Annotated in this window: 337 protein-coding genes, 6 tRNA genes and 3 pseudogenes (1 of these 346 running past the window's edge); 185 read left to right on the forward strand and 161 right to left on the reverse strand. The window is 64.5% G+C overall.

From position 1 onward, the window contains the following. The 3 genes in view from Q0L48_RS05035 to Q0L48_RS05045 are tightly spaced (at most 29 nt apart) and all read right to left on the reverse strand, a layout consistent with a single transcriptional unit that may run on beyond the window. Nucleotides 1–92, reverse strand: the beginning of a protein-coding gene (locus Q0L48_RS05035; RefSeq protein ID WP_296718013.1) for an endo-1,4-beta-xylanase. It extends 1,123 nt beyond the left edge of the window; the window shows 92 of its 1,215 coding nt (coding positions 1–92); the start codon lies at nucleotides 90–92; its stop codon lies beyond the left edge, outside the window. Nucleotide 93: 1 nt separating this feature from the next. Continuing rightward, nucleotides 94–2,448 carry a glycoside hydrolase family 3 N-terminal domain-containing protein gene (locus Q0L48_RS05040; RefSeq protein ID WP_296718762.1) on the reverse strand — a complete coding sequence of 785 codons (2,355 nt, stop codon included), beginning with the start codon at nucleotides 2,446–2,448 and terminating at the stop codon, nucleotides 94–96. A gap of 29 nt (nucleotides 2,449–2,477) precedes the next feature. Further along, complete coding sequence (locus Q0L48_RS05045) at nucleotides 2,478–4,772, reverse strand: glycoside hydrolase family 3 N-terminal domain-containing protein (RefSeq protein WP_296718765.1); 2,295 nt, start codon at nucleotides 4,770–4,772, stop codon at nucleotides 2,478–2,480. Between the two features lie 204 nt (nucleotides 4,773–4,976). On the opposite strand from Q0L48_RS05045, the gene Q0L48_RS05050 reads away from it, so the two are divergent. From Q0L48_RS05050 to Q0L48_RS05065, 4 genes are all read left to right on the forward strand, one after another. Then, nucleotides 4,977–7,049, forward strand: coding sequence for an alpha-glucuronidase (locus Q0L48_RS05050; RefSeq protein WP_296718766.1), 2,073 nt, complete (start codon nucleotides 4,977–4,979; stop codon nucleotides 7,047–7,049). 67 nt (nucleotides 7,050–7,116) lie between these two features. After that, entirely contained in the window at nucleotides 7,117–8,229 is a 1,113-nt protein-coding gene (locus Q0L48_RS05055; protein WP_296718015.1) for a LacI family DNA-binding transcriptional regulator, read from the forward strand. Further along, a complete protein-coding gene (locus Q0L48_RS05060) occupies nucleotides 8,226–10,010 on the forward strand; it encodes an IlvD/Edd family dehydratase (protein ID WP_296718017.1) in 1,785 nt (594 codons plus the stop codon). The genes Q0L48_RS05055 and Q0L48_RS05060 overlap by 4 nt, the downstream gene beginning before the upstream one ends. Then, nucleotides 10,010–10,990 (forward strand): glycoside hydrolase family 43 protein, encoded by a 981-nt coding sequence (locus tag Q0L48_RS05065; RefSeq protein WP_296718020.1) that lies wholly within the window; start codon nucleotides 10,010–10,012, stop codon nucleotides 10,988–10,990. Before Q0L48_RS05060 ends, Q0L48_RS05065 begins: the two co-directional genes overlap by 1 nt. Here Q0L48_RS05065 and Q0L48_RS05070 read toward each other — a convergent pair. The 5 genes from Q0L48_RS05070 to Q0L48_RS05090 form a co-directional block, all read right to left on the reverse strand. Next, nucleotides 10,987–11,844, reverse strand: coding sequence for an aldose 1-epimerase (locus Q0L48_RS05070; protein WP_296718022.1), 858 nt, complete (start codon nucleotides 11,842–11,844; stop codon nucleotides 10,987–10,989). The two genes, Q0L48_RS05065 and Q0L48_RS05070, sit on opposite strands and share 4 nt — an antisense overlap. Before the next feature lie 41 nt (nucleotides 11,845–11,885). Beyond that, a complete protein-coding gene (locus tag Q0L48_RS05075; protein WP_296718025.1) occupies nucleotides 11,886–13,700 on the reverse strand; it encodes a sialate O-acetylesterase in 1,815 nt (604 codons plus the stop codon). 98 nt (nucleotides 13,701–13,798) lie between these two features. After that, a complete protein-coding gene (locus Q0L48_RS05080; protein WP_296718027.1) occupies nucleotides 13,799–14,683 on the reverse strand; it encodes an SMP-30/gluconolactonase/LRE family protein in 885 nt (294 codons plus the stop codon). After that, nucleotides 14,674–15,432: an SDR family NAD(P)-dependent oxidoreductase gene (locus Q0L48_RS05085; RefSeq protein ID WP_296718029.1), complete on the reverse strand. Its 759-nt coding sequence runs from the start codon at nucleotides 15,430–15,432 to the stop codon at nucleotides 14,674–14,676. The genes Q0L48_RS05080 and Q0L48_RS05085 overlap by 10 nt, the downstream gene beginning before the upstream one ends. Before the next feature lie 100 nt (nucleotides 15,433–15,532). After that, nucleotides 15,533–16,657 (reverse strand): fumarylacetoacetate hydrolase family protein, encoded by a 1,125-nt coding sequence (locus tag Q0L48_RS05090; RefSeq protein WP_296718031.1) that lies wholly within the window; start codon nucleotides 16,655–16,657, stop codon nucleotides 15,533–15,535. Between the two features lie 93 nt (nucleotides 16,658–16,750). On the opposite strand from Q0L48_RS05090, the gene Q0L48_RS05095 reads away from it, so the two are divergent. Beyond that, nucleotides 16,751–18,394 carry a glycoside hydrolase family 43 protein gene (locus Q0L48_RS05095; protein ID WP_296718034.1) on the forward strand — a complete coding sequence of 548 codons (1,644 nt, stop codon included), beginning with the start codon at nucleotides 16,751–16,753 and terminating at the stop codon, nucleotides 18,392–18,394. Here Q0L48_RS05095 and Q0L48_RS05100 read toward each other — a convergent pair. The 5 genes from Q0L48_RS05100 to Q0L48_RS05120 all read right to left on the reverse strand — a co-directional run bounded on the left by Q0L48_RS05100 (nucleotide 18,391) and on the right by Q0L48_RS05120 (nucleotide 24,730). After that, nucleotides 18,391–19,518, reverse strand: coding sequence for a hypothetical protein (locus tag Q0L48_RS05100; protein WP_296718036.1), 1,128 nt, complete (start codon nucleotides 19,516–19,518; stop codon nucleotides 18,391–18,393). The two genes, Q0L48_RS05095 and Q0L48_RS05100, sit on opposite strands and share 4 nt — an antisense overlap. Before the next feature lie 28 nt (nucleotides 19,519–19,546). Then, the gene (locus Q0L48_RS05105) at nucleotides 19,547–20,572 is read right to left on the reverse strand and encodes a glycoside hydrolase family 5 protein (protein ID WP_296718037.1); all 1,026 of its coding nucleotides are present in this window, start codon (nucleotides 20,570–20,572) and stop codon (nucleotides 19,547–19,549) included. Nucleotides 20,573–20,662: 90 nt separating this feature from the next. Next, on the reverse strand, nucleotides 20,663–21,667 hold the full coding sequence (locus Q0L48_RS05110) for a cupin-like domain-containing protein (protein ID WP_296718039.1): 1,005 nt from the start codon (nucleotides 21,665–21,667) through the stop codon (nucleotides 20,663–20,665). A gap of 9 nt (nucleotides 21,668–21,676) precedes the next feature. Continuing rightward, nucleotides 21,677–24,004: a glycoside hydrolase family 3 protein gene (locus tag Q0L48_RS05115; protein WP_296718041.1), complete on the reverse strand. Its 2,328-nt coding sequence runs from the start codon at nucleotides 24,002–24,004 to the stop codon at nucleotides 21,677–21,679. A 650-nt stretch (nucleotides 24,005–24,654) separates the two neighbouring features. Beyond that, nucleotides 24,655–24,730, reverse strand: a tRNA-Val gene (locus tag Q0L48_RS05120). A gap of 133 nt (nucleotides 24,731–24,863) precedes the next feature. On the opposite strand from Q0L48_RS05120, the gene Q0L48_RS05125 reads away from it, so the two are divergent. The 9 genes from Q0L48_RS05125 (at nucleotide 24,864) to Q0L48_RS05165 (ending at nucleotide 33,590) form a co-directional block, all read left to right on the forward strand. After that, entirely contained in the window at nucleotides 24,864–25,451 is a 588-nt protein-coding gene (locus Q0L48_RS05125) for a GNAT family N-acetyltransferase (protein WP_296718046.1), read from the forward strand. 33 nt (nucleotides 25,452–25,484) lie between these two features. Then, nucleotides 25,485–26,471: an asparaginase gene (locus Q0L48_RS05130; protein ID WP_296718048.1), complete on the forward strand. Its 987-nt coding sequence runs from the start codon at nucleotides 25,485–25,487 to the stop codon at nucleotides 26,469–26,471. Between the two features lie 58 nt (nucleotides 26,472–26,529). After that, complete coding sequence (locus Q0L48_RS05135) at nucleotides 26,530–26,943, forward strand: MbcA/ParS/Xre antitoxin family protein (protein ID WP_296718050.1); 414 nt, start codon at nucleotides 26,530–26,532, stop codon at nucleotides 26,941–26,943. Further along, nucleotides 26,940–27,668, forward strand: coding sequence for an RES family NAD+ phosphorylase (locus tag Q0L48_RS05140; RefSeq protein ID WP_296718053.1), 729 nt, complete (start codon nucleotides 26,940–26,942; stop codon nucleotides 27,666–27,668). Before Q0L48_RS05135 ends, Q0L48_RS05140 begins: the two co-directional genes overlap by 4 nt. A 194-nt stretch (nucleotides 27,669–27,862) precedes the next feature. Further along, nucleotides 27,863–29,317 carry an efflux transporter outer membrane subunit gene (locus Q0L48_RS05145; protein ID WP_296718054.1) on the forward strand — a complete coding sequence of 485 codons (1,455 nt, stop codon included), beginning with the start codon at nucleotides 27,863–27,865 and terminating at the stop codon, nucleotides 29,315–29,317. Further along, complete coding sequence (locus Q0L48_RS05150) at nucleotides 29,314–30,645, forward strand: efflux RND transporter periplasmic adaptor subunit (protein ID WP_296718056.1); 1,332 nt, start codon at nucleotides 29,314–29,316, stop codon at nucleotides 30,643–30,645. The genes Q0L48_RS05145 and Q0L48_RS05150 overlap by 4 nt, the downstream gene beginning before the upstream one ends. Beyond that, the gene (locus Q0L48_RS05155; RefSeq protein WP_296718058.1) at nucleotides 30,642–31,364 is read left to right on the forward strand and encodes an ABC transporter ATP-binding protein; all 723 of its coding nucleotides are present in this window, start codon (nucleotides 30,642–30,644) and stop codon (nucleotides 31,362–31,364) included. The genes Q0L48_RS05150 and Q0L48_RS05155 overlap by 4 nt, the downstream gene beginning before the upstream one ends. After that, nucleotides 31,364–32,560 carry an ABC transporter permease gene (locus tag Q0L48_RS05160; RefSeq protein WP_296718060.1) on the forward strand — a complete coding sequence of 399 codons (1,197 nt, stop codon included), beginning with the start codon at nucleotides 31,364–31,366 and terminating at the stop codon, nucleotides 32,558–32,560. The genes Q0L48_RS05155 and Q0L48_RS05160 overlap by 1 nt, the downstream gene beginning before the upstream one ends. Before the next feature lie 391 nt (nucleotides 32,561–32,951). Beyond that, nucleotides 32,952–33,590 carry a PEPxxWA-CTERM sorting domain-containing protein gene (locus Q0L48_RS05165; protein WP_296718063.1) on the forward strand — a complete coding sequence of 213 codons (639 nt, stop codon included), beginning with the start codon at nucleotides 32,952–32,954 and terminating at the stop codon, nucleotides 33,588–33,590. A gap of 207 nt (nucleotides 33,591–33,797) precedes the next feature. Here Q0L48_RS05165 and Q0L48_RS05170 read toward each other — a convergent pair whose 3' ends face one another. From Q0L48_RS05170 to fmt, 3 genes are all read right to left on the reverse strand, one after another. Next, the gene (locus Q0L48_RS05170) at nucleotides 33,798–34,910 is read right to left on the reverse strand and encodes a zinc-binding dehydrogenase (protein ID WP_296718065.1); all 1,113 of its coding nucleotides are present in this window, start codon (nucleotides 34,908–34,910) and stop codon (nucleotides 33,798–33,800) included. Between the two features lie 112 nt (nucleotides 34,911–35,022). Then, nucleotides 35,023–35,775, reverse strand: a complete 753-nt coding sequence (gene truA / locus Q0L48_RS05175) for a tRNA pseudouridine(38-40) synthase TruA (protein WP_296718066.1) — start codon at nucleotides 35,773–35,775, stop codon at nucleotides 35,023–35,025. Then, on the reverse strand, nucleotides 35,772–36,677 hold the full coding sequence (fmt, locus tag Q0L48_RS05180) for a methionyl-tRNA formyltransferase (protein ID WP_296718068.1): 906 nt from the start codon (nucleotides 36,675–36,677) through the stop codon (nucleotides 35,772–35,774). The genes truA and fmt overlap by 4 nt, the downstream gene beginning before the upstream one ends. A gap of 53 nt (nucleotides 36,678–36,730) precedes the next feature. Here fmt and recR point away from each other — a divergent pair, with 53 nt between their 5' ends. The 4 genes from recR to Q0L48_RS05200 all read left to right on the forward strand — a co-directional run bounded on the left by recR (nucleotide 36,731) and on the right by Q0L48_RS05200 (nucleotide 40,055). After that, nucleotides 36,731–37,327 carry a recombination mediator RecR gene (gene recR, locus Q0L48_RS05185; RefSeq protein WP_296718070.1) on the forward strand — a complete coding sequence of 199 codons (597 nt, stop codon included), beginning with the start codon at nucleotides 36,731–36,733 and terminating at the stop codon, nucleotides 37,325–37,327. Between the two features lie 41 nt (nucleotides 37,328–37,368). Further along, nucleotides 37,369–37,941 (forward strand): peptide deformylase, encoded by a 573-nt coding sequence (gene def / locus Q0L48_RS05190; RefSeq protein WP_296718072.1) that lies wholly within the window; start codon nucleotides 37,369–37,371, stop codon nucleotides 37,939–37,941. A 171-nt stretch (nucleotides 37,942–38,112) separates the two neighbouring features. Next, on the forward strand, nucleotides 38,113–38,511 hold the full coding sequence (locus Q0L48_RS05195) for a DUF1622 domain-containing protein (RefSeq protein ID WP_296718073.1): 399 nt from the start codon (nucleotides 38,113–38,115) through the stop codon (nucleotides 38,509–38,511). 71 nt (nucleotides 38,512–38,582) lie between these two features. Next, nucleotides 38,583–40,055, forward strand: a complete 1,473-nt coding sequence (locus tag Q0L48_RS05200; RefSeq protein WP_296718075.1) for a DNA recombination protein RmuC — start codon at nucleotides 38,583–38,585, stop codon at nucleotides 40,053–40,055. A 3-nt stretch (nucleotides 40,056–40,058) separates the two neighbouring features. Here Q0L48_RS05200 and Q0L48_RS05205 read toward each other — a convergent pair whose 3' ends face one another. From Q0L48_RS05205 to Q0L48_RS05235, 7 genes are all read right to left on the reverse strand, one after another. Next, on the reverse strand, nucleotides 40,059–40,859 hold the full coding sequence (locus tag Q0L48_RS05205; protein ID WP_296718076.1) for an RNA methyltransferase: 801 nt from the start codon (nucleotides 40,857–40,859) through the stop codon (nucleotides 40,059–40,061). 57 nt (nucleotides 40,860–40,916) lie between these two features. Continuing rightward, nucleotides 40,917–41,195, reverse strand: coding sequence for an HPr family phosphocarrier protein (locus tag Q0L48_RS05210; protein WP_296718079.1), 279 nt, complete (start codon nucleotides 41,193–41,195; stop codon nucleotides 40,917–40,919). Nucleotides 41,196–41,206: 11 nt separating this feature from the next. After that, nucleotides 41,207–41,632: a PTS sugar transporter subunit IIA gene (locus tag Q0L48_RS05215; protein ID WP_296718081.1), complete on the reverse strand. Its 426-nt coding sequence runs from the start codon at nucleotides 41,630–41,632 to the stop codon at nucleotides 41,207–41,209. 92 nt (nucleotides 41,633–41,724) lie between these two features. Then, nucleotides 41,725–42,642 (reverse strand): RNase adapter RapZ, encoded by a 918-nt coding sequence (gene rapZ / locus Q0L48_RS05220; RefSeq protein WP_296718083.1) that lies wholly within the window; start codon nucleotides 42,640–42,642, stop codon nucleotides 41,725–41,727. 5 nt (nucleotides 42,643–42,647) lie between these two features. After that, complete coding sequence (locus tag Q0L48_RS05225) at nucleotides 42,648–43,166, reverse strand: HPr kinase/phosphorylase (RefSeq protein ID WP_296718086.1); 519 nt, start codon at nucleotides 43,164–43,166, stop codon at nucleotides 42,648–42,650. Continuing rightward, complete coding sequence (locus Q0L48_RS05230; protein WP_296718087.1) at nucleotides 43,133–44,692, reverse strand: stimulus-sensing domain-containing protein; 1,560 nt, start codon at nucleotides 44,690–44,692, stop codon at nucleotides 43,133–43,135. The genes Q0L48_RS05225 and Q0L48_RS05230 overlap by 34 nt, the downstream gene beginning before the upstream one ends. Then, on the reverse strand, nucleotides 44,685–45,392 hold the full coding sequence (locus Q0L48_RS05235) for a response regulator transcription factor (protein WP_296718769.1): 708 nt from the start codon (nucleotides 45,390–45,392) through the stop codon (nucleotides 44,685–44,687). Before Q0L48_RS05235 ends, Q0L48_RS05230 begins: the two co-directional genes overlap by 8 nt. Before the next feature lie 323 nt (nucleotides 45,393–45,715). Between Q0L48_RS05235 and Q0L48_RS05240 the strand changes: the two genes are divergently transcribed. Beyond that, entirely contained in the window at nucleotides 45,716–47,347 is a 1,632-nt protein-coding gene (locus Q0L48_RS05240) for a phosphoenolpyruvate carboxykinase (RefSeq protein ID WP_296718089.1), read from the forward strand. 102 nt (nucleotides 47,348–47,449) lie between these two features. After that, on the forward strand, nucleotides 47,450–47,779 hold the full coding sequence (locus Q0L48_RS05245) for a hypothetical protein (protein ID WP_296718092.1): 330 nt from the start codon (nucleotides 47,450–47,452) through the stop codon (nucleotides 47,777–47,779). Between the two features lie 18 nt (nucleotides 47,780–47,797). Here Q0L48_RS05245 and Q0L48_RS05250 read toward each other — a convergent pair whose 3' ends face one another. The 3 genes from Q0L48_RS05250 to Q0L48_RS05260 all read right to left on the reverse strand — a co-directional run bounded on the left by Q0L48_RS05250 (nucleotide 47,798) and on the right by Q0L48_RS05260 (nucleotide 53,063). Next, nucleotides 47,798–49,360, reverse strand: a complete 1,563-nt coding sequence (locus tag Q0L48_RS05250) for a DUF1570 domain-containing protein (protein ID WP_296718094.1) — start codon at nucleotides 49,358–49,360, stop codon at nucleotides 47,798–47,800. Between the two features lie 105 nt (nucleotides 49,361–49,465). Next, entirely contained in the window at nucleotides 49,466–51,103 is a 1,638-nt protein-coding gene (locus Q0L48_RS05255; RefSeq protein WP_296718097.1) for a cyclic nucleotide-binding domain-containing thioredoxin-disulfide reductase, read from the reverse strand. Between the two features lie 115 nt (nucleotides 51,104–51,218). After that, a complete protein-coding gene (locus Q0L48_RS05260; RefSeq protein ID WP_296718099.1) occupies nucleotides 51,219–53,063 on the reverse strand; it encodes a DUF885 family protein in 1,845 nt (614 codons plus the stop codon). 72 nt (nucleotides 53,064–53,135) lie between these two features. Here Q0L48_RS05260 and Q0L48_RS05265 point away from each other — a divergent pair, with 72 nt between their 5' ends. Continuing rightward, on the forward strand, nucleotides 53,136–53,348 hold the full coding sequence (locus Q0L48_RS05265) for a hypothetical protein (RefSeq protein ID WP_296718102.1): 213 nt from the start codon (nucleotides 53,136–53,138) through the stop codon (nucleotides 53,346–53,348). A gap of 22 nt (nucleotides 53,349–53,370) precedes the next feature. Here Q0L48_RS05265 and Q0L48_RS05270 read toward each other — a convergent pair whose 3' ends face one another. Both Q0L48_RS05270 and Q0L48_RS05275 read right to left on the reverse strand, forming a co-directional pair. Further along, nucleotides 53,371–54,051, reverse strand: a complete 681-nt coding sequence (locus tag Q0L48_RS05270) for an energy transducer TonB (protein ID WP_296718105.1) — start codon at nucleotides 54,049–54,051, stop codon at nucleotides 53,371–53,373. A gap of 312 nt (nucleotides 54,052–54,363) precedes the next feature. Beyond that, nucleotides 54,364–55,020 carry an alpha/beta hydrolase gene (locus Q0L48_RS05275; protein ID WP_296718110.1) on the reverse strand — a complete coding sequence of 219 codons (657 nt, stop codon included), beginning with the start codon at nucleotides 55,018–55,020 and terminating at the stop codon, nucleotides 54,364–54,366. A gap of 122 nt (nucleotides 55,021–55,142) precedes the next feature. On the opposite strand from Q0L48_RS05275, the gene Q0L48_RS05280 reads away from it, so the two are divergent. From Q0L48_RS05280 to Q0L48_RS05290, 3 genes are all read left to right on the forward strand, one after another. After that, the gene (locus Q0L48_RS05280; RefSeq protein WP_296718112.1) at nucleotides 55,143–56,132 is read left to right on the forward strand and encodes an aminotransferase class V-fold PLP-dependent enzyme; all 990 of its coding nucleotides are present in this window, start codon (nucleotides 55,143–55,145) and stop codon (nucleotides 56,130–56,132) included. A gap of 97 nt (nucleotides 56,133–56,229) precedes the next feature. Continuing rightward, nucleotides 56,230–57,330 carry a cysteine desulfurase family protein gene (locus tag Q0L48_RS05285; protein WP_296718120.1) on the forward strand — a complete coding sequence of 367 codons (1,101 nt, stop codon included), beginning with the start codon at nucleotides 56,230–56,232 and terminating at the stop codon, nucleotides 57,328–57,330. Further along, nucleotides 57,327–57,662: a 2Fe-2S iron-sulfur cluster-binding protein gene (locus Q0L48_RS05290; RefSeq protein WP_296718123.1), complete on the forward strand. Its 336-nt coding sequence runs from the start codon at nucleotides 57,327–57,329 to the stop codon at nucleotides 57,660–57,662. The genes Q0L48_RS05285 and Q0L48_RS05290 overlap by 4 nt, the downstream gene beginning before the upstream one ends. 105 nt (nucleotides 57,663–57,767) lie before the next feature. Here Q0L48_RS05290 and Q0L48_RS05295 read toward each other — a convergent pair whose 3' ends face one another. Beyond that, nucleotides 57,768–58,331 (reverse strand): type 1 glutamine amidotransferase domain-containing protein, encoded by a 564-nt coding sequence (locus Q0L48_RS05295; RefSeq protein ID WP_296718126.1) that lies wholly within the window; start codon nucleotides 58,329–58,331, stop codon nucleotides 57,768–57,770. Nucleotides 58,332–58,490: 159 nt separating this feature from the next. Between Q0L48_RS05295 and parC the strand changes: the two genes are divergently transcribed. Beyond that, a complete protein-coding gene (gene parC / locus Q0L48_RS05300; protein WP_296718128.1) occupies nucleotides 58,491–60,782 on the forward strand; it encodes a DNA topoisomerase IV subunit A in 2,292 nt (763 codons plus the stop codon). A 95-nt stretch (nucleotides 60,783–60,877) separates the two neighbouring features. On the opposite strand, the gene Q0L48_RS05305 is transcribed toward parC, so the two are convergent. The 6 genes from Q0L48_RS05305 to Q0L48_RS05330 form a co-directional block, all read right to left on the reverse strand. After that, nucleotides 60,878–61,474: a hypothetical protein gene (locus Q0L48_RS05305; protein ID WP_296718130.1), complete on the reverse strand. Its 597-nt coding sequence runs from the start codon at nucleotides 61,472–61,474 to the stop codon at nucleotides 60,878–60,880. A 244-nt stretch (nucleotides 61,475–61,718) separates the two neighbouring features. Then, a complete protein-coding gene (locus Q0L48_RS05310) occupies nucleotides 61,719–62,909 on the reverse strand; it encodes a CCA tRNA nucleotidyltransferase (RefSeq protein WP_296718132.1) in 1,191 nt (396 codons plus the stop codon). After that, nucleotides 62,899–63,519 (reverse strand): CoA pyrophosphatase, encoded by a 621-nt coding sequence (locus tag Q0L48_RS05315; RefSeq protein ID WP_296718135.1) that lies wholly within the window; start codon nucleotides 63,517–63,519, stop codon nucleotides 62,899–62,901. Before Q0L48_RS05315 ends, Q0L48_RS05310 begins: the two co-directional genes overlap by 11 nt. A gap of 2 nt (nucleotides 63,520–63,521) precedes the next feature. After that, a complete protein-coding gene (locus Q0L48_RS05320) occupies nucleotides 63,522–64,076 on the reverse strand; it encodes a DUF1285 domain-containing protein (RefSeq protein WP_296718138.1) in 555 nt (184 codons plus the stop codon). A 53-nt stretch (nucleotides 64,077–64,129) separates the two neighbouring features. Continuing rightward, complete coding sequence (locus tag Q0L48_RS05325) at nucleotides 64,130–64,675, reverse strand: GNAT family N-acetyltransferase (protein ID WP_296718141.1); 546 nt, start codon at nucleotides 64,673–64,675, stop codon at nucleotides 64,130–64,132. After that, on the reverse strand, nucleotides 64,672–65,832 hold the full coding sequence (locus Q0L48_RS05330; protein WP_296718149.1) for a PQQ-dependent sugar dehydrogenase: 1,161 nt from the start codon (nucleotides 65,830–65,832) through the stop codon (nucleotides 64,672–64,674). The genes Q0L48_RS05325 and Q0L48_RS05330 overlap by 4 nt, the downstream gene beginning before the upstream one ends. Here Q0L48_RS05330 and Q0L48_RS05335 point away from each other — a divergent pair. From Q0L48_RS05335 to folP, 3 genes are all read left to right on the forward strand, one after another. Then, nucleotides 65,831–66,454 (forward strand): ribonuclease HII, encoded by a 624-nt coding sequence (locus tag Q0L48_RS05335; protein ID WP_296718152.1) that lies wholly within the window; start codon nucleotides 65,831–65,833, stop codon nucleotides 66,452–66,454. The genes Q0L48_RS05330 and Q0L48_RS05335 overlap by 2 nt on opposite strands. Before the next feature lie 242 nt (nucleotides 66,455–66,696). Next, nucleotides 66,697–67,851, forward strand: a complete 1,155-nt coding sequence (locus tag Q0L48_RS05340) for a site-specific DNA-methyltransferase (protein WP_296718153.1) — start codon at nucleotides 66,697–66,699, stop codon at nucleotides 67,849–67,851. Nucleotides 67,852–67,868: 17 nt separating this feature from the next. Beyond that, entirely contained in the window at nucleotides 67,869–68,981 is a 1,113-nt protein-coding gene (gene folP, locus Q0L48_RS05345) for a dihydropteroate synthase (RefSeq protein WP_296718156.1), read from the forward strand. A 116-nt stretch (nucleotides 68,982–69,097) separates the two neighbouring features. On the opposite strand, the gene Q0L48_RS05350 is transcribed toward folP, so the two are convergent. Continuing rightward, nucleotides 69,098–69,868, reverse strand: a complete 771-nt coding sequence (locus Q0L48_RS05350) for an SDR family oxidoreductase (RefSeq protein ID WP_296718159.1) — start codon at nucleotides 69,866–69,868, stop codon at nucleotides 69,098–69,100. Between the two features lie 31 nt (nucleotides 69,869–69,899). Continuing rightward, complete coding sequence (locus Q0L48_RS05355) at nucleotides 69,900–71,345, reverse strand: sigma-54 dependent transcriptional regulator (RefSeq protein WP_296718162.1); 1,446 nt, start codon at nucleotides 71,343–71,345, stop codon at nucleotides 69,900–69,902. Nucleotides 71,346–71,615: 270 nt separating this feature from the next. Here Q0L48_RS05355 and Q0L48_RS05360 point away from each other — a divergent pair, with 270 nt between their 5' ends. From Q0L48_RS05360 to Q0L48_RS05425, 14 genes are all read left to right on the forward strand, one after another. Beyond that, on the forward strand, nucleotides 71,616–71,738 hold the full coding sequence (locus Q0L48_RS05360; RefSeq protein WP_296718165.1) for an aa3-type cytochrome c oxidase subunit IV: 123 nt from the start codon (nucleotides 71,616–71,618) through the stop codon (nucleotides 71,736–71,738). 12 nt (nucleotides 71,739–71,750) lie between these two features. Further along, a complete protein-coding gene (locus Q0L48_RS05365) occupies nucleotides 71,751–72,875 on the forward strand; it encodes an NAD(P) transhydrogenase subunit alpha (protein WP_296718166.1) in 1,125 nt (374 codons plus the stop codon). Nucleotides 72,876–72,878: 3 nt separating this feature from the next. Further along, nucleotides 72,879–73,160, forward strand: coding sequence for an NAD(P) transhydrogenase subunit alpha (locus Q0L48_RS05370; protein WP_296718168.1), 282 nt, complete (start codon nucleotides 72,879–72,881; stop codon nucleotides 73,158–73,160). Between the two features lie 63 nt (nucleotides 73,161–73,223). After that, nucleotides 73,224–74,621, forward strand: coding sequence for an NAD(P)(+) transhydrogenase (Re/Si-specific) subunit beta (locus tag Q0L48_RS05375; RefSeq protein ID WP_296718772.1), 1,398 nt, complete (start codon nucleotides 73,224–73,226; stop codon nucleotides 74,619–74,621). 28 nt (nucleotides 74,622–74,649) lie between these two features. Continuing rightward, nucleotides 74,650–74,991, forward strand: a complete 342-nt coding sequence (locus tag Q0L48_RS05380) for a hypothetical protein (RefSeq protein WP_296718171.1) — start codon at nucleotides 74,650–74,652, stop codon at nucleotides 74,989–74,991. Between the two features lie 76 nt (nucleotides 74,992–75,067). Next, entirely contained in the window at nucleotides 75,068–76,267 is a 1,200-nt protein-coding gene (locus Q0L48_RS05385; RefSeq protein WP_296718172.1) for a parallel beta-helix domain-containing protein, read from the forward strand. Further along, complete coding sequence (locus tag Q0L48_RS05390) at nucleotides 76,264–77,280, forward strand: SO2930 family diheme c-type cytochrome (protein WP_296718174.1); 1,017 nt, start codon at nucleotides 76,264–76,266, stop codon at nucleotides 77,278–77,280. Before Q0L48_RS05385 ends, Q0L48_RS05390 begins: the two co-directional genes overlap by 4 nt. Continuing rightward, entirely contained in the window at nucleotides 77,277–78,263 is a 987-nt protein-coding gene (locus Q0L48_RS05395; protein WP_296718176.1) for an alpha/beta hydrolase, read from the forward strand. The genes Q0L48_RS05390 and Q0L48_RS05395 overlap by 4 nt, the downstream gene beginning before the upstream one ends. A gap of 102 nt (nucleotides 78,264–78,365) precedes the next feature. Further along, nucleotides 78,366–79,070, forward strand: a complete 705-nt coding sequence (locus Q0L48_RS05400) for an aspartate/glutamate racemase family protein (protein ID WP_296718178.1) — start codon at nucleotides 78,366–78,368, stop codon at nucleotides 79,068–79,070. A gap of 302 nt (nucleotides 79,071–79,372) precedes the next feature. Beyond that, the gene (locus Q0L48_RS05405) at nucleotides 79,373–80,539 is read left to right on the forward strand and encodes a deoxyguanosinetriphosphate triphosphohydrolase (protein ID WP_296718180.1); all 1,167 of its coding nucleotides are present in this window, start codon (nucleotides 79,373–79,375) and stop codon (nucleotides 80,537–80,539) included. Then, a complete protein-coding gene (locus Q0L48_RS05410; RefSeq protein WP_296718182.1) occupies nucleotides 80,532–81,248 on the forward strand; it encodes an NAD(P)H-binding protein in 717 nt (238 codons plus the stop codon). Before Q0L48_RS05405 ends, Q0L48_RS05410 begins: the two co-directional genes overlap by 8 nt. Next, nucleotides 81,245–81,697: an ABA4-like family protein gene (locus Q0L48_RS05415; protein ID WP_367274007.1), complete on the forward strand. Its 453-nt coding sequence runs from the start codon at nucleotides 81,245–81,247 to the stop codon at nucleotides 81,695–81,697. The genes Q0L48_RS05410 and Q0L48_RS05415 overlap by 4 nt, the downstream gene beginning before the upstream one ends. A 71-nt stretch (nucleotides 81,698–81,768) precedes the next feature. Continuing rightward, nucleotides 81,769–83,334 carry a long-chain-fatty-acid--CoA ligase gene (locus Q0L48_RS05420; RefSeq protein WP_296718185.1) on the forward strand — a complete coding sequence of 522 codons (1,566 nt, stop codon included), beginning with the start codon at nucleotides 81,769–81,771 and terminating at the stop codon, nucleotides 83,332–83,334. After that, the gene (locus Q0L48_RS05425) at nucleotides 83,331–83,930 is read left to right on the forward strand and encodes a DUF938 domain-containing protein (protein WP_296718186.1); all 600 of its coding nucleotides are present in this window, start codon (nucleotides 83,331–83,333) and stop codon (nucleotides 83,928–83,930) included. Before Q0L48_RS05420 ends, Q0L48_RS05425 begins: the two co-directional genes overlap by 4 nt. A 2-nt stretch (nucleotides 83,931–83,932) precedes the next feature. Here the strand turns inward: Q0L48_RS05425 and Q0L48_RS05430 are convergent, their stop codons facing one another. The 3 genes from Q0L48_RS05430 to Q0L48_RS05440 form a co-directional block, all read right to left on the reverse strand. After that, nucleotides 83,933–84,064: an Entericidin EcnA/B family protein gene (locus Q0L48_RS05430; RefSeq protein ID WP_296718189.1), complete on the reverse strand. Its 132-nt coding sequence runs from the start codon at nucleotides 84,062–84,064 to the stop codon at nucleotides 83,933–83,935. Nucleotides 84,065–84,158: 94 nt separating this feature from the next. Further along, on the reverse strand, nucleotides 84,159–84,287 hold the full coding sequence (locus tag Q0L48_RS05435) for a hypothetical protein (RefSeq protein ID WP_296718191.1): 129 nt from the start codon (nucleotides 84,285–84,287) through the stop codon (nucleotides 84,159–84,161). A 60-nt stretch (nucleotides 84,288–84,347) separates the two neighbouring features. Next, complete coding sequence (locus Q0L48_RS05440) at nucleotides 84,348–85,295, reverse strand: DMT family transporter (RefSeq protein ID WP_296718192.1); 948 nt, start codon at nucleotides 85,293–85,295, stop codon at nucleotides 84,348–84,350. A 28-nt stretch (nucleotides 85,296–85,323) separates the two neighbouring features. Here Q0L48_RS05440 and Q0L48_RS05445 point away from each other — a divergent pair, with 28 nt between their 5' ends. Then, nucleotides 85,324–85,566, forward strand: a complete 243-nt coding sequence (locus Q0L48_RS05445) for a hypothetical protein (RefSeq protein WP_296718195.1) — start codon at nucleotides 85,324–85,326, stop codon at nucleotides 85,564–85,566. A 115-nt stretch (nucleotides 85,567–85,681) separates the two neighbouring features. On the opposite strand, the gene Q0L48_RS05450 is transcribed toward Q0L48_RS05445, so the two are convergent. Next, nucleotides 85,682–87,217, reverse strand: a complete 1,536-nt coding sequence (locus tag Q0L48_RS05450) for a CpaF family protein (protein WP_296718196.1) — start codon at nucleotides 87,215–87,217, stop codon at nucleotides 85,682–85,684. Between the two features lie 177 nt (nucleotides 87,218–87,394). On the opposite strand from Q0L48_RS05450, the gene Q0L48_RS05455 reads away from it, so the two are divergent. The 3 genes from Q0L48_RS05455 (at nucleotide 87,395) to Q0L48_RS05465 (ending at nucleotide 92,647) form a co-directional block, all read left to right on the forward strand. Further along, nucleotides 87,395–88,318 (forward strand): DMT family transporter, encoded by a 924-nt coding sequence (locus tag Q0L48_RS05455; RefSeq protein WP_296718199.1) that lies wholly within the window; start codon nucleotides 87,395–87,397, stop codon nucleotides 88,316–88,318. A gap of 52 nt (nucleotides 88,319–88,370) precedes the next feature. Continuing rightward, entirely contained in the window at nucleotides 88,371–90,206 is a 1,836-nt protein-coding gene (gene glmS, locus Q0L48_RS05460) for a glutamine--fructose-6-phosphate transaminase (isomerizing) (protein WP_296718201.1), read from the forward strand. Between the two features lie 86 nt (nucleotides 90,207–90,292). Next, nucleotides 90,293–92,647 carry an EAL domain-containing protein gene (locus Q0L48_RS05465; RefSeq protein ID WP_296718203.1) on the forward strand — a complete coding sequence of 785 codons (2,355 nt, stop codon included), beginning with the start codon at nucleotides 90,293–90,295 and terminating at the stop codon, nucleotides 92,645–92,647. Nucleotides 92,648–92,668: 21 nt separating this feature from the next. Here the strand turns inward: Q0L48_RS05465 and purQ are convergent, their stop codons facing one another. Further along, nucleotides 92,669–93,358 (reverse strand): phosphoribosylformylglycinamidine synthase subunit PurQ, encoded by a 690-nt coding sequence (gene purQ, locus Q0L48_RS05470; RefSeq protein WP_296718205.1) that lies wholly within the window; start codon nucleotides 93,356–93,358, stop codon nucleotides 92,669–92,671. Then, the gene (purS, locus tag Q0L48_RS05475) at nucleotides 93,358–93,597 is read right to left on the reverse strand and encodes a phosphoribosylformylglycinamidine synthase subunit PurS (RefSeq protein WP_296718208.1); all 240 of its coding nucleotides are present in this window, start codon (nucleotides 93,595–93,597) and stop codon (nucleotides 93,358–93,360) included. Before purS ends, purQ begins: the two co-directional genes overlap by 1 nt. 316 nt (nucleotides 93,598–93,913) lie before the next feature. Between purS and Q0L48_RS05480 the strand changes: the two genes are divergently transcribed. Then, nucleotides 93,914–96,157 (forward strand): TonB-dependent receptor, encoded by a 2,244-nt coding sequence (locus Q0L48_RS05480; RefSeq protein ID WP_296718210.1) that lies wholly within the window; start codon nucleotides 93,914–93,916, stop codon nucleotides 96,155–96,157. Nucleotides 96,158–96,239: 82 nt separating this feature from the next. On the opposite strand, the gene Q0L48_RS05485 is transcribed toward Q0L48_RS05480, so the two are convergent. From Q0L48_RS05485 to infA, 7 genes are all read right to left on the reverse strand, one after another. Beyond that, nucleotides 96,240–99,116 (reverse strand): pitrilysin family protein, encoded by a 2,877-nt coding sequence (locus Q0L48_RS05485; protein WP_296718213.1) that lies wholly within the window; start codon nucleotides 99,114–99,116, stop codon nucleotides 96,240–96,242. Nucleotides 99,117–99,214: 98 nt separating this feature from the next. Then, nucleotides 99,215–100,018 (reverse strand): phosphoribosylaminoimidazolesuccinocarboxamide synthase, encoded by an 804-nt coding sequence (gene purC / locus Q0L48_RS05490; protein WP_296718216.1) that lies wholly within the window; start codon nucleotides 100,016–100,018, stop codon nucleotides 99,215–99,217. 39 nt (nucleotides 100,019–100,057) lie between these two features. Further along, a tRNA-Phe gene (locus tag Q0L48_RS05495) sits at nucleotides 100,058–100,132 on the reverse strand. A gap of 132 nt (nucleotides 100,133–100,264) precedes the next feature. Continuing rightward, a complete protein-coding gene (locus Q0L48_RS05500) occupies nucleotides 100,265–100,453 on the reverse strand; it encodes a DNA gyrase inhibitor YacG (protein WP_296718217.1) in 189 nt (62 codons plus the stop codon). Next, nucleotides 100,450–101,412, reverse strand: a complete 963-nt coding sequence (locus Q0L48_RS05505; protein WP_296718219.1) for a ribonuclease — start codon at nucleotides 101,410–101,412, stop codon at nucleotides 100,450–100,452. The genes Q0L48_RS05500 and Q0L48_RS05505 overlap by 4 nt, the downstream gene beginning before the upstream one ends. Then, on the reverse strand, nucleotides 101,405–101,977 hold the full coding sequence (locus tag Q0L48_RS05510) for a nucleoside triphosphate pyrophosphatase (RefSeq protein WP_296718220.1): 573 nt from the start codon (nucleotides 101,975–101,977) through the stop codon (nucleotides 101,405–101,407). Before Q0L48_RS05510 ends, Q0L48_RS05505 begins: the two co-directional genes overlap by 8 nt. A 15-nt stretch (nucleotides 101,978–101,992) precedes the next feature. Beyond that, nucleotides 101,993–102,238, reverse strand: a complete 246-nt coding sequence (gene infA, locus Q0L48_RS05515; protein ID WP_007163491.1) for a translation initiation factor IF-1 — start codon at nucleotides 102,236–102,238, stop codon at nucleotides 101,993–101,995. A gap of 222 nt (nucleotides 102,239–102,460) precedes the next feature. Between infA and Q0L48_RS05520 the strand changes: the two genes are divergently transcribed. Further along, on the forward strand, nucleotides 102,461–105,640 hold the full coding sequence (locus Q0L48_RS05520) for a hypothetical protein (RefSeq protein WP_296718222.1): 3,180 nt from the start codon (nucleotides 102,461–102,463) through the stop codon (nucleotides 105,638–105,640). Here the strand turns inward: Q0L48_RS05520 and Q0L48_RS05525 are convergent. The 3 genes from Q0L48_RS05525 to Q0L48_RS05535 all read right to left on the reverse strand — a co-directional run bounded on the left by Q0L48_RS05525 (nucleotide 105,637) and on the right by Q0L48_RS05535 (nucleotide 109,648). Next, complete coding sequence (locus Q0L48_RS05525) at nucleotides 105,637–106,857, reverse strand: aminoacetone oxidase family FAD-binding enzyme (RefSeq protein ID WP_296718224.1); 1,221 nt, start codon at nucleotides 106,855–106,857, stop codon at nucleotides 105,637–105,639. The genes Q0L48_RS05520 and Q0L48_RS05525 overlap by 4 nt on opposite strands. A 20-nt stretch (nucleotides 106,858–106,877) precedes the next feature. Then, nucleotides 106,878–108,158, reverse strand: coding sequence for an APC family permease (locus Q0L48_RS05530; protein WP_296718226.1), 1,281 nt, complete (start codon nucleotides 108,156–108,158; stop codon nucleotides 106,878–106,880). 164 nt (nucleotides 108,159–108,322) lie between these two features. After that, a complete protein-coding gene (locus tag Q0L48_RS05535) occupies nucleotides 108,323–109,648 on the reverse strand; it encodes a heme peroxidase family protein (protein ID WP_296718229.1) in 1,326 nt (441 codons plus the stop codon). 318 nt (nucleotides 109,649–109,966) lie between these two features. Here Q0L48_RS05535 and uvrC point away from each other — a divergent pair, with 318 nt between their 5' ends. Then, complete coding sequence (uvrC, locus tag Q0L48_RS05540; protein ID WP_296718231.1) at nucleotides 109,967–111,928, forward strand: excinuclease ABC subunit UvrC; 1,962 nt, start codon at nucleotides 109,967–109,969, stop codon at nucleotides 111,926–111,928. Nucleotides 111,929–111,976: 48 nt separating this feature from the next. Here uvrC and Q0L48_RS05545 read toward each other — a convergent pair whose 3' ends face one another. The 3 genes from Q0L48_RS05545 to Q0L48_RS05555 all read right to left on the reverse strand — a co-directional run bounded on the left by Q0L48_RS05545 (nucleotide 111,977) and on the right by Q0L48_RS05555 (nucleotide 116,749). Continuing rightward, complete coding sequence (locus tag Q0L48_RS05545; protein WP_296718233.1) at nucleotides 111,977–112,882, reverse strand: OmpA family protein; 906 nt, start codon at nucleotides 112,880–112,882, stop codon at nucleotides 111,977–111,979. Between the two features lie 380 nt (nucleotides 112,883–113,262). After that, the gene (locus Q0L48_RS05550; protein WP_296718236.1) at nucleotides 113,263–115,095 is read right to left on the reverse strand and encodes a DUF885 family protein; all 1,833 of its coding nucleotides are present in this window, start codon (nucleotides 115,093–115,095) and stop codon (nucleotides 113,263–113,265) included. A 103-nt stretch (nucleotides 115,096–115,198) separates the two neighbouring features. After that, nucleotides 115,199–116,749: a carotenoid oxygenase family protein gene (locus Q0L48_RS05555; protein WP_296718238.1), complete on the reverse strand. Its 1,551-nt coding sequence runs from the start codon at nucleotides 116,747–116,749 to the stop codon at nucleotides 115,199–115,201. A gap of 149 nt (nucleotides 116,750–116,898) precedes the next feature. Here Q0L48_RS05555 and Q0L48_RS05560 point away from each other — a divergent pair, with 149 nt between their 5' ends. After that, on the forward strand, nucleotides 116,899–117,714 hold the full coding sequence (locus Q0L48_RS05560; protein ID WP_296718240.1) for a universal stress protein: 816 nt from the start codon (nucleotides 116,899–116,901) through the stop codon (nucleotides 117,712–117,714). A gap of 221 nt (nucleotides 117,715–117,935) precedes the next feature. On the opposite strand, the gene Q0L48_RS05565 is transcribed toward Q0L48_RS05560, so the two are convergent. The 6 genes from Q0L48_RS05565 to hisG all read right to left on the reverse strand — a co-directional run bounded on the left by Q0L48_RS05565 (nucleotide 117,936) and on the right by hisG (nucleotide 124,704). After that, the gene (locus Q0L48_RS05565; protein WP_296718243.1) at nucleotides 117,936–118,865 is read right to left on the reverse strand and encodes an acyl-CoA thioesterase II; all 930 of its coding nucleotides are present in this window, start codon (nucleotides 118,863–118,865) and stop codon (nucleotides 117,936–117,938) included. Nucleotides 118,866–119,036: 171 nt separating this feature from the next. Further along, the gene (locus Q0L48_RS05570) at nucleotides 119,037–121,193 is read right to left on the reverse strand and encodes a sodium-translocating pyrophosphatase (RefSeq protein WP_296718245.1); all 2,157 of its coding nucleotides are present in this window, start codon (nucleotides 121,191–121,193) and stop codon (nucleotides 119,037–119,039) included. A 191-nt stretch (nucleotides 121,194–121,384) separates the two neighbouring features. Beyond that, nucleotides 121,385–122,242 carry a thiamine-phosphate kinase gene (gene thiL / locus Q0L48_RS05575; protein WP_296718247.1) on the reverse strand — a complete coding sequence of 286 codons (858 nt, stop codon included), beginning with the start codon at nucleotides 122,240–122,242 and terminating at the stop codon, nucleotides 121,385–121,387. 13 nt (nucleotides 122,243–122,255) lie between these two features. Continuing rightward, a complete protein-coding gene (nusB, locus tag Q0L48_RS05580; RefSeq protein ID WP_296718251.1) occupies nucleotides 122,256–122,726 on the reverse strand; it encodes a transcription antitermination factor NusB in 471 nt (156 codons plus the stop codon). Beyond that, entirely contained in the window at nucleotides 122,723–124,018 is a 1,296-nt protein-coding gene (gene hisD, locus Q0L48_RS05585) for a histidinol dehydrogenase (protein ID WP_296718253.1), read from the reverse strand. Before hisD ends, nusB begins: the two co-directional genes overlap by 4 nt. Continuing rightward, a complete protein-coding gene (gene hisG / locus Q0L48_RS05590; RefSeq protein WP_296718257.1) occupies nucleotides 124,015–124,704 on the reverse strand; it encodes an ATP phosphoribosyltransferase in 690 nt (229 codons plus the stop codon). Before hisG ends, hisD begins: the two co-directional genes overlap by 4 nt. A 45-nt stretch (nucleotides 124,705–124,749) precedes the next feature. On the opposite strand from hisG, the gene Q0L48_RS05595 reads away from it, so the two are divergent. Then, a complete protein-coding gene (locus Q0L48_RS05595) occupies nucleotides 124,750–125,841 on the forward strand; it encodes a DUF2332 domain-containing protein (RefSeq protein WP_296718259.1) in 1,092 nt (363 codons plus the stop codon). Here Q0L48_RS05595 and Q0L48_RS05600 read toward each other — a convergent pair. Genes Q0L48_RS05600 through Q0L48_RS05620 form a run of 5 tightly spaced genes read right to left on the reverse strand, consistent with a single transcriptional unit; the run spans nucleotide 125,838 to nucleotide 128,803 of the window. After that, the gene (locus Q0L48_RS05600) at nucleotides 125,838–126,302 is read right to left on the reverse strand and encodes a hypothetical protein (RefSeq protein ID WP_296718261.1); all 465 of its coding nucleotides are present in this window, start codon (nucleotides 126,300–126,302) and stop codon (nucleotides 125,838–125,840) included. The genes Q0L48_RS05595 and Q0L48_RS05600 overlap by 4 nt on opposite strands. Next, nucleotides 126,302–127,195, reverse strand: coding sequence for an alpha/beta hydrolase (locus tag Q0L48_RS05605; RefSeq protein ID WP_296718263.1), 894 nt, complete (start codon nucleotides 127,193–127,195; stop codon nucleotides 126,302–126,304). The genes Q0L48_RS05600 and Q0L48_RS05605 overlap by 1 nt, the downstream gene beginning before the upstream one ends. Continuing rightward, nucleotides 127,195–128,004, reverse strand: coding sequence for an SDR family NAD(P)-dependent oxidoreductase (locus Q0L48_RS05610; protein ID WP_296718264.1), 810 nt, complete (start codon nucleotides 128,002–128,004; stop codon nucleotides 127,195–127,197). The genes Q0L48_RS05605 and Q0L48_RS05610 overlap by 1 nt, the downstream gene beginning before the upstream one ends. A gap of 50 nt (nucleotides 128,005–128,054) precedes the next feature. Next, on the reverse strand, nucleotides 128,055–128,534 hold the full coding sequence (locus tag Q0L48_RS05615) for an NUDIX domain-containing protein (protein WP_296718266.1): 480 nt from the start codon (nucleotides 128,532–128,534) through the stop codon (nucleotides 128,055–128,057). Continuing rightward, complete coding sequence (locus Q0L48_RS05620; RefSeq protein ID WP_296718268.1) at nucleotides 128,531–128,803, reverse strand: BolA family transcriptional regulator; 273 nt, start codon at nucleotides 128,801–128,803, stop codon at nucleotides 128,531–128,533. Before Q0L48_RS05620 ends, Q0L48_RS05615 begins: the two co-directional genes overlap by 4 nt. 79 nt (nucleotides 128,804–128,882) lie before the next feature. Here Q0L48_RS05620 and Q0L48_RS05625 point away from each other — a divergent pair, with 79 nt between their 5' ends. Continuing rightward, on the forward strand, nucleotides 128,883–129,476 hold the full coding sequence (locus Q0L48_RS05625) for a J domain-containing protein (protein WP_296718270.1): 594 nt from the start codon (nucleotides 128,883–128,885) through the stop codon (nucleotides 129,474–129,476). Here Q0L48_RS05625 and Q0L48_RS05630 read toward each other — a convergent pair. From Q0L48_RS05630 to Q0L48_RS05640, 3 genes and pseudogenes are all read right to left on the reverse strand, one after another. After that, nucleotides 129,473–130,099, reverse strand: a complete 627-nt coding sequence (locus Q0L48_RS05630; RefSeq protein WP_296718273.1) for a glutathione S-transferase family protein — start codon at nucleotides 130,097–130,099, stop codon at nucleotides 129,473–129,475. The genes Q0L48_RS05625 and Q0L48_RS05630 overlap by 4 nt on opposite strands. A gap of 13 nt (nucleotides 130,100–130,112) precedes the next feature. Further along, nucleotides 130,113–130,458, reverse strand: a pseudogene (locus tag Q0L48_RS05635) (DUF1428 domain-containing protein). A 36-nt stretch (nucleotides 130,459–130,494) separates the two neighbouring features. Continuing rightward, on the reverse strand, nucleotides 130,495–131,334 hold the full coding sequence (locus Q0L48_RS05640; protein ID WP_296718275.1) for an oxygenase MpaB family protein: 840 nt from the start codon (nucleotides 131,332–131,334) through the stop codon (nucleotides 130,495–130,497). A 117-nt stretch (nucleotides 131,335–131,451) separates the two neighbouring features. On the opposite strand from Q0L48_RS05640, the gene cobS reads away from it, so the two are divergent. Together cobS and Q0L48_RS05650 are read left to right on the forward strand one after the other, a co-directional pair. After that, nucleotides 131,452–132,441, forward strand: a complete 990-nt coding sequence (gene cobS, locus Q0L48_RS05645; RefSeq protein WP_296718276.1) for a cobaltochelatase subunit CobS — start codon at nucleotides 131,452–131,454, stop codon at nucleotides 132,439–132,441. Between the two features lie 51 nt (nucleotides 132,442–132,492). Continuing rightward, the gene (locus Q0L48_RS05650) at nucleotides 132,493–134,679 is read left to right on the forward strand and encodes a transglycosylase domain-containing protein (RefSeq protein ID WP_296718279.1); all 2,187 of its coding nucleotides are present in this window, start codon (nucleotides 132,493–132,495) and stop codon (nucleotides 134,677–134,679) included. Nucleotides 134,680–134,685: 6 nt separating this feature from the next. Here Q0L48_RS05650 and Q0L48_RS05655 read toward each other — a convergent pair whose 3' ends face one another. Then, nucleotides 134,686–135,087 carry a PaaI family thioesterase gene (locus Q0L48_RS05655; protein WP_296718282.1) on the reverse strand — a complete coding sequence of 134 codons (402 nt, stop codon included), beginning with the start codon at nucleotides 135,085–135,087 and terminating at the stop codon, nucleotides 134,686–134,688. Beyond that, the gene (locus Q0L48_RS05660) at nucleotides 135,080–135,559 is read right to left on the reverse strand and encodes a PaaI family thioesterase (protein ID WP_296718285.1); all 480 of its coding nucleotides are present in this window, start codon (nucleotides 135,557–135,559) and stop codon (nucleotides 135,080–135,082) included. Before Q0L48_RS05660 ends, Q0L48_RS05655 begins: the two co-directional genes overlap by 8 nt. A gap of 127 nt (nucleotides 135,560–135,686) precedes the next feature. Between Q0L48_RS05660 and Q0L48_RS05665 the strand changes: the two genes are divergently transcribed. Genes Q0L48_RS05665 through Q0L48_RS05675 form a run of 3 tightly spaced genes read left to right on the forward strand, consistent with a single transcriptional unit; the run spans nucleotide 135,687 to nucleotide 137,704 of the window. Then, the gene (locus Q0L48_RS05665) at nucleotides 135,687–135,845 is read left to right on the forward strand and encodes a hypothetical protein (protein WP_296718289.1); all 159 of its coding nucleotides are present in this window, start codon (nucleotides 135,687–135,689) and stop codon (nucleotides 135,843–135,845) included. A 21-nt stretch (nucleotides 135,846–135,866) separates the two neighbouring features. Beyond that, nucleotides 135,867–136,802 (forward strand): hypothetical protein, encoded by a 936-nt coding sequence (locus Q0L48_RS05670; protein WP_296718294.1) that lies wholly within the window; start codon nucleotides 135,867–135,869, stop codon nucleotides 136,800–136,802. Next, on the forward strand, nucleotides 136,802–137,704 hold the full coding sequence (locus tag Q0L48_RS05675) for a transposase (RefSeq protein ID WP_296718297.1): 903 nt from the start codon (nucleotides 136,802–136,804) through the stop codon (nucleotides 137,702–137,704). Before Q0L48_RS05670 ends, Q0L48_RS05675 begins: the two co-directional genes overlap by 1 nt. Here Q0L48_RS05675 and ruvX read toward each other — a convergent pair. The 7 genes from ruvX to pyrE form a co-directional block, all read right to left on the reverse strand. After that, nucleotides 137,701–138,192 (reverse strand): Holliday junction resolvase RuvX, encoded by a 492-nt coding sequence (ruvX, locus tag Q0L48_RS05680; RefSeq protein ID WP_296718300.1) that lies wholly within the window; start codon nucleotides 138,190–138,192, stop codon nucleotides 137,701–137,703. The genes Q0L48_RS05675 and ruvX overlap by 4 nt on opposite strands. Further along, entirely contained in the window at nucleotides 138,171–139,322 is a 1,152-nt protein-coding gene (locus tag Q0L48_RS05685; RefSeq protein ID WP_296718302.1) for a DUF3089 domain-containing protein, read from the reverse strand. Before Q0L48_RS05685 ends, ruvX begins: the two co-directional genes overlap by 22 nt. A 15-nt stretch (nucleotides 139,323–139,337) precedes the next feature. After that, a complete protein-coding gene (gene lepB, locus Q0L48_RS05690; protein WP_296718304.1) occupies nucleotides 139,338–140,237 on the reverse strand; it encodes a signal peptidase I in 900 nt (299 codons plus the stop codon). Between the two features lie 16 nt (nucleotides 140,238–140,253). Continuing rightward, nucleotides 140,254–140,655, reverse strand: a complete 402-nt coding sequence (acpS, locus tag Q0L48_RS05695; RefSeq protein ID WP_296718305.1) for a holo-ACP synthase — start codon at nucleotides 140,653–140,655, stop codon at nucleotides 140,254–140,256. A 124-nt stretch (nucleotides 140,656–140,779) separates the two neighbouring features. Beyond that, nucleotides 140,780–141,064, reverse strand: a complete 285-nt coding sequence (locus Q0L48_RS05700) for a pyridoxal phosphate biosynthetic protein (protein WP_296718307.1) — start codon at nucleotides 141,062–141,064, stop codon at nucleotides 140,780–140,782. Beyond that, a complete protein-coding gene (locus tag Q0L48_RS05705; RefSeq protein ID WP_296718309.1) occupies nucleotides 141,064–141,819 on the reverse strand; it encodes a pyridoxine 5'-phosphate synthase in 756 nt (251 codons plus the stop codon). Before Q0L48_RS05705 ends, Q0L48_RS05700 begins: the two co-directional genes overlap by 1 nt. Next, on the reverse strand, nucleotides 141,816–142,397 hold the full coding sequence (pyrE, locus tag Q0L48_RS05710; RefSeq protein WP_296718313.1) for an orotate phosphoribosyltransferase: 582 nt from the start codon (nucleotides 142,395–142,397) through the stop codon (nucleotides 141,816–141,818). The genes Q0L48_RS05705 and pyrE overlap by 4 nt, the downstream gene beginning before the upstream one ends. A gap of 250 nt (nucleotides 142,398–142,647) precedes the next feature. Between pyrE and coxB the strand changes: the two genes are divergently transcribed. The 16 genes from coxB to Q0L48_RS05790 all read left to right on the forward strand — a co-directional run bounded on the left by coxB (nucleotide 142,648) and on the right by Q0L48_RS05790 (nucleotide 154,533). Further along, the gene (gene coxB / locus Q0L48_RS05715) at nucleotides 142,648–143,712 is read left to right on the forward strand and encodes a cytochrome c oxidase subunit II (RefSeq protein WP_296718315.1); all 1,065 of its coding nucleotides are present in this window, start codon (nucleotides 142,648–142,650) and stop codon (nucleotides 143,710–143,712) included. Nucleotides 143,713–143,747: 35 nt separating this feature from the next. Next, complete coding sequence (gene ctaD, locus Q0L48_RS05720; RefSeq protein WP_296718318.1) at nucleotides 143,748–145,460, forward strand: cytochrome c oxidase subunit I; 1,713 nt, start codon at nucleotides 143,748–143,750, stop codon at nucleotides 145,458–145,460. 122 nt (nucleotides 145,461–145,582) lie between these two features. Beyond that, nucleotides 145,583–146,518, forward strand: coding sequence for a heme o synthase (locus tag Q0L48_RS05725; RefSeq protein ID WP_296718320.1), 936 nt, complete (start codon nucleotides 145,583–145,585; stop codon nucleotides 146,516–146,518). Continuing rightward, nucleotides 146,515–146,643 (forward strand): hypothetical protein, encoded by a 129-nt coding sequence (locus Q0L48_RS05730; RefSeq protein WP_296718322.1) that lies wholly within the window; start codon nucleotides 146,515–146,517, stop codon nucleotides 146,641–146,643. Before Q0L48_RS05725 ends, Q0L48_RS05730 begins: the two co-directional genes overlap by 4 nt. Then, on the forward strand, nucleotides 146,643–147,248 hold the full coding sequence (locus Q0L48_RS05735) for a cytochrome c oxidase assembly protein (RefSeq protein ID WP_296718324.1): 606 nt from the start codon (nucleotides 146,643–146,645) through the stop codon (nucleotides 147,246–147,248). Before Q0L48_RS05730 ends, Q0L48_RS05735 begins: the two co-directional genes overlap by 1 nt. Before the next feature lie 33 nt (nucleotides 147,249–147,281). Next, nucleotides 147,282–148,151, forward strand: coding sequence for a cytochrome c oxidase subunit 3 (locus Q0L48_RS05740; protein WP_296718325.1), 870 nt, complete (start codon nucleotides 147,282–147,284; stop codon nucleotides 148,149–148,151). Further along, entirely contained in the window at nucleotides 148,151–148,540 is a 390-nt protein-coding gene (locus tag Q0L48_RS05745; RefSeq protein ID WP_296718327.1) for a DUF983 domain-containing protein, read from the forward strand. Before Q0L48_RS05740 ends, Q0L48_RS05745 begins: the two co-directional genes overlap by 1 nt. Beyond that, on the forward strand, nucleotides 148,537–149,097 hold the full coding sequence (locus Q0L48_RS05750) for an SURF1 family protein (RefSeq protein ID WP_296718329.1): 561 nt from the start codon (nucleotides 148,537–148,539) through the stop codon (nucleotides 149,095–149,097). The genes Q0L48_RS05745 and Q0L48_RS05750 overlap by 4 nt, the downstream gene beginning before the upstream one ends. 11 nt (nucleotides 149,098–149,108) lie before the next feature. Next, nucleotides 149,109–150,527: a threonine synthase gene (thrC, locus tag Q0L48_RS05755; protein ID WP_296718331.1), complete on the forward strand. Its 1,419-nt coding sequence runs from the start codon at nucleotides 149,109–149,111 to the stop codon at nucleotides 150,525–150,527. Then, the gene (locus tag Q0L48_RS05760; protein WP_296718332.1) at nucleotides 150,527–151,417 is read left to right on the forward strand and encodes a class I SAM-dependent methyltransferase; all 891 of its coding nucleotides are present in this window, start codon (nucleotides 150,527–150,529) and stop codon (nucleotides 151,415–151,417) included. The genes thrC and Q0L48_RS05760 overlap by 1 nt, the downstream gene beginning before the upstream one ends. A gap of 11 nt (nucleotides 151,418–151,428) precedes the next feature. Beyond that, entirely contained in the window at nucleotides 151,429–151,824 is a 396-nt protein-coding gene (locus tag Q0L48_RS05765) for a dihydroneopterin aldolase (protein WP_296718334.1), read from the forward strand. A 7-nt stretch (nucleotides 151,825–151,831) separates the two neighbouring features. Continuing rightward, nucleotides 151,832–152,146: a Rossmann fold domain-containing protein gene (locus Q0L48_RS05770; protein ID WP_367274020.1), complete on the forward strand. Its 315-nt coding sequence runs from the start codon at nucleotides 151,832–151,834 to the stop codon at nucleotides 152,144–152,146. Nucleotides 152,147–152,209: 63 nt separating this feature from the next. Beyond that, nucleotides 152,210–153,217, forward strand: coding sequence for a GTP 3',8-cyclase MoaA (gene moaA, locus Q0L48_RS05775; RefSeq protein ID WP_296718777.1), 1,008 nt, complete (start codon nucleotides 152,210–152,212; stop codon nucleotides 153,215–153,217). 100 nt (nucleotides 153,218–153,317) lie between these two features. Then, nucleotides 153,318–153,578 (forward strand): MoaD/ThiS family protein, encoded by a 261-nt coding sequence (locus tag Q0L48_RS05780; protein WP_296718338.1) that lies wholly within the window; start codon nucleotides 153,318–153,320, stop codon nucleotides 153,576–153,578. Between the two features lie 4 nt (nucleotides 153,579–153,582). Then, nucleotides 153,583–154,029, forward strand: a complete 447-nt coding sequence (locus Q0L48_RS05785) for a molybdenum cofactor biosynthesis protein MoaE (RefSeq protein WP_296718339.1) — start codon at nucleotides 153,583–153,585, stop codon at nucleotides 154,027–154,029. Between the two features lie 66 nt (nucleotides 154,030–154,095). After that, complete coding sequence (locus tag Q0L48_RS05790; RefSeq protein WP_296718341.1) at nucleotides 154,096–154,533, forward strand: hypothetical protein; 438 nt, start codon at nucleotides 154,096–154,098, stop codon at nucleotides 154,531–154,533. 65 nt (nucleotides 154,534–154,598) lie between these two features. On the opposite strand, the gene Q0L48_RS05795 is transcribed toward Q0L48_RS05790, so the two are convergent. Next, complete coding sequence (locus Q0L48_RS05795) at nucleotides 154,599–155,288, reverse strand: Crp/Fnr family transcriptional regulator (protein ID WP_296718342.1); 690 nt, start codon at nucleotides 155,286–155,288, stop codon at nucleotides 154,599–154,601. Next, nucleotides 155,285–155,779 carry a hypothetical protein gene (locus Q0L48_RS05800; protein WP_296718344.1) on the reverse strand — a complete coding sequence of 165 codons (495 nt, stop codon included), beginning with the start codon at nucleotides 155,777–155,779 and terminating at the stop codon, nucleotides 155,285–155,287. The genes Q0L48_RS05795 and Q0L48_RS05800 overlap by 4 nt, the downstream gene beginning before the upstream one ends. 230 nt (nucleotides 155,780–156,009) lie before the next feature. On the opposite strand from Q0L48_RS05800, the gene rplU reads away from it, so the two are divergent. The 4 genes from rplU to Q0L48_RS05820 all read left to right on the forward strand — a co-directional run bounded on the left by rplU (nucleotide 156,010) and on the right by Q0L48_RS05820 (nucleotide 158,096). Next, nucleotides 156,010–156,387, forward strand: coding sequence for a 50S ribosomal protein L21 (rplU, locus tag Q0L48_RS05805; protein ID WP_296718345.1), 378 nt, complete (start codon nucleotides 156,010–156,012; stop codon nucleotides 156,385–156,387). A 14-nt stretch (nucleotides 156,388–156,401) separates the two neighbouring features. After that, entirely contained in the window at nucleotides 156,402–156,671 is a 270-nt protein-coding gene (gene rpmA / locus Q0L48_RS05810) for a 50S ribosomal protein L27 (protein WP_296718347.1), read from the forward strand. A 239-nt stretch (nucleotides 156,672–156,910) separates the two neighbouring features. Then, on the forward strand, nucleotides 156,911–157,435 hold the full coding sequence (locus Q0L48_RS05815) for a GNAT family N-acetyltransferase (RefSeq protein ID WP_296718349.1): 525 nt from the start codon (nucleotides 156,911–156,913) through the stop codon (nucleotides 157,433–157,435). A 64-nt stretch (nucleotides 157,436–157,499) separates the two neighbouring features. Continuing rightward, nucleotides 157,500–158,096, forward strand: coding sequence for a TetR family transcriptional regulator (locus Q0L48_RS05820; protein ID WP_296718350.1), 597 nt, complete (start codon nucleotides 157,500–157,502; stop codon nucleotides 158,094–158,096). Here the strand turns inward: Q0L48_RS05820 and Q0L48_RS05825 are convergent. Further along, complete coding sequence (locus tag Q0L48_RS05825; RefSeq protein ID WP_296718352.1) at nucleotides 158,093–158,830, reverse strand: folate-binding protein; 738 nt, start codon at nucleotides 158,828–158,830, stop codon at nucleotides 158,093–158,095. The genes Q0L48_RS05820 and Q0L48_RS05825 overlap by 4 nt on opposite strands. A 38-nt stretch (nucleotides 158,831–158,868) precedes the next feature. On the opposite strand from Q0L48_RS05825, the gene pyrC reads away from it, so the two are divergent. After that, nucleotides 158,869–159,906 carry a dihydroorotase gene (pyrC, locus tag Q0L48_RS05830; RefSeq protein WP_296718354.1) on the forward strand — a complete coding sequence of 346 codons (1,038 nt, stop codon included), beginning with the start codon at nucleotides 158,869–158,871 and terminating at the stop codon, nucleotides 159,904–159,906. On the opposite strand, the gene rarD is transcribed toward pyrC, so the two are convergent. Beyond that, nucleotides 159,903–160,829 (reverse strand): EamA family transporter RarD, encoded by a 927-nt coding sequence (gene rarD / locus Q0L48_RS05835; RefSeq protein WP_296718355.1) that lies wholly within the window; start codon nucleotides 160,827–160,829, stop codon nucleotides 159,903–159,905. The genes pyrC and rarD overlap by 4 nt on opposite strands. Before the next feature lie 310 nt (nucleotides 160,830–161,139). Between rarD and Q0L48_RS05840 the strand changes: the two genes are divergently transcribed. Next, on the forward strand, nucleotides 161,140–161,850 hold the full coding sequence (locus tag Q0L48_RS05840; protein ID WP_296718356.1) for a hypothetical protein: 711 nt from the start codon (nucleotides 161,140–161,142) through the stop codon (nucleotides 161,848–161,850). A 9-nt stretch (nucleotides 161,851–161,859) separates the two neighbouring features. On the opposite strand, the gene astD is transcribed toward Q0L48_RS05840, so the two are convergent. Then, a complete protein-coding gene (gene astD, locus Q0L48_RS05845) occupies nucleotides 161,860–163,272 on the reverse strand; it encodes a succinylglutamate-semialdehyde dehydrogenase (RefSeq protein WP_296718359.1) in 1,413 nt (470 codons plus the stop codon). Between the two features lie 105 nt (nucleotides 163,273–163,377). Then, nucleotides 163,378–164,799 carry a protein adenylyltransferase SelO gene (locus Q0L48_RS05850; RefSeq protein ID WP_296718363.1) on the reverse strand — a complete coding sequence of 474 codons (1,422 nt, stop codon included), beginning with the start codon at nucleotides 164,797–164,799 and terminating at the stop codon, nucleotides 163,378–163,380. A gap of 92 nt (nucleotides 164,800–164,891) precedes the next feature. Between Q0L48_RS05850 and Q0L48_RS05855 the strand changes: the two genes are divergently transcribed. The 5 genes from Q0L48_RS05855 (at nucleotide 164,892) to Q0L48_RS05875 (ending at nucleotide 170,714) form a co-directional block, all read left to right on the forward strand. Continuing rightward, nucleotides 164,892–165,758 carry an alpha/beta hydrolase gene (locus Q0L48_RS05855; protein WP_296718366.1) on the forward strand — a complete coding sequence of 289 codons (867 nt, stop codon included), beginning with the start codon at nucleotides 164,892–164,894 and terminating at the stop codon, nucleotides 165,756–165,758. Beyond that, nucleotides 165,755–166,897 carry a glycosyltransferase family 4 protein gene (locus Q0L48_RS05860; protein WP_296718368.1) on the forward strand — a complete coding sequence of 381 codons (1,143 nt, stop codon included), beginning with the start codon at nucleotides 165,755–165,757 and terminating at the stop codon, nucleotides 166,895–166,897. The genes Q0L48_RS05855 and Q0L48_RS05860 overlap by 4 nt, the downstream gene beginning before the upstream one ends. Nucleotides 166,898–167,091: 194 nt before the next feature. Next, on the forward strand, nucleotides 167,092–167,871 hold the full coding sequence (locus tag Q0L48_RS05865) for a tetratricopeptide repeat protein (protein WP_296718371.1): 780 nt from the start codon (nucleotides 167,092–167,094) through the stop codon (nucleotides 167,869–167,871). Between the two features lie 22 nt (nucleotides 167,872–167,893). Then, the gene (locus tag Q0L48_RS05870; RefSeq protein WP_296718373.1) at nucleotides 167,894–169,240 is read left to right on the forward strand and encodes a PQQ-binding-like beta-propeller repeat protein; all 1,347 of its coding nucleotides are present in this window, start codon (nucleotides 167,894–167,896) and stop codon (nucleotides 169,238–169,240) included. 61 nt (nucleotides 169,241–169,301) lie between these two features. After that, a complete protein-coding gene (locus Q0L48_RS05875) occupies nucleotides 169,302–170,714 on the forward strand; it encodes a DUF1295 domain-containing protein (RefSeq protein WP_296718375.1) in 1,413 nt (470 codons plus the stop codon). Nucleotides 170,715–170,724: 10 nt separating this feature from the next. Here the strand turns inward: Q0L48_RS05875 and Q0L48_RS05880 are convergent, their stop codons facing one another. Together Q0L48_RS05880 and Q0L48_RS05885 are read right to left on the reverse strand one after the other, a co-directional pair. Continuing rightward, on the reverse strand, nucleotides 170,725–172,095 hold the full coding sequence (locus tag Q0L48_RS05880) for a glutamate--cysteine ligase (RefSeq protein ID WP_296718377.1): 1,371 nt from the start codon (nucleotides 172,093–172,095) through the stop codon (nucleotides 170,725–170,727). A gap of 84 nt (nucleotides 172,096–172,179) precedes the next feature. Beyond that, nucleotides 172,180–172,938 carry a 16S rRNA (uracil(1498)-N(3))-methyltransferase gene (locus Q0L48_RS05885; protein WP_296718378.1) on the reverse strand — a complete coding sequence of 253 codons (759 nt, stop codon included), beginning with the start codon at nucleotides 172,936–172,938 and terminating at the stop codon, nucleotides 172,180–172,182. Nucleotides 172,939–172,977: 39 nt separating this feature from the next. Here Q0L48_RS05885 and Q0L48_RS05890 point away from each other — a divergent pair, with 39 nt between their 5' ends. The 4 genes from Q0L48_RS05890 to Q0L48_RS05905 all read left to right on the forward strand — a co-directional run bounded on the left by Q0L48_RS05890 (nucleotide 172,978) and on the right by Q0L48_RS05905 (nucleotide 177,246). Continuing rightward, nucleotides 172,978–173,361 carry a hypothetical protein gene (locus tag Q0L48_RS05890; protein ID WP_296718381.1) on the forward strand — a complete coding sequence of 128 codons (384 nt, stop codon included), beginning with the start codon at nucleotides 172,978–172,980 and terminating at the stop codon, nucleotides 173,359–173,361. Beyond that, complete coding sequence (gene ubiA, locus Q0L48_RS05895; RefSeq protein WP_296718383.1) at nucleotides 173,358–174,266, forward strand: 4-hydroxybenzoate octaprenyltransferase; 909 nt, start codon at nucleotides 173,358–173,360, stop codon at nucleotides 174,264–174,266. The genes Q0L48_RS05890 and ubiA overlap by 4 nt, the downstream gene beginning before the upstream one ends. Nucleotides 174,267–174,270: 4 nt before the next feature. Next, a complete protein-coding gene (locus Q0L48_RS05900; RefSeq protein ID WP_296718385.1) occupies nucleotides 174,271–174,873 on the forward strand; it encodes an SOS response-associated peptidase in 603 nt (200 codons plus the stop codon). 114 nt (nucleotides 174,874–174,987) lie between these two features. Next, a complete protein-coding gene (locus tag Q0L48_RS05905) occupies nucleotides 174,988–177,246 on the forward strand; it encodes a M3 family metallopeptidase (RefSeq protein ID WP_296718386.1) in 2,259 nt (752 codons plus the stop codon). 24 nt (nucleotides 177,247–177,270) lie between these two features. On the opposite strand, the gene Q0L48_RS05910 is transcribed toward Q0L48_RS05905, so the two are convergent. Together Q0L48_RS05910 and Q0L48_RS05915 are read right to left on the reverse strand one after the other, a co-directional pair. After that, nucleotides 177,271–177,810, reverse strand: coding sequence for a histidine phosphatase family protein (locus Q0L48_RS05910; protein ID WP_296718388.1), 540 nt, complete (start codon nucleotides 177,808–177,810; stop codon nucleotides 177,271–177,273). Next, nucleotides 177,807–180,446 carry an ATP-dependent DNA helicase gene (locus Q0L48_RS05915; protein WP_296718780.1) on the reverse strand — a complete coding sequence of 880 codons (2,640 nt, stop codon included), beginning with the start codon at nucleotides 180,444–180,446 and terminating at the stop codon, nucleotides 177,807–177,809. Before Q0L48_RS05915 ends, Q0L48_RS05910 begins: the two co-directional genes overlap by 4 nt. A 204-nt stretch (nucleotides 180,447–180,650) precedes the next feature. Here Q0L48_RS05915 and Q0L48_RS05920 point away from each other — a divergent pair, with 204 nt between their 5' ends. Then, nucleotides 180,651–182,270 carry a lysine--tRNA ligase gene (locus Q0L48_RS05920; RefSeq protein ID WP_296718390.1) on the forward strand — a complete coding sequence of 540 codons (1,620 nt, stop codon included), beginning with the start codon at nucleotides 180,651–180,653 and terminating at the stop codon, nucleotides 182,268–182,270. A gap of 3 nt (nucleotides 182,271–182,273) precedes the next feature. On the opposite strand, the gene Q0L48_RS05925 is transcribed toward Q0L48_RS05920, so the two are convergent. Next, nucleotides 182,274–182,942 carry a 2OG-Fe(II) oxygenase gene (locus Q0L48_RS05925; protein ID WP_296718392.1) on the reverse strand — a complete coding sequence of 223 codons (669 nt, stop codon included), beginning with the start codon at nucleotides 182,940–182,942 and terminating at the stop codon, nucleotides 182,274–182,276. Between the two features lie 72 nt (nucleotides 182,943–183,014). Then, nucleotides 183,015–184,103, reverse strand: coding sequence for an RcnB family protein (locus Q0L48_RS05930; protein WP_296718393.1), 1,089 nt, complete (start codon nucleotides 184,101–184,103; stop codon nucleotides 183,015–183,017). A 191-nt stretch (nucleotides 184,104–184,294) separates the two neighbouring features. On the opposite strand from Q0L48_RS05930, the gene Q0L48_RS05935 reads away from it, so the two are divergent. Further along, nucleotides 184,295–184,876: a pyridoxamine 5'-phosphate oxidase family protein gene (locus Q0L48_RS05935; protein ID WP_296718394.1), complete on the forward strand. Its 582-nt coding sequence runs from the start codon at nucleotides 184,295–184,297 to the stop codon at nucleotides 184,874–184,876. 121 nt (nucleotides 184,877–184,997) lie between these two features. Here the strand turns inward: Q0L48_RS05935 and Q0L48_RS05940 are convergent, their stop codons facing one another. Further along, complete coding sequence (locus tag Q0L48_RS05940; RefSeq protein ID WP_296718397.1) at nucleotides 184,998–185,540, reverse strand: GGDEF domain-containing protein; 543 nt, start codon at nucleotides 185,538–185,540, stop codon at nucleotides 184,998–185,000. Nucleotides 185,541–185,658: 118 nt separating this feature from the next. Then, a complete protein-coding gene (ettA, locus tag Q0L48_RS05945; RefSeq protein ID WP_296718400.1) occupies nucleotides 185,659–187,332 on the reverse strand; it encodes an energy-dependent translational throttle protein EttA in 1,674 nt (557 codons plus the stop codon). Between the two features lie 120 nt (nucleotides 187,333–187,452). Here ettA and Q0L48_RS05950 point away from each other — a divergent pair, with 120 nt between their 5' ends. Beyond that, nucleotides 187,453–188,865: a M28 family peptidase gene (locus Q0L48_RS05950; RefSeq protein ID WP_296718403.1), complete on the forward strand. Its 1,413-nt coding sequence runs from the start codon at nucleotides 187,453–187,455 to the stop codon at nucleotides 188,863–188,865. Nucleotides 188,866–189,098: 233 nt separating this feature from the next. Here Q0L48_RS05950 and Q0L48_RS05955 read toward each other — a convergent pair whose 3' ends face one another. After that, a complete protein-coding gene (locus Q0L48_RS05955) occupies nucleotides 189,099–189,635 on the reverse strand; it encodes a hypothetical protein (RefSeq protein WP_296718404.1) in 537 nt (178 codons plus the stop codon). Between the two features lie 316 nt (nucleotides 189,636–189,951). Here Q0L48_RS05955 and Q0L48_RS05960 point away from each other — a divergent pair, with 316 nt between their 5' ends. From Q0L48_RS05960 to Q0L48_RS05985, 6 genes are read left to right on the forward strand one after another with little or no spacing between them, the layout of a single operon-like run. Beyond that, the gene (locus Q0L48_RS05960) at nucleotides 189,952–190,209 is read left to right on the forward strand and encodes a hypothetical protein (RefSeq protein ID WP_296718407.1); all 258 of its coding nucleotides are present in this window, start codon (nucleotides 189,952–189,954) and stop codon (nucleotides 190,207–190,209) included. Beyond that, nucleotides 190,206–190,643, forward strand: a complete 438-nt coding sequence (locus Q0L48_RS05965; RefSeq protein WP_296718409.1) for a periplasmic heavy metal sensor — start codon at nucleotides 190,206–190,208, stop codon at nucleotides 190,641–190,643. The genes Q0L48_RS05960 and Q0L48_RS05965 overlap by 4 nt, the downstream gene beginning before the upstream one ends. After that, nucleotides 190,640–191,212 carry a sigma-70 family RNA polymerase sigma factor gene (locus Q0L48_RS05970; protein WP_296718411.1) on the forward strand — a complete coding sequence of 191 codons (573 nt, stop codon included), beginning with the start codon at nucleotides 190,640–190,642 and terminating at the stop codon, nucleotides 191,210–191,212. The genes Q0L48_RS05965 and Q0L48_RS05970 overlap by 4 nt, the downstream gene beginning before the upstream one ends. A 5-nt stretch (nucleotides 191,213–191,217) precedes the next feature. Further along, nucleotides 191,218–192,942: a copper resistance system multicopper oxidase gene (locus Q0L48_RS05975; RefSeq protein ID WP_296718414.1), complete on the forward strand. Its 1,725-nt coding sequence runs from the start codon at nucleotides 191,218–191,220 to the stop codon at nucleotides 192,940–192,942. Then, nucleotides 192,939–193,838 carry a copper resistance protein B gene (locus Q0L48_RS05980; RefSeq protein WP_296718417.1) on the forward strand — a complete coding sequence of 300 codons (900 nt, stop codon included), beginning with the start codon at nucleotides 192,939–192,941 and terminating at the stop codon, nucleotides 193,836–193,838. The genes Q0L48_RS05975 and Q0L48_RS05980 overlap by 4 nt, the downstream gene beginning before the upstream one ends. A 22-nt stretch (nucleotides 193,839–193,860) precedes the next feature. Beyond that, nucleotides 193,861–194,241, forward strand: coding sequence for a copper resistance protein CopC (locus tag Q0L48_RS05985; RefSeq protein WP_296718420.1), 381 nt, complete (start codon nucleotides 193,861–193,863; stop codon nucleotides 194,239–194,241). Between the two features lie 65 nt (nucleotides 194,242–194,306). On the opposite strand, the gene Q0L48_RS05990 is transcribed toward Q0L48_RS05985, so the two are convergent. The 4 genes from Q0L48_RS05990 to Q0L48_RS06005 all read right to left on the reverse strand — a co-directional run bounded on the left by Q0L48_RS05990 (nucleotide 194,307) and on the right by Q0L48_RS06005 (nucleotide 197,410). Then, nucleotides 194,307–194,383 (reverse strand) — tRNA-Pro (locus Q0L48_RS05990). Nucleotides 194,384–194,410: 27 nt separating this feature from the next. Then, nucleotides 194,411–194,483 (reverse strand) — tRNA-Ile (locus Q0L48_RS05995). A gap of 85 nt (nucleotides 194,484–194,568) precedes the next feature. Beyond that, nucleotides 194,569–195,570: a polysaccharide deacetylase family protein gene (locus tag Q0L48_RS06000; RefSeq protein ID WP_296718424.1), complete on the reverse strand. Its 1,002-nt coding sequence runs from the start codon at nucleotides 195,568–195,570 to the stop codon at nucleotides 194,569–194,571. 25 nt (nucleotides 195,571–195,595) lie between these two features. Further along, nucleotides 195,596–197,410, reverse strand: coding sequence for a histidine kinase dimerization/phospho-acceptor domain-containing protein (locus Q0L48_RS06005; RefSeq protein ID WP_296718427.1), 1,815 nt, complete (start codon nucleotides 197,408–197,410; stop codon nucleotides 195,596–195,598). A 291-nt stretch (nucleotides 197,411–197,701) separates the two neighbouring features. On the opposite strand from Q0L48_RS06005, the gene Q0L48_RS06010 reads away from it, so the two are divergent. Genes Q0L48_RS06010 through Q0L48_RS06020 form a run of 3 tightly spaced genes read left to right on the forward strand, consistent with a single transcriptional unit; the run spans nucleotide 197,702 to nucleotide 199,015 of the window. Beyond that, nucleotides 197,702–198,163 (forward strand): Lrp/AsnC family transcriptional regulator, encoded by a 462-nt coding sequence (locus Q0L48_RS06010; protein WP_264391347.1) that lies wholly within the window; start codon nucleotides 197,702–197,704, stop codon nucleotides 198,161–198,163. A 14-nt stretch (nucleotides 198,164–198,177) separates the two neighbouring features. Then, nucleotides 198,178–198,624: a GFA family protein gene (locus tag Q0L48_RS06015; RefSeq protein WP_296718438.1), complete on the forward strand. Its 447-nt coding sequence runs from the start codon at nucleotides 198,178–198,180 to the stop codon at nucleotides 198,622–198,624. Between the two features lie 13 nt (nucleotides 198,625–198,637). Then, on the forward strand, nucleotides 198,638–199,015 hold the full coding sequence (locus Q0L48_RS06020) for a hypothetical protein (protein WP_296718440.1): 378 nt from the start codon (nucleotides 198,638–198,640) through the stop codon (nucleotides 199,013–199,015). Here the strand turns inward: Q0L48_RS06020 and Q0L48_RS06025 are convergent. The 19 genes from Q0L48_RS06025 to Q0L48_RS06115 form a co-directional block, all read right to left on the reverse strand. After that, nucleotides 199,012–200,322, reverse strand: coding sequence for an NAD(P)/FAD-dependent oxidoreductase (locus Q0L48_RS06025; RefSeq protein WP_296718442.1), 1,311 nt, complete (start codon nucleotides 200,320–200,322; stop codon nucleotides 199,012–199,014). The two genes, Q0L48_RS06020 and Q0L48_RS06025, sit on opposite strands and share 4 nt — an antisense overlap. Nucleotides 200,323–200,498: 176 nt before the next feature. Beyond that, entirely contained in the window at nucleotides 200,499–201,848 is a 1,350-nt protein-coding gene (accC, locus tag Q0L48_RS06030) for an acetyl-CoA carboxylase biotin carboxylase subunit (protein WP_296718444.1), read from the reverse strand. Nucleotides 201,849–201,852: 4 nt separating this feature from the next. Further along, nucleotides 201,853–202,371: an acetyl-CoA carboxylase biotin carboxyl carrier protein gene (gene accB, locus Q0L48_RS06035; RefSeq protein WP_296718445.1), complete on the reverse strand. Its 519-nt coding sequence runs from the start codon at nucleotides 202,369–202,371 to the stop codon at nucleotides 201,853–201,855. Between the two features lie 107 nt (nucleotides 202,372–202,478). After that, a complete protein-coding gene (locus tag Q0L48_RS06040; RefSeq protein ID WP_296718446.1) occupies nucleotides 202,479–202,919 on the reverse strand; it encodes a type II 3-dehydroquinate dehydratase in 441 nt (146 codons plus the stop codon). Nucleotides 202,920–202,984: 65 nt separating this feature from the next. After that, a complete protein-coding gene (locus Q0L48_RS06045; protein WP_296718449.1) occupies nucleotides 202,985–203,527 on the reverse strand; it encodes a hypothetical protein in 543 nt (180 codons plus the stop codon). A 62-nt stretch (nucleotides 203,528–203,589) separates the two neighbouring features. Continuing rightward, on the reverse strand, nucleotides 203,590–204,003 hold the full coding sequence (locus tag Q0L48_RS06050) for a holin family protein (RefSeq protein ID WP_296718451.1): 414 nt from the start codon (nucleotides 204,001–204,003) through the stop codon (nucleotides 203,590–203,592). Nucleotides 204,004–204,072: 69 nt separating this feature from the next. Then, nucleotides 204,073–204,969 (reverse strand): CoA ester lyase, encoded by an 897-nt coding sequence (locus tag Q0L48_RS06055; RefSeq protein ID WP_296718453.1) that lies wholly within the window; start codon nucleotides 204,967–204,969, stop codon nucleotides 204,073–204,075. A gap of 54 nt (nucleotides 204,970–205,023) precedes the next feature. Further along, nucleotides 205,024–207,075, reverse strand: coding sequence for a TonB-dependent receptor plug domain-containing protein (locus tag Q0L48_RS06060; RefSeq protein WP_296718455.1), 2,052 nt, complete (start codon nucleotides 207,073–207,075; stop codon nucleotides 205,024–205,026). 179 nt (nucleotides 207,076–207,254) lie between these two features. Beyond that, nucleotides 207,255–207,665, reverse strand: coding sequence for a SufE family protein (locus tag Q0L48_RS06065; RefSeq protein ID WP_296718456.1), 411 nt, complete (start codon nucleotides 207,663–207,665; stop codon nucleotides 207,255–207,257). 131 nt (nucleotides 207,666–207,796) lie between these two features. Next, nucleotides 207,797–207,973, reverse strand: a complete 177-nt coding sequence (locus tag Q0L48_RS06070; RefSeq protein WP_296718459.1) for a hypothetical protein — start codon at nucleotides 207,971–207,973, stop codon at nucleotides 207,797–207,799. Next, nucleotides 207,970–208,221, reverse strand: coding sequence for a hypothetical protein (locus tag Q0L48_RS06075; RefSeq protein ID WP_296718461.1), 252 nt, complete (start codon nucleotides 208,219–208,221; stop codon nucleotides 207,970–207,972). The genes Q0L48_RS06070 and Q0L48_RS06075 overlap by 4 nt, the downstream gene beginning before the upstream one ends. Continuing rightward, nucleotides 208,218–208,529 (reverse strand): hypothetical protein, encoded by a 312-nt coding sequence (locus Q0L48_RS06080; RefSeq protein WP_296718462.1) that lies wholly within the window; start codon nucleotides 208,527–208,529, stop codon nucleotides 208,218–208,220. Before Q0L48_RS06080 ends, Q0L48_RS06075 begins: the two co-directional genes overlap by 4 nt. Next, on the reverse strand, nucleotides 208,526–208,834 hold the full coding sequence (locus Q0L48_RS06085) for a hypothetical protein (protein ID WP_296718465.1): 309 nt from the start codon (nucleotides 208,832–208,834) through the stop codon (nucleotides 208,526–208,528). The genes Q0L48_RS06080 and Q0L48_RS06085 overlap by 4 nt, the downstream gene beginning before the upstream one ends. After that, on the reverse strand, nucleotides 208,834–209,190 hold the full coding sequence (locus Q0L48_RS06090; RefSeq protein ID WP_296718468.1) for a hypothetical protein: 357 nt from the start codon (nucleotides 209,188–209,190) through the stop codon (nucleotides 208,834–208,836). The genes Q0L48_RS06085 and Q0L48_RS06090 overlap by 1 nt, the downstream gene beginning before the upstream one ends. Further along, complete coding sequence (locus tag Q0L48_RS06095) at nucleotides 209,190–209,498, reverse strand: hypothetical protein (RefSeq protein WP_296718471.1); 309 nt, start codon at nucleotides 209,496–209,498, stop codon at nucleotides 209,190–209,192. The genes Q0L48_RS06090 and Q0L48_RS06095 overlap by 1 nt, the downstream gene beginning before the upstream one ends. Nucleotides 209,499–209,530: 32 nt before the next feature. Further along, nucleotides 209,531–209,908: an envelope stress response membrane protein PspC gene (gene pspC / locus Q0L48_RS06100; RefSeq protein WP_296718474.1), complete on the reverse strand. Its 378-nt coding sequence runs from the start codon at nucleotides 209,906–209,908 to the stop codon at nucleotides 209,531–209,533. Next, the gene (gene pspB / locus Q0L48_RS06105) at nucleotides 209,905–210,216 is read right to left on the reverse strand and encodes an envelope stress response membrane protein PspB (protein ID WP_296718476.1); all 312 of its coding nucleotides are present in this window, start codon (nucleotides 210,214–210,216) and stop codon (nucleotides 209,905–209,907) included. The genes pspC and pspB overlap by 4 nt, the downstream gene beginning before the upstream one ends. A 3-nt stretch (nucleotides 210,217–210,219) precedes the next feature. Beyond that, complete coding sequence (gene pspA, locus Q0L48_RS06110; RefSeq protein ID WP_296718784.1) at nucleotides 210,220–211,047, reverse strand: phage shock protein PspA; 828 nt, start codon at nucleotides 211,045–211,047, stop codon at nucleotides 210,220–210,222. A 157-nt stretch (nucleotides 211,048–211,204) separates the two neighbouring features. Beyond that, nucleotides 211,205–211,390: a hypothetical protein gene (locus tag Q0L48_RS06115; protein WP_296718479.1), complete on the reverse strand. Its 186-nt coding sequence runs from the start codon at nucleotides 211,388–211,390 to the stop codon at nucleotides 211,205–211,207. A 159-nt stretch (nucleotides 211,391–211,549) separates the two neighbouring features. Between Q0L48_RS06115 and pspF the strand changes: the two genes are divergently transcribed. From pspF to rbfA, 9 genes are all read left to right on the forward strand, one after another. Next, nucleotides 211,550–212,605 carry a phage shock protein operon transcriptional activator gene (gene pspF / locus Q0L48_RS06120; protein WP_296718481.1) on the forward strand — a complete coding sequence of 352 codons (1,056 nt, stop codon included), beginning with the start codon at nucleotides 211,550–211,552 and terminating at the stop codon, nucleotides 212,603–212,605. A 65-nt stretch (nucleotides 212,606–212,670) separates the two neighbouring features. Next, on the forward strand, nucleotides 212,671–212,982 hold the full coding sequence (locus Q0L48_RS06125; RefSeq protein WP_296718482.1) for a hypothetical protein: 312 nt from the start codon (nucleotides 212,671–212,673) through the stop codon (nucleotides 212,980–212,982). Nucleotides 212,983–213,073: 91 nt separating this feature from the next. Then, nucleotides 213,074–213,499 (forward strand): PilZ domain-containing protein, encoded by a 426-nt coding sequence (locus Q0L48_RS06130; RefSeq protein WP_296718484.1) that lies wholly within the window; start codon nucleotides 213,074–213,076, stop codon nucleotides 213,497–213,499. A 159-nt stretch (nucleotides 213,500–213,658) separates the two neighbouring features. Continuing rightward, entirely contained in the window at nucleotides 213,659–214,222 is a 564-nt protein-coding gene (gene rimP / locus Q0L48_RS06135; protein WP_296718486.1) for a ribosome maturation protein RimP, read from the forward strand. Then, entirely contained in the window at nucleotides 214,219–215,880 is a 1,662-nt protein-coding gene (gene nusA / locus Q0L48_RS06140) for a transcription termination factor NusA (protein WP_296718786.1), read from the forward strand. Before rimP ends, nusA begins: the two co-directional genes overlap by 4 nt. Next, nucleotides 215,861–216,655 carry a DUF448 domain-containing protein gene (locus Q0L48_RS06145; RefSeq protein WP_296718489.1) on the forward strand — a complete coding sequence of 265 codons (795 nt, stop codon included), beginning with the start codon at nucleotides 215,861–215,863 and terminating at the stop codon, nucleotides 216,653–216,655. The genes nusA and Q0L48_RS06145 overlap by 20 nt, the downstream gene beginning before the upstream one ends. Nucleotides 216,656–216,664: 9 nt before the next feature. Next, nucleotides 216,665–219,229 carry a translation initiation factor IF-2 gene (gene infB / locus Q0L48_RS06150; protein WP_296718492.1) on the forward strand — a complete coding sequence of 855 codons (2,565 nt, stop codon included), beginning with the start codon at nucleotides 216,665–216,667 and terminating at the stop codon, nucleotides 219,227–219,229. After that, nucleotides 219,226–219,669 carry a PaaI family thioesterase gene (locus tag Q0L48_RS06155; RefSeq protein ID WP_296718493.1) on the forward strand — a complete coding sequence of 148 codons (444 nt, stop codon included), beginning with the start codon at nucleotides 219,226–219,228 and terminating at the stop codon, nucleotides 219,667–219,669. Before infB ends, Q0L48_RS06155 begins: the two co-directional genes overlap by 4 nt. Before the next feature lie 2 nt (nucleotides 219,670–219,671). Next, on the forward strand, nucleotides 219,672–220,076 hold the full coding sequence (gene rbfA, locus Q0L48_RS06160; protein ID WP_296718496.1) for a 30S ribosome-binding factor RbfA: 405 nt from the start codon (nucleotides 219,672–219,674) through the stop codon (nucleotides 220,074–220,076). A 6-nt stretch (nucleotides 220,077–220,082) separates the two neighbouring features. Here rbfA and Q0L48_RS06165 read toward each other — a convergent pair whose 3' ends face one another. Then, complete coding sequence (locus Q0L48_RS06165; protein ID WP_296718500.1) at nucleotides 220,083–220,679, reverse strand: YceI family protein; 597 nt, start codon at nucleotides 220,677–220,679, stop codon at nucleotides 220,083–220,085. Between the two features lie 82 nt (nucleotides 220,680–220,761). On the opposite strand from Q0L48_RS06165, the gene Q0L48_RS06170 reads away from it, so the two are divergent. Next, complete coding sequence (locus Q0L48_RS06170) at nucleotides 220,762–221,337, forward strand: thymidine kinase (RefSeq protein WP_296718503.1); 576 nt, start codon at nucleotides 220,762–220,764, stop codon at nucleotides 221,335–221,337. Nucleotides 221,338–221,389: 52 nt separating this feature from the next. Then, nucleotides 221,390–222,115: a site-2 protease family protein gene (locus tag Q0L48_RS06175; RefSeq protein WP_296718506.1), complete on the forward strand. Its 726-nt coding sequence runs from the start codon at nucleotides 221,390–221,392 to the stop codon at nucleotides 222,113–222,115. Here Q0L48_RS06175 and glpD read toward each other — a convergent pair. Continuing rightward, nucleotides 222,073–223,617 carry a glycerol-3-phosphate dehydrogenase gene (glpD, locus tag Q0L48_RS06180; protein ID WP_296718509.1) on the reverse strand — a complete coding sequence of 515 codons (1,545 nt, stop codon included), beginning with the start codon at nucleotides 223,615–223,617 and terminating at the stop codon, nucleotides 222,073–222,075. The genes Q0L48_RS06175 and glpD overlap by 43 nt on opposite strands. Before the next feature lie 78 nt (nucleotides 223,618–223,695). Between glpD and truB the strand changes: the two genes are divergently transcribed. The 4 genes from truB to Q0L48_RS06200 all read left to right on the forward strand — a co-directional run bounded on the left by truB (nucleotide 223,696) and on the right by Q0L48_RS06200 (nucleotide 228,337). Next, on the forward strand, nucleotides 223,696–224,604 hold the full coding sequence (truB, locus tag Q0L48_RS06185) for a tRNA pseudouridine(55) synthase TruB (RefSeq protein WP_296718788.1): 909 nt from the start codon (nucleotides 223,696–223,698) through the stop codon (nucleotides 224,602–224,604). A gap of 12 nt (nucleotides 224,605–224,616) precedes the next feature. After that, nucleotides 224,617–224,886 carry a 30S ribosomal protein S15 gene (rpsO, locus tag Q0L48_RS06190; RefSeq protein WP_296718511.1) on the forward strand — a complete coding sequence of 90 codons (270 nt, stop codon included), beginning with the start codon at nucleotides 224,617–224,619 and terminating at the stop codon, nucleotides 224,884–224,886. A gap of 393 nt (nucleotides 224,887–225,279) precedes the next feature. Further along, entirely contained in the window at nucleotides 225,280–227,577 is a 2,298-nt protein-coding gene (gene pnp, locus Q0L48_RS06195; protein WP_296718513.1) for a polyribonucleotide nucleotidyltransferase, read from the forward strand. Nucleotides 227,578–227,656: 79 nt separating this feature from the next. Then, nucleotides 227,657–228,337 (forward strand): spermidine synthase, encoded by a 681-nt coding sequence (locus Q0L48_RS06200; protein WP_296718516.1) that lies wholly within the window; start codon nucleotides 227,657–227,659, stop codon nucleotides 228,335–228,337. Nucleotides 228,338–228,354: 17 nt separating this feature from the next. Here Q0L48_RS06200 and Q0L48_RS06205 read toward each other — a convergent pair whose 3' ends face one another. From Q0L48_RS06205 to Q0L48_RS06215, 3 genes are all read right to left on the reverse strand, one after another. Beyond that, entirely contained in the window at nucleotides 228,355–229,551 is a 1,197-nt protein-coding gene (locus tag Q0L48_RS06205; protein WP_296718517.1) for a diguanylate cyclase, read from the reverse strand. 169 nt (nucleotides 229,552–229,720) lie between these two features. Beyond that, nucleotides 229,721–230,680, reverse strand: coding sequence for a YdiY family protein (locus tag Q0L48_RS06210; RefSeq protein ID WP_296718521.1), 960 nt, complete (start codon nucleotides 230,678–230,680; stop codon nucleotides 229,721–229,723). 350 nt (nucleotides 230,681–231,030) lie between these two features. After that, nucleotides 231,031–231,744, reverse strand: a complete 714-nt coding sequence (locus Q0L48_RS06215; protein WP_296718523.1) for a GcrA family cell cycle regulator — start codon at nucleotides 231,742–231,744, stop codon at nucleotides 231,031–231,033. A 153-nt stretch (nucleotides 231,745–231,897) separates the two neighbouring features. Between Q0L48_RS06215 and Q0L48_RS06220 the strand changes: the two genes are divergently transcribed. Beyond that, nucleotides 231,898–232,743: an ABC transporter permease gene (locus Q0L48_RS06220; protein WP_296718791.1), complete on the forward strand. Its 846-nt coding sequence runs from the start codon at nucleotides 231,898–231,900 to the stop codon at nucleotides 232,741–232,743. Between the two features lie 123 nt (nucleotides 232,744–232,866). Here the strand turns inward: Q0L48_RS06220 and hspQ are convergent, their stop codons facing one another. Then, nucleotides 232,867–233,247, reverse strand: a complete 381-nt coding sequence (gene hspQ / locus Q0L48_RS06225) for a heat shock protein HspQ (RefSeq protein WP_296718525.1) — start codon at nucleotides 233,245–233,247, stop codon at nucleotides 232,867–232,869. A 181-nt stretch (nucleotides 233,248–233,428) separates the two neighbouring features. On the opposite strand from hspQ, the gene Q0L48_RS06230 reads away from it, so the two are divergent. Together Q0L48_RS06230 and Q0L48_RS06235 are read left to right on the forward strand one after the other, a co-directional pair. Beyond that, nucleotides 233,429–233,518: transfer RNA gene (locus Q0L48_RS06230), tRNA-Ser, on the forward strand. A gap of 206 nt (nucleotides 233,519–233,724) precedes the next feature. After that, a complete protein-coding gene (locus tag Q0L48_RS06235) occupies nucleotides 233,725–234,996 on the forward strand; it encodes an HPP family protein (RefSeq protein ID WP_296718528.1) in 1,272 nt (423 codons plus the stop codon). Here Q0L48_RS06235 and Q0L48_RS06240 read toward each other — a convergent pair. Both Q0L48_RS06240 and Q0L48_RS06245 read right to left on the reverse strand, forming a co-directional pair. Continuing rightward, the gene (locus Q0L48_RS06240; RefSeq protein ID WP_296718531.1) at nucleotides 234,993–235,334 is read right to left on the reverse strand and encodes a cupin; all 342 of its coding nucleotides are present in this window, start codon (nucleotides 235,332–235,334) and stop codon (nucleotides 234,993–234,995) included. The two genes, Q0L48_RS06235 and Q0L48_RS06240, sit on opposite strands and share 4 nt — an antisense overlap. Nucleotides 235,335–235,377: 43 nt before the next feature. After that, nucleotides 235,378–235,842 (reverse strand): Rrf2 family transcriptional regulator, encoded by a 465-nt coding sequence (locus tag Q0L48_RS06245; RefSeq protein WP_296718534.1) that lies wholly within the window; start codon nucleotides 235,840–235,842, stop codon nucleotides 235,378–235,380. 79 nt (nucleotides 235,843–235,921) lie between these two features. Here Q0L48_RS06245 and Q0L48_RS06250 point away from each other — a divergent pair, with 79 nt between their 5' ends. The 3 genes from Q0L48_RS06250 to Q0L48_RS06260 all read left to right on the forward strand — a co-directional run bounded on the left by Q0L48_RS06250 (nucleotide 235,922) and on the right by Q0L48_RS06260 (nucleotide 238,002). Next, nucleotides 235,922–236,422, forward strand: coding sequence for a group III truncated hemoglobin (locus Q0L48_RS06250; protein WP_296718537.1), 501 nt, complete (start codon nucleotides 235,922–235,924; stop codon nucleotides 236,420–236,422). Next, nucleotides 236,415–236,900, forward strand: a complete 486-nt coding sequence (locus tag Q0L48_RS06255; protein ID WP_296718539.1) for a hypothetical protein — start codon at nucleotides 236,415–236,417, stop codon at nucleotides 236,898–236,900. The genes Q0L48_RS06250 and Q0L48_RS06255 overlap by 8 nt, the downstream gene beginning before the upstream one ends. A 496-nt stretch (nucleotides 236,901–237,396) precedes the next feature. Beyond that, nucleotides 237,397–238,002 (forward strand): hypothetical protein, encoded by a 606-nt coding sequence (locus tag Q0L48_RS06260; protein WP_296718542.1) that lies wholly within the window; start codon nucleotides 237,397–237,399, stop codon nucleotides 238,000–238,002. A gap of 165 nt (nucleotides 238,003–238,167) precedes the next feature. Here the strand turns inward: Q0L48_RS06260 and Q0L48_RS06265 are convergent, their stop codons facing one another. The 4 genes and pseudogenes from Q0L48_RS06265 to Q0L48_RS06280 form a co-directional block, all read right to left on the reverse strand. After that, nucleotides 238,168–239,406: a PepSY domain-containing protein gene (locus Q0L48_RS06265; RefSeq protein ID WP_296718544.1), complete on the reverse strand. Its 1,239-nt coding sequence runs from the start codon at nucleotides 239,404–239,406 to the stop codon at nucleotides 238,168–238,170. Continuing rightward, the gene (locus Q0L48_RS06270; protein WP_296718547.1) at nucleotides 239,406–241,586 is read right to left on the reverse strand and encodes a TonB-dependent siderophore receptor; all 2,181 of its coding nucleotides are present in this window, start codon (nucleotides 241,584–241,586) and stop codon (nucleotides 239,406–239,408) included. Before Q0L48_RS06270 ends, Q0L48_RS06265 begins: the two co-directional genes overlap by 1 nt. 114 nt (nucleotides 241,587–241,700) lie before the next feature. Continuing rightward, nucleotides 241,701–242,288, reverse strand: coding sequence for an OmpA family protein (locus Q0L48_RS06275; protein WP_367274021.1), 588 nt, complete (start codon nucleotides 242,286–242,288; stop codon nucleotides 241,701–241,703). Between the two features lie 42 nt (nucleotides 242,289–242,330). Further along, nucleotides 242,331–244,112: pseudogene (locus tag Q0L48_RS06280) on the reverse strand (cation:proton antiporter); the annotation flags it as partial. Nucleotides 244,113–244,501: 389 nt separating this feature from the next. Here Q0L48_RS06280 and Q0L48_RS06285 point away from each other — a divergent pair. Genes Q0L48_RS06285 through Q0L48_RS06295 form a run of 3 tightly spaced genes read left to right on the forward strand, consistent with a single transcriptional unit; the run spans nucleotide 244,502 to nucleotide 248,355 of the window. Further along, nucleotides 244,502–246,064 (forward strand): DUF4153 domain-containing protein, encoded by a 1,563-nt coding sequence (locus Q0L48_RS06285; RefSeq protein ID WP_296718548.1) that lies wholly within the window; start codon nucleotides 244,502–244,504, stop codon nucleotides 246,062–246,064. Then, complete coding sequence (locus tag Q0L48_RS06290) at nucleotides 246,061–246,783, forward strand: response regulator transcription factor (protein ID WP_296718551.1); 723 nt, start codon at nucleotides 246,061–246,063, stop codon at nucleotides 246,781–246,783. Before Q0L48_RS06285 ends, Q0L48_RS06290 begins: the two co-directional genes overlap by 4 nt. Nucleotides 246,784–246,792: 9 nt before the next feature. Continuing rightward, nucleotides 246,793–248,355, forward strand: coding sequence for a HAMP domain-containing sensor histidine kinase (locus Q0L48_RS06295; protein ID WP_296718554.1), 1,563 nt, complete (start codon nucleotides 246,793–246,795; stop codon nucleotides 248,353–248,355). A gap of 117 nt (nucleotides 248,356–248,472) precedes the next feature. On the opposite strand, the gene Q0L48_RS06300 is transcribed toward Q0L48_RS06295, so the two are convergent. From Q0L48_RS06300 to Q0L48_RS06310, 3 genes are all read right to left on the reverse strand, one after another. Continuing rightward, complete coding sequence (locus Q0L48_RS06300; protein ID WP_296718557.1) at nucleotides 248,473–249,348, reverse strand: ROK family protein; 876 nt, start codon at nucleotides 249,346–249,348, stop codon at nucleotides 248,473–248,475. After that, entirely contained in the window at nucleotides 249,345–250,430 is a 1,086-nt protein-coding gene (locus Q0L48_RS06305) for a glycoside hydrolase family 68 protein (RefSeq protein WP_296718559.1), read from the reverse strand. Before Q0L48_RS06305 ends, Q0L48_RS06300 begins: the two co-directional genes overlap by 4 nt. A gap of 95 nt (nucleotides 250,431–250,525) precedes the next feature. Beyond that, nucleotides 250,526–252,988, reverse strand: coding sequence for a TonB-dependent receptor (locus Q0L48_RS06310; RefSeq protein WP_296718562.1), 2,463 nt, complete (start codon nucleotides 252,986–252,988; stop codon nucleotides 250,526–250,528). A 176-nt stretch (nucleotides 252,989–253,164) separates the two neighbouring features. Between Q0L48_RS06310 and Q0L48_RS06315 the strand changes: the two genes are divergently transcribed. The 5 genes from Q0L48_RS06315 to Q0L48_RS06335 all read left to right on the forward strand — a co-directional run bounded on the left by Q0L48_RS06315 (nucleotide 253,165) and on the right by Q0L48_RS06335 (nucleotide 258,925). Then, nucleotides 253,165–254,499: an MFS transporter gene (locus tag Q0L48_RS06315; protein WP_296718564.1), complete on the forward strand. Its 1,335-nt coding sequence runs from the start codon at nucleotides 253,165–253,167 to the stop codon at nucleotides 254,497–254,499. Then, the gene (locus Q0L48_RS06320; protein ID WP_296718565.1) at nucleotides 254,496–255,518 is read left to right on the forward strand and encodes a LacI family DNA-binding transcriptional regulator; all 1,023 of its coding nucleotides are present in this window, start codon (nucleotides 254,496–254,498) and stop codon (nucleotides 255,516–255,518) included. Before Q0L48_RS06315 ends, Q0L48_RS06320 begins: the two co-directional genes overlap by 4 nt. Nucleotides 255,519–255,642: 124 nt before the next feature. Further along, nucleotides 255,643–256,848 carry an acyl-CoA dehydrogenase family protein gene (locus tag Q0L48_RS06325; RefSeq protein WP_296718568.1) on the forward strand — a complete coding sequence of 402 codons (1,206 nt, stop codon included), beginning with the start codon at nucleotides 255,643–255,645 and terminating at the stop codon, nucleotides 256,846–256,848. 24 nt (nucleotides 256,849–256,872) lie between these two features. Further along, on the forward strand, nucleotides 256,873–258,003 hold the full coding sequence (locus Q0L48_RS06330) for an acyl-CoA dehydrogenase family protein (RefSeq protein WP_296718570.1): 1,131 nt from the start codon (nucleotides 256,873–256,875) through the stop codon (nucleotides 258,001–258,003). 28 nt (nucleotides 258,004–258,031) lie between these two features. After that, nucleotides 258,032–258,925 carry a DUF1295 domain-containing protein gene (locus tag Q0L48_RS06335; RefSeq protein WP_296718573.1) on the forward strand — a complete coding sequence of 298 codons (894 nt, stop codon included), beginning with the start codon at nucleotides 258,032–258,034 and terminating at the stop codon, nucleotides 258,923–258,925. Between the two features lie 71 nt (nucleotides 258,926–258,996). On the opposite strand, the gene Q0L48_RS06340 is transcribed toward Q0L48_RS06335, so the two are convergent. Both Q0L48_RS06340 and Q0L48_RS06345 read right to left on the reverse strand, forming a co-directional pair. Next, nucleotides 258,997–262,359: a TonB-dependent receptor gene (locus tag Q0L48_RS06340; protein ID WP_296718578.1), complete on the reverse strand. Its 3,363-nt coding sequence runs from the start codon at nucleotides 262,357–262,359 to the stop codon at nucleotides 258,997–258,999. 359 nt (nucleotides 262,360–262,718) lie between these two features. After that, nucleotides 262,719–263,183, reverse strand: a complete 465-nt coding sequence (locus Q0L48_RS06345; RefSeq protein ID WP_296718579.1) for a PleD family two-component system response regulator — start codon at nucleotides 263,181–263,183, stop codon at nucleotides 262,719–262,721. A 151-nt stretch (nucleotides 263,184–263,334) separates the two neighbouring features. On the opposite strand from Q0L48_RS06345, the gene Q0L48_RS06350 reads away from it, so the two are divergent. Continuing rightward, entirely contained in the window at nucleotides 263,335–264,150 is an 816-nt protein-coding gene (locus Q0L48_RS06350; RefSeq protein WP_296718582.1) for a tyrosine-protein phosphatase, read from the forward strand. A 61-nt stretch (nucleotides 264,151–264,211) separates the two neighbouring features. After that, nucleotides 264,212–265,189, forward strand: a complete 978-nt coding sequence (trxB, locus tag Q0L48_RS06355; RefSeq protein ID WP_296718583.1) for a thioredoxin-disulfide reductase — start codon at nucleotides 264,212–264,214, stop codon at nucleotides 265,187–265,189. A 19-nt stretch (nucleotides 265,190–265,208) separates the two neighbouring features. On the opposite strand, the gene Q0L48_RS06360 is transcribed toward trxB, so the two are convergent. From Q0L48_RS06360 to Q0L48_RS06370, 3 genes are all read right to left on the reverse strand, one after another. Then, nucleotides 265,209–265,637 (reverse strand): MAPEG family protein, encoded by a 429-nt coding sequence (locus tag Q0L48_RS06360; RefSeq protein ID WP_296718585.1) that lies wholly within the window; start codon nucleotides 265,635–265,637, stop codon nucleotides 265,209–265,211. Between the two features lie 10 nt (nucleotides 265,638–265,647). Beyond that, on the reverse strand, nucleotides 265,648–266,103 hold the full coding sequence (locus Q0L48_RS06365) for an MAPEG family protein (RefSeq protein WP_296718588.1): 456 nt from the start codon (nucleotides 266,101–266,103) through the stop codon (nucleotides 265,648–265,650). A gap of 68 nt (nucleotides 266,104–266,171) precedes the next feature. Next, on the reverse strand, nucleotides 266,172–266,564 hold the full coding sequence (locus Q0L48_RS06370; RefSeq protein WP_296718591.1) for a MerR family transcriptional regulator: 393 nt from the start codon (nucleotides 266,562–266,564) through the stop codon (nucleotides 266,172–266,174). A 74-nt stretch (nucleotides 266,565–266,638) separates the two neighbouring features. Here Q0L48_RS06370 and Q0L48_RS06375 point away from each other — a divergent pair, with 74 nt between their 5' ends. Beyond that, nucleotides 266,639–267,385 carry a MauE/DoxX family redox-associated membrane protein gene (locus Q0L48_RS06375; RefSeq protein WP_296718594.1) on the forward strand — a complete coding sequence of 249 codons (747 nt, stop codon included), beginning with the start codon at nucleotides 266,639–266,641 and terminating at the stop codon, nucleotides 267,383–267,385. On the opposite strand, the gene Q0L48_RS06380 is transcribed toward Q0L48_RS06375, so the two are convergent. The 3 genes from Q0L48_RS06380 to Q0L48_RS06390 all read right to left on the reverse strand — a co-directional run bounded on the left by Q0L48_RS06380 (nucleotide 267,382) and on the right by Q0L48_RS06390 (nucleotide 270,266). Further along, complete coding sequence (locus tag Q0L48_RS06380) at nucleotides 267,382–268,020, reverse strand: class I SAM-dependent methyltransferase (protein WP_296718595.1); 639 nt, start codon at nucleotides 268,018–268,020, stop codon at nucleotides 267,382–267,384. The genes Q0L48_RS06375 and Q0L48_RS06380 overlap by 4 nt on opposite strands. Then, complete coding sequence (locus Q0L48_RS06385) at nucleotides 268,020–269,234, reverse strand: DUF3419 family protein (RefSeq protein WP_296718597.1); 1,215 nt, start codon at nucleotides 269,232–269,234, stop codon at nucleotides 268,020–268,022. The genes Q0L48_RS06380 and Q0L48_RS06385 overlap by 1 nt, the downstream gene beginning before the upstream one ends. Before the next feature lie 78 nt (nucleotides 269,235–269,312). Then, on the reverse strand, nucleotides 269,313–270,266 hold the full coding sequence (locus tag Q0L48_RS06390) for a threonine/serine dehydratase (RefSeq protein ID WP_296718599.1): 954 nt from the start codon (nucleotides 270,264–270,266) through the stop codon (nucleotides 269,313–269,315). Nucleotides 270,267–270,495: 229 nt separating this feature from the next. Here Q0L48_RS06390 and Q0L48_RS06395 point away from each other — a divergent pair, with 229 nt between their 5' ends. Genes Q0L48_RS06395 through Q0L48_RS06410 form a run of 4 tightly spaced genes read left to right on the forward strand, consistent with a single transcriptional unit; the run spans nucleotide 270,496 to nucleotide 274,045 of the window. After that, on the forward strand, nucleotides 270,496–271,734 hold the full coding sequence (locus Q0L48_RS06395) for a saccharopine dehydrogenase family protein (protein ID WP_296718601.1): 1,239 nt from the start codon (nucleotides 270,496–270,498) through the stop codon (nucleotides 271,732–271,734). Between the two features lie 12 nt (nucleotides 271,735–271,746). Continuing rightward, nucleotides 271,747–272,265, forward strand: coding sequence for an O-acetyl-ADP-ribose deacetylase (locus Q0L48_RS06400; RefSeq protein WP_296718795.1), 519 nt, complete (start codon nucleotides 271,747–271,749; stop codon nucleotides 272,263–272,265). Next, on the forward strand, nucleotides 272,266–273,459 hold the full coding sequence (locus Q0L48_RS06405) for a carboxynorspermidine decarboxylase (RefSeq protein WP_296718603.1): 1,194 nt from the start codon (nucleotides 272,266–272,268) through the stop codon (nucleotides 273,457–273,459). 37 nt (nucleotides 273,460–273,496) lie between these two features. Continuing rightward, entirely contained in the window at nucleotides 273,497–274,045 is a 549-nt protein-coding gene (locus tag Q0L48_RS06410; RefSeq protein WP_296718606.1) for a YbjN domain-containing protein, read from the forward strand. Here Q0L48_RS06410 and Q0L48_RS06415 read toward each other — a convergent pair. After that, nucleotides 274,042–275,103 carry a DUF3137 domain-containing protein gene (locus Q0L48_RS06415; RefSeq protein ID WP_296718608.1) on the reverse strand — a complete coding sequence of 354 codons (1,062 nt, stop codon included), beginning with the start codon at nucleotides 275,101–275,103 and terminating at the stop codon, nucleotides 274,042–274,044. The genes Q0L48_RS06410 and Q0L48_RS06415 overlap by 4 nt on opposite strands. A gap of 84 nt (nucleotides 275,104–275,187) precedes the next feature. On the opposite strand from Q0L48_RS06415, the gene Q0L48_RS06420 reads away from it, so the two are divergent. Together Q0L48_RS06420 and Q0L48_RS06425 are read left to right on the forward strand one after the other, a co-directional pair. After that, nucleotides 275,188–275,760 (forward strand): LemA family protein, encoded by a 573-nt coding sequence (locus Q0L48_RS06420; RefSeq protein ID WP_296718611.1) that lies wholly within the window; start codon nucleotides 275,188–275,190, stop codon nucleotides 275,758–275,760. 224 nt (nucleotides 275,761–275,984) lie between these two features. Continuing rightward, a complete protein-coding gene (locus Q0L48_RS06425; RefSeq protein ID WP_296718616.1) occupies nucleotides 275,985–277,190 on the forward strand; it encodes a type III PLP-dependent enzyme in 1,206 nt (401 codons plus the stop codon). Nucleotides 277,191–277,244: 54 nt separating this feature from the next. Here the strand turns inward: Q0L48_RS06425 and Q0L48_RS06430 are convergent, their stop codons facing one another. From Q0L48_RS06430 to murI, 4 genes are all read right to left on the reverse strand, one after another. Beyond that, nucleotides 277,245–278,339 (reverse strand): hypothetical protein, encoded by a 1,095-nt coding sequence (locus Q0L48_RS06430; RefSeq protein ID WP_296718619.1) that lies wholly within the window; start codon nucleotides 278,337–278,339, stop codon nucleotides 277,245–277,247. A 217-nt stretch (nucleotides 278,340–278,556) separates the two neighbouring features. Beyond that, nucleotides 278,557–279,249, reverse strand: a complete 693-nt coding sequence (locus tag Q0L48_RS06435) for a nitroreductase (protein WP_296718621.1) — start codon at nucleotides 279,247–279,249, stop codon at nucleotides 278,557–278,559. 84 nt (nucleotides 279,250–279,333) lie between these two features. Beyond that, nucleotides 279,334–280,554 carry a 5-aminolevulinate synthase gene (gene hemA, locus Q0L48_RS06440; RefSeq protein ID WP_296718624.1) on the reverse strand — a complete coding sequence of 407 codons (1,221 nt, stop codon included), beginning with the start codon at nucleotides 280,552–280,554 and terminating at the stop codon, nucleotides 279,334–279,336. Nucleotides 280,555–280,721: 167 nt separating this feature from the next. Then, nucleotides 280,722–281,522, reverse strand: coding sequence for a glutamate racemase (gene murI, locus Q0L48_RS06445; RefSeq protein ID WP_296718627.1), 801 nt, complete (start codon nucleotides 281,520–281,522; stop codon nucleotides 280,722–280,724). 111 nt (nucleotides 281,523–281,633) lie between these two features. Here murI and plsY point away from each other — a divergent pair, with 111 nt between their 5' ends. Both plsY and dprA read left to right on the forward strand, forming a co-directional pair. Beyond that, entirely contained in the window at nucleotides 281,634–282,218 is a 585-nt protein-coding gene (gene plsY / locus Q0L48_RS06450; RefSeq protein ID WP_296718628.1) for a glycerol-3-phosphate 1-O-acyltransferase PlsY, read from the forward strand. Further along, nucleotides 282,215–283,321: pseudogene (gene dprA / locus Q0L48_RS06455) on the forward strand (DNA-processing protein DprA). Before plsY ends, dprA begins: the two are co-directional and overlap by 4 nt. A 23-nt stretch (nucleotides 283,322–283,344) precedes the next feature. Here dprA and Q0L48_RS06460 read toward each other — a convergent pair. Beyond that, entirely contained in the window at nucleotides 283,345–283,902 is a 558-nt protein-coding gene (locus Q0L48_RS06460; protein WP_296718630.1) for a superoxide dismutase family protein, read from the reverse strand. Between the two features lie 252 nt (nucleotides 283,903–284,154). Here Q0L48_RS06460 and topA point away from each other — a divergent pair, with 252 nt between their 5' ends. Beyond that, nucleotides 284,155–286,755: a type I DNA topoisomerase gene (topA, locus tag Q0L48_RS06465; RefSeq protein ID WP_296718632.1), complete on the forward strand. Its 2,601-nt coding sequence runs from the start codon at nucleotides 284,155–284,157 to the stop codon at nucleotides 286,753–286,755. 57 nt (nucleotides 286,756–286,812) lie between these two features. Here topA and Q0L48_RS16665 read toward each other — a convergent pair whose 3' ends face one another. After that, complete coding sequence (locus Q0L48_RS16665) at nucleotides 286,813–286,917, reverse strand: hypothetical protein (RefSeq protein ID WP_367274015.1); 105 nt, start codon at nucleotides 286,915–286,917, stop codon at nucleotides 286,813–286,815. Here Q0L48_RS16665 and Q0L48_RS06470 point away from each other — a divergent pair. Both Q0L48_RS06470 and Q0L48_RS16670 read left to right on the forward strand, forming a co-directional pair. Next, on the forward strand, nucleotides 286,892–287,155 hold the full coding sequence (locus Q0L48_RS06470; protein ID WP_367274022.1) for a hypothetical protein: 264 nt from the start codon (nucleotides 286,892–286,894) through the stop codon (nucleotides 287,153–287,155). The genes Q0L48_RS16665 and Q0L48_RS06470 overlap by 26 nt on opposite strands. Continuing rightward, nucleotides 287,143–287,796, forward strand: a complete 654-nt coding sequence (locus Q0L48_RS16670; RefSeq protein ID WP_367274016.1) for a PleD family two-component system response regulator — start codon at nucleotides 287,143–287,145, stop codon at nucleotides 287,794–287,796. Before Q0L48_RS06470 ends, Q0L48_RS16670 begins: the two co-directional genes overlap by 13 nt. Nucleotides 287,797–287,882: 86 nt before the next feature. Here the strand turns inward: Q0L48_RS16670 and Q0L48_RS06480 are convergent, their stop codons facing one another. Continuing rightward, on the reverse strand, nucleotides 287,883–288,221 hold the full coding sequence (locus Q0L48_RS06480) for a hypothetical protein (RefSeq protein WP_296718636.1): 339 nt from the start codon (nucleotides 288,219–288,221) through the stop codon (nucleotides 287,883–287,885). 225 nt (nucleotides 288,222–288,446) lie between these two features. On the opposite strand from Q0L48_RS06480, the gene Q0L48_RS06485 reads away from it, so the two are divergent. Beyond that, entirely contained in the window at nucleotides 288,447–288,758 is a 312-nt protein-coding gene (locus Q0L48_RS06485; RefSeq protein WP_296718639.1) for a GIY-YIG nuclease family protein, read from the forward strand. Nucleotides 288,759–288,862: 104 nt separating this feature from the next. On the opposite strand, the gene era is transcribed toward Q0L48_RS06485, so the two are convergent. The 3 genes from era to lepB (Q0L48_RS06500) all read right to left on the reverse strand — a co-directional run bounded on the left by era (nucleotide 288,863) and on the right by lepB (Q0L48_RS06500) (nucleotide 291,453). Beyond that, nucleotides 288,863–289,795, reverse strand: a complete 933-nt coding sequence (gene era, locus Q0L48_RS06490) for a GTPase Era (RefSeq protein ID WP_296718641.1) — start codon at nucleotides 289,793–289,795, stop codon at nucleotides 288,863–288,865. Between the two features lie 135 nt (nucleotides 289,796–289,930). After that, a complete protein-coding gene (rnc, locus tag Q0L48_RS06495; RefSeq protein WP_296718642.1) occupies nucleotides 289,931–290,614 on the reverse strand; it encodes a ribonuclease III in 684 nt (227 codons plus the stop codon). Further along, nucleotides 290,611–291,453: a signal peptidase I gene (gene lepB, locus Q0L48_RS06500; RefSeq protein WP_296718644.1), complete on the reverse strand. Its 843-nt coding sequence runs from the start codon at nucleotides 291,451–291,453 to the stop codon at nucleotides 290,611–290,613. Before lepB (Q0L48_RS06500) ends, rnc begins: the two co-directional genes overlap by 4 nt. Before the next feature lie 49 nt (nucleotides 291,454–291,502). Here lepB (Q0L48_RS06500) and pgi point away from each other — a divergent pair, with 49 nt between their 5' ends. From pgi to Q0L48_RS06530, 6 genes are all read left to right on the forward strand, one after another. After that, nucleotides 291,503–293,050: a glucose-6-phosphate isomerase gene (pgi, locus tag Q0L48_RS06505; RefSeq protein WP_296718645.1), complete on the forward strand. Its 1,548-nt coding sequence runs from the start codon at nucleotides 291,503–291,505 to the stop codon at nucleotides 293,048–293,050. Between the two features lie 123 nt (nucleotides 293,051–293,173). Further along, nucleotides 293,174–293,572, forward strand: a complete 399-nt coding sequence (locus tag Q0L48_RS06510; protein ID WP_296718647.1) for a hypothetical protein — start codon at nucleotides 293,174–293,176, stop codon at nucleotides 293,570–293,572. Between the two features lie 63 nt (nucleotides 293,573–293,635). Further along, complete coding sequence (locus Q0L48_RS06515) at nucleotides 293,636–294,079, forward strand: hypothetical protein (RefSeq protein WP_296718649.1); 444 nt, start codon at nucleotides 293,636–293,638, stop codon at nucleotides 294,077–294,079. A gap of 234 nt (nucleotides 294,080–294,313) precedes the next feature. After that, nucleotides 294,314–295,816, forward strand: coding sequence for a DEAD/DEAH box helicase (locus Q0L48_RS06520; protein ID WP_296718651.1), 1,503 nt, complete (start codon nucleotides 294,314–294,316; stop codon nucleotides 295,814–295,816). 114 nt (nucleotides 295,817–295,930) lie between these two features. Beyond that, nucleotides 295,931–297,283, forward strand: a complete 1,353-nt coding sequence (gene gorA / locus Q0L48_RS06525) for a glutathione-disulfide reductase (protein ID WP_296718652.1) — start codon at nucleotides 295,931–295,933, stop codon at nucleotides 297,281–297,283. A gap of 29 nt (nucleotides 297,284–297,312) precedes the next feature. After that, nucleotides 297,313–298,035: an SDR family oxidoreductase gene (locus tag Q0L48_RS06530; protein ID WP_296718653.1), complete on the forward strand. Its 723-nt coding sequence runs from the start codon at nucleotides 297,313–297,315 to the stop codon at nucleotides 298,033–298,035. Here the strand turns inward: Q0L48_RS06530 and Q0L48_RS06535 are convergent. Beyond that, nucleotides 298,032–299,183 (reverse strand): FAD-binding oxidoreductase, encoded by a 1,152-nt coding sequence (locus Q0L48_RS06535; protein ID WP_296718655.1) that lies wholly within the window; start codon nucleotides 299,181–299,183, stop codon nucleotides 298,032–298,034. The genes Q0L48_RS06530 and Q0L48_RS06535 overlap by 4 nt on opposite strands. Before the next feature lie 61 nt (nucleotides 299,184–299,244). On the opposite strand from Q0L48_RS06535, the gene Q0L48_RS06540 reads away from it, so the two are divergent. The 13 genes from Q0L48_RS06540 (at nucleotide 299,245) to Q0L48_RS06600 (ending at nucleotide 311,581) form a co-directional block, all read left to right on the forward strand. Further along, entirely contained in the window at nucleotides 299,245–300,777 is a 1,533-nt protein-coding gene (locus Q0L48_RS06540) for an acyl-CoA carboxylase subunit beta (protein WP_296718656.1), read from the forward strand. Between the two features lie 101 nt (nucleotides 300,778–300,878). Then, entirely contained in the window at nucleotides 300,879–301,172 is a 294-nt protein-coding gene (locus tag Q0L48_RS06545) for a GIY-YIG nuclease family protein (RefSeq protein WP_296718658.1), read from the forward strand. Between the two features lie 82 nt (nucleotides 301,173–301,254). Further along, a complete protein-coding gene (gene mce, locus Q0L48_RS06550) occupies nucleotides 301,255–301,707 on the forward strand; it encodes a methylmalonyl-CoA epimerase (protein ID WP_296718661.1) in 453 nt (150 codons plus the stop codon). Between the two features lie 96 nt (nucleotides 301,708–301,803). Further along, entirely contained in the window at nucleotides 301,804–302,589 is a 786-nt protein-coding gene (locus Q0L48_RS06555) for an enoyl-CoA hydratase-related protein (RefSeq protein ID WP_296718662.1), read from the forward strand. 139 nt (nucleotides 302,590–302,728) lie between these two features. Next, entirely contained in the window at nucleotides 302,729–304,882 is a 2,154-nt protein-coding gene (scpA, locus tag Q0L48_RS06560; protein ID WP_296718664.1) for a methylmalonyl-CoA mutase, read from the forward strand. A gap of 2 nt (nucleotides 304,883–304,884) precedes the next feature. Further along, complete coding sequence (locus Q0L48_RS06565; RefSeq protein ID WP_296718666.1) at nucleotides 304,885–305,397, forward strand: hypothetical protein; 513 nt, start codon at nucleotides 304,885–304,887, stop codon at nucleotides 305,395–305,397. 2 nt (nucleotides 305,398–305,399) lie between these two features. After that, nucleotides 305,400–306,410: a biotin synthase BioB gene (bioB, locus tag Q0L48_RS06570; RefSeq protein ID WP_296718668.1), complete on the forward strand. Its 1,011-nt coding sequence runs from the start codon at nucleotides 305,400–305,402 to the stop codon at nucleotides 306,408–306,410. A gap of 22 nt (nucleotides 306,411–306,432) precedes the next feature. Next, complete coding sequence (locus Q0L48_RS06575; RefSeq protein WP_296718669.1) at nucleotides 306,433–307,260, forward strand: alpha/beta hydrolase-fold protein; 828 nt, start codon at nucleotides 306,433–306,435, stop codon at nucleotides 307,258–307,260. 106 nt (nucleotides 307,261–307,366) lie between these two features. Next, nucleotides 307,367–308,158 carry a DUF3445 domain-containing protein gene (locus Q0L48_RS06580; RefSeq protein WP_296718672.1) on the forward strand — a complete coding sequence of 264 codons (792 nt, stop codon included), beginning with the start codon at nucleotides 307,367–307,369 and terminating at the stop codon, nucleotides 308,156–308,158. After that, a complete protein-coding gene (locus tag Q0L48_RS06585; RefSeq protein ID WP_296718674.1) occupies nucleotides 308,155–308,565 on the forward strand; it encodes a lysozyme inhibitor LprI family protein in 411 nt (136 codons plus the stop codon). The genes Q0L48_RS06580 and Q0L48_RS06585 overlap by 4 nt, the downstream gene beginning before the upstream one ends. 88 nt (nucleotides 308,566–308,653) lie before the next feature. Continuing rightward, nucleotides 308,654–310,708 carry an acetyl/propionyl/methylcrotonyl-CoA carboxylase subunit alpha gene (locus Q0L48_RS06590; protein WP_296718800.1) on the forward strand — a complete coding sequence of 685 codons (2,055 nt, stop codon included), beginning with the start codon at nucleotides 308,654–308,656 and terminating at the stop codon, nucleotides 310,706–310,708. Further along, complete coding sequence (locus Q0L48_RS06595) at nucleotides 310,708–311,079, forward strand: tRNA-binding protein (protein ID WP_296718676.1); 372 nt, start codon at nucleotides 310,708–310,710, stop codon at nucleotides 311,077–311,079. The genes Q0L48_RS06590 and Q0L48_RS06595 overlap by 1 nt, the downstream gene beginning before the upstream one ends. A gap of 226 nt (nucleotides 311,080–311,305) precedes the next feature. Beyond that, on the forward strand, nucleotides 311,306–311,581 hold the full coding sequence (locus tag Q0L48_RS06600) for a hypothetical protein (protein ID WP_296718681.1): 276 nt from the start codon (nucleotides 311,306–311,308) through the stop codon (nucleotides 311,579–311,581). Here Q0L48_RS06600 and aroB read toward each other — a convergent pair whose 3' ends face one another. Both aroB and Q0L48_RS06610 read right to left on the reverse strand, forming a co-directional pair. Next, nucleotides 311,582–312,703, reverse strand: coding sequence for a 3-dehydroquinate synthase (gene aroB / locus Q0L48_RS06605; RefSeq protein WP_296718683.1), 1,122 nt, complete (start codon nucleotides 312,701–312,703; stop codon nucleotides 311,582–311,584). It abuts the gene before it with no gap. Beyond that, the gene (locus Q0L48_RS06610) at nucleotides 312,694–313,269 is read right to left on the reverse strand and encodes a shikimate kinase (protein WP_296718686.1); all 576 of its coding nucleotides are present in this window, start codon (nucleotides 313,267–313,269) and stop codon (nucleotides 312,694–312,696) included. The genes aroB and Q0L48_RS06610 overlap by 10 nt, the downstream gene beginning before the upstream one ends. Before the next feature lie 38 nt (nucleotides 313,270–313,307). On the opposite strand from Q0L48_RS06610, the gene Q0L48_RS06615 reads away from it, so the two are divergent. The 5 genes from Q0L48_RS06615 to Q0L48_RS06635 all read left to right on the forward strand — a co-directional run bounded on the left by Q0L48_RS06615 (nucleotide 313,308) and on the right by Q0L48_RS06635 (nucleotide 318,882). After that, nucleotides 313,308–313,523, forward strand: coding sequence for a hypothetical protein (locus Q0L48_RS06615; RefSeq protein WP_296718687.1), 216 nt, complete (start codon nucleotides 313,308–313,310; stop codon nucleotides 313,521–313,523). Further along, nucleotides 313,520–315,454, forward strand: a complete 1,935-nt coding sequence (locus Q0L48_RS06620; RefSeq protein ID WP_296718689.1) for a hypothetical protein — start codon at nucleotides 313,520–313,522, stop codon at nucleotides 315,452–315,454. The genes Q0L48_RS06615 and Q0L48_RS06620 overlap by 4 nt, the downstream gene beginning before the upstream one ends. 11 nt (nucleotides 315,455–315,465) lie before the next feature. Further along, nucleotides 315,466–316,368, forward strand: a complete 903-nt coding sequence (locus Q0L48_RS06625; protein WP_296718691.1) for a tyrosine recombinase — start codon at nucleotides 315,466–315,468, stop codon at nucleotides 316,366–316,368. Between the two features lie 9 nt (nucleotides 316,369–316,377). Next, a complete protein-coding gene (locus Q0L48_RS06630) occupies nucleotides 316,378–317,322 on the forward strand; it encodes an acetyl-CoA carboxylase carboxyltransferase subunit alpha (protein ID WP_296718693.1) in 945 nt (314 codons plus the stop codon). A gap of 78 nt (nucleotides 317,323–317,400) precedes the next feature. Next, on the forward strand, nucleotides 317,401–318,882 hold the full coding sequence (locus Q0L48_RS06635) for a M48 family metalloprotease (protein ID WP_296718698.1): 1,482 nt from the start codon (nucleotides 317,401–317,403) through the stop codon (nucleotides 318,880–318,882). Nucleotides 318,883–318,983: 101 nt separating this feature from the next. Here Q0L48_RS06635 and Q0L48_RS06640 read toward each other — a convergent pair whose 3' ends face one another. From Q0L48_RS06640 to Q0L48_RS06650, 3 genes are all read right to left on the reverse strand, one after another. Further along, on the reverse strand, nucleotides 318,984–319,160 hold the full coding sequence (locus Q0L48_RS06640) for a Flp family type IVb pilin (RefSeq protein ID WP_296718701.1): 177 nt from the start codon (nucleotides 319,158–319,160) through the stop codon (nucleotides 318,984–318,986). Between the two features lie 118 nt (nucleotides 319,161–319,278). Next, the gene (locus Q0L48_RS06645; RefSeq protein ID WP_296718704.1) at nucleotides 319,279–319,461 is read right to left on the reverse strand and encodes a Flp family type IVb pilin; all 183 of its coding nucleotides are present in this window, start codon (nucleotides 319,459–319,461) and stop codon (nucleotides 319,279–319,281) included. A gap of 15 nt (nucleotides 319,462–319,476) precedes the next feature. After that, nucleotides 319,477–319,692: a hypothetical protein gene (locus tag Q0L48_RS06650; protein ID WP_296718805.1), complete on the reverse strand. Its 216-nt coding sequence runs from the start codon at nucleotides 319,690–319,692 to the stop codon at nucleotides 319,477–319,479. Between Q0L48_RS06650 and Q0L48_RS06655 the strand changes: the two genes are divergently transcribed. Continuing rightward, on the forward strand, nucleotides 319,624–319,971 hold the full coding sequence (locus tag Q0L48_RS06655; protein ID WP_296718801.1) for an NUDIX domain-containing protein: 348 nt from the start codon (nucleotides 319,624–319,626) through the stop codon (nucleotides 319,969–319,971). The two genes, Q0L48_RS06650 and Q0L48_RS06655, sit on opposite strands and share 69 nt — an antisense overlap. 60 nt (nucleotides 319,972–320,031) lie before the next feature. Then, nucleotides 320,032–320,108 (forward strand) — tRNA-Arg (locus Q0L48_RS06660). 103 nt (nucleotides 320,109–320,211) lie between these two features. Here Q0L48_RS06660 and Q0L48_RS06665 read toward each other — a convergent pair. After that, a complete protein-coding gene (locus Q0L48_RS06665) occupies nucleotides 320,212–320,601 on the reverse strand; it encodes a metallopeptidase family protein (protein ID WP_296718706.1) in 390 nt (129 codons plus the stop codon). 229 nt (nucleotides 320,602–320,830) lie between these two features. Between Q0L48_RS06665 and folE the strand changes: the two genes are divergently transcribed. The 4 genes from folE (at nucleotide 320,831) to Q0L48_RS06685 (ending at nucleotide 323,449) form a co-directional block, all read left to right on the forward strand. Beyond that, nucleotides 320,831–321,451, forward strand: a complete 621-nt coding sequence (gene folE, locus Q0L48_RS06670; RefSeq protein ID WP_296718709.1) for a GTP cyclohydrolase I FolE — start codon at nucleotides 320,831–320,833, stop codon at nucleotides 321,449–321,451. A 160-nt stretch (nucleotides 321,452–321,611) separates the two neighbouring features. Further along, nucleotides 321,612–322,061 (forward strand): hypothetical protein, encoded by a 450-nt coding sequence (locus tag Q0L48_RS06675; RefSeq protein WP_296718713.1) that lies wholly within the window; start codon nucleotides 321,612–321,614, stop codon nucleotides 322,059–322,061. A 182-nt stretch (nucleotides 322,062–322,243) separates the two neighbouring features. Beyond that, complete coding sequence (locus tag Q0L48_RS06680; protein ID WP_296718716.1) at nucleotides 322,244–322,753, forward strand: cytochrome c; 510 nt, start codon at nucleotides 322,244–322,246, stop codon at nucleotides 322,751–322,753. Nucleotides 322,754–322,759: 6 nt separating this feature from the next. Continuing rightward, nucleotides 322,760–323,449: a cytochrome b/b6 domain-containing protein gene (locus Q0L48_RS06685; protein WP_296718719.1), complete on the forward strand. Its 690-nt coding sequence runs from the start codon at nucleotides 322,760–322,762 to the stop codon at nucleotides 323,447–323,449. Nucleotides 323,450–323,523: 74 nt separating this feature from the next. On the opposite strand, the gene Q0L48_RS06690 is transcribed toward Q0L48_RS06685, so the two are convergent. Beyond that, on the reverse strand, nucleotides 323,524–324,003 hold the full coding sequence (locus tag Q0L48_RS06690; protein WP_296718722.1) for a peroxiredoxin: 480 nt from the start codon (nucleotides 324,001–324,003) through the stop codon (nucleotides 323,524–323,526). 180 nt (nucleotides 324,004–324,183) lie between these two features. Between Q0L48_RS06690 and ahcY the strand changes: the two genes are divergently transcribed. The 8 genes from ahcY to trxA all read left to right on the forward strand — a co-directional run bounded on the left by ahcY (nucleotide 324,184) and on the right by trxA (nucleotide 337,201). After that, nucleotides 324,184–325,608: an adenosylhomocysteinase gene (gene ahcY / locus Q0L48_RS06695; RefSeq protein ID WP_296718725.1), complete on the forward strand. Its 1,425-nt coding sequence runs from the start codon at nucleotides 324,184–324,186 to the stop codon at nucleotides 325,606–325,608. Nucleotides 325,609–325,718: 110 nt separating this feature from the next. After that, entirely contained in the window at nucleotides 325,719–328,079 is a 2,361-nt protein-coding gene (locus Q0L48_RS06700; RefSeq protein WP_296718728.1) for a PAS domain-containing sensor histidine kinase, read from the forward strand. Then, entirely contained in the window at nucleotides 328,076–328,540 is a 465-nt protein-coding gene (gene tsaE, locus Q0L48_RS06705; RefSeq protein ID WP_296718730.1) for a tRNA (adenosine(37)-N6)-threonylcarbamoyltransferase complex ATPase subunit type 1 TsaE, read from the forward strand. The genes Q0L48_RS06700 and tsaE overlap by 4 nt, the downstream gene beginning before the upstream one ends. Then, nucleotides 328,537–329,526 carry a phosphotransferase gene (locus Q0L48_RS06710; RefSeq protein WP_296718733.1) on the forward strand — a complete coding sequence of 330 codons (990 nt, stop codon included), beginning with the start codon at nucleotides 328,537–328,539 and terminating at the stop codon, nucleotides 329,524–329,526. The genes tsaE and Q0L48_RS06710 overlap by 4 nt, the downstream gene beginning before the upstream one ends. Further along, nucleotides 329,523–330,245: a nucleotidyltransferase family protein gene (locus Q0L48_RS06715; protein WP_296718735.1), complete on the forward strand. Its 723-nt coding sequence runs from the start codon at nucleotides 329,523–329,525 to the stop codon at nucleotides 330,243–330,245. The genes Q0L48_RS06710 and Q0L48_RS06715 overlap by 4 nt, the downstream gene beginning before the upstream one ends. Further along, on the forward strand, nucleotides 330,238–333,267 hold the full coding sequence (gene addB, locus Q0L48_RS06720) for a double-strand break repair protein AddB (protein ID WP_296718736.1): 3,030 nt from the start codon (nucleotides 330,238–330,240) through the stop codon (nucleotides 333,265–333,267). The genes Q0L48_RS06715 and addB overlap by 8 nt, the downstream gene beginning before the upstream one ends. Next, nucleotides 333,264–336,809 carry a double-strand break repair helicase AddA gene (addA, locus tag Q0L48_RS06725; RefSeq protein WP_296718739.1) on the forward strand — a complete coding sequence of 1,182 codons (3,546 nt, stop codon included), beginning with the start codon at nucleotides 333,264–333,266 and terminating at the stop codon, nucleotides 336,807–336,809. Before addB ends, addA begins: the two co-directional genes overlap by 4 nt. A 71-nt stretch (nucleotides 336,810–336,880) precedes the next feature. Beyond that, nucleotides 336,881–337,201: a thioredoxin gene (gene trxA, locus Q0L48_RS06730; RefSeq protein WP_296718743.1), complete on the forward strand. Its 321-nt coding sequence runs from the start codon at nucleotides 336,881–336,883 to the stop codon at nucleotides 337,199–337,201. Nucleotides 337,202–337,393: 192 nt separating this feature from the next. Here trxA and Q0L48_RS06735 read toward each other — a convergent pair whose 3' ends face one another. Then, nucleotides 337,394–338,155, reverse strand: a complete 762-nt coding sequence (locus Q0L48_RS06735; RefSeq protein WP_296718804.1) for an inositol monophosphatase family protein — start codon at nucleotides 338,153–338,155, stop codon at nucleotides 337,394–337,396. Between the two features lie 35 nt (nucleotides 338,156–338,190). Then, nucleotides 338,191–339,417, reverse strand: coding sequence for a bifunctional glutamate N-acetyltransferase/amino-acid acetyltransferase ArgJ (gene argJ, locus Q0L48_RS06740; RefSeq protein WP_296718745.1), 1,227 nt, complete (start codon nucleotides 339,415–339,417; stop codon nucleotides 338,191–338,193). A gap of 64 nt (nucleotides 339,418–339,481) precedes the next feature. On the opposite strand from argJ, the gene Q0L48_RS06745 reads away from it, so the two are divergent. The 3 genes from Q0L48_RS06745 to Q0L48_RS06755 all read left to right on the forward strand — a co-directional run bounded on the left by Q0L48_RS06745 (nucleotide 339,482) and on the right by Q0L48_RS06755 (nucleotide 343,442). Beyond that, nucleotides 339,482–339,781 (forward strand): hypothetical protein, encoded by a 300-nt coding sequence (locus tag Q0L48_RS06745; protein WP_296718748.1) that lies wholly within the window; start codon nucleotides 339,482–339,484, stop codon nucleotides 339,779–339,781. Between the two features lie 116 nt (nucleotides 339,782–339,897). Then, nucleotides 339,898–342,660 (forward strand): preprotein translocase subunit SecA, encoded by a 2,763-nt coding sequence (gene secA / locus Q0L48_RS06750; RefSeq protein ID WP_296718751.1) that lies wholly within the window; start codon nucleotides 339,898–339,900, stop codon nucleotides 342,658–342,660. Nucleotides 342,661–342,686: 26 nt separating this feature from the next. Further along, nucleotides 342,687–343,442, forward strand: a complete 756-nt coding sequence (locus Q0L48_RS06755) for a sulfite exporter TauE/SafE family protein (protein WP_296718753.1) — start codon at nucleotides 342,687–342,689, stop codon at nucleotides 343,440–343,442. The last annotated feature ends 62 nt before the right edge of the window (nucleotides 343,443–343,504 follow it).

The raw sequence follows: 343,504 nt of genomic DNA on the forward strand, positions 1-343,504 counted from the left end.
CTGCCAGTCGATCCGCCGCCACATCCCACCAGCGGGATGGCCGCAAGCCCGGCAAGCGCCGCGCGGCGGGAAATGCTGAAATCCGTACTCATCTCAGATGATCTCCACGAGGGTCGATGAAAGTGTGTCGGAACTGCCGCCAGCATGCAGCGTGACGGGGCCGGGTTCGTTGACCTCCTCCAGCGCATCGTTCCAGATCGCCAGCTGCCGCGCCGGTATGTGGAAGCTGAGCGTGCGGACCTCTCCCGCTTGCAGCGTCACCCGTTCGAAACCCTTGAGTTCGAGCACCGGGCGGCTGACCGAAAGGTTGGTGCGGGTGATGTAAAGCTGCACAACTTCGTCACCCGCCCGCGTGCCGGTGTTGGTGACCGTGACTTCGGCGGTGATGTCCTCATCGCGGCCAAAGCGCTGTTTGGCGGCACGCGGCGGCGATATCGCGAAGGTGGTGTAGGACAGCCCGTGCCCGAAGGCGAAAAGGGGTGCCTTGTCATCGAACAGGTATCCGCGCCGCGCGCTCGGCTTGTGGTTGTAGAAGAACGGCACCTGCCCGGCGTTACGCACCACCGTCACGGGCAGTTTGGCGCCGGGATTGATGTCCCCCAGCAGTGCTTCGGCGACAGCAATGCCGCCTTCCTGCCCCGGATACCAGCATTCCAGCACCGCATCAGCCTTTGCGATCACATTGGGCCAGCTTGGCGGGCGGCCATTGTATGCGGCCACGATCAGCGGCTTGCCCAGCATCGCGAGCGCATCGACCAGATCGTTCTGTTCGCCGAGAATGTCGATGTTGGTGCGGTCGCCGAGGTGGTTCTTGGCGAAACCTTCGCGGCTGGTCTGTTCGGTGTCACCGATGGCGAGAATGATGGTGTCGGCGGTTTTCGCCACCTTCACCGCCTCGGCGATCAGACGCAGGTTTTCGGCACGGTCGGCAAGGGTTATTTCATCCGCCGAACGGTCTTCGCTGGTGGTGATAAATACGCCCTGCGCGGTTACGAAGTCGGCGTCTGGCGCGATGGCGCGCAAGCCTTCAATCAGGCTGGTGGTCTGCTTGGGCACGCTGGAATAGCCGCCGAGGCGCGCAATCGCATGGTTCGGCCCGATCACTGCCACGCGGCCCATGGTTGTGCGGTCGAGCGGCAGTGCGCCATTGCGGTTGGTGAGCAGGCACACGCCCTTGCGCGCCGCCTCCAGCGCGAGTGTGCGGGCTTCGGCGTTGCCGGTGATGCTCTCGGCCAGCGCGGCATCGCCATAGGGGTTCTCGAACAATCCGCAGCGGAACTTGAACGCCAGCATTCGGGCGCAGGCGGTGTCGATCAGCGATTGCGAGACGCGGCCCGCGCGCACAGCTTCAGTGAGTGTGGCGAAAGCCTGCCCCTCGGGCAGTTCGCTATCCACCCCGGCCTTCAGCGCCTGATGCGCGGCATCCTCCAGATCGCGGGCGACATGGTGCAGTGTGGCGAGTTCGTGCACCCCGCCGTAATCGCTGGCGATAATCCCGTCGAAACCCCACTCGCCGCGCAGCACATCGCCCAGCAGCCAGGTGTTGGCGTGGCTCGGTACCCCGTCGATCTCGTTATAACTCGGCATCACCGCGCCGATGGAGGTGCGGCGCACGACTTCGCGGAACGGCGGGAAGAAGTTCTCGCGCAGTTCGCGTTCCGAAAGCTGGGCGGGGGCGACATTGTTACCGCTTTCGGGCTGGCCGTGGCCGGTCATGTGCTTGAGCGTGGCGAAAACCTTGCCGTCTGCCAGCCGTTCGAACTTGCCCGGTCCTTGCAGGCCTTCGACCGCAGCGACACCCATTTCGGCCGCTAGGTAGGGGTCTTCGCCCCAGGTCTCCTCGATCCGGCCCCAGCGCGGATCGCGCACGATATCGACCACGGGGGACAGCACCAGCGGAACGCCGCGTGCGCGAGTTTCGCGGGCGATCACTGACTGGGTGCGCCGCATCAGGTCGAGATCAAACGATCCTGCCAGCGCGATTGCCTGCGGGAACATCGTCGCCTCGGTCGCCATGTAACCGTGGAGCGATTCCTCGTGCAGCAGAACCGGAATGCCGAGCCGCGTGTCCTCCACCGCCCAGCGTTGCAGGGCGTTGATGAAAGCGACCGTTTCGGCAGGGGTGCGCCAGCGTGCCGCCGTGCCGCCGGCCGCGCCGGTTATGCCGGGCACGCCGCGCTTGTCGCTGGGGCGGGTAACGTGGCCGATTCCGTCGGGGAAGGCGGCGCTGGCCTTGGCCGGGTTGAAGGCGAGGTCATCAATCATGTCGCCCTTCGCTGCCCACGCTGTGCGGATCTGCGCGACCTTTTCCTCCAGCGTCATGTGCGCCATCAGATCGGCGACCCGCAGCGGGATCGGCGCGGCAGCGTCCTTGTAAACCGCGCGGCCCTGCGCAAAGGCGGCTGGCCCCGCCGCCAGTGCCAGCGCAGCAAGGCTGCCGCCTGCCATCAGGCCAAGCGCGTGGCGGCGGGAGAGATTCACGGCGTCACCGTCAACGTAACGCTTTGCACCTCCGCCGAGTTCGCGCCGGTCATGATTGTAAACGCGCCCGGCTCGATCACCTGCTCCATCTCGGTGTTCCACAGCATGAAGGCGCGCGGTTCGATGGTGATCGCAGCGTTGCGCGTTTCCCCCGGTTGCAGCGTCACCCGCTGGAAGCCGACCAGTTCCTTGACCGGGCGGGTAACCGAGCTGATCTCGTCGCGCAGATACACCTGCACCACCTCGTCACCGGCGCGTTTGCCGGAGTTGGTGACCGGCACGGTGACTGTCACGCCTTGCCCTGCCGCGATCGTTGAAGACGACAGCTGCGGCGCGCCCAGCGTGAAGGTGGTGTAGGACAGCCCGTAGCCGAACGGGAACAGCGGGGTCACCTCGTCGAACAGGTATCCGCGCCGTGCGCTCGGCTTGTGGTTGTAGAACATCGGCAACTGGCCCGCATTGCGCGCCACCGAAACAGGCAGCTTGCCGCCGGGATTGACCTTTCCCAGCAGCGCATCGGCAATCGCCGTGCCCTGCTGTTCGCCTGCATACCACGTTTCAAGGATCGCATCGGCCTCTGCGGCGATGGTGGGGTAGCTCGGCGGGCGACCATTGACGAGCACCGCGACCACCGGCTTGCCCAGCGCCTTGAGCGCGAGGAACAGTTCGTTCTGCTCTCCCACCAGATCAAGGCTGGTGCGGTCGCCCAAATGCCCTGCGGCCCAGCCTTCGCGGCTGGTCTTTTCAGTGTCGCCGATGAACAGCACGATAGTGTCGGCGGATTTGGCGACTTCGACCGCTGCGGCGATGCGGCGGCGGTTTTCGGCCGGATCGCCCAGTTCCACCGGATCATCCCACCAGTCGCTGTCGCCCTTGACGATTTCGACTCCCATCGCGTGAACGATATTGGCCTTGTCGCCCACGGCGGCGCGGATGCCTTCGAGCGGGGTAACGCTGGCGCGCGGTTCGCCGTAGTAACCGCCCAGCCGCGCGACATCGGCGTTGGGGCCGATCACCGCTATGGTCGGCTTCTTGCCGCCTTCGGGTAACGTCAGCGGCAGGACGCCGTCGTTCTTGAGCAGCACCAGTGACTTTTCCGCCGCCAGCCGCGCCAGTGCGACGCCTTCTGGCCCATTCGACGTCTGCGCCTTCGCCAGATCGGGCCACGGATTGTCGAACAGCCCGGCGTTGAACTTCATGGTCAGGAACCGCTTTGCCGCCGCGTCAACCGCCGCCACCGGCACGCGTCCTTCGCGCACACTGCGGGCGAGATCCTTGAACCCTGCACCTTCAGGCAGATCGACATCGACACCTGCAAGCAACGCGATCTCGCCAGCGCGGGCATTATCGGGCGCGATGTGGTGCAGGCGGGCCATATCCTCGATCGCGTAGTAATCGGAGACGACCGCGCCCCTGAAGCCCCACTCGCCGCGCAGCACGTCTTCCAGCAGCCAGCTATTGGCGTGGCTGGGGATGCCGTCGATCTCGTTATAGCTCGCCATCACCGCGTCGATGGCGGTGCGTTTCACCACCTGTTCGAACGGCGGGAAGAACATCTCGCGCAAGGTACGTTCACTGATCTGGGCCGGGCCGACATTGGTGCCGCTTTCGGGCTGGCCGTGTCCGGTCATGTGCTTGAGCGTGGCCATCACCTTGCCGGGGCGCAGCTTGCGGTCGGTGCCGACGCCGTTCAGCCCTTCGACCGATGCGACGCCCATTTCACCGACAAGATAGGGGTCTTCGCCGAAGGTTTCCTCGATCCGCCCCCAGCGCGGATCGCGCGCGACATCCACCACGGGAGAGAGGACCATGTGGACGCCGCGCGCGCGGGTCTCGTCAGCAATCAGGGCGTTGATCTCGCGGACGAGATCGGGGTCCCAGGTGCTGGCGAGGCCGATGGATTGCGGGAAGGCGGTCGCATCTTTCGCCGCAAAGCCATGGAGTGATTCTTCGTGAAACAGCACCGGGATGCCGAGCCGGGTGTTCTCCATCGCCCAGCGCTGCGCGTCGATCACGTATTGAATAGAATCTTCGATATTGCGGCGCGGCACAACGCGCGGACTGGATGGCCCCTTGCGATCCGAAGGACGGGCGATCTGGCCGATTCCGTCGGGGAATTTGGCCGAGGCCTTGGCGGGATCGAACACATCGCCGGCACTCTGGATTTCGCCCTTGCTGTCCCAGATGGTGATGATCTGCGCGATCTTTTCTTCAAGTGTCATGCGCGCCATCAGATCATCGACGCGCTGTTCGACCGGCAATGCGGCGTTCCAGTACGGCGCGTCCTTCATGGCGCGTTCCACCGCCACTTCCTGCGCCTGCGTTGCCGGCACTGCGACCAGATTGAACGCCGCCAGACACACGCCAGCCGCCAAGGCTGCCCGCTTGATCCCAAACATGGTATTCCCCTCTCCTCTACGCGATTGCTTGACTGTCACCGCGTTTGTGGTAGCGCTACCATGATGAGAGGGAGAGGCCTTGTCAACCGGATTGCAATGCGTCTTGCGGCGCTGAGCGCGGCAATTGTGCCGTTAGCATCTTTGCAGGCCGAAGATGGCTATGACTTGTGGCTGCGCCACGCTCCGCTTGAAGGCGAATCCCTGGCACGGCTGCAAGCTCATGATGGTGAGATTGTTGCCCTCAATCCCGATGAGCCGACCGTAGCACTCGCCATCAGCGAACTGCGCGCCGGTCTTGACGGGTTGCTGGGCAAAGCAGATCGGGCTGCGCAAACTGGCTCATACACAGCGTTTCGCTTCGATTGCGACCATCCTGCAATAGCCCCTGGCGGCGCATTCCGCATCACTCCAGCTGACCGCTTGCTTAGCATCGACGCCGCTGAACCGGTTGGTTGCCTCTATGCCAGTTATGCCATTCTACGCGAGCTGGGGCAGGGCGCCGACCCGTCGACGCTAGCGCTCGATAGCGCTCCGGCGATGCCGCTCAGGATGCTCAACCACTGGGACAATCCCGATGGCCATGTCGAACGCGGCTATGCGGGCCGGTCGATCTTCGATTGGTGGCACCTGCCCGAGCGCCTCGACCAGCGGATGATCGACTATGCCCGCGCGAATGCCTCGGTCGGCATCAACGGCGTGGTGGTGAACAACGTCAACGCCCGCGCTTTCATGCTGGAGCCGCGTTACATCGCCAAGTTTGCCCGGTTGGCCGATGCGTGGCGGCCCTATGGCATCCGCGTCTATCTCTCGGCCCGCTTTTCCGCGCCGATGGACATTGGCGGTCTGACAACTTCAGATCCGCTCGATCCGCAAGTGGCGGCGTGGTGGCGTGCCAAGGCGGACGAAATCTACACTGCCATCCCCGATTTCGGCGGCTTTCTGGTCAAGGCGAACAGCGAAGGCCAGCCCGGCCCGCAGGATTATAGCCGCACCCATGCCGACGGCGCGAACATGCTTGCGGAAGGGCTCGGCGACCGGGGGACAGTAATCTGGCGTGCCTTCGTTTATTCGGCGGAGGACGAAACCGACCGCACCAAACAAGCCTATGCCGAGTTCGTACCGCTCGACGGGCAATTTGCCGACAACGTGATCGTGCAGGTCAAGAACGGCCCGCTCGATTTCCAGCCGCGTGAACCGTTCCACCCGCTGTTCGGCGCGATGCCCAAAACCAAGCTGATGTTCGAAGGCCAGATCACCAAGGAATATCTCGGCTTTGCCAGCCACCTCGCGTACCTCGCCCCGCTGTGGAAGGAAGTGCTGGGCGCCGATACGGGCAGGGGCGGCCCCGTTACGAAAAGCGTTGCGCAAGTGATCGCGCCCGCTGGCATGGCCGGCGTGGCCAACACCGGATCGGATCGCGACTGGACGGGATCGGATTTCGATCAGGCGAACTGGTATGCCTTCGGTCGACTGGCGTGGAATCCGGCGCTCTCCAGCGAGAGCATCGCGCGCGAATGGGCGGCGCAGACGTTTACCCGCGATCCGCAGGCGCTCGGCACAATCACCGCGATGATGCAGGGTAGCCGCGAAGCGGTCGTGCGATACATGACCCCGCTCGGCCTCGCGCATGTGATGGACACCGGACACCACTATGGCCCCGGCCCGTGGGTGTGCGATCTGGCACGACCCGACTGGAATCCGTGCTATTATCACCGCGCCGACGGGGAGGGGATCGGGTTCGACCGCACGCCCGCAGGATCTGACGCGCTGGCACAATACGCGCCCGATGTCACCGCACAGTGGGCCGATCCTGCAACGGTCGATCCGCGCTACCTGCTGTGGTTCCACCGCGTTCGCTGGGATCGCGTGATGCCATCTGGTCGAAGCTTGTGGGCCGATCTGGTACACGAATATGATGCCGGGGTGGCTGCAGTCGATGCCTTGGCGCGCGATTGGCAGACCCTCGCCCCGCACATCGATGCGCAGCGGCACCGCGCCGTGGCTGAAAATCTCGCAATCCAGCAGGTCGAGGCGCGCTGGTGGCGCAATGCCTCGCTCGCCTATTGGCAATCGCTCCACGGCCTCCCGCTGCCCGCCGGGGCCGCGCCGATCCCGGAAAGCCTTGCCGACTATCAGCGCCGCGCCTTTCCCGAGGCTCCCGGACAATGAAAGGCCCAATGGTAGCGCCCATCATCGCGCTTGCTGACACTCGGGCAGCGGTTCTATGGCCGTAACCATGAACAGCAAGCCAGAAGTCGCCGCCACGGCCCGCAAACGCAGCGCGCGGCGCAGCAATGCCGCGCCCACCATCACCGATGTCGCGCGCGAGGCGCAATGTTCGCCGATGACCGTCAGCCGCGTCATCAATGGCGAGGAAAACGTGCGTGAGGACACCAAACAAAAGGTGCTCGGCGCAATTGCCAAGCTCAACTATGTGCCCAACCGAGCGGCGCGGTCGCTCGCAGCCGGATCGCAGTTGCGGATCGCGCTGCTGTTCGACAACCCCTCCGCATCATACCTCAGCGAATTTCTGATGGGCGCGCTGGAGGAAGCGAGCCGACGCGACATCTACCTGGTGGTGCAAAGCTGCGAGACGGTGAACGAGGCTTATGGCGTGATCCGCAAAATGCTCGATGGCGGGATCGAAGGCTTCATCCTGCCGCCACCCTTGTGCGACGATCAAAGTGTGCTCGACCTGATCCGCAGTAATGGCGGAATTGCGGTCGCGGTGGGACCGGGGCGCGCGACCGGCAGCCACGGCGCAGTGTTGATCGACGAATTCCAGGCCGCTTATGACATGACCCGCCACATCATCGGGCTGGGGCATGAACGGATCGCCTTCATCATCGGCAACCCCGATCAGGTCGCCAGCGGACGGCGTTTGCTCGGCTATCGTTCGGCGATGAAGGATGCCGGGCTGGCGATTGACGAGAGCCTGATCGCGCAGGGCCAGTTCACCTATCGTTCGGGCATGGTCGCGGCGGAAAAGCTGCTGGGCGTACCGCATCGCCCGACCGCCATTTTCGCTTCCAACGACGATATGGCTGCTGCCACTGTCGCAATGGCGCACCGGCGGCATCTGGATGTGCCGAACGACATTACCGTCTGCGGGTTCGACGATACCGAGCTGGCGAGTTCAATCTGGCCGGAGCTGACAACAATCCGCCAGCCGATCCGCGAGATGACCGCCGAAGCGGTCGCGATGATTGCGCGGGTGTACAAGCAAAAGCCGCGCATCGCCCGCGCCAAGGCCGAGCAGTTAACGCTCGCCTATCAACTGATCCGCCGCAATTCCGATGCCGGGCCCAGCCTTGCCGCCTCGTTCAACCCGCCGCCCGAGAAAACATGACCGAAACACCCACACCCCGCCGCCTGCGTTCGCGCGACTGGTTCGACAATCGTGAGCGGATGGATATGACCGCGCTCTATCTCGAGCGGTTCATGAATTACGGGATTACACCCGAAGAATTGCAAAGCGGCAAGCCGATTATCGGCATCGCGCAAAGCGGCAGCGACCTTTCCCCCTGCAATCGCATCCACATCGATCTGGCCAAGCGCACGCGTGACGGCATCCGCGATGCAGGCGGCATCCCCATCGAATTTCCCGTCCACCCGATCTTCGAAAACTGCCGCCGGCCGACAGCGGCGCTGGATCGCAACCTTCTGTATCTCGGGCTGGTGGAGCTGCTCAACGGCTATCCTATCGATGGCGTGGTGCTGACCACCGGCTGCGACAAAACCACGCCGAGCCAGATCATGGCGGCCAGCACGGTCGATATTCCCGCCATCGTGCTGTCAGGCGGGCCGATGCTGGATGGCTGGCACGAAGGCGAGTTGGTCGGCAGCGGCACAGTGATCTGGCGCAGCCGCCGCAAGCTGGCGGCTGGCGAGATCGACGAGGACGAATTCCTCCGCCGCGCCACCGACAGCGCGCCGAGCGCCGGACACTGCAATTCGATGGGCACGGCGAGCACCATGAACGCGGTGGCCGAAGCGCTGGGCTTGTCGCTCACCGGCTGCGCCGCGATCCCCGCGCCTTATCGCGAGCGCGGGCAGATGGCCTATCGCACCGGCCGCCGGATCGTCGAAATGGTGCTGGAGGATCTGAAACCCTCTGACATCCTGACCCGCAAGGCCTTCGAAAACGCCATCGCCACGGTCAGCGTGATCGGCGGATCGTCCAACGCGCAGCCGCATATTCAGGCGATGGCCGCCCATGCCGGCGTCGAACTGGAAACCGGCATCTGGCAGGCGCATGGCTATGATCTGCCGCTGCTGGTCAATATGCAGCCTGCAGGCGCCTATCTGGGCGAGCGTTTTCACCGTGCGGGCGGGGTTCCCGCAGCGATGTGGGAGCTGTTGGAGGCCGGCAGGCTGAACGGTGACTGCATCACCTGCACCGGGCAAACGCTGGCTGAAAATCTCGCCGGAGCGGAAAGCCATGATCGCGAGATGATCCGGCCCTTCGCTGATCCGCTGATCGACAAGGCCGGTTTCATGGTGCTGTCGGGCAATCTGTTCGACTTTGCGATCATGAAAACCTCTGTGATCTCCGAGGCGTTTCGCGCCCGCTACCTCTCGCGTCCCGGCATGGACGGCGTGTTCGAAGCGCGTGCGATCGTATTCGACGGGTCTGACGATTACCATCACCGCATCAACGATCCCGCGCTGAACATCGACGAGGATTGCATTCTGGTGATCCGCGGATCGGGCGTGATCGGCTGGCCGGGCAGCGCCGAAGTGGTCAACATGCAGCCGCCCGATGCGATGATCCGCGCAGGCAAGCAATGGCTGCCGACGCTGGGTGACGGGCGGCAATCGGGGACCAGCGACAGCCCTTCGATCCTCAACGTCAGTCCCGAAAGCGCGGTTGGCGGAGGGCTTTCGTGGCTGCGCACCGGCGATATCATCTGCGTCGATCTGAACACGCGGCGCTGCGATGCGCTGGTGGACGAGGCCGAGATCGCCCGCCGCCGCGCCGAGGAGACCTGCCCGCCCGTGCCCGAAAGCCAGACCCCGTGGGAAGAGCTGTACCGCGAGAAGACCGGCCAACTAGCCGAGGGCGGGGTGATGGACTTTGCACTCAAATATCGCGGCACAGCGCGCAAATTGCCGAGGCATAATCACTGATGCGGGGGTGGCTCGTCCTGGGCGCGTTGCTGGCCGCCGTCCCGCTTCTGGCGGAGGAGCCTGCACCCGGTTCGAACCCGATTATCCGCGACCGGTTCACCGCCGACCCAGCGCCCTTGGTGATCGGCGATCGGCTGTGGCTCTATACCAGCCACGACGAGGCGGCGGACGGCGAGATGTTCAACATGAAGGAATGGCTCGCTTTTTCGACCACCGACATGCGGGAATGGACCTACCACGGGCCGGTTATGAACATCACTGGCTTCAAATGGGCATCGCATGATGCATGGGCGGTGCAAGTAATCGAAAAGCACGGGCGGTATTGGATGTATGCTCCGGTCGAACATGACGAGACCAAACCCGGCAAGGCGATCGGCGTTGCCGTTTCGGACCGCCCTGAAGGCCCGTTTGTGGACGCCAAGGGAGAAGCGCTGATCAGCAACGACATGACTCCAAAGGGAAACCACAGCTGGGAGGATATCGACCCGACGGTGTTCACCGATGACGACGGCACCAGCTGGATCGCATGGGGCAACCGCCAGTGCTACATCGCCCGCCTTGGTGCGGACATGATCAGTATCGATGGCCCGATCACCGAAATCACCCCGCCGCATTTCGAAGAAGGGCCATGGCTGCACAAGCGCGGTGCGCTCTATCACCTCACCTACGCCTCGCTCGACCGGGCCACGCATACCGATGAGCGCGTGTCCTATGCCACCGCCACTTCGCTGGAAGGCCCGTGGACATACCGGGGCGAGTTGACCGGATCTGGTGAGGGCAGCTTCACCATCCACCCCGGCATCGCCGAGTTCAAAGGGCAGTGGTATCTGTTCCTCCACAACGCCGCGTTGACCATCGGGACACGCAAGGGTGCGCTGGGGCGGCGGGCAGTGACGGTGGAGCATCTGACCTATGATGATCAGGGCCTGATGCTGCCGGTCAAACAGACCAAAGCGGGCGTGACAGCGCCAGCGCCCTAGGTGGCGGCGATCCTCAGGCTCAGGCTGATCGTTTCGCCGGGTGCGCACAGTGGCATCCCGCCTGCATTGATCGCATCGGGCAAGTGGCTGACGGGTTCGAGGCACAGGATATCGGGCGCTTGCGGCGCGTAGAGATGCAGGTGCGGCGCTCCCGCCGCGCGTAGCGTGATTGTGCCAAGGTCATCCTCCACTACCGCCGCGCCGTCCCACCCAGTATAGCAGTGGTCGATCAATGCAGGCGGTAGAACAGCGCCGCCCGCAGCGGCGTAATCGCCGAACTGCGAAGGCGGCAAGTGTTCGCCGGTCGGGATCATGTCCGCACCCACGGCCACCACGCTGCCCGCAGCAAAGCGCACGCGGCTTTCCGGGCGGCGGCGCAGATAGGGGTGGAGGCCGAGGCCTGCGGGCATCGGCTCAGGCGAAAGGTTGGTCAACGACAGCGTGATCGTGCAGCCCGCCGCGTCCAGCACCACTGCCTGCCGGGCTTCATAGGCCCAGAGCCAGCGCGGCGCGGTGCCATCATGGCGGTGAACCAGCGTGCAGCGGCTGGCTTCTGCCTCCGCCACAATCCACACCGATTGCCAGCCATGGCCATGGATCGCGTGCGGTTCAGGCGCGAAATTGGGCGCAAGGGAGATGCGCTCGCCCGCCCACGCATACTTCCCGCCAGCGATGCGGTTGCACCACGGCACCATCGGGAAACAGGCGGCGTCGAGCGGGTTGGCCGAGCCAGCGGGCATGGCGCGCAGCACCGGCACACCGCCGCAATCCAGCGCTGTCAGCAGCCCGCCCGCTTGCGGCAGGATACGCGCGCGCCAATCGCCGTGTCCGAGGATTAGATGGGGCAAATCCATTGTCGCGGCGCTGTGATGGGGCAGGCTTCGGCGCGCAAGCCTTAGCGTGCAATATCAAGGCCGAAACCGGGGACAGGCATGCCGTCGCCATCGACCAGATTGACCACCGGCGCATCGGCCCAGGCATAACGGACGCGGGTGGGCGCCATGCCCTCAGGCACGGCGATAACCATGCTGCTGTCGTCGAGGCCCGCCAGCACAAAGCGGCAGGTGCCCGGCGCAGCCTCGCACAGTTCCACGCCGAGGGGGTAGGGGCCGCCCTGCGCCTGCAACGCGCCAGTAATCCCGCTGAAACTCACGGTGACCTTGCCGCTCGCCAGCACCGCGCGCTGCGGCATGGGCAGGCTGCGGCCATTGAAAGCATCGGCCAATCGTTTGCCCAGAACGTTCTTGTTGGCGGGATGGATATCGGTCGGCTCGCCAAGGTCGATGGCCGTCACCAGCGCGGCGTTGGCATCGGCAGCGACGGCGCGGCGCTGTTCATCGCGCAGCTGCGCCCAGCCGGATTCGCCCGGAGCGCTGCGGCGTTCCCCGAAATCGGCCAGTTGCACCACCAGCATCCGCGCCTGCGGGCCGAACTGGCGGCGCCATCCGGCAAATATCGCTTCCAGCTTCCTGTCGTAGTCAGGCTGCCCCACATCGGATTCGCCCTGATACCAGGCCACGCCCGCCAGCCGCATCGGCCCAAGCGGGGCGATCATCGCATTGTGCATCGCGCCCACGCCCGCATTGGCATCCCACGGCGCGCGCGGGGGCACATCGGTCACAGGCGTGGTCGCATAGTCCCAATCCGCTCCCAGCGGAATGCGCGTTCCATCAGCGGCGGTGAAGTGCAGCCGTTCCGGTCCGGCGAAGAACCCGCCATTGTCCCACGCATTGTTGGCGGCGATCAGGACGGTGTTCTCGCCCGCTTTCAGGTGCTGCGGGGGAACGCGGTAGGTGCGTTCCACCCCCCAGCCGAAGGTGTAACCGACCGGCGCACCATTGACGAAGGTGAGGTCGAGATCGTCGATCGCGCCGATGGCAAGCTGGCCTTCGCCCTTGGCCTGATCCGGCGTGAGCGTGATCGTCTGGCGGAGCCATACATTGGCAATCGGCTTGCTATCCAGCCCTGTTCCGGTCCATTCGTTCCAGAACGAAAAGCGCGGGATCGGCTTCCAATCGAGGCTTTGCGGGTTGCGCCACGGCTCGCGCCCGCCATCGGCCTTGCGCCACCAGTCGAACCACTGCGGCACGAAGCCTAACGTCGCGGCATAGGGATCGCGGGCGTAGAGCGCGAGTTGGTCGAGCGCTTCGGCTCCGTGCAGCGCGCGCACGCCCTCCCGATCAAGCCATGCCCGCGCAGCGCTGCCGCCCCAATTGGAATGAATGAGGCCGATGGGCGTGGCCGTGTCTTTCCCGCGCAATGCCTTGGCCATGTAAAAGCAGGCCGCGGAAAAATTAGCGACGCTGTCGCTGGTCGCCGCCTTCCATACGACCGGCGCGGCGAAACGGGGTTGCGGCAGCGCGGCAGTGGCCTTGGGCACCATCAGCAACCGGATTCCATCATCTGCGGCGAGGCGCAGCTGGGTATCGGCGTCCAGCGCGCGGGTGACGGGCAGTTCCATGTTGGATTGTCCGGCGCACAGGAACACATCGCCGATCAGGATATTGGCGTAGGTTTTCGTGCCGCTCTCGTCGGTCAGCGTCAGGGCTTGCGGGGCGGCGTTTGCAGGTAGCGGGGGCAGGGTGAGGGTGAAGTTGCCCGACCCATCCTTGGCCGCGCTCGCCGTGACCTCGCCCAGCCTTGCCGTCACCTTGCCCCCGGCTTGGCCTTGCCCTGACAGAGTGATCGGTTGCCCCTGTTGCAGCACCATGTTGTCGCCATAAGCGGCGTCAAGCGAGGGTGCGGCAGCCGCGCCAAACGGAGCGGCGATCGCAAGAGAGGCAGCTAGAGCATTGTTAAATAAGCACATCAGCCAAGCTTTGCGCGGGCCTGCGCGAAGCCTCGCACCGGAGCGTCAAAGGCGAACAGGCTGCCCGCATGGGGAAAGGCGATCATATCGTCAGCCGACATGTTCTTGGTTGCCGAAGTGACATAGCCGGTGCTCAAAGCCGCCCCGCCGAATGCCATCTTGGTGATGTCGCGGGCAGGCATGGCGATGGTTGCAACCAGTTCGCCATCGGGCGAAAACCGCGCTACGCGCCCGCCGAGGTAAAGGCCGGTCCAGACATGGTCTTCCGCGTCGACCACCGGCCCATCGGGATAGGCCGAAGGGAACAGCGCGCCAGTATCGGCAAACAAGCGCGCCTCGCCAACGCCAGACGGTGTAAGATCGGCGACCATGATTTTTTGCGCACCGGTATCGGTAAAATAGATGCGGTCGCCCGCGGCGTTGACGGCAGGGCCATTGGTGATCGCGATGCCCGCAGGCCCCGCCGCACGGATTTCTCCGCGATCGAACACATAGAACCGGCCCGATGCCGCGCCTTCGGCATCGTCCATCGATCCGAACCACACCCGGCCCCAGGGATCGGTGCAGGCATCGTTGAGCCGGTTGGTCGCAGGCTCACCCGGAACCGCGCCCAATTTTTCGAAGCGTTGGGCTTCGGGATCGAAGGTATAAAGCCCGTCCTTCAACCCGCACAGCAACAGCCCGCCTTCGGCCGGTATCGCCCATCCGATCTGTTCGGGTGCCTGCGTAAAAGCGTTGCTGCCGGTTGCCGGATCATAGTGCCACAGGCGATGCCGCTTGATATCGACGAACCAGACAATCCCGCGCTCCGCATCCCACAGCACCCCTTCGCCGAGCTTGCTGTCGGCGGCGAGCACCGGGCGAACGGGCAGATTTATCTCCATCCGGCATCAACCCAGTAATTGTGCGCGGTGCAGTATCGCGCATCGTCAGAGGCGAGGAACAGCGCCATCGCGGCGATATCGACCGGCTGAATACGCCCGTCAAGGCATTGCGCAGCAACGATTTCAGCCTCTCCTGCAGGCGAATACCACTGCATCTGACGGGGAGTCTGGACATTGCCGGGGATGATCGTGTTGACCCGGATATTGTCGCGCCCAAGCTCGCGCGCCAAGCTTCGGGTCAGGCCCTCGATCGCAGCTTTGGCAGTCTGATAGATCACCAAGTCCTTTAAGCCCAAGTGCCAGCTGATCGAGCCCATGTTGACAATCGACCCGCCGCCCGCCGCGCGCATCGCATGCACCACCGCCTTGGCTGCAAAGAATTGATGCTTGAGGTTGACCGCCATGCGATCGTCCCAATAACTGGATGTGACGTCATCAAGCGCGTGCCGATCATCGCTGGCGGCGTTGTTGATAAGCACGTCGCAGCCGCCCAGCCTATCGATCAGCTGGCCGATCTTGTCGCTGTAATCGATGCAGTCGGTAACATCGCAGGCGATGAATTGCGGCGGGATTTCCGCATCTGCCAGTCGGCCCATCAGCTCTGCGCTGGGGGCTTCCTGAATGTCGACGAACGCCACCGCAGATCCCTGCCGGACAAAGGCTTCGACCATTGCCTCGCCAATGCCCGATCCGCCACCGCTGACGATCACCTTCCGGCCGGTGAGGCTCGGATAGATCGCGTTATGCACGCTCGCAGTGCTTGAATGCGCCTCCAAAGCTATTCCCCATCCCTTATTGCCGGCGTGTCTGATGTGCCGGTTCAATCGTACGTCTATTCGTATCGATTCGTTACATTTTGTCGATCAGGCCCCGTTCGGCCAGATTGCGCGCGAAGGCGGCGATGCCGACTTCCCATACCGGCGCATCGCGGGAGGTCATGACCGTGTTCGTTAGCGCGCCCAGCCGCTTGGATCGAATGGTTACGACATCGCCGACCTTGTGGGTGAACCCCGCGCCCGGCTGATCGCGATCCTGCGTCGGTGCAAACAATGTGCCGCAGAACAGCACGAACCCATCGGGATAGTGATGTTCCGACATGCATTGCGCTACCAGGTCGAGCGGATCCCGGCTGATCTCGGCCATGACGTTGCGCCCCTCGAGCCTATAGCCTTCGGGCCCGTCGATGGTGAGTTCGACATCCGCATTTCGCACGTCATCAATAGTGAAGTTATTATCGAACAATCGGATGAACGGGCCAATAGCGCAGCTGGCAGTATTGTCCTTGGCCTTTGAAAGCAGCAGCGCGGAGCGCCCTTCGAAATCGCGCAGGTTGACATCATTGCCGAGCGTTGCGCCGAGCACTTCGCCCTTCGCGTCGCACACCAGCACCACTTCGGGTTCCGGATTGTTCCAGATCGAATCCGAGCGCACCCCGACAGGCGCGCCAGTTCCCACTGCGGACAGCACGGGCGCCTTGGAAAAGATTTCCGCATCGGGGCCGATCGCGACTTCGAGGTATTGCGACCACATGCCTTCCTCGATCAGCACAGCCTTGAGTTCAGCGGCGGCTTTGCTGCCGGGAACAACAGTCCGGATCCCCGAACCGATCTTGTCTTCCAGCTGAGCGCGGATCGCAGTGGCCCGGACTGCATCGCCGCGCGCGCGCTCTTCAATCACCCGCTCGATCGCCGACACCGCGAAGGTCACACCGCTCGCCTTGATGCAGTGCAGGTCGATGGGGGTGAGCAGGTGCCAGCCTTCGGGCAGGCCATGCTCGACCGGGCCGATAGCTGTGCCGCCGGTCAGTGTGCGGCGGGCCAACGCGCCTGATACCGTCGAGGCGACGCTTGAAAGGTCGCGAAGCATGCCGTCTGCGATGGTAATTACACAGGGTCCGTCCGGCGATTGCGCGCGGCCGATGAAATGGCCGTGCGGGAAATCCGCCGGCAGGCTGTCCAATATATGTACGGCCATTACTGGCACTTGCCCTCCACATTGATAGCGCTACCATAGGGGCAGAATCATGGGTCGACAAGCCCTAAGGATCGGCATTCGGGAGATAACGGGATGACTGGCAAGATGGCGATGCTGTTCAGTGCGCTGGCACTGGCGGCGCATCCTGCAACGGCGCGAGATGTGGTCGCGACATTCGATTACCTGGCCTACGAATCGCGAGAGATCGAGATGCCAGCGCCAGAAGGTGCATTCCGCAACCCGGTCCTACCTGGCTTTCACCCGGATCCATCGATCGTACGGGTGGGCGATGATTTCTATGCTGTCACATCGACCTTCAGCTGGTTTCCCGGTCTGCCGATCCTGCACAGCACCGATCTGGTCAACTGGCGGCTGATCGGCAATGCGATCGACCGTCCGACCCAGCTCGATTTCAGCGGGCTGGGCACCAATCGCGGGCTGTTTGCGCCCGCTATCGAACATCACGACGGGCGGTTCTGGATCGTCAACACCTGCATCGAATGCGGCGGCAACTTCGTCATCACCGCCAGCGATCCGGCCGGGCCGTGGAGCGATCCGGCGTGGCTGGATTTCAGCGGGATTGATCCATCGCTGTTCTTCGATGCCGATGGCACCGCGTGGATCGTCTACAACGACGCGCCTCCGGGCGAGCCGCGTTACGAAGGGCACCGCGCCCTGTGGTTGCAGCAGTTCGATGCGCACACCGTGCAGGTCATGCCCGGCCGCACACTGCTGGTGGATGGCGGAGTCGATCCGTCCACCAACCCGATCTGGGCGGAAGGCCCGCATATCTACAAGGTGGGGGAGTGGTATTATCTGCTGACAGCAGAAGGCGGGACGGCTGACCAGCATTCGCAGACGATCTATCGTTCGCGCGCGCTGAAGGGGCCTTATACCCCCGGACCGTTCAACCCGATCCTGACCCAGCGCGATTTGCCCGCAGACCGGCCCGACCGGGTCGAAGCAACCGGCCATGCCGATATCGTCAAGCTCGACGATGACACATGGTGGGGCGTGTTTCTCGCCACGCGGCCCTTTGCCGGGCAATCGACGCTGATGGGGCGCGAGACTTTTCTGCTGCCGCTTGAATGGAAAGACGGCTGGCCGCGCTTCCTTGATCGGGGTGAAGCCGTGCCGATGGTGGCGGAAAGGCCAAATCTGCCCGCTGCAACCGGATCGGAATGGCAGAATTGGCGCGACGAGTTCGACGGCGCGCTATCGGATGAATGGATCGGCCTGCGCACACCGGGGCAGGAAGCATTGATTGCGGTCGATGCGGGCGAGCTGCGCGTTGTCGCCGGGCCAGCAGCGGCGGGCAGCCTCGGCAAGCCCGCCTTTATCGGTCGCCGCCTGCGTCATCACAAGGCCGAGTTCACCACCCGCCTCACCTTCGCTCCGCAGCGCGGCGGCGATTTTGCCGGGCTGCTCGCCTTCATGGACGAACATCACTTCCTCGCCGCAGGCAAGGAACGCGGGCGGCTGGTTGTGCGGCTGCGCACGTCGGCGGAGCAAGGAACAAGCGGCGTGGTTGTGACCGATCAACCGCTGACCGCCGAAGGACCAGTCGAACTCAAGCTCGCGCTCGACGGCGGCAGTGCCCGCATATTCTGGCGGAGTGCGGACGCGGACGAATGGCAGCAGGTGGGCGAGACGATCAATGTCGAACCGCTCGCCTCGGTTCATGCCGGGCTGTTCACAGGGCTGGTCGTCGGCCCCTACGCCTACTCGCCGGGCTAGTTGGTCTTGAAGATGTAGACCGGACCGATCTCGACGTTTTGTTTGGCACCGGCAAAGTGCAGCGCCGCCACGGCGTCGCCCGGTCCGAAGCCGCGGGTTGCGGTGAAGGGCAGTTTGACCATCTGCCACCGGTCGCCGACTTTGAACACCTTGTCACCGAACCCTTCGAACGGAGGGAAGGCGCCCTGGATGCGAGCGTAAATCAGGCCCTTTGCATCCTCGGTTTCGGCACTGATTGTTCGCGCCACGATCGCGACCATCATCTGGTCGCCTTCCTTGACGGCGGTAGTGATCGGGATCGCGGTGCTCAGGTCCCAGCGGTTTTCGCCCACTCGTGAAGTGGTGAAGCTGGTCGCCTTCTGAAGCCAGATTTCGGGGACGTCGAGTTCCTGCCAAGTCCCGGCCGTGCCGCCATGACCCCAACCGCGTCGGGTGGGATCGTTGATCAGTTGCCCTGCGCTGCGCAAGCCATCGGGCATTTCGATGGTGGACGGATCCTTGAGAGTGGGTTGCGGGTCTGTAGCTGCCACTTCAGTGGTAGCCACGATCGTCGCGGAGCCCTTGACGACGATCGCCTGGCCAATCTCGACCTGCTGCCTGGCACCGGCCAGTTGCAGCGCCACGATGGCATCGGCGCGGCGTATGCGTTTGTCGGCGAGTGTGCTGACTTCGTACCAGTCCCACTCCGAACCGATCAGGACATTGGTGTCGCCGAACCCGCCATAGGGTGCAGCGTTTTCCTGAATGCGGACGCCGATGACGCCCTTGCCGTCGCTGCGTTCGCTGCTAACGCTCCGGGCGTAGAAGCCTACCGTCACCCGGTCGCCGCTGTCGATTTGCGCAATCAGTGGCACGTTGGCGGCCACGTCATAAATATTGGCGCCCTTGGCTTTGATATCGAACACGCGCGCCGCGCCGCCGCCGGGAATTTCCTCTGCCGCGCGTCCGCTGGTTTCGTAGTTGGTGCCATAGCTTTCCCAGTCGATCCGAGTCGGATCATTGATCAGGTCGCCGGGCACCTGTTCGTCGAATGCGGCCAGTTCGGGCGGCAATTGTGCCGTCACCGGGGTTGCGATGCACAGCAGAGCAGCGCCCGTAGCAAGCGCGATGCGATAGTGGTTCATCATGGTCACCTTTCGCTCGTCTCGTTCTTCAGTTCGATTCCTTGAGCCCCAATGCGCCGAGCATCCCCGGCATCCATTCGCGTTTCTCGCTGTCGTAGAACGGGAAGGTGTTCGTGTAGGCCCATACGCACACGCCAATGCCGGTGGGCGCAAAGGCATCGGTGATTGTGCGGTGATACTTCACTCTATCGTTGAGCGAGATGTGTCGATCGAAAGCGCCGACCTCGCCCATGAACGGGGTCTTGCCCGTGCGGTTTATATAGGATTGCACCGCCAGCACATCATTGGCGAGTTGGGCCGCATCGGCATGGGTGGGGAAACTGCGACCCACTGGCGGAATATCGGGCGCGGTCCACTCCGCTCCCTGATGGGTATAGGCAAACGGGTCGTAATAGTGAAAGGTGGGGTGCACATTGGGGTCATCAGGCAGCGGCAGCGTCTCAAGCGACTTGATGCCGCTCCAGTTTTCACCGCCTATGATGACCGCGCGGGTCGGATGCACCGCGCGCACTTCCTTCATCGCCGGCGCCAGCGTCGCAAGCAGGTTGGTGTGGTTGAAGTTCTTGTGCGGTTCGTTTTCCAGTTCGAACCATAGCGTGTCTTCGGGGTAGCCGGCAAAGCGCGCTGCGATCTGTTTCCATACCCCGCCATGCCATGCGGCAACAGCCAGCGGATCATCATGGATCGGATCGAAATGGTGGCTGTTGAGGATGACGTTGAGGTCTTCCGCCAGCGCCCAGTCGACGATCTGTTGCACCCGGTCCATCCACTTGGGATCGACCGTATAGGGCGGCTTGTCGCTGGACTTGTTGTGCCAGCGCACGGGGATGCGGACCGTATCGAAGCCCGCTGCCTTGATGCGTTCGAAATCCGCCTTGCGCGCCGGAGCGCCGCCCCATGCGCCTTCGGTCTGCGGTTCCAGCGTATTGCCCATGTTGATGCAGGTGCCGACCGGCAGCGCTTTGGCGGTTGGGGCCGGAGCCTGCGCCTGTAAGGGTGCGAGGCCTGACGCTGCTACCGCCAGCGCCGATGCCAAAGCCATGGCTTTCATCATTCTCTCCCCATGTGTGCGGCCTTGCTGGCCTGCTTGTGGTAACGCTACCAAATATTTGCCGCTTGGCAATTCCCAATCGGCCCAAACGGATCAGGGGCTGCCCAGCACCTGCAGGATGAAGCGGCGGATCTGTTCGTCGCGCTGCGGCGATGCTGGCCCGTTCACCCCCTGTGCGTGCGGCGGCAGGTGCGCGGCGGCATCGCCCGCCTGCTCATCGAACACGAAATGATCGAACCATGTGCGCCACGCCGCGCGCTGCGCTGCTGGTTGTTCGCGGATCGCCAGCATAGCGTGCACCAGCGCCAGAAACCCGCCGCCGCGCGAGGCATCATTGTGCCAGTAATTCACCAGCACATTGATGGGCGCGCTGGCTGCGACATGGTGCCACCACAGAGTTGGAATGTAGATCGCATCGCCCGGTTCAAGCTCGGCAAACTGCGCCAGTCCTTCTGCCTTCGCATAGCGCGGATAGCGTGCATGATCGGGCGCAAGCGGATCGACCATGCTCACCGGCTGCCCGGCAAGCGTGATGTTGAGCGGGCCAACATAGAGCTCGGGCGTCGCTGCGGGCGGAAACAGCGTGAACCGGCGGCGTCCGGCGGCGACGACCGCGATATTGTCAGACAGATCGAAATGGGTGGCGACCTGCGTCGCGTTGCCCAGCCATATGCGCGCGGTCGCTTCCATCGCGGCAACCAGCGGCAGCGGGTTCGCTGCGCCAAGAGCGGGCAGGTGGCGGGCGATCTCGGCGGCTCCGGCATAGATGCCGATGGGGTGCGGTGTGTCTGCGATATCGCGGAGATGCCGCGCCAGCGCGGCCAGCGTCATCTGTTCCCGCCGAAAATTGAACCCGCGCATATCGGGCGTGTAAAAAAATCGCCCCGCTTCCGATGGCGGGGCAACCATCACATCGGCTGGCAGCCCGGTATCGGCCTGCAAGACCAGATCCAGCGCGGCGTTCGCATCGGTCTCGCCCGCCGCCACCAGCGGCCAATCCGCAGCCAATCCGCGCATCACGACCGGACGAAACGCGGCCCTGACATCGCGCTCGAAACTCGCGGCATCGGGGATCGCAATTTCGTCGACGGGCGTCATGGCGTCAGATCAGGTGCATGGCACAACGCGCTCGGCATCGCTGCCGAGCCGCACTTCGGCAATGGCGTAATCCGCCGCGCCTTCGGTTTCGAGCACGAAGGGCCGGTTGAGATTGGTCACGTCGGCTCCCTTGTTGCGCAGGCATTTGAGCGGAATGCCATAGCGGACATAGTCGCTTCCGGCGGCGAGATCGAGCGCGGCATAGCCGCTGCCATTGGGCCCGATCGCGCCGATCCGCGCGCGCTGCGGTGCGGCCCAGCTGCGCAGTGTGACCAGCAGCATCACATCGGCATTGGTTTCGCGGTCGATATCGACACCTTCGAAATTGCCGAGCTGCACGCTTGCCGTGCCGCCTGCGATGGTGAAGCGGCGTGCGCCTTCCTGCACCTTGAAGTTTTCCGCCGTCACCCGCACGCGTCCGCCCAGCGCGTCTGCCGGAACAGTGGTGATGCGCGTTCCGGCATCGCTGCCCGTGCCTTCGATCATCAGCGACCAGCGCGCGGCGGGGGCGCCAGCGTTGAACCACAGGCGACTGTCGCCCGCGAGGTTGCCGGTGTCGAGTTCGGGCAGCGCAGTCCAGCCGGTGGCGGGCGCGGTGTAATCCAGCCCGTAACCGAACGGAAACAGCGTCCCTTCGCTCAGCAGCGTGGTGCGCGGCCAGGCGGCCGGCAGCTTTCCGGCAAAATCGAACCGCGGCTTGCCGGCAGCATCGCCCACCAGCACGTCTGCAACGCCGCCGCCTTCGCTGCCCGGCAGCCATGCGACCACAAAGGCATCGGCGGCATTGAGCGCGGGGTTCACATACAGCGGCCGCCCGGTGATCATCACCGCGACCACTGGGATTCCCTGCGCATGCAGCTTGCGCATGGTTTCGTAAGGCGCGGTCAATTCGGGATCGAGCACCAGCGCTTCGCGGTCACCCTGAAACTCGGCATAGGGCGTCTCGCCGAACACCACCACGGCGGCATCGGGACGGTCGGTGAAGCTGCCATCGGGCGAGATCACGGCGCTGCCTCCGCCCGCTTCGACCGCCTGTTTCAACCCGGTTCCGATCGAAGTTGCGCCGGGGAAGTGGCTGTTGTCGATCCCGGTGCCCTGCCAGCTCAGCGTCCATCCGCCCGATTGCCGTGCAATATCGTCCGCGCCGTCACCCGCGATCAGCAGGCGCTGGCCCGGTGCCAGCGGCAGAACGCCTTCGTTCTTGAGTAGCACCAGCGATTTGCGCACTGCCTCACGCGCAACAGTGCGGTGTTCAGGCGCGCCGAGCAGGTCATACCGGCCGGAGTATGGGCGCTCTGACGGTTTGGGTGCAGTGAACAGGCCGAGCCGCGCCTTGACCCGAAGAATCCGCGCCACGGCCTCATCGATCCGCGCCATCGGGATCGTACCCGCCTGCGCACGCGCCAGCAGATCGGCGTAGATCGGCTTCCACGTATCGGGCGCCATATACATGTCGACGCCGGCCATCAGTGCCTGTGGGCAGACTTCATTGGTGCAGCCCGCGACCTGGCCGTGAGCGTTCCAGTCCGACACCACAAATCCGCCGAAATCCATGCGATCTTTAAGCACGCCGGTGACGAGCGAGTGATTGCCAGTCATCTTGACGCCCTGCCAGCTGGAGAAGCTGACCATCACGGTTGAGACGCCCTCGGCAATCGCCGGTCCGTAGGGGAGTCCGTGAATATCGCGCAGGTCTTCTTCCGAGATCGAACTGTCGCCTTGATCGACCCCGTTGTCGGTACCGCCGTCGGCGAGAAAGTGCTTTGTCGAAGCCAGCACCCACGGGCCAGCCAGCAGATTATCGTTGCTTGGTGAGCCTTGCAAACCGCGTACCATCGCGCCGACATAGGATGCGACGAGTTCGGGGTCGGACGAATAGCCTTCGTAGGCGCGACCCCAGCGGAAGTCCTGCGGCACGGCCACAGTCGGCGCGAAGGTCCACTCCTGACCTGTAACCCGGATTTCCTTGGCAGTGATGGCACCAATCCGCTCGATCAGCTCTGCATCGCGCATCGCGCCGAGGCCGATATTGTGAGGAAAGATCGTGGCGCCGATGATGTTCGAATGTCCGTGCACGGCGTCGATCCCCCAGATCATCGGTATGCCGACACCGCCATCCGATCGATCCACTGAGGCAAGGTAGAACTCGTCAGCCGTCTCCAACCATTCAGGGGCAGGGGCCAGATCGTTCCCCTCCGGCCCACTATTTCCACCAACAAGGATCGAGCCGAGTTTGTATTTTCTGAGATCATCCGGAGTGACGCAGCATAGATCGGCTTGTACCAACTGCCCGATCTTTTCCTCGATCGTCATGCGTCCAATCAGGTCCGCAATCATCTGCTCGTGATCCAAACTGATCGGCACAGGATAGTCGTAGGCCGGCCAATGCTCAGGGCGGGCCACACCCCTCTCGGTCGGTGCGATTGTTTCAGCGGAAGCTGGCGTCGTTGGTTCATGGATAGCGCTAGCCGCCATTGGCGACGCGGTCGCGACTGCCAGTATCCCGGCTGCGAAATACGCAGTTTCCCGACCAAAACGAATCATCAGTACCGTCTCCCGCGACAGAATTCCCGTCGTCCGCCCCCGTTCTTTGCGAGCGCTACCATTCTCTTAGGAAAGACTGGAGCTCAAAGTCAAATTCAAGGATTATCTGTCGGTTCGATGAGCGTAAAAGATGTTATAACTATCTATAAATATGAATTAAAAGATTTGGAATGCTTGACCATCAAATCCTCATCCACCCTTTTGGTAGCGATATCAGGCGGTATCCGCACAAGAGGCAGGCCGTTTGCGGCATATATCCGCGCGCGACCGGGAACTCGGTACGGATTACGCTCTTCGGGCTGATTTGGCAGGGGCGGACTGTCGTGCCCACGCTCGCCCCCGAGATTGGTCGGCGATACAGCGACCAAAGTCAAAGCAGGGTCGGTCTTTATCAGTTGCTCGCCAACCGAATTTACCGTGATGAGAACATCCGCATGGTTGCATGGTGGGCGGTGACGGGCTCGAACCGCCGACCCTCTCGGTGTAAACGAGATGCTCTACCAACTGAGCTAACCGCCCTGCGGTGCAGGAGTGCGCCGTTTAGCGGGGATTGCTCGCCGGTCAAGCCGGGTTTGCGCCACCCCGGGGACAGGTGGCGGGGGAAAGCGAAGCTGCTATGATTGCGGCTCCAGCCTTAGCGGGACGATATGCCATGATCATCGAAACGCATCTGAACGACGGCACCCCCGTCTGCATCCGCCGGGTGCGCAAGGACGACGAACAGCGACTGAAAGACGGGATTGCGAGGCTTTCTCCGCAATCGCGCTATCTGCGGTTCTTTTCCGGAATGCGCGAAGTCCCGCCGCAGGTTCTGCAGGCGCTGGTGACGGTCGACGGACATAAACACATTGCCTGGGGCGCGCTGCGATCCGATCTGGCCGATACCCCGGCGCTGGGGGTGGTGCATGCCTTCCGGGACAAGGACGATCCCGAGACGGCGGAATTCTCGGTCGCGGTGATCGACGAGTATCACGGGCAGGGCCTTGCCCGGCTGCTGTGCGCGGTGCTGCTGCTCGATTGTGCGCGCGAGGGGCTGGATCATCTGGAAGTGCACATCCTGCCCGAAAACCGCCCGGCGCTGGCGCTTGCCCGGTCGCTCGGGGCGGAGGGGCGGGGCTATGAAGACGGGGTGTCGCAGTTCGAGATCGACATACCCGAGGCGCTTGCCGCACTGAAGGTCGAGGCGGACGTGCCGGGGCTTGCCGCCGTGTTTGCGCAGTTCGCCGACGCGGTGGACTAGCCGCCCCTGCGGCCCGCGGCTAAGGCAGCGGCCATGGCAAAAGCGCGTATCCTTGTTCTGGGCACCGGCGGCACGATTGCGGGCGCGGCGGGCAGCGCAACGGGCGGCGGTTACCGCGCAGGCGGACTGGCCCTGGCAGCGATGCTGGAGCAACTGGCGGCGCTGGGGCTGGATGCCGATCTGGTGCCGCACGAGGTCGCGCGGATCGGATCGCAGGATATCGGCTGGCCGCAGTGGCAGGCGCTCCATGCTGCGTGCCATGGCGCGATGGACGATCCGGCGATCACCGGGGTCATCATCACCCACGGCACCGATACGGCGGAGGAGACCGCCTTCCTGCTCGATCTCACCTTGCCGACTCACAAGCCGGTGGTGCTGGTTGGCGCGATGCGGCCTGCCGATGCGGTGGGGGCGGACGGGATGCGCAACTTCGCCAACGCAGTGAAAGTGGCGAGCGACAGCCAGGCTGCAGGGCGCGGCGTGATGCTGGTGATGGGCGACAATGTGCTGGCCGCGCGCGATGCCCGCAAGGCGGCGACCGCGCAGATCGATGCCTTCAAAAGCTTCCCGCGCGGAAGCATCGCGCGTGTCACTCCGGCGAACCTCGATTGGTTCGGCCCGCCGCACCGCGTCGGTGAGGCCGCGCGCTATGCTTTCCCCGACAGCCTGCCGCGTGTCGCGATCCTGACAGCGGGCGCGGGGATGGACGAACAGCCGGTGAAGGCGCTGCTCGGCATCGGGTGCAAGGGCATGGTGCTGGCCGGAATGGGGCAGGGCAACGCGCCCGCCTGTGTGCTGGCGGCGCTGGCCGATGCGGCGGCGGCAGGCGTGCCGGTGGTGCGATCGACGCGGGTGGACGAAGGGCTGGTCGACCGCAACGTCGAGGTCGATGACGATGCGTTGGGGCTGGTTGCGGCCCGCGCGCTCGGCCCGGCCAAGGCGCGGATGCTGCTGATGGTGCTGATCGCGTGCGGGATCACGGACGTAGCCCGCATACAGGCGGCGTTCGACGGCGGATAGGCTGCAAAGGTTGCCAAATGGCATGAATGTTTCTATATTATGCCATATGGAGACTGCCATGCTGGCTTTGCAACCTGTTGATACCGAAGTTCCCGCTTTCCGCCCCGACCCGATCACGCAGGACGAGGGCGCTGCCATGTTCAGGGCAGCGGTCAACCTGTTCGGCAAGTGGGAGGTGACCGATGAACAGGCGGCGACCCTGCTCGATATGCCTGTCCGGTCCTATCGGCGCTGGAAGGCGGAAGGGCCGGGACGGATATCGCGCGACGGACGCGCGCGGCTTTCCAACCTGATGGGCATTCACAAGGCGCTGCGGATCATCTTTTCGCAAAGCGCGCGCGGCTATGCGTGGATCAGGGCCGCCAACGAAGCCTTTGCCGGAGCCAGCGCGCTCGACGTGATGCTCGGCGGAGAATTAACCGACATCATGCGGGTGCGCCGCTATCTGGATGCGACGCGCGGTGGCTGGTGACAGGCCCTGCTGACATTCCCGTTTCGCCTGTTGCGTGGACAGGCGCAGTCAGGATCATCCGCAGCGCCTACCCGCCGATCGACCTGTTCGAGGATGTCGCCGACCCCGCCGATTGGGCGCTGCTGATATCGGCGGAACAGAAGACCAATCCCCGCATCATGGCGACGATCGGCAATCTCGATCTGGTTCCGGCTGACAGGCGGGTGGGTGGCAGCGGAGCATCATACCTGATGGCGCCGTTCACCCATGTCAGCGCCGACCGGCCGAGCCGGTTTACCGATGGCCGTTACGGCGTGCTGTATGTCGGCGACCGGTTCGAAACCGCGCTGTTCGAGACGATCCACCACCACGCCCGCTTCATGGCGAGAACCGGGGAAGCGCCGGGCTGGACGTCGCAGTTCCGCGAAATCATTCTGTCGGTGGAGGCCGCGCTGCACGATCTGAGAGCGCCGGATGCAGACACCGCGCCCGCGCTCGATCCGCAAAGCTACGCCGCCGGTCAGGCGCTGGCGGCGATGTTGAGGGGGATGGGGGCTGACGGGATCGTCTATCCCAGCGTTCGCCATGCGGGGGGCGAATGCGCCGCGCTGTTCTATCCCGACTGCGCGTCGAACCCATCGCAGGGGCGCCACCTCGATTATCACTGGGATGGCGAGCGCGTGGATTTTGTCCGCGACGCCGGATCGGGCGCGGTCTTCCGCGTCGTGGACCTGCGCGCCGGATGATCGACGGGGGATGCAGGTAAGCCGACGAACCTGCGTTGCCCAAAGCGGGGCAGGCTGGTAGCACCGGCATGACTTATTGTGGACTTCGCTGCGGGCGTGTTTCCATTGCCGGATCAATGAGGTAACGGACTGCGGAGAGAGAACGTTCAGGGGGCGCGTGGCTTGTTCCGACAACAACAGCAGGACTGTTCGTGATGACGATAGGCGATCGCAGTCGAACCGTGTGGCCGAAAGCTGGGCTTGGCGCGGTCTGCACGGCGCTGGCGCTGGCCGGATGCACAGTTCCGCGCGCCGATCCGCCGTCGCTGGAGATCGCGCAGCCTGTGCCGGAAGACTGGGCGCTCGCGCAGCCCGGCGGGACAGCGATCCCGCTCGATTCCTACTGGTTGATGCTGGACGATCCCTTGGTCGAGCAATTCGTCGCGCGGGCGCAGGATGAAAATCTCGATATCGTGCAGGCCGTAACGCGGCTGCGTGCGGCGCGTGCAGGCCTACGTCAGGCGCGCGCGGCGCGCGTGCCGACGATTACGGCCAGCAGCGGTGCGGGCCGGGATGTCGGCGATTTTGCCCGAGACGAAGTGCTGTACTCGCTCGGCGGCGATGTTTCGTGGGAAGTCGACCTGTTCGGCCGGATTGATGCTTCGGTCGATGCCGCGCGCGGCGATCTGCAGGCGGCAGGCTATTCGCTCGGCGATGTGAAGCGGGTGATCGTCGCACAGGTGGCGAGCCAGGTGGTGACAGCCCGCTCGGTCGCGGCGCAGTTGGCGATTGCGCGCGACACGCTGGCCAATCAGGACGACAACCTGCAAATCGCCCGCTGGCGCAATCAGGCGGGACTTGTCGCGACGCTGGATGTCGAGCAGGCGCGCACCCAGCGGGCGCAGACGGCGGCGGCGATCCCGCAGCTGGAAAGCAATCTGGCGGCGGTAGCGAACGCGATCTCCACCCTGATCGGCGAGCCGCCCGGCCGGGTCTATCGCCTGCTGGCCGATGCGCCGCGCGGCGTGCCGGTGCCACCGGCCGATGTCGAACTCACCGCGCCTGCCGATATGCTGCGCCGCCGGCCCGACGTCAGCGCCGCCGAAGCGCGGCTGGCCGCCGATCTAGACCGGGTGGGTGTTGCACGCGCGCAGCTTTATCCGCTGGTGCGGCTGACCGGCAGCGTCGGCACCAATGCGACCAATATCGAGAACCTGTTCGACATCGTGACCGGCAACGTCTTCGCCGGTCTGAGCCAGCTGATCTTCGACGGCGGGCGCGTTCGCGGACAGATCGAAGGCGCGCAGGCGATTGCTGACGGATCGCTGGCGGCATGGCGTCAGAGCATATTATTCGCGCTCGAGGATGTCGAAACCTCGGCAGTCGATCTCGAAACCAGCGCCGCGCGGGTCGTCGCATTGGCCGAGGCAAGCGACGGCGCGAGCAATGCGGCACTGCTGGCGCGCAGCCAGTATCAGGCGGGGCTGATCGATTTCCAGACATTGCTGGTGGTCGAAAGCCAGCTGCTCAGCACCCGCACCGCGCAGGTCAACGCCGAAGCCTCGCGCGCGCTTGCCTTTATCAGTCTGGCGCGCGCGCTGGGCGGCGGATGGTCGGTGCCGGACGGCGCCGGGCTTGAAGAAATTGCGGCGAAGGGGCCCAACCCATGAGTGATGCAGGCCAGATGAACGAAACGGGCAACCCGGCCGAACAGCCGAACGTGGACGAATTCCTGGGCACCAAGCCGAAGCCGCGCTGGCGGCGCACGATGAAGTATTGGCTGCCGGGCCTGATCATCCTCGCGCTGATCCTCACCATCGTCCAATGTTCCGGCGACCCGCCGCCGCCCGATTACATCACCGAGGAGGTGGCGCAGGAATCGCTCGATCTGTCGGTCACCGCGACCGGCAACCTGCGCCCGACCAATCAGGTCGAGGTCGGCGCGGAAGTCACCGGGCCAGTCGATTCCGTGCTCGTCGATGTCAATGACCGGGTGACCAAGGGGCAGGTGATCGCGGTGATCAACACCGAGATCATCGACCAGCAGATCGCCCAGTCGCGTGCCAATCTCAACGCCGCACGCGCCGCGCTGGCGCAGGCGCAGGCGACCTTCGACATCGACAAGGTGCAGCTCGCCCGGCTGGAAGAAGTGCGCCGCCTGTCCGATGGCCGCGTGCCATCGCTGATCGAAGTCGAACAGGCCGAAGCCGCGGTCGAGCGTGACCGTGCCGCAGTCGCATCCGCGCGCGCCAATATCGAAGCCGCCGATGCTTTGCTCAGAGGCAACCTGACCACCCGCAGCCGCGCCGTGATCCGCGCCCCGGTCAACGGGGTCGTGCTCGCCCGGCGGATCGAGCCCGGACAGACCGTGGTCGCCACCTTCAACACGGTGACCCTGTTCGTGATCGCCGAGGATCTGTCCAACATGGAGCTGCGCGTTTCGATCGACGAGGCCGATGTCGGTCAGGTCAAGGCAGGGCAGAAGGCCACCTTCACCGTCGATGCCTATCCGGGCCGCCGCTTTCCCGCGGTGCTCGAACGGGTCGATCTCGCCTCCAGCAACACCACGCAGGCCGCGGCCAGCGGCGCTGCGGCCAGTGCAGCGGGCGGATCGGTGGTCAGCTACGAAGCATTGCTCGCCGTGCGCAACCCCGACGGCGTGCTGCGTCCCGGCATGACGGCCACGGCGACGATCGCGACGGAGAACACCGGCACGGCGCTGCTGGTGCCGAACGCGGCGCTGCGCTTCCGACCGGAAGAGGAGGAGGCCGAGGGCGGCGGCGTATTCAACCCGCAAATCGGGCTCGAGGATCAGGGACAGCAGGCCAGCATCGGCGTCGGCAGCCGTCAGCAGGTGCAGGTGTTGCAGGCGGACGGCACCTTGCGCGCGGTTTCGGTGGTGACGGGCCGCAGCGACGGTCGGCGCACGGTCGTCCGGTCCTCCGATCTCGAGCCGGGCATGGAGGTCGTCACCGGGATCAAGGCCGCCGGACCGTGACCGAAGAACCGCTGATCGCGATGGAGGGCATCACCAAGACCTTCGGCAACGGGGCTGCCGCCTTTCAGGCATTGAAGGGCATCGACCTGACCATCGCGCGCGGCGAATTCGTGGCGATCATGGGGCCGTCGGGCTCGGGCAAATCGACCACCATGAATATCCTCGGCTGCCTCGATGTGCCGACCGGCGGCGTGTTCCGGTTCCGCGGGGTCGAGGTGCAGAAACTCGACCGCGACCAGCGCAGCCTGCTGCGCCGCCGCTATCTCGGCTTCGTGTTTCAGGGCTTCAACCTGCTCGCGCGCACCACCGCGCTCGAAAATGTCGAACTGCCGCTGCTCTATCGCGGCGAAAGCAAGACGCAGCGGCGCGAGGCGGCGATGCACGCGCTCGACCAGGTCGGGCTGGTGCCGTGGGCAAGCCACACCCCTGCCGAATTGTCGGGCGGCCAGCAGCAACGCGTCGCCATTGCGCGGGCGCTGGTGACACAGCCCGACGTGCTGCTGGCGGACGAGCCGACCGGCAACCTCGACAGCGAACGCTCGGTCGAGATCATGGAACTGCTGCAGCGGCTCAACCGCGAAGGCATCACCGTGCTGATGGTCACGCACGAGGAGGAGATGGCGTCGTATGCCAAAACCATCGTGCGGTTCCGCGACGGGGTGGTCGAACGGGTCGATCGCGGCGCACACAGCCTCGCCGATGACGGAGCGCCCGCCTGATGCTGGGCACCACCATCCTGCTGGCGCTGCGTGAAATCCGCCGCCATATCCTGCGCTCGATCCTGACCACGCTCGGCATCATCATCGGCGTGGCGGCAGTGGTGACGATGGTGACGCTCGGCAACGGGGTCACGGCATCGGTGCAGGAGGAGATTTCCTCGCTCGGCGCGAGCAATTTCATCGTGTTCCCGGTGCGCACCGATCGCGGCACGATCCGCCCGTTCGACGAGGCCGATGTGCGCGCGGTCGAACAGCAGATCGCCGGGGTGACGATTGCAGCGGGCAACGTGGCGGCCAACGCCACCGCGTTCTACAACGGGCAGGATTGGGACACGCGGGTGCAGGGCGTAAGCAATGCGTTCTTCGCCGCGCAATCGATCAAGATCGAGGAAGGCCGGCCGTTCAGCAGTGACGAAGAACAGGCTGGCAAGAATGTCTGCCTGCTCGGCACGAAGGTGCGCGAGGCGATATTTGTGCCGGGCACCAGCCCGGTGGGCGCACGCATGCGGTTGGGCGACGTTTCCTGCATGGTCATCGGCGTGGTCGAGGAGCGCGGGCAGGGCGGGGGCGGCGCGGATGATGACGATGCGGTCTACATGCCGATCAAGAACGTGCAGCGGCGGTTTCGCGGCAATGACAACCTCGATTTCTTCGTGGCCAAGTATGATGCCGCCTATGCGCCATCGGTGATTCAGACCTCGCTGGTGGACCTGCTGCGCGAGCGACGCTTGCTGCAAGGGTCGCAGCCCAATGATTTCAACGTGATCGACACAGCGCAGGTCAATCAGGCACTGGGCGCGGTCACCGGCGCGCTGACCGCAATGGTGGCGGTGATCGCCTCGATCAGTCTGCTGGTGGGCGGGATCGGGATCATGAACATCATGCTGGTTTCGGTGACGGAACGCACCCGCGAGATCGGCATCCGGCTGGCGATCGGCGCGTTGGCGCGCGAAGTGCGGCTCCAGTTCCTGACAGAAGCGGTGGTGCTGTGCGCTCTGGGCGGACTGGTCGGCATCGGCCTCGGCTTCGTCGCCTCGCTCGGGCTTGCGGCGGTGATCGACGTGCCGTTCGCCTTCGATCCGTTCATCAACATCGTCAGCTTCCTGTTCGCCGCCGGGATGGGGATCGTGTTCGGATACTACCCCGCCAGCCGCGCATCGCAGCTCGATCCGATCGACGCGCTGCGGCACGAATAGGCGTTGGCGGTATTCAGAAAACTGCCAGTTTCTAGCAGTGGCTACGTCCGCAAACCACCCATCGTCGCTCATAACCACGACCCGTGCGCGATTCTGAAAACTGTATGGCGGCTTAGGCCATCTTCTGGATAATTCCGGACATTCGGCTATCGACCCCATTTAGGAATTACAGCCTGCAAACTATGAGCAGGTCTTGGGTAATTTCATTAACTAACTGATCTCCTTGAAAATCGGGGGAAACCGCTGAGTCGATGACATGTATCGATTTGATACAGTTAGATTGATTTAGCTATCTCGCGTTGCCGATCTTGCGATTATTGTTGATAGGTTATACAAGAAAATACGTATCCAGCGTGCTGATCTGGCGCGCCGTGCTCTCGAGGAGATAGATGTGAAAACGAGTTTTCGGACTTTTCTGCCATTGATGGCCGCATCTGTGATTGCGACAGCCCCGGCCCATGCAGCAACGACAATTGAAGACACTACTACGAATGGTACCAGTAAGTATCGGCTTGTTGTCTCGGATACTGCAATCAATTGGAATGATGCTAGGGCACAAGCGATAAATATAGGTGGCTACCTTGCCAATATCACATCACTTGTTGAACAGAATTTTTTAAAGGACTGGCTCGCCAATCGCTACAGCAATGTATGGATTGGGGCAAGTGATGTAGGCGAAGAAGGTAAGTGGATTTGGATGGACGGGCCAGAAGCTGGTCTTAATTTTTGGAATGGGGCTGCAAACGGCGCTACAACCCCCGGATCTTTTGCTGCCTGGGGCACCGTGAGGTTCAGCGAACCAAACAATTCAGGAAATGAAGATTACGGATCATTCAACACCTCGTACGGTGGCCCTGATGGCGCTTGGAACGATTTGCAATTGAACGGGAACAACGTAACGCGAGCGTTCTTCGTTGAGTCTGCGGTGCCGGAACCGGGCACATGGATGCTAATGATTCTTGGTTTGGGCGCAGTCGGCTTTGCTATGCGGCGGCGTCAAAAGGTGGGCGTACGTTTTCAGTTCGCTTGATTTACAAGCCAGTCTGTCAAATGCCGAGGGGGTCGACCAAACAGTCGGCCCCTTCGCCTTTTTTGGAGGGTTAAAAGGCTAGAGAAAAAAGCCGAAATTCACGAAACCACCCAATATCGGCGATTCAAACCCAAGCCGCCGTTCGCCGAAAGCAGTCGTTTCCGCAAATGATCGCGGCCCCCGCCTGAGCGGGGGCGCGCGCTTGCATCAGGCCCAGGGCGTGACGAGATATTTCTCGCCGGTCTTCATCTGGCGGTAATCGCAGATGGCGTCCTTCTCCAGCATCCCTTCGAGGCTGACCTTGGCCTTGTAATGGCTGGCAAAGGTGGTGGTGAGGTTCTGCTGCACCCGCGTGCGCATCCGCACCACGGTCTCCATCCCTGCGCGCTGCAGGAAGGGGGTCAGCAGCCAGCCCGAAATGCTCCATTGCAGGCCATACGAAGGCGTCAGGATGGTCGGGCTGAGGTCGAGCCGCCCGTACATGTACATCTTCTTGTCCTGGTTCGATCCATAGCGCGAAAACTCGGCCATCTGGCTGGATGCGACCTGTTCCATCGCCTTCAGCACGCCGTCGCTGGCCTGTCCGCCGCCGATCGGATCGAAGCCGAGGAACGCGCCGGTTTCCTTAATCGCGGCACGCAGATCGGCCATGTAGGTCGGGGCCGACGAGTTGACGACATGCGTCGCGCCCTGCGATTTCAGCAGTTCGACATGCTCGTCCTTGCGCACGATGTTGACCAGTTTCATGCCGTCTTCCACGCAGATGCGGTTGAGCATCTGGCCAAGGTTCGACGCCGCGGCGAGGTGGATGATGGCGTCATGGCCCTCCATCTTCGCGGTCTCGACAAAGCCCAGCGCGGTCATCGGATTGACGAAGCTGGATGCGCCCGCCTCGCACGAATTGTCGCCCAGCGGGATGCACATCATCGCCTCGGCAATGGCATACTGGCTGAAGGCATGGCCCGGAACGCAGGCGACCCGCGCGCCCATCAGCGCCTTGGCCATGTCGCTGTCGCCGGTGGCGATCACCGTGCCTGCGCCTTCGTTACCGGCGGTGAGGCGCTGGCCGTGGCGGCCCTTCTGGCCCGACAGGAAGGGTTCGGGCATTTGCGCGACGACCTTGCCCGGGGTGTATTCGGCGTTTGCGAAATCGGCGGCGCTGGTGAGGATCGCCAAGTCCGAGGGGTTGATCGGCGCGGCCTCCATCTTGACCAGCACCTGATTGCCGGTGGGCGCGGGAAAGGTGCTTTCCGCCACTTCCAGCGTCAGCTTGCCGTCTGCGGTGAGGGTGGTGAAAAGCTGTTTGCCGGTGGTGGTCATTATGGTTCCTCTCGTGTTTCGTCATTGCGAGGAGCCGAAGGCGTCGCGGCAATCCAGCTCCGGGAGTGGACTGTCTCGCTACGCCTGCAATGAAGCGATGGCTAGGGTGACGTTACGGCAAGTCGTCCGGATAGCTCGCTTCGACGAAATACAGCCCCTGCGATGGTGCGTTGAGCCCTAGCGCGCGGCGGTCACGCGCGGCAAGGGCTGCGGCGAGGCGGGCTTCGTCCCACGTTCCGGTGCCAACCAGTTTCAGGCATCCGACCATGCTGCGCACCTGATGATGCAGGAAAGAACGTGCGGCGGCGTGGATGTGCACTTCCTCGCCAATCCGCTCCACATCCAGCAGATCGAGCGTCTTGACCGGATCGGCGGCCTGGCAATGGACCGAACGGAAGGTGGTGAAGTCATGCCGCCCGACCAGTACCTGCGCGGCGCGGTGCATCGCGTCGGCATCGAGTGGGGTCGGCACCTGCCATGCCCGGTCACGCTGCAGGGCGAGCGGGGCGCGGCGGTTGACAATGCGGTATAGATAGCGCCGCCCGGTGCAGGAAAAGCGCGCGTGCCAATCATCCGGCACCACTTCGCAGGCCGTCACCGCAATCGGATCGGGCCGCAGATGCGCGTTGAGCGCCCCCATCAGGCGGAACGGGGCGATGTCCTTTTCCAGATCGACATGGCTGCGCATCCCCAGCGCATGCACGCCCGCATCCGTGCGCCCGGCGCTGTGCAGCGTGGTCCGCTCGCCGGTGATCCGGTGCAGCGCGTCTTCCATGCTTTGCTGCACGCTCGCCCCGTTGGACTGGCGTTGCAGCCCGCTGAAGGGCGTCCCGTCGAATTCGAGGGTGAGCGCAAAACGGGTCAAGCGAGGATAGCCCCCGCCGCCACCGCCCGTCCGCGCAGGAAGTCCGCGCGCGCCATCGCCGGTTTGCCAGCCCGCTGGAGCATAAGGGGCCGGATCGCGCCTTCTCCGCAAGCGATGGTAAAGTCGTCGTCCAGCACCGCGCCGGGTGGATCCGAGCCTTCAACCACTTCGGCCAGAAGCAGTTTCACCCGTTCATCGCCAAGCTCAAACCATGCGCCGGGAAAAGGGGCGAGAGCGCGCACTGTGCGTTCGATGACTGCGGCGGGCTGGGCCCAGTCGATTTTCGCTTCCGCCTTGTCGATCTTGGGGGCGTAGATTGCCGCAGAGTCGTCCTGCACCTCGGGCGGGAAGGCGGCGAGATCGGACAAGACGGCGACCATCGCTTCGGCTCCCAACGCGGCCAGTTCCTCGGTCAGCGCGCCGGTGGTCTTGCGATCGATCGGCACCGTGATTTTGTGCAGCATCGGCCCGGTATCCAGCCCGGCTTCCATCTGCATGATCGTGACGCCGGTCTCCACGTCGCCCGCCATCACCGCGCGGTGGATCGGCGCCGCCCCGCGCCAGCGCGGGAGGAGCGAGGCGTGGATATTGAGGCACCCATGCACGGGCGCATCCAGCACCGCTTGCGGCAGGATCAAGCCATAAGCGGCGACCACCGCGACATCGGCATTCAGCGCGGCGAACTCCGCCTGCTCATCCGCACCTTTCAGCGATTTGGGCGAGCGAACTGTCAGTCCCAAGGCTTCTGCCGCCGCCTGCACCGGCGATGCGCGCAGCTGCTTGCCCCGGCCCGCCGGACGCGGGGGCTGGGTGTAGACGCAGGCGATATCGTGCCCGGCAGCGTGCAAGGCCCGCAGCGCAGGCACCGCGAAATCGGGCGTTCCCATGAAGATGATGCGCATAAGCCTTGCCCGCAGCCTTTGTTAAGCGAAGCGCAGCCCCTATCTCTCCCCCCATGGCATCGCAAGAGATCGAGGCGCTAAGTTCCGCGCTCGCCCGGTTGCCGGGTCTGGGGCCGCGTTCGGCGCGGCGGGCGGTGCTGTGGCTGGTCAAGCACCGCGAACAGGCGCTGCCCGCGCTGTTGGAGGCGCTGGCGGCCGTGTCGGAGACGCTGGTCGAATGCCAGACCTGCGGCAATGTCGACACGCGCGACCCCTGCGGCATCTGCACCGATCCGCGCCGCGACGCGCGCAGTCTGTGCGTGGTGGAGGAAGTCGCCGACGTGTGGGCATTGGACCGCGCACGGCTGTTTCCCGGACGCTATCATGTGCTCGGCGGCCGGCTGTCGGCATTGGACGGGATCGGGCCGGAGGATCTCAACCTCGCCGCATTGCTCGCCCGCGTCGAAGGGGGCGGGGTGGACGAGGTGGTGCTGGCGATGAACGCCACGCTCGAAGGACAGACCACCGCGCATTACATCGCCGAGCGGCTGGAGGCCTTTCCGCTGCGGGTAACCCAGCTTGCCCACGGCCTGCCGGTGGGGGGCGAGCTCGATTACCTCGACGAAGGCACGCTGGCGCAGGCTTTGCGAGCCAGAAGACCCGTCGGTTAAGCTGCGTTGAAATCTACCGACTCCTCGCCTATCTGCGCAACATGGCTATCCGCGAAATCCTTGAAGTGCCGGACCCCCGGCTGAAAACCATCTCGACTCCGGTCGAACCGCATGAGTTCGATGCCGACCTGCGCACGCTGGTCGAAGACATGTTCGAGACGATGTATGATGCCCCCGGCATCGGCCTCGCCGCGATTCAGGTCGGCGTGCCCAAGCGGGTGCTTGTGATCGATCTGCAGCCTGACGATCCGGACGCCGAGCCGGTCGAGTGCAGTCACGATGGCCACAGTCACACGCACCCGGCCACGAAAAAGGAACCGCGGGTGTTCATCAACCCGGTGATCCTCGATCCGGCGGACGAGCTTTCGACCTATCAGGAAGGCTGCCTCTCGGTCCCCGAGATCTACGCCGATGTCGAGCGTCCGGCGACCTGCAAGGTGCGGTATCAGGATCTTGACGGCAAGACGCACGAGGAAGCGCTCGAAGGGTTGATGGCGACCTGCCTGCAGCACGAGATGGACCACCTCGAAGGCATCCTGTTCATCGACCACCTGAGCCGCCTGAAAAAGGCGATGGCGCTCAAGAAGCTCAAGAAGATCCGTCAGGCAGCGTAGCTTGTTTGCGAAGGCGCCTCCGCGCCTTCGTCCTCGGGGCTGTTCTTTCGCTACGCTCCAGGCCCCTGCGGGCCCGCGGTCGCGCTTGCGGTTCGCTATGCGAACCGTCGCTGGCGCCCCGTCTGCTGACGTGAGATGGAACACAGACCGCCCCAGCCTGTTAGCCCTGCCATGATCAGCGATGCGACCATGCTCGCCATTGCCGGGGCGGTGGCGAAGGTGTTCGAACTTGCCGGAATCGGCGTCATCATTCTTGGCGCGGTCTATTCGGCGGGGCGGTTCGGTTATCGGACGGTCACCGGCGGCAGCGGCACCAAGGACGGCGAAGACCGCGTCGCCGCCTTCCGCCGCATGCTCGGCCGCGCGATCCTGACCGGGCTGGAACTGCTGGTCGCCGCCGATATCATCCGTACAGTGGCCATCGATCCCACGCCGGAGAGCGTGGCTGTGCTGGGCCTGATCGTCCTGATCCGCACCTTCCTCAGCTTCAGTCTGGAGGTGGAGATCGACGGGCGCTGGCCGTGGCAAAAGAAGGCGTCGGCGGACAATAGCGACACGGATAGGAGCTAGCCTGACCCTTGAGCGGGGATATCGGCGCGCGGGGACTAGCGTTCTCTATTCGTTCTGTGTAGGAAATCCGGATGGATTCCTCGATTCTCCCGCTTGTCGCCCTCATCCTCGGTGTCGTGCTTGGCGGCGCGGCCTGCTGGTTTCTTGCCTCGCGCCCGCTCGGCGATCTGCGCGCGCGGCTGGCTGAGGCGGAGCGGGACGGGGACGGGCTGGAGGCCGAATTCAAACGTGCCATCGCCGAACTGGGCGAAGCGCGGATCGAGGTTGCCGGGCTGAAAGAGCGCGCCGGGCAGGCCGATGGGTTGTTGACTCGGCTCGATGCGGTGCAGGCCGATCGTGCGGCGCTGGCCGAACGGCTCGCCGCGCTCGAAAGCGCTGCCGCTGAGCGCGAAAAGGCCTTCACCGAACAAAAGGCCGCGCTGCTGGGCGCGCAGGAATCCATGCGCAAGGAGTTCGAGAACGCCGGCAGCAAGGTGCTCGAAGCAGCGCAGAAGACATTTCTGGAGCGGGCCGAGGCGCGCTTTCGCCAGTCCGAGGAGACGGGCGAGGCCAAGCTCAAGGCGCTGCTGTCCCCCGTGGGCGAGAAGCTGGCGAGTTACGAAAAGCAGGTTACCGAACTGGAGGCCAAGCGCACCGATGCGTTCGGACAGCTTTCGGGCCTGATCCAGTCGATGCGCGAAGGGCAGGAAGAGGTGCGGCGCGAGGCACAGCGGCTCGGCAATTCGCTCACCAATCAGCCCAAGGCGCGCGGGCGTTGGGGGGAGCGGGCGCTGCAGAACTTGCTTGAACAATGTGGTCTTGCTCAGCACACCGATTTCATCGTTGAACACTCAATAGACACAGATGATGGGCGTCTGCGTCCCGATGCGATTATAAATGTCCCGGGTCAGAAGAAGCTGGTCGTAGACTCAAAAGTCTCGCTCAATGCATATCAAGAGGCATTTGAAGCCGAGGACGATGCAGAGCGGAAGCGTCATCTCGATCTTCACGCTAAATCGATGCGAAATCACGTCCAGACGCTGAGTGCCAAAAGTTATCAAAGCCAGTTCGAGGAAGCGCCCGACTACGTGATTATGTTCATTCCCGGAGAGCATTTTGTAACTGCTGCGCTTGAGGCCGACCCCAAGCTATGGGACTTTGCCTTCGAGCGTCGCGTATTGCTCGCAACGCCTACCAATCTTGTCGCTATCGCACGCACTGTGGCGCAGGTCTGGCGGCAGGATGGACTAGCCAAGGATGCACAAGAGATCGGCCGAATGGGCGCGGAATTGTATGACCGTCTCAGAAAGTCAGCCGAGCACTTAAAACGTGTTGGTGGCGGCTTGGAATCCGCAGTGAAGAACTACAACAGTTTCGTCGGTAGCTTCGAGCGCAATGTCTTGTCGTCTGGTAGACGTCTCGCCGAGAAGGGAATCGAGATAGGTAAAAGCGAGATCGAGGAAGTTCCGCTGGTGGAATCCGTTCCTCGCTACAATGCAGTTGATGCTGCCGAGGTCGAGGACGAGCCGCTCGCGCTCGATGCGAGCAAGGATGCGGCGGAGTAGCAGCTAACGCTCGACCCCTGCCAGCACCTCGTAGGCCAGCACTGCGCCCGCCACCGCCGCATTCAGCGAATCCGCCCGCCCGCGCATCGGCATGGTTACGCGCAGATCGCAGGCCGCTTCATAATCCTCCGGCAGCCCCTGCGATTCGTTGCCTACCAGGATGAAGCACGGCGCGGCGTAATCCGCCCCGCGATAGGGCACCGCATCGCGCAGGCTTGCCGCAACCAATTGACCCGTTCCGGCGCGCAGCCACGGCAAAAACTCCTCCCACCGCGCCTGCGCCAGCCCCACGGTGAATACCGCGCCCATGCTCGCGCGCACGGCTTCGGCGCTGAAGGGATCGGCGCAATCGTCGATCAGGATCAACCCGCCCGCGCCCACCGCGTCGCAGGTGCGCAGCATCGTGCCGAGATTGCCCGGATCGCGCAAAGCCTGCGCCGCCAGCCAGATCGGCGCGGCGCTCCGGTCGAGCGTTTCCAGCGATGTATCCCATTCGTCAAACACTCCGGCCACGCTTTGCGCGTTCTCCTTTCCGGTGACCTTGGAAAGAATATCGGGCGTGGTGGTGATGACCTCGCCGCCAGCCGCCATGACGTCAGCTTCGAGCCGCGCCAGCAGATCATGCGGCGCGCGAGCCTCCGCCATGACCAGCATTTGCGGCAGCCGGCCGGTGCTGCGGGCATCCTCGAGCAGCCGCAGCCCTTCGACCAGAAACTGGCCGGCGCGCTTGCGATGCTTCTTGTCACGCAAGGACCGCAGGTATTTGACGGTCGGATTGGAAAAGCCGGAAATGTGCCTGCGCATGGGCTAATCCGCTGGGGCTTTGCGCTCGCCGCGTCAATCCCCGTGCGAGCTGCGGCGTCAGTCTTCCCCGAAACCGGATTCGACCAGCGCCGCCAGTTCCGCCAGCACCGCCTCGGCGTTCTCGCCTTCGACCAGCACTTCGATCACATCGCCCTTGGCCGCGCCCAGCATCATCAGCCCGAGGATCGATCCGCCCGCCGCGCTGTTGGGGACCTTGCTGACCGTCACGGTCACGCCGTCCGGCAGAGCGGCAACCGCGCCAACGAACTTTGCGCTCGCCCGCGCATGCAGCCCGCGGCGGTTGACGATGGTAATGGTCTTGCGTGCCTCCCCCACGGCGGCTCCTTTCAGGCTTTCGCCCGCGCCGGACTGGTGTCCTGACCGAGCAGCTCGCTGGCGACGGTAATGTAATTGCGCCCGGCCGTCTGCGCGGCGGCGACGGCGGCGGTGACATCCATCACCTTGCGCGCGCCGGCGAGGCGAATCAGCATCGGCAGGTTGATCCCCGCGATCACCTCGACATGGCCTGCGTCGAGCAGCGATATCGCCAGGTTGGACGGCGTTCCGCCGAACAGATCGGTGAGGATGATGACGCCGGTGCCGCTGTCGACCGTCTCGATCGCCTGCGCAATATCGGCGCGGCGCTGTTCCATGTCGTCGTTGGGGCCGATGCACACCGTGACGATCCCGTCCTGCGGGCCGACAACATGCTCCATCGCCTCGACGAACTGGTCCGCGAGCCGACCGTGAGTAACCAGGATCAAACCGATCATGAGTGAATTAGCGTCCGTTAACTGCCCGCATGCGGCGAGGCTTACGCGTTTCAACTAAGCTGGACAATGCCATGTCTGCCCTGAACCGCGCCTTAGCGTCGATCGCGTTCGATTTCATCCGCCACACGCGACCCCAGATTGCGGTGCCGGACAGTGGGCGAAAATCCGGCCGCACGCAAGCCTTCCGCCATGCGCTCGGCGGTGTAGACCGAACGGTGTCTCCCTCCGGTACAGCCGAAAGCGACATGGACATAGGGCTTGCCCTGCGCCTGATAGCGCGGAAGCAGCATCAGCAGCAGGTCGCGGATGCGCGTGAAGGCTTCGGCAAATGCGGGATCACGCTCGATATGCGCGCCGACGGCGGCGTCCTGTCCGGTGAGGTCGCGCAGTTGCGGATCCCAGTGCGGATTGTCGAGAAAGCGCATGTCGAACACGAGATCGGCGAGCGGCGGCATCCCGCGGGCAAAGCCGAAGCTCGACAGTGTCAGCGTGATCGCGCTGTCGCTGCTGGCGGGGGCGAACAGCTGGCGCACCTGAGTTTGCAAGTCGTTGCTGGTCATGGCCGAGGTATCGATCATGATCTCGGCCCAGCGCCGCAGCGGCTCGAGCAATTCGCGCTCGGCAGCAATGCCTTCCATCACCGGGCGTCCGGCGGCCATCGGGTGCCGGCGGCGGGTTTCGTTATAGCGCCGCTCAAGCTCGCCGCCCGAGCAATCCATGAACACGAAAGTGAGCGCGATGTCCTCGCGTGCGGCCAATTCCTTGACCAGCGCGATGATGTCGGCCGGGACGAAGCCGCGGGTGCGCGAATCGAACCCGATCGCGAGCGGCCCGCGGGCCTCGTCGGGCATGGCGACCAGCCGGTTGAGCAGCCGCACCGGGAAATTGTCGATCGTCTCCCAGCCGAGATCCTCCAGCACGGCGAGCGCGGTCGATTTGCCTGCGCCTGCAAGTCCGGTGACCAGAAGTACGCGGCGCGGAGTGGAGGAAGGATCTGGAGAAGCGTTCATCGCCGTTATTCTCGCTCCGATTGCGCGGCAAGGGAAGGCGAATCTACGGGCAGGTGTACGGGCAGGCCGTGCAGGGCAAGCGCCCATTCGGCGCGCTGTGCCGGTGCGACAGATCCGGGGTCGAAGCGCAGCACCGGCACCGCCACCCCGCCGATCATCCGGCGCGGCAGGGGTGTTTCGGGCAGGCGTTCGCCCGACTCTCTGCCCAGTTCCAGCACCAGCGCCGCCATTGCAGGTTCCGCGACAGGCAGGCGCACAAGCCCGACGCCGCGCAGTTCGATCAGGCCTGCGATATTGGGCGGCGGGCTGGCGATCAGCTGTTCTCCCGACGGTGTCAGCGTCACCGCGTCATCGCCGATCAGCGCCGCCCCTCGGTCGATCAGCGCGAGCGCAAGGCTCGACTTGCCGCAGCCCGGCGGCCCCTCGATCAGCAGCGCGCGTCCGCCGATCGCCACCGCGCTGGCTGCGTGGACGAAGGATGCCTGCGCGCTCATGCTGCCGCCGGCAGTCGCAATTTGAGGCATGCACCGGATTCTCCATCGGCGCGGGCATGGGCGGTTAGCGTGCCGTCCAGCGCCTCGGCAATGGCGCGGGCGATGGCGAGGCCGAGGCCGGAGTGGTTGCCGAAATCCTCTTCGTCCGGGCGCACCGAATGGAACCGCTGGAACACTTTCTCGCGCGATTCTTCGGGGATGCCCGGGCCGTGGTCGCACACGGTCAGCGTCACCCAGGCGCCGTCATTGTCGATTGCGACCTCGATCGGCGCGTCGGGCGGGGAGAAGGATACCGCATTGTCGAGCAGGTTTTCGACCACGCGTTCCAGCCGTGCGCCGACGCCGCGCACGCGGGCGGCGAATCCGCGCGCCGCCAGCGCGATGGCGCGGCCTTCGTTTTCGGCGCGGTGTTCGCGCCCGCCGATGATCGCGCGGACCAGATCGCCCAGATCGATCGTCTCCAGCGTCGCGCGGCTCATTTCCGCATCGATCCGGCTGGCATCGGAGATTTCGGACACCAGCCGATCGATCCGTCGCACGTCGTGGGTGGCGATCTGGATCAGTTCTTCCTTGAGCGCGGGGTCCTGCACGCGGGGCAGCGATTCGATGGCGCTGCGCAAGCTGGCCAGCGGGTTCTTGATTTCGTGCGCCACATCGGCGGCGAAGCTGTCGACCGCGTCGATCCGCTGACGCAGCGCCCCGGTCATGTCCGACACCGCGCGGGCAAGCAGGCCGATTTCGTCGCTGCGCTGCGGCAGGCGCGGCACCTCGACCTCGCGCTCGCGTCCCTGCCGCACCCGCACTGCCGCGCGGGCAAGCTGGCGCAGCGGAGTGACGATCGTGCGCGCCAGAAACAGCGACAGCAGCGCCGATGCGGCCAGCACCATCAGCATCGCAAAGCCCAGCGTCGTGCGCGCGGACCGAACGCTTTCGGTGATGTCGACCGCGTTGCGCACTGTCAGCAGGGTTGCCCCGTTAAGGCCCACCGGCGCGGCGGCGGTGATCACCGGGGTGCCGTCGAGCCAGTCGTACAGACGCACCTGCGACAGGCCGAGTTCGCGCGCGCGGGCGAGTTCGGGCCAGGCATCGGCCTCCTGCGCTTCGGGCTCGACATAGTCCTGCACCGCTTCGGCGGAGACGATGGCGTCGACGGTGCGATCGAGCCAGCGGGCGAATCGCTGTTCCCAGTCGTCGTCGCTAATGTCGTTGAACCGGAACGCGGGGTCGGCCAGAGCGAAGCTGTCGGCGGTCAGCCGCCCATCGGCATCGAACATGCGCAGCCGCATCCGCTGTTCCTTGCCGATCTGCACCAGCAGCGCCTCCTGCCGTTCGCGGGTGGCACCAGCCAGCGCCTCGGCGGTGATCTGCGCTTCGATGCGGGCAAGTTTGAAGCGTTCGTTGATCAGCTGGGTGCGGTAGCTGTCGAGATAGAGCAGCCCGCCGCCCATGATCGCGAGCGGCAGGATGTTGACCACCAGAATGCGCGCGGTGAGGGCAAAACGGCCCGTTGCGGTAAGTTGTTCGCCGCTTGAAGCGGCACGGCGCAAATCAGCCATCGGTGAAGCTGTAGCCCGCGCCGTACAGCGTATCGATCGCACCGAATTCGGGATCGACCATCCGGAACTTGCGCCGCATCCGCTTGATATGGCTATCGACCGTGCGATCATCGACGAACACGTCGTCGGGATAAGCGGCATCCATCAACTGGTTGCGGCTCTTGATTACGCCGGGCCGTACCGCCAGCGCTTCGAGGATCAGGAATTCGGTGACGGTGAGGCACACCGGCAGATCGTCCCACGTCACGTGATGACGCGCGGGGTCCATAAATAATCGCCCGCGGGTCAGGCAGGCTTGCGCGGCCTCGGGCGGGCCGATCTGGCCCTCGCCGCCCGGGACCGGATCGGCGCGGCGCAGGATCGCGCGGATGCGGGCGATCAGCAAGCGCAGGCTGAACGGCTTGGCGATGTAATCATCCGCGCCCAGTTCCAGACCCGCTTCCTCGTCGCTTTCATCATCCTTGCTGGTGAGGAAGATCACCGGCAGCGGCGAATGCTCGCGTAACCGCCGCAGCAGTTCCATCCCGTCCATCTTGGGCATCTTGATGTCGAACACGGCAAGATCGGGCGGGTTGTCGAGCAACGCCTTCAGCGCTGTTTCGCCATCGGAATAAAGTCGCGTCGCGAAGCCTTCCGATTGCAGCGCGATCGAGACGGTGGTGAGGATATTGCGATCATCGTCGACCAGCGCGATCTGCATCGCGCGCGCGGCAGGCTCGCCGGGCTGGGTGCCGGGAAAAGCCAGATCAGGGGTGCTTTCGGACATCATGCCTATCCTTCCTGCCGCCGCCATCGCATGCGCCGAGCGGTAGCGCCATTGCCTTGCCGAGACAATCGCCGGACGTCCGCCTGCTCCCCGATCCGGCGGGTTGCATCGGGAAGGGGGCAAGTTGCGGATGTCATAGCCTGTGATGGTTGCATACGTATGCGCGGCTGCTACTTGGGGCGCTAGGCGGGATGTTGCAGATTCGCTCGCGGCCTGGTGCTCGGACGTTTCGCCTCGACTTTTGCATTGCTGTCACAATGATCGGCTCAGGAGACACGACCTTGACCTCGCTTGCACACCCGCTGTCCGCCCAGAACCTTCAGACCCGGGCGACGATCCACGCCAATCTCGGCACGGCGCCGCTGGTGGAACATGCGCTGGCGAAGGGCGAGGGCAAGCTGACGAAGCACGGCGCGCTGCTGGTGGAAACGGGCAAGTTCACCGGGCGCAGCGTGAAGGACAAGTTCATCGTGCGCGACGCCGCGACCGAGGACACGATCAACTGGGGCGCGATCAACCAGCCGATGAGCGCGGAGCATTTCGCGACGTTGAAGGCGGATTTCCTCGAAGCTCTCGAAGGGCAGGACGAGCTTTACGTCGCCGACCTGTTCGGCGGTTCGCAGCCCGAATACCGCGTCAACGTGCGCGTCATCACGCAGATGGCGTGGCACAGCCTGTTCGTGCGTACGCTGCTGGTGCGACCCTCGGCCGACGAAGTGGCGAATTTCACGCCCGAATACACCATCATCAACCTGCCCAGCTTCAAGGCCGATCCCGAACGCCACGGCTGCCGCAGCGACACCGTGATCGCGGTGAGCTTCACCGAAAAGCTGATCCTGATCGGCAACACCGAATATTCGGGCGAAATGAAGAAGGGCGTGTTCGGCCTGCTCAACTATCTGCTCCCCGCACAGGGCGTGATGCCGATGCATTGCAGCGCCAATATCGGCGCGGACGGCAAGAGCGCGATCTTCTTCGGCCTGTCGGGCACCGGCAAGACCACGCTTTCCGCCGACGCCAGCCGGACGCTGATCGGCGATGACGAGCATGGTTGGTCGGACACTGCGGTCTTCAATTTCGAAGGCGGCTGCTATGCCAAGATGATCAACCTCTCCGAAGAGGGTGAGCCGGAAATCTACGCCACCACCAAGATGTTCGGCACAATCCTCGAAAACGTGGCGATGGAGGAGGACACGCGCGAGCTCGACTTCACCGACGCCAGCAAGACCGAAAACACCCGCGGCGCGTACCCGATCGAGTTCATTCCGAACACGTCTGAAAAGAACCTCGGCCCGGCGCCGTCGAACGTCATCATGCTGACCGCAGACGCGTTCGGCGTGCTGCCTCCGATCGCGCGGCTGACGCCCGATCAGGCGATGTATTACTTCCTCAGCGGCTACACCGCCAAGGTCGCCGGCACCGAAATCGGCGTGACCGAGCCGGAAGCGACCTTCAGCACCTGTTTCGGCGCTGCCTTCATGCCGCGTCACCCCAGCGTCTACGGCAACCTGCTGAAGGAACGCATCGGCAAGGGCGGGGCGCAGTGCTGGCTGGTCAACACCGGCTGGACTGGCGGCAAGTACGGCACCGGCAGCCGCATGCCGATCAAGGCGACCCGCGCGCTGCTTAACGCGGTGCTCGACGGGAACATGGACGAAGTGGAATTCCGCAAGGATCCCAATTTCGGCTTCGACGTGCCGGTGCATGTGCCGGTGCTGGCGGCAGCAGGCATCGATCAGACGCTGCTCGATCCGCGCAGCACCTGGGCCGACGGGGCCGAATATGATGCGACAGCGCGCAAGCTGGTGCAGCTGTTCATCGACAACTTCGCCCAGTTTGCCGAGCACGTTGATGAAGGCGTGCGGCAGGCCGCACCGGCCGCCGCCTGATCGCATTCCCGCCTGATCCTTGGGGCCATCTGGCTTCCCGCGCCTTCATGGCGTAACAATGCTGGCGGAACATGGGGTTTCGCCAGCAAGGGGAAGAACACGATGAGCATTCTTGACGGGATTCTGAAGAATATCGGCGGGGCGCCGGATGATGTCGTCAATCTGGCGTCGAAGCTCGGGATCGATCCCAAGATGGCCGAAATGGCGATCGGCGCGCTGGGCAAGACCCATCAGATGGACGGCGACACCGTGACGCTGGCGGCCGAAAAGACCGGGATGAGCCCCGAAATCCTCAACCAGATCGTCGCCGCGATCGGCGGCGAAGGTTCGCTCGCCAATTTCGCGTCGATCCTCGACCGTGATGGCGACGGTAGCCCGGTCGACGATATCATGGGCATGGCCAAGGGATTTTTCGGCGGCGGCAAGAGCTAAGCGCGCGCGAGGCGCCCGTCACTCTCCTTGGTCGGAGAGGTCGGGCGTTTCGATCCGCTCCGTCAGGGCGCTGAGATCGAGCATCGTGCCGTCGGGCGTCTGTTCGAGCGCCGCCATCAACTGCTTCGCCCGCGCGGCCCGGCCGGTGCCATGCGGATCGGCCGCCAGCGGAGCGAGCATCAGCCGGGCCAGTTCGTTCTTGCGCTCGGAAATCATCATCATGGCGACATTGAGCCGCAGACCCTGATCGAACGGGGCAAGCCGCGAGGCATGTTCGAGCGCGGCGCGGGCATTTTCGTCCGGCACTTTGCGGCGTTGTACGAAGCTGCGGTAATAATGAATCAGCGGCAGCGGGTGATCGTTCTCGATCGCGTTGAGCGCCTCGAACGGCTTCATTGCCGCCGCAAACGCCTCGTCGACCGCGCCTGCATCGGCGTTATCGGCGATCCGGAACAGCGCGAAGCCTTTCTGCACATACGCATTGGTCTGCGACGGATCGAGCGCGATTGCCGCGTCCGCTGCGGCAATCGCCTCGGCATCGTTTCCGGCATCGTACTCCGCCTCCGACAGCGCGGCGAGGACGCCGCCATCATCAGGAAACTTCGCGGCAATGGCGCGGGCGTCGGGCAGCAGGTCGAGCGCCTGTTCGCGGTCCACTCCGCGCCGCGAACGCAGCACGACGTCCATCATTTCATTCATGCCGGGGCTGAGGGAGGTGACTGCAATTTCGCCGATCGGGAGTGATTCTGCGGTCAATCGCCAGCCCGGCATGCGGCGGCTGCGCTGGTAGGCTTTCAATTCCCGCTCAAGCTGGTCGAGATCGCCGAAGGCCTCCTCGGCGGCCTGCAGGCTGGGAACGCCTTTGACATATTTGGACAGGTAAGCGCGATATTGCGACTCCCGCTCCTCGCTGAAATAGAGATAGTGGTACAGCATCCACGCCTGACCATAGAACCCGTCGCGACGGGGGCCGCCGCCTTGCGCGACCCTGTCGTAATCGAGGATTTCGCGGATCGAGAGCTTGTCCGCATAGTTCAGATCGCCGACCCGGTGATTGGCCGGGAGGCCGATATCGACCCCGCCATCGGGCGCAAACTTCGCCGCTGCGAAGAATTCGGCCGAGCCTTCGGTGACCCAGCGCGGCAGGGCAAAAGGCGTCGAGGCGATGGTGAAATGGTGCGCGTATTCGTGCAGCAGCACGATCAAGGTAAAGTCGGTCTGGCTGCCGCGCAGCTTCACATTGGGCACGAACGCCACCGAACCGCCCGCGCGCGGGATATAGAATCCTGCCACGTTGGAACCCGTATCGCCATACAGTTTGCGCAGCGTGCGCTCGCTGCCCACGGCATAGACCGTTACCCGGTTCGAAGGGCTCGGCACGGGGGGATCGAACCCGGTGATCCGGGTCATCGCTACATGATAGCGTTCCAGCCGTTCGGAAAACTCGCGAATGTCGTCAGCATTGCTGTCCGAGTAGATGACGAAGTGGTCGCTTTCCGCCTTGTTCCAATCCGCCCATGCCGGCGCTGCTGCAAACAGCGCGAACGCCGCCACGATCAAACGGAAAACTGCGGATTTCAACACAAACGCCCCCTCGCCTTGCCTGCGACTGCCATGCGATGGGGCCGAGCATAGGCATTTGATGAGGCTTGGCCAGAGGCTTCCGGCGAATATTGGCGTTTTGGTTCAGTCAGCCTGCAAGGCGGGGGAAGGGCGCGTATCCTCCAGATATTGCCAGATCCGGCTGACCACCACCGATCCTTCGCCCACCGCGCTCGCCACCCGTTTGACCGATCCGGCGCGCACGTCGCCGACGGCGAATATGCCGCGGGCGGTGGTGGCGTAATCATCAGCCTGTCCCGCCGCCGCGCCGGTCAGCACGAAGCCCTTGGCGTCGGTTTCGGCCAAGCCCGAAAGCCAGCCGGTATTGGGCGCCGCGCCGATCATGATGAACAGCGCGCGCGTGGCGATCCGGCGTTCGCTGTCTTTGGTCTTGAGCGTGACCGCATCGAGCCATGTATCGCCGTGCAATGCGGTGACTTCGGAGTGGTAATGGATGGTGACGCGCGGATCGGCCTCCAGACGCTGCGACAGGTAGCTCGACATCGAGGCGGCCAGGCTGCTGCCGCGCACCACCAGATGCACATGCGCCGCCGCGCGGCTGAGGAACATCGCCGCCTGCCCCGCCGAATTGCCGCCGCCGATCACCACGGCTTCTGTCTGGGAACAGAACCGCGCTTCCATCTCGGTCGCCGAATAGAAGATGCCTGCGCCTTCGAGTTCCTCCAGCCGGTCGAGCGGCAGGCGGCGGTATTGCACGCCGGTCGCCACCAGCAGCGCGCGGGCGCAGAGCTCATCGCCGTCATCCAGCGTGGCGCAGAACGCCCCGTCCTCGCGGCGCGACAGCGCTGCGACCCGGCGCGGCATGACAAACCGCGTGCCGAACTTCATCGCCTGCACCTGCCCGCGAAAGGTCAGATCGGTGCCGCTGATGCCGGTGGGAAAGCCCATGTAATTCTCGATCCGGCTGGATGTCCCCGCCTGCCCGCCAACGGCGGTATCCTCGATCACCAGCGCGCCGATCCCTTCCGACCCGGCGTAAACCGCCGCCGCCACGCCTGCCGGGCCGCCGCCGACGATCAGCAGATCGTAAGTGCGCTGCGAACAAATATCGAGATCGAGCCCGAGATATTGTGCCACCTTGCGCGGGGTAGGATCGGCCAGCCGCGTCTCCGCGCCCAGAATCACGCCGGGTTCGTGGCCCAGCAGGCTGCACAGCGTCGGGGCTTCGCGGTCGGCGGCGTCCATGTCGTAGCTCTGGAACGGGATGCGGTTGCGCGACAGGAAGCGTTCGACCGCCTGCACCTGTGGATCACGATCTGCACCGATCACCTTGATCGTGTCGTTGCGCGCTTCGAACTGCATCCGCCGCCGCGCGGTGAATACGGTGATGAGGTGATCGGACAATTCCGGCACGCGGCCCATCAGCGCCAGCATCGCTTCGCGCGGAGCCTCGATCACGGTCGTATCGACCGCCGCGCGCATCCGCATGATATTGGTGCTGCGGTTGAGGAAGCCGATCTCGCCCATGAACTGTGTCGGGCCGAGCGATGAGGGCAGCAGCCGCTCACCGGTGTGGGGATTGACCACCTCGATCTCGCCTTCGACCACATAGACGAACCGGTCCATCGGCTCGCCGATGTCCATCACGATGTCGCCGGCCTTGTAGATCTTTTCGCCGCCGATGTCGCAGATCGCCGCGACATGATCGGGCGCGAGCGGCACCCGGCGCATGGTTTCAAGTTCTTGTCCGAGTGTTTCCATTGCGCGCCCCTATGCACGATGCAGGTTGCAAGATGGGGTCAGGGACGAAGCTTTGCAATTCGGCGCCTGCCCACCCCCGAATCGCAGCGGGGTGGGCAGGCGCCGCGCAGAATGGTTACGCCTTCGCGCCTGCAATATACCGGCTGACAGTGTTCGCGACGACCGAGAGCGGCGCGTTGCCGCCCAGCACCACGGCGGTGTTGAACGCCTTGAAATCATACGCGCTGCCCAGCTCCGCCTGCGCGCGGGCGCGTTGCCGCACGATTTCGCTGTGGCCGATCTTGTACCCGCAGGCCTGCCCGGGCCAGCTGCAATAGCGATCGACTTCGGATGCGACTTCCTCGGCCTTGGAACCATTGCGTTCGACGAAGAAGCGGTTCCCCTGTTCGCGCGTCCAGCGTTTCGAATGCAGGCCGGTATCGACCACCAACCGGCAGGCGCGGAAGGCGAGGCTTTGCAGGTAACCCAGCCGCCCGACCTTGAAGTCGTCATACGCGCCCAATTCGTCCGCCAGTTGTTCGGCATAGAGCGCCCAGCCTTCGGAGAAAGCGTTGAAGGCGAGGATCGAGCGGATCAGCGGCAGGCGGTTGGAAAACTCGCCTTCCCAGACGTGGCCGGGGATCGATTCGTGGAAGGTCAGATCGGCCAGATCATACTTGCGGTGCAGATCGGTGGTGCGCAGGTTGATCCAGAACCGGCCCGGAATGCTGCCATCCTTGCTGCCCGCCCCGCCATAAGCGCCCGGCGCGCCGGGTTCCTCGGCCAGTGGTAGGCGGCGGATTTCGAGCGGCGGATCGACCAGCTGGTTGAACGCGCGCGGCATCTGCGATTTGATCCAGGATACCCGGTCGTTGATGAAAGCGAAGATTTCCTCGCGCCCCGGATCGCCCTCGGCGAATTTGTAGCGGGGATCCTGGCTGAGCGCCTGCATCCGGTCGCCCACGCTGCCTTGCGTGTAGCCGATTTCCCGCAGGATCGGGTCCATCTTGCCGTGGATTTCGTCGAGTTCGGCCAAGCCCTGACGGTGAATCTCGTCCGGGGTCATGGCGGTGGTGGTCGATGCGCCGACCGCCCAGCTGTAATATTCCTCGCCCATCGGCTGCGCCCACATGCCTGCGTTGTCGGTGGCGGCGGCGCGCTGCACCTTGAGTTCGGCAAGCTGCGCCTCGAGCGCGGGGACGATCCCGGCGGCGACGATGCGTTCAACCTGCGCTGCCGCGCGGTCGCTTCCGGCGATGTCGGCACCGGCCATGGGCGCGCCATAGGTCTCGCCCGCTCCGGCGATGCTGGCTTCCATCTGCGCAATCGCCTTGTCGAGCAGGAACGCGGGCGGCACCACGCCCATTGCGCGCGCGTCGCGGATCCGGTCGAGCTCTCCGCCGAGAATGGCGGGCACTTCGGCCATGCGGTCCATGTAGGGGCCGATGTCTTCGGGTGTGTTCAACGGCTGGGTCGAACCGAAGAAGCGCGGCAGATCAATATACCCACCGACATTCTGGATCACGACATAGGGCGCGTTGCGCCAGCTGCCGACCGCGACATCGCCGTAGGGCATCGCCATGCCTTCGAGCGCCCTCGCAAACGCGGTCTCGACCACTTCAAAGCCGATCTGCTGATCGCTGGTAAGGCCTTGCTTGGGATAGGCGCGGGCTTCGGCGACGAGTTCTTTCAGCGTGCCGGCATAGGCCGCGCGTCCGGCTTCGCCCGGCGTGCCGAAGGTGGAGCGCCACGCGGCGTAGTCTCCGGTATCGACCCCCAAACCCGTCGCCCGGCCCGGTTCGTGGGCGAGCATCCGGTAAGCGATACTGTCCAGCGCGGCATCGGGCGCGAGGCTGGCGATTGGCGCAGTGGCGGGGACTGTCTGGTTGCGAGCGCAGGCGGGCAGCAGCGCAAGAGCGGATACGCCGCCAAGGCTCTTGATGGTCTGGCGGCGGGTGAAATCTGCGAATATCTCTCTCATGCGGCAGGTTTGGCGGGGCCGTGCGTCCAAGTCAATTGCGCGGCTGGCCGCTGACGGGCTAGAGCCGAAAGCATGACCGATATCGTGCTATCCATCGTGATGCTGGCCGCGCTCGCGCTGCTGGCGGGGGCGTTCGTGCTGTGGCGGCGGACGGGTCAGGTGAAACAGCCTGCGCTGATGGTGCTGCTTGCGGTGATCGCGGTGTTCAACGTGCTGATCTGGACGGTGCCGAGCAGCGGCGGCGAGGCACCGATCGCGCAGATCAAGGCCGCCGGGGAAGGGTAAACCTGCCCCGGCGGCGATATTCTCAGTCCGGTATTTTCCAGGTGATCGCTCCGGTGAAGCTGCCGGCCACCGGCTTGCCTGTACCGTCACGCGCGGCATCGAACCGGGCGCGGTCGGTCACCAGATCGCAGGTCGCCGCGTCCAGCACGCCGTGCCCGGTCGAGCGGGTGATAGTGCATCCGGTCACCTTGCCCGCCGCGTCGATGGACAGGGTGAAGCGGGCACTGCCCGACAGACCTTCTCGCATCCAGCGAGTGCGGTAATCGCTATCGGTGACCCACCGACCGGGGTTGTTGCGGGGTGCCGCGCTGACCGGATCGAAGGGCGAGGCGCTGGGTGCCGGGCCGGGGGTGCCGAAATCGACCGGGCTGACAACGGGACCGACCAAATCTCCCACACCCGGCAGCGTCTGGATCGGATTGTCGTTTCCGAGGTCGACCGGAGCGTCCGGGCGGGTCACTGTGGTGGTGGTGGCCTGCTGCTGGGTGCTGGTGGTCGAGGTTGGCTCAACCGGATCGGCCGGAGTCGGCGGGGGGATCGGCACCGGCTTCAGCGTAAAGCCTTCGAGGCCAGGGTCTTCGGGCACGGTCACGACCTTGACCGCAAGGCCCACCACCAGCAGCGCGGCAAAGGCGGCGGGGATGCCGAGCGCGCCGACAAGTGCAGCGGGGTTGGGACGGCGGGTATGGGAGGCGTAAGTCATCAGGGGGGCTCCTCTCTCCATCATCGTGGGAGCGGCGGCCGGAGTGCTGATGACACCAACGCGAGTGAGCAAAACCCTCCGGCCCCGCTCGGGAGTGAAGGTACACCGGGTTCGGCTGGCGGCGAAGAAGTTTCGCGTTGCTAATGGCAACGCAAATCAGGCATTTAGCCCAGATTTTTCGTTTCCGTTCGCCCTGAGCTTGTCGAAGTGCCGTTCTTTCTCTTCGAACTCGATGTGTAGTCCCTGGAGAAAAGGCAGTCCTTCGACAGGCTCAGGACGAACGGGGAAGGGGCGATGCGCCTCAGACAACCATCACTTGATCGGGCATTCCGGCGAGAGTCGGAAATCCAGATAATTGTCCACCGATGCCATCAATTCATCGAGCTCGTTCTCGAAGAAATGGTTGGCGCGCGGGATTTCCTCGTGGTGGATGGTGATGTGCTTTTGCGTGCGCAGCTTGTCGACCAGCTTCTGCACCGCATTGGGCTGCACCACGGTATCGGCCGCGCCCTGCACGAAGATGCCGCTGGCGGGGCAGGGGGCAAGGAAGCTGAAATCATACATGTTGGCGGGCGGTGCGACCGAAATGAAGCCGCGCACTTCGGGCCGGCGCATCAGCAATTGCATCCCGATCAGCGCGCCAAAGCTGTAGCCCGCGATCCAGGTGCTCTGCGCTTCGGGATGGATCGACTGGATCCAGTCGAGCGCGCTCGCTGCGTCGGAGAGTTCGCCGATGCCGCTGTCGAAACTGCCTTGCGAACGGCCCACGCCGCGGAAGTTGAACCGCAGTGTGGCAAAGCCGCGATCGGCGAAGGTCTTGTACATCCGCTGCACGATCCGGTCGTTCATCGTGCCGCCGCCTTCGGGGTGCGGGTGCAGGATCATCGCCACCGGCGCACGCGGGCGCGGCGGCGGGGAGAAACGGCCTTCGAGACGACCTTCAGGGCCGGGAAAGATGACTGAGGGCATCGGTAAACCTTGTGATCGAGGAGCCGCAAGCTGCCGGGTGGCGCACGCGAAAGCGGGCTCTATATAGGGCGCGATGGTATTTTCGCAATTTTTTGTCGCGGCTGGCGCAAAGCGGGGCGCAATTGGCTGAGCGGGTCTATCTCGATCACGCGGCAACCTCGCCTTTGCGGCCCGAGGCGAAGGCGGCGATGGAGGAGGGGTTCCGGCTGTGGGCCAACCCGTCTTCGCCCCATGCGGAGGGCCGCAAGGCGCGGGCTGCGCTGGAGGATGCGCGCGAGCGGATCAAAGCGGCGTTGGAGTGGGATGGGGAATTGATCTTCACCTCAGGTGCGAGCGAGGCGCTGTGGATTGCGCTGAACCGCGCGAAGGTCAGCCGCCGGATCATCAGCCCGGTCGAGCATGACGCGGTGTTCCGGGCGGCGCCCGATGCCACAATTTTCACCGGCGCCGAGCGTATCGACGCTGATGCGCTGGTCGCGATCCAGCATGTCAATTCCGAGACCGGCACCATCAATCCGGTCAGCGAAATGGCGGTGAAAGTCCGGGATGCCGGCGCTTTGCTTCTTTCCGATTGCTCGCAAAGTGCGGGCAAGATGCCTTTGCCTGATGCTGATATGATCGTGGTCAGCGCGCATAAGTTCGGCGGCCCGATCGGGACAGGCGCGCTGCTGGTGCGCGACTTCGATCTGCTTGAGCCCGTCGGCGGGCACGAGCGTGGCTATCGGCAAGGCACCGAGAACCTTCCCGGCGCGATTGCCATGGCGGCGGCGCTTGAAGCGGGCGAATGGGGCACGACCTCGGCGCAGCGCACGGCATTCGCTGAAATTCTATCGGCGCGGCGCCTGACCGTCGGCGAGCAGGTCGACTATATCATCGCGCTGACGCATCCCACCATGAGCGCGCAGGCTCTGCTAATCCGGCTCGATGCGATGGGTTTCGCCGTCTCCGCAGGTAGCGCCTGTTCTTCGGGCACGCTCAAGAAAAGCCGGGTGCTCGATGCCTTCGGCGTGCCCGATGATGTGGCGGCGCGCACGATCCGGGTGAGTTCGGGGTGGTCGACCACGCCGCAGGATCTGGAGCGGTTCGCGGACGTGTGGGCTTCGCTATGCTGATCCGTCAATGCGAGCGCAGCGAAGCAATCCAGAGCCGCGCGCAATCCGCTCTGGATTGCCGCGCGCCTGCGGCGCTCGCAATGACGAGAATAAACCCATGATCTACCTTGACTACCAAGCCACCACGCCGCTTGCGCCCGAAGCGCGTGAGGCGATGCTGCGTTGGCTGGGCGGGCCGGACAGCGACACCTTCGGCAACCCGCATTCGCCCCACCGCATGGGCCGCATGGCGGCCGCCGCAGTGGAGCCGGCGAGGGAACGGGTCGCGGCGCTGCTGCCCGAAGGCGGCAAGGTGATCTTCACCTCCGGCGCGACCGAAGCGCTGAACATGGTGCTGCAAGGCACGCCGGGCGATGTCATCACCTTCGCCACCGAACACGCCGCCGTTCTGGACTGCAAGCGCGCGGTCGAATCGCAGGGGCGGCGGTTCACGGTCCTGCCGGTGCTGCCCGATGGCCGCGCCGATCCGAACGCGCTGCAAGCCGCGATCACGCCGGAAACCGGGCTTGTCGCGATTATGGCGGTCAATAACGAGATCGGTGTGGTGCACCCGCTCGGCGAGGCGATTGCCATCGCCCATGCGGCGGGCGCGCGGGTGCTGGTCGATGCGGTGCAAGCCTGCGGCAGGCTGGATCTGACCGGCTTCAACGCCGATTATATCGCGATTTCTGCGCACAAGGTGCACGGCCCCAAGGGGATCGGCGCGCTGTGGATCGGCCCCGATGCGCCGCAGCCCGCGCCGCTGATGCTGGGCGGGGGGCAGGAGGCCGGCCTGCGATCCGGCACGCTCTCGCCCGCGTTGTGCGCAGGCTTTGGCGCGGCGGCGCAGGTGGTGGCAGAGGGAATGGAAGCGCAGATGCTCCATGTCGAGCGCTTGTGGAGCCTCGCCCGCGATGCCTTCGCCGATTGGCAGATCAACGGCAGCGCCGAACACCGCTGGCACGGCAATCTCAATGTACGCCGGGACGGGTTAGACGTCGCCCGCTTGATGTCCGATTGCCGCACCATCATGTTCTCCGCCGGCAGCGCATGCGCCAGCGGATCGGGGCGGCCGAGCCATGTGCTGCGCGCCATCGGTTTGACCGACGCCCAAGCAAAACACTCGATCCGACTGGGGTTTGGCCGCTATACCACCCCCGAAGACATCGCTGCCGCCGCTGACGCAATCAACCATGCTGCAAGGGAACAGGGCCTGTGAGCATCACCATCACCTTCCGCGACCCCCATGGCAATCCGGTGGAAACGACCGCCATGCCGGGCGACAATCTGCTGCGCGTCGGGCAAGCGGCGGGCCTGCCGCTGGAAGGCACCTGCGAAGGGCAGATGGCGTGCTCCACCTGCCACGTCATCGTCGCCGCCGAATGGTTCGACCGCCTGCCGCCTGCGAGCGAGGAGGAGGAGGACATGCTCGATTTCGCCGCCGGGGCGCGGCGCACGTCGCGCCTGTCGTGCCAGATCGATCTGACAGGCGAGATGGACGGCCTCAGCGTTAGTGTGCCTGCGGACAGCAACGATGTCAGACGGATGTGACCACACTTGCCAAAAGGCCCTGCCGCGCACAAGGGCGAGGCAGGGCCTAGGATCGACCGGCAACTTAGGGGGGCATAACGCCGCCGGTCTTTAACGGGTAGCCGATCAGGCGGCCTGTTTCTGCGCCTTGGCGTCGCTGTTCGACTGCTGCATCCCCACCGCATCCTTCAGCGCCTTGGTGAAGGCGGGGATATCGTCGGGATTGCGACTGGTGATGAGGTTGCCGTCGACGGCAACCTTCTGGTCAATCACTGCGCCGCCTGCATTGGTCAGATCGGTGCGGATCGAAGGCCAGCCAGTCACGACCTTGCCGCGAATGATTCCGGCTTCCGCCAGCAACCACGGGGCGTGGCAGATCGCGGCGATCGGCTTTCCGGCCTTGTCGAATTCCTGCACCAGTCGGATCACGTCCTTGTTCATCCGCAGGATATCCGGGTTCATCTGTCCGCCGGGCAACATCAGGGCGGCGTAATCGTCGGTCGTGACATCCTTGACCAGCATGTCGACCTTCACGCTCTTGCCCCAGTTGCCGTTATCCCAGCCCTTGATCTCGCCCTCTTCGAGGCTGGCGACGATCGTCTTGGCCCCTGCTTCTTCGAGCAGGCCCTTGGGCTCCATCAGTTCGGACTGTTCGAACCCGTCGGTGGCGATGATGAGGATCGGTTTCATATACTATCTCCTTGTTTTCTCTTACCTCACCAACGGACGCGGGGCGGGAGCGTTCCGGCCGATCGGCTCGGGCGTGGCTGGGGCGGGACGGCTCGCATCCGGGTCAAGCCTGTGGAAAGCCCTCTCCCTGCGCCGCGCGAGGGTTGCTAGACCAAAACAATGTCCGATCCCGTCACGACCGATTCAGACCCGTTCGACGCCATCGTCGATGCGCCCTTCGATGCGGCGCTGTCAGAGCGTTATCTGGTCTATGCGCTGTCCACCATCACCGCGCGCAGCCTGCCCGATCTGCGGGACGGGCTAAAGCCGGTGCACCGCCGCCTGTTGTGGACGATGCGCCAGCTCAAGCTTGATCCCGGCAATTCCTTCAAGAAAAGCGCCCGCGTTGTGGGTGAGGTGATCGGCAAGTATCACCCGCATGGCGACACCGCGGCCTATGATGCGATGGTGCGGCTGGCGCAGGATTTTTCGCTGCGATACCCGCTGGTCGAAGGGCAGGGCAATTTCGGCAATGTCGATGGCGATAATGCCGCTGCCTATCGCTACACCGAAGCCCGCCTGACCAAAACCGCCATGCAATTGATGGAGGGTCTGGACGCAGGCACCGTCGATTTCATTCCCACCTATAATGGCGAGGAAGAAGAGCCCGCATTGATGCCGGGCCTGTTCCCCAACTTGCTGGCCAACGGCTCCAGCGGGATCGCGGTGGGCATGGCGACCAGCATCCCCAGCCACAATGTCGCGGAAATCATCGATGCGACGCTGGAGCTGATCGACAATCCGCATGTCACGCACGAACGGTTGATGGAGCTGTTCCACGGCCCCGATTTCGCCACCGGCGGGCAGGTGGTGGATAGCTTTGCCGCCATTTCCGAAGCCTATCGCACCGGGCGCGGCGCGTTCCGCGTGCGCGGCCGATTCCATGCGCCCGAGGCGAAAGAAGCTGATGATATCGCCGCCGGAATCGAGCGGCTTGGGGCCGGACAATGGCAGCTGGTCATCTCGGAAATCCCCTATCAGGTAGCCAAGGGCAAGCTGATCGAGCAGATCGCGCAGGCCATCGCCGATCGCAAGCTGCCGATCCTCGAGGATGTGCGCGACGAAAGCGACACCGCGATCCGCATTGTGCTGGTGCCGAAAAGCCGCAATGTCGATCCCGATCTGCTGAAGGAAAGCCTGTTCAAGCTGACCGATCTGGAAACGCGGTTCAGCCTCAACCTCAACGTGCTGGACGCCACCCGCACGCCGATGGTGATGGGGCTGAAGGAACTGCTCGATCACTGGACCTCATCGCAGATCGACATCCTGCAACGCCGCGCGCGCCACAGGCTCGGCCAGATCGCCAATCGGCTGGAACTGGTGCGCGGCTACATCATCGCCTTCCTCAACCTCGACCGGGTGATCGAAATCATCCGCACCGAGGACGAGCCCAAGCCGGTGATGATCGCCGAATTCGAGCTGACCGACCGGCAGGCCGAGGCGATCCTCAACATGCGGCTGCGGTCGTTGCGCAAGCTGGAAGAAATGGAGCTGCGCAAGGAGCAGGACGCGCTGCTTACCGAAGAGGCGGAGCTGAATGCGTTGCTGGAAAGCCCGGCCAAACAGCGTACCCGGCTCAAGCGTGATCTGCGCACCCTGCGCAAGGACTATGCCGAGGACACCGCGCTGGGCCGCCGCCGCACCTTGATCGCCGAGGCTGCGCCGACGGTGGAATTCAGCATGGACGCGATGATCGAGAAGGCACCGGTCACGGTGATCCTCAGCCAGAAAGGCTGGATCCGCGCGGCCAGCGGTCACGTGCCGCTGGATCAGGAATTCAAGTACAAGGAAGGGGACGCGCTCGCCTTCATCCTCCACGCGCAGACCACCGACAAGCTGTTGCTGGCCGCGTCCGACGGGCGGTTCTTCACGCTCGGCTGCGACAAGCTGCCCGGCGCACGCGGGTTCGGCGAGCCGGTGCGCACGATGATCGATCTGGAAAGCGACGCTTCGATCGCTGCGATGATGGTGCACCGTCCCGGCGGGCGGCTGCTGCTGGCGTCGAGCCACGGCAAGGGCTTTGTCGCCGCCACCCAGGAATTGCTCGCCGAAACGCGCAAGGGGCGGCAGGTGGTGAACCTGAAGGACGGCGCGGTGCTGCGGGTGATCCGCGAGATCCCGGCGCAGCACGATCACGTCGCCTGCGTCGGCGATAATCGCAAGCTGGTGGTGTTCAATCTGGAGGAATTGCCGGTGATGACCCGCGGGCAAGGAGTGCAGTTGCAACGCTTCCGCGATGGCGGCTTATCGGACGCGACCACCTTCGTGCTCGCCGATGGTCTCAGCTGGCAAATGGGCGGTTCGGGTGAGCGCACCCGCACCGAAACCGAAATCCGGATGTGGAAGGTCGCGCGCGGCGCGGCCGGGCGGATGCCGCCACAGGGCTTCCCCAAAAACAACCGCTTCGACTGACGCAAACGGATTGCTATTCATGCAAACGAAAAACCGCGGCCACCTGTTATCGGTGACCGCGGTTTTGTTTGTCCCGTTGAAGGCGGGGAGCGTGCTTACATGGTGACGCCGCTTGCGGAATCGCCGTCATCCGACGTGGCCATTTCCGCTTCCTTGGCGCGGGCCTGTGCGGCGGTGAGGATTTCCGCGCCTTCGGGCACTGCGACGGTGTTCGCAGCAAGCTGCTCCGCCGAATAGAGCGCCATCAGCGCGCCTTCGGGGCTTACAGCGAAGGATTCGCGGGTCATGGTGACGATGCCGTTTTCGTTCTGGACGATCACGGCGTCTTCGCTGTCGATGGTGTAGACCATGCCTGCGGGCATACCGTCGGCGCTGACCACGGCTGCGCCTTCGACCAGTGCGGCGTCGCGCTTGGCATTGGCTTCGGCGACCTGCTGATCCATCATCGAATTGATCTGCGCCTGAGTGGCATTGATGCTCGGCCCGGTCTCACCGGTGCCGATCAGGTCGGCGGGAATCGGTGCCTTGTGCTTACCGGTGTCGATCGTGACGACGCCGTCCGCCACGGCTTCGACCGTGCCGATGGGATTGCCGTCGTTACCGTAAACGGTTGCGCCGACATCCTGCGCGAAGGCGACAGCCGGGGTGGTTGCAAGGAGGGTGGCAATCAGCGCCAGCTTCACGGATTTCATCAGATTTCTCCATCTGTATATTTCATCAAATCGATCCCGAGAGGAGGGACCGCTGGACGGACACGCAAGACCGCTGATCTCGAAAGGACAGCGGAAAAGGCCAGCACTGTCGGCCATGGGAAAGAGGAGCGCGTATGCAGATAATGCATGAACTCCTCTTAGGGTTCCTAACCTGCACCAAGGCTGTACGGCAACCCGGTTGTTGGCTGCGGCAAAGCAGCCTTTGTCGCGGATTCGGCGCGGCTCACCGCTGGAGGCTGGCCTCCGCCAATGCCTCGGCGAGCATTTCTTCGATCCGTTCGGAGCCGGGAAAGCCTTCAGCCACCCAGCGCTGCTCGACTATCCGCAATATGCGGGCCACCGCTGGCCCCGCGCTTACCCCGCGGGCGACGATCTGCCCGCCTTTGAGCGGAAGTTCCGGCACAGCCCAATCGGCCAGCCCCTGCGCATCGGCACCCAGCAACAGTAGTCGGTCTATCGCCAGCGCCGGGGAGAGGCGGTAGGCCAGCGCCCTTGGGTTCTCGCAATCATTCGCCGTCCGCTCGGCCGCGCTGACGAGCCGGTTTCGCTGGGCCTTGGACAGCCGCAGGCGCGCCGCGACCGCCTCCGCCACATCGGGGGAGGGCGGCAGCAGCGCCGCGAGCCGACGGACGGGATCGGGCGTGAAACCCTGCCCGGCTTCGGCAGCGATCAGCCGGGCGAGGGCGGCCAGCTGCGCGGCGCAGGCTTCGGGCAGGATCACGCCCAGCACCCCGCCAGCGCGCATCCGTGCAAGCGTGGCGTGCGGATCGGGCAGCGCCAGCAGCGCCAGCAATTCGGCGGCGATGCGTTCGCGGCTCAGACCCTTCAGCGTGTGGGCGAGGGCGGTGCAGGCTTCTTCGGCCGCTGCGTCAAGCTCTGCCCCGAAACGCGCCTGAAAGCGGTAATAGCGCAGGATGCGCAGGTGATCCTCGGCAATCCGTTCGCGGGCATCCCCGATGAAGCGCACCCTCCGCGCTGCCAGATCGTCGCGCCCACCGAAATAGTCGTCGATCGCCAGCGTTTGCGGGTGGGCGTAGAGCGCGTTGATGGTGAAATCGCGGCGCGCCGCATCCTCGCGCCAGTCGCCTGCGAAAGCGATGGTTGCGCGGCGGCCATCGGTGGTGACATCGCGGCGCAAGGTGGTGATCTCCACCGGCCCGTCCTTCAGGATCGCGGTGACGGTGCCGTGGTCGATCCCGGTGGGGACGGTGCGGATGCCCGCCTCGCGGCAGCGGTCGATCACCACATCCGGGGTGAGCAGCGTGGCGCAATCAACATCGCGCACCGGCTGTGCCAGCAGACTGTCGCGCACCGCCCCGCCGACCCAGCGGATATTGTCCGCGCCCAGTGCTGCAGTCAGAGCGGCGAGGCCCGCGCGTTTCGGCCAGTCGGCTTGGGCCAGATCACGCAGCATCGCGCAGTCCCTCCAGCGCGATCCGCCGCGCAAGATTGGCGATGATCGCCGCGGTCACGCCCCAGATCCGGAAGCCCTGCCAGTCCAGCTCCAGATAGCGCCGCGTTGCCCCGCGCCAGAACACCTCCTGCGTGGTCCAGCTATCGGGGGCGAGCAACAGCGAGAGCGGCGCCTCGAACCAGTCGGCGACTTCGATGGGATCGGGCCGCAGATCGAGCCCGGGCGGCACCACCCCCACCACCGGCGTGACGATGAAGCCGGTGCCGGTGTGATAGACATCGCTGGTGCCGATCACGCGCACCGCCTCACGCGGCAGGGCCAGTTCCTCCTCCGCCTCGCGCAGGGCGGCGGTGACGGCGTCTTCGCCCGGATCGAGCTTCCCGCCCGGAAAGGCGACCTGCCCCGGATGATCGCGCATCCCGCGTGGACGCTGGGTGAGGATCACCTGCGGATCATGCGGCACATCGGTAATCGCGATCAGCACTGCCGCAGGGGTGGCGCGGCCGCCGCGCGCGAATTGCTCATCGCTGAGCAGATCGGGAATGTCGCGCGCGTGGCCTTCCGCGAACAGGCGCGACAGCGGATCGAACAGGCTGGTCGCGGCGGCCATCGTCACGGCAGCAGCGAGAACCGCGCGCCCTGGCTTGCGATCTGCCAGCCGTTATTCTCGGCCCCTTCGGCGAGCGCGATCTCGGCCAGTTGCGCATAGGTCGAACGGTTGAGCCGCGCCTCGCAGCCGCGCCGGACGTGCAGGTAGAGCGCCGGGGTTTCGGCATCGCCCGCCGCGCGCAACGGATGGTCCGGCCCGGCGATCACGAGATCATCGGTGTTGAGGCGGAACGCCAGCGCATCATCGGCGCGCGCGCAATCGACCGCGATGAAGGCGGCATCCTCGACTTCGATCGAAAGTTTCTCGAACGGAGTGACCAGCCAGTGCTGCCCGGCCTCGTCGCGTGTCAGCAGCCCGGCAAAGGCGCGCACCATCGCCTCGCGCCGGATCGGGTCGCCTTCGTGATACCAGGTGCCGTCGGCTGCGATCCGCATCGCGCTGTCGCCCGATTTCTGCGGCGCCCAGCCTTCGACAGCGGGCAATTTGCGCGCCGCGACAAGATCGGCGATTTCGGCCAGAGTGAGTTCGGCAAGATAGGGGGGTGGTTCGTAGGGCATGATGTGTTCAATGCGATGCCAGAAGCAAGAGTTCCCGCCAAGAGGCTAAGGCGTCAACCTTCCCACGGCCCCAGCATGCCTTCACCCGGCATCGCCGCCAGTGCCGGCCCGCGCGCCAGCAGTCGCTGCGGCTCATACGGGCCGGGACAGCGCCAGCCTCCGGTCATCGCGGCGGAAAAGCCCCAGCGCCCGTAATAATCGGCATCGCCGATCAGCATTTGCGGCAGCGACCGCGCCCCCCCTTCGCTCGCCAGCCGTGCATCTTCGGCGATCATTGCGCTCATCAAACCGACGCCGAAGCCTTCGCCCTGCCGTTCGGGCACGACGGCGACCGGGCCGACCATCACCAGCGGCACCTGACCCTGCCGGGTCTGCAGCGCAATCGGCCAGCACTGGATCGTGCCGACCAGCAGGTCTTCCTCGTCGAGCGCAGCGAAGCTCAGCGCCGGTAGCCACGGCATGCCTTCGCGGATTCGATAGGCGGTGCGGGCGTGGCGATCCGTCCCGAAGGCACGGTCGAGCACCGCCTCGATCATGGCGGGCTCGACCGCTTCGAGCGGGATCAGCGTGGCGCTGGCGGCAGGGGCGGCAGCGGTCATTGTGGGGTGAGTTTCAGCACCTGACCATCCTCGCCATCCTCGGCGATCCAGATCGCGCCGTCGGGGCCTTGTTCGATCGAGCGCAGGCGCTTGTCGAATTCGTAGCGGGCAACCTCGCTTGCATTCTCGCCGTCGATGGCGACGCGCACCAGCGATTGCGAGCCGAGGCCGGGGATCAGCGCCTGACCCTGCCATGCATCGAACATCTCACCCGAATAGATGATCATGTCGCCCGGCGCGATCACTGGGTTCCAGCTGAGCGCAGGCTTGGCAAAGCCATCATCCGCCGAATGATCGGGGATCGGATCGCCGTTGTAATGTTCGCCATTGGAACGCACCGGCCAGCCGTAATTGGCGGCGCGCTGGACGAGGTTGAGTTCGTCGCCGCCCGCCGGGCCGTGCTCGACTTCCCACAGCCGCCCCTGCGAATCCCAGTCCATGCCGAGGATGTTGCGGTGGCCGTAAGACCAGATTTCCGCAGTCACGCCACCCTTTTCCGCCATCGGGTTGCCCGCAGCAGGCGTGCCGTCGAGGTTCAGGCGCACCATCGTGCCGAGCGTGTTGGAGGTGTCCTGCGAAGGCTGCATCTTCTGCCGCTCTCCGCTGGCGATCCACAGATGCTGGCCATCGGGTGAGATACCGAGGCGGTGCGAATAGTGGCCACGCCCGGTGACCTTGGGGGTCTGACGCCAGATCACGTCCAGCCCTTCGATGGTGCAGGATTCGGCCTCGCCGCATACCAGCGTGCCTTTGCCGACCACGGCGCCGCGGGTGTCGCCGTCCCCTGCTTCGGCCCAGCTCAGGTAGATTGTGCGGCGCTCGAGCGTGTCGGAGGATTCCGACGGTAGGAACGCGATGTCGCCAAGCCCGCCCTGGCCGCCGTAATCCACATCCGGCAACCCGCTGACCGTGCCTATGGTGCCGCTGGCCGTCTCGAGAAACTTCATCGTTCCCGATTTCTCGGTCACGAACAGCACCGGGGTGCCGGGCGCGAACTCGATCGCCCAAGGTTCGTTGAATGCACCCATTTCCGCGACCGCGAACGGCGTGCCTTCGGCAGCGACGGGTGCGCTTTCCCCGGTTTCCGCATTCGCGCAGCTTGTCAGCGCGAGGACGGACAGGGAAAACGGGGCAAGGAGTCGGGACGAACGGATCATGCTAGGGATTACTCCGGGTTTCACGGTCACGGACGGGGCACTCGTCATCGGTGTCGACGAGGCCGGCCGTGGGCCGCTGGCCGGGCCGGTGGTGGCCGCGGCGGTTGTTCTTGGCCGATCGATACCTGCGGGGCTCGACGATTCCAAGCGCCTTTCCGCAAAGCGCCGCGCCGTGCTGGATACCGCCATCCGCGCCAGCTGCTGCTGGGCGGTGGCGGTGGTCGAGCCGGAGGAGATCGACCGGATCAACATCTTTCAGGCGACCATGCTTGCGATGACCCGCGCGGTCGCCAATCTCGATGCCGCGCTGGGCGGCGCGCGCTGCGAGGTGCTGATCGATGGCAACATGACCCCGGCGGGCCGGCGCAGCGAATGGTGCTGGCCGGCGCGTGCAATCGTGGGCGGCGACGGGATCGAACCGTGCATCTCCGCCGCGTCGATCATCGCCAAGGAATGGCGCGACCGGCTGATGCTGGAGGCGTCGGGTGCCTTTCCCCACTACGGCTGGGAGCGCAACAAGGGCTATGGCACGCCCGAACACATGGAAGCGCTGCGGCTGCACGGCGCAACCCCGCTGCACCGCCGCAGCTTCGCCCCGGTGGCACAAGGCCAGCTGATCTGATCGGAAAAACCGCATAGCGGAATGGCGGCGGGTGAGTCCTTCGCGCCACACCGCTGCATGTCGAGTCCTGCCAAGGTGCGGGGACTCAACATCTTGTGCCGGTCCTGCTTCGTTCCGCTTTGGAGCCACCGCATTTACGACCTGTAAACCATAACCGGCGCATTATTAGACGCTTGACGCGGACTCCTCAAAGACTCATGCCTGTGGATAAGTTGCAAGCAGAACAGGCGAGGTCAATTCCGGTGAGCGTGATAGAAAAGACGAAGTTGCAGGCGAAAAGCGCTGTAAAGGCGCGAAAAATTGCGCCTGCGCTCGATCTGCCGCGTGATTTGCCCCTGGGCCGTATCCTGCCGGGTGACTGCATCGAAGCGATGCGTTCGCTGCCCACCAACAGTGTCGATCTGGTGTTCGCCGATCCGCCCTACAACCTCCAGCTTGGCGGCGATCTCAACCGCCCGGACGGCAGCCATGTCGATGCCGTGACCGATCACTGGGACCAGTTCGACAGCATGGCGGTGTATGACAAGTTCACCCGCGAATGGCTGACCGAGGCGCGCCGGGTGCTCAAGCCCGATGGCGGGCTGTGGGTGATCGGCAGCTACCACAACATCTTCCGCGTCGGCGCGATCCTGCAGGATCTGGGGTTCTGGATCCTCAACGACATCGTCTGGCGCAAGACCAATCCGATGCCCAACTTCCGTGGCACCCGCTTCACCAACGCGCACGAAACGCTGATCTGGGCGAGCATGGGGGAAAAGGCCCGCTACCAGTTCAATTACCGCGCGATGAAGACGCTGAACGACGAACTCCAGATGCGGTCCGACTGGGTGATGCCGATCTGCGCAGGCGGCGAACGGCTGAAGGAAAACGGCAAGAAAGCCCACCCGACCCAGAAGCCCGAAGCGCTGCTTTACCGCGTGCTGCTGGCGACCACCGAAAAGGGCGACGTGGTGCTCGATCCGTTCTTCGGCACTGGTACCACCGGCGCGGTCGCCAAGCGGTTGGGTCGCGAGTGGATCGGCTGCGAGCGCGAAGATTTCTACCGCGAGGTCGCGGCCAAGCGCATCGCCAAGGAACTCCCGCTCGATGAAAGCGCGCTCACCACAATGCAAACCGCCCGGTCAGCGCCGAAGGTGGCGTTCGGCGCGGTGGTCGAGGGCGGGCTGATCCCGCCGGGAACACAGGTGTTCGATAAAAAGCGCCGCTGGATCGCCACGGTGCGCACCGATGGCAGCCTGGAATGCGGCGGCAAGACCGGGTCGATCCACGGGCTGGGCAAGGAATTGCAGGGCGCGCCAAGCTGCAATGGCTGGGCGTTCTGGCATTACGAAACCGGCGCCGATGTTCAGCCGATCGACGCCGCGCGCCAGCTTTACCTGCTGGCGAGCGAGGACTGATCCGTGCAGCCAAAGCCATGACCGGCAACGTCTATCTCCACCCGATCACGCTCGTTTCCGGCCCGCAGGCGGTTGAGGGCGATGCCGTGCGGCTGGGCGGCAGCATGGTCTATGCCCGCGAATTCGCGCTGGTGCTGCGCGACGAAACCGGCGCGGCGACCCGCATCGTGACCACCGCCGCCGGAATGCCCGAGGCCATTGCCCGCCTGCCCGACACAGCCGCGCGCGAAGCCGAGCGGCAGTGGGCCAACATCAGGAAAACCCACGTGCCGCTGCAACTGGGCACCCGTACCATCCGGCTGGATCAGCCGCAGGTGATGGGAATCCTCAACGTCACGCCCGACAGTTTCTCTGACGGCGGGCAGCATGAGGATCTGCAGGCCGGGCGCGATCATGCTGCGGCGATGCTGGAGGCGGGCGCGTCGATCATCGACATCGGCGGCGAAAGCACGCGGCCCGGCGCTGCGGCGACGTTCGAGGACGAGGAAATCCGCCGCGTGGTTCCGGCCGTGGAATATTGCGCCGCAATGGGCGGCGCGATCAGCGTCGATACCCGCCGCGCAGGCGTGTTGGCCGCCGCATTGGCAGCGGGCGCGCATATGGCAAACGACGTGTCGGCGCTGCGCTATGACCCGCGCAGTATCGAAGTGGTGGCCGAGGCCGCGTGCCCGGTGGTGCTGATGCATGCCCCCGGCGCGGGCGAGGATCTTCACGCAGGTGCCAAATATGCCGACGTGGTGAGCGAGGTGTTCGACTTCCTCAAACTTGCCCGCGACCGCGCGATTGCGGCGGGGGTGGCAGAAGCGCGGATCATCTGCGATCCCGGCGTCGGCTTCGGCAAGTCGCTGGGCGAGAATCTCGCGCTGATCAACGCCCTGCCGCTGTTCCATTCGCTGGGCAGCCCGATCCTGCTGGGCGCCAGCCGCAAGCGGATGATAGGTGCGCTGTCTACCGAGGAAGCCGCCGGGCAGCGGCTCGCCGGTTCGATCGCTCTGGCGGTGAAGGGAATGGAGGCAGGCATCCATCTGCTGCGCGCCCATGACGTCGCCGAAACGGTGCAGGCGCGCAACGTGTGGCGCGGGCTGAAGGACGCAAGCCTGACCGACTTTTCGCAATTGCCGCCGCTGTAAAGCCAAGGCTTACCGCCGGGCGCGTCCGCGGGGATGTCTGCAGAGCAATGTTCTCGAAATGTTTCACGTGAAACATTTTCGGCCATGTTGGATTTGCGTTTAAAAACGCCTTAAGTTCAAAGGGTAAATCCGCCGTCGGACACCATCACGTGCCCGGTAATGTTGGAAGCCGCATCGCTCAGCAGGTAAAGGATGCTGTCGGCCATTTCCTCTGACGTGGCAAAACGGCCGAGCGGCGTGGTCTTGGCCATGGCCTTGATCGTCGCCTCGCGGCCGATTGCTGCGACCGAAGCTGCGAAGTCCTCGCCGCTTTCCCAGATCGCGGTATCCACTCCGCCCGGTGCAATGGCGTTGACGCGGATGCCCTTGCGCGCGCTTTCCATGGCCGCGATCCGCGCCATGTGGGCGACCGCTGCCTTGGATACGCCATAGGGGCCAATGCCCGCGACCGGCTTAATCCCGGTGACGGACGCGACGACCACTGCGCTGCCGCCCTTTCCAGCCATCGCCCGCAGTGACGCGGCCAGCGTCAGGAACGCGCCGTCTAGGTTGACCGCCATGACGCGGCGCCACTCGGCCAAGGAAATCTCCGCAATCGCTCCGCCTGAACCGATCCCGGCATTGACCACCGCATGATCGAGGCCGCTCATCTGCGGTTCGAGCGATTGCCACAACGCCTCGTCCGCGACGCTGCCGGTGATGCGCTGCACCGCGCATCCGGAATGTTCCGATAGGTCGAGCGCATCCAGCCCTGCGCCATCGACATCGACCAGATACAGCCGCGCCGCACCGCGCGCCGCCAGCGCCCGCGCGCAGGCCGCGCCGATCCCCGATGCTGCCCCGGTCACGAGCGCGCTGCGCCCGGCAAAGTCCTGAATAATTGTCATGCCATCGGGCTAGGCCCGCAAGGCTCGCCGATCAAGCCGCGTTGTCGATGCCCAGATCGGAAAGCTTGCGATACAATGTCGAGCGCCCGATGCCGAGCCGCCGCGCGACTTCGGTCATGCGCCCGCGATAATGCCCGATGGCGAGGCGGATCACGTCGGCTTCGATATCTTCCAGCGGGCGCAGGTTGCCGTCTTCGGTGTAGAGCATGATGCCCACGCCTTCATGCGCGCTGGCGATGGTGACGCTGCCCTGCTCGCCCAGCATCTCGGACAATTGCGGGAAGCTGTCGGCTGTCAGCGTGTTGCCTTCGCAATAGACCGCAGCGCGGAACAGGACCGATTGCAACTGGCGGACATTGCCCGGCCAATCATAGGCAGCCAGCAGCGCCAGCGCGCTGTCGGATACCGAAAGATGCAGAAGGCCCGGTTGTTCGCCGATCCGGGCGAGGAAATGGCGGGTCAGCGCAGGGATATCGCCGGTGCGTTCGCGCAAGGGCGGCAGGTGGATGCGGGTCGCCCCCAGCCGCTCGGCAAGGGCGGCGTCGAAATGGCCGCTTTGCACCAGCCGGTCGAGCCCGGCATTACTCGTCACCAGCAGCCGCACGTCGACACGAAAGCCATAGCTCGCGCCCACAGGGCGGATGATGCCGCTGCTCAGTGCTTCGGCCAGCCGCTGTTGCAGCGCCGGGGTCAGCCGGTCGATATCGTCGAGGATCAGGGTGCCGCCGTCGCAATGCTGGAACGCGCCGATCTGGCGGTCGAAGGCACCGGGGAAGCTGCCGGGCTCGTGTCCGAACAGCACCGATTCGATCGAACCAACGGGCACGCTGGCAAGATTGATGATCCGCAGCGCTTCCTTGGTGCGCGGGCTGGCCCCGTGCATTGCGCGCATCAGCATTTCCTTGCCGGTGCCGGTTTCGCCTTCGATCAACACATGGCCCTGACCGCGCGCGGCCTTGGCGGCCTGCGCCAAGGCGGTGCGGAATTGCGGGGCGGTGCCGATCATCGCATCGAAATCGAGGCTGGCCGACATCTTCTCGGTCAGCGGGGCGAGCTCGTCGCGCGGGGATTCGCGGGTGGTGACGCTGCGCAGGGCTTCCATCAACCGGTCGGGCGATACCGGCTTCACCAGATAATCGCTGGCCCCTGCGCGCATCGCTTCGACCGCAAGCAGCGGCGATGCACTGGTGGTAAGCATCAGGATCGGCAAGGCTGGGCGGCGGGATTTCAGTTCGGCAATCAGCGTGCAGGCGTCATCGCCCGGCACCCACTGATCGAGCAGAATGGCGGAAAGCTGCATTCCTTCGCGCGTGCCGAGCATGGCAATCGCGGTTTCGGCATCGGGCGCGACGATCGTGCGCCATCCGTGGCGCGCTGCGATCGCAGTGATCAGCCGCGACTGGGCAGGCTCATCATCGATCAGCATCACGATTCGCGCGTCGCTTTGTGCCTCGGGGTGGCAATCAATATCCGCCATCAGACATGTCGCTCGCTTTTCCTGGGGCCGAACCAATATGTTCCGGACTGACACAAGCCTTTCCATAGGACGCGTGGGTAAAGACGGGATTAAGGCTGTTGTGCGGGCTTGCCGGACCGCGGCAGTGTGCGGCATGCTGCCTGTTGTTAATGGTGACTTGAGCGCAGCGCCTTGCTCCGATACGGGAGCAGGCAGAAAATCCGCCGCGGCCGGTTTTGCTGCAACCAATCGGCGCCTGCGGTGTTCAGGAACCCAAGGGGAAGAGACGAAATGACCTCTCACGACATGAAAAAGGCCGAGGCGACCTATGGTGGCTTCATGAGCACGCTCAAGTGGGCTGTGCCGGTGATTGCGGTGATCGTTGCGATCGTCGTCATGCTGATCGCCGATTAAGGCGCGGCGGGGGTGAAAATCGCAATCCTGAAGGAGCGCGCGTCGGGGGAGACGCGCGTTGCCGCCACGCCGGAAACGGCCAAGAAATTCGCAGCCCTAGGCCTGACGGTCGCGGTGGAGGCAGGGGCAGGGGTGATCGCTTCGATCACCGACGATGCCTATGCCGAAGCGGGCGTAACGCTTGGCAATGCGGCGGCGACGGTGAAGGATGCCGATATCGTGCTGGGCATTCAGGCGCCCGATGTGGCGCTGTTGAAGGGCGCGAAGCCCGGTGCCTGGGTGGCGGCTTTGTTCGATCCGTTTACGAACCGCGCGGTGGTGGATGCCTATGCCGCCGCCGGTTTCGAGGCGTTGAGCATGGAATTCATGCCGCGCATCACCCGCGCGCAATCGATGGATGTGCTGTCCTCGCAGTCGAACCTTGCCGGATACAAGGCGGTGCTGGCAGCCGCGGATGTCTATGGCCGCGCCTTTCCGATGATGATGACGGCGGCTGGCACAGTGCAGGCTGCGCGCGCCTTCATCATGGGTGTGGGCGTTGCGGGCCTTCAAGCGATTGCGACTGCCCGCCGGTTGGGCGCGCAGGTTTCCGCGACCGACGTGCGCTCGGCCACCAAGGAACAGATCCAGTCGCTGGGTGCGAAGCCGATCTTCGTGGAAAATGTCGCGGGGATCGAAGGCGAAGGTTCGGGCGGCTATGCCACCGAAATGAGCGAGGAATACCAGAAGGCGCAGGCCGAACTGGTGTCCAGCCACATCGCCAAGCAGGACATCGTCATCACCACCGCGCTGATTCCGGGCCGCGCAGCCCCGCGGCTGATCACCGATGCGCAGATCGCGACGATGAAGCCGGGCAGCGTGATCTTCGATCTCGCCGTGGCGCAGGGCGGCAACGTCGAAGGTTCTGTGCCGGATCAGGTCGTGGTGAAACACGGCGTCAACATCATCGGCTTTTCGAACACGCCTGCGCACCTGCCCGCCGACGCATCGGCGCTGTTCGCACGCAACCACTACAACTTCCTCAGCGCCTTCTGGGACAAGGAGGCTGGCAAGCCGATGCTGGACGAGGAAATCGGGGGCGCGATCCGCCTGACGCAGGGCGGGAAAGTCGTGAACGAACGGCTTCTGGGGGCTTAAATCATGGATTTCATCTCAATTCTCAGCATCTTCGTGCTGGCCTGCTTTGTGGGCTATTACGTGGTCTGGTCGGTGACCCCGGCGCTGCACACCCCGCTGATGGCGGTGACCAATGCGATTTCGTCGGTGATCATCGTCGGCGCGCTGATCGCGGCGGCCGAGGCGCAGAGTCCGGTAGCAAAATATCTCGGCCTGTTCGGGGTGGTGCTTGCCAGCATCAATATCTTCGGCGGGTTCGCCGTGACGCAGCGCATGCTCGCGATGTACAAGAAAAAGGGGAAGTAAGAGATGAGCTTCTCCATCCTTGCCGCCGGAGCTTCCGGCGAAGGCGCAGTGCCCGCATGGGCAATGCTGGCCTATCTTGCATCGGGCGTGTTCTTCATCCTCGCGCTGCGCGGCCTCTCCAGCCCGGCGACCAGTCAGGCGGGCAACCGCAATGGCATGATCGGCATGGCGGTGGCGGTGATCACGACGCTGGTCACCCACGAGATCGCCAACATAATCGAAATCGCCATCGCCATTTTCCTTGGCGCGATCATCGGTGTCACCGTGGCGCGGCGTATTGCCATGACGGCGATGCCGGAACTGGTCGCGGGCTTCCACAGCCTCGTCGGTCTGGCGGCGGTCGTGGTGGGCTTTGCCGCATGGCTCAACCCGGCGGCGTTCGGGATTACAGATAGCCTTGACCAGATCCTCGCGGTCAGCCGCGTGGAACTCGGCCTCGGCATTGCGATCGGGGCGATCACGTTCTCCGGCTCGATTATCGCGTTTCTCAAGCTTTCGGGCCGGATGGGCGGTTCGCCGATCATGCTGCCGGGGCGGCATGTCATCAATCTCGGCACGCTGGTGGCGATCATTGCATTGATCGGGCTCTACACCGTCTCGCCCGATGGTGGCGCGGGTGAGGGCTGGATGATCCTGGCCATCGCACTGCTGGCCTTCATCATCGGTTTCCTGCTGATCATCCCGATCGGCGGGGCGGATATGCCGGTCGTGGTGTCGATGCTGAACAGCTATTCGGGCTGGGCAGCGGCGGCGATGGGCTTCACGCTCGGCAACAGCGCGATGATCATCACCGGCGCGCTGGTCGGAAGCTCCGGCGCGATCCTCAGCTACATCATGTGCCGCGCGATGAACCGCAGCTTCATTTCGGTGATCGCGGGCGGATTCGGCGCAGCACCCGAAGCGGCAGGGGCAGGCGGCGCGCGCGAACAGCGGCCCTACAAGCAGGGCAGCGCGGAAGATGCGGCCTACATGCTCGAACAGGCGGAATCGGTCATCATCATCCCCGGCTACGGCATGGCGGTGGCGCAGGCCCAGCACGCGCTGCGAGAGATGGGCGACAAGCTGAAGGAAAAGGGCGTGGACGTGAAATACGCCATCCACCCCGTTGCGGGCCGGATGCCAGGGCACATGAACGTGCTGCTCGCCGAAGCCAGCGTGCCTTACGATGAAGTGTTCGAACTCGAAGACATCAACTCCGATTTCGCGCAGGCCGATGTCGCCTTCATCATCGGCGCGAACGATGTGGTGAACCCTGCGGCGAAGACCGACAAATCCTCGCCGATCTACGGGATGCCGGTGTTCGATGTCGACAAGGCCAAGCAGGTGTTCTTCATCAAACGTTCGATGGGCGGCGTCGGCTATGCCGGAGTCGACAACGACGTGTTCTACATGAACCAGACAGTGATGCTGCTGGCCGACGCCAAGAAGATGGTCGAGGAAATCGTCAAGTCGCTCGACTGATGCAGGGCGCCCGGATAAAGGCGTCTGCATGAGAAAGCTGCTGATCGGGATCGTGCTGCTTGGCCTGCTGGTGGGTGCTGCGGTCTATGCCGGGCTTGCCAATCCGGTGCTCGAATGGCGCGTAAAGAGCGCGCTGGTCGAGGCCGGTATCGGCGAGGCCCGCGCCGAGTGCATGGCCGGGCGCATGGTCGAGCGGCTTTCGCCGGCGCAATTGTGGAACCTGCAGCAGGGCATGGCCGCGCTGGCGGATGAGCCTGCAGGCGGTTACAGCCTCGGCGAACTCGTCAAGCGGCTCGACCGCGTCGGCGATGGCGAGGCGGTTGCCGTGCTCACCACCAGTGCGGGGCTCTGCGCGCTGGGGGTAGGCTAGGGCGCGATCGGCTGACGCGCCGCTTGCTTTTCCCGCCCGCCTTGCGCCAGAGTGCGCGGCGGAGAGGGAGACAATTATGAACCGATTGGCACTTGCCGCCGTGTTGCTTGCGACAGCAGCACCGCTCGCCGCCGAAACCCACCGGGTCGAACCGGGCGAGGGCGCGGCCACCCGCTTGCAGGAGGCGCTGATCCTTGCCGCCCCCGGCGACGTGATCGAGCTTGGCGCGGGTCGCTTCACCCTCACTGATGGCCTCAGCCTCGATGTCGACGGGGTGACGGTGCGCGGGGCGGGGATGGCAGAGACCGTGCTGGATTTCACCGATCAACAGGGCGCGGGCGAAGGGCTGCTGGTTACCAGCGACAACGTTACCTTGCGCGACTTCGCGGTCGAAAACGCCAAGGGCGACGGGATCAAGTCCAAGGGCGCCGACAACATCATCTATGCGGGCATCCGGGTCGAATGGACCGGCGGACCCAAGGAAACCAACGGCGCCTATGGCATCTATCCGGTGGAAAGCACCGGGGTGCTGGTGCGCAACTCGATCGTTTCGGGGGCCTCGGATGCTGGCATCTATGTTGGCCAGAGCCGCGACATCTCGGTGCAGGGCAACGTGGTCAAATTCAACGTCGCCGGGATCGAGATCGAGAACAGCCGCAATGCGTTGGTCGAAGGTAACATCGCCACCCGGAACACGGGCGGTCTACTGGTGTTCGACCTGCCCGGTCTGCCGGTAATGAACGGCGGCAACGTGATACTGCGCAACAATATCGTGCTCGACAACGACACCCCCAACTTCGCGCCGCCCGGCAATATTGTCGCCAGCGTCCGGCGCGGCACCGGCGTGCTGGTGATGGCAAATGACGGCGTGCTGATCGAAAACAACAGGTTCGATGGCAACGCCACCGCCCATGTCATGGTGATCGCCTATACCCAGCCCTTCGAGGATCCGCGCTACAATCCCCATGCGCGAAACGTGATGATCGGCACCAACGCCTTCGGACGCGGCGGAGATGATCCGCAGCTTGACGGCAAGGAGCAACTGCTCGCGGCCTTTGGCGGAGCGCTGCCGCCGGTGCTGTGGGACGGGTTGTCCGAAACCCCGGGCAATGCGCTGAAGATCGCGCCGGGGGTGACGGGCTGGTCGCTCAATCTGTCGCAAGTCGGTCAGAGCGTTGCCGAGGCACAGCCGGGCCCGCTGATGCTGACCCCGACTGAGAAAGCGGCCTTCCCCGAAGTCGGCGCGCCTGCGGAACTGGAGGCGCGGCTGAAGTGAGGCTGGGCGCTGGCCTGCTCGCGGCAAGCCTGCTCGCGTTGGGCGGGGCGGTTGCCCACGCCCACCTCGACGCGCCGCAAGTGTCCGACGCGGCGGTGACGGGAGCGGGCTTTCCCAGCGCGCTGTCAGAGTTCGGCATCTTCGCCGATGCTGCGCGGCAGGTGCCGGCGCCAGGCGTTACGCCTTACACGCTCAACACCCCGCTGTGGTCGGACGGAGCGGACAAGCTGCGCTTCATCTACCTGCCCGAAGGCACGCAGCTGACCGCCGACGGAGAGGGCCTGCTGCAATTCCCCGTCGGCGCGGCGATCATCAAGACCTTTGCCTTCGGAGAGGGCGAGGCGCGCCGGTTGATCGAAACCCGCGTGCTGCTGCACCGCGCGGATGGCTGGCTGGCGCTGCCCTATCGCTGGAATGCCGAGCAGACCGAGGCTAGCCTCGCGCTGGCAGGCGGGCGGGTCGATCTGGTGACGCCCGCCGGTGAGGCGATCTCCTACGCCATTCCCAACAAGAACCAGTGCAAGTCCTGTCACGGCAAGGACGGGCAGGTGATCCCCATCGGCCCCAAGGCGCGCAATCTGTCCGCTGAATGGCTGGGGCAGGCGTCGGCAGGGGGATTGCTCGATCACGTGCCTGCGGGCGGCGACCTGCTGCCCGACTGGCGCGCCCACGCGACCGGCCCCGCAGCGCCGCTTGCCCGCGCCTATCTCGATGTGAACTGCGCCCATTGTCACCAGCCGGGCGGGGGCGCTTCGAACAGCGGCCTCGACTTGCGGTGGGAGCAGGATGATGCGCACGCGCTCGGCATCATGAAGCGCCCAGTCGCCGCCGGACGCGGGGCGGGCGGGCATGATTTCTCGATTCTGCCCGGCCAGCCCGACGCCTCGATCCTGCTTTACCGCATGAACAGCGCCGAACCCGGCGTCGCCATGCCCGAACTGGGCAAGGCCAGCGTCGACCACGAAGGCGGGGCCGTTGTGCGCCGCTGGATTCTGGAGATGAAACAGCAATGAAATGGGTCTGGCGCGGATTGCTCGCGCTTCTCGGCATCCTCGTGATCGCCTTTCTGGTCTTCCGCACGCCGGATACCAACGCGGCTGAAATGCGCGCCAAATATGGGGGGCAGCCTTCGCAATTCGTCGATATCGGCGGCGGCGTGACTGTCCACCTGCGCGACGAAGGGCCGCGTGACGCGCCCGCGATCATCCTGCTGCATGGCTCCAACGCCGATCTGCACACGTGGGAGCCGTGGGTGGCGGCGCTGAAGGACGATTACCGGGTGATCCGCTTCGATCAGGTCGGACACGGGTTGACCGGCCCCGATCCGGCGCATGATTACAGCCGCGCCAATTACGTCGCCGATATTGCGGAAGTTGCCGACGCGCTCGGGCTGGATCGCTTCATCCTCGGCGGCAATTCGATGGGCGGCAAACACGCGCTGGCCTTTGCGGTTGCCCATCCGCAGCGGGTGGCAGGGCTGGTGCTGGTCGATGCCAGCGGCGGGCCGATGCTGAATCTGGACGAGAAGGAGGACGACAGTTCCAGCGGCAATATCGGCTTCGCAATTGCGCAGACGCCGGGGATCAATCTGCTGGTCGAACAGATCACGCCGCGCAGTCTTATCGCGCAGAGCCTCGAACAAAGCGTTTCAGTCAAATCTGTTGCCAGCGAGGCGGCGGTGGATCGCTATTGGGAACTGCTGCGCTATCCGGGCAACCGCCGCGCGACGTTGAAGCGCTTCTCGCAAGCCTATGATCCGTTGACCGAAGCCGAGATTGCAGGTGTCACCGTGCCGACGCTGATCCTGTGGGGCGATGAAGATCGGCTGATCCCGGTCGAGGCCGGGCGCTGGCTCGATAAGGTCATGCCCGCCAGCACCCTGGTGGTGTACCCGAACATCGGCCACCTGCCGCAGGAAGAAGCGGTCGAGCAAACGCTGGGCGATCTTGCGCCGTGGCTCGACGCGCTGACCACAGAAGCAGCGCCCACCGAATAGTCCGCAGCGCGCTGTTTGGCCTATGGACGCGGGGGCAGCTTCCTCGCTACATCCGTTCGCAAGTGCACAAGGAATCGGCACACACAATCGAAGGAACGGCGTTTGCGCAAATTGGGGATCATCGGCGGCATGAGCTGGGTGTCGACGGCCATGTATTACGACCGGATCAACCGCATCGTCCAGAAACGCGCCGCGCCGATGGCCAGTGCACCACTGCTGATCGAAAGCCTCGATTTCTGCCAGCTCTATGCGCTGGTCGAGGAACGCGACTGGCAGCGCGCGGCAAGCGTGTTGATCGACAGCGCGCGGCGGCTCGAAGGGGCCGGGGCAGAAGCGCTGATCATCGGTGCCAATTCGATGCACCGGTTGTACGATGATGTCGCGGCGAGCGTGAACATCCCGATCCTGCACATTGCCGAATATGTCGGCATGACGATGAAGCGCGCCGGACACACCAACGCCGCGTTGATCGGCACGCGCAACGTGATGACCGAAAGCTTCTATCGCAAGCGTTTGGTCGCGCACGGCATCGACCTGCTTCCGCCCAACATGGAATTTGTCGCGATGCTCGACAAGATCATTTACGACGAGTTGATGGTCGGCAAAGTGACGCGCGAGGCGCAGCGGACGCTCAAGACGATCATCACCAACAAGGCGCAGGAAGGGGCCGAGGCAATCGTGCTGGCCTGCACCGAACTCGATCTGGTGGTCGATGTCGACGCCAACGTCCTTCCGGTATTCGACAGCACCAGAATTCACTGCGAAGCGGCGGCCAACTGGATTCTCGATCAGGAAGGGGTGCATTAGTCACCGCTTCGTCTCTAAACTGAAACGTTCTGGCGCAGCGGCCTATTGCAAGGGATGCAACCGTAAACAACGCTGCCTATGTGCCGCCGCGGAATTTGGCACAACTTACGGCGTGCTGGTTCCGGGCCTTCGGGTCGCACCGACAGGCCCATGGGGCCGCTCTCCTTCCCCCCCAATCACCGGTGAGTGGCCCCATAATTCCCCCGCTTCAGGCGAGGATCGGCAGTTTCCTGAGCATTTGAACGATGTTTTGCATCTGTTCCCGTTGAGCCGATGCTCCGGCTGACCTAATCGCTGCAGCCGTGACCAATCGCTCCCCCTACGCTGCCGACCCCGAGGCCCACGGGCCACGCGAGTGGGGCGGCAAGACCGCTGGCGAGCGCCGCGGCCCGCGCAGCGCCTTTCAACGCGATCGCGACCGGATCATCCATTCGATGAGCTTTCGGCGCCTGAAGTCCAAGACGCAGGTGTTCATCGCGCCCGATGGCGATCACTATCGCACCCGTCTTACCCACAGCCTTGAGGTCGCGCAGATCGGGCGGGTGATCGCCCGCGCGCTGGGGCTGGACGAGGATCTGACCGAGGCGCTGTGTCTGGCACACGATCTGGGCCACCCGCCCTTCGGCCACGCGGGCGAGGCGGCGCTGTCGCAATCGATGGAGCGGCATGGCGGGTTTTGCCACAATGCGCAGGCGCTGCGCACGGTGATGCGGATCGAATGCCCCTATCCCGCGCATGACGGGCTGAACCTGACGTGGGATCTGCTTGAAGGGCTGGCCAAGCATAATGGCCCGGTGATTGCCCCCAACTGGGCGCTGGCCGAACTCGACGCGGCTTTCCCGCTGATGCTGGGCACCTGGCCCTCGCTCGAAGCGCAGGTGGCGGCGGTGGCGGACGATATCGCCTATGACAATCACGACATCGACGACGGGCTGCGGGCCGGGTTTCTCGAGCTCGACGATCTCCTGACGCTCGATTTCCTCGCAGACCAGTGGCGGACGGTCGAAAAGCGCTTTCCCGATGCGCCGCGTGAGCGTTTGCTGCGCGAGATGGTGCGCGATCAGATCGGCCTGATGGTGAACGACGTGCTCGAACACACGGCGGCGCAGGTGAAGGGGCTGCGCTCGGTCACCGACGTGCGCGAGGCAGGGCGGCAGCTTGCAGGCTTTTCTCCGACAATGGCCGAGCAGGAGCGGCGGCTGAAGGCTTTCATGTACGAACGGCTGTATTATCATCCCGAACAGGTCGCCGCTGCCGAACGCGCGCGCGATGTTGTTGCCCGCCTGTTCGCCGCCTATTCGCAGGATGCGCGCCTGATGCCCGAAGATTGGCAAGCGCGGCTACCACGGCAGGAACCCCAGCGCAGCCGGATGATCGCTGATTTCATCGCCGGGATGAGCGATCGCTTTGCCATGCAGGCCTGCAGCGCGATCTATGGCGAACGACCCGCCGGGCTGATCAATGTCTGAAACGCGCGGCCCGGCACGTATCGCGCTGGTCGGCGCGACGGGGCTGATCGGCCGCGCGGTGATCGAGCGCGCCAGCGCCAGCGACGACGTGAGGATTGTGGGCGTGGCCCGGCGCGAAGCCCCGCTGCCGGCAGGCGCGCGGATGGAAATGTTCGTCGCCGAACCGGACAAGTGGGGCGAGGTGTTCGAAGCGGTGCGCCCGCGTGCGCTGATCTGTGCGCTGGGCACGACGTGGAAGAAGGCAGGACGCGATGAAGCCGCGTTTCGCAGCGTCGATCACGATCTGGTGCTGGCAACGGCGCAGGCGGCCCACCGTGCGGGCGTCCCCAACATGGTGCTGGTCAGCGCCGCCGGAGCTGATCCGCGCGCCAAAAGCCTCTACATGCGGGTGAAGGGCGAAACCGAAGCGGCGTTATCGAAGGTCGGGTTCAAGCGATTGGATATTTTTCACCCCGGCTTGCTCAGGGGCGAGCGGGTCGACGATCTGCGTTTTGCCGAGCGCGCAGCGCTGATTGCGGCACCGCTGGTCGATCCGCTGTTGTCGGGATCGTGGCAACGGTTCCGTTCGATCGAAGCCGGGCTGGTGGCCGAAGCGGCGCTCAGCCTGGCGCTTCGCCGTGCGGGCGGGCGCTTTACCCACGACAACGAAGCGATGCGCCGCGCTGCGAGGCAGTGGCGGCAGGTGCACGACATGGAGGCGGCGGAATGATCGACTGGGATGCACTGTTCGGAATGGTCAATCTGCTCGCGCTGATCGCATGGACGGTGCTGATCCTGCTGCCGCGCTGGCCGGCGCTGCTTTCGGGCGTGATGTACGGAGGCGTCGGCCTGCTGTGCCTGATCTATGCCGCGACGATGATCGGCGTGGTGAGCGGGCTGATCCCCAACCCAGAGGGCGGCGGCGCGGATTTCACCAGTATCGAGGGCGTTCAGGCGATCTTCGCTACGCGCGCGGGCGTTACCATCGGGTGGACGCATTACCTCGCCTTCGATCTGTTCGTCGGCCTGTGGATCGCGCGCGACGGCGATGCGAAGAATGTTTCGCGGCTCATCCAGGCCCCGATCCTGCTGGCGACCTTCATGGCCGGGCCGCTGGGCCTGCTGATCTGGCTGGGCGTGCGCGAGCCTGCTGCGCGCAAACAGGGCCGCTTTCGCTGATTCGCTGCTGGACCGCATCGCTCAACATCGCTTAACCTCTGCCCCAACAGCTTTTGGGAGAGAGCAAGGTCATGGGCGAAATTGCGCAGCACGAGTTGATCACCCTCGAGGAGATCCTGATCCACTGGGCTGCGACCCAGCCCGATGCGCTGGCGATGGAAGGTGTGGGCCTCAGCTACACCTACGGCGAAACCGAGGTGCTGACGCGCAAGATCATCGCCCTGTTCCAGTCGCGTGGCATTGCGCCGGGGGACCGGGTGGCGTTTCTGGGCAAGAACAGCCCGGTCTATGGGCTGATGCTGTGCGCCTGCATGCGGTACGGCGCGGTGATGGCCCCGGTGGGCTGGCGGCTGGCCCCGCGCGAGATCGCCTATATCCTCGGCGATACCGGCGCAAAGCTGCTGGTTGCTACGGATGATTTCATGGATATGGCGCGCACCGCGATGGCGAGCATGGACGCAGCGCCCGATCTGATGTCCGCCGATGCGATGCTGGCCGAACTGGCCGGGCTGGAGCCTGCCCGATACACGCCGGCAGGCCCGGACGATGCGATCCTGCAGCTCTATACCAGCGGCACGACCGGCAATCCGAAGGGCGCAACCCTGTCCAACCGCAATCTGTGCCAACTGCGGGTCGAAGGCATTCGTGCGGGCCTGACCTATTACACCGATTACCGCGCGGGCGATTGCATGCTGGTGGTGATGCCGATCGCGCATATTGGCGGCACCGGATCAGTCATGATGGGGCTGGAGAGCGGTATTCGCGTGGCGTTCGAGCCCGAATTTACCCCCGACGGGGTGATCGACGCCGTGGTTGCGGGGACGACGCATATGTTCCTAGTCCCTGCCGCGCTGCAATTCATGATCCAGCACCCGCGCGCGGGTTCGACCGATTTCTCCAATCTGCGCTATTTCATGTACGGCGCTGCGCCGATGCCGCTCGAATTGCTCAAGCAGGCGGTGGCCACCATGCCGAACACGCAGTTCCTGCAGGTCTACGGGATGACCGAGACGACCGGCACGATCTCGATGCTTCCGCCCGAGGATCACTCGCTCGAAGGCAATCAACGGATGCGCTCTGCGGGCAAGGCGCTGCCGGGCGTGCGGATCGAAGTGCGCGGGCCGGACAATGTTGAAGTGCCGCGCGGTGATATCGGCGAGGTGTGCATTCATTCGCCGTCCAACACCGCCGGATACTGGAAGCTGCCAGAGGCGACCGCCAGCACGATCGATCCCGATGGCTGGCTGCACACCGGCGATGCCGGGATCATGGACGAAGACGGCTACGTATACATTCAGGACCGCATCAAGGACATGATCATCTCCGGCGGCGAGAACGTCTACCCGGCGGAAGTGGAGAGCGCGATCTACGGCCATCCCGCCATCGCCGAGGTCGCGGTGATCGGCATACCGAGCGCCACGTGGGGCGAGGAGGTCAAGGCCTGCGTCGTCGCCAAACCCGGCCACGAGATCGACGAGGCCGACGTGATCGCCTGGGCGCGCGAACGCATCGCCGCGTTCAAGGCGCCCAAAACCGTCGATGTCATCCCGATGATGCCGCGCAACGCCAGCGGCAAGATCCTGCGCCGCGAACTGCGCGCGCCGTTCTGGGAAGGGCAGGAGCGGCAGGTTTCGTGAGCGACAAGCAGCACGCCCCCGCCACCCTGCGCAACCGCGAGCCGATTGCCGCTGTGCTGGAACGCGAACTGCCCGCGAGCGGTACCGTGCTTGAAATTGCCGCAGGTACGGGGGAACATGCGGTGTTCTTCGCGACCCGTTTTCCGGCGCTGCAATGGCAACCGACCGATCCTTCGCCCGAGGCGCTGGCTTCGATCGCGGCGTATCGCGAGGACTACGCGGGCGGCAATCTTGCTGCGCCGCTGCTGCTCGATGCAGCGGCACCGGAAAGCTGGCCGGTCACCAACGCTGACGCAATATTGTGCATCAACATGGTGCATATCAGCCCGTGGGAAGCGACTATCGGCCTGTTCCGGGGTGCGGCGCAGGTTTTGCGCGACAGCGCGGGCGCTTTGATTCTCTACGGCCCGTTTATCGAGCAGGGCATCGAAACCGCAGCTTCGAACCGCGAATTCGACGCAAGCCTGAAAGCACGCGATGCACGTTGGGGGCTACGCGAAGCGGACGCGCTGGATCGCCTTGCCGCCGAACACGGCATGGCCCGCAGCGCACGTCATGCACTGCCGGCCAATAATATCATGCTGATTTACAGATAAAATCAGTCGATCGCGCGCTTGCCCGCCTTGCCGACCGACTTGATATCGTCACCAAGGCCATCGACCGTGTTGCAGGCGGTCGCGGTCAGCGACAGGGCAGCGAGGACGGCGGCTACAAGCACATTGCGAATCATTGTCTGGTCCTTTCGGTCAATCGTCTTACGATCAACGCACGGACTTGCATAAATATTCCTCGCAATCACGTGAAGCGCCATCCTCGCGTGCAGGTCAGATTTCTTCTTCGACCGTGTTGGATGCCGATTGCAGGTCTTCGCCAGCGCCTTCAACCGTGTTGCAGGCTGCTGCGGTAAGGGCGAGAGTGCCGGCGACGAGTGCGGTAAGGGTGGTACGAATCATGTCATGCTCCTTCTTGCGTGCATGACGATGAAACAGGATGCGGCCCCCGCGTGTTCCATTTTATGCGGCGGGATGCGCCCGGGCGCGGGCGAGTTGCCGTTCGCGCCAGGCGATCAGCACGCCTGCGCCGATAATCAGTGGCGCACCCAGCCACAGGCTTGCCGGTGCGGCGCGATCAAATACGTAATAGCCGTAGAAACTGGCCCATAGCAGCGCGGTATAATCCATCAGCAGGATCACCGCCGCCGATCCGAACCGCAGCGAGGTGGTGAGCAGCATCTGCGCGGCGGCTCCGGTCAGCGCCATCAGCAGGATGATCCCCCACGTCACCGGATCATGTGCCGCTATCACGAAAGGCAGCGCCAACGCGGCGACGGGCGTGCTGAGCGCGGTGAACCAGAAAACGATGCTCCACGGATTTTCGGTGGTGTTGAGATCCTGGATCTGGAAGCTGATGAACGCCACCACGGCGGGCGCGATCAGGCCGACCACCACGCCGGTCAACGTCACGCCTTCTACTGCCGCGCTGCCGGGCTGCATCACCACCAGCACGCCGGCAAAGCCGATCACCACGGCTGACCAGCGATAGCGGCCGATTTTCTCGCCGAACAACACCATCGCGATCAGCACCGCAAAGATCGGCGCGGTGAAGCTCAATGTGGTCGCTTCCGCCAGCGGCAGCAGCAGCACCGCGCCATAGGTGAACAGCATACCGACAAGGCCGGTCGCCGCGCGCCGTCCGTGGGCGCCAAGCCTGCGCGTGCGCAGCAGCGAAAGCCGGCCCGCGACCGCGAGGCCCGTCCCCAGCAGTGCCACAGTGAGCAGTTGCCGCCAGAAAATCAGCTCGATCAGATGCGCGCCGCGTTCTCCCGCCAGCTTGACCAGCATCGCCATAGTCGCAAGCGCAAGCGCGGTGGCCAGGCGGACGCCGAGCGCAAGCAGCGGGCGGGGGCGAGCGATCGAGCCATCCATCACCAGCCGCTTGGCCCAGCGCCGGGGATTGCGCAAGCGCGGCCACGCCCTACATCAGCGCGCCATGGAATTTCTCGCCCGCTTTGCGCTTCTGAGCGACGCCGCGCAGCTCGCCTTAACCGGCGGGCTGTTCTGGGCGTTCGCGGCGTTTGCCGGGGTGATGGAGCGGCGGCGGATGAAGCGGCGCGACGTGTCCCGGCTCGAACAGGTCGGCTGGGTGCCGTGGCTGGGCCTGTTCATGTCGGCGGCGATCATCGGCGGCGGGATGCTGGCGATGAGCCTGCCGGTTGTGATCGGGGGGATGTAGGCGCGGACACTGTTGCGCGAGCACGCAGACCGAACGAACCCGCAGGGTTCGCAAGGCCAACCGGCCGCCGGCCGGTTAGGCCGAACAATCCGGGCCGGACGGCCCGGATCGCGTGTCAGAGACACGCCTCAAGATACGCCTGATCGAACCCGAATTGCCGCGCTTTTTCGAGCGTATAGGGGCGCAGGCCCGAGGCGCGGAATTCGCCGAGGATCTTGCCGTCTTCGCTCTCGTCGAGATATTCGAACTTGAACAGTTCCTGCGTCACGATCACGTCGCCTTCCATCCCGATCACTTCAGTGATGTTGGTGGTGCGGCGTGAACCGTCGCGCAGACGCTTCACCTGCACGATCAGATCGACCGATTCGGCGATCTGGCGGCTGATGGCTTCCTTGGGGATCTTGATGTCGCCCATCAGGATCATGTTTTCCATACGGCCAAGGCATTCGCGCGGGCTGTTGGCGTGGAGCGTACACATCGAACCATCGTGACCGGTGTTCATTGCGGCCAGAAGGTCGAAACATTCCGCGCCGCGGATTTCGCCGAGGATGATGCGGTCAGGACGCATACGCAGGGCGTTCTTCACAAGGTCGCCGATGGTGATCGCGCCTTGCCCTTCAAGGTTCGGCGGACGCGTTTCCAGCGGCAGCCAGTGCGGCTGCTGCAGGCGGAGTTCGGCCGCGTCTTCGATGGTCAGCACGCGCTCGCCGGGGTCGATCATCTTCGACATGGCGTTGAGCATCGTCGTTTTACCCGAGCCCGTACCGCCCGAAATCACGATGTTCATCCGGCACGCGCCCGCGATTTTCAGCGCGGTGCACATCTTGTCCGACATCGAGCCGAAGTCGCGCAGCATATCGAGCGTGATCGGCTTTTCGGAAAACTTACGAATCGAGATCGCGGTGCCGCGCAAGCTGAGCGGCGGCACGATCACGTTCACACGCGAGCCGTCCTTGAGACGGGCGTCAGCCAGCGGCGTGGTCTGGTCGACGCGGCGGCCGACCTGGTTCACAATTCGCTGGGCGATCTGGAACAGATGCTGTTCGTCGCGGAACCGGATCGGGGCGAGGGTGAGCTTGCCCTTCTTTTCGATGTAGGTCTGATCCGGGCCGTTGACCATGATGTCGGTGACGTCGGGATCGTTGAGCAATTCTTCGAGCGGGCCGAAGCCGAGCAGCTCGTCGATCAGCACCTTTTCCAGCGCGAATTGTTCGCGCCGGTTCAGTGTGACCTTCAGTTCGGCCAGCACTTCAAGGATGATCGGGCGGAATTCTTCGGAGAGTTCCTCCTTCGACAGCGTCGCCGCTGCTTCGGGGTCAACGCGTTCGAGCAGGCGCGGAAGCACCTGTTCCTTGATCTTGTGGACGCTGGCTTCAAAGCCGCCGACCTCGGAATTGCCTTCATTGACCGCAGTCATGCGCTCGTTGAGGCGATCGAGCGCTTCGGCGCTGTTTGCGGGGCGGCTGTTCGAGGGCGCGGGTGCCGGGGCGGCCTTGGCCTCCTCGCCGGGCAGCGGCGGAAACTGCTCGCCGCCGCGTTGCCCTGCCGCGGAATTGCCGCCGGCTCCCTTCATTGGCCGGGCGACCCCGAAAGCCGGCCTGCCGCCGGCCTTCAGTCCGCCAGCATTGCCCTTCTTGCCGAATGCGCTCATTCCCAGCCCCCAAGGCTTGTCATCATGTTCTGAACCCTTGCCGCTAATCGTGCGAAAGGTGTCTTCCGAAAAATGGTGAATAAGCAGGAAAGCTTATTTTTTCCCTAAGACGCGCAGGCCGGATCGGCTGGTGGAAGTGGATTGTGCTGGCGCTCCGGCGGTCCTAGGCGGTGCCGCATGAACAATCAGCACCGCACCGGATTGGGCTTTGCCGTGGCGGGTTTCGCGCTCCTTTCGGTGGGGGATGCGGTGGTCAAATCAATGGCCGATGACTGGCCGGCTTTTGCGGTCGCGGCCTTGCGGTTTTCGCTTGGGGCGCTGGGTCTTTCGCTGCTGCTGCTCAGGAGCGAGGGGCCGCCTGCGTTTGTGCCGCAGAGTCCCTGGCTGCAGGCGGCCCGCGGCCTGTGTCTGGCAGTGGCTTCGGTCTGCTTCTTTTCGGCGGTTTACCTGATGCCGCTGGCCGAGGCGATGGCGATCGCCTTTCTTTCGCCGGTGCTGACGCAGGTTCTGGCCGGTGTGCTGCTGGGCGAACGGATGGAGCGCCGCGTATGGGCGGCGTCGCTGATCGCGCTGTGCGGGGTTGCCATCGTGCTGCGGCCCAACCTTGCCGAACTCGGGCTGGCGGCGCTGCTGCCGCTGGTTTCCGCACTTTTCTTCGCTCTGATGATGGTCGCCAACCGCGCGAGTGCGGGGCAGGGCAGCGCGCTATCGATGCAGGTTTTCATCGCCGGGTTGTGCGCCCCGCTGCTGATTGCGGGTGCGATCATGGCAAAGGTTTCGGGCGTTCCCGCGCTCGATTTCGGATGGCCGGCGTGGGATGTGGTGGCACGCTGCGCGGTCGTTGCGGTGACAGCCAGCAGCGCGCACTGGCTGGTCTATATCGGCACCGCCAGGGCAGGCGCGGCGCAGATTGCTCCGGCGGTTTATGTACAGATGCTGGTGGCAATCGTGCTCGGCTGGTGGTGGTTCGGTGATCGGCCGGATATCTACACGCTTGCAGGGGCCGGGCTGATCGTGGCTTCGGGCCTGTATCTTTGGCGCGGCTCCGCGCGCAAGGCTCCGGGCAAAGCCCAAAGCAAAGCCTTGCCGATGAAGCGCTAATGGCTAGAGCGTTGAACCGCGCTCGGGGCATCAAGAAAGGACAGGCAAGGCAATGTGCGGCATTATCGGGATCGTGGGCAGTTCCAGCGTGGCCGATCGGCTGGTCGATGGCCTGCGGCGGATGGAATATCGCGGCTATGACAGCGCCGGAATCTGCACGCTGCATGATGGCGCGCTGGTGCGCCGCCGGGCGGAAGGCAAGCTTGCCAATCTCGCCCGCGTGCTGGCGAGCGACCCTGCTCCCGGCACGATCGGCATTGCGCATACCCGGTGGGCGACCCACGGCGCGCCGACGTCGGCCAATGCCCATCCGCACGCGACTGGCGAAGTGGCCATCGTTCACAACGGCATCATCGAAAACTACAAGGAATTGCGCGCCGAACTGGCTGCCGCCGGGCGCGTGTTCGAAAGCGAAACCGATAGCGAGGTGGTCGCGCACCTCGTTTCCGCCGAGGTCGAGCGCGGGGCCGAGCCTGCCGAAGCGGTACGCGAAGTGCTGCCGCGTCTGCGCGGAGCATTCGCGCTCGCCATCGCGTTCCGCCAGCATCCCGGTCTGCTGATCGGCGCGCGGCTCGGTTCGCCGCTGGTGCTGGGCTATGGCCCGGAGGGTGAGGATGCCGAGATGTATCTAGGCTCCGATGCACTGGCACTTGCCCCGCTGACCCAGCGCATCGCCTATCTCGAAGAGGGCGATTGGGTGGTGGTGCAGCGCGACAGCGCGCAGATTTACGACGGCGAAAACCAGCCCGTCACCCGCGAAATCCGCGCCTCGGGCGCATCGGCGGCGGCGGTGGAGAAGGGCAATTACCGCCATTTCATGCAGAAGGAGATCTTCGAGCAGCCGACCGTGGTGGCGCAGACGCTTGGCTCCTATCTCCGGCGCTCGGACAATTCGGTGGCGCTGCCGCAGATGGATGTCGATCTTTCGCAGGTGCGCCGGCTGACGATCGTCGCCTGCGGGACATCATACTATGCCGGGATGGTGGCGAAATACTGGTTCGAGCAATTCGCCCGCGTGCCGGTCGATATCGATGTCGCTTCGGAATTCCGCTACCGCGATCCTGTGCTGGAGGAGGGCGGCCTTGCGCTGTTCATCTCGCAGAGCGGGGAGACGGCCGATACGCTCGCCGCGCTGCGCCATTGCAAGGCCAATGGGCAGACCATCGCGGTGGTCGTCAACGTGCCGACCAGCACCATGGCACGCGAGGCCGATCTGCTGCTGCCGACCCATGCCGGGCCGGAAATCGGCGTCGCATCGACTAAGGCATTCACCTGCCAGCTTGCCGTACTGGCGGCGCTGGCGGCGCATATGGCGGTGAAGAAGGGCAAATTGTCGCGCGAGCAGGAGGCCGGGATCGTGCACCACCTGCTTGAAGCGCCAGCCGCGCTCAATGCGGCGCTCGATCATGATGACGATATTGCCGCCATGGCGCACCTGATCGCCCCGGCGCGTGACGTGCTGTATCTCGGGCGTGGACAGGATTATCCGTTGGCGCTCGAAGGGGCGCTGAAGCTCAAGGAAATCAGCTATATCCATGCCGAAGGCTATGCCGCAGGCGAAATGAAGCACGGGCCGATTGCGCTGATCGACGAAGCCGTGCCGGTGGTGGTGATCGCGCCTTCCGGGCCTCTGTTCGAAAAGACCGTGTCCAACATGGAAGAAGTCCGCGCGCGCGGCGGGCAGGTGGTGCTGATTTCCGATGCCAAGGGCCTCGAAGCCGCCAGCGAGGGCTGCATCGCCACGATCGAAATGCCGGTGGTGCACCCGCTGATTATGCCGCTGGTCTATGCCATCCCGGTGCAATTGCTCGCCTATCACGTTGCGGTGGTGAAGGGCACGGATGTCGACCAGCCGCGCAATCTCGCCAAGTCGGTTACGGTCGAATAGTGAGAAGCGTGAAAATGCCTATCGCAATCAATGCTGTCTCGCAGGAATTTACCGCAACCTAACCTTTGGTGGTTAATGGCCGCGGGGTGACCGAACCGCACGCCCCGCCTGTCATTCCGCAGCCCGCTGACCTCCCGGTTTCGGCCATCCTCGGCCTATCGGGCAAGGGTGATCTGGACTGGTCACGAATACGCGGTTTGCAATATCCGGCGCTTGCGAAGCTCGCGTTCTACCGGCTTTACGTGCACGCGATCCTCGCAACCTTCGTGGCGCAAATCTATATCTCCAAGGTCGGCGTCGCCGGAATGGCGGTGTGGATGTTGGCACTGCTGGCGATCCAATGGCGCGGAAAGCGGATCGATCTGTCGCTGGCCGATGCCGATAGGCGGCGGGTAACCCGCTCCGAATTCCTCAGGCAGGCGAGCACTGCGGTGCTATCGGGGCTGGTCTGGTCCGCCGCAATTGTGGCGTTTCCATTCTTCGGCACGCCCGATGACCTGATGGCCTTCATGATGATCGTGGTCATCCTGACCTCGGGATCGGTGTTCTTCTTCACTGCGGCCCCGTTCGGCATTGTCTGCTTCATCACTTTGATCTGCCTCGCTGCGATGCTCCAACTCGCGGTCGCCGACATGTGGCATTCTGCCGTCGCGATGCTGCTGTTCCTGATCGTCGGGCTGCTCGGTTCGATCGAGGTGGGGCGCACGTTCCTGACCGCCCGATTTGCCGAAGCTCTGGTGACCGAGAAGGAAGAGGTCGTCTCGCTTCTGCTGCGCGAGTTCGAGGAGAACGAGGCGGACTGGCTTTGGGAAGTCGATGTCGCGCGGCGTCTGCGTTCGGTCAGCCCGCGCTTTGCCTTTGCGCTCGGCCGTCCGCAGGTGGAGGTCGAGGGAATGCCCCTGCTTGAACTGGTCGCCGGCCGGAGCTGGCAAAGCGGGCAGTTCCCGGCCAGTCTTCACGACCTGGCCGAACGGCTCAAGAACCGGGAGAACTTCTCCAATATTCTGGTGCAGGTCTCGATTCTCGGTGAGGAGCGCTGGTGGGAGCTTTCGGGCACGCCGATCCGGGATGATCGCGGACGTTTTGCCGGTTTTCGCGGGGTCGGCTCGGACGTGACCGAGCAGCGCGCCTCATCCGAAAAGATCGCCTATCTGGCGCGGTTCGACACTCTGACCCATCTTCCCAACCGTTTGCAACTGACCGAAGCTTTGGGCGAGGCGCTACGCCATGCCGAACAGTGGCGCACGCGCGGGGCGCTGCTGATGGTCGATCTCGACCGGTTCAAATCGGTCAATGATTCGCTGGGCCACATGACCGGCGACAAGCTGCTGGCGCAGGTGGCAGCACGGCTCAAATCGCTGATGGGCGAAAACCAGTTGTGCGGACGGCTCGGCGGCGACGAATTCGCCATCGTGATCCGCGATCTTCACAGTGTCGATGACATTGATCGCCTCGCCGCGCGGATCGTCGAACGACTTTCCGAACCATATCAGGTCGATCATCACACGTTATATGTCGGTGCCAGCGTCGGATCTGCGATCGGCCCGCGCGATGGCAATACGGTCGAAGAACTGATGCGCAATGCCGACCTTGCGCTCTACGGCGCCAAGGATACCGGCGGAGGCGAGCATCGCCGCTTCGAACCGATGCTGCACGCCTTTGCCGAGGAACGCCGCCAGCTGGAGGTGGCGCTGCGCAAGGCGCTGGGGCGCGACGAGATGGAGCTGCATTATCAGCCGGTGGTGGATTCGCGCAGTGAAGCCGTGGTGAGTTTCGAAGCGCTGGTGCGTTGGAACAGCGCCGATCACGGCTTTATCAGCCCCGGCAAGTTCATCCCGCTGGCCGAAGATACACGGCTGATAGTCCCGATCGGCAGATGGGTGATGCGCAAGGCCTGCGAGGAAGCGCGCAACTGGCCCGAACACATCAAGGTCAACGTCAACGTGTCGCCCGAACAGCTGCTGGAACCCACCTTCCACGAGGAAGTGGTCGAGGCGCTGGCGGCAAGCGGTCTCAAGCCCGAGCGGCTGGAGGTCGAGGTGACCGAAAGCATCTTCCTGCGCGATGCCAGCGTGGCGCGCAATGCGCTGGAACAGGTGATGGCGCTGGGTTGCTCGGTCGCGCTTGACGATTTCGGGACGGGCTATTCCTCGCTGGGCTACATCCGCAAGCTTCGCTTTTCGACGATCAAGGTGGATCGCACCTTCGTGCAGGGCGCCGCGCAGGGGAGCAAGGAAAGCCTTGCGATCATCAATGCTGTGGTCGCGATGGCCAAAAGCCTCGACATGACCACCACCGCAGAAGGGGTGGAAACCGCCGAGGAGGCCGAGCTGATCCGCAATCTGGGCTGCGACAAGATCCAGGGCTATTACTTCGGCCGGCCGATGCCCAGCCAAGACGCGCTGCGCCTGTTCAGCAATCCGCAGCAGCTGCGCGCCTGACCTGCAGGCGCGCGCCGCCGATCAGGCGGTGGCCAGTGACGCCAGGATATTGTCAAACAAGCGGCGACCGTCGGTCCCGCCCAGCGCGTTCACAGCCGCCGGTTCAATCGCGCGTTCGGGATGCGGCATCATGCCGAGCACCCGTCCGTTAGCGCTCAGCACCCCGGCAATGTCGCGCGCCGACCCGTTGCAGTTCTGCGCGTACCGGAAAGCGATGCGTCCTTCACCTTCGAGCCGGTCGAGCGTTGCTTCGTCGGCGAAGTAATTGCCGTCATGATGCGCGACCGGCACGCGCAGGGTTTCGTCCGCCGCAAAGCCGCTCGTGAACAGCGAATCGGTGTTTGCGACCTGCAATTCGACCGTCCGGCAGACGAACCGCTGGCCGGCATTGCGCATCAGCGCGCCGGGCAGCAACCGCGCTTCGGTAAGCACCTGAAATCCGTTGCACACGCCCAGCACCGGCACGCCGCGCCCTGCGGCGGCGACCACGGCGCGCATGATCGGGCTCATCGCCGCCATCGCGCCCGACCGCAGGTAATCGCCATAGGAAAACCCGCCGGGCAGCGCGATAAGGTCGAGCCGGTCGGGCAGGTCGGCATCGCCGTGCCACACCCGCAGCGCAGGCTGGCCCGAAACCGCCTCCAACGCCGTCACCATGTCGCGATCGCAATTCGAGCCGGGAAAGGTGACGACGGCGGCGCGGAAGCCCATTATGCGCCCCCTTCGGTTTCGATCGTGAAGTTCTCGATCACGGTATTGGCGAGCAGCTTTTCGCACATCTCGTTCAGTGCCGCCGGATCGGTTCCGTCAGCGACATCGAGTTCGATCAACCGGCCGATCCGCACATCCTCCACCCCGGCAAATCCCAGACCTTCGAGCGCGTGATGCACCGCACGCCCCTGCGGGTCGAGCACGCCGGGCTTCAATCGGACAAGGACGCGGACTTTCATGGACGGGGCTCCTCGGGCGGGTCGAGCGTGGTTTGGCGCCGCTATAACGTTCCCGCGTTCTGGCGCAATCATATCGCGACGGGTTGTTCACTGCCCGTGGGACACCGTCTGGTGAACGCAAGATTGTCAAACAGCTGTCGCACTACGGCTATTCTGTAACTTCTCTGCAACAACCGTAACAAGACTGGCGTCAAACGCCCCATTTCCCGCCATAATCTTGCGCCCCATTCTCGCCCGAATCGCCGGAAAGTGCCAGCGCACCAACCTGCACCTTCTCTTATTTCCGTGCGATCAATCCAAAAAGGGGGCTTGTTCGATGTCTCAGCGTATTACTGCCATTCGTGCGGCTTGGGCCGGTTCGACCGTCCTTGCCGCTGCTGCCGTTTCGTTCGCTGCCCCTGCGGCGGCGCAGGAGAGCGAGGCTGCGACCACCGACGACGGCCAGCTTGCCACCATCATCGTCACCGCCAACAGGCGCGAGGAAAACCTGCAGGACGTCGCGGTTTCGGCCGAAATCCTCGATCAGGCCCGCGTCGATACGATCTTCAGCGCCGCCGGTGATGTGACCGCGCTGGCCGGATCGGTGCCCGGCCTCAACATCGAAAGTTCCAACGGCCGCGCCGCACCGCGTTTCTACATCCGCGGGCTCGGCAATACCGATTTCGATCTGGCCGCATCGCAGCCGGTTTCGGTACTGCTCGACAACGTGGTGTTGGAAAACGTCACGCTCAAAAGCTTCCCGATCTTCGATGTCGAGCGGATCGAGGTGCTGCGCGGGCCGCAAGGCACGCTGTTCGGGCGCAACACCCCGGCGGGTATCGTCAAGGTCGATTCGATCAAGCCAAGCCACGAAACCGATGTCCGCGCGGCGCTTTCCTTCGGCAGCCTCGACACAATTTCGCTGAGCGGCGCGGTGGGCGGTTCGGTTGTGGACGACGTGCTCGCCTTCCGGGTCGCGGCCCAGCTGCAGCGGCGCGGTGACTGGATCAGCAACGGCTTTACAGGTGAGGAAGATTCGCTCGGAGGGTTCAGCGATTTCGCCGTGCGCGGCCAGTTGCTTTATACGCCCAACGAACGCTTCAGCATGAATGCGGCGGTGAATTTCCGCGACCTTCAGGGTTCCTCGACCTTTTTCCGCGCCAACGTGCTGGGAGCGAGCGCGAACCAGCCGAACAACACCAACAAACTCAACGAAAACTATGACCGCGACACCGTGTTCTATGATGCGGGCGGCGGCAACGAAGCGGTGTATCAGCAGTTCGGTGCGACGCTGACCACCGCCTATGAATTCGACTTCGCCACGCTGACGTCGATTGGCAGCTACTGGACCAGCGAAGGCTCCAGCCGCGGCGATGTCGATGGCGGATTCGGTGCCTCGTTCCTGCCGATCATGGGGCCGGGCTTCATCCCGTTCCCTTCGGACACGCAGGATTCGATCGATCTCGAACAATACACGCAGGAAATCCGCCTCGCTTCGAACGGCGATGGTCCGCTGTCGTGGCAGGTCGGCGGCTTCTACTTCGAAAGCGATTTCGACGTCACTACGGTCGGCTTCACCTTCCCGCCGCCGGTCACCGTCAACCACACCAACGAAGCCTGGGCGTTGTTCGGGCAGCTGTCCTACGAACTGACCGAGAGCCTGCGGGTCACCGGCGGCCTGCGTTACACCGATGATCAGAAGGATTTCTTCGTGGTGTCAGGCGCAGCGCCGCAGCCGGTCAGTGTGGGTGACGACCAGTTCGATTGGGACATCGCACTGTTCGCCGATGTCTCCGACGATGCCAGCGTCTATGCCAAGGTCGCCAATTCGTTCCGCGGACCGACCATTCAGGGCCGCGACGTCGCGTTCTTCAACCCGCCATCGGTTGCGCAGTCGGAGAATATCACCTCCTACGAAGTCGGCTTCAAGACCGAGCTGGCCGATCGCCGCGTGCGGCTGAACGGCGCGGTGTTTTACTACACGGTCGAAGATCCGCAGTTCACCGCAGTGGGCGGGGCGGGCAACCTCGTGCAGCTGATCAACGCCAACAAAGGCGAGGCTTACGGCTTCGAACTCGACAGCGCGTTCCAGATCACGCCCGAATTCCTCGTCACGCTCGGCGTCGCCTACAACAATACCGAGATCAAGGATAACGCGCTGGCCGTGGGGATCTGCGCGCAGTGCACCGTCACCGACCCGACCACGGTGATCGGCGGTAGCACCCGCGCGCTGGTGGGCGGCAATCCCTTCCCCAACGCGCCGGAATGGAGCGGCGATATCACCGCTCGCTATGGCATCCCGGTGGGCAACAGCGGTGAATTCTTCATCTTCACCGACTGGACCTATCTCGGCGAAACCAACTTCCTCCTGTACGAAAGCCGCGAATTCAACGCCGGCAGCCGCATCGAAGGCGGTCTGCGGGTCGGCTATTCGGGCGACAACGGCCAATGGGAACTGGCGGCTTTTGCGCGCAACATCACCAATGAAGACAATGTGCTGGGCGTGGTGGACTTCAACAACAACACCGCCTTCGTCAACGATCCGCGGGTCATCGGGGTGTCGTTCAGCGTGAATTACTGAGGCTGGATCGCCCTTCGGGGCATCCGCTTTCGCAAAGAACCGGCAGGAGCATTTCCTGCCGGTTTTTTCGTGTCTGGCGATGCTATTCCGTAGCCACCGTTTCGGCAGGCACGACGGCGATTTCGACCGCAGCGCCCTGTTCCAGCCACCGGGCGGCGGCGGCCTGCAAATCCTCGGGCGTCATGGCGCGGATCAGATCGGGTGCGGCGAACCACCGGTCGAGCCGTTCGGGATTGCTCTGCGCCCGTCCGGCTAGGTTGATCCACCCGCCCAGATCCTTCAGCGCATTGTCGTATTCCTCAAGCAACGGACGGCGCGCGCGCTCGATCACGTCGGCGCTGGGCGGCGTATCGCGCAATTCGGCGAGCATTTCCTCGACCGCCTGGCGGGTTGCCTCCACCTGCGCCACATCGACGGATACTGCGAGGCTGAAGGTGCCATAGTCGCGGTAATGGCGACTGTTCGATGCACCGGCCGAAGGCGAATAGGCCTGACCCAGCTCCTCGCGCAGTTTCTCGGTCAGGGCGAGCCGCACCACCCGCGCGAGCAGACCGAGCCGCAGGGTTTCGCCAAGGTCGCTATCATCGGTGGTGGGCCAGACCCATTGCAGCAGCGCCTGATCGGCCTCGCCCTTGTGGGTCAGTGTGTACTGGCCGCGCTGCGCAGTGAAACTGCGCGTGCGGGCCTCCTCGCGCGGCACGAATTCGGCCTCGCGCATCGGCAGCGCGCCAAGGGTCGCGGCCACTGCCGCAATCGCTTCGGTCTCGTCGAAATCGCCCGCCAGCGCCAGCTCGATCGCGCCGTTCGCCAGCCGGTCGCCGATGGCTGCGCGCAGACCTGCGTAATCCAGCGCAAGGAAGGCCTCCTTCGGCTGAAGCGTAAAGCGTGGGTCGTCGTCCGACAGGATGCCACCTATTGCCGTGCCGAGCGCGCGGCCCGGCGTTGAATCCAGTGTTTCGAAGTAGTTGTCGATGCCTTTGCGGAATCGCTCCTCGCCTTCAGGGCGGTAGCCCGGATCGGTGATCAGCGCGGCCAGCACCTGCATCTGCAGCGCCAGATCGCGCTTGGTGGTGTTGCCCGATGTGGCGAAAGCATCGGTCGCGCTGGACAGGCCGAAACCGACGCTGCGTCCGGCCAGCACGCTCGACAGATCGTCCTGACTGTGGCGGCCAAGCCCGCCCAGCGCGAGCGAATCCGTCAGCGCGACCCGCAGCGGGTCGTCAGGGGTGTTCATCAGGTCGCCGCCGTCGACCGCCAGCGTAAAGGCGATGCGGTCCTCGCGGATGGTGGTCGGCTTCAGCGTCAACCGCACGCCGTTGGCAAAGCGGATCATCCGCAAGCCGAGCCGGGGTTCGGTGGTATCGGAAACGATGGTGCCCGGCGTGCCGAAATCATCATAGGCAAACGCCAGCGGCCCGTTGTCTTCGGGCGGTGCGATCGGCAGCGCCATGCCGAGCGCAAATGCCTCGCGCAAGGCAGCCTCGCCGCCCTCGGGCGCGGTGCGCCCCGTGAAGCGGATCAGCGGTTCTTCCAGCGGCGCAGCGTCTGCCAGCAGCGCCTGCCAGATCGCCGCCGGGGTCAGTTCGGATGCGAGTTGTTCGAATTCCGCCAGCTGCCAATCGGGCGTCGTCGGCACGCGCTCGTCATCCACGAGGTTGATCGCCGCCCCCACGAACACATTATGGCCGCGCGTTTCCGCGCCCTTGACCGCGTTTTCCAGTGCGGTGCGGATATTGGCGAGCTGTTCGTCCACCTCGGCCTGCGTGAAGCCGTGGGTCAGAGCCTGGTTCACCTCTCGCACTGCGGCGAGCACGCCCTTGTTCCATTCCCCGTCGGCACTGCTGACCGAAAGGCTGGTGATGCGCGCATCCTCGAACAGGTTGCCCGAGCCGTAGCGCGCGCCGCGGAACGGCGCATCCCCGCCGCGTGCCAGCCGCGCCAGCCGCCGGTTGATGATCGCATAACCGATCCCGCGAAGCCTGCCCTCGCGCCGGTTGGCGATGGTGTCAGGCAGGTCCTGCCACGGGGCAAAGCGGCTGATGGTCACGCTTTCGGACAGCGCCGGATCAAGGTGGATGTCGGTCAGCCCCTTGCGGGTGATGTCGATCGGCCCGGTCTCCGGCTCTGTCGGGGCAGGGGCGGGCGTCCAACCGGCAAAACGCGCGCGGATCGCGGCTTCCACCGCCTCAACCGGATAATCGCCGACCACCACCAGCACCGTGTTGGCGGGCGTGTAGGTGCGTTCGTACAGCGCGCGGATCTGCGCCGCGCTGGCACCTTCCAGCACCTCGATCGTACCGATCGGAAGGCGCTCGGCATAGCGCGCACCGGGCGCGAGGAACGCGGCATTGTCATCGTAATTGCGCTGTTGAAAGCCGGCCCGGTCGCGTCGCTCGGCAAGGATCACACCGCGTTCACGCTCGACGGCGTCCTGCGCAATGGTCAACTCGCTGGCAGTTTCGCGCATCAGCATCAGCGCGGTATCGAGCAGGGCAGGCTCGTTGCGCGGCAGGTTGAGCATGTAGGTGATGCTGTCGAACCCGGTGGAGGCGTTGGTGTCCGCGCCGAAGGCCAGCCCCTCGCGTTCGAGCAGCTTGATCATCTCGCCTTCGGGAATGGCTGCAGAGCCGTTGAAGGCCATGTGTTCGAGATAGTGCGAAAGGCCGCGTTCGCTGTCGCTTTCTTCCAGCGACCCGGAATCGATCCGCATCCGCACCAGCGCCGTCCCTTCGGGCGTCGCGTTGCGGCGGATGATGTAGCGCATTCCGTTGTCGAGTTGCCCGAAGGTGTAGCCCGGATCGACCGGAACATCGCTCTGTTCGAAAGCCCAGGCCGCGGCAGGCGCTTCGGCAGTGGTTTCGGCCACCGGCGCATCCTGCGCGGCCAGCGCGGTGGTCAGCGCGATCGGAGACAGCGCCAGCAGCAGGCCAGCGGTAACATTACGGGATTTCAGGATCATGAGCGGCAGGGCACCTGTGGCAATCGCGACGGAATGCCCGAGACTATAGCAAACCTGCCGCTTGTCAGCCCCCACGATGCGTTACGTAAGTGGCGGCCTTACTTCTTCAAGGGAGGCGGGCCGCGCAGGCGGCTGCGCGCATGGGAGAGGTCGAACACCTCGCCCGGCCCGGTATCCTCGTTGTTGAGCAGGCCGAGGCGGCGGGCCACTTCGCGGTAGGCTTCTTCCTCGCCGCCCAGATCGCGGCGGAAGCGGTCCTTGTCGAGCTTCTCGCCGGTCGCCATGTCCCACAACCGGCAGCCATCGGGGCTGATTTCATCGGCCAGGATCACGCGGCTGTAATCGCCATCGTAAAGCCGCCCGAATTCAAGCTTGAAATCGACCAGCCGGATATCGATCGCGGCGAACATCCCGCACAGGAAATCATTGATGCGGATCGCCATCGAGGAAATGTCGTGCATCTCCTCGTTGCTGCACCAGTTGAAGCAGGCGATGTGTTCTTCCGCGACCAGCGGATCGCCCAGCGCATCGTCCTTGTAGTAATATTCGATCAGGGTGTGGGGCAGCGGCTCGCCCTCCTCGATCCCGAGGCGCTTTGACAGCGACCCTGCCGCGACATTGCGCAGCACCACTTCGAGCGGGATGATCTCGACCTGCCGGATCAACTGCTCGCGCATGTTGAGGCGGCGGATAAAGTGGGTGGGGATGCCGATATGGCCCAGCCGCGTGAACACGTGTTCGGAGATGCGGTTGTTGATCACGCCCTTGCCGTTGATCGTGCCTTTTTTCTCGGCATTGAAGGCGGTCGCATCATCCTTGAAATACTGGATCAGCGTGCCGGGCTCGGGGCCCTCGTAAAGGATCTTGGCCTTGCCTTCGTAGATCTTGGTACGGCGGGACATCGACACTTTCCCTCTGGGCGATTGGCCCTTTTCAGCGAATGGTGCCCGAGGGCGGATTTGAACCACCGACACGCGGATTTTCAATCCGCTGCTCTACCCCTGAGCTACTCGGGCATTCGCTGCGAGCGACGGATTGCGACCATGTGGTCACCCCGGCGAGCAAATGAGAGCGCGCCTATGGCGAAGGCGGACGGGGTTGGCAAGAGGCTTTCAGACGCAATAGGCAGGATTATTGCACGCAGCGCATCAATCCTGCTCGCCCCAGTTGCCCTGCGCCTGTTCGTCAGGATCGGCAGGTGGTCCGGGAACCGCATAGGAATCGGAGAACCAGCGCGCCAGATCGCGGTCCTTGCACCGCTGCGAACAGAACGGGTGGTAATCGGGATGCCGCGTCTTGCGGCAGATCGGGCAGGGTTTGTTGGCTGACGTGCTCATGCGGCCGACAATTGGGCATGGGCGGCTTCGATGGCAAGGCCGGGGTCGGTGTCGATCCGCACTTCGCGCCCGGTGCGGCGAGCCAGCTCTGCCAGCCACGGTTCTTTCAGCTTGGCCTTCAGCGCGGGATGCACTGTCAGCAGCAGCGTGCGCCCCGCGCCATCATCCGCCGCCAGTTCCGCACGGCGCAGCGCCATACGGGCTGCCGCGCCGAGCCGTGCGGCGGCGAATCGGTGCAGCAGCGACGGGCCGTCCAGCCGCGCGACCAATTGCACGAAGCCAAAGCCGTTCATGGCGGTGCGTTCGTGCTGCCAATCGGCCAGCGCCGCACCCAACGCCTCGTCCACTGCGCGGCGATCGGCCTTGTCGGCAAGGGTGGGAAAATCGATCCCGATATTTCCTCCGACCGCGAACCACGCCAGCGCGCGGGCGATGGCGGGCACGGCGGCCAGCGCGACCTCACGCGGGGAGCCGACGCCGTCGATGTCGATCACGGTCATGGCGGGGGTGACGCTGACCAGCACCTCGCCGCCGGAAAAGTCGAGGCTGGCCGCAGAGGCCGCGTGCCACACCTCCTCCCACAGGCCCGCAGGCAAGCGGCGCACGGTGCGCCCTTCCGGAAAATTATTGTGCGTGGCGGAGCTTTCTGCCCCGGCAACCCGCGCCTGCGCGCGCTTCAGCCGCCCGCGTTCGGCCAGCGGCGCGCGGGTGACGACCAGATCGAGGGATTGCCCTTCGGTCACGTTCGGCGGCAGGTGATCGACCAGCGCTTCCGCCCCGCCATCCAGCAGCGCGACCCCGCGCCGGGTGCCCTTCAGTTTGGTGACAAGCTTGCCGCGCAGCGCCTGTCCGGCGCGCAATTCTCCCGGCCAGAACACCCGCGCCGCCAGCACCTGTTCGCCCTGGATCAGCAGCGCGCGGGTTTCGCCGATGCCGTCCTCGATCAGCCACTCAGCCAACGGCAAAACCTGCGGCCTTGAGCAACGTGCGCGTTTCATACAGCGGCAGGCCCATCACGCCCGAATGGCTGCCTCTGATCCATTCGATCAGCCCTTCGGCCGCGCCCTGAATGGCATAGCCGCCCGCCTTGCCCTGCCAGTCTCCGCCAGCCAGATAGGTGGCGATCTCCTCGTCCGACAGGCGTTTGAAGCGCACCACGGTTTCATTCAGCCGTTCGCGCAGCGTTCCATCGGGCGCGCGCAGCACCACGCTGGACAGCACCTGATGCCGCCGCCCGCTGACAAGGGCGAGGCAGGCGCGCGCTTCGGCTTCGGTTTCGGTCTTGGGCAGGATGCGGCGGCCCACCGCCACCACCGTGTCGCCCGCCAGCACGAAGCCGGGCGCGGCAACCGCCAACGCCTTCTCGCGCCCCATGCGCGCGGCGTAGGCGCGGGGGAGTTCGTCCCGCTGCGGGGTCTCGTCGATATCGGCCGGGGTCACCGCATCGGGCACAAGACCGAGCCGCGCGAGCAATTCGCGCCGCCGGGGCGAGGCCGAAGCCAGTGTCAGATGAGGCGTGCCCATCAGGGCCGCCCGCAATTACTGCGGGCCGGGGCCGCCGCGACCCGGCATGAAGCGATAGGTGATGCGCGCCTTGGTGAGATCATACGGGGTCAGCTCGCACAGCACTTCATCGCCCACCAGCACGCGGATGCGGTTCTTGCGCATCTTGCCCGCAGTGTGGCCGAGCACTTCGTGGCCGTTTTCAAGCTCAACCCGGAACATCGCATTGGGCAGCAACTCAACCACGCGCCCGCGCATTTCGAGGAGTTCTTCCTTGGCCATGTAATTCCTTTGGTAATTGATGCGGCGTCGTTGACGCCTGTCGAAAAGCTAGCGCGCTTTAGCGATGCGGGAACCAAAAGGGAAGGCTCGAGCGTTATGCGCCGCAATGGCCTTGTTCGGGCTACGTAAATGCATCCCGACCTAGGCAGCTGCCGTAAGCCGGGAACCGGTTCGGGAAGGGTAACCAGCCCCCCGCCGTCGACTGTGATTTGAAGGGACAAAATGAACCTCTCCCCGCTCTCCCGCGCCTTGCTGCGCGCTGGCACGTGTGCTGCCAGCCTTGCTGCGGCAACGCCGGTTTTCGCCGAAGCAGGCGCGGCGCCCCAGCCGCAATCCGCGCAGGTGCCGCAGCCCGCAGGGGAGGATGAACCCGAAACCGCCAGCGGCACGGCGGTTTCCGGCGACGAGATCATCGTAAGGGGCAACCGGATTCGCGGGCAGTTGTTGGTTGATCAGGCACCGCTGCTCCAGCTCGACGAAGAAGCGATCGCCGCCGAGGGCGTGACCTCGATCACCGACCTCATCGCCCAGATCAGCGCGCAGACCGGCTCTGCACGCGGACGCGGCGGCGGCGGGCGGCCGGTGATTCTCGTCAACGGCATCCGCATCGGTTCTTTCCGCGAATTTGCCTCCTACCCGCCCGAAGCGCTCGCCCGGGTCGAAGTGTTTCCCGAAGAAGTCGCCCAGCGATTCGGCTTTCCGCCCGATCGGCGCGTGATCAACCTGATCCTGAAGGAAAACTATTCCAACCGCGAGGTCGAGTTCGAATTCGAGGCGCCGTCGCGCGGCGGGTTCGTCCGCACCGAACAGGATCTCGGCTATCTCAGGATCGCCGATGGCGGGCGGTTCAACATCGATTTCGAATTGTCGGACTCCTCGCTGCTGACCGAGGATGAGCGCGATATCATTCAGACCCCCGGCTCTGTCAGTCAGGTGCCGGGCGATCCTGCACAGGCGCCGTTCCGCAGCCTCAGGGCCGACACGGTCGGGTTCGAGGGCAACCTTTCGTGGGCCAAAGCGCTGATCGACAGCGGCACGTCTTTGAGCGCCAACCTGAATTACGCGCGCAGCGAGAGCCGCAGTCTGGACGGGCTCAACACCGTGGTGCTGACCGACGATCCCGCTGTCCCCGGCATCGTGCGCACGTTTGGCGCGGATACACCCTTGGCGCGGCGTTCTTCGACCGACACAATTTCGACAGCGGGATCGCTGACCAAGCCGGTGAACGCCTTCCGCTTGACCAGCACGTTCGATGCCTTCCTGTCCGAGACCGAGACAGAGATCGACCGCCGCTTCGATACGCAGTCGCTGGTTGACGCAGCGCTCGCCGGGTCGCTTGCGCCCGGCGGCCCGTTGCCGACCGATGCCGAAGCCGGGTTCGAAGTGGCGCGCAGCCGGACGATCAACGGACAATCGCAAACCACGCTGGAAGGGCCGCTCGGCCAGCTTCCTGCCGGAGAAGTGCTGGCGACCTTCAACCTCGGGCTCGACTGGCAGCAGATCGAAAGCAACGACACCCGCAGCTTGACCGGAGCGACGCTGACCCGCCGCCAGCTGGCGACTGGGGCTAATGTGGTGGTGCCGTTCACCAGCAGCCGCGCAGGCGTTGCCGATGCGCTCGGCACCTTCACGCTCAATTTGCAGGCCGGTGTGCAGGACCTGTCCGATTTCGGCGTGCTGGGTGATTGGAATGCAGGCCTGAACTGGTCGCCGTTCGACAATCTCGACCTGTCGGCGACCTATATCTGGCGTGAGGCGGCGCCGGGGCTGGGCGCGCTGGGCAATCCGATCATCACCAATTTCAACGTGCCGGTGTTCGATTTCAGCCGCGGCGAGACCGTGCTGGCCGATGTCACCACCGGGGGCAATCCCGATCTTCCGGCGGAAACCCAGCGCGACTGGAAATTCGCCGCCAACTGGTCGCTGCCGTTCTGGGACAACACCCGGCTGACGGTGGAGTATATCCGCAACAAGTCGGACAATGTGGTGAGCGGATTTCCGCAGATCACGCCCGAGATCGAAGCGGCGTTTCCGGGCCGCGTGACGCGCGATGCGGACGGGCGTCTGATCGCGGTGGATCGGCGTTCGGTCAGCTTTGCCGAGACGCGGGCGAACCGGGTGCAGTTCATCTTCTCGACCAGCGGCAGCATCGGCGCGCCTGAGGGCGGGCGTGATGGCGGCGGGCGCGGTGGGCGCGGTGGCGGAGGCGCTCCGGCGCGGGACGCTGCACAATCGGCTCCGGCTCCGACAACAGGCGCGGCTCCGGCAGGGGAAGGGGCAAGGGCCAATGGCGGCGGCGCACGGTTTGGCGGCGGCGCTGCACCCACGCCGCAGCAGCGCGAGCAGTTCATGGCCTTCCGCGAACGGCTGTGCGCCGATGACGGGCTCGACTTCCTCCAGAAACTGGCCGCCGCAATCGACAGCGGCGCGGATATCTCGGCCGAGTTTCCCGGCATCGATCCTGCGCGGCTCGCACCGATGCTGGCGCGGTTGCGCGGGGAGAATGGCACCATCGATCCGGCCCGGCTGGCGCAGTTCCGCTCACGCATCTGCAGCATCGATCCGGCGATGCTGGGCGGCGCTGCTCGGGGTGAGGGCGCTCCGGACGGCGCACGGGCGCAGGCGGCAACGGCCTTGCGCGAACGGATCTGCGGGCCTGACGGCGGCGCCGCGCTGACCGATCTGGTCGCCAGGATCGAGCGCGGCGAGGATGTCTCGGCCGAGCTTCCCGGTATCGATCCGGCGTTCCTCAAAATGGCGCTCGACCGGTCGCGCGATGCCGATGGCAATATCCCGCCTGAGGCGCTGGCTCAGTTCAAGGAGCGTTTCTGCGCCGCTGCACCGCAACAGGGCACAGCGGGCGGCGGTGCGCCTGCGGGCGGCGGCGGACCGGCGTTCAATCCGCTGGGTGGGCGCAACATGCAGGGCTTCCGCTATTTCCTGAACCTGACCCATTCGATCGAACTCGACAACGAAATCCTGATCGCGCCCGGCATCGCCCCGCTCGACCAGCTTGACGGGCAGGCAACCGGAGCCTTCGGCCTGCCGCGCCATTCCAGCCGGCTGGAAGCAGGCCTGTTCGGGCAGGGCGTGGGCTTCCGTCTTTCGGGCATCTACACCGGCGAAACCCGGCTCGATGGCTCGGGCTTGCCGGGCAGCACCGACCTGTTCTTCGATGATATTGTAACCTTCAATCTGCGGGTCTTTGCCAATATGGGCGAACTGATCGGCCCGAACGAAGGGTTCCTGAAGGACTTCCGGGTCAGCCTGCGCGCCGACAACCTGTTCGATGCGCAGCGCCGGGTGCGGGATTCCGCTGGCGACACGCCGATCAACTACCAGCCGTTCGTGATCGACCCGGTCGGGCTGTATCTGGGGATCGATTTACGGAAGTTGTTCTAGGCGCGGGCGGCAGCAAGCGCTTCGGCGCAGGCATAGCCGCTCGCCCAGGCCCACTGGAAGTTGTACCCGCCGAGCCAGCCGGTGACATCCACCGCTTCGCCGATGGCGTAGAGACCGGGCACCTTGGTCGCCTCCATCGTGCGGCTGGAAAGCTCTGCCGTGGCGATGCCGCCTGCGGTGACTTCGGCCTTGGCGAGGCCTTCGGTGCCGTTGGGGGCGAAGCGCCAGTCGGCCAGCTTGTCTTGCGCGGTGCGAAGGTCCTTGTCCGACACATTGCCCAGTTCGCGCTCGAGATTTGATCCCTTTGGCCCGAGCCGGTCGGCCAGCGCATCGGCCAGCCGCGCGGGCAGGGCTTCGCGCAGCAACGTGCGCAGGTGCGCGCGCGGGCGGTCGCGCTTGGCCGCCAGCAGCCAGTCACTCGCGGCGTCGGGGAGGAAGGTCACGCCGACCTCCTCGCCATGCCGCCAATAGGATGAGACTTGCAGGATCGCCGGGCCGGACAGCCCCTTGTGCGTGAACAATGCGGCTTCGGCGAATTCCGCTTTCGCCTTGTCCGCTCCGGCCCGCGCCAGCACCGGCGCGGCTACGCCCGACAGTTCGCGGAACAGCGCGTCCTCGCCCCCCAGCGTCAGCGGGACGAGCGCGGGGCGCGGTTCGACCACTTTCAGGCCAAACTGCCGCGCCAGACGGTAGGCAAAGTCGCTCGCGCCCATCTTTGGGATCGATGGCCCGCCGGTGGCGATCACCAATGCGGGCGCGTGCCATGACCGGCCATTATCGGCGGTAACGGTAAATGTGCCGTCGTCGCCGCGCGCCACGCTCGCAATATCCACGCCGCAGGTCAGCGTCACGCGGTCCGCCGGGCATTCATCCAGCAGCATCGCCACGATCTGCTTGGCCGACCCGTCGCAGAACAATTGCCCCAGCGTCTTTTCATGCCAGGCGATGCCGTGCCGCTCGACCAGCGCGATGAAATCCGCCGCCGTATAGCGCGCCAGCGCGCTCTTGGCGAAATGAGGGTTGGCCGAGAGGAAGTTTCCCGGCCCCGCGCCGAGGTTCGTGAAATTGCAGCGCCCCCCGCCCGAAATCAGGATTTTCTTGCCCGGCGCATCCGCCTTTTCCAGCAATGCGACACGCAGCCCGCGCTGACCCGCTTGCCCGGCAGCGAACAGACCGGCTGCGCCTGCGCCGAGGATTATGACATCGGTTTCGATCATGAACCCGCATCTAGCGGCTTCTACACCGGATGTGCAGCCTGAACCGACCGTCGCCGCGCCACGAAATACATCCCTGTGCCGATCACCAGCAGAAAGCCGAAAACCGCGTAGGCCTCGGGCTTGGCGTGACTGGCAACCCAAACGGTGGATGCCGCCGCCAGCAGCGCGGCGGGCAAGTGCCACCACGGCGCAGGCGCCGCGTCGCGGCGTTGCAGCACCGGCAATGCCAAAGCGGCGAGCAGATACATCACCAGCCGCGACAGCGTGCTGGCCACCGCCAGCGTGGCAAAACCGGCCCACAGGCTGAACAACACCGCGATCCCGCCATAGAACAGGATCGAGACATCGGGCGTCTGGAACCGCCGCGAGACATGGGCGAAGATCCCCGGCAGCAAGCCTTGTTCCGCCATGCCGAAGGTCAGACGCGGGGTGACGATACCGCCGCCGAGCGTGTTGGCGCAGATCGACACCGCAGCGGCAATAGCGATCACGATCGCTCCTGCAGGGCCGACCAGCGATTCCGCCGCAGCCGACAATGCGTTTCCGCCGCCCGAAACCTCCGGCGCGATCGCAAGATAGGCCCAGATCACTAGCATATAAAACACCGCCACCGCGCCGAGCGTCGTCATCAACGCCAATGGCAGGTTGCGCCGGGGATTGCGCATCTCTCCGGCAGCAAAGGTCGCATTCTCGAACGCCATGTAGGCGTAGAAAGTCAGCAGCACGACGCTTTCGAACTCGCTGAACCGCGGCAGGGCAAAGCCCACCGCTGGATCGCGGGTGGCAAGGCCGAAAATGATGAGCGCGATGAGCGGGACGAGCTTCACGACCGTCATCACGCCCAGTGTCCCCACAGAAGTCCGCATCCCCACAAGATTGATAATGGTGGTGGCGATGATGAACCCGATCACCGCGCTCGCCTTGATCACGGGGTCTTCCAGCACCGGCATCAGCACCGCAAGATAGGCGATGGCAACCTGCGTGTTGGCCGCCACCGCCACCACGCCCGAGGCATAGCGCGACCAGCCTGCCTGAAAGCCGAAGAACGGGCCGAAGGCGGCGGTGGCATAAAGCACCGGGCCGCCATGCGTATCGAACCGCGCGGCAAGGGAGGCGAATACGAACACCAGCGGCAGCACCAGCAGCGCGCCGAACAGCATCATCCACGGTGCGAAACTGCCCACCGCTGCGACCATGATCGCAGGCAGCGCAAAGATGCCCGCGCCGATCATGCCGTTGACCGGGAACAGTGCGGCACCCCAGAACCCCACCGTGCGCGGCAGGACCGCCGTTTGCGTCATTGTGCTTGTTCCCCGATGCAAGGGGTGATGTTGGACCGTGCAAGGGCGGAGCACAAGCTTTGCCGAAACCCGCCCCCGCTGGCTGGTGGAGCACGGCCAAGCGAAGCGCGGAAAGAAGCGGGGCGGAGCCTGTCGGGGCCGAACGGCTCCGCCCCGGGCCGGCCCTAGGGCAGGGCCGGCTGAGCCGCGGTCACGAGTTTCCCCAGCGTGTCCCACTCGGGCCGCGGCGACCAGTTGCGGTTGGCTCCGAGCCACGAACGGTCGTCAAGTTCGAGCAAACCGATCAGCGTTTCGGCAACGATTGTCGCGCCCACCGGGCCGAGCGCCTCGCCCGCCAGCGTATCGCCATTGGCTTCGGCGCGTCCGATCACTTCGGCCTCGGCGAGGATATAGAGCCACAGCGGAATGCCGTCGCGGCCGAGATCCTCGTTCACATCCTCGACCTTGTCGAGCACCCGGTCGATCTGCGCCTGCGGGCAACCGATCGCTGCCGCCACCTTCTCGCCGCCGGGCAACAGGAAGGTGTTGCCGCGCAGCAGGTTGCGGGTCGCCAGCGAGTTCTCGTCGGGCGGGCTGATGAAGGGCAGCGCCAGCAGATCGCCTGCGAGCTTGGTATCGAGCTTGAGCGCGCGTTCGACCTGCCGGTTTTGCGGCGTGAACAGCAATTCGTGCCAGTCCACCACCGCATCGGGATTGCCGAGCGGATCGAAGCCCGAACCCAGCGTCGCCCCGAACAGTTCGAACCGCGCGCCGCCCTGCCGCACCTGCAATTTCATCGGGATCATCGAGTGGCCGAAGCGATAGGCCGCGACCGAGAATTCGATCGGAATGAACGGCACGCCCCCGCAATAGACCTGCCGCCCGCAGCCGAGAATCCGCTCGACCAGCGGCCTGCCGCACATCGCAGCGAGGAAATCGTGCACCAGCGCCCACTGATAGTGCCAGGTCGTCTCGCGCCGGGCTTCTTCGTAAAGCGCGTGGCCGGACAGGCCGCTTTCATCATGCAGCGTCTGGGCAACGAGGTTGTGGAACCGGATAATGGCAAGCTGAATCTGGCTGATGATCCGGTTCTCGTCATTGCGCGGATCGCCGATGATCGCACGGCCGTTGGGCGAGCGCAGCAGATCATGTTCCGGAATGCCGCCCTGGCCGGGATTGTCCGCGCCGGTCAGCAGCTTGACCCCGCCGAACGGTCCGCCTTGCGTGAACAGGTAAGGCTGTGCCTCCGGGCCGAGGCCGTAAACGCAGTCGAGATCGAGCGTCGGCGTGCGCACATTGGACACCTCGCCCGTATTGTCGACCACGCGCCCGAAGGAGGTCGACGCATCGAGCGTCACGTCATGATCGACGAACTGGCCGAAGAACACCATGCCCACCGGAACGGTCGCGGTGCGGTTGGCGACTCCCTTGCCGTCCATCGGGCCGTTCGGCGCGCCGATGGCTTGAAGTATGTCGGGGCGGGTAAAGGCAGGCGCGAGATCAGTGAACAACCGGCCAAAGCGATCTTCGCGACTGTTCTGATGATTATGAAATTGATTCATGCTGCAGAACGGGGACGTTCCGCTGAGATTCTTCATGCCGTGGTGTTCGTGATCGGACATAGTTAGCCTCCAATTAATTGAATATTAGCTAACCCGTTTATTATAGTTGGTCGGTGATATTTGGTAAAATCATAGATTAATTGTCGAAACGCGACGATTTTGATGAAGTATTCGTGACAGGGCCAGTTTCCCGACTGTTGCGAACTGATTGGGGAAGGGCCCCGCCATCCGCTTCCATCCCGGCCCGCCAGCGCCTATCTTTGCTGCATGTCCCGGACCCCTGCAGGCACCCCCAATGATCCGCGCGGCGCGGAGCGTTTCAACGAGGAGCGCGCCGCCTATACCGTCGCCAGCGCCCAGCCCGATCTGGAAGGCGGGGTGGCGGCGATCCGCGACATGGTGAAGGTGCTGAAGCCCGTCCCCGGCGTGTACCGGATGTGCGACGCGCGCGGCGAGGTTTTGTATGTCGGCAAGGCGCGCAGTCTGAAGGCGCGGGTGGCGAACTACACGCAGATCGCGCAGCTATCGGGCCGGTTGCAGCGTATGGTCAGCCAGACCCGCAGCATGGAGATCATCACCACCAATTCCGAGGCCGAGGCGCTGCTGCTGGAGGCGCAGTTGATCAAGCGGTTCCGTCCGCCGTTCAACGTGCTGTTGCGCGACGACAAGAGCTTCCCCTTCATTCTGCTGCGCGCCGATCATGCGTTCCCGCGCATCCAGAAGCATCGCGGCGCGCGGCGGGCGAAGGGCAATTACTACGGTCCGTTTGCGAGCGCCGGCAGCGTGAACACGACGCTGAACGCGTTGCAGAAGCTGTTCCTGCTGCGCAGCTGCACCGACAGCTTCTTCAACAACCGCGACCGCCCATGTCTGCTGTATCAGATCAAGCGGTGCTCGGCGCCGTGCGTGGGGCGGATCTCGGAGCCGGATTACGATGCGCTGGTGCGGCAGGCGAAGGACTTCCTCGCCGGGCGTTCGGGCGCGGTGCAGGCCGATCTGGAACGGCAGATGGCAGACGCGGCGGCGAACCTCGATTTCGAGAGTGCGGCGATCCTGCGCGACCGGCTGCGCGCGGCGACCTTCATTCAGGGGTCACAGGCGATCAATGCGGCAGGGCTGGGCGATGCCGACGTGTTCGCGCTGGCAGCCAAGGGCGGGGTGATGGGCGTGCAGGCGTTCTTCATTCGTGGCGGGCAGAACTGGGGTCACCGCGCGTTCTTCCCGCGCCATACCGCCGAGGTGGAGGAGGCGCAGGTGCTCGCCGACGTGATGCTGCAGTTCTACGAGGAGGTGCCGCCGCCGCCGATCATTCTGGTCGACCGCGACTTGCCCGAACGCGAGCTGATCGAAGCGGCGTTGAGCGAGCTTGCCGGGCGCAAGGTGCGCATCACGATCCCCGAACGCGGCGACCGGCGCAAGCTGATGGCGCAGGCGCAGCGCAACGCCGTCGAAGCGCTGGAGCGGCGGCAGGCCGAGACCGGCACCAAAGCGCGGATAGGCCGCGAGCTGGCCGAGTTTCTCGAGCTCGACACCCCTCCGCAGCGGATCGAGGTCTACGACAACAGCCACATCCAGGGCACCAAGGCGGTCGGCGCGATGGTGGTGGCCGGGCCGGAGGGCTTCGAGAAGGGGCAGTACCGCAAGTTCAACATCCGCGAGGCGCAGGCGAATGACGACTTCGCGATGATGCGCGAGGTGATGGCGCGGCGCTTCCGCAGCTTTGCCGAGGGCGAGGAGAACCCCGAGGCCAAGCCCGGCGGCCACGACACCATCCTGCCCGACCTGATCCTGATCGACGGCGGCAAGGGCCAGCTATCCAGCGTCATGCGCGTGCTCACCGAGATCGGCATCGCGGATGACATCGCTGTCATCGGCATCGCCAAGGGGCCGCATCACGGGCGCGAGGGGCGCGAGGTGTTCCACTTTCCCGACGGGCGCGAGAAGCAGTTGCCGGTCAATTCGCCGCTATTGTTCCACCTGCAGAACCTGCGCGACGAGGTGCACCGCTATGTCATCGGCGCGCACCGGGCCAAGCGGTCCAAGGCGATCACCGCGTCACCGCTCGACGAGATCCCCGGCATCGGCCCGGCCCGCAAGCGCGCGTTGCTGCTGCACTTCGGCACCGCCAGCAAGATCCGCGCCGCGGCGCTGGAAGACCTGCAACGCGCCCCTGGCGTCAGCGCGGCGGTGGCCCGCAAGATCTACGACTTCTACCACGCCGGAGGGTGAGGCGTAGCAAGTGGGGCAGGCCGCCAAGGCCCGCCCCCCTGCCTTCGATTACTGCCCGTCGAGCGCTTTGCTCACCAGCACGTTGACCGACACGCGGCGGTTCTGTGCGCGGCCCGCTTCGGTCGTGTTGTCGGCGGCCGGATCGGCGGTCGCCATCCCGGTGGGGGTCAGCATCCGGTACGGCTTCCACTTGCACACCTGCTGCAGGTAGTTGACCACTGCCGCAGCGCGCTTTTCGGACAGCGGCTGGTTGATCTCCGGCGAGCCGGTGGAATCGGTGTAACCCAGCACCAGCATCAGCGAATTCTCGTTGGCGTTGGCTTCCTGCGCGGCCGCGCACAGCTGGTTCTTCGCGCTGGGCGAGATCACCGCCTTGCCGGTGTCGAAATAGACGTTGGTGGTGCTCTTCAGGTTGTACTTGTCGATATCGCCCAGTCGGCCGCGCAGCGCTTCGGTAGCGGCGGCGTTCTGCTGGATCGCTGCGCCCTGCTGCGCGAACTGCTGCGCCGTGCCGCCGCGGATCATCGCCGCAATCACCCGGTCATCGCTGGTGAAGCGCACTTCGCTCGCCACGAGACCTTCGCCATACTGGCGCGTGCGCACGCGCACCGGCAGGCCGTTGATCAGCGCGCTCTGATCGAAGGTCTTGTTGCCGATCCCGAGGAAACCGCCGCGGCTGCGGATTTCGGTTTCGGGGTGTAGCGTAAGGGTGGTGCTGGTGCCATCGTCGGAGGTGATCTGCAGGCGCTGGCCCTGACGCGCGGAGATGATGCCGTCGATCCGCGGACCTTCTGACATTTCAGTCATGGTCGGCAGGTTGCCGTAAACCGTGGTCAGCACTTCGCCGTCACGGGCGACTTCCTGAGCTGACAGACCGCCGCTGGCGGGCATGGCAAGCGCGGCGAGCAGCGCGAGGGTGAGGGGGGCACGCGGGGCGCGGGCGGGGTTGGTCATGATGCGAATGCTCCTGTGGTTCGGGCCGGCGATCCTGTGGTTCGGCCCTTCGTTGGCGTTATGCCCGCAGACCGGTGTTCAGAATTACCTTGCTGCCCGATGAACAGCGTTAGTCCGGTTGCCAAAGGAGCGGGCAACTGGGGCAGAGGATGCGACGAGTCGAGCAGGCGACCTCCGCCGGTGCGCGCGCCGGGCGGCCTGTAGGAGACACATGAGACACTGTCCAAGGACAGAAAACCCGCCCCTCCGACACGCCTCTGCCGCCCCGTTCGGGGCTTCAGCAATCCGATAGACGGCAGGCGGGATACGAAGCGGCAAGGCATGGCAGGCTTCCTACGACCGCACTGCAGGGTAGGAAAGCCGCCCGCCCGCGACCCCCGTCAGCTTGGCATCTGGTCGGCGATCCAGCGGTCGATCTTCTGTTCGAGGATCGCCAGCGGCAGCCCGCCGGTGTTCAATACCTGTTCGTGAAACGCCTTGATCTCGAACCTGTCGCCCAGCTTGGTCTCGGCCCGTTCGCGCAGTTCCTGAATCTTCAGCGCGCCGATCTTGTAGGCCAGCGCCTGCGACGGAATGGCGATGTAGCGTTCCACTTCGGCGACCACTTCGGTGCGGGTCATGCCGGAGTTTCCGAGCATGAAGTCGATCGCCTGCTCGCGGGTCCAGCCCTTGGCGTGCAGGCCGGTATCGACTGCCAGCCGCATCGCGCGCAATTGTTCGTCCTGCAAGGTGCCGTAACGGTTCCACGGATCGGTGTAGAAACCCATCTCCTCGCCCAGCGTCTCGGCATACAGCGCCCAGCCTTCGATAAAGGCCGTGGTGCCGCCAAACCGCATGAAAGCGGGCAGCGCCTCGTTTTCCTGCGCCAGACTGATCTGGAAATGATGCCCCGGCGCGCCTTCGTGCAGGTACAGTGTGACATTGCCGGTGGTCAGCCGGCTGGGCAGGTCATAGGCGTTGAAATAGAACGTGCCCGGACGCGATCCGTCAGGCGTGCCCGGCTGATAGGAACCGCCCGCCTGGAACTGCTCGATCGAGGGATCATAGGGCTCGATCTTGAGCGGCGCCTTGGGCAGCAGCGAGAAATAGTCGCCGATCTTCGCGTCGACCAGTTTGCCGATGTCGTAATAGGACTGGGTCAACGCCTCGCGGCTTTCCGCCTGGAACTTGGGATCGGTGCGGACATAGTCGAAGAATTGGTTGAGAGTGCCGTCGAAGCCGACTTCGGCCTTGATCGTTTCCAGTTCGGTCTTGATCCGCTCGACTTCCGACAGGCCGAGCTGGTGGATCGTCTCGGCATCCAGCGGCAGCGTGGTCGTGCTTTCGATCAGCTGGGCGTAAAGTTCCGCGCCGCCCTTCATCTGGCTCAGCCCCACGCTGTCGCGCGCGGCGGCCATGTATTCGTCGCGCAGGAAGTCACGCAGCCGTTCGTGCGCGGCGTAGATTTCGCGGGTCTTGGCCTCGTAGGCGGCTGTCAGCCGCGCCTTGTCGGCAGCGGAAATGCTGTCGGGGAACTTGGCGACCGGCCCCATGAACTGCGATTCCGCCACCGGGATCGCCAGCTGCGTATCCAACTGCTGGATGACATTGCCGATGGTCAGCTTGGTTTCGACCACGCCGGTTTCCATGCCTTCGCGAAACTTGTCGATCGAACGGTCGGTGATGGCGATGTAATCGTCGTGCCGCGCAAGGTTGTCTTCGTAATGGCCGATCGTTTCGAACGGCGCGGCGCCATTGCCACTGGCGAATTGGGGGTAGAAGGTGTGGAAGCCGGAGAAGTGATTGACCGGGCGCACTTCGGTGAGCGCGCGGATGCGGTCGGTCGCACCTTCCAGCGCCTGCTGCTCGGTATATTCGAACACGTCATAGGCAAGCGCATCGGTGGGCGAAAGCTTCGCGCGATCGATCTGGGCGAGCAGCGCAAGGTTGAGCTGGGTGTCGGTGCGATCCGCGAGAAAGGCGGAATCGGTGAGGAAATCGCCGAGCCGGTCAACGCCTTCGTCATCGCCGCGGAACAGGCGATTGAGCGGGTTGAGCGCCAGTTCGCGCGCGTCGGCATCGGCGAACAGCGCGAACAGCTTGTCATGCTCGGACGCTTGCGCTGCGGCGGTGCCGGGGGCGGCGACGGGGCTGGCGGCGTGGTGATCGGCCAGCGCGGGCGCGGCGGTGAGGAGCAGCGCGGTCGAAGTGGCAAGCGCAAGGCGGAATGTCATGTTGGGAGTCCCCGAAACGAAAGTGCAATGGGCACAAACTAGGAACGCCGCCCTTAATCCACAAGCACGCCCGCGACGAGCGACGCAGGCGCTTCGACCGGTGTCATGACGTCATCCCAAAGCGGCTGGCGTGAAAGGCTGCGTCGGCGCGCAGCTGGTCATGCTCGACCCACACCGAATGCGTGCCCGAACAGATCTTGTGCGGCAGCGCGAGGCGGCAGATCGGGCCTTTGGCGATGTCGGATGCATCGAGGATGGCGCATTCGGAAGTGCCGGTGTTCTCGTCGATCAGAAAGGTGACAAGGTAGCCTTCTTGTTCGCCTACCGCTTCGCTAGTTGAGGCGTTTTTGTGCCCTACCGCTTCGCTACTTGAGGCGGGGGGTTTCTTCGGGATCATCGGGCTTTCGCTGGCATAGACGCCTTCGGGCAGGCGGTAGACCTGTTCCTCGCCCGTTTCGGTGTCGTGGCGGACATAGCCGTTGAACAGGAACCAGCCGGGGCGGGTGGTGGTCGACCAGACATAGCGGCTTTTGCGCATGGCAAAACGCGGGTTGATTGTCCCGAATTCGACGATCCGGTCGGTCAGCCGTTCCTCGCGGGTCTCGCCGGTTTTCAGGTTGAACCGCCAGCGGTGGAGGCGGCTCTGAAAGCTGTGTTCGTCGACATAGGCCATCATGTGGCTGTAGCGGCCCATTTCCTCGATCGGATCGGGCATAGGTTTGGCCTGATGATAGCCTTCGAGGATGACCTCGTCGCCCTCTTCATACGCGTTGGTCCAGTGCAGCACGTAGGTGGGCTCGGCCTCGAACCAGCGGATATCCTCCGGCTGGCCATGGCGCGGGATCAGGGCGAAGCGGGTGGGGATGCCATCGTGAATGCGCGCCGCATGAATGTCGCGGCGCAGCAGATCCTCGTCCCAAAACAGCGGCATGTCGTTGAGGATCGACCAGTTTTTGGTTATCGCCATGTCATGCGGCAGGCGCGGGCCGGGCAGCGGGACGGGGACGTAGTGCACCAGCTGCCCGGTGCGGTCCACCACGCCGTAATGCATGAACGGCGCGTATTTTGAATAGTTGAAGAACATCAGCTCGCCGGTGTCCTCGTCCACCTTGGGATGGGCCGAGATGCCGTCGAGCGGCACCCACGGCGCCTTCCCCCGGCTGCCGAGCGTGACGGGATCGAGCATCCACGCCTCGCCGCACTGGTACAGCGTCGCATAGGCGGTGCCGGCATGGACGATGATGTCGGTGGAGCCTGTATCCTTCAGCCCGCCATGCGCGCCGAAGCCGGGGCGCTTGCTGGTGCCGACCGGGTCCATCAGCCCGCCCCACAACGATTGCCCCGCGATCTGCTCCGCCTCGAAACAATGGGTGCGCACGAAGCGGTTGCGGTAACTCGCCTTGCCGCCGGAGATGTTGACCTGATGGATCATCGCGTCGCCATCGAACGGGTGGTGGCGGCCCAGCGGCTGATGCACCTGGTTTTCGGTGTTGCGCAGGTAGATGCCGTCGATATCGGACGGGATCGCGCCTTCGATCACCGGCAGCAGCGCCACGTCGGCTTCTTCGTGCAGCGGCGTCCACGGTCCCGTCAGATAGGGGTGGTTCGACGGCTGGAGGCTGGTCTTCACCGGCGGATGGCGCGTGATCTGCATGGTTCTTCTCCCGCGCGGAGACTACCAACGCACCGCGCGCTGGCAAGGGGACTGTGATGCCCCCGTCGCGGGAACGTTCAAATTTGATCCCGATCAAGGCAACGGGCACGATGCGGGCGCATTCTGACCTCATCAACGGGAGAACAGCCATGAAATCGATTCTGCTTCATGTCGATCACGATGCCGCCATGCCTGCCCGCCTTCAGGTCGCACTCGATATTGCGCGGGCCACCAATGGCCACATCACCTGCCTGCAGGCGGTCAGTTACGAAGTCTTTGCGCCGGGCGATTTCTACGGTTCGGCGATTGCCGCCGCGATGCCGGTGATCAAGGAAAACGCCGAGCACCTGCGCGCCGAAACCGAAGCGAACCTCGCCAATGAAGGCGTCAGCTGGGACTGGCGGTTTCTCTATGGCATTGCCCAGCACCGGCTGATCGAACATTCGGCGCTGGCTGATCTGGTGATCGTCGGCCCTTCGAACGCGGGCGAGAACGGGCGCGGGCCATCGACGCTGGTGGGCGATCTTGTGCTCAAGGCGCCGGTTCCGGTGCTGGTGGTGCCCGGCGACGCCAGAAACTTCGATGTGAACGCCCCGGTGATGGTCGCCTGGAACGGCTCGGCCGAAGCCGCCCACGCGCTGCGGGCGGCGACCCCGCTGCTGGCGGCGGCGGGCAAGGTGTATCTGGTCAGCATTGACGAGCCTTCGGACAAGCAGCGGTTCGATTTCCCCGCTCTCGAAGGCGCGCAATATCTCAGCCGCCACGGGATCGATTGCGAGGTGATCGCGATCGAGCGCGGCGAGGCCAGCATTGCCGACTCGCTGTTTTCCGCCGCGCAACTGCGCAAATGCGGGTTGATGGTAATGGGCGCCTATGGCCATTCGCGGCTGGCGGAAATGCTGCTGGGCGGCGTCACACGGCGGATGCTGAGTGAGCCGCAGATGCCGATCCTGCTGGCGCATTAGGTGTTTCCGCAGCCGGTCAGGGCTGCGAAATCCTCGCTCACACGCCATGCGGGCGCGTCGCTGAGGGCGCGCAGTCGCGCTTGCGGCGCTGCGCGCCGATCCACACACCGAATTCGTCATTGCGAGCGGAGCGAAGCAATCCATGGACCCACCGTCATGCGGGCGGTGAGGGCAGTCCATGGATTGCCGCGTCGCTGCGCTCCTCGCAATGACGGGATGAGCTATTTCTTCACCCGCTTCCGCATCATGCCTTCCTGCGCGACGCTCGCCACCAGTTCTCCGGCCTGATTGAAGATCCGCCCGCGATTGAAGCCGCGTCCGCTGCCGCTCCACGGCGCGTCGGTGGCGTAGAGCAGCCATTCGTCGGCGCGCGCGTCGCGGTGGAACCAGATCGCGTGGTCGAGGCTGGCACCCACCAATTCGTTACGCATCCAGGAAAGGCCGTGCGGCAGCGCGCTGGTGCCGAGCAGGGTGTAATCGCTGGCATAGGTGATGATCGCGCGGTGCAGTTCGGGCGTATCGTCCGCGCCGGTGATCGGGGCGCAGACGCGAAACCAGCTATGCGCGCGCGGCTCGCTCGGTTCGCTGCTCATCCAGTGCAACCGGTCGATGGAGCGCATTTCGATCGGGCGTGGCCGCAACATCAAGCGGCGCTGCGCCTCGTTCATTTTGTCGCCCCATTGCTCGGCAATCTCGCGGCGAATGGCGATATCGGGGCGCAGGTCTTCGGGCGGCGCGACGTCGGGCATCGGCGAATCGACATGCTCCAGCCCGTCTTCGGGTAGCTGGAAACTGGCGGTGAGGTTGAGGATCGGCACCGCCGTGCCGTGCTCGTCTTCCTGGCTGGCGACCACCCGGCGGTTGGCGAAGCTGCGCCCGTCGAAATCGCGCTCGATCCGGTATTCGATCGGGGCACCCTCGCGCCCGCCGCGCAGGAAATAGGCGTGGAGCGAGTGCGCTCGCTTGCCGTCGGTCACGCTGGCCTGCGCTGCCTGCAACGCTTGCGCCAACACCTGCCCGCCGAACACCCGCCCGATCCCGTCCTGCTGCGGCGGCCCGGCGTAGATATCGGCTGCGCGTTTCTCGACCGTCAGCAGGCGGATCAGGCCTGCGACCAGCTGGTCCGGCGTGGGTGAGGGTGTGTCAGTCATGGCACAAGGCCATGCTGCGGGCTTACGTTCCCGTCAACCCGAGCTTTCTCGACGCGCGCAAGCCTCAGCGGGAGCGGGCGTTGTCCGATGCGGCGACAGGCCACTGCGCAAAAACAAACCCCGCCGGAATCGCTTCCGGCGGGGTTTGGTTTGTTCACGAGACGTGAAGCGTCAAGCCGCCCCATGCGCCAGCGCGGCCAGCAGCAGCAGCGCGACGATGTTGGTGATCTTGATCATCGGGTTCACGGCGGGGCCGGCGGTGTCCTTGTACGGATCGCCGACCGTGTCGCCTGTCACTGCGGCCTTGTGGGCTTCGGAACCCTTGCCGCCGTGATTGCCGTCCTCGATGTACTTCTTGGCATTGTCCCACGCGCCGCCACCGGCGGTCATGGACAGCGCCACGAACAACCCGCTGACGATCACGCCCAGCAGCAGCGCGCCGAGCGCCGCAAAGCCGTTGTCCTGCCCCGCGATGGCGGTGATCACGAAATACACCACGATCGGGCTGAGCACCGGCAGCAGCGACGGGATGATCATTTCCTTGATCGCCGCCTTGGTGACGAGGTCCACGGTGCGGGCATAATCGGGCTTGCTGGTGCCCGCCATGATGCCCGGATTTTCGCGGAACTGGTTGCGCACGTCGATCACCACGTCACCCGCCGCGCGGCCCACTGCGGTCATGCCCATCGCCCCGAACAGGTAGGGCAGCAGCGCGCCGAGGAACAAGCCGACGATCACATAGGGGTTTTCCAGACTGAAAGAGACCTCGCCATTGGCAAGAACCCCGTCACGGAAGGCCGGGAAGAACACCGTCAAATCGGTGGTATAGGCCGCGAACAGCACCAGCGCGCCGAGGCCCGCCGAACCGATCGCATAACCCTTTGTCACCGCCTTGGTGGTGTTGCCGACCGCATCGAGCAGGTCGGTCCGCTCGCGCACGCTGTCATCCAGACCCGCCATTTCGGCGATGCCGCCCGCGTTGTCGGTGACAGGGCCATAGGCGTCCAGCGCGACGACCATGCCGGCTAGCGCCAGCATCGCGGTGGCCGCATAGGCAATGCCCATCAGCCCGGCGAGCTGGTAGGCGATCACGATGCCCGCCGCGATCACAAGTGTCGGCAGGGCGGTCGATTCAAGGCTGATTGCAAGCCCCTGAATCACGTTGGTGCCGTGGCCGGTTTCCGAAGCTTTCGCGATGGACCGCACCGGACGGAACTTCGTACCGGTGTAATATTCGGTGATCCAGATGATCAGCCCGGTGATGACGAGGCCCAGAAACGCGCAGTAGAACAGATCCCTGCCGGTGAATTCGACCATGCCCTGCGCAGGGTTGATGACCGTGTTCATATCCATGCCGCCGGTTCCCAGCGCATATTGCGTCACGAACCAGATCAGCGGGATAGAGAGCACCGCGGTCACGATGAAGCCCTTGTACATCGCCCCCATCACGTTGGTTGCGCCAGCGCCGCTGGAGCCGAGGCGGACGAAGTAGGTGCCGATGATCGAGGTGACGATGCACGCCCCGCCGATCAGCAGCGGCAACGCCATCAGCGGCAGCAGCAGATCGCCCAGCTGCGTCAGCAACAGCGCGGTCAGCACCATGGTGGCGCCGACGGTTACGACATAGGTTTCGAACAGGTCGGCGGCCATGCCCGCGCAGTCGCCCACATTGTCGCCCACATTGTCGGCGATCACGGCAGGGTTGCGCGGATCATCTTCGGGGATGCCCGCCTCGACCTTGCCGACGAGGTCAGCGCCGACATCCGCCGCCTTGGTGAAGATCCCGCCGCCCAGACGCGCGAAGATCGAGATCAGCGAGGCACCGAAGGCGAGACCGACGAGGCCGTCGATCACCACCCGGTCAGACGGGCTCATGCCCATCGGACCGATCAGAACATAGAAAAACACTGCGATCGCGAGCAGCGCGAGCCCGGCCACCAGCATCCCGGTGATCGCGCCGGCACGGAAGGCCAGCGTCAGGCCCGATTGCAGGCTGGTGCTGGCGGCTTCGGCAGTGCGCACATTGGCCCGCACCGAGATGTTCATCCCGATATAGCCCGCCACGCCCGAAAGCACCGCGCCCGCGACAAAGCCGACGGCCGGCACCATGCCGAGCGCGAAGGCGACCACGGCAGCAACCACCACGCCGACGATGGCGATGGTGGTGTATTGACGGTTCAAATAAGCTTGCGCGCCTTCCTGGATCGCTGCGGCGATTTCCTGCATCCGCGCATTACCAGGGCTGGCACGCAGCACCTGGCTGCTGGTGAAGACGCCATAGACAATGGCGAGCAGTCCCAGCCCGATTGAAATGAGCAATAAATTCACGAGTTATCCCCTCTCGTCTGTACCGTCCCGTTGGCCGGGACGCATGCGCCTCTTATTTTGAAACCCGCGGGCGCAAGGGTGCACAGTCTTAGGGGCTGGAACTGCACTGGCAAGCCTGCGGCGTGCGCCAATGCGCGCTTTCCTGCGGGTTCTCACCGGTTCCGGAGGGATGACGGCGCGGCGTCGGCGCGTCAGCCGTGGCGGTAGCCGAGGTCGGCAGGGTCGGCGAGCGGGGGTTCGTCGAGCAGCAGCGGGGCCGATCCGCGCGCGCGAACCGCGCCGATCCGGACCGCTGGCACCGGCAGGGCGGCGGCTTCGGGCGCGGTGAACAGCAATTCGTAATCATCGCCCCAGCGCACGCATTCGGCAAAGCGCGTTCGGTCAGCGACCGGAACCGCGTCGGCCGCGAGGGCGAAGGTCACGCCGCTTGTCCACGCCATGCGCCAGCAATCGAGCAGCAGCCCGTCGGAGATATCCATCATCGCGCTGACATAGGGGGCCAATGCGACCCCTTCGGCCATGCGCGGGGCCGGGCGGTTGAAGGCGGCAAGGTGCTGCGGATCGCCTTCGTAACCCAGCATTGCCCGCCCGACAGGGCCGGTGACATAGACGCCGTCGCCCGCCGCTGCCCCGCCGCGCGACGGCACCGGAGCATGGGTCGCCCGCCCGATCGCGGTAATACCGTAAGTGCTGGGGCCGGTGGCGGCGACCGTATCGCCGCCCATCAGCACCGTGCCGAGGCTGCGCAAGGCTTCGTCCAGCCCTGCAAGAAAGCGCGCATCATCGCTCCCCAGCGAATGGCCGAGCAGCACGCCGACCGGCTCCGCCCCCTTGGCAGCCAGATCGGAAAGGTTCGCGGCGAGCAGTTTCCACGCCACGTCGGCCAGATCAGCATCGGGGCGGAAGTGTGTGCCTTCGGCCATCATGTCATGAGTGATGACCAGCGTTTCGGCGCCGATGGTCAGGATCGCGCAATCATCCTCCAGACCGCGCGCTCCGGGATGGAGCGGCAGCTTGCGCAGGGCGGCGATGAATTCGGTCTCGTTCATGCTGCGGGCCGGTTTAGCCCGAGCGCGCGTCCTTGGCCACGGCGTCGAGAATGCCGTTCACGAACTTGGCCTGCCCGTCGTCGAAGAACGCCTTGGCGACCTCGACATATTCGTTGATCGCGACCGCTGCCGGCACATCGCGGCGGGCCAGCAGTTCGTAGGTGCCCGCGCGCAGCACCTGCAGCATCGCCTTGTCCAGCCGCGCGATGCTCCATCCGGCGGCGAGCCTGCCTGCTACCAGCGCATCGATCTCGTCACGCCGCGCGTCGACGCCGCGCACCACATCGTCGAAGAACGGCACTTCGGCATCGGCATATTCGGCATCGTCGAAATCGTCATCATCGATGGTGCGGCCCAGCCGATGCTGGTGAAACTCGTCGAGCAGCCGGGCGAGCGCGGTGCCCTCCATGTGCTGCTGATAGAGCGCCTGCACGGCAGCTAGGCGCGCGGCCGAACGGGCTTTGGAACGTTGCGGCGTGTTCATTTGATCCTCAATTCCACGGACTTGGCGTGGGCGGGCAGGCCTTCGGCACGGGCCAGCGTCGCGGCGGCCGGGCCAATGGCGTTGAAGGAAGCTTCATCGAGCCCCAGAAAGCTGGTGCGCTTCATGAAATCAAGCACCGACAGCCCGCTCGAAAACCGCGCCCGGCGGCCTGTGGGCAGCACGTGGTTCGGTCCGGCGACGTAATCGCCGACCGCTTCGGGCGTCATCCGGCCGAGGAAGATGCTGCCCGCATGGCGAATTTTGTGCATCAGCGCTTCGGGATCGTCGACCGCGAGTTCGACGTGCTCGGCGGCCAGCCGGTCGGCCAGCGCCGGGGCTTCGGCCAGCAGATCATTGACCACGATGATGACGCCGTGCGCGTCCCAACTGGCGCGCGCGGTCTTGCCGGTGGAAAGCTGGCTGATCTGCAGGTCGATGCAATCTTCCACCTGCCGTGCGAAGCCTGCATCGTCGGTGATCAGGATCGACTGCGAGGTCGGATCATGTTCGGCCTGCGACAGCAGATCGGCGGCGATCCAGTCGGGATCGTTCTTGCCATCGGCGATGACGAGGATTTCCGAAGGCCCGGCGACCATGTCGATGCCGACCACGCCGTAAAGCTGGCGCTTGGCCTCTGCCACCCAGGCATTGCCCGGGCCGGTGATCACATCGACAGGACGAATCCGTTCGGTGCCATAGGCGAGTGCGCCCACCGCCTGCGCCCCGCCGATGCGCCAGATCTCGTCCACGCCCGCGATATGCGCCGCGGCGAGCACCAGTGGGTTCGATTGTCCCTTGGGCGTCGGGGTCACGACCACCAGCCGTTCCACCCCGGCGACCCGCGCCGGGATCGCGTTCATCAGCAGCGACGAGGGATAGGCCGCCCGCCCGCCGGGAACATACAGCCCCGCCGCATCGACCGGCCGCCAGATCGCGCCCAGCCGCACGCCTGCAGCATCCACATAGTCGCGGTTCTCGGGCAGCTGCGCCTCATGATAGCTGCGGATGCGCGCCGCCGCGAGTTCGAGCGCGTCGCGCAAGTCCCCCGGCAGGTCATTATAAGCCTGCTCGCACGCCTCGCGCGGCACCGACCAGTCGGCTTCGTCCGCCATCGTGTAGCCATCCAACCGCTGGGTATATTCAACCAGTGCCGCATCGCCGCGTGCCTTGACGGCGCGCAGGATGTCGGTGACCTGGCCTGCAACATCGCTGTCGGTTTCGCGGCGCGCATCGACGATGCGGTCGAATTTCCGCGCGAAATCGGGCTGGAGGGTGGAGAGGATCGGGATCATGCCGCTGCTGCTCCGTTCCCGCTTTCGGCATCGCGGCGGAAGGCATCGACCAGCGCGGCGACGCGGCGATCGGTCTTCAGCGCGGTGCGGTTGACGATCAGCCGCGCCGAAATTTCGAGGATCGTGCTGGTTTCCACCAATCCGTTTTCCTTCAATGTCTTGCCGGTCGATACCAGATCGACGATCTGCCGCGCCAGCCCGAGCGAGGGGGCCAGCTCCATCGCGCCGTTCAGCTTGACGCATTCGGCCTGCACGCCGGCAGCCTCGAAATGGCGGCGGGTGAGGCTGGGATATTTGGTCGCCACCCGCAGGTGGCTCGCGCCAGCAGGGTTCTCCCCGTCCTCGGCCAGCCGCGCGACCGACAGGCGGCACAGCCCGATGCCGAGATCGACCGGAGCGTAGAGATCGGCGTAGTCGAATTCCTCGATCACATCGGAGCCGACGATGCCGACCTGCGCCGCGCCGTGGGCGACAAAGGTCGCGACATCGAAGGCGCGCACGCGGATCAGGCGCATGTCGGCGCGGTTGGTGCCGAACGCCAGCGCGCGGCACTTGGGATCGTGGAACGCGGCTTCAGGCTCGACCCCGGCGCGCGCCATCACCGGCAGCGCCTCGTCAAGAATGCGGCCCTTGGGGACAGCAAAGGTCAGCTGTCCGGGATTGTCGTGGTTGCCATTGGTGGTCATGATCGAGCGGGGACTTAAGGGCGGTGCGGGAAAAGGGCAATGGGAATGGCGTTACGCGAGCGCGGGATCATGGGTCTGGAAGACTTCGCCGCCGCGCTGGAATGGCAGGCCCGCCATGCCGAGGAGAACGGCGCGCCCGCCACCGTGCGGGTGGTCCGGGCGCTGGCCGGGGTGCGCGCCAGCGATACGGCGACGGGGCGGCGAATCGCCGGCTGGGAGGGGCTGACGCTGAAGGACGCGCTGCCGCTGCGGCTGGCGGGCGGCTTGCACCACCTTGTGCTGACCGGCGCGGATGATCGGCTGGCGCAGGTCTATGCAGGGCAAGTGACCGATCAGGCGACAGTCGATGCGCTGGTGCTCGATCTGGCGCGGCGGTTCGATGCGGAGTTGCTGCCGTGGCTCGACGGGCCGCCGCAGACGAACGAGGCGGGGCGGGCAGCCAGCATCATGACGGGATTGCTGTATCTGGCGCAGCGGGTGCGCGCGCCGCGTTTCGACCTGTTCGAACTGGGCGCGAGCGCCGGGGTCAACACCATGCTCGATCGCTATTTCTTCCGGCTGGGCGAAACCGAGGTCGGCCCGGTGGATTCGCCGATGCGGATCGTGCCCGAATGGCGCGGAGTATCGCCGCCCGCTCCGCCTGCGGGGTTCGGCATTGCGCAAGTGAAGGGCTGCGACATTACCCCGATCGACCTTGCCGATCCGGACAGCGCCCTGCGGTTGAAAGCCTATGTCTGGCCCGATGCGCCCGCCCGGCTTCAACGGATCGACGCCGCGATTGCGCTGGCCCGCCAGCAGCCGCCCGATCTGATCGCTGCCGACGCGGGCGATTTTGCCTGCGCGATGCTAAAGCGGCCAGCGCAGCCGGGGACGGCGCGGGTGATGTTCCATTCGATCATGTGGCAATATCTGCCCGCGGCCACCCAGCAGCGCATCACCGCCGCGTTCGAGGCGGCAGGCGCGCAGGCCACGCCCGAAATGCCGCTCGGCTGGGTCGCGCTGGAGACTGATCCTGCGACTTTCCGCCACGAGCTAACCGTGCGGCTGTGGGACGGGGCAGGCGCGGATGGAGCGCCCGAGGTGCTGGCTTTCGCCCACCCGCACGGCGCATGGGTGGAGTGGATCGGTCCCGCCTAGGCCTTGCGATCCCACAGCGCGGAAATCACTGACCATCCGGCCAGCAGCGCAAGGAACAGCGCCAGACCCGCCAGCGGCGAAGGCCCCGCGACGATCTCGCCCTCGGCATTCACCATGTCGCCGAACAGGGCGCCGAACAGCGGCTCATTGAGCCACACGAACGCGCCGATCCAGTAAGCCGCGCTGACAGCGGCTTTGGCGAGGGTCCGGGTGGCGGACGGTGCGCGGTTCGCGTCGGTCAACACGCGCCGCACGCCGAGAGACAGGATGGTGAGGACTCCGATTCCGGCGCATACCCATCCCGCCGCGATCGGCACCGTCGCGCCAGCCGGCTTCCCGATCTGCGTGACGTCAACGCCGGACAGCGAAAACGCAAGCTCAAGCCACAGCATCCAGTAAACTGCATGGGCACAGGCCGAAAAGCCGTAACGCACCGCAATCGTAATCGGCGATCGCGGCATCACGCTCCCAGAAACGCCTCCATCGCAGCGTTCACCGCGTCCGGCGCTTCCCACGGTACGAAATGTCCGCAATCGGGCACGTGGACGATGGTGAGCGGGTCGACGATGTCCTCCAGCCCTTCGAGGTTTTCGGGCGGCAGGGCGAGATCATCGAGTCCCCAGACCACCAGTGTCGGGATCGTCAGCTTGGGCAGGGCGGGCGGCGTGTAGCCTTCGGGCACTTCGAACGGCGCATCCATCAGCGGCACGTCGATCGGGCTGGCGCGGTAGTAGTTGAGCATCCCGAACGCGGCATCGCGGTTCTGCCAGTCGAGCAGCAGCGCGTCGCGTTCTTCCGGCTCCATCGCGCTGGGCCGGTCCCACTTGACCTCTTTCAGCAGCAGGCCGGTTAGGCCGTGTTCCTTGACCAGCGCATCATTGGCCGGATCGCGGAAGCCGCGGATGTACTGGCTCGCCTCGCGCTGGCCGGGATGGGTGTAGAGCAGGCGCTGGAAGATCGCCGGGTGCGGGGCGTTGGCGATGATCGCTCGGTTCACCCGCGCATGTTGCCCACCCAGCGCCACGCCCCATGCAATCGCGCCGCCCCAGTCGTGCCCGACGATGGTGAAGCTGCCGATGCCCAGCGCATCTGCCAGCATGAAGATATCGCCGATCAGCTTGTCGGGCGTATAGGCGGCCACATCCTGCGGCTTGGACGATCCGCGATAGCCGCGCTGGTCGGGCGCAATGCAGCGGAACCGATCGGAGAAATGCGCGATCTGGTGACGCCAGGTGCGGTGACTTTCAGGAAAACCATGGAGGAAAATCAGCACCGGCGCGTCGACCGGGCCTTCATCCACCACGTTGAGGTGAATGCCGTTCGGCAGGGCCACGCGCTTCAGGTCGAAATGCATCAGTTCTGCTCCATCTTGTCCATATAGCCCTTGGCGACCATCCCCGCGATCTGGTCGAACAGAGCATCGGGGGTGCGGCGCAGTTCGCCCATCGCCTGTTCCGCGCCTTCCGCGACGATGATCTCGCGCATGCCTGCAGCCATGCCGTCCAGCATCGCGCGCGCGGCGACATCGGCGCGAATGCCTTCGTCGATCGCCTTGTCGCTGCGGCCGCGGGCAGTGCCATCGGCGGTCAGCGCGTTGCGCGAAACCCCGGTGGCGACCGATCCGGGGTAGATTGTGTGGACGTTCACTCCGGTCTGCGACAATTCGCCGCGCAATGCATCGGCATAGCCTGCAAGGCCGAACTTGGCGGCGGAATAGGCCGTGCGCATCGGCACGCCGACCTTGCCCGCGACCGACGAAATGAACGCCAGCGCGCCCGATCCGCGCTCTGCCATGTGGCCGATCAGCCCTTGCGAAAACGCGATCTGCGCGGTCAGATCGATAGCGATGATGTCGCGATAGACCTGCATATCGGTGGTGAGAGCGCGGCTGCGCTGCGAAATCCCTGCATTGGCGAAGGCGATGTCGATCCCGCCTTTCCAGGCGATGGCCTTGGCCGTGGCATCGGCCAGCGCGGCATCATCGCGCACATCGAAGACGAGGATCAAGGTTTCGCCGCAATCCGCCGCGACCTCGGCCAGCCGAGCCGCGTCCCGCCCCGACAGCACCAGATGCGCGCCGCGCGCTGCCAATTCGCGCGCCAACGCCGCGCCGATTCCCGATGATGCGCCGGTGATCCATGCCACCTTGCCTGTATAGTCCATTGCTCTCTCCCGTTTTGCCAAGGACTAGCGAGCGGGGAAGGGGAGAGCAATCAGGTAGGGTTTTGGCAGGTTGCGGTTCGAGACCGGATCATGTCGGCCAGTTCGACCGGAAACACCGGTTCGTGCCAGTCGTCCAGTTCTTCGAGCGTGAACCAGTGATGCTGCGTCATTAGCGCCTTTTCGGTGGCGGTGTGGCGGCTGGTGTCGATGGCCGCTGCGGCCACCCGGATCAGGAAAAAGCGCTCGTCCGCCTGCACCGGTTCGCCTTGAACAGTGATGAATTCGGGCGTCATCTGCGCGATTTGCGGCCCCGGATCGGCGATGATGCCGGTTTCCTCCAGCAATTCGCGCCGCGCCGCGTCTTCAAAGCTTTCGTCCGGTTCGCACTCGCCCCCGGCCGTCACCCAGAACGGCGGGCGGCCCGGCACGTCATAGCGGAACATCAGCGCGCGGCCTTCCGGATCGAGCACGATCAGCCGCGCCGCACGGCGCAGGCGCAGAGCGGTGTTCAGGCCGGTGTTCAGCGTCATGCCTCGGGCACGCTCGCCTTGATCGCTACCGCATGCACCCGCTGGCCGACGATGTCGCCTAGCGTCGCGATCACAGCGCGCTGGCGGGCGAGGCGGTTCATCGACGCGAACGCCTCGGCCTCGATTTCGATGGTGAAGTGCGATTCGCCCGACCCATCATCGCCCGAGTGGCCGGAATGCTTGGCGCTGTCGTTGATGATGGCAAGGCGCGCGGGCGCAAAGGCCTCTGTCAGGCGTGCGTGCATTTCCTCGGCAACGGTTCCGCTCATCGAGACTTTCCTTCTTTGCAACGTGGTGATGGCGATTCGGACTTGGAACTTGGGGGGCGCGTCGCCATTCTCAACCGCTATGCCTTCACCACGATTTCATGGCCGCGTCGAGTGTCCGGGGCGCGAATGCGATGCGCCGGGCTGCCGCGACGCTGGCGAATTCCGCGCACCCGGCACGCGTGCGCACGGGTTCGACGGGCCGGGCGAATGGCGCTGGTTCTGCCTGCAGCACGTGCGCGAGTTCAACGCCGGGTATGACTGGTTCGAAGGCATGAGCGCCGAGGAAATCCTCGATGCGCAATCGCCGGTCGCCGGGTGGCGCACCGAAAGCCGCGCCTTCCGCCCTGACACCCATGTCGATGGAATGCCGCGCTGGGCCGATTATGCCGATCCGCTCGATGCCATTTCCGCCCGCGCCCGCGGTGTCCGCAGCCGTGCCGAGCGCGAGGCGCGGATGGCGGCAAGCGGGCGCTTTTCGCGCGAGGAGGCGCAGGCGCTGGAGGCGATGGGCCTGGGATCGGATACCGACAAGACGCGGCTCAGGCGGCGCTATTCCGAACTGGTGCGGCGTTACCACCCCGACCGCAACGGCGGCGACCGCAAGCACGAAGCGCGGCTGAACGAAGTGGTCGACGCCTATCAACTGCTGCGCAAGAGCGCGGCGCTGACTTAACCCGGCGCGGCTGCTCCCAAGTTCGCGTCGATGGCGCGGGCCTCGGCATAGGCGGGCCGCTGGGTGATGCGATCGACATAGGCGCGGAAGGCAGGCCGTTCGGGAATCGATCCGAACTGCAGGCCCCACACAAACTGGCTGCCGAAATAGGTGTCCGCCATGGTGAAGCGCGATCCGGCGGCAAAATCATTGGCCGATAACCACTGATCCGCCGCATCCAGCGCAAGATCGAGACTGCCGAAACCGGCCATGCCGGACTTGCCCTCTGGCACTTCCCAGCCCATCGCCTTTGCCACCACCGCCTGTTCCAACGGCCCGGCAGCAAAGAACAGCCAGCGGAAATAGGCGGCCAGTTCGTGCGTGTCGGGCAGCAGTCCCGCCTCCGGATGCGTCTCGGCGAGGTAGTGGTTTATGGCAGCGCATTCGGTCACGACGTAATCGCGGCCCGATACGTGATGCACCAGCACGGGCACCTTGTTCATCGGGTTGACGTGCTTGAAGCTTTCCGGGCGCGTCTCCCAGTCCATCATCACATGCTCGTACTCCGCGCCCGCCTCGTGCAGCGCCCAGCGCGAAATCTGGCCGCAGCTCATGGCGACGGTGTAGAAAGTGAATTCGGCCATCGGTTCCTCTCCCCTACTGCCCGAGCGTGACCACGGGGACGAACCCGCCGAAGATCATCCGCTTCCCATCGAACGGCATCGGATTGGTCTCCGGGTCGCATCATCTTCGCCATTCCGGCATCGCGGGTCGCCTTGTCGGGCCATTCGATCCAGCTGAACACGACATCCTCGTCATCGGTCGCCTGCACCGCCTTGCGGAAATCGGTGTGTTGGCCTGCGGGCACATCATCACCCCAGCATTCGATCACGCGGATAGCGCCCATTTCGACGAACAGCGGATCGGCGTGATTGGCGTGGTCGATGAATTTCTGGCGATTGGCCTTTGGCACCGCAATTACGAAACCGTCGATATAGCTCATGACCTGTCCTCCTCCCGTAACGCCTTATGGCGCTTTTCAAGTCTGCCGGAACGCCCAGCGCAAGGTGCGGCCCATGCCCCATGTTGCCGCGCGGGCGGGCAGGGCGGTGAGCATCGGGCGCTGCAGCCGCAGCATCGTACGCGCCCAGTCGGGCAGCATCGTGACAGCATCGGCGGTGATCATGGTCTGCACCCCGCGCGGCGTCCCGTCTGGCCGCTGGTTCAGCACCAGCTGCGCAATCTCGCGCGCTTCCGGCGAGGTGGCAAGATCATGGCGCAACTCACGGAAAATGCGCTCGGCTTCGGCGCGGGTCTCCGGCACTGGGTCGGCCCCCAGCGCGCGGGCGATCACCGCGAACTGGCGGTAATATTCGTCCTGTTCGTGGCCCGGCATATCGGGGCGGACGTGGCGCAGATAGCCCGCCAGAAAGCTCTGCGCCTCGGTCACATGGACCCAGGCCAGCGTGCGCGGATTGGTGGCGGTATAGGCGGATCCATCGGGCAGCGTCCCGCCGACACGCGCGTGAATGCGGTTGACCCGGTCGATCGCCTTCATCGCCTCGTCGCGGTGGCCGAAGGTCGTCACCGCAATGAACCGCGCCGTGCGCCGCAGCCGCCCGTGCATGTCCTCGCGGAAATTGGAATGGTCGAGCACGCCCTGCAACGCATGCGGGTGGAGCATCTGCAACAGCAGCGCGCGCACCCCGCCGGTCATCATGCCGACAATATCGGCGTGCACCCGCCGGATCGGGGTATCGCGTTCGAACAGTGCCTCGTCCGATGGCGGGGTGGGTTGCTGACCCTTGGCCGCATCGTGAAACACGCCGCGCACTTGGCCAACCAGTTTGAGACGCAGCGATTCGACGGGGTCGGCCATGAAGGGCAATATAGGCGCGGTTCGGCGCACAAGGAAACGAACTCGCCAAGATTGCCTGCCTTTTGCGACAAAGCACCGCTTGCAGGCTGGCCGCAGGCGTTCTAACCGGACGGCACGATGACTGCACCTTCCAAGAACAATGTCGCCGGCGCCAACGCCATGCCCACCCAGCCCGACACCACGGTCGATGTCCGCGAGGTCTTCGGCATCGATGTCGATTGGCAGGTGCCCGCCTTCTCGCAACCCGACGAACACGTGCCGGAAACCGACGGCGCGTATGTGTTCGATCCGGACACCACGCTCGCGATCCTTGCGGGCTTTGCGCATAACCGCCGGGTGATGGTGCAGGGCTATCACGGCACGGGCAAATCGACCCATATCGAACAGGTCGCTGCGCGGCTCAACTGGCCCAGCGTGCGCGTGAACCTCGATGCCCATATCAGCCGGATCGACCTGGTGGGGCGCGATGCAATCGTGCTTAAGGATGGCTTGCAGGTCACTGAATTCAAGGAAGGCATCCTGCCCTGGGCGCTGCAGCACCCGGTCGCGCTGACCTTCGACGAATATGATGCGGGCCGTCCGGACGTGATGTTCGTGATCCAGCGCATTCTGGAATTCGATGGCCGCCTGACCCTGCTCGACCAGAACCGCGTCATCACGCCCAATCCGTGGTTCCGGCTGTTCGCCACCACCAACACTGTGGGCCTCGGCGATACCAGCGGGCTGTATCACGGTACGCAGGCGATCAATCAGGCGCAGATGGATCGCTGGAACATCGTGGTCGCGCTGAATTATCTCGCAGCCGACGTCGAACAGCAGATCGTCAAGTCCAAGACCCCTGAGACCGACGACAAGCTGATCGCCGACATGGTGAAGGTCGCCGAACTGACCCGGCAGGGTTTCATCAACGGCGATATTTCGACGGTGATGAGCCCGCGCACGGTCATCACCTGGGCGCAGAACAACGAAATTTTTAAATCGGTCGGTTTCGCCTTCCGCCTCAGCTTCCTCAACAAGTGCGACGAGGCGGAGCGGACGCTGGTGGCGGAATATTACCAGCGCGTGTTCGGCGAAGACCTGCCCGAAGGCGCGGCGAAAAAGCGCTGACGGGAAGCCGCTTGCCCCGCAGTGTCATAGACTGATAACACAGTCTTCACGATGGCGCTGTTCGACCGATTCTGGAAAGGCTCACGCGGCGGTGCGGATGGTGCCGGGGGCGACGCGCCCGCCGGATATTATCCGCTCTACGAATCGATGCGGCCGCTCGATCCCGACGAGGACGACGATCTCCCCCGCCCGCGCGCGTCTGCCACACCCGATTTCGACGCATGGGACGCCAAGCTCGCCGGAATCGACGAGGCGCTGGAGGGCGAAGAAAAACGCCGCCTGCGCTGGTGGCAGCGCGATTACTGGCGCAGCCGCAGCAAGTGGTGGTGGACGGGACGCGGAATGCTCGCGGGCCTTGCGCTGTTCATCGTGCTGATCGGCTGGCTCGCCACCACGGCGCCGCTATCCAAAAGCCTTGAACCCATCGCCCCGCCGCAGGTCACGCTGCTCGCCAGCGACGGCACGCCGATCGCCCGCAGCGGCGCGGTGGTCGAAGCGCCGGTCAAGGTCGCAGACCTTCCGCCGCACGTGACGCAGGCCTTCATCGCGATCGAGGACCGGCGGTTCCGTTCGCATTTCGGCGTCGATCCGCGCAGCATCGCGCGCGCCGCGTGGACGGGATATGGCGGCGGATCGACGATTACCCAGCAACTCGCCAAGTTCACCTTCCTGACACCCGAACAAAGCCTCAGCCGCAAGGCGCGCGAGGCCTTGATCGCGTTTTGGCTGGAAGGCTGGCTGACCAAGGACGAGATCCTCGAACGCTATCTGTCGAACGCCTATTTCGGCGACAACCAGTACGGATTGCGCGCCGCGTCCCTGCACTATTTCTACCGTCATCCCGAAAAGCTGCGCCCCGAACAGGCGGCGATGCTGGCGGGATTGCTACAGGCACCGTCGCGCTATGCCCCCACCAAACATTATGATCGGGCGCGGGCGCGCATGGATCTGGTGGTGGGCGCGATGGTCGAGGAAGGCTATCTCACCGCTGCCGAGGCCGCCGCGCTGCCCGATCCGCGCATCGACGTGCGCACGCGTGACGACAACCTGCCGACCGGCACCTATTTCGCCGACTGGGCGCTGCCGCTGGCGCGTGAGGGGATGGAGGCGAGCTATTCGCGCCAGGTGCTCACCACCACGCTCGATGCGCGGCTGCAATCGCTGGCGAACCGCGTGGTCGCGCGCGCGCCGCTTGGCGGGGCGCAGGTGGGGCTGGTGGCGATGCGCCGCAACGGCGAAGTCGTCGCCATGGTGGGGGGCAAGGATTACAGCCAATCCGCATTCAACCGGGTCACGCAGGCGCGCCGCCAGCCGGGTTCGACTTTCAAGACCTTCGTCTACCTCGCCGCGCTCGAGGCCGGGTGGGAGCCGGACGACACCATCCCCAACACCGAAATCACCCAAGGCAGCTACCGCCCCAAAAACGCGCGCGGGCGGTATTCGGATCAGATCACGCTGGAGGAAGCCTTCGCGCAATCGAGCAATGTCGCCGCGCTCCGGCTGTTTCAGGCGGTGGGCAGCGAAAAGGTGATCCGCACCGCGCGATCGCTCGGCATCACCGCGCCGATGGCGGAGGGCGACCCCAGCCTCGCGCTCGGCACGTCGGTGATGACGCTGATGGAACTGACCGCCGCCTATGCCGGGATCGCGGCGAACGAATTCCCGGTCGAACCCCATGCCTTCGCGCGTGAGGAGCAGGGTTGGTGGGAATGGCTGACGACGCGCAAGGACAGCGTGTCGCGCGGGGACCACGAAGATATCGAGACGATGCTGCGCGCCGCAATTAACCGCGGAACGGGCCGCAATGCGGTGCTGCCGATCGCCAATTACGGCAAGACCGGCACCACGCAGGATTACCGCGACGCATTGTTCGTGGGCTATGCCGGTGATCTGGTGGTGGGCGTGTGGGTTGGCCATGATGACAACGCGCCGATGAAGGGCGTGACCGGCGGCAGCACGCCTGCGCGCATCTGGCGCGATTTCATGCGGGCTGCGCTGAAGCTCGAAGCCGCGCCGCCGCCCCGGGCCACCGAATCCCCCGATCCCGAAGGGCCGGTGCAGCCACTCGATATCGGCGAAGGGGAAGAAATTCCGCTGGGCGAGGACGGCACCACGCTCCGGATCGACGGCGGCGGAGTGACGCTGTCGCAAGAAGGCGTGCCGATCGAAGTGCGGCTGGGCGAAGGCGGGGTGGTGATCCAGCCTGCGGCCACGCCGACGCCGGGATCACCGCCCTAGAACGCCCTAGACGATCAGGATATTCATCACCGCCGCCGCAATCGGTCGCGTCCGGTCATCCTGCCACGCTTCCACCGCGACATTGGCGTTGCGCCGCCCCAGCCGTGTGATCCGGCCAATCGCGAAGCTCGGCTTGCTCTTGCCCGCAGCAAGGTATTGCACTGTGATATTGATCGGCTTCAGCTGCGGATCGCGCCCCGCTGCCAGCAGCGCGGTGTGCAAGGCGGCATAGCCCGCCGCTTCCAGCAGGCCCGCGGTCGCCCCGCCGTGGAAATGCGCCGGATGGCCTTCGACCGCCGGACCGAATGCGACCGTCAGCACCGGCATTCCGGCCTCCTCCCCACATACCGTAATCCCGAGGGACCGGGCATAGGCGGGCAGTTCCAGTGGTTCGCGCGCGTCAGGCATCATCGCTGCCCTTCAAGGCGGGGTTTCCCGCTCTCGGGTCGGCCCCGATCGTCATGAACACGCCCGCGACATGCGCCACCGGATCATCCGGGTCGCCATCATGCGCAATCCCGCGCACGAATGCGGCAGACCGCGTGCGGCGATAGCATTCCACCCGTCCGCGCACGCTGGCCCGCTCGCGCGCCGGGCGCTGGTAATCGACGCGCAGATCGAGCGTCGCCACCGGATCGAAGCCGCCGCTCGCCCGCCAGATCGCCATGCCGCTGGCCATGTCCATCAGGCTGATGATCGGGCCGGAGGCGAGCACCAGACGGCTGCGGTCGCCCAGCAGATCCTCACGCCAGGGCAGTTCCAGCTCGACCCAGTTGTCGCCCTGATCGGCGAATTTGAGGCCGAGCCAGCCGGTGTGACCATGCTGAAAGAACCATTTCGACGCTTCACGGGCATCAAACCGGGCGGGGGAGGTATCCATGCCCGGCTGCATAGGAGCGCCGGAGGCCCGGTTACAATCATTTAATTTCATGTGCAGGCCCGGTCCCGTCACCTTGATCCTTGCGGGCTGGCAGGCGCTGGCTCCGCACGACCAGAAAGGAAAGCAGATGGATTTCCCGAAGATCAATCTCGATCAGATCCCGGCGCTCGAAGGCGCGCAGGCGCTGTTCGGCTCGGTGCTTCAGACCAGTGGCGCGCTCGACGACCGGATCGTCGACATCATGGTCTACCTCTACGAAGTGCTTCCGCCTGAAGCGGTGTTCTGAGAGCGAAGGGGCGGACTGGCGATGCACGTCCATCCCGCAATTGCGGCGCTGCGGGGTCATCAGGCTCCGCAGCGCCGTGTCGATACGGCACTGGCACGCTGGCGGGCGTCGCCCGCAGCGGCTGCCGCGCTCGAGGCGCTGGCGGCATATGGCGCGGGCGCGCCGCTTGCCGATCTGCCCGCGCTGGCGCGGCTTGTCCGAACGCCCGCGGCGGCGCGCGATTTCGCCGGTGATTTCATCGCGCCGCTGGTTGCAGCCCTGCGGGCCGAGCCGTTGGCGCAGCTGCCGCTGGGCTATTCCGCCGCGCTGGGCCTCGCCCGCATCCGCTTGGCGGAACATGGCCGTGCGACGCTGCGGCTGACAGTCTTCGCACCCACGCCCCAAAGCGCCACATCATCGGCATTGTTGGAGGATTGCGAGGCGCATGAGATCGTGCTGGCAGGGGCAGGGCGGGCGGCGCTCTATCGGCGGACTCGGCTGGGTTTGGCGTCGGATGAGATCGAATGTCGTCCCGGCACCTGCATCAACCGCAATGGCGCGGCCGATGCGCGCCGGATCACCGCCGTGACGCGCCCCTTGCTGGTGCTGCAACTGACCCGCGAGGCGGTGCATCCCGAACCCTCGCGCGAATATGCGCTGCCGGGCGGCGCGCTGCTGAAGTCGATCAGCGCCTGCAAGCGCACCAGCCAGCAGATGATGGCGCTGGGTGTGTTGGGGGCGCTCGCGCACCGGCCGGCGCTGGATGCAATCGAGCGGCTCGCGCTCGACGAAGCGGCGATGCGCGATCTGCGGTGGGAGGCGCTGCGTCAGTTGCTCGGGCTGGATACCGCGCGCGGCGTGGCGCTGCTGGCGCGCTTGGTCGCTCGCCCCGACGACAGCCTGGGTGATCCTGCGGCAAAGCTGCACCGCGATCTTGTCGCCGCCCATCCCGGACTTGCTGTGCTGGAGCCTGCCTGATGCCGCTGGTGATCGACAATCCTTCCGCCGAAACCTGCTCGCTGGGGGAGTGCACCGCGGCGCTGGACGCCATCGATTTCAACCCCGAAGATACCGCCAGCACCGAAGCGGCGGCGGGCTGGCTGCGGCGGCTGGCGAATAATCGCGATTTTCTCGGCGATCTGCTGGTGGATCGGCTGGCCGGACGCGGCGGGGACGAGATCGCCAGCGGCTATGGCCCGCAGGCGATCATCCTCAGCCGCTCGCGTTCAGCCCGTGCGGGCAGCGCCTTCCTGCGCGCGGCGATCTGGCCTTCCCCGCGTGATTGCGTGTTCCAGACGAGCGGCGCGGCAAGTTTTGTCTACGGCGCGGCCCATGATCACAATTTCGATTTTCTCACGGTCGGATATTGCGGGCCGGGCTATGCCAGCGATTACTACGAATATGATTATGCCGAAGTGGCAGGCTATCCGGGCGAGGATGCGGGGCTGCGCTTCGTCGAACGCTCGACGCTCTCCCCCGGCAAGCTGGTGCTGTACCGCAAGCATCGCGACGTCCACAGCCAGTTGCCGCCCGAAAGCCTGTCGGTGTCGCTCAACGTCATGCGGATCGACCCGGCGCAGGGGTGGTTCGATCAGTATGGCTTCGATCTGGAGCGCGGCACGGTGGCGCGGCTGCTCAATCCCCACGCGACCGAGGCGTTTCTGCGCGTCGCGGTGGCGAGCGGGGCAGATAGCGCGCTGGAGTTCGCCGAATGGGCCGGCGCGGCGCATCCAAGCGACCGGATTCGGCTGGCGAGTTTCGAGGCGCGGGCGGATTTGCTCGACGATCCGGCGGATGAGGACGCGCTGTGGCGCGCTGGCGAATTGTCGGGCAGCCGGATGGTCGCAGGCGCAGCGCGGGCGCGTCGGGCGGCGCTTTAAAGCACCCCGCCAGCCAATCGGTCGATTGCGCCTTGCAGGATCACCGCTGCGGCGTGGGCATCGATCGCCGCAGCGCGCTTGGCGCGGCTCATATCCTGCCCGATCATCGCGGCTTCGGCGGCCTGCGTCGACCAGCGTTCGTCCCATAGCAGGATGGGGAGCGCGAAGGCTTCGGCGCAGTTGCGGGCATAGGCGCGGCTCGCCTGCGCGCGCGGGCCTTCGCTGCCGTCCATGTTGCGCGGCAGGCCGATCACGATTCCGCGCACGCTGCGTGCCTTGATCAGCGCGGCCAGCGTCTCGCGGTCGCGGCCCCACTTGCCGCGCTGGATGGTGATGTGGTTGGTGGCGAAGCGCCAGCCCGCATCGCAGGTCGCCGTGCCGATCGTTCTGGTGCCGAGATCGAGGCCGAGCAATGCTCCGCCCGCATCTCCCACGGCCTCGCCAAAGCCGCGCGCATCCTCGAAGATCAATTCGCTTGGGCCTGCCACGCCTCGACCCGCCGGATCACGTCGGCCTTGGTGTTCGCCCAGAACAACGGCAGATCGTAGACGTGGTAATTATTGCCCGGCAGCACGTATGATCCCATTTCGGGCGGCGGGCCGATCAGCAGCAAACCGCGCTCGTCGCAGCGCGCCGGGACGAGGCCGGGGCGCAATTCGCCCTTTTCCATGCTGTCTTCGGGCACCAGCGTGCCGAGATTGGCGCTGGCAGGCGCGGTGCCGCCGAACTGGCCTGTCAGGGGGTTGCTGCACAGCATCGGAGTTTTGCCGGGCGCGGTGCCATCCAGCGCCGGGGTGCTGCCATAGGCGGTCAGCACCATCACCGGATCGGCGGGTTCGGCAAAGCTCGACCAGCTGATCACGCAGCCCGCCTGATCGGGCGCGGCGCAGGCGGGAAAGCCGATTGCCGGCAGATCGTGCTGAAGGCTCACCGGCCAGCCGATGATATAGGCCGCGACCAGCCGCTCGGCCGCTGGCGATCCGCGCACTTCCTCGGCCAGCAGGCGCTTGAGATGCAGCGCGCCTTGCGAATGGCCCGCCAGTACGATCGGCGTGCCGGGTTTCACGCTGGAGAGGAAATAGCGGAACGCCTCGCGCACATCGGCATAGGCGGCGTCGATTGCCATGCGTCCTTCCTCGGCATCGGTCAGGAACGCGCCCATGGTCGCCTGCCGGTATCGCGGCGCCCAGATTTCGCTCGCCGCGTTGAAGGGGCTGGCCATGCCGCGCAGGTAGATGCGGGCGATCCGCTCGGCCTCGGGATCGCCGCCGTTTTCCAGCGGAGCATTCCAGTTGGTGCGGTTGAGATAGCTGGTCGGGTGGACGAAGAACACCGCGAACGGCTCCGCAGGCGGCTCTGCCGGGGTGGGCAGCAGCCCGCGATCATCGGCATAGGCCGGCTGCCAGCGCGCCGGATCGTTCACGCCGATGCCGGGGCGCGAATACCATAGTGCCGGGTCTTGATAGACGCTTTCCTCGAACGGCTCCTGTTCGACAAACTCGGTGGTCGGCACCATCGCCATCCGGGTCAGTTCGGTCGAGAACAGGCTCAGCCCGATCGCACCCGCAATCACCAGAACGATGCAGAACGCGATAAAATAGAGGAACTTGCGGGCCATGGCTCAGAGCCTTCGTTATTCGCCCGCAGGCTGTGTGGCGTAGCCTTCGGCGAGCGGCGGGCGCAAAGTCGTCCATGCACGATCGCCGCGCAGGCTGGTGAACCAGCTCGCCGGGTTCCATGTGGTCGTCCCGTCGAGGCTGAAGGTGATGAACTCTGCCCGCCCGCCGATATTGGCCAGCGGCACGCCTGCACCCAGCCCGCTCTCGATCGCTTCAGCGCGGCTGTCGGCGCTTTCGTCGCGGTTGTCGCCCATCACGAACACGTGGTCCTCAGGCACGGTGTAGGGGCCGTAATTGTCGAGCCGCTGGTCGCGGTAATCGATCGTGAGATAGGTCGCGCCGTTGGGCAGGGTTTCGCGCCATGTCGGCGGCTCGAAGAACTCGCTGCCGTCCGCGCCGGTGACCCGATACTGCTCGAACGCGTCGAGGCAGGGCATGTTGCGGCAGAACAATCCCGGCTCGAACGGCAGGCGCACCGGCGGCACCACTTCGCGCTTGATCGGGGTGCCGTTGAGGATGATCTGACCGCCGCGCACTTCGATGGTATCACCGGGCAGGGCGACCACGCGCTTGATGTAATCCTCGTTCCGGATGGGATGCACCGGGATCACGATATCGCCATATTCCGGGGTCGAAGGCAGAATCCGCCAGTCGCTGCGCGGCAGCAGGTGAAAACTCGCCGAGGCCCACGACCAGCCATAGGGATATTTGCTCACCACCAGCCGATCACCCACCCACAGGCTCGGCATCATGGATGTCGAGGGGATGTAGAACGGCTTGGCGACAAGGCTATGGAAGGCGAGCACCGCCAGCAGCATCAGCGCCAGCCCGCGGATTTCCGCGAGCCAGTTGACCTTCTGGGGTGCTTCGGGGGCGCTGTTTTCGGTCATATGCGAGGTATCGGTGGTTGCCATGTGCGTCGGGAGCCCGTCAGAGGGGGATGGCTTCGATGATCACGAAGGCCTGCGCCCATGGATGATCGTCGGTGAGGGTAAGATGAATGCGCGCCTCATGGCCTGCCGGGATCATTTCTTCAAGCCGCAATGCCGCGCCGCCTGTCAGCGCGAGCGTCGGCGCGCCCGATGGAGCGTTCACGACGCCGATATCCTTCATGAAGACGCCGCGTTTGAAGCCGGTGCCGACCGCCTTCGAAAACGCCTCCTTGGCGGCGAACCGTTTGGCGTAGGTGCCCGCGATGGTGAAGGGGCGGCGGCGGGCCTTGGCAATTTCTGTGGCGGTGAAGACGCGGTTCTCGAACCGCTCGCCGAAGCGGGCAATCGAATTGGCGATCCGCTCGATATTGCAGAGGTCCGAGCCGAGGCCGATGATCATGACAAACCTATCTTGAAAGCGCCGGAACGGGCGCGCAGCGACCGCAAGGCCGACCGGCCGCCCGCAGCGACGCGGCCTTCAGGCCGCGTGAGCGAGGAAATCGCTCGCCGGATGGCGAGCGCAATCAAAAAAGCACCCTTACCATTACCGCCGCCAGCAGCCCGAGCGCGACAACGTGGAGCATCACCTGCGCCTTGAACAGCGGGTGCGCAAAATCGCCCTTGGCGACCTTCACCGCGCCGACGAAGCCGAAGATCTGCAAGATCACCCATCCGACCGCAAACGCGATCATCACCCGCGTGCTGAGCGCAAAGCCGAGGAAGCCGATGGCGATCAGGAACAGCGCGGCGGCAGCAGCAGCCCACAGCTTTTGCGCACGCGCCAGCGGAGGGAGATCGCCGCCTGCCACTACCGCACCTCATCCATCAGTTCGCGCATCCGGCGGATCGCGTTTTCGAGCCCGACGAACACCGCCTCGCCGATCAGATAGTGGCCGATATTGAGTTCGGCGATCTGGGGAATCGCGGCAATCGGCTGCACGTTCTCGAACGTCAGCCCATGGCCCGCGTGCGGCTCGATCCCGTTCTTGGCGGCGAGCGCGGCCATGTCGGAAATGCGGCGCACTTCGCGTTCCACCTTGTCGCGATTCCCGTCGAGGAAGGCGTGGGCATATTCGCCGGTATGGAATTCCACCACCGGCGCGCCCAGCCGCAGGGCGGTGTCGAGCTGGCGTTCATCGGCCTCGATGAACAGCGAGACTCGGATGCCTGCGCCGCGCAACTCGTCGACAATCGGCACCAGCGTGTTGTGCAGCCCGGCGGCGTCGAGACCGCCCTCGGTGGTGCGCTCCTCGCGCTTTTCGGGGACAATGCAGGCGGCGTGCGGCTTGTGACGCAGCGCGATGGCGAGCATCTCGCGGGTCGCTGCCATTTCGAGGTTCAGCGGTAGGTTGGTCGCCTGCTGGATACGCGCCAGATCTTCGTCGCGGATATGGCGGCGGTCCTCGCGCAGGTGCGCGGTGATGCCGTCTCCGCCGACGCTCGCCACGATCTGTGCGGCGCGCACCGGATCGGGATGATCCCCGCCGCGCGCATTCCTGATGGTCGCGACATGATCGATGTTCACGCCAAGGCGCAGGGGACGGGGATGGAGGGTCTGGTTCATTCTTTCCGGCTTCCGGGCTTGGTCACAGCTACGCGGGCCAACGCTTCGGGGATGGAATCGGGTGCATAGGTCGGAAAATCAATGGCGAGCAGAGGATAGAACGGCACGCCCAGATCGACCGAGCCGCAGGAACGGTCGATAATCGCGCATTCGGCGATCACCTCTGCGCCGTCGCGCGCCACGGCGGCGATGGCTTCGCGGCTGGATAGGCCGGTGGTGACAACATCCTCCAGCATCAGCACTTTTGCGCCCGGGGTGAGCGCAAAGCCGCGGCGCAGGTGAAAGGTGCCCTCGGGCCGTTCAAGGAACATCGCATCGAGGCCCAGCGCCCGGCCCACTTCGTGGCCGATGATGATTCCGCCCATCGCGGGCGATATTACCACGTCGATCATTGCGCGCACATCCGCAGGTATGCCAGCGACCACCGCCTCGGCCAGCCGCGCGGCCCGCGCAGGGTTCATCAACACCCGCGCGCATTGCAGGTAATGACCGCTATGCCTGCCTGAAGACAATTTGAAATGGCCTTCAAGCAGAGCGCCCGAGGCGCGGAATTCTGCCAGCACTTCGTCTTCGGTCATGGCCGAACTCCGTGAAAAAACATAAAGGAAACCTCCCACTTGCGCGGCAAACATGGAGGCTTGCATAATTTTCTCCCTAGAAGCGCTTGAGGCACTCGGCAAGCGCGGCTAAGGGCGAGGATGAAGCTGGCACCGAAGCCTGCGGAACGCTGTTTATCGACGCCTTGCAACAAGATGCGCCGATCTGCGGTATGGGATCAAAACCTAGATAACACTTGGGCACACGAAGATGGGTCAGATGCACAGCCGTATGAAATTGGCTACCCTTGCGGCGCTGGCAGCGCTGATGGCGCTGTTCGCGCCGGTAAGCGCGATCGCACAGGATGGTGCGGCGCCTGCCGTCACCGCAGCCGAGGCCGGTCAGGTCGATGGCGCGCAGACTGCGCCCGGCGCAGAAGCTCTGCCGGGCAATATCGCGCCGGCCAACGCCGATGCGGCGCAGACTGAAGGCGCCTACACGCCGATGGCCCCGACCAAGGGCAAGGGCATGCCGACCGATCCGCGCACCGGAGAGTCGGGCGCAATGATGAAGTCGCTGACCTTTCAGGATCAATATTCGGTCGATGGCGAATACGCCCTGTGGATGCACGACTGGATCCTGCTGCCGGTGATCACCTTCATTTCGTTGCTGGTGCTCGGCCTGCTGCTCTACGTGGTGGTGCGTTTCAACCGCGGGACCAACCCGGTCGCCTCGAAGACCACGCACAACACCATGATCGAAGTGGTGTGGACGATCGTGCCGGTGATCATTCTGGTCATCATCGCAGTGCCTTCGATCACGCTTCTGGCCCGCCAGTATGAAGTTCCGCCCGAAGATGCGGTGACCATCAAGGCGACCGGCTACCAGTGGTACTGGGGTTACACCTACCCCGATCACGGCGAGATCGAAGTCGTTTCGAACATGCTGTCCGATGCCGATGCGATTGCCAATGGCGAGCCTGCGCAGCTGGCGGTAGATAACCGCATGGTCGTGCCTGCCGGTGTGCCGCTGCGTATCCAGACGACGGCTGCGGACGTGATCCACGCTTTCGCGGTGCCTTCCTTGTGGTTCAAGATGGACGCGGTTCCGGGTCGGCTCAACGAAAAGATCCTGACCATCAAGGAGCCGGGCGTGTATTACGGCCAGTGTTCCGAACTGTGCGGATCGCGCCACGCCTACATGCCGATTGCGGTCGAGGCGCTTCCGCCCGAACAGTTCGCGGCATGGGTGCGGGCGCAGGGCGGCACGATGCCCGGCGAGGAAGAAGCCGTGATCGAGGCACCTGCTGCCGAAGAAGCACCCGCCGAACAGGTTGCTGCGCTGACCGCGCGCTGAAAAATTGAACGAATAACATCAGAGAGTATCTGAAAATGGCTACCACCGCAGAAGGCTTCGACGTCCACAGCGATCATTCGCACGACGCGCATGATCACGCGGACCACAAGCCGGGCTTCTTCGCCCGCTGGTTCATGTCGACGAACCACAAGGACATCGGCACGATGTACCTGATCTTCGCGATTATCGCGGGGATTATCGGTGGTGCGATTTCGGGCATCATGCGGGTTGAGCTCGCCGAACCGGGCATTCAGTACCTGACCTGGTGGGCCGAGTTCATGGGCGGCGGCAGCGATCTCAATACCGCGCTGCACATGTGGAACGTGTTCATCACGGCACACGGCCTCATCATGGTGTTCTTCATGGTGATGCCGGCGATGATCGGCGGCTTTGGCAATTGGTTCGTGCCGCTGATGATCGGCGCGCCGGACATGGCCTTTCCGCGCATGAACAACGTTTCGTTCTGGCTGACGGTTGCCGGCTTCTTCAGCCTGCTGTTCTCGCTGTTCGTCCCCGGCGGCTCCGGCCCCGGCGCGGGCACCGGCTGGACGGTCTATGCCCCGCTGTCGACCAGCGGGTCTGTCGGTCCGGCGGTCGATTTCGCGATCTTCTCGCTGCACCTTGCGGGCGCAGGCTCGATCCTGGGTGCGACCAACTTCATCACCACCATCTTCAACATGCGCGCGCCGGGGATGACCCTGCACAAGATGCCGCTGTTCGTGTGGTCGGTGCTGGTCACCGCCTTCCTGCTGCTGCTGGCGCTACCCGTTCTGGCCGCTGCCATCACCATGCTGCTGACCGACCGTAATTTCGGCACGACCTTCTTCGATCCGGCGGGCGGCGGCGATCCGGTGCTGTACCAGCACCTGTTCTGGTTCTTCGGCCACCCGGAAGTGTACATCATGATCCTGCCGGGCTTCGGCATGATCAGCCAGATCGTGGCGACCTTCAGCCGCAAGCCGGTGTTCGGCTACCTCGGCATGGCCTACGCGATGGTCGCGATCGGCGTGGTCGGCTTCATCGTCTGGGCGCACCACATGTACACCGTGGGCCTCGACGTGAACACCAAGATGTATTTCACCGCGGCGACGATGGTGATCGCAGTTCCCACCGGCGTGAAGATCTTCAGCTGGATCGCCACCATGTGGGGCGGCAGTGTCGAGTTCAAATCGCCGATGGTGTGGGCGCTCGGCTTCATCTTCCTGTTCACCGTCGGCGGCGTGACCGGCGTGGTGCTCGCCAATGGCGGGATCGACGTCAACCTGCACGACACCTATTATGTGGTGGCGCATTTTCACTACGTGCTTTCGATGGGCGCGGTGTTCTCGCTGTTCGCGGGCTTCTACTACTGGTTCCCGAAGATGAGCGGCCGGATGCATTCCGAACTGCTCAGCCATCTGCACTTCTGGACGTTCTTCATCGGCGTGAACGTGATCTTCTTCCCGCAGCACTTCCTCGGAATGCAGGGGATGCCGCGCCGTTATCCCGATTATCCGGATGCCTTCACCTTCTGGCACGAGATCAGCACCTATGGCTATTACATCATGGCCGGCTCGATGGTCTTCTTCTTCGTCAACATCGGTTATGCGCTGGTGGCGGGCCGGAAGGCCGGGGCCAATCCGTGGGGCGAAGGCGCGACGACGCTGGAATGGACGCTGCCCAGCCCGCCGCCGTACCACCAGTTCGAAACGCTGCCGGTGATTACCGACGCGCATGATTACCACGATCACCGTCCGGCAACCGCGTAAGGACGGACGCGTGACCGCCTGAGGTGGCGGGAGCCAGGGGGCTCCCCAAGCCGATGGCAAAGCACAAGGGGGAGGGCGCGGCGGCAATGCCGCGCTCTTCGCCGATGAGAAATACTGGAACTATGGAAACAGCCGCCCCTCAGATCAGCCCGACGAGCGCCGCTCTCCCGGCGGATTGGCGTGACTTTTTCACGCTGACCAAGCCGCGGGTGATGACGCTGGTGATCTTCACCGCGATCTGCGGCGTGCTGGCTGCGCCCGGCAGCATCCATCCGGTGCTGGGCTTCACCGCGATCCTCGCGATCTCGATGGGCGCGGGCGGATCGGCGGCGCTCAACCACTGGTGGGAAGCCGATCTCGACAAGGGCATGAAGCGCACCATGAACCGTCCGATTCCGGGCGGACGGATGCGGCGCGAGGATGCACGCGATTTCGGCGTTTTCCTGTCGGCGGTGTCGGTGTGCCTAATGGGCGTGGCGATCGGCTGGCTGGCGGCTGGGCTGCTGCTCGGCGCGATCATCTATTACGCGGTCATCTACACCATGTGGCTGAAGCCGCGCACCCCGCAGAACATCGTGATCGGCGGCGGCGCCGGTGCGTTCCCGCCGCTGATCGGCTGGGTCGCGGTGACGGGCGAGATCACCGCCATGCCGGTGCTGCTGTTCGCGATCATCTTCTTCTGGACGCCGCCGCACTTCTGGGCGCTGGCGCTGTTCGTGCAGTCCGATTACGCCAAGGTCGGCATTCCGATGCTGCCGGTGGTCGCGGGCGAGAAGGTCACGCGCCGCCAGATCATGATCTACACGCTGCTGCTGACCCCGATCGCGATTGCCCCGTGGGCGATTGGCGGAACCGGCTGGATCTATGGTTCGGTCGCGGTGGTGCTTTCGGCGCTGTTTATCCTGTTGGCGGTGCCGGTGGGATCGCGGATGAAGGCTGAGGGCGACAAGATGCTGCCCGAAAAGCGTTTGTTCAAATATTCGATCGTCTACCTGTTCGTGCTGTTCGCGGCGCTGGTGGCAGACCGGGTGGCGGCCTATCAGGGGTGGATGGCATGACGCCCGAAGAGGAAACCGAATATCGCCGCCGCCAGAAAAGCCGCAACTGGGTTGTGGCGGGTACGCTGTTGTTCTTCGTCGTGCTGTTCTACGCTATCACCATTGTGCGGATCGGGGACGGCTGATGGCGACGACCCCGCCGGTCCTGCATGACAGCGACACCGCGCGCCGCAATCTGCGCGTGGGCGTGCTTGCCTTCATGGGCGCGCTGGCGATGCTGGGGCTGGGTTACGCTGCCGTGCCGCTGTACGAGATGTTCTGCCGCGTCACCGGCTTCGGCGGCACCACGCAGGTCGCGAGCGAGGCGGAGGCGGCGCAGGCTGCCACACTGGTCACCGGACAGACCATCTCGGTGCGTTTCGACGGATCGACCGCAAGCGACGTACCATGGACATTCCGCCCGACGCAGGCGACCGACACGGTCACCATCGGCCAGCGCGACATCGCGACCTACATTGCTCGCAATGAAAGCTCCAAGCCGGTCACCGGCACCGCAACCTTCAATGTGACGCCGGAACAGGCGGGCAAGCATTTCAATAAGATCCAGTGTTTCTGCTTCACCGAACAGACCCTCGCGCCGGGGCAGGAAGTGACCATGCCGGTGCTGTATTACGTCGATCCGGCTGTGCTGGACGATCCGGATATGCAGGGCGTCGAGCAGATCACTTTGAGCTACACTTTCCACCGCACGTCGGGGCCGGACACGGCCGCACCGGCGGGCACCAACTGATACCGCAAGCAACCCAGGGACGGGACGACGACAATGGCTGGCACGGCAAACCACGATTACCACATCCTTGAACCCGATATCTGGCCGCTGGTCGGCTCGATCTCGGCGCTGACCTTCACCAGCGGCATGGTGCTGAGCTTTCACCCCGATCTGTTCGGGTCGGCATCGAGCATCGTCATGTGGGCAGGCCTTGCCGGCCTGATCGCAACATTCTTCATGTGGTTCCGCAACATCGTGATCGAGGCCGAGCGCGGCGATCACACCCCGGTGGTGCAGCTTCACATGCGTTACGGCATGATCCTGTTCATCGCGTCCGAAGTGATGTTCTTCGTCGGCTGGTTCTGGAGCTTCTTCGACTTCGCGCTGTTCCCGACCGCGCTGAATTATGACGCGGAAACCGGGCTGACCAGCAGCCTGTTCGGCGTTGTGGGCTCGACGACGGCGTTCATTCCTGAAGGCATGGAAGTGCTGGATCCGCTGTCGCTGCCGCTGCTCAACACCATCATCCTGCTGTGTTCGGGCACCACCGTGACCTGGGCGCACCACTCGCTGGTTCATGGCGACCGCACCGGCCTGAAACAGGGCCTGTGGGCGACCATCGGGCTGGGCGTGCTGTTCAGCGCCATTCAGGCATACGAATATGCCGCTGCGCCGTTCGGCTTTGGTGGCAACACCTATTCGAGCGCGTTCTACATGGCGACCGGCTTCCACGGCTTCCACGTGATTGTCGGCACGATCTTCCTCGCCGTGTGCCTGTACCGCGCCTATCTCGGCCACTTCACCCCGCGTCAGCATTTCGGCTTCGAAGCGGCTGCGTGGTATTGGCACTTTGTCGACGTGGTGTGGCTGTTCCTGTTCGTCACCATCTACGTGTGGGGCGGTTGGGGCGCCGAATTCCATTGATGAGCGCGGACCCCACCGGTCCGAGTGAACCAGCCAAGGGCAAGGACGGGCAGCCGGGATTAATCTCGACTGCCCTTTCCGGTTTATGCCCCCGCTGCGGCGCGAAGACGCTGTTTGCCGCCCCCGCGCTGCTGGCGGATGAGTGCGCCGCGTGCGGGCTGGATATTCTTGCATTGGAGCGCGGCGGGCGGTTCGTCGGCGTGTTGACGATGCTGTTCGCGCTGGTGTTGATCCTTGCGGCGCTGGGGATCGACGCATGGCTGCGCCCGCCCTTGTGGCTGCAACTGGCGTTCTGGGCACCGGTGACGGTGGGCGCAGTGATCTTCGCGCTCAGGTTCTACAAGACCATGTGGGTCTATCACAATTACGAGGAACGCCAGCACCCATGACCCGCCGCGTGCCGATCATCGCCACGATCATCGTGCTGGCCGCAGTCGCGACAATGATCGCGCTTGGCGTGTGGCAGCTGGGCCGTATGGGCGAGAAGGCTGATCTGCTCGCCCGCTACGAAGCTGCCGCAAGTTCCAGCGACGAGGTTGCCTTCCCGGTGACTGGCGACACCGGTGAGGCGTGGTTTCGCCCGAGCCGGGTTGTCTGCGACAGGGTTGTCGATATCGAGCCGGTTTCCGGCACTTCGTCAAAGGGCCAAAAGGGCTGGGTCCAGCGCGCCACCTGCGCTGTCGACGGCGATCAAACTGTGCTTGTCGATCTGGGATATAGTCGCGACATCGCGCAGCCGGAATTTGGCGGCGGCATCATCACAGGCGTGATTGCGCCGGGGCCGCGCCTTGTGGCCGACCCTCCGGTCGCAGGGCTCCAGCCGATGGCCAAGCCCGATCCGGGCGACCTGCCGAATAATCACCTCGCCTATGCCGGGCAGTGGTTCTTCTTCGCGCTGACCGCGCTGATCATCTACGTGCTGGCAATCCGCCGCCGCCGCCGCTAACTCGCGCTCCCATGCAATATGTCTCGACACGCGGCAGCGCACCGGCGCTCGATTTCGAAGGGGTGACGCTTGCGGGCCTAGCCAATGACGGGGGGCTGTATGTGCCCGCCGAATGGCCGCAGTTCAGCGAGGCCGAGATTCGCGACATGCGCGGGCTGGCCTATCCCGATCTCGCCGCGCGGATCATGTCGCCTTTCGTGGCGGGCAGCCTGACCGAGGATGAACTCACCACCATTTGCCACGCGGTTTACGGCGATTTCGGCCATGCCGCCGTCGCGCCGCTGGTTCAGCTGGATCAGCAGCACTGGCTGCTCGAACTGTTCCACGGCCCCACGCTGGCGTTCAAGGACGTGGCGCTGCAATTGCTCGGCCACTTGTTCGAGCTGTTTCTGGAACGGCGCGACCAGCGGTTGACCATCGTCGGCGCGACATCCGGCGATACCGGTTCTGCCGCGATCACCGCCGTCGCCGGGCGGGAGCGCACCGAAATCTTCATGCTCCATCCCAAGGGCCGGGTCAGCGAAGTGCAGCGCCGCCAGATGACCACGGTGCGCGCGCCCAATGTCCACAACCTCGCCATCGAGGGCAGCTTCGACGATGCGCAGGCGCATGTGAAGCGGATGTTCAACGACGCCGACGTGACGGGCACGCTGAACCTCGGCGCGGTCAATTCGATCAACTGGGCGCGGTTGATGGCGCAGGTGGTGTATTATTTCGCATCCGCGCTGCAACTGGGTGCGCCGGATCGCAAGGTCGCCTATTCCGTGCCGACCGGCAATTTCGGCGATGTCTTCGCAGGCTATGTCGCGGCGCGCATGGGGCTGCCGATCGAACGCCTGATCGTCGCCACCAACATCAACGACATCCTGCACCGGGCATTGAGCGCAGGGGATTACTCTGCTGGCGGCGTCACGGCGACGCTCACCCCGTCGATGGATATTCAGGTTTCCTCGAACTTCGAACGCCTGCTGTTCGATGGTTGCGGGCGCGACGGGGCGGCGATGGCGGCGCAGATGCACGCGTTCGAGGCGAGCAAGGTGATGCGGCTGACCAATGCGCAGCGCGAGGCAGCGTCGACATTGTTCACCAGCGCGCGCGCCGACCAGACCGAGACTGCGCGGGCGATGCAATGGGCCTTCCAGCGCGCGGGGCAAGTGATCGATCCACACACCGGCGTCGGCCTCCACGCGGCGCGGGCAGTCGCGGCGGCGGGCGGGGTCGCACCGGACGTGCCGTTGGTCACACTCGCAACCGCACACCCGGCCAAGTTCAACGACGCGGTCGAACGCGCCATCGGGATGCGGCCTTCCTTGCCCGCGCGCGTTGGCGATCTGTTCGGGCGCGAGGAAAGCTTCACCGAACTGGCCGGCGATTACGCCACCACCCGCGATTATGTGCTGGCGCGCGCGGCTGCGTCCGGCGCGGCCTGATGGCGACGCTTATCCAGCAACCGCTGGTGATGGAATGCACCGGATGGGACGGATATCGCCTGCTCGACAGCGGGGCGGGGCGCAAGTGGGAGGCATTCGGCCCCCACGCCTTCATCCGCCCCGAACCGCAGGCCTTGTGGCAACCGCGCAATGAGGATTGGCCCGCAGCGGGCGAGTTCATCCCCGGATCGGACGAGGACGGCGGCGGGCGCTGGCAGTTTAACCAGGCGGTGCCCGAAGAGGGCTGGCCGCTGGCGTGGGACGATGTCCGCTTCACCGCCAGGCCTACGCCGTTCCGCCACCTGCAATTCTTCCCCGACATGGCCCCGGTGTGGGAATGGATGCGCGGTAAGCTTGATGGGATGACCGAAGCGGAATCCCTCAACCTGTTCGGCTATACCGGCCTCGGCAGCCTCGCCCTATCGCGGCACGGCAAGGTCGCGCATGTCGATGCGTCCAAGAAGTCCGTTGCGCAGGCGCGGGAGAATGCTGCGCTTTCGGGCATGGAGGATCGCCCGATCCGCTGGCTGGTGGACGACGCGGCGAAATTCACTGCGCGCGAAGTGCGGCGCGGGCGACGCTATGACGGGATCATCCTCGATCCGCCCAAGTTCGGGCGCGGGCCGGATGGCGAGGTGTGGCGGCTCGAAGAACACCTTCCCGGTCTAGTCGCCGACTGCGCCAAGCTGCTGGATAACGACAGCCGTTTCCTGTTCCTGACGGTCTATGCCGTGCGGATGAGCAGCCTTGCGATTGCCGGGTTGCTGCAAGAGGCGCTCGGCGCGCTGCCGGGGCAGATCGAACATGGCGACCTTGCGGTGCGCGAGGACGGGGAGGGCGGCCGGCTGCTGCCTACCGCAATCTTCGCGCGCTGGTCCAATCCGCGCTAAGGGCCGCCCGCATGAACTCCCGCACCGATTCGCTCACCCTCGAAGTCAATGATCTCGTCGTCGATGTCCTCACCGGCATCTATTCCGAGGAAACCGGCAAGCCGCAGCCGCTGCGCATTTCGATGGCGGTGCGTTATGCCGTGGCGGATCGCTACGATCCCGATACGCCCCTCGATGCGTCGAAGAATTACATGGACCTTAAATTCGCTGCCACCGGTGGCTTGCCCGAAGGGGTGCATTTCAAGCTGATCGAAGCGGTCGCCGATCACATCTGCCAGACGCTGTTCGTGCAGGATGCGCGGGTGGAGGCGGTCACGGTCAAGATCGTCAAGCTCGCGATTGCCGAAGCGGATGAGCAGATCGGCATCACCCTGCACCGCGAACGACCGACCGGCCCCGGAGCGTAAGGCCGTGATGCGGCAGCTTGAAGCGGGGCGTCTGCCGGAAGGCCCGCTCGATGCGGCAGGGGCGTTCATGGCGTTCTATCTCGAATCCGCGCGCGCGTTGCTGGCCGCGCCCGATGTGACCGCGCTGGCGATCATCCTTCCGCCCGCAGACCACGATCACCGCGACTGGCGCCTCGCGCTGGCCCGCGATCTGGCGCGCGAGGCAGCGCCTGCCCGCGTCAATGTGGTTGCCGGATCGCCCGGATCGGCGCGCGACGCCAGCCTGCGTTTTCTGGCGGATGCGCCCGGGGTGACAGGGCAGTATCTCGTGTGCCATGAATAAGGCGTGCTTATTGACCCGCCTCGCCGACGTGATCTGATTGCGCTTAACGCGCCGGCGGGCACCCTGCCGCCGCTGGTCGACAGCTTTCAGCGCCGCATCACCTATCTGCGCCTGTCGGTGACCGACCGCTGCGATCTGCGGTGTTCCTACTGCATGCCAGAACGCATGACCTTCCTGCCCAAGGCCGAAGTGCTGACGCTGGAGGAACTGCACGATCTTGCCATGGGCTTCATTGCGCGCGGGGTGACCAAGATCCGCATCACTGGGGGCGAGCCTTTGGTGCGGCGCGACATCATCGACCTGTTCACCGCGCTGGGCCGCAGGTTGGGGCCCAAAGAACATGGGGGCCTCGCCGAACTGACGCTGACCACCAACGGCACGCAATTGGCGAGCCACGCCGACGCGCTGGCGAAGGCGGGGGTCAAGCGGGTGAATGTCTCGCTCGACACGCTGGACCGGGCGAAGTTTGCCGAACTGACCCGGCGCGATGCGCTGCCGCAGGTGCTTGAAGGGATCGCGGCGGCGAAGGCGGCCGGGCTAATGGTCAAGCTGAACGCGGTGGCGCTGAAGGGCGTCAACGAAGGCGAACTGGCCGATCTGATTGCCTGGGCGCATGGGCAGGGTCACGACGTCACGCTGATCGAAGTCATGCCGTTGGGCGATGTCGAGGAAGAGCGGCTCGACCAGTATCTGCCGCTCAACAGCGTGCGCACCGAGCTGGAGGAACGCTGGACGCTGACCGACAACGCGTGTGCCACCGGCGGCCCGGCGCGCTATGTTGATGTGGCGGAGACCGGCGGACGGCTCGGCTTCATCACCCCGCACACCAACAATTTTTGCGCCGGGTGCAACCGGCTGCGGGTGACCGCGACCGGACAGCTTTACCCATGCCTTGGCGGGGGCGAGCAGGTCGATTTGCGCGCCGCGCTGCGGTCTGACGATCCAGAAGCGGGCCTTGCGGCTGCACTTGACGAGGCGCTGCGGATCAAGCCCGAAAAGCATCATTTCCGCATGGATGCGCGCGATGCGGCACCGGCCGTGCCGCGCCATATGTCGATGACGGGGGGGTGAGGCCCATGCTTCGTCATTGCGAGCGCAGCGAAGCAATCCAGTTCCGAAGCTGGATTGCCGCGCGACCTCCGGTCGCTCGCAATGACGGGGGAGGCTTGGCGTGATCCGTTTCGTCTATCTTGGCAAGCTCGCCGATGCGGCGGGTAAATCGGAAAGCCAAATCGCCTCGAGTTCAGGAGATCTTGACTGGCCGGATATCCTCGCCTTGTTGGACGATCATGTCCGCGAAGGGCTAGCCGATGCAGTCCGTGATAAGCGGGTTAAGGTCGCCCTCAACGGTGAGGTGCTGGCCGACCGCGAAGGGATTGTCGCGCGGCATGGCGACGAGGTCGCCTTCCTGCCCCCAGTGTCCGGCGGCTGACCCGATGCGCGACATTCGACTGCTGACCGAAATGTTCATCCCCGGCACCCTGATCGGCCCGTTCACGCAGGCCAATCCGGGGTTGGGCGGAGTGTGCACCTTCGTGGGAGAGGTTCGCTACGACGAAGGGGTCGAGGCGCTCGAACTCAGCCATTACGAACCACTCACCCTGCCGGGAATGCACGCGCTTGCCGACCGCGCGTTCGAGCGTTTCACCCTGATGGGCCTGTTGATGGTGCACCGAGTCGGCGTGCTGCGGCCGGGCGAGCCGATCGTCTGCGTCTCTGCCGCCGCACTGCATCGCCGCGATGCGATCGACGCGGTCGATTTCTGCATGGATCATCTGAAAAGCGCCGCGTGGTTCTGGAAGCGCCAATTGCGAGCCGGTGAATGGCACTGGATCGAGCCGCGCGACGACGATCACCGCGATCTGGCGCGCTGGCAAAGTTGATTTGATCCACGTCAAAGCAGGGCTGCACGCGGCGCAGTAATCCTTCTTCAACAAGGAGGATCACCCATGAGCCACATCGTCCACGACATCATCGCCCGCGGCGACGCGCGCATTGTCGAACTTCCCACCGCAGCGCCGGTGCGCCATCAGGTCGAAGCCGATCGCAATTTCGGGCTGCCGACCGCGCTCTACGGCGTGACGGTGGCCTGCTATCTCGGCTTTCTGGTGATCGTCGGGAGCGCGTTTGCCAATCCGGCGCTGGCAATTCCGATGGCAGTCATCGTGCTGCTGATCGTGGCCTTTTTCGCGGTTCCGGCGATGTGGACGCGGCTTGCCGGCAACACGACCAAGCCGCAGACGCTGGGCGAGTTCGAAGCGCGCGGCATCATGACCAATACCGGGCGACTCGCCCCGCGCGATGCGGCGATTCAGGTGCTGATCCTGCCGGTCTTGCTGGTGGTGTGGGGTCTGGCCGTGGCTGTGATCGCCGCGACCGTCGCCTGACCGAGCAACGTCTGACAAGCTCCCCGGGGCCGCGGACCCTCTCCCTTTGGCCGCTGCCCCGAACCCTATCTGCCCGAAATATCGTGCAGCAGTTCCGGATCGCGAATCAGGATACCGCGCTTGCCCTCGCGCTGGATCGCGCCGGTTTCCTCAAGCTCGCCCAGCTTGCGGCTGACAGTCTCGATGGTGAGGCCGAGCATGTTGCCGATCTCGCCGCGGGTCAGCGGCAGATCGAACCGCTTGGCGAGGTGGCACGAACTGTCGCTGGCCGCGAAGGCGAAATCGTGGAGCAGCGCCGCCAGCCGCGCCTCGGCGCTGGCATGGCCGGTGAGTTCCAGCAGCGTACGACTGGCGAGCAGATCGGCCTGGCTACGGCGCAGCAACGCGCGGGCGAGCGCGGGGTAATCCTCGATCGCGCGCTCGATATCGCGCTTGGCGAAGGTGCAGAGCCGGCTGTCGGTCAGCGCCACGACATCATGATGGGCAAACGGTGCGAACAGCTCGCCGATGAAGCCCGCCGGATGAACCAGCGAAAGAATCTGCTCGTTGCCGTCCTGATCGACCGCCGACACCTTGAGCGCGCCAGTGAGCAGTGTCGCGCAGGCGGCATCCTCGTCGCCTGCCGCGAACAGCATCTCGCCGCGCTTCAACGTGCGGGTACGACCGGCCGCGGCCATCGCATCGCGTTCCTCCGTTGTCAGCACGGCGCAGGCGGCGGTTTCGTTGACCGGACAGGTGCTGCAAGCCAGGTTCATTGTCCCATAGTCTCCCACAAGCGTGCCATTGCCGCGTCCTGACTGTTTACCAGTTCAAGCACCTGCGTGCGCGCGGTCTCGATTTCCTGCGTCGGCGCGAAAGTCGTCGAAGCGGCGGCGACGAGTTCATCGAGATCCGCCAGAACAGACGTGGTCTCGCCCCGCTGCGCCGCAAGATCGGCCATGGCGACCAGCGCCGCCGCGCGGGCATCGCTTTCGACCGGCCGTCCGGCCGCCGCGCGGGCCAATCGTGCAGCGTCGGTCTGCTGACGGGTAAAGCCGGTGTTTGCGGTGACAGCCCGTTCCACCATGGTGGCCAGCGTCGCGCTATCGACGACGCGCCGAGTCGGGGCAGGCGGCTGGGCCGGGCCGGACGGCGGCGGGTTGACCTCGAACGACCGCATCGCCAGCGAAGGATAGCGTGTATCCGACCCCGCGCAGGCGCTCACCGCCGCAATCAGCGGAAGCAGGCCAAGAATTTTCCGTCGCACTTGCATATCGATCCCTGTTCCCGTTACCACGACGCCTGCCGGTGGCAAAGGGAACTGTCAGATCAGCGTTGCGTGTTTTTTGACCCCCGCAGCCGTTGACTTGCACACGCCTTTCCCCTAACGGCACGCATCTTTCCGGGGCTGCATTCGCGCAGCGCCGCATTGCCGTTCGGTAGGCATGGCACGCCACGCTCATCCGGACACAAGCACAAGATTGAGAGTATAGAGCCATGTTCGCTGTAGTGCGCACCGGCGGCAAGCAATATCGGGTTGCCGCCGGAGACAAGATTGCCGTTGAAAAGCTCGCAGGCGAAGCCGGCGACACCATCACGCTGAGCGACATTCTGCTCGCTGGTGAAGGCGAAAGCATCGCCGATGCTGCCAAGGTGACCGTTTCGGCGGAAATCATCGCGCAGGCCAAGAGCGAAAAGGTGATCGTTTTCAAGAAGCGTCGCCGTCACAATTATCGCCGCAAGAACGGCCATCGCCAGCAGATGACCCTGCTGCGCATCACTGCCGTGGGCGAAGACAAGCCGGCTGCCAAGAAGGCCGCCGCCAAGAAGACCAAGAGCGAAGCCCCGGCAGAAGCCGCGGCCTCGGCTGAATAAGGAGCGGGTGAACCATGGCACATAAGAAAGCAGGCGGTTCGTCGCGTAACGGTCGTGATTCGGCCGGTCGTCGCCTTGGCGTGAAGAAGTTCGGCGGTCAGGAAGTGATCGGCGGCAACATTATCATCCGTCAGCGCGGCACCCGCGTGTATCCGGGCGTGAACGTCGGCATCGGCAAGGATCACACCCTGTATTCGCTCGCCGAAGGCGTAGTGCGATTCCACGGTGGCAAGCAGGGCCGTAAATACGTCTCTGTCGATGTCATGGCGGAAGCCGCCGAATAAGCGGATGATTCGATAAAGGGATCATCCGCAAGGATGGTTCCCGTCGGTGAAAATCCGGCCTGAAGAGGGAGATGGGACCATCCTCGATACGAGGGGGCCGTCTTCCTTTTTGCATTCTCCCTCGTCAACGCCGCCGAATCATAAAATTTCGCGGCCATGAAATTGTCATGCGTTGCGGTTATCGGCGGCGCGGGGCGAGGAAGGGAGAACTCGTGTTCCATCGCAGTCAAAGATTGCTGTTGCGGCCGATCTGGCCCGAGGACTGGCAGGCTCTGCTGGCGGGAATCGCCGACGAAGGCGTGGTCCGCAACCTCGCCAGCGCGCCCTGGCCCTATGATGAAAGCCACGCCCGCGAATTTGCCGCGCGTGCCGTTGCGCCGCTCTATCCGCGCTTCCTCGTCACGCGCGCCGCCGATGGGCAGGCAGTCGGCTGCATCGGTTTGGGGCCGATGAGCGATGCCGCCAATGACGGCGAGAAAATCGAACTCGGCTACTGGATCGCGCGCAGCTTCTGGGGTCAGGGCTTCGCCACCGAGGCCGGCGCGGCGGTGCTGGAGGTCGCAGCGACGCTCGGCCATCGCGAACTGGTCGCGTCACATTTTCTCGACAACCCGGCATCGGGCAAGGTGCTAAGGAAGCTCGGCTTCGAGCCAACCGGGCGGGTGGAAGAGCGGTTTTCGTGCGGACGCGGCGAGATGGTTCCGGCGATCGGCTACCGGCTGGCGCTCGGCGGCGAAGGAGGCGAGCGCCAACGCGCCGCTTGATCGCCGCGTGGCTTGGGCCGCGCGGCTTGTCGATCCGGGGAAAAGCTTCTAGGCGCGGCGGCCTATGACCAGTCGCAAAAGGTTGACGCCCGAAGAATCGCGTAGCTCCGCGCTCGCCGCCGCGCGCGCGCTGCTGATCGAGACAGGTCCGCAATCGGTGACGCTGAAAGCAGTGTCGACCCGGATCGGGCGCACCCACGCCAACCTGCTGCACCATTTCGGCTCGGCGTCCGGGCTGCAAAAGGCGCTGGCCGAACATCTCGCGCGCTCGGTCTGCGAGACGATCATCGATGCCGTGCGCGCCAGCCGTGCAGGGCTTGGTTCGGCGCGCGAGGTGGTGGATCTCGCCTTCGACGCCTTCGACCGTGAGGGCGCGGGCGCGCTGACCAGCTGGATGCTGCTGACCGGTAACGAGGACGCGCTCGATCCGATCATTTCGACCATCCACGATCTGGTGGACGAGATCGCGCCCGATGAAGCCAGCCATGGCAGCCAGCCGGGCCGCATTCATGGCGACACGCTGACGCTGGTGCTGATGGCGCTGGGCGATGCATTGATCGGCGGGGCGCTGGCCAAGGCGCTCGGTCTGCCGCGTGACGCTGCGCGCGAACGGGCGACGGCGATGCTCGAAGCCTCGCTCGCGGAATACGAACAGGGCTAGGCTTCGGGCGCGAGCACTCCGGCGCGCTGCCAGGCGGGCAGAGCGTCCGGATCGAGCTTCTCGGTCCGCAGGTGATCCACGGAAAGGCCAAGTTCGGGATAGGCGATCACGCGCCGCGCTTCGTCAGATTCGGCCAGCGGGACCACGACCAGCCGCCGGTTGACCTTCTGCCGCCAGTTCATCCGCGCGGTGTTTTCCTGCCCGACATAGCAGCCCTTGGTGAAGCTGACGCCGTTCAGTTCAACCGCGTTGGTTTCCAGCCACAGGATATCGCCCATTTCGGCGCGACCTTCGGGCACGCCCAGCGACAGGCGGTGGGCCAGCCAGGCATCATCGGCCCGTTCGCTCCCGTTTGCAGGCGCAAGCCAGCGCCAGCCCAGTTCCGGCAAGCGCGGATCGCTCACCGCGCCGTCATGCGCATTCCGGCTCCAGTGCACGGCGAGCGAATCGTCGCGCGCAATGGCGATCTTGCGCCGCAACCGGTACATCGACAGCCGCTTGGCGAGATCATCCGCTACCGCCGCTTCGCAATCGATCAGCAGGCCGCTGGCGTCCGACCAAACCAGAAAATCGAACATATGCTTGCCCTGCGCGCTCAGCAGCGCGGCGTAGCAGGGCAGCGACCCCTTCACGTCGTTGGTGACGAGCCCTTGCAGGAAGGCGGCGACATCCTCACCCTCCTCCAGCGCGGAGAGGCGGATAATGGCGCGATCGGTGAGGCAGGTTGCAGTCATGCGTGACAGATAGGATGGCGCATCGCTAAGGGGAAGTCATGACCGACAGCCTCACCATCCGCCGCCCCGACGACTGGCACCTGCATTTCCGCGATGGTGCGATCATGCGCGAGGTGGTGCCCTATACCGCGCGCCAGTTTGCCCGCGCGATCGTGATGCCCAATCTCAGCCCGCCGGTGACCACGACCGCGTTGGCGGCCGCCTATCGGGAGCGGATCATGGCCGCCGTGCCCGATGGCGTGCGGTTTACTTCGTTGATGACCTGCTATCTCACCGACGATACCGATGCCGACGATCTGGCGCGCGGCGCGGCGCAAGGCGTGTTCACCGCCGCCAAGCTGTACCCCGCCAACGCCACCACCAATTCGGCCGCAGGCGTGAGCAATGTCGAGAAGCTGTATCCGGTGCTGGCGCGGATGGAGGCCGAGGACATTGTGCTGTGCATCCACGGCGAGGTGACTGACGCCCATGTCGACGTATTCGACCGCGAGAAAGAGTTCATCGACAGGCACTTGCAGCGTATTGTTGCAAGCTTTCCGAAGCTGCGCGTGGTGTTCGAACATATCACCACCAGCGATGCGGTGGATTTCGTGCTGGATTCCGGGCCGAACGTCGCCGCGACCATCACGCCGCAGCATCTCCACATCAATCGCAATGCGATGCTGGTCGGCGGAATCCAGCCGCACAATTACTGTCTGCCGGTTGCCAAGCGCGAGAGCCACCGGCTGGCCTTGCGCAAGGCGGCAACCGGCGGCAGCGGCAAGTTCTTCCTCGGCACCGACAGCGCCCCGCATCTCAAGCGCGACAAGGAAAGCGCGTGCGGTTGTGCCGGGATTTTCGGCGCGCCCTATGCGCTCGAAAGCTATCTCACGGTGTTCGACGAGGAAGCTGCGCTGGACAGGTTCGAAGGCTTCGCCTCGCTCCACGGCCCCGCGTTCTACAAGCTACCTGTCAACGAGGACAGCGTGACGCTCGAACGCGCGGAGTGGTCGGTGCCGACGGTGCTGAAGGTGACGGGCGAGGATATCGTCCCTTTCCACGGGGGTGCGACGCTCGGCTGGCGGTTTGTCGGTTAGGCCGCAGCTGCCTTCCGGCTGCTGCGCCGCTTCGCCAACAGGTCGTAGACGAAGATGCCGACCGCGATCCAGATCAGCACGAAGCAAAGCAGTTTCGCCGGCTCCAGCGGTTGGCGGAAGACCGTGAGGCCCAGGATGAAGACAATCGTCGGTGCCAGATACTGGATGAAGCCCAGCGCCGAATAATCCATCCGCCGCGCGGCAACTGCGAACAGCAAAAGTGGCACAGCGGTGACCACGCCCGACAGGATGATGGCGATGCTGAGGAACGTGTCCTGCCCGAAGGATGAACCCTGCGGCCCGCTCGCATACCACAGCGCCACCGCGCTGGCGGGCAGCAGCAGGATCGCGCTCTCGATCGTCAGGCCGGGTAGCGATCCGACCGAAACCTGCTTGCGAACAAGGCCATAGAAGGCAAAGCTGAAAGCGAGACTGAGGCTGATCCACAGACTCGTCAGCGCACCAGCCGCCAGAAAGGCGACCGCCACTCCGGCAACGCCCACTGCCAGCCATTGCCGCCGTGACAGCTTTTCGCCCAGAAACAGCGTGCCCAGCAGCACATTGATGAGCGGGTTCAGGTAATAGCCTATGCTGGCCGCATAGACCTGCCCCTCCATGATCGCCCAGACATAAATGAACCAGTTGATGCCGATCAGCATGGCGCTCGCCAGCAGGGCAAGCATGGCGCGCGGGCTTTTGAGCGCTGCCAGAAGCTCGGGAAACTGACGCCGCAGCGCCACGATCAGCAGGCACAGCGGCAGCGTCCAGATGATTCGCCAGCCGACGAATTCGAACGGCGGGACGGCTTTCACCAGCAGCAGGTAGAGCGGCAGGAAACCCCACATCAGATAGGCCGCAATCGCCGGGGCGAGACCCGATGGGCCTGGATGGCCGACGGCGGTAGGAGGGGTGGAAGCGGCCATGGAATGCTGCCGTTAGGGGGAGGCAACCCGGCGCGCAAGCGGTGCTGCGGCGATGAACCTCGGCTTTCGACTTTCGCGCCGGTTCGTTCATGTTCTATCCGTTATAGATGAACGGCATCGACGGGAAATGCACCGAAGCGGACGTTTCAGCATGTCCTCGCACAACTTGCGGCCGCGCCCACCAAGCGGTCGCCGGCGCGAGCCTTCACGGTTCGCGGGAAGCGCCTTCGGAGCCGACCGGCCCCGGAGGCGCTTTTGCCGTGGGTCGGATCACGCGGATTCTTAACCATCTTCTGGCAATCGCCGGACTATGCGCTGCACCTCGTGCCTCATCCTGATTGCGCTGCTGGCGGCTTGCTCGGGCGAGAGCGAGGATCGCTTGCCGGTCGATCCGCTGGCGAGCGATCCGGTGGTGGCGCGCGCGCTGCATGACCCGTTGATGAGCGATCCGGATCTTGCTTCCCGCAACGAGGCCAATGCCTTGCTGGGCTTTGCTGGCGACACCGGGCTGCCAATGCTGCCCGCGACGCCAGAATCCGCGCGGGCAGCGCGTGAGGCGGCCCGGATCGAACTGCTGGTGAGCGGAGATATCGTGCCTTTACCCGCCGCTTCCGCTGATGGCGGACCGGTAGTCGCGGCCGATGCCACAGCCGAAGATCTGCTTGCGGTAATGCGCGCACCGGAGCGGTGCTCCGATGCGATCAAGGAGGGGTTCGTCTGGGCGGTAGACCCTCCACCGGTCGCTGCGATTATGCCGCACGGCATGGTCGTGCAGGCAGCAGGCGCGCGGTCTGCGCCATGCGATCTGCGCATCATCCGATACCGCACACCGGCAGCCCCCGACGATGTGCTGCAATACCATCTCACCCGCGCAGTGCGGGCAGGCCTGCGACCGGTGGTTTATGCCGATCCCGCTGCCAGCCTGTCGGCGCTTGGTGAAAATGGTGAGGCGCTCAGCGTGCATGTCCGCCACAGCGCGAGCGGCATGACCGCTGTCGATCTGCTGTACCGGGCGCCCTGACCGCTGAAATCAAGGCCTGAGGCCAACCCCTATCGTGGCGCGCGGCTGATCCACTTCGGTGCTGGCGACCGGATAGGCGCAATAATCGGCGGCATAATAGGCCGCCGGGCGATGATTGCCCGACAAGCCGATCCCGCCGAACGGTGCCTTCGACGAAGCGCCGTTGGTTGGCCCGTTCCAGTTGATGATCCCGGCGCGGATATTGGCCCAGAATCGTCCGTAATCTTCGGGCGTACCGCCGATCAGCGATGCTGACAGGCCAAAGCGTGTGTTGTTCGCCTCGGTAATCCCGGCGTCGAGATCAGGCACCCGGATCACCTGCAATATCGGGCCGAACAATTCGATATCGGGGCGGTCGGAGATGTTCGTCACATCGATGATACCGGCGGTCAGGAACGGGAGGTCGGGCACCGTGCGGCGCATGTGCAGCAGCGGGCGGCCCCCGGCTGTCACCAAGGTCAGAAAGCTTTCGGACAGGCGATCGGCGGTGTCGTTGTCGATCACCGGCCCCATGAAAGGCTGCGGCTCGCCCAGCGGATCGCCCACCATCAGCTTGCGGGTCAGCGGTACGAGTTCGGCCATCAGGTCGTCGTAAACGCTGTCTTTGACGATCAGCCGCCGGGCGGCAGTGCAGCGTTGCCCGGCGCTGGTGAACGCGCTTTGCACGATCAGCGCGGCGGCATCGGTCAGCTTGGGCGTGTCGATCACTACGATGGGATTGTTGCCGCCCATTTCCAGCGCGACGATCTTGCCCGGATTGGCGGCGAGTTTGCGGTTGATCGCAATCCCGACATTGGCCGAGCCGGTGAACAGCACGCCATCGACACCGGGGTGCGCAACCAGCGCCTTGCCTTCATCCGGCCCGCCGATCACCAGTTGGATCACATCTTCGGGCACGCCGGCGCGGTGGAAGCAGGCGACCAGCGCCTCGCCCACTGCGGGGGTCTTTTCCGAAGGTTTGAACAATACGGCATTGCCCGCAATCAGAGCGGGAATGATGTGGCCATTGGGCAGGTGCGCGGGAAAATTATACGGGCCGAGCACCACCATCACCCCATGCGGCTTGTGCCGCACGGCGGCGCTGCCGTTGATCCCGGCGTCGAATTTCTTCTTGCCGGTTCGTTCGGCATAAGCCTGCACCGCAATGTCGATCTTGTTCACTACCGCGTCGACTTCGCTGCGGGCTTCCCACAGGGGCTTGCCCGCCTCGCGCGCGATCAGTTCGGCCAGCGGTTCGGTTTCGCGGCGGACTTCGTTGGAAAAGGCGCGCAGAACGCCGATACGGCTGGTGAGCGGCAACGCGGCCCATGCGGGCCATGCACGGCGGGCGGTGCTGACTGCTGCCTCGACATCGCCATGCTTACCGCGCCACAGTTCCTCGCCGCTGGCCGGTTCATAGGAAACGAGGATGTTATCGGTCACTGCGCCTGTCTTTCCCCATATCGGTGCAATCCGTATCTTCGTGACCGGTAATGCGGCCCAAGCTGAAAAGATAGGGTGAAGACCCCTCCCGGAACAATCCGAGGATTATCCCTGATGCGCGTGTCCGGCAGGAACGGGTGCAGGTCCGTGCGCTTCACCCATGCGGCGCAAGGCGGCGACTTTGGCGTGGAGCGGAGCCCAGTCGTCGCCCTCGTCAATCGCCGCCCAGATCGCCTCGACCTCTTCTATCAGCATCGATTGGGGCGCCTCGTCCGACCAGTAAGCTTGCGCCGATGCGAGCGGGGTGTAATCCGCCAACGCCTCGCCCAGCGTACCGGTCGCCTCACCGCGCCCGCCGCGGTGCGCGAAGAAGAACGCATCGGGTTGTGCGCCGCTTTCGTTCATCGCCGCTTCGCACAGGCTGACGAGGCGGGTGTCCTCCTCGACCCCGCGCGGTTCCACCCCAATCCGCCAGCACCAGCGCCGGGCGACGGCCTGCATGTAGAGCGGCCCGAACCGTTCGAGCGCGGCGATCAGCGGCGCGCTGTCGGCCAGCAGGCGGAGCGCGACCGCAAACTGCCCGCAATTCCAATGCAGCGCTTCAGGCTGGCGGCCGAAAGCGTAAAGCCCGGCGTGATCGAAATAGGCGGCAGTAAAGCCCGGGTCCCATGTCGGCAGCCAGCGCCACGGGCCATAGTCGAAGCTTTCGCCGGTCACGTTCATGTTATCGGTGTTGAGCACTCCGTGGACGAAGCCTGCGACCATGTAGCTGGCGGCCAGATCGGCCATGCGTTCGACCACCTGATGCATCAGGATCACCGCCGGTTCGTCGCGGCCCGGAGCATTTGCGGGCGGCCGCGGGCCGCGGAACTGGGTGAGGCAGTAATCGACCAGCTGCGCCATTTCCTCCGCCTGCTCCAGCGCCAGCAACCGCTGGAAGGTGCCGATGCGGATGTGCGAATGGCTGAGCCGCACCATCACGGCGGAACGTGTCGGGCTTGGCTCGTCACCACGCCACAGCTTCTCCCCGGTTTCGACCACCGAGAAGGTTTTCGACGTGTTGACCCCCAGCGCCTCCAGCATTTCGGTGGCGAGAATCTCGCGCACTGCGCCCTTCAGAGTCAGTCGCCCGTCGCCTGCACGGCTGAACGGCGTCTCGCCCGATCCTTTGGTGCCGAGATCGAGCAGACGCCCTGACGCGTCGCGCAACTGCGCGAACAAGAACCCGCGGCCGTCCCCGATTTCGGGATTGTAGACCCGAAACTGGTGGCCGTGATATTTCAGCGCCAGCGGTTCGGGCAGATTGCCTTCCAGCGGAGCAAATCGTCCGAAATGCGCGGCCCATTCGGTATCGCCCAACCCGTCCAGCCCGACGGTTGCCGCAGCACGATCATTGCGGAAGCGGATGCGGGTTTCGGGAAAGGGCGCGGGCTCCACCGCGCTGCCCAGCCACGGCGCCAATGCAAGGATGGCGGGATCGGGACGATAGGGGCCGGATGAATCCGGGTGTTGCACAGCTTCGCTCATCCCGCGATAGTGGGGACAAGCGCATCGTCACGCAACCCGCCTTCACCGGCGGCTGGGGCGGTGCCATTCAACCCGAGGGAATATCGCCGTTCATGGCCGCACATTACGAAGATCGCTACTGGACCAGCAGCGACGGATTGAACCTGCACTATCGCAATTATCCCGGTCCCGAAGGGGATGCCGGGCTGCCGGTGCTGTGTCTTCACGGCCTGACCCGCAACGTCCGCGATTTTGCCGGGCTGGCCGAGGATCTGTGCGCGCGGCACCGGGTGATCGTGCCCGAAATGCGCGGGCGCGGGCTGAGCGATTATTCACCGGATTCCGATAGCTACAACCCGCTCACCTATGTCGCCGACGTGGAGCGGCTGCTGGCCGAACAGGGCATTACCCGCTTCATCGCCATCGGTACCTCGATGGGCGGGCTGATGACCATGCTGCTGGCCGAGGCGCAGCCGGGGCGGATCGCGGCGGTGGTGATGAATGATATCGGGCCGGTGGTCGACGCCGATGGGCTTTCGCGCATTTCGGGCTATGTCGGGCAGGGGCGCAGCTACCCCACCTGGGTCCACGCTGCGCGCGGGCTGGAGGCGGTGCACGCCCCTGCGTTCCCCGATTACGACCTGGACCAGTGGCTCGACATGGCCAAGCGGACGATGGTGGTGAGCCAGAACGGGCGGATTACCTTCGATTACGACATGGCCATTGCCGAGCCGTTCGCGAAGCCCGGCAATGCCGCGCCGTCCAACCTGTGGCTCGCTTTCGAGGCGCTGCGCGGCGTGCCGATGCTGCTGGTGCGCGGCGAATTGTCCGATCTGCTCAGCGCAGAAACGGTCACGCAGATGGGGGTGCGCAACCCGGCGATGCGCAGCATCACCGTGCCGCGCGTCGGCCACGCCCCGACGCTAGACGAACCTGAGGTGCGCACGGCGATCCACGCTCTGCTGGACGGGATTGCATGAGCGAGAGCAGCGGAGCTGCCATCCGCGTTCTCCACTGCCATTCGACGTTCTCCGCTGGGGGCAAGGAAGTGCGCAGCGTCGGGTTGATGAACGCATTCGGCGCGGCGCTGGACCACACGGTCGTCTCGGCAGAGCCTGACGCTATGGGCGCGCGCGCGCTGATCGATGGCAGCGTGACAGTGCACTATCCGACGGATTTTCCCTCGCTCAAGGGGCTGCCCACACCCGGACGGCTGGCGGCATTGGCAGAGGCGCTCAAGGGCTATGACCTGATCTGCACCTATAACTGGGGCGCGATCGATGTGGCGATGGCACATGCCGTGTTCGCCGGGAATTTCGGCTTGCCCCCGCTGGTGCACCACGAAGACGGGTTCAACGAGGACGAGGCGGGCGGGCTGAAGACCCGGCGCAACCTGTACCGCCGCGCCGCGCTGAACCGGGCGAGCCGCCTGATCGTGCCTTCGACCGGATTGGAGCGGATTGCGCTGAACGCGTGGGGGCAACCGCGCGCCAAGGTGCTGCGGATCGCCAACGGGATCGACACCGCTGCCTTTGCCGCGCCGCCGCAACCGGGTGCATTACGGGTGGTCAAGCGCGGCGGCGAACGCTGGATCGGCACGCTTGCGGGCTTGCGGGCGGTCAAGCAATTGCCGCTGATGGTACAGGCGATGGCGGAGATGCCCGATCACTGGCATCTCGTCATTTGCGGCGACGGGCCGGAGCGCGATGCGATCCGCGCCGCGGCAGAGGCCTGCGAGATCAGCCACCGCGTCCACCTGCCCGGTGCCGTGGCCGATCCGGCGCAGGTTATCGGCCTGTTCGATATCTTCGCGCTGTCCTCCGCGTCGGAACAGTTCCCGCTGTCGGTGGTGGAGGCGATGGCTGCGGGTTTGCCGGTGGTGGCACCCGATGTGGGGGATATCCGGCAAATGGTGGCCGAACCCAACCGCGCCTTCATCGCCGTGCCGGACGATCCGCAGGCGCTCGGCATGATGTTCGCCGAACTGGCCGACGATCCCGATCTGCGCGCCCGCATCGGAGCAGCCAATCGCGACCGCGCGCGCACGCATTACGACGCGGCGCAGATGGCGGGGCACTACCGCGCAGGCTATTCGCAGGCACTGGGGCGCGACTTCTGACGTGCCCGGAATCGGGCGCGCTTCATCCCCCGTTCAAATCTGCACGGGCACGTGGCTGCGCAGATTGGCAGGGAAGGGCTTGTCCCGCCCGGCTCTGCCCGGCATTGCGGAAGCGGTCGCAACTGCATAAAGAGCGCGGCTGACCCCGCGCGTGCAGCGCAACGCATATTTTGTCACAGGGAACACAAGGCCGAATGGCGCGCACTCCGACCACTTCCACCCCCGTACCGGCGACCCCCGCCGAAGACGAGATCCTGATACGCGAGATCGACGAGGCGGTGCGTCAGGACGATGCGCTCGCATTTTTCCGCAATCACGGGATCAAGGTGCTGGGCGCGGTGATCGTGCTGGTCGCCGGGCTGGGCGGCTATTTGCTGTGGGACAAGCAGCGCGAAAGCGCGCTGGAGGCGCAGTCCGAAACGCTGATTGCGGCGCTCGATTACGCCAATCAGAACGATTTCAAGACCGCGAGCGAAACGGTTGCCCCTTTGCTCGACGCAGGTTCGCCCGGCGCGCGCACTGCAGCGCGGTTGTTGCAGGCGGGCGCGGCGTTGCAAGCGGGCGATGTCGACAAGGCCGCAGGACTGTACCAGCAGGTCGCCGATGATGCCGATGCACCGCCGGTGATGCGCGATCTGGCGCGCATCCGCGATGTCACGGCGCGGTTCGACAGCATGAAGCCGGCTGATATCATCGCCCGGATGGAACCGCTCGCCCAGCCCGACAATCCGTGGTTTGGCAGCGCAGCGGAACTGGTGGCGATGGCGCACCTCGAAGCAGGCAACAACGCCGAGGCTGGCGCATTGTTCGCGCAGATCGCCAAGGATGAAGAACAGCCCGAAACCCTGCGTTCGCGCGCGCGGCAGATGGCTGGGCTGCTGGGTGTCGATGCAATCGTTGACGTGGAAAAACTGCTGGAAGACGAAGGGATCGTCGCTTCCGGAGGGAATGGCGGCGCTGCTGTCGCCAATTAGAAACAGGTTTGAACAGACGGGTATGAACAACTTGAAAAATGCACGCGCCGCGTTGCTCGCGGGCATGATGGCAATGGCTCTGACCGGCTGCAAGGGCGGTCTGTTCGGCGGCGGCGAGGACAAGACCACGCCGACGGTCGGCAATCGCACCCCGATCCTTTCCCGCATCGAAAGCGGAGCGGAAGTCGATCCGGCACTGGCGGCGATCAGCGTGGTGCTGCCCCCGGCGCGCAACAACACCGAATGGCCGCAGGTCGGCGGATCGGCGAGCAAGTCCTACGGGCATCTCGCGCTAGCGGAAAATCCGGCCAAGGCATGGACCGCCCAAATCGCCGGATCGACCAACCGCGTTCGCCTCGCCGCAGCGCCGGTGATCGGCAGCGACAAGCTGTATGTCGAAGGCACCGACGGCACCGTCCACGCGTTCGACAAGAAAACCGGCGCAGAGGTGTGGAGCCGGCGCGAAACCGAGATCGATGACGATACGCGCAATTCGGCCTTCGGCGGCGGGGTCAGCTATGACAACGGGATCGTCTACGCCACCAATGGTGCAGGCTACGTCAAGGCCAAGCGTGCTGAAACCGGCGAATTGCTGTGGCGGGTCAAGCCCGCAGGTCCGTTGCGCGGATCGCCCACCATCGCGTTCGGTCAGCTGTTCGTAATGACTCAGGATAACCAGATCATTGCGCTCAACATCGCGGATGGATCGCTGGTGTGGGACGAATCCGGTTCTACCACGCAATCGGGCGTGTTCGGCGTGGCGGCTCCGGCGGCTGGGCAGGGCACCATCGTCGCCGGTTATTCGAGCGGCGAACTCAGCGCCTACCGGTATGAAAACGGCCGCGTGCTGTGGTCGGACGCGCTGGCACGCACCAATATCTCGACCACGGTCGGTTCGATCACCGATATCGATGCCGATCCGATCATCGATTCCGGCCGCGTCTATGCGCTGGGTCAGGGCGGGCGCATGGCGGCCTATGAACTGGTCACCGGCCAGCGCATCTGGGAACTGAACCTTGCGGGCATTTCCACTCCGGCGATTGCGGGCGAATGGATTTTCACGCTGACCGACGACGCACGCCTGCTCGCCATTGCCCGGTCGAGCGGACGGGTGCGCTGGATCGCCCAGCTTCAGCAATTCCGCGATGAGAAAGACAAGGAAGGTCCGATCTTCTGGACCGGCCCGGTATTGGCGGGCGGCCAGTTGTGGATCGCCAGCTCGCGCGGCGAGGTGTGGAAGGTGAGCGCAGCCGAAGGCTCGGCCCAGTTGTTCGCGGATATCGATCAGCCGGTCAGCCTGCCGCCGGTGGTGGCCGACGGTCATCTGTACATTCTCGACGATAGCGGCACGATTCACGCTTGGCGCTAAAGCGCCGCGCCGGACATGCGCGAAAGGGCTATTAACCCTTTCGCGCTAATGCGGGCGCGTGATGAGCGCGCCTTACTCGCCTGATAGACCTGCAAGATCCGCCCCGCCGCCGAGCGATGTATCGGCGGGCGTCGGGCTGGTCGGGCTGGCCGGGCTGTTCGCGTGGATCGCGTTCTGCCGATCATACCCCGAGATTGCCGAGGTGCTGGGCTTTTCCGGCGGCTTTGCCGCATCGCGCGGCGTGCTATCCGGACCCTATGCTGCGCTGGCTGCGATGCTGTTCACCGCGCTGCCGATGGGGCTGTGGTCGGTGCTGGTGGACAAGGTTCACCGGCGCCCCTCGACCGGGATCGACTGGAGCCTGCGCCGACCGCTTGCCGAAAGTCTGCCGATTTCGGTGGTCAAGCTTTCGGGTCTGTGGGCGACCTGGGCTTTGCTCGCCGCGTTCTACGGCCTTGCGCGCTGGTACTGGAACGGCTCCTACCTGTTCGCGATGGAGGTGCTGACCTTCGCCGCCGTGCCGCTGGTGGCGCTCTCGATCCCCTATGTCATCTGGCTCGACCGGCACCTGATCGAACCGCGCGACGGCACCTGGCAATTCGGCGCGTTCCTGCTCGGCGGCGGCGTGATCGGGCGTGAGACGTGGGACGGAGTGCAGATTGCCAAACACTGGCAGGCGTGGATCATCAAGGGCTTCTTCGGCGCGTTCATGATCTCCATCCTGCCGGGCGGCTTCGCTCAGGTGGTCGAGGCCGATCCGGCGCAATTGTTCGGCAACCCGGTGCAGTTCGTGATGCTGCTGGTGACGCTTCTGTTCGTGATCGACGTGCAGATCGGCACGGTCGGCTACCTTCTGACACTGCGCCCGCTGGATTCGCATATCCGATCAGGCAACCCGCTGGTGGCTGGATGGCTGGCGGCGCTGCTGTGTTACCCGCCGTTCGTGTGGGGCATCATCGGGCCTGACAATCAGGTGCTCAGCTACGAGACCGGCACCGCCGGCTGGGCGCACTGGTTCGCCGGCAATGATACCTTGCTGTGGGGCTGGGGCGCACTGCTGGTGGGCCTGACCGCGATCTATGCCTGGGCGACGGTGGTGTTCGGCATTCGCTTTTCCAACCTCACCTATCGCGGTGTGCTGACCCACGGCCCCTATCGCTTCACCCGCCATCCGGCCTATCTGTCGAAGAACCTGTTCTGGTGGGCTTCGGTAATGCCGTTCCTGGTCACCAACGGTTCGGTTGCGGACGGGTTACGCAACACGTTCTTTCTGCTGGTGGTGAACGGTATCTACTACTGGCGCGCACACACCGAAGAGACGCATTTGTTGGCCGAAGACCCCAAATATGCCGAATATCATGCGTGGATGGCCGATCACGGCCTGATCACCGCGCCGCTGACCCGGTTGGCGCGGCTGCTGACAGGGCGAGGGCCGGAGCGTTCGCCTGCAACCCACGCGTTCCCCGCCGAATAGCGCTTTTCCGTCAGAACGACTGTTCGTAGACCCGGCTGATATCGCCGTTCCATTCGCCGTGATAGGCATCCAGCAACCGCTGGGCCGGCACCTTGCCGCTGGCGACGATCTCGTCGAGCGCCTCGAGAAAGCCGGTTTCGTTATCGCCCGAGGAATTGAGCCGCGCGCGCGCCGCCAACCCCTTGTGCGCAATCGCCAACGCCTCGCGCCCGATATCGCGCAGGGTTCCGCCGCCGGGGACGGGCGCATCAAGCGCCAGCCGGGGCGCGGCATTGCGCAGCGCCTCGCGCTCTTCCATCGTCCAGCCCTTGACCAGATCCCACGCCGCATCGAGCGCGCCTTGGTCATACAGCAGCCCGACCCAGAAGGCCGGAAGCGCGCAAATCCGGTTCCACGGCCCGCCATCGGCGCCGCGCATTTCGAGGAAGCTTTTCAGCCGCACTTCGGGAAAAGCGGTGGACAGGTGATCCCACCAGTCGCTCTGCGTCGGGCGCTCGCCCGGCAAGACCGACAGCTTGCCGTCGAGAAAATCGCGGAACGAAAGCCCTGCCGCGTCGATATATTTGCCGTCGCGGAACACGAAATACATCGGCACATCGAGCATATATCGCGCCCAGCGTTCGTAGCCGAAACCGTCCTCGAACACGAAGGGCAGCATCCCGGTGCGATGCGGATCGGTGTCCGACCAGATGTGCGAGCGGTATGACAGGAAGCCATTGGGCTTGCCCTCGGTAAAGGGCGAATTGGCGAACAGCGCGGTCGCCAGCGGTTGCAGCGCAAGCCCGACGCGGAACTTTTTCACCATGTCGGCTTCGCTGCTGTAATCGAGGTTCACCTGGATCGTGCAGGTGCGCAGCATCATGTCGAGGCCCATCGTGCCGACCCGCGGCATATGCCGCAGCATGATGTCATAGCGGCCCTTGGGCATGATCGGCAGTTCTTCGCGGGTCTTGTCCGGCCACATGCCGAGGCCGAGATAGCTGACCCCGCACTTTTCACCGACTGCCTTGACCTGTTCCAGATGCCGCCCGGTTTCGGCGCAGGTCTGGTGCAGGTTTTCGAGCGGCGCGCCCGACAATTCGAGCTGCCCGGCCGGTTCGAGGCTGACCGCGCCGTCGGTGCCCTTCAAAGCGATGACGTTGCCGCCTTCCTCGACCGGCTGCCAGCCGAATTGTTCAAGGCCGCCGAGCAGGTCGCGGATGCCGCAAGGCTCGTCATAGGAAGGGGCGCGGTGATCGGCGCGCTTGTAGACCAGCTTTTCGTGCTCGGTGCCGATCCGCCAGTCGGACTTGGGCTTTTCGCCGCCGATCATCGGGGCGACCAATTGGTCGAGACTTTCGATGATCGGATCGTCTGCGGTGCTGGTTTCGCGTGTGCTCATCGAAGGTGCCCTCTTTGGCCGGTGGCCTTAGAAAACCCGATTGCCGGTGGGAAGCGAAAACGCGTTTGTTTGCGCGAAGCTCCGCTACCAGTCGCCCGCGCTGGCCATCCAGACCGCAATCGCAGCAATGGCAGCGGTTTCGCCGCGAAGGATACGCGGGCCGAGAGTGATGGCGCGCGCAGCGGGGTGGGCGCGGATTGCGGCGCGCTCGGCATCGTCGAACCCGCCCTCGGGGCCGGTGAGGATCGCGGCGGGTCCGGTATGGGCGGCGAAAGCGGTCGCTGCAGGCTCGCCGCCGTTCTCGTCGGCGAAGAACAGCGCGCGGTGTTCGGGCCAATCCGCCAGTAGCGCATCCAGCTTCACTGGTTCGGCCAGCGCGGGAAGCACGGTTCGGGCGCATTGTTCGGCGGCTTCGGTGGTGATCGTGCGGGCGCGGTCGAGGTTCAGTTTGTCGGCCACGCAGCGCCGGGTGATTACCGGCTGGATGCGTGCGGCACCGAGTTCGGTCGCCTTCTCCAGCGCCAGATCGAACCGATCCTTCTTGAGCAGGGCAGGGCAGAGCCACAGGTCCGGCACCGCCTCGCGCGGGCGGAGCATTTCGGCCACCTCCAGCACAACTTCGCGCTTGCCGACATCGCTGACCCGCGCAGCCCATTCACCGGTAATGTCATCGCACAGGATCACGACGTCGCCGGGGGCGGCACGCATTACACGGGATAGATAATGCGCCGGATTGCCTTCGATCCGAACAGCCGCACCGGCGTGCAGTTCGTCGACGACGAACAGGCGTGGGGCGCTTTTCGGGGGCCAGGCGGGAACCTTCGGATGGTGTGCGGCGGGCATGGCTTTGCACTAGGCGCTCGGGCCGCTAGGGAGCAAGTCATGTCCACGCGTACCGCACAATTCGGGATTGCTGCCGTGTTCCTCGTGCTGGGCGGCTGGGCGCTGTTCGCGCCGTCGAGTGTGATCGAACTCGGCGTGACCGAGGCCTATCGCGACAGCACCTTCCTCACCCGCTTTGCGCTTGCGTGCTTCGGTGCGCAGGCTGTGCTGTTCGGGCTGATGGCGCTGGTGGTGCGGTGGAGCCCGCGGGCGTTTCTGGTCTTTGCCGTTCTGCTGCTGCCGTTCTTCGGCTTCAACTGGTATTTCCATTACGAAGTGCCGGTGCTGACTTCGGTCGGGATGCTCGATTTCGCCGGCAATGTGACGATGCTGGCGCTGGCGATCATCGGCTGGCGCGCGGCTCGCAGCGAGGCGGCGGCGTGAACAGCGATATTGTTCCTGACAGCGAACATAGGGGACTGGTGGCGCGGCTGCCGCAGCTTCCGCGTGATCTGGCGCAGTTGGCGCGGTTCGACCGGCCGATCGGCTGGTGGCTATTATTCTGGCCCTGCGTGTTCGGGGTCTGGCTGGCGGGAGCGGGGGCGCAGTTCGCGCTGCTCGGCTGGCTGCTGCTCGGCAGCATCGCGATGCGCGGGGCAGGGTGCGTCTATAACGACATCGTCGATGCCGAGCTGGACCGGCAGGTCGCGCGCACGGCCTTGCGCCCGGTGGCGAGCGGGCGCGTGTCGAAAAAGCTGGCATGGGGCTGGCTCATCGCACTGTGCCTCGTCGGGCTCATCGTGCTGCTGCAATTGCGCTGGCAGGCACAGCTGGTTGCGCTCGGCAGCCTCGCGCTGGTCGCGGCCTATCCCTTCATGAAGCGGATCACATGGTGGCCGCAGGCGTGGCTGGGCATGGTGTTCAACTGGGGGCTGCTGGTCGGGTGGAGCGAACTGCGCTGGGACAATTGGGATGCGCTGGCGGCCGTCTATGCCGGGTGCATCTGCTGGGTGATCGGTTACGACACGATCTATGCGCTGCAGGACCGCGAGGATGATGCGATGGTCGGCATCCGCTCGTCGGCGCTGGCGATGGGCGCAAAGGTGCAGGCGGGTATTGCGGGCTTCTATGCAGCGACGATCGCGCTGTGGGCGCTGGGCTTTTGGCTGTACCGCCCCGATCCGCTGGCGCTGCTCGCCTTGCTGCCGGTGGCGGGACATCTGGTATGGCAGGTGGCGAGCCTCGATGCGAACGATCCCGCCAATCCGCTCGCCCGCTTCCGCTCCAACCGCTGGGCCGGGGCGCTGATGGCGGCGGCGTGCTTCGTGGTCGGTAACGCCGGAGCCTGAGGCGATGTGCAACCTCTACCGCATGACGAAAAACGCCAGCGAAGTCGCCGCGTGGTTCGATGCGGTCGACGCGGCACAGGGCGCGAATTTCGGGGAGGAGGTCTATCCCGGCTATCCCGGACTGGTGGTCGCCGAAGGCGAGGTGCGCCCGATGACATGGGGCTTTCCACTGGTGCGACAAGGCAAGCAGGGCCAGCCGCTGAAGCCCAAGCCGGTCAACAACGCTCGCACCGACAAGCTGGGGACGTTCTTCTGGCGCTACGCCTTTGAAGAACGTCGCTGCCTGATCCCGCTGACCGCCTGGGCCGAGGCGGAAGGTCCGAAGGGACACATGACTCGCACGTGGCTTTCGCTGCCCGGCGCCCCGATGTTTGCCGCCGCCGGCGTGTGGCGGCACAGCGAGGAATGGGGTGCGTGTTATTCGATGGTGATGACGGATAGCGCCGGATCGGCGGCAGCGGACGTTCACACCCGAATGCCGGTGCTGCTCGCGCCGGAGAATCAGCCGCGCTGGATCGCCGCCACCCCAAACGAGGCGCTGGCCCTGTGCCGTGCTTGGGAGGGGCCGCTCACCATTGATCGCACCAACGAAAGCTGGCGGCGCTGAAGCCGTATCTTGCAAACTTGGGTCATACCCTGTTCAACAGCGCCCATGCATAACAGCCGCATAAAGCTGCCCACCCGCAGCGCTTTGCGATAAACCTGAGAGAGACTGTCCTTTATGACTACCCGTAACCTCGTTGCCGCGCTTTCCACCGTTTCCGCCGCCGCGCTGCTGTCTGCCTGCGCGACCACTCCCGGAGGCACCGCAATGACTGCCCCTGCCGCCGCGTCGCAAGCCACAGCTATTCCCGAAGGCACCGGTTATTTCGCCGCCGACAGCACGCTGCCGTTCCTCGCGCCCGATTTCACCAAGATCAGCGAGGATGATTACGTCCCCGCCTTCAAACAGGGGATGGCGATCAACAAGGCCGAAGTCGCGCAGATCATCGCCAATCCGGAAGCGCCGACTTTTGAAAACACCATCGTAGCGCTGGAAAAATCGGGTCGGATGCTCGGCCGGGTCGCGCGCGTGTTCTATGCGCTGACCGGCTCCAACACGAACGACCGGCTCGACGCTATCGATACCGAGATCAGCCCGGAGCTTTCGGCGCATTCGGATTCGATCACGCTCAACCCCGAACTCTTCGCGCGGGTGAAGGCGGTTTACGACAGTCGCGCCAGTCTTGGCCTGTCGGTCGAGGAATCGCGGCTGCTGGAAGAAACCTACAAGGAAATGGTCCACGCCGGCGCGCTGCTGACCGAGGCCGAGCGCGAGCAGGTGAAGGCGATCAATTCCGAATTGTCGACGCTGACCACCGAATTCAGCCAGAAGCTGCGCACTGCGACCAATGCACAGCCGCTGATCGTCGATACGGCAGAGCAACTGGCGGGCCTTTCGGATGCCGACATCAAGGCCGCCGCCGATCTCGCGACCGAAAAGGGCTTTCCCGGCAAATATGCCATCGCACTGCAGAACACCACGCAGCAGCCGCTGCTGCCGACGCTGGAAAACCGCGCCACCCGTGAGGCGCTGTTCAAGCTGAGCTATAACCGTGCCGACGGGGCGAACCCCGAATATGACACCCGCCTGCTGCTGGCGCGGATCGCGGCCCTGCGCGCGCAGAAAGCGGCGCTGTTCGGCGAGGCGGACTGGGCCAGCTACGCGATGTATGATCGCATGGCCAAGACCCCTGAAACCGCGCTGAACTTCATGCAACAGATGGTCCCCGCGCTCGCCGCCACGCAGCGGCGCGAGGCGGCGCTGCTGACTCAGGCGATTGCTGCCGAGGGCGGCGATTACGCTGTGCAGCCGTGGGACTGGTATCGCTACGCCAACCAGATCAAGGCCGAACGCTACGATCTCGATGAAGACGCGGTTATGGAATATTTCCAGCTCGAAAAGGTGCTGGAAGACGGCGTGTTCTACATGGCGAACAAGCTTTACGGCCTCGATTTCGAACGCCGCACCGACATTCCGACCTATCATCCCGACGTGTGGACCTACACCGTGTTCGATGCGGACGGTTCGGAACTCGGCCTGTTCTATTTCGATCCGTTCCAGCGCCCGTCCAAGCGTGGCGGCGCTTGGATGAGCAACTTCGTCGAACAGAGCGATCTGTGGGGCACCCAGCCGGTGATCTACAACGTGCTCAACATCCCCAAGGCTGCGCCCGGCGAAGCGCAGTTGGTGAGCTTCGACAACGTCAACACCATCTTTCACGAATTCGGCCACGCGCTGCACGGCTTCTTCGCCGACCAGAAGTTCGAAAGCCTCTCGGGCACCGCAACCGCGCGCGACTTCGTCGAATATCCGAGCCAGGTTCACGAAATGTGGGCGACCTGGCCGGAGGTGTTGCAGAACTATGCCAAGCACTACCAGACCGGCGAAACCATCCCGATGGAGCTGGTCGAGAAGATCGAGGCCGCATCCAAGTTCAATCAGGGCTATGATTTCGGCGAGGTCGTGGCTGCAGCGCTGCTCGACATGAAGTGGGCCGCGCTGACGCCGCAGGAAGCCGCCGCGATCGATACCCCGGCTGAAGTCGATGCCTTCGAACGCCGTTCGCTGGAGGAACTCGGGCTGGAAATCGATCTGGTGCCGCCGCGTTACCGCTCGACCTATTTCAACCACATCTTCAGCGATCCGGCGGGTTATTCCGCAGGCTATTACAGCTATTTGTGGACCGAAATGCTCGACCGCGACAGCCGCAAGTGGTTCCGCGAAAACGGCGGACTGACCCGCGCAAATGGCGATCACTATCGCCAGACGGTGCTGAGCCGCGGCGGGACGATGGACTATTTCGAGATGTTCGAAAACTTCGCCGGTCGCCAGCCCAATGTGCAGCCGATGCTCGAAGCGCGCGGTCTGGCCGGACAGAGCGACATGGTCGACACCGAAGCGTCCGACGGCAAGTTGCCGCCTCGCAGCGTCGATTAATCCGTTAGTGCAAGGGGCCGGGGACTAGTTCTCCGGCCCCAACGCCGGATCAAGATCGCGCGGGCGGGCGAAATGCACCAGCCCCGCGCAGTACCGCTTCAATTGCGACCAGTGTTCGATATCGCATTCGAGCACGGCGAAGGCAGCGGTCGGAAACTTCACCACCGCCTCGCGGAACAGCTCGTTCTCCTTGCCGGGAGAGACCAGTTCCAGCAACACATCCTGCAAGCCGGGATTATGCCCGCTGATCAGGATTGCGTCCGCCTCGTCCGCGCCGGTTCCGGCATGGGCCTCGATCGTTTCCATGATCGTGTCGGCGCTGGCCAGATACAGCTTCTGGTCGAAGGTCGGCGCCATGTCGGGCAGCGCGGTTTCCAGCGTGGCCTTCACCCGCACCGCCGGACTGGCAATCAGCTTGTCCCATGCGACGCCATGATCGCGGATATGCGCGCCGATCAGCCGCGCGCCCTTGCGCCCGCGTGCGTTCAGGCCGCGGTCGAAATCGCGCTGGCTGGTATCGTCCCAGTCGGACTTGGCGTGGCGCAGGAGGCCAAGGATCTTCATGGCAGCAAGGCTCCTTGCGTGGGGAGGGACTGCATGCCCCCAACACCAGCGGCGACGCGTTGTAAAGCCTGATCGAGAGTCACGCGCAAGACCGGCGTGCCGGGCGGGAAGGCGGACAGCAATCGGCTGGGGAAGGCGGGCGAGAGGACGACGAAGTGCCCGGCATCGTCCTTGCTGCGGATCAGCCGCCCGAATGCCTGCGCCAGCCGGGCGCGGATTATGCGGTCATCATACTGGCTGCCACCGCCGGCCGCGCGGCGAGCCTTGTGGAGGATATCCGGGCGCGGCCACGGCACCTGTTCCAGCACCACGCAACGCAAGCTGTGGCCCGGCACGTCCACCCCGTCGCGCAGCGCGTCGGTGCCGAGCAGGCTGGCACGCGGATCATCGCGAAAGATGTCGACCAGCGTGCCGGTATCGATCGGATCGACGTGTTGGGCATAGACCGGGAGTCCTGCGCGGGCGAGCCGATCGGCAACCCGGCCATGCACGCTGCGCAACCGCCGGATCGCAGTGAACAGGCCCAGCACGCCGCCGCCGCTTGCCTCGATCAGCCGCGCATAAGCTCCGGCGAGCGCGGGCAGATCGCCCTTGGCCACATCGGTGACGATCAGCACCTCGGCGCGGGTGGCGTAATCGAACGGGCTTTCAGCCGCCGACAGCATCGGGGCGCCTTCGATATGCGCCGCGCCCGATCGCGCGATGGCGCTCGCCCAGACATCGTCGCTGCCAATGCTTTGGGCGCCGCGGTCGGTCAGCGTCGCACTGGTCAGCAGGACACCGTGCGCCGGTTCCAGCACCACGCGGGCAAACGGCTTCATCGGATCGAGCCAGCGGCGGTGGATCGCCACATCGAATTCGCGCGCGTCAGAGCGGTCGACCGCCAGCCAATCGACGAATTCGGGGTCAGCCGGGCCGCCGAGCCGGACGAGCAGCGATTCCCACGCCGCCACCAGATCGATCCGCCACGCCAACGCAAACCGCGCCCCTTCGATCCGCGCGCGGCCTTGCGCATCGAGCCAGTCGGGCGGATCGGCCAAGATCGCCTCCAGCCGTCCGCCCAGCCGGATCAGCGGCACGCGGATGCTGGCGAGCGCTTCGGCCGCAGCGCCCGCCGCCTCGATCACTTCGCCGGGTAGGCCCGAAGCCTCGGTCTCGATGCCGTATCCCGCATCGATTCCGCCGCTTTCGTCGCGGGCATAGGTCGCGGTGCGGACTGCCGCGAGCAGAGCTTCGACCGGGCCTAGGGGCGCGTTTTCATTGAGCCGCTGGAGCCACCCGTCCGACGGGAGCAACTGTCCGGCCTTGCAGGCAGCCGCGATGGCCTCTCCGCCCGCTTCGTCGTAACTCGCCAACTCGGCCAGCCGCGCGGCCAGACCGCGTCTGCGCCCGCGTGCCTCGCGCTCGGGGCCGATGATCCAGCGCCGGAGTTCGATCGCCTCCTGCCCAGATAATGTGGCGGCGAAGGTCGAATCCGCCGCGTCGAACACGTGGTGGCCTTCATCGAAGATCAGCCGCGTCGGCCGCGCCGCCGGATCCCGCGCGCGCGCGGCATTGACCATCACCAGCGCGTGATTGGCGATGACGAGATCGGCTTGCGCGCTGTCCCGCGCCGCACGTTCGATGAAGCATTTGCGGTAATGCGGGCAGCCGGCATAGATGCACTCTCCGCGCTGGTCGGTCAGCGCCGCGATCCCGCGCTTGCGGAACAAGGTGCCCAGCCAACCCGGCAGATCGCCGCCGATCATGTCGCCGTCGCGACTATAGCCGCCCCAGCGCGCCACCAGCTGCGCCAGTATCGCCGCGCGTCCGGCGAACCCGCCTTGCAGCGCGTCTTCGAGATTGAGCAAGCAGAGGTAATTTTCGCGCCCCTTGCGCACTACCACCGGGGGAGTGCCGTCGGCGCGCTTGGCAGGCCACGCCCTGCGGCTTTCGGCACGCAGTTGGCGTTGCAGGTTCTTGGTAAAGGTCGATACCCACACCGTTCCGCCCGATTCCCCCGCCCACAGCGAGGCAGGTGCGAGATAGCCCAGCGTCTTGCCGATCCCCGTACCCGCCTGCGCCAGCGCCAGATGCGGGCGGGCTTCGCGCGGGCGCGGTGCGAAGACGCGGGCGGCGTTCTGCGCATAATCGCGCTGGCCTTCGCGCTGTTCCGCGCTTTCGCCGGTGAGCCGCGCCAGTTGATCGGTCACCGCCTGCGGAGAGAGTTCGATCGGGCGCGGGGCAGGGCGCTCTCCTGCTTCTTCCCATTCAGGCAGGCGCGCGAACAGCCAGCGTTCGGCCCGTTCCGGCTTGGCGATATGCGGCTTCAGCACCTGCGCCCACGGCCAGCGCAGCCGCTCCAGCGATTGCAGTGCGCTCCATGCGCCTTCACGTTCGAACCATTCGGGATCGCGGCAGGCGGCGATCAGCGCTCCGGCGGCATGCTGGAGCAGGTCGGGCACGCCCGCGTCGCCTTCCGGCTGCGGCAGACCCAGCGCCTCGGCCAGCCCGCGCGGGGTTGGCACGCAGAAGCGGGCAGGGTGGACGAAGGCGAAGGCTTCGAGCAGATCGAGCCCGGAGAGGTCGGGATAGCCCAGTCGGCTCGCCACCAGCGGCGCGTTGAGCAGCAGCACCGGGGTATCGGCGGCGGCCATAATCGCATCGCCCTTGGACACGGCATTCGTTGGACCGCCACCGGCGCGCAGCCAGTGGCCGCCGTGGCTGGCGTGCAGCGCGGGCAAGTTCACGGGATCGGGGGAAGTGGCGGGGGAGGTCACGCAGCCCAAGATGGGCGAGGCGGGCGGGATTGTAAACGCACGCTTGCAAGCCTGTCCGCCATGCCTAATAGCCGCTGCGTCATGACGATAACCCAAGATGCACTCATCACCGCAGCCCGAACCTCCAAGGCCTGGCCGTTTCAGGAGGCGCAGCGCCTCGCCAAGCGGAGGCCGCAGGGCAAGGACGGCGGGGTGCTGTTTGAAACCGGTTATGGTCCGTCGGGCCTGCCGCATATCGGCACGTTTCAGGAAGTGCTGCGCACCACGCTCGTCCGGCGCGCTTACGAGGCGCTGACCGGCGGCGCACCGACACGGCTGGTGGCGTTTTCGGACGATATGGATGGGCTGCGCAAAGTGCCCGACAACGTGCCGAACCGCGAAATGCTGGCGCAGCACATGGGCAAGCCGCTGAGCCGCATCCCGAACCCGTTCGGCACGCCATACGAAAGTTTTGCCGCGCACAATAACGCGATGCTGCGCGATTTCCTCGACCAGTTCGGGTTTGAATATGAATTCGTCAGTTCGTCCGATTGCTACAATGGCGGCCGGTTCGATGATGCGCTGAAGGGCGTGCTGACCAATTTCGGCGCGATCATGGACATCATGCTGCCGACACTCGGCGAGGAACGGCGTCAGACCTATTCGCCGGTCATGCCCGTCTCGCCGACTACCGGCGCGGTGTTGCAGGTGCCGATCGAAGTCGTGGACGCCGCCGCCGGGATCATCCGCTTCACCGATGAGGATGGCAGCACGGTCGAGCAATCGGCGCTGGGCGGGATGGCCAAGTGCCAGTGGAAGGTCGATTGGGCGATGCGCTGGGTGGCGCTGGGCGTCGATTACGAGATGTACGGCAAGGATCTGACCGATTCCGGCATCCAGTCGGGCAAGATCGCCCGTGTGCTGGGCGGCCACAAGCCCGAAGGTCTGATCTACGAGCTGTTCCTGGATGCCAAGGGCGAGAAGATTTCCAAGTCCAAGGGCAATGGCCTGACGATCGACGAATGGCTGCAATATGGCAGCGAGGAAAGCCTCGGCTACTACATCTTCGCCAATCCCAAGAGCGCCAAGCAGCTGCACGCGGGCGTCATCCCCAAGGCCGTGGACGATTACTGGCAGTTCCGCAGCGCCTTGCCGGGGCAGGAAATTGACAAAAAGCTGGGCAACCCGGTGTGGCACTTGCTGCGCGCCAACCAGAGCCATGATGGCGCAGAGGCTCCGGGCGCGGGCGATGCGCTGCCGGTGCCGTTCAGCCTGCTGCTGAACCTGATCGGCGTGCTGGGTGCAGGCGCGACCCGCGAAGCGGTGTGGTCATACCTCGGCAATTATGTCGAAGATGCCGATCCGGCGGCGCATCCTGCGCTGGATGTGCTGGTGGACAAGGCGCTGGCATATAACCGCGATTTTGTCGCCCCGACACTGGCCAAGCGTGCGCCTGCGGGCGGCGAAGTGGCGGCATTGCAGGCGCTCGATACGGCGCTTGCGGCAGCCGATCCGGCCACCGGTGCCGAGGATTTGCAGACCATCATCTATGAAATCGGCAAGCAGGAGGAATTCGGGTTCGAATCCTTACGCGATTGGTTCAAGGCGCTTTACGAAACCCTGCTGGGCAGCGAGCAAGGCCCGCGCATGGGCAGCTTCATCGCCCTGTATGGCATCGCGCCGACCCGTCAGCTGATCGCCGAGGCGTTGGCCAAGGCATAGTGCCTACCGCCACTGACGGGTGCGATACCACTTGGTGATGACGTATTTTGCACCATTCAGCACCGGCATTCCGGCATGCATCGTGGCTTCGTTGGGGCGGCCATCGGGCAGGGCGTTGTTCCAGATCAGCAGCACCCCGGGCTTGGGTTCGATCTCGAAGCCGAGTTCGGTGAAGTGCGTGCCGCCCCCCGCTTCGACCGGGTTGAGATAGGCCATCGTCGTCCAGCTGCGCTGCCCGCCGCGCGCTTCTTCGAGCTGCCAGTATTTCTCGGAAGTGTAGAACCAGTCATTATGCGGCTGGAACTGCTGCCCGGGCAGATAGCGCTGGCCCTGTACCGGTTCGCCGGTCGCCGGATCCAGACCCATCAGATCATCGATCCGCCGCGAAATCCCCTTCACGAAACTTTCGTGCGGGTCGAGATCGCCTGAATAGGATGTTCGAAACCCGCTCGCATAGTCGAGTTCGTGGAGCGAGGAGGGGCGCGCGACATCGTCGATCATCGCGCACAGCTTTTCGCATTCGGTCAGGCTGAGGAAATCGCCGACCGCGAACAGTTCCACACGGTCGTTCTCGATCCGGTAGACGCCGGGATCGGCAGCAAGCCGTTCGCGCACGGCGGCACCGACACGGACGAGGGCTTGCTGGTCGGGGACATGATCGGCGGCGGTCATATAACCGCTGTTAGCAAGCGAGGCGCGCGGTGCAAGCGGCAGAACCGCATTGCACCGCGCGCCCGGCAGTGTTTACCAGAAGAAGTCGTTGATCACGTCGACCACTTCGCCGGTGTAGATATCGACCAGCAGCACATCATCGTAATAGCGCACCCACTGGTAAGGGCCGTAGACCGGGGGCAGACGATAATCCCACGGATCGTTGATGAAGAACCGCGGCTGGAAGAACAGGCTATCGAGGAAGAACCCGGTCTGCAGGCGGCTGTAACGGTGCGACCGGAACGGCGCGAAATACGGGCCGGGGCGATAGTGGAAGCGGTTGGCCCGGCGAAAGTCTACCCAGTCGAACCGCTGATTGCCGCGCCAGCCGCGATCCCAGTGGCGGAAATCGCGATTGTCCCAGCCATTGCGGCCGCGGTAGCTGTGGCGCCAGTCGTCGCGGCGCCAGTTGCGCTGATCCCGGCGGAAGTCACGGCGGTCCGCGCGCGACTTGTCACGGCGGCCATCGCGCCAATTGTCGCGCCGACCATCGCGCCAGCCGTCGCGGCGATCGATCCGTCCGGCGCGAACATCGCCGCGCTGTTCGACGCGGATCGCCCGGCGATCACCGCGATTTTCGATCCGGTCAGCCCGGCGATCGCTGCGGCGTTCGACGCGGTCTGCCGCTCCATTGCGGCCCTGCCAGTCGAGGCGGTCTGCGCGGCGCTCTCCGCGACGCTCGACGTTCTCGGCCCGCCGTTCGCTGCGGCGGTCGATCCCATCCGCGCGGCGTTCGCTGCGGCGGTCGATGCGCTCGGCACGCTGATTCTGCTGGGCACGTTCGGCACGGCGGACGACATCGGAGCCAAAGCCGCCGCGATCAGGAGCGCGGCGGGCGCGTTCCGGACGCTCGGCACGGCGTTCGACCTGGCGCTCGGCGCGGCGTTCTGCTCGACGTTCGGCTCGGGGAGGAGCCTGGCGTTCGACCCGACGCTCCGCGCGACGTTCCGCGCGCGGCTGTGCCCGGCGTTCGGCGCGCTGTATCGCAGGGCCACCGCTCTCTTCGGGCTGAAATTGCAAGCGAACAGGCACATCCTGCGCGGAGGCGGGTGTGAGTGGGAGAATAAATACCAGGGCGAGTGCCGAAAGCGCAACGCCCCTGTCGATCAGGGTCTTGGACATCATTGCCTCCAGTGTCGCCCGCCCACCACAAGCGGCTTGTTAAGGGGTTATTGATACCCCGCGCAAACTGTCGCTGCCCTGAACCGGATCATCGATATTCAGAAAAATAGCTAATTTGATGAATAAATGATTCTGGTTTTCGCGGACTGCCCTTGACGTGTCCGGCACCGGGACCGAAGGCGCAAGGTACCATGTTCGAACAGCTCGAAGAAATCCGTACAGACTGCGCCAACCGCCTGATCCGCGCGGCGCGCGACCGCAAATCGCCGATGCACAGCCCGGTCATCGTCACCGCCGATGTGGATGCGCGGGTGATGGTGCTGCGCGCCTTCGAGGCCGACGCATGGCGATTGCGGCTCCATACCGACGCCCGCGCGCCGAAAGCCCGGATGATTTGCGCCGATCCGCGGGTTGCTGCTGTGTTCTACGACAAGGCGACAAAGATCCAGATCCGCGTGCGCGGCACGGGACGGATCGAAACGCATGGGCCGGTGGCCGATGCGGCCTGGGCGGCGAGTAACAATTTTGCGCGACGCTGCTATCTGGGCGAGGGGCCGGGTGCGGTATCCGACCGCGCCACATCGGGCCTGCCGCCCGAATTCGAAGGCGTGGAGCCGGACGACGCACAGGTCATTCCTGCGCGCGAGAATTTCGCGGTGTTGCTGATCGACATCGCCGAGGTGGACTGGCTGTATCTGGCGCATACCGGACATATCCGGGCGCAATTCACCCGCACGGGGGAAAGCTGGTCGTCGCGCTGGGTCGCGCCCTGATTTTACCCTGATTGCGAAGGATCAGGCGGCTTCGGCGGAACGCTTCGGAGCCGGCAGGAAGATCACCTCTTCGATGTCGCTCGCGGCCACGATGTGATCCGCACCCGCCATCTGTGCCGCTTCAAGCGCAGCCAGCGCGCGCGACGAGCGTTTTGCTGCTGTCCGAAGCCGAACCTGCCGCAACCCCGAAGCTGGCGGTGAACGCATTATTGCTGCCAAACAGCGGTAGCTTCGCCTGCGCCAGAGCGCGGCGCAGGCGGTCGGCCACGCCTTTGGCGGCGCTCTCGTCCGCACCGGGCATCACGATGGTGAAACCGTCGCCTTGCGCGCTGATGAAATTGTCATCCGACCGGATGCTGGCTTTCATAACCGCAGCGACATTGCCGAGGAACTGCTCGCGGGCTTGGAAATCCCAGCCGGCGCGCAGAGCGGCAATCTGATCGATCCGGCCATGCAGCACCGCCTGTGCAGGAGCCCGGCTGGCGATGCGGCGATTAGCGCTGTCGATGACGTTTTCGAGAACCGATCGGGCGAACAGACCCGATAGCGGATCCGGGGCGCTGTTTTGCATGCCCCTTTGCCGCTTCTGCCCGATCACAGCGCCCAGAACGAGCGCGACCAACCATGCTGCCATCGCCGCTTCAAGCGACACTTCGATCCCCATGACCACGCCCCTGTCATCCCTGTGCGACCCTGTTGTCGCAGTAGAGAGTGACGCAGTCTGGTTAAGAGATGGTAAAGGTGCGGCGGGCGCAAGTAAAAACGCCCGCCGTTTCCTGTTCTTAGCGGCTCAGCTTCTTGTAAGCCAAGCGTGTCGGGCGGTCGGCAGCATCACCCAAACGGCGACGCTTGTCTTCCTCGTAGGCTTCGAAATTGCCTTCGAACCATTCGACATGGCTGTTGCCTTCGAACGCGAGAATGTGGGTGGCCAGACGATCGAGGAAGAAGCGATCGTGGCTGATGACCACGGCGCAGCCCGCGAAGTTTTCGATCGCATCTTCAAGCGCGCCCAGCGTTTCAACGTCGAGATCGTTGGTCGGTTCGTCCAGCAGCAGAACGTTGCCGCCCTGCTTCAGCATCTTGGCCATGTGCACGCGGTTGCGCTCACCGCCCGAAAGCTTGCCGACGTTCTTCTGCTGGTCCGCGCCCTTGAAGTTGAACGCACCGACATAGGCGCGGGTCGAGGTTTCCTGCTTGTTGACGGTCATGTAATCCAGCCCGTCGGAAATCTCCTGCCACACGTTGTTGGCGGGGTTCAGGTGATCGCGGCTCTGGTCGACATAGCCGAGATGGACGGTGCTGCCGATCTCGATCGTGCCGCTGTCGGGCTGTTCCTTGCCGGTCAGGATCTTGAACAGCGTCGATTTGCCCGCGCCGTTCGGCCCGATCACGCCGACGATCCCGCCCGGCGGGAGGATGAACGAGAGGTTCTCGAACAACAGCTTGTCGCCGTAGGCCTTGGTGATGTTCTTGGCCTCGATCACCTTGCCGCCGAGGCGTTCGGGCACCTGAATGACGATCTGCGCCTTGCCGAGCGAACGGTTATCCTGCGCGTTCTGCAATTCCTCGAACTTGCGGACACGCGCCTTCGACTTGGTCTGGCGCGCGGCAGGGGTCTGCCGGATCCATTCCAGTTCGCGCTGCAGCGCCTTCTGCTTGCCGGATTCCTCGCGGCTTTCCTGCTCGAGCCGCTTGGCCTTCTTTTCGAGATAAGTCGAATAGTTGCCTTCGTAGGGATAGTAGCTGCCCCGGTCGAGTTCGAGGATCCATTCCACCACGTTATCAAGGAAATAGCGATCGTGGGTGATCATCAGCACCGCGCCGGCATATTCCTTGAGGTGGTTTTCCAGCCACTGCACGCTTTCGGCGTCGAGGTGGTTGGTCGGTTCGTCCAGCAGCAGGATCGAAGGCTTCTGGATCAGCAGCCGGGTCAGCGCGACGCGGCGCTTTTCGCCGCCGGACAGGCTTTCCACCGCCCAATCGCCTGGCGGGCAGCGCAGGGCTTCCATCGCCACTTCGAGCTGGTTGTCGAGCGTCCAGCCGTCGACCGCGTCGATCTTGTCCTGGAGGTCGCTCATCTCCGCGCCCAGTGCATCGAAATCGGCGCCGTCTTCGCCCATTTCGATGCCGATCGCGTTGAAGCGGTCGACCATGTCGGCAATGCCGCGCGCGCCGTCCTTGACGTTTTCGAGCACGGTCTTGCTGTTATCCAGCTCCGGCTCCTGCTCAAGGTATCCAACCGTGATGTTCTCGCCCGGCCATGCTTCGCCGGTGAAATCCTTGTCGATCCCGGCCATGATCTTGATCAGGGTCGATTTGCCCGCGCCATTGGGGCCGACGATGCCGATCTTCGCACCCTGATAGAACTGGAGCGAGATGTTGGAGAGCACCGGCTTCTGCGCACCGGGGAAAGTCTTGGTCATGTCCTTCATGACGAAGGCGTATTGGGCGGCCATCGGATTGGTCCTTTGCGGGATCGGTAACGGGGTACGGAGGTTTGGCTGCGCAGATAGGGAAGGGGAGAGGCGAGGGCAAGCGGCTAGACTTGGGGGAGGCCCGGCGATAGCAACGCAGGCATGAACCGCACCATGACCGCGCTTGCCGCACTTTCGCTCGCCTTCCTCTCCACGACTGCCATTGGTCAAACCCCCGCGCTCGACGCGGCGGCGGGTTCCGCGCTGGAAGGCGATTCCCGCGCGTGGGATTTCGTCGAGGGGCTGACCACCGAGGTCGGCCCGCGTCAGGCCGGAACCGAGGCCGAGGCACGCGGGCGGGCTTGGGCGATGGCGTGGCTGAAGGCGAATGGTTTCGCCAATGTCGCGGATGAGCCGTTCATCATGGACACCTGGGTGCCCGGTGACACCGCCCGCGCCCGCGTGACCGCGCCATTCGCGCAGGATCTGGTGGTGCTGCCGCTCGGCAATTCGGCCGCAACGCCTGCGGGCGGGATCGAGGGCGAAGTGGTGTTCTTCCGCACGGTCGATGATCTGCGCGCCGCGCCTGCGGGAAGCCTGACGGGCAAGATCGCCTATATCAGCCACCAGATGCGCCCCGCACAGGACGGTTCGCACTACGGCTTTGCCGGGCCTGCGCGCTGGGTCGGCCCCGGCATCGCGGCCAGCAAGGGGGCGATCGGCGCGGTGATCAAGTCGGTCGGCACCGATCACCACCGCAACCCGCACACCGGCGGCACCAGCTTCCCCGAAGGCGTGGACGCGATCCCGGCAGGCGCGCTGAGCCTGCCCGATGCGGAGAACCTCGAACGCATGTTTGCGCGCGTTGGGGACCGTCCGCTTACTCTCAAGCTGGAGATGAACCCGCGCCAGATCGGCCAGACCCAAAGCGGCAACGTGGTGGGCGAGATCGTGGGGCGCAATCCGTCGCTCCCGCCGGTGCTGCTCGCTTGCCATATCGACAGCTGGTGGAATGCGCCCGGCGCGTTCGACGATGGCGCGGGCTGTGGCATCATTGCGGCAGCTGCACTTAACGCGGCCGAGGCGGGGCAGCCGCTGCGCACGATCCGCGTGTTGATGGCGGGCGCGGAGGAAACCGGGCTGTGGGGCAGCAGGGCCTATAGCACGGCGCATTTGGACGAGCCGATTGCCGTCGGTCTGGAAAGCGATTTCGGTGCCGACCGCATCTGGCGCTTTGATTCGAACTTCCGCGAGACCAACCCCGCGCTGCACAAGCGCATCGCCGCCGCAGTTGCGCGGTTCGGCGTGTCGAGCGGCAGCGATGTCGCCACCGGCGGCGCTGATCTCAACATCGTGCGTGACCAGAAGGGCGCCCTGGTCGATCTGCAACAGGACGGCACCCGCTATTTCGACCTGCACCACACGCCCGACGATACGCTCGACAAGATCGACAAGGCCCAGCTGCGGCAGAATGTCGCGGTGTGGACGATGGTGGTCGGCATTCTGGCGAACGAGGGGGCGTCGATCCAGACCGGCGGCCCGATCCCCTCGGCTCCGGCAATAATGCGGGACTAGGTCGCGGTAACTGCACCGCCGCGATCTGTCGGCTGGTTTCGTCGTGATTGAGGCGGGCTGTGCCGATGTCGGCGCCCTGCAGGCGCTGGATTGCGCGATTATCGATCGGGGCCAATCGGCTGGCGTGGGCTAGGGCGGGCGACAAGCCTATCAGACCGCCGATGAGCCGCATGTCGGTTTTCAGGCGCTCCGCGGTCTAATGCGAACGGCCGAAAGTGGTCGGGAACCGGTCATCATTGGTCGGTAGTTGGAGCTTCTGGACACGTCCCTTCGGCAACTGCCAGCCTCACTATCTCACGTCTATTGTGACGCTCAGTCTCGACAAAGCTGACGCGAACTTTTGAATTGGAATGCACGGCTCCGCCACGCGGTTCGACTAGGTGATATCCGCTACGAACTTCGCCTGCCCCGTAAGTGAACTCGGTTCCATTAACGCTCCAGCGCTCGTCGGTCGGCATATTCCGCGACGAGTTACGAGATCCTGGCTTGAAGTAATCGAGGCAGCCTTCGATTGTGGTGAATTGCCCACTTTCCACCAAAGATCGTAGACGAGAGGTTTTCTCGATCTCTTTTGAGGTCATTAAAGCGGAAAAGCCCATAAAAAATACAGAAAAGGCAGACATTGCATGCCAATAGGTAAACCGATGACGCAATAGAATCGCAGCTATTAAAAGCGCAATGCCGATCATAAAGAACAGAGCGTAGAAAGAGTATGCTGGCTCGATCTTTTCTGGATTGGAAATAAGGTCGAAAACGACACGGAAGTCCATTGTTTTCACCCAAGAGTTTAGGATTGGCACCTCATGCCACATCGATGCGCTGGCAGCTATGGGCCGCAAGCGGAATGACCGCTAACAGAAACTAGGCCGCAATAACTGCCCATCCGCCTTCGCGCGACCTGCCCGGGACCGGCAACAACTGAATTGCCCGGCAAGTGACTGGCGACTTTTCCGCCGTGAATTCACCCCAGCGCCCAAGCTCGGAAATTTCGTTGTCTTGACTGCCTGCGTAATCAGCCGACAAGCCTGCATCCGCGATAAGGGGTAACCTGCCCGCATGCGTATAGCCTGTGACAGGAGAAGTATGATGGATCTCGACGAAAATTTCGCGCGGCTCGCTGCTGTCTCCGTGCCCGACTTGTCGGCAATCGACGGGGCTGCGCTCGCCGCACGGGCGCGGGTCGAGGTGCGCCAGTCGCGCGGGGCGCTGGGGGCGGCGATGATCGCTGCGCTTGGCATCGGCGTGGTCGCCGGATTGCAGGTCCCGGCGCAGGCGGAAACATCGCTCGTCGCCTTCGGCCCGGCACCGTCGCTGACGCCGCTGATCGCGTTGGGGCAGGAATGACTCTGCGCCGCCTGTTGATCGCCGCCGTCGCGGTCGTCGCGCTCGCGCTGGTGGGCGTCTGGATCGGACGAATGATGCAGCCCGACACGCATCACAGCGGGGCCGGGTTGCATGCTCTGATGCATGACGAACTCGATCTCGATCCGGCGCAGGAGCGATCGCTCGACGTGCTCGAACGCGAATTCGCCGCCCAGCGCCAAGCGTTGGAGGCGCGTCTCAAAGCCGACAACGCCCGGCTTGCCGAGGCGATTGCCGCCGAGCACGAATATGGTCCGAGCGTATCGGCAGCCGTTGATGCCACCCACATGGCGATGGGCGATCTGCAGAAGGCGACGCTCGAACACATCTTCGCGATGCGGGCGATCCTGCGTGCCGACCAGCAGGCGAAGTTCGACGCGGCCGTCGCCGAGAGCCTCGCGCAAGCCGGCAAGTGAACGACGAAAATCCGGACGCAGCGCTGGTGCGCGGAGCGCTGGCTGATGAGGCGCAGGCGGCGCGCGCTCTGGTGGAGCGGCACCGCGAAGCCATTTACCGGCTGGCGCGCACAGCAACCGGCGATGCCGAAGAGGCGTTCGACATTACGCAGGACACATTCATCGCAGCCTTCGGCGCGCTATCACGCTACGATCCGGCGCGCCCGTTTCGCGGGTGGATTGCCGCAATCGCGCTCAACAAATGCCGCGACCGGGCGCGGCGGCGGGCGGTGCGGCGGTTCCTCGGCCTGCCGATGCCCGACAATGCGGCAGAGTGGATCGCCGACGATGCGCCCTCGCCCGAAGCGCAGGCAGCCAGCCGTGAAGAGCTTGCCACGACTGCCCGCGCGATTGCCGAGCTGCCTTCCGCGCTCAAGGACGTGCTGATCCTGCGCACTATCGAAGGCATGAGCCAGCAGGAGACGGCAGACTCACTGGGCATCAGCGCCAAGGCGGTCGAGACGCGGCTTTACCGGGCGCGGCAGAAACTGACACAGATGGTGAGGGGTGATCCGCGCCCCCGCGTATAGAAGGCATGACCGCACCGCTCGTCACCCGCCGCCGCCTGCTTGCCGGAGCAGGCGCCGCTTCCGCCTTTGCCGCGCTGCCCGCCTGGGCGCAGGGACATTCGCTGCACCGCATGAAGGGCGGTGCGCCGATCCGTGCGGGTTTTGACGAGGTCTCGGGCGCGGTGATCGATCTTGCGGTGGGTCACGGCCCGCGCGTGGTGCAAGGGCGCAAGGGACATGGCGTGGCCGTCAACGGATCGGTGCCGGGACCGCTGGTGCGCTTGAAGGAAGGCACCAACGTTCGCCTCAATGTCACCAACCATTTGGCCGAGGACACCTCGATCCACTGGCACGGTCTGCTGGTGCCGTTTCACATGGACGGGGTGCCGGGGATCAGCTTTCCCGGTATCCATCCGGGTCAGACCTTCAGCTACGAATTCCCCGTCAGGCAGGCTGGCACCTACTGGTATCACAGCCATTCCGGGCTTCAGGAACAGCAAGGGCATTATGGTCCGCTGATTATCGATCCGGTGGGCGACGAACCGGTGGAGTATGACCGCGACTACATCCTGCTGCTGAGCGAGTTTACCCCGCTGCACCCGCACAAAATCATGGACCGCCTGCGAACGGGAGAAGGCTATTTCAACTACCAGCAGACCAGCTGGGCCGATAATTATCCGCTATCCGCAGAAGACCGCCGGATGTGGGCGCAAATGCGGATGCCCGCCACCGACATCGCCGATGTGACGGGATCGACCTACACCTACCTCGCCAACGGGCATGGGCCGAAGGAGGGGTTGGAATACCTCTTCAATCCGGGCGAGCGCATCCGGCTGCGCATCATCAACGGTTCGGCCATGACCTTCTTCAACCTGCGCATCCCCGGGCTGCCGATGACGGTGATCGCTGCCGATGGCCAGAACGTGAAGCCGGTGGAAGTCGATGAATTCCAGATCGGCACGGCGGAAACCTACGACATCATTATTGAGCCGCGCGCCGAAGCCTACACCATCGTCGCGGAAAGCATGGACCGTTCCGGAATGGCGCTCGCCACGCTCGCCAGCCGCCCCGGCGCGCGCGCGCCCATCCCGCCGCCAAGGAAGCCCCCGCTGCTCGACATGGGCGACATGGGGATGAACCACGGCGATATGGGGGGCGATATGGGCGGTGGTCACTCGATGGACGGGATGAGCATGCGCGACACGCTGCTGCTGCCTCCCGATGTGAAGGTGGGGCCGGGGATCGACATGGTTTCGATGGCGCCGGTGGACAAGCTGGGCGATCCCGGCCTCGGCCTGCGCGATGTCGAGCACCGGGTGCTGAATTACCGGATGCTGTCTGCGCGGGAGCCCAACCGCGACACCCGCACGCCTTCGCGCCTGCTGGAGCTGCACCTTACCGGCAACATGGAACGCTATATGTGGTCATTCGATGGCGAGATGTATTCCGCCGTCAGCGATGTGCCGATCCGCTTCGCATGGAACGAGCGGGTGCGGGTCAAGCTCGTCAACAACACCATGATGGCGCACCCGATCCACCTGCACGGGATGTTCTTCGAGCTGGTCAACGGCAATGACGCCGCCCACCAGCCGCGCAAGAACGTTGTGATCGTCCAGCCGGGCGCCAGCGCCCAGTTCGACCTGACTGCCAATGAGCCCGGCGATTGGGCGTTTCATTGCCACCTGCTTTACCACATGCATGGCGGGATGATGCAGACGGTCACGGTGGTGAGGCCGGAGAGCGGGGCATGAAGGTCGCCCTTGGCCTGATAGTGCTGACGGCTGCCGCGCCGCTCGCCGCCCAGCACGAGCATCACGCCATGCCCGCGCCCGCGTCCGCGCAAGACCCGCATGCCGGGCACGACATGGGTCAGATGGAAAAGCCCGCGTCTCCCGGCCCGACGATGGAAACCCCGCCGCCGCCCGCTGCCGGCAGTGGCCCGCCGCGCGCTGCCGATGCGATCTGGGGCGCAGACGCGATGGCGGCATCACGCGATGATCTGCGCCGCACCCACGGCGATTTCCCGGTGTTCTGGTTTCAGGGCGATCGGCTGGAAACACAGGTGCGGCAGGGCGAAAACCTCTACCTGTGGGACATTCAGGGCTATTACGGCGGCCCCACCCAACGGCTCTGGTTCAAGAGCGAAGGCGAAGGCACGTTCGGCGAAAACCCCGAGGATGCCGAAGTGCAGGCGCTCTACGCCAAGGCCGTCGCGCCGTTCTGGGACGTGCAGGCGGGCATCCGCCACGATATCGGCGGGCCGGACACCACCCATGCGGTGATCGGCGTGCAGGGCCTCGCGCCCTATCTGTTCGAGATCGACACCGCGCTGTTCGTCTCTCATCGCGGCGACATCACGGCTCGGATCGAGGCGGAGATCGACCAACGCGTCACCCAGCGGCTTATCCTCCAGCCACGGATGGAAGCCAATCTGTCGGCGCAGGACATTCCGGTGCTGGGCATTGGCGCGGGCCTCGACCAGATCGAAGTCGGCGCACGGCTGCGCTATGAAATCAGGCGCGAATTCGCCCCCTATGTGGGGATCGAGCAATCATGGCGCACGGGCAGAGGTGCAGACCTCGCCCGCGCGCGCGGCGAAGATCCCTCCGCCACCAGCTTTGTTGCCGGTATCCGGTTCTGGTTTTGATCAACACGAAGGACATACCCCGATGCGCATCCCCGCCTTCCTCGCCGCCCTTGCCATGTCGGCGCTCGCCCCAGCGGCGCTTTCGGCCCATGTTCAGCTGGCTGCTTCGACCCCCGCAGCAGGCGCCGAGGCCAAGGCGCCCAAGCAGATTACCCTGACCTTCAGCCAGCCCGTCGATCCTGCAACCGCAGCGGCCAGCATTGTGATGACCGCGATGCCGGGCATGGCGAACCACGGCGAAATGCAAATCCGCAACTTTACCGCAAACTGGTCGGATGAAGGCAAGACCATGACGCTCGCACTCAGGAAAGCACTGCCCGCCGGCACCTACGAAGTGCGCTGGCAAGCCGCCGCCGCCGACGGGCATGGCATGAGCGGTACTTTAGTTTTCGACGTGAAGTGAGCGGAGTTGGCGCAGCCCGCAGTGCTTTTGCCGAGGATCCTGGAAAGCGTTCGATTTCAATGAAGTGGTCGGGGAGACAGGATTCGAACCTGCGACCCTCTGGTCCCAAACCAGATGCGCTACCAGGCTGCGCTACTCCCCGACACTTCATTCACCTCGCCCCGCCCGGTGGGCCCGGCAGGATTCGAACCCGCGACCTAGCCGTTATGAGCGGCCAGCTCTAACCGCTGAGCTACAGGCCCGTATGCCGGAGCCGGAGACAGGGCGATCGGGTGCCCCTACTCCGGAGCTGTCGCGGAAACAAGCGGCGATGCACGCCGCGCATATTCAACCGCCACTTGCAGCGATAATGTCTGCCACGGTGCAACTGCGCACGCCGCGCCGGTGAAGCGCGGTATAGACCTGTTCGAACCAGTCGTAGAGCGCTTCGACGTTATCCTCGGTGACGGAATAGGGGGTATGGCCGGGGGCGAGGGTAGGGCTGTGAAACGACAGCACCAGCACCGGCAACCCGGTGTCGAGCGCGATGTCGATCCCGCGCAAAGCCTCTTTGATCGACACTTTTTCAGGCGTCAGCGCAATCCGTTCGAGCAGACCGAGGCGCGACAACGCCCCCATCGCGCGCGGAAGGCGTTCACCCACCTGCTGCAGCTGGCGCCCGACGTTATGCAACAGCCCAGAATACACGCTGGTGACCGGCAGTTCGAGCAGCTCACGCTCTTTGTCGACCCAATAGGGTGCCAAGGGGTGCCTTGTGTAATCCGGCCCGTCCTGACTGCTGTAATCGAACAGCGTTCGCACCGAGGTATCGATCCGGATTCCTGCCGATTTCAGCAATGCGGCGGTGTTCGGGCCCAGTCCATAACGTCCCGCGCGATAGATCAACGGCGGGGTGCCGAAGGCCCGCTCGATCCCATCGCACAGGGCCATCAGCTTGGCCGCTTCAAGCGCCTGCGGCAGGTTGCCTGCAAAGGAATTGCGGACGCAAAGCTCCTCGTCGAACGGCGGATTGACCCACGGATGCAATTGCGCGCCGACGTCGGCGGTGCCGCGCCTTACCGCATCACCGATAATCTCCACCGCGCGGGCGTCATTGGCGATCGGCCAATCGACCAGATAGACCGGGTGCGCGCCGATCTTCTCGCAAAAGCTCTGGAATCGCGGGATCGCGGTGACGTGCGAAAGGCCGTATCCGTCGCGGCGGAACGGGGCGCCCCAGTCGAATTCCTCTTCGGTATCGATTGTCAGCAGAACGCGTTGGCCGAATTCGGGGCCGAGCCGCGCCGAAGCACTCGCCAAGGGCGGCTCCAGCATCGAAACTCTTGCCATGGACCTGTTCCCCCGAAGCTGGGTGTTAGCCTGCGGCTTCGGCTGCAATGGCCGGGTCCGGGCTAGGCAGGTCCCCGCTGCCGGTCAAGAGCGGTAGGGTGAGCACCACACGGTCGCCTTCGCGCACAAGCATGCCGCCCGCCGCCCGCGCTTCGGCACGCGCCAGCCTGAACGCGAACCCCGCGCCGAAAAGTCCGGGATTGATCGTCGTTTTGGCGGGCCGGGCGGACGCGGCAAAAAGGTTTTCCTCGCGCGCCAGGTCGGCGGGCAGCGTGCAGGTCAGGCGTGCAAGTGCCAATCCCCCGCCAATCACCGGGTCGAGGCGTGTTTCGATCTTTTCGCCTTCACCGCAGGCAGCGCCCAAGCTTGCAAGCAGCCGCCACAGCAGCGATTCGAGGTCCTCTGCCTCGCAGGGAACGAGGATGCTGGCACCGGATTGCGGCGCAAACTCCACCGCTGCCGCCCGGGCTGCCAGCACCGGCGCGATCTGACCGACTATCCGGCGCACCAGCTGGACGAGATCGCTTTCCCCCGGCTCCATCGCGCCAGCGCCCGATTCCAGCCGCGCGAGCCGATCGAGTTCGTCGAAGCCTGCAAGGATCCGCGCCGCATCGGCGGCAATCGCTGCGGCCAGCGCCCGGTATTCATTCGGGGCAGGGCCGAACAATTGCTGCTGGATAACCTCGGCATAGCCCTGCACCGCGGTGACGGGCGTGCGCAATTCGTGCAGCAATTGGCGGATCCGGTCGGCCTCGTGACTTTCCCCGCTTGTCGTATCGTCGTACTCGGCCAGAATGCGCCGCAATCGCCCGGTATAGCCGGTGAAATGGCCTTCGTTGCTGAAGGCGGGCTGGGCATCGAGCGTCCATTCACCGGCAATCGCCGCAGCGCCGCCGAGCACGTAGGGCAGGCCCGTGATCGGCTGGCGGCGGGCGATCGCACGCTCGAGTGTGCTCGCGAATGCAGATGCGCCTTCGATCCCGCGTCCCGAGGCCAGCCGTGTGCCGATCACCATGGGTGCGACCTCGCCCGCAGCCCAGACGATTTTTCCGGTCGCATCGGTCGCAAAGCCGAAGCTGGCTATCGCGCGTTCGGGCAGTTCCGGCAGTTCCCCCAGCGGCAGGCGCGGAGCGATTTCGGCATCGGACCCGCTGGCGCTGCGTTCGCGCCGGAACTGGGCGATGCGTTCCACCAGCGCGGAAATCTCGCTGCGTCCGGTTTCGTCGCGGTCCGACCGCGTGCCGCGTTGATCCGCCGCGCGCGGGCGGGCCAGGACCGGTTGTCGCGGCGTGGGCGCGGACGCCGGCGCGGGTGTTACCGGCGCGGGCGATTGTTCCGGCTCGCGCGCTGCAACAGGCTGGGCAGGGGGTAGGTCAGCCGTAACCTCCGGCGCAGGCAGGCCGCGATCCTGAATCCCCAGCCGCGCGAGGAGCGCCTCCACATCCAACGGCAGGTCGCGGCGCAGCCGGATAAACCCGCGGGCGCGCACCGGAATGCGCGGGATCAGTGCGGACCAGTCGTCGACCGAGAGATCCGCGCGTGTCAGCGCGGCGGCGGCCACGGCAGGTTCCTGATCGGCCAGATGGGCGGCCAGATCGGCGCTGCGGAAACGCCAGCCCGCCTCGCGGATAATCTGCGCACGATCTTCCGCCGGGATCGCCTCGGCCAGTGCGTCCATCCGCAGCCACGCCGCGGCAATCAGGCTTCGGTATTGGCGCCCGGTCGGATGAACACGGTTCTTGCCCAGCAGGTCGAGCAACTGCCGGTACTGCGTGCGCAACCCCGCCTCGCCTGTGGCGCGCAGGCGCAGCACGGTGGCAAGGCGGTCGTCGAAGAACAAGCTGGCACTCCCACACTACTGGCCCAAAGGGCGAAGGCACGTCTTCTCACGAGGTCGGCGAGCGCGTTGCCCGGAATCCGGCGGCAGAAGCGCTGTCATTCACCCATCTACCAGACCGATGCAATTGTCACACTCTGGCGTGTAAGGTGCGTTGCAAAGCGGGACAATTGCTGGCAGACCTAATAAAATTAGCGAGGCGGGCCATTCGGCGCGCCTCTTCTTACTTCGGAATGATAGGCGCGCGCCCTTGCCATGTCGTGAATGGTGCGTTGCCGAAGGAGTTCAAGCCACGTGGCCAACCTCGACGATATCGACCGCCGTCTGCTCTCGGAATTGCAGGCGGAAGGCCGCGTTACCAATGTGGAACTCGCCCAGCGGGTCGGGCTGACAGCGCCGCCGTGCCTGCGCCGCGTGCGCGGGCTGGAGGAAGACGGCGTGATTCGCGGCTACCACGCCGATCTCGACCCGTCGAAACTGGGGTTTGCGATCACCGTGTTCGCGATGGTGAGCCTGAAGAGCCAGGCCGAATCGTCCTTGCGCGAGTTCGAGGAGCACATGCGCGCGCTGCCCGAAGTGCGCGAATGCCACATGCTGAATGGCGAGATCGACTTCATCCTCAAGATCGTGAGCAAGGATCTGCAAAGCTTTCAGGAATTCCTGACCGGCAAGCTCACGCCCGCGCCCAATGTGGAAAGCGTGAAGACATCGCTGACGATCCGCACCGCGAAGCAGGAACCCGGGGTTCCCTTGTAGATGGATGGCCCGCGATGAGTGACGCAGCCCGCCTTGCGGAACCGGTGACCGGACACTGCCTGTGCAGTGCGGTGACGATCAGGGTTACGGCGATGCGCACCGAGGTCGATATCTGCCACTGCGCGATGTGCCAGCGATGGGGCGGGGCGTTCTATGCGGGCGTGAAAGGCGAGGATGCCGAGGTTTCCGGCGAGGAGGCGATCACCGTCTACCAGTCAAGCGCATGGGCCGAACGCGCGTTCTGCAGTACCTGTGGCAGCAACCTGTGGTATCGATTCCTGCCGACCGGCGGGCGCTCGTTTCTGGCGGGGCTGTTCGATCTGCCAGCGGGCTTCGGGATCGAGCAGCAGATATTTGTCGATGAGAAGCCCGACTGGTATGATATTGCACAGGAAAGCCCGATGCTGACGGGTGAGCAGGTGGTGGCCGACGCGAAGGCGCAAGGCTTCAGCTTCGAATAGAAAGGGCTGGCGGATGCTGATCGATGACCTTCCTCCGCCGACAATCCAGCAACCGCCCAACCAAGCTGACGCGCCCCCGCATCTGCCGATGGAAGAACGCGCAGACGGGACTTTGGTGATCAATCTCCTCCCGTTGGCTCCGGTGCCGAACGAATGCGCGCTGGAAGAGCCGGACCCGTTCAATCCCGAAATCATCGTCTGCCGCGCGACATCGCCATCGCCGCGGATCGGGCCGGAGATGCTGCCCGAGGTGGATGGATTCGGAACCGCAATTCCGCGCGCGCGGATCAAATTATCCGATACCGTGGCTGCCGAAGGCAACGTCATCAACAAGGGCGTTGGCGGCTGGAACGCCACTGGCGGCGAAGTGCGGCTGAAGATCGACTTCTAGTGCAGCTTCAGCTTGGGCCGCACGATGCGGTTCACGCGGCCGATCAGGATCAGAAAGGTCGCCTTCACCCAGCCGTGGATTCCGATCAGGTGCAGCCGGTACAACGAAGTGTAGATGAAGCGGGCCAACCGCCCTTCGATTGCCATGCTGCCGCCGATCAGGTTGCCCATCAGGCTGCCGACGGTCGAAAACCGGCTGAGCGACACCAGCGAACCATTGTCGCGGTAGACGAAGTGCCTGAGCGGGCGGCCTTTCTGCATCCGGCAGATATTGTCGAACACCACCTCGGCCATCTGGTGCGCGGCCTGCGCGCGCGGCGGCACAGGCCGGTTCTCGCCCGGCGGGGTGTAGCTGGCGCAATCGCCCAGCGCGAAGATGCACGGATCGACCGTGCTTTGCAGCGTATCGGTGACGATCACCTGATTGCGGCCGTTGGTTTCCAGCCCCAGCTCGGACAGGAACTCCGCGCCTTTCACGCCTGCTGCCCAGACCATCAGATCGGCCTCGATCGTGTCGCCGCATTTGGTCACGAGCTGGCGCGGATTGGCCTGGATCACCTGCGTATCGGGCCGCACTTGCACGCCCAGCTGTTCCAACTCGTGCTTCGCCGCCGCAGCCAGCTTGTCGGGCAGGGCGGGCAGAATGCGCGGGCCGGCTTCGAGCAGGCTGACATGGAGGCGGCTCTCGTCGAACACCTCCAGCCCATAGTGTCGCAGCGCGCCCGCCGCGTTGTAGAGTTCCGCAGCCAGCTCGACCCCGGTCGCGCCCCCGCCGACGATCGCGATGCGCACCTGCTCGTTTGCGGTCGGATCATTCATCATCGCCCGACTGACACGCAGGCAGTGATTGAGCAGCCGGGTGCGGAAGCGGTCTGCCTGGGTGCGGCTGTCGAGATAGAGGCAGTGTTCCGACACGCCCGGTACGCCGAAGTCGTTCGATACCGATCCGAGCGCCAGCGCGAGGATATCATAACGGATCGTGTGCCCGGCGATCAGCTCGCTGCCGTCCTCGTCCATGACCGGCGCGAGGCGGATGGTCTTGGCCTCGCGGTCGATCCCCTGAAGGCTGCCCTGAAAGAAGCGGTAGCCCCAGCGATAGCAATGACCGCGATAGCCGACTTCGTCGAGATTGGCATCGAGTGATCCGGCCGCAACTTCATGCAGCAGCGGCTTCCAGATGTGGCTGAGATTCTTGTCGACCAGAATGATGTCGTGATTTTTGCGCCCGAACTTCGCGCCCAGCCGGCGCACCAGTTCCAACCCACCGGCACCTCCGCCGACGACAACGATCTGGGTCTTGCGGTTCATCGATCACTCCTTGGCGCCCGCATGGCGCACGCGAATCTCGATGGGGAGGAACGCCTGCATTACCGGCAGACGCTTCCCGAACCAAGTCCCGCCCGCACGCGATACGCGATATCTTGCTGCAATGCAGCATCAATCGAACGGAAGCTTGGCAGGATGGTTCCCGGCAGCGGGCAGCGTCAGCTCCCGCGCTCCTCCAGCCACTGTTCCAGCCACTTGATCGAATAGTCGCCGTTCAGCACATCGTCCTGCCGCAGCAGTTCCTGATGCAGCGGGATGTTGGTCTTCACCCCTTCGACCACCATTTCCTCCAGCGCGCGGCGCAGGCGCATGATGCAGCCTTCGCGCGTGCGCCCGTAGACGATCAGTTTGGCGATCATGCTGTCGTAATAGGGCGGGATCCGGTATCCGGCATACAGCCCGCTATCGACCCGCACATGCATCCCGCCCGAGGCATGATAATAGGTGACCAGCCCCGGCGAAGGCGCAAAATTGAACGGGTCTTCGGCGTTGATCCGGCACTCGATCGCGTGGCCCTTGAACTCCAGCTCGTTCTGGCTGACCGACAGCGGCTTGCCTTCGGCGATGCGGATCTGTTCGCGCACCAGATCAACCCCGGTGATCGCTTCGGTCACGGGATGTTCGACCTGCAGGCGGGTGTTCATCTCGATGAAGAAGAACTCGCCGTTTTCCCACAGGAACTCGATCGTGCCCGCGCCGCGATAGGCCATGTCGCGCATTGCCTGCGCGCAGATTTCGCCCATGCGCTCGCGTTCTTCGGGGGAGATGACGGGGGAGGGGGCTTCCTCCAGCACCTTCTGGTGGCGGCGCTGCAGCGAACAGTCGCGCTCGCCCAGATGGATCGCGTTGCCTTGCCCGTCCCCGAACACCTGGAATTCGATGTGGCGCGGATTGCCGAGGTATTTTTCAAGGTACACGGTCGCATCGCCGAACGCGGATTTCGCCTCGCTGCCGGCCTGCTGCATCAGGGTTTCGAGCTTGTCCTCGCTTTCGCACACCTTCATGCCGCGCCCGCCGCCGCCGCTCGCAGCCTTGATAATCACGGGGTAGCCGATGTCCTTGGCGACGCGGCGTGCCTCATCGAAGTCGGAGATGGCGCCGTCCGAACCGGGCACCAGCGGCAGGCCCAGCGCGCCCGCAGTGCGCTTGGCTTCGACCTTGTCGCCCATTGTGCGGATATGTTCGGGCTTGGGGCCGATCCACGCGATGTCATGCGCTTCCACGATCTCGGCGAACTTGGCATTTTCCGACAGGAAGCCGTAGCCCGGGTGGATCGCATCGCACTGCGCAATTTCCGCCGCCGAGATGATGTTGGCGATGTTGAGATAGCTCTCGGATGCAGCGGGCGGGCCGATGCACACCGCATGATCGGCGAGCCGCACATGCATCGCGTCGGCATCGGCGGTGGAGTGCACCGCCACCGTTTCAATCCCGATTTCATGCGCCGCACGGTGGATGCGCAGCGCGATTTCGCCGCGATTGGCGATCAGAATGCGTTTGATCCCCATGGCTTCAGGAAATCACGACAAGCGGTTGGTCGAATTCGACCGGCTGGGCATTGTCGACGAGGATCGCGCCGATGGTGCCGGATCGCGGCGCGGTAATCGGGTTCATCACCTTCATGGCCTCGACGATCAGCAGGGTGTCGCCCTCCTTCACTTCCTTGCCGACCGTAATGAAGGGCGCGGCCCCCGGTTCGGGCGTCAGATAGCAGGTGCCGACCATGGGTGATTTCACCGCGTTGGTCATGTCGGGGCCAGCCGCGGGTTCAGGCGCTGCGGGAGCCGCAGCGGCGGGCGCAGGCGCCGCAGCAGCAGCAGCCTGACCGGGCGCGGGCGCCGCAGCATAGACCGGCGCAGCCGCTACCGCACCGCGCGAAACGCGGATCTTGCGATCATCGTCCTCGACCTCGATTTCAGTGAGGCCCGTTTCGTTGAGCAGTTCGGCCAGTTCGCGCACCAGCGCGGTGTCGATGTTCATGCCGGACTTGCGCCCGTTCGACTTTCTGCCCTCGGCACCGTCGTTTGCCATGTATGTCCCTTGTTTTATGAAACGCTCGTTACAGCCATGGGGACTATTGCCGCCAATTGCGGCTGGCAAGTGGCAATGGGTGCAATCTGTGCAAGGAAAATGCGCGATCAGACCTTGCCCGACGCTACGGCTTCGAGCGCGATGCGGTACGAATCCGCACCGTGACCCTGCACGGTGAGCGCCGCAGCCTTGCCGACATAGGAGTTATGGCGGAAGCTTTCGCGGGTGGTGGGATCGGACAGGTGCACCTCGATCACCGGCGTGCGGATCGCCTTGATCGCGTCAAGCAGCGCGATGGAGGTGTGGGTATAGGCCGCCGCATTGAGCAGCACTGCCCGCGCGCCCTCCGCCTGCGCCTCGTGCAGCCAGTCGACCAGCATGCCTTCGTGATTGGTCTGGCGCATCTCGATTTCGAGCCCGAGTTCGCGGGCGCGGTCTTCCAGCATCCCGGCGATATCGTCGAGCGTGGTGGTGCCATAAATCTCCGGCTCACGCGTGCCGAGGAGATTGAGGTTGGGGCCGTTGAGGACGTAAACGAGGTTGGTCATGGATGCGGCTTAGCGGGAAGGTGCGGGGCGGGGAAGGGCGCGCCTTGCAAGCTTCCTTTCCGAACCTAACCCACCTTGCTGTGACGCGGGCGGGCGTTGCCGAAACGGCGCGCGATCAACCCGGCCTCAGCGCGCGGACCAGGGTGCGGGATACGCGGGTCCCGCTCGTGAGCCCAATCGATAATGGTGTCATAGGCGATGATGTAAGCGTCGGGGACGATTGCGTGGCTGATGGCAACAAAGTCTCCGGCAAGGTCCGGCCAGCTTGTGCGTTCGACCTGCAAGCCAGCGATCGGCAACATGATCGGCACTGCGCCGAGGCCGAAGGGCTTCCGGATGCGAAGCGACAATCCCTCTGGATGGAGACCGAACACGACCGGGGGATATTGATGATAACCGGTTGACCACAACTGCCGGTTGGGAACGTCGCTGATCACGATCAGTCCGAGCGCCTTTTCGTGGCGCGGTTCGGGAAGTTGCATCCGGCCAAGCCGGTTTGAAAACCACTTCCAACGCTTGAGGGTGAGGTGGTGAATGAAGAAGAAGCACCCCATCAGCATCACCACGCCGGAAAAGGCAGCAAAAGCGGTTGAAAGGATATGGCTCATCCGCCTTGGCTTAGCGACAGGGGCTTAAATTCGGGTAACCTTCAGCTCGGGCAACGGGAGGGCTACCGATCCACGCCCTTGACCTTACCCCACTGGCGCGCCGCCGTGTAGCCGAGATAGCCGGTGCCAAACAGCGCATAGAGCGGTTCTGGCAACCCGTTCAGATAGGAGTTTCTCCCCGCCGCAATGTCCTTCGCAGCCAGCGGGTGAAAGGCGCTCAGCAGCCCCATCGGTAACGCGGTCAGCAGCAGGATGTACATGACATAGAGGAAGCTGGGGCGGGCGCGGCTGGTCCAGGGGTCGGGCGAAGTGGCCTCGGCAACAATCGCCTGCAATTGCGCTTCGATCATGCGCATTTCCTGCGTGCCTTCGAGCGCGATCAGTTCCAGCTTTGCCTTGGCGCGGGCTTCCTTGTCGGGGATGATCTTGTCGATGATCGAGGCGATAGGGCCGATGAGGACGTCGATAAGGGCCATTTGCTGCGCTCCGTAGCTTGAGTCGCGCAACAAATGACCAGATCGGTTACTGTAGGAAAATGATTTAACCTATTCAGCGCCTGCTTCTGCCAGCAACCGCTGCGCCAGCGCCAGATGTGGGCGGTCCAGCATCGCGCCGTCCAGTGCCACCACGCCGGCGCCGGGGTGATCGGCGAAGGCCTGGACCACTGCGCGGGCATGGGCGAGTTCCTCGGCGCTCGGGGTGAAGGCGGCGTTGATCGGATCGACCTGCGCCGGGTGGATCGCCAGCATCCCGCGAAACCCCGCCGCCCGCACGCCGCGTGCGCGCTTTTCCAGGGCCTCCAGATCGCGGAATTCGGGCTGCACCGTTTCGATCGCGGCCACACCCGCCGCAGACGCGCCGATCAGGCACAGGCTGCGCGCCATTTCATAGGTGTGCGCATAGCCGCCGTCCGCCCCGCGCTGTTCGCTCGCGCCGAGGGCCGCCGACAAATCCTCCGCCCCCCAGCTCATCGCCGCCAGCCGCGCTTTGCCGGGGTAATCGCCCGCATAGTCGCCCGTACGGAACATCGCCACTGCAGTTTCCGTCACCAGCGCTGCGACGAGCGTGCGCCCCTGCGGGATGCCGGCGGCCGCCTCGAGCGCGGTGAGATAGTGGTGCAACTGCGTGATATCCGCCGCCCCTTCGGCCTTGGGCAGGAACACGCCGCCGGGCTGCGCGGGAATGATCGCGGCCAGATCGGCGATGCAATCGGCGGTCGATATCGGGTTGATCCGCACCCACAGCCGCGTGCGACTGTCCGACGCGGCAAGCTGCTCCGCCACCATCGCGCGCGCCGCCGCCTTGTTTTCGGGCGCGACCGAATCTTCCAGATCGAACAGGGCGATGTCGGCCGCGCTCGCCGCTGCCTTGCCCATCTTCTTTTCGCTGTCGCCCGGCGCGAACAGCCAGGAACGCATCGGAAGGGCGGGGGACTCAGGCATCGGGCTTCTCCTATCGCACAGGCCGCTTACGAAGCCGCCCCGGCAAGGTAAAGTCTAGAACGAACCTTCGACTTCCAGCGTGAAGATCATCCCGAAATCGCGCGAGCGTTGTTCGAAGAACGCCACCTGTCCTGCTTTCCGGTCGGTGAAAATCGTGCGTTCGAACTGATTGCGGCGATCGAGCAGGTTACCCGCGCTGGCCCGCATCGTCATGCCCGCCACGTCCTTGTTTTCGACGAACACCGAGGCGAAGCCGAAGGTCTGCGTGCTCAGCGAAACCTCGTCGAGCCGGACGGACGGCGAGTTGTCCTCCCAGTCGGCATTGCCGCCCATCGCCCAGGCCGTGCCGGGAAAATCGTGGCGCAGATTGGCGCGCAGATCGATGATGTCGGTGCCGGAAAGCTGCCGGCCGATCCCCAGCAGGGGGTCGATCACATCGCTGTCGCGCAGGCCGAAGCTGACATCGATCCGCGTGCCGCGCCAGCCGATCGGGTCGGACAGCAGCGTGACATCGCCCGTAATGCCGAACCGCTGCGCTGCGGGCAGGTTGCCCGGTGCCTGACCGCCGCCCGCAATCGGGATCTGGTCGACGATATCGGTAATGTCTTCATAGAACCCGCGCAGGTTCACATTGCCCAGCGCGCCCAGCCGCAGGCTTGCCTCGACTTCGTAGTTCCAGCTTTGCGGCGGCACCAGATCGGCATTGGTGACATCGGTGCGTTCCTGATTGAGATCGACCGAAGCGATGAAATCGAAGAAGTCGAGTTGCCCCACCACGCGTTCGACTCGGCCTGCCAGGTTGAGTGCCGATCCGGCTTTCCAGTCCAGCGCGACAAAACCCTTGGGCCGCCAGAAACTTCGCGTCTGCCCCAATAGTCCGCTCTGGCTGAGCCGCGAATATTCGCCGCCTGCCGAAAGCTGCAATTGCAGCGACGGCAGCAGCGCGCGGCTATAGGTCAGTCCCGCATCGGCGCGGTCTTCATCGACCCGCGAAGACGCGCCGGGCAGCGCCGCGGGCCGGAGCACGCCGTCCGCGTCGCGCACTTCGAGCGCTGAGGTAATGTCGAGGAAATTGCGCACGCCTTCGACCGCCGCGACCAGGTTTCCGCCCGCCGCGGCGACATTATACTCCGACCGCAGGATCGCTTCGCCCTGATCGGCGTCGCGGGAGAAGACGCTGCCTTGCGGCGCGCTGTCATCGGTGAATTCGGTCAGCACCAGCGAGACGAAAGGGCTGTCCTCGTAGCGGTGATAGCCGATCAGCTTGAGCTGGCCCGGGCCGAAAGCGAATTGGTAATCCGCGCCGAATTCGAAGTTGAATTCGTCTTCCCGATTGCGGAAGGTGCGTTGCCGGTCGACTGCGAAACCCGGCGCGCCCTGCCGCGACAGTTCGGTTTCGCGATAGATGAAGCCTTGCACCTGTCCGGTGAGATTCAGCACATTGGCATTGTCTGCAATGCGGGTGAACGAGCCGGAAAGGCCGATCCGGTCGGAGTTGAAATTGGCCTTTTCATCGCGGATGGCGATCAGCGCGCCCGATCCATCGAACACCTGTTCGATCCCTTGATCCCCGCGCCGGTTTGAATCGTTTTCCAGCGCCAGCGTCCAGTCGGTCTTGGCGCCGCCGCCTGCAATCGCAACCGACCCGTCGAGGAACTGGCCGGGCGTGCCTTTGCTGCGGAATTGCGGGGCGAGCCGGAACTGGCCCGCAATCCGCCCGCTAGACAGGGTGACGACATTGAGCACCTGGCCGCTCAGGCCCCCGATATCGAGGCTGGCACCGTCGACCAGCTCCAGCCTGACCACGTCTTCGACCGGGATACGTTGCAGCGCCTCGACCGGGCCGTTCGACTTGCCGGAAATGCGCCGGCCATTGACGATCACATTGGTATCGGCCTGACCCAGACCGCGTGCGCCGTCGCCCGACCGGATCGAAAAGCCGGGCACCTGCTGGGCCATGTCGAGCGCACTACGCGGTGCAAAGCGGGCGAAGTCTGCAGGCAGGAAGGTGTCGCGCGCGGTGCCCGATGCGGCGCCCGGAACGGTTCCGATCGCATCGTCCGCCTCGTCGGCCATCTCCTGCGCGGCAAGCGGCTGCGTTGCCAAGCCCAAGCAAGCGCTCAACAACGCGGTTTTGCGGGCACGGCGCGACAAACTGGCGGCGAAGGTCATCCGAAGCCCTTTTCCGCAAGGGCAACGCGTTGTCGATAATCCCGCGCGGTTGCATCCGTCCAAACGGCGTTACGGGCCGACGAACGGATTGCGGGACGCTGGAGTGCCGAAGCTCAGGCTGCGGCGAGGCGCGCGGCGTGCTGTTGCACCAGTCCGATCATGTTCGGCACACCCTGCGTGCGATTGCTCGACAACTGGTTCCTAAGGTCGAACGGCGCGAGCGCATCTGCGATATCCATGCCTGCGACTTCGGCGGCGGGCTTGTCCTGCACGGCGGAAATCACCAGCGCGACGATCCCTTTGGTGATCGCGGCATTGCTGTCGGCAAGGAAGTGCAGCCGGTCATCCTCCTGCGAAGCGGGGTAGACCCACACCGCTGCGGAACACCCGCGCACCAGTGTCGCATCGGTCTTGAGCGCATCGGGCATCGGTTCCAGCTCGCGGCCAAGCTCGATCAGCAGGCCATAGCGATCATCGCCTTCGAGGAATTCATATTCTTCGAGAATGTCGGAAAGGGTGCGCAACTCAAACTCCGTTGGCCCTGAGATTGTCTGCCCCGGCGAAGGCCGGGATCGAAGGGCTGCTCTTTTTCTGATCCAGTGGCACTAGAAGAAAATGCAGGGTTTCGACAAGCTCAGCGCGAACGGGATTGAAATCAGCCCATCAATCCGCCGGGCCGGGTGAAGGCATAGTAGATAACGTAAAACCAGCCGAAGAAGCCCTGCACGATCGCCCAGAATATCGATTGGTGCAGGCTCCAACTGATCGCAACCGCAATGGCGCTGCCCAACCCGATCCCGGCTTGCGCGGCTGTTCCCCGCGCGTCGCTCACAATTCGACCCCGCTGGCGATCGCTTCCAGCTTCCGGATACGTTCCTTCAGATCGGCGAGTTCGATCCGCGCGGTGCCGATGCCGGAGCCTTCTTCGGCTGCCGGGCGCTGCCCGCTGCGGCCAAGCTCCTGCCGCTTAAGGTCAAGCCAGCCGTTCCATGCGCGCAGCAGCGCGGCGGCGATCACGATGACGGCGAGCAGACCGGAGGTCGCCACGATCATGGTGGGGTCGAGAAGGGGCGTGATCATTCGCTTTTGTCCTCCTGTGCGTGCGGCAAGCCCCGCAAGGCTTCGATTTCGGCGGAGATGCGCGCCCGTTCGCGGGCGTCGCTGGTGTTGTCGTCGGTAGCGATCCGTTCGAGCACCTTGATGCGCTCGCGCAGATCTTCGAGTTCGCGGTGCGCCGCTTCAAGTTCGGCGGCGCTGCGATTGTCGTCGCGCGGGGCGAAGCTTTCGTTGCCATCCTCGTCGGTGACGATCCCGGAGCGGGCTTTGGCATACTGAACCACGCCCCACACGATGATCGCGATCATGGCAACGATCGCCCAACTGCTCATTGCACTGCTTCCTCGCTTTGGCGCTGCACGGGCGCAAGCGCGTGCGTTTCGCGGCGCAGCGCCTCGATCTCGTCAGACAGCAGGCTGCCCCGGTCGGTCGCGATACGTTCGAGCACGCGCAGCCGGTCTTCGATCAATTGCGTGCGCTCGGCGATTGCCCGGATGCCCTGATCCTGCGGGTCGGCCTTCGCCTCGTACCGCAGCCGCTTGGCCTGCATCACCTTGTCGACAATCCCGTTCAGGCTTATGCCCGCGATCAGGACGATCGCGATGATAGTCATGGCGATGATAACCTGTTCGCCCATTACGCTTCGCCCTTGTCCTTGAGCCCCGCCAACGCACGGTCACGCAGAGCATCGATCTCGGCGCCCAGGTGATAGCCGCCGTCGGTCACGATCCGCTCGACATTGACCAGCCGGTCCTTGATCGCGCCCAGTTCAGCGCGCAGTTCGGCGTTTTCCTGGGTCAGCAGGGTGACGCGCTGCGCGGTCTGCTTGTCCGATCCGGGTTTGAGCGATTGGCCCCACATGCCTTCGAGCGGATAGCCGTTCTTGGTCTTCATGCGGGTGGTCTGAAACGAAGCCAGAATGCCGCCAGCGCCAAGCACGAACGCCCCGCCGATGATCCAGCCGAGATAGGGGAGAAAATCGACAGCTTCCATCACACGCGCTCCTTCTGTTCAAGGCCGAGCGGCATGCCCGCGCCTTCGTCCACTTTGCGCTGGTCGCGCAGGGCTTCGATCTGGGTGGCGATGTCGTAGCCGCGGTCGGTGACGATGCGTTCGAGCACCTGCACCCGGTCTTCGAGCCGCTGGATGTGCGACGCATACTGCGCGGCTTTCTCGGCGGTCTGTTCGGCAGTCGATCCGATCTGCATTTCGGTCATCTTCTGCTGATGCTTGGTCCAGATTGCCACGATCGGGATCGATAAAACGATAACCGGTAGCAGGAGTGCGAGTATGCCTTCCATGTGTTCAGTCCCCCTCGGGTAAGTTCAAGGCCTCAGCGCAGCCGCTCGATTTCGGCGGTCAGGCGCGGGTTGCTGCTGACATAGTGGCTTTCCACCGCGGCCAGCCGCCGGTCGATGTCGCGGAAATTGGCGCGGATTTCGCGGGCGGTCCGCTTCGGGTTCTGCCGCACGCCTTGCCAGTATTTCTGCTCGCTTTCGTCGCGGTAAAGGTACGGCGGCTTCTTGTTCAGCAGGAAACCGGCGATCAGATAGGCGATGATCGAAGGCCCGCCGGTGACGAAGATCGATGCGACCGCGATCAGCCGGATCCAGAACACGTTGATCCCGGTGTAGTCGGCGATGCCGGAGCACACGCCCATCAGCTTGCCATTGTGCTTGTCGCGGTAAAGCGTGGTGCGGGGGCTGTTCATGCGCGGGTTCCTTTCTTCTCGGCCATCAGCGCTTCCAATTCGCGCAGCTGCTGGTTGTCTTTTTCCTGATCGGCGATCAGCCGGCGGGCAGGGGTGAATTCCGGGTCGTCCGAGGCGACCAGCCGCTCGACCGTGTCCATCCGCTCGTCCAGCCGCTTGGCCAGATTGTAGAGTTCCTCCAGCAGCACTTCGTCGTCAGTGGTGATGGTTGCGGCGGTCTTCCACTTTGTGATGTAGTGCATGATCACCCATGGCAGACCGATGAAGAGCATCGCGACAATGATGATGGGCAGGAAAACGTCTTCCATAATTTATTCCCCCTTGCCGTCGTCGGCCTTGCCGAGCGCTTTTTTCATGGCTTCCAATTCATCATCGATCGCGTCCGAACCGGCGAGCGCCGCAATTTCATCGGCGAGCGACGGGGTCTTGCCTTCGGCGATCTGCAGCGCATCGGCGCGGCCTTCGGCGTAATCGACCCGGCGTTCGAGCTGGTCGAAGCGGGCCAGCGCCTCGTCGGTGCGCTCGGTGCTCATCAGCGTGCGCAGCTTGACGCGGTTCTCGGCGCTTTCCAGGCGCGCGGCGATTGCGGTCTGGCGGCTGCGGGCTTCGCGCAGGCGGTGCTGCAGCTTGGCGATGTCTTCCTCGTAAGCGCGCAAGGCATCGTCGAGCACCGCGATCTCGGTCTTGAGCTGGTCGGCCATGTCGCCGGCCTTCTTCTTTTCGACCAGCGCCGCGCGGGCAAGATCCTCGCGCTCCTTCGAAAGGGCGAGCTGCGCCTTTTCAGCCCAGTCGGCCTGAAGGCGGTCAAGCTTGACGCAGTGGCGGTGCATTTCCTTCTGGTCAGCGATGGTGCGCGCCGCGCTGGCGCGGACTTCGACCAGGGTTTCCTCCATTTCGAGGATGATCATGCGGATCATCTTGGTCGGATCATCCGCCTTGTCGAGCATGTCGTTGAAATTGGCGGCGATGATATCGCGGGTGCGGCTGAAAATGCCCATGAAGGCTACTCCATCGAGAAATGAACTGACCCGGTCCTGAGCGGCGACTCGCGGGCCGTCCGAACCATCGGTGTTCCGGCGAGACTGCGTCGGAGTGGGGCTGCGGCGCAAGGCTTCGATTTCCTCATCAAGCCGCGACAGCCGTCCGGACGACAGCAGGCGGGAAGGGTGGGCCGGAGCGTCACTGCTCTGGGTGGCGCGATCGGGGCGTGCGTCACCGGCAGCATCTGCGGGGGGGACGTTCCGCTCCGGCCCGAGGGGGTCGTGCTGGTCACGAGGGTTTCTGGGATCGCCCATCTCAGGCAATCTCGATCATGGCGCCGGCTTCGGCGGCGGGGTGACCGATCGGGGCGGCGTTGGCCGCGCCCGGCTGGATCTGCGAGGACAGCGCGATCACCATCACCATCGCAGCGATACTGGCCATGGCGGCCTGCCCCAGTTTGGTGTTCCAGAAGCTGCTGTCTGTGGTTTTGCGGTCGATCATTGTGGGCCTCCCCAGTGGTTGTCAGTGGTGTTGCCATCTATTTTGCAACCGCCGTGCCAAACTCCGAAAATGGCTGAATTCCGCTGTTTTCGTGCCTTTTTGGCGCGGCCTTATTGGTCTCTATTGCCAAGCATTGGGGAATTTCACTATAGGTTGGTCATGGAGCGGGAAAGCCAGTTCATCGGCCAATCGGGCGCCTTCCTCGACGCGGTCGAGCGCGCCAGTCGCGCCGCATCGATGAACCGCCCGGTGCTGGTGATCGGCGAGCGCGGGACCGGCAAGGAATTGATCGCCGAACGGCTCCACCGCCTCTCCACCCGCTGGGACGAACCGCTGGTGACGATGAACTGTGCCGCGCTGCCCGAAACCCTGATCGAGGCCGAACTGTTCGGCCACGAAGCGGGCGCCTTCACCGGCGCGACCAAGGCGCGGGTCGGGCGGTTCGAGGAGGCCGATCGCGGCACGCTGTTCCTCGATGAACTCGGCACTCTCAGCATGGGCGCGCAGGAGCGGCTGCTGCGCGCGGTCGAATATGGCGAAGTCACCCGCATCGGCGCCTCGCGGCCGATCCGGGTCGATGTGCGGATCGTGGCCGCCACCAACGACGATCTGCCCGCACTGGCGACGTCGGGCGAGTTCCGCGCCGATCTGCTCGACCGGCTCAGCTTCGAGGTGATCACCCTGCCGCCGCTGCGGGTGCGCGAAGGCGATATCGGCGTGTTGGCGGAATATTTCGGGCGCCGCATGGCATCCGAGCTGGATTGGCACGCTTGGCCCGGCTTCGCGCAGCACGTGATGAACAGTCTCGAAGATTATGCCTGGCCCGGCAATGTGCGCGAGTTGCGCAACGTGGTCGAGCGCGCCGTCTATCGCTGGGGCGACCCCGAAGCTCCGATCGCGCACGTCCAGTTCGATCCGTTCGACAGCCCTTGGCGCCCGCGTCCGCCAGCGCATCGCGCCGCTGCCGTTGCGCCGTCCGGCGCGGCTGCGCCTGCTGCTACTGCTGCCATGGCGTCATCTGACGAGTTCGAGACGATCGAAGATCTGCGCGCCGCAGTCGATGCGCATGAACGCGCAATACTTGAGCACGCCTTGGGCAAACATCGCTGGAACCAGCGCCAGACCGCCCGCGGGTTGGGCCTGACCTATGACCAGCTGCGCCACTGCATCAAGAAGCATGGCTTGATGGAAGGGCAGGAGGGCGGCGCGGCCTAACCGCTTGATAAGGATTTGCTGTTATCATCATGCGCGCATCGCCTTTGGTTATACAGGAACATTCCATGCGCGCGCTTGTCGATATCGTTGAAAACCTGACCAGCAGCATCCGCTTCGTCATCGGCCTGCTTGTGCTGGGCGGGATGGTGGTCGGACTGATGCTGACCATTGGCGTCTCCTATGCAGCGCCCAAAGCGGCGGATTCGCTGGCCGAACGGGCCGAACGGGTCGGTGAAAAGGCGATCGAGGCAGCGCAGCAGGAACGCCGCGCGCGCGAGATGGGCAAGGACGGCTGGGGATATGGCGCTGCGACCACGTCGTCGGGCGGTGCCGACAAGCCATCCAAAAGTTCCGCCGATGACGGATGGGCGAACTGATCCTCAAACGCTGTCCCGTGATGGAAGCGGGTAATTATCCATAGGGTGTGCTTGGCGGTCATTTTACCGCTTTTCTTCAGGCTGCGGCCCGATGGTGCAGTCTTTCAATCTTACCCGGCCGGCTGTGGCCCGAGAACCGGCGCGGCCTCCCGCAACCGGGCGGCGCGGCGCTGCACGTTTGCGGCTCGCGGTCCCGGCGTTTGTTATTACCACCAAAGCCAACGATCCTTGCGTGCTCCTGGATCTGTCGCGCACCGGCGCGCGGATCGGGCTGGCGTGTCCGCTGGATCATGGAGAATTGCTTTACCTCAGGATTGCCCGGCTGGAAGTGTTCGCCGAGGTCGTGCGGCGGCACTGCGGGCAGGGGGGCGGTGTCAACGGCCTTGCTTTCGACGAGCCGCTGCCGGAATCGGCGGTGCTGGCGGTGCGGCATCATGCCGAAACTTTCGCTGAGCGCGAGCGCGATTCCCTGCGCGATCAGGTGCGGCGCTGGGTAAGCGGCGAGAAGCTGACCTGATCTGAAGGCGGGGGATCAATGTCCTTGGCGCTTGCCAAATCGCGAGCCCGGGCCTAAGTGAGCGCCAATCCCTGCATTGTCGTGACAAGGTTTGGATGCTGGCGCCTTCGGGGGCCGGCCCGAACGCCCTTGCGATGATTCGATCCGACCGGAGACTTAATGGCCGATACCGCGCGCCTCACAGCACTGATCGAACCCGAGGCGCAAGCTCTCGGGTTTGAGCTTGTGCGCGTGGCGATGCTGCCTTCCGGGGCGGGTGACGGAACCATGGCATTGCAGATCATGGCCGAAGATCCGGCCACCGGGCAGCTGGTGATCGATCAATGCGCCGCGCTGTCGCGCCGGGTTTCCGATGTCATCGATACAGCGGAAGAAGCGGGCGAGGTGCTGATCGAAGGCGCCTATCATCTCGAAGTCAGCTCGCCCGGAATCGACCGGCCCCTGACCCGCGAAAAGGATTTCGCCAACTGGGCCGGACACGAAGCGCGGATCGTGATGATCAAGGGCTATGACGGCCAGCGCACCAACAAGGGCATGCTCCACGGCCTCAGTGATGGCATGGTGCATATTACCGACGTCAAGGCGGGCGATGTCCGCTTGCCGATCGACCAGATTCATACCGCCAAGCTCGTCCTCACCGACGCGCTGATAGCCGCCACCCGTCCGCTGGATACCAGCGGTGCCGATGAACTCATCGAAGACACAGAAAAGGCAGACGACTGATGAGTGCCATTTCCGCCAACAAGGCTGAACTGCTCGCGATCGCCAACGCGGTCGCCTCGGAAAAGATGATCGACAAGTCGATCGTGATCGAGGCGATGGAAGAAGCGATCCAGAAATCCGCGCGTAACCGTTACGGCGCGGAAAACGATATCCGCGCCAAGCTCGATCCGCTGACCGGCGATCTGACGCTGTGGCGCGTGGTCGAAGTGGTCGAGGAAGTCGAAGACTACTTCAAGCAGGTCGACCTCAAGCAGGGCGAAAAGCTGCAGCCCGGCGCGCAAGTCGGCGATTTCATCGTCGATCCGCTGCCGCCGGTCGACCTTGGCCGCATCGACGCGCAGAGCGCCAAGCAGGTGATCTTCCAGAAGGTCCGCGATGCCGAGCGTGAACGCCAGTTCGAGGAATTCAAGGACCGCGCCGGGGAAATCATCACCGGCGTGATCAAGTCGGTCGAATTCGGCCACGTGATCGTCAACCTCGGCCGTGCCGAGGGCGTGATCCGGCGCGACCAGCAGATCCCGCGCGAAGCGGCCCGTACCGGCGAGCGCGTGCGTGCGCTCATCACCAAGGTGGAGCGTAACAATCGCGGCCCGCAGATCTTCCTCAGCCGCGCGCATCCCGATTTCATGAAGAAGCTGTTCGCGCAGGAAGTGCCCGAAATCTACGATGGCATCATCGAGATCAAGGCCGCCGCCCGCGATCCGGGCAGCCGCGCCAAGATCGGCGTGATCAGCCACGATTCCAGCATTGATCCGGTCGGCGCCTGCGTCGGCATGAAGGGCAGCCGCGTGCAGGCGGTGGTGCAGGAATTGCAGGGCGAGAAGATCGACATCATCCCGTGGTCGGAAGACACCGCAACCTTCGTGGTCAACGCGCTTCAGCCCGCCACCGTCAGCCGCGTGGTGCTGGACGAGGATGATGGCCGCATCGAAGTGGTTGTGCCCGACGATCAGCTCAGCCTAGCGATCGGTCGCCGCGGCCAGAACGTGCGTCTCGCAAGCCAGCTCACCGGTCACCAGATCGACATCCTGACCGAGGAAGAGTCCTCGGAAAAGCGGTCGAAGGAATTCGCCGAACGTTCGAAGATGTTCGAAGAGGAACTCGACGTCGACGAAACCCTGTCGCAGCTGCTGGTTGCCGAAGGGTTCGCCGAACTCGAGGAAGTCGGCTATGTCGACCTCTCCGAATTGGCCAGCATCGAAGGTTTCGATGACGACCTGGCCGAGGAACTTCAGAGCCGCGCTCTCGAAGCGCTCGAACGGCGCGAAGAAGGCCACCGTCAGGTTCGCCGCGAACTTGGCGTCGAAGATGCGCTGGCGGAAATCCCGCACCTTTCCGAAGCGATGCTGGTCACGCTCGGCAAGGCGGGGATCAAGACGCTGGATGATCTCGCCGATCTCGCCACCGATGAACTGATCGCCAAAAAGCGCGAAGCGCCGCGCCGCCGCAACAATGATGCGGCCGGTCCGCCGATGCGGCGTCCGCAGCGCGAGCAGGACAAGGGCGGCGTGCTGGGCGAATATGGCCTGAGCGAAGAGCAGGGCAACGAGATCATCATGGCGGCCCGCGCGCACTGGTTCGAAGATGAAGATCCGGCCCCGGCCCCGGCTGCCGAGCCCGAACCTCAGGAGGCCGCCGATGCGGACTCCCCACAATGAGCGCCTGACGTCCGACATCGCTGAGCCTTCGCTTTCGGCTGATTCCGGGAGCGAACGGCGCTGCATTCTTTCGGGAGAGACCGCCCCGCGCGAAGCACTCGTGCGGCTGGCGATCTCTCCCGATGGTCTGGTGCTGCCCGATCCGGCCGCAAAGGCACCGGGCCGCGGCGCGTGGATCGGCGTAAGCCGGGATGTGCTTGAAACCGCACTGTCCGATGGCCATTTGAAGCGGGCGCTGATGCGTGCCTTCAAGGGTGCGCCGCTCACCATTCCCGATGATCTTGCCGCCCGCGTCGAAGGCGGACTGGCGCGCCATCTCTGCGATCGTCTGGGTCTGGAACTGCGCAGTGGCAATATCGTGATGGGATCGGCCCGGATCGAGGAGCAGGCACGCTCCGGACGGATTTCGGCGCTGCTTCACGCCAGCGACAGCAGTGAGGACGGGCGCCGCAAACTCGATCAGGCCTGGCGCGTCGGGCGCGAGGTCGAAGGATCGGGCGAGCGCGGGCAGGTCTTGCCTCTGGACCGCACCGCGCTGTCTGTGGCATTGGGCCGCGATAATGTGGTCCACCTCGGCGTTGCCGGCCATGCCGGTGATATGCGCGCCGCGACGCGGGTGTTGCAGGCGGTCTCCCGGCTTTCGCGCTTTGTCGGTAGCGCCGATGCGCCTGCTGGCGCGGCGGACAAGGTGGATATTTCCGGTCGGGATACGCCCGACCAAAACGGGCAGCCGCTTTCCGGCAGCCCGGTAGATGATGAATACGTGAAGGATTGACGAGCGATAATGAGCGACGACAACAACCAGCGCCCCCGCAAACCCCTTGGCCTCAAACGGTCGGTCGATGCGGGCGAGGTCAAGCAGACCTTCAGCCACGGCCGCACCAACAAGGTGGTGGTCGAGGTAAAGCGCCGCCGCGTGCTCGGCAAACCCGGTAGCGAAGCGGCAGCGCCGCCGCCGCCGCCGCCGGCCCCGCCGCCGCCCGCTCCGCCTGCTGCGGCCGCGCCGAAGCCTGCGCCGCGTCCTGCGCGTCCGGCTCCGGCTGGCGAGACCCCGCAGGAGCGCGTCAAGCGGCTCCAGCTGGAGGCCGAGGAAGAACGGCTGCGCATGGCCGAGGAAGGCCGCAAGCGCGACGAACAGGAAGCCCGCGAACGCGAGGAAGAAGAACGCCGCCGCGCCGAGGAAAATCGCCGTGCGGAAGAAGAAGCCGAGAAGCAGCGTGCCGCTGCGGCTGCTGCGCCGTCAGAGGCGCCGGCTGCGAACGAGGCTGCCACGCCGACTGCCGAAGCTTCTGCCACGCCTGCTCCCGCCGACGAAGCTGCCGCTGCCCCGGCGGCCAAGCAGGAACCGGCCCCTGGACCGCGCAAGTTTACGCCAGTGGAACGGCCCGAGACCAAGCGTCCCGAAAAGAAAAAGAAGGAAGAAAAGCGTGCCGCGCCGATCGATGCGGGCAAGGATAGCCGCCGTTCGGGCAAGCTGACCGTCACCCGCGCACTCAACGAAGACGAAGGCCGCCGTGCGCGCAGCCTTGCCGCGCTGAAGCGCGCGCGCGAAAAGGAACGCCGCGGTCAGGGCGGCCCCTCCAAGCCGCGCGAAAAGCAGGTGCGCGACGTGGTCGTCCCCGAGGCGATCACGGTCGGTGAACTCGCCAACCGCATGGCTGAAAAGGGCGCGGACCTGGTGAAGGCGCTGTTCAATCTGGGCATGATGGTCACGGTCAACCAGACCATCGATCAGGACACCGCGGAACTGCTGGTCGAGGAATTCGGCCACAACATCGAGCGCGTGTCGGCCAGCGATGTCGATATCAACACCAGCGAGGACATGGATCCGGAAGAAACGCTGCGTCCGCGTCCGCCGGTGGTGACGATCATGGGCCATGTCGATCACGGCAAAACCAGCCTGCTCGACGCGCTGCGCGGCACCGATGTGGTGAAGGGCGAGGCTGGTGGCATCACCCAGCATATCGGCGCCTACCAGATCACGACCAAGGCGAAGGACAAGATCACCTTCCTCGATACGCCGGGCCACGCCGCGTTCAGCGAAATGCGTGCGCGCGGGGCCAACGTCACCGACATCGTGGTCCTTGTGGTCGCGGCCGACGATGGCATCATGCCGCAGACGATCGAGGCGATCAATCACACCCAGGCGGCCGGCGTGCCGATGATCGTGGCGATCAACAAGTGCGACAAGCCCGAAGCCAACCCGCAGAAGGTGCGCGAACGCCTGCTCGAACACAATGTGATGGTCGAGGCGATGAGCGGCGAAGTGCAGGATGTCGAACTGTCGGCCAAGACCGGCATGAACCTCGACAAACTGCTCGAAGCCATCGCGTTGCAGGCCGAACTGCTCGAACTGCAGGCCCGCCCGGACCGCGATGCCGAAGCGACCGTGATCGAAGCGCAGCTCGACAAGGGCCGCGGGCCGGTGGCGACGGTGCTGGTGACGCGCGGCACGCTGAAGCGCGGCGACAACTTCGTGGTCGGCACGCAAAGCGGCAAGGTGCGCGCATTGGTCGATGACAAGGGTCAGCAGATCAAGGAAGCCGGGCCTTCGATGCCGGTCGAGGTGCTGGGTCTGGGCGGTGTGCCATCGGCGGGCGACGTGCTCACCGTGGTCGAAAACGAACAGCGCGCCCGCGAAGTGGCCGAATATCGTCAGGAATTGGCGACCGAAAAGCGCACCGCGCTGGCGCCGACCAATTTCGACACGATGTTCAGCACCCTGTCGTCCAACGTCATCGAATTTCCGGTGGTGGTGAAGGCCGACGTGCAAGGGTCGGTCGAGGCGATCGTCAATGCACTGCACAACCTGTCGAACGATGACATCAAGGTGCGTGTGCTCAATGGCGGCGTCGGTGCGATCACCGAAAGTGACGTGGTTCTGGCAGGCGGATCGAAGGCTCCGATTATCGGGTTCAACGTCCGTCCGAACGCCAAGGCGCGCGAACTGCTGAAACGCGATAATGTGCGGATGATGTACTACGATGTCATCTATCACCTGACCGATGCGATCGCCAAGGAGATGGTCGGCGAGCTTGGCCCAGAACGGATTGAACATGTGGTCGGCCGCGCGCTGGTCAAAGAGGTGTTCAAGTCGGGCAAGCGCGACAAGGCCGCTGGTCTGCTGGTGGAAGAAGGGGTCATCCGCAAGGGACTGTTCGCCCGTCTTACCCGCGCCGATGTCATCGTTTCGGCAACCAAGATCGCTTCGCTGCGGCGGTTCAAGGACGATGTCGACGAAGTCCGCACGGGCCTTGAATGCGGCGTGGTGCTGGAAGACACCAACGACATCAAGCCGGGCGACCAGCTCGAAGTCTTCTCGGTCGAGGAGCGTGAGCGGACGCTGTGAGCCTGAACGACGCTTGCTACCCAGACGATGCCGGGCAGTCGCCGCATACGGCGCTGCTCGGCTCGGAATTCGTCGGTTGGGACGCAGAAACGCAGACCGCGACCATGCGCTTTACCGTGAAGCGTGAAATGACAACCTGGCGCGGCGGCGTGCAGGGTGGCTTGGTCGCGGGCTATCTCGACGATGTGATGGGCTATGCCTTCGTCGCGGCCACCGGGGGCGAGATGGCGCCGCTCAACCTCGACATTTCGATGTCGCTGATCCGGCTGATCCCCGAAGGCGCGACGATCCTGGCCAAGGGCAGGGTGGTCAAGGCCGGGCGGCGCGTTGTGTTCCTCGAAAGCGAACTGACGGCAGAAGACGGGACGATCTACGCCCGCGCAACCTCCACCGCGCTGCCGACCCCGCGCCCGACGCCGACCAGCACGGGGATGGAATAGCGATGGCGAAGGCCCCTTTCACCACCGAACAGCAATCCGTCCGCGTCCTCAAGGTGGGCGAGCGGGTGCGGCATATCCTGTCCGAACTGCTGGCGCGCGGCGAAGTGCATGACGATGTGGTGAGCGCGGCAAACATCTCGGTCACCGAGGTGCGCATGACCCCCGACCTGCGCCACGCCACCGCCTATATCAAGCCGCTGCTGGGTGCAGGCGAGGACGAGGTGGTGCACGCGCTGCGGCAGAACACCGCGTTCCTGCAACGCGAAGTCGCCAAGCGGCTCGGCCTCAAATTCGCGCCCAAGCTGCGGTTCCGCAAGGATGAAAGCTTTGCCGAGGCAGACCGGATCGAAGCTCTGCTGCGCGATCCCAAGGTCGTTCGCGATCTCGAAGGCGACGAGGAAGAATAGCCCGCTCTAGCGCGGCACCATCCGCGCCTTCAGCGTGATGTCCACCTTGTTGCCGACGATCAGCTGGTAGCTTTTCATGCCGTAATTGCGCCGATCGATCGTGGTCGTGCCGGTAAAGCTCACCGGCTTGCCGACCTGCGTCAGCGGATCGGCGTTGAAGGTCACATCCAGCGTCTGCGGTTTCGTCACGCCGCGCGCGGTCAACTCGCCGGACACCGTGCCGCGCGTCGGGCTGGTGAGTTTCAGCGAACGACCAACAAAGCGGACGCTCGGATATTTCTCGACCCAGAAGAACTTCTCGCCGCGCAATCGTGAAAGCGTGACATCGTCCGGAGCCTCGATCGCGGTTGCATCGAAGGTGACGTCGATCACCGCACGTTCGGGCGCGCCGGGGACGATGGTAACCGCACCCTGCATTCGCGGAAAGCGCGCGGTCTTGCTGGCAATGCCGAAGAACGGCACCTTGGCCGACACGTTGCTGGCGCTCGCATCGAGCGTGTAGCGCTGCGGCGTGCCAATGGTCGCGGCCCCTGCATTGGCAATCGCAAACAGTGCCAGCAGCGGCAGAAACAGCGGGCGGAGAGCGGTGGGTAAATTGATCATGTCAAACCTAGATACGGTTGAACCGGGTAAAAGGTTCAATCTTTGCCTCGCACGATGCACACCGAGCGGATAGGCAGGCCCTATGGCCAAGCTTTACTTTTACTATGCCAGTATGAACGCAGGCAAATCGTCGAGCCTTTTGCAGGCCGATTTCAACTATCGCGAGCGCGGAATGCGCACGATGTTGTGGACCGCCGCGCTCGATAGCCGGTCGGCCGGACAGGTGCAGAGCCGCATCGGGCTGGAATCGGGCGCGCATCTTTATGGTCCGGAAACCGATCTGTGGGCCGCCGTCAGCGCCGCGCATGCGGCCGAGCCGCTCAATTGCGTGCTGGTGGACGAAGCGCAGTTCCTTGGGCCTGAGCAAGTGTGGCAATTGGCGCGGCTGGCGGACGAAGCGGGCATCCCGGTGCTGTGCTACGGCCTGCGCACCGATTTTCAGGGCGAGTTATTCCCCGGATCGGCGGTTCTGCTGGGTATCGCCGATGCGCTGGTGGAGCTGAAGGCGGTGTGCCACTGCGGGCGCAAGGCGACGATGAACCTGCGCGTGGATGATAGCGGCGCGGCGGTGAAGCAAGGCCAGCAGACCGAGATCGGCGGTAACGACCGCTATGTCGCGTTGTGCCGCAAGCATTTTTCGCAGGCACTTGTCGCATGATTACGCGCTGGCGCACTGGCGCAGGGTGCGCGCGCATCCTATCTGACAGTCAATGACCGACACCCTGACATTCGCGCTCGTGCTGATCCCCGCACTGGTGATCGCAATCGTTTTCCACGAGGTCGCGCATGGCTACATGGCGCGGCTGCTGGGCGATCCCACCGCGTCGGATCGCGGGCGGCTGACGTTGAACCCGATCAAGCATGTCGACCCGGTCGGCACGTTGCTGGTGCCGGGCGCGCTGGCGTTGCTGGGCGGGCCGGTGTTCGGCTGGGCCAAGCCGGTGCCGGTCAACAAGTGGCGGCTGAACAATCCGCGCTTCGGCATGATGGCGGTCGCGGCGGCCGGGCCGGGGAGCAACTTCGTACTCGCAGCCGTCGGCGCGGTGCTGCTGGGGCTGGCGATGCCGGCCGGGCTCGGCTTCGGCGGCGATATGGAAGCGGGCGCGGCGCTGCTGGTCGATGCCTTGGGCGAGCCGCAATGGCTGGCGACGGGGTTGTTCTACTTCATCCTCGTCAACATTTACCTCGGCCTGTTCAACCTGCTGCCGATCCCGCCGTTCGATGGGTCGCACATCGTCGGCGGCTTGCTGCCGGACGGGATGCGCGCCGGGTGGGAAAAGCTGCAAGGCGTCGGCATGGTGCTGCTGATCGCGCTGATCGCGGCCAGTTGGGTGTTCGGCACGGCGTGGCTCGGCACGGTCCTGATGCCGCCGGTGACGTTCGCGATGGGGTTCTATCTTTCGCTGGCGGATTGGGTCGCGGCGCTGATCGCCTGATCCTCGATCCGCGCGCGTTCGAACCAGTGGGACAGGGCCGCGCGTTCCTCGGCGCTCATGTGCAGCCCCAGCTTGGAACGGCGCCACAGCACGTCATCGGCGCTGCGGGCATATTCGTGGCGGACGAGATAGATCACCTCGGCCGCAGTCAGCCCGCCGCCGAAATGCTGGCCAAGGTCGCCAAACGCGCCCGCATCCCCCAGCACCGCGCCCAGCCGCGTGCCATAGGCGCGGGCCATGCGCCGCAGCACCGGCGCGGGCAGCCACGGCCGGATGCCAGCCTGCGCAGCCACGAACCCGTCGAAATCCAGCGCGGGAATATCGCCGCCGGGCAGGGCTGCATCCGCCGTCCATGATCGCCCGTCCACGCCCAGCTTTTCCAGCGCGTGTTCGGCAAGCTTGCGATAGGTGGTGATCTTGCCCCCGAAGACCGACAGCAGCGCCGCGTCCTTCTCGTTTCGCCCGCGATCCAGTTCGAACACGTAATCGCGCGTCACGGTGGAGTTGCTGGCCGCCTGGTCATCATACAGTGGACGCACCCCGGCATAGGACCACACCGCCTGGTCGGGCGAGACATCGGCGGCAAGATATTCGTTCACCGCATCGCAGATGTACTCCGCCTCCGCAGGGCTGATCGCAATTCCCGCCGGATCGCCTTCAAATGCGACATCGGTGGTGCCGACCAGCGTGAAGTCGCCTTCATAGGGGATGGCAAAGACGATCCGCCCGTCGCGGTTCTGGAATATATAGGAATGGTCGCCCTCGTAGAGGCGCGGGAAGATCAGGTGGCTGCCCTTGACCAACCGCAGGTTGCTCGCATTTCGCCCCGGCATGGCGCGGGCGAGCACCTTGTCCACCCACGGCCCTGCGGCGTTCACCACCATTTTTGCCGTCACGGTCTGCGTGCCTGCCGGACCGGAGAGGCGGGCCTGCCACTGGCCGCGCGTCCGCTCCAGCCCGGTGCATTCGGTGCGGGTGCGGATATCTGCGCCGCGCTCGGCCGCGTCGACCGCGTTCAGCACCACCAGCCGCGCATCCTCGACCCAGCAATCGGAATATTCGAACCCCCGCGTCAGCCGGCTTTCCAGCACACCGGCGTGCGGTGGGCGGGTGAGATCAAGGCTGCGCGCCGGCGGCAGCAGCTTGCGCCCGCCGATGTGGTCATACAGGAACAGCCCCAGCCGGAGCAGCCATTTGGGTCTGAGGCCTTTGTCATGCGGCAGCACGAACCGCAGCGGCCAGATGATATGCGGCGCGATGGCGAGCAGACGCTCGCGCTCGATCAGGCTTTCGCGCACCAGCCGGAATTCGTAGTGTTCAAGGTAGCGAAGCCCGCCATGCACCAGCTTGGTGGAGGCGGACGAGGTCGCGCCTGCCAGATCGCCTTTCTCGACCAGACACACCGAAAGCCCGCGCCCGGCAGCATCGCGCGCGATCCCGGCGCCATTGATGCCGCCGCCGATCACCAGCAGATCGAAGTCTTTGGGTCCGGTAATGTCCATACACTGCGAAACTTGGCGTTTTCGATGCGGCTTGGCTAGGGGGGCGGGGTGAAAGACATATTGCACACCCCCTCGCGAATTCCCCTGTCCGGCTGGTTGATCCTCGCCAAGCCGCGCGGGCTGGGCAGCACCCAAGGTGTGAGCGCGGTCAAGCGGGTGCTGCGCCAGAACGGCTATGCGAAGACCAAGGTGGGCCACGGCGGGACGCTCGATCCGCTGGCCGAGGGCGTGCTGCCGATTGCATTGGGAGAGGCGACGAAGCTGGCCGGGCGGATGCTGGATGCAAGCAAGATCTACGAGTTCACCGTGCAGTTCGGGGCCGAGACATCGACGCTCGACACCGAAGGCGAGGTGGTGGCGAGCAGCGATGTGCGCCCGACGCTCGCCGAGGTTGAGGCGGTGCTGCCGCGCTTCACCGGGCCAATCGAGCAGGTGCCGCCTGCGTATTCCGCACTGAAAGTGGGCGGGCAGCGTGCCTATGATCTGGCGCGGGCAGGGGAGGCGGTGGAGCTGAAGGCGCGCAGCGTCACGATCCACTCGCTCAACATCAGTAGGGGTGATGAGGAGATCGGTGCTGTCACCCTCACGGCCCACGTTTCCAAAGGCACCTATATCCGCAGCCTCGCACGGGACATCGCATACGCGCTTGGCACCTGCGGCCACGTCACCTATCTCAGACGCACCAAGGCTGGCCCGTTCACGCAGGATCAGGCGATTTCGCTGGACTTGTTGGACGAAACCGCTAAGGGCGCGAGCCTTGAATACCTTCTCCTGCCGCTGGAGGCAGGGCTGGACGACATCCCGGCCCTTCACCTCGATCAGACAAGCGCGCAGGCGGTCCGACAGGGCCGGGTACTGTCTGACATGCCCCAATCATCCGGGCTTTATCTGGCGAAACTGGGCCAAGTCCCGGTCGCGCTGATGGAAATCACGGATGGCACGGCCACGGTCGTGCGGGGGTTCAACCTTCCCGATGTCGCTGAGTGAAAGAGAAATACTATGTCGGTGACCGCCGAAGCCAAGCAGGAAATCATTTCCGATAATGCCCGTGATCCCAACGACACTGGCAGCCCCGAAGTGCAGGTTGCGATCCTTACGCAGCGCATCCGCAACCTGACCGAACACTTCAAGGATCACCACAAGGACAACCATTCGCGTCGCGGCCTGTTGATGATGGTCAACAAGCGCCGCACGCTGCTGGCCTATCTCAAGAAGAAGGATGTGGAGCGGTATAACGCCCTGATCCAGAAGCTGGGCCTGCGTAAGTAAGAGTTTTGCGAAAGGCGGCTCCAACGGGCCGCCTTTTTCGCATATTGGATAGCTTACGAGCAGGATTGGTCGGAGCAGTTCTTTGAAAACGCGCTACGTTCTAATTCTTTTGATATTGACGAGCGTCGTAATCACAGTCGCAGCGTCATACGTTTTATCGCCTTCGTATTGTCGGGTTGATTGGAATCCGTTCGATTGTGACGATCTCGAAGATAAAGGCATCTATATCAACTGAGAGCGCCAAAACGACGTTCTCGCTGGGCAAGGCTTTGCAATTCGGCAGGGCGGGCCTTTGGGGCGCTAATTTCAAGCCCCACACCGGACCGGGCCGGTCTCTCCCGGAAATGTACGCTCCGCCCGGCAATATGGCCGCGCGGGTCAAAAGGAAAATCAATGTTCGACACGAAAACCGTATCGCTGGAGTGGGGCGGCAAGACCCTCACTCTGGAAACCGGGCGCGTTGCCCGTCAGGCCGATGGCGCCGTTCTGGCCACCTATGGCGAAACCGTGGTGCTGTGCGCCGTGACCGCCGCCAAGAGTGTAAAGGAAGGGCAGGATTTCTTCCCGCTCACCGTCCACTACCAGGAAAAGTTCTCTGCTGCCGGACGCATTCCGGGCGGCTTCTTCAAGCGTGAGCGCGGCGCGACCGAAAAGGAAACGCTGACCAGCCGCCTGATCGACCGTCCGATCCGCCCGCTGTTCCCCGAAGGTTTCTACAACGAAATCAATGTGATCTGTCAGGTGCTGTCGTTTGATGGCGAAAACGAGCCGGATATGGTGGCGATGATCGCCGCTTCGGCTGCGCTGACAATTTCGGGCCTGCCGTTCATGGGGCCGATCGGCAGCTGCCGCGTCGGCTACATCGATGGCGAATATGTCCTCAATCCCAAGCAGGATCGTGCGCTGGCCGATGGCCGTCTCGATCTGGTCGTCGCCGCTACGCAAGACGCGGTGATGATGGTCGAATCCGAAGCCAAGGAACTGACCGAGGATGAAATGCTCGGCGCAGTGATGTTCGCGCATAACGAAATCCGCAACGTCATCGGCGCGATCATCGATCTGGCCGAACAGGCTGCCAAGGAGCCCTGGGCTGTCGACGTCAGCGACAACACCGCCGACATGAAGGCGAAGCTGAAGGACCTGATCGGCGGCGACATCGCGGCTGCTTACAAGCTGACCGACAAGTCGGCCCGCTCGAACGCGCTCAACGAAGCGCGCGCGAAGGCCAAGGCTGCGTTCGCCGATGAAGGCGGACAGACCCAGAATGTCGCCAGCAAGCTGATGAAGAAGCTCGAAGCCGAAATCGTGCGCGGGGCGATCCTCAAGGATGGCCAGCGCATCGACGGCCGCAAGCTCGATCAGGTGCGCCCGATCGAAGCGATCGTCGGCTTCCTGCCGCGCACGCATGGTTCGTCGCTGTTCACCCGCGGTGAAACGCAGGCGATCTGCACCACCACGCTCGGCACCAAGGATTCCGAGCAGATGATCGATGGTCTGGAAGGCCTCAGCTACACCAGCTTCATGCTGCACTACAACTTCCCGCCCTATTCGGTCGGTGAAGTGGGCCGCTTCGGCGCTCCCGGTCGCCGCGAAGTCGGTCACGGCAAGCTCGCCTGGCGCGCGCTGAACCCCGTGCTGCCGAGCAAGGAAGACTTCCCCTACACTATCCGCGTCCTGTCTGACATCACCGAGTCCAACGGCTCGTCCTCGATGGCGACGGTGTGCGGCGGCTGTCTGTCGATGATGGATGCCGGTGTTCCGGTGAAATCGCCGGTTTCGGGCATCGCGATGGGCCTGATCCTTGAAGGCGACGACTTTGCGGTTCTGTCGGACATTCTGGGCGATGAAGATCACCTCGGCGACATGGACTTCAAGGTTGCCGGTACCGAAAACGGCATCACCACGATGCAGATGGACATCAAGATTGCCGGCATCACGCAGGAAATCATGGCCAAGGCGCTGGAACAGGCCAAGGCCGGACGGATGCACATCCTCGGCGAAATGGCCAAGGCACTGACCGGTGCCCGCACCGAAGTCAGCAAGCACGCACCGCGCATCGAGACGATCCAGATCGACAAGTCGAAGATCCGTGACGTCATCGGCACCGGCGGCAAGGTGATCCGTGAGATCGTGGCTGAAACCGGCGCCAAGGTCGACATCGACGATGAAGGCGTGATCAAGATCTCGTCGAGCAATGTCGACGAAATCGAAGCGGCGAAGAAGTGGATCCTCGGCATCGTCGAGGAAGCCGAAGTGGGCAAGGTCTACAACGGCAAGGTCGTGAACATCGTCGATTTCGGCGCGTTCGTGAACTTCATGGGCGGCAAGGACGGCCTCGTCCACGTGTCGGAAATGCGCAACGAGCGGGTCGAAAAGCCCACCGATGTCGTGTCCGAAGGCATGGAAGTGAAGGTCAAGGTGCTCGAAATCGACCAGCGCGGCAAGGTTCGCCTGTCGATGCGCGTTGTCGATCAGGAAACCGGCGAAGAGCTGGAAGACACCCGCCCGGCACGCGAACCGCGTGAACCGCGCGAAGGTGGCCGCGGTGGTGATCGCGGCGGTGATCGTCGCGGGCCCAAGGGCGGCGGCGGTGGCCGTGGCGGCGATCGCGGCGGGCGCGGCGGCGGCGGCGGAGACCGTGGTGGGCGCGACAGCGGCCCGGCCGGTCTGCCCGACTTCCTCAAAGACTGATCGCCTCATCCGAGGCTAACAATCGGGGCCGTCCGGAGCGATCCGGGCGGCCTCTTTGTTCAAGAAGGTACGCTGACCGATGCTCAAACGCGAACTGATCGCCTCGACGCAGATCGCCGATGGCGAAGTGCTCGAACTCTACACCCACGCTGGCCACTTCATGATCGTGATGGGGCGCAACGAGCTGATGAGCACGCGGATGCGCTTTTCCGAGGAGCAGCTCGCCGCGCTGACGATCGAGCGGCTGGGCAAGCAGGCCCCCCGCATCCTGATCGGCGGCTACGGCATGGGCTTCACCTACCGCGCCGCGCGCGAACGGCTGGGCGAGAATGCGCAGATCGTAGTCGCCGAGATTTCCGAAACCATCATCGACTGGGCCAAGGGACCGATGGCCGACCTGACCGGCGACAGCCTGTCAGACCCGCGGCTCGACCTGAAAATCGGCGATGTCGCCGCACTGATCGACGATGCCAATGACGGCACCTCGGCCAAGTTCGATGCGATCCTGCTGGATGTCGACAACGGCCCCGACGGGTTGGTGCGCGATGCCAACAACCGGATCTATTCGCGCACCGGGCTGGCCAAGGCGCGCGATGCGCTGAAGCCGGGCGGCATTGTGGCGGTGTGGTCGGCCGGCCCCGATCCGGCATTCCGCAAGCGGCTGCATGATACCGGGCTGGACATCGTCGAATGGAAGGTGCGGTCACGCCCCAACAACAAGGGCGCGCATCATATCATCTGGTTTGCGAAGAAGGCCTGAAGCCGATCGCAACGGGCCTAGGCAGCGCAGGCGATTGCGGGACTGATCTTCGGCTTGGCCTCGTAAGGCCGTTCAATTTCCAGACGATTGCGCCCCAGACGTTTGGCGCGGTACAGGGCTTCATCGGCGAGCATCAGCGCTTGCTCGGTCGGTCGGCCCTGCGACAATTCCACTGCTCCGATGCTGACCGTGACATTCTGCACGATCTCCAACCCGGCCAGCGCATGGCGGGTCTGGTGCGCGATTCCCTCGCGCAGTAATTCGAGTTCGCGCTGCCAGTCGGGCGCGGTGAGGAAGACAGCGAACTCCTCCCCGCCGATCCGCATAGCCTTGCCCGGAACGCAATCGAGGCTGCGCGCGATCGATTGCAGCACGACATCGCCGGTCGCATGGCCGAACTGGTCGTTGATCCGCTTGAAGTGATCGCAATCGACAATCGCCAGCGCGGTGTAGCTTTCATGCGGGATGTTGCGCAGATCACGCTCGAACACGCGGCGATTGGCGATACCGGTCAACGCGTCGACCTCGCTGGCATTGCGCGCCGCAACCGCTTCGGCCAGCGCGGCGTCGCGTTCGCGCAAGGTGGAGCGAAAGCGCACGGCCAGCAGCCCCGACACACAGACCAGTTCGAACGCGAAGCCGAGCAGCATGCCTTCGGCGTAGTTCTGCATCGACCCCAGTTCGAACCCGTCCATCACCGCCGCGATGACGCCAACACTGAGCAACGGGGCGAGGGCCACCGCAATCCAGAGGGTTTCACGGTGACCGCGCGCAATGCCGACCACCAGCGCGACCGCAATCGTTACGAGCACGCCCAGCATGACAAGCGCGTAAATATACGAAGCTTCGATATTGAACAGGAACCAGAGCGAGCTTGCCGAAGCCATCAGGCCGATCGGGAAAACGCACCTGATCGCGTACCCTAACAGGCCCGATAAGCGCGGCGCGAGCAGATGCGCAATACCAAGTCCGATCGTGGCAACCACCAGACCTTCGGCCGCGATGCGGCAGGCAATGTGCCAGGGCAGGATCGCATCGGCGGCAGGCGAAACCGGCGGAAATGTAAGCGCAAGCGCGCCCACGGCCAGCGCATGGAGTGCAAAATAGGCATAGAGCCGATCCCGCGTTGCCAGCGCAAAGCCTGCGCCGCCGATACCGAACAGGGCTGTCGAGGCGTAGTACCCCCCCGCAACCATATCCGACATTTCGACCATTTGACCGGGCTCTCCCAAAACAAGGAATTCCCTAGGACAAATTCATTGCGCAACCTTAAACCGGCGGGCCTAAATCGGCAGACGGAAGCAATATTCATCGCCGGGCGAACCATAGGTCCGGTGGCCAGTGCGCGGATCGCAGCTTCCGCTTCGGCCCGAAACGTTCAGGTCAAAAATCGTAGATCAACGTTACCCTGCTCAGCGTGTCGGTCTGCACAGCGCCCGGCGGCGGGTTGCTGTTATATTCGATCGCATAGGAAAACCGCGCCGACAGGCTGCTGTTGATCTTGGCATTGAGCCCGGTAACGAGATCGAGCGTGGTGTTCTGCGAATCGATGATCGCGATGGCCGACCCGCCGGTTTCCGCCACCGCATTGGTGTTCTGCGTCAGCTTGAGCCGGTCGGTAATCGCCCAGTCGAAATCCAGCCCGATCAGCCCTGCAATCCGGCTATCGTTCCGGCCATCGACGAATTGCGTGACACGGTAAGCCGGGCCGACCTTGACCGAAAGCTGGATGTCGTCCTTTTTCAGCGCTTGAAAACCGAGCCCGCCCGAAACGGCATAGCGCCCGGAGAAACCCTGAAATTCGTCCCGTTCGTACTGCGCCAATGCGTAGATATAAAACCGGTCGGATATGTTCACGTTGGGCTCGTAGCGGGCGAGGTATTGCTCACGCGTGGTGACCCCGTTGGAACGCTGATAATCGACCCGTGCGGTAAGCTTGTGCCGCCAGTCGATGCCTTGTCGCTCGGCCGTCAGGCCGGTGGTAATCCCGGTGTCCGAGGCATTGCCGGTGGCGCGGAAGGCGCCGAATTCGCCTTTGCCGCTCCAGTTCTCCAGCAGCCCGGCGGTGCGGATGGCTTCTTCCTTGGCCGCAGCCTCGGCAGCCTTCGTCGCAGCGAGCCGGGTTTCGAAGCGGTTCAGCATCGCGTCGATCGCGGCCGCGTCATCGGGGTTGGTCTGCTTGGCGATTTCCACGACGGTGCGCACCTTCGCCTCGTCACCCGTGGCGATGGCGGCATCGATCATGGCGCGCACGGGTTCAGGCAAGGCGGCGGCTGCCGGTGCGGATGCGCAGGCGATTAGCCCGAGCGTCAGCCCGCGCACGAGCAAACTGGATGGTGTCATTGTCTTTCCCCTGTCCTGCCGTCCCGGCCATAGGGGCAGCCGAAGCGGAGGTGCAAGACCACACGGTCACTGATTGGCGGTCCGCCACCGCAGGCTGGCCTCTGTTCGCCGCCGATGCCGCAGGGTAATTGCCGCTTTCCTACTGCGATGCAGTCCGGGAAGGCTTGGCCCCATGAAACGGTATGCAGCCCGACCATCGAACCGCAGCCTGTGTTGCAGCCATTCGCACCGCACAGGGTTTTTGCGTTCTGAACAGTGTCTCATGTGTCTCCTACTTCGGCCCGCCGCCATTCAAACTGAAGCTGGCGGGGGCCGAATCGGAGATGCGGAATGCGGTTTCGGCGGGCCCTTTAGCGGACGCGCGGACCGCCAAAGGGCAGCGGCGGGGGCGGGCGGCGCACGCCGCGCGGCAGCTGCGCCTGATAGGCCCGGCCGCAATGTTCCACGCAATAGGGGAAGCCGGGGTTCACCTGCACGCCGCAGAAGTGGAAATCGGGCTCGCCCGGATGGCCCATCGGCCAGCGGCAAACCTTGTCCGACAGATCGAGCAAGGTGGTCTTGTCGGCGATCTCGGCGCTGGGCTTGGCCGGCACGAGGCGGCGCGGAGGCGCTGGCGGGATCGGCATCTGCTGATCGCCCGGTCCTTGGCGCAGAAAGCCGCCAGGGCCGACCGAAACGATCTTCGGAAGATAGGATGCGGGATTGGGCATCGGCTGCGAAGGCGATGGGCTGGCAGCGTTGCTATCGGCATCGCTACGCGCGGGCGCAGGGGCTGGGCGAACGACGGCGCGCTCGGGCGCGGCAGCAGGCGCACGCTCGGCGGTTTCGGCGCGTGGCTCCGGCGCGGGCTTGGACGCTGCAGCAACCGGCTTCTTGGGCGCGGGCGCCTTTTTCTTGTCATTGGCTTTAACCGGGGAGGGGCGCGCCTTGAGGCCCAGCCGGTGCGCCTTGCCGATCACCGCGTTGCGGCTGACGCCGCCCAGTTCGGTGGCAATCTCGCTCGCGGTGGAGCCGCCTTCCCACATTTTCCTGAGCGTCCCGATGCGCTCGTCCGTCCAGCTCATAAACTCTACCTGTTCCTGTGTCCGGCGCGTGCGCCGTGCCCTGTGATACCGGGCCATGCTTGTCACGGAAGCAGACGCAGCCTAGGCGCAAGCACTATGGCCGATACTGCTTCAGCAAACCCAAAGGGCGATGCCGCTCCCGTGACGGAAAACATGGTCCGTGACAAGACCGGCGCGAACGCCCGTTTCAGCCCGCGCGGTGTCCCGGTGATAATCGGGATCAACCGCGTTGGCCTGCTTGCCCTCTATATGAAGGAGGTAAGGCGGTTTCTCAAGGTGCAGACGCAGACTGTCTGGGCACCGGCTTTCACCACGCTGCTGTTTCTGGTGATCTTCACTGTCGCTTTGGGGCGCGGCGGGCGCGAAGTGCTGGGCGTGCCGTTCGCCAGTTTTGTCGCGCCGGGGCTGATCGTAATGGGAATGATGCAGAACGCCTTCGCCAATTCCAGCTTCTCGTTGCTGTCGGGCAAGCTGCAGGGGACGATCATCGATCTGCTGATGCCGCCGCTGTCACCCGGAGAGTTGATGACGGGGATCCTTGCAGCCGCGATGACCCGCGCGATTGCGGTGGGATGCACCGTGGCGCTGGCGATGGCGCTGTGGCCGAGTGTGTCGTTGGCGGTGGCGCATGTCTGGGCGGTGCTGTGGTTCGGGTTGATGGGGGCGCTGTTGCTGGCGTTGCTGGGCCTTGCAACGTCGGTCTGGGCCGAAAAGTTCGATCACAACGCGGCGATAACGAACTTCATCATCGCGCCGCTGTCACTGTTGTCGGGGACATTTTACGTGATCGACAATCTCGATCCGGCGTTCCAGATGGTGAGCCGCGCCAACCCGTTCTTCTACGTGATTTCGGGCTTCCGTTATGGCTTTCTGGGCGAAAGCGACATCGGCGATGCGGCTGCGGTGGTGGCAGCGGGGGGAGGGCTGCTGTTGCTGAATGTGGCTTTGGGGGCGGGTGTCTATGCACTGCTGCGATCGGGCTGGAAGCTGAAGAGCTGATCTGCTCAGGCGTCTGCAAGCCATGTGGCTTGCTGCAACCATCAACGGCCTGAAAGGCCGCAAGAGCAACCGCCCGCCCCAGCCTTTGCGAGGAACGGCAAGCCGAATGGCTTGCCGAAAAACCTAATGCGTCAGGGCGCGACGCATCCGGTAGCGGCCGTCCTTGAAGCTTTCAAACAGCTGGCGCACGGTGGGGTGGTCGATCGGGCCGCCATCGGGATCGGCCAACAGATTGCCTTGGCTGACATAGGCGACGTAGGACGAATCCTCGTTCTCGGCCAGCAGGTGGTAGAATGGCTGATCGCGCCGGGGGCGGATATCCTCGGGGATGGACTCGTACCATTCCTCGCTGTTGGCGAAGACCGGGTCGATATCGAACACGACGCCGCGGAATTCGAACAGGCGGTGCCGCACGACATCGCCGATACCGAAGCGGGAGCGGGTCTGGCGCGGCGCGATGATCGTGCGTCCGGCCTGGCTCGAGAAGAACTCTGCGCGTTCCATGCGGGGCAATATGGAGCCTTGCGCGCGCAAAACAAGCACGGCTTTGGTGCAGGTGCGAGATATGCCCGCATTTTGTGGTGTCTCGGGACTTGGCAAGGCGCAGGGCTTGGGCTAACGGGCGCGCTTCCTGTCGCTCGCCGCCTGACCACGCGGCTGTTCGGATACGCGCGACAGGCCTCGCGGAGAGGTGGCAGAGTGGTCGAATGCGCCGCACTCGAAATGCGGTTTACCGGCAACGGTAACGTGGGTTCGAATCCCACCCTCTCCGCCAACAGCTCAACAAAGCATGCTGGTGCAGTAGCTTACTGGCTTCCTGACCTTCTTTCATCCTCCAAGATACAGAGGATGAGTGCGGAATGACCTTCGCGCTGTCGCCCTGCAAAGAATTTCTATCGGTGCCGACCGGCGCGCAATCGCGCGTTGTGCGTTAAGCCTGCTGCTGAAGAGCTTCAGGTCACGGTGCCCGAAAGGATGACAATGGCGACCAAGGTGCAGGTCACAGCCGGTAGTGACGCCATGCCCCCGCAAAGCGATAGCGTGGTCAATCCCGTGTCAGGCGCTGGGCGGATGCGCGTGCACCTGCGCCGCGCGCTGCGTGCCGCCGGACCGGCCATGCCGCGCCCGCGCCCGCAAGAGGCACTGCGAGCGGGGATAGGGGCGGGGCTCGCCTTGTCACTCAGCGGCGGTTTGCTCGTGATGTTGAGCGCATGGCGCGGCGATCTTGCCAATTTTTTGCTGATTGCGCCCCTGGGGGCAACTGCGTTCCTGCTGTTCGCAATTCCCAACTCGCCGCTGGCGCAGCCGTGGTCGGCGGTTGTCGGCAACACGGTGTCGGCCCTGATCGCGGTCGCCGTTTTGCAGCTTGGCTTGCCGGCCGAGATCAGCGTGGGGTTGGCGGTAAGCGGTGCGATCATCGCGATGGCGAGCCTGCGCGCGATGCACCCGCCCGGCGGCGCAGTGGCGCTGGCAACCGTCCTGATCGCGCTGGAGGGCGGCCCGGTCGGGTTCGATTTTGCCTTGTCTCCTGTGTTCCTTGATACCGCGCTGCTGGTGCTGCTGGCGATCGGGTATAACCGGCTAACCGGCCGCCACTATCCGTTCCGTCAGGCAACCCAAGCCGGTGTTCACGAAACGGCCGATGTGGTGCCGGACCGGCGGCTGGGTCTTACCCCGGAAGCGTTGGAAGGGGTGCTCGAACGCTTCAATCTTGGCGCCAATATCGGCGCGGAAGATTTCGGCCGGATCCTTGCTGCGGCTGAAGCCGAAGCCGCGCGACACCACTTTGCCGGGCTGACCTGCGGCGAAGTGATGTCGCGCGATATTGTTGCGGTCGGGCCGGACGCCCCGCTCGGCGCGGTGGCCGATCTGTTCCGCAAACATCACTTCAAGACACTTCCGGTGGTGGATGAGGGAGGGCGGCTTGAAGGGATCATCTCGCAGAATGACCTGATCCAGCGGGCGCGCACGCTGGCCCTGCCAACAACAGACGGATTTACCGGCAGCCTGCGCGCATTGCTCGATCCGGCCCGCCGTGCGCTTGCGGCGCGCGACATCATGACCACCAGATTGAAGACCGTCGGCCCGCAGGACGGGGTCGGCGTGCTGGTGCAATTGCTTGCCGATGGCGGGGTGCAGGCGGCCCCCGTCGTCGATGGCGATCAGTTGCTGGGGATCGTCACCCGCTCGGATCTATTGGCTGTGCTGGCGCACCATACGATCTTGGCCAGCGCGTTGGCGCCTGCGGATTAAATGTCCTGCGCAATGGGCAACATGATCGTCATCAACAGCACGGTGTCAGTAACGGCGTCAATGCCGTGGACGGTGTTGGCGGCAAAGAACACCCATTGATCGGAATGCAGTGGCAGCGTCCGGTCAGCCAGCTTCACATTCGCCGTGCCCTGAAGGCATTGGAGCGTGATCTGCGAAGCGACCTGATGGGCGGGCATGGCGTCCCCTTGTTTCAGCACGAGCCGAATGGCTTCAAACCGGTCGGTCTTGACGATCGCTTTTGTGCCGGGCGTGTCCGCCGCTTGAGCGGGCAGGCCAAGGTCGACAACTTCACCGGGGCTGGCATGATGCAGGGCCATGGCCTGATCTCCTTGTTTCTGATGGTTCGGGGTTGCTGACGGGTCAGGCAGTGCCGGTCTGCGGCTCAAGCGGCGCTGCCGGTTCACGCAGCAAGCGATCCCGGAACCCCTTGGGGTCAGGGATAAGCTCACTGATGCGGCGCTGATCGAGCTTCGTCAGGAAATCCTCCACCGCCTCGCTCAAAAGCGGTTTGAGACCGCACATCCCGTTGATTGCGCAGCCAGACCCCGCGGCAAAGCAGGACACGAAAGCGTCCAGGTTCTCGAACCGGCGCACCACTTCGCCCACGGTAATGGTGTCGGCAGGGCGCGCCAGCCGCATCCCGCCGCCGCGACCGCGAAAAGTCTCGATCAGCCCTTCCGCCTGCAGCCGTTGCACGACCTTGGCCAGGTGGTTGCGCGAAATCCGGAACCGCTGCGCAATCTCATCGACTGACAAGTGCCGGTCAGTGGCCGCAAGGGTCATCAGCACACGCAGGGCGTAATCGGTGTGAAGGCTAAGCTGCATGAAATATGCATATCAGATATTGCTTTTAAGAGCAACGTGGCTTAATGGGTAACTGATATACCTATTAAGAGGAATTCACATGTTGAATACCGCCTCCACTCCGGCCCAGCCCCAGTCTGATGTACGCGATTTTGCGTTGCAAAAGCGGGCGGAAAAGCGGGCGGCGGCTGAAGCGATTGGCGTCGATGCCGATTTCATCGATGCCATGGTCGAGACCTTTTACGCCGCGATCCGTGCCGATGATCTGCTGGCTGAGATTTTTGCCAGCCGCGTCCACGATTGGCCCGCACATCTCACCCGGATGAAAGCGTTCTGGCGTTCCGTGCTGCACAATAGCGGCGAGTTTTCGGGCAATCCGATGCTCAAGCATCTGGCTATTCCGGGGCTGGAACTTGGCCACTTCGTGCGCTGGCTCGACCTGTTCTACGCGACCTTGCGGCAGCTCGAACCCCATCCCGAAGCGACCGGACTCGTCGCGGGTCGGGCACGGATGATCGCCGACAGCCTGTTCACCGCCATCGAAATGCGCCGTTCCGGATTGGCCGGGGGGCGCGCAGGAAGGGAATTGCCTCATGCTTGAAGCCCCGAACACACAAGCCTTTGCGGATCACGGCGTTCACATTCAGAAGGATGTGGTTACGGACACCCGTCCGGCGATCACCCCCGTCGTTAAGCACGAGGCGAATGATAATCACCCGAGCTTCGAGCGGGTTGGAGAACGGCGGACCTTCGAACTGCCGCGCGTGATCTGGCTCGGCATGATCGCCTGCTATGCTGTCTTCCTGACCGCTTTGCTGGCGAGCACGGGCGGCGGCCGAGCGGGCTTCGCGATTGCAGTCTCGGCAGTATATATCATCATGTTCTTCGGCACTGCGCGGGTGATCGCCCGACAAGGCCCGCCGCAAAGCGCAAGCCATCTCGTACGGCATGGCGCCACCCTGCAAACTGCCTTCGGCCCGATGTCGCGCGGTGCAGTCTTCGGCCAGATTCTGATCGTGCCGGTGGCGGTGGCCGTGTTCGGGCTCGCGATTGCGGGAATTATCGCCGTCGTGATGTAACTCACACGCAGGAGGAGAAATGCGATGATGGGTTGCGAATGCTGCGAACTCGGGCCCCCAGGACCGCTCGATTGTCGAGGCTGCGCACCGCGGCATCCGGAAAGTTGGGTCTTACGGATCAAAGTTCCCAAGGGGGCCCACTTGTTGGGTGGTTTGCAGGGATGCGAAAAGAACCGAGAAGGGAACGTGGCGCCAGACGCCGAGCGCCTGCTTTGCGGGCGAAGTGGATTGAAGCTGTTCCGCTCGGGATCAGTCAGGGACTGAGCGGTTGGCTCATTGCCGCAGGGCATTTCCTGACCGTTCGTGTGGCGCGGAAAATGGGGCCAGATAACTCACCTAACTACTATCGGCCTCCTCATCGCGGCTCTTTGGAAGTTCGTCCCGGCGATTGATGAAAGGCAGAAGCAACGGCAGGGATTCACCAGAGTTGTAAAAATCCTGCCGTTCAGAAAGCGACCCCATTCCAGACACCACGACCGCATGCTAAATCATGCCGATGGCGTTGATTTTCTATGCGGCGATTGATGATCTGACGGACCTTTCGCGCCGTCTTTTCGAGGTGCCGGGGATCGAGATATTCGAAGAATATTCCCCACCAGACCAACCAAACCTCTTTTTCAAGACGCCCGACGAGATTGCGCGATACCTTTCCAAAGGTGCTGGATCGTTTGCCGCTTGGCCGTCAGGCGTAGGCGGAACCTTGACGCGAAAGCACGTCGTCTTCAGCAGTGAGCATCAGGAGAACTCGGGAGGCACGGGAAGGACTGTCCTTGAGAGCCCCGCCATCATCAGAGTGGCCGCGATTACCGATGTTGAAGGATGCCTCAATCCCTCTTCAATCTTTTGCTGGACCGAGAAGGGCGCTCGGCAGCGATCGATGTATGGCGAAGAAGCAATTGCGGGAGTCGATTGGTCGAAGCTGAAGTCCATCGTGGCGAGCGTCGAACGGTGGATCAAGAAAAGTTCGCCAGCTCGGTTGCACTCTCATCCTGTCATGCCCGCCGCATGCTCAGAGCTGAATGAAGGCAATGCAGTGCTTTGGAACTTCGGTGAGAAGGTCGGACCCGCTGCGTTGGAAACTATGTCGCCACAAGGCAGATAACCACCCACCTGCGGTCATTTGCAGTGCCCTTGCGCAGTTCCGAAACCTGCCGGGCAGCATAAATGGGCTTTCTGGACAGTTGCAAAAAATTTCCGAGCGACCCCGAAGCTGTCATTCGCATTCGGAATGCCGTCGGGCAGCGCGGGCGGGCATGCCAGTAGGCGGCTAGGATAGTTGCCAGATCAACGCAGGTAGAAGGGCGAAGCCGACGGCTATCAGCCCGGCCGATACCCAGCGCCAGCGCGGCTGGTCGCGCCAGACGCCGGCGAACGCTTGCGCAAGGCGGGCGTGGCCGCCGCGCTCTCGGACGATACGCAGCGAATAGATTGCCGCGCCGGACAGGGACAGGCCGGTCAGGAGCAGGCCGAACAGAAACCAGGGAACCTTGGTCCAATATCCGCCGAAGTCGCCGAAATGCAGCGGGTCGGCCATCTCTCCGATGCGTTGGTGGACATTCATGTCGCGCCCGTCGGTGGTCAGCAGCACCTTGGCGCTCACCGGATCGACCCACACGGTATTGGCGCGTGGACGCACCAGCACCGCCTCATGGTCACCGTGCAATTGCAGCACGGGGCTTTCCTTGCCCGGCAGGAGCACCCGTCGCACTTCCAGTTCCGGATAGGCTGTCATCGCTGCCGCAAACGCCGTTTCTATCCCCTGCCAGCCCGGCTCGGTCGGCGCTTCGATCTTTACCCGCGGCGGGGGCGGGGCGGCGAGGCCGAGGCTCTCGACGAAATACCACATCCCGGTCAACGCCATCAGGGTAACGAACCACAGCGACCACACGCCCGCGAGGCGGTGGAAATCCCCCCACCACGTCCGCGCGTCGCGATTGCGCAGCGGTTTGGTAAAGCCGCGCCACCATTTCTTGTAGACCACCAGCGAGGTGACGAGGCTGACCAGCAGCAGGAAGCCGAGAAAGGCGACGATCGGCACGCCGATCTTGGTTGGCAGGTTGAGGTGGCGGTGCATGTTGCGCAGGATGCGCTGCGCACCGGCCCACGGCCCCTCACCCTGGATTGTTCCGGTGGCGGGGTGGGCATGAAGGTAAAACAGGTCGCCCGCCGCGTCCTCCACGGTGACCTTCACGGCAAAGGCCGATGCAACCGGTGCCTCCATCGACCGGACCACCCCCACGCCGGGATGCCGCGCCGCATTTTCCGCGATCGCTGCCCATTCGACCGGCCCTTGTACACTCGCCGGGGCAACCCTCAGGCTGGGTTGCAGCACCCAGTCGATCTCGTTGCTGACCACCGCGAGCGTGCCGGTGAACATGACGAAGGCCATGAACAGGCTGAGCTTAATGCCCACCCATTGATGCACCGTCCACCAGATGCGCGATGCCTTGCGCTTCTTCGCCGGATGCGCGTGCCCGGCGGCGTCAAGATCGCGCACCATGTCCATCAGAAGGCGTAACCCACTTCAAGGAAGATCGAACGCGGCTCGCCCGGGAAATGGCCGGTGCGGTCGATGAAGCCCGACACCGCGTAGGTCTTGTCGAACAGGTTATCGACCCGCAGCATCGTGCGCACGGGTCCTACCTCGTAAATCAGCGAGGCATCGAAGATCATGAACGGTTGCACCCGCTGGTCGGAGAGGCTGACCTGTTCCGATACATAATCGCCCCCGAAAGCCGCGGCGAGGCCGAGATCGGGGATCTGATAGCGGGTCCAGAAGCCGAGCTGGTGTTCGGGCGCATTGGCGAAGCGGTCGCCGACGCGGTTGCCGATTCCTCCACCGCCATTGTCGCCCGTGATGGTGGTATCGTTATAGGCATAGGCCATTGTCAGCACCCAATCGGGCGTAATGTCTGCGGCGATGTCGAATTCGATCCCCTTGGAGGTGACTTCCCCGAAGGCGACGAAATCATCGACCCCGTCATTGCCGACGTCGCCGCGCGGATCGACTTGCAGGATATTACGGCGGCGGATCTGATAGGCCGATAGCGAGGACTGGACGCGCCCGTCCATCAGCGCGGTCTTGATCCCGCCCTCGAACATATCGCCGGTGGTGGGGCTGAAGGGGCCGCCTGCACGCGGGTCCTGCGATCCGATACCCTGCGGTTCGAAGCTGGTCGAATACTGCGCGAAGGCGGAAACTTCGTCGGTGACGCGATAGACCGCGCCCACGCGCCAGGTCACGTCCTCGTCGGCAAAGCTGTCTTCCTGCACGATACCGAAGGCGCCGCCGGTGATCGTGTCGCTGAAGCGATCGAAGCGCAGACCCCCGGTCAGGATCAGCCGGTCGATCGTCAGTTCGTCAAGCAGATAGACCCCCCAGCGATAACCCTCGGTCAGGCGGTTCTGGAAGGCGGGCAGGTTGTAGGTCGCCGGGTCGGAGACGCCGTAAACCGGATCGAGAAGGCTGAGCGGACCGGGAAGACCCGGCGTCGGCGCGGCGCGACCGCGGATCAGCCGGCTGTCGAAATCGAGCGAGCCGTCGAAATAGTCGCCGCCGACCAGCATCCTGTTGCCGAGATCGCCAATATCCGTGGACCATACGAGATTGGTGCCGAACGACCAGTTTTCCTGTTCACGGCGCTGGCCGCGGAATTCCCGGACGGACGCATCGCGCACGCCGTCACCATCGGAATCGAACAGCCCGCGCGGCTCGTGATATTGCTGTTCCTCGACCGCATTGTTGTAGCGCAGAGTCGCATCGAAGGTGACGCCCGGCAGCGGCTCAGCCTCTACCCGGCCTTGCAGAACGTCAGAGCGCAGGTTCAGGAAATCGCCCGGCTCGTTGTGGTTCCAGCGGCGGCTGGCGAGGAAGTTGCCCTCATCGTCGGTGGGCACGCCGCGCAGCCGGTTGGCGTCGAGCTCCTGGTCGTAGCGGGTCGCCTGCAGGATCAGCTTGAACGGGCCGGGATCATAAGACACCCCGCCATCGGCGATAAAGGTGCGCGAGGCGGCATTGAAACGGAACAGGCCGCGATCCTCGTAGAACAGACCGCCGCGCGCCGCGAAATCGCCGCCGAGCGGTGCGTTGACCTCGGCCGAACCGCCGAACCGGTCGGCATTGCCGACGATCCCGCGCACATCGGCGGAAAAACCGTTCAGCTGCGGCTTTTTGGTGACGTAGTTAAACAGCCCGCCCGGCGCGCCGGGGCCGTAGAGCATTCCGGCCGGTCCCTTCAGGAACTCGACCCGCTCAAGGTTGAACAACTGCGGTACCGAAAAGCCCGCATAGGGATCACCGCGCAAGCCGTCGAAGAAGATCTCCTCCTGCCGGAACCCGCGTGCGGTGACCCCGGCGTAACTGAAGAAGCTCACGCCTGAAATGTTGCGATAGATGTCCTGCGCATCGCGTGCGCCCTGATCCTGGATCAGGTCGCTGGTGATGACCGTGATGTTCTGGCTCGACAGCAGCGGCTCGGTTGGCAGCTTGCTCGCCGTCGTGGTCTCGACCCGGTAAAGCTTCTGCGCGCGTCCGGTGACGATGATGCTTTCAGCCCCGATCTCGCCTGAGTCCTCGGCGGCCTCCGAGGCATCGCCCGGCTGCGTGCCGGACTGTGCCAGCAAGGGCGCAGGGATGACGGCGGCTGAAAGCAGAAAAAGCCGGAAACCGGTGAAGCGGACGGACATGAAAACCCCTTGTTGAGAATCAATCTCAGGGCTGCATAAGCATGTCGCATCTGCAAATCAATCGCATTATCACTAACTGCCGAGTGGCCGTCATTCACACCGGCCGGGCGTGCCTTACTCAGCGACCAGATCTTCGGCCAGGGTCGTTTCACGTGCAGGAACGGCTTCATCCTCAGGTGTGGTGAGCACGCGCACCTCTACCCTGCGATTGGCGCGCCTGCCTTCTTCATTGGGGCTACCATCGGGCAGCGCGTTGGGCTCGACCGGGTTCTGCTCGCCGAATGCGACCATGGTGATGCGGGGGGCTGCGATGCCGTTGTCCACGAACCATTCGCGGACCAGTTCGCCCCGCTCGCGCGACACCTTCAGGTTGGCCGCATCGGTTCCCGCAGAGTCGGTGTGCGCGCCGATGTAAAGCTCTGCGCCTTCGGCAATTTGCAGGCTGGCCAGTATCTCTTCAAGCTTGCCAATTGCGGCGGCGGATAGTTTCGCAGAGGCTTCGTCGAACCGAACCGTCGTGTTCAGCGGGGGCAGTGGCAGGGGCGAGGGCACGGGTGCAACCATGTCGGGCCGCATGATCGACGTCGGTGCCGGCATCGGCGCGGGCGCGGGCGTTGGCGAGGCTGTCACGGCCGGATCCTGCGGCGCTTCATTGCACGCTGCCAGCATCATGAACGCAAGCAGGACAGGCAGCGTTTTCATCCCCTTCGCCGCCGCCTTTTCGCGTTTCGAACCCGTGCGATCCTTTGCAGGGGCGAAGCTGATCACAATGTCGCCCGGGCCGGGGTTGGGCCGTGCTGCATGGGTAAAGAACTGCATGCGGCCATCTCCTTTCAGCAGCATCAACATGTTTGCGGATTGCGGGAGAACGTCCTTGGCATCGTCGAACTTGAAGTTCTCCGAAAGCTTGGTCTTGCGAAGCTCCCAGCCTTGTTCGAGCCGCTCGGTAATTTCGTCGACACCGTATCCCGATTGGAACAGCGCGCGCCCCCGCAGGGTTTCGGGCATCGCCTGACGATCATCGTCGTCGCCCGGTTCTCCGAGCTGGTAGACGGCGTCCCTCCCGATCTCGTAGGCGAATTCGCTGCAGACCAAGGTGTTGTAAGCTTCGTTCTCGGTGGCTGCGACCAAGGCCTGATAGGGTGACAGATCGAGGTTGTGTTCCGTCGCCTCGTTGAGGATTTCGCCGTGATAATAGGGCAGATCCTTGCGGCGCGCCCGGGTCAACCGCTGCCAGCTTGAATCGACGATGATCACCGGCGTCTTCAATTCGCGCATGAGTTCGGCCAGCGCCACCGTCCAGGGTGTGCTTCCGACAAGAAGCAGGCCGGGACGGGTTTCGCCGGTCACCCCGAGAAGTTTCGCCGCGATGTCGATGGTGAAGCCGTGCGCCAGAACTGTCGCCACCACCACCGCGAAACTCAACCCGATCAGGACATTGCCGTCTTCATACCCGAGTTCGGTGAGGCGCAGGGCGAACAGGCCGCTGATGGCCACCAGCACGATCCCGCGCGGCGCGATCCACGCGACGAACAGACGTTCCTTCCAGGGGATCGAACTGCCCAGCAGCGTCAGCAGGACCGTGGCCGGACGGACGATGAACAGCAGTGCCAGCAGAAACAGACCAAACCGCCAGTTGAGATAGGCCAGATCCGACCATTTCAGCGAGGCCGAAAGCAGGATGAAAATGCCCGACACCATCAGGATCGCGATCGTTTCCTTGAACGGGTGGATCGAACGCATCGACTGCACATTCATGTTGGCAAGCGCGATGCCCATTACCGTCACTGCCACGAGGCCCGCTTCATGCTCGATCGCATTGGAGGCCACGAACAGCGCGATCACCGTGACGAACAGGACCGGAACCTTCAGGTATTCGGGGACGTAGCCGCGCGGATATGACCAGGCGACAAAGCGGGCGGCGAGGTAGCCCAAGACCCCGGCCAGCGCAGCGGCCAGCAGCATCGGCGGGATAATTTCGATCCAGGTTGCGCCGGTCGCCGAAAGACGGAAATATTCGTAAGCGATCACCGCGCACAGGGCACCGGTCGGGTCATTGACGATTGCTTCCCACTTGAGCAGCGATGCCGGACGGGGCTGCACTGTCGCCTGCCGAAGCAACGGCATCACCACCGTCGGGCCGGTCACCACCAGAATTCCGCCGAACAGCACCGCGACGGGCCACACCAGACCGGCAATCGCGTGAGCGGCCAAAGCCCCGAGCAGCCAGCCGATCGCAACGCCGATGGTGGCCAATCGCCAGACGGCATTGCTGGTGTGCCGCAACTCGGCGAAATTGAGGCTGAGTCCGCCTTCGAACAAAATCAGCGCCACACCGATTGCGACCATCGGTTCCAGCAATTCTCCAAATGCATGTTCGGGATCGAAGATGCCGAGGATGGGGCCAGCCAGAAACCCTGCGGCCAGCATCAGCACGATTGCCGGGCGGTTGCTGCGCCATGCCAGCCATTGAGCGCCGATGCCCAACACGCCCACAATTGCGATGACGATCGCCTGTTCCTGCATGTGTGTGCCAATGCTCCCTTGCGGCAATGATATGCCCGGCAACGGCGATCCGTTCCGGACAGGAACGGCCGCGCTTGCTTTTGATCAGTAACGCGCCTGCAAGGCAGATGTTGCCTGCGATGTGCTATCAGCGGCACGCTCCGCCCTGCAGATAGCACGGGAAAGCCGATCCGGCGAATTGACCGATGAATTAGTGCGTCGATGACGCGGATGCCCCCCTATCCGCCGAGCATTTTCAAGCCGGAGCACCCGGGCGGATTGCGACAGTTTTCCGGGACGGAAGCGCCGTGCACGAAATCTGCACAGGAATGATGCTCCATCAACACAGGTCTCGCGCGAGCGTGGACACGCCAGCCTGCCAAAACCCGTTGATCAAACGGAGAAACGGCATGCTACAAGCCCAGACGACACCCTCTCACCCGCGATTTAGCCTGATCTGGAAGCTGGCGGGCGCGCTGGTGCTGCTCGCCGCTGCCGATCTTGCGCTTTACGGTTATGGCGGGGGATCGGTCATCGGTCTGTTCGCGCTGATTTGGCTGGCGGTGGTGGTGCTTGTCCGCCCCGCATCGCGCAAATCCCGCGGCGGGTTAATCGCGATCGGGTGCGGCGCCCTCTTTGCCGGCGCGCTGGTGCACAATCCCGGCCTGATGGGTGCTGTGCTGTTTCTGGCCGCGATCGGGAGCGCTGCGCTTCTGCCCGGACATGTCTTCGACCACGCCGGCCTGTGGACGGCGCGGCTGGCCATGCTGGGAATAAAGGCTCCGTTCCGGCCACTGGCCGATGCCTGGCGGTTTGCGAGCATTTCCGGTTCTGGCGGTTCGGCCGGGAAAGCGATCCTGCTCAACATCGCCCTGCCGCTGATTGGCGGCGCGATGTTTCTGGCGCTGTTCGCCAGCGCCAATCCGGTGCTCGGCAATGTGCTCTCGGGGATCAGCTTGCCCGATTTCTCCACGTTGATCGAACACGGCCTGCTTCTCGGCGTGACACTGGTCTTCGTCTGGCCGACGCTGCGGCCCCGTGCGCTGCGGCTTGCCAGCGATCGCCTGCCTATCCTGCCGCGCCTGCCTGACCCATCGGTCACCATGATGCTGATCACGCTAACGATTTTTAACGCGGTATTCGTATTGCAGAATGCGCTCGACATCGCGTTTCTGTGGAGCGGCGCACCGCTGCCCGACGGGATCACGCTTGCCGATTACGCCCATCGCGGCGCTTACACGCTGATTGCGACCGCGCTGCTGGCAGGCCTGTTCGTTCTGCTCGCGCTGCGACCGGGCGCGGCCTCGGCACAAAGCCCGGTCATCCGGATGATGGTGCTGGTGTGGGTCGGGCAGAATATCCTGCTGGTCGCGTCGAGCATGTTGCGGGTGTTCGATTACATTGCAGCCTATTCGCTGACCGAGTGGCGAATTGCCGCGCTGGCGTGGATGACGCTGGTGGCGACCGGGCTGATTCTGATCTGCTGGCGCTTCCTCACCGGTCGTTCGGCCAGCTGGCTGATCAACGCCAACGCATTGTCCGCCGCGATCGTGTTGACCGGCGCGACCATGGTCGATTTCGGCGCAGTGGCCGCGCGCTGGAATGTCGACCATCTGCGCGATCCGGCGCGGCTCGACCTTTGTTATCTCGACCAGCTCGACAGTGCGGCGCTGATCCCTCTGATCGAATTGCGCGACGCGCCGGTTGGCACGGTGCTTCAGGATCAGGCCACTTTCCTGAGCGCAGCAGCGCTGAGCGAACTCGCAGAGACCCAGTCGGACTGGCAAAGCTGGACGTTGCGCGGGGCTATGCGGCTCTCAGCGGCGCAAGCGATGCTGGCCGATGACACGCGAAAACCTGTCGCTGCCCTCCATGGTCGCAGCTGCGGAGGGGCAATCGTTCTGCCGCAACCACCGTTTCACGCGATACCTGCAGAGCCAACTGCGCGATTGACGCAGGATGAAAACCCGTGATCTTACCTTCCATGCCGCGCACCATCCTTGTCGTCGACGACGATCCGCATATTCGCCAGCTACTGGCGTTCGCGCTGGGCAAGGCTGGGCTCGACACGCTCGAGGCGGCAGACGGGGAAGAAGCGGTCGCCATCATCGCCCGGAACCCGCCCGATCTGGTCATCCTCGATATCAACATGCCGCGCATGGACGGGCTGGAAGTGTGCCGCCGCGTCCGGGCAAACAGTGCGGTTCCGATCCTGTTCCTGTCCTCGCGCGATGACGAAATCGACCGTGTGCTCGGCATCGAGCTGGGGGCGGATGATTATGTGGTGAAACCTTTCTCCCCGCGCGAAGTCGTCGCCCGCACGCAGGCGATCCTGAGGAGGGTGAACGCACCCGCGTCCGGCGAGGGGCAAGGCGACGCGATTATCGCGTATAATTGTCTGACGCTGGATTGCGAAAGCTGGCGCGCCAGTTGGGATGGGCAGGACGTGCCGTTAACCGTCACCGAATTCAACACGCTGCGGACACTCGCCGCGCGGCCGGGCAGGGTGCTCAGCCGTGATGCGATCATCGACCGGGTGCATGGGCCGGGCTTTGCCGTCACCGATCGCACGATAGACAGCCACATCCGCAATCTGCGGGCAAAGTTCGCCGCAGTCGGTGCGGAAGGGCTGATCGAGACGCGGCCGGGCATCGGCTATGCGCTCGGCCCGTGCACGAATCCTGCAGTCTGAACGGTCGAAATGGTTCGCGCGGTCAAGGAATGGCTGAAAGCCCGCTGGCCGCGCCTCAGGCTGCGCACGATCTTGTTCGCCACATTGTTTGTCGTCGCCGCTCTCCCGGGTGTCGCGGCCATGTTCCTGCGCGTTTACGAAAACACGCTGGTGCGCCAGACCGAGGCAGAGCTGGTGGCGCAAGGCGCGGCGCTCGCTGCAGTGGCGGCTGTGCAGTGGCCGGGGGGCGATCGGACGCGGCCCGATCCGCAGGGTTTCCGGCCCGAGCCGCCGACGATCGACCTCAGCAACAGCGCGATCCTCGGCGAAAGGCCGCAACCGCAGCCGACCAGCCTCGCACCCGATAGCGATGCGGCCGCGGTTGCCGTCACGCTTGCCCCGATAACGGCACGTACCCGGCAGGTTACCTTGTCCTCCATCATCCTGCTCGACCGCCGGGGCCTGATTGCGGCCGGGCCCCCCGGACGGAGCCTCGCCGCGCTGCCCGAAGTTCGTGCTGCGCTTGCGGGACAGCCGCAAACTGTCCTGCGCCGCAATGGTGATTACCGTCCGACCTACAATTTCGAATGGCTATCGCGGGCGGCGGCGGTGCGCGTTCATCACGCGCGTCCTGTGATCGCCAACGGCAAGGTGGTGGGCGTTGTGCTGCTGTCACGCTCGGCACGCAATCTGTTCAAGGGGCTTTATGCCGATCGCGGCAAGATCGTGCTGGGGATCGTCGGCATTTTCGGGCTGCTCATCATTCTCAGCGGCGTGCTGTCGCGCGGTATCGTGCGCCCGGTAGAGGCGCTGGCACGCGCCAGCAGGGCGTTGGCATCGGGACGGCAGGACTTTCCCGAGCCACCCCGAACGGCGGCGGTGGAAATCCAGGAGCTCTATGCCGAATTCGCCCGCATGGCCGAAGCGATCGACCGCCGCTCGCGCTATCTGCGCGACTTCGCCCATGCCGTCAGCCACGAATTCAAGACACCGCTCTCCGGCATCAGAGGCACGCTCGAAATTCTCGGCGACCACGGGGACAGCATGTCGCCCGATGAACGCCGCCGCTTTCTCGCCAATGCCGATGCCGACGCGGCGCGGCTTACGATGCTGTCCACCCGTCTGCTCGAATTGGCGCGCGCAGACCTAAGCGCGAATGACCCAACGGCGCAGTCGGACCTCGCCTCGATCATGAAGCGGCTGGCCGATGCTTACTGGATCGACCAGTTCGAGGTGTGCAGCGCACTGCCCGATAACCTGCCGCCGCTCGCCATTCGCGCCACCTCGCTGGAGGCCATCGCCAGCGCACTGATCGACAACAGCCGTCAAGCCGGTGCGACCCGCGTTACCTTTGCGGCCCGGCAGGAGGGGGCAATGCTGCTCATCACCGTCGCGGATGACGGCCCCGGCATTGCCGAAGCAGACCGCACACGCATGTTCGAGCCTTTCTTCACCACCCGCCGTGCCGAGGGCGGGAGCGGGCTAGGGCTGCCGATCGTCAAATCACTGGTCGAGGCGGGCGGCGGCAAGCTGTCCCTGGTGAACAGCGAGCATGGGGCCGAATTTGCACTCGAGCTGCCGATATCAGCATAGATTCTGGCAGGTATTGCCGCTCGAACCACTTATTGCTGCAGTCACCGGCGGTTGCTCCTGCGTCGGCGGTAATCAAGCCTTACGGGCGATCGGGTGGTTCGGCTCGGGCTGACAGGTCTACAGGGCTTGCGAAGAAAGCGCCGCGTTGGCGAGCGTCATTGCCCCGATGATCCCGGCATTGTCGCCATGATGCGGCGTCCGGATATGATGGCAGGCGCTGCCGGGCAGGTAATTTGCGCCGAGTTCGGCGGTGCGCGCTCTGATGCGTTCCACCAGTCCGCCGGTCTTTGCCACCCCGCCGCCGATGACGATGCGCTCTGCTGCGACGGCGGCGAACAGCGTATGGCAGGCCTGCGCAATGTAATCGGCGATGATCGCATGGGACGGATGCTCCTGCGGAAACTCCGACAGCGATGCGCCCCAGCGCGTCATGATAGCCGGACCGCTGGCAAGCCCTTCGAGACAATCGCCATGATGCGGGCAGACCCCGGCGAAATCGCGATCGAGCGGATGGCGGCGCGGGTAGATATGGCCCATCTCTGGGTGCGCGGCGCCGTGGACCGGTTTACCGCCGAGCACCAAGCCCCCGCCGATCCCGGTGCCGATCGTAAGATAGGCAAGGCTGCTGCAGCCTTCGCCTTGCGCAGCGGCATATTCGGCCAGAGCAGCGGCGTTCACATCGGTGTCGAAGCCGACCGGCACGCCCAGCCGTGCGCGGAAGTAGCCGGCGATATCGCAATCAGCCCAGCCCGGTTTGGGGGTGTTGGTTATGAAGCCCCAGCGGCTCGACCTCCGATCAAGCTCGATCGGCCCGAAGCTGCCGATGCCGATCGCGGTGAACTGCCCCTGTCCGGCGAACCATGCGGCGGCCTGCGCCAAAGTGGTCGCCGGATCGCGAGTGGGGATGGTCTGGCGCGCGGTGATCACGTCCGGCGATGTCCCCGCCGCCAGCACGAATTTGGTGCCGCCCGCTTCGATCGCGCCCAGCATCATCCGGCGTTTTCCGGAGACAGAGCCTGCACAGTCGCGCGCTCGCCATCAAGTTCGAGTTGCAGCAGCGGGGCGGGTACGCCGCCGAACCGCCCGTCAGGCAGGATGTCGACAAAGCTGCACACCGTCAGCGCGGCGTCCACGAACCAGCTATAGGTTTGCAAGGGCCGATCCGCGGGGTTGGCCAGCACCAGCCCCGATCCGTTCAGCGGCCGCCATTCCCCGCGCAAACTGTCGGCCACCATTCCGTAGAGCCCCCCAGGTGCATGGCGCAGATCGGGCGCGAAGGTCGCGGTCTGCGTCGACCAGAAGGCGTAGTATTGTTTCCCGTGAAACACCAGATGGGCGCGTTCCAGCTCGTTGTTGACGCCTTCTGCATGGAGGATCGGCGGAGTTAGTTGCCACTCTGGGCCTGCCTTGCGGGCGATGCCGAAAGCGCCGTTGAACGCGCTGTCGGACCGCGCAAGCGATGCGGTGAAGGCGAGGTATTCCGCGCCGTCGGCAGGGTCACGAAAATAGGCCGGATCGCGGAACGCCTTGATCGCGCCGGGCGCACCTTCATGCGCGTCGGCGCCCATGTAGTGGGGGCCATAGCCTTCGATTACAGGGGCAGGGCGCGACCATTCTGCAGGCAACCCGTCGGCGCCGATCAAAGCGCTCGCCTGCCACAATTCCTGCTGATAGCCGTGGCTGCGCGCAGCGGTGCCGGCAGCGGTGAAGAACAGCGTCAGCACGCCTGCATCGAGCAGCGCCGACCCGGCCCATTCGCGCTCGTACGGAACGGGAAGGGCGGGCAGGGCAGGGCCAAGATCGACCCACGCCGCGCCGCGCCGTTCCAGCATATGGATCTTCGCTTCGAAATGCCGCAGCGCCGGATCACCGCGATCGGGCGCGGTCAGGGCCATCCACAATTCGCGCCCGGCAATTACGGTGCGATGCCCGTGTGCATCCTGCACCGGCCACATATCCCAATAAATCCGCCCGGGTTCGAGCCGGGAGCGGTCCGGCGCGGTGACCGGCGGGACAATTGCCGCGGCCTCCGGCGCGATCCGCTGCAAGTGATCCGCGGTCCAGGCGGTGGTCATGGCAAGACGTATCCCAATTCATCAAAAATAGCAGGGCTGGCCGCCAGCGGGGGGGGGGAGTGCGGGCGGCCAGCCCTTTAACATCGGTACTGGTTCTAGAAGTCGAACCGCACCGACGCGAGCACCGTGCGACCCGCGATTGAGCGGGCGCGCACCAGATTATTTGCCGGGATCGCGCCCTCTTCCGCCTCGGTGAACCCGGTGGCGTTGAACAGGTTCTGGGCGTTGAGCCCGATTTCGATGCGGTCGATCGGGCGCACTGCCAAGAAGGCATTGACCTGCGCAAACGCGGGCAGTTCCAGCTGGTTCACGTCCTGCGTGAAACTGTCTGTGGTGCCGATAATATTCGCACCCAGCGTGAACATGTCGGTGTCGTATTGTGCAGTCGCCTGATAGACGAGATCGGCCTGACGGCGCGGGGTATTGCCGATGACGCTGGCATCGAGTGCGTCGACAATCTCCGCATCAGTCCACGTCGCGCCTGCCGAAAGGGTGAACGGCCCGCGGCGATACGCGCCTTCGAGTTCGACCCCGTAAGCTTCGAACTCCGTATCGAACAGAACCACCGGGGCAATGTCGACATTGGTTTCGGCAGTCTCGGCGTAGAACCCGGTGGCATAGAGCGCGAGCCCGCCGGACTGGTATTTAAGCCCCGCTTCCAACTGGTCGACTCGCGCAATGACCCCGGCATCGCCGCCCGGCAGGCTGCCATCGACCGCGCTGACTGCAGGCGAGAACAGGCTGCGGTCGGCAGTATGGCGTCCGCCCTGACTATAGCGTGCGAACACGCCCAGATCATCGGTCAGCAGGTAATTCGCGCCCAGCGAGAAGCTGAAATACTCGAAATCGTAATTGACCGGGCGGGCATTGCCGAGCGGCAGCACGCTGGTCTGCGCCTCGGCGGGGCTGATGTCGCCATCATTGTCGAAATCGAAGCTTGTCAGGCCAATCCCGAACCCGCTGTCCGCGCCTGTGATCGTGCCGCTTGCGTCGCCGTAATCGTAGCGGATGCTGGCATCGATCGTCAGCCGGTCCAATTCGACCGACAGCGATGCGAAGGGGGCATAGGTGCTGTAGGCCACATCATAATTGCGGCGGCAGCAATTGCCGAAGAAGCTCGCGCCGAAGCCTACGGTACCGTTCTGCGTGACGAGATCGCCGCCCGCATCGCGGATATCGACCAGCACGGCGTTGCCATCGCCCTCGACCGTCTGGACATGCGATGTCCAAAGCCAGTCGGTATTGATATCCTGCCGCGACATGTAGAAGCCGGTGGTGAAATTGGCGGAACCACCGCCGAAATCGAATTCCTTGTTCACACGGAAATCATTGGTGACATTGTCGAGGCTGTTGAGCCGGACGTTGAACACCACGATGTTGGCGAGCAGGCCATTGCCGCCGATATTGCCCGCATTGGCGAGGTCGCCTGCATTCGGCCCAGTGGCGAATTCGATGGTCGATCCAGCGCCGCCGATGCCATCAGCGATCTCCTGCGCAGTGCCTGCACCGGCGGGGAAGGGGGACTGAAAGCCTCCCGAATTGTCCGAGAACCGGAACCGGTTGGTCAGGGTCCACCCGCCGCCGACATCAATCTCGCTCTCGATCCCGAAGGCCAGGCTTTGCACCGACAAGCCGTCGCGGAAATCAAAGCTGGTGGGGTTGTTGCTGCCATCCAGCGTTACCTGCGGGGTGAGAAACGGGCTGTAGAGCGAATCGGTGCGCGGATTGAAGCCCGGGATCGCCTGATAATCGGGGCTGGAATTGGTCCCGCCCACGAATACCGGTTGCGGCAGGATCGTCGGCGTGCGGTCGTCGAGGTACTTCGCCAGAAAGCGGACATAGCCGCCGTCGAATTCCTTGGTGATGTTGGCTTTGATCTGGCCGCCATCGTAGCCGTTATAGCCGATGTCGCGCGGGCCTTCGCCGGTGCGGTAGAAACCGCCGACGTGGAAATACAGATCGTCGGCCAGCGGCGCGCCGTAATCGAAATCGAGCCGGTAGGTTTCGAAGTCGAGCCCGACGCTACCCTGGATCGCACCGCCTTCGCGCTCGCCCGTCTTGGAGATGAAGTTGATCACCGCGCCCGGCGCGTTCGACGCGAAGGTCGAGGCCGAACCGCCGCGCACCGCTTCGACCCGGGCGACGGATCGGTCGGCGCGCAGGAAGTTATCGGCATTGCCGAAGATGATGTCGCCGAATTCGAGGATCGGCAGGCCGTCTTCCTGCAACTGGATGTAGCGTGCGCCGCCGGTCGACACCGGAATGCCGCGCACCGCGATATTGGCGTTGCCTTCACCGCCCGATGCTTCGGAACGAATGCCGGGGATCTGGCGGATCAGGTCGGCGGACGACGGCGCGGCCAGATTGGCGATGGTATCGGCCCCGATGGTGCTGACCGAGACCGAGCTTTCCGCCCGGTTCTGTCCGCGCGCGACGGCGGTGACAATGATTTCGTTGCCTTCGGCCTCGTCGAACTCGGCGGCATTATCCTGCGCCAAAGCCGGGCTCATCATGCCGCAAAGGGCCACACTTGCGCAAAGCGCAGTACGCAATCTCATGATTGTTCTCCTCTCGATTTCGCGCTTCTCTGGCGACGACTCCATCAGGCCTAACGCCTCTGCAAACGTTTGCAACAGAAAACCTGCAATCGTTTGCAAATCGTGCGAAATCGTGTCACTTCAAAGACACAGCGCGGCGGCATGATCGTGCATTATAGAGAATGGGACAGGCACAGATGACGGAAAAACCGCGTCTTTCGCTGCTGCGAATCGTCGAAATGAACATCGGCTTCTTCGGCCTGCAGTTCAGCTTCGGTCTGCAACAGGCCAACATGGGGCCGATCTATGGCTTCCTTGGCGCTGACGAGGCGACCATGCCGCTGTTGTGGCTGGCAGGGCCGATGACCGGCCTGATCATCCAGCCGATCGTCGGCGCTATGAGTGATCGCACCAACACGCGGCTGGGCCGCCGCACGCCCTATTTCCTCATCGGCGCGATGATCTGCACATTGAGCCTGTTCGCCATGCCCTATTCCAGCACGCTGTGGATGGCCGCTTCGCTCCTGTGGATACTCGATGCGGGCAACAACATCACGATGGAACCTTACCGCGCCTATGTCGCCGATCGGCTGGCGGCAGATCAGCGTTCGACCGGGTTCCTCACCCAGAGCGCGTTTACCGGTCTTGCCCAGACGCTATCCTATCTCGCGCCCAGTCTGCTCACGGCATTTATCGCGCGCGATGTGCTGGACGCCAACGGCATTCCGGTGATCGTGCGGATCGCCTTCGTCATCGGTGCGATCCTGTCGATCTCCACTATCGTTTGGTCGGTATTCCGGGTGCCGGAACTGCCCCTTACCGATGCGGAGTGCGCCGATCTGGAGGACAAGCCGCTCACCGCGCGAGCGACCTTCGCTGAAATCGGCGACGCGATCCGCTCCATGCCGCGCCCGATGAAGCAGTTGGCGGCGGCCATGCTGTGTCAGTGGTATGCGATGTTCGCGTACTGGCAGTACATTACCTTTGCCGTGGGCCGCAGCATTTATGACACCAGCAATCCGTCGAGCACCGCGTTTCGCGAAGCGACGCTGACCACCCAGCAGGCGGGGGCGCTGTATAATTTCATCGCTTTTCTGGGTGCCTTGGCTCTGATCCCGGTCGTCGCGCGGTTCGGCGCGCGGCATGTTCATGCGGCGTGCCTTGCCGCCTCGGGTGCGGCCATGCTGATGATCCCGGGGGCCAGCACCCCTGCGGCATTATTTGTGCTGATGCTGGGCATCGGCATCGGCTGGGCGGGTATGATGGGCAACACATACGTGATGCTGGCCGATTGCATCCCGCCGCAGCGCAACGGCATCTACATGGGCATCTTCAATCTGTTCATCGTCATCCCGATGCTGATCCAGACGCTGACCATGCCGCTGATCTATCGCCCGCTGCTAGGCGGCGATCCGCGCAATGTGCTGATGCTGGGCGGTGTCTTGATGCTGGCGGGCGCGGTGGCTACGCTGCTGGTCGACGCCGGGCATCGCAAGCCCCGGCAGCAGGGGCTGGCGACGGGACAGGGATGAGCGACGAGAGAACCACTCGCACAGCCGTGCGGACCATCACCGATCTGGCGCGTTTGGCCGGTGTGTCGCCCGGCACGGTCAGCCGTGCGCTGGCAGGCAAGAGCCTCGTCAACGCCAAGACGCGCGAAAAGATCGAGGCGATTGCCCGCGAGCACGGTTTTCGCCCCAACCAGATGGCGAGCGGATTGCGTCGCCAGAAGACCGGTGTGATCGGGGTTGCGATCCCGCTCGGCCATGATGTCCGGCAGCAGATATCGGACACCTTCTTCATGACCTTGCTCGGGCATCTTGCCGACGAGCTGACGCTGGAGGGGTATGATCTGATGCTGCGCCGCGTCGTGCCCGAAGATGATCCCGATTGGCTGGACCGCTTCATCGGGTCGGGCATGATCGACGGGGTGATCGTGATCGGCCAGTCTGATCAGTTCGTCCGGATCGAGGATGTGGCCGATGGCTATCTGCCGATGGTGGTCTGGGGCAATCACCAGCAGGGCCAACGTCATTGCGTTGTCGGCACCGATAACCGGCTTGGCGGCAGGATGGCAGCGGAGCGGCTGATCGCCGCCGGCGCGCGCCGTATCGCGTTTGTCGGTGACACCACACCGATCGAATTCGCCGCCCGCTTTGCCGGGGCGGAGGATGTGGCCCAGCGAATGGGCGCGGACATCGTTGCCTTGCCGACTCACCTTTCGCCCGATCGCGCCAGTGACGAGATCGCCCGCCACCTTGCCGCCGCAGATGGCCGGATCGACGGGATTTTTGCCGCGACCGATACGCTGGCGGCGTTATGCCTCACCGCGTTGCGCGATCGCGGGATCGCTGTCCCGGACACTGTGCGGCTGGTGGGTTTCGACGATCTGCCCATTGCCCGCCAGACTGTACCGCCGCTGACCACCGTCAGGCAGGATATCGCGGCAGGCGCACGCGGAATGGTGCAATTGCTGCTGCGGCGGCTGGCGGGCGAGGAGACCGAAAGCCTCGTCCTGCCCCCGCAACTGGTAATCCGTCAGTCGTCCTGATCCGTAGCTCCGCCCGCTAAACGGGCATTGAAACGCGATTCTGTTGCATTGCCCCCTTTCAGTCCGCGCCCTGTCGTGACAAGAGGCAGGTTGCAAACACAGACCCATTCAGGAGACGAGGATCATGAATCTCGAATTCACCCCGGAAGAGCAGGCGTTCCGCGACGAGGTCCGCACCTTCATCGAGGAGAATTATCCCAAACACCTGGCTGATTTCGGGATGCGCGAGGACATGGAGCGTGAGGACTTCCTCGCCTGGCACAAGATCCTCGGGAAAAAGGGCTGGTCGGTTCCCGCATGGCCGGTCGAATATGGCGGCACCGACTGGACCCCGACCCAGCGTTACATCTGGTCGGAGGAAAACGCCCGCGCAAGCACCGTGATGCCGCTGCCCTTCGGCGTGTCGATGGTCGGCCCGGTGATCTACACTTTCGGAAATGCGGAACAGAAGGCGCGGCACCTGCCCGGAATCGTCAGCGGCGATGTGTGGTGGTGTCAGGGCTATTCGGAACCGGGCGCAGGCTCCGACCTCGCCAGCCTCAAGACTACCGCTGTGCGTGATGGCGATCACTATGTGATCAACGGCCAGAAGACCTGGACCACGCTGGCGCAGCATGCCGACTGGGGCTTTTTCTTGTGCCGCACAGATCCTTCGGCCAAGGCGCAGGAGGGCATCAGCTTCATCCTGATCGACATGAAAACGCCGGGCGTGGAAGTGAAGCCGATCAAGCTGCTCGACGGCGGATACGAGGTCAACGAAACCTGGCTGACCGATGTGCGCGTGCCGGTCGAAAACCTCGTGGGCGTGGAGAACAAGGGCTGGACCTATGCCAAGTTCCTGCTTGCCCACGAACGTAGTGGGATCGCCGGCGTCGCCCGGTCGAAGCGCGGCGTCGAAAAGCTGCGCGAGATCGCGGCGAACGAAACGCTGGACGGTGCACCGCTGATCAAGGACTTCGATTTCGCCCGGAAGGTGAGCCAGCTGGAAATAGATCTGGCCGCATTGGAAATCACCGAACTGCGCACGCTGGCGGGTGAGCAGGCGGGCAAGGGGCCGGGGCCGGAAAGCTCGATCCTCAAGATCAAGGGCACCGAAATCCAGCAGCGCCTGACCGAGCTGACGCTGGAGGCGGTCGGCACCTATGGCGCGCCGCTATATGGCAATATCGCGAATGTGCCGGGCGATGCCGGGTCCAACCAGTACCCGGTCGGCCCCGATTATGCCCACCACGCTGCGGCGACCTATTTCAACATGCGCAAGACCTCGATCTATGGCGGATCGAACGAAATTCAGCGCAACATCATCACCAAGATGATCCTCGGCCTGTAAGGCCGGAGCGACGGGAGAGATTACGTGGACTTCAATTTCACCGAAGAACAGGACATGGTGCGCGACGGGCTGTCGCGGATGGTGCGTGAACAATACGACTGGGAAACGCGGCGCAAGGCGATTGCCAGCGACGCCGGCTGGCGGCCCGAGGTGTGGGCGCAGCTGGCCGAACTCGGCATCCTCGGCATGCCCTTCTCCGAAGCCGATGGCGGCTTTGGCGGCGGCGCGGTCGACGCGATGGTCATCATGGAAGAGTTCGGTAAGGGTCTGGTTGTCGAACCCTTCCTGCCGACCGTGGTCTGCGCGGGCGGCTTCCTGAAGCACGGCGGCACGGCGGCGCAGAAGGAAGAGCATATTGGCGGCATCGTCGCGGGTAGCAGCGTCTTCGCGTTCGCCTATGCCGAACCGCGCGGGCGGTTCGACTATGCCGATCTGGAAACCACCGCCAAGAAGGACGGCAGCGGCTATGTGCTGAACGGTCATAAGGCTGTGGTCGTCGGCGCGCCTTGGGCAACCCATCTGATCGTGACCGCCCGCACCGGCGGCGAGCGGCGCGATCGCGACGGCGTGTCGGTGTTCGTGGTCGCCAAAGACGCGGCGGGCATCGTTACCCGCGATTACGAAACGGTCGATGGCCGCCGCGCTGCGGAAGTCTATTTCGAGAATGTCTCGGTGCCTGCCGAGGCGCTGATTGGCGGAGAGGGCGCAGGGCTGGGGCTGATCGAGCTGGTCACCGACGAAGCTATCGCCGCGCTGTGCGCAGAGGCCTGCGGGGCGATGAAGGTCGCCCACGCGATGACAGTCGAATATTCGCGCCAGCGCAAGCAGTTCGGCGTGCCGATCGGCAAGTTCCAGGTGCTGCAGCACCGCATGGTCGACATGTACACCGCCTATGAACAATCGGTATCGCTGACCTATCTCGCCACACTGCGGCTCGGCGCGTCCGAAACCGAGCGCAAGCGGGCGGTCTCGGCCGCCAAGGTTGGCGTTGGTCAGGCCGCGCGGCTGATCGGGCAGGATGCGGTGCAGATCCACGGCGGCAACGGCGTGACCGACGAATATGCGATCGGCCATTACTTCAAACGCCTGACGATCTTCGATGCCGAATTCGGCAATGTCGATCATCACATGAAGCGCCACATCGCGCTCGCCTGACGAAGTGGCGGCAATGGGGGAGAAGGGCGTGTCGTTCGCGCACGCGGGGCGTAGCCTGATCATCGCTGTGATCGCGGCGAATATCGGGCTCGCCTTCGCCTGGGGCGCGGGCAGCGGGAGCATCGTCTATTCGGGTGTTCCCGCCGTGCTCCTGTGCGCAGTTGTCGCTTTTGCGGTGAACTGGCTGGCCTTCATCCCGGCCGCGCTGTTTCAAAGCGACCGCTTTTACGACACTACCGGCGCGATCACTTATCTGACGGGAATTGCGCTCGCTTGCGCCGCTGCGATCGAGGCCAATGGATCGCTCGATGTGCGCAGCGGCGTGGTGGCGGGCATGGTCGCGGTCTGGACGATCCGGTTGGGCAGCTTCCTGTTCACCCGCATCCATGCCGCAGGCGGCACCGATGTGCGGTTCGAGAAGATCAAGGTGAACCCGCCGCGCTTTTTCGTGGCGTGGACGTTGCAGGCGGTGTGGGTGATTTTCACGGCGGCGGCGGCGCTGGTCGTCATCACTGCGCCGGAGCCGCAGCCGCTCGGCGCATTTTTCTGGGCCGGCGCGGCGCTGTGGGTCATCGGCTTTGCCTTCGAAGTGCTCGCCGACGAACAGAAGCGCCGGTTCAAGGCCGATCCCGCCAATCGCGGGCGCTTTATCACCACCGGGCTGTGGGCATGGTCGCAGCACCCCAACTATTTCGGTGAGATCACGCTGTGGACCGGCATTCTGGTAATAGCGCTGCCGCAGCTGTCGGGCTGGAGCTGGCTCGTGATCGCCTCTCCATTGTTCGTTGCGCTGTTGCTGACAAGGGTAAGCGGGACCAACCTGCTCGATGCCATCGCGAAAAGGCGCTGGGGCGATGATCCAGCGTGGCAGGCCTATCGTCGCGACACGCCGGTGCTGTTTCCGCGACCACCGCGCACCTAACCTTCCTGCAATCGAAAGCGGCGGAGCAGCATATGCCGCCCCGCCGCTGTTCGTGAGCCGCAGGTGCCCGATTACATCGAGGCGCGCACCCCGAGGAAGAAGAACGTGCCCACCGGGCTGACCGGGAAGGCCTGTTCGGTGATGAAGGGCAGGCGGTTGAAGATGTTGTTCACCCCGCCATACACTTCGAACCTGTCGCTCGCTTCGTAGCTGAAGGCGATGTCATGAATGAAGGCGTTGCTCGCCAAGCCGTTCTCGGGTGAGAAGGTGTCCTGCCCGGTGGTGCCGACTTCCTCGATTTCGACGCCGCGAAGGCCCTGACTGTCGAGGAAAGTGGTCGACCAGGTCAAGGCCAGCCCCTTCCAGTCCCAGGTCAGCGAGCCGCGACCGGCCCATTCCGGACGCTGGATTTCGCCGAGTTCCGGATCGACCAGAGTCGGATCGCCCGGATCGAAGAAGTTGTTGAGCTTCTCGACCCATGTCCCGGTTGCGTTGAGGGTGAAGCCATGCTCGCCCAGATCGAAACCATACCGCAGCGCGGCTTCGATCCCGGAAGTTTCCTGCCGCGCGAAGTTGACCGAGGTCTGACGCAGGAAGGTGAAGCCGCCGGTGTTGGGGTTGCGTGTGACGAGATCGCAGAACCCGTTTTGCACCGACGCGCTGTCCACGCAGTTATCGACAATGTCCTGCGCTGCGACGGCATTGATCGCGTCGTCGATTTCGATGTTGTAGTAATCGACGCTCATCGCGAGGCCCGGAAGGAATGTCGGCGTGATCTGCGCGCCGACTGTCCATGTGGTGGCGGTTTCTTCCTGCAGATCGCGGTTGCCGCTGACCGAACCCGAAAAACGCGCGGTGAGCGGATCGACATAGGCATAGGAACCGGTCCCCAGCGTCGGATCGAAGCCGATGCCTTGGAAAAACGCGGTGCAGTTGGCCTGCCGCAGTGCGGGATCGGCGGCGGTTGCCAGATTGTTGACATCGCACGGATCGAACGGCCGGAAGAACGCACCCTGTTCCGGGTTGAACAACTCGTTGATGTTCGGCGCGCGCACCGCAACCGCATAGGTTCCGCGGAACAGGATGTCGCGGCTCGGGGCGTAGAGCGCGCCGACGTTCCAGGTGAAGGTGCCGCCGACAGTCGAATAGTCCGAGTAACGCGCCGCACCGCTCACCTCGAGCGTTTCGGCAAACGGCATTCCGGCGAGGATCGGCACGCGGACTTCGCCGAACACATCGTACACCGTGAATTCGCCGCCGGCGTTGTTGAGAGTAGTGGCCGGATCGAACACCAGCGAGTTCTGGGCAAACCCGAGATCGCGCAGAAGATCGCCTTCATTGGCATCGGGGGTGGTGACGGGAATGATCCCGATCGCAAGCGGATCGAAGTTGGAACGGCTCTTTTCCTCGCGGAATTCGAAGCCCGTGGCAAAGCCGATGGGGCCGCCCGGCAGCTCAAGGAACGCGCCGGTATCGCCGGTAAAGATCATGTCGAACACCATCTGTTCGAGCGAGAACCGGTTGACGGTGGTCGTGGTGATGAAGTCGATCGCCTCCTGACTGATCGCACCCACGCCGCCGAGCACGTTGGCAGGGCGGCACTGGCCATCGCCAGGGTTGAAGGTGAAGAAGCCCGGATCGCCTGCCGGAATGCCGAACGGCGTCGTCGCCGGTGCCGTCGGGTCGATGTCCGAACGGCAGATCGGCTGGCCGCCGGGTCCGGTCACCACGTCGATTGCCGCAAAGAACCGGTCCATGATCACGCGGTTGGCATCGAAGCTGGTCTGGTCGAACTTCCCGTAATTGCCGCTGATCTCATAGCTGAAGTGATCGGTGATGGCACCGCGCAACCCGGCGACGAAGCGCATGGTCTCGAATTCGTTGCGGTTGCGGTTGGGGCCGAGATCCGCCGGGTCGCGGGTCAGATACAGGCCTTGTTGCACCCCATCGCCGAAGAACAGCTCACCGACAAAGGGTTGCAGATCGGGGGTGATGAAGGGGTTGTCAGCCCGGATCGTCAGCAGATCGTAGAAAGTGTTGGGCTGGGCCTGGAACTCGGACGAGTTCGAGACATACTTGCCTTCGAAAAAGAATTGGGCCTCGGATGAAATCTCGAAGCTGAGGTTGGCGTTGACCGACCAGCGCTCGCTTTCGGGGATCAGCGAGTTGACGTTGAAGTTGTTCTGGATGCCCGGGCCGCCGAACTGGTTGAACAGGCCGGTGATCTGGCCGTCCTCATAAACCGACAAGGTGCCATCGGGATTGATGTTGGCGCAGCCGCCTGCAAGGCCGAAGGCGCCGTTATTGAAAGTGCTGTTGAAGCCGACCGAGGATTCAAGGCAGTCGGGAACGCCATTGCCGTTGATGTCCGGCCCGTCCGACAGGCCGATATCGCCCGGCGCAACCACGCCGCCTGCCGATGACAGTGAGAAGCGCGGATTGCGCGCGATGAAGCGCCGCGGGGCATTGGTCGCCCGGTCGATCAGGGCGAGCTCTGCCGGGGTCAGGTTGGGATTGGTCCCGAACTCGTTGAAAAAGCGCTGAGTGAAGGTGTCGGCATTCGGGATCGGGAACCCGGTGGGGAACCCGGCCGCACCGACGGCGAAGAAGTCGCGGAAATTGGGCGTATCGGCGCCGATGTCTCCGGCTTGGAAGCGCAGCGCCGGGTTGTCGTAATCATCGGCAATGCCATTATCGCGCGAAAAGCCGCGATCGCCGAACTGCAATTCGTCATTGCGGGCATATTCGCCCGAGATGGTGATGTTGCCGCGTCCGTCGGCGAAGTTGGCGCCCCAGGTCAGGTCGCCATTGATGCGCCACGCGTCGCCTTCGGAGGAAATGCCGGTCTGGATGTTGGCTTGCAGCCCTTCGAAATCATCGCGCAGCACGAAGTTGACCACGCCCGTCACCGCGTCCGCACCGTAGATCGACGAAGCGCCGCCGGTCAGCACCTCCACCCGCTCGATCAGGGCCGAGGGGATCGAGTTGATGTCGACCGCCTGCTCGCCTGCGACGCCGGAAACGTGACGTTTGCCGTTGACCAGCACCAGTGTGCGGTTCGAACCAAGCCCGCGCAAGTTAAGGATAGACTGGCCGACCGCTTCGGAAAACACGCCGTCGATCGAGCCTTCGGACGAAGTCGAGGTCGAGAGCGAGGGGATGTCGCGCAGGGTGTCGACCACATCCGATGTGCCGGAGCGTTGCAGCTCTTCGGCGGTCACCGAAATGATCGGGGCGGCAGAGCCGATGTTAGGATCACGCGCGATGCGCGAGCCGGTGACGACAATCTGACCCTCGTCCGGCTGGGCGCTGGCAGCATCGTCGCCCACGGAATCCTGAGCCTGCGCGACCGCAGGAACGAAGGCGGAAACGAGTATCGCTGCAGCAAGCGCGGAAAGCGACGAGGTCTGGCGGGCATGTGTCGAATAACGCATTGAGTGTCCTCACTTAGGAAGTCCAATAATCACCGCACCAACAGTCGTGTTTGCGACTTGAGGCGGGTCATGATTTCAAGCCACGAGTTCACGGGTAAATCCCGCGAGCACTGGTGTGGCTCGATATTGGTTCTTCCTGCGCGAGGAGCGGTCGGGGCTTTTGTCCCTCTGCCTTTGTGCGCCTCTTACTGTTACAGCCGAAAGTTATTGCGACTGATTTCGGCAAGCTGACCTAGTTTGTGGCTTTTCACAACCCGCCGCGCGTCTTGCCCGCCCCGGCACAGGTTTTTGCGCCGATAGTGTCACCCATACGCAACATTGATGCCCGCAGCGTTCGGCTGGTTGTTTGAAGCGCGCGCCTAAAGCACGCGCCGCCGCATTTCGGCGCGCGCCTGCGGTGCAACGCCGCTCTCGATGGCGAGTGCGGTCTTCAGATCGACATGGCGCGGCCGATTGCCGCGCAGCTTGATGAGCCGGGCGACCCGGCGCACCAGCAGTTCCGGATCGAACGGTTTGCGGATGAAGTCCTGCGCGCCGGCATAGATCGCCTGCGCCTCGTCCGCTTCGCCGCTCATCGCGGTGAACATGATCACCGGCAGATCGTACAGGTGGGCCGACTGCCGCAAACGGCGCAGCAGCGTCAGTCCCGACTCGCCCGGCATGGTCTGGTCGAGCAGCAGGATGTCGGGTCGCTTCTGGCGCGCGCATTGCCATGCCGCCTCGGCGCTGGTCACCCAGCCGCAGGCATGACCGGCATCCATCAGCACCTCGCTGGCGAGTTCGGCGACAAGCTCGTCATCGTCGGCAATCAGGATCCGGGCCATGGAATAGTGCTTTCGTTAGCTTACGTTCGGCTTCCCGATTAACCGTGTTGTGCTCAAAGCGGCCTTGGCGCGGCCCTTAGCATTTCCCCCTAGCTAACGGGCACGGCCACCGCCTTGCCCCGGTGGTGCGGCCCTGCCAGTGTCGCCGACGATGATTCGCGAAAATTCCAGCACCGCTGCCGAGGCACCCGCCATCGGCCCATTCCTGCCGACCGAGGGCATTCACAATCTGCGCGATTACGGCGGCTATGCCGTGCCGGGCGAGGGCAGGGTGCAGACCGGCGTGCTGTTCCGTTCGGGCCAGCATATGGAGGCTAGCGACGCGGACCTGGAAACACTCGACCGGCTCGACATCCGCACGATCATCGACCTGCGCGGAGCAAGCGAGCGGGCGGGCTTCCCCTGCCGCCGCCACCCGCGCTTTGCTGCCGAAGTGATCGCGTATGAGGGCGAAACCAGCAATTCGCCGCCGCATGAAGGCGGGGGCGGGCAGTTGGTCATGACCCCGCAGAAGGCGCGCGAGCGGATGCTGGCGGTTTATACGCGGATGCCGGTAAACCCGGCGATGATCGCGATGTTCACCCGCTATTTCGCCGCGTTGGACGAACGGGACGGAGGTAGTCTGGTGCACTGTTTCGCCGGCAAGGATCGCACCGGAATCGCGGCGAGCCTGCTGCTCCACGTGCTCGGCGTCCACCGCGACGATGTGGTGGCCGAATTCCTGCGCACCAACGACGCACCTTCGCGCCATGTGCTGGAACGCCAGTCTCTCCCGAGGATGCAGGAGCATTACGGCACGATCGAGCCCGAGGCGCTGCACAACCTGATGGGTGTGCTGCCCGAATATATCGAGACCTATTTTGCCGAGGTGACGCGCGACCATGGGTCGCTCGATGCCTATCTGGCCACAAGATTAGGTGTGGACGAGGCAAGGAAAGAACGCCTGCGGGCGCGGCTGGTGGCGTGACAATCGCGATGCTGCACCCCATATCGTCGGCACCATCATTGACGGATTGAAGAGACGGACCATGGCCACGCACCACACCAAGATGCTCATCATCGGCTCCGGCCCGGCAGGGTACTCGGCGGCGATCTATGCCGCGCGCGCCATGCTGGAACCGATCGTGGTGCAGGGCCTTCAGCCCGGCGGTCAGCTGACCATCACCACCGATGTCGAGAACTACCCCGGTTTCCGCGATGTGGTGCAGGGCCCGTGGCTGATGCAGGAGATGCAGGCGCAGGCCGAACATGTCGGCACACGCATGATGTGGGACACCATCGTTTCGGTCGATCTGGAGAACGGCCCGCCGTTCCGCGCCATCGGCGACAGCGGCGATGAATATATCGGCGAAACGCTCGTGATCTGCACCGGCGCGCAGGCCAAGTGGCTGGGCGCTCCGGGCGAGATGGAACTGGGCGGCAAGGGCGTTTCGGCCTGCGCCACGTGCGACGGGTTCTTCTATCGCGGCAAGAAGGTGGCGGTGATCGGCGGCGGGAACACTGCGGTTGAGGAAGCGCTCTATCTCACCAACCATTCCGACGACGTCACCCTGATTCATCGCCGCGACAGCCTGCGGGCCGAGAAGATCCTGCAGGAACGCCTGTTCAACAATCCCAAGATCAGCGTGTTGTGGAACAAGGCGGTGGAAAGCTTCGAGGCGGGCGAGAACGGGATGCTCCACCATCTCGCGCTGACCGATACGGCAACGGGCGAGGCATCGACCATCAAGGTCGACGGCGCGTTTGTCGCCATCGGCCACGCGCCCGCGACCGAATTGTTCAAGGGCAAGCTGTCGATGGATGATAGCGGTTATCTGCTGACCGAACCCGGCACGCCCAAGACAGTGATCCCCGGCGTGTTCGCGGCCGGTGACGTGACCGACCATGTCTACCGGCAGGCGGTAACGGCTGCGGGAATGGGCTGCATGGCTGCGCTAGATGGCGAGCGCTTCCTTGCCGCGCGCGCCCACAGCGCGGTTGCGGAACAGGCCGAAGCGGCGGAGTGATCCGCCGCCTCGGGCGTTGCTAGAACACTGCGATGGCCGCGTGCAGGATCAGCGCCATCAGCACCAGCGATGACAGAGCGTAAAGCGCAAACCGGATGATCACCCGATTGATCGTTGCCTGCACAAGACTGTGCGCGACCCGCAACCCCACATAAGCCCAGGCGAGCATGGTGTTGAGCCCGTCGCCCTGTCCGATGATCGCCAGCACGATTGCGACCGCATAGAACAGCGTCGGCGCTTCGTGCAGGTGGTTGTAGTTGTCGGCTTTCCAGCTGACGGTGTCGGGCAGCTTGGCGCGCAGGCTCGCCCCTTCGCCGCCGACCAGGTTCTTGGCGTCGATCCCCGCCTTGTTCATCGCCGGGATGCGGGTGGCGTACATCCACAGCCACATCACCATGGTCCATGCCAGCAGCACGACCACCGGTTGCAGAATATCCATTCCGATCATGATATTGTCCTTATACGGGAAGCGCGGAAGGGTCGGCCAGCAGTGTCGCCATGACAGCCCGCACCGCCAGCACGATCAGCGCGATGGTGCTGATGAGGAACAGCCCGAACCGCACCGGAATGGCGTTGACCAGAATTTGCCACAGCGAGTGCACGATCCGCAGGGCCACGTAGACCCAGGCCAGCGCCACATCGATTGCGCCCGGGCCCATCAGGGCGAGGATCAGCACGGTCGCATAGAACAACGTCGGCTGCTCGTGCAGATGGGTGTGATTATGCGCGGGCCAGTTGGCCTTGTCGGGGATCACGCCTTCCAGATCATTGCCGCGTGCGCCCTGCTTGCCGGTCAGCGCGGATTTGTCCGCCAATTTGGCAACCGCCCCGAACCGCGCCGGAATGATCCACAACAACACGATCAGCGTCCAAACCACCAGAACGGCGGCGGGCGCGAGCATTTGCGCTTGCATCGATTGGTCCCCTGTCGATTGCCTCGCGCGATTACCTGCGAGAGCCGCGAAGGATTGTCAATTGCAACCTATCCCGGCCGGGCCGCCTGCTCGCTGAACGCGGCGATGATCGGGCAGGGGCCGCCGGCTCCCGCTGCGCAGGCATCCGCCAGCGTCACCAGCGCGGCGCGCATTGTCTGGAGCGTGGCGATCCGTTCGTCGAGCGCGGCGATCCGCGTGGTTGCGAGCCCGAGAGCCGCGCTCCGGTCGGACCGGTCGAGCGCCAGCAGCGTGCCGATCTCGTCGAGCGTGAACCCTGCCGTCTGTGCCGCGCGGATCGATCGCAGCCGTTCGAGGTCCGCGCGCGCATATCGCCGGGGACCATCGGCGCGCGGCGGTTCCGGCAGCAATCCCTTGCGCTGGTAGAAGCGGATTGTCTCGACATTCACACCGCCCGCGCGGGCCAGATCACCGATCTTCATTTTGCCTCTTGAAACCGTACTATGGTACGGAACCTATATAGGGGGCGACACAAGGCCACAAGGGACCGAACGCCATGACCGCGCCAGACAAGACCGCTGCCCTCCACCGTATGGTGATGGGCGATCACATCTGTCCCTACGGGCTGAAGGCGAAGCACCTGCTGCGCAAGAACGGCTACAGCGTCGAGGATCACCATCTGACGACCCGCGCCGAGACCGACGCCTTCAAGCAGCGGCATGATGTCGCCACCACGCCGCAGACCTTCATCGACGGGAAGCGGATCGGTGGCTATGACGATCTGCGCCGCCACCTCGGGCTGACTGTGGCTGATCCCAAGGCGACCAGTTATCGCCCCGTCGCCGCATTGTTCGCAATGACCGCCCTGATGGCGATGGCGACCGGAATCGCAGCGGATGGCACGGTGCTGAGCATCCGTGTGGCCGAATGGTTCATCGCCTTCAGCATGTGCGTGCTGGCGCTGCTGAAGCTCCAGAATGTCGACCGGTTCGCTACGATGTTCCTCAATTACGACCTGCTGGCCCAGCGCTGGGTGCCCTATGCCACCATCTATCCGTTTGCCGAAGGCTTGGCCGGGGTGCTGATGGTGGCGGGCGTGCTGCATTGGGTGTCGATCCCGGTCGCGCTGTTCATCGGCACCATCGGCGCGGTCTCGGTGTTCAAGGCGGTCTATATCGACCGGCGCGAGCTGAAATGCGCCTGCGTCGGCGGCGACAGCAATGTGCCACTGGGGTTCGTGTCGCTGACCGAGAACCTGATGATGATCGGCATGGCGCTGTGGATGCTCTCGACCTCCATTTAGCCGGCGCGCAGCACGTGCAGCTGGAAATAGCCCAGCCCGCCGCGCTGGCTCGTCAGCGTCAAACCGTGCTCGCTTGCCTGCCGCGCCGCGACCTGCGGAAGGGTGCTGCGCGCGGCGACGTGGAATTTTGCCAGCCACGCGTGCAGCAGCCGCCGCAGCGGTCCGGGCACACCGCCAAGGTCGCCGAAATCGACCACGTGCAATTCGCCGCCGGGCGCCAGATGCCGCGCTGCGTGCGCAAAGGCACCTTCCCAGTCGGGTATCATCGATAGCGAATAGGACAGCACCACGCGTTCGAACGCGGGCTCTCCCAGCAGCGCAGGCGCATCGAAGGCGCAGGCATCGCCTTCGACCAGCCGCGCCTCCGCCCCCAAGGTTGCGCGCGCGTTCTTGAGCATTTCGGCCGAGATATCTAGGCCGTACAGCTTTACCCCCGGCCACGCCTTGCCGATCTTGGCAAGGTTGCGGCCCGTCCCGCAGGCGATTTCCAGCACCCGCATTCCCGGCTGCGCATCCAGCCCCGCGATCAGCGTGTCCCGCCCGAACAGGTAGTATTTGCGGGTGAGATCATAGATGTGCCGCTGCCCACGATAGACCTCGTCCATCAATGCGGCATGACCCGTTGCCGAAGCCATCAGGCCAGCTCGTACACGTGGACGCCGCCATAGATCGACGAACGATCGCGGCGGGTGCAATCGGCGGAAACCTGATCGAGATAGCGCCACTGCGACAGGATCGCATCATCCAGTCGGCCCGGTAGCAGGCTCGGCTCGGCAGCGGTGCGGAACAGCACCCGCGCGCCGGGGCGGCTGGCGCGGGTGATCTTGCTCCACAAATCGTCGAGCTGCGCATTGTTCATCCAGTCCTGCGCATCAAGCAGTACGAAACGGTCCATGCTCGCTTCGTCGCGGCTGCCGATCCAGCCCACCATGTTGGCGCGGGTGACGTCGAGCCGCTCCACCCGCTCCTTGATCGCCTCCCAGTTGGCGCGCTGGAGATAGGGCGGCAGCGGCGCGCCCTCGGCCCGGCTGTATCCGCGCCCGAAGGCCTGCCACGCGAAGTAGTTGTCCTTCACCTCGAAATCGCAGGCGAGTTTCTCCAGCCGTCGCCGCAGCACCTCGGCCATGCGTTCGTCGCCCGCCAGATGATCGAACTGCGCGGGCGGAATGCCGAGCCCGAACAGCGATGCGGGCTGATCGGTCAGCCAGCGGATGAACTTCTTCTCGAACACCGGGGCCAGCTCGCGTTCGAACACTTCGCGCTGTTCCTCCAGCGTCGATGCCGTGAGCACCTTGCCCAGATCGATCTTGTAAAGCTTGGCAAAGACGTGCGCCAAACCGATGAAATTGCCGAGCAATCCCTTCCGGTAAATGCCGCGCGTGAAGTATGAGATGCGCCGCCGCCCGCGTATGTCGCGCTTTTCCCAATAGGCGCGGCTTTCCGGGTCGAGATGCGGGGCGATCATCTCGCGATAGACCGCCGCGTTCTCCTTGTGATCGGCGTGCGCGAAGAAGCGGTGGAACCGTTCGTAATTGGGCAAGTGGCGGATCGCCGCGATCTTGAGCTTGCCCAGCGCAACATGCGCGTGGTTGAGGTCGACTGCAGTCACGCTTTCCGGGTTCGCTGTCAGATAGGACAGCGCGTTGCAACTGCCGCTGGCGATGCACATCAGGCGGCTGTCGGGCTGTATATCCAGTCCTTCCATATCCACCACCGGGTCTTCCCAGATCTGGGCATAGACCAGCCCCTTGAACGCGAGCGCGAACGCCTTGTCGAGCAGCTTGTCGCCAAGCCTCACGTCCTTGCGGATCACCGCATCCTCGATAATCCGCTTTGCCTGAGTTGCCATGCGACCCCTGTCCTTACGTAACGTCAGGCTGCGGCCATATGGCCCCAGCATGTCGGCAATGTGACGGTTTCCACAGGCTCAATCATGGCCCGCGATTGTTGCCGCGAACGCTGCCGGATCGGCATTGCCGCCGGTCAGCATGATGACGGTGTCCGCATCGACCGGCACCTTGCCCGCCAGCGCCGCGGCCAGCGCCGCCGCGCCGCCGGGTTCGACCACCAGCCGCAGGTTGGCAAAGGCGAACCGCTGGGCGGCACGCACTTCGGCGTCGGTCACGGCGACACCCGGTTCGGAGCGGCCCTGTAACAATCCGAGGTTGAGCGGCTTGGTCGCATTGGGTTGCAGCGCATCGCAGATCGTCTTCGGCGCATCGGGCGCGGTGTGGACGATCTCGCCGGCGGCGAGCGATTGGCCGACCATGTCCCAGCCGACGGGCTCGACCGGGTGGATTCTGGCTGTCGGCGCGCCCAGCGCGAGGCCCGCCGCCAGCCCCCCGCCGCCGCAGCAGGCGATGATCCGGCTCGGCGCACGGCCAAGCTGGGCTGCGGCCTCGATTGCCGCGCTGCCTTGCCCTTCGATCACCCACGGATCACCGAAGGCATGGACCAGCGTGCCGCCGCGTTCCGCAATCAGCTTGGCGGCCACCTCGTCACGATCCTCACCTGGCCGTTCGTACAGCACCACCTCGGCCCCCAGCGCCTTGGTGTTCGCCAGCTTCACCTGCGGCGCATCGCGCGGCATGACGATCGCGGCGCGGATGCCCAGCCGCTTTGCCGCCCACGCCACGCCTTGCGCATGGTTGCCCGATGACACCGCGACCACACCGGCCGCGCGCTCCGCTTCCGTCAGGTTCACCAGCCGCCACCACGCGCCCCTGATCTTGAACGCGCCGATGGGTTGCAGGTTGTCGGCCTTCACCCACGCCTGAACGCCGCCGATCTCCACCGGCAGCAGAGGGGTGGGGGGCAGGATATCGGCCACGGCCTTCGCGGCGGCGATCACGCCTGCGTTTGTCGGGATACGTTCATTCATGAGGGCGCGGACCTAGCTGTAGGAGACACATGAGACACAGTCCAGAAGCAGAAAACCGGCCGCCGCGCAAAGCTTCTCCTGTCGGCGTCGCAGGCGGGGCAGGGCGGGCGCGGTAACGCATTCGTGCATCCTTGCGCATCATCACTCTGTAGGAAACGCGGATCATTTGTCCCGTGAGCCGCGTTAGACTAAGCGCAGCGCAAGATTCGCATTACGAAAGGTTCCTAGGATGTCGGCAGCAAACTCCAGCCCCGAACGCAAACCCGTACTCGTCATCGGAGCGGGCGGGGTCAGCTCGGTCTGCGTTCACAAGATGGCGTTCAACCCGGACATCTTCCCCGAAATCCATCTCGCCAGCCGCACCAAATCCAAATGCGATGCGATTGCCGCCAGCGTGAAGGAACGCTGCGGGCGCGACGTCGCTACTTACGAGATCGACGCCGAGGAAGTCCCGGCAATGGTCAACCTGATCCGCAAGACCGGCGCGGGCCTCGTGGTGAACCTCGCGCTGCCGTATCAGGATTTGCCGATCATGGACGCCTGCCTGGAGGCGGGCGTCGATTACCTCGACACCGCGAATTACGAGCCCAAGGACGAGGCCAAGTTCGAATATCACTGGCAGTGGGCCTATCAGGATCGCTACAAGGATGCCGGACTGATGGCGCTGCTGGGGTCAGGCTTTGATCCGGGCGTCACATCCGTGTTCACCATGTGGCTCAAGAAGCATAAGCTGAAGACCATCCGCCAGCTCGACATTCTCGATTGCAACGGCGGCGATCACGGCCAGCATTTCGCGACCAACTTCAACCCGGAAATCAACATCCGCGAAGTGACCGCGCCCGCACGCCACTGGGAGAACGGCGAGTGGGTTGAAACCCCGGCGATGCAGGTCAGGACCGAGTTCGATTTCGAAGCGGTCGGCAAGAAGAACGCCTATCTGATGTATCACGAGGAGCTGGAAAGCCTCGCCAGGTTCGTCCCCGAACTGGAGCGTGCGCGGTTCTGGATGACCTTCGGCGATCAGTACATCACCCACCTCACCGTGCTTCAGAATGTCGGCATGACCAGCATCGAGCCGGTGAAGTATCAGGGCCGCGACATCATCCCGCTGCAATTCCTCGCCGCTGTGCTGCCCAAGCCGGAATCGCTGGGCGAGACGACCAAGGGCAACACCAATATCGGCGTGATCGCGACTGGCGAAGCGCTGGATGGTTCGGGCGAGAAGACGTTCTACATCAAGAACATCTGCTCGCATGAGGCGGCTTACGAGGAAACGGGCAATCAGGCTGTTTCGTACACCACGGGCGTGCCCGCGATGATCGGCGCGGCGATGATGGTGCGCGGTGACTGGCGCGGGGAGGGCGTGTTCAACATCGAACAGCTCGATCCCGATCCCTTCATGGACATGCTCAACGCCCACGGCCTGCCGTGGACGGTCGAGGAAATGGACGGGCCGGTCGGGTTTTGAGCCTTGCTGCAGATTGGGCAGGCACACATTGAGGTTGTCACTGGCAACATCGTGACGATGGCCTTCGACGCCATCGTCAACGCCGCCAATTCGTCGCTGCTGGGCGGGGGCGGGGTGGACGGGGCAATCCACCGGGCCGCGGGGCCTGATCTTGTCCATGAATGCCGCCTGCTTGGGGGTTGCAAGACCGGTCAGGCCAAAGTCACCAAAGCTTATCGCCTTCCCGCGCGCCATATCATCCATACGGTCGGCCCGGTGTGGCGTGGCGGTAAGAACGGAGAGCCCGAATTGCTCGCAAGCTGCTACAGCGAATCTCTCCGCCGGGCGCGGGAGATCGGGGCACGCACAATTGGTATTCCTGCCATCTCGACCGGCATCTATGGGTACCCGATCGCGCAAGCTGCCCTTGTCGCCGTCGAAACCATCACCATTGAAGTGCGCGAGCACCCCGCAGCCTTTGATCAAATCGCGCTGGTCTGTTTTGACGCGGCGGCCGCAAGTGCCTTTGCGCAAGCTCTGGAGAATTTCTGAGTGCAAACCAAAGCCGGTGATCCGGGCCCCTTCGCCCATTTCGACCTTGCCCGCGTCGACAGCCCCGCTTTCGTCGTGGACGCGGCCAAGCTGCGTGCCAATTGCCGCGTGCTGGCGGGCGTCCGCGATGCGGCGGCGGCGGACGGCGCGGATATCAAGGTGTTCGCAGCGCTGAAGGCGTTCAGCATGTGGTCGGCCGCGCCGATCATCGGTGAGTATCTCGACGGCGTCTCAACCAGCGGGTTGTGGGAAGCGCGGCTCGCGTCCGAGTTCTACGATGGCGAAATCGCGACCTATTCCGCCGCCTTCAAGCCTGAAGAGCTGGAGGAAATCTGCCGTCTCTCCGATCACGTGATTTTCAACTCTCCGTTCCAGCACGCGCGCGCCCGGCTGATCCTCGACAACGCGGCGGCCAATGGCGCGCCGGTCAGCGTCGGGCTTCGGATCAACCCGCAGGTGGCGACGGGCGAGGTCGCCAAGTACGACCCCAGCGCGCCCGGATCGCGGCTCGGCTTCCCGCTCGACCAGCTCACCGAAGAGCATATGGAAGGGGTGGAGGGCATCCATTTCCACAACCTGTGCGAACAGGATTTCGAGCCACTGAAAGCCACTTGGGACAGGGTGTTCGACGTGATCGAGCCGTTCTTCGGGCAGCTCAGATGGATCAACATGGGCGGCGGCCACCATATCACCCGCGCCGATTACCAACGCGATGAACTGGTCGAATTCCTGAAGGACGCTGCCGAGGATACCGGCTGCCAGATCATCCTCGAACCGGGCGAGGCAGTGGCGCTGGATGCGGGCATTCTGGTCGGCACGCTGCTCGACACGATGTTCAACGAAGTGCCGGTCGGCATCAGCGATATCAGCGCGACGTGCCACATGCCCGATGTGCTCGAAGCGCCGTACCGTCCCGCGATGCTCGGCGAACTCGACGATCCCGACATGATCCCGATCCGGCTGGGCGGGCCGTCCTGCCTCGCGGGCGACGTGATCGGCGATTACCGCCTGCCGGTGCCTGCCGAACCCGGCGCGCGCTTCGCCTTTCTCGATCAGGCGCATTACTCGATGGTCAAGACCAACACCTTTAACGGGGTGCAGCTGCCCTCGATCTGGATGTGGGACAGCGAGAGCGACGCTCTCGACTGCATCAAGCGGTTCGATTACGAGGATTTCCGGGATCGTTTGAGCTGACGCGGGATGCTCCCGGCGGTAGTTGCAGGGGGGTATCATGAGGTTCGTTTCAATTATTGCGGCAGGCGCGCTCGCGCTCGCAGCCGCCGCGCCCGCCAGCGCGCAGACCTATGTCGCCGGCGAGGTGAAGGCATCGGTGGGCGCCGCCGATCTCGCGGCGGTGGTCGGCTCGCTCGGCCATCAGGTGATCGAAGAGGACGATGGCGAAGGCGGGGGCGGGAACGAAGGCAGCGAGGTGATGATCCTCGCCGAAAGCCCCGATCAGATCCGCTATGTCCTGCTCGGCACCGCCTGCGATGTGGCAGGGGTGCCCGGGTGTCAGGGCGTGCTGATGCAGGCACAGTTCGATCTTCCGCCGGGCACGACTTATGAAACTGTGGCCGACGCCAACCTTAATTTCGCTGCACTCAACATCTGGGTCGATTTCGAGCAGAAGTCGCTGGGCTTCACGCGCTATGTCGTGCTCGATCAGGGTGTGACGATGGCCAATCTGCGCGCCAATGTTGAGGTGCTGCTGAGCCTGATCGGCGATGCCTACCCGGTCGCTGCGGGGGAGGCAGACGCCGGGCAGCAGCCCAGCGTCTAGATCCCCTTGCACCCGAACCCGCCAGCGGGGCGGGCAACGACCGGAGCGCCAATTTCCTCGCCATGCAAAGCGCGGGAATCGGGCGCCTGCGGCATCTGCGCCGCGCCTATGGCCCGCCCACGCTCGGTCTGGTTGATCGCCAGCGCAAGGCCCGCCAGTGCGGCGAATTGCTCTGCGGTCTCCTCGGCGCGCACGCGATCCTGCTTTGCATCCATCGTGCCGCTTTCGAACATGTCCTTGCCTTCGACCGCGAGGATCACCTCGCCCCCGGTGAACAGCGCGCGCAGTTCCTTGGCTCCGAAGGCGCTTTCCAGCCGCAGCAGGTGTTCCAGATAGGAGGGATGCACCAGCACCCGCGCTTCGACCTGATCGTCGCTGTAGAGCGCGAACACCTCGTCGAAATCGGGATGCACCTGGTCGACGAAGTCCAGCTGGTGCCCGTCGAAGCTGACGCTGTCCTTGGCCGAGCCCAGTCCGAGCCACTTCTTGTGCTTGCCGGCGCGCTGCAGGAGCGTGGTCGACCGGAACGGACGACCAAATGCCATCTGGATGATGACCCCGCGAAACACCGTCACCCAGCGCCGGTTCTTGCCGGATCCGCGGCGTTCCTCGAGATGGGCTTCGTAGAGATTGAAGCCATGCCCTTCGAGCGCGCCGTGCCAGCGATCCTCGAAGCCTGAGCGGTCGTAGGAGGGGAGCAGGCCGTAACGCTTGGCCGATTCGAACTCGGCCCCCGGTTCGACTTCGTGCGCGTAGGACACGCCAAGACTGGCGGCGATGGCCGAATTGATCCCGACCTTGATCTGCTTTTTCGCCTCGGCAATCGGCTGATAGCCCCACACGCCCACGCCGATCGCCGCGCCGATGCTGATGAATGTGCGAAAGCTGCCCAGCCCATCCGGCCCGAACCACAGGAAGGCCAGCACCGGCATCAGCAGCGCCGCGCCCCACGTCCAGCGCGAGGCGGCCTTTTCCTTGGCGGCGGCGCGCATGGCGGACTGGGATTCCAGCCACTCGCCCAATTGCCCCTGCATCAGTTGGTTGACATTTGCCCGCATAGTGAAAGCTATAGCGCAATCTTGTCTGCATTCCCTTAACAATTGTCCGCTATAGTTGCGCCCAAGCAAAGGAGTTGTTGCGTCATGGTTGATATTCTCGGCTGGTTCTGGACTTCGGCGATCCTTGTCATCGCGGTCGCTCTCGTGCTGCTGTTGATCGGCATCTACAACAATCTGGTGCGTCTGCGGCAGAATGTGAATCAGGGCGTGGCCGATATCGACGCGCAGTTGCGTCAGCGCCATGATCTGATCCCCAATCTGGTGGAAGCGGTGAAGGGCTATGCCGGGCATGAAGCCAGCACGCTGGAAGCGGTAATCGCGGCGCGCAATGCCGCGGCCAAGGGCGGGCCGACTTCGGGCGGCGAGCAGCAGTTGAAGATCGCCCTCGATAACCTGCTGGCGCTGGGCGAGGCCTATCCCGATCTCAAGGCTTCGGCCAACTTCCAGTCGCTCCAGAACGATCTTGGCGATGTCGAGGACAAGCTGGCTGCTGCCCGCCGCGCATTGAACGCTGCGGTGGCGCGGTTCAATTCGGCGCGCGAATCCTTCCCGGCGGTGCTGTTCGCCGGCTTGCTCGGCTTTGGCGAGGCGGACTTCAACCGGCTCGACGACAGCGAAAAGGGCACCGTCGATCAGGTGCCGCAGATCGCATTCTAAGCGCGGCAGATCGCAAAAATCAGGAACTTTCAGGCCATGCTCCGTTATTGGGGCATGGCCTTTTTTCAAAAAGCATCGCCTCCACCGCCGCAAACGGATTTTTCGATTGCAATTCGGCCCCCAAGCCCTATTTGCCCCGTTCCCGCTGCCCCAAGGGGACTTCCTAACCGCAAGGCAGCTTGTCGTTTTATGGTTTTCACAAACCGTTTCGGGGGTCCCTTGAGTTGCACATCTATCCCAACGCACAGGCTGTAGTCCGCGACCTCGTTCCGGACGAACCCGTCATTCTCAATCGCCCGCATGCCGCGCGGCGAGCCGCTCGTTTCTTTGTCGAGAAGTTTCCCGGCAAGGTGCTCTATGCGGTCAAGGCCAACCCTGCGCCCGATCTGATCGCGGTGCTGTGGGATGCGGGCGTGACGCATTACGACGTCGCCTCGATTGCCGAAGTGCGGCTGGTGCGGGGCATTCTGCCGCAGGCGGTGCTGTGCTTCATGCACCCGGTGAAAACCCCGGCGGCGATTGCGGAAGCCTATTTCGAACATGGCGTGAAGACCTTCAGCCTCGATTCGGTCGAGGAACTGGAGAAGATCATCGACGCCTGCCGCAACCGCGAAACCGGCGAGGCACCGCGCGATCTGCGCTTGTGCGTCCGGCTGCGCGTGTCGAGCGAATATTCCGAGCTGTCGCTGGCGTCGAAGTTCGGCTGCGACCTCGTCGAAGCCCCGCTGCTGCTCCAGCAGGCCCGCCAGCATTGCGATTGGCTGGGCGTGTGCTTCCACGTCGGCAGCCAGGCCATGACCCCGTTCGCTTTCGTGCAGGCGCTGGATCGCACCCGTGCGGCCATTGCCGAGGCTTCGGTGGTGATCGACATGATCGACGTGGGCGGGGGCTTCCCGAGCGCCTATCCCGGCCTCGAACCGCCGCCGATGGAAGATTACTTCGCGATCATCGCCCGCCATTTCGAAGCGCTGCCGATTGCCTACAACGCCGAGCTGTGGTGCGAACCCGGCCGCGCGCTGAGCGCGGAATACAGCTCGATGATCGTGCAGGTGAACAAGCGCCGCGGCGAGGAACTCTACATCAACGATGGCGCTTACGGCGCGCTGTATGACGCCGCGCATGTGGCATGGCGTTTCCCGGTGCGTGCGCTGGAAGACGACCTGATCGAGGATGACGCGGATTTCGCCTTCTACGGCCCGACCTGCGACGATGCCGATTACATGAAGGGCCCGTTCGTGCTGCCTGCCGACATTCAGGCGGGCGACTACATCGAAATCGGCATGATCGGCGCCTATGGCGCGGCGATGAAGACCGGCTTCAACGGCTACGGCGCCGCGCAGGTGGTGACGGTGTCCGACGAACCGATGATGAGCCTGTTCAACGGCACCCGGGTACGCGAAGCGACCGACAACGTGGTGAGCCTCAGATAAGACCTGCCATCCTGCCTTCGCGGCGGGACGGCGGTTTCCCTCATGTGCGCCGGATCAATCCACCAGCGTTCGCAGCCGGTGGTTCGCCGTTTTGGGCGAGGCCGATGCAGGCGGGGCATCCAGAAGATCGCCAAGGCAGATGGGATCGGCCGTCAACGTGGGGTGCGGCGAATACCCGTCATGCCAGTATTTGGTCTCGATGATGTCGCGCGCGATGCTCATGCCGAAGAAATGCCGGGGATGCGGCGACCGGTTGTCAGGCCCGGCGTGGAGCAGATCGCTCCGGTAGAGAATGACCGTGCCCTTGCGCGGCGCCATCTGCACCAGCGTGAACAGCTTATCGAGCGCCTCTCGCTGGCGGTAAAGCTTCCACAACGTGCGCGGCCCGAGCATACGCAAGCTGAATTGGGCATTCTTTCCCAGCACAAAGCGCAGCAGATTGGGTTGGTGCTGATCCCACTTGGTCGAAAATACCCGGTCGAGAAATTCGCCGGGCGCCAGCGGGGCATCACCACCTTTGCTCATGTGCCATAGCTTTCTGAAATTATGGATGAAGATGCGATAATTCGCTCTCGTCCGGAACAACTCCATCAACGCATAGGCCTGTCCGCCATGATTGTTTCCGGCGCCGCCATACATGTGCGTGCCGGGAACGAACACGGTCCCGCCCTGCTGCGCCGAGACATCTTCGACCGCCGCGAACATGCTGATCACGCCGCTCGGATCGCGGTGGATATATTGATGGGACGAACCGAGATAGCTGGTGAAGGTGGCGACTTCGAGCACCGGCCGCGACCGGCCGCAATATTCCGAAAGAACGCCCTCCAGCCGCTGGCACAGCATGGCCGCAAAGCCCTTTACCGGCGGGGTCGATGGAAGGGAGCAGAAGTCGCGGCGCAGATAGGAATTATCGGTCTCGCTGGCGAAGGCGCTGCGGCTGCGATCCGGATCATTGATGGTCCGGCGCATCAGATCCAGCCCAATATCCGCTTCCTGATCGGATAGCAGGTTGGTCAGAACAACCAGACCGTGAGTATCCATCATCGTCAGGGCTTGCCGGACACAATAATCCGAAAGTCTGCCGCTTTCATCCAGGGCAACAGGCACTTCGAACGCCGACGTATCGTTGGATACCTTGAGTTCCTGCATGCCCGTGTGCCTTGTCATGATCCGGCATTCGCCGCGTGGCCGGCTCTTTGTCGTCACATTCGCTGATGGCAGGATGGGAGGACTTGGGGCCGACCCAATCCATTGACGCAGAAACTTCTATATCGGGTTAACCTACTGACGCGGCATGAAGCCTGTTTCGCGTTTAATCCGAGCAAGTTGGCTTGCCGCGCCACACATGGCGGCGCGGCGAAAGCGCTTAATCGAACCCGACGAACCGCGCCGCTTCGTCCACGCTCTTGCGCAAACTCACCACGGAATTGGCGGGGAAATCCGGATCGGGCCACCCCATCGCCACCGCCTTCATGATGACCTGATCGTCAGGAATGCCCGCATGTTCGCGCACCACCGGCGATTGCATGATGCCTTGCGAATTGATCACGCAGCCAAGCCCGCGCGACCATGCCGCGTTGACTAGCGCCGTAGTCACCGCGCCGCAATCGAAGGCGGTGTCGTCGCTGCCCGATAGCTCGCGGTCGTAGGTGACAATCACGCACACAGGCGCGTCGAACTGGCGGAAACCGCGCAGCACCCAGTCCTGCCGTGCGGGTTTGTCGTCGCGTACGATTCCCATCGCGCCGAACAATTGCTTGGCGACTTCGACCTGCCGGTCGCGGTGGACGCCCGCAAACGGCTCGCCCCGGCGGAATTCGCGGCTATCGGGTTCGCCCGCCAGAATGCGCTCGGTATTGCCGCGCCGGATGCGGTCCAGCGGCTCTCCGGTAATGACGTGGAAGTGCCACGGCTGGGTGTTCATCGAGGTGGGTGATCGCATCGCGAGGGCCAGCACCTCCTCGATCAGCGCGCGCGGCACCGGCTTGTCGAGATAGCCGCGGATGCTGCGCCGGCCGAGGACGACCTCGGCGAATGTCTGGTCAGGCGTGCCGCTCATGTCTCTCTCCCGATTCTGGTTTCGGGAGGACTGCTAGCGCAGCAATGGGCCGCAACAAAGGACGTTACGGCAAGGCGGGCGTGTTTACGCCGCTTCGGCCAGCACCAGCTCCAACCGGTCCCAGATCTCGACCAGCGCCTCGGTCAGCTCGTCCATCATCGCGTCGGTGTGGTGCGGGCCGGGGGTGAAGCGCAGGCGCTCTGTGCCGCGCGGCACGGTGGGGAAGTTGATCGGCTGCACATAGACGCCGTATTCGGCCAGCAGGATGTCGCTGATCTTCTTGGCGCGCACCGGATCGCCCACCATCAGCGGCACGATATGGGTGACGCTGTCCATTACTGGCAGGCCCGCCTCGGCAAACTTCAGCTTGAGCATCGCGGCGGCGCGCTGCTGCGCGTTGCGCTCAACGCTCGAACCTTTCAGGTGCCGGACCGAAGCCAGCACGCCTGCAACCAGCACTGGCGACAGCGAAGTGGTGAAGATGAAGCCCGGTGCGTAGCTGCGGATGCAGTCCACCACCTTGCTGCTGGAGGCGATGTAGCCGCCCATCACGCCGAACGCCTTGCCCAGCGTGCCTTCAATGATGTCGATCCGGTCGGCAGCGCCGTCCCGTTCGGAAATCCCGCCGCCGCGCGCGCCGTACATGCCAACCGCGTGCACCTCGTCGATATAGGTGAGCGCGTTGTATTTGTCGGCCAGGTCGCAGATTCCGTGGATCGGCGCGACATCGCCTTCCATCGAATAGACGCTTTCAAAGGCGATCAGCTTGGGCGTGTCCGGGTCTTCGGCCGCCAACAATTCTTCGAGATGGGCGAGGTTGTTGTGGCGGAACACCCGCTTTTCGCAGCCCGAATTGCGGATGCCGGCGATCATGCTGGCATGGTTCAATTCGTCCGAGAAAATCACGCAGCCCGGCAGCAGTTTCGCCAGCGTCGACAATGTCGCATCGTTGGAGACATAGCCACTGGTGAACAGCAGCGCGCTTTCCTTGCCGTGCAGGTCGGCGAGTTCGTTTTCCAGCTGGACGTGCAGGTGCGTGTTGCCGCCGATATTGCGGGTGCCGCCCGATCCTGCGCCGACATCGTGCAGCGCATCTTCCATCGCGCCGATCACCTTGTCGTGCTGGCCCATGCACAGATAGTCGTTGGAACACCACACGGTGATCGGCTTGGGGCCGTTATGTCCGTGAAAACAACGCGCGTTGGGATACGCGCCCTTGTTCCGCAGGATGTCGATGAAGACGCGGTAGCGGCCTTCCTCATGCAGGCGGTCAATCGCCTGATCAAAGATCTGATCGTAGTTCACTCGCGTCTCTTTGTCCTGCGGGCGGGGCGCTTCGTCGAAGCCGCTCTGGCTCCGTTATCTCACCGCCATAACCCACAAACTCGGGGATGGTTTCGTGAATATTTAGGTCAGGGTGATCGGTTTGACCACCCGCGATCTTTGCGATCCGCTCGCAAGCAAATCGGCGATCAGAACGCTTCGGCGGGGCCGAAACCGCGGGCGGTCAATGCGGCTTCCAGCCCGGCTGCACCCGTCAGCGGCCCGGTGACGATGAAGCGGTTGGGGCCAGCGGGTGCGAAGTCTTGCCCGGCGAGCAAGTCGGCGATGCGCCGCGCAATGCCTTCGGCCCCGTCGACCTGCGTGACCTGCGGGCCGAACGCGGCGGCAAGTTCTTCCGCCAGCAGCGGGAAGTGGGTGCAGGCGAGCACCAGCGTATCGATGGCCTCGCCCCCCGGCATTGCGGCAAGGCGATCATGCACATCGGCGATCAATGCCGGATCGACCGCGCGGCCGCGCAGCTTCGCTTCGGCAGCGGCCACCAGTTCCGGCGCGGCGATGCGCAGCAGGCGGGTGCCATTGCCGAACCGTGCCTCCAGATCATCGACATAGGCCTGCCGGATGGTCGCTTCCGTGCCGACCAGGCCGATGGTGCCGCTGCGGGTCAGCGCGGCAGCGGGCTTGATCGCGGGCACGGTGCCGACCACCGGGATCGCCAGCACATCGCGCACCATACCCAGCGCGATGGTGGAGGCGGTGTTGCAGGCGATGCAGGCGAGGCGCGGCTGGAACCGTTCGGCCATGCGCCCCAGCAAGCCTGAAACCCGCGCCGCGATCTGCGCTTCGCTTTTGGTGCCATAGGGCAGGCCAGCGAGATCGGCGGCGTAGATCACGGGGGCTTGCGGCAGCACCTTGCGCAGCGCGTCATACACCGTCAGCCCGCCGACGCCGGAATCGAACAGCAGAATGGGGGAGGCGGCTTCGACGTTCAAAAAAATCTCCGTTCAGGCTGAGCTTGTCGAAGCCTCATCTTTCATTTGGCACTCCCGGCGCTAGAAGAAGTGCAGTGCTTCGACAAGCTCGGCACGAACGGGAAGGGTCTGATGGAACTGTTTTTCGCCGCGCTTCTGGGCTTTGCCCTCGGCTCGATCCCTTTCGGTCTGATCCTGACCCGCGCCGCCGGGCTGGGCGATGTGCGCGATATCGGCAGCGGCAGTATCGGCGCGACCAATGTGCTGCGCACCGGCAACAAGGGGCTGGCAGCCGCGACGGTGCTGTTGGACGCGGCCAAGGCAGCGGTGCCGGTGCTGGTGGCGGGCGCGTTGTGGCCTGGTACGGAAGGCGTGGCGGGTGTGGCCGCCGTGGCGGGGCATTGCTTCACGCCGTGGCTCAACTTCAAGGGCGGCAAGGGGTTTGCTAGCGCGGCAGGCGCGCTGCTGGCGCTGGCCTGGCCCGCGATGCTCGCCTGCGCGGCGATCTGGGCAGCGGTGCTGTTTCTCAGCCGGATTTCCTCGGTCGCCTCGATGGTCACGGTGGTAGTTTCGCCGCTGGTGGCATGGGGACTGGGCTATCCGCAGGCGATCCCGCCCTTGCTTGCCATCGCCGCCATCGTGCTGGTGCAGCACCGCGCCAATATCGGGCGGTTGATGCGCGGTGAGGAGCCGAAGGTGGGCGGGAACAAGTCTTGAGCCTGACCCAAGCCGAAGCATTCGCCCGCATCCGGCTGCTGCGCTCGCCCAATATCGGCCCGGTCAGCTATCGCCAATTGCTCGCCCGGTTCGGCACGGCGGCGGCGGCGCTGGATGCGCTGCCCGATCTCGCCAGCCGGGGGCGGGGGCCATATCGCCCTGCCGCAGCCGAAACCATCGAGCGCGAGGTCGCCGCCGTTCGCAAGGCGGGCGCGCGCTACCTGTTCCACGATCAGCCCGATTACCCCGCACTGCTGGCCGAACTCGATTCCGCACCGCCGATCGTCACCTGCCGCGGCAATCTGGCACTGGCGAGCGCGCCGTGTGTGGCGCTGGTCGGCGCGCGCAATGCCAGCGCGGCGGCGGTGAAGCTGGCGCGCGAATTCGCTGCGGGTCTGGCGGAGGCGGGCTTTACCGTCGTGTCAGGTCTGGCGCGCGGGATCGACGGCGCGGCGCATGAAGGCGCTTTCCCGCAGACCATCGGCGTGATCGCCAGCGGGATCGACATCACTTACCCGCCGCAGCACGTCGCCTTACAGGAACGGATCGCTGCCGAAGCCCTGCTGATTGCTGAACAACCCCCCGGCACCGAGCCGCGCGGGCGGCATTTCCCGTCGCGCAACCGCATTATCGCCGGGCTTGCGTCAGGCACGCTGGTGGTCGAGGCCGCGCCGCAATCGGGCAGCCTCATCACCGCGCGGCTCGCGGGCGAGGCGGGGCGGGAGGTGATGGCGATACCCGGCTCCCCGCTCGATGCGCGCGCGCTGGGGTGCAACCAGTTGATCCGCGAAGGCGCGGTGCTGGTGCAAACGCCCGAGGAAGTGGTCGAACTGCTGCAAAGCTTCACCGGCGCGCCGCGATCGCGCTTCCGGGTGAGCGAGAACGCGGCGGATTTCGATTAAACCGAATTGGCCGGTGCCGCGTGGGACGGGCAGGATACTGACGCGGTCGCGACAATGCTCTCCAACGCGCCGATCACCGTGGACGAGCTGATCCGCCAGTCGGGCGCGAGCGCGGCGGCTGTGCACATGGCACTGCTGGAATTGGAATTGACCGGCGAACTGGTGCGCGAAGCCGATGGGCTGGTGCGGCGCAGCGGGTAGCGCCGCCCGCCCTCCGCGTTCGCCTAGCCGCCGCTGGGCACGATCACCCCGCAGGCAGCGCGGTCGCCGCTCGAGTCCATCCGGATGTAATCGTCGCCCGAGGCATGGACCATGATTGCCGATCCGTCGCTATCGTCGAGGGTGAAGGGGTAGCGATCATTCTCCGGCCCGGTCAGCGTTACCTGCGGGACGAAAAATTCGGTCATTGCCGTCCCATCCTCGCTGACATGGACATTGGGCAGATCGCCGACGTGATATCCGCCCGGAGTTCTGAAACCGTGTTCCGCGCCGAGCGGGTCATAATGGCTTCCGGCGGCCTTGAAGTCCGGGCTGCACGCGCCGGTTTCGTGGATGTGGAAGCCATGCGGACCTCGACTGAGGTTCCTGAGCTGCGCGACAACGAGCACGCCGTGCTCGGTCTGTTCGAACGTCACGGTTCCCGCGTCTTGCCCGTCGGCGGTTTTCAGGCTCACTTCCTTCTCCGCTGCCTGCATCTGCTGCGCGGCGAGCGGCGGGGCGGTGAGGGCGAGTGCACACAAAGCGGCGGCGATGCGGCGGCGTGAGGTGGGCGCTTGGATCATGTCGGTCATCTCCCGGACGGCCCGCGATGCGCGGGTCTTGCCATGAGACAATCCGGCGGAGAGGAGGGCTGTTCCACAAAGCGAGGCGGAGCGGGCATCGGAAACGCCGAATGGTGGGCGCGCGTTTGCGCGATCCGCTCTTGAGTTTGCGCGCCGCTTGCGCCACCGCACTCTCCGTTTCGCGCTTGACGCATCGCTCCGGCGCGCTTCACCCTCGCGCGTACACACGTAAGGGACACCTCCATACCCGCCATGCAGCTTGTCATCGTCGAATCGCCCGCCAAGGCGAAAACCATCGAGAAATACCTCGGCAAGGACTTCAAGGTTCTTGCCTCCTACGGTCACGTCCGCGATCTGCCGCCCAAGGACGGCAGCGTCGATCCGGACGCCGATTTCGCGATGGAGTGGGAACTCTACCGCGACAAGCAGAGCCGCTTCAAAGAGATTGCCGACGCCGCCAAGGGCGCGAGCCGCCTTGTGCTGGCGACTGACCCTGACCGCGAAGGCGAGGCGATCAGCTGGCACGTGCTCGAACTGCTGAAGAAGCGCAAAAGTGTGCCGTCGCTGGTCGACCGCGTCACCTTCAACGCGATCACCAAAGCCGCCGTGACCGATGCGATGGCCAAGCCGCGCGAGCTCGATCAGCCGTTGATCGACGCCTATCTGGCGCGGCGCGCGCTCGATTACCTGTTCGGCTTTACCCTTTCGCCGGTGCTGTGGCGCAAGCTGCCCGGTGCCAAGAGCGCGGGCCGCGTGCAATCGGTGGCGCTGCGCCTGATCGTCGAGCGCGAGCGCGAGATCGAGGCGTTCCGGGCGGACGAATACTGGAGCGTCGTCGCGCGGATGATGCACGATGGCACCGAGTTCGATGCGCGGCTGATGCGCTACAAAGGCGACAAGCTGGAGAAGCTGAGCCTCGGCGCTGAAGGTATCGCAATGGAGGCCAAGGCCGCGGTCGAGGCCGGGCGCTTCACCGTCGAAGGCGTCGAGACCAAGCCGGTCAAGCGCAATCCCGCTCCGCCGTTCACCACCTCGACCCTGCAACAGGAGGCCGCGCGCAAGCTCGGGTTCTCGGCGCAGCACACCATGCGGTTGGCGCAGTCGCTGTATGAAGCGGGCGCGATCACTTACATGCGGACCGACGGCGTGCAGATGGACATGAGCGCGATTATGGCCGCGCGCGATGCCATCGCGGCGCGTTTCAGCGAAGATTACCGCCCCGAAAAGCCGCGCTTCTACAGCACCAAGGCCAAGAACGCGCAGGAAGCGCACGAGGCGATCCGCCCGACCGATTTCACCCGCGAACGGGCGGCGTCGGGCGACGAGGGCAAGCTGTACGACCTGATTTTCAAGCGCGCGATGGCGAGCCAGATGGCGACCGCCCAGATGGAGCGCACCACTGTCACCTTCCGCGATGCGACCGGCCAGCACGAGCTGCGCGCCACCGGTCAGGTGATCCGCTTCCCCGGCTTCCTCGCGGTGTATCAGGAAGATTTCGACGACGCCGACGATGACGAAAGCGGCCTGCTGCCGGTGATGCGCGCGGGCGATTGCCCGGCCAAGCGCGCGGTTGATGCGACCCAGCATTTCACCCAGCCGCCGCCACGTTTCTCCGAAGCGTCGCTGGTAAAGCGGCTGGAAGAGCTCGGCATCGGGCGTCCGTCCACCTACGCCTCGACCATCCAGACCCTGCGTGACCGCGCTTATGTGCGGATGGAGAAGAACCGCTTCTTCGCAGAAGAATCCGGCCGCCTGCTGACTGCCTTCCTCGAACGCTTCTTCCCGACCTATGTCGCCTATGATTTCACGGCGGGGATGGAAGACGAACTCGATGTCGTTTCCGACGGGCGCGAGGATTACAAGCTGCTGCTCGCCCGGTTCTGGAAGGACTTCAAGCCCAAGGCCGATGAAGTCATGGAGAAGCTGCCTTCGGAAGTAACCGAGGCGCTGGACGAATATCTCTCCGACTTCCTGTTCCCCCCGCGCGAAGACGGCGCCGATCCGCGTGCCTGCCCGCTGTGTGCCAGCGAAGGGCGCGAAGGCGGTCGCCTGTCCCTTCGCGGCGGCAAATTCGGCGCGTTCGTCGCCTGCGCCAATTACCCCGAATGCAAGTTCACCCGCCGCTTCGCCCAACCGGGCGGCGAGGGCGCGGACGGAGCGGATGATGGCGTGATGGGCCAGCACCCCGAAACGGGCGAGGACATCCACCGCAAGACTGGCCGCTTCGGCCCTTACGTGCAGATGGGCGAGGGCAAGGAAGCCAAGCGCGCCAGCATCCCCAAGGACCTCGACGATTTCGATCTCGATTGGGCGGTGAAGCTGCTCGATCTGCCGCGCATCGTCGGCGCGCATCCCGATACGGGCAAGGAAATCGAAGCCAATATCGGGCGTTACGGGCCTTACCTTCGCCACGATGGCAAATACGGCAAGCTCACCAATACCCGCGACGTGTTCGAGGTAGGGATGAACCGCGCCGTCGATCTGCTGGCGCAGGCGGCCAATCGCGGCCCCGGAACCCGCGCCGCAGCCGAACCCATCGCCACGCTCGGCGCGCACCCCACCACCGGGGGCGAGATCAAGGTGATGCCGGGTCGCTATGGCCCCTATGTCACCGACGGCACCACCAATGCGACCATCCCCAAGGATACAAAGCCAGAGGATGTGACCATTGATGCCGCCATCGCACTGATCGACGCGCGCATCGCCAAGGGCCCGCCGGCCAAGAAGGGCCGGAAAAAAGCCGCGCCCAAGAAAGCCGCCGCCAAGAAAGCGCCCGCCAAGAAGGCTCCGGCCAAGAAGGCGCCAGCGAAAAAGAAGGCTCCTGCCAAGAAAGCGGAAATCGCGACGAAATGAGCCTTGCTGCGGTCTGATCTGGCGCGGCGTTCGTAAATCATAAAGCATTGCTGCCTATCACTGGTTGCCCGAGACCAAGGGCTGCACCGTGATTGAAATCGAAGTACAGAACGAGACCCACCAGACCCAGGCCCGCATCCGCTTTGCCGCGGTGCCGCGCATCGGCGAGGGGATTCGCTTGCGCGAACCGGACGGGATCTGGGCCAGCTACGACGTCCTCGACGTGTGGTACCAGAAGGCCGAATTCGGCGATGTGTGGATGCCCTATCTGCACATCCGCATGACGCCCGGCGAAGGCGCGGTGGCGGGCGAGGATCCGTTCTCCGACGATTACGCCGCGCGCAGTTATGACGCAGGGTTCGTCAGCATGGGCGGGGAGCGTGAAACGTGCAAAATCTGATCAAGCGCAACTCCGGCCCGAACCGCCGTTCCGGCATGGAAGGCAAGACGCTGGCCGAAAAGCTCGCCCAGAGCGAACGAACCCGCGACGAAGATCATCCCGCAGCCGAGCCGGAATCCGAACCCGAGGCCGTGTCCGCAGCGCAATCCGAAATGCAATCGCGCGCCCCGGCTGCGCCTGCGTCTGCGCCCGGCTCCGACGATACCGACACGATCGTCGCCGCTGCCAAGGCGATGCGCGACCGTTACAATGGCGGCGCTGCCCCTGCGGCTGCGGCCAAGACCTGCCTGATCGTCGATGATAGCCGCGTGATCCGCAAGGTTTCCAGCAAGATCGCGATCAGCCTCGGCTATGTCGCGATCGAAGCAGAGAACGGTGAAGAGGCGCTCGCCCGCTGCAAGAAGGCGATGCCCGATCTGGTGCTGACCGATTGGAACATGCCCGAAATGGACGGCATCGAATTCGTCGCCAAACTGCGCGCCATCCCCACGCCCAAGGAGCCGGTGGTGGTGTTCTGCACCTCCAACGGCGAGGCCAAGGACATCCACGACGGCATCGCAGCGGGGGCGGATGATTACATCGTCAAGCCGTTCGACGAGGCCGCGTTGAAGGCGAAGCTGGAGAAGCTGGGACGGGGGTGAATGCGCTCGCCGCTGCGTATGTCGGGTTTGGGGCGAGATTTGCGAGCCGCGTAATGACCGCAAGTGGGTGGTTTTCCGTCGTCTCGCTAGGCGGGCGGCGCTTGCCAGATGGTGTAGAACTTTGATTGCGCGACGTCGGCAGACGCATCAAGATCAATTACATCAATCTCAACGCCAGCCTCCGTTGCGAGGCCATGAACCTGTTCGATCAGACTCCTGATTTCTGCCTCAGAGAGACGGGTTGGAACCTTCGCGTAAACAAAGCCATACTCCGCTCCCGACAAGTTGATGGCATTTAGCGCGACAAGCCCGACCTTCATTGATTTATGCTGGTCGAAGGAGCCACACAAATAGAAAGTCAGCCAGCCTTCATCGCCAAAAGCTGGATCATTTTGGGCACTGATGAAGGCAGATGGGTCAATCACCGGCAGAGACTACCCACTCTTGCACAAGGTCTGCAATGGGGTCGCTACCTGAACGGCAGAAATTTTTCGGGAACGGGGCAAAGCCGCAAGACCGCTTTCAGGATCGCGCATCGACCCCGCTCATGACCAGTCATGGGTGGGAAGTTGCCACTTTAAGATCCGTCGCCCCGTGCTTGACACGGGGCTTGGCTTTTCTTTTGTCGCCGTTGCCGCGATACCCGGATCATGGCGAAGGGCGGCTGGGTCTACATCGTGGCGAACCGCTACCGCGGCGGGATGTATGTCGGCGTCACCTCGGATGCTTTGGCCCGCGTGTATCAGCACCGCGAGGGGATGGGCTCGCGCCATGTCGCTGATTTTGCGAAGACCCGGCTGGTCTATGTCGAGCGCCACGAAGAGATCGAACAGGCAATTGCCCGGGAGAAGCTGGTCAAGAAATGGCGACGTGAATGGAAATTTGCGCTGATCGAGGCAGACAATCCGGAGTGGGGCGATCTTTGGGAACAATGGTTCGCACCGCCGCCGGAGCAAAAATAGCCAAGCCCCGTGTCAAGCACGGGGCGACGAACTTGAGAACGGAAGCGTTGGGGTCGTTTGCGGAACGGCAGCTTTTGGCGCAAACTTGGCCCTAGCGGACGCCTCTACCGAACCCAATCCAGCCCCATCTCCTCGAAGATTTCCTTGTCCTCGGCCCAGTTCTCCGACTGCTTGACGTGGAGATAGAGGTGGACTGGCACGCCCAGCACTTCGCTTAATTCCTTGCGCGCCGCCGCGCCGATTTCCTTGATGCGTGATCCGCCCTTGCCGAGGACGATGGCGCGCTGGGTTTCGCGGGCGACCACGATCTGCTGGTGGATTTCGATGCTGCCGTCGGCCCGCACCTCGTAACTCTCGGGCCGCACCGCGCTGTCGTAGGGCAGTTCCTCGTGCAGCTGCGCGTACAGCTGTTCGCGGGTGATCTCGGCGGCGAGCAGGCGTTCGGACGCGTCGGAGACCTGATCTTCGGGATACATCCATTCGGCTTCGGGCATCATGCCCGCCAGCGCGTCCTTCAGTTCCGGCACCCCGTCACCCGTCAGCGCAGAGACGAAGTAGATTTCGGCGAATTCGACCTTGCCGGCCAGATCCTGCGCCAGCGCCAGCATGGGTTCCTTCTTGGAGCGGTCGACCTTGTTGATGACGAGGATCTTGCGCTCGGGCCGCCCGGCCAGCGCCTCTAGCAGCGGCTCCAACTCGTGGCGGCGCTGCTTGATCGGATCGACCAGCAGCAGCACCGCGTCGGCGGCTTCCGCGCCTTCCCACGCGGCGTTCACCATCGCGCGGTCCAGCCGCCGCCGGGGTGCGAAGATGCCGGGGGTGTCGACCAGAATCATCTGCACCGGCGTGCCGTTCAATTCGTGCAGCGCGATGCCGAGCATCCGCGCCCGCGTCGTCTGCGCCTTGGCACTGGTGATCGCGACCTTCTGGCCGACAAGCTGGTTCACCAGCGTCGATTTGCCCGCATTGGGCGCACCGATCACGGCAATCATGCCGCAGCGGGTGGGGCCTGTGGGGGTGGGTGTTTGTTCTTCCATCATTTTTCCGTTCGGGCTGAGCCTGTCGAAGCCCTGCACTTCCTTTTTGCACCTTGTCCAAGCAAAAGGACAGTCCTTCGACAAGCTCAGGACGAACGGTGAAAGGGATAGGGGCGGGTCATCAGATGAAGTTATTCACCCGTGCGCATCCAGAAACGCCTTGGCAGCCAGCCGTTCGGCCTCGCCCTTGCTCGACGCGCTGGCATTGGCATCGCCGACATTGCGCACACTCACACGCACGGTGAAGCGCGCCGCGTGGTCAGGGCCGCTGCGCTCGATGACTTCGTATTGCGGCATCGCCCGCTTGTTGCCCGCCGCCCATTCCTGCAGCGCACTTTTGGGATGCTTGGCCTTGCCGACATCGCCCTCGAGCTCGCGCGACCACAGGCTGTAGACGGTATCGCGCGCGGCATCGAAGCCGTTTTCGATGAAGCACGCGCCGATCAGCGCCTCCATCACATCGCCGAGGATCTTGTCGCTATCCAGCCCGCCATCGTCGCGCGCCTGCTTGCCCAGCCGGATGTGTTCGGGCAGCCCGATGGCGCGGGCGATGCGCGCGCAGGTCGTGCCGCTGACGAGGGCGTTGAGGCGCTGCGACAGCTTGCCTTCCGGCCCGTCGCCCGCGCGGTAGAGCCAGCCTGCGACCGACAGGCCCAGCACCCGGTCGCCCAGAAATTCGAGCCGCTGGTAATCGGTCGCCCCGCCGCCGCCGCCGTTGAAGCTGCCGTGGGTGAGCGCCTCGATCCACGGCGTTTCATTGCTCACGGCAAAGCCCTGTGCAACGAGCCAATCGCGCGTGGCGGGGTCGAGCGTGCTCACAGGCCTCCTCCGATCCGGTTCCAGCGCGCGGCGGAAAACCACGTCCATGGCCTCACCCATTCGGCGCCGCCGTCGGTCGACCATACCACCAGCATCGCCCGCCCGACGAGCATACGCTGCGGCACCAGCCCCACCGCATCGCCTGCCGCGGCAGGCCAGCGGCTGTCGCGCGAATTGTCGCGGTTGTCGCCCATCACGAACATCGCGCCGTCGGGCACGGTGACAGGCGCGATATTGTCGCCCGGCGTGGTGCCGAAATCGAGCACTTCGTATGTCTTTCCGCTCGGCAGGGTCTCGCGGTAACGGACATAGCTGCACGTCTCGCTGCCGTTCGCCAAAGCCCACGTCTGGCCCGCCCATGCGCAGCCGGTATTGGCCGACATGGCCAGCTTGAAATCGCCGATCCGTTCGCGCGGCACCGGCTTGCCGTTGAGCACCACCTGGCCGCCCACCACCGCCACGCTGTCGCCGGGAAGGCCGATCACCCGCTTGATATAGTCGCGCCCGTCGATGGGGTGTTTGAAGATCACCACATCGCCGCGTTCGGGCGCGCTTGCCAGCAGGCGGCCATCGGGCAGCGGCAGATCGAACGGCAGCGACTGGCGCGAATAGCCATAGGGCCACTTGGCCGCGAGCAGATAGTCGCCGTTCATCAGCCGGGGCAACATGCTCTCCGAAGGGATCGAAAACGGCGAGAACGCCAGCGTGCGAAACGCCAGCACCAGCACCAGCAGCTTGATAAGGAACCACGCAAAGCTGCTCCACCCGTCGCGCTCGCGGTTGACCGCTGGCACCGGGGCAATCGTCGCATCGGCGAGAGATTGGCTCTTAACATCCATTGCTCATGCCCTTACTCGCACCGGCACAGCTGCGCAAAGGGGAACGGTAATGATCGGATCGGGCGACGAACAAGGCAAGGCATGGCAGGCGCTGCGCGCGCTGGAGAACCGCAGCCTCGCCGCGCTGTTTGCCGAGGATCCGGGCCGGGTGGAGGCGATGACGCGCCGCATCGGCTGGCCGGTCGCGCCCGATAGCGAGCTGCAAGCCGGCATGGTAATCGATTTTTCCAAGACCCATCTCGGCCCCGATGCGCTGACCGCGTTCGAGAAGCTCGCCGAAGCAGCAGGCTTTGCCGCTGCGCGCGAAGCGTTGTTCGATGGTGGGATCATTAACGTGACCGAGGGCCGCGCCGCCACCCACGGCGCGCTGCGCGGCAGCGGCACCCCGGCGCAGGTGGAGGAAGCCGATGCGCTGCTCGCCCGCATGGGAATGCTGGTCGAAGCGATCCACGAAGGCGCGCTGGGCGAGGTGCGGCATTGCATCGCTATCGGGATCGGCGGATCGGCGCTCGGCCCGGCGCTGGCGGTGGACGCGCTGGCGCGCGATCTGGCGATGGTCGATGTGCATGTGGTGTCGAATATCGACGGGTTGGCGCTGGAGCAGGCGTTTGATGCCTGCGATCCGGCAACCACGCTGATCGCGGTCGCCTCCAAGACCTTCACCACCATCGAAACCATGACCAACGCGACCAGCGCGCTGAAATGGCTGGCGGATAGCGGCGTGTCCGATCCCGGCGGGCGGGTGGTCGCGCTCACCGCTTCGCCCGAAAAGGCTGTGGAATGGGGCGTCGATGAAACCCGCGTGCTGCCGTTCCCCGAAAGCGTCGGCGGGCGGTATTCGCTGTTCTCCTCGATCGGCTTTCCGGTGGCGCTGGCCATCGGGATGGACGAATTCCGCGCCATGCTGGCAGGCGCGAAGGCGGTGGACGATCACTTCCGTCAGAACGAGGGCAGGGCCAATGCCCCGCTGCTCGCCGCCTTTGCCGATCAGTTCTACACCCGGCTGAAAGGCTGCCAGACCCGCGCGGTCTTCGCTTATGACGAGCGGCTGGCGCTGTTGCCCGACTATCTTCAGCAGCTCGAAATGGAATCCAACGGCAAGAGCGTCACGATAGACGGCGCTACCGTCGACGGGCCAACCGCGCCGATCACATGGGGCGGGGTGGGCACCGATGCGCAGCACGCAGTGTTCCAGCTGCTGCATCAGGGCACGCATCTGGTGCCGGTGGACTTCATCGCCAGCATTGCGCCGGGCGATACGCTCGACCCCGCGCATCACCGTACGCTGTTGATGAACTGCCTTGCGCAAGGCGCGGCGCTGATGGCGGGCAAGCCGTCGGACGATCCGGCGCGCGCTTATTCTGGCGACCGGCCTTCGACCACTATCCTCGTCGATGATTGCGATGCGGCCGCGTTCGGCGCGCTGATCGCGTTCCACGAACACCGCACGTTTGCGAACGCGGTGTTGATGGGGATCAACCCGTTCGACCAGTTCGGCGTGGAATTGGGCAAGGCTATCGCCAACCAGATCGATTCGGGTGAGGGAGACTTCGACCCCTCGACCCGCGCGCTGATGGCTGCAGCCGGTCTGGCCTGACACTGCCGTAAAGCACATGCGCGCCTGCTAACCAGTGGCGCCCGGTCTTGCACGGCCGGGCCGATTGCGTATCCTCGCAGATTGGCAGGCAGGCCTCTCGCCCTGTCGTTTCAGCAAGGTCCCATGATGAAATTCGCATTCTACCCGGTTCTTACTTTCGCGCTCGCGGCGGTCGCGGCACCTGTTCTTGCAGACGATGCCACTGACGATGGCATGGCGGCAGCCCAGGCGCAGCCTGCACAGCTGATCGAATTCACCGGCGACCGTGAATTCGTCAAGACCTCGCAGCGGCTCCGGGTTTGGCGCACCGAAGTCGGCTATACGCTGGCTGTCGACGCGGCGGGAACACCGACGGACTGCGAGCTCGCCGACAAGTTCCGGATGAACTACGTCAACGCCCGGCTGTGCGATGTATTGATCAAGCATCACACCTTCGAACCGGCCCGCGATGCGACCGGCGCGGCGGTGGACGGCAGCTATGAGGGGCGGCTTAACCTAGTGGAATTGCGCGATAAGGATTGATCTTATCGAGTAAATATCGTAACTTGTCGCTCTCTCGCAGTTGAATGTGAAAGGGTCGATCTGATGCAAAAAGGTTCGCTTCGTCTCGCTGCAATGTCGGGGATCCTGATCGCGGCATGCGCCATTAACGCTCCACTGGCCGCCAGTTCCGTCGCCGAAATTTCTGGCATCAAGGTCGGCCAGAACGCTTCGCAGGTTTCCCGATCCGACGCTTCGCGATCTGCCGAACTCGCTTTCTTCGATTACGGCCGCTTCGTCACGCACGCCCACTATCTCAGGCTCCCGCGCCAGATGCTCGCTTTCACCGTCACTGTCGGGGCGGACGGAAAGGTAAGCGAATGCACATTCGCGCGTGAGTTCCGGAGCGCCTTTACGCCTGCCGAATTGTGCGACCGTCTGAAGCTGACAATGAAGTTTCGTCCAGCGCGCGATGCGCAAGGCAAAAAGGTCAGCGATGTCTACAGCAACGAGGTTATGATCTGGTCGTTTGTCAGGCCGGATCGATAATCCTTTGACATTTTGATCGATCGCGCCCATCTGGCCCCCATCGAAGCGCGCTAGCCATGCGTGAAGCGGCGGAATTCTGAAAGCATCCGCCCCGGCCGCACTTCGGTTCTACCTTCAAGACTTCCCTTTTCACGCGGGCGGTTTCAACCCCCGCGCCGTGCGTGCCTGCCAATGGACAAGATCCGTTTGGGACAGGCTAGCGCGCGTCGCAGAATATTTGCGAGTTTCTTAGACATGACTACTTTTGCTGACCTCGGGCTGTCGCAGCCCGTGCTCCAGGCCCTCGATATGAAGGGCTACACCGTTCCCACCCCGATCCAGGAACAGGCCATCCCGGCTGTTCTCAAGGGCCGCGACCTGCTCGGTATCGCGCAGACCGGCACCGGCAAGACCGCTGCCTTCATGCTCCCCAGCATCGACCGGCTGCGCGAAGCCGACAAGCAGATCCCGTTCAAATCCTGCCGTATGCTGGTGCTGGCCCCGACCCGCGAACTCGCAGTGCAGATCGCCGACAGCGCCAAGGATTATGGCGCGCTCGCCGGCCTGAAGGTGCAATGCATTGTCGGCGGCACCTCTGTGGGCAAGGATCGTAACAAGCTGCACCGCGGCACCGACATTCTTGTCGCAACGCCCGGCCGCCTGCTCGACCTGATCGACCAGAAGGCGCTGAACCTCAACGGCATCGAAGTGCTGGTTCTCGACGAGGCCGACCAGATGCTCGACCTCGGCTTCATCCACGCACTGCGCAAGATCAAGGAACTGGCGCCGAAAGAACGCCAGACGCTGTTCTTCAGCGCGACCATGCCCAAGGCGATCAAGGAACTGGTCAGCGGGTTCTGCAACAATCCGGTGCAGGTCTCGGTCACCCCGCAAAGCACCACTGCCGAGCGGATCGACCAGTACCTGTTCATGGTGCAGCAGGACGAGAAGCTGTCCCTGCTCGAAATGGTCCTCAAGGGCCGTCATGCCGTTCCCGGCACGGTGGAGCGCGTGCTGATCTTCACTCGCACCAAGCACGGTGCGGACCGGGTCGTGAAGCGGCTTGCCCAAGGCGGGATCGAATCCAACGCGATCCACGGCAACAAGTCGCAGCCGCAGCGCCAGCGTGCGCTCGACGATTTCCGCAAGGGCCGCGTGCCGGTGCTGATCGCGACCGATGTGGCCGCGCGCGGGATCGACATTCCCGGCGTCAGCCACGTCATCAACTACGAGCTGCCCAATGTGCCGGAACAATATGTTCACCGCATCGGGCGGACTGCGCGTGCGGGCAAGGGCGGCATCGCCATCGCTTTCTGTGCCGAGGACGAACGCGCATATCTGAAGGATATCCGCAAGGTCACCGGCGCAGAGCTGGAGCGTCTGCCGCTGCCGGACAATTTCCGCGCCGTGGTCGAAGGCGAAGGCCCGACCAAGCCTGCCGCCCGCGTTCCGATGAAGCGCGTCAATCCCCGCCCGCTCGGCCAGCGTCCGCAAGGCCAGCGTCCGCAGGGCGATCGCAAGCCGCAAGGCGAGCGCCGCGCTGATGGCGATCGGCGTCCGCAGGGTGAACGTCGTCCCGAAGGCGATCGTCGCCCGCAGGGTGATCGCAAGCCGCAGCAGGCGAATGGTTCGGGCGGTCAGGGCCGTCCCGGCGGCGGCGGTGGCCGTCCTTCGGGCGGTGGTAACGGCGGCGGTGGCCGTGGTCGCGGTCGTCCCGGTGGCAGCGGCGGCGGTCGTCCGCGCTCCGCGAGCGTCTGATATGTAACCCGGTGCTGGCGCAAGGCGAACTCTCTGGCATGAGAGGCGCGCCTTGCGGTTGGCATTGGCGGTGCCATCGGCCATAGCGCGCTTCACCGACCGGAGGAGCAGCGCATGGCCGACCAATACGACTACGATCTCTTCACCATCGGCGCAGGTTCGGGCGGCGTTCGCGCCAGCCGGGTCGCCGCCGCGCACGGCGCGCGGGTGGCCGTGGCAGAGGAATACCGCGTCGGCGGCACCTGCGTGATCCGCGGCTGCGTGCCCAAGAAGATGCTCGTCTATGGCGCGCACTTCGCCGAGGATCTGGTCGACGCCGAACATTTCGGCTGGAAGATCGAAGGTAAAAGCTTCGATTGGGCGCGCCTGCGCGATCATGTACAGAACGATGTGACCCGGCTCGAAGGGCTGTATGGCCAGACGCTGAGCAACCACGATGTCACCGTGTTCGATGAACGCGCAACCATTACCGGCTACCACGAAGTCACGCTGGCGAGCGGCAAGGTCGTGACCGCCAAGTATATCCTGATCGCCACCGGCGCGCGTCCGCACGTCCCCGATTTCCGTGGCAGCGAGCATGTCATCACCTCGAATGAGGCGTTCCATCTCGACACGATCCCGCGCCGGATGCTGATCGTGGGCGGCGGCTATATCGCCAATGAATTCGCCGGCATCTTCAACGAATTCGGTAGCAAGGTGACGATCGCCAACCGCTCCGACACGATCCTGCGCGGCTATGACGAAAGCGTGCGCGACCGGCTGCTGCAGATCAGCCTGACGAAGGGGATCGAGTTCTGCTTCATGGCCGAATTCGAATACGTCGAAGAACAGGACGACGGCACCTTCAGGGTCAAGCTCACCGGACAGGAAGAACGCGAATTCGACGTGGTGATGGTCGCCACCGGGCGCGTCCCCAACATCGAAGGTCTGGGGCTGGAAACTGTCGGCGTCGAATGCGGCAAGCGCGGCGAGATCGTGGTCGACACATTCAGCCGCACCAATGTCGATTACATCTATGCCGTGGGCGACGTGACCGATCGGGTGCAGCTTACGCCGGTGGCCATCCGCGAAGGCCAGGCATTCGCGGATTCGGTATTCGGCGACGTCGAACCCTACGCCGTCGATCATTCCTGCGTGCCCAGCGCGGTGTTCAGCCACCCGCCCATCGCCGCGGTCGGCATGACCGAAGGCGAAGCGCGCAATCTGCTGGGCAGCGTCAGGGTCTATCAGGCCGATTTCCGCCCGATGAAAAACGTCGTGGCGGGCCGCAACGAACGCAGCCTTTACAAGATGATCGTCGATGCGGCGAATGACCGGATCGTCGGCATCCACATGATCGGCCCCGAAGCGCCAGAGATCATGCAGGCCGCCGCCGTCGCGGTAAAGGCGGGCCTGACCAAGGCCGATTTCGACGCGACGGTTGCGATCCACCCGACGATGGCGGAAGAACTGGTGCTGTTCAAATAACGGGCAGCACGCGCAACGGGGGAACGGCGATGGACGTGAATGGCAAGGTGGTGCTGCTGACCGGCGGCAGCGCAGGCATCGGACGCGAAATCGCGCGCCAGCTGAAGGCTAAAGGCGCGAGCGTCGTCCTGACGGGCCGCGATCCCGCCCGGCTCGATGCGATGCGCGTCGAGGGGTTCGAGGTGCTTTCCGCCGACCTGTCGAACGCAGAAGGAGTCGATGCGCTGGTTGCCACGTTGGGGGATCGCAGCATCGATATCCTCATCAACAATGCCGGCCAGCTGGTCGATCACGACTTCCGAAAAGGCGCGCCCGATGCCGATGCGGCGGATGAAGGCATCTATGCAAACCTGTCAGCGCCGATCCGGCTGATAACCGCACTCGTCCCGCGCCTGCGTGACAGTCCGCTTGCAGCAATCGTCAACATCACCAGCGGGCTCGCCATTGCCCCCGCGGCGCGTCAACCGGTCTATTGCGCCACCAAGGCTGGCTTGCGGTTCTACACCCTGGCCCTGCGCGAACAGCTGAAGGACACATCCGTCCGCGTGATCGAAGCGCTGCCGCCGGTGGTCGATACCCAGATGAACGCGGGCAACCCGATGAAGAAAATGTCGGCGGATGAATGCGCGCGCCAGATCATCGCCGCCATCGAGCATGGGCGGTACGAGGCCAATATCGGCATGACCCGGACACTGCGGATCCTCGAATCGATCGCGCCATCGTTGGCGCGGCGGATCACGCTGCGGTTCTAGGCGCCAAGGCGCGCAGGCGAGAACATCTCCGCCGCCAGCCCCGCCGCGGTGCAATCCTCGGGGAAGGGCAGGCCCAGAACCGCGCTTTCCGCAATCCGCGACAGCGCGGGCGTGGTCTGGAAGCCATAGCCGCCTTGTCCGGCACACCACACAAAGCCGGGCGCGCCCGCCGCGTGGCCGATCACCGGCAATTCGTCCGGCGCAAAGCTTCTGAGGCCCGCCCATGAATGGCTGATTCGGCGGATCGGCAGGGTGGTCGCTTGGCTTACCCGGTCAGCCGCGATGGCGATATCGAGTTCCTCGGCCGCCGCATCGCAGGGATCGCTCGGCGTCTGATCCATCGACGAAGCAAGCAATTGGCCGCGCCCCTCAGGCAGCAGGTAGAAGCCTTCGCCCACCGTCTTGGTGAAGGGCCAGCCCCGCACGTCCTCGCCCTCCGGCGCGGCGAAGGAAATCACGGTGCGGCGCCGCGGTTGGAGGCCAATGGGCCGGGCGCCCGCCATCCGTGCGATGTGATCCGCCCATGCTCCGGCGGCGTTGACGATGATCGGTGCAGCGTAGGCCGCGCCGCCTGCCTCGACCCGCCAGTCGGAACCATCCCGCACAATCGCGCTGACCCGCGCGCCGCTTACCAGTACCCCGCCAGCGCTGCGCAAAGCGGCCAGATTGGCCTGCAACATCGCGTCGGTATCCAGCTTCAGCGATCCGTGGTCGACCAGCGCGGCGTGGCAATGCTCAGGCCCCGCCTTCAACACCGGCAGCAGCGCGCGGGCTTCCTCCGGAGAAATGCGCGAATAATCGCATCCGTACTGCCGGTGCACCGCCTCCAGCTCATCGAGCGCGTCCATCTGCGCGGTGTTGGCGATGTGCAGCGCCGGATGGCGCACGCCGAAGGGTGCAGCCGCCAGATCGGGCAGGCTCAATGCAGTCATCGCACGCACGATCCGTTCGCCCAGCCCGAAATGCGCGAAGGCGACGCTGCGGCCAGATGCGTGGTATCCGGGCGCGCTTTCGCCCTCCAGCACGGTGACTTTGCCATGGCGCGCAAGCCGTGCGGCCAGCGATAGCCCCGCGATTCCGCCGCCGATCACCAGCACATCGGATTGCTGCATCGCCTGCGCTCCCTCGCCGCCCGTCACTTTTGCCACGTTGACGCTTCGCACCGGCTAAGGCAACGACCTTGGCAAAGCAATCAGGAGAGCATCCCTCGTGTCCGCCAATATCGCCGAAATGGAACGCCGCCGCGAAGCTGCCCGGATGGGCGGCGGGGCCAAGCGCATCGAAGCCCAGCACGCCAAGGGCAAGCTGACAGCGCGCGAACGGCTCGACGTGCTGCTCGACGAAGGCAGCTTCGAGGAGCTGGACACCTATGTCGAACATGACTGCACCGATTTCGGGATGGAGACGCAGAAGATCCCCGGCGATGGGGTGGTGACCGGCAGTGGCACCATCAACGGGCGGCTGGTTTACGTGTTCTCGCAGGATTTCACCGTGTTTGGCGGCAGTCTGTCCAAACGCCATGCCGAGAAAATCTGCAAGGTGATGGACACCGCGCTGAAGGTCGGCGCGCCGGTGATCGGATTGAACGATTCGGGCGGTGCGCGGATTCAGGAAGGTGTGGCCAGCCTTGGCGGCTATGCCGAGGTGTTCCAGCGCAATGTTCTGGCGAGCGGCGTGGTGCCGCAGATCAGTCTTATCATGGGCCCGTGCGCGGGCGGGGCGGTGTACTCGCCTGCCATGACCGACTTTATCTTCATGGTGAAGGATTCCAGCTACATGTTCGTCACCGGACCGGAGGTGGTGAAGACCGTCACCAACGAGGTCGTGACGCAGGAAGAGCTGGGCGGGGCGATCACCCACACCACCAAGACCAGCGTTGCCGACTTGGCCTATGAAAACGACATCGATGCGCTGCTGGCGACCCGCCGTTTCTTCGACTTCCTGCCCCTGTCGAACCGCGAGGGCGTGCCCGATCTTCCCACTAATGATCCGTGGGACCGGCTGGAGGACAGCCTCGACACGCTGATCCCCGATAACGCCAACCAGCCCTATGACATGCACGAAGTCATCGCCAAGGTGCTGGACGAAGGGGATTTCTTCGAAATTCAACCGGCCCATGCAGGCAACATCTTGTGCGGTTTCGGCCGCGTGGAAGGACGCACCGTGGGCGTGGTAGCGAACCAGCCGATGGTGCTGGCGGGCGTGCTTGACATCAATTCCTCGAAGAAAGCCGCGCGCTTCGTGCGCTTCTGCGATGCGTTTGAAATCCCGATCATCACCTTCGTCGACGTCCCCGGCTTCCTCCCCGGCACCGCGCAGGAACTGGGCGGGATCATCAAGCACGGCGCGAAACTGCTGTTCGCCTATGCCGAGGCGACCGTGCCCAAGATCACTGTGATTACCCGCAAGGCTTACGGCGGGGCCTACGACGTGATGGCATCAAAGCACCTGCGCGGCGATTTGAACTACGCCTGGCCCACGGCGGAAATCGCGGTGATGGGCGCAAAGGGCGCGGTGGAGATCATCTTCCGCCAGGACCGCGACAACCCCGAAAAGATCGCCGAAAAGACCAAGGAATACGAAGACCGCTTCGCCAACCCCTTCGTGGCGGCTAGCCGAGGGTATATCGACGAGGTGATCCATCCGCATTCGACGCGGCGGCGGATTGCGTTGGGGCTAAGGAAGCTGCGGACAAAGCAGTTGGAGAACCCTTGGAAGAAGCATGACAATATTCCGCTGTGAGGTTCCGCAATGATCTTCTTTCGTCATTGCGAGCGTAGCGAAGCAATCCAGAGCGGTTTGCGTGACGCTCTGGATTGCCGCGCCGCCTTTGGCGGCTCGCAATGACGAAGCTACCGGCGGTCTACATGATGGCCAGTATGCGGAACGGGACGATCTACGTCGGTATTACCTCCGATCTGGCAAAGCGGGCATGGCAACATCGCGAAGGCTTGGCCGAAGGATTCACCAAGCAATACGATTGCAAATTGCTGGTCTGGTTCGAGCGGCACGATACGATGGAAAGCGCGATCATGCGGGAGAAGCAGATCAAGGCGGGCAACCGCAAAGCAAAGTTGTCCTTGATTGAATCGGAGAACCCGACTTGGCGTGACCTGTTCGAGGATATTGCACATTGAGCCTACGACCGTCATTGCAAACCGCTCCGGATTGCCACGGCGACTGCGTCGCCTCGCAATGACGAATGAGAGAGGGAATTCTATGAAACTCGGCCGTCTCAACCACATCGGGGTCGCCACGCCCTCCATCGCGGTTTCCATCGCGTTCTACCGCGACGTGATGGGCGCGACGAAGATCCACACGCCGTTCGATCTTGAGGAGCAGGGCGTGAAGGTCTGCTTCGTCGACACCCCCGGTGCGGACGGGGCGATGAACGGCACCCAGATCGAGCTGATCGAGCCGCTGGGGGAAAACTCCACGCTCGCGGGCTTCCTCGCAAAGAACCCGCTCGGCGGGCAGCATCATCTGTGTTTCGAGGTGCCCGATATTGCCGAAGCCCGCACCGCGTTCGAAGAACTCGGCAAGCGCATCCTCGGCCCCACGCGGATTGGCGCGCATGGCACCCCTATCTTTTTCGTCCATCCCAAGGATATGGGCGGCATGCTCACGGAAATCATGGAGACGCCGAAGGACGGCACCCATTGGTCTGATTGATAAACCCGTCACCCCGGCGCAGGCCGGGGCCCAGAAGCGGCGAGCGGCGAACCGGGTCCCGGCCTGCGCCGGGATGACGAAAAGAGAGAGAAGAAAATGTCCTACGAAACCATCCGCGCCGAACGCGACGGCCCGCTGCTGACCATCACGCTCAACCGGCCCGAGCGGCTCAACGCCATGGCCCCGCAGATGGCGGACGAAATCGGGCTGGCGTTCTACGATCTGGGCGATGCGCGCGCGGTGCTGATCACGGGCGAGGGCAAGGGGTTCTGTTCGGGCGCGGACCTTTCCGCACGCGGCGAATCGAGCGCGGTGACGGGGAAGGGCGGCAGTCACAAGGCGCTCAGCAATCACTACAATCCCGCGATCAGCCAGATCATGCGGGCCGAGGTGCCGGTGATCTGCGCGGTCAACGGCCCTGCGGCTGGTGTCGGCTGCTCCCTCGCGCTGGCGGCGGATTTCACCATCGCCTCGAAGAGCGCCTATTTCCTGCAAGCCTTCGTCAATATCGGCCTTGTGCCCGATGGCGGATCGACCTGGCTGCTCGCCCGCGCGATCGGTCGCGCGCGCGCCACGCGGATGATGATGCTGGGCGAGAAGATCTCCGGCGAACAGGCGGAAGAATGGGGCCTGATCTACAAATGCGTCGTTGATGCCGACCTGATGGATGAAGCGCGCGCGCTGGCGACCAAGCTGGCGAACGGGCCGACGCTGGCCTACGCCACGATGAAGCGCAATATCGCAACCGCGCTGGACGGCTCGCTCCCGCAGGTGCTCCTCGCCGAGGCCGAAGGGCAACGCATCGCAGGCGCGAGCAAGGACGCGATGGAGGGCGGCATGGCTTTCCTCCAGAAGCGGAAAGCTGAATTCAAGGGGGCGTAAGCTCCCGATACAACCCCGCCCGTTTGCCCTGAAGTCCTGAGCTTGTCGAAGGATCGAAGGGCTGCTTTTCTTCGGGTGCATGGTTCAAATAGAAGGGCAGGGCTTCGACAGGCTCAGCCCGAACGGATATAGCTTAGCAATGACCCAAAAACCCACCACCGCCGACTGGAAAGCCCTCGCCGACAAGGAAGTGAAGGGCCGCGACCTGACCTGGCACACGCCCGAAGGTATTGCGGTTAAGCCGCTCTATACCGAGGAAGACCACGCGGATTTCGACCCCGGCCTGCCCGGCTTCGCACCCTTCACGCGCGGGGTGAAAGCATCGATGTATGCAGGCCGTCCGTGGACGATCCGGCAATATGCGGGCTTTTCAACTGCCGAGGAATCGAACGCCTTCTACCGCCGCAACCTCGCGATGGGGCAAAAGGGCCTCTCGGTCGCCTTCGACCTTGCGACCCACCGTGGCTACGATTCCGACCACCCGCGTGTGGTCGGCGATGTCGGCAAGGCGGGCGTGGCGATCGATACGGTTGCGGATATGCAGATCCTGTTCGACCAGATCCCGCTCGACGCCATGAGCGTCAGCATGACGATGAACGGCGCGGTGATCCCGGTGCTGTCGTTCTTCATCGTCGCCGCCGAACGTCAGGGTGTGTCGCAGGACAAGCTCGAAGGCACGATCCAGAACGACATCCTCAAGGAGTTCATGGTCCGCAACACCTATATCTACCCGCCCGAACCTTCGATGCGGGTCATCTCGGACATCATCGCATATACCTCGGCCAACATGCCGAAATTCAACAGCATTTCGATCTCAGGCTACCACATGCACGAGGCCGGGGCGACGGCGGTGCAGGAACTCGCCTTCACCATTGCCGACGGCAAGGAATATGCCAGCCGCGCGATGGCGGCCGGACTGGATATCGACGCTTTTGCAGGGCGTTTGAGCTTCTTCTTCGGCATCGGCATGAACTTCTTCATGGAGATCGCCAAGCTGCGCGCCGCGCGCACGCTGTGGTACAAGGTGATGGACGATCTCGGCGCGAAAGACGAACGCTCCAAGATGCTGCGCACCCACTGCCAGACCAGCGGCGTCAGCTTGCAGGAACAAGACCCCTACAACAACGTCATCCGCACCACGGTGGAGGCGATGGCGGCGGTGCTGGGCGGCACGCAGTCGCTCCACACCAATGCGCTGGATGAAGCCATTGCGCTCCCCACCGATTTCTCCGCCCGCATCGCGCGCAACACCCAACTGGTGCTGCAAGAGGAAAGCGGCATCTGCAACGTGGTCGATCCGCTCGGCGGCTCGCACTACATCGAGGCTTTGACGGCGACGCTGGTGGCCCAGGCCGAGGCGATGATGGCCGAGGTGGACGCGGCGGGCGGCATGACCGCCTATGTCGCCACCGGCGCGCCCAAGGCCGCGATCGAGCGCGCTGCGGCGGAAAAGCAGACCGGTATCGACAAGGGCGAGACCGTGATCGTCGGGGTCAACAAGTACCGCAAAGACAGCGAAGACCCGATGGATACGCTGGATATCGATAACCAGAAGGTTCGCACCGGCCAGATTGCGCGCCTCGCCAAGGTGCGTGCGGGCCGTGACGAGGCGGCGTGCCGCGCGGCGTTGGCGGCGTTGACGGCTGGCTGCGCTGCGGGCGAAAACGTGCTGGCCCTCGCTGTGGAGGCCGCGCGCCATGACGCGACTTTGGGCGAGATTTCCTCGGCTATGGAAGAAGTTTTCGGCCGCCACGATGCCACGCCTGCGCCGGTCTCTGGCGTTTACAAGAGCGCCTATGAATTCGACCGCCGCTGGGCGCAGGTGACGGACGGCGTGGAGGCCGTGGGCCGCCGCCTGGGCCGCAAGCCCCGCATCATGGTCGCCAAGATGGGCCAGGACGGCCATGACCGCGGCGCGAATGTGATCGCCAGCGCCTTCGGTGACATGGGCTTCGAGGTCGTCTCCGGCCCGCTGTTCCAGACGCCCGAGGAATCCGTCGCCATGGCGCTTGAACATGATGTCGACGTGGTCGGCGCGTCTTCGCTGGCGGCAGGTCACAAGACCCTGATCCCCGAACTGATCCGCTTGCTGCGCGAAGCGGGACGCGGCGATATCAAGGTCACCGCAGGCGGCGTGATCCCCCCGCAGGACTACGACTACCTGCGTGAGGCAGGTGTGCAGGGGATTTACGGCCCCGGGAGCAACGTGGTGGAGTGCGCGGCCGATATTCTCGTGCTGCTCGGCCACAATATGCCGCCGCTGGGTGAGGGGCTGGACGAGGCAGCGGAGTAACGATGTTCGGGTTCCTGCGAAACATCTTCTTAAAAAAGCCGGTTGTTCAGGAAGCCGCGGCGCTTGAGCACATCAAAGGCATTTCGCCTTCGGACTTTGTAGATGGCAGTTATCCGTATGAAGACCGCGTTGCTAGAGCTTTGCTCTTCTTTGTAGGGAAGCAGGTTCTCTTGATGGGTTACGAGCTGGAAGCAGTCCCTATCGAGAAGCGTTTCGTGTCAAAGGGGTGTCGCGGATATTTGGTTGGTGTGGCACACGGGATCATCACTTGCCTTGGGCAGAAAGTCGATGAAAACTATTTGAACGACTTGGTGTGTTCATCCTTCATCCTTGTTTTTGGACGAGAAAATGGTCGAAAAATTGCTGAAGAGTTCTTGAGAGAGGGTATTCTGGGCACCGGCTTGGCCAACGGCTACGTATTTGGATCGAATGAAGTCGAGGCGGTTTTCTCTTCACCATCTGTAGATATCTCTTCGGGTGTGGGGTTTGACCACTTTGCAAATTTTGGAACGTGATTTTGACACACCCCCGTACCGACTGGAGCCGCGCCGAAATCGCAGGCCTTTTCGACCTACCCTTCACCGAGCTGCTGTATCAGGCCGCCAGCGTCCACCGCGAATACCACCCGCCTACGCAAATCCAGCTCTGCACCCTGCTCAGCATCAAGACCGGCGGTTGCCCGGAGGATTGCGGCTATTGCTCGCAGTCGGTGAAGGCCGACAGCGGCGTTGAGGCTACCAAGCTGATGGACGTGCAGGCCGTGCTCCAGCGCGCGGCGCAGGCCAAGGATCAAGGCTCGCAAAGGTTCTGCATGGGCGCCGCTTGGCGCAATCCCAAGGACCGCGATATGCCCGCGATCGTGGAGATCGTGAAGGGTGTGCGCGACATGGGGCTGGAGACCTGCATGACGCTGGGGATGCTCGAACCGCATCAGGCCGCAATGCTGGCCGAGGCAGGTCTCGATTACTACAACCACAATATCGACAGCTCGCCCGAATATTACGAGCGCGTCATCTCCACCCGCGATTTCCAGTGCCGATTGGATACGCTCGATCACGTGCGCAAGGCGGGGATCAACGTGTGCAGCGGCGGGATCGTCGGCATGGGCGAGACGCGCGAGGACCGGGTGGGCTTCATCCACACGCTCGCGACCCTGCCGCAGCATCCCGAGAGCGTGCCGGTGAATGCGCTGGTGCCGGTCAAGGGGACGGTGCTGGGCAATATGCTGGCTGATACCCCGCTCGCCAAGATCGACGATATCGAGTTCGTCCGCACGGTCGCGGTCGCCCGCATCACCATGCCGCGTTCGATGGTGCGGCTGTCGGCCGGGCGTGAGTCGATGAGCGAGGCAACGCAAGCTTTGTGCTTCCTCGCAGGCGCGAATTCGATCTTCACCGGCGACAAGCTGCTGACTGCGCCCAACGCGGGCGATGACAGCGACGGCGCGCTGTTTGCCAAGCTGGGGCTGACGGCGCTCAAGGGCGAGGAACCGGCGCGGGCCTGCAAGACGGCGGTGGCGGCGGAGTGATTCTGTCCACGGGAGTAGCACGATGGCCCTCGCCTTCCTCGCCGCAGCGGCGCTCGCAGCGGCAACTCTCCCGGAGCCTCAACCGCTGACCATCGGCGAGACGGTGACGTTCGAAGCGGTCGGGGCGGAGCGGCAGGTCAACATCATCCTCCCGCCCGACTACGCCGCAAAGCCGGAGCAGCGCTGGCCGGTGGTGTATATGCTCGACGGAGCGGTGAAGCAGGACCTGATGATGGGCGCGGGCCTGATGCGTTGGGGGGCGCTGTGGGGGCGCAGCCGGGATGCGATCATCGTCGGGATCGAGACGAAGGACAGGCAGCGCGAATTGCTCCCCGAGACCGGCGATGCTGCCGAGCGCGCGAAATATCCCTCAGCGGGCGAAAGCGCAGCGTTCCGCGCGTGGCTGGCGGATACGGTCAAGCCGATGGTCGAAGCGCGCTATCGCCATGATGGCACCGCGATCCTCGTCGGCGAAAGCGCGGCGGGGCATTTCGTGGTCGAGACATGGGCCGAAGCGCCCGCGCTGTTCACCGGCTACGCGGCGATTTCACCCAGCCTGCAATGGAACAGCGAGGCGCTGAGCCGCCGCGCCTTGGCTACTACCGTCCGCCCGCCGCTTTACCTCAGCATCGCCGACGAGGGCGGGGCGACCGAGACGGGCATGGAGCGTCTGCTGGGCGCATTGCCCAAGGGCCAGCCCCACTGCTTCTCCGACCGCCGCAGCGAACTGCGACACGCCACCGCCTTGCACGGCCTTATGCCTGAGGCGCTGCAATATCTGCTGCCGACCGAGGCGGATTGGTTGGAGGAATACGGTATGGTGCTGAGATGCGATCGGCGGGGAGGGTGATTACGCTCAACCTCCGTCATCCCAGCGAATGCTGGGACCTGAAGTGGCAAGTGCTGTCCTATGCGGCCCAAGGCCTCAGCCTGCGCTGGGATGACGGAGTGGGGGCATGACCCTCGGCTTCTCGGTCGGCACGCTGCTGCCCAAAGCGCGCGGTGGTGGGCAGCTTCGGATGGGGCTGGTCAAGCTGGAGGAGCATCACTGGCTCGATCCCGCGCCCGATCTAGCGGCGCGCGCGGCTGGGTTTGCCGAATGGCCGCAAGCGGTGCAGCTGACGCCCGAGGTGGACGCTCCGGGCCGCGAGTTGGCCGCGATGCTCGGCGTGCCTGGCGCGCTTCCCGAAGCCGCGCTCACCGTTCACGAAGACCTGTGTTTGCTGACGAAATCCGAGAGCGAGGGCGTCTACCGCCTGATCGGTGCCGCCGTCGCATGGCCTTCCGACTGGCATCCGGCGGAGAAAATCGGCCTTCCATTGCGCGCGCTTCACGCGCCGATTGCGGGGTATGAGGAGCAACTCGCCAACGGGGTCGATCGCTTCATGGAAACCCTGCGCCCCGGCCCGATCTATGCCCGCTGCAACTGGTTCATCGCCGCCACAGGCAATCGCCGCTGGCTGCCCGACCGCCCGCCGCAGCAAGCCTTCGCCCATGTCACCCCCGACAATGCCGGAGAGACCCTGTTCGTTCGCTCCGAACGCCAGACACTCCGGCGGTTGCCGCAGACGGGCGCGATCCTGTTCACCATCGGCATTTATGTCGAACCGCTCGGCAGCCTTTCCCCCGCCAATATCGCCATGCTGGGCAAGGCGGTGCAAACCCTTGTCAGCGGCGAGGGTGACCGCAGGGGTGCGCCCGCCTATGCTGACAGTCTAATCGGTTTTGCTGAAAGGAACGCCGCATGATCGCCTCGCTGATCCTCCCGCTGCTGCTGCAATCGGCTGAGCCCCCTGTGCCCGGCTGGAACTGCGACGATCCGCAGGTGCAGCAGGAAATGAACTGGTGCGCCGCACGCGATTTCGAAGTCGCCGATGAACGCCTCAACTCCCAGTGGAAAGAAACCGCCGCCGCGATGAAGGCCCGCGACGCCAGCTTTGTCGAATATGCCGGTGACGATACCCGCGAGGGCTATTTCGAAAGCCTGCTCGAAGCCCAGCGCGCATGGCTGCGCTACCGCGACGCGCATTGCCGCCTTGAAGGATATTACGCGCGCGGCGGCAGTCTGGAACCGTTGCTGGTATCGACCTGCAAGGCTCGCCTCACCCGGATGCGCACCGATGAACTGCGCGAACTGATCGAAGACGCTGCCTGAAAGCACAAATCCGCTAGCTTGCTTGCCGCGCAATCCCTCGGCATAGCCCCGTGACAAGATAACGCGAAAGCATGAGAGGTTGTCCGCCTTGTTCTCGAAAATCCTGATTGCCAACCGCGGCGAAATCGCCTGCCGGGTCATTACCACCGCTCGCAAAATGGGGATCAAGACCGTCGCGGTCTATTCCGATGCCGATGCGCGCGCGCCGTTCGTGGCGATGGCTGACGAGGCGGTGCATATTGGCCCGTCGCCAGCCGCCGAGTCTTATCTGATCGCGGACAAGATCATCGCAGCCTGCAAGCAGACCGGGGCCGAAGCCGTCCACCCCGGCTACGGCTTTCTGTCCGAACGCACGTCTTTCGCCGAGGCGCTGGGCAAGGAAAACATCGCCTTCATCGGCCCGCCGGTGAATGCCATCGCCGCGATGGGCGACAAGATCGAATCCAAGAAACTCGCAATGCAGGCGGGGGTGAATGTCGTCCCCGGCTTTGTCGGCGAGATCGACGATACCGAGCACGCGGTGCGGATTTCGGATGAGATCGGCTATCCGGTGATGATGAAGGCTTCAGCCGGCGGCGGCGGCAAGGGGATGCGCCTTGCCTATTCCGAAGCCGACGTCCGCGAAGGCTTCGAGGCGGTGAAGCGTGAAGGGCTGAGCAGCTTCGGCGATGATCGCGTGTTCATCGAGAAGTTCATTCTCAACCCGCGCCACATCGAAATCCAGATTCTTGGCGATCAGCACGGCAATATCCTCTACCTGAACGAGCGCGAATGCTCGATCCAGCGCCGCCACCAGAAGGTTGTCGAAGAAGCGCCGTCGCCGTTCGTCACGCCAAAAATGCGCAAGGCGATGGGCGAGCAATGCGTCGCTCTGGCGCGCGCGGTGGGGTATTATTCTGCCGGAACGGTCGAACTGATCGTCAGCGGCGCAGACCCGACGGGGGAGAGCTTCTACTTCCTCGAAATGAACACTCGGCTTCAGGTCGAACACCCCGTCACCGAAGCGATCACCGGCATCGATCTGGTCGAACAGATGATCCGCGTCGCTTACGGCGAGAAGCTGGCCATGACGCAGGACGATATCGGCATCGATGGCTGGGCGATCGAAAACCGCGTCTATGCCGAAGACCCCTATCGCGGGTTCCTTCCCAGCACCGGGCGGTTGGTGCATTATTCGCCGCCGCTGGCCGGCTGGACCGAGGACGAAACCGTCGCGGGCAAGGCGCGGCGCGGTGTCGCACGCGGCAACGGCTCGGTGCGCGTCGATGACGGGGTTTACGAAGGCGGCGAGGTGTCGCGCTTCTACGACCCGATGATCGCCAAGCTGATTACCTGGGCGCCGACCCGCGACGAAGCGGCGGATTTGCAGATCGAAGCGCTCGATAATTTCCGCATCAAGGGCCTCGGCCACAATGTCGATTTCCTCAGCGCGATCATGCAGCACCCGCGCTTCCGTTCGGGCGAACTGACTACCGGCTTCATCGCCGAGGAATATCCCGAGGGCTTCCACGGCGCGGCGACAACCGAGAACTTCCGGCGCATTCTGGCGGCAGTGTGTGCAGGCAATGAATTCAGCTGGCAGGCCCGCGCACGGCAGATATCCGGCCAATTGGATGGGCCACTGCCGGTCACTGGCGAATGGCTGGTGAAGATCGGCGACGATCGGTTCGAGGTCGTTCTGGGCGATGGCCATGCGATGGTGGACGGCGTGCGGGTGGACGGCACCTGCGATTGGCTCCCCGGCATGGTGCAGGCGAGCGCGACCGGCAAGGTGGGCGATGATGCGGAAGTGCGCCTTGGCCTCATTGTCGAGCGGATCGGCAACCAGTGGAAGGTGACGACGCGCGGCGCGGCCCACACCGCGCTGGTGCTGCCGCTGCGGTTGGCGCGGCACGAGCAACTGATGATCGAAAAACTGCCGCCCGATCTGTCGCGCTTCCTGATTTGCCCGATGCCGGGAATGCTGGTGAAACTGCACGTCGCCGAAGGTGAGACAGTGCAGCCCGGCCAACCGCTCGCCACGGTCGAAGCGATGAAGATGGAAAACATCCTGCGCGCCGAAAAGGAAGGCGTGATCGCCAAGATCAACGCTGCGGAGGGCGAGAGCCTTGCGGTCGATGCGGTGATCCTGGAACTGGAATAATGCACCTTCGCCACGATCCCGATGCGCCTGCGGGCGAGCCGATCGCCTTCGAGGATTTCCTCAAGGTCGACATCCGCATCGGGACCATCGTGGCGGCAGACGAATTTCCCGAAGCGCGCAAGCCGAGCTTCCGCCTCCGCATCAACTTCGGCGCGGTGATCGGCGAGAAGAAAAGCTGCGCCCAGATTGCGGCCAATTATCAGCCGGACGAATTGATCGGGCGGCAGGTCGCCGCCGTAGTCAACTTCCCGCCGCGCCAGATCGGCCCGGCCATGTCCGAAGTGCTGACGCTGGGCTTTGCCGACGCCGCTGGCGAGGTGGTGCTGTTGGCGCCTGACCACCCGGTGCCGAACGGGGTGCGGCTGTTTTGACGAAGGCGGATCGGCACGGACCGAAGTAGCGGGGCTTGCGAAAGCCGCAGTAGCAGCGAATTGCCCGACGCTGTAATTTCCTTACAAACTTCCCGGAAGAATTTGCCCGATCTTATACGAAGTCAGCGCCTGATTTCGGCGCCCAGGATAAGTTGGACCGACGCTGACATAAGCCGAGTCGCGAACGAATGCGCTCGGATGAATCTTGGCGAAAAGGTCTGTTTCGATGGCGATTTGCAAAACCGGATATTTCGATCGCAAGGGTAATTTCTTCAAAAACGCCCGCGATGCGACGGTCAGCGATTTGGCGAGCCTGCTGGGACAAGTCGGCGAGGGGGAGAGCCTCGCTCCAGGCATTGCCTCCAAGATTCTCGAGCGCCGGGCGGAAATCGAGCAATTATTTGCTGAACACGATGCCATGATGGAAGCCGAGATACTGCTGGCCAATGCCAGTCAATTGACTGATAATATTGCGAAACTGCAGGGCCGTCCGGCAGGCTGATCAGCGACGCCCCAACTCGTGGTCGAGAAATACGGCAACATCGCGAAGATCGACATTGCGCGCCATATACGCCTCGCCCAATCCGCGCAGCAGCAAGAAGGGCAGGGTGTTACCCTCCTTTTTCTTGTCGTGGCGCATATGCTCCACCAGCCGCGCACCGTCGCAAGTGAGACCGAGCGCAGGCAGGTCCGCGGGCAGCCCCGCCGCCGCGATTGCCCGTGCTGCGTGTTCGGCATCATCGGCGGAAATCTCCCCCCGCCGCGCGGAATAGTGTGCGGCCAATGCCATCCCCAGCGCCACTGCCTCGCCGTGCAACAGCCGGTCGGAAAAGCCTGTCTCCGCCTCCAGCGCATGGCCGAAGGTATGCCCCAGATTGAGCAGCGCGCGGCGATCCTGCGTCTCGCGCTCGTCCTCGGCGACGATCCGGGCTTTCATCGCGATGCTGGTGGCGATGGCATGTTCCAGCGCTGCGGATTCGCGCGCCAGCACCGCAGCGCCGTTCGCTTCCAGCCAGCCGAAGAACGCGGCATCGCCGAGCAACCCGTACTTCAGCACCTCGGCATAGCCTGCGCGCATCTCGCGGTCGGGCAGGGTGCCCAGCACCTTGGGGTCGATCAGCACCAGCGATGGCTGATGAAACGCGCCGATCAGGTTTTTGCCCGCTGCGGTGTTGATCGCGGTCTTGCCGCCAACCGAGGAATCGACCTGTGCCAGCAGTGTCGTCGGGATTTGCACGAAGCCGCAGCCGCGCTTGGTGATCGCGCAGGCAAAGCCGACGAGATCGCCCACCACTCCGCCGCCCAGCGCAAACACGTGGTCCGAACGCGTGACGCCCAGCGCCAGCAGCCAATCGGTCAGCCGTGCCAGCGACGCCCAGCTTTTGGCGTTCTCGCCCGGTTCGACCACGAACCATTCTGCGGCAAATCCCTGCGCTGCAAGGCTGGTGTCCACCACCGCGTGATACAGCCGGTGCGTGTTGGCATCGGCGACGAACGGCACCTTGCGGCTACCCGCATAGCCCGCAAGAAACGGCGCGGCAGCGGTTCCCAGCCCCCCCAGCAATCCTTCTTCGATCACCACATCATACCCGCGCCCGGCCAGCGCGACGGGGATTACAGCCATTGATCGATCGCCTTGATGATGGCGCGGGCGGTATCGGCGTGCGGGCCGTTCTCGCTAACCACGCGAATGGGAGCTTGCCTGTAGAACGGCGCGCGTTCGGCAGCCAGCCGGGTGAGGATTTCGTGCGGATCGCCGCCCTGCAGCAGCGGGCGGGTGTTGCGCCGTGCGGTGCGCTCCACCAGCGTATCGACATCGCAGTCGATCCAGACGGCGATGCCCTTTTCCAGGATCAGCGATCTGGTCGACGGGTCGATGAAGGCACCGCCGCCGGTGGCGATAATGCCGTGACCTTCCTCAATCAGGCGGGCGATGACCCGGCGCTCGCCATCGCGGAAGTAGGGTTCGCCGAACTGGGCGAAGATTTCCGGAATGCTGAGATGCGCGGCTTCGGCGATGGCATCGTCCGCATCGACGAAATCGCGTGCGAGCATCCGGGCGATTTTCCTGCCGACAGTAGACTTGCCCACGCCCATCAATCCGACCAGCACCACAGGACGGGTAATCCGCGCGGCGATGGCCGTGATCGCGGCGGCGTTGTGATCGGTTGATGCAGGCTCAGCGGACATTGCCGCACGGCCTATAGATGGGCTAGAGCGCGTGCAATATGGCAAACATTTCCCGTCCGTCCCTTTCCTCTTTGTCAGCGTCACGGCAGGTTCTCGCGCGGGAGCCGTCGCTGCGCACGCGTGTGCGGTTGCGGGGGGCGGTGATCGTCCTGTTAATTGTCGCCGCCGCGGCCGGGCTGGCGTATTTCGATGGTGGGGAAAAGCCGCTGCGCCCGATTGCCGAACCTGTCGAATTGTCCGGAGCGCCGCGATGAAGCGCGTGGCTTCGCACCGGGCATTGGTTGCCAGCGCGCTGGCGCTGGGGATTGCCGGAGCGATTGGCGGGGCCGGGCTGGCGGGCGTGGCAACAGCGCAGGGCCAGCCCGAATCGATCCTGCCGCCAGGTTTCGACGATCCGGCACCGACGCCGACCCCCACCGCGAGACCCGCGCCTGCGCCGACGTCCGGGCCGCCGCCGATTGTCCGCCCCGCGCCTGATGATGCGGGCGCAGCAACCGGCGAAAGCCTGCCGTCGTCCGGTGCCGCCGCGCCGGTCGATCTTCCGCCACTGCCGTCGATCACGCGTGACGAATTGTCTCGCCTGCCCACCCTCGAAGAGCTGGAGAGCATGTCGACCGAGGAGCTCGACCAGCTGCTCGGCCTCAAGCCCAAGTTCGATATTCCTCCCGGTGCGCGCCGGGCGCTGACCCGCGTCGGCGTGCTGGCGGTTGACGAAGGCGGATTGCCCCCGCGTGCGCTGGTCAATCAGCCCGCGCCGCTCGTGCGCGCCGCGCTGGCGGGCAACAAGGGGCCGATGGTTTCGCGCTGGGGGCATATCCTGCTGCGGCGCGCGCTGGCCAGCCGCATGGCGGCACCGCAGGGGATGGAGCCGGTCGAATTTGCCGCGCTGCGCGTGGGCCTGCTCAACCGGCTGGGCGAATATGCCGTATCGCGTGCGGTGGTGCAGGATATCGATGCCGCCAACTGGTCGGGCGAACTGACCGCTGAAGCGCTGAGCGCCTATATCGGCGTCGGCGACATCACCGGGGCATGCCCGGCGGTGCGCCTGCAGGGTTCGGCGCGCGAGGATGGCGAATGGCAGATGCTGCAGGCAATCTGCAACGCCTATGCCGGAGAAAGCGCGCTCGCCGCTTCGCAGCTTGACCGGGCGCTGTTCCGCGGCACCGCGCCGCGGATCGACGTGCTGCTGGCGCGTCGGTTTGCCGGTGCGGCGGGGCGTGGTCAGCGTGCCGTCGAGATCGAGTGGGACGGGGTGGAGGAGCTCAACCCCTGGCGGTTCGGCTTGGCCAACGCGCTCGGCGAACCGGTGCCGGAGCCGTTGCTGCAAGCGGTGCTCGATGCGCGCGACGGAGCCTATTACGCCCGCAGCGGCGCGTTGCTGCCGATGCTGCCTGTGGCCGAGCGCGTGCCCTTTGCCGGACGCGCCGCGCGTGAGGGAATCCTCTCTTCCCAGGCGTTGATCGATTTCTACAGCGCTATCTATGCCGATCAGGCTGCCGAGGGAGAGGCCGCGGCCCACGCCGCCGCCTTACGCGAAGCCTATCTCGCCACTGATCCTGCTGCGCGGATCGCCGCGATGCAGCGGTTGTGGGATGCGGGCACGGAGATCGGCGGCGGCGATGGTTATGCCGCGCGGGTGCTGACGGCCTATGCCGCAGCGCGCATTCCGGCCGACGCGGCGCATGCCGATGCAGCGGGTGCACTGATCGCGGCGATGCTGACCGCCGGGCTCGATCGCGACGCGCAGGCATGGCGCGGGGTGGTGGATGACGGCTCGCTCGGCTGGGCTCTGATTGCGCTGTCTGCGCCGGGCGGCGACGATGTCGGGACAGGCGCGGTCGACAGTTTCATCGGTGATGATGACAGCGCAGGCGCGCGCAAATCGGCGTTTCTGGTTGCCGGGCTGGCCGGGCTGGGCAAGCTGTCGTCCGGCGAGGCCGACGCGCTGGCAGACCGTGTCGGAACCGACCTTTCGCGCCAGACGCGCTGGACAAGAGCCATTGCGCGCGCTGCCGAGGTGAACAACCCGGCGCTGGTCGCGCTGCTGGCCGGATTGGGGATGCAGGGGTCGAGCTGGGAAGCGATGACTCCGCTGCATCTCTACCACGTAACCTCTGCGCTACGCCGCGTCGGTTTGGCGGCCGAGGCCCGGATGATCGCCGCCGAGGCGGTCGCGCGCGGCTGAGGCGCGGCGCGGTGTCGGCAGCGACCGAGGCTTTTCTCGCCATGCTCGCCGCAGAGCGCGGTGCCGCAATCAACACGCTGGCCGCTTACCGCCGCGATTTGGCCGGAGCGGAGGAGACGATCGGCGATTTGGCCGGCGCGCCGCGCAATGCCGTGGCAAGTCTGGCGCAGGAATGGGCCGCGCTTGCCCCGTCCAGCGTCGCGCGCAAGGCTTCGGCGCTGCGGCAGTTCTTCGGCTTTGCCGTCGACGAGGGCTGGAGGCAGGACGATCCGTCAGGCGCGCTGCCCTCTCCGCGCACCCGGCGCCCGTTGCCCAAGGTGCTGGGGCACGATGCCGTCGCCGCGCTGTTCGCCCGCGCCGAACTGGAGGCCGCGGTTGAGGAACCCAAGGCGGTGCGACAACTGGCGCTGATCGAACTGCTCTACGGTTCGGGCTTGCGCGCGAGCGAGCTGGTGGCGCTGCCGCTGCATGCCGTGCCGCGCGACGCGCCGTTCCTGACCGTCACCGGCAAAGGCGGCACGAGCCGTCTGGTGCCGGTGGGAAGCCGCGCGCTGGAGGCGCTGACGCGCTGGCTGGCGGTGCGGCCAAGCCTGCCGACATCGCGCCACCTGTTCCCTTCGCGCGGCGGAACGCATCTGACCCGTGTGCGCCTGTTCCAACTGCTGAAGGCGCTGGCCGCGCGCGCCGGGCTCGATCCGGCCGGGGTCAGCCCCCACGTGCTGCGCCATGCCTTTGCCACTCACCTGCTGGAAGGCGGCGCGGACCTGCGCGTGTTACAGACCCTGCTTGGCCATGCCGACATCGCCACCACGCAGATCTATACCCATGTCGAGCCTGCAAGGCTGGTCGCGCTAGTGAATTCGCGCCACCCGCTTGCCCAGCCTGCACTTGCAACCCGGGCAACATCGGACTAGCGCCGCGCGATGATATCCTATCTCGATTTCGAGAAGCCGGTCGCCCAGCTCGAAGAACGCATCGCGCAGTTGCGCAACGTGAATGCACTGCACGATGTCGATGTCGCGCAAGAGATCGCCCGGCTCGAAGCCAAGAGCACCGAACTGCTCGCCAGCACCTATGCCTCGCTGACCCCGTGGCAGAAGACCCAGGTCGCCCGCCATCCGCAGCGGCCGCATTTCCGCGACTATGTCGCGCATGCGTTCAGCGATTTCATGCCGCTGGGCGGGGACCGGCTGTATGGCGACGATCTGGCGATCATGGGCGGATTCGCGCGCCTCAATGGTCGGCGCGTGATGCTGATCGGGCACGAAAAGGGCAACGACACCCAAAGCCGGATCAAGCATAATTTCGGGATGGGCAAGCCCGAAGGTTATCGCAAGGCGATCCGGCTGATGGAACTGGCGGGCCGGTTCGGTCTGCCGGTGGTGACGCTGGTGGACACCTCGGGCGCGTTTCCGGGGATCGAGGCGGAGGAGCGCGGGCAGGCCGAAGCGATCGCCCGTTCGACCGAAGCCTGCCTTGCGCTGCCGGTTCCGATGATTGCGGCGATCGTCGGTGAGGGCGGATCGGGCGGCGCGGTGGCGCTCGCCTCGGCCAACCGGGTGCTGATGATGGAGCACGCGGTTTATTCGGTGATCTCGCCCGAAGGCTGTGCTTCGATCCTGTGGCGCACGTCCGAAAAGGCTGCAGATGCGGCGCAGGCGATGAAGGTCACTGCCCAGCATCTCAAGCGCGACAATGTGATCGACCGGATCGTCAAGGAGCCGCTCGGCGGGGCGCAGCGCGATGCGGTGGCAGCGGCACGGATGCTTGGAGACGCGCTGACCGAAGAGCTTGACGGGCTTTCGGCCAAGACGGGCGAACAACTGATCGCCGTGCGTGAGGAACGCTTCCTCGCCATTGGGGGTTAAGGTTCAGGCGGCCACGGGTATGCCCGTATGTGGTTTTCCGATAGTTTCGGAAAAGACAACATAGCGGGAGAACAAGCGATGACGCGAATTACACGCAGGATGCTGGCAATCGGTGCCGCGCCGCTGGCGCTGGCCGGGTGCGTCGGCATGGGCGGGCCGATCCCCTCCGCTTCCACCCCCATCACCCAGAGCGAAGCGCAGCAGGGGGCGGAATATCACCCGCAATTCCTGGCAGAATTCGGCGGCGCGATGAGCGGGACGCACGCCGCCTATGTCGAGCAGGTGGGCAAGAACATCGCGGTGCAATCGGGCCTCGGCAATGCGCGCGAGAGCTTTACCGTCAGCCTGCTGAATTCGCCCATTCACAACGCCTTCGCGGTGCCGGGCGGCTATGTCTATACCACGCGCCAGCTGGTGACGCTGATGAATAACGAGGCAGAGTTGGCGGCTGTTCTGGGGCATGAGGTCGGCCACGTCGCCGCCCGCCATTCCCAGCGCCGGGCGCAGACTGCGCAGCGCAATTCGATCCTCGGTGTGCTGGGCGCGATCGGGAGTTCGGTGCTGCTGGGCGATAGCGGCGTTGCCGACACGCTTTCGCGCACCTTCCTGCAAGGGTCGCAGCTTCTGACGCTCAGCTATTCACGCCAGCAGGAGCTCGAGGCCGATACGCTCGGCATCTCCTATCTTAATCGTGCGGGCTATGATCCACGGGCGATGGGCACGGTGCTCGCCAGTCTTGCGGCGCAGAACGCGCTCGACGCCAGATTGCAGGGCCGCAATGCGACCGCGCCGGAGTGGGCTTCGACCCATCCCGATCCGGCCAGCCGCGTTCAGGCAGCGCTTGCCAAGGCGGGCACCGCCAGTGGGCCTGCCAGTGGGATCACCAACCGCGATACCTTTCTGGCGAGAGTCGATGGCCTGCTTTACGGCGACGATCCGGCACAGGGGGTCGTCGAAGGCAGCCAGTTCATCCACCCCGAACTGCGGCTTTCGTTCACTGCGCCGCAGGGCTTCTTCATGGTCAACGGCACCCGCGAGGTCAGCATCAACGGGCAGGGCGGGCAAGCCAAGATGACGCTCGCCCCCTATAGCGGCAACCTGGAAACCTATGTGCAACAGCAGTTTGCAGCGCTGGGCGGAGAGAATGCCACCCTGGCACCGGCGCAGATGCAGCGTACCACCGTCAACGGGCTGCCCGCTGTCGTCGGCGAGGCACGTGTCAACAGTGGCGGAAATCAGGTCGATGTCGTGGTGTTCGCCTATGAATTCGCGCGCGACCGCGCCTATCACTTCCTCGCGATTGCGCCAGCTGGCCGGGCCGGTACGTTCAACCCGATGTTCCAGTCGATGCGGCGGATCACTGCGAACGAGGCGAGCAGCGTGGTGCCGAAAAAGTTGCAGGTGGTAACCGTGCAGCGCGGCGATTCGGTGGCGAGCCTTGCGCGGCGGATGGCCTATCCGGCTGCGCAGGAAGAACGTTTCCGTGTCCTCAATGCGCTCGGCAGCCGCGATCAGCTGGTACCGGGGCAGAAGGTCAAGCTGGTGGTGCGCGGGCGATAGGTCTGGCGACCACGCCGACGCACTTTAAATTTACGACGCACAAACGAAAAGCGGCGGAGGTTGCCCTCCGCCGCTTCCGTTAGCGAATAACCAAAGGTCGATTACTGGACCTGGTTGGAATTCAGCTTGGTCGAAACGCCGTTGAAGGTGCTGTTCAGGCTGGTGCCCAGCGCCTGCATGCCGACGATGGCGGCAACAGCGATGAGAGCGGCGATCAGGCCGTATTCGATGGCGGTGGCGCCCTGCTCGTCACGAACGAGGTTCTTGAAGAAGGTCATGTGTAGTCTCCTGGTTTGGTCTTCGGTACCCTACCGTTCCGCTTGGCCCGGCCCGGTGCATTTCTGATTAATTGGCAGCTATTGACAAAGTCCTAACTCGGATCGCAATTTTCGATCGTCAGGGCGTCATTGCTGCCACTGCTTTCTCCTCAACGTGATCCCACATTCCTATTGTATCGGTTGCAACAAGTTGCAGCGAAACGAGCATGCCGATCACGATGAGGCCTACCATCAAACCGTATTCGACAGCGGTGGCGCCAGATGTGTCGGCCTTCATGGTCCTCAAAAAGGTCGTCAACATTTGAAACCCACCTGTCTATTGCGGTTGGACAAAACCAAAATCGTCGCGGCGAGTTAAGAAAAGGTTGATGAGCGGGATATGGTTGGAAAAAAAACCGACGCTCGGGAGCGATGGATTGCAGTTGTGGCGGGCGCGCTGCGGCGCGGCGACGGGTGCTGGATGATGCATCGCCGCCCGCTGGGGAAGCACCATGGTGGCCTGTGGGAGTTCCCCGGTGGCAAGGTCGAACATTCTGAAATGCCTGAAGAAGCTCTGCTGCGCGAACTGCGTGAGGAACTGGGCATAGATTGCGCATCGGCGACCGTGACACCCGCCGGGTTCGCCGAAACGTGCGGTCTGCGCGAAAAGTACGCGATTGTCATACTGCTTTACACTATTGCCGGGTGGAAGGGCGATCCGGAGGCGCTTGAAGGGGGCGAAGTCGGTTGGTTCACCCCCGCCGAGGTGATCGGGCTGCCCAAGCCGCCGCTCGACGAGGCGTTGGCGGCGCGGCTGTTCCAAAATCTTTGAAAGCAGCCCAAGGCCACTTGCCAAGCCCCACCGACCCCCTTATGTGCCGCCCTCCAGTGTGCACCCGTAGCTCAGCTGGATAGAGCACCAGACTACGAATCTGGGGGCCGGGCGTTCGAATCGCTCCGGGTGCACCAACATCGCCCGCTCCTCGCAAGAGGGGCGGGCGTTGTCGGTTTTGTGGTTCTTTTCCGGCAAGTCGCTTCGAACGCGCTCGGAACCCGAGCCGCGACAGCGGCCTCAGTCCTGCACGCTTTCTTCAAGCGCGTGCATGTCTTCGTCGGACAGTCCGAAGTGGTGCCCGGCCTCGTGAATCACCACGTGGCGCACCAGGTCGGCAAACCCCACACCGGTTTCCTGCATTTCGGCGAGCAACGGCTGGCGGAACAGGCTGATGACGGGCGGCATGCGTTCATGATCCCATTGCGACTGTTCCGGCAACGCGATCCCTTCATATAGGCCGGTCAGTTCCCAGCGGTTCTCCATTCCGACAGCGGCAAGCTGTTCGGTGCTCGCGAATTCGTCGATCCTGAGCACCACGTCGGCAAGGTGATCGCGAAAGGCTGGCGGCAGGCGGTTCAGAACCTTGCGCGCGGCATTTTCGAATTCGGCGGGGGTGGGGCTGGGCACACCTGAGTCCTCTTTTTAGCCGTTTCAGTGCGTGAAATCCGGCGTATGCAACTTACATTGGCACTGTGAGGGAAATATGGGGCGCGGCTCTGATCGCGCAACCGGGTGAACCAAAAGCCGGATGGTTCGGAACGTCGGGCAGCCTTGTCGGTTTACGACACGCGAGACCCCCACAGGAGTGAACAGGGGCCGTAGGTGCGCCGCCGATTTGCGAAGAAAGAAGATTACGATGAATTATGTCTGTGCCCATGATGACGAGTTCGACCCGGACAATCCGCTGGGCAAGCCCGATGTTCCCGAACATGTGCAGGACGCGATCCGCACCTTGATCCAGTGGGCCGGAGACGATCCGTCACGCGAAGGGCTGCTCGACACGCCCAAGCGCGTCGGTCGGGCGTGGCTCGAATATTGCGAGGGCTACAAGGAAGATCCGGCGATCCACCTGACCCGGCAGTTTTCCGAAGTGGGCGGGTATGACGAGATCGTGTTGCTCAGGGACATTCCGTTCCAGTCGCATTGCGAACACCACATGGCGCCGATTACGGGAAAGGCGGCCATCGCTTATCTGCCCAACAAGAAGGTTGTCGGCATTTCCAAGCTGGCGCGCGTGCTGCATGGCTTTGCGCACCGGCTGCAGATTCAGGAGCGTCTGACCGCCGAGGTCGCGCAGTGCATCTGGGACAATCTCGAACCGCACGGCGTGGCGGTGGTGATCGAGGCGCAGCATGGCTGCATGACCGGACGCGGGGTCAAGACCCACGGGGTCGAGATGGTCACCAGCCGGATTCTCGGATGCTTCCTCGAAGACCATCGCAGCCGTAAGGAAGTGATGAGCCTGATGGGCTACTGACCGGCTTATCTGCCAATAACGTCATGTATGCATTGTAGAAGTTCCTCGCGGAGGCGGTCGTTTTTGGGTCGTATGCGCTTGGAACTCGCGTCCGACACTGCTATCATCGCTAGGGTCAACGGTCGGATAAAATGGCCGGGATAATGCAGGAGACATGATGATGAAAAAACTCGCTTTTGCGGGCCTTTTTGCCGCAGCGTGCCTCGCTTCGCCGGCGGCAGCGCTGGAACATGAGGTCGTGATCGATCACCCCGCCGGCACGATCGCCGCCGATTACGAAGGCGCCGTGCAGGTCGAAACCCGTCAGATCGGCACCGCAGGTGTGGCAGGCCGGCCCAATACACTGCGCTGCCGGTGGAGCGCCGCGCTCAAGGTCGAACGCAACGCCACGGTGGGCGAGGCGTTGCAGACGCGCCGCTCGATGATGCGCGATGACGTCGCCAGCGGCTCCACCCCCGGCTGGTGCAATCACAAGGCCGAGGCGATCGATGCGCTGGTCGATGCCCGCCGCGACACGTTCCGCACCGCCATGCTGGAACTGGTGGAGCAGGATCGCACCGCGATCCTCGCCGAGGCCGAAAGCGTGGCGGCGAGCAACCGCGAAGGTTGATCTGAGGCCAGGCGTCGCCGAGATCGGGGTGTCCTGTCGCAGGGCACCCCTTTTTCGTGCGTTCACGAACCTGCGGCCCGAACTGCTTGTGCCGCGCCAATCTTGTGTTTGCGATGCGCCGTAAAGCAGCATAGCTTGCAAGCGGGATCTGCCGTTCGGCTTAACCAAGGAGCATTTCGACGATGGTTCGCACTCTTGCCACCCGCCTCGCTGTTGCCGCTGCGCTTGTCGGCGCGCTCGCCGCCTGCGGCGACGAAGTTCCGGCCGACGAAGCGCCTGCCGCTTCTGTTGTCGAACCCGGGACCGCAGCGATTCTGAAGGAACGCCACGACAATTTCGAATCCATCGGGGATGCCTTCAAGGCCGTGCGGGGCGAGTTGGAGAAGGACGCGCCCGATTTCGCTCTGATCGCCGACAATGCCAACGACATTTACAATCGCGCAGGCAATATCGAACGCCATTTCATCGAGCGCACCAGCATCGACGACGGCTTCGATACCGAGGCGCTGGCCACGATCTGGGAAAAGCCGGACGGTTTCAAGGCGGCGACTCAGAAACTGCTCGACGAAAGCGCCGAGCTCGCTGCCGTCGCAGCTTCGGGTGACAAGGCCGCTGTGGCTGCGCAGGCGATGGCGATGGGCGGCGCGTGCAAGGATTGCCACGACCAGTTCCGGCTCGACGACGAGAAGTAGGCGCGCATGGGCGCTTCGCACGGCACTACCGGCGCGCCCAATGTCCGGGTGTGGGATCCGCTGCTGCGGCTGACCCACTGGAGCTTTGCGCTGATTGTCCCGGCGATGTGGTGGACAGCGGAAAATTCGGCATGGGCCTGGCACCGGCGGCTGGGTCTTGTGCTGCTCGGTATCCTCGTGTTCCGCGTGCTGTGGGGCTTCCTTGGCCCCAAGACCGCGCGGTTTGCCAGCTTCGTGAAAGGGCCGGGCGCGGTGATCGCCTATCTGCGCGGCCGGATGACAGACGCGGCGACGCGGATCGGGCATAGTCCGCTGGCCGGATGGAGCACGCTGGCGCTGATCGGCGCGATGCTGTTGCAGGTGAGCATGGGGCTGTTCGCAGGCGATCCCTATGACGGGATGATCGGGCCGCTCAATCCGCTGGTTGGGGTGATGACCGCCGACATGCTGACCGATTGGCACGAGACGTTCTTCTGGGTGGTGGCGGGCCTGATCGCGCTGCATTTGGCGGCCATCGTGTTCTACGCCACCGTAAAGCGCGAAGATCTCGTCAGCCCGATGCTAAGCGGTGATCGGCCGCCGATGGCCGGGGTCGCAGGGATCGGGCCGGTGCCGTGGGTGCGGGGGCTGCTGGCTATCGCTTTGGCAGCAGGGTTTGCCCTGTGGATCGCCGCCGGCGCGCCGCCGCTTGGTTGAGCCAACGCTCTGGCATGAAAAAGGGGCGCTCCCGACCTCGGGAACGCCCCTTTTGGCTAGATCGGTTAGGCGGCTTAGAGCTGACCGAGCATGTGTTCGGCGCTCGATACCTTGAAATCGCCGGGTTCTTCGACGTTGAGCTGCTCGACTACGCCATCATTGACGACCATCGAGAAACGCTGACCGCGCTTGCCCATGCCGAAGCCCGATCCGTCCATGGTCAGCCCGATCGCCTCGACGAATTCGGCGTTGCCATCGGCCAGCATGGTGATTGCATCGCTCCCCGAAGCCTTGTTCCACGCACCCATCACAAAGGCATCGTTCACGGCGGTGCCGACGATTTCGTCGACGCCCTTCGACTTCAGGTCATCGGCCTTTTCGACGAAGCCCGGCAGATGCTTGGCCGAGCAGGTCGGGGTGAAGGCACCCGGCACCGAGAACAGCGCGACCTTCTTGCCGGCGAAATATTCGGAGGACTTCACGGCCTGCGGCCCTTCGGCGGTGGCCTTGACCAGCGTGACTTCGGGGAGCTTGTCGCCAACGGAAATCGTCATGTGCTTTGGTGTCCTTCCAGAGTGGGGGTGTTCTGCGCCTGTCTATAGCCATCGCAGCGGTGCGGGCAACAATTAGACATATAAAGATAAGTTTATATTTGCCTCAGGGCCGCCGTGCGGCTAGGGGCTGCACCAGAGCAATCCGCCCATTACGCGCGCTGTCGCGCAGGAGAAACTAGCATGGCCACCCTCGCTGCCACCCCGACCCACGAATATGTCATCAAGGATATCGCGCTCGCCCGCTTCGGCCGCGACGAAATCCAGATCGCCGAAACCGAAATGCCGGGCCTGATGGCGCTGCGCGAGGAATATGGCGCAGCCCAGCCGCTGAAGGGCGCGCGCATCACCGGCTCGCTGCACATGACCATCCAGACCGCCGTTCTGATCGAAACGCTGACCGCGCTCGGCGCCGAAGTGCGCTGGGCGACCTGCAACATCTTCTCGACGCAGGATCACGCCGCCGCCGCCATCGCCGAACGCGGTATTCCGGTGTTCGCGATCAAGGGCGAAACGCTGGGCGATTACTGGGATTATGTCGGCCGCATCTTCGATTGGTCGACCGAGGAAGACCCCGATCTCACCACCAACCTGATCCTCGATGATGGCGGCGATGCCACCATGTTCGCGCTGTGGGGCGCCCGGATCGAAGCTGGCGAAGAAATGCCCGCGCCCGCCAACGCCGAGGAAATCGAACTTCAGCGCGCGCTGAAGGCGTTCGTCGCTGCCAAGCCCGGCTACCTCACCAAGACGGTGAAGGCGATCAAGGGCGTTTCGGAAGAGACCACCACCGGCGTGATGCGGCTGTACCAGATCGCCAAGCAGGGCAAGCTTCCCTTCCCGGCGATCAACGTCAATGACAGCGTCACCAAGTCGAAGTTCGACAACCTTTATGGTTGCAAGGAATCGCTGGTCGACGCGATCCGCCGCGCGACCGACGTGATGCTGGCCGGCAAGGTCGCCTGCGTTGCCGGTTACGGCGATGTCGGCAAGGGTTCGGCGGCCAGCTTGCGCGATGGCGGCGCCCGCGTCATGGTCACCGAGGTCGACCCGATCTGCGCGCTGCAGGCAGCGATGGACGGCTTCGAAGTCGTCACCATGGAAGACGCCGTGAAGCGTGCCGATATCTTCGTCACCGCGACCGGCAACGAGGACGTGATTACGGCCGAGCACATGGAAGCGATGAAGCCGATGGCGATCGTCTGCAACATCGGCCACTTCGACAGCGAGATCCAGATCAGCGCGCTTTCCAACTATGACTGGAAGGAAATCAAGGAAGGCACCGATCTCGTCACCTTCCCCGATGGCAAGTCGATCCTGATCCTCGCCAAGGGCCGCCTCGTGAACCTCGGCTGTGCCACCGGCCACCCGAGCTTCGTCATGAGCGCCAGCTTCACCAACCAGACGCTCGCCCAGATCGAATTGTTCACCAAGGCGGACGAATACCAGAACGATGTCTATGTTCTGCCCAAGCATCTCGATGAAAAGGTCGCTGCGTTGCACCTTGAAAAGCTGGGCGTGAAGCTGACCCAGCTCAGCAACAAGCAGGCCAGCTACATCGGCGTGCCGCAGGCCGGCCCGTTCAAGCCCGATCATTACCGTTACTGATCGTTTTGCGGCCCCGCTCTGTCCCCGGCCATGTCCGGGGCAGCGCGGGGCTGTGGCTTCACGCCTGAACCCCGTTGCACTGGCGCGCGCACGCGCATAGCGGTGAGGCGATGGAAATCTCGCCGCTTTCGCTAGTGCTGATCGCGCTGCTGCTCGCCGCATGGACGGTGGGCGCGGCGGTGGTAGTGCTTCGCGCAAATGCCGGGATGAAGCGGGCGAAGGCGCTGAAAGCCAGCCTCAAGCGTATCCAGACCCTGCTCGATGTCGCTCCGGCCGTCCCGCTGCTGGTAAGGATCGACGGACGAATCGAAGCGCCGGATAAGCTGGCGCGGCTGCTAGGATTATCGGCAACGCCCAAATATCTCAGTGAATTCGCGTCGGTGCCCGGCGATCCCAAAGCGGGCGGGCTGGCTCCCGATCAGTACGAACAGCTCTGGGCGAAGGTTCAGGCTACCCAGAAAACTGCTGCGCCCTTCCGCATGGCGCTCAACCCCCCGGGCTCCCGGCGCAGTCTTGCGCTTTATGGCACGCTCGCCGATCCGCAGGTGTCGCCCGGCGGCGCGGCACTGGTATGGGTTTTCGACTTCACCGAAAGCCATGCCGAAATGGCCCGGCTGCGCGCCGCTGCCGCGCGGGCGACGGGCGATTTCGGCGCATTGGTGGGCCTGATCGAAGCGGCTCCGATGCCGATGTGGTTTCGCGGCAGCGATCTTTCGCTCCAACTGGTCAATCAGGCCTATGTCGATGCTGTCGGTGCTTCCGGCGCGGCAGAGGTGGTTCAGGGCCAGATCGAACTGCTCGAACCCGAAGACGGACAGTCCCCCGCCGAGATCGCGCGCGCTTCCCTGCAAAGTCAGGACAAGTCCGAACGGATCGTTGCCGCCACCATTCACGGCGCACGCCGCACGCTGCGCGTCAGCGATCTGCCGCTGGGCCGCGAAGGGGTGGCGGGTTATGCCATCGATATCGAGGAACAGCAGCAGGTCGAGCGTGAATTCCGGGCGTTCCGCACCGCCCAGCTGGCGTTGCTCGATCAGCTTTCGGTCGGAGTTGCGCTGTTCGATGCCGAGGAACGGCTGGTGTTCGCCAACCGTCCGTTCCGCCGCCTGTTTTCGCTGACCGACGAGGCGATCGAGGCGCGCACGCCGTTCGAGCGGTTCCTCGCCGAAGCGCGCGAGCGTGGGCGCACGCCCGAGGTGCGCGATTTCCCCGAATGGCGAAGCGAACGGGCGGGGTGGTTCGAAGCCAGCGCCACGCTGGAGGAAGCATGGCCGCTGCCGGGCGGCACGCATCTGCGGATCGTCGCCCAGCCTTTGCCCGATGGCGGGCTGGTGCTGATCGCGGAGGATCGCACCGAACAGCTGGCGCTTTCGGCAGTGCGCGACACCTTGCTGCGGACCCGCACCGCCACGCTCGACAGCCTGTTCGAGGCGCTGGCGATCTTCTCGCCCGATGGTTCGGTGCAATTGTGGAACCGCAGTTTTGCGGGCACCTGGGGGCTGACTCCGGAGCTGCTCGATGCGCATCCGAGCGCCGATGAACTGCTCGGCGCGATCGGGCGCAATCTGGTGCGGCCCGAAGAAGCCGGGCTGATCGGCGCGGCAGTGCGGGCGGCCACGCTCGACCGGCGCGAGAAGGGCGGGCAGGTGGATCTTGCCGACGGGCGCACGCTGCGCTTTGCCGGGGTGCCGTTGCCCGACGGTAACGGCCTGCTCACCGTGCTGGACATCACCGCCTCGCAAAAGGCGGAGCAAGCGCTGCGCGAACGCGCCGAGGCGCTGGAGGAAGCCGATGCGGTCAAGGCGCGCTTCCTTGCCAACATGTCCTACGAATTCCGCACGCCGCTGACCACCATCGGCGGTTATGCCGAATTGCTGAAGTCCGGGGTGGCGAGCGATCCCGATCAGGCGAGCGAATATGTCGACGCGATCCTGAGCGCGGTCGAGCGGCTGACCGAGCAGGTCGAAAACGTGCTCGACCTGTCGCAAAGCGAAGCGGGGCTGCTGCCGATCAGCAAGGAGCGGCTCGACCTGCTCGATTTCCTCACCACTCTGGTGCGCGAGCGTGAGCCGGCGATCATCGCGGCCGGCCTCAGCCTCGATCTCAAGGGGCGCAAGGGGCGGGTGATCGAAGGCGATCCGCGCCAGCTTGGACGCGCGCTGGGCAATCTGATCGATAACGCCGTTTCCGGCACGCCCGATGGCGGGCGCATCGTGATCGAGATCAGGAAAGCTCCCGATGGCGCGGATTGGGGCTTTGAAATCCGCATTGCCGATAATGGCCGCGGCATGACGGCGCAGGAACTCGCCCGCGCGCAAGGCGGGGCCAAGGCGGGCAAGCCGGGAACGCCCGAACGCCGCACCGGGCTTGGCATTCCGCTCGCCCGCCAGTTGATTGAAGCGCATGAGGGCACGCTGGAAATCGCCAGCCGCAGGGGCGCCGGCACCACCGCAACGATCCGCCTGCCGTGACCGAACGGCGCGAAGCTCTGCCCGATCTGGCGGCGATGGCGGCGTTCGGCGCACGCATCGCGGCGCGGCTGCGGGCGGGCGACGTGGTGGCGCTGACAGGCGGGCTGGGTGCTGGCAAGACTACGTTGGCGCGCGCCATTCTGGCGGCACTGGGCCACGAAGGCGAGGTGCCATCGCCGACCTTCACCATCATCGAGAGCTACGATTTTCCGTCGCTCCGCCTGCCGGTGGTGCACGCCGATTTCTACCGGCTGGAAGACCCGTCGGAACTGGCCGAAATCGGGCTCGACGATTACCGCGAGGGCGCGGTGCTGCTGGCCGAGTGGCCCGATCATGCGGGAGGTTTCGAGCGTGAACCCGGGTGCCTCTCGATTCTGCTCGAACCGGCCGGAGAAAGCGGGGAGGGCGGACGGATTGCGATTGCCCGCGCGGGCCTCGATTGGGTAGGGCGGATGCCATGAACCAGTTGCCTCAAGGTCTCGCCGAATTCACTGCCCGTGCGGGCTGGGCCGATGCGCAGGTTCAGCCATTGCCGGGCGATGCCTCGTTCCGGCGCTATTTCCGGCTTGGCCGCAGCGGCGGCGAATCGGCGATGCTGATGCACGCGCCGCCGCCGCACGAAGACCCTGCGCCGTTTTTGCATGTCGCGCATTGGTTAAACGCCAATGGAATGCGTGCGCCTGCGATCCTTGCCGAGGATGCTGCGGCGGGCTGGGTGCTGACCGAGGATTTCGGCGATGACCGGATGCGGGACTGGCTGGACCTGAACCCGCAGGACGAACGCGCAGCCTATGAAGCCGCGGTCGAGGCATTGGTGGCGCTGCACCGCCTGCCGCCCGGCCCGTTCGCGCCCTATGACATGGCGACCTATGCGCGCGAGGCCGCGCTGCTGACCGAATGGTGGTGCCCGGCGCAGGGGCTGACCGTCGATGGCGCGGGCTATGCAGCGGCGTGGGAGGAAGTGCTGGCGCCCCTTCTCACCCGCCAGCAACCCGGCGTTACGGTGCTGCGCGATTATCATGCCGAAAACATCATGCTGCTGGGCGGGCAGGCGGGCGGCCCGCAGGGGTTGATCGATTTTCAGGACGCGCTGGTCGGCCACCCGGCCTATGATCTCGTTTCGCTGTTGCAGGATGCCCGGCGCGACGTGTCCGAAGACCTCGAAACCGCCATGCTGCTGCATTACGCTCACCACGCGAAACTGGCCGACGAGGAATTCCTTGCCGATTACGCCCTGCTCGGCGCGCAGCGGAACGCCAAGATCGTCGGGATTTTCACGCGGCTGGACCGGCGCGATGGCAAGCCCAAGTATCTGGGGATGATCCCGCGGGTCTGGGGCGCGCTGGAGCGTGATCTGGCGCACCCGGCGCTGGCTCCTGTGGCGCGCTGGTTCGATGCCAATATCCCTGACACCCTTCGCTTCGCTCACGGAGCCTTCGCGGCATGAGCGACACGGCGCTGGTTTCCGACACCGCGATGATCCTTGCCGCCGGACTGGGCAAACGGATGCGTCCGCTCACCGCCAGCCAGCCCAAGCCGCTGGTGCGGGTTGCGGGGCGCGCACTGATTGATCACGCGCTGGATCGTCTTGCCGAGGCGGGCGTGGCGCGGGCGGTGGTCAACGTCCACTACCTCGCCGATGCGCTCGAAGCCCATGTCACCGCTCGGGCTGTGCCGCAGGTGACAGTCTCGAACGAACGCGCGCAGCTGCTGGAAACCGGCGGCGGGATGGTGAAGGCAGTGCCGCATCTGCCCGATCCGTTCTTTGCCCTGAACGCCGACAACATCTGGCTCGACGGTCCGAACAACGCCTTTGCCGAATTGTCGCGCCGTTGGAATGCCGAACAGATGGATGCGTTGCTGCTGTTGGTGCCGCACGCGCGCGCGGCCAATTTCAGCGGGCCGGGGGATTTCCACATGGACCCAAATGGCCTGCTGTCGCGGCGCAAGGCCGGACGGATCGCACCGTTCATCTACACCGGCATCCAGCTGGTTTCGCACCGCCTGCTGCGCGATGCGCCGGACGGGCCGTTTTCGACCAACATCCTATGGAGCCGCGCCATCGAGGAACGGCGGCTTTACGGCCTCTCGTTCGGCGGGCTGTGGTTCGAAGTCGGCACCCCGCAGGCGATCCGCCCGACCGAAGAGGCGCTGCGGCGTGGCTGAGCCGCGCCGCGCCGGCCCGCTGGTCTATTCCATTGCCGCGCACCGCGGTTTTGCCGATGCGCTGGTGGCGGGGCTGGTGCCGCGTTACCGCGAACCGGGCTTCGGCCTTGCGCGGCTGACACTGCTGGTGCCATCGAGCCGCGCCGCGCGCACTCTGTCCGAGGCGTTCATCCGCCACGCCGGGGCCAATGGTGAGGGCGGGTTGCTGATGCCGCGCATGATCGCGGTCGGCGACCTCGACCTCGACGACAAACTCGGCGCGGCGCTCGATCCGCTCGGCGCTGCCGACATCCCTCCCGCTTGCGATCCTGTGCGGCGCTGGCTCGCGATTGATCGCCTGATCGTCGAAGAACGCGCTGCCGAAGCGATGGAGCCGCTGCCGGGCCGTGCACGGCTCAATCTGGCGCGGGAAATGGCGCGCAGCATCGACCGACTACTGGTCGAGGAAAAGCGGCCCGAGGATCTCACTAGCGACGTGGTGCTCGATCAGCTTGGCGGGATTGCGGGCCACTGGCAGCACGCGATCCGCCTGTTCGCGCGGGTCAATGCCCGGTGGCAGGCAGAGCTGGCCGTACGCGGCGAAATCGACGCTGCCACTCGCCGCAACCTGCTGTTCGATCGCGCCGCGCGCCGCTGGAAGGAAACGCCGCCGCCGCATCCGATTGTTGCCGTAGGTGTTACCAGCGCGTCGCCCGCGCTGGCGCGGTTGCTGCGGACAATCGCCGAATTGCCGCAAGGCGCGGTGGTGCTGCCCGATCTCGACCGCGAGCTGAGCGATGATGCGTGGGACGAACTTGGTCTGGCGGGCGCTGCGAGCGAGCCGGATGGGGCGGTGTTCGCAGCCGGCGATGCGCTCACCCATCCGCAATATCACCTGAAGCTGTTGCTCAATCGCATGGGGGTGAACCGGGCCGAGGTGCAGCCGTGGCACCGGCGCGGGATCGCGGCGGCAGAACCTGCACGGACGCGGGCGATTTCATCGCTGTTTCTGCCGCCGCTCGCCAGCCGCGCCTGGGTCGACCTGCCTGCCGACAAGCGCCGTCTGGCAGGCGTGCGCCTGCTGACCAGCGCCACAATCGAAGAAGAAGCGCAGGCGATTGCGCTGTTGGTGCGCCAAGCGCTGGAACAGCCCGAACATCGTATCGCGGTGGTCACTGCCGACCGGGGCTTGGCGCGGCGGGTGGTGCAGCATCTCGAACGCTGGAACATCGCCGCCGATGACAGCGCGGGTCAGCCGCTGGCACTGACCCCGGCAGGGCGGCTGCTCGGCCTGCTGGCAGAGGTCGCGGCGCATGGCCCAGACCCTGCGAACCTTGTTGCGGCCTTCGGCCATCCGCTGGTGCGCAGCGCGGACGGGGAGTCGCGGCGGGCATGGCTCAGCGGCCTGCGCGCGTTCGACCGGCAGCTGCGCGGACCCACGCCTGCGCCGGGGATGGAGTCGCTGCGCGAGGCTGCGGCCAAGGCCGAGATTGCCGATTGGTGGGCCGAGGCCGAAGCGCTGATTGCGCCGCTTGTTGACTGGCCGGCGCAAATGCCGCTGGCCGATACGCTGGCCCGGCTTGCCGCCGCGGCCGAGGAGTTCGCGGGCGCCGCCGCATGGGAGCGCGAGGACGGGCGCGCGCTCGGCTCCATGATCGAAGAATTGCGCGGATTTGCCGAGGCGCTGGAAACGCAGATTGAAAGCGCCGACATAGCCGGGATTCTGCGCGACGCGATGGACGAGATCGCAGTGCGTCCGGGCTATGGCGGCCATCCGCGCGTGGCGATTTATGGCCTGCTGGAAGCGCGCATGGCCCGCGCCGATCTGGTGATCTGCGGCGGCCTGAACGAAGGCAGCTGGCCGCAGCCGCCGGGCGCGGATGCGCTGCTTGCCCCGCCGATCCTGCGCGCGCTGGGCGTGCCGGGGTCGGAGTTCCGCATCGGCTTGGCCGCGCATGATCTCGCCGGGGCACTGGGCGCGCCGCAAGTGGTGCTGAGCCGCGCGCTACGCGATGCCGAAGGGCCGACGCTACCGTCCCGCTTTCTGCTGCGGGTCGAGGCGCTGCTGGGCGATGATCTGGACAGGGAACACCGCGAGAGCGCGATCCCCGCGCTGCTGCCCCATATCGATCGTCTGCGTCCGGCAGCCGAACCCTATCCGCGCCCCGCGCCCGATCCGTCGCCGAAGCAGCGCGATGTCACAATCAAGGTGACGGCGCTCGACCGGCTGCTGGGCGATCCCTACCAGTTCTATGCGCAGGCGATCCTCGATCTGCGCCAGCTTCAGCCGCTCGCCGCCGATCCGTTCAGCGATCCGGCGCTGCGCGGCACGCTGGTGCATGATCTGCTGGACAAATGGCACAAGGCACGCGCCGACAATCCGGCCCTTGCGCTCGCTCCGTTCGCTGCCGCGCATTTCGAGGCCGAGCGCGTCCACCCGCTGTTCCGCGCGCTGTGGCAACCGCGCCTGATCGCGGCGCTCGAACGGTTTGAGCAGTGGATTGCTCAGGATGAGGGAGAAGGCCGCACAGTGCAGGCGAGCGAGATTTCGGGCGTGATGACTTTCGACGGGGTGAAAGTGATGGGCCGCGCCGACCGGATCGACCGGATGGGCGACGGGACACTCGCCATTGTCGATTACAAGACCGGAACGGTGCCGACCAAGAAGCAGGTGGAAAATGGCTTTGCGCTGCAACTCGGACTGCTCGGCTTGATTGCGCAAGACGGCGGTTTCGCCCGCGAAGGCGTGCCCTCGGGTGCGGCGAGCACCTTCGAATACTGGTCGTTCGGCAAGGATGACGGCGACTTCGGCAAGCGGCAGAGCCCGATGAAGCTGACAGCGCGCGAAAAGGGCCTGACGCTGGAGGAGTTCCTGCCCCACCACACCGCCAAACTGGCCGAGGCGATCGGCAAATACATCAAGGGCGCAGAACCCTTCACCGCGCGTGAAAACCCCGACTACAAGGGCTACAACGAATATGACCAGCTGATGCGGCTGGATGAATGGTTCGTTCGCCTGACGCAGAAGGATGGCGACGCATGAGCGGCGGTAACGGCCTCGTCTTCCCGTTGCAGGGCAACCAGCTGCTCGCGGCAGAGCCGCAGGACAATGTCTGGCTTTCGGCCTCGGCGGGAACGGGCAAGACGCAAGTGCTGTCCGCGCGCGTGCTGCGGTTGCTGTTGCTGCCCGATGTCGCGCCGTCGCAGATATTGTGCCTCACCTTCACCAAGGCGGGCGCGGCGGAGATGGCCAACCGCATCAACGCGGTGCTCGCCCGCTGGGTGCGCCTGCCTGCGACAGCGCTGGCGAAAGAGCTGCGGCATCTTGGCGCGGATATCGGCCCGGAAAGCCTCGAACGCGCACGCAGTCTGTTCGCCAGCGTGCTCGATTGCCCCGGCGGCGGGCTGCGGATCGATACGATCCACGCATTTGCCCAATACCTGATCGGCAATTTCCCCGAGGAAGCGGGGCTCGCGCCCGGCACGCGGGTGATGGATGATCGCAGCCGCGAATTGCTGGCGCGCGATGTGCTGACCGATTTCGTCGTGGAGGCGGAGCGTACCAATGATGTCCGGCTGCTGGACGGGATCGAACTGTTCACCACCCGCAAGGATCCGGCTGCGCTGCACAAATGGTTGATGCGCGCGGCCGAGGCGCAAGACTTGTGGGAAGGGCCGACCGGCTGGCAATCGCCGATGGCGGCGCAGGTGTGTCAGACATTGGGCATGCCTGCCGATGCGGACGTGGTCTGGACGGCCCAGCCGCTCGATCCCGATCTTTTCCCTGACGACATTCTGATGGCAATGCTGCCTGCGCTGGATGGCTGGAAAGCCAAGACCGGGCAGGAGGCAGCAGCCTTCCTTCGCCAGTGGCTGGCGTTGGATCTGGCAGCGCGTGTTGAAGCCGTGGCGGGTTTTCGCAAGACCATCCTCAAGGCCGATGGTGAGCCGCGCAAGATGGAGGGGGCAACGAAGAATGACCCCGACTTTACCCGCCATCAGGATGACATTGCCGAGGCGGTTCGCGAATATGAAGACCGCCTTGCGCTGCTCGCCTGCGCCGAAATCGTCACTGCCGCGCTCGAAATAGGCCGCGCCTTTGCCGTGCGCTGGGAAGCGCGCAAGGCCCGCGAAGGGCTGCTCGATTTCGGCGACCTGATCCGCAAGGCTGCCGCGCTGCTGTCCGACCGCGAGGCTTCGGACTGGATCCGCTACAAGCTCGATCGCCATTTCGATCACATCCTGATCGACGAGGCGCAGGATACCAACCAGAGCCAGTGGGACATCGTCGAAGCCCTGATCGACGATTTCTTCAGCGGCGAGGGTGCGCGCGGCGATACGCTGCGCACGATCTTCACCGTCGGCGATTACAAGCAGGCGATCTTCGGCTTTCAGGGCACCAGTCCGGAAAACTTCGCCCGCGCCAAACAACGCGTCGAGGCGCGGATCACGCAGGCGCGCGACGGCATCCGCGCCGGCCGCGTCAATCGCCGCGCGCCGGGGTGGCAGGATCTCGATCTCGGCCAGTCCTTCCGGACAGCCGACATCGTCCTCGGCTTCGTCAACCGAATGATCGATGCGCTGGGCTTTCCGGCCTTCGGCCTCGACCGTGAACCGCCACCGCACATTGGCGCCGAGCGGCCCGGTCTTGTTACCCTGTGGCCGCCGGTGGTGCCGGATAAAGGCGAGCGCGAGAGCGACGACGATTACGAGGACAGGGGCGCAGGCGACAACGAGGACAGCGAGCGCGACTGGTTGCCCCGGCACGATACGCTGCTGGCCGAACGGATCGCCGATCAGGTGCACCGCTGGATCAGCCTTGAAGATCCTTTCGTGCTGGAAAAGGGCACCCGCCGCAATGCGCAGGCGGGCGATATCATGGTGCTGGTGCGCCAGCGCAAGGAACTTGCCGCCCAGATCGTGGCCAAGCTTTATGCGCGCGGCGTGCCGGTTGCGGGGGTTGACCGGTTGCGGCTGGGCGCGCCGCTGGCGGTGAAGGACGTGATGGCCGCGCTGCGGTTCGCTGCGCAGCCGCAGGACGATCTCAGTCTCGCCAACCTGCTTGCCTCGCCGCTGATCGGGTGGACGCAGGACGATATCCTTGCCCATGTTCCGCGCGCGCCCAAGCAGCGCCTGTGGGATCACCTGCGCCGCGAAGGTGCGCCCGAACGGGTGGCCGCGACTGCTGACAAGTTGCGCGATCTGCTCCGCCGCGCGGATTACCAGACCCCGCAGGCGCTGATCGCATGGCTGCTGAACGGCCCATGGCAGGGACGGGCGCAGCTGATCGCGCGATTGGGCGCGGAGGCCAATAATCCGCTCGACGAACTTATCAACGCTGCCTTTGCCTATCAGGCCGAACACTGGCCCAGCCTTGCCGGTTTCATCGCCTGGTTCGATGCAGGGACAGGCGATCTGAAGCGCGATTCGGACAGTGCCCGCGGTCAGGTACGGGTGATGACGGTGCATGGGTCGAAGGGCTTGCAGGCGCCGATCGTGATCCTTGCCGATGCCACCGGCGCGCCGGGCGATCCGGGTGATCTGGCGCTGGACGACAACCCTCTCGGCCTGGCCGGTGATCGCCCGCGCCAGGTGCCGCTCCCGCCGCTGTCGAAGGAGGAGCGCAAGGGGCCGATTGCCGAGGCAGAGGAAGCCAAGCGGACGAGCGCGCTGCAGGAACACTGGCGGCTGCTCTATGTCGCGCTGACCCGCGCCGAGGAAGCGCTGTTCATCGGCGGGTCGCTCAACAAGAACGAAGCGAAGAAGGGCGAGCCGCACGAGGGTAGCTGGTATGCCCGGCTCGCGCCGCTGTTCGAAGGTGAACAGATCGACGACCCGGTGTGGCTGTGGCGCAAGGAATGGGGCGAGCGGGCCGAGCCTTTGGTGCGCGAAGATGGCGCGCCCGCCGATATCGCGCCTCCCGAACTGCCGCACTGGGCGACGACTCCGATCGGCCCTGAGCCGCGCCCGCCGCGCCCGCTTGCGCCGTCGAGCGCGGGCGAGGAGGGCGGGGCCGAACCGCCGCTGCCACCCGAGGCTGCGCGCAATGCGGCGCGGCGCGGCAGCCTGATCCACCGCTTGCTCGAACGGCTGCCCGATGTTGCGGCGGATGATCGCGAGCCTGCCGCGCGGCGCTGGCTTGAACGGCAGGCAGGCGATCTGCCGGACGACGTCCGCAAAGAGATGCTGGCCGCGGCGTTGGGGGTCATCGATCATCCCGACTTTGCAACGCTGTTTTCCCCGCACGCGCTGGCCGAAGTGCCGCTGGCCGCGACAATCGGCGGCGTGGTGGTGGCGGGCACTGCCGACCGGCTGCTGATCGAGGATGCGCGCATCACCGTGGTCGATTTCAAGACCACCCGCCGCCCGCCTGCCAGCGCCGCTGCGATCCCTGCGGCGACCTTGCGCCAGATGGCGGCCTATGTCGCAGCGATCGAAGCGATCTATCCAGGGCGCGATGTGCGCGCTGGCGTGCTCTACACTCATGCTCCGGTATTGTTCGACCTCGCGCCCGAAGACCTGCAGCGGCACAAGATCGCGTTGCAGACCCCGCAGCAATCCTTGTCACTGCCGGATATTGAGTGAAAAGCGGAGCACACTAGATTGCATTGCAAGACGCGGCGCTTCTATCCTGCCGCGCAAAGGAGATTACGATTATGGCCACCGTCAATGTCACCGATGCCAGCTTTCAAGCCGATGTGCTCGACAGCGATACCCCCGTTCTGGTCGATTTCTGGGCCGATTGGTGCGGCCCGTGCAAGATGATCGCCCCCGCGCTGGAGGAAATCAGCGAGGAACTCGACGGGCAGGTGCGGATCGCCAAGGTCGACATCATGGAAAACACCGACATCGCCGCGCAGATGGGCGTGCAGTCGATCCCGTTGATGGTCCTGTTCAAGAACGGTGAGGCCGTGGCGCGCAAACTGGGCGCTGCGCCCAAGAGCCAGCTCAAGGCGTGGATCGAAAGCGAACTGTAACGCCCGCCGCGCCGCCTCCACGCCGCCGCGGCGCGCGTGTAGGAGACACATGAGACACTGTCCAGGAACCGAAAAATTGCCCGCGCGTCCGGCGCTGGGCAGAGGGCGGTGGAGTAAGGGTGACGACAGGCCATGCCGGCTGTGCTGGCATGGCCTGTCCAAGTAGGAAAGCGCGCCCGAGCCGTCGCTGGATCAGGCCGTGACCCGCGCGATAAATTCATCCCAGATCGCCGGGCTCGACGCGCCGACAAGGTCGGGCCTGTCCTGCTCGTCGACCCGGTAATCGCTGCCATCTATCCGCGCGGCCTTGCCGCCCGCCTCGTTCAGCCACAGCACGCCTGCGGCATGGTCCCAGGCCAGCGTGCGTTTGAAGCTGGAAATGTCGTTGTCGCCCAGCGCGAGGCGCGGGTACTGCTCGGCGGCGCAGCGTGGAATGTCGACCAGCGTGTAATGCGGCGCCAGCCTGGCATCGACGTCGCGCGATTCCTCGGGCGTCAGAAACAACCGGCTGACGGCGGTGACGGGCGGCTGCTGACCGGTGGTGCGCGCGGCAATCCGCGTCCCATCGACAAAGGCACCTTCGCCGCTGCGGGCATGGCAGAAGCGGTCGCGCAGCGGATCATAGATCCAGCCCGCCACTGCACGGCCCGCATCGGCGAGTGCGACGATGATCCCGAATAGCTCCTTGCCTTCCGAGAAATTGGCTGTGCCGTCCAAGGGATCGATGATCCAGCACTGGCCAGAAAGCGCGTCCAGCACGGCCCGGTCGGCATGGGCGGCTTCCTCGCCCACCACCGCCACACCGGGCGCGAGCTTTGTCAGCGCTTCGGTGAGAAAGGCCTCCACCTCGCGATCGACGATGGTGACAGGGTCGTCCTTGCCCTTCAATTTGATCTCGTGCGCGGCAAGCTGACGGAAGCGCGGCAGCATCGAGCGCTGCGCGGCAAACCGCATCAGATCGCGAATTTCTGCATCAAGCGCGGAAAGGCTCACGACCGGTAATCCGCGTTGATCGCGATGTATCCGTGGGTGAGATCGCAAGTCCAGACGGTGGCACGGCCCTCGCCAAGGCCCAGATCGACTGCAATATCGATCCCATCGCCTTTCAGGTGCGCGGCCACGGGGGCTTCGTCATAGCCCTCGACCGGCAAGCCATCGCGCGCCGTCCAGATCCCGCCGAACGCAATCGAAAGCTTGTCACGGTCTGCCGGTTCGCCCGCCTTGCCGACCGCCATGACCACGCGGCCCCAGTTGGCGTCCTCACCCGCAATGGCGGTTTTGACCAGCGGCGAATTGGCGATGGAAAGGCCGATGGTGCGCGCACTTTCATCACTCGCCGCGCCGCTCACGCGGATGGTGATGAATTTTTGGGCACCCTCGCCATCACGCACAACGGCCTGCGCAAGATTGCGGCACACATCGGTCAGCGCGGCGGCAAAGGCATCCGCGCCGGGGCTGTTCCAGCCCTCTATCCGGCAATTACCCGCCTTGCCTGTCGCAAAAACGAGCACTGTGTCGCTGGTCGAGGTGTCGCCGTCGACCGTGATGCAGCTGAACGTCGCCGCATTGGCGCGCTCCAGTGCTCCTTGCAGGAATGCAGGCGCGACATCGGCATCGGTGAAGACGTATCCCAGCATGGTCGCCATGTCGGGCGCGATCATGCCCGACCCCTTGATGATCCCGGCGAGTTCCACCCGCACATCGCCCACCATCGCGCTGGCCCCTGCGCCCTTGGCGAAGGTGTCGGTGGTGCCAATCGCATGGGCGGCATCCTCCCATCCGCACGGCTGCGCGTGCAGCGCCGCTTCGACCCCGGCGCGCGCCTTGTCCTTGGGCAGCGGCACGCCGATCACGCCGGTGGAGGAGACAAACACTTCGTCCGCCGCGCAGCCGAGATGGGCGGCGACCTGATCCATGATCTGTTCCACTGCCTCGCGCCCGCGATAGCCGGTGAATGCGTTGGAATTGCCCGCGTTGACGATTAGCGCCCGCGCGCGGCCCTGCTTCACGGCGCTGCGGCCCAGTTCGACTTCGGACGAGGCGCAGGCGCTCTGCGTGAACACGCCCGCGACGCTGGAGCCTTGCGCCAGTTCGGCGAAGGTCAGGTCGCAGCGGTCCCAGTCCTTGTAGCGCGCTCGCGCGATGCGCAGCGTAACGCCGGCGATGGCAGGCAGTTGCGGGAAGGGAAGGGCCAGCGGAGATCGGGTGGTTTGCATGACCGGCGCTCTAGGGCGCTGGCAGCGTCCAGTAAATATCACACAAGCCGGTGGACGAAACGCGGTGGAATCCTTATCTGCACCCACGATGACCCGGCACTTCTTCGCCCTTCTGGCCTTGCTTACCGGCCTTGCTGCGATCGGCAGCCCGGCGCACGCCTCGCTGGCCGAGGCGCTGGCGTGCGATTCCAGCATCGCCGCAGCCGCCGGGGATGATGCGCGCAGCAGCGAGACTGCCCCCGTTCAGCCCGTACCGGCAACGATCCGCGCGACCCGTGCGGCCGAAGTGCCCGAAACGCCGCCGGTCGTGCCTGATGCATTGCGCCTGCCGGTGCTGATGGGAATCGAACGCGCCTACGAATAGGCCGCGCCTTCGCCCGATTACGACGTTTTTGCGCGCAGCGCCCATGCGCGCGCATATTCCCCGCACAATTTCGGCCCGCATTGCAGGGCCGCACTGCTTCAAAGGCACGCCCGACCATGTTCAACACCATCATGAAGTCCGTTTTCGGATCGACCAACGACCGCTATGTCAAATCGCTCGGCAAGATCGTCAACCAGATCAACGCATTGGAGCCGGAGCTTCAGGCGCTCTCCGACGATGACCTGAAAGCCCAGACGACCAAGCTGCGCGGGCTGATCGACGGCGGTGCGAAGCTCGATGACATCCTGCCCGAAGCTTTCGCCACGGTGCGCGAGGCATCGGTGCGGGTGTTCGGGATGCGCCATTTCGATGTGCAGCTGATCGGCGGCATCGTGCTCCACCGCGGCGAGATCGCCGAAATGCGCACCGGTGAGGGCAAGACCCTGATGGCGACGCTGGCAGTCTATCTCAACGCGATCGAGGGCAAGGGCGTCCACGTCGTTACCGTCAATGATTACCTCGCCCGGCGCGATGCGGCGGAGATGGGGCGGCTGTACAACTGGCTCGGCCTCAGCGTCGGCGTGATCGTGCCCAACATGCCCGAGGAGATGAAGCGCGATGCCTATCACGCCGACATCACCTACGGCACCAACAACGAATTCGGCTTCGATTACCTGCGCGACAACATGAAGCACGAACGCGCCCAGATGGCGCAGCGCCCGTTCAACTTCGCCATCGTCGACGAGGTCGATTCGATCCTGATCGACGAAGCGCGCACGCCGCTGATTATCTCCGGCCCGACCGAGGACAAGTCCGACCTCTACGTTCAACTCGATCAGGTGGCGCGCGAAATCCCGGTCGAATGGCTCGACATCGACGAGAAGGTGAAGCGCGTCCAGCTTACCGAAGACGGGCTGGAAGAAGTCGAGAAGCTGCTGATCGAGAAGGGTCTGCTCGCCACCTCCAACCTTTACGATGTCGAGAACACGCAGGTCGTGCACCATCTCGATCAGGCGCTGGTCGCCGTCTTCGCCCGCAAGCGCGATACCGATTATATCGTCAAGGACGGCAAGGTCATCATCATCGACGAATTCACCGGACGGATGATGGACGGACGCCGCTGGTCGAACGGGCTGCACCAGGCGGTGGAAGCCAAGGAAGGCGTGCGGATTGAGCCTGAAAACCAGACCATGGCCTCGATCACCTTCCAGAACTATTTCCGGATGTACCCCAAGCTTTCCGGCATGACCGGTACGGCTGCCACCGAAGCGGCGGAGTTCTGGGACATCTACAAGGTCGGCGTCGTCGAAATCCCGACCAACCTGCCGGTCGCCCGCGTCGACGAGGAAGACGAATTCTACAAGAACACGATCGATAAATTCGGCGCGATTGCCAAGGCGATCAAGGACAAGAACGAGATCGGCCAACCGGTGCTGGTCGGCACGGTTTCCATCGAGAAGTCCGAATTGCTCAGCCAGTTCCTCGACAAGGAAGGGGTCGAGCATGCAGTGCTCAACGCCCGGATGCACGAACAGGAAGCGCGGATCGTTGCGCAGGCGGGCCGCCTCGGGGCTGTCACCATCGCCACCAACATGGCCGGGCGCGGCACCGACATCCAGCTGGGCGGCAATGTCGAATACCGCATTCAGGACGAACTCGGCGAAATGCCCGAGGGGCCGGAGCGCGATGAAGCCATCGCCCGCATCAAGGCCGAAGTCGCGGCGGAAAAGAAGCAGGTGATCGAGGCGGGCGGATTGTTCGTGCTCGGCACCGAACGCCACGAATCGCGCCGGATCGACAACCAGCTGCGCGGCCGCTCGGGCCGTCAGGGCGACCCCGGCCTGTCGCGCTTCTACCTGTGTCTCGAAGACGACCTGCTGCGCATCTTCGGCCCCGACACGCTGTTTTCCAAGATGATGAAATCGAACCTTGCCGACGGCGAGGCGATCGGTTCCAAGTGGCTGTCCAAGGCGATCGAGACCGCGCAGAAGAAGGTTGAAGCGCGCAATTACGACATGCGCAAACAGGTCGTGCAATACGACGACGTGATGAACGACCAGCGCAAGGTGGTTTACGAACAACGCGCCGAGATCATGGATTCCGAGGCGGTCGACGACGTGGTGGTCGATATGCGCCACGACACGATCAACACCATCGTCGGCACCGCCTGCCCGCCGGGCTCCTACCCCGAACAGTGGGACATGGATGGGCTGAAGCAGAAGGTGGAGGAAATTTTCGGCCTCCAGCCGGCGTTCGACGAATGGCTGGCTGAAGACCAGGTCGAACCCGAGCTGCTCGAAGAACGACTGCGCACGCTGACCGATGGCATGATGGACGAAAAGGTCGCGGCCTCCGATCCGGCGATCTGGCGGGTCGTGGAAAAGGACGTGCTGCTGCGCCAGCTCGATCACCACTGGAAGGAACACCTCGCCACGCTGGATGCGCTGCGGCAGGTGATCTGGATGCGTTCGATCGCGCAGAAGCAGCCGATCAACGAATACAAGCAGGAAGCATTCGGCCTGTTCGAATCGATGCTCGACACCCTGCGCGAGGAAGTGACGCGGATTCTGTTCCGGGCCGAACTCAGGGTCGAAGCACCGCAGGCGCAGCGGTTGCCCGACCTGCCCGATTTCCTGACCGGCCACATCGACCCGCTGACCGGGCTCGACAATTCGAATGACGGCGACGGATCGGAACGGCGGCCCGAATTGTTCGGCTCGCTTGCCGGTTCCACGCGGGCGGCATCGGGGCCGGGCGGGGCCAATCCCGATAACCCCTTCGCCAATCTCGACATCAGCCGCAATGCGCCGTGCCCGTGCGGGAGCGGCAACAAGTACAAGCATTGCCACGGTGCCGTCGGCGCGAAGCAGATCGTCTGAGCCGCAGCACCGGCGGGGCCTGAACGATGATCGGAGCGGTGCCGGTGCTGTTGGCGCTCGGCTTCTTCGTTACCGCTCTGCTCTATGCCAGCGTCGGTTTCGGCGGCGGCTCGACCTATTCGGCGCTGCTTGCGCTGTCGGGCCTCGATTACCGGCTGCTGCCGCTGATCTCGCTGGCCTGCAATATCGTCGTGGTGGCGGGCGCAAGTATCCGCTTTGCGCGCGCGGGCATCACGCCGTGGAAACCGGCGCTGGTGCTGGTCGGGCTGGCGGCACCGGCGAGCTTTGCGGGCGGCTTGATCCCCATCGGGCGCGAGGCGTTTCTGACGCTGCTGGGCGCAAGTCTGGTGCTGACCAGCCTCTCCATGCTGATCCCCGTCGCCAGGGAGCGCGCGGGCGAGCCGACACGCCTTGCCCGCTGGGTGCCTTTCGTCGCGCCGCCGCTGGGGTTTCTCGCGGGACTTGTGGGCATCGGGGGAGGGATATTCCTCGCCCCGCTGCTGCATCTGGCGCGCTGGCAGGGCGCGCGCGCGATCGCTGCCACGGCAAGTCTGTTCATCCTCGTCAATTCGCTGTTCGGTCTGGCCGGGCAGCTGCTCAAGAGCGGGCCGGATTTGATGGGACAGGCCATCCCTGCCGCGTTGCCCCTGCTGCTGGCGGTGGTGATCGGCGGGCAAATCGGCAGCCTTCTGGCGGTGCGGCTATTGCCGCTACAGTGGATCCGCTGGCTGACGGCTGTGCTGGTCCTTGTGGTCGGCGTGCGGCTTCTGGTCGGGTTGTGATTCGCCGTTAGAGCGTTTTCCCCACGTTCTGACTCGGAGGGGATTCCTTTGCGGGCGCGGTT

The organism is Erythrobacter sp., from assembly GCF_024305245.1.
Taxonomy (GTDB): Bacteria; Pseudomonadota; Alphaproteobacteria; order Sphingomonadales; family Sphingomonadaceae; genus Erythrobacter.

Coding starts and splice junctions, on each gene's coding strand:
- Q0L48_RS05040 (WP_296718762.1), bottom strand. CDS start 2,448: ATGGCAGGCGGCAGCCTTGCTGCGCTGGCACTGGCGGCGGGGCCAGCC.
- Q0L48_RS05045 (WP_296718765.1), bottom strand. CDS start 4,772: ATGAAGGACGCGCCGTACTGGAACGCCGCATTGCCGGTCGAACAGCGC.
- Q0L48_RS05050 (WP_296718766.1), top strand. CDS start 4,977: ATGCGTCTTGCGGCGCTGAGCGCGGCAATTGTGCCGTTAGCATCTTTG.
- Q0L48_RS05055 (WP_296718015.1), top strand. CDS start 7,117: ATGAACAGCAAGCCAGAAGTCGCCGCCACGGCCCGCAAACGCAGCGCG.
- Q0L48_RS05060 (WP_296718017.1), top strand. CDS start 8,226: ATGACCGAAACACCCACACCCCGCCGCCTGCGTTCGCGCGACTGGTTC.
- Q0L48_RS05065 (WP_296718020.1), top strand. CDS start 10,010: ATGCGGGGGTGGCTCGTCCTGGGCGCGTTGCTGGCCGCCGTCCCGCTT.
- Q0L48_RS05070 (WP_296718022.1), bottom strand. CDS start 11,844: ATGGATTTGCCCCATCTAATCCTCGGACACGGCGATTGGCGCGCGCGT.
- Q0L48_RS05075 (WP_296718025.1), bottom strand. CDS start 13,700: ATGGTGCTGCAACAGGGGCAACCGATCACTCTGTCAGGGCAAGGCCAA.
- Q0L48_RS05080 (WP_296718027.1), bottom strand. CDS start 14,683: ATGGAGATAAATCTGCCCGTTCGCCCGGTGCTCGCCGCCGACAGCAAG.
- Q0L48_RS05090 (WP_296718031.1), bottom strand. CDS start 16,657: ATGGCCGTACATATATTGGACAGCCTGCCGGCGGATTTCCCGCACGGC.
- Q0L48_RS05095 (WP_296718034.1), top strand. CDS start 16,751: ATGACTGGCAAGATGGCGATGCTGTTCAGTGCGCTGGCACTGGCGGCG.
- Q0L48_RS05100 (WP_296718036.1), bottom strand. CDS start 19,518: ATGAACCACTATCGCATCGCGCTTGCTACGGGCGCTGCTCTGCTGTGC.
- Q0L48_RS05105 (WP_296718037.1), bottom strand. CDS start 20,572: ATGATGAAAGCCATGGCTTTGGCATCGGCGCTGGCGGTAGCAGCGTCA.
- Q0L48_RS05110 (WP_296718039.1), bottom strand. CDS start 21,667: ATGACGCCCGTCGACGAAATTGCGATCCCCGATGCCGCGAGTTTCGAG.
- Q0L48_RS05115 (WP_296718041.1), bottom strand. CDS start 24,004: ATGATTGCGGACCTGATTGGACGCATGACGATCGAGGAAAAGATCGGG.
- Q0L48_RS05125 (WP_296718046.1), top strand. CDS start 24,864: ATGATCATCGAAACGCATCTGAACGACGGCACCCCCGTCTGCATCCGC.
- Q0L48_RS05130 (WP_296718048.1), top strand. CDS start 25,485: ATGGCAAAAGCGCGTATCCTTGTTCTGGGCACCGGCGGCACGATTGCG.
- Q0L48_RS05135 (WP_296718050.1), top strand. CDS start 26,530: ATGCTGGCTTTGCAACCTGTTGATACCGAAGTTCCCGCTTTCCGCCCC.
- Q0L48_RS05145 (WP_296718054.1), top strand. CDS start 27,863: ATGACGATAGGCGATCGCAGTCGAACCGTGTGGCCGAAAGCTGGGCTT.
- Q0L48_RS05150 (WP_296718056.1), top strand. CDS start 29,314: ATGAGTGATGCAGGCCAGATGAACGAAACGGGCAACCCGGCCGAACAG.
- Q0L48_RS05160 (WP_296718060.1), top strand. CDS start 31,364: ATGCTGGGCACCACCATCCTGCTGGCGCTGCGTGAAATCCGCCGCCAT.
- Q0L48_RS05170 (WP_296718065.1), bottom strand. CDS start 34,910: ATGACCACCACCGGCAAACAGCTTTTCACCACCCTCACCGCAGACGGC.
- fmt (WP_296718068.1), bottom strand. CDS start 36,677: ATGCGCATCATCTTCATGGGAACGCCCGATTTCGCGGTGCCTGCGCTG.
- recR (WP_296718070.1), top strand. CDS start 36,731: ATGGCATCGCAAGAGATCGAGGCGCTAAGTTCCGCGCTCGCCCGGTTG.
- def (WP_296718072.1), top strand. CDS start 37,369: ATGGCTATCCGCGAAATCCTTGAAGTGCCGGACCCCCGGCTGAAAACC.
- Q0L48_RS05195 (WP_296718073.1), top strand. CDS start 38,113: ATGATCAGCGATGCGACCATGCTCGCCATTGCCGGGGCGGTGGCGAAG.
- Q0L48_RS05200 (WP_296718075.1), top strand. CDS start 38,583: ATGGATTCCTCGATTCTCCCGCTTGTCGCCCTCATCCTCGGTGTCGTG.
- Q0L48_RS05205 (WP_296718076.1), bottom strand. CDS start 40,859: ATGCGCAGGCACATTTCCGGCTTTTCCAATCCGACCGTCAAATACCTG.
- Q0L48_RS05215 (WP_296718081.1), bottom strand. CDS start 41,632: ATGATCGGTTTGATCCTGGTTACTCACGGTCGGCTCGCGGACCAGTTC.
- rapZ (WP_296718083.1), bottom strand. CDS start 42,642: ATGAACGCTTCTCCAGATCCTTCCTCCACTCCGCGCCGCGTACTTCTG.
- Q0L48_RS05225 (WP_296718086.1), bottom strand. CDS start 43,166: ATGCCTCAAATTGCGACTGCCGGCGGCAGCATGAGCGCGCAGGCATCC.
- Q0L48_RS05230 (WP_296718087.1), bottom strand. CDS start 44,692: ATGGCTGATTTGCGCCGTGCCGCTTCAAGCGGCGAACAACTTACCGCA.
- Q0L48_RS05235 (WP_296718769.1), bottom strand. CDS start 45,392: ATGCAGATCGCGCTGGTCGACGATGATCGCAATATCCTCACCACCGTC.
- Q0L48_RS05240 (WP_296718089.1), top strand. CDS start 45,716: ATGATCGGCTCAGGAGACACGACCTTGACCTCGCTTGCACACCCGCTG.
- Q0L48_RS05245 (WP_296718092.1), top strand. CDS start 47,450: ATGAGCATTCTTGACGGGATTCTGAAGAATATCGGCGGGGCGCCGGAT.
- Q0L48_RS05255 (WP_296718097.1), bottom strand. CDS start 51,103: ATGGAAACACTCGGACAAGAACTTGAAACCATGCGCCGGGTGCCGCTC.
- Q0L48_RS05260 (WP_296718099.1), bottom strand. CDS start 53,063: ATGAGAGAGATATTCGCAGATTTCACCCGCCGCCAGACCATCAAGAGC.
- Q0L48_RS05265 (WP_296718102.1), top strand. CDS start 53,136: ATGACCGATATCGTGCTATCCATCGTGATGCTGGCCGCGCTCGCGCTG.
- Q0L48_RS05270 (WP_296718105.1), bottom strand. CDS start 54,051: ATGACTTACGCCTCCCATACCCGCCGTCCCAACCCCGCTGCACTTGTC.
- Q0L48_RS05275 (WP_296718110.1), bottom strand. CDS start 55,020: ATGCCCTCAGTCATCTTTCCCGGCCCTGAAGGTCGTCTCGAAGGCCGT.
- Q0L48_RS05285 (WP_296718120.1), top strand. CDS start 56,230: ATGATCTACCTTGACTACCAAGCCACCACGCCGCTTGCGCCCGAAGCG.
- Q0L48_RS05295 (WP_296718126.1), bottom strand. CDS start 58,331: ATGAAACCGATCCTCATCATCGCCACCGACGGGTTCGAACAGTCCGAA.
- parC (WP_296718128.1), top strand. CDS start 58,491: ATGTCCGATCCCGTCACGACCGATTCAGACCCGTTCGACGCCATCGTC.
- Q0L48_RS05305 (WP_296718130.1), bottom strand. CDS start 61,474: ATGAAATCCGTGAAGCTGGCGCTGATTGCCACCCTCCTTGCAACCACC.
- Q0L48_RS05310 (WP_296718132.1), bottom strand. CDS start 62,909: ATGCTGCGTGATCTGGCCCAAGCCGACTGGCCGAAACGCGCGGGCCTC.
- Q0L48_RS05315 (WP_296718135.1), bottom strand. CDS start 63,519: ATGGCCGCCGCGACCAGCCTGTTCGATCCGCTGTCGCGCCTGTTCGCG.
- Q0L48_RS05320 (WP_296718138.1), bottom strand. CDS start 64,076: ATGCCCTACGAACCACCCCCCTATCTTGCCGAACTCACTCTGGCCGAA.
- Q0L48_RS05325 (WP_296718141.1), bottom strand. CDS start 64,675: ATGACCGCTGCCGCCCCTGCCGCCAGCGCCACGCTGATCCCGCTCGAA.
- Q0L48_RS05335 (WP_296718152.1), top strand. CDS start 65,831: ATGCTAGGGATTACTCCGGGTTTCACGGTCACGGACGGGGCACTCGTC.
- Q0L48_RS05330 (WP_296718149.1), bottom strand. CDS start 65,832: ATGATCCGTTCGTCCCGACTCCTTGCCCCGTTTTCCCTGTCCGTCCTC.
- folP (WP_296718156.1), top strand. CDS start 67,869: ATGACCGGCAACGTCTATCTCCACCCGATCACGCTCGTTTCCGGCCCG.
- Q0L48_RS05350 (WP_296718159.1), bottom strand. CDS start 69,868: ATGACAATTATTCAGGACTTTGCCGGGCGCAGCGCGCTCGTGACCGGG.
- Q0L48_RS05355 (WP_296718162.1), bottom strand. CDS start 71,345: ATGGCGGATATTGATTGCCACCCCGAGGCACAAAGCGACGCGCGAATC.
- Q0L48_RS05360 (WP_296718165.1), top strand. CDS start 71,616: ATGACCTCTCACGACATGAAAAAGGCCGAGGCGACCTATGGTGGCTTC.
- Q0L48_RS05370 (WP_296718168.1), top strand. CDS start 72,879: ATGGATTTCATCTCAATTCTCAGCATCTTCGTGCTGGCCTGCTTTGTG.
- Q0L48_RS05375 (WP_296718772.1), top strand. CDS start 73,224: ATGCTGGCCTATCTTGCATCGGGCGTGTTCTTCATCCTCGCGCTGCGC.
- Q0L48_RS05380 (WP_296718171.1), top strand. CDS start 74,650: ATGAGAAAGCTGCTGATCGGGATCGTGCTGCTTGGCCTGCTGGTGGGT.
- Q0L48_RS05385 (WP_296718172.1), top strand. CDS start 75,068: ATGAACCGATTGGCACTTGCCGCCGTGTTGCTTGCGACAGCAGCACCG.
- Q0L48_RS05395 (WP_296718176.1), top strand. CDS start 77,277: ATGAAATGGGTCTGGCGCGGATTGCTCGCGCTTCTCGGCATCCTCGTG.
- Q0L48_RS05410 (WP_296718182.1), top strand. CDS start 80,532: ATGTCTGAAACGCGCGGCCCGGCACGTATCGCGCTGGTCGGCGCGACG.
- Q0L48_RS05415 (WP_367274007.1), top strand. CDS start 81,245: ATGATCGACTGGGATGCACTGTTCGGAATGGTCAATCTGCTCGCGCTG.
- Q0L48_RS05420 (WP_296718185.1), top strand. CDS start 81,769: ATGGGCGAAATTGCGCAGCACGAGTTGATCACCCTCGAGGAGATCCTG.
- Q0L48_RS05430 (WP_296718189.1), bottom strand. CDS start 84,064: ATGATTCGCAATGTGCTTGTAGCCGCCGTCCTCGCTGCCCTGTCGCTG.
- Q0L48_RS05435 (WP_296718191.1), bottom strand. CDS start 84,287: ATGATTCGTACCACCCTTACCGCACTCGTCGCCGGCACTCTCGCCCTT.
- Q0L48_RS05445 (WP_296718195.1), top strand. CDS start 85,324: ATGGAATTTCTCGCCCGCTTTGCGCTTCTGAGCGACGCCGCGCAGCTC.
- Q0L48_RS05450 (WP_296718196.1), bottom strand. CDS start 87,217: ATGAGCGCATTCGGCAAGAAGGGCAATGCTGGCGGACTGAAGGCCGGC.
- Q0L48_RS05455 (WP_296718199.1), top strand. CDS start 87,395: ATGAACAATCAGCACCGCACCGGATTGGGCTTTGCCGTGGCGGGTTTC.
- glmS (WP_296718201.1), top strand. CDS start 88,371: ATGTGCGGCATTATCGGGATCGTGGGCAGTTCCAGCGTGGCCGATCGG.
- purQ (WP_296718205.1), bottom strand. CDS start 93,358: ATGGGCTTCCGCGCCGCCGTCGTCACCTTTCCCGGCTCGAATTGCGAT.
- purS (WP_296718208.1), bottom strand. CDS start 93,597: ATGAAAGTCCGCGTCCTTGTCCGATTGAAGCCCGGCGTGCTCGACCCG.
- Q0L48_RS05480 (WP_296718210.1), top strand. CDS start 93,914: ATGTCTCAGCGTATTACTGCCATTCGTGCGGCTTGGGCCGGTTCGACC.
- Q0L48_RS05485 (WP_296718213.1), bottom strand. CDS start 99,116: ATGATCCTGAAATCCCGTAATGTTACCGCTGGCCTGCTGCTGGCGCTG.
- purC (WP_296718216.1), bottom strand. CDS start 100,018: ATGTCCCGCCGTACCAAGATCTACGAAGGCAAGGCCAAGATCCTTTAC.
- Q0L48_RS05500 (WP_296718217.1), bottom strand. CDS start 100,453: ATGAGCACGTCAGCCAACAAACCCTGCCCGATCTGCCGCAAGACGCGG.
- Q0L48_RS05510 (WP_296718220.1), bottom strand. CDS start 101,977: ATGGGCACGCCTCATCTGACACTGGCTTCGGCCTCGCCCCGGCGGCGC.
- infA (WP_007163491.1), bottom strand. CDS start 102,238: ATGGCCAAGGAAGAACTCCTCGAAATGCGCGGGCGCGTGGTTGAGTTG.
- Q0L48_RS05520 (WP_296718222.1), top strand. CDS start 102,461: ATGAACCTCTCCCCGCTCTCCCGCGCCTTGCTGCGCGCTGGCACGTGT.
- Q0L48_RS05525 (WP_296718224.1), bottom strand. CDS start 106,857: ATGATCGAAACCGATGTCATAATCCTCGGCGCAGGCGCAGCCGGTCTG.
- Q0L48_RS05530 (WP_296718226.1), bottom strand. CDS start 108,158: ATGACGCAAACGGCGGTCCTGCCGCGCACGGTGGGGTTCTGGGGTGCC.
- uvrC (WP_296718231.1), top strand. CDS start 109,967: ATGTCCCGGACCCCTGCAGGCACCCCCAATGATCCGCGCGGCGCGGAG.
- Q0L48_RS05545 (WP_296718233.1), bottom strand. CDS start 112,882: ATGACCAACCCCGCCCGCGCCCCGCGTGCCCCCCTCACCCTCGCGCTG.
- Q0L48_RS05550 (WP_296718236.1), bottom strand. CDS start 115,095: ATGACATTCCGCCTTGCGCTTGCCACTTCGACCGCGCTGCTCCTCACC.
- Q0L48_RS05555 (WP_296718238.1), bottom strand. CDS start 116,749: ATGCAGATCACGCGCCATCCGCCGGTGAAGACCAGCCTCCAGCCGTCG.
- Q0L48_RS05560 (WP_296718240.1), top strand. CDS start 116,899: ATGAAATCGATTCTGCTTCATGTCGATCACGATGCCGCCATGCCTGCC.
- Q0L48_RS05565 (WP_296718243.1), bottom strand. CDS start 118,865: ATGACTGACACACCCTCACCCACGCCGGACCAGCTGGTCGCAGGCCTG.
- thiL (WP_296718247.1), bottom strand. CDS start 122,242: ATGAACGAGACCGAATTCATCGCCGCCCTGCGCAAGCTGCCGCTCCAT.
- nusB (WP_296718251.1), bottom strand. CDS start 122,726: ATGAACACGCCGCAACGTTCCAAAGCCCGTTCGGCCGCGCGCCTAGCT.
- hisD (WP_296718253.1), bottom strand. CDS start 124,018: ATGATCCCGATCCTCTCCACCCTCCAGCCCGATTTCGCGCGGAAATTC.
- hisG (WP_296718257.1), bottom strand. CDS start 124,704: ATGACCACCAATGGCAACCACGACAATCCCGGACAGCTGACCTTTGCT.
- Q0L48_RS05595 (WP_296718259.1), top strand. CDS start 124,750: ATGGCGTTACGCGAGCGCGGGATCATGGGTCTGGAAGACTTCGCCGCC.
- Q0L48_RS05600 (WP_296718261.1), bottom strand. CDS start 126,302: ATGCCGCGATCGCCGATTACGATTGCGGTGCGTTACGGCTTTTCGGCC.
- Q0L48_RS05605 (WP_296718263.1), bottom strand. CDS start 127,195: ATGCATTTCGACCTGAAGCGCGTGGCCCTGCCGAACGGCATTCACCTC.
- Q0L48_RS05610 (WP_296718264.1), bottom strand. CDS start 128,004: ATGGACTATACAGGCAAGGTGGCATGGATCACCGGCGCATCATCGGGA.
- Q0L48_RS05615 (WP_296718266.1), bottom strand. CDS start 128,534: ATGACGCTGAACACCGGCCTGAACACCGCTCTGCGCCTGCGCCGTGCG.
- Q0L48_RS05620 (WP_296718268.1), bottom strand. CDS start 128,803: ATGAGCGGAACCGTTGCCGAGGAAATGCACGCACGCCTGACAGAGGCC.
- Q0L48_RS05625 (WP_296718270.1), top strand. CDS start 128,883: ATGCCTTCACCACGATTTCATGGCCGCGTCGAGTGTCCGGGGCGCGAA.
- Q0L48_RS05630 (WP_296718273.1), bottom strand. CDS start 130,099: ATGGCCGAATTCACTTTCTACACCGTCGCCATGAGCTGCGGCCAGATT.
- Q0L48_RS05640 (WP_296718275.1), bottom strand. CDS start 131,334: ATGGCCGACCCCGTCGAATCGCTGCGTCTCAAACTGGTTGGCCAAGTG.
- cobS (WP_296718276.1), top strand. CDS start 131,452: ATGACTGCACCTTCCAAGAACAATGTCGCCGGCGCCAACGCCATGCCC.
- Q0L48_RS05650 (WP_296718279.1), top strand. CDS start 132,493: ATGGCGCTGTTCGACCGATTCTGGAAAGGCTCACGCGGCGGTGCGGAT.
- Q0L48_RS05655 (WP_296718282.1), bottom strand. CDS start 135,087: ATGCCTGACGCGCGCGAACCACTGGAACTGCCCGCCTATGCCCGGTCC.
- Q0L48_RS05660 (WP_296718285.1), bottom strand. CDS start 135,559: ATGGATACCTCCCCCGCCCGGTTTGATGCCCGTGAAGCGTCGAAATGG.
- Q0L48_RS05665 (WP_296718289.1), top strand. CDS start 135,687: ATGGATTTCCCGAAGATCAATCTCGATCAGATCCCGGCGCTCGAAGGC.
- Q0L48_RS05670 (WP_296718294.1), top strand. CDS start 135,867: ATGCACGTCCATCCCGCAATTGCGGCGCTGCGGGGTCATCAGGCTCCG.
- Q0L48_RS05675 (WP_296718297.1), top strand. CDS start 136,802: ATGCCGCTGGTGATCGACAATCCTTCCGCCGAAACCTGCTCGCTGGGG.
- Q0L48_RS05685 (WP_296718302.1), bottom strand. CDS start 139,322: ATGGCCCGCAAGTTCCTCTATTTTATCGCGTTCTGCATCGTTCTGGTG.
- lepB (WP_296718304.1), bottom strand. CDS start 140,237: ATGGCAACCACCGATACCTCGCATATGACCGAAAACAGCGCCCCCGAA.
- acpS (WP_296718305.1), bottom strand. CDS start 140,655: ATGATCATCGGCCTCGGCTCGGACCTCTGCAATATCGAGCGGATCGCC.
- Q0L48_RS05705 (WP_296718309.1), bottom strand. CDS start 141,819: ATGAACCAGACCCTCCATCCCCGTCCCCTGCGCCTTGGCGTGAACATC.
- pyrE (WP_296718313.1), bottom strand. CDS start 142,397: ATGACCGAAGACGAAGTGCTGGCAGAATTCCGCGCCTCGGGCGCTCTG.
- coxB (WP_296718315.1), top strand. CDS start 142,648: ATGAAATTGGCTACCCTTGCGGCGCTGGCAGCGCTGATGGCGCTGTTC.
- ctaD (WP_296718318.1), top strand. CDS start 143,748: ATGGCTACCACCGCAGAAGGCTTCGACGTCCACAGCGATCATTCGCAC.
- Q0L48_RS05725 (WP_296718320.1), top strand. CDS start 145,583: ATGGAAACAGCCGCCCCTCAGATCAGCCCGACGAGCGCCGCTCTCCCG.
- Q0L48_RS05730 (WP_296718322.1), top strand. CDS start 146,515: ATGACGCCCGAAGAGGAAACCGAATATCGCCGCCGCCAGAAAAGCCGC.
- Q0L48_RS05735 (WP_296718324.1), top strand. CDS start 146,643: ATGGCGACGACCCCGCCGGTCCTGCATGACAGCGACACCGCGCGCCGC.
- Q0L48_RS05740 (WP_296718325.1), top strand. CDS start 147,282: ATGGCTGGCACGGCAAACCACGATTACCACATCCTTGAACCCGATATC.
- Q0L48_RS05745 (WP_296718327.1), top strand. CDS start 148,151: ATGAGCGCGGACCCCACCGGTCCGAGTGAACCAGCCAAGGGCAAGGAC.
- Q0L48_RS05750 (WP_296718329.1), top strand. CDS start 148,537: ATGACCCGCCGCGTGCCGATCATCGCCACGATCATCGTGCTGGCCGCA.
- thrC (WP_296718331.1), top strand. CDS start 149,109: ATGCAATATGTCTCGACACGCGGCAGCGCACCGGCGCTCGATTTCGAA.
- Q0L48_RS05760 (WP_296718332.1), top strand. CDS start 150,527: ATGGCGACGCTTATCCAGCAACCGCTGGTGATGGAATGCACCGGATGG.
- Q0L48_RS05765 (WP_296718334.1), top strand. CDS start 151,429: ATGAACTCCCGCACCGATTCGCTCACCCTCGAAGTCAATGATCTCGTC.
- Q0L48_RS05770 (WP_367274020.1), top strand. CDS start 151,832: ATGCGGCAGCTTGAAGCGGGGCGTCTGCCGGAAGGCCCGCTCGATGCG.
- Q0L48_RS05785 (WP_296718339.1), top strand. CDS start 153,583: ATGCGCGACATTCGACTGCTGACCGAAATGTTCATCCCCGGCACCCTG.
- Q0L48_RS05790 (WP_296718341.1), top strand. CDS start 154,096: ATGAGCCACATCGTCCACGACATCATCGCCCGCGGCGACGCGCGCATT.
- Q0L48_RS05795 (WP_296718342.1), bottom strand. CDS start 155,288: ATGAACCTGGCTTGCAGCACCTGTCCGGTCAACGAAACCGCCGCCTGC.
- rplU (WP_296718345.1), top strand. CDS start 156,010: ATGTTCGCTGTAGTGCGCACCGGCGGCAAGCAATATCGGGTTGCCGCC.
- rpmA (WP_296718347.1), top strand. CDS start 156,402: ATGGCACATAAGAAAGCAGGCGGTTCGTCGCGTAACGGTCGTGATTCG.
- Q0L48_RS05820 (WP_296718350.1), top strand. CDS start 157,500: ATGACCAGTCGCAAAAGGTTGACGCCCGAAGAATCGCGTAGCTCCGCG.
- Q0L48_RS05825 (WP_296718352.1), bottom strand. CDS start 158,830: ATGACTGCAACCTGCCTCACCGATCGCGCCATTATCCGCCTCTCCGCG.
- pyrC (WP_296718354.1), top strand. CDS start 158,869: ATGACCGACAGCCTCACCATCCGCCGCCCCGACGACTGGCACCTGCAT.
- rarD (WP_296718355.1), bottom strand. CDS start 160,829: ATGGCCGCTTCCACCCCTCCTACCGCCGTCGGCCATCCAGGCCCATCG.
- Q0L48_RS05840 (WP_296718356.1), top strand. CDS start 161,140: ATGCGCTGCACCTCGTGCCTCATCCTGATTGCGCTGCTGGCGGCTTGC.
- Q0L48_RS05850 (WP_296718363.1), bottom strand. CDS start 164,799: ATGAGCGAAGCTGTGCAACACCCGGATTCATCCGGCCCCTATCGTCCC.
- Q0L48_RS05855 (WP_296718366.1), top strand. CDS start 164,892: ATGGCCGCACATTACGAAGATCGCTACTGGACCAGCAGCGACGGATTG.
- Q0L48_RS05860 (WP_296718368.1), top strand. CDS start 165,755: ATGAGCGAGAGCAGCGGAGCTGCCATCCGCGTTCTCCACTGCCATTCG.
- Q0L48_RS05865 (WP_296718371.1), top strand. CDS start 167,092: ATGGCGCGCACTCCGACCACTTCCACCCCCGTACCGGCGACCCCCGCC.
- Q0L48_RS05870 (WP_296718373.1), top strand. CDS start 167,894: ATGAACAACTTGAAAAATGCACGCGCCGCGTTGCTCGCGGGCATGATG.
- Q0L48_RS05875 (WP_296718375.1), top strand. CDS start 169,302: ATGAGCGCGCCTTACTCGCCTGATAGACCTGCAAGATCCGCCCCGCCG.
- Q0L48_RS05880 (WP_296718377.1), bottom strand. CDS start 172,095: ATGAGCACACGCGAAACCAGCACCGCAGACGATCCGATCATCGAAAGT.
- Q0L48_RS05885 (WP_296718378.1), bottom strand. CDS start 172,938: ATGCCCGCCGCACACCATCCGAAGGTTCCCGCCTGGCCCCCGAAAAGC.
- Q0L48_RS05890 (WP_296718381.1), top strand. CDS start 172,978: ATGTCCACGCGTACCGCACAATTCGGGATTGCTGCCGTGTTCCTCGTG.
- Q0L48_RS05900 (WP_296718385.1), top strand. CDS start 174,271: ATGTGCAACCTCTACCGCATGACGAAAAACGCCAGCGAAGTCGCCGCG.
- Q0L48_RS05905 (WP_296718386.1), top strand. CDS start 174,988: ATGACTACCCGTAACCTCGTTGCCGCGCTTTCCACCGTTTCCGCCGCC.
- Q0L48_RS05910 (WP_296718388.1), bottom strand. CDS start 177,810: ATGAAGATCCTTGGCCTCCTGCGCCACGCCAAGTCCGACTGGGACGAT.
- Q0L48_RS05915 (WP_296718780.1), bottom strand. CDS start 180,446: ATGGCCGCCGCCGATACCCCGGTGCTGCTGCTCAACGCGCCGCTGGTG.
- Q0L48_RS05920 (WP_296718390.1), top strand. CDS start 180,651: ATGACGATAACCCAAGATGCACTCATCACCGCAGCCCGAACCTCCAAG.
- Q0L48_RS05925 (WP_296718392.1), bottom strand. CDS start 182,942: ATGACCGCCGCCGATCATGTCCCCGACCAGCAAGCCCTCGTCCGTGTC.
- Q0L48_RS05930 (WP_296718393.1), bottom strand. CDS start 184,103: ATGTCCAAGACCCTGATCGACAGGGGCGTTGCGCTTTCGGCACTCGCC.
- Q0L48_RS05935 (WP_296718394.1), top strand. CDS start 184,295: ATGTTCGAACAGCTCGAAGAAATCCGTACAGACTGCGCCAACCGCCTG.
- Q0L48_RS05940 (WP_296718397.1), bottom strand. CDS start 185,540: ATGGGGATCGAAGTGTCGCTTGAAGCGGCGATGGCAGCATGGTTGGTC.
- ettA (WP_296718400.1), bottom strand. CDS start 187,332: ATGGCCGCCCAATACGCCTTCGTCATGAAGGACATGACCAAGACTTTC.
- Q0L48_RS05950 (WP_296718403.1), top strand. CDS start 187,453: ATGAACCGCACCATGACCGCGCTTGCCGCACTTTCGCTCGCCTTCCTC.
- Q0L48_RS05955 (WP_296718404.1), bottom strand. CDS start 189,635: ATGGACTTCCGTGTCGTTTTCGACCTTATTTCCAATCCAGAAAAGATC.
- Q0L48_RS05960 (WP_296718407.1), top strand. CDS start 189,952: ATGGATCTCGACGAAAATTTCGCGCGGCTCGCTGCTGTCTCCGTGCCC.
- Q0L48_RS05965 (WP_296718409.1), top strand. CDS start 190,206: ATGACTCTGCGCCGCCTGTTGATCGCCGCCGTCGCGGTCGTCGCGCTC.
- Q0L48_RS05975 (WP_296718414.1), top strand. CDS start 191,218: ATGACCGCACCGCTCGTCACCCGCCGCCGCCTGCTTGCCGGAGCAGGC.
- Q0L48_RS05980 (WP_296718417.1), top strand. CDS start 192,939: ATGAAGGTCGCCCTTGGCCTGATAGTGCTGACGGCTGCCGCGCCGCTC.
- Q0L48_RS05985 (WP_296718420.1), top strand. CDS start 193,861: ATGCGCATCCCCGCCTTCCTCGCCGCCCTTGCCATGTCGGCGCTCGCC.
- Q0L48_RS06000 (WP_296718424.1), bottom strand. CDS start 195,570: ATGGCAAGAGTTTCGATGCTGGAGCCGCCCTTGGCGAGTGCTTCGGCG.
- Q0L48_RS06015 (WP_296718438.1), top strand. CDS start 198,178: ATGAGTGACGCAGCCCGCCTTGCGGAACCGGTGACCGGACACTGCCTG.
- Q0L48_RS06020 (WP_296718440.1), top strand. CDS start 198,638: ATGCTGATCGATGACCTTCCTCCGCCGACAATCCAGCAACCGCCCAAC.
- Q0L48_RS06025 (WP_296718442.1), bottom strand. CDS start 200,322: ATGAACCGCAAGACCCAGATCGTTGTCGTCGGCGGAGGTGCCGGTGGG.
- accC (WP_296718444.1), bottom strand. CDS start 201,848: ATGGGGATCAAACGCATTCTGATCGCCAATCGCGGCGAAATCGCGCTG.
- accB (WP_296718445.1), bottom strand. CDS start 202,371: ATGGCAAACGACGGTGCCGAGGGCAGAAAGTCGAACGGGCGCAAGTCC.
- Q0L48_RS06040 (WP_296718446.1), bottom strand. CDS start 202,919: ATGACCAACCTCGTTTACGTCCTCAACGGCCCCAACCTCAATCTCCTC.
- Q0L48_RS06045 (WP_296718449.1), bottom strand. CDS start 203,527: ATGAGCCATATCCTTTCAACCGCTTTTGCTGCCTTTTCCGGCGTGGTG.
- Q0L48_RS06050 (WP_296718451.1), bottom strand. CDS start 204,003: ATGGCCCTTATCGACGTCCTCATCGGCCCTATCGCCTCGATCATCGAC.
- Q0L48_RS06055 (WP_296718453.1), bottom strand. CDS start 204,969: ATGCCTGAGTCCCCCGCCCTTCCGATGCGTTCCTGGCTGTTCGCGCCG.
- Q0L48_RS06075 (WP_296718461.1), bottom strand. CDS start 208,221: ATGATCACGCCCCTTCTCGACCCCACCATGATCGTGGCGACCTCCGGT.
- Q0L48_RS06080 (WP_296718462.1), bottom strand. CDS start 208,529: ATGAGCAGTTGGGCGATCGTTGCCATGATCGCGATCATCGTGTGGGGC.
- Q0L48_RS06085 (WP_296718465.1), bottom strand. CDS start 208,834: ATGGGCGAACAGGTTATCATCGCCATGACTATCATCGCGATCGTCCTG.
- Q0L48_RS06090 (WP_296718468.1), bottom strand. CDS start 209,190: ATGGAAGCTGTCGATTTTCTCCCCTATCTCGGCTGGATCATCGGCGGG.
- Q0L48_RS06095 (WP_296718471.1), bottom strand. CDS start 209,498: ATGGAAGGCATACTCGCACTCCTGCTACCGGTTATCGTTTTATCGATC.
- pspC (WP_296718474.1), bottom strand. CDS start 209,908: ATGAACAGCCCCCGCACCACGCTTTACCGCGACAAGCACAATGGCAAG.
- pspB (WP_296718476.1), bottom strand. CDS start 210,216: ATGGAAGACGTTTTCCTGCCCATCATCATTGTCGCGATGCTCTTCATC.
- Q0L48_RS06115 (WP_296718479.1), bottom strand. CDS start 211,390: ATGATCGACCGCAAAACCACAGACAGCAGCTTCTGGAACACCAAACTG.
- pspF (WP_296718481.1), top strand. CDS start 211,550: ATGGAGCGGGAAAGCCAGTTCATCGGCCAATCGGGCGCCTTCCTCGAC.
- Q0L48_RS06125 (WP_296718482.1), top strand. CDS start 212,671: ATGCGCGCGCTTGTCGATATCGTTGAAAACCTGACCAGCAGCATCCGC.
- Q0L48_RS06130 (WP_296718484.1), top strand. CDS start 213,074: ATGGTGCAGTCTTTCAATCTTACCCGGCCGGCTGTGGCCCGAGAACCG.
- rimP (WP_296718486.1), top strand. CDS start 213,659: ATGGCCGATACCGCGCGCCTCACAGCACTGATCGAACCCGAGGCGCAA.
- Q0L48_RS06145 (WP_296718489.1), top strand. CDS start 215,861: ATGCGGACTCCCCACAATGAGCGCCTGACGTCCGACATCGCTGAGCCT.
- infB (WP_296718492.1), top strand. CDS start 216,665: ATGAGCGACGACAACAACCAGCGCCCCCGCAAACCCCTTGGCCTCAAA.
- rbfA (WP_296718496.1), top strand. CDS start 219,672: ATGGCGAAGGCCCCTTTCACCACCGAACAGCAATCCGTCCGCGTCCTC.
- Q0L48_RS06165 (WP_296718500.1), bottom strand. CDS start 220,679: ATGATCAATTTACCCACCGCTCTCCGCCCGCTGTTTCTGCCGCTGCTG.
- Q0L48_RS06170 (WP_296718503.1), top strand. CDS start 220,762: ATGGCCAAGCTTTACTTTTACTATGCCAGTATGAACGCAGGCAAATCG.
- Q0L48_RS06175 (WP_296718506.1), top strand. CDS start 221,390: ATGACCGACACCCTGACATTCGCGCTCGTGCTGATCCCCGCACTGGTG.
- glpD (WP_296718509.1), bottom strand. CDS start 223,617: ATGGACATTACCGGACCCAAAGACTTCGATCTGCTGGTGATCGGCGGC.
- rpsO (WP_296718511.1), top strand. CDS start 224,617: ATGTCGGTGACCGCCGAAGCCAAGCAGGAAATCATTTCCGATAATGCC.
- pnp (WP_296718513.1), top strand. CDS start 225,280: ATGTTCGACACGAAAACCGTATCGCTGGAGTGGGGCGGCAAGACCCTC.
- Q0L48_RS06200 (WP_296718516.1), top strand. CDS start 227,657: ATGCTCAAACGCGAACTGATCGCCTCGACGCAGATCGCCGATGGCGAA.
- Q0L48_RS06205 (WP_296718517.1), bottom strand. CDS start 229,551: ATGGTCGAAATGTCGGATATGGTTGCGGGGGGGTACTACGCCTCGACA.
- Q0L48_RS06210 (WP_296718521.1), bottom strand. CDS start 230,680: ATGACACCATCCAGTTTGCTCGTGCGCGGGCTGACGCTCGGGCTAATC.
- Q0L48_RS06215 (WP_296718523.1), bottom strand. CDS start 231,744: ATGAGCTGGACGGACGAGCGCATCGGGACGCTCAGGAAAATGTGGGAA.
- Q0L48_RS06220 (WP_296718791.1), top strand. CDS start 231,898: ATGGTCCGTGACAAGACCGGCGCGAACGCCCGTTTCAGCCCGCGCGGT.
- hspQ (WP_296718525.1), bottom strand. CDS start 233,247: ATGGAACGCGCAGAGTTCTTCTCGAGCCAGGCCGGACGCACGATCATC.
- Q0L48_RS06235 (WP_296718528.1), top strand. CDS start 233,725: ATGGCGACCAAGGTGCAGGTCACAGCCGGTAGTGACGCCATGCCCCCG.
- Q0L48_RS06240 (WP_296718531.1), bottom strand. CDS start 235,334: ATGGCCCTGCATCATGCCAGCCCCGGTGAAGTTGTCGACCTTGGCCTG.
- Q0L48_RS06245 (WP_296718534.1), bottom strand. CDS start 235,842: ATGCAGCTTAGCCTTCACACCGATTACGCCCTGCGTGTGCTGATGACC.
- Q0L48_RS06250 (WP_296718537.1), top strand. CDS start 235,922: ATGTTGAATACCGCCTCCACTCCGGCCCAGCCCCAGTCTGATGTACGC.
- Q0L48_RS06255 (WP_296718539.1), top strand. CDS start 236,415: ATGCTTGAAGCCCCGAACACACAAGCCTTTGCGGATCACGGCGTTCAC.
- Q0L48_RS06260 (WP_296718542.1), top strand. CDS start 237,397: ATGGCGTTGATTTTCTATGCGGCGATTGATGATCTGACGGACCTTTCG.
- Q0L48_RS06265 (WP_296718544.1), bottom strand. CDS start 239,406: ATGGACATGGTGCGCGATCTTGACGCCGCCGGGCACGCGCATCCGGCG.
- Q0L48_RS06270 (WP_296718547.1), bottom strand. CDS start 241,586: ATGTCCGTCCGCTTCACCGGTTTCCGGCTTTTTCTGCTTTCAGCCGCC.
- Q0L48_RS06275 (WP_367274021.1), bottom strand. CDS start 242,288: ATGAAAACGCTGCCTGTCCTGCTTGCGTTCATGATGCTGGCAGCGTGC.
- Q0L48_RS06285 (WP_296718548.1), top strand. CDS start 244,502: ATGCTACAAGCCCAGACGACACCCTCTCACCCGCGATTTAGCCTGATC.
- Q0L48_RS06295 (WP_296718554.1), top strand. CDS start 246,793: ATGGTTCGCGCGGTCAAGGAATGGCTGAAAGCCCGCTGGCCGCGCCTC.
- Q0L48_RS06300 (WP_296718557.1), bottom strand. CDS start 249,348: ATGATGCTGGGCGCGATCGAAGCGGGCGGCACCAAATTCGTGCTGGCG.
- Q0L48_RS06305 (WP_296718559.1), bottom strand. CDS start 250,430: ATGACCACCGCCTGGACCGCGGATCACTTGCAGCGGATCGCGCCGGAG.
- Q0L48_RS06310 (WP_296718562.1), bottom strand. CDS start 252,988: ATGAGATTGCGTACTGCGCTTTGCGCAAGTGTGGCCCTTTGCGGCATG.
- Q0L48_RS06315 (WP_296718564.1), top strand. CDS start 253,165: ATGACGGAAAAACCGCGTCTTTCGCTGCTGCGAATCGTCGAAATGAAC.
- Q0L48_RS06320 (WP_296718565.1), top strand. CDS start 254,496: ATGAGCGACGAGAGAACCACTCGCACAGCCGTGCGGACCATCACCGAT.
- Q0L48_RS06325 (WP_296718568.1), top strand. CDS start 255,643: ATGAATCTCGAATTCACCCCGGAAGAGCAGGCGTTCCGCGACGAGGTC.
- Q0L48_RS06340 (WP_296718578.1), bottom strand. CDS start 262,359: ATGCGTTATTCGACACATGCCCGCCAGACCTCGTCGCTTTCCGCGCTT.
- Q0L48_RS06345 (WP_296718579.1), bottom strand. CDS start 263,183: ATGGCCCGGATCCTGATTGCCGACGATGACGAGCTTGTCGCCGAACTC.
- Q0L48_RS06350 (WP_296718582.1), top strand. CDS start 263,335: ATGATTCGCGAAAATTCCAGCACCGCTGCCGAGGCACCCGCCATCGGC.
- trxB (WP_296718583.1), top strand. CDS start 264,212: ATGGCCACGCACCACACCAAGATGCTCATCATCGGCTCCGGCCCGGCA.
- Q0L48_RS06360 (WP_296718585.1), bottom strand. CDS start 265,637: ATGATCGGAATGGATATTCTGCAACCGGTGGTCGTGCTGCTGGCATGG.
- Q0L48_RS06365 (WP_296718588.1), bottom strand. CDS start 266,103: ATGCAAGCGCAAATGCTCGCGCCCGCCGCCGTTCTGGTGGTTTGGACG.
- Q0L48_RS06370 (WP_296718591.1), bottom strand. CDS start 266,564: ATGAAGATCGGTGATCTGGCCCGCGCGGGCGGTGTGAATGTCGAGACA.
- Q0L48_RS06375 (WP_296718594.1), top strand. CDS start 266,639: ATGACCGCGCCAGACAAGACCGCTGCCCTCCACCGTATGGTGATGGGC.
- Q0L48_RS06380 (WP_296718595.1), bottom strand. CDS start 268,020: ATGGCTTCGGCAACGGGTCATGCCGCATTGATGGACGAGGTCTATCGT.
- Q0L48_RS06385 (WP_296718597.1), bottom strand. CDS start 269,234: ATGGCAACTCAGGCAAAGCGGATTATCGAGGATGCGGTGATCCGCAAG.
- Q0L48_RS06390 (WP_296718599.1), bottom strand. CDS start 270,266: ATGAATGAACGTATCCCGACAAACGCAGGCGTGATCGCCGCCGCGAAG.
- Q0L48_RS06395 (WP_296718601.1), top strand. CDS start 270,496: ATGTCGGCAGCAAACTCCAGCCCCGAACGCAAACCCGTACTCGTCATC.
- Q0L48_RS06410 (WP_296718606.1), top strand. CDS start 273,497: ATGAGGTTCGTTTCAATTATTGCGGCAGGCGCGCTCGCGCTCGCAGCC.
- Q0L48_RS06415 (WP_296718608.1), bottom strand. CDS start 275,103: ATGCGGGCAAATGTCAACCAACTGATGCAGGGGCAATTGGGCGAGTGG.
- Q0L48_RS06420 (WP_296718611.1), top strand. CDS start 275,188: ATGGTTGATATTCTCGGCTGGTTCTGGACTTCGGCGATCCTTGTCATC.
- Q0L48_RS06430 (WP_296718619.1), bottom strand. CDS start 278,339: ATGCAGGAACTCAAGGTATCCAACGATACGTCGGCGTTCGAAGTGCCT.
- Q0L48_RS06435 (WP_296718621.1), bottom strand. CDS start 279,249: ATGAGCGGCACGCCTGACCAGACATTCGCCGAGGTCGTCCTCGGCCGG.
- plsY (WP_296718628.1), top strand. CDS start 281,634: ATGGAACTGTTTTTCGCCGCGCTTCTGGGCTTTGCCCTCGGCTCGATC.
- Q0L48_RS06460 (WP_296718630.1), bottom strand. CDS start 283,902: ATGATCCAAGCGCCCACCTCACGCCGCCGCATCGCCGCCGCTTTGTGT.
- topA (WP_296718632.1), top strand. CDS start 284,155: ATGCAGCTTGTCATCGTCGAATCGCCCGCCAAGGCGAAAACCATCGAG.
- Q0L48_RS16665 (WP_367274015.1), bottom strand. CDS start 286,917: ATGCGCGGCACCGCGGCAAAGCGGATGCGGGCCTGGGTCTGGTGGGTC.
- Q0L48_RS06485 (WP_296718639.1), top strand. CDS start 288,447: ATGGCGAAGGGCGGCTGGGTCTACATCGTGGCGAACCGCTACCGCGGC.
- era (WP_296718641.1), bottom strand. CDS start 289,795: ATGGAAGAACAAACACCCACCCCCACAGGCCCCACCCGCTGCGGCATG.
- lepB (WP_296718644.1), bottom strand. CDS start 291,453: ATGGATGTTAAGAGCCAATCTCTCGCCGATGCGACGATTGCCCCGGTG.
- pgi (WP_296718645.1), top strand. CDS start 291,503: ATGATCGGATCGGGCGACGAACAAGGCAAGGCATGGCAGGCGCTGCGC.
- Q0L48_RS06510 (WP_296718647.1), top strand. CDS start 293,174: ATGATGAAATTCGCATTCTACCCGGTTCTTACTTTCGCGCTCGCGGCG.
- Q0L48_RS06515 (WP_296718649.1), top strand. CDS start 293,636: ATGCAAAAAGGTTCGCTTCGTCTCGCTGCAATGTCGGGGATCCTGATC.
- Q0L48_RS06520 (WP_296718651.1), top strand. CDS start 294,314: ATGACTACTTTTGCTGACCTCGGGCTGTCGCAGCCCGTGCTCCAGGCC.
- gorA (WP_296718652.1), top strand. CDS start 295,931: ATGGCCGACCAATACGACTACGATCTCTTCACCATCGGCGCAGGTTCG.
- Q0L48_RS06530 (WP_296718653.1), top strand. CDS start 297,313: ATGGACGTGAATGGCAAGGTGGTGCTGCTGACCGGCGGCAGCGCAGGC.
- Q0L48_RS06545 (WP_296718658.1), top strand. CDS start 300,879: ATGACGAAGCTACCGGCGGTCTACATGATGGCCAGTATGCGGAACGGG.
- mce (WP_296718661.1), top strand. CDS start 301,255: ATGAAACTCGGCCGTCTCAACCACATCGGGGTCGCCACGCCCTCCATC.
- Q0L48_RS06555 (WP_296718662.1), top strand. CDS start 301,804: ATGTCCTACGAAACCATCCGCGCCGAACGCGACGGCCCGCTGCTGACC.
- scpA (WP_296718664.1), top strand. CDS start 302,729: ATGACCCAAAAACCCACCACCGCCGACTGGAAAGCCCTCGCCGACAAG.
- Q0L48_RS06565 (WP_296718666.1), top strand. CDS start 304,885: ATGTTCGGGTTCCTGCGAAACATCTTCTTAAAAAAGCCGGTTGTTCAG.
- Q0L48_RS06575 (WP_296718669.1), top strand. CDS start 306,433: ATGGCCCTCGCCTTCCTCGCCGCAGCGGCGCTCGCAGCGGCAACTCTC.
- Q0L48_RS06580 (WP_296718672.1), top strand. CDS start 307,367: ATGACCCTCGGCTTCTCGGTCGGCACGCTGCTGCCCAAAGCGCGCGGT.
- Q0L48_RS06585 (WP_296718674.1), top strand. CDS start 308,155: ATGATCGCCTCGCTGATCCTCCCGCTGCTGCTGCAATCGGCTGAGCCC.
- Q0L48_RS06595 (WP_296718676.1), top strand. CDS start 310,708: ATGCACCTTCGCCACGATCCCGATGCGCCTGCGGGCGAGCCGATCGCC.
- Q0L48_RS06600 (WP_296718681.1), top strand. CDS start 311,306: ATGGCGATTTGCAAAACCGGATATTTCGATCGCAAGGGTAATTTCTTC.
- aroB (WP_296718683.1), bottom strand. CDS start 312,703: ATGGCTGTAATCCCCGTCGCGCTGGCCGGGCGCGGGTATGATGTGGTG.
- Q0L48_RS06610 (WP_296718686.1), bottom strand. CDS start 313,269: ATGTCCGCTGAGCCTGCATCAACCGATCACAACGCCGCCGCGATCACG.
- Q0L48_RS06615 (WP_296718687.1), top strand. CDS start 313,308: ATGGCAAACATTTCCCGTCCGTCCCTTTCCTCTTTGTCAGCGTCACGG.
- Q0L48_RS06620 (WP_296718689.1), top strand. CDS start 313,520: ATGAAGCGCGTGGCTTCGCACCGGGCATTGGTTGCCAGCGCGCTGGCG.
- Q0L48_RS06630 (WP_296718693.1), top strand. CDS start 316,378: ATGATATCCTATCTCGATTTCGAGAAGCCGGTCGCCCAGCTCGAAGAA.
- Q0L48_RS06635 (WP_296718698.1), top strand. CDS start 317,401: ATGACGCGAATTACACGCAGGATGCTGGCAATCGGTGCCGCGCCGCTG.
- Q0L48_RS06640 (WP_296718701.1), bottom strand. CDS start 319,160: ATGACCTTCTTCAAGAACCTCGTTCGTGACGAGCAGGGCGCCACCGCC.
- Q0L48_RS06645 (WP_296718704.1), bottom strand. CDS start 319,461: ATGTTGACGACCTTTTTGAGGACCATGAAGGCCGACACATCTGGCGCC.
- Q0L48_RS06655 (WP_296718801.1), top strand. CDS start 319,624: ATGCATCGCCGCCCGCTGGGGAAGCACCATGGTGGCCTGTGGGAGTTC.
- Q0L48_RS06650 (WP_296718805.1), bottom strand. CDS start 319,692: ATGTTCGACCTTGCCACCGGGGAACTCCCACAGGCCACCATGGTGCTT.
- folE (WP_296718709.1), top strand. CDS start 320,831: ATGAATTATGTCTGTGCCCATGATGACGAGTTCGACCCGGACAATCCG.
- Q0L48_RS06675 (WP_296718713.1), top strand. CDS start 321,612: ATGAAAAAACTCGCTTTTGCGGGCCTTTTTGCCGCAGCGTGCCTCGCT.
- Q0L48_RS06680 (WP_296718716.1), top strand. CDS start 322,244: ATGGTTCGCACTCTTGCCACCCGCCTCGCTGTTGCCGCTGCGCTTGTC.
- Q0L48_RS06685 (WP_296718719.1), top strand. CDS start 322,760: ATGGGCGCTTCGCACGGCACTACCGGCGCGCCCAATGTCCGGGTGTGG.
- Q0L48_RS06690 (WP_296718722.1), bottom strand. CDS start 324,003: ATGACGATTTCCGTTGGCGACAAGCTCCCCGAAGTCACGCTGGTCAAG.
- ahcY (WP_296718725.1), top strand. CDS start 324,184: ATGGCCACCCTCGCTGCCACCCCGACCCACGAATATGTCATCAAGGAT.
- Q0L48_RS06700 (WP_296718728.1), top strand. CDS start 325,719: ATGGAAATCTCGCCGCTTTCGCTAGTGCTGATCGCGCTGCTGCTCGCC.
- Q0L48_RS06710 (WP_296718733.1), top strand. CDS start 328,537: ATGAACCAGTTGCCTCAAGGTCTCGCCGAATTCACTGCCCGTGCGGGC.
- Q0L48_RS06715 (WP_296718735.1), top strand. CDS start 329,523: ATGAGCGACACGGCGCTGGTTTCCGACACCGCGATGATCCTTGCCGCC.
- addA (WP_296718739.1), top strand. CDS start 333,264: ATGAGCGGCGGTAACGGCCTCGTCTTCCCGTTGCAGGGCAACCAGCTG.
- trxA (WP_296718743.1), top strand. CDS start 336,881: ATGGCCACCGTCAATGTCACCGATGCCAGCTTTCAAGCCGATGTGCTC.
- Q0L48_RS06735 (WP_296718804.1), bottom strand. CDS start 338,155: ATGCGGTTTGCCGCGCAGCGCTCGATGCTGCCGCGCTTCCGTCAGCTT.
- argJ (WP_296718745.1), bottom strand. CDS start 339,417: ATGCAAACCACCCGATCTCCGCTGGCCCTTCCCTTCCCGCAACTGCCT.
- secA (WP_296718751.1), top strand. CDS start 339,898: ATGTTCAACACCATCATGAAGTCCGTTTTCGGATCGACCAACGACCGC.
- Q0L48_RS06755 (WP_296718753.1), top strand. CDS start 342,687: ATGATCGGAGCGGTGCCGGTGCTGTTGGCGCTCGGCTTCTTCGTTACC.